General features: G+C 27.7%; 361 protein-coding genes, 7 pseudogenes, 1 CRISPR repeat array, 7 riboswitches and 3 other annotated features (1 of these 379 only partly in view). Of the genes and pseudogenes, 304 read left to right on the top strand and 64 right to left on the bottom strand.

Annotated elements, in window-relative coordinates; genetic code table 11:
* Positions 1 to 534, top strand: partial view of a MerB-like organometallic lyase SaoL gene (gene saoL, locus IR152_RS00585; RefSeq protein WP_255624282.1) — the 3' portion only. Its footprint begins 108 nt before the window's first position; only the last 534 of its 642 coding nucleotides appear in the window; its start codon lies off the left edge, out of view; the stop codon is at positions 532 to 534.
* A 217-nt stretch (positions 535 to 751) separates the two neighbouring features.
* Here saoL and yidA read toward each other — a convergent pair whose 3' ends face one another.
* Positions 752 to 1573 carry a sugar-phosphatase gene (gene yidA, locus IR152_RS00595; protein WP_227449905.1) on the bottom strand — a complete coding sequence of 274 codons (822 nt, stop codon included), beginning with the start codon at positions 1571 to 1573 and terminating at the stop codon, positions 752 to 754.
* Positions 1574 to 2067: 494 nt separating this feature from the next.
* Between yidA and IR152_RS00600 the strand changes: the two genes are divergently transcribed.
* The 15 genes from IR152_RS00600 (at position 2068) to IR152_RS00665 (ending at position 17732) form a co-directional block, all read left to right on the top strand.
* Positions 2068 to 3762, top strand: coding sequence for a M3 family oligoendopeptidase (locus tag IR152_RS00600; protein ID WP_227449906.1), 1695 nt, complete (start codon positions 2068 to 2070; stop codon positions 3760 to 3762).
* A 330-nt stretch (positions 3763 to 4092) separates the two neighbouring features.
* Positions 4093 to 4205, top strand: a riboswitch (glycine riboswitch).
* 103 nt (positions 4206 to 4308) lie between these two features.
* The gene (locus IR152_RS00605) at positions 4309 to 4680 is read left to right on the top strand and encodes a GrdX family protein (protein WP_227449907.1); all 372 of its coding nucleotides are present in this window, start codon (positions 4309 to 4311) and stop codon (positions 4678 to 4680) included.
* A 94-nt stretch (positions 4681 to 4774) separates the two neighbouring features.
* Positions 4775 to 5722, top strand: coding sequence for a thioredoxin-disulfide reductase (trxB, locus tag IR152_RS00610; RefSeq protein WP_227449908.1), 948 nt, complete (start codon positions 4775 to 4777; stop codon positions 5720 to 5722).
* A 62-nt stretch (positions 5723 to 5784) separates the two neighbouring features.
* On the top strand, positions 5785 to 6102 hold the full coding sequence (gene trxA, locus IR152_RS00615; protein WP_003416870.1) for a thioredoxin TrxA: 318 nt from the start codon (positions 5785 to 5787) through the stop codon (positions 6100 to 6102).
* Between the two features lie 285 nt (positions 6103 to 6387).
* On the top strand, positions 6388 to 7674 hold the full coding sequence (locus IR152_RS00620; protein ID WP_227449909.1) for a glycine/sarcosine/betaine reductase component B subunit: 1287 nt from the start codon (positions 6388 to 6390) through the stop codon (positions 7672 to 7674).
* A 112-nt stretch (positions 7675 to 7786) separates the two neighbouring features.
* Positions 7787 to 8260: a glycine/sarcosine/betaine reductase complex selenoprotein A gene (gene grdA / locus IR152_RS00625; protein ID WP_011861535.1), complete on the top strand. Its 474-nt coding sequence runs from the start codon at positions 7787 to 7789 to the stop codon at positions 8258 to 8260.
* A 31-nt stretch (positions 8261 to 8291) separates the two neighbouring features.
* A complete protein-coding gene (gene grdB, locus IR152_RS00630) occupies positions 8292 to 9602 on the top strand; it encodes a glycine reductase complex selenoprotein B (RefSeq protein WP_227449910.1) in 1311 nt (436 codons plus the stop codon).
* A 241-nt stretch (positions 9603 to 9843) separates the two neighbouring features.
* Complete coding sequence (grdC, locus tag IR152_RS00635) at positions 9844 to 11376, top strand: glycine/sarcosine/betaine reductase complex component C subunit beta (RefSeq protein WP_227449911.1); 1533 nt, start codon at positions 9844 to 9846, stop codon at positions 11374 to 11376.
* Positions 11377 to 11386: 10 nt separating this feature from the next.
* Complete coding sequence (gene grdD, locus IR152_RS00640) at positions 11387 to 12532, top strand: glycine/sarcosine/betaine reductase complex component C subunit alpha (RefSeq protein WP_227449912.1); 1146 nt, start codon at positions 11387 to 11389, stop codon at positions 12530 to 12532.
* 365 nt (positions 12533 to 12897) lie between these two features.
* The gene (locus IR152_RS00645; RefSeq protein WP_227449913.1) at positions 12898 to 13977 is read left to right on the top strand and encodes a M24 family metallopeptidase; all 1080 of its coding nucleotides are present in this window, start codon (positions 12898 to 12900) and stop codon (positions 13975 to 13977) included.
* A gap of 194 nt (positions 13978 to 14171) precedes the next feature.
* Positions 14172 to 14444 carry a hypothetical protein gene (locus IR152_RS00650; protein ID WP_227449914.1) on the top strand — a complete coding sequence of 91 codons (273 nt, stop codon included), beginning with the start codon at positions 14172 to 14174 and terminating at the stop codon, positions 14442 to 14444.
* Between the two features lie 265 nt (positions 14445 to 14709).
* Positions 14710 to 14847, top strand: coding sequence for a hypothetical protein (locus IR152_RS20330; RefSeq protein WP_413927456.1), 138 nt, complete (start codon positions 14710 to 14712; stop codon positions 14845 to 14847).
* A 14-nt stretch (positions 14848 to 14861) separates the two neighbouring features.
* Positions 14862 to 15254: an iron-containing alcohol dehydrogenase gene (locus tag IR152_RS20335; protein WP_413927461.1), complete on the top strand. Its 393-nt coding sequence runs from the start codon at positions 14862 to 14864 to the stop codon at positions 15252 to 15254.
* Positions 15255 to 15538: 284 nt separating this feature from the next.
* Complete coding sequence (locus IR152_RS00660; RefSeq protein WP_227449915.1) at positions 15539 to 16459, top strand: 5-bromo-4-chloroindolyl phosphate hydrolysis family protein; 921 nt, start codon at positions 15539 to 15541, stop codon at positions 16457 to 16459.
* 115 nt (positions 16460 to 16574) lie between these two features.
* The gene (locus tag IR152_RS00665) at positions 16575 to 17732 is read left to right on the top strand and encodes a toxic anion resistance protein (RefSeq protein ID WP_227449916.1); all 1158 of its coding nucleotides are present in this window, start codon (positions 16575 to 16577) and stop codon (positions 17730 to 17732) included.
* A gap of 141 nt (positions 17733 to 17873) precedes the next feature.
* On the opposite strand, the gene IR152_RS00670 is transcribed toward IR152_RS00665, so the two are convergent.
* Entirely contained in the window at positions 17874 to 19373 is a 1500-nt protein-coding gene (locus IR152_RS00670) for an IMP dehydrogenase (RefSeq protein WP_227449917.1), read from the bottom strand.
* A gap of 685 nt (positions 19374 to 20058) precedes the next feature.
* On the opposite strand from IR152_RS00670, the gene IR152_RS00675 reads away from it, so the two are divergent.
* From IR152_RS00675 to IR152_RS00755, 17 genes are all read left to right on the top strand, one after another.
* Positions 20059 to 21483 carry a PTS mannitol transporter subunit IICB gene (locus IR152_RS00675; protein WP_227449918.1) on the top strand — a complete coding sequence of 475 codons (1425 nt, stop codon included), beginning with the start codon at positions 20059 to 20061 and terminating at the stop codon, positions 21481 to 21483.
* A gap of 25 nt (positions 21484 to 21508) precedes the next feature.
* Complete coding sequence (locus IR152_RS00680; protein ID WP_227449919.1) at positions 21509 to 23647, top strand: BglG family transcription antiterminator; 2139 nt, start codon at positions 21509 to 21511, stop codon at positions 23645 to 23647.
* A 29-nt stretch (positions 23648 to 23676) separates the two neighbouring features.
* Entirely contained in the window at positions 23677 to 24099 is a 423-nt protein-coding gene (locus tag IR152_RS00685) for a PTS sugar transporter subunit IIA (RefSeq protein ID WP_227449920.1), read from the top strand.
* Between the two features lie 18 nt (positions 24100 to 24117).
* Positions 24118 to 25269 carry a mannitol-1-phosphate 5-dehydrogenase gene (locus tag IR152_RS00690; RefSeq protein ID WP_227449921.1) on the top strand — a complete coding sequence of 384 codons (1152 nt, stop codon included), beginning with the start codon at positions 24118 to 24120 and terminating at the stop codon, positions 25267 to 25269.
* Between the two features lie 105 nt (positions 25270 to 25374).
* A riboswitch (purine riboswitch) is annotated at positions 25375 to 25476 on the top strand.
* A gap of 182 nt (positions 25477 to 25658) precedes the next feature.
* Positions 25659 to 26231 (top strand): xanthine phosphoribosyltransferase, encoded by a 573-nt coding sequence (locus IR152_RS00695; protein ID WP_227449922.1) that lies wholly within the window; start codon positions 25659 to 25661, stop codon positions 26229 to 26231.
* A gap of 64 nt (positions 26232 to 26295) precedes the next feature.
* Positions 26296 to 26946 carry a fructose-6-phosphate aldolase gene (gene fsa, locus IR152_RS00700; protein WP_003423115.1) on the top strand — a complete coding sequence of 217 codons (651 nt, stop codon included), beginning with the start codon at positions 26296 to 26298 and terminating at the stop codon, positions 26944 to 26946.
* 150 nt (positions 26947 to 27096) lie between these two features.
* Positions 27097 to 30021: a sigma 54-interacting transcriptional regulator gene (locus IR152_RS00705; protein WP_227449923.1), complete on the top strand. Its 2925-nt coding sequence runs from the start codon at positions 27097 to 27099 to the stop codon at positions 30019 to 30021.
* 614 nt (positions 30022 to 30635) lie between these two features.
* Positions 30636 to 31094: a PTS sugar transporter subunit IIA gene (locus tag IR152_RS00710; RefSeq protein ID WP_227449924.1), complete on the top strand. Its 459-nt coding sequence runs from the start codon at positions 30636 to 30638 to the stop codon at positions 31092 to 31094.
* Positions 31095 to 31152: 58 nt separating this feature from the next.
* Positions 31153 to 31428 carry a PTS sugar transporter subunit IIB gene (locus IR152_RS00715; protein WP_227449925.1) on the top strand — a complete coding sequence of 92 codons (276 nt, stop codon included), beginning with the start codon at positions 31153 to 31155 and terminating at the stop codon, positions 31426 to 31428.
* Positions 31429 to 31486: 58 nt separating this feature from the next.
* Complete coding sequence (locus tag IR152_RS00720) at positions 31487 to 32761, top strand: PTS galactitol transporter subunit IIC (RefSeq protein ID WP_227449926.1); 1275 nt, start codon at positions 31487 to 31489, stop codon at positions 32759 to 32761.
* 130 nt (positions 32762 to 32891) lie between these two features.
* Positions 32892 to 33944, top strand: a complete 1053-nt coding sequence (locus tag IR152_RS00725; RefSeq protein ID WP_227449927.1) for a galactitol-1-phosphate 5-dehydrogenase — start codon at positions 32892 to 32894, stop codon at positions 33942 to 33944.
* On the top strand, positions 33944 to 34975 hold the full coding sequence (locus tag IR152_RS00730) for a zinc-binding dehydrogenase (RefSeq protein WP_227449928.1): 1032 nt from the start codon (positions 33944 to 33946) through the stop codon (positions 34973 to 34975). Before IR152_RS00725 ends, IR152_RS00730 begins: the two co-directional genes overlap by 1 nt.
* A gap of 90 nt (positions 34976 to 35065) precedes the next feature.
* On the top strand, positions 35066 to 35878 hold the full coding sequence (locus tag IR152_RS00735) for a transketolase (RefSeq protein WP_227449929.1): 813 nt from the start codon (positions 35066 to 35068) through the stop codon (positions 35876 to 35878).
* A 2-nt stretch (positions 35879 to 35880) separates the two neighbouring features.
* Entirely contained in the window at positions 35881 to 36801 is a 921-nt protein-coding gene (locus tag IR152_RS00740) for a transketolase family protein (protein WP_227449930.1), read from the top strand.
* Positions 36802 to 36975: 174 nt separating this feature from the next.
* Complete coding sequence (gene rpiB / locus IR152_RS00745) at positions 36976 to 37422, top strand: ribose 5-phosphate isomerase B (protein ID WP_054274327.1); 447 nt, start codon at positions 36976 to 36978, stop codon at positions 37420 to 37422.
* 31 nt (positions 37423 to 37453) lie between these two features.
* Positions 37454 to 38119, top strand: coding sequence for a ribulose-phosphate 3-epimerase (locus IR152_RS00750; RefSeq protein ID WP_227449931.1), 666 nt, complete (start codon positions 37454 to 37456; stop codon positions 38117 to 38119).
* A gap of 110 nt (positions 38120 to 38229) precedes the next feature.
* A complete protein-coding gene (locus IR152_RS00755; RefSeq protein ID WP_227449932.1) occupies positions 38230 to 39732 on the top strand; it encodes a phosphomannomutase/phosphoglucomutase in 1503 nt (500 codons plus the stop codon).
* A 597-nt stretch (positions 39733 to 40329) separates the two neighbouring features.
* Here IR152_RS00755 and IR152_RS00760 read toward each other — a convergent pair.
* The 3 genes from IR152_RS00760 to IR152_RS00770 all read right to left on the bottom strand — a co-directional run bounded on the left by IR152_RS00760 (position 40330) and on the right by IR152_RS00770 (position 42340).
* Entirely contained in the window at positions 40330 to 41130 is an 801-nt protein-coding gene (locus tag IR152_RS00760) for a PIG-L family deacetylase (protein WP_227449933.1), read from the bottom strand.
* Between the two features lie 607 nt (positions 41131 to 41737).
* Positions 41738 to 41938, bottom strand: coding sequence for a cold-shock protein (locus tag IR152_RS00765; protein WP_003423148.1), 201 nt, complete (start codon positions 41936 to 41938; stop codon positions 41738 to 41740).
* Positions 41939 to 42163: 225 nt separating this feature from the next.
* Entirely contained in the window at positions 42164 to 42340 is a 177-nt protein-coding gene (locus tag IR152_RS00770; RefSeq protein ID WP_021400728.1) for a hypothetical protein, read from the bottom strand.
* Positions 42341 to 42393: 53 nt separating this feature from the next.
* A riboswitch (cyclic di-GMP riboswitch) is annotated at positions 42394 to 42490 on the bottom strand.
* A gap of 322 nt (positions 42491 to 42812) precedes the next feature.
* Here IR152_RS00770 and IR152_RS00775 point away from each other — a divergent pair.
* Together IR152_RS00775 and IR152_RS00780 are read left to right on the top strand one after the other, a co-directional pair.
* Positions 42813 to 43505 carry a response regulator transcription factor gene (locus tag IR152_RS00775; protein WP_227449934.1) on the top strand — a complete coding sequence of 231 codons (693 nt, stop codon included), beginning with the start codon at positions 42813 to 42815 and terminating at the stop codon, positions 43503 to 43505.
* Positions 43506 to 43700: 195 nt separating this feature from the next.
* Positions 43701 to 45776, top strand: a complete 2076-nt coding sequence (locus IR152_RS00780; protein ID WP_255624287.1) for a sensor histidine kinase — start codon at positions 43701 to 43703, stop codon at positions 45774 to 45776.
* Between the two features lie 207 nt (positions 45777 to 45983).
* Here IR152_RS00780 and IR152_RS00785 read toward each other — a convergent pair whose 3' ends face one another.
* From IR152_RS00785 to IR152_RS00800, 4 genes are all read right to left on the bottom strand, one after another.
* A complete protein-coding gene (locus IR152_RS00785) occupies positions 45984 to 46307 on the bottom strand; it encodes an AzlD domain-containing protein (protein WP_227449936.1) in 324 nt (107 codons plus the stop codon).
* Entirely contained in the window at positions 46300 to 47001 is a 702-nt protein-coding gene (locus tag IR152_RS00790) for an AzlC family ABC transporter permease (protein WP_227449937.1), read from the bottom strand. The genes IR152_RS00785 and IR152_RS00790 overlap by 8 nt, the downstream gene beginning before the upstream one ends.
* 277 nt (positions 47002 to 47278) lie before the next feature.
* Positions 47279 to 48664 carry a PLP-dependent aminotransferase family protein gene (locus IR152_RS00795; protein WP_227449938.1) on the bottom strand — a complete coding sequence of 462 codons (1386 nt, stop codon included), beginning with the start codon at positions 48662 to 48664 and terminating at the stop codon, positions 47279 to 47281.
* 195 nt (positions 48665 to 48859) lie between these two features.
* Positions 48860 to 49282, bottom strand: coding sequence for a DUF3284 domain-containing protein (locus tag IR152_RS00800; protein WP_227449939.1), 423 nt, complete (start codon positions 49280 to 49282; stop codon positions 48860 to 48862).
* A gap of 476 nt (positions 49283 to 49758) precedes the next feature.
* Between IR152_RS00800 and IR152_RS00805 the strand changes: the two genes are divergently transcribed.
* From IR152_RS00805 to IR152_RS00835, 7 genes are all read left to right on the top strand, one after another.
* A complete protein-coding gene (locus tag IR152_RS00805; RefSeq protein WP_227449940.1) occupies positions 49759 to 52662 on the top strand; it encodes a sigma 54-interacting transcriptional regulator in 2904 nt (967 codons plus the stop codon).
* Between the two features lie 32 nt (positions 52663 to 52694).
* On the top strand, positions 52695 to 53141 hold the full coding sequence (locus tag IR152_RS00810) for a PTS sugar transporter subunit IIA (protein ID WP_227449941.1): 447 nt from the start codon (positions 52695 to 52697) through the stop codon (positions 53139 to 53141).
* A 120-nt stretch (positions 53142 to 53261) separates the two neighbouring features.
* Positions 53262 to 53564 carry a PTS sugar transporter subunit IIB gene (locus IR152_RS00815; protein ID WP_003423222.1) on the top strand — a complete coding sequence of 101 codons (303 nt, stop codon included), beginning with the start codon at positions 53262 to 53264 and terminating at the stop codon, positions 53562 to 53564.
* Positions 53565 to 53748: 184 nt separating this feature from the next.
* Positions 53749 to 55155 (top strand): PTS galactitol transporter subunit IIC, encoded by a 1407-nt coding sequence (locus tag IR152_RS00820; protein ID WP_227449942.1) that lies wholly within the window; start codon positions 53749 to 53751, stop codon positions 55153 to 55155.
* Between the two features lie 337 nt (positions 55156 to 55492).
* Entirely contained in the window at positions 55493 to 56551 is a 1059-nt protein-coding gene (locus IR152_RS00825) for a galactitol-1-phosphate 5-dehydrogenase (RefSeq protein WP_227449943.1), read from the top strand.
* A gap of 98 nt (positions 56552 to 56649) precedes the next feature.
* The gene (araD, locus tag IR152_RS00830; RefSeq protein WP_227449944.1) at positions 56650 to 57336 is read left to right on the top strand and encodes an L-ribulose-5-phosphate 4-epimerase; all 687 of its coding nucleotides are present in this window, start codon (positions 56650 to 56652) and stop codon (positions 57334 to 57336) included.
* Between the two features lie 17 nt (positions 57337 to 57353).
* On the top strand, positions 57354 to 58001 hold the full coding sequence (locus IR152_RS00835) for a class II aldolase/adducin family protein (RefSeq protein ID WP_227449945.1): 648 nt from the start codon (positions 57354 to 57356) through the stop codon (positions 57999 to 58001).
* Positions 58002 to 58152: 151 nt separating this feature from the next.
* On the opposite strand, the gene IR152_RS00840 is transcribed toward IR152_RS00835, so the two are convergent.
* Positions 58153 to 59520, bottom strand: a complete 1368-nt coding sequence (locus tag IR152_RS00840; RefSeq protein ID WP_227449946.1) for an alanine/glycine:cation symporter family protein — start codon at positions 59518 to 59520, stop codon at positions 58153 to 58155.
* Positions 59521 to 59707: 187 nt separating this feature from the next.
* Positions 59708 to 59796: riboswitch (glycine riboswitch) on the bottom strand.
* 425 nt (positions 59797 to 60221) lie between these two features.
* Here IR152_RS00840 and IR152_RS00845 point away from each other — a divergent pair.
* A complete protein-coding gene (locus IR152_RS00845; protein ID WP_227449947.1) occupies positions 60222 to 62342 on the top strand; it encodes a DNA topoisomerase III in 2121 nt (706 codons plus the stop codon).
* A gap of 102 nt (positions 62343 to 62444) precedes the next feature.
* Complete coding sequence (locus tag IR152_RS00850) at positions 62445 to 62903, top strand: hypothetical protein (protein ID WP_227449948.1); 459 nt, start codon at positions 62445 to 62447, stop codon at positions 62901 to 62903.
* Between the two features lie 239 nt (positions 62904 to 63142).
* Here the strand turns inward: IR152_RS00850 and ytvI are convergent, their stop codons facing one another.
* Complete coding sequence (gene ytvI, locus IR152_RS00855; RefSeq protein WP_227449949.1) at positions 63143 to 64204, bottom strand: sporulation integral membrane protein YtvI; 1062 nt, start codon at positions 64202 to 64204, stop codon at positions 63143 to 63145.
* 274 nt (positions 64205 to 64478) lie between these two features.
* Between ytvI and IR152_RS00860 the strand changes: the two genes are divergently transcribed.
* The 59 genes from IR152_RS00860 (at position 64479) to IR152_RS01145 (ending at position 139209) form a co-directional block, all read left to right on the top strand.
* On the top strand, positions 64479 to 64649 hold the full coding sequence (locus tag IR152_RS00860; RefSeq protein WP_227449950.1) for a hypothetical protein: 171 nt from the start codon (positions 64479 to 64481) through the stop codon (positions 64647 to 64649).
* Positions 64627 to 64806: a tyrosine-protein phosphatase gene (locus tag IR152_RS19880; protein ID WP_255624290.1), complete on the top strand. Its 180-nt coding sequence runs from the start codon at positions 64627 to 64629 to the stop codon at positions 64804 to 64806. Before IR152_RS00860 ends, IR152_RS19880 begins: the two co-directional genes overlap by 23 nt.
* A 16-nt stretch (positions 64807 to 64822) precedes the next feature.
* Positions 64823 to 64990 carry a tyrosine-protein phosphatase gene (locus IR152_RS19885; protein WP_413927462.1) on the top strand — a complete coding sequence of 56 codons (168 nt, stop codon included), beginning with the start codon at positions 64823 to 64825 and terminating at the stop codon, positions 64988 to 64990.
* Between the two features lie 11 nt (positions 64991 to 65001).
* Entirely contained in the window at positions 65002 to 66780 is a 1779-nt protein-coding gene (locus IR152_RS00870; protein WP_227449951.1) for a BglG family transcription antiterminator, read from the top strand.
* Positions 66781 to 66958: 178 nt separating this feature from the next.
* Positions 66959 to 67876, top strand: coding sequence for a 1-phosphofructokinase (gene pfkB / locus IR152_RS00875; protein WP_227449952.1), 918 nt, complete (start codon positions 66959 to 66961; stop codon positions 67874 to 67876).
* A gap of 36 nt (positions 67877 to 67912) precedes the next feature.
* A complete protein-coding gene (locus IR152_RS00880; RefSeq protein WP_227449953.1) occupies positions 67913 to 69832 on the top strand; it encodes a PTS fructose transporter subunit IIABC in 1920 nt (639 codons plus the stop codon).
* A gap of 599 nt (positions 69833 to 70431) precedes the next feature.
* On the top strand, positions 70432 to 71958 hold the full coding sequence (locus tag IR152_RS00885; protein ID WP_227449954.1) for an FAD-dependent oxidoreductase: 1527 nt from the start codon (positions 70432 to 70434) through the stop codon (positions 71956 to 71958).
* A 26-nt stretch (positions 71959 to 71984) separates the two neighbouring features.
* Complete coding sequence (locus IR152_RS00890; RefSeq protein WP_227449955.1) at positions 71985 to 72542, top strand: hypothetical protein; 558 nt, start codon at positions 71985 to 71987, stop codon at positions 72540 to 72542.
* A gap of 471 nt (positions 72543 to 73013) precedes the next feature.
* Complete coding sequence (locus IR152_RS00895; RefSeq protein WP_227449956.1) at positions 73014 to 73283, top strand: hypothetical protein; 270 nt, start codon at positions 73014 to 73016, stop codon at positions 73281 to 73283.
* Between the two features lie 202 nt (positions 73284 to 73485).
* Positions 73486 to 74472, top strand: a complete 987-nt coding sequence (locus tag IR152_RS00900; RefSeq protein ID WP_227449957.1) for a hypothetical protein — start codon at positions 73486 to 73488, stop codon at positions 74470 to 74472.
* Positions 74473 to 74538: 66 nt separating this feature from the next.
* On the top strand, positions 74539 to 74745 hold the full coding sequence (locus tag IR152_RS00905; RefSeq protein WP_227449958.1) for a hypothetical protein: 207 nt from the start codon (positions 74539 to 74541) through the stop codon (positions 74743 to 74745).
* A gap of 16 nt (positions 74746 to 74761) precedes the next feature.
* The gene (locus IR152_RS00910) at positions 74762 to 74974 is read left to right on the top strand and encodes a phage holin (RefSeq protein WP_227449959.1); all 213 of its coding nucleotides are present in this window, start codon (positions 74762 to 74764) and stop codon (positions 74972 to 74974) included.
* A 90-nt stretch (positions 74975 to 75064) separates the two neighbouring features.
* On the top strand, positions 75065 to 76063 hold the full coding sequence (locus IR152_RS00915) for an immunoglobulin-like domain-containing protein (RefSeq protein WP_227449960.1): 999 nt from the start codon (positions 75065 to 75067) through the stop codon (positions 76061 to 76063).
* Between the two features lie 20 nt (positions 76064 to 76083).
* The gene (locus tag IR152_RS00920; protein ID WP_227449961.1) at positions 76084 to 76704 is read left to right on the top strand and encodes a glutamate-rich protein 5; all 621 of its coding nucleotides are present in this window, start codon (positions 76084 to 76086) and stop codon (positions 76702 to 76704) included.
* 21 nt (positions 76705 to 76725) lie between these two features.
* Positions 76726 to 79317 carry an Ig-like domain-containing protein gene (locus tag IR152_RS00925; protein WP_227449962.1) on the top strand — a complete coding sequence of 864 codons (2592 nt, stop codon included), beginning with the start codon at positions 76726 to 76728 and terminating at the stop codon, positions 79315 to 79317.
* Between the two features lie 32 nt (positions 79318 to 79349).
* Positions 79350 to 80408 (top strand): immunoglobulin-like domain-containing protein, encoded by a 1059-nt coding sequence (locus tag IR152_RS00930; RefSeq protein WP_227449963.1) that lies wholly within the window; start codon positions 79350 to 79352, stop codon positions 80406 to 80408.
* A complete protein-coding gene (locus IR152_RS00935) occupies positions 80409 to 83303 on the top strand; it encodes a hypothetical protein (protein ID WP_227449964.1) in 2895 nt (964 codons plus the stop codon).
* Between the two features lie 51 nt (positions 83304 to 83354).
* Positions 83355 to 83570, top strand: coding sequence for a hypothetical protein (locus IR152_RS00940; protein ID WP_038811736.1), 216 nt, complete (start codon positions 83355 to 83357; stop codon positions 83568 to 83570).
* On the top strand, positions 83560 to 84639 hold the full coding sequence (locus IR152_RS00945) for a hypothetical protein (RefSeq protein WP_227449965.1): 1080 nt from the start codon (positions 83560 to 83562) through the stop codon (positions 84637 to 84639). Before IR152_RS00940 ends, IR152_RS00945 begins: the two co-directional genes overlap by 11 nt.
* A 13-nt stretch (positions 84640 to 84652) precedes the next feature.
* Positions 84653 to 85177, top strand: coding sequence for a hypothetical protein (locus IR152_RS00950; RefSeq protein ID WP_227449966.1), 525 nt, complete (start codon positions 84653 to 84655; stop codon positions 85175 to 85177).
* Between the two features lie 14 nt (positions 85178 to 85191).
* Complete coding sequence (locus IR152_RS00955; protein WP_227449967.1) at positions 85192 to 87354, top strand: LamG domain-containing protein; 2163 nt, start codon at positions 85192 to 85194, stop codon at positions 87352 to 87354.
* 51 nt (positions 87355 to 87405) lie between these two features.
* Complete coding sequence (locus IR152_RS00960) at positions 87406 to 87594, top strand: hypothetical protein (RefSeq protein WP_227449968.1); 189 nt, start codon at positions 87406 to 87408, stop codon at positions 87592 to 87594.
* Between the two features lie 14 nt (positions 87595 to 87608).
* Positions 87609 to 91358 carry a LamG-like jellyroll fold domain-containing protein gene (locus IR152_RS00965; RefSeq protein ID WP_227449969.1) on the top strand — a complete coding sequence of 1250 codons (3750 nt, stop codon included), beginning with the start codon at positions 87609 to 87611 and terminating at the stop codon, positions 91356 to 91358.
* Positions 91359 to 91374: 16 nt separating this feature from the next.
* Positions 91375 to 93621: a LamG-like jellyroll fold domain-containing protein gene (locus tag IR152_RS00970; RefSeq protein WP_227449970.1), complete on the top strand. Its 2247-nt coding sequence runs from the start codon at positions 91375 to 91377 to the stop codon at positions 93619 to 93621.
* A 1-nt stretch (position 93622) separates the two neighbouring features.
* A complete protein-coding gene (locus IR152_RS00975) occupies positions 93623 to 94993 on the top strand; it encodes a hypothetical protein (RefSeq protein WP_227449971.1) in 1371 nt (456 codons plus the stop codon).
* A gap of 1 nt (position 94994) precedes the next feature.
* Positions 94995 to 96620, top strand: a complete 1626-nt coding sequence (locus IR152_RS00980) for a discoidin domain-containing protein (protein ID WP_227449972.1) — start codon at positions 94995 to 94997, stop codon at positions 96618 to 96620.
* Positions 96621 to 96628: 8 nt separating this feature from the next.
* Positions 96629 to 97015 (top strand): hypothetical protein, encoded by a 387-nt coding sequence (locus tag IR152_RS00985; RefSeq protein ID WP_227449973.1) that lies wholly within the window; start codon positions 96629 to 96631, stop codon positions 97013 to 97015.
* Positions 97015 to 98511 (top strand): hypothetical protein, encoded by a 1497-nt coding sequence (locus IR152_RS00990; protein WP_227449974.1) that lies wholly within the window; start codon positions 97015 to 97017, stop codon positions 98509 to 98511. Before IR152_RS00985 ends, IR152_RS00990 begins: the two co-directional genes overlap by 1 nt.
* A gap of 194 nt (positions 98512 to 98705) precedes the next feature.
* The gene (locus tag IR152_RS00995; RefSeq protein WP_227449975.1) at positions 98706 to 100217 is read left to right on the top strand and encodes a hypothetical protein; all 1512 of its coding nucleotides are present in this window, start codon (positions 98706 to 98708) and stop codon (positions 100215 to 100217) included.
* Between the two features lie 4 nt (positions 100218 to 100221).
* Complete coding sequence (locus IR152_RS01000) at positions 100222 to 100827, top strand: hypothetical protein (RefSeq protein ID WP_227449976.1); 606 nt, start codon at positions 100222 to 100224, stop codon at positions 100825 to 100827.
* A 71-nt stretch (positions 100828 to 100898) separates the two neighbouring features.
* The gene (locus tag IR152_RS01005) at positions 100899 to 103205 is read left to right on the top strand and encodes a phage tail protein (RefSeq protein ID WP_227449977.1); all 2307 of its coding nucleotides are present in this window, start codon (positions 100899 to 100901) and stop codon (positions 103203 to 103205) included.
* Positions 103206 to 103253: 48 nt separating this feature from the next.
* On the top strand, positions 103254 to 103952 hold the full coding sequence (locus tag IR152_RS01010; RefSeq protein ID WP_227449978.1) for a hypothetical protein: 699 nt from the start codon (positions 103254 to 103256) through the stop codon (positions 103950 to 103952).
* Positions 103953 to 104092: 140 nt separating this feature from the next.
* Positions 104093 to 104710 (top strand): hypothetical protein, encoded by a 618-nt coding sequence (locus IR152_RS01015; RefSeq protein ID WP_227449979.1) that lies wholly within the window; start codon positions 104093 to 104095, stop codon positions 104708 to 104710.
* Positions 104691 to 105824, top strand: coding sequence for a peptidoglycan-binding domain-containing protein (locus IR152_RS01020; protein ID WP_227449980.1), 1134 nt, complete (start codon positions 104691 to 104693; stop codon positions 105822 to 105824). The genes IR152_RS01015 and IR152_RS01020 overlap by 20 nt, the downstream gene beginning before the upstream one ends.
* A 21-nt stretch (positions 105825 to 105845) precedes the next feature.
* Entirely contained in the window at positions 105846 to 106328 is a 483-nt protein-coding gene (locus IR152_RS01025) for a hypothetical protein (RefSeq protein WP_227449981.1), read from the top strand.
* 1 nt (position 106329) lies between these two features.
* Positions 106330 to 107361 (top strand): hypothetical protein, encoded by a 1032-nt coding sequence (locus IR152_RS01030; protein ID WP_227449982.1) that lies wholly within the window; start codon positions 106330 to 106332, stop codon positions 107359 to 107361.
* Positions 107354 to 107719 (top strand): hypothetical protein, encoded by a 366-nt coding sequence (locus IR152_RS01035; RefSeq protein ID WP_227449983.1) that lies wholly within the window; start codon positions 107354 to 107356, stop codon positions 107717 to 107719. The genes IR152_RS01030 and IR152_RS01035 overlap by 8 nt, the downstream gene beginning before the upstream one ends.
* A gap of 38 nt (positions 107720 to 107757) precedes the next feature.
* Positions 107758 to 111396 carry a hypothetical protein gene (locus tag IR152_RS01040; RefSeq protein ID WP_227449984.1) on the top strand — a complete coding sequence of 1213 codons (3639 nt, stop codon included), beginning with the start codon at positions 107758 to 107760 and terminating at the stop codon, positions 111394 to 111396.
* Positions 111397 to 111407: 11 nt separating this feature from the next.
* Positions 111408 to 112184, top strand: coding sequence for a hypothetical protein (locus IR152_RS01045; RefSeq protein ID WP_227449985.1), 777 nt, complete (start codon positions 111408 to 111410; stop codon positions 112182 to 112184).
* Positions 112177 to 112590, top strand: a complete 414-nt coding sequence (locus IR152_RS01050; RefSeq protein WP_227449986.1) for a hypothetical protein — start codon at positions 112177 to 112179, stop codon at positions 112588 to 112590. The genes IR152_RS01045 and IR152_RS01050 overlap by 8 nt, the downstream gene beginning before the upstream one ends.
* Positions 112571 to 113386, top strand: coding sequence for a baseplate J/gp47 family protein (locus IR152_RS01055; RefSeq protein ID WP_227449987.1), 816 nt, complete (start codon positions 112571 to 112573; stop codon positions 113384 to 113386). Before IR152_RS01050 ends, IR152_RS01055 begins: the two co-directional genes overlap by 20 nt.
* A gap of 8 nt (positions 113387 to 113394) precedes the next feature.
* Positions 113395 to 114069, top strand: a complete 675-nt coding sequence (locus tag IR152_RS01060) for a hypothetical protein (protein WP_227449988.1) — start codon at positions 113395 to 113397, stop codon at positions 114067 to 114069.
* Positions 114070 to 115188 carry a Low copy number virion structural protein gene (locus IR152_RS01065; RefSeq protein WP_227449989.1) on the top strand — a complete coding sequence of 373 codons (1119 nt, stop codon included), beginning with the start codon at positions 114070 to 114072 and terminating at the stop codon, positions 115186 to 115188. It abuts the gene before it with no gap.
* A gap of 15 nt (positions 115189 to 115203) precedes the next feature.
* On the top strand, positions 115204 to 118575 hold the full coding sequence (locus tag IR152_RS01070; protein WP_227449990.1) for an Ig-like domain-containing protein: 3372 nt from the start codon (positions 115204 to 115206) through the stop codon (positions 118573 to 118575).
* 25 nt (positions 118576 to 118600) lie between these two features.
* Positions 118601 to 122278 carry a virion structural protein gene (locus IR152_RS01075; RefSeq protein ID WP_227449991.1) on the top strand — a complete coding sequence of 1226 codons (3678 nt, stop codon included), beginning with the start codon at positions 118601 to 118603 and terminating at the stop codon, positions 122276 to 122278.
* A 118-nt stretch (positions 122279 to 122396) separates the two neighbouring features.
* Positions 122397 to 124628 (top strand): hypothetical protein, encoded by a 2232-nt coding sequence (locus tag IR152_RS01080; protein WP_227449992.1) that lies wholly within the window; start codon positions 122397 to 122399, stop codon positions 124626 to 124628.
* 218 nt (positions 124629 to 124846) lie between these two features.
* Entirely contained in the window at positions 124847 to 126214 is a 1368-nt protein-coding gene (locus IR152_RS01085; RefSeq protein ID WP_227449993.1) for a hypothetical protein, read from the top strand.
* An 8-nt stretch (positions 126215 to 126222) separates the two neighbouring features.
* Positions 126223 to 126708, top strand: a complete 486-nt coding sequence (locus IR152_RS01090; RefSeq protein ID WP_227449994.1) for a hypothetical protein — start codon at positions 126223 to 126225, stop codon at positions 126706 to 126708.
* Between the two features lie 7 nt (positions 126709 to 126715).
* A complete protein-coding gene (locus IR152_RS01095) occupies positions 126716 to 127594 on the top strand; it encodes a hypothetical protein (protein ID WP_227449995.1) in 879 nt (292 codons plus the stop codon).
* 35 nt (positions 127595 to 127629) lie between these two features.
* The gene (locus IR152_RS01100) at positions 127630 to 127944 is read left to right on the top strand and encodes a hypothetical protein (protein ID WP_227449996.1); all 315 of its coding nucleotides are present in this window, start codon (positions 127630 to 127632) and stop codon (positions 127942 to 127944) included.
* A gap of 30 nt (positions 127945 to 127974) precedes the next feature.
* Positions 127975 to 128304 (top strand): hypothetical protein, encoded by a 330-nt coding sequence (locus tag IR152_RS01105; RefSeq protein ID WP_227449997.1) that lies wholly within the window; start codon positions 127975 to 127977, stop codon positions 128302 to 128304.
* A gap of 1 nt (position 128305) precedes the next feature.
* Positions 128306 to 130486 (top strand): virion structural protein, encoded by a 2181-nt coding sequence (locus tag IR152_RS01110; protein ID WP_227449998.1) that lies wholly within the window; start codon positions 128306 to 128308, stop codon positions 130484 to 130486.
* A gap of 10 nt (positions 130487 to 130496) precedes the next feature.
* Complete coding sequence (locus IR152_RS01115; protein WP_227449999.1) at positions 130497 to 132260, top strand: virion structural protein; 1764 nt, start codon at positions 130497 to 130499, stop codon at positions 132258 to 132260.
* Entirely contained in the window at positions 132257 to 134377 is a 2121-nt protein-coding gene (locus tag IR152_RS01120; RefSeq protein WP_227450000.1) for a hypothetical protein, read from the top strand. The genes IR152_RS01115 and IR152_RS01120 overlap by 4 nt, the downstream gene beginning before the upstream one ends.
* A complete protein-coding gene (locus IR152_RS01125; protein ID WP_227450001.1) occupies positions 134377 to 136086 on the top strand; it encodes a hypothetical protein in 1710 nt (569 codons plus the stop codon). Before IR152_RS01120 ends, IR152_RS01125 begins: the two co-directional genes overlap by 1 nt.
* Positions 136087 to 137313, top strand: a complete 1227-nt coding sequence (locus IR152_RS01130; protein ID WP_227450002.1) for a hypothetical protein — start codon at positions 136087 to 136089, stop codon at positions 137311 to 137313.
* A gap of 254 nt (positions 137314 to 137567) precedes the next feature.
* On the top strand, positions 137568 to 137930 hold the full coding sequence (locus tag IR152_RS01135) for a hypothetical protein (protein WP_227450003.1): 363 nt from the start codon (positions 137568 to 137570) through the stop codon (positions 137928 to 137930).
* 27 nt (positions 137931 to 137957) lie between these two features.
* Positions 137958 to 138218, top strand: a complete 261-nt coding sequence (locus IR152_RS01140; protein ID WP_227450004.1) for a hypothetical protein — start codon at positions 137958 to 137960, stop codon at positions 138216 to 138218.
* A 79-nt stretch (positions 138219 to 138297) separates the two neighbouring features.
* Complete coding sequence (locus IR152_RS01145) at positions 138298 to 139209, top strand: RNA polymerase subunit sigma-24 (RefSeq protein ID WP_227450005.1); 912 nt, start codon at positions 138298 to 138300, stop codon at positions 139207 to 139209.
* Positions 139210 to 139271: 62 nt separating this feature from the next.
* On the opposite strand, the gene IR152_RS01150 is transcribed toward IR152_RS01145, so the two are convergent.
* Positions 139272 to 139649 carry a PadR family transcriptional regulator gene (locus IR152_RS01150; RefSeq protein ID WP_227450006.1) on the bottom strand — a complete coding sequence of 126 codons (378 nt, stop codon included), beginning with the start codon at positions 139647 to 139649 and terminating at the stop codon, positions 139272 to 139274.
* A 266-nt stretch (positions 139650 to 139915) separates the two neighbouring features.
* Here IR152_RS01150 and IR152_RS01155 point away from each other — a divergent pair, with 266 nt between their 5' ends.
* The 5 genes from IR152_RS01155 to IR152_RS01175 all read left to right on the top strand — a co-directional run bounded on the left by IR152_RS01155 (position 139916) and on the right by IR152_RS01175 (position 146711).
* Positions 139916 to 140350, top strand: a complete 435-nt coding sequence (locus IR152_RS01155; protein ID WP_227450007.1) for a hypothetical protein — start codon at positions 139916 to 139918, stop codon at positions 140348 to 140350.
* A gap of 83 nt (positions 140351 to 140433) precedes the next feature.
* On the top strand, positions 140434 to 141597 hold the full coding sequence (locus tag IR152_RS01160) for a hypothetical protein (protein ID WP_227450008.1): 1164 nt from the start codon (positions 140434 to 140436) through the stop codon (positions 141595 to 141597).
* 110 nt (positions 141598 to 141707) lie between these two features.
* Positions 141708 to 142850, top strand: coding sequence for a peptidylprolyl isomerase (locus IR152_RS01165; RefSeq protein ID WP_227450009.1), 1143 nt, complete (start codon positions 141708 to 141710; stop codon positions 142848 to 142850).
* 445 nt (positions 142851 to 143295) lie between these two features.
* Positions 143296 to 144687 (top strand): peptide MFS transporter, encoded by a 1392-nt coding sequence (locus IR152_RS01170; protein WP_227450010.1) that lies wholly within the window; start codon positions 143296 to 143298, stop codon positions 144685 to 144687.
* A gap of 230 nt (positions 144688 to 144917) precedes the next feature.
* Positions 144918 to 146711, top strand: a complete 1794-nt coding sequence (locus IR152_RS01175; protein ID WP_227450011.1) for an aminopeptidase P family protein — start codon at positions 144918 to 144920, stop codon at positions 146709 to 146711.
* Positions 146712 to 146887: 176 nt separating this feature from the next.
* Here the strand turns inward: IR152_RS01175 and IR152_RS01180 are convergent, their stop codons facing one another.
* Entirely contained in the window at positions 146888 to 148270 is a 1383-nt protein-coding gene (locus IR152_RS01180) for a peptide MFS transporter (RefSeq protein ID WP_227450012.1), read from the bottom strand.
* A gap of 256 nt (positions 148271 to 148526) precedes the next feature.
* Here IR152_RS01180 and IR152_RS01185 point away from each other — a divergent pair, with 256 nt between their 5' ends.
* Both IR152_RS01185 and IR152_RS01190 read left to right on the top strand, forming a co-directional pair.
* A complete protein-coding gene (locus IR152_RS01185) occupies positions 148527 to 148874 on the top strand; it encodes a cupin domain-containing protein (RefSeq protein WP_227450013.1) in 348 nt (115 codons plus the stop codon).
* A gap of 17 nt (positions 148875 to 148891) precedes the next feature.
* Complete coding sequence (locus tag IR152_RS01190) at positions 148892 to 149926, top strand: DUF6398 domain-containing protein (RefSeq protein WP_227450014.1); 1035 nt, start codon at positions 148892 to 148894, stop codon at positions 149924 to 149926.
* Between the two features lie 48 nt (positions 149927 to 149974).
* Here IR152_RS01190 and IR152_RS01195 read toward each other — a convergent pair whose 3' ends face one another.
* Positions 149975 to 150676: a PTS sugar transporter subunit IIC gene (locus tag IR152_RS01195; protein WP_227450015.1), complete on the bottom strand. Its 702-nt coding sequence runs from the start codon at positions 150674 to 150676 to the stop codon at positions 149975 to 149977.
* 275 nt (positions 150677 to 150951) lie between these two features.
* On the opposite strand from IR152_RS01195, the gene IR152_RS01200 reads away from it, so the two are divergent.
* Positions 150952 to 152487: a hypothetical protein gene (locus IR152_RS01200; RefSeq protein WP_227450016.1), complete on the top strand. Its 1536-nt coding sequence runs from the start codon at positions 150952 to 150954 to the stop codon at positions 152485 to 152487.
* Between the two features lie 151 nt (positions 152488 to 152638).
* Here IR152_RS01200 and IR152_RS01205 read toward each other — a convergent pair whose 3' ends face one another.
* Entirely contained in the window at positions 152639 to 153325 is a 687-nt protein-coding gene (locus IR152_RS01205; protein WP_227450017.1) for an aspartate/glutamate racemase family protein, read from the bottom strand.
* A 125-nt stretch (positions 153326 to 153450) separates the two neighbouring features.
* Between IR152_RS01205 and IR152_RS01210 the strand changes: the two genes are divergently transcribed.
* Together IR152_RS01210 and eam are read left to right on the top strand one after the other, a co-directional pair.
* Positions 153451 to 154854: a PLP-dependent aminotransferase family protein gene (locus IR152_RS01210; protein WP_227450018.1), complete on the top strand. Its 1404-nt coding sequence runs from the start codon at positions 153451 to 153453 to the stop codon at positions 154852 to 154854.
* A gap of 379 nt (positions 154855 to 155233) precedes the next feature.
* Entirely contained in the window at positions 155234 to 156502 is a 1269-nt protein-coding gene (gene eam / locus IR152_RS01215) for a glutamate 2,3-aminomutase (protein ID WP_227450019.1), read from the top strand.
* Between the two features lie 92 nt (positions 156503 to 156594).
* Here the strand turns inward: eam and IR152_RS01220 are convergent, their stop codons facing one another.
* Together IR152_RS01220 and IR152_RS01225 are read right to left on the bottom strand one after the other, a co-directional pair.
* Positions 156595 to 156951: a hypothetical protein gene (locus IR152_RS01220; RefSeq protein ID WP_227450020.1), complete on the bottom strand. Its 357-nt coding sequence runs from the start codon at positions 156949 to 156951 to the stop codon at positions 156595 to 156597.
* A gap of 151 nt (positions 156952 to 157102) precedes the next feature.
* Positions 157103 to 158197, bottom strand: a complete 1095-nt coding sequence (locus tag IR152_RS01225; RefSeq protein ID WP_227450021.1) for an AI-2E family transporter — start codon at positions 158195 to 158197, stop codon at positions 157103 to 157105.
* 494 nt (positions 158198 to 158691) lie between these two features.
* On the opposite strand from IR152_RS01225, the gene cspBA reads away from it, so the two are divergent.
* The 24 genes from cspBA to aroD all read left to right on the top strand — a co-directional run bounded on the left by cspBA (position 158692) and on the right by aroD (position 188550).
* Entirely contained in the window at positions 158692 to 162087 is a 3396-nt protein-coding gene (gene cspBA / locus IR152_RS01230; protein WP_227450022.1) for a bifunctional germination protease/germinant receptor pseudoprotease CspBA, read from the top strand.
* 9 nt (positions 162088 to 162096) lie between these two features.
* Complete coding sequence (gene cspC / locus IR152_RS01235) at positions 162097 to 163770, top strand: bile acid germinant receptor pseudoprotease CspC (protein WP_227450023.1); 1674 nt, start codon at positions 162097 to 162099, stop codon at positions 163768 to 163770.
* Between the two features lie 261 nt (positions 163771 to 164031).
* Positions 164032 to 164235: a CDIF630_02480 family spore surface protein gene (locus tag IR152_RS01240; RefSeq protein WP_413927457.1), complete on the top strand. Its 204-nt coding sequence runs from the start codon at positions 164032 to 164034 to the stop codon at positions 164233 to 164235.
* 232 nt (positions 164236 to 164467) lie between these two features.
* Positions 164468 to 164701, top strand: a binding site (T-box leader).
* 75 nt (positions 164702 to 164776) lie between these two features.
* Positions 164777 to 166174 carry an asparagine--tRNA ligase gene (gene asnS / locus IR152_RS01245; protein WP_227450025.1) on the top strand — a complete coding sequence of 466 codons (1398 nt, stop codon included), beginning with the start codon at positions 164777 to 164779 and terminating at the stop codon, positions 166172 to 166174.
* A gap of 254 nt (positions 166175 to 166428) precedes the next feature.
* Positions 166429 to 167793 carry a hypothetical protein gene (locus IR152_RS01250; protein WP_227450026.1) on the top strand — a complete coding sequence of 455 codons (1365 nt, stop codon included), beginning with the start codon at positions 166429 to 166431 and terminating at the stop codon, positions 167791 to 167793.
* 21 nt (positions 167794 to 167814) lie between these two features.
* On the top strand, positions 167815 to 168303 hold the full coding sequence (locus IR152_RS01255) for a zinc ribbon domain-containing protein (protein WP_227450027.1): 489 nt from the start codon (positions 167815 to 167817) through the stop codon (positions 168301 to 168303).
* Positions 168304 to 168577: 274 nt separating this feature from the next.
* On the top strand, positions 168578 to 169249 hold the full coding sequence (locus IR152_RS01260) for an N-acetylmannosamine-6-phosphate 2-epimerase (RefSeq protein WP_227450028.1): 672 nt from the start codon (positions 168578 to 168580) through the stop codon (positions 169247 to 169249).
* 69 nt (positions 169250 to 169318) lie between these two features.
* Positions 169319 to 170200 (top strand): N-acetylneuraminate lyase, encoded by an 882-nt coding sequence (locus tag IR152_RS01265; protein ID WP_395970672.1) that lies wholly within the window; start codon positions 169319 to 169321, stop codon positions 170198 to 170200.
* 32 nt (positions 170201 to 170232) lie between these two features.
* Positions 170233 to 171735, top strand: a complete 1503-nt coding sequence (locus IR152_RS01270) for a sodium:solute symporter (protein ID WP_227450029.1) — start codon at positions 170233 to 170235, stop codon at positions 171733 to 171735.
* Positions 171736 to 171869: 134 nt separating this feature from the next.
* Complete coding sequence (locus IR152_RS01275; RefSeq protein ID WP_227450030.1) at positions 171870 to 172322, top strand: YhcH/YjgK/YiaL family protein; 453 nt, start codon at positions 171870 to 171872, stop codon at positions 172320 to 172322.
* Between the two features lie 160 nt (positions 172323 to 172482).
* Positions 172483 to 173286 carry a sialate O-acetylesterase gene (locus IR152_RS01280; protein ID WP_227450031.1) on the top strand — a complete coding sequence of 268 codons (804 nt, stop codon included), beginning with the start codon at positions 172483 to 172485 and terminating at the stop codon, positions 173284 to 173286.
* 57 nt (positions 173287 to 173343) lie between these two features.
* The gene (locus IR152_RS01285; RefSeq protein ID WP_227450032.1) at positions 173344 to 174231 is read left to right on the top strand and encodes an ROK family protein; all 888 of its coding nucleotides are present in this window, start codon (positions 173344 to 173346) and stop codon (positions 174229 to 174231) included.
* Between the two features lie 18 nt (positions 174232 to 174249).
* Positions 174250 to 175098, top strand: coding sequence for a MurR/RpiR family transcriptional regulator (locus IR152_RS01290; RefSeq protein ID WP_227450033.1), 849 nt, complete (start codon positions 174250 to 174252; stop codon positions 175096 to 175098).
* Positions 175099 to 175160: 62 nt separating this feature from the next.
* A complete protein-coding gene (locus tag IR152_RS01295; RefSeq protein WP_227450034.1) occupies positions 175161 to 175850 on the top strand; it encodes a Crp/Fnr family transcriptional regulator in 690 nt (229 codons plus the stop codon).
* Between the two features lie 393 nt (positions 175851 to 176243).
* Positions 176244 to 177251, top strand: a complete 1008-nt coding sequence (gene asrA, locus IR152_RS01300) for an anaerobic sulfite reductase subunit AsrA (RefSeq protein WP_227450035.1) — start codon at positions 176244 to 176246, stop codon at positions 177249 to 177251.
* Entirely contained in the window at positions 177252 to 178043 is a 792-nt protein-coding gene (gene asrB, locus IR152_RS01305) for an anaerobic sulfite reductase subunit AsrB (protein ID WP_227450036.1), read from the top strand. It begins immediately after the preceding gene.
* 12 nt (positions 178044 to 178055) lie between these two features.
* Positions 178056 to 179027 carry a sulfite reductase subunit C gene (gene asrC, locus IR152_RS01310; protein ID WP_227450037.1) on the top strand — a complete coding sequence of 324 codons (972 nt, stop codon included), beginning with the start codon at positions 178056 to 178058 and terminating at the stop codon, positions 179025 to 179027.
* A 57-nt stretch (positions 179028 to 179084) separates the two neighbouring features.
* The gene (locus IR152_RS01315; RefSeq protein WP_227450038.1) at positions 179085 to 179336 is read left to right on the top strand and encodes a hypothetical protein; all 252 of its coding nucleotides are present in this window, start codon (positions 179085 to 179087) and stop codon (positions 179334 to 179336) included.
* Positions 179337 to 179609: 273 nt separating this feature from the next.
* Entirely contained in the window at positions 179610 to 181628 is a 2019-nt protein-coding gene (locus tag IR152_RS01320) for an FUSC family protein (protein ID WP_227450039.1), read from the top strand.
* Positions 181629 to 181842: 214 nt separating this feature from the next.
* On the top strand, positions 181843 to 182700 hold the full coding sequence (locus tag IR152_RS01325; RefSeq protein WP_227450040.1) for an alpha/beta hydrolase: 858 nt from the start codon (positions 181843 to 181845) through the stop codon (positions 182698 to 182700).
* 96 nt (positions 182701 to 182796) lie between these two features.
* Positions 182797 to 183666: a radical SAM protein gene (locus tag IR152_RS01330; protein WP_227450041.1), complete on the top strand. Its 870-nt coding sequence runs from the start codon at positions 182797 to 182799 to the stop codon at positions 183664 to 183666.
* Positions 183667 to 184019: 353 nt separating this feature from the next.
* Positions 184020 to 185279, top strand: coding sequence for an ABC transporter substrate-binding protein (locus IR152_RS01335; RefSeq protein WP_227450042.1), 1260 nt, complete (start codon positions 184020 to 184022; stop codon positions 185277 to 185279).
* Between the two features lie 15 nt (positions 185280 to 185294).
* Positions 185295 to 187484, top strand: coding sequence for an EAL domain-containing protein (locus tag IR152_RS01340; protein ID WP_227450043.1), 2190 nt, complete (start codon positions 185295 to 185297; stop codon positions 187482 to 187484).
* A gap of 298 nt (positions 187485 to 187782) precedes the next feature.
* On the top strand, positions 187783 to 188550 hold the full coding sequence (aroD, locus tag IR152_RS01345) for a type I 3-dehydroquinate dehydratase (protein ID WP_227450044.1): 768 nt from the start codon (positions 187783 to 187785) through the stop codon (positions 188548 to 188550).
* A 297-nt stretch (positions 188551 to 188847) separates the two neighbouring features.
* Here aroD and IR152_RS01350 read toward each other — a convergent pair whose 3' ends face one another.
* From IR152_RS01350 to IR152_RS01360, 3 genes are all read right to left on the bottom strand, one after another.
* Positions 188848 to 189525, bottom strand: coding sequence for a hypothetical protein (locus tag IR152_RS01350; protein WP_227450045.1), 678 nt, complete (start codon positions 189523 to 189525; stop codon positions 188848 to 188850).
* Positions 189526 to 189673: 148 nt separating this feature from the next.
* On the bottom strand, positions 189674 to 189991 hold the full coding sequence (locus IR152_RS01355; protein ID WP_227450046.1) for a helix-turn-helix domain-containing protein: 318 nt from the start codon (positions 189989 to 189991) through the stop codon (positions 189674 to 189676).
* Between the two features lie 21 nt (positions 189992 to 190012).
* Complete coding sequence (locus tag IR152_RS01360) at positions 190013 to 190351, bottom strand: helix-turn-helix domain-containing protein (RefSeq protein WP_227450047.1); 339 nt, start codon at positions 190349 to 190351, stop codon at positions 190013 to 190015.
* A 687-nt stretch (positions 190352 to 191038) separates the two neighbouring features.
* Between IR152_RS01360 and IR152_RS01365 the strand changes: the two genes are divergently transcribed.
* From IR152_RS01365 to IR152_RS01380, 4 genes are all read left to right on the top strand, one after another.
* Positions 191039 to 191605, top strand: coding sequence for a beta-class carbonic anhydrase (locus IR152_RS01365; protein ID WP_227450048.1), 567 nt, complete (start codon positions 191039 to 191041; stop codon positions 191603 to 191605).
* Between the two features lie 302 nt (positions 191606 to 191907).
* The gene (locus tag IR152_RS01370; RefSeq protein ID WP_227450049.1) at positions 191908 to 192369 is read left to right on the top strand and encodes a MarR family winged helix-turn-helix transcriptional regulator; all 462 of its coding nucleotides are present in this window, start codon (positions 191908 to 191910) and stop codon (positions 192367 to 192369) included.
* A 67-nt stretch (positions 192370 to 192436) separates the two neighbouring features.
* Positions 192437 to 194683 (top strand): ABC transporter ATP-binding protein, encoded by a 2247-nt coding sequence (locus IR152_RS01375; RefSeq protein WP_227450050.1) that lies wholly within the window; start codon positions 192437 to 192439, stop codon positions 194681 to 194683.
* A complete protein-coding gene (locus IR152_RS01380) occupies positions 194676 to 196508 on the top strand; it encodes an ABC transporter ATP-binding protein (protein WP_227450051.1) in 1833 nt (610 codons plus the stop codon). The genes IR152_RS01375 and IR152_RS01380 overlap by 8 nt, the downstream gene beginning before the upstream one ends.
* An 820-nt stretch (positions 196509 to 197328) precedes the next feature.
* Here the strand turns inward: IR152_RS01380 and IR152_RS01385 are convergent.
* Entirely contained in the window at positions 197329 to 197493 is a 165-nt protein-coding gene (locus IR152_RS01385) for a hypothetical protein (RefSeq protein WP_227450052.1), read from the bottom strand.
* A gap of 373 nt (positions 197494 to 197866) precedes the next feature.
* Between IR152_RS01385 and IR152_RS01390 the strand changes: the two genes are divergently transcribed.
* The 14 genes and pseudogenes from IR152_RS01390 to IR152_RS01450 all read left to right on the top strand — a co-directional run bounded on the left by IR152_RS01390 (position 197867) and on the right by IR152_RS01450 (position 209621).
* A complete protein-coding gene (locus tag IR152_RS01390) occupies positions 197867 to 198181 on the top strand; it encodes a YdcP family protein (protein ID WP_227450053.1) in 315 nt (104 codons plus the stop codon).
* Between the two features lie 20 nt (positions 198182 to 198201).
* Positions 198202 to 198458 (top strand): annotated as a pseudogene (locus IR152_RS01395) (hypothetical protein).
* A 7-nt stretch (positions 198459 to 198465) separates the two neighbouring features.
* A pseudogene (locus IR152_RS01400) lies at positions 198466 to 199772 on the top strand (FtsK/SpoIIIE domain-containing protein); the annotation flags it as partial.
* Positions 199761 to 200012: pseudogene (locus IR152_RS19890) on the top strand (C40 family peptidase); the annotation flags it as partial. The pseudogenes IR152_RS01400 and IR152_RS19890, both read left to right, overlap by 12 nt.
* Positions 199970 to 200827: pseudogene (locus tag IR152_RS01405) on the top strand (conjugal transfer protein). The pseudogenes IR152_RS19890 and IR152_RS01405, both read left to right, overlap by 43 nt.
* Before the next feature lie 87 nt (positions 200828 to 200914).
* A complete protein-coding gene (locus IR152_RS01410) occupies positions 200915 to 201535 on the top strand; it encodes a Crp/Fnr family transcriptional regulator (protein ID WP_009897384.1) in 621 nt (206 codons plus the stop codon).
* A gap of 155 nt (positions 201536 to 201690) precedes the next feature.
* Positions 201691 to 202473, top strand: a complete 783-nt coding sequence (locus IR152_RS01415) for an aminoglycoside 6-adenylyltransferase (protein ID WP_054273873.1) — start codon at positions 201691 to 201693, stop codon at positions 202471 to 202473.
* Between the two features lie 124 nt (positions 202474 to 202597).
* A complete protein-coding gene (locus tag IR152_RS01420) occupies positions 202598 to 203266 on the top strand; it encodes a hypothetical protein (RefSeq protein ID WP_227450054.1) in 669 nt (222 codons plus the stop codon).
* Between the two features lie 196 nt (positions 203267 to 203462).
* A pseudogene (gene hflX / locus IR152_RS01425) lies at positions 203463 to 204734 on the top strand (GTPase HflX).
* Between the two features lie 240 nt (positions 204735 to 204974).
* On the top strand, positions 204975 to 205472 hold the full coding sequence (locus IR152_RS01430; protein ID WP_227450055.1) for a MarR family winged helix-turn-helix transcriptional regulator: 498 nt from the start codon (positions 204975 to 204977) through the stop codon (positions 205470 to 205472).
* 49 nt (positions 205473 to 205521) lie between these two features.
* Positions 205522 to 206046, top strand: a complete 525-nt coding sequence (locus tag IR152_RS01435) for a flavodoxin domain-containing protein (protein ID WP_227450056.1) — start codon at positions 205522 to 205524, stop codon at positions 206044 to 206046.
* A gap of 315 nt (positions 206047 to 206361) precedes the next feature.
* Positions 206362 to 207726: an aldehyde dehydrogenase gene (locus IR152_RS01440; RefSeq protein WP_227450057.1), complete on the top strand. Its 1365-nt coding sequence runs from the start codon at positions 206362 to 206364 to the stop codon at positions 207724 to 207726.
* Positions 207727 to 208088: 362 nt separating this feature from the next.
* Positions 208089 to 209255, top strand: coding sequence for an AI-2E family transporter (locus IR152_RS01445; RefSeq protein ID WP_227450058.1), 1167 nt, complete (start codon positions 208089 to 208091; stop codon positions 209253 to 209255).
* Between the two features lie 153 nt (positions 209256 to 209408).
* Positions 209409 to 209621, top strand: coding sequence for a hypothetical protein (locus IR152_RS01450; protein ID WP_227450059.1), 213 nt, complete (start codon positions 209409 to 209411; stop codon positions 209619 to 209621).
* Between the two features lie 108 nt (positions 209622 to 209729).
* Here IR152_RS01450 and IR152_RS01455 read toward each other — a convergent pair whose 3' ends face one another.
* Together IR152_RS01455 and IR152_RS01460 are read right to left on the bottom strand one after the other, a co-directional pair.
* On the bottom strand, positions 209730 to 210383 hold the full coding sequence (locus tag IR152_RS01455) for a TetR/AcrR family transcriptional regulator (protein ID WP_227450060.1): 654 nt from the start codon (positions 210381 to 210383) through the stop codon (positions 209730 to 209732).
* A 23-nt stretch (positions 210384 to 210406) separates the two neighbouring features.
* On the bottom strand, positions 210407 to 211771 hold the full coding sequence (locus tag IR152_RS01460) for a sodium:solute symporter family protein (RefSeq protein ID WP_227450061.1): 1365 nt from the start codon (positions 211769 to 211771) through the stop codon (positions 210407 to 210409).
* 647 nt (positions 211772 to 212418) lie between these two features.
* On the opposite strand from IR152_RS01460, the gene IR152_RS01465 reads away from it, so the two are divergent.
* The 7 genes from IR152_RS01465 (at position 212419) to IR152_RS01495 (ending at position 219879) form a co-directional block, all read left to right on the top strand.
* Positions 212419 to 213849, top strand: a complete 1431-nt coding sequence (locus IR152_RS01465; protein WP_227450062.1) for an MFS transporter — start codon at positions 212419 to 212421, stop codon at positions 213847 to 213849.
* Between the two features lie 102 nt (positions 213850 to 213951).
* Positions 213952 to 215055 carry a histidinol-phosphate transaminase gene (gene hisC / locus IR152_RS01470; protein WP_227450063.1) on the top strand — a complete coding sequence of 368 codons (1104 nt, stop codon included), beginning with the start codon at positions 213952 to 213954 and terminating at the stop codon, positions 215053 to 215055.
* Positions 215056 to 215087: 32 nt separating this feature from the next.
* Entirely contained in the window at positions 215088 to 215306 is a 219-nt protein-coding gene (locus IR152_RS01475) for a 4Fe-4S binding protein (protein WP_227450064.1), read from the top strand.
* A 16-nt stretch (positions 215307 to 215322) separates the two neighbouring features.
* On the top strand, positions 215323 to 216372 hold the full coding sequence (vorB, locus tag IR152_RS01480) for a 3-methyl-2-oxobutanoate dehydrogenase subunit VorB (RefSeq protein ID WP_227450065.1): 1050 nt from the start codon (positions 215323 to 215325) through the stop codon (positions 216370 to 216372).
* A 1-nt stretch (position 216373) separates the two neighbouring features.
* Positions 216374 to 217114, top strand: a complete 741-nt coding sequence (locus IR152_RS01485) for a thiamine pyrophosphate-dependent enzyme (protein ID WP_227450066.1) — start codon at positions 216374 to 216376, stop codon at positions 217112 to 217114.
* 2 nt (positions 217115 to 217116) lie between these two features.
* The gene (locus IR152_RS01490) at positions 217117 to 217656 is read left to right on the top strand and encodes a 2-oxoacid:acceptor oxidoreductase family protein (protein WP_227450067.1); all 540 of its coding nucleotides are present in this window, start codon (positions 217117 to 217119) and stop codon (positions 217654 to 217656) included.
* 123 nt (positions 217657 to 217779) lie between these two features.
* A complete protein-coding gene (locus tag IR152_RS01495) occupies positions 217780 to 219879 on the top strand; it encodes an acetate--CoA ligase family protein (RefSeq protein WP_227450068.1) in 2100 nt (699 codons plus the stop codon).
* A 266-nt stretch (positions 219880 to 220145) separates the two neighbouring features.
* Here the strand turns inward: IR152_RS01495 and IR152_RS01500 are convergent, their stop codons facing one another.
* Both IR152_RS01500 and IR152_RS01505 read right to left on the bottom strand, forming a co-directional pair.
* Positions 220146 to 220661: a ferritin gene (locus IR152_RS01500; protein ID WP_139628468.1), complete on the bottom strand. Its 516-nt coding sequence runs from the start codon at positions 220659 to 220661 to the stop codon at positions 220146 to 220148.
* A 91-nt stretch (positions 220662 to 220752) separates the two neighbouring features.
* Complete coding sequence (locus IR152_RS01505) at positions 220753 to 221964, bottom strand: ROK family transcriptional regulator (protein WP_227450069.1); 1212 nt, start codon at positions 221962 to 221964, stop codon at positions 220753 to 220755.
* Between the two features lie 668 nt (positions 221965 to 222632).
* Between IR152_RS01505 and IR152_RS01510 the strand changes: the two genes are divergently transcribed.
* From IR152_RS01510 to IR152_RS01570, 13 genes are all read left to right on the top strand, one after another.
* Positions 222633 to 224075 (top strand): cell wall-binding repeat-containing protein, encoded by a 1443-nt coding sequence (locus tag IR152_RS01510; protein WP_227450070.1) that lies wholly within the window; start codon positions 222633 to 222635, stop codon positions 224073 to 224075.
* Positions 224076 to 224243: 168 nt separating this feature from the next.
* Entirely contained in the window at positions 224244 to 224633 is a 390-nt protein-coding gene (locus tag IR152_RS01515) for a PHP domain-containing protein (protein WP_227450232.1), read from the top strand.
* Between the two features lie 239 nt (positions 224634 to 224872).
* Positions 224873 to 226756, top strand: coding sequence for a glycoside hydrolase family 13 protein (locus IR152_RS01520; protein ID WP_227450071.1), 1884 nt, complete (start codon positions 224873 to 224875; stop codon positions 226754 to 226756).
* A 225-nt stretch (positions 226757 to 226981) separates the two neighbouring features.
* A complete protein-coding gene (gene pgmB, locus IR152_RS01525; protein ID WP_227450072.1) occupies positions 226982 to 227662 on the top strand; it encodes a beta-phosphoglucomutase in 681 nt (226 codons plus the stop codon).
* On the top strand, positions 227659 to 229944 hold the full coding sequence (locus tag IR152_RS01530) for a glycoside hydrolase family 65 protein (RefSeq protein WP_227450073.1): 2286 nt from the start codon (positions 227659 to 227661) through the stop codon (positions 229942 to 229944). Before pgmB ends, IR152_RS01530 begins: the two co-directional genes overlap by 4 nt.
* 228 nt (positions 229945 to 230172) lie before the next feature.
* Entirely contained in the window at positions 230173 to 231066 is an 894-nt protein-coding gene (locus IR152_RS01535) for a glycoside hydrolase family 73 protein (RefSeq protein WP_227450074.1), read from the top strand.
* A 47-nt stretch (positions 231067 to 231113) separates the two neighbouring features.
* On the top strand, positions 231114 to 233414 hold the full coding sequence (locus IR152_RS01540; RefSeq protein WP_227450075.1) for a glycoside hydrolase: 2301 nt from the start codon (positions 231114 to 231116) through the stop codon (positions 233412 to 233414).
* 167 nt (positions 233415 to 233581) lie between these two features.
* Positions 233582 to 233770: an HTH domain-containing protein gene (locus IR152_RS01545; protein WP_227450076.1), complete on the top strand. Its 189-nt coding sequence runs from the start codon at positions 233582 to 233584 to the stop codon at positions 233768 to 233770.
* A gap of 335 nt (positions 233771 to 234105) precedes the next feature.
* Positions 234106 to 234600, top strand: a complete 495-nt coding sequence (locus tag IR152_RS01550) for a hypothetical protein (protein ID WP_227450077.1) — start codon at positions 234106 to 234108, stop codon at positions 234598 to 234600.
* Positions 234601 to 234627: 27 nt separating this feature from the next.
* Positions 234628 to 235575 carry a hypothetical protein gene (locus IR152_RS01555; RefSeq protein WP_227450078.1) on the top strand — a complete coding sequence of 316 codons (948 nt, stop codon included), beginning with the start codon at positions 234628 to 234630 and terminating at the stop codon, positions 235573 to 235575.
* Between the two features lie 288 nt (positions 235576 to 235863).
* Positions 235864 to 236406, top strand: coding sequence for an N-acetylmuramoyl-L-alanine amidase (locus IR152_RS01560; protein WP_227450079.1), 543 nt, complete (start codon positions 235864 to 235866; stop codon positions 236404 to 236406).
* Positions 236407 to 236734: 328 nt separating this feature from the next.
* Positions 236735 to 238216, top strand: a complete 1482-nt coding sequence (locus IR152_RS01565; RefSeq protein ID WP_227450080.1) for a DEAD/DEAH box helicase — start codon at positions 236735 to 236737, stop codon at positions 238214 to 238216.
* A 222-nt stretch (positions 238217 to 238438) separates the two neighbouring features.
* A complete protein-coding gene (locus IR152_RS01570) occupies positions 238439 to 239203 on the top strand; it encodes an alpha/beta fold hydrolase (protein ID WP_227450081.1) in 765 nt (254 codons plus the stop codon).
* Between the two features lie 104 nt (positions 239204 to 239307).
* Here IR152_RS01570 and IR152_RS01575 read toward each other — a convergent pair whose 3' ends face one another.
* Positions 239308 to 242493: a DEAD/DEAH box helicase gene (locus IR152_RS01575; protein WP_227450082.1), complete on the bottom strand. Its 3186-nt coding sequence runs from the start codon at positions 242491 to 242493 to the stop codon at positions 239308 to 239310.
* 330 nt (positions 242494 to 242823) lie between these two features.
* Between IR152_RS01575 and IR152_RS01580 the strand changes: the two genes are divergently transcribed.
* The 9 genes and pseudogenes from IR152_RS01580 (at position 242824) to IR152_RS01620 (ending at position 251913) form a co-directional block, all read left to right on the top strand.
* A complete protein-coding gene (locus IR152_RS01580; RefSeq protein ID WP_227450083.1) occupies positions 242824 to 244947 on the top strand; it encodes a molybdopterin-dependent oxidoreductase in 2124 nt (707 codons plus the stop codon).
* A 12-nt stretch (positions 244948 to 244959) separates the two neighbouring features.
* Positions 244960 to 245382 carry a 4Fe-4S dicluster domain-containing protein gene (locus IR152_RS01585; protein ID WP_227450084.1) on the top strand — a complete coding sequence of 141 codons (423 nt, stop codon included), beginning with the start codon at positions 244960 to 244962 and terminating at the stop codon, positions 245380 to 245382.
* Between the two features lie 240 nt (positions 245383 to 245622).
* Positions 245623 to 245832: a hypothetical protein gene (locus tag IR152_RS01590; protein ID WP_413927458.1), complete on the top strand. Its 210-nt coding sequence runs from the start codon at positions 245623 to 245625 to the stop codon at positions 245830 to 245832.
* Between the two features lie 23 nt (positions 245833 to 245855).
* The gene (locus tag IR152_RS01595; protein ID WP_227450085.1) at positions 245856 to 246659 is read left to right on the top strand and encodes a transporter substrate-binding domain-containing protein; all 804 of its coding nucleotides are present in this window, start codon (positions 245856 to 245858) and stop codon (positions 246657 to 246659) included.
* A complete protein-coding gene (locus IR152_RS01600; protein WP_227450086.1) occupies positions 246652 to 247320 on the top strand; it encodes an amino acid ABC transporter permease in 669 nt (222 codons plus the stop codon). The genes IR152_RS01595 and IR152_RS01600 overlap by 8 nt, the downstream gene beginning before the upstream one ends.
* A gap of 235 nt (positions 247321 to 247555) precedes the next feature.
* Positions 247556 to 248218: an amino acid ABC transporter permease gene (locus IR152_RS01605; RefSeq protein WP_227450087.1), complete on the top strand. Its 663-nt coding sequence runs from the start codon at positions 247556 to 247558 to the stop codon at positions 248216 to 248218.
* Positions 248219 to 248277: 59 nt separating this feature from the next.
* Entirely contained in the window at positions 248278 to 249075 is a 798-nt protein-coding gene (locus IR152_RS01610; RefSeq protein ID WP_227450088.1) for an amino acid ABC transporter substrate-binding protein, read from the top strand.
* A 228-nt stretch (positions 249076 to 249303) separates the two neighbouring features.
* Positions 249304 to 250053: an amino acid ABC transporter ATP-binding protein gene (locus IR152_RS01615; RefSeq protein WP_227450089.1), complete on the top strand. Its 750-nt coding sequence runs from the start codon at positions 249304 to 249306 to the stop codon at positions 250051 to 250053.
* A gap of 588 nt (positions 250054 to 250641) precedes the next feature.
* Positions 250642 to 251913: pseudogene (locus IR152_RS01620) on the top strand (dicarboxylate/amino acid:cation symporter).
* A 156-nt stretch (positions 251914 to 252069) separates the two neighbouring features.
* On the opposite strand, the gene IR152_RS01625 reads toward IR152_RS01620, so the two are convergent.
* Complete coding sequence (locus IR152_RS01625; protein ID WP_227450090.1) at positions 252070 to 252774, bottom strand: Crp/Fnr family transcriptional regulator; 705 nt, start codon at positions 252772 to 252774, stop codon at positions 252070 to 252072.
* Between the two features lie 163 nt (positions 252775 to 252937).
* On the opposite strand from IR152_RS01625, the gene IR152_RS01630 reads away from it, so the two are divergent.
* The 5 genes from IR152_RS01630 to IR152_RS01650 all read left to right on the top strand — a co-directional run bounded on the left by IR152_RS01630 (position 252938) and on the right by IR152_RS01650 (position 258971).
* Complete coding sequence (locus IR152_RS01630; protein WP_227450091.1) at positions 252938 to 253663, top strand: 4Fe-4S binding protein; 726 nt, start codon at positions 252938 to 252940, stop codon at positions 253661 to 253663.
* Positions 253664 to 253722: 59 nt separating this feature from the next.
* The gene (hcp, locus tag IR152_RS01635) at positions 253723 to 255315 is read left to right on the top strand and encodes a hydroxylamine reductase (RefSeq protein WP_227450092.1); all 1593 of its coding nucleotides are present in this window, start codon (positions 253723 to 253725) and stop codon (positions 255313 to 255315) included.
* A gap of 388 nt (positions 255316 to 255703) precedes the next feature.
* Positions 255704 to 256609 (top strand): patatin-like phospholipase family protein, encoded by a 906-nt coding sequence (locus IR152_RS01640; RefSeq protein ID WP_227450093.1) that lies wholly within the window; start codon positions 255704 to 255706, stop codon positions 256607 to 256609.
* Between the two features lie 123 nt (positions 256610 to 256732).
* The gene (gene msrA, locus IR152_RS01645) at positions 256733 to 257686 is read left to right on the top strand and encodes a peptide-methionine (S)-S-oxide reductase MsrA (RefSeq protein ID WP_227450094.1); all 954 of its coding nucleotides are present in this window, start codon (positions 256733 to 256735) and stop codon (positions 257684 to 257686) included.
* Positions 257687 to 257840: 154 nt separating this feature from the next.
* A complete protein-coding gene (locus tag IR152_RS01650; protein WP_227450095.1) occupies positions 257841 to 258971 on the top strand; it encodes a helix-turn-helix domain-containing protein in 1131 nt (376 codons plus the stop codon).
* Positions 258972 to 259028: 57 nt separating this feature from the next.
* On the opposite strand, the gene IR152_RS01655 is transcribed toward IR152_RS01650, so the two are convergent.
* A complete protein-coding gene (locus IR152_RS01655) occupies positions 259029 to 259904 on the bottom strand; it encodes an L-lactate dehydrogenase (protein WP_227450096.1) in 876 nt (291 codons plus the stop codon).
* Between the two features lie 644 nt (positions 259905 to 260548).
* On the opposite strand from IR152_RS01655, the gene IR152_RS01660 reads away from it, so the two are divergent.
* The 6 genes from IR152_RS01660 (at position 260549) to IR152_RS01685 (ending at position 265542) form a co-directional block, all read left to right on the top strand.
* Positions 260549 to 261748 carry an alanyl-tRNA editing protein gene (locus tag IR152_RS01660; protein WP_227450097.1) on the top strand — a complete coding sequence of 400 codons (1200 nt, stop codon included), beginning with the start codon at positions 260549 to 260551 and terminating at the stop codon, positions 261746 to 261748.
* 51 nt (positions 261749 to 261799) lie between these two features.
* Complete coding sequence (locus tag IR152_RS01665) at positions 261800 to 262300, top strand: GNAT family N-acetyltransferase (protein WP_227450098.1); 501 nt, start codon at positions 261800 to 261802, stop codon at positions 262298 to 262300.
* A gap of 109 nt (positions 262301 to 262409) precedes the next feature.
* Positions 262410 to 262727 carry a hypothetical protein gene (locus tag IR152_RS01670; protein ID WP_227450099.1) on the top strand — a complete coding sequence of 106 codons (318 nt, stop codon included), beginning with the start codon at positions 262410 to 262412 and terminating at the stop codon, positions 262725 to 262727.
* A 188-nt stretch (positions 262728 to 262915) separates the two neighbouring features.
* Positions 262916 to 263047 carry a hypothetical protein gene (locus IR152_RS01675; protein WP_311315419.1) on the top strand — a complete coding sequence of 44 codons (132 nt, stop codon included), beginning with the start codon at positions 262916 to 262918 and terminating at the stop codon, positions 263045 to 263047.
* A 97-nt stretch (positions 263048 to 263144) separates the two neighbouring features.
* Complete coding sequence (locus tag IR152_RS01680) at positions 263145 to 263933, top strand: putative ABC transporter permease (RefSeq protein ID WP_227450100.1); 789 nt, start codon at positions 263145 to 263147, stop codon at positions 263931 to 263933.
* 289 nt (positions 263934 to 264222) lie between these two features.
* Positions 264223 to 265542: an aminotransferase class III-fold pyridoxal phosphate-dependent enzyme gene (locus IR152_RS01685; protein WP_227450101.1), complete on the top strand. Its 1320-nt coding sequence runs from the start codon at positions 264223 to 264225 to the stop codon at positions 265540 to 265542.
* Positions 265543 to 265616: 74 nt separating this feature from the next.
* Here IR152_RS01685 and IR152_RS01690 read toward each other — a convergent pair whose 3' ends face one another.
* The 6 genes from IR152_RS01690 to IR152_RS01715 form a co-directional block, all read right to left on the bottom strand.
* On the bottom strand, positions 265617 to 266051 hold the full coding sequence (locus IR152_RS01690; protein WP_227450102.1) for a hypothetical protein: 435 nt from the start codon (positions 266049 to 266051) through the stop codon (positions 265617 to 265619).
* Between the two features lie 90 nt (positions 266052 to 266141).
* Positions 266142 to 267518: a [FeFe] hydrogenase H-cluster radical SAM maturase HydG gene (gene hydG, locus IR152_RS01695; RefSeq protein ID WP_227450103.1), complete on the bottom strand. Its 1377-nt coding sequence runs from the start codon at positions 267516 to 267518 to the stop codon at positions 266142 to 266144.
* The gene (hydE, locus tag IR152_RS01700) at positions 267519 to 268604 is read right to left on the bottom strand and encodes a [FeFe] hydrogenase H-cluster radical SAM maturase HydE (RefSeq protein WP_227450104.1); all 1086 of its coding nucleotides are present in this window, start codon (positions 268602 to 268604) and stop codon (positions 267519 to 267521) included.
* Positions 268605 to 268640: 36 nt separating this feature from the next.
* Positions 268641 to 269849 carry a [FeFe] hydrogenase H-cluster maturation GTPase HydF gene (hydF, locus tag IR152_RS01705; RefSeq protein WP_227450105.1) on the bottom strand — a complete coding sequence of 403 codons (1209 nt, stop codon included), beginning with the start codon at positions 269847 to 269849 and terminating at the stop codon, positions 268641 to 268643.
* A gap of 14 nt (positions 269850 to 269863) precedes the next feature.
* Entirely contained in the window at positions 269864 to 270115 is a 252-nt protein-coding gene (locus tag IR152_RS01710; RefSeq protein ID WP_227450106.1) for a TM1266 family iron-only hydrogenase system putative regulator, read from the bottom strand.
* A 380-nt stretch (positions 270116 to 270495) separates the two neighbouring features.
* Entirely contained in the window at positions 270496 to 271536 is a 1041-nt protein-coding gene (locus IR152_RS01715) for a M42 family metallopeptidase (RefSeq protein ID WP_227450107.1), read from the bottom strand.
* A 471-nt stretch (positions 271537 to 272007) separates the two neighbouring features.
* Here IR152_RS01715 and IR152_RS01720 point away from each other — a divergent pair, with 471 nt between their 5' ends.
* The 7 genes from IR152_RS01720 to IR152_RS01750 all read left to right on the top strand — a co-directional run bounded on the left by IR152_RS01720 (position 272008) and on the right by IR152_RS01750 (position 281013).
* Positions 272008 to 273168, top strand: a complete 1161-nt coding sequence (locus IR152_RS01720) for a DUF819 domain-containing protein (protein WP_227450108.1) — start codon at positions 272008 to 272010, stop codon at positions 273166 to 273168.
* 342 nt (positions 273169 to 273510) lie between these two features.
* Complete coding sequence (locus IR152_RS01725) at positions 273511 to 273672, top strand: hypothetical protein (protein WP_003424559.1); 162 nt, start codon at positions 273511 to 273513, stop codon at positions 273670 to 273672.
* A 191-nt stretch (positions 273673 to 273863) separates the two neighbouring features.
* Positions 273864 to 274493: an endonuclease/exonuclease/phosphatase family protein gene (locus IR152_RS01730; RefSeq protein ID WP_227450109.1), complete on the top strand. Its 630-nt coding sequence runs from the start codon at positions 273864 to 273866 to the stop codon at positions 274491 to 274493.
* 235 nt (positions 274494 to 274728) lie between these two features.
* Positions 274729 to 275988, top strand: coding sequence for a VanW family protein (locus IR152_RS01735; protein ID WP_227450110.1), 1260 nt, complete (start codon positions 274729 to 274731; stop codon positions 275986 to 275988).
* A 279-nt stretch (positions 275989 to 276267) separates the two neighbouring features.
* Positions 276268 to 277251, top strand: coding sequence for a protein kinase domain-containing protein (locus IR152_RS01740; RefSeq protein ID WP_227450234.1), 984 nt, complete (start codon positions 276268 to 276270; stop codon positions 277249 to 277251).
* 241 nt (positions 277252 to 277492) lie between these two features.
* A complete protein-coding gene (locus tag IR152_RS01745; RefSeq protein WP_227450111.1) occupies positions 277493 to 278560 on the top strand; it encodes an RNA ligase RtcB family protein in 1068 nt (355 codons plus the stop codon).
* 536 nt (positions 278561 to 279096) lie between these two features.
* The gene (locus tag IR152_RS01750; protein WP_227450112.1) at positions 279097 to 281013 is read left to right on the top strand and encodes an endonuclease MutS2; all 1917 of its coding nucleotides are present in this window, start codon (positions 279097 to 279099) and stop codon (positions 281011 to 281013) included.
* 65 nt (positions 281014 to 281078) lie between these two features.
* Here the strand turns inward: IR152_RS01750 and ytaF are convergent, their stop codons facing one another.
* Complete coding sequence (gene ytaF / locus IR152_RS01755) at positions 281079 to 281702, bottom strand: sporulation membrane protein YtaF (protein WP_227450113.1); 624 nt, start codon at positions 281700 to 281702, stop codon at positions 281079 to 281081.
* 187 nt (positions 281703 to 281889) lie between these two features.
* Between ytaF and IR152_RS01760 the strand changes: the two genes are divergently transcribed.
* The 16 genes from IR152_RS01760 (at position 281890) to IR152_RS01835 (ending at position 296085) form a co-directional block, all read left to right on the top strand.
* Positions 281890 to 282534, top strand: a complete 645-nt coding sequence (locus IR152_RS01760; protein WP_227450114.1) for a helix-turn-helix domain-containing protein — start codon at positions 281890 to 281892, stop codon at positions 282532 to 282534.
* A 189-nt stretch (positions 282535 to 282723) separates the two neighbouring features.
* The gene (locus tag IR152_RS01765; RefSeq protein ID WP_227450115.1) at positions 282724 to 283782 is read left to right on the top strand and encodes a potassium channel family protein; all 1059 of its coding nucleotides are present in this window, start codon (positions 282724 to 282726) and stop codon (positions 283780 to 283782) included.
* 103 nt (positions 283783 to 283885) lie between these two features.
* Positions 283886 to 285070: a D-alanyl-D-alanine carboxypeptidase family protein gene (locus IR152_RS01770; protein ID WP_227450116.1), complete on the top strand. Its 1185-nt coding sequence runs from the start codon at positions 283886 to 283888 to the stop codon at positions 285068 to 285070.
* 207 nt (positions 285071 to 285277) lie between these two features.
* Positions 285278 to 285991: a 30S ribosomal protein S2 gene (rpsB, locus tag IR152_RS01775; protein ID WP_003424537.1), complete on the top strand. Its 714-nt coding sequence runs from the start codon at positions 285278 to 285280 to the stop codon at positions 285989 to 285991.
* A gap of 78 nt (positions 285992 to 286069) precedes the next feature.
* On the top strand, positions 286070 to 286981 hold the full coding sequence (tsf, locus tag IR152_RS01780) for a translation elongation factor Ts (protein ID WP_227450117.1): 912 nt from the start codon (positions 286070 to 286072) through the stop codon (positions 286979 to 286981).
* An 83-nt stretch (positions 286982 to 287064) separates the two neighbouring features.
* Positions 287065 to 287769: a UMP kinase gene (gene pyrH / locus IR152_RS01785; protein WP_003430597.1), complete on the top strand. Its 705-nt coding sequence runs from the start codon at positions 287065 to 287067 to the stop codon at positions 287767 to 287769.
* Between the two features lie 25 nt (positions 287770 to 287794).
* Positions 287795 to 288352, top strand: coding sequence for a ribosome recycling factor (gene frr, locus IR152_RS01790; protein ID WP_003430598.1), 558 nt, complete (start codon positions 287795 to 287797; stop codon positions 288350 to 288352).
* Between the two features lie 2 nt (positions 288353 to 288354).
* Entirely contained in the window at positions 288355 to 288558 is a 204-nt protein-coding gene (locus tag IR152_RS01795; protein WP_227450118.1) for a hypothetical protein, read from the top strand.
* A gap of 28 nt (positions 288559 to 288586) precedes the next feature.
* Positions 288587 to 289321, top strand: a complete 735-nt coding sequence (locus IR152_RS01800) for an isoprenyl transferase (RefSeq protein WP_227450119.1) — start codon at positions 288587 to 288589, stop codon at positions 289319 to 289321.
* Positions 289322 to 289333: 12 nt separating this feature from the next.
* Positions 289334 to 290113: a phosphatidate cytidylyltransferase gene (locus IR152_RS01805; protein ID WP_227450120.1), complete on the top strand. Its 780-nt coding sequence runs from the start codon at positions 289334 to 289336 to the stop codon at positions 290111 to 290113.
* A gap of 395 nt (positions 290114 to 290508) precedes the next feature.
* Entirely contained in the window at positions 290509 to 290823 is a 315-nt protein-coding gene (locus IR152_RS01810; protein WP_227450121.1) for a diguanylate cyclase domain-containing protein, read from the top strand.
* 314 nt (positions 290824 to 291137) lie between these two features.
* Positions 291138 to 291341 carry a helix-turn-helix domain-containing protein gene (locus IR152_RS01815; protein WP_021384994.1) on the top strand — a complete coding sequence of 68 codons (204 nt, stop codon included), beginning with the start codon at positions 291138 to 291140 and terminating at the stop codon, positions 291339 to 291341.
* 162 nt (positions 291342 to 291503) lie between these two features.
* Positions 291504 to 292658 (top strand): 1-deoxy-D-xylulose-5-phosphate reductoisomerase, encoded by a 1155-nt coding sequence (locus tag IR152_RS01820; RefSeq protein ID WP_227450122.1) that lies wholly within the window; start codon positions 291504 to 291506, stop codon positions 292656 to 292658.
* Positions 292659 to 292670: 12 nt separating this feature from the next.
* Complete coding sequence (gene rseP, locus IR152_RS01825) at positions 292671 to 293675, top strand: RIP metalloprotease RseP (protein ID WP_227450123.1); 1005 nt, start codon at positions 292671 to 292673, stop codon at positions 293673 to 293675.
* 182 nt (positions 293676 to 293857) lie between these two features.
* Positions 293858 to 294913: a flavodoxin-dependent (E)-4-hydroxy-3-methylbut-2-enyl-diphosphate synthase gene (gene ispG, locus IR152_RS01830; RefSeq protein WP_227450124.1), complete on the top strand. Its 1056-nt coding sequence runs from the start codon at positions 293858 to 293860 to the stop codon at positions 294911 to 294913.
* Between the two features lie 347 nt (positions 294914 to 295260).
* A complete protein-coding gene (locus IR152_RS01835; protein ID WP_227450125.1) occupies positions 295261 to 296085 on the top strand; it encodes a DUF5780 domain-containing protein in 825 nt (274 codons plus the stop codon).
* Positions 296086 to 296542: 457 nt separating this feature from the next.
* Here IR152_RS01835 and IR152_RS01840 read toward each other — a convergent pair whose 3' ends face one another.
* Together IR152_RS01840 and IR152_RS01845 are read right to left on the bottom strand one after the other, a co-directional pair.
* Positions 296543 to 296719, bottom strand: coding sequence for a hypothetical protein (locus IR152_RS01840; protein ID WP_227450126.1), 177 nt, complete (start codon positions 296717 to 296719; stop codon positions 296543 to 296545).
* Positions 296720 to 296772: 53 nt separating this feature from the next.
* A riboswitch (cyclic di-GMP riboswitch) is annotated at positions 296773 to 296868 on the bottom strand.
* Between the two features lie 212 nt (positions 296869 to 297080).
* Positions 297081 to 298205, bottom strand: a complete 1125-nt coding sequence (locus tag IR152_RS01845) for a DUF3810 domain-containing protein (protein ID WP_227450127.1) — start codon at positions 298203 to 298205, stop codon at positions 297081 to 297083.
* A gap of 187 nt (positions 298206 to 298392) precedes the next feature.
* On the opposite strand from IR152_RS01845, the gene IR152_RS01850 reads away from it, so the two are divergent.
* Positions 298393 to 298617 carry a hypothetical protein gene (locus IR152_RS01850; protein WP_227450128.1) on the top strand — a complete coding sequence of 75 codons (225 nt, stop codon included), beginning with the start codon at positions 298393 to 298395 and terminating at the stop codon, positions 298615 to 298617.
* A gap of 32 nt (positions 298618 to 298649) precedes the next feature.
* A complete protein-coding gene (locus IR152_RS01855) occupies positions 298650 to 298817 on the top strand; it encodes a hypothetical protein (protein WP_227450129.1) in 168 nt (55 codons plus the stop codon).
* A gap of 104 nt (positions 298818 to 298921) precedes the next feature.
* Here IR152_RS01855 and IR152_RS01860 read toward each other — a convergent pair whose 3' ends face one another.
* Complete coding sequence (locus tag IR152_RS01860) at positions 298922 to 299068, bottom strand: hypothetical protein (protein WP_227450130.1); 147 nt, start codon at positions 299066 to 299068, stop codon at positions 298922 to 298924.
* 138 nt (positions 299069 to 299206) lie between these two features.
* A complete protein-coding gene (locus IR152_RS01865) occupies positions 299207 to 300133 on the bottom strand; it encodes an AEC family transporter (RefSeq protein WP_227450131.1) in 927 nt (308 codons plus the stop codon).
* Positions 300134 to 300323: 190 nt separating this feature from the next.
* Here IR152_RS01865 and IR152_RS01870 point away from each other — a divergent pair, with 190 nt between their 5' ends.
* Positions 300324 to 302195, top strand: a complete 1872-nt coding sequence (locus IR152_RS01870; RefSeq protein ID WP_227450132.1) for a tetratricopeptide repeat protein — start codon at positions 300324 to 300326, stop codon at positions 302193 to 302195.
* A gap of 93 nt (positions 302196 to 302288) precedes the next feature.
* Here the strand turns inward: IR152_RS01870 and IR152_RS01875 are convergent, their stop codons facing one another.
* Positions 302289 to 303224 (bottom strand): magnesium transporter CorA family protein, encoded by a 936-nt coding sequence (locus tag IR152_RS01875; protein ID WP_227450133.1) that lies wholly within the window; start codon positions 303222 to 303224, stop codon positions 302289 to 302291.
* A gap of 521 nt (positions 303225 to 303745) precedes the next feature.
* Between IR152_RS01875 and IR152_RS01880 the strand changes: the two genes are divergently transcribed.
* Positions 303746 to 304258: a flavin reductase family protein gene (locus IR152_RS01880; RefSeq protein WP_227450134.1), complete on the top strand. Its 513-nt coding sequence runs from the start codon at positions 303746 to 303748 to the stop codon at positions 304256 to 304258.
* Positions 304259 to 304410: 152 nt separating this feature from the next.
* On the opposite strand, the gene IR152_RS01885 is transcribed toward IR152_RS01880, so the two are convergent.
* The 3 genes from IR152_RS01885 to thrC all read right to left on the bottom strand — a co-directional run bounded on the left by IR152_RS01885 (position 304411) and on the right by thrC (position 307980).
* Positions 304411 to 305469, bottom strand: coding sequence for a nitronate monooxygenase family protein (locus IR152_RS01885; protein ID WP_311315420.1), 1059 nt, complete (start codon positions 305467 to 305469; stop codon positions 304411 to 304413).
* Positions 305470 to 305595: 126 nt separating this feature from the next.
* Entirely contained in the window at positions 305596 to 306489 is an 894-nt protein-coding gene (gene thrB, locus IR152_RS01890) for a homoserine kinase (RefSeq protein ID WP_227450135.1), read from the bottom strand.
* 9 nt (positions 306490 to 306498) lie between these two features.
* A complete protein-coding gene (thrC, locus tag IR152_RS01895; protein WP_227450136.1) occupies positions 306499 to 307980 on the bottom strand; it encodes a threonine synthase in 1482 nt (493 codons plus the stop codon).
* A 106-nt stretch (positions 307981 to 308086) separates the two neighbouring features.
* Positions 308087 to 308318, bottom strand: a binding site (T-box leader).
* 1030 nt (positions 308319 to 309348) lie between these two features.
* Here thrC and trxB (IR152_RS01900) point away from each other — a divergent pair.
* Positions 309349 to 310257, top strand: a complete 909-nt coding sequence (gene trxB, locus IR152_RS01900; RefSeq protein ID WP_227450137.1) for a thioredoxin-disulfide reductase — start codon at positions 309349 to 309351, stop codon at positions 310255 to 310257.
* A gap of 89 nt (positions 310258 to 310346) precedes the next feature.
* Here trxB (IR152_RS01900) and typA read toward each other — a convergent pair whose 3' ends face one another.
* Positions 310347 to 312170, bottom strand: coding sequence for a translational GTPase TypA (gene typA, locus IR152_RS01905; RefSeq protein WP_227450138.1), 1824 nt, complete (start codon positions 312168 to 312170; stop codon positions 310347 to 310349).
* Positions 312171 to 312381: 211 nt separating this feature from the next.
* Here typA and IR152_RS01910 point away from each other — a divergent pair, with 211 nt between their 5' ends.
* From IR152_RS01910 to IR152_RS01935, 6 genes are all read left to right on the top strand, one after another.
* Positions 312382 to 312624 (top strand): hypothetical protein, encoded by a 243-nt coding sequence (locus tag IR152_RS01910; protein ID WP_227450139.1) that lies wholly within the window; start codon positions 312382 to 312384, stop codon positions 312622 to 312624.
* Between the two features lie 147 nt (positions 312625 to 312771).
* A complete protein-coding gene (locus tag IR152_RS01915) occupies positions 312772 to 312963 on the top strand; it encodes a hypothetical protein (protein ID WP_003424459.1) in 192 nt (63 codons plus the stop codon).
* A 290-nt stretch (positions 312964 to 313253) separates the two neighbouring features.
* Positions 313254 to 315755: a heavy metal translocating P-type ATPase gene (locus tag IR152_RS01920; RefSeq protein ID WP_227450140.1), complete on the top strand. Its 2502-nt coding sequence runs from the start codon at positions 313254 to 313256 to the stop codon at positions 315753 to 315755.
* A 159-nt stretch (positions 315756 to 315914) separates the two neighbouring features.
* Positions 315915 to 316583, top strand: coding sequence for a response regulator transcription factor (locus IR152_RS01925; RefSeq protein WP_003424455.1), 669 nt, complete (start codon positions 315915 to 315917; stop codon positions 316581 to 316583).
* Positions 316567 to 317844 (top strand): sensor histidine kinase, encoded by a 1278-nt coding sequence (locus IR152_RS01930; protein ID WP_227450141.1) that lies wholly within the window; start codon positions 316567 to 316569, stop codon positions 317842 to 317844. The genes IR152_RS01925 and IR152_RS01930 overlap by 17 nt, the downstream gene beginning before the upstream one ends.
* 403 nt (positions 317845 to 318247) lie before the next feature.
* Positions 318248 to 318469, top strand: a complete 222-nt coding sequence (locus tag IR152_RS01935; RefSeq protein WP_009890241.1) for a hypothetical protein — start codon at positions 318248 to 318250, stop codon at positions 318467 to 318469.
* Positions 318470 to 318757: 288 nt separating this feature from the next.
* Here the strand turns inward: IR152_RS01935 and IR152_RS01940 are convergent, their stop codons facing one another.
* Positions 318758 to 319522 (bottom strand): DeoR/GlpR family DNA-binding transcription regulator, encoded by a 765-nt coding sequence (locus IR152_RS01940; protein ID WP_227450142.1) that lies wholly within the window; start codon positions 319520 to 319522, stop codon positions 318758 to 318760.
* Positions 319523 to 319793: 271 nt separating this feature from the next.
* Here IR152_RS01940 and fsa (IR152_RS01945) point away from each other — a divergent pair, with 271 nt between their 5' ends.
* Positions 319794 to 320468, top strand: coding sequence for a fructose-6-phosphate aldolase (gene fsa / locus IR152_RS01945; RefSeq protein WP_227450143.1), 675 nt, complete (start codon positions 319794 to 319796; stop codon positions 320466 to 320468).
* A gap of 125 nt (positions 320469 to 320593) precedes the next feature.
* Here fsa (IR152_RS01945) and IR152_RS01950 read toward each other — a convergent pair whose 3' ends face one another.
* Both IR152_RS01950 and IR152_RS01955 read right to left on the bottom strand, forming a co-directional pair.
* Positions 320594 to 321988, bottom strand: coding sequence for an SLC13 family permease (locus tag IR152_RS01950; RefSeq protein WP_227450144.1), 1395 nt, complete (start codon positions 321986 to 321988; stop codon positions 320594 to 320596).
* A gap of 62 nt (positions 321989 to 322050) precedes the next feature.
* The gene (locus IR152_RS01955; protein ID WP_227450145.1) at positions 322051 to 323397 is read right to left on the bottom strand and encodes an MATE family efflux transporter; all 1347 of its coding nucleotides are present in this window, start codon (positions 323395 to 323397) and stop codon (positions 322051 to 322053) included.
* Positions 323398 to 323645: 248 nt separating this feature from the next.
* Positions 323646 to 323748: riboswitch (purine riboswitch) on the top strand.
* 92 nt (positions 323749 to 323840) lie between these two features.
* Between IR152_RS01955 and IR152_RS01960 the strand changes: the two genes are divergently transcribed.
* A complete protein-coding gene (locus IR152_RS01960) occupies positions 323841 to 325217 on the top strand; it encodes an NCS2 family permease (RefSeq protein ID WP_227450146.1) in 1377 nt (458 codons plus the stop codon).
* A gap of 96 nt (positions 325218 to 325313) precedes the next feature.
* Here IR152_RS01960 and IR152_RS01965 read toward each other — a convergent pair whose 3' ends face one another.
* Positions 325314 to 326459, bottom strand: coding sequence for a DEAD/DEAH box helicase (locus IR152_RS01965; protein WP_227450147.1), 1146 nt, complete (start codon positions 326457 to 326459; stop codon positions 325314 to 325316).
* 304 nt (positions 326460 to 326763) lie between these two features.
* Here IR152_RS01965 and IR152_RS01970 point away from each other — a divergent pair, with 304 nt between their 5' ends.
* The 40 genes from IR152_RS01970 (at position 326764) to IR152_RS02165 (ending at position 378509) form a co-directional block, all read left to right on the top strand.
* Positions 326764 to 327471, top strand: a complete 708-nt coding sequence (locus IR152_RS01970) for an ABC transporter ATP-binding protein (RefSeq protein WP_227450148.1) — start codon at positions 326764 to 326766, stop codon at positions 327469 to 327471.
* A 46-nt stretch (positions 327472 to 327517) separates the two neighbouring features.
* On the top strand, positions 327518 to 329113 hold the full coding sequence (locus IR152_RS01975) for a putative ABC transporter permease subunit (protein ID WP_227450149.1): 1596 nt from the start codon (positions 327518 to 327520) through the stop codon (positions 329111 to 329113).
* 101 nt (positions 329114 to 329214) lie between these two features.
* Positions 329215 to 330291 carry a lysylphosphatidylglycerol synthase transmembrane domain-containing protein gene (locus IR152_RS01980; protein ID WP_227450150.1) on the top strand — a complete coding sequence of 359 codons (1077 nt, stop codon included), beginning with the start codon at positions 329215 to 329217 and terminating at the stop codon, positions 330289 to 330291.
* A 153-nt stretch (positions 330292 to 330444) separates the two neighbouring features.
* Entirely contained in the window at positions 330445 to 330606 is a 162-nt protein-coding gene (locus IR152_RS01985) for a DNA polymerase III (protein WP_227450151.1), read from the top strand.
* 341 nt (positions 330607 to 330947) lie between these two features.
* Positions 330948 to 332216: a cation:proton antiporter gene (locus IR152_RS01990; protein ID WP_227450152.1), complete on the top strand. Its 1269-nt coding sequence runs from the start codon at positions 330948 to 330950 to the stop codon at positions 332214 to 332216.
* A 192-nt stretch (positions 332217 to 332408) separates the two neighbouring features.
* The gene (locus IR152_RS01995; protein ID WP_227450153.1) at positions 332409 to 333197 is read left to right on the top strand and encodes an FAD binding domain-containing protein; all 789 of its coding nucleotides are present in this window, start codon (positions 332409 to 332411) and stop codon (positions 333195 to 333197) included.
* Positions 333197 to 333646 carry a (2Fe-2S)-binding protein gene (locus IR152_RS02000; protein ID WP_227450154.1) on the top strand — a complete coding sequence of 150 codons (450 nt, stop codon included), beginning with the start codon at positions 333197 to 333199 and terminating at the stop codon, positions 333644 to 333646. Before IR152_RS01995 ends, IR152_RS02000 begins: the two co-directional genes overlap by 1 nt.
* Before the next feature lie 3 nt (positions 333647 to 333649).
* Positions 333650 to 335914, top strand: a complete 2265-nt coding sequence (locus IR152_RS02005; protein ID WP_227450155.1) for a xanthine dehydrogenase family protein molybdopterin-binding subunit — start codon at positions 333650 to 333652, stop codon at positions 335912 to 335914.
* 139 nt (positions 335915 to 336053) lie between these two features.
* A complete protein-coding gene (locus tag IR152_RS02010) occupies positions 336054 to 336362 on the top strand; it encodes a hypothetical protein (RefSeq protein ID WP_227450156.1) in 309 nt (102 codons plus the stop codon).
* Positions 336363 to 336646: 284 nt separating this feature from the next.
* Complete coding sequence (locus IR152_RS02015; RefSeq protein ID WP_227450157.1) at positions 336647 to 337147, top strand: QueT transporter family protein; 501 nt, start codon at positions 336647 to 336649, stop codon at positions 337145 to 337147.
* 55 nt (positions 337148 to 337202) lie between these two features.
* Positions 337203 to 338180 (top strand): WYL domain-containing protein, encoded by a 978-nt coding sequence (locus IR152_RS02020; protein WP_227450158.1) that lies wholly within the window; start codon positions 337203 to 337205, stop codon positions 338178 to 338180.
* A gap of 49 nt (positions 338181 to 338229) precedes the next feature.
* Positions 338230 to 338952 (top strand): cell division protein, encoded by a 723-nt coding sequence (locus IR152_RS02025; protein WP_227450159.1) that lies wholly within the window; start codon positions 338230 to 338232, stop codon positions 338950 to 338952.
* 28 nt (positions 338953 to 338980) lie between these two features.
* Positions 338981 to 340918 (top strand): McrB family protein, encoded by a 1938-nt coding sequence (locus IR152_RS02030; protein WP_227450160.1) that lies wholly within the window; start codon positions 338981 to 338983, stop codon positions 340916 to 340918.
* A complete protein-coding gene (locus IR152_RS02035) occupies positions 340911 to 342179 on the top strand; it encodes an McrC family protein (protein ID WP_227450161.1) in 1269 nt (422 codons plus the stop codon). Before IR152_RS02030 ends, IR152_RS02035 begins: the two co-directional genes overlap by 8 nt.
* Before the next feature lie 327 nt (positions 342180 to 342506).
* Positions 342507 to 343547, top strand: a complete 1041-nt coding sequence (locus IR152_RS02040; RefSeq protein WP_227450162.1) for a sigma-54 interaction domain-containing protein — start codon at positions 342507 to 342509, stop codon at positions 343545 to 343547.
* A gap of 355 nt (positions 343548 to 343902) precedes the next feature.
* Positions 343903 to 345225 carry a uracil-xanthine permease family protein gene (locus IR152_RS02045; RefSeq protein ID WP_413927463.1) on the top strand — a complete coding sequence of 441 codons (1323 nt, stop codon included), beginning with the start codon at positions 343903 to 343905 and terminating at the stop codon, positions 345223 to 345225.
* Between the two features lie 284 nt (positions 345226 to 345509).
* On the top strand, positions 345510 to 346871 hold the full coding sequence (locus IR152_RS02050; RefSeq protein WP_227450164.1) for a uracil-xanthine permease family protein: 1362 nt from the start codon (positions 345510 to 345512) through the stop codon (positions 346869 to 346871).
* A 72-nt stretch (positions 346872 to 346943) separates the two neighbouring features.
* Positions 346944 to 348338, top strand: a complete 1395-nt coding sequence (locus IR152_RS02055; RefSeq protein ID WP_227450165.1) for an amidohydrolase family protein — start codon at positions 346944 to 346946, stop codon at positions 348336 to 348338.
* A gap of 61 nt (positions 348339 to 348399) precedes the next feature.
* Positions 348400 to 348870 carry a (2Fe-2S)-binding protein gene (locus IR152_RS02060; RefSeq protein ID WP_227450166.1) on the top strand — a complete coding sequence of 157 codons (471 nt, stop codon included), beginning with the start codon at positions 348400 to 348402 and terminating at the stop codon, positions 348868 to 348870.
* Between the two features lie 2 nt (positions 348871 to 348872).
* A complete protein-coding gene (locus IR152_RS02065; protein ID WP_227450167.1) occupies positions 348873 to 351089 on the top strand; it encodes a xanthine dehydrogenase family protein molybdopterin-binding subunit in 2217 nt (738 codons plus the stop codon).
* An 81-nt stretch (positions 351090 to 351170) separates the two neighbouring features.
* Entirely contained in the window at positions 351171 to 351842 is a 672-nt protein-coding gene (locus IR152_RS02070) for a flavodoxin family protein (protein ID WP_227450168.1), read from the top strand.
* A 369-nt stretch (positions 351843 to 352211) separates the two neighbouring features.
* Complete coding sequence (dpaL, locus tag IR152_RS02075; protein WP_227450169.1) at positions 352212 to 353426, top strand: diaminopropionate ammonia-lyase; 1215 nt, start codon at positions 352212 to 352214, stop codon at positions 353424 to 353426.
* A 125-nt stretch (positions 353427 to 353551) separates the two neighbouring features.
* On the top strand, positions 353552 to 354739 hold the full coding sequence (locus IR152_RS02080) for a YgeY family selenium metabolism-linked hydrolase (protein WP_227450170.1): 1188 nt from the start codon (positions 353552 to 353554) through the stop codon (positions 354737 to 354739).
* A 96-nt stretch (positions 354740 to 354835) separates the two neighbouring features.
* Positions 354836 to 356206: a dihydropyrimidinase gene (gene hydA / locus IR152_RS02085; protein ID WP_227450171.1), complete on the top strand. Its 1371-nt coding sequence runs from the start codon at positions 354836 to 354838 to the stop codon at positions 356204 to 356206.
* A 17-nt stretch (positions 356207 to 356223) separates the two neighbouring features.
* Positions 356224 to 357630, top strand: a complete 1407-nt coding sequence (locus IR152_RS02090) for an amidohydrolase family protein (protein ID WP_227450172.1) — start codon at positions 356224 to 356226, stop codon at positions 357628 to 357630.
* Positions 357631 to 357682: 52 nt separating this feature from the next.
* Complete coding sequence (locus IR152_RS02095; RefSeq protein ID WP_413927459.1) at positions 357683 to 358150, top strand: (2Fe-2S)-binding protein; 468 nt, start codon at positions 357683 to 357685, stop codon at positions 358148 to 358150.
* 38 nt (positions 358151 to 358188) lie between these two features.
* Positions 358189 to 358983, top strand: coding sequence for an FAD binding domain-containing protein (locus IR152_RS02100; protein WP_227450173.1), 795 nt, complete (start codon positions 358189 to 358191; stop codon positions 358981 to 358983).
* Entirely contained in the window at positions 358973 to 361264 is a 2292-nt protein-coding gene (locus IR152_RS02105; protein WP_227450174.1) for a xanthine dehydrogenase family protein molybdopterin-binding subunit, read from the top strand. The genes IR152_RS02100 and IR152_RS02105 overlap by 11 nt, the downstream gene beginning before the upstream one ends.
* Complete coding sequence (locus IR152_RS02110) at positions 361265 to 362578, top strand: amidohydrolase family protein (RefSeq protein ID WP_227450175.1); 1314 nt, start codon at positions 361265 to 361267, stop codon at positions 362576 to 362578.
* A gap of 35 nt (positions 362579 to 362613) precedes the next feature.
* On the top strand, positions 362614 to 363699 hold the full coding sequence (locus IR152_RS02115) for a dihydroorotate dehydrogenase (RefSeq protein WP_227450176.1): 1086 nt from the start codon (positions 362614 to 362616) through the stop codon (positions 363697 to 363699).
* A 237-nt stretch (positions 363700 to 363936) separates the two neighbouring features.
* A complete protein-coding gene (locus IR152_RS02120; RefSeq protein ID WP_227450237.1) occupies positions 363937 to 365022 on the top strand; it encodes a hypothetical protein in 1086 nt (361 codons plus the stop codon).
* A 1336-nt stretch (positions 365023 to 366358) separates the two neighbouring features.
* Complete coding sequence (locus IR152_RS02125; protein WP_227450177.1) at positions 366359 to 367717, top strand: uracil-xanthine permease family protein; 1359 nt, start codon at positions 366359 to 366361, stop codon at positions 367715 to 367717.
* 105 nt (positions 367718 to 367822) lie between these two features.
* Complete coding sequence (locus tag IR152_RS02130; protein ID WP_227450178.1) at positions 367823 to 368611, top strand: FAD binding domain-containing protein; 789 nt, start codon at positions 367823 to 367825, stop codon at positions 368609 to 368611.
* A complete protein-coding gene (locus IR152_RS02135) occupies positions 368611 to 370917 on the top strand; it encodes a xanthine dehydrogenase family protein molybdopterin-binding subunit (RefSeq protein ID WP_227450179.1) in 2307 nt (768 codons plus the stop codon). Before IR152_RS02130 ends, IR152_RS02135 begins: the two co-directional genes overlap by 1 nt.
* A gap of 138 nt (positions 370918 to 371055) precedes the next feature.
* Entirely contained in the window at positions 371056 to 372333 is a 1278-nt protein-coding gene (locus IR152_RS02140) for an RNA-guided endonuclease InsQ/TnpB family protein (protein ID WP_227450180.1), read from the top strand.
* A 181-nt stretch (positions 372334 to 372514) separates the two neighbouring features.
* Entirely contained in the window at positions 372515 to 373234 is a 720-nt protein-coding gene (yqeC, locus tag IR152_RS02145) for a selenium cofactor biosynthesis protein YqeC (protein ID WP_227450181.1), read from the top strand.
* Between the two features lie 106 nt (positions 373235 to 373340).
* Positions 373341 to 373910, top strand: coding sequence for a molybdenum cofactor cytidylyltransferase (gene mocA / locus IR152_RS02150; RefSeq protein ID WP_227450182.1), 570 nt, complete (start codon positions 373341 to 373343; stop codon positions 373908 to 373910).
* A complete protein-coding gene (locus IR152_RS02155) occupies positions 373907 to 374926 on the top strand; it encodes a molybdopterin-binding protein (RefSeq protein WP_227450183.1) in 1020 nt (339 codons plus the stop codon). The genes mocA and IR152_RS02155 overlap by 4 nt, the downstream gene beginning before the upstream one ends.
* 337 nt (positions 374927 to 375263) lie before the next feature.
* Positions 375264 to 376889 (top strand): ABC-F family ATP-binding cassette domain-containing protein, encoded by a 1626-nt coding sequence (locus tag IR152_RS02160; protein WP_227450184.1) that lies wholly within the window; start codon positions 375264 to 375266, stop codon positions 376887 to 376889.
* 360 nt (positions 376890 to 377249) lie between these two features.
* Positions 377250 to 378509 carry a cytochrome P450 gene (locus IR152_RS02165; protein ID WP_255624333.1) on the top strand — a complete coding sequence of 420 codons (1260 nt, stop codon included), beginning with the start codon at positions 377250 to 377252 and terminating at the stop codon, positions 378507 to 378509.
* A gap of 245 nt (positions 378510 to 378754) precedes the next feature.
* Here IR152_RS02165 and IR152_RS02170 read toward each other — a convergent pair whose 3' ends face one another.
* Positions 378755 to 379867, bottom strand: coding sequence for a tyrosine-type recombinase/integrase (locus IR152_RS02170; RefSeq protein ID WP_227450185.1), 1113 nt, complete (start codon positions 379865 to 379867; stop codon positions 378755 to 378757).
* 341 nt (positions 379868 to 380208) lie between these two features.
* Between IR152_RS02170 and IR152_RS02175 the strand changes: the two genes are divergently transcribed.
* Positions 380209 to 380586 carry a BlaI/MecI/CopY family transcriptional regulator gene (locus IR152_RS02175; RefSeq protein ID WP_227450186.1) on the top strand — a complete coding sequence of 126 codons (378 nt, stop codon included), beginning with the start codon at positions 380209 to 380211 and terminating at the stop codon, positions 380584 to 380586.
* 438 nt (positions 380587 to 381024) lie between these two features.
* Here IR152_RS02175 and IR152_RS02180 read toward each other — a convergent pair whose 3' ends face one another.
* The gene (locus IR152_RS02180; protein WP_227450187.1) at positions 381025 to 381288 is read right to left on the bottom strand and encodes a hypothetical protein; all 264 of its coding nucleotides are present in this window, start codon (positions 381286 to 381288) and stop codon (positions 381025 to 381027) included.
* Between the two features lie 317 nt (positions 381289 to 381605).
* Between IR152_RS02180 and IR152_RS02185 the strand changes: the two genes are divergently transcribed.
* From IR152_RS02185 to IR152_RS02200, 4 genes are all read left to right on the top strand, one after another.
* Positions 381606 to 382181 (top strand): hypothetical protein, encoded by a 576-nt coding sequence (locus IR152_RS02185; RefSeq protein ID WP_227450188.1) that lies wholly within the window; start codon positions 381606 to 381608, stop codon positions 382179 to 382181.
* Positions 382182 to 382278: 97 nt separating this feature from the next.
* On the top strand, positions 382279 to 383277 hold the full coding sequence (locus tag IR152_RS02190; RefSeq protein WP_227450189.1) for a DUF4003 domain-containing protein: 999 nt from the start codon (positions 382279 to 382281) through the stop codon (positions 383275 to 383277).
* Between the two features lie 339 nt (positions 383278 to 383616).
* On the top strand, positions 383617 to 384255 hold the full coding sequence (locus tag IR152_RS02195; protein WP_227450190.1) for a lactate utilization protein: 639 nt from the start codon (positions 383617 to 383619) through the stop codon (positions 384253 to 384255).
* 26 nt (positions 384256 to 384281) lie between these two features.
* Positions 384282 to 385181, top strand: coding sequence for a YegS/Rv2252/BmrU family lipid kinase (locus IR152_RS02200; RefSeq protein ID WP_227450191.1), 900 nt, complete (start codon positions 384282 to 384284; stop codon positions 385179 to 385181).
* Between the two features lie 106 nt (positions 385182 to 385287).
* On the opposite strand, the gene IR152_RS02205 is transcribed toward IR152_RS02200, so the two are convergent.
* Positions 385288 to 386952: a glutamine--tRNA ligase/YqeY domain fusion protein gene (locus IR152_RS02205; protein WP_227450192.1), complete on the bottom strand. Its 1665-nt coding sequence runs from the start codon at positions 386950 to 386952 to the stop codon at positions 385288 to 385290.
* A gap of 291 nt (positions 386953 to 387243) precedes the next feature.
* Between IR152_RS02205 and IR152_RS02210 the strand changes: the two genes are divergently transcribed.
* The 7 genes from IR152_RS02210 (at position 387244) to IR152_RS02240 (ending at position 395203) form a co-directional block, all read left to right on the top strand.
* On the top strand, positions 387244 to 387957 hold the full coding sequence (locus IR152_RS02210; RefSeq protein WP_227450193.1) for a DUF2140 domain-containing protein: 714 nt from the start codon (positions 387244 to 387246) through the stop codon (positions 387955 to 387957).
* Positions 387958 to 388111: 154 nt separating this feature from the next.
* Positions 388112 to 388675, top strand: coding sequence for a hypothetical protein (locus IR152_RS02215; RefSeq protein WP_227450194.1), 564 nt, complete (start codon positions 388112 to 388114; stop codon positions 388673 to 388675).
* 308 nt (positions 388676 to 388983) lie between these two features.
* A complete protein-coding gene (locus IR152_RS02220) occupies positions 388984 to 390684 on the top strand; it encodes a hypothetical protein (RefSeq protein WP_227450195.1) in 1701 nt (566 codons plus the stop codon).
* Between the two features lie 168 nt (positions 390685 to 390852).
* On the top strand, positions 390853 to 391470 hold the full coding sequence (locus IR152_RS02225; RefSeq protein WP_227450196.1) for a hypothetical protein: 618 nt from the start codon (positions 390853 to 390855) through the stop codon (positions 391468 to 391470).
* Between the two features lie 109 nt (positions 391471 to 391579).
* A riboswitch (Lysine riboswitch) is annotated at positions 391580 to 391748 on the top strand.
* Between the two features lie 81 nt (positions 391749 to 391829).
* Positions 391830 to 393023, top strand: a complete 1194-nt coding sequence (locus tag IR152_RS02230; protein WP_227450197.1) for an aspartate kinase — start codon at positions 391830 to 391832, stop codon at positions 393021 to 393023.
* Between the two features lie 17 nt (positions 393024 to 393040).
* Complete coding sequence (lysA, locus tag IR152_RS02235) at positions 393041 to 394333, top strand: diaminopimelate decarboxylase (protein WP_227450198.1); 1293 nt, start codon at positions 393041 to 393043, stop codon at positions 394331 to 394333.
* A 216-nt stretch (positions 394334 to 394549) separates the two neighbouring features.
* On the top strand, positions 394550 to 395203 hold the full coding sequence (locus IR152_RS02240) for a tetratricopeptide repeat protein (protein ID WP_227450199.1): 654 nt from the start codon (positions 394550 to 394552) through the stop codon (positions 395201 to 395203).
* Positions 395204 to 395360: 157 nt separating this feature from the next.
* On the opposite strand, the gene IR152_RS02245 is transcribed toward IR152_RS02240, so the two are convergent.
* Positions 395361 to 396446, bottom strand: coding sequence for an AI-2E family transporter (locus IR152_RS02245; RefSeq protein WP_311315416.1), 1086 nt, complete (start codon positions 396444 to 396446; stop codon positions 395361 to 395363).
* A gap of 191 nt (positions 396447 to 396637) precedes the next feature.
* Here IR152_RS02245 and IR152_RS02250 point away from each other — a divergent pair, with 191 nt between their 5' ends.
* The 3 genes from IR152_RS02250 to IR152_RS02260 all read left to right on the top strand — a co-directional run bounded on the left by IR152_RS02250 (position 396638) and on the right by IR152_RS02260 (position 399263).
* Positions 396638 to 397354: a pseudouridine synthase gene (locus tag IR152_RS02250; RefSeq protein ID WP_227450200.1), complete on the top strand. Its 717-nt coding sequence runs from the start codon at positions 396638 to 396640 to the stop codon at positions 397352 to 397354.
* A gap of 56 nt (positions 397355 to 397410) precedes the next feature.
* Entirely contained in the window at positions 397411 to 397992 is a 582-nt protein-coding gene (locus tag IR152_RS02255) for a tRNA (mnm(5)s(2)U34)-methyltransferase (RefSeq protein WP_227450201.1), read from the top strand.
* Between the two features lie 398 nt (positions 397993 to 398390).
* Positions 398391 to 399263: a MurR/RpiR family transcriptional regulator gene (locus IR152_RS02260; protein ID WP_227450202.1), complete on the top strand. Its 873-nt coding sequence runs from the start codon at positions 398391 to 398393 to the stop codon at positions 399261 to 399263.
* A 591-nt stretch (positions 399264 to 399854) separates the two neighbouring features.
* Positions 399855 to 400673: direct repeats of the CRISPR family, unit length 29 nt; unit sequence GTTTTATATTAACTATATGGAATGTAAAT.
* A 309-nt stretch (positions 400674 to 400982) separates the two neighbouring features.
* Here the strand turns inward: IR152_RS02260 and IR152_RS02265 are convergent.
* Positions 400983 to 401261 carry a hypothetical protein gene (locus tag IR152_RS02265; RefSeq protein WP_227450203.1) on the bottom strand — a complete coding sequence of 93 codons (279 nt, stop codon included), beginning with the start codon at positions 401259 to 401261 and terminating at the stop codon, positions 400983 to 400985.
* A gap of 402 nt (positions 401262 to 401663) precedes the next feature.
* Positions 401664 to 401878 (top strand) — a binding site (T-box leader).
* A 246-nt stretch (positions 401879 to 402124) separates the two neighbouring features.
* Between IR152_RS02265 and argC the strand changes: the two genes are divergently transcribed.
* The 6 genes from argC (at position 402125) to IR152_RS02295 (ending at position 408402) form a co-directional block, all read left to right on the top strand.
* Positions 402125 to 403159, top strand: a complete 1035-nt coding sequence (argC, locus tag IR152_RS02270) for an N-acetyl-gamma-glutamyl-phosphate reductase (protein ID WP_227450204.1) — start codon at positions 402125 to 402127, stop codon at positions 403157 to 403159.
* A gap of 41 nt (positions 403160 to 403200) precedes the next feature.
* A complete protein-coding gene (gene argJ / locus IR152_RS02275; RefSeq protein WP_227450205.1) occupies positions 403201 to 404418 on the top strand; it encodes a bifunctional glutamate N-acetyltransferase/amino-acid acetyltransferase ArgJ in 1218 nt (405 codons plus the stop codon).
* Positions 404419 to 404432: 14 nt separating this feature from the next.
* On the top strand, positions 404433 to 405293 hold the full coding sequence (gene argB / locus IR152_RS02280; protein ID WP_227450206.1) for an acetylglutamate kinase: 861 nt from the start codon (positions 404433 to 404435) through the stop codon (positions 405291 to 405293).
* A gap of 46 nt (positions 405294 to 405339) precedes the next feature.
* Positions 405340 to 406527 (top strand): aspartate aminotransferase family protein, encoded by a 1188-nt coding sequence (locus tag IR152_RS02285; RefSeq protein ID WP_227450207.1) that lies wholly within the window; start codon positions 405340 to 405342, stop codon positions 406525 to 406527.
* A gap of 108 nt (positions 406528 to 406635) precedes the next feature.
* Positions 406636 to 407658: an ornithine carbamoyltransferase gene (gene argF, locus IR152_RS02290; RefSeq protein ID WP_227450208.1), complete on the top strand. Its 1023-nt coding sequence runs from the start codon at positions 406636 to 406638 to the stop codon at positions 407656 to 407658.
* Positions 407659 to 407784: 126 nt separating this feature from the next.
* Positions 407785 to 408402, top strand: coding sequence for a DUF4878 domain-containing protein (locus tag IR152_RS02295; RefSeq protein ID WP_227450209.1), 618 nt, complete (start codon positions 407785 to 407787; stop codon positions 408400 to 408402).
* A gap of 190 nt (positions 408403 to 408592) precedes the next feature.
* Here the strand turns inward: IR152_RS02295 and IR152_RS02300 are convergent, their stop codons facing one another.
* The 7 genes from IR152_RS02300 to IR152_RS02330 form a co-directional block, all read right to left on the bottom strand.
* The gene (locus IR152_RS02300; protein ID WP_227450240.1) at positions 408593 to 409276 is read right to left on the bottom strand and encodes an amino acid racemase; all 684 of its coding nucleotides are present in this window, start codon (positions 409274 to 409276) and stop codon (positions 408593 to 408595) included.
* A 179-nt stretch (positions 409277 to 409455) separates the two neighbouring features.
* Positions 409456 to 409785: a M20/M25/M40 family metallo-hydrolase gene (locus IR152_RS02305; RefSeq protein WP_311315421.1), complete on the bottom strand. Its 330-nt coding sequence runs from the start codon at positions 409783 to 409785 to the stop codon at positions 409456 to 409458.
* Between the two features lie 16 nt (positions 409786 to 409801).
* Entirely contained in the window at positions 409802 to 410071 is a 270-nt protein-coding gene (locus IR152_RS02310; protein ID WP_227450210.1) for a hypothetical protein, read from the bottom strand.
* 30 nt (positions 410072 to 410101) lie between these two features.
* Positions 410102 to 410515: a GNAT family N-acetyltransferase gene (locus IR152_RS02315; RefSeq protein ID WP_227450211.1), complete on the bottom strand. Its 414-nt coding sequence runs from the start codon at positions 410513 to 410515 to the stop codon at positions 410102 to 410104.
* A gap of 492 nt (positions 410516 to 411007) precedes the next feature.
* The gene (locus tag IR152_RS02320) at positions 411008 to 411646 is read right to left on the bottom strand and encodes an ABC-2 transporter permease (protein ID WP_227450212.1); all 639 of its coding nucleotides are present in this window, start codon (positions 411644 to 411646) and stop codon (positions 411008 to 411010) included.
* Complete coding sequence (locus tag IR152_RS02325) at positions 411646 to 412500, bottom strand: ABC transporter ATP-binding protein (protein ID WP_227450213.1); 855 nt, start codon at positions 412498 to 412500, stop codon at positions 411646 to 411648. The genes IR152_RS02320 and IR152_RS02325 overlap by 1 nt, the downstream gene beginning before the upstream one ends.
* 5 nt (positions 412501 to 412505) lie before the next feature.
* On the bottom strand, positions 412506 to 412880 hold the full coding sequence (locus tag IR152_RS02330) for a GntR family transcriptional regulator (RefSeq protein WP_227450214.1): 375 nt from the start codon (positions 412878 to 412880) through the stop codon (positions 412506 to 412508).
* A gap of 423 nt (positions 412881 to 413303) precedes the next feature.
* Here IR152_RS02330 and IR152_RS02335 point away from each other — a divergent pair, with 423 nt between their 5' ends.
* From IR152_RS02335 to clpB, 3 genes are read left to right on the top strand one after another with little or no spacing between them, the layout of a single operon-like run.
* A complete protein-coding gene (locus tag IR152_RS02335) occupies positions 413304 to 413648 on the top strand; it encodes a replication/maintenance protein RepL (RefSeq protein ID WP_227450215.1) in 345 nt (114 codons plus the stop codon).
* Between the two features lie 16 nt (positions 413649 to 413664).
* On the top strand, positions 413665 to 414261 hold the full coding sequence (locus IR152_RS02340) for a hypothetical protein (RefSeq protein ID WP_227450216.1): 597 nt from the start codon (positions 413665 to 413667) through the stop codon (positions 414259 to 414261).
* 36 nt (positions 414262 to 414297) lie between these two features.
* Positions 414298 to 416892 (top strand): ATP-dependent chaperone ClpB, encoded by a 2595-nt coding sequence (gene clpB / locus IR152_RS02345; RefSeq protein ID WP_227450217.1) that lies wholly within the window; start codon positions 414298 to 414300, stop codon positions 416890 to 416892.
* Positions 416893 to 417106: 214 nt separating this feature from the next.
* Here the strand turns inward: clpB and IR152_RS02350 are convergent, their stop codons facing one another.
* The gene (locus tag IR152_RS02350) at positions 417107 to 418534 is read right to left on the bottom strand and encodes an MFS transporter (protein ID WP_227450218.1); all 1428 of its coding nucleotides are present in this window, start codon (positions 418532 to 418534) and stop codon (positions 417107 to 417109) included.
* 141 nt (positions 418535 to 418675) lie between these two features.
* Here IR152_RS02350 and IR152_RS02355 point away from each other — a divergent pair, with 141 nt between their 5' ends.
* The 3 genes from IR152_RS02355 (at position 418676) to IR152_RS02365 (ending at position 420709) form a co-directional block, all read left to right on the top strand.
* Entirely contained in the window at positions 418676 to 419554 is an 879-nt protein-coding gene (locus IR152_RS02355) for an AraC family transcriptional regulator (protein ID WP_227450219.1), read from the top strand.
* Positions 419555 to 419707: 153 nt separating this feature from the next.
* A complete protein-coding gene (locus IR152_RS02360; protein ID WP_227450220.1) occupies positions 419708 to 420178 on the top strand; it encodes a methylated-DNA--[protein]-cysteine S-methyltransferase in 471 nt (156 codons plus the stop codon).
* 390 nt (positions 420179 to 420568) lie between these two features.
* Entirely contained in the window at positions 420569 to 420709 is a 141-nt protein-coding gene (locus IR152_RS02365) for a hypothetical protein (protein WP_227450243.1), read from the top strand.
* Here the strand turns inward: IR152_RS02365 and IR152_RS02370 are convergent.
* Entirely contained in the window at positions 420706 to 421077 is a 372-nt protein-coding gene (locus IR152_RS02370) for a helix-turn-helix domain-containing protein (protein ID WP_227450221.1), read from the bottom strand. The genes IR152_RS02365 and IR152_RS02370 overlap by 4 nt on opposite strands.
* A gap of 545 nt (positions 421078 to 421622) precedes the next feature.
* On the opposite strand from IR152_RS02370, the gene IR152_RS02375 reads away from it, so the two are divergent.
* Complete coding sequence (locus tag IR152_RS02375) at positions 421623 to 421880, top strand: hypothetical protein (protein ID WP_227450222.1); 258 nt, start codon at positions 421623 to 421625, stop codon at positions 421878 to 421880.
* 108 nt (positions 421881 to 421988) lie between these two features.
* Here IR152_RS02375 and IR152_RS02380 read toward each other — a convergent pair whose 3' ends face one another.
* Positions 421989 to 422138 (bottom strand): VanZ family protein, encoded by a 150-nt coding sequence (locus IR152_RS02380; protein WP_227450242.1) that lies wholly within the window; start codon positions 422136 to 422138, stop codon positions 421989 to 421991.
* Between the two features lie 362 nt (positions 422139 to 422500).
* Here IR152_RS02380 and IR152_RS02385 point away from each other — a divergent pair, with 362 nt between their 5' ends.
* From IR152_RS02385 to IR152_RS02405, 5 genes are all read left to right on the top strand, one after another.
* On the top strand, positions 422501 to 422800 hold the full coding sequence (locus IR152_RS02385; RefSeq protein ID WP_227450223.1) for a hypothetical protein: 300 nt from the start codon (positions 422501 to 422503) through the stop codon (positions 422798 to 422800).
* Between the two features lie 321 nt (positions 422801 to 423121).
* A complete protein-coding gene (gene ilvD / locus IR152_RS02390; RefSeq protein WP_227450224.1) occupies positions 423122 to 424777 on the top strand; it encodes a dihydroxy-acid dehydratase in 1656 nt (551 codons plus the stop codon).
* 291 nt (positions 424778 to 425068) lie between these two features.
* On the top strand, positions 425069 to 425698 hold the full coding sequence (locus IR152_RS02395; RefSeq protein WP_227450225.1) for a TetR/AcrR family transcriptional regulator: 630 nt from the start codon (positions 425069 to 425071) through the stop codon (positions 425696 to 425698).
* A 25-nt stretch (positions 425699 to 425723) separates the two neighbouring features.
* Entirely contained in the window at positions 425724 to 426341 is a 618-nt protein-coding gene (locus tag IR152_RS02400; protein ID WP_227450226.1) for an alpha/beta fold hydrolase, read from the top strand.
* A 507-nt stretch (positions 426342 to 426848) separates the two neighbouring features.
* Positions 426849 to 427787, top strand: coding sequence for a S8 family peptidase (locus tag IR152_RS02405; protein ID WP_227450227.1), 939 nt, complete (start codon positions 426849 to 426851; stop codon positions 427785 to 427787).
* Between the two features lie 606 nt (positions 427788 to 428393).
* On the opposite strand, the pseudogene IR152_RS02410 reads toward IR152_RS02405, so the two are convergent.
* Positions 428394 to 428663 (bottom strand): annotated as a pseudogene (locus IR152_RS02410) (hypothetical protein); the annotation flags it as partial.

Here is a 428663-nt window from a genome sequence, read left to right on the forward strand (position 1 = left end):
GCGACTGAATATATAAGTAAAAAGTTGAAGACAGAAAAACAATATATGGAAAATACACTACAATATTTTATTGATAAAAATATAATGGTTGTTGATGGAGATAGTATAAATTTTATATATCCTGTATCAGCATTGCCAACCAATCATAAAGTAACCTTGAGAGATAATCGAAGTTTTAGTGCAATGTGTGCTATAGATGCTATAGGAACTTCTTGCACATTTAACCAAGATGTAAGAATAAACTCTATTTGTAGTGCTACAGGTAAAGAAATAGAAATAGTTATAAAAAATGAAAAGATTGAGTATGTGAATAATCCGAACTTAAGAGTGCTTCATATAAATCTTGATAAGCATTCAAATTGGGCTGCTAGCTGCTGAAATATAATGAATTTCTTCTGGACGAAGAGTGATTTTGATGCTTGGACAAACGAAGCGGGATTATCAGATGATGAAGATATATATTGCTTAGATATTAATGAAGCAATAGTAGAATCATATAAAATATTTAAACTCAAACAAAAAGTATTGTTATAGATATACATATATGAAAAATTAAAAATGAACTTTAGATAAAAGTTATAGATATGGAGGCTGTCTCAAAATAGAGATAAGCCTCTTTTTCATTGTTGAAATGATGAAAATATATTTGATTTCATACAAAAAAGAGTGTCTCATAAACTAAAAAGTCCATTTTGAGACACTCTCATTAAATATATTTAAACATAAAAAATATTTTTAGTTTTTTACATGATTAGATAGCTTTATTAAGTATATATTTATTTATAACTTTTGCAACTCCATTTTCGTTGTTGGTATCAGTAACATAATCAGCAATTTCTTTTATACTATTACGTGCATTTCCCATAGCTACACCAAGACCTGCATACTTTATCATATGTTGGTCATTTTCTTCATCACCAACAGCAATAGCATTTTCTATAGGTATATTTAGATTAGCGCATAATGTTTTAAGTGCAGTTCCTTTATTAGTAGTTTTACCTAAAAATTCTAGATAAAAAGGAGCAGACCTTACTATAGTATATTTATTGAATAAATTTTTAGGTAGCTGTTGTATGATTTCTTCCAATCTTTCTGGTTCATCAACTATCATGATTTTACAGATTTTAATAGATTCATCAATTTTATCTTTTTGTATATATTTGACTTCTATATCATTTAATTTCGCTTCATGAAGTGTATATTTGCCAGGAGTTTCATTTGGTGTAATTAAATTTGTCATTGTATTTATGTGTATTTTAGTATTATATTTTTTACAAACGTTATTATAAATAAAATCAAAATCATCTAAATTCATTTCTACATCATGTATAATTTTCTCACTTTTAACTTCTTGAATAATGGCTCCATTAAAACATATAACATAATCACCTTCATCTGTTAGATTTAATTGATTTAGAAGCTCTTTTACACCAGGAAGAGGTCTGCCTGTTGTTATAACTACTTTGGCTCCAGCCTTTTTTGCTTCTTGAATGGATTCAAAGACTTCAGGAGTAATCCTTTTTTGTGTGTCTAATATTGTTCCATCAATGTCTAGTGCGATTAATTTGTACATATCAACCTCCAATAAATTATATACTCAAATTTCCTGTAAAAACGTTGACACAGCTAGTGTTGAACAAAGTTTCAGTGGGAAATATGATTTGTTTTGTATACTATTATATCAAGAGATAAGTAATTTAGAAAGCTTAATAATATTAATTTTTTGGTAAAAATATTGCTTATGTGACATGGTAGCGTAAAAATTTTGTAATTAATAATTCCAGAATTTTTAATTACAAGCAATGGCATCGTTTGCACTATTAATATAAATACAAATTTATCTTAATAGTGTTAAAAGTTTTGAATAAATAGATTTATGGTAATTTGTTATAGTAGTTAGTTTTGTGTTATAAAATATTGTAATTCCATTAATCATATGTTATTATTCAACATGGTTACAGTATAAAGAATATTTAATATATATAATAATTTTATAAAAGAGTATTACATTACATGTAAAGCTATATTTATAAATACAATAAAATAAAGTTGTAAAGGAGTGTTTAAATGAAATTTTCAGAGTTTAAGTATGAAAGACCCAATTACAATAGTATGAAAAAAGAGTTTTTGAGTTGTATAGAAGATATAAATAATTCTCGTAATTATAAAGAGCAACAAAAAAATATACATAAGATTAATTTATTGAGGAATAAAATAGAAACGTTGTCAAATATAGCATCAATAAGATATAGTACAGATACACTTAATAAATTCTACCAAGAAGAAAAAAATTATTGGGATGAATATGTGCCTTTGTATGAAGAATTAAATTCACATTTTTATAATGCTATTGTAAATTCAAAGTTTAAATGTGATTTAATAAAAGAGTTTGGAGAACAATTTTTCACAATAGTAGAATATTCTTTAAAAAGTTTTTCTAAAGAAATAATAAGTGAATTGCAGGAAGAAAATAAATTGTGTTCAGAGTATACTAGACTTTTAGCATCAGCCGAGATAATGTTTGATGGAGAAGAAAGAAATTTATCTGGTATGGGGAAATTTATGTATTCTAAGTGCAGAAAAACGAGAGAACTAGCAAATAAAGCATATTATAATTTCTTTGAAGAAAATGAATCTGAATTTGATGATATATTTGATAAACTAGTAAAACTTAGAGATAAGATATCTAAAAAATTAGGTTTTGAAAATTTTGTAGAGCTTGGATATATCAGAATGATGAGAAGTAACTACAGAGAAGATATGATAGAAAGTGTTAGAAAACAAGTATTAAAATATGTTGTTCCAATGGCCAATGAACTTTATGAAAAACAAGCTAAAAGGATTGGTTTAGAGTATTTAAGTTACATAGATGAAGGCATGGAATTTTTAACAGGAAATGCAAGTTTAAAGGGAGATTCAAGATACATAATTCAAAATGGTAAAAGGATGTATTCTGAACTGTCGAAAGAAACAGATGAATTTTTTAATTTTATGTTAGAAAATGAACTTATGGATTTAGAAACAAAGAAAGGAAAAGGAGCTGGAGGGTATTGTACCTATATACCAGATTACAAGTCGCCATTCGTTTTTTCTAATTTTAATCAAACTGCTGATGATATAGATGTATTAACACATGAAGCAGGACATGCATTTCAGTTGTATATGTCTAGATGGATTGATATGCCAGAAATTAATTTTCCAACGCTTGACAGTTGTGAAATCCATTCAATGAGTATGGAATTTATAACATGGCCGTGGATGGATTTATTTTTTAAAGAAGATACAGATAAATACAAATTTACTCACTTATCATCTGCAATTAAATTTATACCTTATGGAGTAATTGTTGATGAATTTCAACACTATATTTATAAAAATCCTAATGTAGATAAATCAAAAAGAAAGGAAATTTGGAGATTTTTAGAGAAAAAATACTTACCTCATAGAAAGTATGATGATAATTATTTTTTAGAGAGAGGTTGTTGGTGGTTTAAGCAAGGTCATATATTTAAAAATCCATTTTATTACATAGATTATGTATTAGCTCAAATTTGTGCATTACAATTTTGGAAAAAAATGATTCAAGATAGGGATGCAGGATGGCAAGATTATATAAATATCTGTAAAGTTGGAGGAACAAAATCATTTTTAGACATTGTGAGTATGGGAAATTTGTATTCTCCATTTGATGATGACTGTATTAAGTCTATTATAGGTGATGTTAAATCTTGGTTTGATGAAATAAATGACAACAAATTATAAAAAATTATGAGAATTTCACATCATAAGATTAAAAATTAAAAAAGTATGTAGAAAATAAATATTTGTTGTAAAAATAGTCTTATTTTTAATCAATTTGATAAAATAAACCAAAAAAGGTTTGCACCTAAAAAAAAAAGAAAATACAGGAAATATGCAATATCAACATTTGGAAAAAAAAGTAAAAATGTATACAAAATACATATAAAAAAACTATTGCAAATTTTATAGAATGTTTATATACTTAAGTCAACAGAGATAGAAAAAAGCTATTTAAAGAAAATAACGGATAAATTGCTTGATTTTCAATTTTCTGAAAACTTAATAATCCGGATGAAGAGTATGGGAGACTGCTTTATAAAAAAGCGACCGAAGGGACAAATTTAATCTTAATTTACCCAAAAGATTAGATGAAATTCTCAGGTAAAGATGACTGTACTTGGACGGGGCTCTGAAAATGATTTTAACAGGGAAGACAAATTGGGAGATTTGTTTTTCCTGTTTTTTATTTATCAAGTAATAAATAAAAGTTTGAAAGAGAGTAAAAAAATGATAATAATTACGAATAATCCAAAAGTAAAAGAAGAAGTTCAAGACAGAGATATTCTATTTAAAGATACAAAGTATATTGGAATCTTAGAAGCAAGTAGGGATTTGATACATGAAGGTTATGAACTTTTATCTCATCCACTTTATGGGAGTGTAAAACCAAATGAAACACCTTACAGAACTGTTATACTAAAGAAAGGAAATCGTTTGGACATAAACTCTTTAACATTAATTGAAGAAGCAATCATTACTGCAAGTAAATTTCAGAATAATAAAAAGACTCCAAAATGGACAGAAAGTGTTCAAGATGATTTTAGAGTAATTGATTATGATATATTTTATAATACAATACAAAGAATGCAGTATGAATAAAGATGTTTATAAAAAGTTGTTAAAACAGCATAAATATTAAATCTAATTTAATATTAAATAAAATGAGAAATTTAATTGGGGAGGATAAGTCAAAATGGAAAATGTGTATGACTTAGTAATAATTGGTTCAGGACCAGCAGGGCTTGCAGCAGGTCTTTATGGAGCAAGAGCAAAGTTGAAAACTCTAATCCTAGAAAAAGATAAGACTGGCGGGCAAATTGTAATAACACATGAAATTGCAAATTATCCAGGGTCAGTTCCAAATGCAACAGGTCCAAGTCTAATAGCTAGAATGGTTGAACAATGTAAAGAGTTTGGAGCAGAAATGCTAAGAGACAACATTGTAGATACTGAACTAGATGGAGATATAAAAGTTTTAAAAGGGGAAAAAGCAGAATATAGAGCAAAAGCAGTAATAATAGGAACAGGAGCAACTCCAAGAAAGATTGGTTGTCCTGGAGAAAAAGAACTTACTGGTAAAGGTGTTTCATATTGTGCAACTTGTGATGCAGATTTCTTTGAAGATTTTGAAGTATTTGTTGTAGGTGGAGGAGACAGTGCATTAGAAGAAGCAATGTATTTAACTAAATTTGCTAGAAAAGTAACAATTGTACATAGAAGACAAGGATTTAGATGTGCTAAGAGTGTTGAAGAAAAAGCAAAAGCTAATCCAAAGATAGAATTTTTACTAGATACAGTAATAGAAGAAATCAAAGGTGATGGAATATTAGAATCAGTCGTATTTAAAAATAAAGTAACTGGAGAAACTCATGAGTACTTTGCAGATGAAGAAGATGGAACAATGGGAGTATTTGTTTTCGTTGGATTGGATGCTCAAACCGATTTATTCAAAGGCAAAATTGATATGGATGAAAAAGGTTACATAATAACTGATGAAGATATGAGAACTAACATACCAGGTGTATTTGCAGCAGGAGATTGTAGATCTAAAACTCTAAGACAGGTTGTAACTGCAACTAATGATGGAGCAATTGCATCTATAGTTGCTGAGAAATATATTGATGAAAAATTTGGGAACTAAAGTCTGTAAATTAAATTTAATGAATAATATTTAAAATAAAAATTTCAAGGGGGAATAAGAAAATGTTAGATTTAGATAAGGCTACATTTGAAGAAGAAGTTTTAAATGCAGAAGGTTTTGTATTTGTTGATTTTTGGAGTGAAGGTTGTGAGCCTTGTAAAGCTTTAATGCCAGATGTTCATAAATTAGCTGAAACTTATGGAGATAAAATAAAATTCTGTAAGATGGATACAACAAAAGCTAGAAGATTAGCTATAAAACAAAAAGTACTAGGTCTTCCAACTATGGCTATATACAAAGATGGGGAAAAAGTAGATGAAGTTACTAAGGATGACGCTACAGTTCCTAATATAGAAAACATGATTAAAAAATACCTTTAATGTGTTGACAAGGTATTAATAATGTAAAAATAAAAGAAGAAATCTACATTTAGTCTGAAGATAAAAGAAAAAAGTTTTTATGATTAACTTTGTTAAAAAAATAATTTTAGGTAAAATAATTTTTTTACAATAAATATTTTTTACTAATAAAACAAAGATTTGAGACATAAAAACACAATAAATATAAAAGATGTCTTTAAGATAAATAAGATAAATTGTAAAATGATATAATTTTGAGAAAAACTCAAATGCATATACACAAATTAAATAACAGGAGGTGCAAGTATGCGTCTTGAATTAGGGAAAATCTTTATAAAAGATGTTCAATTTGGTGATGTAACACAAGTAAAAGATGGAGTATTATTCATCAATAAGCAAGAGATGCTACAAGAAATTGGTGGAGATGAGCATATTAAATCTATAGATATAGAATTAGCTCGTCCAGGTGAAAGCATAAGAATAACACCTGTAAAAGATGTTATTGAACCAAGAGTGAAAGTTGAAGGTAATGGAGGAATATTCCCAGGTATCATGTCTAAGGTTGACACTGTAGGAGAAGGAAAAACTCACGCGTTAAAAGGTGTAGCTGTTGTAACTACTGGAAAAATAGTAGGTTTCCAAGAAGGTATAATAGACATGACTGGAGAAGGAGCTAAGTACACTCCATTTTCTAAATTAAATAATGTGGTAGTAATAGCTGAACCTATTGACGGTTTAAAACAATACGCTCATGAAAAAGCTGTTAGAATGATAGGATTCAAAGCAGCAATGTATTTAGGAGAAGTAGCAAGAAATCTTACTCCAGATGAAGTTTCAGTATATGAAACTAAACCTCTTCTTGAATCAATAAAAGAATATCCAGAACTTCCAAAAGTAGGATATGTTTATATGCTTCAGACTCAAGGTTTATTACATGATACTTATGTATATGGAGTAGATGCAAAACAAATAGTACCAACTTTATTATATCCAACAGAATTAATGGACGGAGCAATTGTAAGTGGTAACTGTGTTTCTGCATGTGACAAAAACCCAAGTTATGTTCATATAAACAATGGGGTTGTTGAAGATTTATATGCAAGACATGGTAAAGATATAAACTTTGTAGGCGTAATTATAACTAATGAAAATGTTTACTTAGCAGATAAAGAAAGATCTTCAAACTGGACTTCTAAATTATGTAAATACTTAGGATTAGATGCAGTTATAGTTTCACAAGAAGGTTTTGGAAATCCTGATACTGACCTTATAATGAACTGTAAGAAGATAGAAATGCAAGGTGTTAAAACAGTTATAGTTACAGATGAATATGCTGGACGTGATGGAGGTTCTCAATCACTTGCAGATGCAGATGTAAGAGCTGATGCTGTTGTAACAGGTGGAAATGCTAACCAAGTTGTAGTACTTCCTAAGTTAGATAAAGTAATTGGTCACCTAGAAGTAGTAGATGTAATAGCTGGTGGTTCTGATGGAAGTTTAAAAGCTGATGGAACTATTGAAGTTGAAATACAAGCTATAACAGGTGCAACTAATGAAACAGGATTTGGCCACTTAACTGCTAAAGGATATTAAGAAGTATTTCATTAAACGATTGAGTAATATTAATAAAACATATTATAGATAAATTATAATAAATGTTATAGATATATAAAAATATATTAGAAATATAATAAGGAGGATTATTATGAGTTTACTTAGTAATAAAAAGGTTCTTATAATAGGTGACCGTGATGGTATACCAGGACCTGCGATAGAAGAATGTGTAAAAACAGTAGAAGGAGCAGAGGTTGTTTTCTCATCTACAGAATGCTTTGTCTGAACTGCTGCTGGGGCTATGGACTTAGAAAATCAAAACAGAGTTAAAGATGCTGCTGATAAATTCGGAGCTGAAAATGTTGTGATTTTACTAGGTGCTGCTGAAGCCGAAGCTGCAGGTCTTGCAGCCGAAACAGTAACTGCTGGAGATCCAACTTTCGCTGGACCACTTGCTGGAGTTGCTTTAGGATTAAGTGTTTACCACGTTGTTGAGGAACCAATAAAATCATTATTTGATGAAAGTGTATATGAAGACCAAATAAGTATGATGGAAATGGTTTTAGAAGTTGAAGAAATAGAAGAAGAAATGTCTGGTATAAGAGAAGAATTTTGTAAATTTTAATGCCTAAAAGCAAAAGGGGTGAAACTAAGAAATGGGAAAACTAAAAGCAGTACATTATATTAATCAGTTCTTTGCTGGTATAGGCGGAGAAGAAAAATCTGATACTAAGCCACACGTGGCAGAAACTTTACCTCCAATAAGTTTACAACTTGATAAATTATTAGGTGAAGATATTGAAATAGTTGGAACAGTAGTTTGTGGAGATAGCTATTTCAATGAAAATATTGATAGTGCAAGTGAAGAAGTTTTAGCAATGGTAAAAGGTTTTGAACCACAACTTTTCATAGCTGGTCCTGCGTTTAATGCTGGTAGATATGGAGTTGCTGCTGGAACAATAACTAAAGTTGTGAAAGATGCTTTAAATATACCAGCTTTAACAGGTATGTATGTTGAAAATCCAGGAGCAGATATGTTCAAAAAGGATGTTTATGTAGTAGAAACTTCTGATTCTGCAGCAGGTATGAGAAAAGCACTTCCTAAGATAGCTAAACTTGCAGTAAAACTTGCTAATGGAGAAGAAATTGGAACTCCTAAAGATGAAGGATACATAGCTAGAGGAATAAGAGTTAACTACTTCCATGAAGACAGAGGTTCTAAGAGAGCAGTTGACATGTTAGTTAAGAAAATAAAAGGTGAACCATTTGAAACTGAATACCCAATGCCAAACTTTGATAGAGTTGACCCAAGTAACGCTGTAAAAGATTTATCAAAATGCAAAATAGCTTTAGTTACTTCTGGTGGTATAGTTCCAAAAGGAAATCCAGATAGAATAGAGTCTTCTTCAGCTTCTAAATACGGAACTTATTCTATAGCAGGAGTTATGGATTTAACAGAAGAGACTTATGAAACTGCACATGGTGGATATGACCCAGTGTATGCAAATTTAGATGCAGATAGAGTATTACCTGTTGATGTTCTTAGAGATTTAGAAAAAGAAGGTGTAATTGGAAAATTACATGAAACTTTCTATACAACTGTAGGTAATGGTACATCTGTTGCAAACTCTAAAAAATATGCTTCTGAAATTGGAGCAGCATTAGTGGCTGATGGTGTAGATGCAGTAATATTAACTTCTACATGAGGTACTTGTACTCGTTGCGGTGCAACGATGGTAAAAGAAATAGAAAAAACTGGACTTCCAGTAGTTCATATGTGTACAGTAGTACCTATTTCATTAACAGTAGGAGCTAACAGAATAGTTCCAACTATAGCAATACCTCATCCACTTGGAAATCCAGCACTTGACCCTACAGAAGAAAAAGCCCTAAGAAGAGGTCTTGTAGAAAAAGCATTAAATGCTTTAACTACAGAAGTAGATGGTCAAACAGTATTTGAAAAATAAAAATAACACACACATATATTATATAGATAAAAATATAAACACACACTAAAAATAAAAAATAACTATACACAAAAAAATAATATAGATTTCATGAATGGATAAATTGGAGTTATTCATTCATGAAATCTTAAAAAATGCCAAAATACATAAACAATAATAGAATCAAATATACAATAAAATAATTAGAGTTTTTAATAAGATTAAAAAATAAGTGTTCATAAAATTTATGGAGGTGCACAAAATGACTTATCCAGTTTTAAAAGGGGCAGGCTATGTACTTATTCATACTCCAGATATGATAGTGCAAAATGGAAGTACTTGTACAGTTGAAAGAGCAACAAATCCAGATTCAGAATTTTTAAAAGAAGTAAGTAATCATATAAGAAGTTATGAAGATGTAGTTAACTACATGCCAAATCAAGTTTATATAGGAAATAGAAGACCAGAAGAATTAAGAGATTTACAAATGCCATGGTGTGAACAAAAGATTGAGGGAACTAGAAATGGTAAGTTTGGAGAAATAATGCCTCAAGATGAGTTCATAGCTTTAATGCAAATAAGTGATGCATTTGATTTAGTAAAATTATCGCAAGAATTTATTGATGAAGTAAAACCAAAAATCGAAAATAACTACCCTGAAATTGCACCATTTTTAGGCAAATTAAAGGGTGATGATATAGAAGAAGGTAAAGAATTAGTAGCAACACACATAGCTGAAGGATTATACCATGATGGAAAATTCGTTGGTTATGTAAAAAGAGCACATGATGTAGATGTTAACTTAAATGCCCATACAATGTTTGAAAATCTAGTAGTAAAAGCATCTGGAGTTTTATCTGCTATTCAAATGCTAAGACATAGCAAAATAGACCCTGCTGTAATAGATTATGTTATTGAGTGTTCAGAAGAAGCTTGTGGAGACATAAACCAAAGAGGTGGAGGAAACTTTGCTAAATCAATAGCTGAGATAGTAGGGCTTCAAAATGCAACTGGTTCTGACACAAGAGGATTTTGTGCAGCACCAACACATGCATTAATTCAAGCAGCAGCTTTAGTAAAAGCTGGTATACATAAAAATGTAATGGTAGTAGCAGGTGGAGCAAGTGCTAAACTTGGAATGAATGCTAAAGACCATGTTAAAAAAGGTCTTCCTGTACTTGAAGATGTTGTTGGAGGATTTGCAGTACTTGTATCTGAAAATGATGGTGTAAATCCAGTTATAAGAACTGATTTAACAGGTAAGCATACTGTTGGAACTGGTTCTTCACCTCAAGCAGTTATGACAGCACTTATAACTTCAGGTCTTGATAGAGCTAATTTAAAAATAACAGATGTTGATGTATATTCAGTTGAAATGCAAAACCCAGATATAACTAAGCCAGCAGGAGCAGGAGATGTTCCAGAAGCAAACTACAAAATGATAGGTGCACTTGCTGTTAAACGTGGAGACTTAGAAAAGAAAGAATTAAAAGATTTTGTTTCTAATAAAGGGCTACCAGGATGGGCGCCAACTCAAGGGCATATACCATCAGGAGCTCCTTATATAGGATTTTTAATAGATGATTTAACTACAGGAGATAGAAATAGAGCTATGATAGTTGGAAAAGGTAGCTTATTCTTAGGAAGAATGACTAACTTATTTGATGGAGTATCTTTCATAGCTGAAAGAAATACAGGTATTACTGAAGAGACTTCAGGAATATCTAAGGATGAAATTAAAAAGATAATAGCTGAATCTATGAAAAAACTAGCATTAGATATGTTAGAAGAATAGGGGTGAGGATATGTCAAAAAAAGTAATTGCAGATGTATTCTTAGAAGTAGCTAATGCAATAGAAAGCGGCGAATTTGGTAAAAAAGTAAAAATTGGTGTTACTACACTTGGAAGTGAACATGGTGTAGAAAATATGGTTAATGGTGCACAATTAGCAAAGTCTAATTTGTTTGATATTGTACTTATTGGACCAAAAGTGGAAACTGACCTTGAAGTAGTTGAAGTTAATGATGAAAAAGAAATGCATGTAAAAATGGAAGAATTATTAGATTCAGGATATATTGATGCTTGTGTTACTATGCATTATAATTTTCCAATAGGTGTATCTACAGTAGGTAGAGTAATAACTCCAGCAAAAGGAAAAGAAATGATACTTGCAACAACAACAGGAACAAGTGCTACTAATAGAATAGAAGCAATGGTGAGAAATGCCATTTATGGTATTGCCACAGCTAAATCAATGGGTAATAAATGCCCAAAAGTTGGAATACTGAATGTTGATGGAGCAAGACAAGTTGAGAAATGTTTAAAAGAATTAAAAGATAATGGATATGACATGGAATTTGCTGATTCAATTAGAGCAGATGGTGGGTGCGTAATGAGAGGTAATGATTTACTTGTAGGTGCTCCTGATGTTATGGTTACTGATACATTATCTGGAAATATATTTATGAAAGTATTTTCTTCATATACTACAGGTGGAGATTATGAAGCTCAAGGCTTTGGATATGGTCCTGGGGTTGGAGAGGACTATGATAGAAGAGTTCTTATAGTATCAAGAGCATCAGGTTCTCCAGTAGTAGCAAATGCGTTAAAATATGCTTATGATGTTGTAAAGGGAGATATAAGTAATGTTGCAAGAAATGAATTTGCAAAGGTTAAAAAAGCAAAATTTGATGATATTATAGCCTCTCTTACTAAAAAAGAAGTTAAAGCTGAAAAAGTAGAAGTTAAAATGCCAGATAAAGAGGTTGTTACTCGTCAAATAGCTGGTGTTGATATAATGGATTTAGAGGATGCAGTATCTGAGTTATGGAAAAATGGAATCTATGCTGAAAGTGGTATGGGTTGTACAGGTCCAATAGTTTTAGTAAATGAAGCTAAAGGGGATTTAGCAGTTGAAACTTTAGTTAAAGCTGGACATACTGCAAAATAAGTATAGATTGTATATGCAAATAAGAACATATAGCCATAATCTTATTGATTATGGTTATATGTTCTTTTTATTAAGTAAATAGTTATGCTAAAGTACTTAAACCTTTAAATTTACATGAGTAAAACTTATATAGAGTGAAAAATTTAGCACGAGGAAGATAATCTTTTTTAGTAGTTTTAATAGCTTTTATAAGAAGAAATATAGTTTGTAAGTGTAGATACACACTAAATGAAAAATAAAGAAATGTTAAAGTAAAATTAATAAAATATAAAAAATTTTAGAAATAAAATATCTATTAGATAAAAAGAATATTAATTAGTGATATAATACAACTAATATAAAATTGATTATTTGGAGGCAAAATCATGAACAGAGTAAAAAAGGTAGTAGAATTGTTGGAATCTAAAGGTCTTGATGCACTGTATCTAACAAAGAAAACTAATGTAAACTATATAAGTGGTTTTCCTGATGAAGAAGCATATGCAGTGATTTGTAAAGATGGAAACTTTTTGGTTACTGATAGTAGATATATGGAGCTTGCAGAAAGTATTTGTAAAGGTTTTGAAATTATAAATTGGCATAATTTTGATAGAAGTGTGGCAAAAGCAGTTAAAAGTGTATGTGATAAAGTAGGTATAAAAAAACTTGGATTTGAAAGAACTAATATAGTATTTGATAAATATGAAGAACTTAAAAATCTGATTGAGAAAGATAATGGAAAATTAATAGCTACAGAAAATATTGTAGAGGCTTTGAGATATGTAAAAGACGAAGAAGAAATCAACAATACAAGAAAAGCTTGTGAAATAGCGGATAAGGCATTAGAAGAATTGATTCCACATATAAAAGCTGGAGTTAGCGAAATTGAATTAGCTACAAAGTTGGAGTACTTTATGAAGATGAATGGAGCACAAAATATAGGATTTGAGACTATATTGATATCAGGTGCAAAGACTTCGTTACTTCATGGTAAACCTAGTGATAAGATTATAGAAAAAGGCGACTTTGTACTTATAGATTATGGTGCTATGTATAATGGTTATATATCTGATACAACTAGAACTTTTATAGTTGGAGAAGCTTCCGAAAAGCAATTAGAGGTATATAATTTGGTTAAGGAAGCACAAAATGTAGGGGTTGAAAACATGAAAGCTGGTGTACATGCTACAATTCCAGACACTGAAATAAGAAAAGTTGTCAAGAAATATGAAAACTATTACTATCAAGGTATAGGGCATGGAGTTGGTAGAGATGTTCATGAAGAACCTTTCATTGGTAATTATGGTGATAAAATCATAGAAGAGGGATGCATAATAACAATGGAACCAGGTATTTATTTCCCTGGATGGGGTGGAGTCAGAATAGAAGATACTGTTTTGATTACCAAAAATGGTCCAGAAAGACTTACTAAATTCCCTAAAAATTTGATGATTTTAGATAAATAGTTTGATTTTTATGTATTTTTTTACATAAACATAGCATAATCTCACCATTAAGCTCTCTTTACATATTATAGTAAAGAGGGCTTAATTTTATTGTGTGAGGTGATAATATCCATGTATAAAAAACATAAATTTATAAAAAGTATAAAAAAGCATGGTATAAAATCAAATTAATTGATAGGTGTCTTATAATTATAATGGTAATACTAATGTTTCAATCCATATACAATTTATTTGTTTATGAAAAGAAAATACCTATTAATATCAATGAAGAAATTGAAGAAGGAGAAACTAGTGAATTACAAATTATTATAGACACTGTAATTTGTGTAGTAGCATTAATAGTACTTTTTGTTGTAAGGAATTTTACGAATACAACATCAGCTTCTTTAGGTACTATTTCACAGATGAGAGATTTTGTCTCAGGATGTGTGGGTTTTTTGCTAGGTTGTCCAAGTAGACCTGACTAGAAGTATGATTATTAATAAAAATATTGTTAAAAGTATTGGTATAATAATATTTAAATATAACTCATCCAAGTGTACGGGAAAATCTAGCAGTGGAATTTGAAAAAAGATTTAAGGAAAAATATTAATAATAGAGAGAGGGCAAGAATGGAAGCACTTAGAGTAGTTCCAAAATATTTTATTTTGATACATTCAAAGAATTTAACAAGAAATTTAAAATAGAGAAAATGATTTAGTAATTACTAATGAATTTATATATGAGCCATACATGAAACCTATTGGAATAGATACAAATTTAATTTTTCAAGAAAAGTTTGGAACGGGTAGTGAAGTAACAAATGTAGCTATTGCAGAGTTAAAATCTAAACATACTAAAAAAGGTCTTGCAGTAGAAGAACCTATGTAGACTATGCAGTATTAATTCCAGAGACCGTAAAAGGATTACCTCATAAATTCTTTGTTACAAGTTCAGTGGATGCGCTTATACATGCTATTGAGTCTTATCTTTCTCCAAAAGCAAGCCCATTTACGGAGATGTATCCTAGAAAAAATCCTAATGGAAAAATTACAAAGTGTACAAAAATTTTAGCAGATACCCTTGAATGTGACCTTAATTGTGATTTTTACGGAGAATTAGAAAAGTTTTTAAATAAATTAATAGCTAAAAAAGCTTTAAGAGAGTATGGAATGTTAGAAAGTCAGATAGATGAATTTACAGATAGTACAATTACCAATCAACAAAGATTATTTGCTAATAATTATGTAGAAATTAGCAGAGAAGAGATAAGAGAAATATTTGCAAATCTTTATTAGTTATAATTTTCATTTATATGTATAGCTAAGATAGACAATGTTAATTATATTTATATAAAAATAAAAATGAGGGAACTTAAATTTAATAAAAGTTAAGTTCTCTTATTTTTATATGGAGTTAAATATAAGTATATTTTTGATTTAAAATATCTCTATATTTAAGTCTATTACTTTATTTGAAATAATTTGTAGAAATTCAAATTCCTTGACAGTAATAAGTAAGTAATTGTATAATCAAACTGCAATATATTAATAATATTAGTAAGAATGAAAGGATATAAACTATGTATAAATCAGAAAATTTTTCCAAAAAATCTGTGTTAATAAATTCATTTTTAAGTAAATTTTTAAAAATAATTGGATGGGGTTTGGTAGGCTTATTTACGTTGTCAGCTTTAGTACTTTCAACTATTTCCATTATAATTGGGTGGGCTGTAATACTTCCTATTCAAGTATGTGCAGTATTTTTAATCATAGGTGGAGTTTGTGTTTTTAAAGGTAAGAGATTAGGGAACCAAATTTCTCGTTATAAAAAATATTGTACAATTATAAATAACAGAAATATTATTCCAGTAGAACTTATTGCAGAAAGTACATCTAAATCATTAAATTTTATAATAAAAGATGTACAAAAGATGATAGACAAAAATTACTTTATAAATACTTATATTGATAAAAGAAATAATCAAATTGTGTTGACAAATGAAGCTTTCGTTCCACCAAGATATGAAGATGTAGCATATGAAGTTAAAGAAGAAGAAAAAACTGACGAGGCTAATGAAGTCGATACAATTATAACTAAAGGAATTAATTATTTAAAACAAATAAAAGAAGCTAATAAAAATATTAAATCAGAATCAATGTGTAATAAAATTGTACAAGTAGAAGATGTTACAAGTAAAATATTTGATGTTGTAAAACATGACCCATCAAAACTTACTCAAATACAAAAATTTATGGACTATTATCTTCCAACCACTTTAAAGCTCTTAAATTCATATCATACATTGGAAGGGCAAGGAATAAATAGAGAAAATATAACAACAACTATGGAAAGTATTGAAAATACAATGAGTACGATTGTAGTAGCTTTTGAAAATCAATTGGATTATCTGTTTGAAGATGAAGCAATTGACATATCTACAGATATTACTGTTTTAGAGAACATGTTAGTTCAAGAAGGATTAATGAGTGGTAAATTTTAACTCTAATAGAAAAAATATTCTGTTATTTTTAAACAATTAATTAGCTATAAAGTATAAAAATATGTATTATATAAGGTAATCAGTACTTTATGAAGGAAGAGGAGAGAAAGATATAATGAATAATCTAGATGATATACCAGTTATGCCAACTTTGACGCTTGACCCATTTGGAGAAGAATCAAGCATTAGTGATATAAATAATTCTGACATATTGATGAAAAAGGATGAAAAAGACCCAGAAGAAGAAAAGCTATCTGAATCTGAACGTAAAATGGTGAAGGAATTTGCAGAAAAAATAGATATTACGAATACAAATATGATTTTACAATATGGAGCTGGTGCTCAAAAAAAGGTAGCAGGCTTTTCTGAAACAGCTTTAAAGAGTGTCAAAACAAGAGATTTAGGAGAAGTTGGAGATATGCTTACAAATCTGGTTACTGATTTAAAAGCATTTTCAGCAGATGAAAAAGAACAAGGTGGTTTTTTAGGAATCTTCAAAAAGGCAAATAATAAAATTGCAAATCTAAAAACTAAGTATGATAGTGCAGAAGTAAATGTAGATAAAGTAAGCAAAGAACTTCAAAAGCATCAGGTTAAAATATTGAAAGATATAGCGATGCTTGATAAGATGTATGAATTGAATTTAGCTTATTCAAAAGAACTTACTATGTATATTATAGCAGGAAAACAAAAACTAAAAGATATGAAAGAATATGAGATGCCAAAACTAAGAGAAAAAGCTCGCTTATCTGGTTCAACAGAAGATGCTCAATCTGTAAATGATATGGTTTCACTTTGTGATAGATTTGAAAAGAAGATTCATGACTTAGAATTAACTAGAATGGTATCGCTTCAGATGGCCCCGCAGATAAGATTGGTTCAAAATAGTAATAATCTAATGGCAGAAAAGATTCAATCAACTATAGTAAATACTATTCCATTATGGAAGAATCAAATAGTACTTGCCCTTGGAATTTCTCACTTAAATCAAGCTATGAAAGCACAGCGTGAAGTTAGCGATATGACAAATGAGCTTTTATTAAAGAATGCAGAAACTTTGAAGATGGGAACAATAGAAACAGCAAAAGAATCAGAAAGAGGAATTGTAGATATAGATACAATTAAGAAAACTAATCAATCTTTAATATCTACTATTGATGAGGTAGTTAAGATACAGCATGATGGTAGAATAAAGAGACAAGAGGCGGAAGTTGAGTTATCAAAAATAGAAAATGAACTTAAAAGTAAGCTTCTTGAATTTACAGTTAAATAAAAGAGTATATTAGAAAAGGGGTGTCTCAAAATAAACTTTTTAGTTCATGAGGCACTCTTTTTGTATGAAATAAATATATTTTTATCATTTCAACAATGAAAAAGAGGCTTATCTATTTTGAGACAGCCCCTTTTATTTATATTATAAATTTCTATTATCCTTTAACATAACATCATGAGCTCCACCTTCAACTATACTAGTAGAAGATACAAGTGTAAGCTTAGCATTTTTTTGAAGTTCAGGGATGCTAAGTGCTCCACAGTTACACATAGTAGAACGAACCTTACTTAAAGAAAGAGTTACATTGTCTTTTAAAGAACCAGCATAAGGTACATAAGAGTCAACACCTTCTTCAAAAGAAAGTTTCTTATCTCCACCAAGGTCATATCTTTGCCAGTTTCTAGCACGAGCAGAACCTTCTCCCCAATACTCTTTCATGTAACTACCATTTATATTAACTTTGTTAGTTGGACTCTCATCAAAACGAGAGAAGTATCTACCAAGCATTATAAAATCTGCACCCATAGCTAAAGCTAAAGTTATATGATGGTCATAGACGATACCACCATCAGAACAAATTGGAATGTAAATACCTGTTTTTTCAAAGTATTCATCTCTAGCTTGAGCAACTTCAATTATAGAAGTAGCTTGTCCACGTCCTATACCTTTTTGTTCACGAGTTATACATATAGAACCACCACCGATACCAACTTTAACAAAGTCAGCACCAGCTTCAGCTAGATAAAGGAATCCTTCACGGTCAACTACATTTCCAGCTCCAACCTTAACTGTATCACCATATTTTTCACGAATGAAATCAAGAGTTATTTTTTGCCATTCAGAAAAACCTTCTGAAGAATCTATACATAAAACATCAGCACCAGCTTCAACTAAAGCAGGAACACGTTCAGCAAAATCTCTAGTATTAATACCAGCTCCAACTACGTATCTTTTAGAAGAATCTAAAAGTTCAAGTGGATTTTCTTTATGAGAAGAGTAATCTTTACGGAATACCATATACATAAGATTACCATTATCATCAAGTACAGGAAGAGAATTAAGTTTGTGGTCCCATATAATGTTGTTTGCTTCTTTTAAAGTAACATCTTTGTTAGCATAAACTATAGATGACATAGGAGTCATAAATTCACTGACCTTAGTATCTAAATCCATACGACTTATACGATAATCACGACTTGCGACAATACCTAATAATTTACCAGTTGAAGTTCCATCTTCAGTAACAGCAACTGTAGAATGCCCAGTTTTTTCTTTTAATTCAAGTATGTCTCTTAATGTGTTATCAGGTTTAATATTTGAATCACTTACAACAAAACCAGCCTTGTGGGATTTAACACGTGCTACCATAGCAGCTTCATCTTCAATAGTTTGAGAACCGTATATAAATGAAATACCACCTTCTTTAGCAAGTGCAATAGCCATCTTGTCATCAGAAACGGATTGCATAATAGCAGAAGTCAAAGGTATATTCATATAAATATCTGCTTCCTCGCCCTTTTTAAATTTAGTAACAGGTGTTTTTAAACTTACATTAGCAGGTATACAATCAGTAGAAGAGAAACCTGGTACAAGAAGGTATTCACTGAAAGTATGTGATGGTGTATCAAAATAAAACGCCATTTTTTAATCACTCCTTATATTTTTATACTTTTTATAATTGATAGTATTAATTATAACTTATTCTTTAATTTTATTAAAGTATTTTGTCAAATATTGAGATTTTTGAAAAATTTAAACTATTTTAATTGAATTTGTTTAATATATATTGCCTTATAGGGTAAAGTTGTATATTAAATAATGTTTAGTATTTGATAGTAGCTAATTTGAAATTAATCTTTAGTTATTCATATATTATACTTGTATATTTTATATTGATAATATTACCATAGAGTGTATAAATCCAAAAAGTACAGATAAATTAAGTCTATATTAGTATATCCAAAAGTACCTTTAATAAATTTATTTAATTGAATTATTATTGCCTTTTCCATTAAATTTAAGTAGTTTTAAAGTAATAAAGTATTCTAGTTTTGATTAGTTCTAAAATAATAATACATCCTATTCTATTAAAAAAAGATATTATAAATTTAAATATTTTATAAAAATAGTATTATTTGCATAACTAAATACTCTAAAATACTACATAAATAAAATTAAACAAAAACTAAAATGATAAATGTCATTATCTCAAGTGACATAGAAACGGTTTCTTAAAGTTGTTACTATAAAGTATAAACTCTATAATAAAAGTATAACAAAAGGGAATCATATCAATATAGAATATAATTCAAATGGAGGTAAAATTATGAGTAGTTCTAATCAATCAATAATAAAGACATCTATACAGCGAATCGGGAAATTTTTGAGTGGTATGGTAATGCCAAATATAGGAGCTTTTATAGCGTGGGGTCTTATAACAGCATTATTTATACCAACAGGATGGATGCCTAATGAAAAATTGAGTACTATAGGCGACCCAATGATAAAATACCTTTTACCACTATTGATAGCTTATACTGGTGGTAAAGCAATAGCAGGACAAAGAGGTGGCGTAATAGGTGCAGCAGCAGCTATGGGAGTAATTGTTGGAGCAGATATACCGATGTTTATCGGAGCAATGATAATGGGACCATTTGCAGGATGGGTAATTAAGAAGTTTGATAAATTTGTAGATGGGAAAATACCAACAGGATTTGAAATGTTAGTAAATAACTTTTCAATAGGTATAATAGGTATGCTTCTTGCAATATTAGGATTTTATGCAATTGGACCAGCAATAGTAGCAGGTACAGCTCTTATAGAATCTGGAGTTCAATTTATAGTTAGCAGAAGTTTATTACCTTTAGTTTCAGTATTTATAGAGCCTGGAAAAGTATTATTCTTAAACAATGCAATAAATCATGGTATATTAGGACCTATAGGTATAGCCGAGGCAAAAGAAGCAGGTAAATCTATAATGTTCTTATTAGAAAGTAACCCTGGACCAGGTTTAGGAGTTCTATTAGCTTATTGGATGTTTAGTAGAGGAAGTGTAAAACAATCATCACCAGGAGCTGTAATAATACATTTCTTTGGTGGTATCCATGAAATCTACTTCCCATATATTTTAATGAATCCAGTTTTAATATTAGCTACAATAGCAGGTGGAGCAGCAGGAATATTAACTTTCTCAATATTAGGAGCTGGTCTTGTAGCAGCACCATCACCAGGAAGTATATTTGCACTTATGGCACTAGCTCCAAAGGGAGGATTGCTTCCAGTGTTAGCAGGAGTTGCAGTGGCAACAGTTGTATCATTCTTAGTAGCAGCACCATTTGTTAAGAGAGCTTCAGCAAATCAAAGCGAAGAAGACAGTACTTCTTTAGAAGAAGCTAAAGCAAAAATGAGTGATATGAAATCTGTAAGTAAGAATTCTGAGAAAATTGTTGAGGAAAAACAGCTTGAAGTAAATGAAATTAAGAAGATTGTATTTGCATGTGATGCAGGAATGGGTTCTAGTGCAATGGGAGCTTCTAGATTTAAAAATAGAATAAAAAACTTAGATTTAAATATAGAAATTACAAATTCATCTGTTGACAATCTTCCAGATGATACACAAATAGTAGTAACTCATAGTACACTAGTTGAAAGAGTTTCTAAGAATAATTCAAGTGTTGAGATAGTTTCAATAAACAACTTTTTAAATGACCCAAATTTAGATGCATTATTTAAAAGATTAGAATCTAAATAAAAATAAAAAGTACCACTAATTAGGAGTGGATAATTTGAAAAGAAAGAAGATTACATCTAGACAAAAAAAGATAATACTAATGATAGTAGAAAATTCAAAGAAAAATATCCCAATAACTATTTCTGAGATTGCAGGGGAGTTGGAGCTAAGTTCAAGAACTGTACTTAGAGATATGTCTGGAATTGAAAAATGGTTTGATGAAAATGATTTTAACTTTGTAAAAAAACCAGGTGTGGGATTGATTTTAGAAGAAAATGTAGAAAATCAAAACTTTATAATTGAGTTGTTAGAAGAAGAGAAGATAGAAAAAGAATATAGCAAGGAAGAGAGAAATTTAATTATATTATCAAAGCTACTAGTTTCTAATGAGCCAGTAAAATCTTATTATTTTACAAAAATATTAAAGGTATCTGAAGGGGTGCTGAATAATGATTTTGCCTCAGCAAGTAAATGGTTGAAAAGATTTGATATTGAGCTTGTTAGAAAACCAGGACTTGGTGTGTATCTAAAAGGGCAAGAAAAAAGCTTTAGAGAGGCATATGTAAATCTTATATATGATTCATTCAATGAAAAAGAAATACTAGATATGGTCAGAAATATAAGTGAAAATATACAGACAGATAAAGCGATAGAAATTTTAAGTGAAAATAGACTTTTAAATTTGATGGATAGGTGCATAATAAGAAAAGTTGAAAGTACATTAACAAAGAAGCTTTCAGACTTAGATGTAAATTTAGCTGATAGTGCATATATAGGGCTTGTAGTTCATATTTCATTGGCCTTACAGAGGATAAAAAATGGTGAAAATATAACTATGGACAAAGAGTTTCTAAAAGAATTATCTATGACAGAAGAGTTTAAATTAGCTCAAGAAATCGTAAAAGGTATGGAAATAGATTTTAGTATGGATATACCATTAGATGAAGTTGGATATATAACTATGCACATAAGAGGTGCAAAGCAGAGGTTATCTTCAAATCATAAAGCTTTAAACTTAGATGATATAGAGGTAATGGATATTACAAATAAGATGATAGATTTAGCTGAAGATGAATTTAAAATAAGCCTGAAAAATGACAAGAGACTGTTTAAAGACCTAGCAAATCACTTAGGACCTTCTATAAATAGATTGAACATGGGGTTAGAAATAAGAAATCCTCTTTTAGAAGAAATAAAAAGCAAGTATTCATATGCCTACAATGGCGTTGAAAAAATTTCTAGAATTATAAAAGAGAAACTAAATATAAATTCAATTCCTGAATCTGAAATAGGATATATTGCAATGCACTTTGCATCAGCCATAGAAAAAAATCTGATGATGTATACTAATATAAATATTGTTGTAGCATGTCCAACTGGAATAGGTACTTCAAGATTCTTATCAACTAAGATTGAAAACAAATTTCCCAATTTAAATATACTTGAAACCATTTCAGCTATAAATATAGATGAAGAGTATTTGAGGGAAAAAGAAGTTGATTTAATTGTGTCTACAGTAGAATTAAATACAAATTTAGATTATATATGTGTAGGTCCATTTATGAGTTTAGATGACGAACAGATAATCAAGGAAAAAATAAAGTCTATAGCTCAAAATAAATTAATTAATTTAAATGTAAAAAATGATACTAAAAATAAGAATAAAGTATACGAACAGATAACAGAAAGTATGAATATAGGAAAAGATATTCTTCAATTTTTAGAGGAAATTCGATTTGAAAAATTTGAAAGTAAAGATTTAAGTGAGCTTATTGTAGACTCATCAAAAATATTTGTAAAATCTAGTGAAGATATAATATCTATAGAAGAATCTTTAAAAGAAAGATTAAAAATTTCAATTCCATATATAGAAGAATCAAAAATTCTGTTGTTACATTGTATGAATGAAAGAATAGATATTATGAAGTTAGCGATAATAAAACTAGAGAATGGAATTATGCTAGATTCAAATGAAGAAATCGACAATGTAGTTTTTATGTTACTTCCTAAAAATTCACCAAGTTATCAAAGACAAATAATGAGTGAAATAAGTGGTTCGCTAATAGATAACATAATTTTTACTAATAAAATAAATAAATTTTCTATAGAAGAGATGAGATTAGAAATAAAAGATATAGTTTTTAATTTTTATACAAACAGATTAAAAGTATTTATAGATAAATAAAATTAATATTAAAAAGGAAGGTTGATATTATGAGTAAAGTATTGAATGAGAATAATATATTTTTAGGATTAGATAGTGTTTCAAAGGAAGAAGCTATAACTTTAGCAGGAAGAAAATTAGTTGAAAATGGATATGTAAAAGAAGATTATATACCAGCAATGTTAGAAAGAGAAAAAGTAATGACTACATATATGGGAATGGGAGTTGCTATTCCACATGGTGTAAACGAAGCAAAAAAAGAAATATTATCTTCAGGAATAGTTATATTACAATTCCCTAATGGTATAGACTTTGATGGAGAAAAAGCATATTTATTAATAGGAATAGCTGGTGTTGGAGATGAACATTTAGAAATACTATCCAATATAGCAGTAGTTTTAGATGATGATTTAACAGAAAGACTAAAAAATTCAAATGACAAACAAGCTTTTATGGAAGCTTTTGCCAACTAATCTTAGGAGGAACTTAAAATGAAAAAGGCAATTCAGTTTGGAGCAGGAAATATTGGAAGAGGATTTATTGGAGGTTTATTAGTTAAATCAGGTTATCATGTAGTATTTGCTGATGTAAACGAAGAGATATTAAACTCAATAAACAAAGATAAAAAATATACTATACGCATAAGAGATGTAGAATGTATAGATGAAGTAATTGATAATATAAGTGCAGTTTCATCTATAAAAGAAGAAATAATAGATGAGATTGTAGAGGCTGAAATAATAACTACAGCAGTTGGACCTTTAGTTTTGACTAAAATAGCTTCTACAATTGCAAAAGGTATAAAGACTAGAAAAGAAAAGGGATTAACAAGTAATCTAAATATAATAGCTTGTGAAAATGCAATATATGCAAGTTCTTCTTTAAAAGAAGAGGTACTTAAATATTTGAATGAGGAAGAAGTCGAGTATTTAGAGATGTATGTTGGTTTTCCAAACTGTTCAGTTGATAGAATAGTTCCTCCTGGTAAAAATGAAAATCCTCTTGATGTAACAGTTGAAAATTTTTATGAATGGAATGTTGAAAAGCAAGGATTTAAAGGAGAAATACCAACTATAGTTGGAATGAATTTAGCTGATAATCTTATGGCTTATATAGAACGTAAATTGTTTACACTGAATACAGGTCATGCTATAACAGCTTATATAGGATATTTAAAAGGATATAAGACTATAGAAGAAAGTATAAAAGATGAATACATCTGTGATATAGTTAAAAATGCAATGATAGAAAGTGGAGAAGGGTTAATCAAAAAATACAATTTTGACTCAGAATCACACTATAAATATATTGATAAGATTTTAAATAGATTTAAAAATCCGTATCTTAATGATGATGTAGTAAGAGTTGGAAGAGAGCCATTAAGAAAATTAAGTGATAAAGATAGATTGATTAAACCTTTAATGACAGCAAAATCATATGGCTTATCAGTTGACAATTTGATTCTTGGAATAGGTGCAGCACTTCATTATAACAATAGCGAGGATGCCCAAAGTGTAGAATTACAAGAGTTGATAAAGTCTAATGGAGTAAAAAAAGCTGTTGCTAAAATAGCTAATATAAACAATGATGAAGAACTTTTAAATAATATAGAAAAAAGTTATATATTTATGGAAAATTTATAAATTTACTTGAAAAAATTTAATTCTGATGAAGTATCTATAATATATTACTCTACACAGTTTGAATTATTTGTTGAATAATAGAGAATTATAATATATAATTAAAAAGAATAAATTAATATATTTACCTGTATATTTTTGATAATATGGTTCAAATGTTTCTACCAAGCTACCATTAATAGCTTGACTACAGGAGTGAAGAAGATATAGTTTATACTTATTTTAAATTATATATTAAGTTAATTACTTTGAATTTTAAGCTCCTGTCTATGATATAGACAGGAGCTTTTTTAGTATTTTAATATAAAATACTTACAAGAATAGATAGCAAAATTAGAGTAAATATAATTTTTTTATTAATATAATTTTAGAAAAGGTTAGGTGGGAGTTCAATGAAGGCTTTACAAGAAAAGATATTGAGAGAAGGTAGTGTTTCAGGAAATGATATACTAAGAGTTGATAGCTTTTTAAATCATCAAATTGATGTGGCTTTTTTAAATGAAATAGGAAGAGAGTTTAAAGAGAGATTTAAAGGAGAAAAGGTGGATAAGATATTTACAATAGAAGCTTCAGGAATAGCTATAGCATCAATCGTTTCACAGTATTTTGATAATGCACCTGTAGTATTTGCAAAAAAATCGGAATCTAAAAATTTGGATAAAGATGTATATGAAACTAATGTATATTCATTTACTAAGGCAAGAGAGTATTTGGTTAAAGTTTCTAAAAAGTATATAAACAAAGGTGAAAATATATTGATAGTGGACGATTTCTTGGCAAATGGAAGAGCTGCTCTTGGACTTAAAGATTTAATTGAGCAAGCAGATGCAAACTTAGTTGGAGTAGGAATTGTCATTGAAAAAGGTTTTCAAGCTGGAGGAGCACTTTTAAAGGCTAATGATGTAAGACTAGAGTCTTTGGCAGTAGTTGAGTCTATAGATAATGGAACTGTAAAATTTAGGTAGTTTATGATATTATATACTTGTGCTTAGCACATATTTTAATTATGTAATTATGGAGGATTTTTTTATGAGATTTTTTATAGACACAGCCAATATTGAAGAAATAAAAGAAGCAAATGATTTAGGTGTAATTTGTGGAGTGACTACCAATCCATCTCTAATAGCTAAAGAAGGTAGAGATTTTATAGAGGTAGTTAAAGAAATAAGTGAAATAGTAGATGGACCAATAAGTGCAGAAGTAATAAGTTTAGAGCATAAAGGGATGATAGAGGAAGCAGAAAAACTATCTAAGATACATAAAAATATAGTTATAAAGATACCTATGACAGCAGAAGGTCTAAAGGCAGTGAAAGTGCTGTCAAGTAAAGGTATAAAGACTAATGTTACGCTTATATTCTCTGCTGGACAAGCTCTTTTAGCTGCTAGAGCTGGGGCTACCTATGTAAGTCCTTTTGTTGGAAGATTAGATGATATATCACAAAATGGTCTTGATTTAATTGAAGAAATCGTTGATATATTTAGTGTAAATAGTATTGAGGCTCAAATAATAGTTGCTAGTGTTAGAAATCCAATACATGTTTTACAAGCTGCTAGAATGGGAGCAGATATAGCAACAGTTCCTCTTAAAGTTATAAACCAAATGATTAAGCACCCTTTGACAGACAAAGGAATAGATAGCTTTATGAAGGATTGGGAAGGTGCTTCTTTAAAATTATAATTATAAACTGTGATTATAAGTATATTAAAGAGGCTATTATGGAAATTCTAAGTAATAAGGCTAGGCTATTTTGCCTAGTCTTATTTTGGTGTATAATATATTGAAACATATTATTGAAATAGATTAATTTTTTAAGTGAGGAGGCGAAAAATGGATAAAATATTAAGAGAGATACAAAGAGAAGATAAAAAAAATCCATATACTGACCAAGAACTTGCTGAAATGTTAAATGTAGCTAGGTCTGAAGTGATAACAGTTAGGAAAAAAAATAATATTTTAGATTCGAGAGAAAGAAGAAAAAAAATATTAATAAAAGATATATCAAAAATTGTAACTGAAAATCCTCAAATGTCTGAAAGAAAAATAACTGAAATATTAATAGAAAATGGATATAATATATCAAGAAGTGCAGTGTCAAAATTACTAAAAGAAGAAAATTTAAGTCAATCAAAGAGTGGGATTAAAGATAAAGGAACAGCATCATCAGGAAAGTATGTGAAGGTAAGTAAAGTTGTAGAAGAAGATGGATTTGAAGAATTAATAGGTATAAAAGGAAGTTTAAAAGAAAAGGTAAATCTAGCTAAATCGGCAATAATGTATCCTCCTAATGGCCTTCATACTATAATATATGGAGAGACAGGTGTAGGTAAAAGTGAATTAGCTACATGTATGTATAAATATGCTGTAAAAAACAATATCAAGGAAGAAAATAGTCCATTTATAGTATTTAATTGTGCAGATTATGCAGAAAACCCTAATCTATTAATAGCTCAACTATTTGGAGTAGTAAAAGGTGCATATACAGGAGCTGATGCAAATAGAGAGGGTCTTGTAGAACAGGCTAATAATGGGATTTTATTTTTAGATGAAATTCATAGACTACCTGCTGCTGGGCAAGAAATCTTATTTTCACTAATAGATAGAGGCGAATTTAGAAGGCTAGGAGAAAGCAGTTCTAATAGAAAGGCAAATGTTCTCATAATAAGTGCTACAACAGAAAATCCAGATTCTAATTTACTTCAAACGTTTAGAAGACGTATACCAATGGTAATAAATTTACCTAATATGAGTGAAAGACCAAAGTCTGAAAGATATGAAATAATAATAAAGTTTTTTGAAAGAGAAGCAAAACGAGTAAACAAGAATTTTATAATAACTAAAGAAGTCATGTGTGCACTTATGAATTATAAGTGTACTGGAAATATAGGTCAATTAAAGAGTGATATACAAGTAACTTGTGCTAGGGCTTTTAGTAAATCGATATTTTCTAGTGATAAGGTAATTATAGATTTAGATAGTTTAAGAGATTATATCAAAAGCGGATATTATGATTGTAATTGTGAAAATGAAAAGTATTCTGAGTTTTCAGTTGAAGATATATATATAGATATTAGTGAATTGGTGAGTGGAAAAAATAGAATTTTATCTGATAATGAGATAAGTGAGATATATAATTATGCAGAAAAAGAGCTTAAGGTTCTGGAAAGTAAGTGCTTTTCAGAAGAAGAATTAAAAAATGCATTTATAGAAAAGTTAGATAAGAAGTTTAATGCTATTAAAAACAATAAAAACTTATCTGATAGAAGAAGTCGAATAGATTGGGGAGGACAATTAAAAGAGTCTACACTAGAGATAATGGATAAGGTAATTGTATTTATTAAGGAGCAGTTTAAGTATGTAAATCAAGGCTTGTATTTGGCTCTAGCAATTCACATTGAACATGCTATAGGTAGGATAAAAGATGAAAAAACTATAATAAATCCGAGTTTAGATAAAATAAAAGCATCAATGCCAATGGAATATGAGCTATCAAGATATATAATGGGTATAGTGGAAGATTTAACACAAGTAACCTTTCCAGAGGATGAACTTGGATATTTGGCCTATTATATAAATAAATTTTGTTATAATGAGGAAAGTATAAAAGATAAAGTTAAAGTAGTAATAGTTACACATGGTAAAGTTGGCATTGAAATGTCTAAAGTTGTAAATCATATTCTAGGTATAGAATGTACACTAGGTATAGAAATAGCACTTACAGATACACCATCAGAAGGTATAGAATATGTATTAGAGGAACTTCAAAAGATAGAAGCTAGAAAAGGTATCTTAGTTCTAGTTGATATGGGTTCTTTAGTAATTCTTGGTGATGAAGTTGAAAAAAGACTTGGTATTAGATGCAAAACTGTAAATAGAGTAGATACGCTATTGGCAATGGAAGCAGGAAAACTTGCTACTATTGAAGGAAAAAGTTTAGATGGTATAATAGCAGATTTAAAGAAAAATAAGAATTATGCTATGATAAATACAAATAAATTTAGTTATAGAAAAAATGAGTACGGAAAGAAAAATGTAATCATTACTTTGTGTTTGAGTGGTGTAGGTACAGCTTTAAATTTAAAAGAGCATATAGAAAAACAAATTAAGGAATATGATACTTCAATTGAAGTAAAGCCAATTGCTTTTTTAAATAATAATTTAGAAGAAGAGTTAAATGAAATTGAGGCTGAATATAATATTATTGCTGTCTGTGGAACTATTGATATAGATTATAAAAATGTACCTTTTATTTCTTATAATGAGGTACTTGGAAAAAATGGTATTAATAAGGTATTAGAGCATTTGAACAATAAACAGCAAGTTTTAAATGGTGACAATCAGTTAGATAATTTAATACATGAAGATTTGATTTTATATAATTTTGAAGGAATTTCAAAGGAATATATAATTGATACTCTTGTTTCAAAACTTGAGGAAGGAGGATATGTGGATTCAAAATATATATTGAGTGTATATAAAAGAGAAGCAATGGGAAGTGTCGTGATGGCTTCTAAGGTAGCTGTACCACATGGACTTCCGGAAAACGTTATAAAGCCTGCGATAGCAATCGCAAGATTGAATAAACCTATAGTATGGGATAATAAATTTATGGTGGATTTGGTGGTATTATTAGCACTTAAAGAAAATAATAAGAAAGAAATACGAAGTTTATTTTCAAAGATTAATGACCAGCGAACTCTAGAAATTTTATTGAATACTGAAGATAAAAATGAAATAAAAGAAATTTTAAGTTAACTAATACAGAAAAGTTAGACACAGAAGTTTATTTTATTATGAATTTAAAAATACTCTACCTTTGAGGTACTAATGGTTTAATATAAGGCTAATACTGTATAATCAAGTTTATTGATTTTATGGTGTTGGTCTTTATTTATGTATATATAAAACTAATAGATGTTTTTATATAAGTTGAATTTGTTTTACATAAATTTATTTTGTGTTAAAAATAAATTTTATTGAATAATTATATGAAATTTTTTTCATATAAAAATAAAATCAATAGAGAAAGTACGTAAAAGTAAATTGTGTTTAGATTGACTAACTTTATAAAATAACTGTTAAACATAAAAAACCATTTATAAAAAACAAAAAAATAATTTCTCTAACAAAAAAAACCACAAAAAATATAAAAAAGTATGGTTAGTTAAGTGATTAACAAGTAAAAATTAAAATAAAAATCAAAAAAAATTTATCAATGGAAGTAAGCTAAAATCCTAGAAGAGAGCATTATTTTTGGGAAAACATTTTCTTTTGTATCACAAAAAAAGCCACTTTTTGGCATACAACATGCTTTATATAAAGGCAAGAAAAAACAAGGTGTAAGACAAAGGCAATTAGGAGGTGTAAATATGGAGTTTATAAATTTTGTAAGTGATAAAGTTATAAACCTTAAAATGGACTGTAAAACAAAAGAAGATTTCTTTAAAGAAATACATGATAAAGTTTTTGAGTTAGGCTTTGTAAAAGAAGAATTTGGAGAAAAGATATTAGGAAGAGAAAATTTATTTCCAACAGGTTTAAATCTAGGCGATTATGGAGTAGCTATACCACATACAGATGCAGAATATATTAAAGAACAATTTATAGCAGTCTGTACTTTTAATGAACCAGTAGTATTTAGTTCTATGGAAAACCAAGATGAAAAAGTATCTGCAAATTTAGCTTTCGTATTAGGGCTTAATCAACCACATAGTCAATTATCTGTATTAACAGAATTGATGGAAATTATGCAAAATAAAGAATTAGTTGATAAGTTAATGAGTTCTACTGATAAAGATGAAGTTTTAAAGACAATAAAGTCTTTATAAAAATAAAAAAGTACTAAAAATAAAAAATAGAAAATAAAATTATTGGGAGGAAATAAAAATGAAAAAAATATTAGTAGCATGTGGAGCGGGAATAGCAACATCAACAGTGGTTTGTGACAAGGTAGAGAGATTAGTCAAGGAAAATAATATACAAGCAGAAGTTATACAATGTAAAATAGCTGAATGTGCCACAAAGCAAGAAGGAGCAGATTTAATAGTATCAACAACTATATTACCAACAACTTATGATATACCAGCAATAAAAGCAACAGCATATATAACTGGAGTAAATACATCAGCCTTAGATAAAAAAATATTAGATGCTTTAAAATAATCCTATCATAGATACATTGAAATAATATTTTATAAAACAGAAAAAGGAGGATTTATAAATGGATAAATTATTAGCAGTAGTACAATACATTTTAGATATGGGACCGACAGTAATACTACCAATAACAATTGTAGTACTAGGAATGATATTTAGAATTAAGTTTACAAAAGCTTTAAAGTCAGGTCTTACAATTGGTATAGGGTTTGTGGGTATAAACTTAGTTGTAAACCTATTAACATCAACACTAGGGCCAGCAGCTCAAGGAATGGTTGAAAGATTTGGACTTAACTTAACAGTAATAGATGTTGGTTGGCCAACAACAGCATCAGCAACATGGGCTTCACCAGTTGCACCAATATTAATACCGGTTTGTTTATTAGTAAACTTACTATTATTATACTTCAATAAAACAAAGATATTAAACGTTGATATATGGAATTATTGGCACTTTATAGTAGCAGGTGCAGTTGGATATATAGTAACAGGAAGTTATGTTTGGGCTATATTCTGTGCTATATTAATGGAATTATTAGTACTATTTATTGCAGAAAAGACAGCAAAAAATGTTCAGGAGTTTTATGATTTGGAAGGTATAGCATTACCAACTGGTTCAACAGCTTCATTTGCGCCACTTGGATATTTAGTAGGTAAATTTGTTGAAAAGATACCAGGAATAAATAAAATACAAGCAGACCCAGACTCTATACAAAAAAGATTTGGTATATTTGGAGAACCAATGATGATGGGTATTATACTAGGTATAATACTTGGAGCACTTGCTGGATATGATGTAGCAGGAATATTCAATGTAGGTATATCAATGGGTGCAGTAATGTTACTTATGCCTAGAATGGTTAGAATATTAATGGAAGGTTTAATTCCAGTTTCAGAATCAATAAGAGATTTCTTACAAGAAAAATATGGAGACAGAGAACTGTATATAGGTCTAGATGCAGCTGTAGCAACTGGACATCCAGCAGTTATATCAACAGCTCTTATACTTGTTCCTATAACTTTATTCTTAGCAGTTATACTACCAGGAAACAAAGTTTTACCATTTGGAGACCTAGCAACAATACCATTCTATATGGCATTTATAGTGTGCTTTAGAAAAGGTAATATAGTTCAATCAGTTATAACAGGAACAATAGTAATAGCTATATCACTTTATATGGCTACAAACTTTGCAGATGTTCATACACAATTATTACAACAAGCAAATATGATGCCAAAAGGAACAACAATGGTTACAAGTATAGATACAGGTGGAAACTTGCTAAAATGGGGAATATTGAAATTATCTCAATTAGTTTCTTCACTTGGAATATTCTAACATGTAGTCAATAGAGAGTACTCTTTTTTAGTAAAGTATGCGAAAATTTAACATTTAGCAGCTACTAGAAAAGAGTAATATTTTTTATAAATTTTTAAAAAATACAAAATACAAGAGGAGGAGATTTATCGTGAAAGCAGCAGTATTACATGGCACAAATGATATGAGATTTGAAGATATAGAAATAAAACCATGTGAAAGTGATGAAGTAAAAATAAAAGTTATGGCAGCAGGAATATGTGGGTCAGATCCTCCAAGAGTATTAAAACATTGGAAATATCCAGTTCCAGCTATACCAGGACATGAATTTTCTGGAGTAATTGCTGAAGTCGGTAAGGATGTAAAAAATGTAAAGGTTGGAGATAGAGTAGTTGCAATTCCTTTTATACCTTGTAATGAGTGTGAATATTGTAAAAGAGGATTATTTTCATTATGTGATGAGCATGGAATGTTAGGAGCTAAGAGTTTTGGAGCTTTTGCAGAGTATGCAAATATAAAAGCTACAAATGTACTTCCAATAGGAGATATGGATTTTGAAGATGCTGCTATGATAGAGCCACTAGCAGTTGCTATGCATGGAGTACTTAATATAGGTGTTCAAGTTGGAGACACTGTAGCCGTAATGGGTAGTGGAACAATGGGACAGTTAGTAATACAAGGACTTAAAATAGCAGGAGCAGGAACAATTATAGCAGTTGATATATCTGATAATAAATTAAGAGAATCAAAGGAATTAGGGGCTGATATAATAATTAATGCTAAAGATGTTAACCCAGTAGAAAAAATAAAAGAACTTACTGATGGAAAAGGTGTTGATATAGCTCTTGAATGTGCAGGCTCAAAAATAACTCAAGAACAATGTTTACTTATAACTAAAAAGAAAAGTAAGATAGGATTTTTAGGAATAGCATATTCAGATATAACTTTATCAGAAGAAGCATTTGAAAATATATTTAGAAAAGAACTAGAATTAAAAGGTTTCTGGAATTCTTATTCTGCACCATTCCCAGGACAAGAATGGACTAAGGGAATCAATCTAGTTAATGAAGGTAAGATAAAATTAAAAGAAATGGTGTCTCATAGATTCTCGCTTGAAGATACTTATAAAGCATTTGAAATGATAAGAGATAGAAAAGAAGAATTCAATAAAATATTAATTTTACCACAAGGGGTTGAAGAATAATGAAGGCAGTAGTTAAAACTAAACCGGGCTATGATAATGTAGAAGTCTTAGAGGTAGAAGAGCCAAAAGCTACAGGAGACAAGGTTAAAATAAAAGTAGAATATAGTGGTATATGTGGTTCAGATATACATTCATTTAAAGGTGAATATGCAAATATAAAAGTTCCAGTAACATTAGGTCATGAATTTTCTGGAATTGTTTTAGAAGTAGGAGAAGATGTTAAAAATATAAAAGTAGGAGATAGAGTTACATCAGAAACTACTTTTGAAACTTGTGAGAAATGTATATACTGTGAAACTAAAGATTATAACTTATGCCCAACTAGAAAAGGGATTGGTACTCAAATAAATGGAAGTTTTGCTGAGTATGTACTATCAAGAGAAGAGAGCATACATGTACTTCCTGAAAATGTATCTTTATTATCAGCAGCCCTTACAGAGCCACTAGCTTGTTGTGTTCATGCAGCTCTTGAAAAGACTACTATAGAAAGTTCTGATACAGTTTTAATAATAGGACCAGGACCAATTGGTTTATTATTAGCTCAAGTTGTTAAATCTCAAGGTGCTACAGTTATAATGTCTGGTGTTACAAAAGATAAAGAGAGATTAGAAATAGCTAAAAATCTTGGAGTAGATAGAACCGTAAATGTAATGGAAGAAAGTTTGGCAGATGTAGTGAATGAAATGACTGATGGAAATGGAGTAAATAAAGGATTTGATTGTTCTGGATTTATTCCAGCAGTTAATGAAGCTTTAAGACTAATTAGAAAAAAAGGGACTTTCGTACAAGTTGGAATATTTGCTAGAAAATTAAATGAAATGGACCAAGAAGCAGTAATCCAAAGAGAGTTACAATATATAGGAAGTAGGTCTCAAAAGCCGAGTTCTTGGATTACAGCATTAGATTTAATGGCAAGTGGAAAAGTAAATACAGAAGTTTTAGTTACTAGAACTGTTAGTTTAGACAAATTCAAAGAAGGTATTACAGCTTTAATGAACGGCGAAGAAATAAAAGTAGCAGTAAAATCTTAAAAAACATTTGTATTATCTTAAAAAAAATTGTAAAATCTACTGTAGGATAAAAAAATGTAAGATCTTAAAAAATAACAGGAGGAAGAAAGTATGAGCACTCTTAGAGATCATTCTAATAACATTAGAAAAAACATAATAAAAATGGTTGCAGAAGCTAAAAGCGGACATCCAGGTGGTTCATTATCAATAGCTGATATGTTGACAGTACTATATTTTGAGAAGATGAACGTATGTGTAGAAAATCCAAAAATGGCTGATAGAGATAGATTTGTTCTATCAAAAGGTCATGCAGCACCAGCTCTATATGCTACATTAGCAGAAAAAGGATTTTTCCCAGAAGAAGAATTAATAACACTAAGAAAATTTGGTTCTAAGTTACAAGGTCATCCAGACATGAAAAAAGTAGCAGGAATCGATATGTCTACTGGTTCTCTTGGTCAAGGGCTATCTGCAGCAAATGGTATGGCACTTGCAGGAAAATTAGATAACAAGGATTATACAGTGTATACTATATTAGGTGATGGAGAAATCCAAGAAGGTCAAATATGGGAAGCTGCAATGACAGCATCACATTACAAATTAGATAATTTAATTGCATTTGTTGACTTAAATGGATTACAAATAGATGGTTCTAATGAAGAAGTAATGAATGTAAATCCAGTAGACGACAAATTCAAATCTTTTGGATGGAATGTAATGGTAATAAATGGACATTCTTTTGAAGAAATAGGAAATGCAATTGATGAGGCTAAAAAAGTTACAGGAAAACCAACTGTAATAATAGCTAAAACAGTAAAAGGTAAAGGTGTTTCATTTATGGAAAATAATGCTGCATGGCATGGAACAGCTCCAAATGCAGAACAAGCAGAGCAAGCATTGAAAGATTTAGAAGGAGGTCTATAGGAATGGGAATAGCAACTAGAGAAGCTTACGGACAAGTGTTAAAAGAACTTGCAGAAAATAAAGATATAGTAGTATTAGATGCAGATTTAGGAAAAGCTACAAAAAGTATAGCATTTAAAGAAGTTGCCCCAGATAGATTTTTTGATATGGGGATAGCAGAAGGTGACATGATTGGTACAGCAGCAGGTCTTGCTACTTGTGGGAAAATACCTTTTGCAAGTACTTTTGCAATCTTTGCAGCAGGAAGAGGATATGAGCAAATAAGAAACTCTGTAGCATATCCAAATTTAAATGTTAAAATAGCAGCTACTCATGCAGGTGTAACAGTAGGTGAAGATGGTGGTAGCCATCAAGCTATAGAAGATATATCTCTAATGAGAGGTATACCAAATATGGTTGTATTAAATCCAGCAGATGCTTTAGAAGCAAGACAATCTATACTTGCATCTATTGATTATAATGGACCTGTTTATATAAGATTAGGTAGAGCTGCAACTCCTGATGTAAACAGTGAAAACTATAAATTTGAAATAGGAAAAGGAACTGTTTTAAGAGAAGGTTCTGATATAACAGTAATAGCTACAGGAATAATGGTAGCAAAAGCCTTAGAAGCAGCAGAAGAACTTGCTAAGGAAGGTGTAAATGTAGAAGTTGTTAATATATCTACAATAAAACCATTAGATGAAGCATTAATAAAAGAAACTGCTAAGAAAACTGGAAAAGTAGTTACAGCAGAGGAGCACAGTATAATAGGTGGTTTAGGTTCAGCTGTATGTGAAGCTTTAGCAGAAACTAAAGATGTAGTAGTTAGAAGAATTGGTGTTAAAGACGTATTTGGTCAATCAGGTACACCAGCTGATTTATTAAAACACTATGGATTAACTACAGAAGATATAGTAAAAAATATAAAAGAGTTATTATAGATATAAATATGTCTAAATAACAAATTGATTTGACATAAGTCAATTAAAGCTGTCTTAAAAATAGAAAGAAATTTCTACAATGGGACAGCTTTATTTTTACAATACTTTATTTTTATGGTAACTATGAAATAATATAAATACAATCAAAAAAATTATAAAAAGAGGTGTTATTCAATGAAAATATCTATTGGATGTGACCATGGTGGTTATGAATTAAAGGAATATATAAAGGAAAATTTAATAAATAAAGGTATAGAAGTTGAAGATGTGGGTACAAATTCAAAAGAAAGTGTGGATTTCCCAATATATGCAAAAAAGGTAAGCCAAAATGTTCAAAGTAAAAAATCGGATTTAGGCATACTTTGTTGTGGAACAGGAATAGGTATGTCTATTGCAGCAAATAAGTTTAAAGGAATTAGAGCAGCTGTTGTTTCTGACTGTTTTTCAGCTCAAGCTACTAGAGAACATAATAATACAAATGTACTTTGTTTAGGTGAAAGAGTTATTGGGAAAGGTTTGGCAATGAGAATTGTTGAAGAATGGTTAAATTCAAGTTATAATGGAGAAAGACATGCAAGAAGATTACAAATGATTGATGATATAGAAAAAGAAAATTTATAAATATATAAAATTTATAACAAGGGGGAGCGTTATGTCTATTATTTGTGCTTCAATAATGTGTGCAGACCAAATGAAGTTAAAAAAGGAATTAGAAGCTCTTGAAGAAGCAGGTGTAAAATTACTTCATTGTGATGTTATGGATGGGATATTTGTTAAAAACTTGGCTATGGGACCAGAACTATTAAAGTCAATAAGTGAAAATACAACAATACCCTTAGACATTCATTTAGCCACAGAAACTCCAGATAAATATATTGATATGATGTCTTATATAAAGCCAAAATATATTTCTTTTCATGTAGAATCGAGTACAGATGTAAAAGCTGATATACAAAAGTTAAGAAATTATGGTATAGGGCCAGTTTTGGCAATAAGTCCTCAAACAAGTGTTGATAAAATAGAAGAATATATAGGTTTGGTTGAGGGTATCTTAGTAATGACAGTAAATCCAGGGTTTGCAGGTCAAAAGTTTAATCTTTCTGTATTAGATAAGTTGGATAAACTTACAGAGATACTAGAAGGTTATGATAATCCTCCATTTATAGAGGTTGATGGAAACATAAATAAGGATACTATTAAACTTATGAATGGTAAAAAAGTAGATATATATGTTGTTGGTACTTCAGCTTTATTTAATGACAAGCCTCCAATTTCATATAAAGATAAAATAAAAGAGCTAAAAGAAAGTATAAAGTAACTATGCAATAAAATTATAATATGTTTCTGTTTAATGGTGAAAAGCTTAAATAGAAACAAGAAGTTTTATAATATTTAATAAAAATTTTAGTTGAGTAAGGAGAATTTTTTATGGGAGACCTATATAAACTGCAAAATGGTACTGATATTAGAGGAATAGCGTATGAAAATGATTCTAAAGAAGTCAACCTAACTGTAGAAGAAGTAAGAAAAATAGCTAAAGCGTTTCATATTTGGCTAAAAGAAAAGACTAAGAAAGATAAAGTAACTGTTGCTGTAGGAACTGATTCTAGAATAACAGGAAGTCAATTTAGAGGTACTGTTATTGAAACTTTAACTAATGATAATTGTAATGTAATTGATTGTGAGATTGCTACGACTCCAGCTATGTTTATGACAACTATTATGGATGGATATAATTCTGATGGGTCGATTATGATTACAGCTAGTCATTTACCTTATTACTATAATGGTTTAAAATTTTTTACAGAAAATGGTGGTCTAGAAAAAACAGATATAAAAGAGATGTTGGATATAGCTGTTAAAAATGATAGTGTAGACTATGAAGAATCAGATAAAAAAGGTGAAGTTATAGCAAAAAATTTAATAGAAGATTATTCTAATTTATTGATAGATAAAATTAGAAGAGGTGTAAATTCAAGTAAAAATTATGAAAAGCCTTTTTCTGGACTTAAGATATTGGTTGATGCAGGAAATGGAGCTGGTGGATTCTTTGCTGAAAAAGTTTTACACATACTGGGAGCAGATACAACAGGCAGTCAGTTTTTGAACCCAGACGGTATGTTCCCAAATCATATACCTAATCCTGAAAATAAAGAAGCAATGGAAAGCATATGTAAAGCTGTGTTGGATAATAAGAGCGATTTAGGAATAATATTTGATACAGATGTAGATAGAGCTGCTATTGTAGGTAAAAATGGCAAACCAATAAATAAAAATGCTCTTATAGCTGTTATATCATCAATAATACTGGAAGAACATCCAAAAACAGCTATAGTAACTGATTCTATTACTTCAGAAGGTCTTGCTAAATTCATAAATGAATTAGGAGGAAGGCATCATAGATTTAAAAGAGGATATAAAAATGTAATAAATGAAGCCATAAGATTAAATAGTGAAGGTGAAGAGTGCCATTTAGCTATAGAGACATCTGGGCATGCTGCTTTAAAAGAAAATTACTTCCTAGATGATGGGGCATATTTAATAGCTAAAATTTTAATAAAAGTAGCAAAACTATCCTTGGAAGGAAAGACTATAGAAGAATTGATAGAAAACCTTGAAGAAGCTCGAGAAGAAAAAGAAGTTAGAATAGGAATTACTAAAGAAGACTTTAGACCATATGCAGAAAATATATTAAAAGATTTAGATTCTCATGTCAGAAGTATTGATGGATGGTTTGTAGCACCAAATAATTTTGAAGGTATAAGAGTTAATTGCGATGAATCAAATGGGGATGGATGGTTTTTACTTAGAATATCACTACATGAACCATTATTAGCTTTAAATATTGAATCAAATAAAATTGGTGGAGCAGAACAAATTTATTCTAAGTTAAAACTTTTCTTAGAAAAATATGATTTAAAAGGTCTTTAGGGTAAGTAAAAAACATATATTTATATTGAAGAATGAATGTAAATTTGTACCTAAGATTACAAATATTACAAAATTGTAATCTTAGGTAACAGAGATGTAACTGATTATGGAAACACTATATGATATTATAAATACAGAGAGATGAAATACATGATGAATTATAGAGAAATATAATTTAAAATGTATTGATATAACACCAAAAAAGGTATAATCAAAAAATATGTAAATATAAACCCCAACATTCAGAAAGAGACCTCTAAGGAGGTTTTTTTCTTGTCTAAATAACTTAAAAGTATGTTTTTATATTAATTAACTTTTCTGAAAGTAAGTATTACCTTAAATAAATCAGCGTCTATAATTATTTCCATGTATGCATTTTCTAATTCGATTATATTTTGAGCAATTGATAAACCAAGACCAGAGCCGTAGAAGATTTATAGATTTTAATGACAATATTTATATATATTTTAAGAGAGGATGAATTTAGATATGTGTAATAATTGGATGAGAAAAAGTAGTATAGCACAAGACAGTGCTATATCACAAAATCTCAAATAATTTCCTTATTATAACTTAAGCTAAAACAATAAATATTTATTATAAATTAGGTGTATGAAGTATAGCAGGAACATCTTTATTGCTTAATAATTCATCAAACGATTTATGGTCGGATTTATAGCCAATACCTTCTCTACATTCTAACTCATCAACAAGTTTGTATTGTTGACAGGCGTTTTTTACTTTTTCATAATCTTCAGTAGAATGGGCTTTATAAACTATCTTATTATTAAAGGTTATTTTATCAGCAAATTTGGGCTTTACAAAATATTTAGCATCTTTTATTTTACCAGTATTATATAAATTTTGGATAACTGAACCATTTTTTAAATGTTGCAAATGGTCATCCAACTTATAAGTATGTGCTATATGAGTTACATTCTTAAGCTTTTCTTCAAAAAGAAGAGCGATTTTTTCCATATAATTGAAGTCAGTATTACCATTTATATTTTTTTCTGGCAATAATATTACATTCTCTTTTTTTACACCAAGTTTATCAAGAGAAGCTAAAAATTCTCTGTTTCTGTATTTTGATTTTTGCATGTTTGTGAGATTTTCATATTTTTTATATTTATTAAAAACATATATACCACACCCAGTGGATACTAAAACCACAAATACATGACTTTTTCCTCTTTCTTTTATAGCGTTTACAATAGCACTACCAGCCCACAACACTTCATCATCTTGATGTTGAACATAGAAGACAACGTAATCTTTAAATCTTCTATTACTATAATTTACATAACTGTTAAAACCAGTTAAAATCAAGCATAAAACTAGAATGATAGATAAAATTCCATATTTATTTATAGTAAATTTTTTATTTTTGAATGTCATTTAATCATCTCCCGAAAAGTTGTCTTAGTTATATTATCAAACAAAATACTAAAAATTATTTCTTAAATACTGGAAATTATAGAGTAGATTAATGGAACAAAATTTTTTTATTAATTTAAAATTAAATAAATGTTTGTGTATAAAACTAATCAAAATATTAGTGATTTATAAATCAATACTTTAAAGTATTTTAAATTTAAAAACTAGCTATAAACTAAGCGATTGTAGCCTTTTTATTTTTTAAAATGATTTTATGTTTATCATATTTCATTAAAAAATAAAACTCTAATATATAAATATGTTTTAATTTTGACAACTTATAAAAAAATATTCTATCAGAATTGAATAAAAAAGAAAGTATATGTGTTTGTGAGATAGTTGAAAATTTTGATATGCTACAATTAAAATTATAATATTATTATATAGTTTAACTAAAAAGGGTATTTGTAAGTTTAAGTATATACTTTATAAAGATATTTTTGTGAGGTTTATTTTATAAAAAGTATTTAGACTAAGTATACTCTTATTGAGATTGTTTTTTACTTCTTTCCAAAATACATCAATAAAAAAAAGACTCTTAAAAGAGTCTTTCCGAAAAATCTATATATTATAATATAGTTATATTTTCTGCTTGAGGACCTCTAGCGCCTTTAACTATATCAAAGCTTACTTTTTGACCTTCTTCTAATGATTTAAATCCTGAAGTTTGTATAGCTGAGAAATGAGCAAATACATCATCTCCACTTTCCATTGATATAAACCCAAATCCTTTTTCATTGTTAAACCATTTCACTATTCCATTATTCATTAAAAATACTCCTATTAACCTATATCAAGATATACTTGATTTACTTGTGTATTACCACAAATACTATTATATCATAGCTTAATACAAATGTCTATTTAATTATAATTTTTAGTTAACATTTTTGTTTACCTTTAGTATTAAAATATATTTAAATATTTTGTATTACTATATATTAATATAAATGTAGATAAAACTAAAAAGGGTTTCCTAGAAAATAAAATCTACCTAATTATACTTACTTACTAATACCATCACTTGATGCAAGCAAGATTCTACAACATTTTCTCCGTACTCTAGTATAAAATCATCTAACTGTGTATCTATAAAATCACAATAATCATATGAACTGCCAATATAAGCAGTTAGCATATGTGTACATTTATCCATTTTATCTCTAAACATAATATATTTATCCCCCTAAAAAACTTTCATAAAAAACAAAAAGAAAATATCTTTTTGGCAACTGGCTGACATAACTCATAAGATATTCTATAAGTCTTAGTCCCTATAGCTTTGCGTCACTAAATTTCTCTAGCTTTGCCGATTTAGTTTTATTCTACAATTACAATAATACAATAGAATTAATTATTATTCAACATACCTGATTGAAAAATTAATAAATTTATATATGAATGTTATTTTACTCCTGAAAACAACATAATTCAAATAAACCTCAATTTAGTATAAATCTTAAGAAATATTTAAGAATTAGGATAATATTTTCTTAAGATTTATATTTTATTATATACTTATAAAGGAAAGTTACAAAAATGTAAGCCAATGTAATATAACAATTTAGTCATTGTTGAGAAAGTAAGTGAAAGATATTGTATAATAGAGATAAGTATTATTATACAATAGAGGAAGTGAAAATATGTACAATATATTAGTAGTAGATGATGATAAAGAAATTGTTGATTCAATAGAAATATATCTTAAATCGGAAGGCTTTAAAATATATAAAGCATATGATGGAATAAAAGCTTTGGAAATAATAACAGAGAATGACATTCATCTAATATTAATGGATATAATGATGCCTAAATTGGATGGAATCAAAGCAACAGTAAAAATAAGAGAAGAAAGAAACATTCCAATAATTTTAATTTCAGCAAAAAGTGAAGATACAGATAAAATAATGGGACTAAATATTGGAGCTGACGATTATATAACAAAGCCTTTTAATCTATTGGAGCTTATAGCTAGAGTTAAATCAAATTTAAGGCGATATGTAACTTTAGGCAATTATGAAGACACATGTAAAGAAATTTTAAAAAGTGGAACTTTGGAGTTAAATACACTAACAAAAGAAGTAAAAATTGATGGCGAGAACATAAAAATGACTCCAATTGAGTATAAAATTATTAAACTTCTTTTAGAAAATAAAGGACGAGTTTTCTCAATAGATGAGATATACGAAAAAGTATGGAATGAGGAAAGTTTTAATTCAGAAAATACAGTAGCAGTGCATATTAGGCGAATAAGAGAAAAGATTGAGATAAATCCAAAAGAACCAAGATTTTTAAAGGTGGTGTGGGGAGTTGGTTATAAGATTGAAAAATTTTAGTGGAAAAATTATAAAAGAAAAGAGTTTAATATTTAATTGTATTTTGATTTTAGTCATTTTTACATTTACACAAATGTTAGGAATTCTAATATGTTTTAATTTTTTCTCAAGCAGTTTAAGTTATTCTATGGGAATTATGCTTTTTTTAAATTTTATCTTATATAAAATACTGACAATGTAGATGAGGTGAGCAACTTGGAAAAATATAGAGCATTAAAGTTAGTTTCATTAATCATAGTATCTATCTCATTTCCATTAACTATATTGTTGGCAACAATAGGACTTGCTGAGCCTAAATACAATATACAAAAGACTTCTACGAATAGTGGAATTTTTAATATATCTAATGATTTTTATTATAGTAATATATTTGATGAAGGAACAATGTCAGATTTATTATACAATATTAAGTTATCTGTGGATAGTCAGTTAACTAGTGAAGAAAAAAGTAAATTAAATTATGAGTTTCGCCAAACAAAAAGTAAAAATATAGATTTAAGTAGTAGTACTTATGATTATAATAGAATCATGAACAATAAAAATATTGCTACTAAATATTTAGATTCTCTAAAAAATATAAAAATATACGTTATCAATACATATTCAGGAGAATTTTATACAAATACAACATATAATACTTTAGAGGATTTTAAACAAAAAACTAAGAGTTATTGTGATATAGAGATAATAAGTAATGTAGAAAAGAGCTCATATACCAAGAAAATAAATGGAGAAAAATTTGAACTGAATAATGTTAGTATGGAACTAAATGGATTTGATGAATCTTTTGAGGCATATGTATCTTTTCCAAAAGAGCCTACTATAGGAGATGGAATAGTATACACTAACTTTCAAATATTTAAACAAGCTACAGAAAAAGTAAGATTATTTTTTGTAGCTAGTTTAAGTTTAGCAATTATATGTTTATTATCTATAATTTTGTATAGTAAAATAAAATGTGAAGCCTTAAAAAAAAATAACATATTTTTATTAATATACAATAAAATACCTATGGAATTTAATACAATATTGGTATCTATTTCAATTGCGATTTTAACTGTGTATGCTCTTAATGTATCTTATCATATTTATGTAATTATGTTAGTTTCTTTATCTTTACTGGTAGTATCAAATAATATATTTTTTATAAATGTTCAATTAAGTTATTTAGAAAATAAAATATGTATATTTAAGTCAAGTATTATAATAAGAGTGATTTTATGGTTAATAAAAACTGTAAGTGAGGTTATTAACGCTATAAAGAAAGTATCTTTAGCAAGAAAAGCTATTTTGATAGTGATAACATCTTTAGTTTTAATCATGGTAATTAGTGTTCAAAGTATAAGCATTGGATTGTTGTTTTCTATATGTATTTTTTTAGGATTTGCAGTATATATAACTAAAAGACTTTCATATCTTAGTTATGTAATAGAAGGTACAGAAAGGATAAAACAGGGAGAATTAGATTATAAGATAAAAATTACTGGGAATGATAATTTTGCGTCTTTAGCTGAAAATATAAATAATATTGGAGAAGGTCTTGATAAAGCAATAGAAGAGCAAGTAAAAAGTGAAAGAATGAAGTCTGACCTTATAACAAATGTATCTCATGATTTGAAAACTCCGCTTACTTCTATAATAAATTATGTAGATTTAATTAAAAAAGAAGAATCGATACAACCAGAATATATAAATGATTATATAAATGTGCTTGAGTCAAAGTCAAAAAGACTAAAATTATTGATAGAAGATTTATTTGAAGCTAGTAGAGTAAGTAGTGGTAATATAGAATTACAAATTAGCAAGATTGATTTAGTACAACTCTTAAGACAAAGTATAGGTGAGCTTGAAGAAAAATTATCTAAAAATAATTTATATATCAAATTAAATGTTCCAAATGATAAGGTATATATATGGGCAGATGGAAGAAGAATGTATAGAGTATTTGAAAATCTTTTATCTAATATAGCAAAATATTCTTTAGAAGAAACTAGAGTTTATATTGATATATATGACTATGGTGAAAATATAAAGGTAACTATGAAAAATATATCTTCTTATGAATTAAATTTTGACCCAAGTGAGATTATGGAAAGATTTAAAAGAGCTGATGAATCAAGGAATACTGAAGGTAGTGGATTAGGACTTGCTATTGCAAGAGACTTAGTAGATTTACAAGGTGGAAAATTCTATATAGAAATAGATGGAGATTTATTTAAAGCAAATTTAGAGTTTCAAAAATATGAAGAAGAAGTAACAAATATGGACTGAGATAGTATTTAATTATACATATGCTTTTGACTGTCAGAAGCTTTTATTATAAGATATTAGAACATTGACAGTAGAGGATGAAGTGTAAAAACAGAGTAACTTTAAGCCACTCTGTTTTTTTATTTAAAATCAACAATATAACAACTTAAATTAAAATTGTACACATAGTTTATAAAATAACTTATAAAATAAAACATTATCCAAATATTACATGATAATTCCAAATAAATATATAGATATCACACCTGTAACAATAGAAATACCAATAGATTTAAACTTATATGCGACAAGAAGTACAATCATAAAAGATATAATTTTAGGATTAGATATAGATAAATATAGGCTATCTCCATTAAAAAATACATCTTTAGCAGTTAAGGAAGTAAGTATTGCTACAGGAATAAATTTCATAATTTTTTTCAAAAAATCAGGCATCTCTTTTTTCGAGAAAATTAACATAGGAAGCACTCTTGGTAGATATGTAACAATATACATTCCAATTATAATAAAAAATATATAATTATTATTCATAAGATTCCTCCTTTTTACAGTAAGATTCTTCTATAAAGAAACCAATTAAAGATGCTAAAATTGATGCAACTATTACTACTAAATTACTTTTGAATAATGAATATAAAATAACAGAAATAATGATTGATGATATAAATACTACAATATAAATCTTATTTTTTATTTGAGAAACTATTAAAGCTATAAACATAGAAGTTAATATGAATCCAGAAATGGAGCTGTCTATAGATATACTTTCTCCTAAAAATGCGCCAATAAAATTAGCTAAAACTGATGAAATTAAGCAGAAGAAATTGAGATAAATAGCATTTCTATCAGACCAATTTCCAGCAGTAAATTTTTCATAATTAACTGCAAAAGTTTCATCTGTTATAGTATGGCAAAATGGCAATATAAATTTTGGGCTTTTATTTTTTATGTACATGTTCAAATTAGAGCTCATTAGAAAATGTCTTAAGTTAACTATAAATGTAGTCAAAACAATAGACGTTACACTTGCACCAGTAGAAATCATTGAAGCTGCAATGAATTGAGAGCTTCCTCCAAATACTAAAGTTACCATTAGTGCTATTTGAAAAGGTGAAAGACCAGATTTTTGTAATAGTATTCCTCCTACTATACCTATAGGTATGTAACCTAAAAATATAGGAATTGAAGCAATAAAGCTTTCTCTTAATTGTTGAGTTCTTTCCACAATAAATCACTCCTTTTGTATTAAATGTATTAAAGTATTAGTAAAACAGAAAAATAGATTAATTGTATAATTGCAATTATAATTAAAAATAAATTTGGATTAATATATAAATTACTATACAACAAATAGATAATCTTAAACGGTTATTAAATTTTATCTATTTGTTATTATGATGTAATAATACATATTAATCTCTATAAGTTAATTACTATCTGGTGTAATTTTATTTTAACAACAAAAAAAAATACACACAATTAAAATATTGTGTGCAATACAATTATTTTTCCTCTTCTAATAGTCTTTTTAATACAGTCAGACCAGCTTTAAGCTCTTCTGTACTTTCTGTAGCACATACAGCTATTCTTATTGCAGAAATAGGTTTTTCTTTTCCAACAGCAAAACGCTCAGAAGCATAAACCTGTACACCTTCTTTAAGTGCTTGTATTTCAAACTTTTCTGCCATTACTCCCTCAGGCAGAACCAACCATCTAAATATACATTCTTCATTTCCTAAAAGATTATACCCAGATAAATATTGATTAATAATCTTGTTTCTTCTTCTTGCAGACTTACGACGTGCATTAATTAATTTATCAGCTTCACCTGATGTAATCATACGATAAGCAATTTCTGTTAGAAAATAAGATTGAGATAAATTAATGTTGTATAATGCGCTTGATAATGCCTCTCGATACTGTTTAGGTGTAGAGATATATGCTAGCCGTAAACTAGGTGCGATAATTTTTGATAAACTCGTAATATAAATTGTTTGATTGGGCAGATAGGAAGCCACTGGATTTAAATGTGTTTCATTAAGTAAACTATGAATAGCATCCTCAATAACAATTAAATTGTATTTAGATGCAATATTTGCAATCATTTTTCGTCCATTTTGTGACATTATATGTGTAGTTGGGTTTTGATAATCTGGTATTATGTATAGACCTTTAATATTTTCATTTTTGCAAGCATACAATAAGCCCTCTTCACTAATTTCATTATTTTCTTGTTTAATTGGAATTAGTTGTATTCCAAGCATTTTAGCTGCTGTCTTTATTCCAGGATAAGTTAGTGGGTCTACACCTATTCTATCTCCATGTTGAAACAAACCTGCCAAAATGGCAACAATTGCATTTTGTCCACCACTTGCAGGGAGTAAGCTATCTGCTGTGGTTTCAAGCCCAGCCTTATAAATTAGTTTGGCAATAGCTTCTTTTTGCCATTTAGCGCCATCTCTTTGTCCATATTGGAATATCGTTTTAAAATCTATTTCTTTAATTATATGTTTAAATAAAGTATTCATTTCTTCTAGTGTGAAATCTGGATTCATTGTGCCCATTTCAATAAACGTAATTTTATTATTACTGGACATTAAGAATAGATTTGAACGTGTATCATAAGACACAAAAGTTCCACTTCCTGTAACTCCACTTATTAATCCTTTTTTTTCACAAATTTTAAAGGCTCTAGAGATAGTACTTACATTAACATCTAGGAAATCTGCCAATTCACGTTGGGGCGGTAATTTAGTACCAGGCAATAAAAATCCGCTGTTGATATCTTGCTCTAGTTGTTCTGCAAGAGCCTTATATAATATCTGTCCTTTTGAAGGTCTCTTTGGTTTCCAGTTCATAGGATAATTTTCAAAAGAATTAATTGGCATAAGTTTTCACCTCACGTTATTAATTTGTTTTTTTCTTTCTTACCTCGAAATGATGAAAGTCACCAATTTAATATAATAATAACAGATTTATCCAATAAATTATATAATTTAATACAATCATTAAGTCTTAAATAATATTTTAATTTTATAAATATTTTTAGATACTTTTTAAATACAATATAATCTAACTTATATCTATAAATTAATATTATTATTTTCTAACTCCATTTCTAGATTTTTTATAAATTTATTAAATTCTTCTGGTTGCCTTTTTCCAAACAATACTCTTACAAGAACTGAATTGATTTTTCCAAATACATTTCTCTCGCTTTCACTTTCAGTAAAAATAAGTTTTGTATTTTTTAAATCAATATGTACTAGTTCATATCTAGTAATAATACTTTCTCTTTTATTGCTTGTTTTTATTTCATATACTCTATTTTTTTCGAAATTAGTTATTTCAATCTTAAATCTTTTATTATTTTTTTGTTGTACAAATGTGCCTACTGCTTTTTTCTCATTAAAATTAGGAAAATTTAGTCTTGCAGATTTTGTAAATATATTAAATATATCTTTTGCAGAATATTTCAATAAAACTTCAGATTTAAATGTATTCATATCGTTTTCTCCTCTGTATATAAATTTAATATTTATAAATTAATTTTAAGTTAAAATAGTATAATACGCCATATAAAATCATGTTAAAGCTATGTATATAGCTAAAATCTTATATGTATAAGTATGTATACTATTATATAAAAATAAAATTTTAAAACAGAAAGAGTTAAAAACACAGTTTATTATAATTTTTATTGTTGAGTAGATACGTACTATTATATATGATTGAGTAAGTTTTTCAATCATAAATTTATAAAGTATTTTGCATTACAATTTAAACAAAGAATTAAATTATTTAAGATTATGAATAACTAATACATTTAGTAAATTACTAAATATACAAAATGTAAATACTTATCAAAATGTATAAATATTTATGACATCTAGTTACTTACAGGGTTTGAGTAGCAAAAAATATTAAAGTAAGTATGGCATGATAGTTGCTTATATATTTATCAAGAAAGGAGTTATTAAGCATGGAGTTGAGAGATAAACTTGTAAACATCATAAATACAGAAAATAAAAAAGATCCATTAACAGATGTTCAAATAGCAAAGTTTTTAAGTACAACTAGAGAGAATATAACTAATTTGAGAAAAGAGCTTAATATAAGTAATTCAAGACAAAGAAGATATCCTTATTTAAAATCAGCAATTTCAGCAATATTACAAAAGAATAAGAATATTTCTATATCAGAAATTACAAGAGAATTGATGACAGAAGGTTTTAATATATCCAGAAGAGTTGTAGAGGAACTTTTACCCAAAGAAAGTTTAGAAATGGATGTAGTCGAGGTAACTAAAGAAGAATCGAGTGACCCATTTGAAACTTTAATAGGAAATAAAGGGAGTCTTAGAAATGCTGTAGAGCAGGCTAAATCTGCTATATTGTATCCACCCAAAGGGTTACCAACATTGATTGTTGGAGAAAGTGGAGTTGGTAAGAGTTTATTTTCTAGACATATGTATGAATTTGCAAAGCAGAAAAAGATAATAAAAGAAAGTTCTAATTTTGTTGTATTTAATTGTGCTGACTATAGTGACAATCCACAATTATTATTATCTTTGTTATTTGGATATAAAAAAGGTGCATTTACAGGAGCTGAATATGATACACCAGGTCTTGTAGAAGAAGCTGATGAAGGAGTTTTATTTTTAGATGAAATACATAGATTGCCTCCAAAAGGTCAAGAAATACTATTTTCTATCTTAGATAGAGGAAAATTTAGAAGATTAGGTGAAACTAATGCTGAAAGAAAAGTAAGTATTATGTTGATTGGGGCAACTACTGAAAATGTAGAGACTAATTTATTATTAACATTCAGAAGAAGAATACCAATGCTAATAACTTTGCCACCATTACATGATAGATTATTAAAAGAGAAAATAGACCTTATATACAATATCTTTCAACAAGAGTGTAATAGAATAAACGCAAAAATATTTGTAGATAAAAATGTGATTGAAATACTTGCACTAAAAAAATTTAGTGGAAATATAGGACAATTACAAAATATGATTCAGGTTCTTTGTGCAAGAGCTTTTATGAAGTTTATAAATTCTAAAGATGAAGATAATGAATCGATAGTGGTAGTAGATATAAATGAAGTTTTAAAACTTAAAGATTCTTTTAAAGATACAGCCTTTCAAGAGGTTGAATACACAGAGATAAGAAAATATTTGAAAAATGCTATATTTATACCATTTAATTTAGAAGAATCATCAGTAAAAGGAAATCTTTTGAGTAATGAGTATATATTACCAGAGGATATATATAAAACAATTGAAAAGAAATATTATGACTTAAAGTCTCTAGATATTGAAGATATAGACATAGAGAATATTTTATGGACTTTTATTTTAAATAGATTTGCTGATTTAAAGTTCAATCCAGATAGTGATGAAGAGATTTTTTCAATGAGTGATTTAAATAGTTTTGTAAGTGATAGCTTAGTCAAATTGGTAAAAGAACTTATGAATGATATAATTGAAAAAAATATTAATTTAGAAGTAAATAAAAATATGTTTAAATATCTAGCGATACACTTAGAAGAAGCTATAAAAAGAATTAAACTAAATCAAAAGATAATAAATGTAAATTTAGAAAAAATAAAGATTGACTTTTCAAAAGAATATGAGATTGGTAAAAGTTTTGCAATAAAAATTGAGGAATCGATTGGTATTAAAATTCCAGATGATGAAATTGGATTTATAACGCTATATATAAAGTCAGCTCTAAAAAATGAAGTAAAAAAAGATAAAGTAGGGTTAATAATAATTTCTCATGGACGTATAGCTACAGAGACTGTAAATGTAGTTAAAGAACTTTTAGGCGTAAAATTTCCTGTAGCTATAGATATGCCTTTAGATGAAAAACCAATAAATATATACAATAAAGCAGTAGAATTGTCAAAAATAATAGACCAAGGCAAAGGCATATTATTTTTGGTCGACATTGGTTCACTTACAAACATAGGGCAAATAGTAAATAAGAGAACTAACATAAATACTAAAACTATTGATAGAGTAGACCTCTTGATGGCACTAGAAGCAACTAGAAAAGTTTCTATGGGAGATGAAGAGCTGGATGAAATGTTTTTTTCTTTGTTAAAAGATAGGATGGGATATAACTATGAATTGGAAAAACACATAGACAAATCAAATGCAATTGTAACCTTATGTCTTACTGGAGAAGGAACTGCTAAGTACATAAGTAAAACATTAGAAGAAAAGTATGATAATACTAAATGCTATCAAATGAGTGCATTGGATGAAAATCTATTTTATAAAATTGAAAATTTAAAGGATACAAATAATATATTAGCTATTGTTGGGACAATAAATCCTAAGATACCAGGTATAAATTTTATACCATATAATAAAGAACTTTTTAAAAATTTGGATATCTATCTATTAAAATCAAAACAACAAGATGACAAACTAATTAAATCGTATGAAAGAATGCTTGATGAGGATTTAGTGATTTTTGAACCAGATATATACTTTAAAAAGGATTTATTAGAATATGTATGTTCAATTCTTATAAATAAAGAATATGTAGAAAAAGATTACTTAGACTCTGTTTTACATAGAGAAGAGATGCTTCCAACATATTCTAAAGGAGCTATAGGTGTGCCTCATGGAGATTCTTCTACTGTAAATAGTACAAGATTTGTTTTTGTCAAACTAAAGAATCCTATTGACTGGGGTGTAGGCAATGTAAATTTCATATTTATGCCAGTTTTTCAGGCTAATGATAAAGAGGTTGTTAAAAATGTTCTTGAGATATTAAAAGATGAAGAATTTATGAACAATGCCAATAAGTGTTTTAATAAAGATGATTTTAAGAAAATTATATTTGATAAATTTAAACATCTATAGCCATAGCAAAAAAATTGAGAGGAGTCAGAGTAATGAATGTAGATTTAATATCATTAGGTTTAGAATCTAATGATTATGAAAGTGTTATTGAAGAATTAGGAAATATAATGTATCAAAAAGAATATGTAAAAGACACATACATAAATGCTGTATTGGAAAGAGAAAAGACATTACCAACAGGTCTAGATATTGGCGAAATGTGTGTTGCTATTCCACATACAGATTCAAAACATGTAAATGAATCTAATGTAGCTGTGGGCATATTGAAAAAACCCGTAAAGTTTAATTCAATGATAGACCCAAAAGATAGACTTGATGTAGAACTTGTATTTTTATTAGCAGTAAAGAATCCAGATTCACAAGTAAAACTGTTAAAAGATTTAATGTCAGTTTTTCAAAATATAAAGCTTTTAAAAAATATAAAAAATGCATCGACAAAGGAAGATGTAGCTAAATTATTGGATTTTATAGAAATTTAATGTAGACAATCTTAGAAATAAAAAATTAAAATTTAAACAATCAAAGTAAGTATTATTTTATAGATAGGTTTAATCTATATAAAATAAAAATTTAGAGTATAAAATTAGGAGGAAATTATTATGAAACAATTTAATGTATTATCAGTTTGTGGTTCAGGAACAGTTACATCATCAATGGTAGCAGGTAAATTAAAAGAAGTATTAGGAAATAAGGGAATTTCTATCACTACAACAGAAGCTAGACCAACAGAAGCACTGAATTTAGCACAATCAGGAAGATTTGATTTTATAACATTTACTAGTCCACTTCAAACGGGAGATTATGGAATACCAACTATAAATGCATTTGCTTGCTTAACGGGTATAGGAGAAGAGGCATTCTTTGAAGAAGTTTTAACTGTTATTGAAGGGATAGACAAGTAAGCTTTGGAGGTGTGAATTATAGTATTTAAATTATTGATTTAGATACTATAATAAGCTAATATTAACTAAATATTTATGAAGAAAACATTTTTTATATGTTGTCATAAATTAAAAAATAATAAAAATAGTTATTTAAGAAGTATTAAATTAATCTTATAAATATTTATAAATAGGAGGATAAAAGATGTTAGAATTTATGAAATCCATAATTGATACATTTGGTTCTGCAATTATAGTTCCAATTATAATATTCATAATAGCAAAGATATTTAAAGTAACTACTAAGAAATCGTTTCTTTCTGCTGTGTATGCAGGCGTTGCTTTACAAGGTTTTACACTGATTCTAAATTCATTTACACCAATAATAACACCAGTTATCAATAGGATGGTTGATAGTACAGGAGTAAATCTACCAGTTTTTGATGTTGGCTGGCAAGCCACATCATTGGTTGCATTTTCAACAAGTGCAGGTATGATATATTTAGGTCTGGGGATATTATTACAAACCATTTTATTTTTAATAAAATGGACAGATGTATTCCAACCATCAGATTTATGGAATAATTATTCTTATATGGTATGGGGAGCAATGGTCATAGGAGTAACAGGAAATTTTCCTTTAGGTATAGCATGTATGGTTTTATTAAACTTATATAGTTTGTTAATATCAGAGCTAGTTGCAAAGAGATGGTCTAGCTATTATAGGTACCCTAATTGTACGATAATAGCCATGCATAATGTTGAGGCTTCTGTGTTTGCAGTATTTGCAGACCCTATATACAATAAATTGGGGCTAAATAAAATAAAATTAAATCCTAAAGAATTAGAGAAGAAATTAGGATTCTTAGGTGAACCAATTACTTTAGGGCTTTTTTTAGGGATGTTTATAGGTATATTAGGTAATATGACAAGGATAACTACTATGGAAGCTTGGGGAGAAATAATGAAAGTAGGTATATCTACAAGTGCTGTTATGGCAATTTTCCCTAAAGTAGCAAGTATGTTTGCTCAAGCATTTGCACCTATAACAGAATCTGCTAGAAAGATTATGCAAAAAGCTGGAAATCGTGAGTGGTACATAGCAGTAAATGATGCTGTTGGATATGGTGAACCTGCAACTCTAATATCGGGTCTTATATTAATTCCAATAATGCTTGTAATAGCTATGGTACTTCCTGGTAATAAAGTATTACCAGTTGTAGATTTATTAGCAATTCCATATATGGTGCAAGGTTTAGTTGCTATACATAATGGTAATATACCAAAAGTACTAGTTTCAGGTATAATTTGGTTTGGACTAGGATTATATATTTGTACATCTACAGCACCATTATTTACAGATATGGCTACAAATATAGGTGTAGCTATACCAGCAGGAGCAATGTTAATAACAAGTTTTAATATACTAGGAAAACCTTTGATGGGATTAGTTTTCTTTGCATTTCTAAGTGCAAATCCAATTTATATAGGTCTTGCAGTTGTAATTTACTTTGTTCTGTGGGCATTATTTAGAAAGAATAAAGCAAGTATTCTTGATTATCTAGAAAAACAAGCACTTAAAAATGTAGAAGAAGAGCCTGTAGCAGTTTAAATTTATAAAAATAAATAGGAATAACTAAAGGAGTTTATAATTGATTTTATATAAGTATCAGATAATACCTGAGAAATATTTAAATGAAATATAGACTTCTTTTTATTTAGATAATATTTGTAATTATAATTTGTGTATTTTTATAGTTGAGTTTTTCTGTATAACCTGAAAACATACTCTTTTATATTTATACAGTAATGTAATTTGATTTTATAAAATGTAATCTCTCTTGGCAAAAGACTTTGTATATAAGGCATTTATCTGAATACACTATTTATCTTTTGTATGGCATAGATATTGCTATATAGAAGTATATAGCATGAAAGGAGATATTTATATGGAGAATAAAATGAGAGCATCAGTATTGTATAATGTAGGTGATGTCAGATATGAAATGGTAGATATACCAGAAATAACAAATACAGAAGTGCTTGTAAATGTAAAGTATGTTGGAATATGTGGTTCAGATTTACCTAGGTCTATGGTAAGTGGTCTGAGTGGAAATACAGCATATCCATTAATTTTAGGTCATGAATTTTCTGGTGAAGTTGTTAAAATTGGAGAAAAAGTAAAACATATTAATGTAGGAGATAGAGTAGCTGTTGCACCATTAGTACCTTGTGGAGAATGTGATTATTGTAATGAAGGTAATTTTGGCTTGTGTGATGATTACAATATAATTGGAACAAGAGTAAATGGAGCATTGGCAGAGTATGTAAAAGTTCCAGAAGAACATATTTTAAAACTACCAGATACATTGGACTATGAAACTGCTGCTGGAATTGAACCAGCAACTATAGCTTATCATGGGATTTCAAAGTCTGACATTAAAGTAGGAGATAGTGTAGTTGTGTTAGGGTGTGGTCCAATAGGTCAGTTTACTATACAATGGGCAAAGGTATTTGGTGCATCTAAGATTGTAGCTGTTGATATTTTTAATGAAAAGTTAGAACTTTCTAAATCTCTAGGAGCAAATTATACATTGAATTCAAAAGAAGTAAATATAATTAAAGAAATAAAAAAAATAACAAATGGTGGTGCTGATATTGTAATAGAGACTGCTGGTAGTAGATTTACACAAGAACAATCTCTACTTGTAGCAAAAAAGAGAGGTAATATAGTGTTTGTAGGTATATCACACACAGAATTACCACTTAGTGTAGAAGCTACTGAGTGTATATTACGTGGTGAACTTACTTTGAAAGGTTCTTGGAATTCATATACAAGCCCTTATCCTGGAAGAGCATGGACTGCAACATTGGATTTTATGGGAAAAGGTGATATTGTTTTTAAACCCATGATTTCACATAAAATAGGTCTTAATGAAGTTGGTGACTTTTTAAGTAAAATGAGCAAGAGAGAGATTAATTTTAATAAAATCCTAGTAGAAATATAAAAATTTAACAGACAAATTAAAAAACAATTAAATTTTATAATTACAATATTAGGAAAAATAAAAATAATTTTCTCAAATAAAATATAGGAGGAAGAAAAGTGTTAGAAAATTTAAAAGAAGAGGTATTAAAAGCAAATTTAGAATTACCTAAGAAAAGACTAATTACTTATACTTGGGGAAATGTAAGTGGGATAGATAGAGAAAAAGGATTAGTAGTGATAAAACCAAGTGGGGTAGAGTATAGTAGTATGACTGTAGAGGATATGGTTGTAGTTGATTTAGAAGGAAATGTAGTTGATGGTAAATTAAGACCTTCTTCGGATACTCCAACTCATCTAGTCTTATATAAAGAGTTTGAAGAGTTAGGGGGAATAGTACATACACATTCAAGTTGGGCGACAATCTGGGCTCAAATAGGAAAGCCTATACCATCTTGTGGGACTACTCATGCAGATTATTTTTATGGAAGTATACCATGTACCAGAAAAATGACTAGAGAAGAAATTTGCAGTGAATACGAAAAGGAAACTGGAAATGTAATTGTTGAAGAATTTATGGGAAGAAATCCAATTCATTGTCCAGGAATAATTGTGAATGACCATGGACCTTTTACATGGGGAAAAGATGCAAATGAAGCTGTGCATAATGCAGTAGTTTTAGAAGAAGTTGCAAAGATGGCTTATTATACAGAGCTAATGAGTCCTGATAATATTATGGATAAAGTGCTTATGAATAAGCATTTTTCAAGAAAGCATGGAAAAAATGCATACTATGGTCAAAAATGATTATCTGGAGGTGAATTATGCTAGAATCTTTAAAGGTCAAAGTTGTGGAAATAGCAATTAAAGCAGAGCGTTATGGTTTATGTAAAGAAAAAGCTGGTAATTTTAGTATTAGAGATAAAGAGACTGGATATATACTTATAACACCCTCAGGTGTAGGAAGAGAAGAATTAAAAGTTGAGCATATTTGTGTATTAGATTTGGATGGAAATGTAATAGAAGTTGAAAAAGGTATTAAACCAAGTAGTGAGGTGTTGATGCATATTGAAATATACAAAGTAAGGGAAAATGTAAATGCTATATCACATACTCATTCTTTATATGCAACAGCATTTTCAGTAGCAAAGAAACCAATTATACCAATTGTATATGAATCAGTTAATTATGGTGGTTATGTAGATATTGCTCCGTATGAAAGACCGGGAACTTTAAAACTAGCTAAGAGTGTTTCAAAACTATTGCTAGATACAGATGCATGTTTACTAGAGAAACATGGACTTACAACTGTAGGTAATGATTTAGAGGAAGCATTATTAAAATCAAGATATGTAGAAGAGGTAGCAGAAATATACTATAGGTCTTTAGTTTTAAACCAGTTCAAAGAGCTTGAAGTAGTAGATGTCGATGAATTTAAATCATGGAAATACCCAGAAGAAATAAAATTTTAATCTAAATAATTTTCATTGAAAATAGTAATTAAAATATATGTACTATTTATTTCAATTACTATATTTCTGTAGATATATTTATTATACTTTTTCAAAAGAATATAGAATTCCAAAGTCATATAAAATTGACTTGGAATTCTATACTTTTTATTTATACATTTTTATTTATTTGATTTTCTGGAGAGTTTATATGTTCAAAGTATTTTTTAGTTTCAGATACTATTATAGGTGATAATGCAAGTAAAGCTATCAGATTAGGTATTGCCATAAGTCCATTTACAATATCAGCAATTATCCAAACAACTTCTAATTTTAAGAATGCACCTAATAGCACCATAGCTACAAATACAGTTCTATATCCATTCATACCTTTTACACCAAACAGAAATTCAAAACATCTTTCTCCATAATAACTCCATCCTAAAATGGTAGTAAATGCAAATAATGTCAAACTAACTGTAAGTAATATTGGTCCAAATGTAGGAATTGCTCCGTTAAAAGCCGCTTGTGTCATAACAGCTCCATTTAGGTCTGAACACCATACTCCTGAAATAACAAGAGAGAATCCAGTAAGAGTACAAATTATAATAGTATCTATAAAAGTACCCGTCATAGATATAAGACCTTGTTCTGCTGGCCATTCAGTTTTAGCAGCAGCTGCAGCTATTGGAGCACTACCTAGACCAGATTCATTTGAAAATACACCACGAGCTATACCATTCCTAATTGCCAGTGACATAGTTGCCCCCAGAAAACCACCAGTAGCAGCAGTAGGTGTAAATGCACTTTTGATTATTAACATAAAAGTTTCAGGAATTTTATTCCAAAAAGATATTAAAATGATTCCACAGATTACGACATATATAACTGCCATAAAAGGTACTATTTTAGTAGCTACATTAGATATACTTTTAAGACCTCCAAATACAACCAAAGCTACAAATACTGCTAATATAACACCTGTAATTCTAGGGTCTATTCCAAAGCTATTATTTATCGCATCTGTTATTGAATTTACTTGAGTAAAAGTTCCTATTCCTAAAAGTGCAACTAGTATACCACTTATAGCGAAAAATATTGCAAGAGGTCTCCATTTTTCCCCCATACCATTTACTATGTAGTACATTGGTCCACCAGAAACTTGACCATTTTTATCTTTAGTTCTGTATTTTATTGCAAGAACACCTTCTGAATACTTAGTAGCCATTCCAAAGAATGCTGCTATCCACATCCAAAAAAGTGCACCAGGTCCACCAGCTTTGATAGCTGTAGCAACACCAACAATATTACCAGTACCAACTGTAGCAGCTAGAGCAGTACATAAGGCTGCAAAACTTGAAACATCACCACTACCTTTGTTTTCCGCAGAGAATATTAACTTAAGAGCCCTTGGAAGTTTAGCTATTTGTACAACTCCAAGTTTAGCGGTAAGTAGTATACCAGTACCAACTAGTAGTACTAGTAGGGGTGGTCCCCAAATAAAAGCATCAACTTTGTTTAAAATATCAATTAGATTCATAAAAACACCCCCTCATTTTTTGCTTTACATAATCAATAGAATTTTTAATGAAGTAATTGACAGGAAATAAGTATAATTTATTAATAATTTCTAGTGTAATAAAAAAAGCTAAATCTAAAAAAGATTCAGCTCTGGATATACACTAATTAGCAACCAAAATAAAAGTATTAGTAAATACTATTTTTGGTAGATAATCCCTGTCCTTTTGCCTGAGAGATTGAGCATAAAAGCCTTGCCCCTTCGGCGCCCATAATGGGTCTCTCCAGAGTTCCGTAAATTTTACAGTCCTACTTTAAAAAGTACCTGAGAGTGTTACTCCTTCGGTGTGCTATATAGCAACTCTTCTATAAAATCTTAACCGGATATTGATTTGTCATAGCTTATTGTATTAATAATATTAATATAAGTTTTTATATTTTGTCAACCAAAAAATAAAAAACAAAGAAAAAATATAAAAATGTAATCATATTTACGAATTATAAATTTATAAGGTTAAGTAATGTACGTGAAAATAAATTCTGTAATAGGCATACAAATTAGATAAAAAATAAGTTTTAAATAAAAAATAAGAAAATCTTAAATAATTAATTAGATATGATTAAATTATGGTAATATTATAGTTACGATATTAAGAAAAGTTCTATTTATTTAGATTTTAAGCGTAATATTAGATTAAGTATAAGGAAAGGAAGTATTTTTAGATGGGAAAAGTATTAGTACTGGCAGAAAAACCTTCTGTTGGAAGAGATATAGCAAAAGTTTTAGGGTCAAAAAATGAAAAAAATGGATATATAGAGGGTTCAAGGTATGTGGTAACCTGGGCTCTAGGTCATTTGGTTACACTTGCTGACCCTGAAAGTTATGGAGAAAGATACAAATCATGGAGTTTAGAAGACTTGCCAATACTTCCTAAGCACCTGAAGACTGTTGTGATAAAAAAGAGTGGAAAGCAGTTTAATACAGTTAAAGCTCAAATGAATAGAAATGATATAGATGAAATAGTCATAGCAACAGATGCAGGTCGTGAAGGAGAACTTGTGGCAAGGTGGATAATAGAAAAGTCACAAGTAAAAAAACCTCTAAAGCGTCTTTGGATTTCTTCGAGTACAGACAAGGCAATAAAAGAAGGATTTGCAAAATTAAAAAATGGAAAAGAATATGAAAATTTATATTATTCAGCAGTAGCACGAGCAGAGGCTGATTGGATTATTGGAATAAATGCAACTAGGGCTTTGACGACAAAGTACAATGCACAACTTTCTTGTGGAAGGGTTCAAACTCCTACTCTTGCAATGTTACTTAAGAGAGAAGAGGAAATAAGAAATTTCAAACCTAAAGAGTATTATGGATTGGAGTTAATTGCTACAAAGGGAAATTCAGATATAAAATTTATTTGGAATGATAAAAACAATAACTCTTCAACTTTTAGTAAAGAAAAGATAGACTCTACATTAAAAAAAGTAAAAGGTGTAGACATAAAAATATCTGAAGTAAACAAGTCATATAAGAAAAAATATTCACCTGCACTTTATGATTTAACAGAATTACAAAGAGATGCAAATAAAATGTTTGGATTTTCAGCAAAAGAAACTCTATCTATAATGCAAAAACTGTATGAGCATCATAAAGTACTTACTTATCCTAGAACTGATTCTAGATATTTAACATCAGATATTGTTGGAACATTAAAAGATAGAATAAAAGCTGTAAATATTAGTGATTATTCAAGGATTTGTAGTAAATTATTAAAAAACAATATTACAGCTAATAAATCATTTGTAGACAATTCAAAGGTAACAGACCATCATGCAATAATACCAACAGAGCAGAAGGTATTTATGAGTGATTTTAGTGACAAAGAACGAAAAATATATAATCTTGTAGTAAAAAGATTTTTAGCAGTACTATCTCCTCCTTTTGAATATGAACAGACAACTATAAATGCAACTGTAGGAGGCGAAATATTTAAGGCTAAGGGAAATAAAGTAATAAATTTAGGTTGGAAGGAAATTTACAAAGATATTGAAGATGGAGATGAGTATGAAAGTATACCAAATATTTTAGAAAAAGATGTACTTAAAGTTAAGGAATTAAAGATAACTTCAGGGAAAACAAATCCACCACCATACTTAAATGAGGGTACGTTATTGACAGCTATGGAGAAAAATGGTCTTGGGACAGTTGCTACAAGAGCAGATATAATAGAAAAATTATTCAATTCATTTTTAATGGAAAAGAAAAATAAAGATATATATATAACATCAAAAGGGAAACAATTATTAGATTTAGTTCCAGTAGATTTGAAGACACCAGAACTTACAGCTTCATGGGAAAAGAAATTATTGGATATTTCAAAAGGAAAACTTAGTAAAAATACATTTATAAATGACATGAAAGATTATTCAAAAGATATCGTACTAGAAGTAAAAAATAGTGATAATAAATTTAAACATGATAACTTAACTAAGAATAGATGTCCAGAGTGTGGTAAATTTATGTTAGAAGTAAATGGTAAAAAAGGTAAAATGTTGATTTGTGAAGATAGAGAGTGTAACACTAGAAAAACTATATCACAAGTAACTAATTCAAGGTGTCCTAACTGTCATAAAAAATTAGAACTTCGTGGAGAAGGTGAGGGAAGAATCTTCACTTGTAGTTGTGGGTACAGAGAAAAGCTGTCTTCTTTTAACAAGAGGAAGCAAGAAGAAAAAAAGAAGGCATCAAAAAAAGATGTTAATCAATATTTAAAAAATCAAAAGAAAAATCAAGAAACATTTAATAATCCATTTGCAGAAGCACTAGCTAAACTAAAAAATAAATAATTTTAAAGTTATTATTATATCAATTATAACTTCAACTGTATATCAATTATATGTACTGATATAATATAGTGTATAATTTAGGCATGAAAGTAGGGCTGTTAAATGGATTTAAGTGATATATTTGAATACTATTGTAAAAAGTGTGAAAATACATGGAATAATTCAAGTGTTGAATTATTGGAGAACATAGAAACATATAGTAGGGATTCACCAAAAAAGAGTGAAAAAGAATTAGATAAATTGATAAATACAATATCAGTTCATTTAGAAAGGTATCCAAATGACTCTGTATTGAGAAAAATGTGGGTAAAAAAAGGCGAGATTTTCTTACAAAAGACATTAGAAAAAGAAAATATTTTTAAGTTAGAAAAAATGGATATAGATGATAGAAAAAAATTTTTAGATATAACAAAACAGTTTATTAGAGATGTTAGAAAATTTGATGATGATTTACCTATAGGTGATATTATGCAAGCTATGAGAAATGTATGGATTTCAAATGTATTACAATTATTATTTGGTAAAGAGGTCTATTATTCAAAAGCTAACTTTAAAAATTGAAGGAAAAATAAAAGAAAAATTTAAAAGTATAGATGTTTTAAATAATGAAAATGAATATAAAGAAATGATTGATATTATTTGTGCAGAGTAGAAAAAAGGGAGCGTCTCAGAATGGACTTTTTAGTTTATGAGGCACTCTTTTTGTATAAAATCAAATGTATTTTCATCATTTCACAATGAAAAAGAGGCTTATCTCTATTTTGAGACAGCCTATTTTAAATTTAAATAAAAATGTTAAACTATTTAAATGCAGTAATAATACCATTATCGTGTAAATTTTTTATGATTGTAGCTGCGATAGGGAATCCAAATAATCCGGCTATTCCAAACAGTTGAGCTCCAACAAACATACACATTAAGGTTATTAGAGGATATAGACCAATTTGGTGTCCTACTACTTTTGGTTCTAATATTTGCCTAACAACGGTTATAATTATGTATAGTATTAAAAGTCCTATCGTTAAGTGAATATTTCCATTAATAAGTGAGATAATCATCCAAGGTGTCAAAATACTTCCTGTCCCTAAGACTGGCAAAATATCAACAAGTGCTATGATGACAGCTATAATAAATGCATTTTCGACTTTTAGGAGGTTAAGTCCAATAAGGAGCTCTATAAATGTTACTGATAGTAGTATTGCGTAGGCTTTTAGTAGTTTTAAAAGAGCATTAATACTGCTATTTTTTATATTTATTATCATAAATTGACTTTTTTCTGGAAACTGTTTTAAGAGAAAGTTTACTATTTTTTGATAGTCAAAACTAAAGAAAAAAGAAGCAATTAAAGTAATAATAAGTTTTAACATAAACGCAGGTGTTTTGCTTGCAATACTAGCAATAGCATTGAGTGCATTTGTTGAAACAGAAGCTACTAAGGACATCATAGATTGGCTTATATTGTCCCAACCAAGTATTAATGCTAGGTTAACATTAGGTGTACTAGCATCTATCTTTGAAAATAAAGTGTTTAGTGTTGGTTGTATACTTGACTTATATATATCAGGAAGCCTAAAAAACATGTCACTTACACTTGCAAATATCTTCACACCAAAACTAACTAATAAAAATATACACAGTCCATAAAAGGCTAAAAGTATTACTACAGAAATAAATGTACGATTTAAATTTGTATTATGTGTAATAAGTCTTATAATAGGTCTTAAGATGGATGCAATGATAAAACTGATTACAAAAGGCATTAACAATGGTAATAAGAATTTTAATACAATATATATAATACTTGCTATTAAAACTACATATGTAAATTTAATTATAAAATTCTTTTGCTTTTGAATGTCCATAATATAAAACCTCCAATGTATTTGACATTATTCTAAATATGGTCTTTTTTACATAAAATATACTACTGTATATTGATTATAAACTATAAAGCTTCCACAAAGTAAATAAATTATGTAAAATTTAGGTTAATTTTGAATAAAGATATACTTTTACATTTTACAACTACTAACCAAACACTAAAAAATATTTTAAATAAAGAACATAAAATTGTGATAAAATTAATTTATCGATGTTTAAGAAAAGTATAATAGATAGCTTTTAAGAGGTGGTAAGATGAAAAATTTTAGAGCTTTAGGTGGTAATAAATCAGAAGATGGTAGAAGTGATGAAGAAGCTCGTAAACATCCATCAACAGTAATATCAAATATAAAAAACATAAGGATTCTAGCTATGAGAGAGTTGGAGGAATCAGAAGGGAGTTTTGGTTCTAAGAGACTATACTAATTTACCGATATTAAACCATTGTACTGCTGGTAAGGATAGAACAACTGGTGTAGGGAGTGCTATAATTCTTATGATTTTAGGGGTATCAAGAGAGAACATAATGAAAGATTATCTAAAAAGTAATGATTTTGTAGATAAAGAGATTTATAGAATATAAACCTGAATTTAAGGGAATTCCAAAAGAAAATTTAAATTATATATTTGGTGTAAATGAAGAATATATGAAAACTGCTTTTAGAAGAATTGATGAAGAATACAATGGTGTAGAAGCATCTTTATATGGAGAATTTAATTTAGATAAAGAAGAAATAAAAAAATTAAGAAATCAATATCTAGAATAAAAGGTGATTTTATGAGTTTAAATATAACAGCAAGACAGATAAATATAATAAAAATACTGTTAAATTCAAAAGATACGATTAGTGGTCTTGTCTTAAGTCAAGAGATAGGATGCTCTTCAAAAACTATACAAAATGAAATAAAGGATATTAATAAACAACTTAGAAATGGTAAAATCTTGTCAATAAGAGGAGTTGGTTATAAACTAGAGGGAAGTTTTGATGAGGTAACTCTAAATAGCAATCTCTATGATGATGTAGATAGAGTAGAATATATAATCAGAAAAATATTAACCTTGAGTAATGAAGAAAAAAATACTATAAAACTTGAAGATTTAGCCGATTCTATGTATGTAAGTGTTTCGACAGTAAAAAATGATTTAAAAAAAGTAAAAAGAATATTAAAAAAGTATTCAATCTCAGTTAAATCTAAGCATAAACAAGGTATATGTGTTTCAGAAAGTGAAGATAAGATATTAAATTGTATAGTTGACTTAAGCAATAAGAGAGATAATCAGCTGAGTTTAAATGATTTTTTAAATGATGATATAAAGGAAAAAAAATTAATAATAAAAAAAATATTATTAGACATATTAAATGAAAATGGATTGGTATTAACTGATATAGAATTTAAAAATGTGTTAAATAATATATTAGTTATGTTAAGCAGACATAAATATGATGAACAGGAATTTATAGCGAATTATGTAGAGAATTATAAAAATAAGAGAAGCTCAATTCTAGAAAATGAACAAAACAAAGAAATTATAGTAAACTCAATAAAAATGTTTTGTAAAAATTTAAAATTAGCTACATCAATAGATATAAGTAATGATAAGGTATTTGAGGAATTTTTATATAAACATATTAGTAGCTTATGTAAAAAAATAAAGCTAGGCATAAATCAATCACCTATAATGGCTCAAGATATAAAAATAAAATATCCATTTGCTTTTGAATTAGCTAGTATAGCTAAAAAAACAATAGAAAAAGATTTAAATATAGAAATCAATGAGGATGAAGTTGCAAACATAGCTCTACATATAGGCGGAGCTGTTGAAAGAGCATCTTATAATAATAGAGATAAGGTTTTTAAAACCATAATAGTTTGTACTTCAGGTATAGGCACATCAATGTTAATAAAAGCTAAGTTAGAGAATATATTTAAGGAAAAATTAGAAATATTAAAGATTATTCCTTCATACTTAGCTGAATATATAAAAGTTATAGATGTTGATTTTGTAATATCTACTGTTCCTATTGAAATAGGCGATATACCAGTAATAAATATATCTCCAATTTTAAGTGACAAAGAAGTTAAATTAATCGAAAAGTATATAAAAACAGGAAATATATATCTAGATTTAGATATAAAAAATCTGTTTGATAGTGAACTGTTTTTTACTGATTTGGATTTTAAAAGAAAAGAAGAAGTTATAGATTTTATGGCGAGTAAACTTGTACAACATGGCTGTATAGATGAGGCTATGAAAAACTCTTACTTTGAGAGAGAAAAAATAGCAACAACAGAAATAGGAAATATGGTAACTATACCACATGGAGCTATTGGAAAGATTTTTGATAATAAAATAGCAATTGGTATATTGAAGAAACCTATTTCTTGGGAAATATCAGATGTTCGTTTAATAATAATGTTAGCACTTGATAAGGATAAAATATTAGATTATGAAGTCATATTTTCAAATATATATAAGAGAGTAGATTCTATAGCAAAAGTTATAAGTATATGTGAAAATAGCAGTTTTGAAAAGTTTGTAAGTCTATTTAAATAGAGGTATATTATAATATATAGTACTGTATATACACTTATAAATTTGGATAATATAAAACTAAATAAGATAAAAACGATAAATTTCTCTTTTAATTAAGAGAAATTTTTTGACTTTCAAGGATATTAATATGGAGTTAAGATATAAGCATAAGATAAATAAATAAAAAAGAGGTGGCAAGATGATTTATACGGTAACATTAAATCCATCAATAGATTATATAGTTAAACTAGATGAACTGAAGACAGGAAGTACAAATCGTGTAAATGAAGAATACGTTTATCCAGGAGGAAAAGGTATAAATGTATCTCGTATACTTAAAGAACTTGGAAATGATAACACATCTTTAGGTTTTATAAGTGGTTTTACTGGAGAATATATAATAAGAATCTTAGAAGAAAAAAAATTGAAGACAGACTTCATAAAATTAAAAAATGGTTTTTCAAGGATAAATGTAAAAATAAAAGAGTCAGAGGAAACTGAAATTAATGGGCAAGGTCCAAATATAGGTGATGAAGACATTGATATTTTATACAAAAAACTTGATAAGCTAAATCAAGATGATATTTTAATATTGGCAGGAAGTATACCATTTACTCTAGATGAAAAACTATATGAAAATATAATATCTAGATTAGAAGAAAAGAATATAAAAGTTGTAGTAGATGCAACTAAAAATCTTCTTCTTAATGTTTTAAAATATAAACCTTTTCTAATTAAGCCTAATAACAACGAATTAGAAGAAATGTTTGGTGTTAAATTAAATTCAATCGAAGACATAGTAAAATATGCTAAAAAATTAAAGGCAATGGGAGCCATAAATGTTTTAGTATCAATGGGTAAAGACGGAGCAGTATTGATTACAGAGGAAGGTGAAGTACTTATAAGTGATGTTCCTAAAGGAAAAGTAAAAAACTCTGTAGGAGCAGGGGATTCAATGGTAGCAGGGTTTATATCTGGATATTTAAATACTGGTAAATATGACTATGCTCTTAAATTGGGAACAGCTTCAGGTAGTGCAACTGCTTTTTCGTATGACTTAACCAAAAGAGAGTACATTGATAAATTGGTAAATGAAATATCTGTAAACAAGTTTTAGAATATTAAAAAATATATAGAAAGGTAATTAGTATTTATGAAAATTATAGATTTATTAGATGAAAAATCAATTAAGTTAAATTTAAAGTCAAAAACCAAGTCAGAAGCAATAGAAGAATTAGTAGATTTGGTTGCAAATAGTGGAAATTTAAATGATAAAGAAAACTATAAAAAAGCAATTTTGGCTCGTGAAGAAATGAGTACAACAGGAATTGGAGAAGGTGTAGCTATACCTCATGCTAAAAATTCATCAGTTACTAAAGCTTGTATAGCAGCAGCAGTGTCAAAAGAAGGTATAGATTATGAATCATTTGACGGAAGCTTATCAAATCTATTTTTTATGATAGCTGCACCAGATGGAGCTAACAATACTCATCTTGAAGTGTTATCAAGATTATCTACGATACTTATGGATGAAGACTTTAGAAAGAAACTAATAAATTCAAATTCTGAAAAAGAATTTAAGGAAATAATAGATAAAAAGGAAAGAGAAAAATTTAGTGAAGAATATCAAGATGAAAAAATTGGTGAGAAAAATATAGTAGATGCTAAAGAGAATGATATTAATAAGTATCCTCAAGTCTTAGCAGTAACAGCATGTCCAACTGGAATAGCACATACATTTATGGCAGCTGAAAGTTTAAATAAAATTGCCGAAAATAAAGGGGTATCAATAAAGGTAGAAACTAATGGTTCAGCAGGTGTTAAAAATAAGCTTACAAAAGATGAAATAGAAAATGCAACATGTATAATAGTAGCAGCAGATAAAAATGTTGAGATGGCTAGATTCAATGGGAAAAAGGTCATAAAAACTAAGGTCGCTGATGGCATACACAAAGCAGAGGAACTTATAGATAAAGCTGTAAATGGAGATGCTCCAATTTATCATGGAGGAGAAGGAAGTCACACCGAATCAAATGAAGAAAGTGAAAGTGGATTTAGAAAAGTATATAAACACTTAATGAATGGCGTATCTAATATGCTACCGTTTGTTATTGGTGGAGGGATACTTATAGCTATAGCATTTTTACTTGATGACTATTCTATTAACACTTCAAATTTTGGTTCAAATACACCTACAGCAGCATTTTTTAAAGGAATAGGAGATAAAGCTTTTGGATTTATGTTACCTGTACTTGCTGGATATATAGCATATTCTATATCTGATAGACCAGCATTTGTCGTAGGATTTGTAGGAGGAGCTCTTGCAGGTGATGGTGGTTCAGGTTTTTTAGGTGCATTACTTGCAGGTTTTATAGCAGGCTATTTAGTAGAAGGGCTTAAGAAACTATTTAGTGTATTACCAACTTCATTGGAAGGAATAAAACCAGTGTTATTATACCCTCTATTTGGAACACTTTTGATGGGTATTATAATGACATTTTTAGTAATACCTCCAGTTACAGCTATTAATAATGCAATGGTTGGATTTTTAAATGGTTTAGGAGGAACTTCAAAAATAGTTTTAGGATTAGTTTTAGGTGGAATGATGGCTGTGGATATGGGTGGACCTGTAAATAAAGCAGCATATGTGTTTGGGGTTGCATCACTTGAGTCAGGGCAGTTTGAAATAATGGCAGCAGTAATGGCTGGTGGTATGGTTCCGCCACTTGCTATAGCTCTTGCAACTACATTTTTTAAGAATAGATTTACAAAAGAAGAAAGAGATTCTGGTAAAGTTAATTATGTAATGGGATTATCATTTGTTACTGAGGGAGCAATACCATTTGCCGCTGGAGACCCGCTTCATGTTATACCAGCTTGTGTTGGAGGTTCAGCAATAGCAGGAGCACTTAGTATGTTGTTTAATACAGCTCTTCGTGCACCTCATGGAGGAGTATTTGTTATACCAGTAGTTACTCATCCACTTGCATATATATTAGCTATAACTATAGGTGCTATAGTTGGGATGATGCTTCTAGCATTACTTAAAAAGCCATTAAATCAAAGGGTATAGTTAATAAAAATTATTCAACAATTAAAAAAGTTTTACAAAAATTAATATATTACTGAGTTATTATAAGATAAAAATTTATATAAAAAGTGAACTTTATATGCAAAGTTCACTTTTTTATATTTTTGATTCAATTTTTGTACCAAGTTTATTTAAATGATTTTTTTGATACTTCAATCCTAATTTTTCTCGGTTTGTGAGCATATAAGTTTTAGTACCGGTATTTATAGTCACTAATTTCTTTTTCAATGTACCCCATTTTCTAATTTTTGAAAAGGAGATATTAATCTATATATAATACGTTTTAATCACATGTCTGTTGTAATTTAAAGATTTTATATATGTATTTTGGGATATTTACAGTTTCTGTTTTTGCTGTTGGTGTTTTATCTAGCATAATAATTTAAGATACTTAGCAATTATAATATTTTATTAAAATAACATTTTAAAATTCAGTTAGTATATATGATTAATAAATTTATTATATCTATTTAAGTATATTGTTTATGATTAAGTAATGTATTTATTTTTACATTATTTATAATAAATAAACCATATGATGGGAAAACTATTATTATTTAATATGTAAAGGAGTATTTTAAATGAACGAATCATATTGGTTTTTAAATTCAAATCCAAAGGAATATAAAAAGTTAGGCGAAAATATAAAAGTAGAGTGTCTTATAGTAGGTGGAGGAATAACTGGATTGACAACTGCATATTTATTAGCAAAAGAGGGTAAAAAAGTAGCACTCGTTGAAGCTGATAAAATAGGATATGGAACTTCAGGAAGAAATACTGGTAAGGTAACTTGTCAACATGACATATTTTATTCTAAGATAGAGAAAAAATATGGATTAGATAAAGCAAAATCATATTATAATGCAAATAATGAAGCTCTAAACTTAATTGAGCAAATAATAAAAGAGAATAATATCAAATGTGATTTTAAAAGAGAACCATCTTTTGTATTTACAGAAAAAGAAGAAACTATAAAAGACATAAAGGATGAATATCGTACATGCAAGAAAATAGGAGTAGATTGTGAGTATCATGAAACTATATCAGATATTCCATTAGACATAAAGGGAGCTATTAGTTTCACTAATCAAGGTCAATTTAATCCAAAGAAGTATATTGATGGATTAGCAGAAATAGCAGTACATTTAGGTGTAAAAATATATGAAGAGACACCAGTAGTAGATTTAGAAAAAGGAAAAATATGTAGAGTTAAGACAAGAGAAAATAATATAATAGAAGCTGAAAATGTTATAATTTCATCTCATAGTCCATGGTATGATGGGTTGAATTTTTATTTTGCAAAAGAATATGCAGAACGTGCTTACTTAATGGCAGCAGTTTTAGAAAATAAATTACCAGATGGTATGTTTATAAGTATAGATGACCCATCCATAACTTTTAGACAATATAATGATGGAAATGAGAACTTACTAATTTTTGGAGGAGGAGACCATAAAGTTGGTCAAGGAGGAACTGAGAAAGAAATATTTAATGACTTGAAGCATTATGGAAAAAAGGTTTTTAAGGTAAAAGATTTTAAGTGCAAATGGTCAGCTCAAGATAATATGAGTTTTGATAATGTTCCTTATATAGGTTATATCAATAAAAGAGAAGACAATATTTATGTAGCTACAGGGTTCTCTAAATGGGGAATTACTAATGGAACTGCTGCAGGAATAATAATAAAAGATTTGATAGTAAATAATAATTCTGATTATAAAGATACTTTTAATCCATCAAGATTAGGTAGTTACTTTTCAAAAGATTTTATAAAGGAAAATGCAAATGTAGCAATAAATTATGTAAGTGGAAAATTAAAAATAGGTAGTGGAGATATGCCTAAGAACAATGGAGAAGGAAAGATTGTTAATATTGATGGAAAAAGATATGGTGCATATAAGGATGATAGTGGAAATTTTTATATTGTAGATACCACATGTACTCATTTAGGATGTGAACTTAATTTTAATAGTGAAGAAAAAACATGGGATTGTCCATGTCATGGTTCAAGATTCGATTATAAGGGAAATATACTTGAAGGACCAGCTCTTAAGCCGTTAAAGCTTTATGGACATGGTGATAATGATGTTAATCCTAAGTTATTATAGAATTGTTTTAGAAAGGTAAAGTGTGTATGAATAAACTTTTAAAACCAATAACTATATTATTATATATAGTATATGTTTTCTGTGCTATATTTTTTATTATGAATAGAGAATTTGGAAGTGTAGGATTAGTAGCAATCAGCTTAATTGGTACTTTTATACTTAGATTTTTAAATAAGCATAATGAAAGACTTTTAGGTAAAGAACTATATCTAGTTCTTGCCTTATTTATAATGTTTTCATCATTGTTAGGGACTTGTTTTAATTTTTATGATATAAATTATTACGATGATTTTTTACATTTATGGTCAGGTGTAATATCTAGTATTGTAGCATTTTCTATGATTAGATATTTTTATATACAAAAAGATATAAGCAAAATGAGCAAAATATTCTTAGTTATATTTGTATTTATGTTTAGTATGGGAGTAGCTAGTTTGTGGGAAATAGGTGAATTTTTAATGGATACTTTTATTGGCACTACTACACAAGCTGGTGGACTAGAAGATACTATGATTGATATGGTAGATGCTTTGATAGGTACAATTATAACTATTCCTTTTATAGTAAAAAAATCAAATGCATAATTTAAAATTGATTGCAATGGATTTAATTTTATTCATATTAGATTTCAAGAAATTATATGATTAATTAAATCCATTTTTTATTCTCTGTATTTGTATAAGATATTGTATAATTTCTTATATTATGAAAATTAATTTGAAATATTTAAAAGAGTATATAATTATAAAGATAATATTTTATGTTAAATACATATATTCTATAAAAAGCGTAATATAAATTTTGTTTTTTGTTACAAAATGGAGAACTGTATAGGTATATATATAGATGATAAATATTCTTTGACGTTTGGCAAAAACTAAGTATTTTACTATTGTAATTTTAAAATTATATTTAATAATGTAAATTTTAATAAATTAAATAGTGTAATAGGTAGAATATTTTTTATACAATATTAATTTTTATGATACGAAAATTAATCATTGTATACATGTATATAAATAAATATAAAAAGTTAAATATAATAGGGGGAAAAGATGTCAAAAAAAATCAATTTAGAGAGCTGTTTTAAACATGCTATGGAAAAAGGATATAAGTATTTGGGTGTAGTTGTAAAAGTAGATGAAAATCATAGAGAGTTAATAGTAAATACAAAAAATAACTTTCAAAATAAACTTAAGTATTATAAGTTAGCTTATGATGAAAATTTGAATCATAATGTAGCAAAGGATATGAGCATAACTGATTTTACATATGGAAATACTTTAGCAGATATTGAAAATAAATTAAAGAAAAATTTTATATAAAGTAACAAATATGCTTTTTAATTTAACAAAGTATATATTATATAAGGTATATTAGCTAGTGAATGAAAAATATATCCCATCAAAAATCCACGCAATACCAACAAATCTAATAATCCCAAATAAGCTTGTTAGCATTTAAATAATGCTAACAAGCTTAAGTATACTAATCTAAGATATTTTAAACAAGAAAGGTTTAAAGAGTATGAATAAAAGTATAAAGGAAGAAGATGTATTAAGCTATAGACCTAATCTAGAAGTAGGAAGATTTGATAATTTTGAATATAAATCAATAAAGTACACAAATGAACCTATAACAGTTAGGGATTATAAAACCAATATTTTGAAATCATTTGAAAAGTACCATCCCTCAAGCGTAGTATCAAAATTAAATAAAATTATATCATTATCAGAATCCTATTTGAGTTTGATAGAAAATGGTGCATACCAAGATAAAATTATGAAACAGTATTGTATTTCCATGACAGAAGAGGAACAAAATATATTAAAAATTGAAAATTTTAATAATTTATATGGTGACTCTAAGTTTGAAAGTTACTTAGAAATTTTAAATATAAAAAATGAATTATTGAATATAAGGAAAGTTTTCGTAATGGGGATGTATACAACTAAAAAGAATGACTATTTATTTGATGAGGTAGATTATTCGTTTATTGATAAAGTAAATCAATATGAATATGAAAAAAGTAATCATAATATAAATTATTTTTCTTTATATTATGATATTCAAATTGTATTTATTTTATTAGAATACTGTAATGATATAGAAAAAATAGTTAAAGAATTATATATGATTGAGAATAACAAAAATGAAAAGCCAATAAATTCAGAAACTCATATTATTTTAAGTAAAAAGTTTAATCTCGTAAATAAAACTATGAAAAATGATTTATTTAATGATAAAAGTGTTCATGGAAATATAGATGCTTCTTTGCACAATATATTTTTAGCCAAGCATGATATAAATACATTTATAAATAATTTTATGAATTTAAGTGCTTTAAAGGATGATTTTAATTTAATTAATGAAATAAAGGAAGATAATCTAAATTACATAGAAATTAGAATTGATGAACTAATAAATTCTTGTATGTTATCTGTAATTTATAAAAAAGATATTTGTAATTCACTATGGAATAAATCAAAAATAAGAGAATTTTTTACTAAATAATTTACAATAGAGAAAGATAGTTGGTATATTCAGAAAATGAAAAGTATTAATAAGGAGGGTGAATATATGGCTGTTAAGCAAAAAAATATTAAAAAGAAAGATAAAGAAGAGCTTTATTCAAAAGCAGTAAGAATAAAATGTTGTTATTGTATTAAAAAAGAAGATTGTTTATATCAAGCAAGAAAAGAGTCTAGTGAAAGTCTAGGTTATATAACTTATTGTACATTAACTCCAAATATTCCTAAAAAACAACGTAAAAAAATAAAACGTTAGTCAAAGGAGAAAACACATGAAGAATTATTTAAAAAAGAGATTGAGAAACAGAGGATTTTGGGTTTCTCTATCAGCAATGTTGGTACTTACAATACAATCTTTTGGAGATGTTAATATATTACCGAAAAATTATTCTGATATAGTAAATTGCTTTTTAGCATTACTCACAGCACTTGGAATATTGAATGACAATTCTACAGAAAATAAGTGGTATTTAGATGATAAGTAATAGATTTTCTTAATTAGCTAACATATTTACGTTCTAAAAAACTTTTCAAAAATATTTATAACAAAAATAAAAAACAAGGGAGATAGTATTATGATTTTTAATGATTTGAAGATACCAAGAGGGAGTTCTTTTGACCCAATGCAAGGAGTTAGATCTATAGATAATATAGACGGTGATGTGACAGAACTTGTCACAGTAGAAGGTGAAGTCAATGTGAATGTAATTGGGCAATATACTTTGAAATACTCAGCCCCAGATAAATCTGGAAATGTAACGACAGCAAATAGAATAATAACAGTTGTAGATACAGGTGCTCCTATAATAAGTGGTGCTGATAATAAGACTATAAATTTATTGGAAGAACTAGACTTAAGGGATGGAGTTACAGCAATAGATGATATAGATGGAGATTTAACTGATTCTATAGTTATAGAGGGTGTAGTTGATAATACCATACCTGGAGACAATAACATTGTCTATGCTGTAGAAGATAAATCTAAAAATAAAAGTACAGTAAATAGGGTAATAACAGTTGTTGACAACATAGCACCTATATTATCTGGTGTTGAAGATTGTACTGTAGAATATGGATCAACATTTGATTCAAAAGCTGGAGTTACTGCCAATGATAATATAGATGGAGATTTAACTTCTAAGATAGTAATAGAAGGCGTGGTTAATACTTCTGTTTTAGGAGAACAAATATTAACATACAAAGTTTCAGATGTTGCAAATAATGAAGCAAGTGCTGTAAGAAAAGTCACTGTTGTTGATACTGTTAAACCAGTATTTTCAGGTATAGATGATTTAACATTAAACTTAAATGATGACTTTGATGCTCTAGAGGGTGTAACAGCTGTAGATGAAGTTGATGGAGATTTAACAGATTTGATAACTGTTGAAGGTGGGGATTTAGTTGATACATCTGTCGTAAAAGAGTATCAAGTTACTTATAAAGTATCTGATAAATCATCAAATGAAACTGTGGCAGTCAGACTAGTATCTGTAATAGATAATATACCTCCTGTATTAACTGGTGTTGAGGACAAGAATATAGAAGTAGAACCAACATCTAAAGAAGAAGTTTAATAAATAATAGAGGTGAAATTATGGGTAACTTTAATGTCGCTTATAGTGCTGGTGGTAACTTAGATAGAATAAAAAAAGTTGGAAATATAGAAGAAATAAATAATATAGAGAGTATAGATAAGATAGATAGTTTATCTGAAATAGAAAACATAGAGATTCTTAAAAATATTGAAAACTTAGAGCAAGTGAAAAATGTAGAAAAGCTTGAGTCTGTTTCTAATATAGATAACCTCAATGAAGTTAATATAGTCAATGAAATAAAAGAGATAGGAAGTATAAGAGGGTTTGCATCAAAAACACAGCCATATAATTATATGAGATTGATAGAAGTTCCAGCACTTAGAGGGGTATTTGAAGAAGAGATAGTTTTACCTCCATCTGAAGTTGAGATTCTTGCTATATCTGTTACATGTAGTGGATATGGAGAAAATGACCACTATAATTTATATTTTAATGGACAATTGTGGTTTAAGGATTGGTACTTGGGGGAAGTAAAAGAAGGTCTTTTCTTAGGTTCATCTACATATGTATATGCAGCACCTCCAGATTCAAGAGTAGTTTTAAAATTTCATAATGATAGTGGTACTTCTAAGAAATTATGGTTTGGTATAAGAATGTTAAAAGACCCAGAACCAATTTAAAGATAGAAAGGAAAATTAAATATGTTAAGTAATGAAATAAAGGATTTTGTCTTCCATGAGTTTAAAACAGATGCAGATAGTTTTGTAAAAGATTTAGCAAATGTTTTAGCTTTAGGGAATTATACTAAAGAAGTAAAAGATATATCTGGAAATTTAATGAGAAAATCTTTGCCTTCAAAAGAGGATTGTTGGAATATAGTGTATCCAAATCCAAACTTTAAACTTATAAAAGATAGAGAAGTTTCTTCTTTTGATGAGATAAATGCAGGCGAATATGAAATAATAACTAAGGACCAAATTTCTAAAATAACTGATTCTGTTGTTGTAAGAGCTGTTACGAGACCATCTGATAGAATTACTCAGCAAACAACGAAAGTTGGTTCTGATGAAATTTCAAAATATGGGATTCTGGATAATGATATAGAAGAAAATACAGTTATGTATCTGGAAGTGTACTTTCCAAAATATTTATGTGATACAGAATTGGATGACCCCACTCAACAACGAGATGGAAAAACTGTACCAAAAGTTGTAAATCTAAAAACTGGTGTAAAAGATGCACAAGCTAGAAACTATCACAACTGCTATATGAGAATTTTTGATAATCCAAATAAGGATTATTCTGGACCAGCAGAAAATGTTATAGATATGGTAACTGGTGATATATCTGAATTTAATTCTGCTTCATCTGAATGGTGTAAACTATCTTGGTTTACAGATTTTGATGAAAAATTTAAATCAGAACTTGGTATAACTGGTTCAGATGCTCTTTTAAGAATACCTATTACATCTTCTTTAAATAATAAAACTAAAATAAGAGTACTTGCTAATATACATCCAAATAGAGTACTTATAAATGTGACAGGTAATCCAAATGTAGATTATGAGGACAATAGATATTTGGTTGGTCAAGCATATATAGGTTCTATTGACAGCTTTGATTTTGCTAAAAAGGACATAGCTGGAAATTTTGGTATATTTACAACTTCTTCATCTGTACCTTCTATACCAAAGTTTAATATCAAATATAGTGAGCCTTTTAATGGAGTTAATATACTTGGAACTGATGGTGGCAAAACATCAGGAAAGAGTGTTATATCAAATGCAGGGTCTAAGTCAGCATGGGTAAATATAGGTACATTCCCTTGGTTAAATAATTCACTACTTAGTACTAGACCAGTAGATACTGTAATAAAATATACCTATAATAGGAGAGATGTACCAAGAGATTTTGAAGCAAATATTGCAGGTGGTAAAACGACTATATATGAACCTAGTTTACAAATTACAATAGGTGCTTCTGTAAACAATGAATTTGTATCTGAGTTTGGATTAATGAATCCAAACGTAAAATATTATAACGGATATGGAACATATTATATTACAACTAATGCAAGAACATCTATATCAAGGGAAAGAGTTACTTTTCCATCTGAATTGCCAATAACTATAGATAAACCAATAGTAAAAGATATGACAGTAGAAGTTCAGGTAACTTATAATGAACAAGACCTATACAACTATATTAGAAAATATGTAGCACAAAATGATGGAAAAGGTCTTTTAAATGACTTAAGCTACTATATCTATGGTTCACAAGATGGAATGGTTGAAAGACCAATTTATTTTTATCTAGGTTTTGATGAAGTAGAAGAAAGAACTACCCAAGAAGGTGGTTCAAATAGAGATAAGTATGGAAATCTCATAGATATAAAATACCATCAAACTTATGGTGTACATACAGCAAATGGAACAACAGATTTTGCAATGTATAAAACAGACTCTGCTGACTATTTCCAAAGTCACTATTTTATGTTCTCATCAACAGAGCAATTCATGAAAAAACATATGTATGGTAAATCAGTTTATACAAACGAATACTTTGCAGATAGAATAAAAATTGTGCATAGTGCAGAAGGTGTTCGCGGAGCTTTATCAGGTATGATAGTGATAGATGCTGAATCACTTTTCCCATTTGATGAATTAATAGTAAATAAAACTTTTGAGAAGTACGAAGATAAACCAGAAGAAACATACATATACCTTCCACTAACTACTCCTTATACTCCTTTTGCAAATTCTCCAAATGAAAGATACGGTGTGGGAATATTAAAAGAACTTAAATACAATGAAAGTAATGATGATTCTAAGTGTGAAGCTGCATTAAGAGAAATACAAGATATGTATAAAGATATTTATTCTTGTACAAATAATGAAGAATCAGTTTATTTTGCTGATAAAACGAATAATGGATTAGAGATAACATGGGATTCTTCTGATACGAATATAGTGAGTTTTTCTAAAGGAGCAGATGTTGAAGAACCTACAATAGAATTAAAAATAACTCCTGAAAATCCAACTTTATCAGTTGGAGAAAAAAAATCTCTTTCCTTGCTTGAAGGAGAAGAAATAGTAGCAGATGATAAAGTAGTTTGGACTTCATCAAATGAAAGTATAGTTACTGTTTCTCAAAAGGGAGAATTAGCTGGGATAAAAATAGGTAGAGCCGTTATAACTGTTAGATATAAAAGTAGAAAACTTCAAACTGAAGTAAATGTAAATTCTACAGATGAATTGGAAGAATCAGATTCACAAGAAGAATTTGTTATATAAAATATGATGAGGAATAGAAAGGATGAATATTAATGTTAGGTATAATTAATAGACCAGATTTCTATGAAGGAGATAAGGAAATATATTTATCTGCTAATGTAAAATCTGGAGAAGTCTCTAAAACTAAAAAATTTAAGGTGCTTGTAAAAGCATCGAAGCGAACTGATTTACAAAGTGTGCTAGAGGATATAGGAAACATATCTATACCAAATATAGTTACAGAAAATCTGACATTTATACAAAAAGGTAGTTGTGGTTCAACTATAGTATGGTCGTCTTCTAGTCCAAATATAATAGGTCAATCAGGAAAAGTAACAAGACCCGTATTTGGTGAACAAGATGCAAAGGTTACTATAAACGTCATTGTGTCAAAGGGAAGTGTAAGTAGAAGTAAAGACTTTAAAGTTACAGTACCAGCATGGACCCAAGAAGGTGAAGTTGAATCTGCAGCCAATGCAATAACTTGGGAACTTATTAGAAATAAAAATACTGATATAAATAAGGTTACAACTGACTTAATACTTCCAACTACAATAGGAAATGAAATAGCGATAACATGGACTACAAGCAATTCTACTTGTTTGAGTGATAAGGGAGTAGTTACTAGACCTGCATATAAAGATGGTGATAGTATTGTATCTGTTACAGCAACACTTACTAAAGGCGAACTTACATCTACAAAAACTATAACTAATATTAGAATACTTAAGCAAGACCCTACTAATCAAGAAAAAGTAGATGATTTTGTAAAAACTTTTGACTTTGCTTCATATATTGCACCAAATAAATCATTAACAGAACTTAGTGATAACTTTACATTGCCTGCTAAAGTTGAAAACATGTTATTGACTTTTTCGGCACTTGATAATGAAGGTGAAGATTTAACATCAGCAAATATAAAATTAGAGCTTGATAGTCAGTCTCTTTCTTATAAAGCCACAATAGTGAGACCTAGTTCTAGCACTGGTGACTTTAGTTTTAATTTAAAAATTGAAGCTAAAATCACTGTTTTATCAGGAGAAGAAACTTCAGAAGAAGTTAAGGCTTCTAAGATATATTCAGCTAAGATATTAGCTATGATTGAAGAATAGATGATTGCAACTTTTAAGTTTAGCACTGGCGTTTTCGTCAGTGCTAATTTTAAATATAATCTTTCTGGTGATGAAAATGCTATAGGTTTATTTTATAAGGTAGAATGTGAACATACAAAAAGTAGTATAGATAATACTTTGTTGATGTTAAAGAATGACGGAAAGTCAATGTGTATTAGTAAAAAACAGAAAACTTTTATAAAAAGTAAGAAGTCTTTACAACAACCATCAGTTGTTAGTATCTATATAAATAAAATATATGAAAAGCTATATGATAGAAATATTAGTGAATATATAAGTAGCTATAAAGATTGTAAGAGGTTTAGAAATTCTAATAATACATTAAAGTATCTAAGTAGAGAAGATCAATATTTAGATAAATCAATTATAGATCATATGATATTTGTAGAATATAAAAACACTAGAGATAAAATACAAATAAACAAAGATTATAATACGCTTCAGACTAATCAAAATACCTTATTTTTCCAAGATAATACAGCTGAAGTAAGCAATGTTGATAAATACCTAAAAAATTATGACTATGGAGATATGATAAATACACCAAGTAAACAAGTTTTTGGAGATACTATAGCTATAAACATAAGTGACACGGAAAATGATACATATATATTTGATTTTGAAAAAAATGTAAGAGATTTAGATAAAAAAGTAAATGTAAATGATTTTATAAACGTTGAGAGTTCAATAAATAATAAAATATTTGTAGAAAAGCCTAAATTAGTTGAAGGCTATATTAAGAACTTATCCATAGATTTACAAAATCTTATAAAGGATGGAGATTTGAGAAAGATTTCTGTGGAAGAAAATAAAACGTCTACATCAAATTCTTCAGCTAATGCATATATTAATTTGCCTTATTTTATTGATATAACAAACGTACCAGAGGTTTTAATAAATGATAACATAAAACTACGAAATAGTTTTAATAATAAAATACTTATAGAAGATAAAAAATATTTATCAAAGGGATATTCAGGTAAAATACAAACATTTTTAGAATCTAAATATAATTTATATAAAGGTGAAGATTATATGGAGTTATATTATTTACTAGATAATATTGAAAAAAATATAGATGGTAGTCTTCATATTATAGATAATATTAAAAATTTTACACATGAAGGTTCAAATATTCAAATATATGAGATACTTGATAGTTATGATTTTGTAAAGGGGAAACCTACATTTAACTTATATAATTTAGATGTAAGTATAGAAATGGCTGACAACCGAAAAATTTATATTTCTAGTATAGACTTATTTTCAAAATACTACAACCCAAAGTTTGATTTTAAAAATGATGAATATAACTTATTAATGTCAAAGTCTAATAATAAGGAAACCTCTATAACTGAACATAAGTTATCTGGAGAATATAATGAGGGTAATTTATCTACTACTGACTTAACTATATATCCAGATTATCTTTTAAAGCCGTCATTATATGTATCTGAAAACTATGTATATAAACTATTAGAAAGTGGCAAATATCGACTCTTAATAAATAAAGAATTTGAAAAAGGAACAATACAAAAAAATGACTTTAAAATAGATTATGATTATAATCTGATAAATTTTTATAAAGAGGGGAATTTGTTAAATGTTTCATGTCATATAGATGAGCTATATAAATACAATAGTAATCTTTATAATATGTATCAAATTCAATTTGGAATAATAAAAAAAATCAAGGGTGTATCATCTAATGAATCGTCAATTGAATTAAAACTTTCAAAGTTACCTACATATAAAAATGATGATGGTTATTTTGGAGTTGCGACAGAATATTTTCCTGAATTCGTAGTAATAGACGGAAGTGAAGACGAATTGATTCTTCCCAAAAATGGTTTTGATTATAACATATATAAAGATAAGATATTTGGTGATAACCTCATAATAATAGATAAGGACAAGTATGTAAAAAAATACACACAGGCAGGAAATCAAATAATTGAATTGCCTATAGAAAATCCAGTTGATTATTTTGCAAATATAGCAATAGATGTTATAAATATTGATGTTTCTGTTATGAAGTATGTTCTTGATACACTATACAATCAATGGAGGCATAATATTTACAGATATGCTGGGATAGAACCTGAAAAAGCCATAAAAGATTTATTAGATTCAACAATGAAATATATAGGTGAAAAATACTATTGGGATAGATGTAAAATACCACATCTTGAAAGAACCTTAAAACTTTTCCTATGGTATTCAGAAATGAGTATATTGTGCAATTCAGAGTATGAAGTTGTATATATAAGAGAAGATTGTGAGATTGATTATTCTAATAAAACATTAGGAAATTTAGAAAAAAATATATTATATATTGATAACTTAGAATTGACGGATGATTTTGTTTTATCAAGTAAAGAAAAAGGTGTAAATTCTAAGCTAAAATTTAAAGTTAATCAAGAATTTGATTTACAGCTAAAATTTAAAGCCTATATGGAAAATAGTGGTGTGCTAGAGATACATATAGGGGAAGATATTTATACATTTTTAGGAGATGAAAAACCATCTCATAATATAGATTTAAAAATTCCAAAAGAAGTTAAGGAAGTAGAAATTTTGTTTTTTTATGATAATGAGGAATCTTTTATAGATATAGCAGTTTTTAAAATAAAAGATATGTTTAATAAATCAGTTAATATAAAGTATCTTGGAAAGCTTGGCAAAACAAATAAAACTGTAGAGTATTTGATAGATATGCTAACCATTGCAGGTGAGTCGATAGAAGATACACAAGTTAAATTAGGAATTCAAAATTCAGTACAAGTTGCATATGCACTTGATACATTTAAGGATTACATGTTTAAGCATCATGATAATAAAGAAAAAGGGAAGCGAAGGGTAATTAAGAAATAACAAATAAAAATTACTAAATAACTATCAAAATAAATGAAGGGAAGAAATCTTATGGTAAATTATCAAATTCAATATAAAGAAAAAGTAAATCAAAATGAATTATCTGGACCACCAAATGAAGCAAATGAATTTTGGAGAGTGGTATGTGACATGCCAACTTTACAATCAGCAATAGCAACTACTAAATCACTAGTGAAAAAATACGGGTATGAAAATTTTCAGATATGTAAAGTAACTAGTATAAGGGTTGAAGTTCATGCAGAGTAAAAAAAAATTGAATAAAATATCTACAGGACATATATTTAGTGAGGAATTTAATGGTACAATGAATCCTCTGTGGGATATATTTCCAAGTGATAATAATAGAATCACCTTTACAGGTGATTCTATTAAAATACTTGAAAATACTGATAAAACAGAATTATTGATACCATCTCCAAAAGATTCTGGATACGTATTTCAAACATATATAAGATATGAACCAAAAGAATCTAATAATGGTGGCTGTATAGTTAAGTCTATTACTGAAAATTACATAGAATGTGAATTATCAGCAGAAATCGAACCAATATATTATTCATATTTAAAAGTAATGTATTCTGATAACTTTGTATTAAATCTTAGAGCATCAAAAGATGGATTAAATTGGGAAGATTTTGGAAGTACAAAATTACTTGATTCTAATTCTATAGGATATTATCTAAATGACAATAAAAATGCATTAGAAATATTTAATTGCGAAATGTATAAGAGTAATTTTATAACCATTATAGGAATTGACAAAACACAAAGTATTAAAATATATGATGAAAATAATAAAGAAATAGTTACAAATGTAGATATGAAATATACTGAAGATTCTGTTGTTATTGATTTATCATCAAAACTTTTTCCAATAAATAATGTAAGGATAGAAGTTGAAAGTGGAGGTAGATTATCTGACACTATAACTATAGACAAGTTATACGGTGGAGATGTGTATTCATTTGAACCAGAAATTAGGTTTATTGTCGATGAAGCTAATATGGATAATGGTGATTTTGATTTAGGTCTAGTACAAGGTAAAGAGAGAGTTTATGAGTTACAGGTAGTAAATGAAGGTAATTTTACTAAAACTGGAATTTTAAAAATAGTTGGAGTTTCTAGTTATGATAAGGGCGATAGTATGGCTTATTTGATGCCATATGGGGATTCAAGTGGAAGCTCTGAATTGTCTAAAGAGCTAGAGATTAGTTTATTGTCTGGAACTACAACTAAGTTTCTAATTAAGATAATAAAGGATTCTAGTTGTATAACAATTGATGACAAATATAGTTTTAATATTATATTCATGTAAGGTGGTAGGTGAGATGGGTGTAAGAATAAAAAGATATGGAAAAACAGAATATTTAAATGACCATAATCAATTAAAGAATACGGATATAGAAAATCAACATCCAATAAAAGCTATTACTGGATTGAATAAAAAATTAGATGATATAGAGAACAATATAAGCATTAATATAGATAATATAAGAAGTAACAGAAATGATATAGATATTATTAATAAGATGATAGAAAATGGAGAAATCGGTGGTGGAGGTTCTGGTGGTGGAGCTGATATAACTCCACTAGTTGAAAGAGTAAAAGTATTAGAGCAAAATGTAGTTATATTAAATAATAATAATTTAGAATTAAAAGAGTTCGTGGTTAATGTATTGAATGAAGTAAATCGCTTAGAAGATGAGCTTATAAAAACAAAACTTATTGTAGATGAGTATCATAAAAATACCAATTTGAATAAAAATAGTTTTACTGATACTTTGATAAATGATGACTATATACAAAATTTAATTGATTGTAAGATTGATATAAATAATGACAATGTAAGGTAAAGTGAGGTGATAATATGCAAGGAATTGATAAATACACTTTAGTGTACTTAAAAGCAGAAGATTTTACTGACAGCAGTTTTAATAATATAGAGATAACTTCTGGAGGTGCTCAAATTATAGATGATGGTTGTTTTGGAAAATGTTTTAACTTCACAAATGTAAATCAACGATTGAGAGTTCCAGATGGTTCATATAAATTAAATGATGAATGGACTATAGATTTTAGATTATATATGAATTCACTGAGTACTCCTACGACCTTTGATATTCTAGGTAAAGGATACTATCAAGGTGGAGTTAATAATGGATTTGTTATTAGAATAGAAAATAATGGTTTAATTAGTATTATCTTAACCAATAACTCAACAGTAAGAAAACAATTAAATACTTCAACTCAAGCTATAAAGGTTAATACTTGGCAACATGTATGTTTTATGTACAAAAATTATAATTTAAGCATTTATATTGATGGAAAATTCGCATGTTCTTTTATTGATTATGAAACAGATATAAATGGTACAGGTAGAGATTTAATCTTAGGTGGAGGATGGGAAACTGATTTCACTAGGTATTCAAACCATAGAATAGATGAATTTAGAATTTCTAATGTAGCAAGATGGACAGAAGATTTTAAATTACCAACAGAACCGTATGATTATTCCCCTAATATTGATGTAGTGGAGCAAACAGAACATCATATAAGTTTTAATGTTTTAGCAAATACAACTACTGTAAATAAAGTTAAAGTATATATAAACAATAAAATAGAAAAAGAATACATTGATATTTTTGAAAATTTAATATTTGATATTATATATGATGAAAAATATCTAATTGGAGAAAATGAAATAAAATTTGTTATTGAATACAATGATACTAAAAGTGTAGAAGAAAAAGTATATCATCACAGACAAGGGATTGATGAAAATACAGTATTCTTTTTAAATGGAACAGAAGTAGTTGATAGTAGTTATAATCCAAAAGTTATAAATAATAATGGAGTGACAATGTCTGATGGTGGTAAATTTGATAAATTCTATAATATGAAATCTGGATATTTACAAATACAAAATTTTAATCCTCATTTTAGAAATTTTTCAATAGAGTTTTATTTGAAGTTTAATGATAATAGTACACAAGATATATTATTTGATACTAGAGTTTCTTCTTTTAACAAAGGATATTTAATTTATACAGAATCTAAAAAATTAACATTCTACCTTAGTTCCTCTTCATATTCTTCTATAGATTATTCAAACTTCGATAAAAGTGTTTACCATCATTTCGCTTTTGAAATTAAAGACTACAAATATATAAAGATTTATCATAATGGTATACTTAAAAAAATAGATACTTTATCTGAGATACCACAAGAACATGCAAGCAACAACATATATATGTCAAAAAGATGTGATGGAGGTAATTATCGTTTTACTAATGAATTAAGCATGTTTAGAATTTCTAAAGTGAATATATACAATGAAAATTTTACACCAACAAATATTCTATATTGTTACGAACCTATATTGAAGGCAAACCAAGCATCTGAAAATCAATTAATATTATCAATAAATGATAAATCGAATGTAATGAATAAGCTTGAAATTTTTGTAAATGGAACATTAAAAGAAACTATAGTAGATAATTTCAATAACATTTCTTTCAATTTATTGTTAAACGATTATAATGATGGTTTTAATGAATTTGAGTTATTAATGACATTTAACAATATTAAGCGTATTATAAAAAGATTTAAAATTTATAAAGATAAAGAAAGTCTAATACTTACAAGTAAATATTTTGAGGTAAAGAAGATTTTATTTGATAAAACATATACTCACTTTAAACCTTTATTTTTAAGTCATGGTAGTGTTAATGTTTTATATTCAACAAATGATAATGAATTTACATACTGCGATATTAATAGTTTTACACAAATAAATTCAAATAACATAAGATTAATATTTTTAATGGATTCAGATGCTGTAATTGAAGCTTATAAAATTTATTTAAAGGATTGTATTGATACAACTAACATTAACTTTAATGAAGTTTTGCCTCCACCAAATAACATAGATAAATTTCCAGTAACTGGTGGTGGAGGGCTTAGTAAAGAATTATTTGATGTTATAAAGAGTAATTTTGATATTTTAAACAATAAAATAATAGAAGAATAAAAATATATAAATGTAGTTATATTAAATAATAATTTAGAATTAAAAGAGTTCGTGGTTAATGTATTGAATGAAGTAAATCGCTTAGAAGATGAGCTTATAAAAACAAAACTTATTGTAGATGAGTATCATAAAAATACCAATTTGAATAAAAATAGTTTTACTGATGCTTTGATAAATGATGACTATATACAAAATCTAATTGGTTGTAAGATTGATATAAATAATGACAATGTAAGGTAAAGTGAGGTGATAATATGCAAGGAATTGATTTAGGATATAAGAATGTAGAAGGAAATGAGATATCTTTTCCAAATATAACCATAAATGCCAACAAGACTGGAAAGGTAAGCTCTGTTATAGAAATAAATAATGGATTTAAAAATGAATTTGAACTTGAATATATTTCAGGTAATAAAAAAATAAATAAAAAACTTACAAATAATATTTATATAATAACAGAAGAAGATGTGACTAAGCTGCAGGATGTTTTAAGAACTTTAAAAATAAAAGCAACTGATGATTTCAACGCTTCTCTTTACTTGTCATTTGTACTAGAAGGAATAACTACTAAAGCTGAACAGGAAAGTTATGAAAAAAACGTTGAAGGTAATGTTTTAGATAGTAGTGAAGGTACTTATTGGCAAGCTACATCTAACAATCAGGGCGTTGATGTGATTTTTGGAGAAAATAAATTTATTGAGTCTGTTACAGTATATCTACAAGATGAGTTTTTAGAGATATGGGGAGAAGATGAAACTGGAACACTTGTTAAATTGGTTGAGACAGATGGTAGTGACAGTAGTGTAAATAAAAATATTATTATACCCATTCCTAAAAATGGATATAAACATTTATTTTTTAAAACAATTGCCTTTGCTGGAGGTTGGTCTGATATTAGAGATGTATATATAAATGAAGCAAGGGTGGATTTTAGTTTCAAATATAAAAAAGAAGAAATTAGTTTAGGTGATAAAAAGGTAGAAGAAGATAAAATTATATTTCCGAATGCATGTGCAAAATTCAGTGGTAAATGTGGATTAAAAATAGAACATTTAGGTGTAAATTATGATGTAATGACAGAATATGAGATAGGCAATAACAGAGTAAGTAGCAAAGATAAGGTTGTTTATATAGAAGAACATAATGAAAGTGAAATAAATGAAATACTAAAAACTATAAAAATAAAAGTATATAAAAAATTTAATGTAAAGATAACACTGATTAAGAATAATGATGGTTATATGCCTTCAGGAGTTGTGGCTACAGCTAGTAGTGTTTACCGTGATAATACTCCAGATAAAGCAATAGATGGAAATATAAATACAGAATGGATGTCTTCAAATTATGGAGCAATTTTAGGACTAGAATTCAAAGAAGCTACAAATATAAATAAAATACAAATGAAAGTAGGTGCATCTCCAGTATCACAAAATAATTATGTAATTAAGTGTGGTACAAAAATAATAGGTCAAAAAACGTCAGTAGTACAGATTAATCTAACTACTGTTGATATTGATGTCACAACTGCTAATTATAATAATATAAGTATAGAATGTAGTAGTACTGGTAGTTGGATTAATGTATTTGAAGTTCTTTTAAGTGGATATACTGAAAACTTAGATTCTGATACCTGTATAATAAATGATATGCAAGAAGTATATAATATACAAGGAATAGATGAACATACTTTGTTATATTTAAAAGGTGATTCTTTTAATGATTTAAGCTTAAATCCCAAAACAGTAACTGCTATAGATGTATTGATTGTTGAAGATGATTTATTTGGAAAATCATTTAAATCTAATACTGGATTAATTCAAATTCCATCTGAAGAGATAGGCTTGAATGGAAGTACAAGTTTTACAATAGAATGGTTTGAGAATTTAATATCAGTTTATGATGCAGCTATATTTAGTACTAATGAAAGACTAAAATATGGACTACTTTTAGGATATTATGAAGGAGATGTTTCAACTCTTTATTGTAGTAGTAATGGAAGTTCTTGGGATATAATTCGTCAAGAAACTTGTGGAGGAAAAATTTTTAATAAATGGATACATAAAGCTTTTTGTTATTCAAAAGAAAATCTTACTTTATATTGTTTTGAGAACGGCATAAAAACATATGAAAAGAAATTACAACAAGAATTATCTATTTGCTGTGGTAGTAAACTTTTATTTTTCGACGCTTGGACAAACAAAGTTAATGCAAATATATCTAATATTAGAATTTCTGATGTGGCAAGGTGGATAAATGATTTTGAACTACCAATAGAACCATATGATTATTCACCTAATATTAATATAATAGAGCAAACAGAGCATCATATAAGCTTTAATGTTTTAGCAAATACAACTACTGTAAATAAAGTTAAAGTATATATAAACAATAAAATAGAAAAAGAATACATTGATATTTTTGAAAATTTAATATTTGATATTATATATGATGAAAAATATCTAATTGGAGAAAATGAAATAAAATTTGTTATTGAATACAATGATACTAAAAGTGTGGAAGAAAAAGTATATCATCACAGACAAGGGATTGATGAAAATACAGTATTCTTTTTAAATGGAACAGAAGTAGTTGATAGTAGTTATAATCCAAAAGTTATAAATAACAATGGAGTGACAATGTCTGATGGTGGTAAATTTGATAAATTCTATAATATGAAATCTGGATATTTACAAATACAAAATTTTAATCCTCATTTTAGAAATTTCTCAGTAGAGTTTTATTTGAAGTTTAATACAAATAATACATTAGATGTATTATTTGATACAAGAAACTCTTCTCATAATAAAGGATATGTAATTTATACAGAATCTAATAAGTTAAAATTTCAAATAGATAATATATCATTGAGTTCTTTTATAGATTATTCAAGTTTTGATAAAAATATTTATCATCATTTTGCTTTTGAAGTTAAAGATTATAAATATACTAAACTTTATCATAATGGTAAACTTAAAAAAGTAGATACTTTATCTGAATTATCACAAGAACATCCAAGTAACAATATATATATGTCAAAAAGATGTGATGGAGTCAATAATTTTTTTACACATGAATTAAGCATGTTTATGATTTCTAATATAAATAGACACAATGAAGATTTTATATTACCAAGCACTCTTTATTGTTATGAGCCTATATTAAAAGCAAATCAAGTATCTGAAAGTCAATTGATATTATCAGTAAATGATAAATCAAATGTAATGAATAAGCTGGAAATTTTTGTAAATGGAACATTAAAAGAAACTATAGTAGATAATTTCAATAACATTTCTTTCAATTTATTGTTAGACGATTATAATGATGGTTTTAATGAATTTGAATTATTAATGACATTTAACAATATTAAGCGTATTATAAAAAGATTTAAAATTTATAAAGATAAAGAAAGTCTAATACTTACAAGTAAATATTTTGAGGTAAAGAAGATTTTATTTGATAAAACATATACTCACTTTAAACCTTTATTTTTAAGTCATGGTAGTGTTAATGTTTTATATTCAACAAATGATAATGAATTTACATACTGCGATATTAATAGTTTTACACAAATAAATTCAAATAACATAAGATTAATGTTTCTAATGGATTCAGATGCTGTAATTGAAGCTTATAAAATTTATCTAAAGGATTGTATTGATACAACTAACATTAACTTTAATGAAGTTTTGCCTCCACCAAATAATATAGATAAATTTCCAGTAACTGGTGGTGGAGGGCTTAGTAAAGAATTATTTGATGTTATAAAGAGTAATTTTGATATTTTAAACAATAAAATAATAGAAGAACAAAAATATATAAAATATGTAAATGATAGAATTATTTCAGTAGAAGATAAAGTGTATGATATTGAATTTGATGTAGATGAGTATCATAAGAATTCTGATTTAAAATGTAATCGATTAACTGACACTCTTATTGATGATAGGTATATAAAACAATTAATAGATTGTAAATTATATGTTGATAGTGACAATGTCAAATAAAAAAGAAGGTGGATAAATGGCTACAGTTGGCGAATCATTACTACAACCAGAAGAAGGATGGAAAAGAATTGATAATATTAACAATAGTTTTAAATATATAGGATTATGGAAAAAAGACACAAGTACAGGTCTTTATAATAACACAGGAATGTTCATACCAGAAAATGCTACTGTAGAAGAAGTAAATTCAAGCTATATCAAATTTGCTTTTTATGGCTCAAAAATAAGAATTTTTCATTCTAGATATCCCAGTCATTCCTCTAATATGAAATGTACTATAGATGATATTAAATATGAACTTTATTCTATTCATGGAGAAACTATAAGGCAATATCTTGCTTTTGAAAAAATAAATTTAGAAAAGAAAACTCATATAGTAAGGATTGAAAGCAATGATAGTGTTAGGTTTGATTTTGATTGTATAGATATAGATATAGATGGATACATGGTGGAACAAATTGAAACCAAATTAACGAAAAAATCTACATTAGAATCTATGCAAATAGGAGATATAATTTCTTGCAGATATACAGCTCCTATTCCTGGAAAGGTAGGATATTTTTCAGAACTTGGAATTTGTAATTGTGAAGGAATAGATGTAGATACTTCATCAGATACACCAGATGGAAAGTTTTATTTTATAAAGGTTGATGGTAATAAGTTTATCGCTGATAGAAATATTCAATCATCTATTTCATGGAATGAATTAAATAAAAGTAAATTAACTTGTAAAATGTTTTCTCCAAATGCTTTAGTATTTAATGGATTTAATGGAAATTTATCGTATGTAAGTATACCTATAGCAAAAATTAAAACAATTAATGAAATAGCAATAAAGATAAAAGTATATAAAGAAGACTGGACAGTAGGAACAGAAGATAGATTTTTTAGCTGTACAGAAGGTGGAGGTTATGCATTTTGTTATGTACCAAAAGATAGATACCTTAGACTAGAGATTGCTACAAATTCTTCAGATTATTCAACTTTATATTTTATTACTGGATTTAATATTGATTTATCTAATAATGGATGGAAAACTTTTTACATATCATATAATGGAGAATCAGTTAAAATATATGATGGAGCAATTTTAAAATTGGATAAAAATCTAAACGGAGCTATTATATATGGAAGTACAGATCATCTTGTATTAGGTAGTGAACCAGGAAGAGGGTTTTCTGTAGACGAAGGTTATCGATTAAATGCAAAAATATCAGAGTTTGCAATATGGGATAAAGCAATAGACCCAGTAACTATAGAAGAAAATCTAACTGGTAATGAAGAAAACCTAATTTGCCTATTTAAATCTACTTATGCAATTGGAGACAAACTTTATGATTTATCACCAACTAAAAATAACGCAACTATTAGTAATTGTGTAAAAGAATATGATTATATTAATGACTATTATTATACTATTCCAAATGGAGGTGTAGCGTATAATGATGATATAACAATATCTTTTCCAAAGAAAGCTTTAAAGTCAAATGAAGATTATGACTACATTATAAAAGAAAGTGGAGTATTAAATGCAAAATATTTTGGATACTTAGCATTTAATAAAACAACTGTAAATGAAGATGATTGTTGGCATAGTCCTATGGATAATAATCCATATATTATGATATCATCAAAAAAAGATAAAATAATTTCAAGTGGTTTTAGATTAACGAATAGAAATTGTCCTTCATCTATTATGCCTCCAGCTACTTGCACTGTATATGGAAGCAATGATAATAAAGAATTTGAAAAAATACATGAGGCATCAAGCTTTCCAACAACTAATAGAGCAACTTCGTATCATTATTTTGATTCACAAGTCGAGTACTTATGTTATAAGTTTAGTTTTATAGGTGTAGGAACTTCAGTAGCTATAGGTGAATTAGAACTTTTTAAAGAATATGAATATAAAAATACATCTTTAAGTTTAATTAATAAAAATAAAGGTGGCTGGCCAATAGAAAATGATTGGGATAAATACATAAGAAATAGTGATTTAAAAGAAAAGATAATAGCAGGTGATAATGACATCTGGAACTATCACAATATAGTTTCTTTATGTAAAGAGAACGTTATTACGGGATTAAAAGATATTAATAATGAAAACCTAGGAGTTCCAAGTGGAAATATATTGATACCAATTCGTGGGAGAATTGAAGATATTGATGATTTGTCATCAAAAAGATTTAATATATGTTTATCTTCATCTGTTGCTAAAAATATAGGTTTCAGACCTATGTTAATTACAGAGGGAGGGGAATAGTATGGCTAGTGTAGGAAATACTTCACTACAATTAGAACAAAATAACTCAATCGAAAATATTCAAATTGGAGAGTATATATCTTGTGATTACACTTATGAGGATGGTTTTTCAAACTTTGGAGCAGGAGAAACATTAAATTTTATTTGTGTTGAACACAGTTTAAAACAAAATATATTAATATCAGATACAGTAATTCCGAATTTAAGTTTTGATGAAATAAATCAAAAAGGATTTATTTATGGTAATATATTAGAAAATCAATCTTCTAAAACTTATTTTTGTATTATAAAGTCAATTACAAATAGCCCATATAATGACAGTTACTTACATTCAGAATATGATAAATATATTTTAAATGCCACTTTAAATGATTTAATTATTGCTGGAGATAAAGATATATGGCATCATAATTTAGCATCCATAACTGATACTTTTTCTGATTCAGATAATACTAAAGTAACAATTAGAGGTGGTACAAGCTCAAATTCATATAATGTAGTAAGTACATCTACTAAAAATAATACAAGTGGGTTTAGACCAGTTTTAATTGTCAATAGCATATACTTATATCCAGAGTTTGATATTGATTATACTTTTGGAGAATGGAATGGAATTATAAGTCTAACAAATATATTACTAGATAAAACAATAGAAACACCAAAAGTGAAGGTGAAAATAACAAATAAAAATGATATAGAAATATTACAGACAGATTCATTAGATGTAAATGAAGGCAATCTAAATTTAGATATAAGTAATGTTGACTTGTTAAATGGGCTGAATATACTAGAAATCATTATAGAAGATGAAAATAATTATGTCTCAAATCCTAAGACTATAAAAGTCTTTAAACACAATAAAGGTCTTATTCAATATCATAAAATAATTTTAACTGATAATATATCATTTGATAAATCATATAAAAATATGAAAGTTAAATTAAAATCTACAGGTGCAATTATTGGAATTTATACTATAGATAATATTAATTACAACGTTTTTGACATAAATTCTATTTTTAACATAAATTCTAATAATATTAATTTGTTACTATTAATGGACAAAGATACTATTTTAAATGCATATAAGCTAATTTGTGAAGATATTGAAATCATTAATTTTGATAATATTGAATTAAAGCCACTACCTCCATATGATGAAGGAAATTCTGGATCGATAGATAAAGAAGAGGTAGTAAAAATAATAAACGAAACTGTCAATCCAAAACTCGATTTAATAAATAAAAATCTAAATATATCTAATTTAAAAATTCAACTAAAATATGATAAAGAATTAAATCTTTCAGCTAACTATACATCTAATTATTATATAGATGCCAAGCTTGATACAGTAGAAAGAGAAGGTGAATAGTATGGCTAGTGTTGGAGACGCCCTTCCTCAACCAGAGGAAGGCTGGAAGAGGTACAATGATGATTGTATAAATATATTCTACTCTGAATTGTATAAAAGAGTTCCTATGAGTTCATGTTATGGTGGAACGGGTACATATGTTAAAAATGTTCCTTATGATGAAACAGATATTAATTTTAGTTTTATTGGTTCAAAAGTAAGAATAATGTGTGACGTATGTAGCGATAGGTCTGATTTAATTGATATTAATCTTGATGGTAAAGTTGAACAATTTAGCACAAGAATTGGTAACACTTGGAATTTTTCTAAAATAGTATATGAAAAATTAGACCTAGATGATAAACTACATAATATTAAAATATCAATAAATAAAAATAGTGTTGTTGTTTATTTTTTCTTTGACTGTATAGATATAGATGAAGGTGGACATATATTGTCGCCAATAGAATCTATATTGACACAGAGAACATTAATAGAAGATATGGAGATAGGAGATATAGTATCTTGTAGATATACTGCTACCACTTCTGGAAAATTAGGAGAATTTTCAGAACTTGGAATTTGTACTTGTGAAGAAATTCCTAGAAATGTTTCTAGCCCAACTCCAGATGGGAAATTCTTTTTTGTTAAGGTAGATGATAATAAACTAATAGCTGATAGAAACATACAAAACAATATCTCATGGAACGAAATTAATAAATCTGATATTGACTTTTTCTATAGAGAAAAAGTGTTTCCTATAAAAGATTGTGAAAGTGATGAGACAGAGGAATATATTTTAAAAGCAAGTAGTATATATGATAAGTATTATGCTTTCCATGCTTTTCAAAATGGAGATTTGGTTTGGCATAGTGAATTATATAATTATCCACATATATTGCAAATTACTTTTAAAAAAAATCCACGAAGAATAAATTCATATAGACTTCATTTTAGGAATGACGCTCAATTACCACAACCTGCAACAGAGTGGACTATAGAAGCTAGTAATGATGAATTGACATGGATAATTCTGCACAAAGTTAAAGAAAGTACTGTTCCAATTTACAATCAAGTAAATAATTATATTTTTAAAAATGAAAATTTTTATAATCATTATAGAATAAAAATAACAAATTCAAGTTCTACAACTGGAAGTGTGGCTATAAAAAAACTTGATTTCTTTTATAAAAAATGCTCTCTGTGTTTGCCAAATGGTGGAGTAGCTTACAATGATGATATAACTGTATCTTTCCCTAAAAAAGCTTTAACATCAAATGAAGATGATGACTATATTTTAGAACAAAGTTCAACATACAGCACAGGATTTCTTGCGTATTTAGTTTTCAACAAAACAAACATAGATTCTGATGACTGTTGGCATAGTAATTCTGAAGCTAATCCATATATTAAAGTATCATCAAAAAAAGAAAAAATATCAGCTTGTGGATTCATATTAACCAATAGAAATTGCCCTGGCTCATCCAACCTCCAGCCTCTTGTACTGTATATGGAAGTAATGATAATACAACTTTCAAAAAGATATATGAAACTCAAAATCTCCCATCAACCAATAAAGCAACTTCGTATCATTACTTTAATTCGGAAGTTGAATATTTACACTACAAATTTAATTTTACAAGAGTAGATTCTTATGTGGCTATAGGTAATTTAGAAATACTTAAAGATTATAAATACAAAGACTCTCCTTCAAGTTCAGTTAACAAAAACCAAGGTGGTTGGCCAACCGTTAATGATTGGGATACATATATATGGAAAAGTAATTTGAATGGAAAGGTAGAGTCTGGTGACAATAACATATGGAATTATAAATATGTTGCATCTTTAACCAATAACATTGCGATTTTATCAGTTGTAGATGTAACTGGAACAAGACCAGATGGAACCTCAGTTGCTGTTAGAGGATATAATGATAAATACGTAAATGATAGTAGTCCTAAAAGGTTTGGCATAATAAATAATGCCTATACGGCTTCTAATGTAGGATTTAGACCAATGTTAGTTATAGGTGGTGATATATAATGGCTATTATAGGCGAAAGATTACCAGAACCAGAAGTAGGCTGGAAAAGATATGATGAATCAAATATACGAGCTATAATAAAAGGTTCTTTTTGGGGAAAAGAAGTTCAGAATGCTTTTTATGGAGGCTCCAGTATTTGGCTTAAAAGTGTTGACAGTAGCTACAAATTTAAATTTTATGGAAATAAATTTAGACTTATATCAGATAGAAATACAAATAGACCTCAAGATAATACTAAATTAATAATAGATGGAGTTGAACACATTTGTAATACATATGGACAAACAAGTGGTCAAATACTTCTCATTGATGTAGTTAATTTAGACAATTCTATACATGATGTTATAATATCTCCAGTTAAAGAGGGTCTTGCAACTATTGACTGTATAGATATAAATGAAGATGGATATATTATTGATTTACCTTTAGAAAAAAATAGAATTATTAATAAAATAAAAGTTGGAGAATACATTCCATGTAATTACACTTACAATAATGGTTTCACAGATTTTTATAGTGGGACAGATATGAATTTTATTTGTGTAAATCATACAGATATAGAATCGTTTTTGATATCTGATAAAGTTTTTCCTAATTTATCTTTTGATGAAATAAATCAAAAAGGATTTATATATGGTAATGAATTAGATAATCAGCCTTACAAAAATGATGTATTAATCGTACGTTCGCTAACTGGAGGTGTTAATAATAATGGACTATCTGAATATGATAAATATATTGTAAGTTCAGATTTAAATGGTCTAATAACACCAGGAGATAAAACTATCTGGAATTGGGATATTTGTAGTATCACAAGTTCTATATCAGCATCTGATAATTATAAAATAATAACTAGAGGCTATTCTAGTGTTACAAACTATTCAACGAATAATACTTTCAACAATAAAGGTCCTACTTTTGGTTTCAGACCAGTACTTATTATTAAACATCTATATGCTTCTCCATCATTTGAAATAAACCAATTTGGAAAATTTGGTAATCGTTTTAATATAACAAATATAAATTTAGATATTTCAATAAAAATACCTAAAGTCATAGTTAAAATAACGAATACAAATAATTTACATACTTTAATTTCTACTGAATTAATAGATGTTGTAAATGGTTCTTTAAGTGTAGAGTACGTGTTTGATAAGAATGATTTTATATTAAATAAGACAAATGTACTAGAGGTTACTTTAACTGATGAAAACAACATTTACACATCTATAAAAATAAGTTCATTCCCTATTGAAGATAAGTTATTTATTTTTAATAATTCGATAACATCTACTATAATTGAAAATAAATATAATAAAGGCAGAATGATTATCTCTGCTAATATTAAAAATAATTATGTTATATTACACTTAAATAATAATAATTACATTGAGATAAATCTTGAAGAGTATGTCAGCTTAAATCAAAATACTAAGTTAAAATTTTTATTAGATAAAGATTCTGATTTAACGTCTTATGGATTGGCATTTATATAAGAAGTTATCAACATAAAAATGAATGAAATTTTAAATGAGAAAATAATTATTATGGATAATAAATAAAATTTAAACTAAAATGTACAAAATAAATATAAGTAACAGTATATTAAATAATGTCAAGATACATAGTGTATTTAACTAATCTTAAAGAATCATAACAAATAAAGATGATTAAAAGGGAAGAAATAACCATGGACACATCAAAAAAGCTATTTAATGAACAAGAATTTTATGGTAAAAATATTTATCTATTAGGAACTTCAGAATTTGGACCAGTAAACACTCCAATAAAAATAAACTCAATTTCTCACATGAATTCAAATTTTGGCAAAAAAGGTTCTTTAGTTGAAGCATATAAAATTATAAAAGAATCTAAATTAGACTGTAAAGTTTATCTATGTAAAGTTACAGGAGCACATGCAGAAATTTATTTAGATGTAAAATGTGCTAATGGTGAAGTAGTAAAAAATTGCATACATATTAAATCAAAGCATGCAAATGAAATATATAATGATATAGAAATAATAGTAAATCAAGATGGCTTACAGGTAATTTATCCAAAAAGTTTGGGAGATTATATACTAAAATATCCATATGAAAATTATCCTACTTTGTATGATTTATCAGAAGCTATAAATAAAGATTCTCAAAAACTAAAAGGTATGATAATTTGTAGTGTTTATTGCGATTCTTATATGAAAACAAAGGAATCTATAAGTGAAGTAAATCAAGGTATGCATAAACTTAGTGGAGGATATAGTGGATTAGACCTAGATAAAAACATAATGTACAATAACTTAGACAGTACATACACTGTTTTGGAAGGACTTGATATAGATATTATTATGCCTTTAGGAGTGTATTATGATGATACATTTACAGATGACAGAGAAAAAATAGATAAATATTATGACCTAACTAGGGAATATCTAACCATTAAGAATGGAGAAAGATACTTAACTTTTTATGAACAATTACTGAATTTCTGTAGGATTCAAATGAAAACAGGTATTATAACTCATGGTGTCATTGGACTTAATTTAACTAATGAGATTTGGATAGATGAGAAAGAGTATATTGGTGTACTGAAATGTTTCAAAAAAGTTAATGAAGTATCAAAATTTAATAAAAATTATGAACAATTGGTAAGTGTAGTGGTTGGGGATGTATATACCACATATGGTACTAATATTGTAAATTCAAGTATTGTATATGCTCCTCTTATAGCAAGTTTAGATATCATAGAAACTACCACAAATAAGGAAATTCCAGAATCATTTTCACTATTTAATACGTTTGATATTTCAACAATAAAAAAAATGACTGAGCTTGGATATGTATCGTTTAGATTTAGTCAGCTAATCAGAAGAGTAGTCGTATCAAATGGAATCACAATGAGTGAACATACTGAATATAAGTATTTATGTAATGTAAGAATGATTCAGCTGACTATGTGCTATATAAAAAAAATGCTATATTCTCATATAGGTGAAAATATAGATGCTTTGTTATCATCTGGATATTTGAAAGAAAACTTAATACAATTGTTAGATGAATTAAGAGATAAAGAAATTATAAGTGAATATATAATAAATGAACTGTCTAAACATAAGTCCGGAGAATTATTTTTAGATTTGAGTTTAAAGACTATATATATGTTAGAGTATGTTAGAACCTATAGTGGATTGAGTATAGGTAGGTGAAAAAATGGATACAGAATTTATGGCAAATAATAAAAATATACTTATAAATGAAGAACACATTGACAACTTTGAAAAAATAGAAAGAATGTTAGAATATATTTTGAAAATAGAATTAGAGGATGATTGGGGAGTAATTTCTTTTGATACAATAAAAAAAGATGAAACAGATAAAATTGTACTGCCACAGATAAATTATAGTGTAAAATTAAGAGAAATATCTAAAGGAAAAAGTCATAAACCAATATTAACTGATGTAGTTGATGAATTAGATGAAAATAAAGAAAAAACAGGTAAGGTAATTAAAGTATATAGACAAAGTTTTGATTGTATACTAGAATTTAGATTTCTAGCTAAAACACAAAGAGAATGTAGAAGACTTATGGAGGATTTTGAAGATATAATAGTGTCTTATACAGGATTTCTCAAGAAAAAAGGTCTTGGGGAGATTTTCTTTTTAAAAGAGATAGCAACTAAAGATAGTATAGGTTTTGATAAAAATGTTTCAGTCAAAATATCTGAATATTTTATACGATTAGAAAAAGTAAAGACTTTGAATGTGAATAAATTAAAAAATATAGAAATGAAATTTTCTGTAAAGGATAGAATTTAACCAGGAATAACGTAAATTTTGCTTGGTATAAAATCTATAACATCTACAAGATTTAAAGGGGGAAAACCTTTATGGCAAACTTAGGAAATATGTATCCTAATCTTCCAGGAATGTTAGTTGAATTTAAGGATGGTGGTTCTGCACTTAGATTTGGCTCAGATGAATACAATACTGATAGTATGCTGTTGCTTGGTACAGCAGTTGATGGACCAGTAATGGAGCCAGTAGCTATAGATGATTCTTCTATAGAATTGCTCTTTGGTTCAGATATTAATTTAAATGGAATCCCAAATGGTTCAACGTTAGTTCACGCATATAAGCAAGCTAGAGATGCTGGATGTCAAGATATAAGGGTGATGAGGGTATCTGGTACATGTGCAACATCAAGTATAAGTGCACCATCACAAGTTATTGAAAAAAATAAGAAAATAGATGAGGATTTATCCATTGTTCATGGATGTGAGAAAACTGATATAAAACTAAGTGGAAAAGGGATTGTTGCAAGTTCTATTAGAGTGTATGTAAAAGGAACAGAACTATTATCTGGATTTGCATATAATGAATCTATTAAGAGTATATCAATAGAAAAAAATGCTTGTGATGCAGGGGTACCTATTTCAGTAGCTTATAGCTATAGATATTGGGTTGAACAGAAGCCAGAATACTTAACTTTGAATAAAGATAAAAAGATTTTTTTATCTAATATCCCAAATGGAGCTGCTATAGTGGCTACTTATGATGGTAAACCTATAAATGATAATATGGAAATGAATGATAATGTCATAACAATACCATCTTTAGAGGAAGGAGAAAAGGTAGCTGTAGGTTATAGAATAGAAGTTGTTGGAGAAGAAATAGAAACTCAAACAGACGGAAATGCTTTTATGACTGCTACATCAAGTCAAAAACTACTTTTAAGTAATACTCCAGTAGATGGAACACTTATATTGTATGTTGGTGGAAGTAAGGTATTGGATTTGAATTCTTTTTCAGTAGATAAGAAATCAAAGACTATAACTCTTAAAAAAGAATATTTTCAAATGGGACAAGTAGTATCAGTAAGCTATTATATGCCAGTTAAAGAGAATATAGAAAGAAAAATAAGATTAAAGTCTAGGTTTGCTGGCGATATATATAATTTAGGTCAAGTGAAAGTAGAAGATTTGAGAGACACTTTTGGCAATTATATAGGAAAATATGTGAAAATTATTAAGCCAGAGTCTAAAATGAGTATTGGAGAAGAACCTTTGATATTATCAACTCTCGACTGTTTAACTTTTGGAGAGTTAGTAGATGCAATAAATAATTTACAAACAACATATTTTGCAGAAACGGATACACCAGAAGTACTTACAAAAGACCTGATAAAATCAGCTACGTATTTTATAGGTGGTTCTAATGGTTTAGATATGAGTAAGGAAGATATGTTTAAGGCATTGTCAGGAGAAAGAGATAGAAATGGATACATAGTAAAACAAGGTGCTTATCAGTTGCTTGAAAATTATAATGTAGATTGGATAGTACCTTTAGGTATTTATGCTGATGATAAATTATTTGACAGACATCAAGACTTTGCATATGAACTTGCTTTATTTTGTGCAGTGTTATCTTATAGAAATAAATCTACATATGGCGTAATATCAATGAATCCATTAAAAGACACATCTTTGTCAGGTGTTCAATCACACTCTAAATATTTAACACAATATAATAATGAGTTTTTAATGAAGGATGATAAAGGCTCTATAATTACTGATGGACAAGGAAACTGTATAGACCTTGGAAAATTTATATCAGTAGTTGCAGGGCCTACACCTATAGTTGAACATAAGGTGAGCTCACTTAGAGAAGGAAATCCAGCAGTACTTTATGCTGCTCTCAATACAAGTATTTTGCCACACTCATCTCCAACAAATAAGGTATTAAGTGGTGTAAAATCATTAAAGTACTCTTTTTCAAATGCACAATTAAATGATATAACAGGAAACAAATTTGTTTCATTCAATTCTAAAAAGTTAAATGGTAGAACTTGTTTAAATAAAGTTTTTGTAGTAGATGCTCCAACATCTGCAAAGAAAGATAGTGTATATTCAAAATTATCTACATTAAAGGTTATGAGAGCAGTAACTGATAATATAAGAGAAGTGGCAGACCCATTTATAGGGGAAGCAAATACAATAGAACAAAGAAATGCATTAAGTGCAACAATTGCAAAGAGATTAGATACACTACTATTACAAGGGGCTATATTAGATTACAGTTTTAATCTAATAGCAACACAACAAGATTTAATATTAGGACAGGCTAAGTTAGAAGTTGGTATAGTAGCACCACAAGAACTTAGAAAAATAACCACTATAGTAGGGTTAAAAAAATAAAAATGGAGGAGAACATCCATTTAGATTTAATAGTTAGGAGATACTGTTATGGCAAGTACGAATATAAACACACTAACATCATTTTCTGGAGCTGATTTAGTTGTAAGCTTTGCAAATCAAGTTATTGGAGAATTACAAAAAATATCATGGGGTATAGAACGTGAAAAAAAACCAGTATACACATTAGGAAGTCCCGATGCACGAAGCTTTGCAAGGGGTAAAAGAGAGATTAAAGGGTCATTAGTATTTGCTATGTTCGACCAAGATTCTCTAATTAAATCTATGAAAAGCATTTTAAAATCATCAGAATCTACAAGATTTACAACGTCAGGGAATTTAGCTATAACTGAAGAGGAAAACTTTATAAATGCAGTAGAAATGTTGAAGTGGAATGTGACGGCACAAGATTCTATAAATTTAAGTAGGAATATAAATAGTAAGTCTAAGTATAATGAAAATAATTCTAAAGTAAGTGATGAAGAATTTAAAATACCTAATGGATTTAGTCCAATAAGAGATAGTAGAATAGTTTATTTAGATTCTTTACCGCCATTTGATATAACAATGACTTTTGGAAATGAACAAGGTCAATGTGCATTTCAAAAGATATATGATGTTGATATAATAGACGAATCTAGTGAGGTGTCTATTGATACAATCGTTTTAGAGAAAAAATTAAATTATAGAGCTAGAAAAATATCACCACTTATACAAGGTGTATATTCAAAAGAAGAAAAGCTAAAATAAGTGATAAAGTCAAATATGTAAATAGATAAAAGAGGAAAATTAAAAGGTCTCATGTAGTTAAATGTTTGCAAGTATATTTTGCTTATTCAAAAACTACATGGGGTTTTTCAAAATATAAATAAAAAGAGAGGTAGAGTAAAATGGATTTAGACAATACTTTTTACAAGGCATTTTCAAGTACAGATTCTCTTGCATTTGTTTTATTTCCAGAATCTAAACCAATTCTTTTAGGTAGTTTGACAAGTATATCATACTCAATTCAAAGAAATAAAAAGCCAGTAGCATCAATAGGAAGTACACAGGTATCTGGATATACTCGAGGACCTAAGATGATTTCTGGAAAAATGGAATTTGTTTTAATAAATCAGAATCTAATAAGTGAATTGACAAGTAAGGTTTCAGTTTTATCTAATAAAAAGAAGATTAGCTCAGATGAATTGCCCTTATTTGATGTAATGATAGTATCCTTAAATGAATATAAATACGTCACACAGATGATGATATATGGCATAGATATTACTAATGATAGCCAAATTATTTCTATTAATGATGTTTTTATAAAAAATAAAATTTACTTTGTAGCAACAGATTTGAATGATTTTGCAGATTTACCAAGTAATAAAACAGTACAAAATACTGTAAGTAATTCAAATATATTCTCAAATTCAATATTTTCTTATGATTTTACTATTGAAGGATATGAACACTCTAAAAAAAGTAATTTGAAAGGCGTTAGTTATGACAAATTTAAACTTTAATAGTGCAAATAAAAAAGAAACTAAAAAGAGAGATTATAGTACATATAAAGAAGAATTTTATGGTAGCTCTGATGTATTGATTTATATAAATGGAAAACATAATAAACAAATAGCTGCAATAAAATTTTATGTAAAAGAACAAAGTAAACCTATTTATGGATATACATCTAATACATTTGATGATATAGCTGTGGGAAATAGGATAGTATCAGGTTATATAAAAGTTCCTGTGAGCAATGCTTTAAAAAATATATCTAATTGCTTAGAACAAGATATAAATACTTGTGATAAGTCTATTTTAAATAAAGAAGAAAAAATATCTATACCAGATTGGATATATGGATATGATTTAAGAGGTCTAAATGATAAATATATATGTAGAGAAGATAACAATATCTTATATAAAAATCAATGTAATATAGATGATAATGATGTTTCATTTCTTTATGATAAGTCTCTATTTTATGTTGATTTTGGAAGTAAATATGATATTAGAATACATTCTGTACAAACAGCTTTGGTATATATGGGGTATATGTATGAAGAACGAAGCTTTAGTGAATTAAAATACGGTTATTATTGTGTGTGTACATTTGATATGGTTAAAGCTTTTCAAAAAGAAAATAAGATTATACCGACAGGAAGGTTATGTGAAAAAACTTGGAATTTAATATTTAAAAAATTATATTCTAATTATAATATTATCATTTTGAAGAATAATGAAAAAGAAATCTGCATTAAAGATAAACAAGAAGAAAATCAGTATAAATCAGATTGTAATTTAAAAGCTATAAATTCTTTTATTTGTGATGAACTAGAATGCGATTATAACTTAATAGATAGTTTAATATATGATTGTAATTACGGAGAAGATAGTCAGAAATCAGACTTAGAAAATTCAGACTACCAACTTTCTTTTAATCCTAATAATATAAATACACTTAGGAAAAGTAATTTTTCTATAAGTCTTATATATGGAGAAAAAAAAGAAAAATATCGAAAAATTATTGGAGTAACGCCTATATCAGTAATCCAAGAAATAGATACAACAGGAAATCCTGTGTATGATATATATGAATTCATAGCAAAAGATGTAATTGAAATTAACAGCTAAATAAGGTCTGGAGGGGATTAAATGAATTATGATGAAAAAGAAATAGAATTATTGGCAAAACAAGCTAAGTTGGACTTAGAATCTCAATATGGAAAAAATATAGATGAAATTGATTTATACGCAGATGTTTTTAGTGATGAGAGTAAAAGTGAAGAACTGAAAAATTTAGGATTAGAAGATATTCCTTTATTTGAAAATGGTCCAGGAACAATTCAAGTACAAGCATGGAAAAAGAAATGGTCTGGTTATGATATATATATGATTGATATTTTAAAAAAGAGATTTATATTTAGAACTATTAACAGATTTGAATATAAGCAATTATTATCTCTTCAAAATATTGACACTTTACAACGTGAAGAAATTATATGCAAAACTGTGACATTATGGCCAGAAGAGTATGATTGGAAAGATACTACTAATGCAGGTTTACCAACTTCATATTCTGAAGTAATTATGGAAAAATCAGGCTTTACAAAAGATTTTATAATAGAGGTAATATAGTATGCTTTTAATAGAAGATATTATGAATATAAAAGAAAAAACTGGTTATAAAAAATTAATTCATATTAAATTTGGTACACATGAATATATATTTAAATTAATTAATCTTAATACATATATAAAAGCTAACCTTGTTTTTGATACATATGAAGAATTTAATGATTTTATATGTCAATCTGCATTAATATATCCTAAAGAATTCGTTTTTTCAAAAAGTCCAATAGCAGGATTAACAGATGAAATTTCTAAAAGAATAATTCATGAATCTCACATTTTAGATGAAAGTTCAATAATAGATTATTTTGAGGAAAGTAGAAGCAAACTTAATACTTTTTTAGAACAGAGTAAATTATTTGTAAAAGCAGCATTTCCAGAGATTTCTCTTAAAGAAATACGAGATTGGGATTATGAGAAGCTTATGGAAATGACAGCTAAGTCTGAATATATTCTTAAACTGAGAGGTGTAGATGTAAATCTTGAATATGACAAAGATTATCTAAATAATAAATCTAATAAAGAATATATTAATAGTAATAATAATATAAAATCTAAAGATTATCATTTAGATTCCAATAGCCTTACAAATACAAGATGGGATAGACCAGAAAAACTAAAAGTATTGGAGAATAAAAATATACAGAAGTTGAATATGGAAACTGAGCGTATAAGCTGTGATTTTATAAAAATAGGGAATAAAAATGATAAAGATAATGTTATCAATTCAAGGTATATAAAAGATAAAAATAGAAATTCTACGAAAAATAAAGATGATATTATAAATAGTAATAATATAAGAAATTCTAAAATAAGCAATTTTCGTATTAATGAAAATTTGAAAGACTATAATAATAACATATCAAAAATTCATTTAGAAATAAGAAGTATTTTAAATAGAGCAGGATATAAAAATATTGACATAAATTATATTTTAGGTGGAAAAGATTCTAATATAGATTTGAATTTTTATGAAAATAGACTTGAAAAATTTAAAATGAAGATGCTAAAAATGATTGGAGATATTATAGATGAATAATGTACATAATATTGAAGAAAAATTTTATGAAGAATATAAAAATTTTTTATTAGGGAGAAGAATAAAAGCTAAGGCAACTTTTAATAATATTAAATCTAAAGTAAATGAAGAATATGATAACTTAGAAAGTAAAGATAACACAATAGAAGATGATATTTTGATAAATAACAATGAAGCATTAAACATGAAAATTTCTGCTCAATCTCCTTTAGATATTGATATAGATTATGGTGAAAAAATTATAAAAAATTTATTTAAAAATATAAAAAATTTAAATATAAGAACTACAATACAAGATGATAGAAAAGATATAACAAATGAGGAAATTGAAAATGTAATATCTAAGATAATTTTGTGAATTTATAAAAGTACTTATGAACTAAAGAGGGTGAATTTATGAATAATGAGTCTAATAAGAGTTCAAATCAATCGTATTATGGGGCTGTTGCTCAGGAAATAACTGATAGGGATAGTCAAGAAATAGTCAATATACTATATAGAGAATCAACACTTAGAAACTTAGATGGTAAGTATAAACCTTTAAGCTATTACGAATATATTCAATATGAACATAGGCTTAAATATAAAGATAATATTGACAATATTTTTAGAATAGGAGATTGTTGTTTTGAAATACCTCCAGAGTATATAAGTATAACTTCTATTAATGATAGTGAGAGTTTAGATGAGGATAGATTGTCAAATATAGAGCAATCTAAAAAACAGAATATAAGAAAAGAAATATTTGTAGACTTAATGATAAATGGTATAAATCAAGTTAATGGGTATCAAGTTGAATCACCATTTGACTTCAAATATTATGTAGATGGATTAAGAAATTTAATTTGTCAGTTTAAATACACTCCATTTGTTCCAATTGAGTGTAAAGTTGTAAATGATGCAAATAATATAAACAATGTAGCTTTAAAAAGCATGTCCGTTGAAACTGTAGAAGGTTTTTCAGAGAGTCTAAGAGTTAAAATAATTATGGAAGAATTTAATGTTAAGCCTTATTTTAATAGAAATGATGTTTCATTGGATAATCATATAGATTGGGATTTGTACAGATTTTACACTCAAAAAAATCTTAAAAATTCTAACTTATCAAATCTTAAAAAGATAAAGTCGGTAAACTTCACTGGTAAATTTAAATTTAAAAAATTACACTTAAAAAATATCGATTTTAGTAAAATAAAGAGCAAAACTACTATAATGGATGAAATTTACTTTGATGAAATATTGAGTAATGAAGAAAATGTATATCTTACATATATCAATTTTAATTTAAATAACATATTTTCTAATATAAAACTGAATAATGGTGAAACACCAACAAAACAATACATGGGATTTAATAAAATTGACTTTATCTTTGAATTTAAAACTAGTGATGAGAGTATAATAAAAAAATTCAATAAATTAAATAGTAAAAATACAGATATTATAAAAGTAGAAAATGAACTTGTAAATCTGACTGGGACAGAGTACATGACTATAAAAGATGTTCAAATAGATACTGTTTTTGGATTTCCTGGACTGTATAATATAACCATTAAATGTAGAAGTTATGATATAGATAAAATCCAAAAGATGAAACCAATAGGGTTTAGACCATTCAATGAAATTAAGGAAACATATGAATATAATGAAATTCCTGAGGGGAGGCTAGGTACAGAAGAAGACTTTATAGATTATACATCTAAAGGTATAGATAATAAAACTATGCAAGATGTTTGTGCTAACAATAAACTTATGTATTTAGAAATGTATCCAAATCTCAGCTTACCAAAGTACGACGAAATAGACAATGCTATACAAAAGATAAGAGATTTTAGATTTAAAAATGGAGTTAAACAAACGTCTCTCATAAAATATCCTAGAACAGATATTGTTATGTATGAAATAGGGGGAAATGAAAAATATAATGGTTTTGTTGAGCCAGATTTTTATATTATATACCCTGTTAAATTTGAATGTAATAAAATTAATACACAGCTAGAAGCCATTAAACCTGACATAGTTGTAGAACCAGAATATAAATATGGATACGAACCACAAAGTATAAGTACATTAGGCAATGAATTTAAAGAAGAGCTATTTTGTAATGAACACTTAATATTTAAAAATGAAAATTTTAATAAAATACATGGTAATGATATTGGAACATTTAATATTAAACGAGTAAAACCAAAACAATCTTTTAAAGAGCTTCCTGAAAATAATCCAAATACAGTTGTAGAAAATATGTTAATTGATGAATTTTTATATTCACAAAAAGGGACCCTCATTAAAGCATTTCCAAATTTTATATTTATGTTATGTGATGAGGCTACAGATTGTTTTGATGGTCAAAAAAGTTGGACAAATTACTACATATATAAATCTGTTATGGAGATAAAAGTATCACAAGATGTTGATTCTCCTATATCAAGTGCAAAAATAGTTATTTCTAATAGTAGTAATGAAAAAAATTTAGATGATAATAGTGTTTGTGCAAAAAATGATACTCTAAATATATTCAATAAAAATCAGTTTGTAACAGCAGAATTTTTAAAAGGATATAAAGAAGAGTCAAAATATGAAATTAATTTAAAAATAGTAGAAGATAGAAATAAATTAGATAGTCAAGAAGTTTTAAAAGAAGGAACTAGAGTACATATTCGCATGGGCTATGGTTCAAATCCTTCAAAATATCCAATTGTGTTTAATGGAACTATAGTTGAAATAAATATTTTAAAAGACACTATTTTAATAGAGGCAAAGTCAGATGGCTTAGAGCTTACAGATAAATATCTCGATGAAAAAATGAATTTTCTAGGTGACAATATAGATTTAAAGAAAGATGCAAGTAATATAATATTAGATTTAATTAGTAAGAGAAACTTTAAAACAAAATATCAAAATATTGAATACAATGAAAAAAATTTTAAGAGTAGGTATGGTGTAGAGCATTTTGGTATGTATGATTTTAATTCTATAGAAACTTATGGAGCAATTCAAAGTGACATATCTAAAAATATATATCTAAGTAATTATAAAGGAATATATCTCGATGATATTCAGAGTATTGATTATATAAGTGAATCAATTTATGAGTTTTTACCAATAGGTAAAAAGATATGGGATATATGTAAAATGAGTGAAAAATCTATGCCTGAATTTGTGGTATATCCAAGACCATTCTTATTTGAACATAGATTGTTTTTTGGCTTGCCTGTTTGGATGTATAAATTTAATACAAATAAGATAAAAAGTGATGTATATGAGTATTCTAAAGCTTTTTCACAAATGCATATAGTAGATTTTTATGACTCAATTATAAATAATAATATAATTATAGATAATAACAATTTGTTAACAAATGCAAGAGGCATTTATAATGTATTAGGAAATCTAGAATCCACACCTTTTATAATAAGTGATTGTAATATAAAATGGTCAAATCAGAAGCTCAAAGTATTAGATAATTCAAGGATACAAAATTTTAATATATTTTCTAATTTAGAGGATGAAAATTTAAAATACAGAGAATTATATGCAAACAACAGACATATGTCAATAAGAAACTGTATATCAGAAATTCAAAACTCGTGGAAAGAAGCTTATGATGGAGATTTGATTATTACAGGAAAACCACAAGTAAATGTATATGATTTAATAGCAATTAATGATTTACTTGGAGAAGTATCAGGTGTATGTTTAGCAAAGAAAGTAACACATTCTTTAAATATGAAAACTGGATTTACAACATCAGTTACACCAGGTTTATTGACTGCAAATTCATTAAAATATAGTGGTATGAGTAATGTACTAAAATCATGTAATAAAATATTGTTTTCTATATCAAACATATTAAATAATGAAAGGTTAGTAAATTCAGATAATACAACTAATATTTCTAAACTAACAAGATTAGATAATTATGAGACACTAAACAATATGCTTACTGCACAATATGAAATGTTTAATTATAAAAACTCTATAATCATATATCCATTATATAAAAATTCATATATGAAGCTTAATCTAAAGTAGGAGGGAATCATATGAAGCTTAAAGATAAATTAATAGATAACATAGTAGATCCATATTCAAAAACAATATTTACAACTTCTATAGGTAAAGTAATAGATTTTAATATATGTAAAAATACAGCAGATATATATGTAGAGAACTTAAAAGGGAATAGTGCAACCTTTTCCAATGTACCTATTCAAAATATAGGGGAAGGAGTTCAACTATCACCACTAGAAAAAGGTGATAAAGTCTATATACAATTTAATAATGATTCTGTGTTTCAACCTAAGATAACAGGAATGGTGGATGAATCATATAAATGTCTATCAAAAAAAAGACGAAATCACATTAGAAAAGGATGCCTTTTATCAAATATAAAGAGAGACTCAAGAGAAATAACTAAGAAAATGAGCGAGACCTGGCTAGATTACAACAATAAAGATAAATTAAAATATAAAGATTTTATGGATAAAAATCCTATTGATAGTGTTGTAGAAAAAATAGAAAAAAAAGGATTTTTTGGAGGTAAAGAAGTTGGTGTATATCATCCTAAAAAATCTTCTATTGTAAAATTGAGAGATGACAGCAGTATAGATATATTTACAGCAACTAATGTTGGGCTAAGGATAAATGCTGAAAATAAAACTATAGAAATTTTTGGAGATTTTTCTGCTAAATCGGAAAACTGGTCGGTAATATCAAATAATATAAATATATGTGCTGAGGATAAGATTATTTTATCTGGAAGTGAGATAGTTATTGATACAAAAAAGATAAAGATAAATGGAGTAGATAAAAATGTTTGATTTTTGTATAACAGATAGTGGAGAACTTATATATGATAATAATTCCAATAATTTGCTATACTTAAATTCAGATGATTTACTTAGACAAAAATGTATTTGTAGAATAAAATCTGTAACAAAAGATTGGTTTAATGTGGACTATATAGGTTCAGATATAGAAAAGTTTTTAGGGACATTAAATAATAAAAACACCTTAGATTTAATTATAGAATATATTGAAAATGCCTTATTTTATGATGAGTTAGTTGAAAAAAATAGTTTGTTTTTTATACCTAAAATATACAGCGATAAGCTAGAATTATTAATTTTTATAAAAGAAAGAAGAAGTAACAATCCAATTGTTATTAACATGGAAATTGATGTAGTTAGTGGGGTGAAAATTAAGTATGATATTAATACACAATAAAAATTTTGAATCTCTGGTCAAGGAAACGGAAGTGGAACTAAATAAAATTGGATTTGACACAAGCCCTGGCTCTATAGCTAAACTTTTTTCTGATATAATAAATAAAAATATATCAGAATTTTATGATGTACTTACAATGAGCCATATTCAAGCTTTTGTAACTACTGCTACAGGTAGATTTTTAAATGCTATAGGTATATTAGTTGGATGTAAAAGATTGTTTGAAGAATCGGATGAGGATTATAGAAAAAGAATTACTCATCAGACATTAACCTTGGCTAAGGCAAATGAAACTTCCATAAGATTAGCTGTTTTAAGCATAGAAGGTATAAAGGATGTAATATTAAAAAGATACTCTCATGGACCAGGTAGTATGACTATCATACCAATAACTGAAAATATAAATGATGAAGATTTACTTTTGAATGTAAGAGAAGCATTATTGGATATAACATCATTTGGAGAAAAGGTCATAGTAAAGTTACCTAATTTTAAATATGTAAAGTTAAATATAGGTTTGGTATTTTCTTCCTATATAGATGAAATAGAGAAACAATCTATAAGAGTATCTGTAAGAGAAGAAATGATAAGCTATATAAATTCAATAAACATAGGAGAATCACTATTTATAAATGAATTGACTCAAAGAATCATGCAAGTTAGTGATTCTATACTAACGTATTCTTATAACAGTATTAAGATAAACAATAAAAATTGTTTGTTAATTAATCATGATTGCAGATGGGATGAGAAATTTATTGTTTCTCCAGATGAGGATTCTGTAGTAATTATATAGGTGACATAATGACTGAAAACGTATATTTGGAATTAATAAAGAGTGTTGTAGCAATTACAACTGCAATTATCACTGTAGTTGGAGCTTACTTAGGTAGAAAAAAATATAAGATAAAGAATAAAGAACAGTATAGAGCTACAAATAATAAATTAATGCTGTATTCACATCCCATATTTAAAAAAATAGAACTAAATAAAAATATTATAAAAATACATTTTACACTTGAAAATAAGGGAAAAGAGGCTGTTTTTAAAGAAATACTGATTAATCATATGAATATATTTAAGGTTCATGCTTTAAAATTATGTAAAAAGGTAGATTATGGAAAGATAGTAGATACAGATGAATTATATACAGAGAGTGTTTATACATTAAATAATATTATTGCTGATTTGAAAAGTTTTTATAAAGATAATAATTGCTATTCACAAGAAGAAGTAAATGTACTTGATATAGTAATGGATAAGTATAATCATTGGAATTCAGATAGGCAGCATGAAATAGTTGCTAGGATTCAAGAAATTTGTGTATCTGCCTTTTATCCAGATATATACACTAAGTCTATAACAGTATTTGACACATTTCTATTTGTAATGAATGATATTATGTTTGATGCAAATAAAACATTGAATAATTTAAATGGAGATTTAGTAGGGCTTAGGTTTAGAGGAGTGATTATCTAAATGAAAGAAAGTGATTTTGCAAGATATACAGAAAAAATAAGGTCAATGCTTCCCTTTTGGTTTGAAATGAAGAAAAAATCCAACAAATCTATTGGGATTGAGTTTTTAAATATATTTGGCATGGAGTTGGATGAAATAGAAGAAATGCTGGTTTATGCTTCAAAGCAAATGTATATTGAGTCAGCAGATGAGGAATTTATTGATTTGGTATATAAAGTTTTATTACCAAGCAACTTTAACATAAATAATATTTCTATGGTGTATACAAATCAACTTATACTTGAAAGAAGTTGGGACCTGTATACTTTTTTTGGAATAAAGAAAAATAAAAAAAATTTAGAAAATAACATAAGACAGCCAGATTATTATTTTATTGATGAAAAGAAAAAAGTAATTTATGTTAGAGAGCCATATGATAAAGAAGGAGATTTACCTTTTGGGAAAATAAAAATAAAGTGTATTAATAAAGAATTTTTATTTGAGTTGAGTTTACATCATGTATGGAATTTTTTTGATGAATTTGGTTCTTTGGTAGGATGTTCTAGACTTAAAGGAGAAAAGAATCATGATTATAAGCTTAGAATTCTTGATGTTTTTAAAAATCCAGCTAGTTCGACAAAAAGAGGTCTTGCTAATGGAATTGCAAGAGAGCTTGGGATTAGAGAAGTAAAAGAATGGAAGGATATGAGTGAAGATTTTATTATATCTGAAAAGATGGTTTTGATAAATACTATATCAATAGACAACAATCTAATAGATTTAGATGATGTATATATCACTTCTAGAGGAGAAATTCTTTTAAAGGGAAATCCTGATAAAAAAAATAAATCAGTAGTTATTTCCTTTATAAAGAGTCTTGAAATGTATCAACTAGTAGATATAAACAATAAAAAATTAAATATAGAATTATATAATTCAGATGCAACCCCAACCAATCTATTAATTGATTATGTAACAAAAATAAAAGAGGATACTTCAACTTTCTGGAATGATTTTAGGTATGATGAAGATACCTGGGTAAAGGAAGACGAAGATTATAATAATAGTTTTTCATTTTTACCAACCTTTCTTGATGCCAGTATAAAAGGATTTTCAAAATATGGATATTATAAAAAGTAGATTGGAGGTGAAAAAATGGAAGAAGGTAAAAATATAATTATGCAAGAAAATGAAATGCTGAGTTATACTAATTTTAAATTGCCAGAAAGAGTAGAAATAGTTCCATATCTAAATACTAACATAGCAAGTAGAATGAAAGCATTTCAGTCTGGAATAGGAGATTATAATGATTGTAAGTTATATAAATCAGAAGATACTACATATAAAAAGACATTTAAACTATTAAATAAAATATACGGAATAAGAGCAAGTAACAAAGTGAAATACAACACTATAAAATTTTATTATAGATATAAGATGGAAGCAAAAACTAATTATATAACTTATGATTCTAAAGTAAGTATTATAGTAAGTGCAAGAGAAGTATCTCCAATTAGGGAAAAAATTGAAGGAGAGCCATTTGGACCAACCTATACATCTGAACTAGCTTTAGACTATCTATTTGATGAGTATACTCAAGTGGCAGATATTTACTTATATAGTTTGATACCAGAGTTAAAAAATAAAGATTATTCAAAGAGATATAAATTTGATATAGAAATTTATGATATAAAAGGGCCAGTAAGAATATATTCATATACACATGGATATAGGGATTTTTTAGAAGATAATGAAACTGATGATAAGGTTGAATTTACTGAGTATGGTTATTTTGACCATAAGGTATGCATAAAAGCTATAGAGGTTACAAGGCAAAAAGAATATATTGAGATATTTCCCCCACTAGAATATGATTCACTTGTTGGAGCTATAAATGGAGATTTTCAGGTATCAGAAAATGGGAAAAAGGATATGATAGATACAGCTCCAGCTTTTGAAGCTTCTACTGATGTTTATGATAGAAAATATTATTGTATAATAGAAAAATTTAGCCCAGAAGAAGCATGTGTTTTATATGAATTTGAAAATCAAGTAGACGAAGAGGATTATACTCTAATCAATGGAGATAAAATAAAATTTTATTCAGATTCTATAATTGCAGATTCGACTGAATACAAAGAGTTTTTGGGGCAAGTTGATAGAGGGGAATTCATAATTGATGATAATAGAAAACATACTTATGTATATGGTCTTACAGAATTTAGTTTAAATTCGAATGAGTATAAGAGGTTTGAGCTTGTAGTAGAAGCAAGTATAAGTGATGTGGTGATTTTAGATTATCCAAAGGTGCTTACTATAAGGTATGGGCATATTGATGATATTATAATTGTATCTTTAAGAACATTGCAAAATGCTTTAGCACGTTGGTGTCCAAGCATACATAATGGATATTACTATTATAATCAAGATGAGTATTATTTATATAATAAATGCAATATGAATGGTCAAGAGAAAATATTACAGGATAGCTTTAATAAGTTTAGGATATTAATAAAGATTACTTTGAGTGTATCAGAACCAACAGGAAAAATTGAAAAATATGATATTAGAAAAGTTAATAAAAAAGACTTGTTACTTGATAGTTCAAAATTTTTCTATAAAGATAATATGTTGTGGGCAAAACCAATAAAATATTATAACGATTATTATTATGATTTTCTTGATGAATATATTTATGAAACAACACCTTTTTTATTTGACAAAAAACCTACATCCATTCAGGAAATATCATGGATACAAAAATCCAGTCTATTTAGTACTGTAGATGTATATTATGTAGGTCATAATGATATTTATGGAGAATGGATGCAACCTGTTAAATTGATTTATGGAGAACCCCTTCCTCAAAATTTAATACTATGCAAAGTATTTAAATTAAGATTTGTACTTAAACCATCCAAAATGCCTAAACTACAACATCGAGAACTAATTTATGAATGTGAATCTGATTGGAGAAATTTTATTGATTCTTTCCTGAGTTTTAATTTTTATTATAGAGAAGAAGTATTGATGCCATTATCAAATAATTCTATTTCAGTATCTATAACTAATATAATGGATTTAGGAGATACAGTAGAAAAAACAGAGAATTTAAAATATGTAATGCCATCAATGAAATTTGATGGAAGTGTAGAATTTTATATACAGGATGATAATGTACTTACTAATTTAGAGGGAAAACTAAATTCAGACAAATGGATTCAAGTAGAAAATAATACTAAGATTGAGGCTAAGAGATTTGTGAGGTTTAAAATTGTTTTAAAAGAGAGAGCAAAGCTATACAGTTTAAACCTAAAAGTTGGGAGATATGAGTATACAGGAATGAATTTAGAAATGTTTGTACCTGCAATAGGGGATATACGAGTTAAAGCCACTTATAATCCTACAGAATACTCCTCTAAATATGAAAATATAACATCATATAATCTACCATATGACACTCAATCACATACAATTATAAAAAATATTGAGGAATATGCAGAGGTAGTTGCAAAAGCAAATGATTTTAAAATAGAAAATATAAAAAGTATAAAATTTACCAAAGTAGATGTATATTCTGAAGAATATAATATTTTATATGATGGCGGAGATAAAATAACTAAAAAACCATTAAATGCACAATCATTATATTTATCTCAAAATGATTTTATATCAGAATTAGATCAAGATGGAATAATATTTAAGGTTCCCTATACTAAAACTATAAGAATGTCTCCTATACCACAACAATATTCACCTATTATTATCTATGAAATTGGAATAGAAGAACCATATACTCAAGTATTTTTTATAAGTAAAACAGGAGAATATTCACTTGAAAATGAAGAAAAATTTGAATCTCTTGGATTTAAAACTTTATACTTACAAAACATAGATATAGATGAGACAACAATATCTATTACAGTAAATGATGTATTAATGAAGGACTATACTATTAAAAATAATGTTATAGTTTTTGAAAAAGAAGTACCTAAGGGAAGTATAATAAATGTTAGATACAAAATTAAGAACTCTTTTATAGCTTTATATGACTATGAAAAAGATGAAGTTGAAATAAAGCTACATAAATTTGAAGAAAAATACCCAACTAAGGTGAAGGTCTATTTTGAAACTCATAAAACATCTTCACTAAAAGAATTAAAGCATATATCATTAAATCCAATCTACAACACCCTATACAATGGATATATATACATATCAGATTATACCTTAGAACCTTACTTTTTAAAAATATACTCAGAAACCAACTTTATATTTGCCAATGGAAAAGATGATATAAGCATCTTAATATCAGTAACAGATAAGTATAATAATCCAATTGAAGGTGCTTCTGTAAACGTAGAATCTGCTCTTGGTACAATAGAAAAAGTAAATGATAGAACTGATATTAATGGAATAATTGCATGTATTTATACGAGTTGGACAGGCGATTGTGTAGACGTTATAAAAGCAATTGCCAATGAAAATGCTAAAGATGAAATCAATATAGTGAATAGAAAAATATAGATAAGTTACAAAAGGGGAATGTTTTATGGATATTAATAAACTGAAAACATTAAATTATAAGATTACAAATGGGTCTAATCTTCAAGGAGCTATTTTAATAAAAGAGGGGCAAATAAATTCTTTAGGAGATGCATATAAAAAAGGTTCTATTGAAGAAGAGACTTTTTTAAAATTAGCTGGGGATGTTACTTTTAGTATTTCAAACAGTATAATTTATTTTAATTATTATGCAAATGATTTATACATAGGAGAAGACTCTTTTGACTTTATTGTGAAATTAGAAAATGGAATTACATACATTCAAACAGTAGATATTTTAATTGAGCAAAAGATAGTACCTATAAATGCAAAAGAAAGATTTATAGAAATATATTTTGATAATGAACAAGATGATAGAGTAAATATAAATATATCAAGCAATGTTGACCAATCTATAGAGTTACCAACCACAGTAGTCTATAGTTCAACAGATAAAGAATTTAACATTGATAAATGTGTTGAAACTAATGATGCTATAAATAATTTTAGTGAAATACCATACCCTTTATATGATTGTAAGGTTGAGATAGTGACTAAGGTTAAGAATGATACAGTAAATAATGGGGCAAGTATAAAAGTAATTGATAATGCAAATATATCATTTATAAAGAACAAGAAGTTTTTAGGGGATGAATATGGAAAAATTATATTTAAAAACTTTGTAAATAGGGAATATAATATCGATTCACCTACAAGAGAAATAGTTTATATAGTTTGGCATGCAAGAACAATCACAACTGAATATAATCCCAAAGATGATATTGTAGTAAATCAAAGACCTGATGTAAGTACGCCTGATTTTAAATTACCTATTATAGATTATCCACAAGCACCAAAATATGAACCTGTTTTGGAAAAAGAAGAATATATATCTGGAGATTTATTTTCCAATACAAAAGTACATAAGGAATTTGATAATAAAGGTAATAAATCTATCAAACTTGGAAGAAGTGTTCCAAATGGAGCAGTAAATTTAGCCTATTATTATAATACAACGGCATCACTAGATGATACTGTTTCTGTAATAGAAACCAATACAAATAATGTAACATTGCATTTTGTTGAGGATTGGATTCACAAAAGAAATTTAGCTACTAAAAACGAAGATTATTTTCCAGAGACTATTGAATTTGATGGTGAAAAAGGTACGGAAGTAGAAGGATATTGGGGGATTTTATACAGAGATTTTGTTATGTGGGATGAATCTACTGTCACTGATTTCAAGCCAGAACATAAAGTTCAACATGAGGAATTTAAAGGACTATTAGCAAAAAGAGTGCCTATAGATAAGATATACAATGATGGTGATAAATATGGTGTTTTAAATTTGACAAATTCTATATTCGAAGCTGTAAATTTTGTGGAAACTGATAATGAATTGATTGATTATAATCCTAAAACTTATAACGCATATACACGATATGAAGGTTTGGTTAGAAAATTAAAGGTATTATATAATGGGTCAGCTAAATACAGCGGTGTTGTAAATAAAAAAGATGAGATATCAAATTTATATCCAGAACAGGCAAGAGAAATAATAATGTATCCAGATGAAAGTGGTCTTTTGCATAGAATTGATGGAGAATATTTGGTAGATGACGATTTGTTTTATATAACAAATAAATTTAAGGACAATGTTCCCTTGTATTACAAGTATAAGTTAAAGTACAAAATTTATGATAATGTTGGATTAGACGTAAATGGTGTGTATAATTCAGAAAATATAAGCCTTATTTCAGGAAATAATTATCCAATAGATGAAAATAAATTTAAGTATAAGGTCTTTGTAGAAAAAACTAAATATGAAAATATATATGATGCATATATATATACATCATTTATTCCAACTATAGAAAATCCCATATATGTTATGTATGATGGATTGACAGAAGAAGCCTATGGAAAAGATAGTGTAAATCCTTTAGAAATTAAAGCAGGTATACTTGAAAAAATAAGTCCAGTTCAATGTTGTGATTTAGAGTCGTATAAAGTAAATAGGCTTCAAGGTATAACCAATAAGTCTTCTATAGAAGTGTTTGAATATGAAATATTAGAGGATAAAAGAGCCAAAATAAAAATTGAATATATTATAATGGCTGACAATTTAGAAATAGAACCTATTACAAAGGAAATAATAAATAAAAAGTATGCATTATATTCAGAACTCGATAGTTTTAAGAATGAAGATATGATTATATCTGAAAAGGATACAAATGGATATATGACAGCAAGAGATATATTTATGAAGTATTCATCTGATGAAGATAGAGACAAAATAAATGCAAACTCAACTTTTAGAGTTAAATACAATATTCAAAATTTAGATACTATGTATTCAAAGGATAAAACTTTGATATATACAGCATCAGATGGAAATGGATTTATATATGGGAGAACATATGAAGATACTGGATTTCCTGAGCAAGATTCAAGTATAATTGGAAATAATAAAAATACTAGAACCTTAGATAAAGATTCGATATATAAGTCAGCTAATGGAAAAGTTTATAAGGGATACTCAGTAGTATGTAGAAACATAAATCAAATTATTGTAGGAACGCCTCTAGAAAAAGAGCCTTTAAAAGGATGGTTTCCAACTGTTAAATATGCTTATTTCAGTAAAAAATATGAAAGAATTGATAAAACAATAGAACTTATATATTCTATACCAGAATACGATTTACAGATATTTGGAAAATATGGAAAACCATACATTGATATATCTGAAGAAAAAGGAAGTTTTGTTGGAAACAATACTATTAAAGTAAAAAATACTCCAATGTATATAAAAGTTGATAGTAGCTGGAGACCAACTAACTTAAGAGTTTATAAAATATTAAGTGATAAAAGTAAAAAAGAACTTGAAATCAAAGGATTTAATTTCAAGTATGGATTTATAGAAATTAATGATTCAGTAAGTGATAATGATAAAATACTAGTAGATTATACTTATGAAGAAAAAAATCTTCATTATAGAGGTTATTATAAAAATCAAGATAAAGACAGTAAAATTATAGATTTAAATTTAAATCCAAATATGTATAGTTTTTATACAGATACTTCAAATGAGCTAAATGAAATGAGAAATTCATATGATTTATTCAATCGAACAATTCATTTCTTTTTAAAACCAATGAGAATAATAGATAGGGGTACAGGTGATATTCTAAAAGACAACTATTTTTGTGTATACCATAAGTTTGATAATCAAGAAGCCTTAGAACCATTTGATTTACATATAGGTAGAATTTTTGTAAGACATCATACCTCATTAAAGTCTACAAATCTAATAGATACTAGATTAAGAGGTGGAGGTATTATCAAAGAAATGGAAGATAGACTTCGTAGAGATTTAGAGCCTGAAAGTGATTATTATTTAGATATTGGTACACTTGATGGTAAACCATATCAAGAAAATTCTGTAATTATAGTAAGAATAGATAATAAACTACTTTATAAAAATGGGGGAAGATTTTCTGAAGAAGATATTAAAAATGCTGTTCAGAAATGGGTTGCCTATGGTAGTTATCCTATCATTGAATTTGTAGATGTAATAGGGGATGAGGAGTTACCTCAGACTAGCATAGAAGTCAGTAAAAACATAGATAATCAAAAGCATGTTAGACCAAGTATATGGATAGAAAATGTGAACTACAATATATAACATATTTTAATATTCATAAAAAATATATTTAAATAAAACTCGTTAAAAAATAATTAAATTAAAAGGTTAGTAAATATAACTTTAAAAATGTATTACTAGATTAAATGAGGTGATTTTATTGGGTGTTTTACCTTCAGCAACACTACTTACAAATGAATTGAAATTACATGATTTTAAAGGTGTTAAATTATCCGTTACGTTTGGAGATGCTGATTTAAATGATGGATATTCATATGCAAAAATGAATTTTAGAGCAAGTGATATTAAATTTGATTGGTGGATAGATAAACCAAGATTAAATATTATAACAAGTGAACTAACTTTAAATGATAAAAAAGTTTGGAGTGAATTAAATCAAGGTCCTAATAGTGGATTAAATGCAGATTGCCTAGATGGATATCATGCTGTTGATTTTAAAGACAGACTAGGATACAACCATTTTAAACATGCTGTAATGGTTTCTAATAAAAGATATATTAAAATAGCCACATTTACTCCAAGAAGAGTTGGAAATGCACCTGATTTTTCTACAGATGGTAAGCTTCCATATCAAGGTATATTTGCAAATAGTATAGTGGCTAAAATGAAGAATGAAGATTATATTGATGAATTTGTTAAATCTACATCTGATTACATAGATTACACAAAGCCTAATATAGGGAAATTTGACCATACTGATATGATGACAGAAGGGATTTATAACTCACTATTTAGAGGTTCTATAACTTTTCTTAAAGAGAATAGTCCAACTACTATGGATATTCATATTGGTTTGTTTGAAGACCCTACAAACAAAAATAAAGATGGATGGACTTGTACGAGTAAGTTTTTTTATGTATCATCACATGATGAAAAATTACCATTTCTAAATGAGGATTTATCCTATGAAGAAACTTTAATAAAAGAAGATAGATTAAGAACACAAGAAAATAATGTTGTAAATAGTCATTTAAACAACAATACAGAAGATAAAGAAAAAGACCCTATAGAAAAGTTAAATATAGAAGAAAGTATTTCAACGTATTCAAGTATAACACCACCAAGTGAAAATCATGCGCATGAAAGACCTCTTGATTTAAGTGGTTATAAGACTCCTCCAGACCCTAGTAAAAATGACTATAAAGCAGAACAATTTCCACCATATAAACATGAAGGAGATAGTTATCAAAGAGATATAGATGTATTGAGACTGTATCATGTGAAGTCAGATTCTACTACAGTTGATGGTGTGGAAATAGTTACTCATAAGTTTGAATTATACTTAGCTATAGATGAAAAAACGGAAGTACATATACAACCATATATGTCTAGTTCTTGTATAGTTCATCAGTATCAAAATCCAGTTACAATATCTGGACTTCCTGAAACAAATCATTTTATAAAACCAAAGTCAATTTATGATAATAGATACTCTCATATTAGGCATAGACATTATGATTATGAGTCTAGATTGGACAAGATTGATAATGAGGTAGAAGAAATTTGGGATACTTTTGATTATTATGTTGTAATAGCTCAAGGAAGTGATAATGCTAGAAAAATTCTTATGACAGATGATAATGGAAATGTTTTTTGCTCAAATGATAATATGGAAAGACATACTGATTATAGGAGAAATGGTTCAAGAGTTTTAGTTAGTGATACAAATAAGTGTATTAGTGAAAGTTCAGTTACAACTAGAGAACTTGCCCAACTTAAAGAAGTGAGAGCTAATGTTCAAGAACAGTTAGATGAACTAAGAGATGATATTGATGATATAAAAAGAGACATAATGGATATAGAAAATGAAATTAAAAATATTAAAAAAGATTATGTCAAAAGACGAGGGGATTCTATGTATGGAGATTTAACCATGATTCAAAATTCTAAGATAGTTATAACTGATGAAGGAGATAGAAAAATATCATTACGTGGAGACGTTAAGGATACTAAATATCCTGATAGTGATGGAGAGATTGATCATTTTTGTTTATATGATGAAGCTATTGAGTATACAGGTCATGATGGTAATAAGAGGAAGGGTAGACGAATATTATCATATAGACCTCAAGATGGAAATGGTGGATGTGTGTGGTTTTTCAATAATTCTATTCGTTTTGGCGATGGAACTGGTCTACCAGGTCCTAGATTTATACTATCTTTTTGTCCCCCTGGAGATTATAGTCCGTTTAAAAAACCTAAAGTAGGTGATATATGGATAAAACATATATTGGATACAACAACAGAAGATAAAGATAAGGAGAATGCTAAATACCCTATAGGTCTTTACGTTTGTACTAAAAGTGATGGTAAGACAACTGGTGGTGGTAAATATCTAGCAGAATGGACTCCAATAGCACAAAAAAAATAGTAAGTATACTAGGGTAAAGGGATTGTTTTAATTAAAATTGAAACAATCTCTTTTATAGTAATCGTATATATTATTTGTGGCAAACTTAAATTGCAAGATTTATTTGTATAAAAAATTGATAATATAATAAAAAATGTTGAACAAATTCGAGTATAAGCAAGGTATATTAAGAGTGAAAGTAATTTTACAAGAATAAAATAGAAAAGAGGTGAGCTTATTTGGAACATCCCAAGATAAATATATGCAAATCTATAGAAGGAAACTTACTGCACTATATTTATAGATTTAAAAATATTTCATCAGAAACAGAAATTGAAGAGTACATAAATAATCAAGACCCAATTATAGAAATACTAGAAGAAAATGCTGATATAGAATCGACTAACATCAAAGATTTTTTACTTAGTAGAAATGATTTTCCAAAAGGATATAATGGATATACTGAATTTACGCTACCGTTTGAAATAGTAATTCCTTTTAAAAAATTAATTGTAAATTTAAAAAATGATTTATCATCAGCACCTCAAGAAAAAATAGAAATACAATTAAGTTCATATCAAACTATAGCAAGAATTTTATTTAAGAAAAGAACTGATTATAATGAATATGAAATATATAGGACTATAACAGAACAATATGAGATTGACGATATAATAAAGATTAGAAATAATAATGGATTTCTAATAAAAAAATGTAATGTGGAATACAATAAAGTCACATTAGATTTTTCTATAGATATAGTTACACATATAGATATACATGCACATGGAGTATTTGACCCAGTGGTGTCTACAATAGAAGGCAAAAATTACACATTATTTTATCAGAAAAAGGAAAGACAAAAAAATAAATATGAGTATAGAGTAATAAGTAAATTTCCAGATGGATATATAACAGAACTATCAAATGTAGGAGTTTGTGAATTATCTGAAAGTCCAGACGAAATAATTCAAGTATTAGAAGTAAAAGAAGATGACATTAAAATAACCAAGTGGAAAGAGATAAAGAGAGAAAAAGTCTCAAAAGATATAAATATCAATAAAGATGATTTATATAGTAAAGTAATAAATACTATAGCTAGCCAAGAAATACATTCAGATGATTCCACTCTAATAACTGATGGAATAAGGTATGTAAAAGTACCAAATATATGGCATAAGGATAAAAGAGAATTATTTTATAGAAAACCTAGAGTTTTTAGAATGAAAAATATATACAAAACTATATCAACAGACTATTGTAAACCGATAGTGTTTCAAGGTAAATTTGAAATATTAATTGATAAAATGATTATTTATAGAAAAGATGTAACAAATTTAAGTACAGATGAGCAGAAAAAAGCAGTCGATATAGCAGATGAAAATGCTACAATATTTAAAACATACATAAGGCAAGGTGGCAAATACTATAATGAATACATAAATAATATAGAAGATAATGAGACAGTTGAGATAGTTGTATTAAATTCTAGATATCCACTTTTATCAATAAAAGACTACTGCTTGTACTCAAATAAGTACAACTACACTATATATTTATATGATGAGAAAGGAAATATATCAGACCCAGTAGTGGCTGTATTATAGGTGTACATATGTATGATAATATCAATAGTCCTACAAAAATATATACAGAAAATACAATAACTTTTTCAAGAATAAAGAGTTTAAAATGTATAAGTTACAAATTATATGTAAATGAAAAAATAGGAGAAAAGTGGCAAAGTTATTTATTAGCTGAAATACCAAATCCAAAGGTTGAAGTTCTATTAAATGAAAGTAAGGTGCTAGAGTACAATTCAAATCAAAAGTGGGATGTATCTAAGGAGATAAGTGAGATAGTAAGTAAATCTATAAGAGTTAGTGTAAATAGTGTAGAGTTAAGTAGAAATAGTTATACATTTAATTCTAAGTTTAAAATTTTATATATTCATGTAGAGCTATCTCCTACAGATTTTATTGAGATACAGTATCAGGTTGATAGGATAAAATACGTGCATAAAACTTTAAATAAATGTGAGTACAGTGTAATACCTGTTTTTAAGAAACAATACTTGACAGGGCAACACTCTTTATTATAGGTGAGTTATGAGTGAAAAATTTACTAAGATTTCAAGAAAAAATATAATAGATAAAATATATACTGATGAAGAGATAATTAAAAGTTCATCTGAAAAGGATATATCTTATTATTCAGATAATTTGTTTTTTGATAGAATTTTATTTAATTTTGATAATAATAGATATGCAAATTCCTTATTTATAAATGAATTTAAAAATAAGGAATATTCTGATGTCCTAAATAACACAAATATAAAGTTTGATTTTGATAAAGCTTGTATATATTTAAGCGAGGGTGACAGTTTTGGAGAATACAATTCAGTTGATATTTATACGCATGAACATAAAAGTTCATCTTTGAATAATTTTTTTCTGCTTGTAGACCAAGATATACCAAAAGGGTCAGAAGTAATATATTATCTAATAACTGATAAAGAACAAACATTTCAGATAAGAGCAAATAATACCGTACCGTATACGATACAAAAAGAGGAAGATATACCTAAAACCGTAAAAATAAGAGCTAAGATATGGTCAAATCTGGCAGGAGAATCACCTAAAATTAATGCAATAGCCCTTCTCTATAATGATGATTTTACAGAGGCTCAAATGGGTTTAATTAATCCTGATTTAGGAAGACTTCCAAATACTGAATATCCAGATTTAAATGATGTAACAACTATATTAAGAGATTCTAAAAATGATGATAAGCTAATAAAAGTAAGCAGTGCTAATGAAGATGTACTACTTAATTATAGTGAAGAAGGAAATTTAGATACAATAAATATTTATGAGACAGTATCAGGAGATAAAAAAGAGGACATTTATCTTATATATGATGATTATGAAAATAGTGATAAAGAAGTTGAAAAAGTCTTAATGCAGGTTATAAGCAAGAAAAAATAGTAATGTATACAGACAATATGGTGAGTTGGTGAAATATGAGAATACAACAGAAAAAAGACAACATTTATGTGAAAGGTCTAGACAAGGTTGATGCATATCTAATAAATGTAATTCAGAGATATTTTGAATATGATGGCAAAAAAGTATTAGGTTCTAAAGAGCAAATTATAGATGAGGTTATACAAAGAGTTAAAGAAGATTTAATACTAGCTCAAATTCAAGATTTATTGGAAGAGTTTTTATTAAAAAAAGGAATATCATTTGAGGAAAATAAAGTGATAATAACTAATAAAGATTTAATAGTTATAAATGGTCAAATAAGAGAAGATAAAAATACTGAAGGAACATAAAACCACAAAATAAGCAGAGGAGGAAACTTTATGCAAGATTTTGAAGAAGAGAAGTACACTATTTCAAAAGAAAGTTTGGAAGGATATACTATGGAGAGTGGTGTTATTATAGGAAAAAAATTAACTAGAGAATTAGAATTAATGGATGAAAATATGTATGAAGTTTATAAGTTATCTTTGTGGATTAAACTGATAAAGGAAGGAATTAGACCAATTAAATGGAACAAATCAGAGTGGAATGGTACTAGAATAGAATTTGAAATAATGAAAACTAAAGAAGATGTACAAATGGCTATGAATGAGTTAACCAATATACTTAATAAATGTTATAAAAAGTATAAATTAAAGGTTGGAATATAATATGCTAGATACTACGTTGAATATAAGTAAAGTAAAAGATGAGATTATAGAAAAAGTTGTAAGTGAAATAGTATCAAACTGTTCAACTGATGAGGAACGATTTATTTTAGAAAATGAATTTAAGACAAAAATTAAGAATAATACGTTAATAACAAGTTTAGATGAACATGAGACAAATATTAACTCTCAATCAATTAACAAGACTATGAATGAACTATACATAGATTTACTGACCAGTTTTAGTGTAGTTAACTCAATGACTGAGTTGATATCAAAACATGATAGTATGAGCATATCATATATAAATAGTATAAAAACAAAAATAAATCAAATAAAAGATAAATTGGAGAGTTGTAGATACTCTACTTCATTTAAACAGATGTCTAAATTTATAATAGAAAGGTTTAGAAATTCAAATAATTTTGATAAAAGTAGAAATCTTCAAAAAGATAGATATGGTCAATGGATACTAGAAAAGTGTTATGTTAATTTTGATGAAAAGGAAAATACATTAACATTACCATTTTTAAAACGGGATAACATGTTGAGGTATGACAATAGAGTATCTACAGCATGTTTAAATTATAGCTTTCAGCTTGGTGAAGGATTTATGCAATCTTACAATAATAAAACATCTCTTGAAAATGCTATAGATGGAAATCCAACATCATTTTGGAGTGATACAATACTGTCAGATGCTCCATTAAGTGTTTCGTTTGAAAATAGCAAACCACAGGTTATATATGTAAGAGATAATTATTTTTATGGAATAGACTCTGGTGCAGTTTGCGACCTTGAACTTAACTTTGAATCTATCAATAAAATAAACGAGATAAATCTTGTTCCATTTACAAAATATCCTATTGACATAGTAGCTATAAGATATAAAATGACAGATGATGAAGATGAGGCGTTGATAGAATTAGTAACACCAGATAATAAGGATAAAACATTAAAAAGTGTTTTTACTAGAGATAAAGTTACATTTAGGTTTCCAGATATAATATGTAAGAGAATATACATATTATTTACACAGAAACATTATATAAGAGAAACATATGTATATAATCCAACTGAAATAAGTAAAAGTTTACTTTGGTTTAATAATAAAAATGACAGAAAAGAAAAAGTGACTAAAGCTGTATTTAAACCAGTGTATTATGATAGAGAATTGGCTAATTCTCTATGGCAACAAATGAATGATAGAATATTATCCTATTCTTATGATGAGTTACTGTCTATAATAGTTGGAAATGACAAGTTGAATCATAAGGTATTAAAGTATGAATACAACTATGGTTTGTATGATATAGGATGTTATAATAATCATTTTGATAGAACAGGTATTTATATAAGTAAACCCGTAAATCTAAATTCAAATATAAAAAGTATACATATAGTAACTGACGAACTACATCCTAAAAATTCATTTGGTAAAACTGTTACTGATATAGAGTATTATATTACTGCATCTGATAATCCAGATACTAAAGATTGGATTCCTATATTTCCAATGAATAAGGATATTATAGAATCCGAACTTCTATTTATCACAGGGAGTACTAGAGCTTACTTTAGATTTGAGGCAGAAACTATTTATAAAGTAATGAAAGATGGAGAAGAGATACCTTTAAATAGTGAAGAGTTTTATATACATAAGAATCCAAAAACTGGATTTTTTTACTGTATTCAAATATTTAACTATGATTATAATGCAGTATATAGTATAAGTTATAAGCCTGTTGCTGGTAGTGATTCTGTGGATTTTTCATCAAAGTTAGAAACAACTATAGAATCTTTTAATGGAAAAAATACATCAATCTTTGAACTTAAATATAGACCATTCACAGAATCTACTGTTGATTATTGTGATGTAAAGGTTGTAGATATATCAACTAATAATATTAACTGTGAAATAGAAACTTTAAACGTAACAGATATATCAGAAAAGGGTAATAGTTATAAGAATTTTAATAATTTAGATGACAAACTCCAATTTTATATATTTGAGAATTCAATTTATTTTAATAAAGAGATAGAAAGTAAATATATTATAGATATATCATATAAGCATTTAGTATCAAAAATAAAAATAAAAGCACTATTTAGAAGAAACACAGTTAAAGACGTATGGCTAACACCTGCTTTAAAAGAAATAAAATATATGATAGATACATTTTAAAGGTGATAATATGAATAATTATAAATATAAAAAGCCAAGTATATTGTTTGAAGAAAGAATTAAAATTCTAATAGAGGATTTAAATAAAAATTTTGGTTCTGGGAAAATAAAGACGAAAACAGAATATCTTTACGAATTTAAAAATATGATTATCGATTTTTACAATAAACTTGGAAAACCATCATTTAAATTCAATAGGGCAGTATATATACCATCATTTTCAGACTATAGTGATATGTTAAAAAAAGCTAAATATGATATGCATATCTTAATATGTAGCTATGAGGAAATAGAAAATAACTTACAAATATATTTTAAAGATGTTAAAGAAGAGACTGGTATATTAATGAACAAACTAAACCATATAGAAATAGAGATAAATGAACTAGATAAAAAAGTGGACTCGTTGAAAACTGTCAGTAATATAATTTATTCAGATGATTTTATAAAAATTAGTAATAGAAATAACTTAAATAATGCTTCTTGTAATGTGTTAAGTGGAGCACTAACACTAGCAACAGTATCAAGTAAATGTGTAAATGACAATATAAATGTACAAGTTTTAGATACATCAAATGGTTTCCCTGGAAATACACATGAAATATATCCATCTTATAATAAAATAAAATACATTGGAGAAGATGATTCTCACATATATTTATCAGATATGTTAGATGGAAATAATGACACTTGGTTTGAGTTTGAAATGTATAATTTAGAAGACGATGTAAAAATAAAAACTGCAATGGTTGGATTTAAGTATAAAGAAGGTATAAGTTGGATAAATGATGATAGTATTTTAAAATTACATTTGAAGATTTCTTTGGATATACCTGTCAATATAAATTGGTTTAAAATTTATGGCATATTAAAACCAAATGTTAACCTACATAATCCTATAATAAAAAGGATAATTGTAAGAGATAAGTATGAAAATGTTCAAATATTATATCTAAATCAATACCTAGATGAAGAAAATACAATAACCTTTAAATCAAGTATAGTTAAAGAAATTATAGTTGAATTAGAACAAGAAGACAGCAATTTTACTAAAGTATGTAGAGAGTATTTTTTAAATATAAATCCAACTAGGATTCCATATTTTTTTTATGATAATGAGAAAGATTATGTACAATTTGATAAGCCTCAAAAAAGTATAGAGATGATAGGACTTAAATATAATCATGATGATAAAAATATAATTTATCCATCTACAAAATCAACTAATAATTTTTTAACAAGAGAGTATATAAAATCTCAATTATTTTATAAAAAGATAAGTGAAGATAATTATAAATTCCAATATGAAGGAGTAAGTGCAAAGAGATATGTTATAGGTATAAAAAATATTGAACTTAAATATAAAGTTTATGATAAATATGGAGTATATCTATCACAGAAATTTTTATCAACTGAAAGTATAAGGTCAATTACTTTAAATTCTAAAGATTACATACCTAAAAGATTTGTGGAATATTTGGACCAAAACAAAAAAATTGATGATTATATTAAATACTATATAAGTTTTGATGATGGTTCAGTATGGACTAGAATAAGACCAAGACATAGGACTGAATATGGTTCTTGTACAATAGCCATAAACAGTAATATATCAACTATAAATAGAAATAAAAATCTTACATATGTTGATATGCTTAATGATGTTAATGAATTTAGATTGAAAATAGAGTTATATAGACCAGAGGAAATAATTGATGAGTCACCTATAGTATATAGTTACAGTATAGATGTAGGTTCGGAGGAAATTATATGATGAACATTCAAGAGTATCAATTAAAAATTAAAGAAGAAGAGATAATAAAAAGACTTTTGAATAATGGAGATTTAGTAACTTTTTATGAAGTGAATAAGTTTATAAGTGAGTTTTTTGAAAAAAAAATAATTGGATTACCTTATTTTAAGCCAATTACATTATTACCATATCAAAATTCGGATAAAGAACAATTTAATACTATGTTTGAAAATATAGAATATGATTTGAAATCTATTTATGAAGTACATAACCATCAAGTAGACTCTTCTATAGAAACTGTAAGTAAGTATGATTTAGAAATGATAAACATATATAATGAAGCAAATAAGATTATTGCTTATTCAGAAATAGCAAATGAGTTTTCAAGCAAAAAAAAGTCGTATTATCCTTATGTTATAACTTTTAATACACTTGAAGATACAAACACTATAAACTTAGTAAAAAATAATATACCTAAGTCAACTTGTGAAATAGATTACAATACATCTACTCTTAGAAATGAACTTCATTCAATTCCGGATGACAAAATAGATTTGAGTAAGTCAAATTTGAAAATATTATCAAATGGGCAAGAGATAAGTACAAATACAAATTTGATATTAAACGAGGCTCTTAATGAAAGTATATCATTGAATATAACGCCAATTAAAAATGAAGTTCAAATAATTACTATAGACTTAGAATTGGATGATATCAAAACAATATCTAGAATTGAACTTAGTGGTTATTCACTACAGGATACCGTTATAACATTATTACTTTCTTCTGACAACAAGAACTTTAAAGAGAAGTTTAAATGCAATGGAGAAAAAAATAATATATGGAGATTTAACAAGGAAGATGTTTTATCAATTAAATTTATAATTGAAAAATACGAAATTGACCAAGAAGAAATAGATAACTTAGGTTCATTATTTGTATTAAATAATATTTCACTTTATAATGACAAATATTCTAAAACTAGTGTGTATACAAGCAATAAAATCAATATTGATGAACCTATATCAAATATAACATTAAATCCAAAAAATAAAATACCACCGATGACAAACATATCGTATTTTGTAGGTATAGAAGATAAGAATAATAGTGTAGAATGGAAGAGTATAAAGCCAGGTATAGCTTTAGACTTAAATCTCTTATATAAAGAAGAAAAGCTACTTAATTACTATACATCTGATTTATTTGGAAAGCGTGATTTTGATATAGAGTTAAAAAATTTTTTGTTTTATGTACAACAACTTCCAGAGTATGTAAACTTAAATTCTATTGAAATGAGAACTGGACATTCTCAATGGATGATTGAAAGGTTAGATGTAAGTGATAAATATAATCAAGAATATCCAAGTTCCTTAAAGGTATCTATAAATGATTATGCAAAACATAGAGTCACTGGAATAGCACCAATGGATGCAAATACTATGGAGATAATGTGCAAAAGTGTATGGAATTATATAGTAATGAGTCAATATGTTAATTGTCTTGAAGAGACTGTAATAGAAAATAAATATTTTAGCTTTGAAAAGGACAAGGAAGTGTTTGATGTAATTGTACTTGTGAATGGAAGACAAGTATTTAAAAAGGATAATACATATGCATTTAAGTTAAAAAAAGGAGAAAACAAAGTTCAAATAATGTTTTTACTTGGTAAATTAGATTTATCAGAACCAGTAAAAACCATCAAGCATAATTTTAATTTAATGTCTAATAGTGATTCTATATTTGCTGGTTCAAAGATGGAAAGAGTAACATATAATTCTTTAGTGAAAGATATAAGTGCTCATTCTCTTAAATATTATGCAATAAAATCTACAGATAATATAGACGGTATAGTTGTAAAATTTGACCCCAATTATATGATTAGTCCAAATGACCCTGTGAATATTGAATCAAAAGAAAAAAAGATTCCTCAATATCAAAGACCAGACATAAAAATTAATACAGCTGAATATTTTAGAATATTTGTAAAATATAAATATATGTTACCATCAACAATTAAAAAGTTAAAATCTATGGATGGTAATAGTTTAATAAGATGTAGAGTAATGGCTAAATTGTCTACTTCAGATATATCTGTCACTCCTGTAATCAATAATATAAAGGTGGTGGCCGAATAATGTCTATAACATTATATACGAAATCATCTGATAAAGAAAATAAAGTTAGTTTAAGATGGGAGAATACATCAAGTTCACCATATTTGTACAGAGTATTTAGAAAAAAAATAGGAGATGATTTTGGCAATTCTGTTGATGAAGTATTTCAGCCTATTTCTGTATGTGAACTAGAAAAATTAGAAAGTGACATAAAGGTATTAAATATACATCCAAATATAGGAGAAGAAATTAGTTTTAAATGTTATAGGGGTATTACATGGAGTATTAAGAAGTCAGCTTCTTTAAAAAAATGGATGGAAGAGCCTTGCAAAGAGGATACAAGAGGATATGGTCTTGGTAAAATAAATGTAACTCCTGTATCAAATAGAGAATTTTGTGAAAATCCAGATAGTTTGTTGAGAGACAGCAATGGGATGTATGTTTATGATGTAATAGTTATAGGGTTTTCTAGTGGTGAAGATTATACAAATGAAAATAAATTAAACAAAATGGCATTAGATGCTATATTTGAATTTATGAACACAAATAGAAGTGTTATTGCAAGTCATGATTTAATTTCATCTATATTTAGAGAAGATGAAAGCTTAAATAGATTAAGAGAATTTTTTAATGTAAAAGTTGGAAAATGGAAGGAAGATAATGTATTTTTTGATGAAGGTCATGGATTTACAAGTGCTGTATGGGGGAATGAAGTAGTTATAAATAAATCAGATTCAGTTACATTATATCCTTGGAATATAGGAAATAATGAAGAAAAGATAAAAATATCATACACTCATACTACATCGAACTTTGCATATGGAGATATATGGTTTAATATAATACCACAAAAAACAGAAGGGAACTCAAATTGGTCTGTTTCACAAGAAAATGCATCCTCATATTATCTTACGACATGGAACAATACTGCTATGATTCAAATAGGACACAATATAAATGATATTGAAGATATTGAGGAATGTGAGAAGAAAATATTGGCAAATACTATTTTTAGAATGAAACAATTGACTGAAAATATGTCTATTGAAGACAAGCCTGGAGACACGTCTATTCCAATTAAGCCAAGTATAACAAATCAGTATACTATTGAAGATAGGAAAGTCATTTTGGAGTATACTTCTATGGATACAGGAAGTATATACCAATATTATGTAGAAGGAATAGATTTAAGTACAAAGGTAGTAACTGAATCAAATGTAGCTACAACAATCGTTACTACAGGTATCAAAGATTACAATTGGTGTTTACATCCTGTAGAAAGTGATATTAATCCAATTATTTTAAATAATCCATCTATTATATACAATAAAACTCAAAGAGAAACAATTATGACACAACCTTTACAAAAAGGATATTATATGTTTAGGATTTATACAACTGATTATTCAGATAATAAATCTAAAGTAGAAACTAAGATTTTTCATGTAGATGGTAAAGCAGGTGAAACTTCAAATAGGGTATTAGATGAAATTCCAAATGCTGTCAAGTTTAATAATAGGTATAGAGGTCCACAAGAAAGTTGTAAGATAAGTTCAATGTATCATCAAGTGTATTATAATATAAGAAAATTAAGTGACAAGATAGATAGATTAGATGTAATGAAAGAAGAAGTGCTTATAGATTCAAGTTATAGTTATGGAAGCTTTATAGATATAATTGGCAATATACAAGAAGAAATAGACATATTGTATGATGTAAGGGGGGATTAGATGGATAGAGTTGTTATTAATAATTTGCCAGTAGCAAATAGAAATGATTTTGGATATAAAGCAATAAATACAAGTTCAATGCATAATGATAATCAAAACAATATGCTAAATGATATACTAGATTTATTTAATAAAACTAATGAGATAGAACGTATGTTAAATAATAATATAAATTTAATAAAACTTGAAAATGCTCAGTTGGAAGCTGTAAACTCAAACTTAATACAAAAGTATAATCAGTTGTTAAATAAGTATATTGATATACAAAAATCTAATAAATTAAGAAAAAAAATAATACTACCCCAAGATTGTAAGTCTGATGAGAGTGCATTTGGAGCTATAATAAATAACATGACATCAGATATAACTATAAGACCCTCAAAAAAGATTTCAAAATTAGCTGTTTTTGATGACGTATCAAATTCCATGTTTATTCCAAAAAGTCTTGTAGTTAAGACAAAAACTACTAGTTTTGGTGTTATATCAGAACAAGACAATGATGTATATGCTCCTTTTTCTAAAGATAATAATTTATATTGGACAAAAAGAGTAGTTACAAGTAATTCTGTAGATTTTTTGGATACAGAGTATGAGATTAATCTTCCAGAAGATATTATGACCACATCAGAAATGAATGAAATATATATACATCCATTTTTATGTAGTGTAAAAAATGTATACATAAGATTTGGTGATTCTAGTTATTGGGAAGAAATAGAGGGAATTGAATATCATTCAGCAATAACACGAAATAATTCAACAAATGAATTTTTAAATTCAGTTAGAGCTTTCAGAATAAACTTTCCTAATAAAAAGGTTAATCAAATAAAGATAGTTTTAAGAAGTTATAATTATGAAGAATGTGAAACAAATCTAAGAACTTTTATTTACGGTATAAAATCTTTAGGAGCGTATATAAATTATTATAATAATTACAAAGCTTCTACATTTAGTTTTAAATGTAATATTGATGAGAAGAGAGATGTAATGATTACAGGTATAACTCCGCACTTTAATAATAGCAGTGATAGTGGAAAGTATTCCGAAGACTTCATATTTGATGTATATTATGAAGATAAAGGAGAATATTACCATAAAATAGTAGATACTTTTCCATTTAAACCTCCTGCAAAAAATTTGATGTTTAAATGTAGAATAGGAGAAACTTATAGTGAAATAAATATAAAAAGTATAGATATAAATTATACTTATTGTGGCGAAGACTAGTAGTATTTTTAAGTTTGAATGACTATATTTAATATTTTGCATATGATATAATTAGTAGTACAAATTTGGAGGTGGTACTTTTGATAGTATTAGTGTGAGATTTATAATAAAATATTTTTAAATTTTGTCTTTATAAAAGACTTTTTTTTGTTTCTTAATTGTCGATTGTGACAAGTGACCTATATACTCTTATGCTTAGATTTATTATTGAAATAGTGGGTAGAGTGATATTGAAAAATTAGGAGGTGAAAACTATGCATTTATTATACAAAAATAAAAGTGAAATTAAAACAGTAACTAAAATTGTAAATATTATTTTTAAAATCATTGATGAGTTAAAATTATTTATTAATAACGTATTGATATACAATATAAATAAAGATGAGTTAAGATATTATTTCTTGAAATTTGATTTACATAATAAAAACTTGTTATTTAATATAAAGCTCTACAATTCAATTACGAAGACAGTCGTTATAAAAAGTTATGTATTAACAGATTTAATAAGAGACTGTGAAACTAAAAAAATAGAATTAAAATTGAACTATGATATAAAAAATATGATATTAAAATCAAAAGAGAATATACATAAAGATATTACGGAAATTTATATATAATTTTATTAAATTCATGGGAGGATTAATATGAATTTTACTATTTATAAAGATATAGATAATTATGTCACAAGAGAAAATAGCGTCCCAAAGCCACCAGAAAAAGGAGAGATAATGATATGTCAAATATGTAATAAGCCAATAATGCCAGAACACTTTTCTATAGATGAATATAAAAGAAAGAGAGAATTTAAGTGGCATATACATCCAAAATGCTTTGAATACATAGATAAACTAGCAGATAAATCAGTTCCTGGTCTACTTAATGAAAGAAAATGTTTATTTAAGTAAATATTTTCTTATATAAATGTATAGTTTTATAATCTTAATAGATAAGAAGTAATAATATAATGCTAAGAAGGTATATAATATGAAGAAAAAAATAACTTATAAAAATAATTTGCAAAAGTATGGAATGAGTGAATATCAAAAAATACATGATTTGGTATATGAATTACAAGCTGGTTCAAAAGATGCAGCACAAGAGCTAATTAATTCGTTTAGAACAATGTTAAATAAGTATATTTCTTTAATAGTGTATGGACAATATTCTATAGAAGATTACTCAATAAGAAGTTTTATTAAATTATTTGTAGAAGAAGAAAATGAACGATTGAAATTAAATTCATATTTTGTTAATGGTCATGGTCAAAGGGTTGCAGATAAGACTGTTGCAAAAATAGTTGGTATATTTTCAAATAATGATAAAGAAGACATACAACAGGAGATATGTGCTATTTTTTTATCGATGTGCCATAAATATAAAGATACAAAGCCGTCTTTTCACAATTATATCAAGAGAAATTTTCATTATTATGTTTTTAGACATTTAGAAAAATTATCTAAAGACCCTATAGCAAGAGGTCTATATTATCAGAAAAAAATATGCAAGATATATGATTCTGACCAACAATTACCTATAGAAGAAACTATTTGTGATAAAAATGCACAAAAAGAAATAGACGAAGTGCTCGATTATGTCGAGCTTTTTTATAATCTACAGTTGTCGATTGCAATAATTGAAAAAGATATGGTTATAAATATATATGATGATGAATTTTTAAATAATAATTGGATTAATGGAATTACATGCTCTAATATATTTAAAAATCTTACAATATTTGAAAGACGGATACTAGTAATGTGGTATATGAAGGATAATACTGATTCAGAAATAGCAGAGATGTTTGGGTTTTGCAGAGGTACAATAAATAAAAAAAGAGCTTGTGCAAAATCTAAATTGAAAAAAGCTGTTAGATTGATTAATTGCTTAAGTGAATGAGAATTATTACTGCTATGAAATTTAGACCACTCTAACAACTTGAAGAGTGGTCTTATTGAGGATTATTCTAATTCATTTGCAATAGTATTATAAAAATTTGCTGATTCTATTAGCATCTGTTTAAAGTCTGTAGACCTTTCATTGTAGTAGATTCTTCCTTTTTCAGTTATCTTATAGAGTTTTTTACGTTCTTTTTTAGTTGCAACTTCAATAAGACCTTTTGTAAGCATTTTTTCTATTATTGGATACATAGTTCCATTGCTAGGTTTCCAAGATAAATTAAAACTACCTATATAATCTGTAACTTCCTTTCCATAAACACAACCGTCTTTTTTTATCATTAAATTTAACGTGTACAGCTCTAAAAATATGCCACTAGAAAATTTATTGTCATTTTCTTTTGTATTTACCGCTTTCATACCCATTGTCGAATATTTCATATGTTTTCTCCTTTTAAATATTATTTTTATAAATTCTGATAGAGTTATTAATAGACAATTTACATGATAAATAATTTACATTATGTATTTGAATAATATAATTGAATCTACACTATGAATTTTGGCTTATATATTTTATATAATTTTTACATGTACTTGATTATTATTATATAACATCAAACAGTCGCAAACAACAATTAATAAGTTATAAGATATTTACTTTTATGCTATAAATAAAATTTTAAATAAAGGAATGGTGAATAAATATGTGTAATACAAATATACAAGAAGAAACTATTTTAGAACAAATAAAAAAGATAAATGAAGAAGACAACAAAATTGTTACTAATATAGTAGATAATTTTATAAATAAGATTTATGATGAAATTAATAATAATGAAAACTTTAGTTTAAAACATGGTTTTTTAATTGTAGGAAAATTATTAGTTATTTTAGCACAATCATTATGTGATAATGAAGAACATTTTTCGAAGGAATGTGATGAAGCAAAAGACATGGTTTTAAACAAGATTATGGAAGCTATTATGCCAAAAGTTGATTGTGGAAAAGTTATTGATGAAGATTTTGACATAGAAAATTTATCAATAAGAAGAATAATGCTTGCACTTGGAATAGCCATAGATTACATTATGTGGAAAACTGATTTAGCAAAAAACTATCAAGAAAATAATATTAAGTAGCTATATACTAAATAAGAGTTTTGACAAAGTAATATTTTATATGGCAATATAAAGAGTATAGAAAGTATTAGGAGGAACATTGAGTGTTAAAAAAGTTATTTGGTATTATGAAAAAAAGACAAAAAGTTGATGAAGCAAAAGAAGAAGGTGAAATAATATTAAAAAATGGAGAAGGATTATATAAAGAAGAGTTTATCGAAGAAGAAAAGATATTAATTGATAAAAAAGGAATTGTAAATAAAGAAGATAAAGTTTTAGAACAAGAAACATTTCTATATAATGAAGATGACAAAATGCTAGTTAATAAAGATATAGCATGTTGTAATAAAAGCGAGAATTCATATATAAAAGAAATAAATATTAATACTGATAATAAAACGTTGAATAAAATGGAAACAGTAATGATTGATAAATACATATATGATGGAGATATAGTAGAAGAAATAATAGATAAAGATTTATTAATTAATGAAGAAACTATAGAATTAGATGAAAAAGAAATATTTATTACTGAAGAAAAGATGAGTATACATAAAAAAGAAGTGTCGATTGAAAATAAAGAAGCAGATTTAAAAAAATTTGAAGAAAAACAGATAAAAGAAACGAGTGAATACTTAACAGAAGAAGATTTAGATTATATAAAAGAAATAAAAATAAAAAGGGGGAAAAGTATAAAGGCAATAAACTTGTATACTAAAGAAGAGCAGATTTTCGATACTCATATACAGTGTAGTAAAACCCTTAAAATACCATTAGGATATATAAGAGAAAATTTAAAATATGGATATATGGATTACTTTGGAGATGCAATAAACTATTTAAGTAAAGTGTTAAATGTGGAAGAGTACTGTAAAAATGAATGGAGCTATTTAGAAAATAATAAATCTCCATCTGAGATATTTAATATTCTCAATGATAAAATATTTAGTACAAGACTTTCTGATAAAAAGAGAAATGAAATTTTGACCAATGATAAAATTGAAGCATTAAAAATGAATTATAAATTTGAATGTATTGACGTAGAATATGATGAATATTTTAAAAAATATAAGTCTATAATCAAAAGAGGTGGAAAGAAAAAGATTGAACTAGTAAATAAAAAAGGTGAAGTATTAGAGATATTTAAGTCTTTAGAAGAATGTTCTATTTATTTACAAAAAGAAAAAAATGAAGTTATACAGATGTTAAAGTATGGAGATACAAAAGTAGGAAGAAATTTTATAAGATATAGTTTGAGAAATATTTAATTTCATTTTAAATTCATGAGAGTTTCATTTCTGATTCACACATTTAATATTATTTTAATGTAAAATAATAAAAGTGAAGTATTGTACAATCAAAATTAAGGAGGATATTAATGTCTGAAGAAAAAAATCCAAAAGAAAATCCATTAGATGAAATTAAAAAATCAGATAATGTAAGTTCTAAAAAAGATGATGTGTCAGATGAAAAGAATACTGATAACAAAATTAAAAAAAGAGAGGTAAAACTAAATAACAAAACACTTAAAGCAGTTATAGCAATTGTTGCAGTAGGAGCTATATGTTTAGGTGGAGGTTATATTTTTGGCAAAGAAGCTGGAAGAAAATTGCCTGCTACTTCAAAACGCTATAATAGCAATGAAGTAGTGGCTACTATTGGGGATAAAAAAATAACAGGTGAAATGTTAAGAAAGAGAATGGAGCCATTATTTTATTTAAATGCAAAAACTACTATGACTGATGATGAAATACGTTCATATGAATCAAATATGATTGAGACTATGATTACATCTGATATATTATCCTCTGAAGCAGCAAAAGAGAAAATAAGTATAACTGATGACGAATTGGATGCTCAGTATAATAATTTAATGACTAGTATAGAATCTGCAATGGGGATGACTAAAGAAGAGTTTTTAAAACAGTTTGATTTGACTGAAAAATATATAAAAGATGATATGAAAAAAGAACTAGTAGCATCAAAATATTTAAATGAAAAAGCAAAAGTTACTGATAAAGAAGCAGAGAGTTATTATAATAAAAACAAGAGCAATTATTTACAAGTTAGAGCCTCACATATCTTAATAAAAACTGTTAATGATAAAGGTAAACAAGTTAGTGATAGTAAAAAAGCTGAACTTAAGAAAGATGCTGAGGAAATACTTAAAAAAGCCCAAGCTGGGGAAGATTTTGCTACTCTAGCCAAAAAATATTCTGAAGATAGTAGTGCAGAATCAGGTGGAGATTTAGGTTTCTTTGGTAAAGGTCAGATGGTGGAATCTTTTGAAAAAGCAGCATTTGCATTGAAAAAAGGAGAAACATCTAACAAACTTGTAGAAAGTGATTATGGATATCATATAATTAAGAAAACCGATGAAAAATATCAACCATTTGAAGAGATAAAATCCGATTTAGTAAGTAGTCTAACATCAGAAAAACAAAACCTACTTATACAAAATCTAAAAGAAAAGTATAATGTTAAAATTACGGATAAATATCAAATGAAAGCTAAAGAATAGATGAAGTTAATTTATTAAAAAAAGAAAAATTTGCTATATGATAAAAGCTATTTTTGCTCTCAAAATAGAGAGTCTAAAATAGCTTTTATTATTTTGTAGTAAAATCCATTTATATATATGAATTGATAAAGAAATAACATGCAAAAAAACGTTAATAAAAAATATTTCAAATTTGAATTCTTTAAATAAAAATTAAAAAAATAAGCAAAAAAGAATTAAAGGTTTAAGATATGGTTTAAATATATGTATATTAACATTTTTGACTGAAGATACTAAAAAAATAATATTTTTCATAATTTTAAAAAATATAATAAAGAAATGAAAATACTGTTGATAACCTATTGAGTAAACATAAGAAAGATGATATTATAAGTATGTACTAAAATGATTAAAGCAATTTTAGTACTAAATTTAATTATAAAAACAATAAGGGGGGCGTTTTTTTATGTCAAATACGGAAAGCGTATCTAAAAAAGGTGGTCATCCGAAGAGTTTTTGGCTTATTTGCATGACAATTTTATGGGAAAGATTTAGTTATTATGGTTTAACAGCTTTATTGGTATTATTTTTTACAGCAAGTGTAGCTCAAGGTGGTTTAGGTCTTTCTACTCAAGAAGCGACATCTATGTATGGATTATTTACAGGTCTTATATATCTTACACCATTAGTTGGTGGTTGGTTAGCAGATAAAGTTTTAGGTCAACAAAAATGTATTTCTATAGGTGCACTTTTAATAGCAATAGGTGACTTCGTACTATTTGCTTCATCTACATCTATTTCAATGGTTTGGGTAGGCCTATCAATAATCATTTTAGGAAATGGTTTTTTTAAATCAAGTTGTTCAAATATAGTTGGGGATATATACCCTAAAACTGATGTGTCAAGAAAAGATGCAGCATACAGTTTATTCTATATGGCAGTAAATGTAGGTGCATTTATAGCTCCAATAATATGTGGATTGCTTTCTGACAATATATTTGCAGTAAGGGGAGCAAGTGGAGATATAGTATCTTATGGATATAAGATGGCATTTTTAATCTGTGGTATAGGTATGATGTTAGGTATGGTTATATTTACACTTTTTGCACCAAAATTATTAAATGAAGTTGGAAAATATCCTGTGACTAAAGGCAATAAAGGTGAAAAAATTGAGTATGGACCACTTACTAAGTTGGAGAAAAATAGGATAATAGCAATGGTTGTTTTATTTTTATTTGTGGTCTTATTCTGGACAGCATACTATCAAACACAAAGTTCGTTTATGATTTATGTAAGGGATAATGTAAATAGAACTCTATTTGGATTTGAAATGCCAGTAGCATGGCTTACATCACTAAATGCTATATTATGTGTTGCTTTATGCCCAGTATTAGCTGCACTATGGGTTAAATTATCTAATACAAAAAGAGGTGATTTCTCTATTCCAGTTAAAATGGGATTAGGAATGATAATAATGGGTGTTGGTTTTATAGTTATGGTATTTGCTACATTAGCTAATGGTCCAGATGGAATGGTAAAGGCTAGTATATTGTTTATAGTGCTGACTTATATATTTACAACAGTAGGTGAATTATTCTTATCTCCTATAGGACTTGCGATGTTTAATAAATTAGCTCCAGCTAAGTATGCTACATTATCTATGGGAGCATGGTATCTAACAAGTTTTTTTGCAAGCTTATTATCAGGAAAGATTGCTGGTTTTACAGCCACACTTGGTTTTCTACAGATATTTGGAGGAATAGCAGTTATCTTAATAATATTTGGCTTAATATTATTGGGAATAAGAAATATATTAACAAAATTAATGGCTATGGATTTACTAACAAAAGAAGAATAATTCATGTTGAATTAGTATAAATATAAGGAAATTACATTTAAATATAAAATAAAATGTAATTTCCTATTTAATTATGAAAAAAGCTTTATGTAGATAGATATTATAATTAAAATTATAATTATTAAAATTAGAGTATATAAGATTTATATAAATTATATGAAAAATATTTATGTAATAAGTTTTACATACTTATATATTTAGTTATTTTATTATTTTAAGGAGGTCTTGTTGTGAATATAAAAGATAGATTAAGTGGATTAAGAAGACTTATGGAAGAAAAAAATATAGATGCCTACATGATTCCATCTTCTGATAATCATCAAAGTGAATATGTAGGAGATTACTTCAAATCAAGAGAATTTATATCAGGATTTAATGGTTCAGCTGGTACAGTTATTGTTACTAAAGATGAAGCTGGATTGTGGACAGATGGAAGATATTTTATACAGGCAGAGTCTCAACTAGAAGGAAGTACAATAAAATTATTCAAAATGGGGCAAGAAGGTTGCCCAACTACAGATGAATATTTGTATACAAATATTCCTGAAGGTGGAACTTTAGGCTTTGATGGTAGAGTTATATCTGCTAGAGAAGGAGCTACATTAGCTGAAAAATTATCTAAAAAAGGTATAAAGATAGAATATCAATATGATTTAATAGATAGTATATGGACAGATAGACCTGCTTTATCAGATAGTAAAGCGTTTTTATTGGATGTTAAATACTGTGGAGAAAGTTTTAGCTCAAAGTTAGCTAGATTAAGAGAAAAAATGAGTGAAAAAGGTACTTCTACTCATGTAATAACTACTCTTGATGATATAGCATGGCTATTTAACATAAGAGGTGGAGATGTTAAATATAATCCGGTTGTACTTTCTTATGCAGTAATAACTTTAAAAGAAGTATATCTGTTTGTTGATGAAAGCAAATTAAATGAAGAAATATTAAATGAACTAGCTAAAGAAAATGTTCAAATAAAGCCATATAATGATGTGTATGAGTTTGTAAAAAATATAGACAAAGCTGAAAAAGTTTTAGTGGATGGAACTAAGCTTAGCTATACAATTTACAATAATATACCTTGTGAAGTTGAGAAGGTTGATGAATTCAACCCAGTAATGTTCTTTAAAGCTCAAAAAAATGAGATAGAATTAGAAAACATAAGAAATTCACATGTAAAAGATGGTGTAGCTTTCACTAAATTTATGTACTGGTTAAAGAAAAATGTAGGTAAAATAGAAATCACTGAGATAAGTGCTACTCAAAAATTAGAGGACTTAAGAAGAGAGCAAGAAGGTTTCTTTGAGCCAAGTTTCAACACAATTGCTGCGTATAAAGAACATGCTGCAATGATGCACTATAGTGCAACTCCAGAGTCAAATTATAAATTAGAAGCAGAAGGATTATTTTTGGTGGATTCAGGTGGACAATATTATGATGGAACTACTGATATAACTAGAACTACAGTTTTAGGACCTATAAGTGATGAATTAAAACTACACTTTACTTCTGTAGCAAGAGGAATGATAAATCTTTCTAAGGTTAAGTTTTTGCATGGTTGTAGAGGATATAACTTAGACATATTATCTAGAAGTTGTATGTGGAATATGGGAATTGATTATCAATGTGGAACTGGACACGGTATAGGATTTGTGTTAAATGTTCACGAAGCTCCAAATGGATTTAGATGGAGAGTAGTACCTGAAAGATTTGATAGTGCAGTTCTTGAAGAAGGAATGGTAACTACTAATGAACCAGGTATATATATAGAAGGTTCTCATGGTATAAGAACAGAGAATGAAATCGTAGTTAGAAAAGCTGAAAAGAATTTCTATGGTCAATTTATGGAATTTGAAGTTGTTACATTAGCTCCTATTGACTTAGATGGTATAGTTCCAGAATTAATGAATCAAGATGAAAAAGATTATTTAAACTGGTATCATAAACTAGTTTATGATAAAATATCTCCTTTCTTAACTGATGAAGAAAGAGAATGGTTAAAAGTTTATACTAGAGCTATATAGTTTGTAACTGGATATAATAAAAAGAGTGTGTCTCAAAATGAACTTTTTAGTTTATGAGGCACATTTTTTTGTATGAAATAAAATATATTTTTATCATTTCAACAATGAAAAAGAAGCTTATCGCTAGTTTGAGACAGCCCCTTTTATGATATCTTTTATTAAGTTTAGAAAAAATTTTAATTTGATAATTCTACTAATTTTTTATTCATTATAAGCAGTATAAATCCAAATATCAATAAAAATGATGGTATAACTATGAATACTTGTAACATACCTAATTGGTCTATAATAGCTTGTGTATAACCAGATAATTTATTTGCTGCAAATTTACCTAAAAACCAAACACCCATTAGGAATGAAATATACTTTTCAGGTGAAAGTTTATTTACCATACCATATCCAACTGGAGAAAAGCAAATTTCTCCTATACTTTGGAATGTTAAAAATCCAACTACCCAAAATACACTTGCCTTATGAATTGAATTGGGGTCTGTTCCTGTTTGCATAACTGCTACTATCATGAATAAAAATGCTATAGCCAATAGTATAAAACCTAAGCTCATCTTTTTAGGTACACTTAAATCACCTTTTTTAGTTTGAGATAATTTTACCCATACTAGAGCAGATATAGGTCCAAGAATGACACAAAGGAGACCATTGTATGAATCTATCCATGAAGTAGGGATTTGAAAATTGCCAACAGTAAGATTTATGTGTTCCTTTGTATAGAGTGCAATAGACATAGAGGCTTGGTTATATGCTATCCAAAAAAATACTGTAAAGAAAGCTAATACCAATATTACTATTATTCTTTTTTTTTCAATCAAAGTTAATGGCTTTGAAGCGAGCATTTTCTTATATTCCAGTGCTTTTTTTATAGATTCTCTCCCATTACTGGATTCATTATTTAAAGGTTTATAAAACTTTTTGTTACCAAATACAAAGAAGAATAAACCTATTAGAACTGTAATTGATGAAAATAAGAATACATATCTATACCCATACATGCTTATAGAGGCTCCACTTTTTACAGCTAACCATTCATTAGCAACTAAACCACATATTAAAGGTCCAAATAAAGTACCTAGATTAGTAGCCATATATGTAATAGAGAAAGCTCCATCTTTTCTTGGGTCATCATTGGTATATAAATTTCCAACCATAGTATGTAAGTTTCCTTTATAAAAACCTATTCCTAATCCAGATAAGAATATCATGATGTTTATATCCATCTTACTATTTGCTATGTATCCTAAAAAATAGCCAATTGAAACCATTATCATTCCAAGTATTATACAGTTTTTAGGACCTAGAAATCTGTCACTGACCCATCCACCAATAACTGGAGAGAAATAAGTCCATGCTAAAAAAGATGCAAGCATTGATGCGGATTCTGCTGGTGTTAACCCTAAACCACCTTTGGAGACTTGTTCAGCTAAAAATAATAATAATACCAATTTCATACCATAGTATGCAAGTCCCACAAAAGTAAATATTGAACAGCAGAAATATAAATCTTTAGGTTGTTTAAGTTTTTCTTGAGTTTTTAAAACTGACATATGTCGAGAACCTCCAGATAAATAATTTAACAAAATTTTACCATACTATATGAGTATATGTTTTTTTCATAGGGACGTCAACTTATGAGATAATTTAATTAAGTCGAAATATATGTAAAAATAGTATCATTTTTGTGTATTCAGTAATATTTTTTTATGATAATATATGTTATTATTATATTAAAATACAAACATATTATGGAAAGGATATGCCAATTTAGCAGTTCGATTGATTGTTTGGCAGGTGAGATGAGCTATGATAAGAAAAAAATCTGAATTACAAGTAGAAGTAAAAGAAAATTTAAATGGTGGTATTGGAAAGGTTAAGCTTGAAAACATAATAAAAAATGAAGAGCTTAAGGGAAAAGGAAGATTATTTAAAAGAATAGCTTTACCAGTAGGAAGTTCAATTGGTGTGCATGACCATACAACAGATTTTGAAGTATATTATATACTAAAGGGAAAAGGTAAAGTATTTGATAATGGGGAATTTGTAGAAGTAAATGAGGGTGATGTAGTGTATACAGCTGATGGCGAAAAACATTCTATAGAAAATATAGGAGAAGAAAATCTTGAGTTTGTAGCACTAGTTTTATATATGTAAAATATGGAGGAGGAGTCATGACAGGCAAGATAGAAGAAATTAAGGACAAGATAAATAGATTTTGCAACTCCAATTTAAATCAAGAATACAAAGATATAAGCTTTAAAATTTTGCAAAACCTTTTAGATAATAATAAAGAGATAATTCATTCTTCTAGAGCTGATATATGGTCTTCAGCTATACTAAATATAGTTTTAGAGCAAAATCTTTTATATAATAAGAAGCATCCACTACATATAACAAAAAAAGAGTTTTCAAAACAAATAGGTGTTTCTTTAAATACTATAAATAATAAATCGTCTTTAATAAAAGATGTTTGTAGTATTGACTTTTTAAATCAAGATACTATAGCTATTTCTAATGTAGAATTTTGGGTAAAAGAGACCAATTCCAAATCAAAGTCTGTAGATTTAGATTTAGAAAAGAAGAAAATACTATATAAAAGATATATTAAGCTATCACAAGATGCGAATAGTGATATTGAATCAATTAGGTATATGGAGGAAGCTGTAAATATCGGAAAAAGTATGATTACTAAAGAAGATAAAGAACTTGGATTTTGGAAAGGTTTATCTACTAGAGCCTATATGATAGCACTTGAATCTCTTGCTAGGAAATTAGAAAGTATTAATAATTTAGAGGAATCCAAAAAAGTATTGGAATATTTAATAGAAATTAATCCTAGTGATGAGCAAGGAATAAGATATAAATTATTAAATATATTAATTAGATTAAATGATAGGACTTCAATAAATAAATTATTTGAACTTTATAAAGAAGAAAAATCTGCTACATGGATGTACAGTAAAGCTCTTTATTACTTTAAAAATAAAAGTATGTTTTTGGCAAATGATTCTATTAAGATTGCTAGAAGTAAAAATAAGTATGTTGGATTGTATTTATTAGACTGGCGAAATGCTTTTGGTAGAGAATTTGTTACAGAAGAAGAAAAGGCAGAAGCTGTATATTACTATGATGAAAACATAGTGATTTGGAATGAAGTCAAAGGTTCTATGGATTGGTTATTAAAAAAAATGTTGGAATTTTCATAAAAAAAACTACTCCTTACTTTTATATAAGTAAAAGGAGTAGTTTTTAATTTATACATCTAGTTTTAAATCTTCTGGTTTTATTAAACCTTTTTTTCTCATAAATTCTGAAATCAACAAAGTTACAATAGCAGGAAGTATAAAGTTAAGTAAAAATATACCAACCCACATAGATATACCTCCTTTTCCAGCACTTTGCATAGCAGTCACTGTTCCAAATTGTCCAACCAATCCACAAGTACCCATACCAGAACCAATAGGGATATTTTCCATTTTGAATATTGTTGTAGATAATGGTCCAAGTAATATTGAAGCTACCGTCGGTGGTATCCAAATTTTCCAATTTTTTATTATATTAGGGACTTGTAACATAGAGGTACCAAGACCTTGTGCCACAAGACCACCCAAACTTAGCACCATACAAATAGCTGCACTACTAATAGGTAATGTAAGAGCTGTTCCAACAAGTGCACAAGAAAATAGTACAAGGGGAGGTGCTTGAAGTCCATATGCAATAGCCACTGCTATGGCTGGACCTGTAGCTTGTTTAGCAATAGGACTTATAACTTCAGTAAAAAGAGAAATATTGAAGTTATCTCCTAATGTATTAAAAATTGTTCCAATTAAAAGGGAAGAAAAAAGACCAAATGCCATATAACTTAGTGCATCAATAAGATACCTTTGAACAGAAATTTCAATGTTTTTTCTTTTAATAAATAATTTGAAATTTCTTTTTTTGTAATTGATTTCCAATTCAAAATCCTCCTCATATAATATAAGTATAAATTTCTTTTGAATTAATTATATAACTTTTCAGCTGACAAGACAAATGTTATTTCACTAAAATTAGACTATTGTAATAGTAAGAAATTAACAGTAATTTTAGTTTTAAATTTTAAATTTATGGTTTATAATTAATATAGGGATATTCTGAAATATAATAATTTTCCAGTTTATCCCAATATTTAACTTAGGTAGATTGCTTACAAAACAAATGATTATATATTAGGCTAAAAGGAAGTGGATAGATGAGATTTGTAGAAAATAAGAAATACAGAAAAATTGCCATAATTATATCTATTCCTATATTGCTTGTTGCGCAGTACTACCTTTTTAAATTTGGAATACTTAGACCAATGGTAAAGGGAGTAGAAATCGAAATTGTAGATGGGGAATATGTTAAAGATATAGATAAATATGTAGTAAAATTAAATGAAACAGTTACTTTGTCTACTGGTGAATATATTAAGGTTCCTTCATATGCTAAAGAGCCAAATATTTGGTTTAATGTATTGGATAATTCAGGAACTTTGAAAATAGATGGAAATAAGATGACAGCATTAAAGGTTGGGTATTCTTCTGTGGGTATTATGAAAAATTCAAGAGTATTAAAAAAGGCTACCATAAAAGTAGTAGACCCAAAGGTAGAGTCACTAGATATGGAGATTAATGGAGATTTAAGACATGTTGGTGATAGTGCTACTATAGAAAGCACAGTAGAAGTTGATTATGATAAATTTAAAAAATCATATAAACCAATTTATAAGAGCAGTAATGAAAATGTTTTAAAAATCAAAGGAAATAAAGTAAGTGCAGTTGGAGTTGGGAAGGCCACAATATATGCTAAGTGTGGAAATAAAGAAGTTGAGAGAACCTTTAGAATTCAAGCTAGAGTTGCTGAAATAAATATGAATGATATAAAAATAGAGGTTGACCAAAATGAAAAACTAAAACCAGATATAATAACTTCTCCACCTGGTTTAGAACCACCAAAAATATATTATGAGTTAGTAGATTCAAAATTACCTGTAGAAAGAGCAATAAGTCTAGGTAGTGATGGAAATGTAGTAGGACTTAGAGAAGGTAAAGATAGAGTAAGGATAACTTGTGGAGATAAATCTAAAATAATAACAGTAACAGTAGTCAAAGAAACTATAACTAATGACTATATACAAAATTTAGTTGGTTCGCATAAAATAGTAAATAATAAAGTCATTATTAAACTTGAGTGGGATTATATGAAAGGTGTCTTTGATTATGATATATATCTTAAAGACAAATTGTCAGGAGAATCATTTAAGAAATTTAAATCTATAACTATAAATGAAAGTGATTTGGGAAAATCACAAAAGGTATATGCTACTATAGAAGTAGATATGAAAGATAATCAAAATGTAGATTTTGATATTTATGTTGTAGGTAAAAAGGATTCAGACACAACTAAACCAAGTAATATAATAAATATTAATAATGGAAATGGAAGCTCAAATAATGATAATAATATTCAAGATATGAAAGTTGAAAATATATCGGCTAATGTTGATAGAGATAATAATGTTATTAGAGTTAACTGGAGTAGTGTATCTCATAAGGATTGTACTTACAGTATATATGTGAAAAATAATACTAATGGAGAAGGAGAATTTACTCTATATCAAAGTGATATACAAGGTAATGAGCATACTATAAGTATTCCTGAAGGAGATTTAAATCTAGATATTTATGTTGTTGCAAATTTGGATGGAAAAAACTCTCAAAATAGTGATGTTATAAATGTAAGATAGATTTGTGCACAAATTAAGAGTATCAATTTTGTGATTTATTGGAAAATTAAACCTAAAAAAGAGGATAGTATGAGGAGAATCATACTATCCTTATTTATATAGGGGTTTCAAATTTTCAGTTTAAAAAGTATTTTTTATTATTAATATCGTTTTAAATTGACTTTAATGCAGCTTCTATTGCATGTATTAGGGTTGTATCAAACAGTGGGATAGAAGTGTCATTTTGTTTAACTAGAAGACCTATTTCTGTACATCCTAATATAACACCATCTGCACCTTGCTTGCCAAGCTTATCTATAATAGATAAGAAAGCCTTTTTTGAAGAATCAGATACAATTCCTACACAAAGTTCGTTAAATATTGTATTGTTTACTATTATACGGTCATCTTCATTTGGAATTAAAACCTCAATCCCATTATTAATAATTATATTTTTATAAAAATCTTGTTCCATTGTATATTTAGTACCCAATAAAGCTACTTTTTTTACTCCTTTTTCTTTCAATACTTCAGCAGTTACATTTGCTATGTTTAGTAATGGAATATGTATATTTTCTTGTATTTTATCTGCTACCTTATGCATAGTATTAGTACATATAACAATAAAATCTGCCCCTGCACTTTGTAATTTAATTGCAGCATCAGATAGAATTTTAGCACTTTTTTCCCAATTTCCACTAGACTGGCATTCTTCAATTTCTTGAAAATCTACACTGTAAAGTATACATTTAGAAGAATGTAGTCCACCTAATCTTTCTTTTATTACTGTATTAATAACCTGGTAATATGTAATGGTACTTTCCCAACTCATACCACCAATTAAGCCTATAGTCTTCATATTTATACCTCTCTTATTCTGTTTATTTTGAAATAGCTATTTACAAATACAAGTATAGCATTTAAAATATAAACATACAATAATAAAATTGTATGGAGGACAATTATATTAAAAGGAGTAATTATATGCCAATAAATTCATTTAAAAACTATCCTATGACATGGAAGCCAAAATTAAATAATCGAAAACCACCGATATATAAAACTTTGGCAATGTTATTGGAAGAAGATATTAAAATGGGAAATTTAAATCCTGGAGATAAGTTACCACCACAACGAGAATTAGCAGATTTTTTGGATTTAAATTTAAGTACAATAACACGTGCATTTAAGCTTTGTGAAGAAAAAGGGTTAATATGTGCAAAAGTGGGAAAAGGAACTTTCATTTCTTCTGATGTAAATGTAAGTAATACATTGTTATATCAAACAGAATCAAAAGATATAATTGAACTAGGTACAGTACACCCTCCATACGAACAAAATACATATATTATTGATTTTATTAAAAATGTATTAAAACAGCCAGAAATGGATAGATTTTTGCAATACATGTCTCCTTCTGGTACATATATGCAAAAAAAATCAATTGCAAAATGGTTAGAAAGAAATAATGTATATACTAGTGAAGAAAATATAATACTATCTACAGGAGGACAGAATGCTATATGTGCAACTTTACTGGGACTATTTAAAGCTGGTGATAGGATTGCTACAGATTCTTTGAGTTTTTCTGGAATTAAGTCAATAGCTAAAATGATAGGCATTCAATTGATTCCAATTCCTCAGGAAAATAATGAAATGTCAATTGAATCTCTTGAAAGTTATTGTAAAAATGAAAATATAAAAGGTATATATCTTATACCAGACTATCATAACCCAACAACACATTCTATGTCTAATTTGTCTCGCAAAAAAATAGCAGAGATAGCAAAGAAGTATAATATAATAATTATTGAAGATGCAATAAATAGTATTCTTAGACCTAATATACAAACCCCTATATTTTCTTTAGCTAGCAACAATACTGTATATATTTTTAGTACATCTAAGTTTTTATGTGCTGGTCTTAGAATAGCATTTGTAGTTGCTCCAAAACACTATATAGAAAACTTAGAAAAGGCACTATATAACATGAATCTAATGGTTTCTCCATTTACTGCAGAAATAGTACACCGTTTACTGTATTCTCCTATTATAGATAAAATTATAGAAGAGAAAAAAGATGCTATTGTAGAAAGAAATGAAGTTGCTGATAAAATTTTATCAGACTATAATTTAATTGGTGATAAAAATTGTAGTTTTCGCTGGTTACTTCTTCCTGATGAATTAGATGGAAAGTCATTTGAGATATGTGCAAAAAAACTAGGAGTTCAAGTATACTGTGCCGAACGTTTTTCAGTGGGAAATTCTACTGTACCAAAAGCAGTTCGTATTTGTGTAACAGCTCCAAAAGATGTAGAGGAATTGGAAAAAGGGCTGAATATAATAAAGTCACTTCTTAAGAGTCAGAGCTATTTCACTATGATTTAATTAAATAAATAAAAAAGCGGAGAAATTTATTATAATAAACCTTCGCTTTTATTATTTAATAAAATACTTTAATTTCTATTAAAGTTTTAACTTGAATAATCTTGAAAACATAATCGTTTTATGATAAAATAATTCTTAAAAATAGAAAAAATTAATCATTTGTTAAAAAAAATGCATAATATATTGTAATTTATTGACGAAAGCGTAAAAATTTTCATAAATGTGCAAACTAATAAAAAAAATGCAAAAATTAATTCAATTTCATTTGTTATAAAATCTATATGGCAAAATTAAATCTGCCTATCAGAATGATATAAACATTTCAGAAAGGAGGATGCTATCAAATAATATATGTAGTTAATGTTGATAGCAAAAAATTATGAATGAACAAACTAGAATATCCTTAGAGAGAGCTGCTGAACTAAAATCAAAAATTGATGATTATATTCAGGCTAGAAAAACGATTAACAGAGGTCTTGAAAAAGAAGAAGAGATAAATAAACGAAAACAGAAAATATTAAGTATATTAAATGGAACAGAAAAAGATTGGAATAACTATAAATGGCAATTATCAAATAGAATAACAGATGTAGATACTTTATCAAAGATTATAACTCTAACTAAAAAAGAAAAAGAATATATAAAAGAGGTAGGTACTCAATTTAGATGGGCAATATCTCCATATTATTTGAGTTTGATAGACCCAGAAGATATATGTGACCCAATAAAATTACTGTCCATACCAACGCATATAGAACTGGAAGATGAACAAGATGACTTAGACCCCATGGGAGAAGAGTACACGAATCCAGCTGGATGTATAACTAGAAGATACCCCGATAGATTAATAATAAATGTAACAAATGAGTGTGCTATGTATTGTAGACACTGTCAAAGAAGAAGAAATATTGGGCAACAAGATTCTCATAAGTCAAAAGCTATTATCCAAGAATCTATAGACTATATTAGAGAAAATGAAGAAATAAGAGATGTGCTAGTGACAGGAGGAGATGCTCTTACATTAAAAGATGATTATTTAGAATGGATTCTTAGTCAACTTAAAGAAATACCACATATTGATTATGTTAGATTAGGAACTAGAACTCTTGTTACAATGCCACAAAGAATCACAGATGAATTTTGTAATATGCTAAAAAAATATCATCCTATATATATAAATACGCATTTTAATCATCCAATGGAAATAACTAAAGAATCTAAGGAAGCATGTGAAAAACTAGCAAATGCAGGAGTTCCATTAGGAAATCAAGCAGTATTATTAAATGGTATAAATAATGATAAGTTTGTAATGAGATGCTTGAATCAAGAATTACTAAAAATAAGAGTAAAACCTTATTATATATTTCAAAGTAAACATGTAAAGGGAACAAAACATTTCAATACATCAGTGGATGATGGTCTTGAAATCATGGAGTATTTAAGAGGATATACATCAGGAATGGCGATACCAACATATATAGTGAATGCTCCAAAAGGAGGAGGAAAGACTCCTTTGCTTCCACAGTATCTTGTATCAAAAGGAACAGATTATGTTATGCTTAGAACATGGGAAGGTAAAGTTATAAAAATGGAAGATGAACCTGCTGTAGATATAAAGAAACTTATAAAAGAGCAGGCGCAGGATTAAAAAATAGTTAAAGTGTGGAAAAAGAAACAACTTTAAAATAAAAACAAAATGGATGACAAATTTATACCAAATTTGCATCCATTTTTTATTAGTTATTTATTATTTTGTTGTTGATTAACTAATTCAAGATATCCACTTGGGTGGAAGTAATATATCTCAGAAGTATTTTCATTTATAAAGTAACCAATGTCACCATCTGCATCTGGTAAAAATACATAACCATTAAGATTTTTAGCTTTTAATGCTTCAAAGTCGCTAGCATTTCCTTGATATATGTAATCAACTTTATTGTTGTATTTTACTAAAAGTTCTTTAGCTTGTTCTTGAGTCAATTTAGTATTTTGGTTTACAGGAACATTCTTTTGAGAATCGGCATAAGAAGATTCATTTACTGGTGCAGTTAATAACAAACAAGATAAAACTAATAAAGATATAAGTACTTTTTTCATACTAAAACCCTCTTTCGTATTTTAATTATATAAGATTCATTACTTAATAACATTGTATGTTTCCTATAATTAAATATTACCATTAAAGAGAATAATATTACAGTTACACAGCTGTAACCTTTGATTACAAAATCGTAATTAAATTGTGTTTTTATTCCATTTGTATTTTATCATGTCTACGATTTACAAATTCACAGAAATATATCTTTATGACACCCATTACAGGAGCGGATAGAATCATACCAGGTATACCAAAGAATCCTCCACCAACAGTAACTGCTAGTATTGTAAAAAATGGGCTAAGACCTAGTTGTCCACCTACAATTTTTGGTTCTATAAATGTAACTTCAACTTGTTGAATTATTATTAAATAAATCAAAGAAGTTAAAGCAGTTGTTGGATTATAGAATAAATTGATTATTACAACTGGTGCCATACCTATTACTGGACCAAAATATGGAACCATATTCATGATACCCATAAGTGTACCAAATAATAGTGCATATTCAGATTTCAAAAAGTAAAGACCAATTCCAGAAAGTAATCCAACGATAAAAGAATCTAGAATTTTACCTGTAAAATACTTACCAATATTTAAGTTCAAACTCTGGCACAATTCTATTATAAAGTCTCCATATTTTTTACCTAAAGAAATGTAAATTACTTTCTTTGTAAATAGTAAGAACTTTTCTTTTTCTAACAATATATAAAAACAAATTATAAAACCTAAAAGAAATTGTACTATAAATTTTCCGACAGAAAAAGTAGTACTGAATATCCCACCAAGTGAGCCAATAAGTAAGTTACTAAACTTAGGCATTACGCTCATAATTTTGTCACCGTATTCTTTTAATGTATTAGGGTCTACTGATTGTAAACTTTTACCTAAATCAAATAAAAACTGCTCTGTTTTATCTATATATGTAGGAACTTGAGTTACTAAATCAGCCAAACTGTTTACTATGGATGGTACTGTAAATAATATAAAAGATACTAGTATGATTATGAGTACACCATAAGTAAGGAGTAACGAATGTATTCTCTTAAAGTTTAGTTTACTTTCCAAAAGTTTTACTAATGGATTGAATATATATGCTAGTATAAATGCTATTATAAATGGTGTTAGTAGTGACATTAATAGACTTATCACCCCAAAGAAATATTTGTAGTTATCAATAAGCTTAATCAAGATATATGAAACAACTACAGTAAATACAATATTTAAATAAATTTTTTTATCTTGCAAAATGACACAACCTTTCTTATATTTGTTAAATTTAGATATACTTAAATTTAAGTTCAAGTTAATATTTATAGCTTATTATACAATAAAAAGCAGTATTAATATAGTATGATTAATATAAAATTATAAATACATGAAAGCTTTATATTTATGATAAAAATTAAGTACATTATGTTTACTTATAACTTAAATTGAAAAAAGTGATATTTTTTATTAAAGTAAGTTTTTTGTAATATAAATTTTGAGTAAAAAGCTATCTTTCATTGTTTTTAAAAATATACATTTCATTTAATTATGACAAATAAATATAAAATTTAAAGATTTTAGAGGTGATTTTATTTAGGTATATAATTTTAAGAGTAATGATATACAAATATACTGTATTATTATAAATATCTCTATTATAAATTGCATGATTGAACTTTAAAAATTATATACTCTGATACATTTTAGAACTATAGAAAACATATACATTAATAATAATTTTAAAAATCGAGGTGATTATAATAAATTATGAATTAATTGTAAAATATAATGGAGATATATTGAGATTAGAACAAGAATTAGGTGTATCAGTAGAGATACTTAATCCATCATATGCAATAATAACATCAAGTAATGAAGAAGATATAAATGCACTTTTAACTTATCCAGAAATTGAATTTATAGAAAAACCTTTTATATTACAAACTCAGGATGTACAAAGTTTTTCAAGTACAGGAATAACAGGTTTTAAAAATAGAACTGGTTTAACTGGAAAAGGAACTATAATTGGTATAATCGATTCGGGTATAGATTATACTCTACCTGTATTTAGAGATAGTGATGGAAGGTCTAAAATATTATATTATTGGGACCAGTCTATTCAAGGAAATCCACCAGAAGGTTTTAGAGAAGGTACATTATATACTAATGAAGATATAAATAATGCAATAGCTGGAAATATGTATATACCGATTTCAACAACTAGTTTACATGGTACACATGTTGCAGGCATTTGTTCAAGTATTGCAAGTGATGCTAGGATAATAGTGGTAAGAGTAGGGAATATACAGACAGATGTTTTTTCGAGAAGTACAGAATTTATGAGGGCAATTAAATTCATTTTAGACAGAGCATTAGAATTAAGAATGCCTGTTACATTAAATATAAGTTATGGAAGTAATGAAGGTTCACATAGAGGAACATCCTTATTTGAACAATATATAGATGATATGTGTTTGTTTTGGAAAAATAATATAGTTATAGCAGCTGGAAATAACGCAGATAAAGGTGGTCATAAAAGGATTAGACTTCAAAATAATACTACAGAAGAAGTTGAGTTTGTAGTTGGAGAAGGAGAACGTATATTAAATGTAAACATATGGCCAGATTTTGTTGATGATTTTAGTGTACATTTAGTAAATCCATCAAATAATCAAACACAATCAATTTCTCTAACTTCAGGTGAAATAAGAAATAATTTGGGGGAAACCAGAATAACAGGTTATTTTTATCCTATAGCTCCATATTCTCTTACAAGAAGAGTTACTTTACAATTGAGTTCAAATACACAGATAACCCCTGGTTTATGGAGAATTGTATTTGAACCAATAGACATAGTAACTGGTAATGTAAACATATACTTACCAACTTCTGAAGGATTAAATAGAAATACAAGGTTTCTAATTCCTACTCAAGAACTTACTGTAACAGTTCCTGGGACAGCAAGTAGAGTTATAACAGTGGGTAGTTTCAATTCAAGAACAGACATAGTATCTATATTTTCTGGAGAAGGAGATACACAATTAGGTGTATTTAAACCAGATTTATTAGCTCCAGGTGAAAATATAATATCTTTTTTACCAGGAGGTACAAGTGGAGCATTAACTGGAACAAGTATGGCTACTCCTCATGTCACAGGAGTTTGCTCTTTGTTTATGGAATGGGGAATTGTAAATGGAAATGATTTGTTTTTGTATTCTCAGAAATTAAGAGCATTACTTTTAAGAGGGGCAAGGAGATTGAGCAATCAATCTTATCCAAATAATTCATCAGGCTTTGGATTTTTAGATTTATCAGATATAGATTTGTACACTCTATCTAGTATAAATCAGGACTTAGAAGCAGAAGACCTTGAATATAGAAGTACTAAAAAGTTATTTAAAGGTGAAGAAAATAATTATAAAGCTATAGATGGTTACAATACGAACACAAAAGATGAAATTAGACAAGAAAGTTTTTATCATGAATATATGAAGAGACAAACAGGGACTTTGGCAGGAATAAATATAATTCATACTCCTGAATTTGAAAGTGAGTTAAATGCTCTAGGCATGGGTTTTGATTTTTTTAAATTAAGTGATTCTCTAGGTGTATTGCCTATAAATGCTGATGATTACAATAGTATACAAAGGATACTAGAACTTCCATCAATTATAAGGTCAGAATCAACTATAAAAATGTCCTTGCTTGGAGAGATTAATCAAGGTACTTTTGGAGGTGTAGTTGCAACAGAAGAAATAGGTGTAAATTTCTTTAAAAATAATCCAAATATTACTATAACGGGTAGAGGTACCATTATAGCAATTGTAGATACAGGAATAGACTATTTACACAGAGATTTTATTTATCCAGATGGAACTTCAAAAATAGTATATTTGTGGGACCAAACAAAAGATGGAAATCCACCAGAAGGTTTTTATATTGGAACGGAGTATACACGAGAAGATATAAATAGAGCTATTGCAAATAATGACCCTAGTCTATCTCAAGATGAAGTTGGTCAAGGAACTATGTTAAGTGGTATATGTGCAGGGCTTGGAAATGTAAATAGTGAATATGCAGGTATAGCAGAAGAGGCTGAACTTATAATAATAAAACTTGCTAAGATAGATGGTTTTTATAATAATGCAATGTTATTTGCTGCATCTCAGTACGCATATAAAAAAGCTTTTGAACTTGGAAGACCAATAGTTATAAATGTATCTTTGGGTAGTAGTAGTTTGGTTGGTTTAACTAATAGAAGTAATAGTGAAAAAGCATTTTTTACTAGAGGGCTATGCATAACAGCAGGAGCAGGAAATGAGGGAAATACTCAAACACATACATCTGGTAGGATACCACCTACAGGTTTTGTTGATATCGAGTTGGAGTTAAATGAAGATGAAGAAGAACTATCATTAGAACTTTGGTTAAATAAGCCAGATAAGGCAAATGTAATAATAATATCCCCTTCAGGTGAGGAAAGTAAAAGTGTTGGTGTATCAAGTTATAATAGGATTACAGGTTTATTTGATTTAGAAGGAACTGAGTATTTTATAACGTATGTATATCCAACTACTTTTTCAGGTCAGCAGTTTACGAATATTACTTTGAGAAATGCTAAAAGAGGAGCATGGAAAGTTAGGTTAATTGGAGTTTATATTATAAATGGAATATACAATTTATACCTGCCAAACAGAGTGTTTTTAAAAAGTGGAACTAGATTTAGACAGGTTGATCCTTTTTATACTATAAATTATCCTGCTGTTCAGGATGATTTAATAACTGTAGGGGCCTATAATACTATTAATAATAGCTTATGGCAAAGTTCATCAAGAGGTCCAACTATTGAAGATAGATTGAAGCCAGATTTAGTAGCACCAGGAGTTAGTATAATAGCAGCTTACCCTGGAAATAGGTATGCAACCATAACAGGGACAGCAGCAGCAAGTGCACATGTATCAGGTGCAGCAGCAATGTATTTTCAATATACTTTTGTTGACGGTAGATATCCAAATCAAGCATATGTTCAAAAACTAAAAACATTTCTGCAAGCTGGAGCTAAAAAAGATTCGAATACAGTATATCCAAACACAAGTGCTGGATATGGAGCTTTGGATGTTAGAGGCATGTTTGATGTTTTAAGGTAGGAGGGTTTTATGGAAAAATCTTATTGTATAATTTATCAAGGTGATATAGAAACTGCACTTCAAGAAAATGGAATAAATAGGTATATGGTCTTAAATAGTCAGCTTGCAGTAATATATGTACCTATAGATTTTGATGAAACTATTTTAAATAATATATTGCAAGTTGCTTGGTGGGAGGAATCTGCTCCAATGAGCAGTCTAATTGATATAACTAATAATGTAGATAATGGAGAAACTATTACAACAGCAGCTGAAACTGAGTATATCTATGAAAATCCATATAATGATATAACAGGAAGAGGAATTTTATTGGCAGTTATAGATTCTGGTATAGATTATTTGCATCCTGACTTTATAAATGCCGATGGAACCAGTAAAGTTTTATATTTATGGGACCAAGAAGCAAATACAAATTCGCCTCCAGAAGGTTTTATTTTTGGAAGTGAATTTACAAGAAGTGAGTTAAATACAGCCATAAATAGAAATGATAGAAGTTTAAGTCAAGATAATATAGGTACTGGAACTTTAGCTTCCGGTATACTGGTTGGAAATGGAAGAGTAAACTCACAGTATAGAGGTATTGCTACAGAATCAGATTTAATAGTGGTGAAATTAAAATCATATATTGGTACTTATTATGCTGGAAGGATAAATTACAGTGTTTCAGATTTTTTAGCAGCTATAACATATGTTACCAATATAGCAAGAACAGAAAATAAGCCTCTGATAATAAATTTGACCATTGGAGTTAAGTCAGGTGCTGTAGCAACTACCTCAATATTAGATACATTTAATATATTGAGTAGTGCTGGTGTGGTAGTAGTGAGTGGTGCAGGAAACCAAGGGAATACAGATATTCATTATTCTGGAAGTTTTAGCCGTGTAGGTGAGGTTCAAGATGTAATAATACAAGATGGAGATGACTATACACTTGATATAACTTTAAACACGAATGGCCCAGATAAAATAGGAGCACAAATAATATCTCCTTCAGGTGAAGTTAGTCATGATATAAGATATTCTCCAGATTTTTATATATATAGAGGAAAATTTAATTTAGAAAATACTACTTATGCAATGCGATTTATTTATCCTTATATTACTTCTGGAAAAGAAAATCTGGAGATGAGATTAAGAGATATAAAGCCTGGTGTATGGACTTTAAGATTAACTTCAGAACTTGTAATCGGAGGAGGATATGACATATACTTGCCAAATAAAAACTTGATAGCTCAAGATACAAGATTTTTAGACCCTGATTCAATAGCTACGATAACTATGTATGCTGCTAGTGATGATGTAATTACAGTTGGTGCATTTAATAATAAGACTGATAGTATGTGGATTGGTTCTTCAAAAGGACCAATTAGAGGGAGAGGAATTAAGCCAGATATAGTAGCTTCAGGTGTAGATATAATATCTACATATAAAAATGGAACATATAATACAGGTACAGGTACAGGAGTGAGTAGTTCTATAGTAACTGGCGTTTTAGCTTTATTAATGGAATACTTAGAAAAACAAGATAATATACCGAGATTAGCACTCTTTACGCAAGTTTTAAAAACGTATTTGATATTGGGAGCTACAAAACTTGATATATATACATATCCAAATGTATCACAGGGATATGGAATTTTAAATTTAAAAAATACAATTCAACAGATAGCAAATACTCTATAAATAAAAAATTATATAAAATTATACTTTATGAATAGTTTAATTTTATAATAAAGTCTATATAGTCAAAAAATAGAATTAGAAATAAATACGAAAATTAAAAATACAGTTCTATATTATTTGTATATGAGATAAACATTTTGTATACAAATAGATATAAATTAAGTTTAAAAACATATATTATTGATTTAAAAATCATTATAATTTTGACTTATGAATTTAATTTGAAAAATTGCTAAAACTATTACAAAATAAATAATAGAGGTGATAGTTTTGGAAAATAAAAAAGCAAGAGCATTAAAAGGTAAAGATAATAAAAGACTTAAAAGTTCACTTTTAGTTGGAAATGAGTCAACAGCAGCATGGGCTGATGTTGAAAAGTTAAAACCTCATAGTAAAGTTTCAGTACCTTCACTTAAGGGTGTTAAAGAAGCAAAAGATTGGGTTGATAATGGAAGTAAGTTATAAAATTTTAAAAATTCAATAACGAAAAAAATTCAGTAACGAAGATGAGTATTTATTGTGATTATGTAGAGTAGTGTTTTTTTAAATAATTGAATCTAATTTGAGAAACATGATACTACTCTACTTTTTTATAAATACTCATATTATAAATGGCAATCAATATCAATTATATAAACTTATTGACTAAAAATTTATAAATTGGTATAATTTTGTTAATTAGCAGAAATAATAGAAGATAAATACTGTGAAGAGAAGAGTAGATATAAAATGTAGTTTTAGCGAGTTGAGGATGGTGAAAGCTCAATACGAGGTTTATGTTGAAGAACATCTTGGAGTTTCTAATCGAAAGCTTATTTAGTAAGTAGAATTAGACGGAAGGCACCGTTATAAGCTTTAAGCATTGCTTAACTAAGAGGTCATTATGACAACTAGGGTGGTACCGCGAAAGTAATAGTCTTTCGTCCCTTTATATAGGGATGAAGGGCTTTTTTTATTGAAATTATACTTAGAAGAAAATAATACAATTATACTAGGAGGATTTAAAATGCAAAAGGAATTTATAACAGTAAAAGAATTGTACAGAGATAAAGAGCAGTACATAGGGAAAACTGTAAAAGTAGCTGGATGGATAAGGACATCTAGAGTATCTAAGAACTTTGGATTTATAGAGTTAAATGATGGAAGTTTCTTTAAAAATATGCAGATAGTATTTGATGAGAAAGTAGAAAATTTTAAAGAGGTAGGAAAATTACCAATAAGCTCATCTATACTTGTAGAGGGAGAATTGGTATCTACAGAAGGAGCTAAGCAACCAGTAGAAATACATGCAAAAAGTATAGTTGTGGAAGGAGAATCAGATAGTTCATATCCACTACAAAAGAAGAGACATACACTTGAATATTTAAGAACAATAGCACATTTAAGACCAAGAAGTAATACTTTTTCAGCTGTATTTAGAGTAAGATCAATAGCTGCATATGCAATACACAAGTTTTTCCAAGAAAGAAACTTTGTATATGCACATTCTCCAATCATCACAGGTAGTGACTGTGAAGGTGCAGGAGAAATGTTTAGAATAACAACTATGGATTTAAATGATATTCCAAAAACAGAAGATGGCAAAATAGACTATACTCAAGATTTTTTTGGAAAAGAAGCTAATTTAACGGTTAGTGGTCAATTAAATGCTGAAATAATGGCACTTTCTTTTAGAAATGTTTATACTTTTGGACCTACATTTAGAGCAGAAAATTCTTATACGGGAAGACATGCTTCAGAATTCTGGATGATAGAGCCAGAGATAGTTTTTGCAGACCTTGAAGATAACATGGAACTTGCAGAAGATATGATAAAATATGTTATAAGCTATGTTTTAGAAAATGCTCCTGAAGAAATGGAATTCTTTAATAGTTTTATAGATAAAGGATTATTAGAAAGATTAAACAAGATAGTAAATTCTGAATTTATTAGAATAACATATACTAAAGCAGTAGAGTTATTGATTGAATCAGGTCATGAATTTGAGTATCCTGTTGAGTGGGGATGTGACCTTCAAACTGAGCATGAAAGATATATAACAGAGCAAATATACAATTGTCCAGTTTTTGTTACAGATTATCCAAAAGATATAAAAGCTTTCTACATGAGAATGAATGAAGATGGAAAAACTGTTAGAGCAATGGATTTATTAGTTCCTGGAGTTGGAGAAATCGTAGGAGGTTCTCAAAGAGAAGAAAGAGAAGATGTGTTGTTAGATAGAATTCATGAAATGGGATTAAGAGAAGAAGATTATTGGTGGTACTTAGAACTTAGAAAATTTGGTACTGCTACTCACTCTGGATTTGGTCTTGGATTTGAAAGAATAATTATGTATATGACAGGTATGTCTAATATAAGAGACGTTATACCTTTCCCAAGAACTCCTAAAAACGCTGAGTTTTAATAATTATATATAATACAACCATAAAAAATAACTTGTATATTATTTAGTTTAGATATATGCAAGTTATTTTTATTGTACTTATAAAGATATAATTTGATTACTTTTATTTTGCGATATTATGTAATTTTTTAGTAAAATGCAACACAAACAATAAACAAATAAAATAGATAAATATATCCAATTAAGGTATAATTAAGTTTTATATGATATAGTTATATTTGATAATTTACAATAGTAAAACTTGGAGGGCAAAAATGAGTGAAAAAAAAATGAATAATATGAATTATTCACATAATAATTATTCCAAAACGACAGGTGAACCAACTAGAAGAATAAAAAATAGTCACTTAACTCTTAAAAATAAAGAAGAAAAAATTTGTTCTAGTTGCAATAAAGAAAATAATACAAAGGATAATTACTGTAAATTTTGTGGAAATGAGCTTTATGAAATAGCATCATTAAGACCACTTGAAACAAAACTAGACTTGAAATCTAAAATAAAAGAGCTTTCATATCACGCAAATACAAGAGGAATATTTTTAACAACATTTACAACTATATTTATATTATTTATTATTGCACTGATATTTAAAGCTATTATAACTATTCAATTTAATGATATCAGTTATTTGATAAATCCAGCACATATAATCCTAGCCCTTAACTTAGGTCAAATTAGTGTATCTATGTCTACCATGATGGGCTCTGGGTTTATAAATGCTAATATAGGGTTATTGATATTACTTATAATTCCTATTCTAGGATTAATAATATCAAACTTAGTTTTTATGAGAAAAAGATGCATAGATTCAAAAACTGTATTAGCAAATTCTCTTGGAGTTGGAATTCTTTATGGATTAGTTTTAGCTATTTTATCTATTTTTACTAATATAAAAACTAGTTCACATAGTATGTTAGAATATGGATATGCATTAGAATATAGTTATGAATTTTTTAGTGTTCTTTTAAATGGATTTGTATTAGGCTTTATATGTACATACATAACTACTTATAAAAAAAGTTATGAAAAGGAAAATATGTACATGTCTCTCTTTTCAAATTCTATAAAAATATTTATATTAGGATATGTTTTAGTATTAGCAATACTATTTGTACTGACTATATCTGATAGTAGTTACTTAAATGAATTAGATATGAGTAGTTACTCAAATGGAGCGAATTTATTTACTATACTACCACAAATAGCCAGTTATATGTGGGCTTTTGCAAATGGAATTTCAGTGACTATAATAAATTCAACAGTATCAATATTTAGTTTAGGTTCATCATCTTTATTTGGAGATACTAAATTAATGTTTTATGCAATGGGAGCTTTGTCTGTGTTAATACTATTATTAAATGGATATAAATTAAGATTTAAGTATAGTACAGATAATGTCAAGCCTGTAATAGTGTTTAGTGTGTATTATGCATTTTTAATGGGGATGTTGGCTTTGTTTAGCACCTTTATACTTGATAGTAATATTAATTTTTTTAATACAACCAGTTATGGAACAACTTTAATAATGCAATTTAAAGTATTTCAAACTATTATAATTTCATTTGTATATAGTTTTGTGATATCTTTATTAGGATATAAGCTGAACTCAGCTGATTAAATATGATTGGAGGGAATTTCTATGGAAAATAATAATAATACAGTAGATGATAAATTTTCTAAAGTTAAGAAAAGCTTTGGTAATGGAAAATTTAAAGTTGAATTATATAAAGAGAAATCCAAGTTAAATAGAGAGATTGATGATATTCAAGAAAAGAAAGCTAAGATATTCTTGGAAATGGGAATATTAACGTATCAAAAAGTTAGAGAAGATTCTATTGATGATGAGAGTTTTGATAAGTTATGTGATGAATTATTAGAACTTGATAAGATAATCTATGAAAAAAATATGGAAATTAATGAAATGGAAACTGCAGAGAGTAATGTAATTTGTGAATGTGGTTATGTTGGAGGTATAAATGATAAATATTGTGCTGAATGTGGTAAAAAGTTTGAGTTAGATAACGAATATGATGATTTTATAGTTTGTGGATATTGTGAAAGCGAAATAGATTCAGAGTCTGAATTTTGTCCATGTTGTGGCAGAAAAATTATAATGGATTTAGAATAATGTTGAAAAACCTATGTATTGTGTACATGGGTTTTTTAATTGAAATTATTGATATATAGTATTTATAAAAGCATCTATACGAAATGAAAATAAATACCGAAAAAATGAAATAAAATTTCTTTTATATATAAAAAATGAGCTTATATCTGGAATAAAATGGTAAAAAAAAGAAACAAGAAAAAAATATGAAAAAATATTGCAAAGAAAAAGTTTTCATGTTATTATTAATACATGAATCAAGAAAATAAATTTCAGAAATGAGGTAATTGAAAAAATGCTAGATAAGGTAAAGGGAAGATTAATAGTATCATGCCAAGCTTTAGAAAATGAACCTCTTCATAGCCCTTTTATAATGGGTAGAATGGCTAAGGCTGCTATGGAAGGTGGAGCTGTTGGAATTAGAGCTCAAGGAGTTGAAGATATTATTGAGATAAAAAAAGTTACCGGACTTCCTGTTATAGGTATTATAAAGATAAATTATGAAGATTCAGATATATATATAACACCAACTAAAAAAGAAGTTGATGAGCTTTTGACAACAGGATGTGAAATGATAGCTTTAGATGCTACTAATAGAGTTAGACCAAATAATGAAGATTTAAAAGAAATTATAAAGTATATAAAAGAAAATGGTGTTCTAGTAATGGCGGATATTTCAAATTATGATGAAGCTATTAAAGCACAAGAATACGGTGTAGATTGCGTTTCAACTACACTATCTGGGTATACTCCATATACGAAAACATTAGAAGGTCCAGACTTTGTATTAATGGAAAGACTAGTTAAAGATTTAGAAATACCTGTAATAGCAGAAGGAAAGGTAAACACTCCTCAAGATTTAAAAAAGGTTTTTGAACTGGGAGTTCATTCATCAGTTGTAGGTTCAGCAATAACAAGACCACAATTAATAACAGAAAAATTTGTTAAAGCAATTGAAAGTAATTAAAATTTAATTTGTAAATTAAAAATTTATTATATTTAACTATACTTGAAAATTAAAATTGGAGGTAAAGATATGAGAACAACAGATATGAAGGGAATTTATTCAGCATTATTAGTTTCATTTGATAAGGAAGGAAATATAAATGAAAAAGGGTTAAGACAAATAATTAGACATAATATAGATATTTGTAAAGTAGATGGTCTTTATGTAGGAGGTAGTACAGGAGAAAACTTCATGCTTTCAACTGATGAGAAGAAAAGAATCTTTGAAATAGCTAAGGATGAAGTGAAAGAAGAAATAAAATTAATAGCTCAAGTCGGTTCAGTTAATTTAAAAGAAGCAGTAGAACTTGCTAAATTTACAACTGATTTAGGATATGATGCTATAAGTGCTGTTACACCTTTTTACTATAAATTTGATTTTGAAGAAATAAAACACTATTACAACACAATAATAAATTCTGTAGATAATAGATTAATAATATACTCTATACCATTTTTAACTGGTGTTGACATGAGTTTAGACCAGTTTGGTGAATTATTTGAAAATGAAAAAATAATAGGTGTTAAGTTTACAGCAGCAGATTTCTATTTATTAGAAAGAATGAGAAAAACATTCCCAAATAAATTAATATTTGCAGGATTTGATGAAATGATGCTACCAGCTACAGTTTTAGGTGTAGACGGAGCAATTGGTTCTACATTTAATGTAAACGGTATCAGAGCTAGACAAATATTTGAATTAACTAAAAATGAAAAAATATCAGAAGCACTTGAAGTACAACATGTGACTAATGATTTAATAACAGATATATTAGGAAATGGTTTATATCAAACAATTAAATTACTACTTGAAGAACAAGGTGTCGAAGCTGGATACTGTAGACAACCTATGAAAGAAGCAACTGATGAAATGAAATCAAGAGCAAAAGAAATATACAGAAAGTATTTTTAATAAAGTGCTTTTAGTATGGGAGGATTAGTCAAATGGTAGGATTTACTTGGATAGATTTTGCAATACTGGTAGTTTACTTATTGGCAGTTTTATTTGCAGGATTGTTATTTTCAAAAAAAGAAATGAAGGGAAAAGAGTTCTTTAAAGGTGATGGAACTATTCCATGGTGGGTTACATCAGTATCAATATTTGCCACATTATTAAGTCCAATATCGTTTTTATCATTAGCAGGTAATTCTTATGGTGGAACTTGGATTTTATGGTTTGCACAGTTAGGTATGTTTATAGCTATACCTTTAACAATAAAATTTTTCTTACCTCTGTATAGTAGGTTAGAAATAGATACAGCTTATGAGTATTTAGAAATGAGATATGAAAGTAAAGGTCTTAGAGTACTTGGAGCTTTAATGTTTATAATATATCAAATAGGACGTATGTCTATCATAATGTATCTTCCATCAGTGGTTCTAGCTGGCCTTACAGGAATACCTGTAAATGTATTGATAGTAGTTATGGGTGTAATAGCAATAATTTATTCATATACAGGTGGATTAAAAGCTGTTTTGTGGACCGACTTTATACAAGGTATGGTACTAATAGTAGGTGTTACAGGTACATTATTCTATTTAATAGCAAGTATAAATGGTGGTTTTGGAACGGTAATGGATACCCTTACAACTGGACACAAGTTCTTAGCTACTAATGAAGTTATGTTTGATAAAAATATACTATCTACAAGTGCCTTTATAATATTTATTGGGGCTGGCCTTAATACTTTTTCATCATATGTATCAAGCCAAGATATAGTTCAAAGGTTTACTACGACAACTGACATAAAGCAACTTAACAAAATGACATATGGAAATGGTGTTTTATCAATGGGGCTTGCAACAGTATTTTACCTAATAGGAACTTGTTTATTTATATATTATACTCAAAACCCAGATTTAGCTCAAACAGTTCAACAAGACCAAGTATTTGCATCATATATAGCTTACGAATTACCAGTAGGTATAACAGGAATATTACTTGCAGCGATATATGCAGCTTCTCAATCAACTTTGTCGACAGGGCTTAACTCAGTTGCTACAAGTTGGACTTTAGATATACAAACTATCATAACAAAAGATATAAGTATGGAAAAACAAACTAAGATAGCACAATATATATCATTAGGTGTAGGTATACTTTCTATAGTTGTTGCAATAGTCCTAGCAAACGGAGAAATAAAATCGGCATATGAATGGTTCAATAGTTTTATGGGTCTAGTTTTAGGTGTTTTAGCAGGAATATTTGTGCTTGGTGCATTTTGTAAAAAAGCAACTAAGTTGGGAGCATATGTTGGATTCATAGTCTCAGCAATTTTAGTTGTTTACCTAAAATACCGTATGCCAGAAGTAACTTCTTGGGCGTATTCTTTAATAACAATAACTACTTCTGTAGTGGTAGGTACAATATTTAGTGCAATAGAAGCTAAGGCTAAAGCAAAAGAATCTTTACCAAAAGCTGAGACTACTGTTTATTATGAAAAATAATATAAGATTTAAATGATAAATTGTCTTATAGAGTGATTATATAAATAATTTAGTTACTCTATAAGACTGTATAATAGACTTTATATATAAAAGTAAAAAAATAGACTTTATAATTATATAGGGAGATAGTGTTTATGATATTTGGAAATATAAATCATAGTAAGACATATTCAACATTACATGAAGATTTACTTAGATGTTTTAAATATGCTAAAGAGAATTCATTGATAGATTATGAAAAAGGTACTTATACAATAGATAGTGATGATATTTTTGTAAATATTGTAGAGTATAAAACTTGTGAAAAAGAAGAAAGATTCTGGGAAGCTCATAAGAAGTATATAGATGTTCATTTGATGCTTGACGGGTGTGAACGAATAGACATAAATTTTATAGAAAATTTAGAACAAAAAATATATGAAGAAGAGGGAGATTTTTTACCTCTTGATGGTAAAAACAATGGATATGTTGAACTTAGAAAAGGTGATTTTTTAGTTTGTTATCCAGAAGATGCTCATATGACAGCGATAAAAGTTTTAGAAAAAGAAAATATTAAAAAAGCTATTTTTAAGGTTTTGGTTAGATAATGAGAATTCATATAACCACTAGGGCTGAAAATAGTGATTTAACTTTCAGCGATTAGTGAGATTTCGTAAATTTTAGTTAGATTACTATTTTCAGCCCTAGTTTTTTATAAGATAAATTGAAAATAGTTAAAAGCTTAAAATTTTGTAAAGGAGTTAACTTATGGAAAATATAGATGTATTCTTATTAATAGGACAAAGTAATGCTAGAGGATTGGGAAATCCAAAAGAGAGCATCATTCCAAATGAAAATTGTTTTGAATATTTGAGTACTGATGAAATTATAAATATGAGATGTGAGCTAGAGACTTCAGAAGGTGATGGTACTATAGCACCTGCATTTTCAAATGAATGGAATAAGCTTACTGGTAATAAAGTTTGTTTTATTCACAATGCAAAAGATGGTTCAAGAATAAAAAATTGGAATCATGATAATAACTGGTTTCTAAATGATACTATAGAAAAATTTAATGCAGGATGTAGTACCTTAAGTAAACATTATAATATAGAAAATAAATATGTCATTTGGATTCAAGGTGAAAGTGATGCAAAATATGGCAGTGATGCCTTGTACTATAAAGAAAGTCTAAAAAAAATTGCGTATAGACTTAAAGAAGAGTGTATGATTGACAAAATGTTTGTAAGTCTAACTGGTTATTGGCTTGGAGAAGATGAATATTTTATTAGAACAAGACGAATTGCAGCAGCACAGGAGTCTGCTTGTAATGAATGTGATGTATTGTGTGTAGGAAGCAAAATTGCTATGCAATTTCATGATAAAGGGTTAACTATTGATGATGTTCATTATACTCAAGAAGGTCTTAATATATTAGGAAAAGACTTATGTAAAAATATTTATAAATATCATACAACTAAGGAAAAAAAACTATTAAATGATACAATAGATTTATCAGAAGCTAGAAAATATATATGTGAATTGGAAAAGATAAATAAAAAATTTGTGTAATATAAGAATTTAAGTGGTGTTATCAATTTATAAAAATAATTTGTATGGAGATATATTATGAAAAATTACGTTTGTATAGATGTTGGAGGTACTTCAATAAAATATGGATTTATTAGAGAAGATGGATTAATAATTGATAAATCAAGTCTAGATACTGAAGCAAAAGAAAAAGGTGGAGAAGGAATATTATCTAAAATAAAACAGATAGTAAAAAAATATATAAAAGAAAATGAAATAAGTGGTATATGTATATCAACTGCAGGTATGGTTGACCCAGTTGAAGGTAAGATAATATTTGCATTAGAAGAGTTAATTCCAAACTATAAGGGTATGGAGTTAAAAAAAGAGGTGGAAAAAGAGTTTAATATAAAATGTGAAGTTGAAAATGATGTTAATTGTGCTGGACTTGGTGAAATGTGGCTTGGAGCAGGTAAAAGTGCAACATCTTCTATATGTTTAACAATAGGTACTGGAATTGGTGGATGTGTTATAATAAATAATAAACTGATAAATGGGTTTAGTAATAGTGCTGGCGAAGTAGGGTATATGAATATAAATGGAAGTTCTTTTCAAGAATTAGCGTCTACTAGTAGTTTAATTAAAAAAGTAGCAAAAATAAAGACTTTGAATGAAAATGATTTAAATGGAAAAATAATTTTTGATTTGGCAAAGAATAATGACGAAGATTGTTTAAAAGAACTCGATAATATGATAAAATCATTAGCAGTTGGAATTGCAAATATATGTTATGTAATAAATCCAGAAGTAGTAATTTTAGGTGGTGGAATTATGGCACAAGAAAAGTTCCTCAAACCAAAAATAGACAAAGCATTAAAGGAGGTTCTTATAGACAGAGTTTACAAAAATACTAATGTAGAATTTGCAAAGAGACAAAATGATGCAGGAATGCTTGGAGCATTATATAATTTTTTGAACAAAATATAAAGAATAGAAGGGTTTTTAATGAGTATTTTAGAACAATTGGAATCACCAACTTTTAAAGTCACAAAATCAGATAAATTATTGATAGCTTATATAAAAGAAAATATAGAAGATGTATTTTATAAGCCAATATCACAAATAGCTAAAGAGAGCAATATTGGTGAAGCAACTATAACTAGATTTGTAAAAAAAATGAATTTTAATGGATTGCAGGATTTTAAAGTTACTTTAGCGCAAGAGATATCAACCATCAATAAAAAGAACATTATAAACAAAAACATACAAAATGATGAGCCAGCTTTGGATACAGCAAAGAAACTTTTAAGCTCAAATATAACCACTTTAGAGAATACTGTAGAGATAATTAATAGTGCTGATGTTCATGATTGTGCAAGACTTATAATAAATGCAAAGAAAGTTTACTTTATAGGTATTGGATATTCTGGTATAATAGCACAGGATTCAAACTATAAATTTATGAGAATAGGACTTAATTGTGTAAGTTTTGATAGTAGTCATACGATGATAATGATGTCTTCCATAATGGAAGAGGGAGATTTAATAGTGGCAATTTCACATTCTGGTGAAACTGCGGAAATTATAAAAACTGTAAAACTTGCAAGAGCTAATAATGCTAAAATTATATCGATTACTGAAAATAAAAATTCTGAGTTAAAGGATATTTCAGATGTACACTTATCTTATGTATCAGGAGAAACTGTACTAGAGACTGGTTCAGTATCTTCTAAATTAGCACAATTTTTCATTATTGATTTAGTATATACACAGGTAGTAAAAGAACTTTCTAATGAAGCTATTGAAAGAAAAATTAAGACTACAAATGCTATAAAATTGTTTAAAAATGAATAAAATAAGAAATTTGTAATGTTTTATAGAGCTTTCTTAAAAATTTAGGAATGGAGAGATATTATATGTCTAAATTAAAAGATTATAATATTGATAAATTAATGATTTTTAATAATTTATGTACTAAAACGAAGAATCAACTTAAGGAAAAAGCTAAACTAAAAAGATTACAAAAAAAAGAAATTTTATTTTATGAAAAAGATAGCTTAGACAGTGTTTATATACTTTTAGAAGGAAAGGTATCTATTTTTAAGATAAGTGAAAATGGTGAGAGAAAGGTAATTTTCATTTTAAATACTGGTGAAATCATAAATGATATTACCTTTGACTCTTCTAAAAATTCTACTGTTGGATGTGAGGCATTTGAAAACTCAATTGTAGCTTATTACAGTATTGAAGAATTCTTAGAAATTATGCAAAGTGATTTTCAACTTACAAAAGATATTATTTCTTATATGGAAAGAAGAATAAGGCGTCTATATAGGCAGTTAAAAAATTCTATATCTATAAAAGTAGATAAAAAACTTGCAGCAAAATTATATAGATTAAGTAAAGAATTTGGGATTTGTTGTGGAGAATGGACTTTACTAAATGTAAATATTACAGTTACATATTTAGCTGATATGCTTGGTTGTAAAAGAGAGACTGTTTCCAGAATGATAAAAGTATTGCAAAAAGAAGAACTTATAAAGATTGACAATAAAGGTTTTTATGTTAAAGAAATTGAGTTATCAAGATACTTTAAAAATAATTAATTATGCTTAAGTAAGGGTATTATTAGAATTTTAATTAAATAAAAATATTATTAAGAGAATCTATTTATAGATTCTTTTTTATTATTTAATTTACTAATCTTTGTCTTAACTTTATTAAATCATATAAAAAAGCAAATAAGGTTCTTTATTATTTATTCAAAAAATTAAGTAAATGATGGGTTTATTGTATTTAATGATTGTATTTAAGTGATTAGATTTACAATAGAACAATATAAATAATAAAAAATATTAATAGAATTTATTAAACTCTATTAATATTTTTTTATTATTTTTGAAACTGTGATAATTATCACAGAAGTATAGAAAATAAAGTGTTAAGATTTAAACAAGATAACAAGTAAGTAAAACTAAAATATAAGAAAGGTGATAAAAATGAAATTAAAGTTAGATTCATCTAAATTCAATGAAGGTCTGAATTATCTAAAAAAAGACTACAAGATATTCGCACCAGTTTTAATACCATTTAAAGGTACTTTTTCAGATACTGATATTATAAGATACAAGGAGGTAAGCGTTTTCGAAGAAATGGAGTTTGCCAAGAAAGCAAATTTTTCACCAAAAGAAGTTGTACTCCCAATAAATCAAGTATTATTTTATTTTACTGAAAAAGAGTTTAAGGAAAGCGATTTAGACAACAAGAAAATTTTAATTTTCTTAAGAGCTTGTGACATAAATGGGATAAAAAGACTTGATGAAATATATTTAAATAATGGCGAAGAAAAAGATTATTTTTATAAAAATATTAGGGATAAAGTAAAATTTGCACTTGTAGGATGTAGGGAAAGTTTTAGAAACTGTTTTTGCGTGAGTATGGCTTCTAATAAAACTGATAATTATTCAATTGGACTAAATATAGAAGGAGAGACTTTATATTTAGATATAAAAGATAGTGAATTTGAAGTATTTAATGGGGAAGTAACTGAATTTAATGTTAATTATGTAACTGATAATTTAATATCTGTAGATGTACCAGAAAATATTGATTCAAATGAGATGATAGGAAATTCAATATGGGATGAATATGATACAAGATGTATCGGATGTGGTAGATGTAATTTTGTATGTCCAACATGTTCATGTTTTACAATGCAGGATATTTTCTATAAGGAAAATGAAAATGTAGGTGAGAGAAGAAGAGTTTGGGCTTCTTGTCAAGTAGATGGATATACAGATATAGCAGGTGGGAATTCTTTTAGAAAAAACCAAGGTGAAAGAATGAGGTTTAAAACTATGCATAAAATACATGATTTTAAAAAAAGATTCGGATATCATATGTGTGTTGGTTGTGGGAGATGTGATGATGCCTGTCCACAATACATATCATTTTCAAAGTGTATAGAAAAAATAAATGATTTAGTAACTAGTAAGGAGGAAATATAAATGAACTCATATATACCAGTAAGTGCAAAAATACTAGATATAGTTAAACATACTGATAAAGAATGGACTTTTAGAGTGAACTGCGATACAAAAGGGGTATTACCTGGAAAGTTCTATGAGATATCTATACCTAAATATGGTGAAAGCCCAATATCAGTATCAGGATATGGAGAAGATTATATTGACTTTACAATAAGAAATGTAGGAAAAGTAACTAGTGAGTTGTTTAATTATAAAGAAGGAGATTCTTTTTTTATAAGAGGTCCTTATGGAAATGGATTTGATGTATCTCTTTACGAAGGAAGAGAAATTGTAGTAGTAGCAGGAGGAAGTGCATTGGCTCCTGTAAGAGGAATAGTTGAATATTTTTACAATAATGAAGAAAAATGCGAAAAGTTTAAGCTAATAGTCGGATTTAAATCACCAAAAGATGTTTTATTTGCAGATGATTTAAAGAGATGGAGTGAAAAACTTGATATTTTAGTTACTGTAGACGGAGCAGATGAAGGATATAGTGGAAATGTAGGATTAGTAACAAAATACATACCAGAATTGGACATAAAAGATATAAATAATACTTCTATAGTTGTAGTTGGACCTCCAATGATGATGAAATTTACAGTAGGAGAATTTTTAAAAAGAGATTTAGATGAAAAGAATATTTGGGTTTCTTATGAAAGAAAGATGTGTTGCGGAATAGGTAAATGTGGACACTGTAAGATGGATGATACTTATATATGTTTAGATGGACCAGTATTTGATTATTCATATGCTAAAAATCTTATTGATTAGGGGGCGAAGTTTGTGATAAGAGATTTAAATACCAAAAAAGTAATGAAAAATGCTTACAGGATTACAAAAACAAAATATGAGACTTCTTTAAGAGTTAGAGTGCCTGGTGGGCTTATTGACCCTGAGAGTTTAACTATAGTTTCCAAAATTGCAAGTGAATATGGTAATGGCCAGATACACATAACCACAAGACAGGGCTTTGAAATATTAGGAATAGACATGGAAAATATAGAAGAAATAAATAAAATTATACAACCTGTTATTGAAAAAATGAATATAAATCAAAGTGAGAAAAATGCAGGTTATCCAGCAGCAGGTACAAGAAATATAGCAGCGTGTATAGGAAATAAAGTCTGTCCAAAAGCTCAATATAATACAACTGAATTTGCTAAAAGAATAGAAAAAGCTATATTTCCAAATGATTTACATTTTAAAGTAGCTTTAACTGGATGTCCAAATGATTGCATAAAAGCTAGAATGAATGACTTTGGAATTATTGGAATGGCTTTACCAATATATGAAAAAGATAGATGTGTAAATTGTGGGGCATGTGTAAAAAAGTGTTCTAAAATATCTGTTGGAGCATTAAAAACAGAAAATAATAAAGTGGTAAGAGATGGAGATAAGTGTATAGGCTGTGGAGAGTGTGTACTAAATTGCCCAACAAATGCATGGACTAGAGATGAGAAAAAATACTATAGATTAGCTATAATGGGTAGAACAGGAAAGAAAAATCCTAGACTAGCAGAAGATTTTCTTTTATGGGTAGATGAGAATAGCATAATAAAGATAATACTTAATACTTACAAATATGTAGAAAAGTATATAGATAAAGATGCACCAGGAGGAAAAGAACATATAGGATATATAATCGATAGAACAGGATTTATGGAATTTAAAAAATGGGCACTTGAGGGTGTTGAACTTCCAGAAACAACTAAAATGCATGAAAACATATACTGGAGTGGAGTTAAATATCTATAAATTGAGTAAGACATATATTTAAACAAATTAAAAATTTAATAGAAGGAAGAGGGACTTATGCATAAAGAGACTTTGGATAAATTAACTAATGCAGCTATAAATAAAATAAATTTATTAAACACGAGTAAAGTAAAATATTTAGTATCTTCTGCGTTTGCAGGACTTTATGTAGGTATAGGTATACTTTTGATATTTACTATTGGAGGAGCTATTTATAATTTAGTAGCTGTGACATTTGGAAATATTGTTGGAGGAGCTTTATTTATGGGACTTGGAACTTATATATTAGGCAAAGAAAAACTTAACTAAATTCATTGTATAAATTATATAACTCTCTTAATAAATACAGTTTTAGTATTGTTGAGAGAGTTATTTTTATTTTTTGAAAAAATATTTGAAAGAAAAAATATATGGGAGCATACGAAGTTATATAACTAATATATATAATAAAATATGTTAAAATAGGAACTATATAACGGAAAGTATGAATAAAAGTTAAAGTCCTACCGTAAAAAAGGTCATTTTGAATAAGACAATAAATATGATAAAATTGGTCTTGTTGAAATTTTTAGGGGGGATATGATGACAAAAAAACTAGTAATATCAAAAACAAAATTGTTTATTTTTATAATAGCATTTATTTCTATATTTATATACCTATTTGGAAGTAAAAACACACTTATAGGTGTAGGTATAGTAACGGCTATGTTAACACTATTAGAAAGAGATTTAACTATTTCTCCAATTAAAAATTTACTAAAGTATTTAGCAATAAATATAATTTTGGGAGTACTATCATTTTTTGCAGTACAAAATATGTATTTAGGAGTTTTATTAAATTTTATAGCATTATTTATAATAGGATATGTATTTAGTTATGAATTAAAAAGAGCAGTATATGTACCTTTTGGTCTAATGTATATATTTATGGTAAGTATACCTGTAGGAATAAGTGAACTTCCTATGAGATTATCAGCTTTAGCTATTGGAGCAGTTGTAATAATGATTGCTCAGTTTGTTATGAATAGAAATAGAATGAGAAAGGTTGGAGATAAAGAGCTAATATCTATATGTGATGAATTATTAGAAAAAATTAGTCTTTTAAAAAACATTATCAATGATGATAATTCTATAAGTAAATCTAATATGCGAAAAATAGATAGCTGTAATTATAGAATAAATTCTATATCGAAAAATTTAAAAATGGTTATTTTTGATAATAGAAAAGATGACTTTTATATCAGTATTAAAGGCATAGATATAATAAATATTTTATTTTCATTAGAAAGAATAAATTTAATCCTGGAAAGATATAAAAAGGATAGTAAGGAATTTGAGGATGAAGATATAAAAAATATATTAGAAGAAAGTAACATAAATAGTAAATCAGATGTTCTAGCTGTAGCAAACAAAGAAGTAAACTATATTAAGATGTGTTTAGAAAATAAAGATACAATAACTGATAAAGAGATATTGGGATTTAGAGACTATGTTATTGCTCAAGATACTAAAAATATAAATTTAAAAGAAATTTATAGTGTGTTGGAAAATTTATATGAGTTTTTAGTAGATTATAAAAAAGTAAAATCAAGAGATGAAAAAAGAGCTGAAAGAAAATCAAAGGTACCTCGTGAATTTAAAAGACTATCAATATATAAGAAAAACCTTAATTTAAATTCTATAAGATTTACTTATGCAGTAAAGATTGCTTTAGCTACAGCTATAGCTGGTTTTATTATGGATTATTTCCATTTAAGAGATGGAAGGTGGATAATGTTAACTGTGTTTTCATTGACACAACCTTATGCAGAAAATTGTATACAAAGGTCTAGAAAAAGAATAGAAGGTACATTTATAGGAGCTATAATATTTATTGTATTATTTTCAATAATAAAAGATAGTACATTAAGGTCGTTAATAGTTCTTTTAGCAGGATATATAAACTCTTATGTAGTTGACTATAGGAAGTTAATAGTATGCGTAACTGTTTCAGCTCTTGGTTCAGCAGTAGTTATGGGAGACCCAAATGTTTTAACAATAAACAGGATTTCATACGTGGCATTGGGAGCAATTATTGCATTAATAGTAAATAAGTTTATATTACCATATGATGCTAAAACAGGTTATCAACATGTTATAGACATGTATAAAGGAATAGTTAAAAATATAATTGATGAAGTTAATAATTCTATAGAAAATATAGCTGATGTTTACTATATAAAGAATTTATTATTGGTACCATCACTTATTGAAGATAGACTTATGCTGATAAATGCCATATATAAAGATAAACATCAAGAAGATTTCTTAGAAAATCAGAAATTACTAATAAGTAATATGTATAATCTATATATAAATGTTAAGAAAAATAAAATAAAAGATGAAGATGTTGAAAAAATATTGAGAGATACTAATTATATTTCAAATTACAATGCAGATAAGTATGATGAGGGAAGAATAGTAATTTTAGAGAGTATTGTAAATACTAAAAGTCTAGGTGATAAGATAATATGTCTAAACTTACTACAAACTTTAAATGGTGTCAAAGAAATGTATAGAATAAGTAATATAGCTAGAGTTTCAATAGAAGAAGCTACCTAGATATTAAACTATAGAATAGCCATATATTTAAAATAAAGTATATGGCTATTTATTTTATAAAATATTAAAAGAAAATAATATATAAAAAACAAAAAACATAGATTTATGAATTTTATATGAAAATAGTTAAAATATTGATTTTTTTCATTGGTTGAAAAAACAATTTACTTAGGATAAACTATAATAGTATTCAAATATTATGGGGGTTAGATTTATGAGTAAAGATGTAAAGGTAAAGCGTGATAAGAAATATGATACATTTAGTATAACTATGGAACTTGAGAGACCTTTACTTTATGATGAGGTTGAAAACAAAGATGATAAAAATAATAATAGAGAATTTAACATAAAGAATAAGATATTTAAGGGAATAGGTATACTATTTGTATTGATTTTGCTTGGTTTTTTCATATGGATAAACAAAACATATGAACCCCAAAAGTTAGCAAAAGAAGCTCTAGTCAGTGATAGTAAGATTGAAGTAACTGTAAATGAAAATATTTCATTTACACCAAAAGGAAGAAAAGTTTCTAAAGGCTTAATTTTCTATCCGGGTGCTAAGGTAGAAATAGAATCTTATGCACCACTTGCCAGAAAAATAGCAGAAAGTGGATATGAGGTTGTAATCGTAAAGATGCCACTTAATTTAGCTATACTTGGAACTAATAAAGCGCAGAAAGTTATGGATTCTTACAACAATATAGAACATTGGGTAATAGGAGGGCATTCATTAGGAGGAGTTGCAGCATCAAATTTTGCACGTGATAATAAATTAATTGATGGAGTTGTATTTTTAGCTTCTTATCCAATGGGGGATGAGCTGAAACAGTTAGGAAAAAAAGTTATATCTATCTGGGGGAGTAAAGATGGTGTAGTAAATTTTAAAAGTCTTGTGGAATCAAAACAAAAACTTCCTAATGATACAACTTATGTTGAGATTGAAGGAGGAAATCATGCGCAATTTGGAGATTATGGAAAACAAAAGGGAGATAATGATGCTATTATAAGTCAAGAAAAACAACTTAACATTACTGTCAATAGTATTATTAAATTTTTAAAGAACATATCTTAAACTAAAATTTAAAGAATATAATTTTATGAGGTATTATTTTAAGTAAGTGTTAATAATATAATAGAATGAAGATTTGATTACAAGGGGGATTTTAATATGGAATATGATATGCCACTTTATAGACCACCAAGTGAGGCTTATAGTCTTATAATACAAGTCACACTTGGATGTTCTCACAACAAATGTACATTTTGTAGTATGTACAAATCTAAAAAATTTAAAATAAAACCACTAGAAGTAATAAAAAATGAAATTGATATATTTAGAAGACATTATAAACATGTAGAAAGAATATTCTTAGCAGATGGAGATGCACTTATAATACCGATGGAGAAATTAAGAGACATCATTTTATATATAAAAGAAATTTTTCCAGAGTGTGAAAGAATTACTATGTATGGTTCTCCTAAATCTATAGAGAAAAAATCTGATGATGAGCTTAAAGAGTTAAGAAAACTTGGTGTTAAGATGATTTATCTAGGGCTTGAAAGTGGAAGTAATGAAGTATTAGAAGATATTAAAAAAGAATTTAATAGTGAACAATTAATAAAAGTTGGTAGGAAAGTTAAAAAAAGTGGTATTAAATTATCAGCCACTGTAATAGCAGGTCTTGGAGGAACTAAAAAAACACATCAGCATGCAATTGATACAGGAAAAATGCTAGGAGCAATTTCACCAGATTATGTGGGTGTACTTAGTTTAATGGTAGAACCTAATACTGAACTTTACGATTTACTTAAAGAAAGAAAGTTTACCGTATTGGAAGATAAAGCTGTGTTGCAAGAGATTAAAGAGATGATAAAAAATATAGATGCTAATGAAAAAGTTGTATTTAGAAGCAATCATGCCTCAAATTATGTAAATTTAAAGGGGACATTACCCAATGATAAACAACGTCTAATTGACGAAATTGATTATTATTTAAGTAGTCTAAAACTAAAAAGAGAAGAATATAGAAGATTGTAAATTTTAATCTTATCAGTATATAAACATATAAATAAAATATTGCAAAATAAAAATAGAGTGACTTCATAAAGTTACTCTATTTTTATTTTGCAATGTTATCTAGCCTATCCATACATCATTTCAAATTGTAATATTTCCTTTATTGTCCCAAGCATCTGTTATATGGTTGATACATAGTACCTAGTCTTCAAAAAAGATAGGAAATATGTAAGTAGAATTTGATTTCATTTTATCACTTTCAAATTAATTATATTGTTCACTTTAGGAGTTAAAAAAGTTGATTTCTAAATAAGCAAATGATAAAATAAAAACAGAATATTTTGGGATTGTTATAATTATGGGGATGTGATGAAATGAAATTAAATACTATAGTTAAGAGTGTAATTATTCTTTCTCTGTTAATAATGTGTGTTGGCTGTCAAAATAATAAAGCAACTAATATAGTGATTGACAATAATGATGATGACATTATTGATTTAAGAATTTTTGGATTTAAAAATGAAGCAATTAATGTTGTAGCGATTGAGGAGATTTTGCAGGATTATATGGCAAAACATCCAAATGTTAAAATTAATTATGAGAGTGTTAAAGGAGTAGAGTATTATAATGTTTTAGAAAAAAGATTAAATTCAAATAATCATGATGATATTTTTATGATGGATGAAGAGCATTTGCAAAAGTTAAAAGATAAAGGATACTTTGAAGATTTATCGAAGTTGTCTACTATTAATAATTTTAGTAAAAAATCTTTAGAGCAAATGAAGGAAGACAATGGAAAGATTTATTATGTTCCTTCTACAATATCTGCTTTTGGACTTTATTGTAATATGGATATCTTAAATAAACATCATCAAAAAGTACCTCAAAATGAAAAAGAATTTATGGAAGTATGTCAATATTTTGTTGACAAAGGAATAACACCAATTATAGCTAACAATGACATTTCTTTGAAAACAATAGCTATAGGAAAGTCTTTATACCCACTCTATCAAGCAGATAATAGTCATGAACTTATTAAACATATTAATAAGAACCCTGAAGTTTTATCCGATTATATGAAAACTGGATACGAATTTGTAGAGAAAATAATTAAAAATAAGTTTATTGATGCAACAAAAACATCGAAAACAGAAAAAACGAAAGATGACTTAATTCAATTTGAAAAAGGAGAAAATCCTTTTATGTTGACAGGGGCCTGGGCTTCGGTACGAGTTCAAAATGATGCACCAAATTTAAACTTTGAAGTTCATCCATATCCAATCTTAAAAGAGGGGTCTATGCTTGTCACGAATATAGATACAAGGTTGTGTGTTAATGCTAAGGGAAAACATGTAGAAGAAGCAAAAAAGTTTATTGAATATATTACACAGGATAATATCATGTGGAAATTTGTAAATAGTCAATCTTCTTTTAGCCCATTAAAAGAGTTAAGAATTGCTGATGATAAAACAATTAAACCACTCAGTCTATATATTAATGATAAAGATGCTATTTTAGGTACAGATTCACGTATTCAATATCCAATTTGGTCATTAACTCGTGAAGGAGTACAAAAACTGATGAAAGGTGAGGACATTGAATCTGCATTAAAAATTATAAAGGACTCTAAATAGTCGGGAGAGATTATCATGAAAAATAAGCCAATAATAATTATATGTAGTATTCTTGCTATAGGAATAGTTGGAATGACTATGCTGACTTATGTTAATTTTGTGCGTGGTTCATTATGGGAAAAATCTGTTTATGATATTCTAGAATCTACTACAGCAGAACAGAAATCTTTTAAACTTTACGTAGAAAAAGATGTTGAAAACCTTACAAGTATATTGAAAGGCGTGTCTTTTGAAGATGAGGAAGTGAAAATATCAATTCTTCAGAAGTTAGAATTAGAGGGTATAAATTATGTCTATGTGAATTTGAAAGAAAAAACTTTCATTAACAATAGTGATAAAGAACAATTGCCGGATGAAGAAGTTGAGAAACTCAAAGCATTTCAATCTGATAAAGGCATTATAAAACCTTATTTTAATCGTAATACAGGAGTAAAGATGGTGGCAGTTTACGTTAAATCAGGAGATGAGTTGATTATTAAAGAGACGCGTGCTGATTATATTGCTGAGCAGTTTTCTTTATCATTTTATAATGACTTAGGATTCTCTTATATTGTTGATGATACAGGAAATGTTTTAATAAGAGCTAATCATAAAAATGCAAATAGAACAATGCAGAATCTCTTTGATATTATAGACCTAGAGGGGAATGATAAAAAAACTGTTAAATCATTTGAGGATGCATTGCTGAATCATCAAAAAGGATATGCTTTATTTAATTATCATGATGATGCAAACGTATTTTGTTATGTACCAGTGGGTGATATAGATGGTTGGTATATTGTCTCCATTATTCAAAATGATGTCATTATGACACAAGCTAATCATATCATTATATTTACTATCATACTATCTTTAATTATTATAGGAGCTATAGGGTGTATAGTATTTATTTATAGACATGATAATAGAAAGCATAAAAACGAAATTATGTATTTAGCATATTATGATACCTTAACTAATTTATATAACTATCAGAAATTCAAAGAAGAAGGTAATAAAAAAATTAAAGATAATAGTAAAAATTGGGCAGTCATCTATATAGATATTGCAGGATTTAAGATTATTAATGATTTAAATGGATATAAGTATGGAGATAAAATTTTAAAAAATTTAGCAGGTATATTAAGTGATTCTATTCCATACCAAGGAATCACTTGCCATATGACTGCTGACAAATTCTTATTGATGTGTGACTATAAAGAAAAACAGGACTTAGTTGATTTATGTGCAAAGATATATCAAAAATTCTATCTTGATCTTAAAAGTGATGGAATTGAAAAAGAGAGAGTTATGAAGTTTGGAATTTGTTGCTTAGAAGATATGATAGAAATAAAAAATATCGATAGATTAATTGATGGTAGTCATCTTGCCTTAACAGAGGTTAATATGAATCGTAAGGATTATTATTGTTTCTATAATTATACAATGAGAGAACGTATAATGGAAGAAGCAGCTATTGAATCAAAAATGGAAAAAGCTTTAGAAAATAAAGAATTTACATTGTATCTACAACCTAAATACAACGTTCAAGGTAGCCATATATTAGGAGCTGAAGCTCTTGTTAGGTGGATAGATAAGAGTGGTAACATGGTAATGCCAGGCGATTTTATTCCTATATTTGAAAAGAATGGATTTATATTAAAGTTAGATGAGTATGTGTTTGAAAGTGTTTGTGAACATCTTGCAGGTCGTATAAAAAAACAATTACCTGTTGTTTCTGTATCAATTAATGTTTCACGTTTACATTTTTATCAAGCAGATTTTTTAGAAAGATATTTAAACATTAAAAACAAATATCGAATACCTGATTATTTACTAGAATTAGAAATTACTGAAAATATTTTATTGGAAGACATGAAGAAAGTACAAGAAGCTATTGTGGAATTACAAAGTAATGGTTTTATTTGTTCAATTGATGATTTTGGTAGTGGATATTCTTCATTAAATGCATTAAAAAATTTATCTTTTGATGTAATTAAATTAGACAAACTTTTCTTGGATAATACCAATAATACAGAGAGAAGTGAAGAAATTATTAAATCTATTATTGATATGGCTAAACAGATTAACATAAAAACAGTTGCAGAAGGTATTGAAACAAATGAGCAGTTAGAGTTCTTGAAAAAAACAGATTGTGATATGATTCAAGGATATATTTTCTCAAGACCATTACCAATTCATGAATTTGAAAAATTATTAAACTAAAATATGATAATTATTTTATAATTTATTGTAGATGAGAATTTATTATTGAAAAATCATTTTTCTAATGTACTTGTAATGACAATTATGATTTAATTGATATGTAAGCGATTGTTCTCCTTAATTGTAGAGTGCAATCGCTTACTTTATTAAATTTTTTGAATATATATAATATAACGTTTATTGCTTTAAGAATAAATATTATTTTAGAGATAGTATTATTACAATATACAATATTTTTACAGTATAATGATATTATGAAGTAAAGAGAATATAGAGGTTTGTATATGTGGAGGGAAGCATGAAAAAAATAGTACAAATAAAAAATATTATTATAGGAGAGGGTATACCTAAAATTTGTGTGCCAATTATGGGAAAAAGTAAAGCCGAAATTCTAGAAGAAGTTGAAGGGCTAAAAGAAGTTTGCTTGGATATTGTAGAATGGCGTGTTGACTTTTTTGAAGATGTAGAAGATGTTCAAAAGGTTAAAGAGGTGCTTTATGAATTAAGAAGATATATACCAGATATACCTTTATTATTTACATTTAGAAGCAAAGTAGAAGGTGGAGAAAAATTAATATCAAAAGATTATTATATTACCCTAAATAAAGAAGCTTCTAATACAGGATTAATAGATTTAATAGATGTAGAATTATTTACAGGAGATAAAGTTGTAGATGAAATAGTTGATTTTGCTCATAAAAAAGAAGTGAAGGTAGTCATCTCTAATCATGATTTCGATAAAACGCCCCCAAAAGAAGAAATTATATCTCGTTTATGTAGGATGCAAGAATTAGGAGCAGATTTACCTAAGATAGCTGTTATGCCTCAAAGTAAAAAAGATGTGTTAGTATTACTCACAGCTACAAATGAGATGGTTCAAATATATGCAGATAGACCAATAATAACTATGTCTATGTCAGGAATAGGAGTTATAAGTCGATTGTGTGGAGAAATATTTGGTTCTGCTTTGACTTTTGGAGCAGTTAAAAAGATTTCTGCACCAGGTCAAGTATCAGTTAAAGAGTTAAGTTCAGTACTTAACTTATTACACGATAGTATTACTTGATTAGATACTATATAAAGTAGTAACATTAAGTATTAACTGGTTTGATATTATGTAAAATATAACATTGTTAATGATTATTTCTTATTTTTCAGTTAAAATATCAATCAATATAGATTGTTTTAAAGATAGTCAATTAAAAGTAGATATTTTAAGATTTTTATAAATTAATCATGGCATATTTGAAATATGCCATTAAAAACCTGCAAAATTTTAAATTATAAATGATACACTAATATTTTTTGCTATTTATAATCAGTTAAATATCTATAATGATTATATTTTTTATGATTACTTATACTAAAAATTATATATGTAATACAAGATAATTACTCTATTTTTTACATATTGAACATTACAACATTTATATCTATCATCATCAATTACACTAGAATGTATAGGGTATTTATTTTCTTTTAACCAATATTTTTGCATATTCTTTGTCCAGGATTTTGGAAATTTAAATACCTTTTTATTTATTACAACATCTTCATCTTCAAAAATATTAACTTCTCTTTCAATTTTTATCTTTCTATTATATATCTTATTGATAGAATTTTTATCAAGTTCTATATCTCTGTACATATCAGGGCAATAACAATAGACATAAGTTCTATTTTTTCGATGTTTAAATTTTACAAATTTTTCTATATTAAGTTCCAATTTTTCTTTATCATCTTTTATAAATTTAATATCTTCTATATTGTCACTTGAAAAAATTTCTGACAATCTTAGTGTATCTACAGTTTCTCTAATTATTTGTTTCTTATAATAGCAAAACTCATTTTTTAAAGCAAGATTTAATTTATTGAGTATATGATTATTCTTATATTTAAACATTTTGATTTTTTCTAATCCAATCTTGTCTTTAAATCTTAACTTTTCGTATTTACAAGTTATCTTTCTAAAAAGAATATACTCTACATCAATATATTTTTTTGCAATCTTAAATTTATCGCTACCTTCAATCACAATCATAGCCTATCTCCAATCGTTTTATATTAAAATAAGGCCATAGAACATGGTCTAATAGTACTAATTAGCACTATAAGATAATGTTAACACAAAAAGACAAAAAAAGGTTATTTATTTCAAATAACCTTTTTTTTATATAAAATATAAAGAATTATATTTTATTCTTTTTTATGATATCTATAATCTGTGATATCAGATTTAGCTCTCTTGAATTTAAGTCTTTTAACTCTTCATTTATATCATTTTCTAAATATATCTTTCCGTTGGAAGTAATATCTTTTATAAGAACATCTGCAGATATATTTAATACACTTACAAATTTTATGAATGTTTTAAGACTTGGATTCTTTTTACCACTTTCGATTTGAGTTATATACCAAGGCGATACTCCAACCATATTTGCAAATTCCTTTGAAGTTAAATTTGCTTTTTTACGTTCTTCTTTAAGTCTTTTACCTATATAATTCATTATTGTCACTATTTCCCTCGCTTATATTTCTTTGTATTTAATGATGCACTTTATTAACTCTAACATTGCAATTTGTTCTTTTTCAGTTAATTTATTAATCATTTCATAACATTCTAAAGGTACAGAGTTATCAACGCCTTCTGTTGTAATAATATTTGCAAATAACACTTCAAGTGGTATATCTAAAGCAGTAGCGATTTTCATTATAATATTGATAGATGTATTTGTCTCAGCTCTTTCAATCTGACCAATATATGTTGGATGTAAACCTGCTTTTTCTGCTAGAAATTCTTGACTATATCCCAATTTTGTTCTATAGACTTTTATTCTATCTCCTATTATTTTTCCTATATTTGCCAATTATTATCCCTCCACTTTAGATTATATTCATAGTTTAAGTTGTTTTATATAGACTATTTATACTTTTTTAGTTTAAATATAGACTATATATGTTTTTATACTGAAATAAGTGCTATTTATTTTTGTATAGTCTGTATCTACAATAAACAAATATGGATAAATCATATTTTTAATTAGACAAATATTTTTCATAATTTCATAGCCATACTACAATAATAAAACGAATTAATAATATGTTAATTATAGCATTTTTTATTACAATTACATATTAGATATGTAGAATATATTTTGAAAATTTGAAAAATTTTAGATTTCATATGTTGAATAACCAATGTAGCTAGAAAATTTTTTAATAAGTATTTCAAGTTTAGTTATTATATTAGTAAGGTAGATATTTTTAAATCTAATCATATAGAAGTGAAATAAAAAAGTAATTATAGGGTAAAATTTTTAGAATAAAATTTTAAAAAATATAATTAAATAAATAATGAAAATAGATAATACTAGTTTAGATTATAAAAAAATAAATATACAAATACTTATAAACATAAGTTATATGTAAGATTTATAGTAGATTAATAATTTTATAAAAACATTTAATAAATATAAATTAAATTATATATGTATATATTGCAGTTCAATAGTGATATAATAATAAAAAAATTTTTAAAGAAAGTGAGATTACATATGAGAAAACTTGAAGAGATACTAGAGTATAATAAATCATTTATAGAGAACAAAGAATATGAACAATATGTGACATCAAAACATCCAAACAAAAAAACAGTAGTCTTATCTTGTATGGACACAAGATTAACTGAACTTTTGCCTAAAGCTATGAATTTGAAAAATGGAGATGTTAAACTAATAAAAAACGCAGGAGCTACCATAATGCATCCTTTTGGAAGTATTATGAGAAGTGTTCTAGTTGCAATTTACGAATTTGATGTAGATGAGGTTATAGTTGTAGGACATCATGGATGTGGTATGTGTAATGTTGATACAGATAAATTACTTGGCAAAATTTTAGATAGGGGAATATCTAAAGATGTAATACTTACACTTCGTAGTGCTGGAATTGATACAAAACAATGGTTACATGGATTTGATTCTGCACAAGAGTCTGTAAAAGATAGTGTTGATTTAATAAAAGGACACCCTTTAATTCCAGATAGTATTATTGTACATGGTCTAATTATATCACCAGAAACTGGAAAATTAGATGTTATTGTAAATGGATATGAAGATAAATAGAGTATTATAGTCTTATATAAGCAAGGTACTGTTAGATAAGATGTTGTTTCAAAATTTATTTTGGAACAACTTTTTTATTTGAAAACATATGAAAAGGTTTGTTTTAAGCTTTGCAATAAAAATATAAGTAGTTGACTAATTAAAAAACTTACTATTATTTATTAAAATTATAATTATATAATGCAAAAATGTTTATTAAACGAAATTTATATGAATTTTTTATAAATATATTGAAAAAATGTATATGGTATAGTAAAATAATGCTTAGCCGACTAAGTAATATAAAAATAAGGAGGGCAAGTATGAATAGCAATTCTGAAGAAAAATTGAATGATGTTTTCTTGCAATTAATGCGTATATATTTTATAAGAACTCATTTTTATTTTGATAAATTAGGCTTATATCATGGTCAGCCACAAATACTTTTTTCTTTAAAGATGAAAAATGGGCAAAGTCAAAAGGAATTAGCAGATAAAAGGAAAGTAAAAGCATCTACAACTACAGTTATGATAAAGAGGATGGAAAAGGCTGGACTTGTAGAAAGAAAGCAAGATGAAAAGGACCAAAGAGTATCTAGAATTTTTTTGACAGACAAAGGCTTAGAAATATGTAATAAGGTTGAGGAATTTAACAAGGAATTAGAAAGAGAATTCTTTTTAGGATTTAGTGAAGAAGAAAAAATAGTACTTAGAAGACTCCTAATGCAAGTGCGAGATAATTTAAAAGCAGGATGTCATAAGCATGAAGATGAAAAATACTTTTAAAGTTTGAAATAATATTTTTCAATTTAATGTTATTAGACTAATTAATATTACAGAAGGGAAGAAATGTATGTTTAAATTAATTAAATATTTAAAGAAATCGGCATTATCAATAGCAATAATAGTCTGCCTATTGGTAATTCAAGCGGTATGTGATCTTTCTTTACCAGAGTACACATCCAATATAGTAAATGTAGGTATACAACAAGGCGGAGTAGAAAATTCTGTTCCATCTGTCATTAGAGAGGGAGAACTAGATAAAATTACTTTATTTATGGATAAAAGTAGTAAGGATAAAGTACTAGATAATTATACTTTATTGAATAAGGAAGATTATGCTAAGTATAAAGATAAGTATCCAGGTCTAAAAGATGAATCTCTTTATGAGTTAAATATTAAAGATAAAGACACTATAGATGATTTAAATATTATTTTTGGTAAAGCTATTTTAATAGTATCAGGGCTTGAAGGTGATAGTAAAGAAGTAAAAGCTATGAAAGCTCAACTAATGAGCAAACTTCCACCACAAGCTACTCAAGGTGGGGATATTGATATATTTAAATTGTTATCAGCAATGCCAAAAGAGCAGTTAGATACATTGACTAAAGAGATGAACAAAAGCTTTGAAGGTATGCCAGAGAGTATGATAACACAAAGCTCAGTATCATATGTAAAGTCAGAGTATGAGAAAATAGGTATTGATACAGAGAAAACTCAAAATAGTTATATATTATTTACTGGGGCTAAAATGCTTGGTATAGCTATGATTAGTATGGTAGCCACAATAACAGTAGGATTTTTAGCAGCAAGAGTAGCAGCAAGTGTAGGTAGAAATTTAAGAAGTGGAGTATTTAGAAAAGTTATGTCATTTTCAAATACTGAAATGAATGAGTTTTCTACAGCTTCATTAATTACTCGTAGTACAAATGATATTCAACAGATACAAATGTTGATGGTTATGTTGCTTAGAATAGTATTCTATGCACCCATAATGGCTATAGGTGGAGTAATAAAGGTTTTAAACACAAATACTTCAATGGCATGGATTATAGCAGTAGCAGTAGTTGCTATTTTATCATTAATTGTAGTGTTGTTCTCAGTAGTTATGCCTAAGTTCAAACTAGTTCAAAAGCTTGTTGATAAGTTAAACTTAGTAAGTCGTGAAATAATTACTGGTATTCCAGTTATCAGAGCTTTTAGTACTGAAAAACACGAAGAAGAAAGATTTGATGAAGCAAATAAAAATTTAACTAAAACAAATCTTTTCGTAAATAGAGTTATGACATGTATGATGCCTGCTATGATGCTTGTAATGAACCTTATAACAGTTCTTATAGTTTGGAGAGGTGCATATAGTGTTGATTCTGGAGCAATGCAAGTTGGAGATATGATGGCATTTATACAATATACAATGCAAATAATAATGTCATTCTTAATGATATCAATGGTATCTATCATGCTTCCAAGAGCGTCTGTTTCAGCTACACGTATAGATGAAGTACTAGTATCAAATATAAGCATTAAAGACCCAGAAAAATCAGAGGCACAAGAGTTTAGAGAAGATAAAAAAGGTCTTGTTGAATTTAAAAATGTTTCATTCATGTATCCAGATGCAGAAGAACCTATATTAACAAATATATCTTTTACAGCAAAACCAGGGGAAACAACTGCTTTTATAGGAAGTACTGGTAGTGGTAAGTCAACTCTTATAAATTTAATTCCTCGTTTCTTTGATGTTACTGAGGGAGAAATATTACTTGGTGGAGTTAATATAAAAAATGTTTCTCAACATGATTTAAGAGAAAAAATTGGATATGTACCTCAAAAGGGAGTATTGTTTTCAGGTACTATAGAATCCAACTTAAAATATGGTAGAAAAGACGCAACAGATGAAGAAATGAGAACAGCAGCTGAAATAGCTCAAGCTACAGAATTTATCAATTCTAAACCAGAAGCTTTTAAAACTGAAATTTCTCAAGGTGGAACAAATGTATCTGGAGGTCAAAAACAAAGACTTTCTATCGCAAGAGCAATAGCAAAAAATCCAGAAGTTTATATATTTGATGATAGTTTTTCAGCACTTGACTTAAAAACTGATGCAGTTCTTCGCAAGGCTTTAAAATCAAAAACTGCTGAGAGTACAGTACTAATAGTTGCACAAAGAATTAGCACTATCTTAAATGCAGAACAAATAATTGTTTTAAATGAAGGTGAAATAGTTGGAATAGGAACACATAAAGAGCTTCTAAAAAATTGCGAAGTTTATGAGCAAATAGCTTTATCACAACTTTCAAAGGAGGAGCTAGCTAATGAGTAGAATGGGAAAAGGCCCTATGGGAAAATCTATGGGAGCAGGGCAAAAAGCAAATGATTTTAAAGGAACTATGCGAAAACTAATTGCATATTTATCTAAATTTAAAATATCAATAATTTTGGTAATTGTATTTGCTATTGGGAGTGCATCATTTTCTATAGTAGGTCCAAAAATCTTAGGTAAGGCAACTACAAAGATATTTGAAGGATTAGTAAGCAAAGTTTCTGGAGGAAATGTAGGTGTAGATTTTAATTCAATTGGAAAAATCTTAGCATTTTTACTTTGCCTTTACTTGATAAGTGCATTATTCTCTTTTGTACAAGGATTCATAATGAGTGGAATTTCCCAAAAAGTATCCTATAATTTAAGAAAAGAGATTTCGGTAAAATTGGATAGATTGCCAATGAAATATTTTGATACTAAGACACATGGTGAAATATTATCAAGAATTACGAACGATATAGATACCTTAAGTCAAAGTTTGAATCAAAGTATGACACAACTTATAACATCAGTGACAACTATGATAGGTGTTTTGATAATGATGTTATCTATAAGTGGGGTTATGACACTGGTAGCAATCTTAATATTGCCAATATCAATGTTTGTAATTTCAAGAATAGTGAAAAAATCACAAAAATACTTTAGGTCTCAACAAGAATATTTAGGAAATGTAAATGGTCAAGTTGAAGAAACTTATAGTGGTCAAACAATAGTAAAAGCATTTAATCGTGAAGATGAGGTAATTGAAGAGTTTGATAAATTAAATGATAGTTTGTATAATTCAGCATGGAAATCTCAATTTTTATCAGGTATAATGCAACCACTTATGATGTTTATTGGAAACTTAGGTTATGTAATGGTATCAATCTTAGGAGGTTGGCTAGCAATTAAGAAAACAATTGAGGTTGGGGATATACAGTCATTTATACAATATGTAAGAAACTTTACACAACCTATGACTCAACTTGCACAGGTTGCTAATTTACTACAATCAACAGCAGCAGCCTCTGAAAGAGTATTTGAGTTTTTAGAAGAGGAAGAAGAAGAGCAAATTGCTGAAAATGCAGTTTCAATAGATGGTTTAGAAGGCAAAATTGATTTTGAAAATGTCAACTTTGGATATAACCCAAACAAGACTATAATAAATGATTTTTCAGTAAATGTTAAACCAGGTCAAAAAGTTGCCATTGTTGGGCCTACAGGAGCAGGGAAGACTACAATAGTTAAACTTTTGATGAGATTTTATGACGTTAATAGTGGTTCAATATTGATTGATGGTCATAATATTAAAGATTTCAATCGTAGTGAACTTAGAGAAATGTTTGGTATGGTTCTCCAAGATACATGGTTATTTAGTGGTTCTATTATGGAAAACATAAGATACGGTAAGCTTAATGCTACAGATGAAGAAGTTATAGAGGCTGCTAAATCTGCACATGTTCATAGATTTATCAAGACATTACCAGATGGATATAATATGAAATTAAATGAGGAAGCAAGTAACGTTTCTCAAGGTCAAAAACAATTATTAACTATAGCTCGTGCTATTTTAGCTGACCCTAAAATCTTAATATTGGATGAAGCTACAAGTTCTGTAGATACTAGAACAGAAGTACTGATTCAAAAGGCTATGGATAATCTTATGGAAGGTAGAACAAGTTTTGTTATAGCCCACAGATTATCAACTATACGTGATGCTGATATGATTCTTGTAATGAATGATGGAGATATAGTTGAACAAGGAAATCATGATGAACTTCTAAAAGAAGGTGGATTCTATGCTAATCTTTACAATTCTCAATTTGAAGAAGATGAAGCAATGTAACAGAAAACTTTCTTGGTATAGGAGTATCATTAATAAGATAAATTAAATAGATAAGGGGCTGTCTCAAGATAGAGGAGCAAGCCTCTTTTTCATTGTTGAAATGATGAAAATATATTTAATTTCATGCGAAAAAGAGTTTTTTATGAACTAAGAAATTCATTTTGAGACACCCACTTATCTATTATTTTATGTCTTTACAAAGTGTGTATTTTATTATAATAGATAATAAGGAAAATATTGGAGGTGATTATCAAAATGTATATTTAATCTTATTCTTTAAATTTTATTATGGATAAAATTTAATTTTAATAGTTGATAATTATATTAAAGTATATATTTATATTGATTTTATTAATCATGTAAAAAACTACTTAAATTTAAGAATTGGGTTAAATATAAAATGATAATTACATATGAGTTAATTGAACTGATGTATTTTTAATATATATTTAGAATTTTAATCCTTCTTATGATATAAGTAGCTTGTTTTGTATACTTAGATTTGTAAGGTGTTCCTTTTCTATTTGCAGGCGTTCTTAATTGAGCGTCTTTTTTCATGCCAAAATTACTATGAAAGGAAATACTATGAAAACAAAATCGAAAAGTATATTAAGAAAATTAACAACCTATATCATGGTTTTAGTAACTGTCTGCGGTACGTTTTTAACAAACCCTACCTCTGTTTCAGATAGTGAATTGGTTCTAAACGAACCGACTGAATATAGTTATACAGGAGTAAGCCCACACTTAGGTTATGCAATCACGCACAATCCAATTTATGTATGGTAAACAGTCATGATACGCTGCCATCATGAAACAATCAAGAAGTACAAGTAACAGTTGGCGATAGTATTACGTTGACAGATTCTAACGGTGTTCTAAGTGGTATGACTTTAGAATCTAACAACACAAACGCTACTTTACAACAAAATGGAAATACCATCACAATTACACCTAGTGCAAGTTCAAATGACGGTTCTATCACTTATCGTAAAGTACCTCAAAGTGAGGTTGGTACTTCTATTGTTTATACAAAACCGCAACATCAAACCCTTGTTGAGTTTCACTTAGAAAGTTCAAAGCAAGCTACTGTTAAGGTTGATGTTATCCTATCTTTGCATTAGGTCTTGTGTTATCTGTAAGTGCATTAAGCGTTCTATACTTCCGCCGTAAAAAAGCAAAAGCTGAATAATAGAAAACTAGACGCAAAGATCACGACAAGACATTGACGTACCTTGCGTTTTTCTATGGAAAGGAATAGCTTATGCACTCGATACGTTCCCCAACAAGAACAACCTTAATAATAAAACATTACAATTTAATCTAAAACACATTCAAGAAAGAACGAGGTAAAATATATGAAGTTAAAACACGTAATACCCAACATGGAAAAAACATTTGGACAATTAGAATATGCTGGCGAGGGCAAAGTTGAACAGCGAAGAATCAATGGAAAACCTACTATTCTCTCACGAAGCTATAACCTTTATTCTGATATTCAAAGAGCGGACGATATTATCGTTATTCTTCCAGCCGAAGCTGGCGAAAAGCATTTTGAAATCGAGCAAAAAGTAAAATTAGTAAACCCACGTATTACAGCAGAGGGCTACAAAATCGGAACTCGTGGATTCACAAACTACATCATGTATGCTGACGATATCGTCAAGGCATAAGAAAGGACAGGTAATTAAACATGAGATTAGCTGAAGGAATCGTCGTAATTGAAAAAGAAAAAACATTTGGAGATTTGAAGTTTTCCGCTCTACGTAGAGAGGTCAAGATTGTTGATGATGAGGGCAATGTAACCGAAACCCTATTGCTGACACGGTGGCTACTGCCACATTTCAAGGTGCAGATGTAGACTGGTATATCAAAGCCGAAAATATTATCTTGAAAAGACCAGCACAAAACCAGCAAGCCGACCAGAAACAGAGTCATGATAAGAAATAGTTAGCCTATGAGAAAACTATTTCAGTATCGTGGAAAAAAGATAAAGCAAAGTGACAAGCATTTGCTGTCTAACTTCTTTACTGTTTCAATGGTTACCTTATTCTCTTGTGTCATGATACCTTTTCATTTAAGGTCGCTTATGGTTGTGAATTGGGAAACGGTCACACTTGATGATTTTATCAATCAACTACAAACTCTGTACTTCTTAGGTAGTGTAATCACTGCCCTTTTTGTATGCCTTATTGTGGCTTTTCTTTATTACTACTATAAGATTGATAACATCAAACAGTTAGAACACAGACAAAAGAGCGAATCAGTCATTTTCCTAAGATGTACTACTATCTCAAAGATGGGCTTATTCACATCAATGTTGAAATCACTATGGGAAAGTATCAAGACCAACTTTTACAGCTTGAAAATAAGCTAGAAACTGGTTTGTATTGTGAACTTGTGGATAAGGAATTAAAGGATTCCTATATTGAGTACACCTTGCTTTATGATACTATCGCTAGTCGTATTCAGATTGATGAAGCAACGGCTCATGATGGACGCTTAAAACTCATGGATTCTGTTTATTGGGAATATGACAAGCTCCCTCATATGTTGATTGCTGGTGGTACTGGTGGTGGTAAGAGTTATTTCATTCTTACCATCATTGAAGCTCTGCTTCACACCAATGCCAACCTATATATCCTTGACCCTAAGAACTCGGATTTAGCCGATTTAGATACGGTCATGAATAACGTCTACTATCGCAAAGATGATATGCTTCACTGTATCAATCAGTTTTATGAGGACATGATTGCACGAAGCGAAGCCATGAAGCAACACAAGGACTATAAGACAGGAGAAAACTACGCCTATCTTGGACTACCTGCAAACTTCCTTATCTTTGACGAATATGTAGCGTTTATGGATATGCTCGGCAGAAATAGTGCCGAAGTCATAAACAAGCTGAAACAAATTGTTATGCTAGGTCGTCAAGCTGGATTTTTCTTAATCTTAGCTTGCCAACGTCCAGACGCAAAATATTTAGGCGACGGAATCCGTGACCAATTCAACTTCCGTGTAGCTTTAGGTCGTATGAGCGAGCTAGGATATGGCATGATGTTTGGAAGTGATACGCAAAAGCAGTTTTTCTTAAAGCCCATTAAAGGACGTGGCTATGTAGACACTGGAACAAGTGTCATAAGTGAATTTTATACACCCAAAGTGCCAAAAGGCTATGACTTCCTAAAACAAATAGCTAAGCTTGCCAATAAGACGCTGGCTGATCCAGTGGCGGACGAAGTGAAAGCCACAGCTGGGATTCAACTTCCTAGAGTTGCACAAGCTCAATATGACGCAACACAGCATATCCCCTTATCCGAAGCCAAAGCTGGCGATTTAGTCTTTTTCCACTCGACCTATGACGCTGGTAGTTATGTGACGCACGTTGGAATCTATGTTGGTAATAACCAAATGTACCATGCAGGGAATCCGATTGGATATACCAACCTTACCGACAGTTATTGGCAAGCTCATTTAATTGGAGCTGGACGCATTATCAAATAGAAAGGAATTTATTATTGATAGGAAGTATGAGCTTTGGAATTTATAAGAACTTTACAGCCATTGATATGCACACCGTTCATGAAAAAGAAATCATTGAGAAACAGGTTGTTGATACGAATAGCATTGAGAGTTTTGTAGAATCCTTTAGCAAGGAATATTTTTCATGGCAACAGTCGCAAGATTCACAGGACAAACGAATTGAACGTTTGAAGAATTATCTGACTGAAAACCTACAACAGTTGAATACTGAAATGGTTCGCTCGGATATTCCTACTAGTTCTATTGTCAACAGCTTTCAAGTATGGAGTGTGACACAGAACAATGAAAATGCCTATGATGTACTCTTTTCAGTAGGACAACAGATTTCAGAGGGCGAGAACAAAAAGAATATCGCTTCCACCTATACTGTTACTGTCTATGTAGATGAAGTAGGCAATATGGTAATTATTAAGAACCCTACCATTGACAGCAAGCCACAAAAGGCAAGCTATGAGCCTGTACTTTCTGATAGTGACTAAACGGTGGACGCAAATACAACAGAGGAAATTAATAGTTTCCTAGACACATTCTTCAAGCTCTATCCTACTGCAACAGAAAAAGAGCTATCTTACTATGTAAGTAATCAAGCACTTGATGTAATTAATAAAGATTATGTATTTGTGGAACTTGTGAATCCTGTTTATACACAAGTTAACAATCAAGTGACCGCTATTGTAACAGTGAAATACCTTGATAAGGAAACCAAAGTTACACAGCTTTCCCAGTTTGAGCTTACTTTGCAGAAAAATGACAACTGGAAAATAATAATGGAATAGTTTCTATGTAAATATATTTTTACTATCTTACCTAACTAATTGAAAGATGATATAATTTAATCAAAGATTTGGTAAGGAGGGATGAATATGCATTTAATTGATTTTATGAATGAAGATATTAAAAAGAAGCTTGTTAAAAAAACGTATAAAAAGAAAGAGACTATTCTTTTTGCTGAGCAAGAAAATGAATATGTAATTCTTATGATTGACGGTATTGCAGAAGCATTCATCTTAAATGTGAAAGGAAACATCTCAACTATTCATCTTTATAGAAGTGGTAGTTTTTTTGGAGAAATGGAACAATTTAATGATGGGAAAAAACCCGTTGAAATTGTCGCTTTCACAGATTGTAATGTATATAAACTTCATAGAGATGATTTTTTAAACTGGTTAAGGGGAGATTTTGAAGCTACAAAATTTCTGATTCGAGAAATATCTAGTAAATTAGTTGTAAATGCTGAATTAATTGAAGAATTATCATCTTTAAGTGTTAAAGAACGACTTCTGAGGTGTATATCCTTACACTATTATAGAAGTGAATTAAATCTGCTTACCAAAAAACAGCTTGCTAGCGAAGTAAACGCTCCAATTAGAAGCATTAATCGTGCTATAAATGAATGTGTACAAGAACATCTAATTGCTTATGAAAACAAAAGATTTAGTGTAATTAATCAGCGAGAGGTATTAAAGAATCTTCCTACAACATAAGTATAATTTCAAAAAAGTATTGGATAATAATTATTCAATACTTTTTTATTTCGGGTCAAGTGACCTATTTTTTTTTATTTCTTCATTATATAATACTCCTATGCATAATTATGTTGGATTGATAGCTAATAAAAGAAAGTGAGAGGTGTTATATTATGACTAAAACACAACAGGAAATGATACAAAACGTATTAGAATTTTCAAAAAGAGATAGTAGGATAATAGGACTTGCAATTAGCGGTTCTTATATCACAAAATCGTTAGATGAATATTCTGATTTGGATTTTCTGATTGTAGCAGATGATAAATCCTATGAAGAAGTTATCGAAGAGAGATTACTTATTGTGGAACAGTTTGGAACATTAGTTTCTGCTTTTACTGGCGAACACGTTGGAGAACCTCGATTGATAATTTCCCTCTATGATTCCCCTGTTCTTCATGTTGATTTTAAGTTTACAACCTTAGATGGTTTACTAGATAGGGTTGAAGATTCAGCTATTCTCTATGAAGAAAACAACTGCATAACAGAAATTTATTCTAAAAAAGAAGCATACTTCCCAACTCCAGACTTACAGTGGATTGAAGATAGATTTTGGATTTGGGTTCATTACGCTTGCACTAAGATTGGACGTAGAGAACTATTTGAAACAATTGATTTTTTATCTTTTTTAAGACAATCAGTACTTGCCCCATTAATACAGCTTCTCTTAGGTAAATTACCTCGTGGAGTTAGAAAAATTGAATTGGACGCACCCCAATATATTGAAGCATTAGAAAAGACGGTTGCTACCCATGAATATGAAAGCTGTGTTAATGCATTGCAGGCTACTATCAACCTGTATCTTGAGTTAAGAGAGGAATTATCACAAAGTCCTATTGTCCGAAAGGTTGAAGCTGAAAGGGTTGCATTACAGTATTTTCAAGATTTAATCAAATAAACCCAAAGTAAAAAAACATTGAATAGTAAATATTCAGTGTTTTTTTATTTTTGGTCAAACGACCTAGATTAGTTGTTGTAACCATTCTATAATTATTTTGAAAGTAACAGTATGGAGGATAACTATGAGTGATATTTTAAGTAGAATTTCAAATAAAATTGGGGATAAGAATATAGTTGATAAGTTATCAGCTCTATCAAAATCAGATTTGAACTCACTTCTATTAGAAGTGTTTGATAGACAAGCAAATACTTTAACTGCAACTGATATTCTAAAGTCATACCAACTAAATAGATTTACTATCCCTAGCAGTATAGATCCAGAAGAAATTCATACTTTGGAATCAAAATTATTGAGAAAAGCATTCAATATGGATATCAAGACGATTATGCTTTCTCCCTCTGCTCCATTAGGTAGCTGTAGCGTTTTTGGCTCCGAATATAACGTAGTAAGTGTTCTACGAGGGACAGAAACACTTGCAGACCCCTCAAATATGTTGGCAATAATTATTGCTGATAAATTAAAAAGAAAAGAAGAAAATAATACCATACCTATCCACATGGCTACTACTGCTAGGGCAATAAGAGCACAAAATTTTGTAGGTAAAGGTTTATATTCACATTTTAGCTTATATTGTATGGTTTCATCTGGTATAGATACAGGGTCTTACACTTGTGAAAAAATGTTGTTAGAAAAGCACTTAAACTATTATAAAGATATATTAAGTGAAATAGAAAATGTTCGTTTCTCTATTATTCTACGCAAAAGAAACGGATACAAAGATAATGACTGATTTTTCGACAGAATGGTTGAAACTATCAAACTTATTTTTCCTAATATAGAGTTATCAATTCATAATAATGATGTTGATAATAATTATTGTCATTTAAGGATAAGTTAGAAAATAGAATTCTTGATGAATTTAATTATAGAGCCATAATCTCGTGCTATATATTAAATAAAAAGTAGCAGATAAGGAGAGTATGGATATGGCGAAAAAAGGGATAATAGTAGGATTAAACATAAATAATAAATCTGAGGATTTTAATGAACTGATGATTGAGCTTGAAAACTTATGTTCAGCATGTGATATTGAGGTTGCTGGAAGTATAACTCAAAATGCAAAGCAGGTTAATAGAGCGTATTACATTGGCACAGGTAAAGTTGATGAATTATTAAACTTAATAAAGAAGGAAAATGCAGAGATTGTTATATTTTACAATGAACTTTCTACATCACAACTAAAAAATCTTGAAGAAAAGCTTAATTGTGAAATTATGGATAGAACAGCATTGATACTTGATATATTTGCAAAGAGAGCAAAAACTAGAGAAGCTAAACTTCAAGTAGAAGTGGCAAGTTTAAAATATATGTTGCCAAGACTTATAGGTTCAAATGAAAATTTAGGGCGTCAAAGTGGTGGTGTTGGTACTAAAAATAGAGGTTATGGTGAGAAAAAGTTAGAACTTGACCGTAGAAGAATAGAAGAAAAGATAACATCTTTAAATAGGGAATTAAATGATTTAAAATTCCAAAGAGAAACTCAAAGAAGTCTGAGAAGAAAATCAAATCTTCCAAATGTAGCTCTAGTTGGATATACAAATGCTGGTAAATCTTCAATAATGAATAAATTAGTAGATACATTTAAAAACTCTTAAGAAAAGAAAGTATTTGAGAAAAACATGTTATTTGCTACACTGGAAACTTCTGTTAGAAATATAGTTCTTTCAAATAACAAAGAATTTTTATTGTCTGATACTGTTGGATTTGTAAGTAATCTACCACATGATTTAGTAAAAGCATTTAGGTCAACATTAGAAGAAGCATGTGAGGCAGATATATTATTACATGTTATTGATATTTCAAATCCAGGCTATAAAAGTCATATTAAAGTAACAGAAGATACTTTAAAACAAATAGGTGCAGATGATATACCTCTGATACATGTTTATAATAAAATTGATTTAATTGATAAAGACGTATTAGATAAGATTGTAGATAATATCGACAAAGAAGGTATATTTGTTTCAGTTAAAAAAGATATAAATATAGATAGAATGATAAAGTGTATTTGTGATAGTATATTTAAAGATTATATAAGATGTAGTTTCTTAATTCCATATGACAAAGGTCATATAGTTTCTTATTTTAATGAGAATACAAGTGTTATAAGTATGGAATACAGAGAAGAGGGAACTTTTTTAGATGTAGAATGTAGCAATATAGAATATAATAAGTATAAAAAGTATGTTTTAGAGTAAGCTCTAAAAAATTGTTGTAACTTAAAATACATTTAATGTCTGATTTTATAATGAATTATAACATGATTGTAAAATATGATTGCATGAAACGGTATAGTTATTAAGCTATGCCGTTTTGTAATTTATAATAAAAAATAAATTCATTGACATAAAGGTAACTAGTTACTATAATAAAAGGTAACTAGTTACTATTTATATTTTTTAAAAATTAAAATTTACTATAAAGAGGGGGAGATAATAATGGATATGGAAACTTTAATGAAAAAATTTATGATAGATGATGAAAGTAGAAAACAAGCTATATTTACAAATATATTTGTAATACAAAATAAACTTCAAACTACCTGTGATAAATTAGACCCAGAGCTAACAATGAAACAATGGTTACTTTTGGCAATTACTACTTCTGTAGATGAAACTCTTACATTAACTAAACTTGGAGATATTATGGGATGTTCAAGACAAAATGTAAAAAAGTTAGCTATTGCTTTAGAAAATAAAGGTTTTGTACAAATTGACCAAAATGAAAAGGATTCAAGAGCTGCTAGTCTTTTAGTAAAAGATAAAGTAAATGAGTATTCTGAAAAAGTGAGAGATATGCAGAAAGAAATATTGGATATTCTATTTAAAGATTTTACAGAACGAGAAGTGGAACAATTATTTTTTGGAATGATAAAACTAAATACAGGAATTGAAAATATAAAAAAGTATATAGAAAATAATGAACTTGAAAGATAGGTGAGTGTCAAATCAACTTTGTATGACATAAAATAAGGAGGTAAATTATATGAAAAATACAGTAGTGATTTATAAGAGTAAATATGGTTCAACAAAAAAATATGCTAAATGGCTTTCAGAATTGTTGGCTTGCGACATTTTTGAAATTAAGAATATCAATATAGAAAAAGTTATGAAATATGATACAATTATCTTAGGAGGAGGACTTTATGCTTGTAATATAGCAGGAATTTCTTTCTTTAAAAAAAATTATAAAGAATTACAGAAAAAGAATCTAGTAGTATTTGGTGTAGGGGCTACTCCATATAATGATGAAGTAATAAAGACCTTAAGAGAAGTAAACTTTAAGGGAGAATTAGATAATATTCCTTGTTTTTATTGTCGTGGGGCATGGGATGAAACAAAAATGTCTTTTTTAGACCATACTCTTTGTAGCTTTTTTAAAAAATCTATAGCTAAAAAAGAACGTCAAGGTCTTAAACCAGTAGAAGCACCTTTATTGTCTGGAGAAGCTTTTGATTGGTGTAATAAAGAAAATTTAGAACCAATACTTGATTATGTAAAAAAACTTTAAGTGGTATATATTTATAGTCATTTATCATCTAAAATTAAACTCCATAGAAATTGATTAGAAGTTATCTGTAAAATAATATTGTTATTAAAGGTGGATAATTTAATTGTTTCAATAAGATTTATAATTTGAAAAAGTATTGATTTTAAAAGAAATTATTTTATAAGCTTACTTATATTTAATAAGGGGGCTTTTTTTATTGGAAGATTTATGTTATATTGAGGTGAATTTATTATGATATAAAAATAATGTTAATATAAATTTAAATCTTTATCTAAAGATGTAATGCTATAATTTTAAAAGAAAGGATTTTTAATCATGGAGATAAATGAGCTAGTGATGGTGCAAAGAAAATATTATAATACAGGTAAAACAAGAGATATATCGTTTCGTCTAGAACAGTTAAAGAAACTTAAGTCAGTTGTATTGCAAAATGAAGAAAAAATACTTTTGGCACTTAAGAAAGATTTAAATAAATCGGATTTTGAAGGTTTTATGACCGAGGTAGGTATGTTTTACAGTGAATTAGATTTTGCTATAAAAAATATAAGAAAATGGAGCAAAATAAAAAGAGTTAGTTCAGGTATGGTTAACTTTCCATCTATATCTAAAATTATTCCGCAACCTTATGGTGTTACGCTCATAATGTCACCTTGGAATTATCCATTCCAATTAGCACTTATACCATTAGTTTGGTCATTGGCAGCAGGGAATTGTGTTATATTGAAGCCTTCTGAATATTCTGTATCAACATCTAGTATAGTTAAAGATATAATTGAAAATGCTTTTTCAAAAGAATATATTGCAGTTGTTCAAGGAAGTCAAGAAGAAAGTGAAAAGTTATTATTAGAAAGATTTGATTATATATTTTTTACAGGAAGTACTAATGTTGGTAGAATAGTCATGAAATCAGCATCAGAGCATTTGACTCCTATAACTTTAGAACTTGGAGGAAAAAGCCCTTGTATTATTTTAAAAGATGCAGATATAGACCTTACTGCCAAAAGACTTACTTGGGGAAAACTAATAAATGCAGGACAAACCTGTGTAGCCCCAGATTATATCTTAGTGCATGAAGATAGAAAAGAAGAGTTAATAGAAAAAATAAAGTATTATATTAATAAGTATTTTGGAGATAATCCATGTAATAATGAACAATTTCCTAAAATCATAAATGAAAAACATTTCAATCGTATATTATCTCTTATTGATAATGACAAAGTAGTCTATGGTGGAAATTGTAATAAGGAAATATTAAAGATAGAGCCAACTATAGTAGACAATACTAATTGGGATGATGATATAATGAAGGAAGAGATATTTGGACCTATACTTCCCATTCTAAGCTATAAAGATTTGGATGAAGTAGTAAAAGAAATTATACAAAGACCAAACCCATTAGCTCTTTATATTTTTACAAAAAATAAGCATTTAGAAAATAAACTTTTAGAAATGATTCCAGCAGGTGGATGTTGTATAAATGATACAATTATTCATATAGCTACGAATTACTTACCTTTTGGTGGTGTTGGCGAAAGTGGTATGGGTTCATATCATGGAAAAGCTGGATTTGATACATTTACTCATTATAAGAGCGTGTTAAAAAAATTAAATTTGGATGTTCCTATTAGATATGCTCCATATGATAATAAATTAATTAAGATTCTTAAAAAGATAATGTAGGGTGTATTGTAGAAAAATAAATATAAATAAAATTGAGCGTTTTTATTCTGAATGTATTTTATTTTTAACCTATAAGGCGAAATTCCTCTTTATTACTGTAGGAGGTGGAGGATGTAAGCCTAACCGATAAGTTATTTTTTTACTTGATTTTCATAGAAATGTATCCTATTATTAATTAAGTAGTAAAAATTAAGAGGAAATAATTACAATGAAATTAGATAGTAATAATCATTCAATATTCTTGCTAAATGATTATAAATCAACATCAAGTACAAGAATAAAGAATGAGTTTCTGCGTATTCTTAAATATCTATGGAAAGAATATTTCAAAAGGCACTGTTTATAGAAATAAGGAGGAAAAAATGAAAATTAATTGGAATACAAAGTACACAACAATAGCAATTTACACATTTATAATAGCTGCTTGTAGTATCATATTTTATCTAGTATCATCACAAATTGATGTATTTTCTAATAATTTAGATGCTATATTTACGACTTTACAGCCTTTTATAATAGGATTTGCTATTGCATATCTTCTTAATTTTATTTTAAAATTTTATGAAGATAGAGTTTTTATAAAAAGTGAGAAATTAAAAAGCTTAAAACAAAAATCAAAAAGAGGATTGGGTCTTTTATTAACATATGCAACAGCTGCATTGATACTTTACTTATTTATGTATTTCGTATTACCTCAAGTAATTGAGAGTATTATTGGACTAGCAAATGATATACCTATGTATGTAAATAATGCAACTAAGCTTATTGATAAATTAATGATTGATTTAAATCTTGATGAACAATATTTTAGTTTGGCAGTAGACAAATGGAATGAGTTTGTTGCATACATCATAAAATTTGTAACAGATTTAATACCAATATTAGGAAACATATTAAAGAATGTAGCTTCTAGTATATGGAACATTGTATTAGGACTAATTGTTTCAGTATACTTACTAATTGATAAGGAAAAATTTTATGGATTAAGTAAAAAAATAACTTATGCGTTATTTACAGAAACACAAGCTTCTAGAATTTTAGAGTTAACTCATAGAAGTAACTATACATTTGGAAGATTCCTAGGTGGCAAGATATTAGATTCATTTATTATAGGTATTTTAACATTTGTGATACTTACATTAGTTAAAATGCCATATGCATTATTAATATCAGTTATAATTGGTATTACAAATATTATCCCTTTCTTTGGACCTTTATTTGGAGCAATACCATCTACAATAATAGTATTGTTTGTTTCTCCTATAAAAGCTTTATGGTTATTGTTGATTATATTAATAATACAACAAATAGATGGAAATATTATAGGACCTAAAATACTAGGAGATTCAATTGGTATATCTGCATTTTGGATTTTATTCTCATTATTGGTTGCAGGAAAGCTATTAGGTTTTATTGGCATGGTTATAGGAGTTCCTATGTTTGCTGTAATTTATTCTATAATTAAAGATATTATTGAGGGTAAATTGGATAAGAAGGGATTACCAACAGATACTTCTGATTATATGTAGACAAAAACATATGTTATTTTTAGTTAAAAATATATAAGTTAAGAAATATTTAAAGCACTGAGAAAACTAAACTCTTGGTGCTTTTTAGATATAAAATTATTATAGAAGAGGTGTTTTTTATGGCATTTATAGAATGTAAATTTAAATCTAAATATGCAGTTATTTCATGGTTTTGAAGATGACCAAAGTTCGTGGATTAGATATACTAATGTAGAACATTATGCTAAAAATAAAAATATAGCTCTCGTAATACCAAGAGTAAAAACGAGTTTTTATACAGATATGGTGTATGGACATAAATATTTCACTTTTGTAAGTGAGGAATTACCTAAATTTGTTAGAGCTATATTTCCTTTATCAGAATAATCAGACATTCAAGAAATATGCAGAGTCTTTAAATATAGTAAAGACTGAAATCCTAAAATCCAATTACGATTTTAAAATTTCAGTCTCTAAGAATCCGATAAAATTTTATTAAGTTCTTATGCGAGTTATTATTGGAGTGAAGTTATCAACTATATCTATATAGTATTTGCTCAGCTCTTCTAAAATATCTTCGCACAAATCAGTGCTATGACCAAGGTTAATGAGAAATTGTTTTGTAAAATACTTTATTACAGCTTGAGAAGATATATCGTACTTGTGTGAAATATAAACCCTAATTATTTCAGGTTTCATAGCAAGTATACCAATACAAGAAAGTATTAACTCATCATGTTCTATAGATTCTTTATCATTAACATATCTTTTCATGACCATTTCAGTTACACTTCGTTGATAGCTTAAGATAGCTTCTTCATAAGCTATATCCAAATAAAAATTTCTATATGCTTCATTTTTTAGAAGGAAGCAAAGGTCAGCATTCATAGCAAGAAAGAACATCATCATAGTACCTTCTTCATGATAGTTATAGATTAAAGACTGCATTTCATTTCTTATATCTTCATATATTATAGCTCCTATTTCGCTTTTACTTGAGAAGTAATAGCTTATTAGACCTAAATTTGTATTGGCTCTTTCTGCAATTTGCCTAGTTGTTGTCTTATGATAACCTTGTTCAAAAAATAATTCTCTAGCAGCCCTTATAATACTAGCTTTTGTTTCTTTGCCTTTTTCTGATTTTGACATATTTACTGTATATACCTCTCTTTTCAATCTTTTTTTGAAAATTTGCTAACTATAAATATTGTAATAGAACCACCTATTATAGGAACTAAAATTCTGTCAAATACAGTAAGAATTCCAATCATATTTAAGAATGCCAATATAACACTTATTATAACAGCATATATAGCCCCCTTTTTTGTAGCACCTTTCCAGCAAAGACCAATTACAAATGGTGCAAATATTACACCTGTACATAGTGGAGCTGGCCAAAATAACAATTCTAATAAACTATCAAATTTAAGTGCTATAATTGCACCTATTATAGCTGTAAAAGCTGATGCAACTTGAGAATACTTTAGAGTATTTTTCAAATCATTAAATTCTATATTAGGGTGTAACAATTTGTTATAAATATCTCTTGATATGATAGCGCTCATTGAGGTCATTAATGAATCGGCAGTAGACATTATGGCAGCTAGTATAGCAGCTAAGAATAATACAGAGATTAAAGGTGGTAAGGTAGTTGATATCATTTGAGGTAAAACCTGGACAGATGATATGTTTGGAAATAAACTACCACCAATAGCTCCAATTATTCCTATAGGGAAGGCAAGAAATAATAGTATAAATCCTGCAATTACACTACTTTTAACTGCATTTTTAGCATTATCAGCACATTGATATCTTAAAAAACTTTCATAAGAAAATATCGAGCCTAAAACTAATGGTAAAACTGTATACATAAAATCACTAATTGACTTATCTCCTGGAAAGAATGGTTCTTTTACCATTGATTGTAACATAAGTAAAGGGTTGTCGCCAACTAATTTTAAGCTTATATAAGCCACTATTGGCAAAAACACTATACAAATAGCAAGTTGAATAAATGCTGATACTGCAACTCCCCACATTCCTGATGTATAAGTATATATAATGATGACTATAACTCCTATAATTACTGCTATATCATAAGGTATACCAAATGCAGTAGATACAGAACCAAAAGAAATTAATTGACTGCCCATAATGGCTAGTATTGATATTGGTGTTACAAGACTCTGATAAGCTCTTAAAAATACACTATGACCATACCTAGTTTCAATATAATCAGCAGGTGTTATATCACAAGATAAGCTTCTTAATTTTCCTGCAAAAAATGCATTTATAAAGCAAGCTAAAGCTGCACCTATAGTAGAATACATGCCAACCCACAGTCCTCTTTCAGCTCCCCATTGAACTCCACCAACTAAGCACCCCCCTCCAAAAGATGTAGCAGCAATAGTTGCAGCTAGTATGGGTAAAGGTAGATTTCTACCTGCAATTAGGAAATCGGATGCTGTTTTAACTTTTTTTGAAAAATAAAAACCAATCCATATGTATATTGCGCACGTAACAATTAAAAGTAACATAATCTCTTCTCCTTTATAAAATATTTTAATAAAATATATAAAATATATTTTATATAAAAGTAGCACGATATTTCTTTTATTGGCTTTAGGTTAGTATAGCTATAATAATTTATGATATTATATAGAAATTATATAAAAGAAAAAATTGAAAATTCTGAAATTTATAAATGTATTGATGTTCATCTGATAGATTCTTTTTTGTAATTGTAACACGCTTTTATTTTTAAATCAATAGTACATGTATAAAAAGAAAAAGGATTTAAAGAAGAAAAAAACATTTTTAATATCCAGATATAGTATGAAAATATCTTAAATAAATTATTCTTGAATAAAATTATAAAAATTTAAAATTACTAGAAATATAATAAAATAATTTAAAATATGTATTTTGATGACTTTTTGAAGCAGTAAAATGATAAAAAACAAATCTAAATTAAGTTTAAATGGCTTTTTAGTTACTTTTAATAGTAAAAAATAAAATCTAAAAAATGTTTGACAATTAAAAATTTTGAGAATATAATTAAAATAAAATTATACACATATAAAAATTTTACACTAAATCAAGGAAGATATATTTAGGATTTAGAATATGAATTATTATACGTGAATAATAAAAAGTAATCAGATTTTATAAGGGAGGGGTAGATGTGAGTAGTCAAGAAAGCAAACCAAGAGGAAACCTTATATCAAATTTTAGAGATGATATGAGAGACCCTAAGAAAAGAGCAATATACACATATTCAAGTTCTATAAACCTAGCGTACAATTTTATAGGTTACTTTGTATCAACCGTGACAAATATCTTTTTAACTGATGTAGCAAAACTTGGTGTAATTATGGCAGGTGGTATGCAAATTGTACAATCTTTTATAAAAATTGCTGTAGCTCCTATAACGGGTACAGTATTTGACAAACAACCATTCAAAAAAGGAAAATATTATCCATGGCTTAGATATGCACCAGCAACGTTAGCATTAACATATGGGATATTTTTCATAGTTCCATTAATGAAAATAAGTCCAGCATTACTTTTACCTTTAATGACAGCTTTATTATTAATAGCATCTTGTGCTCAGCAAGTAGTTTTCACTATAATTTATGCTATTTACCCTGTGGTTGCTAAGACACCTAGAGACAGAGTTATAGGTTCAACTACTACTAATATATTCAAAGAAGTTGGTAAATTCTTAGTAGGTTTTTCATATCCGTTATTATTAGTTTTATTTGCAGATGTATTAGGTGGAGAAGGAATGGGTTATTTAGGTACCTATTTATTCTTTGCAGTAGGATGTCTTTTAGTATTTTGGTTTTCTTCAACAGAGATAATAAAATCTGGTGCAGAAGAAGAAGTTCTTCAAAAAGAAGAAAAGCCAAAAATTAAAGCAAGTGAAATGACAAAAGCACTATTTACTAATGTACCACTTATGATGGCATTTTGTTTAGAGTTTCTTATATGTATAAGATCTATAGGTTTAGGACCTTTGGCTCCATATTATTTTAAATATGTAATAGAAGACGAACGTGGATTAGCAGTATTTTTATCAATAATGCCTTTGGTAAGTGTAGCATTCATGTTTTTCGCACCAGTATTTATAAAAATCTGTAGAGAGCAAAAACTAGCCTCAATAATTTCTTTTTCTATCTGTGCATTATGCCACTTATTGGTTGTATGGACTCCTTGGGGAAAAACTACTTTAGGTGTAACTATGTTGCTGGCAATTGGAGGAGGTTTTTCAAATGTAGTATCAATAATAAATCTTAACTTCTTTGCTGGTTCTTGTGATTATGGGCATTGGAAATCAGGAAAAGATTTACCTGGTTTAAGTATGTCACTGTATCCAGTTGCGATACAAGTAGGAGTATTACTTGCAACTACTATAAGAACAGTCTTGATGAATTCAATGGGATATCAAGCTGATATGGTAGTTACAGAGGCAGTTAAAACAGGTTTTATAAATATGATTTCTTATTCTATGGCAATACCTTTAATAATAGCTGTTGTTATAGCAATACTATATCCAGTGAGTGACAAGAAATTAAATCAAATAAGAGAAGAATTAAATCAAAGAAAGGCTTAGTTAAAAGAAAGTTTAGTAGATGATTAATTTAAGTTATTAAAGTAAGTAGACGCAATAGCGTTTATATAAATGAAAATACATATACAGAGGGGGCTTTTAAAAATGATAGAAAAATTATTGAGAAATACAGTAAAAGAATTACATCAATATGTTCCAGGTGAACCAATAGAAAAAGTTAAGGAAAAATATGGTGTAAAAGAAATAATAAAATTAGCTTCAAATGAAAATCCTTTAGGTCCATCACCAAAAGCAATGGAAGCTATGACTTATATGTTAAAACAAGGTCAACTTTATCCAGAACCAGAAGCTAATCAACTTAGAAGAAAATTAGCTGAAAAATTAGATTTAAGACCAGAAAATTTTATTGTTGCTAATGGTGCGGACAACGTTATTACACTAATAGGTGAAGCTTTTATAAATAGAGGGGATGAAGTTATATATTGTAACCCAACATTCCCATCATATAGAACTGCAACTATAAAAAATGAAGGGATACCAGTAGAAGTACCTTTAACAGAAGATTATAAGTATGATTTACAAGGTATACTAGATAAGATTACAGATAAGACAAAATTAATATGTGTGTGCAATCCTAATAATCCAACAGGAACAATTGTAGATGATAAAGAGTTAGAAGAATTTTTAAAGAAAGTCCCTGAAAATATTATAACTATATTGGATGAAGCATATATAGAATTTTTAACAGTGCCTAATTATGTAGATGGACTTAAGTATGTAAGAGAAAATTACAATGTTATAGTAACAAGAACTTTCTCTAAAATATATGGTCTTGCAGGGCTTAGAGTAGGGTATGGTATTGCTAAAGACGAAATAATAAGAACTTTATTTACAGTAAAAGAGCCTTTCTCTGCAAACCGTGTTGCTATAAGTGGAGCAACAGCAGCACTTGATGATGAAGAATTTATAAAAGAAACGTATGACTTGAATAGAGTTGGAATGGCTTACTTTAAAGAAGAGTTTACAAAAATGGGATTTGATGTTGTGGATTCACAATCAAACTTCCTTTATGTAGATATGAAAACAGATATACCTAAGCTATTTGAAGAGTTGAAAAAAAGAGGCTTTATAATAAGACCAAGTGCTACACATGCACGTGTAAGTATTGGAACTATGGAGGAAAATAAGAAATTTGTAGCAGTTTTAAAGGAAATATTAAATATTAAAGAAGAAACAAGTATTGGATAATAGATAGGAATATTACGAAATGGGGTGTAGATATGAGCTTAAAAATAAACGCAGATAGATGTAAAAGTTGTGGATACTGCGTTATATCTTGTAAAAAGGGAGCATTAAAAATATCAAACAATATAAATAAAGAAGGATATGCTCATGTAGAGGTTGATGAAAGTAAATGCATACTTTGTGGAATTTGCTACCAAGTGTGTCCAGATAATGTTTTTGAAATAATTAAAGAAGAAGCATGTCAAGAAGCTTAGAAGGAGTTGGGATAATATGAAGAAGATGTGGAAGGGGAACCACGCCATTGCAGAAGCAGCCTTAAGAGGTGGTTGTGAATTTTATGCAGGATATCCAATTACACCACAAACAGAGGTAATGGAATTTTTATCACATAGAATGTCTGAACTTGGAAGAACTTTTATACAATCCGAAAATGAGATGGCTGCTATATATATGGTATATGGAGCATATGCAAGTGGAATGAGGTCTATGACGAGTTCTTCAGGACCAGGAATATCTTTAAAACAAGAAGGAATCTCGTATTTATGTGCAAATCACTACCCTTGTGTAATAGTAAATGTGCAGAGATGGGGTTCTGGTCTTGGTTCGTTGGATTCAGCACAGACGGACTATCTAAGAGATACTAGAGGGGGAGGAAATGGAGATTATCACTTGATAGTTTATGCACCAAACAGTATTCAAGAGACTGTAGATTTAATGTATAATTCATTTGATGTAGCAGAGAAATATAGAGTGCCTGTTGAAATTTTAACAGAAGCAGCTTTAGGTCAAATGATGGAACCAGTAGAGTTTCCAGAGTTTAAGAAAAGAGAAGAAGATTTAGGTTGGACTTACGATGGAAGTAATAGAGACCATGCAAAAGTTGCAGATAACCAAAAGTCAGCCTTTTGTATGGAAAAGCGTATGAGAATAACTGAAAATGAACAACAATGGGAAGATTATCAAGTCGAAGATGCAGAATATGTGTTTGTAGCATTCGGTATACCATCAAGAACAACTATGAATGCTGTTATAAGACTTAGAGAACAAGGTGAAAAAGTTGGAATAATAAGACCAATAACAGTGTGGCCTTTCCCATATAAAGCATTTGAAAAGGTAAACAACGATGTAAAAGGATTTATATCAGTAGAGTCAACAGATACAGGTCAGTTAGTAGAAGACGTTGCTTTAGCTTCAAAAAAAGTATGTAAAGAAAATGTACCTGTGTATGGTCTATTTAGTGGAAATCATATACCAAAAACATTGCAAGTAATGGACACTTATAGAAAAATAAAATCTGGCGAAATCAAGGAGGTGTTCTAATATGGTTGCAGAAAAATTAACACCTAGCGTTGTTTCAATACCAAACAAATTTTGCCCAGGTTGTGGTCATGGAATAGTAAATCGCATAATAGCAGAAGTAATAGAAGAACATGGATATGAAAAAAATCATGTATTGACTTTAGGAGTTGGCTGTGTTTGTAATATGAATTTTAGCTGGAATGGAGACAAAATGCAAACTGCACATGGTAGAGCTTCTTCTACAGCTATAGGAATCAAAGTAGCACGTCCAAAAACACTAGTAATGACTTATCAAGGTGATGGAGATGCTTATGTTATAGGTCTTTCTGAAACTTTAAATACTGCATACAGAAATCATAATGTGACTGTATTTGTAATAAATAACAACAACTTTGCAATGACTGGTGGACAAATGTCATGGACTACTATGCCAGGTCAAGTTACAACAACAAGTGTAAATGGAAGAGATATAAATACTACTGGTAGTCCACTAAAAGTTCCTGAAATGGTAGCAAATTTCTTTGATGTAGCTTATGTAGCAAGAGGTTCAGTTCATAGTCCAAAGGAAATAATTAATCTAAAAAAATATATAAAAAATGCAATAGAAGCTCAATTAAATGGAGAGGGATATTCATTAGTTGAAATATTAGCACCTTGTCCAACTAACTGGGGTGTATCACTAGAGAAATCTATCAAATGGATGGAAGAAGAAATTGTGCCATATTATACTCTTGGCGAATTTAAGCAAAGGGATGGTGAATAGTTATGGAAAAAGAGTTAGTATTTGCAGGATTTGGTGGTCAAGGAGTTTTAACTCTTGGTTTAATTGTAGCTGAGTCAGCACTTGAATTAGGAAAACAAGTAACTTGGATGCCTGCATATGGTCCAACTATGAGGGGTGGAAAAGCATATAGTGTAGTAAAGTTTTCTGATGAAAGTATAGGTGGACCTGACATGGAAGAAATAGATGTCTTAGTGGCAATGAATAAGCCATCTTTAGATTATATAAATTTAGTTAAAGAAGGTGGAACAGTAGTTATTAATACATCTACAATATATGAGAATGTAGCATTGAGAGAAGATATAAGTGTAGTTAAAATAAATTGTCAAGAATTAGCTCAAAGAGTAAATAATCCAAAAGCAGCAAATATAGTAGTCCTTGGAGCGTTAATTGCTAAGACTGGATTATTTGAAAAAGAATTAGCTTTAAAAACTATGTGTGATTTCTTTGAGGAAAAAGGAAAAGGAAAATTTAATGTTCAAAATGAAGCAGCATTCATGGAAGGATATAATAACGCCATTTGATAAATTACCCTTATCTTAAGTGATTTATCTCAAGATTTAACAACCTTTAGTGCCAAGAGAAACTTCATCTTGAGATAAAATTCACTTAAAATCACAATTATAAACATATAGGAGAGTGAATTTATGAGTTTGGAAAAACTTATTAGACCAAAAAGTATTGCTATAGTAGGAGTGACTGATAAACTTGGTTTTGGTAGAAGTGCAGCACTTAGTATAGTAAAAAGTAAAGATACAGATAGAGTATATTATGTTAATCCAAAAAGAAAAGAATTGTTTGGAAGAAAATGTTATAAAACGATACAAGATGTTCCAGAAGTAGTAGATTGTGTAGTAGTATGTACACCTAGAAATGTAGTTTTGTCTGTATTAAAAGACTCTGGAGAATTAGGGGCAAAGGCAGCTGTAGTATATGCTAGTGGATTTGCAGAGGAAGGTACAGAAGAAGGAATAGATTTAGAAAATCAACTTATAGAAATATCAAATACATATGATATGAAAATATTGGGTCCAAACTGTATGGGATTGCTAAATTGTATAGATAAAGTTAATCTATGGGCAGGAGGTTGTAAATGGGATTTATATACTAAAAGGTCTGGTATAGGAATTGTAGGGCAAAGTGGTTTTATAACTGCAGAGATTGTTTCAAGTGATTATTTTAATATATCTTATGGTTTTTCAACAGGAAATGGAAATATAGTTACATTAGAAGATGCAGTAGATTTTCTTGTAGATGATGATTATGCATCAGTAATAGCTATTTACCTTGAAGGTTTAAAAAATCCACAAAAGTTTATAAATGCACTAAAAAGAGCTGCTCAAAAAAGAAAACCAGTAATAATCTTGAAGTCAGGAAGGTCAGAAAAAGGAGCTATTTCTGCTGCTTCTCATACAGGAAACTTAGCTGGTTCAAGTAAGGTTTTTGAAAGTATTTTTGAAAAATATGGAGTAATTTCTGTGGAAAACTTAGAACAATTTATGTGTCTAGCTCAGGCTTTTAGTGTTTTAGATGGTAACTTACCTACAAATTCTAATTTTGCAGCAATGAACTTCTCAGGAGGAGAAAATACTATTTGTGCAGATTTAGCAGAAGAAAATGATGTAGAACTTGCAGAAATATCTTCTGAAACTAAAGAAGAAATGAAAAAATATCTTCCGGGATTTGCAACACCTAAAAATCCACTAGATGCTACAACAGCATTATTCCACGAAAAGGATATGATAGTAGGTCTATTACATACCTTTGAAAAGGATGATAGTGTTGGATTTACTATGGTAGGTGCTAATATAAGAGATGAAGAAAATGAAATGCATGAAACACTTTGTCAAGCTGTAAGTGAAGCTAGAGAACAAGGATTGAAAAAGCCTGTGTTTGCAGTTCCTACACTTGAAGGAAATAGGTATTTAGATTATAGAACTAGATTAGAAAGCAATCAAGTGCCTATAATGTCATCAGTTGGAACTACATTTACTTGTTTTAATAAAATGGCTAAGTTTATAGATTATGATTATTCTAAGAGAACTTTAGAATTTAAAGCTGTTAAGAAAAGAGAGTTAAATAATGTAGTAGCATTATCAGAGTTAGATAGTAAGATTGAGATGAAGAAATATGGAGTACCAGTACCAGGGCAAGGCAATGCAAAAAGTATTGATGAATTAGATGAAATCTTAAAATATATTAAATATCCTGTTGTTTTAAAAATAAATTCTTCTGAAATATTACACAAATCTGATGTTGGAGGGGTTAAAATAGGAATTAAGAATAGAGATGAGGCAGTAGATGCATATAATGAGATTTTAACTAATGTAAAAAAAGCAAAACCAGATGCTAATATTGAAGGTATACTAGTTCAAGAAATGGCAGAAAGTGGTATAGAAATTATTATTGGTATAACTAATGATGACCAATTTGGTCCGATGTTATTAGTTGGCTTAGGAGGAGTATTTGTAGAAGTATTTAAAGATACTACTTTATATCCATTGCCTATAAATCACGATGAAGCTATCATGATGCTTAAAAAATTAAAATCATTTAAGCTTTTAAATGGCTATAGAGGAAGTGAACCTTGCGATATTGATGCTCTTGCAGATATGATGGTTAAGTTAGGAAAATATGCTTATGAAAATAAGGATAAAGTCAAGGAAATAGATTTAAATCCAGTGTTTGTATATCCTAAAGGAAAAGGTGTATGTGCAGTAGACGCCTTAATAGTTAAATATAAATAGTTTATAGGTTTTGGTATTAAACCATAATTAAAGCACCGACTGAAAATCGCATTTTGTAAGTTAGATAGTGTGATTTTCGGTCAGCTCATATTTAATTTAAAAATATTTTAAAGTAAAAGCATAGTTTTAAGTTTGATTGTGAAATAGTACTGTATAAACAATAAAATACTACATATAAAACGAATAATAAAAGGTGTTTTAATGAGAAGAATCAATTTTGATTTTCATTAAAACACCTTCTTTATTGTATTAAAAACTTTTAAACATTATATTGTAACAGGTGGATTTGTTGGAGCTGTATATGTACGATTAGCAAATTCTTGGTCAACAAAGAATAGACCACCCTCTCCAGCAAGTTTAACACGCTTTATATTGTCTTCACAATTTGTTTCTTCTTCTGCTTGTTCAGATATAAACCAAAGTAAGAATTGAGAAGTTCTAAAGTCTGACTCAGAGTTTGCTACAGCTGCTAAATTGTTTATTAAAGCTGTAACCTTTTTTTCATGAGCTAACGTACGCTCAAGAATATCCATTGCAGAAGTAAAGTCTGAGTCTGGCATTGGGATAGCATCAAGTTGAACCTTTCCTCCTACATTATGTAAGTATTTGTAAAAAAACATAGCATGGTCTGTCTCTTCCTTATACTGAACATAAAACCAATTAGAAAATCCTTTAAGCCCTTCTGCTTCAAGATAAGAAGACATAGAAAGGTAAAGATACGCAGAATATAATTCATGGTTAATCTGCTCATTAAGTAATTTTTCCATTTTAGCTGAAATCATTTTTATACCTCCAAATTTTAAATGTTCTTATAAAATATAATAATATTAAATGGAAAAATATTCAATAAAAGTGTTTAAATATTTTACATATTTAATAAAAATTTATACTACCATTAAAAAAATTATAACTGACAATGGCTATAGAGCCGATTAATGGTGCATTTGCTCCAAAATTTGAATGTCTTACACTTATTTTTTTATATTTAGAAAAACTTGCTGAAGCAGTCAATTTTTTTAATAATGTATTTTCTATAAATGTACCAGGTACATTAAAGTCATAGCCTATTATTATAGAGCTACAATCAATCAATGTAAGTGTATTAACCAGTGCATATGATACATATGTACAAAATTCATCAAGCAAAAACATAGCAAGACTATCTTTATTATTTGCCTCATCTATCAACTTGACTAAAGAAAAGTCTTTACAGTTAATTAATGGAGAGTTTGAATAAATATGGCTCAATGATTCAATTCTTTTAATTAGATTACTAGCACTTGTGTAATAATCTAAACATCCATTGTTACCACAACTACATAATGGTCCACTAAAATTAATTGATGTATGTCCTATTTCTCCGCTTTGTCCTAGGTTACCAGTATGAAGCTTATTTTCTAGCACTAGACCAGCACCAATACCATTCATTATGTGTAGGTATATATAATTTGATATATTTTTACCTAAACCATACATTTTTTCTGCTAATGCACCTGAATTAGCATCATTTATCAAAAATATTGGCAAATCAGACATTTCTTTTATAAAATCTATTATATTTAGATTTGATACATCTCCAAAGTCTGGAGGATTTAGTATAGTACCATTTATATCATCTACTGGACCTATTGAAGAAATACCGATTCCAATTATCTCTCTCTTATTGATTTTCATTATCTTAGTAAACATTCTCTTTATTATATCTTTTAAGACATCATTTGATAGATATTTAGGGTAAGTTTCAGAAAGTTGTTTTACAATATTACCTTTCAAATCTGAAATAATTACCTTACATATATTTCTTCTTATTAGAATTCCACAAATACAGGGTGATATATTAGAAATATCTAATAAAATAGGTTTACGACCTGATGAATGTGCATTTAAAGTTGATGATTCTATTTCCCTAATCATGTTTTCATTAATAAGTTCAGTAACCAGATTTGATAAGGTCATTTTAGTAAGACCTGTAGATTTAGCTAAATCAACTCTGGACATAGGTGTATTTGTAGAAAGTAATTTCAATATTATTAACTTATTTTTAATTTTTACATCTTTTATATTAGAACCTTGCTTGTTACTCATCGTAATCTCCTTAAATAAAGTTAAGTGTTTTATTTTCAAGGATACTATCACCTTATAATAGAGTAATATTTTTTTACTTGAAAATATCATTAATTAGAATATATCACATTATATATCATAAAACACATAAAAAATATGTTAGAATTAAATTAAAAGTAAAAAAGTAGATTGATATATAAATAAATAGCAAATACTTAATCAAAAAAAGATAATAATAGTTATTTTGACCAAGAAACTACTACTTCAAACATTACCTTAAGTAGTTAAGTGGATGGTAGTTCACACATAATAAACTTGATGTAAGATATATTTTTAATAATATTGATAAAAGATTTACTTAAAACAAATAGATTATGTAAATCTGTAATTTATTTATTGTATACAATAAAATTTCATTTTGTAAAACATTAAAATAAATATGGAATATATATATCTATTTTTATTACAAATTGTTACTAAATATAGGTACATTAGAACAAAAATCTAGTAAATTGTAACTAAAATGTAAATTTTTCCTTTAATCTATACAATATTATGGAAACTTTTTGTAATTTATGATATAATAACAAATATATAATTATTAAATTATAATAAATGACTATAGCGTAGATGTAATACTATGCTATAGTCATTTTTGGATTAAACTTGATATATCAAGGGGGAAGAATATGAGAACAATTAAAAGAGTTTTAGCATTAGGCTTAACATTAGCTATATTTCTAATAAATGTACCTAATGTAAATGCATTAACATCAGATACAATTAAAGGTAACAATATATATGAGACAGCTGGATTAATAGCAGATAAAAAGAATTATGATACAGCAATCATGGTAAATATGGATAATTCTATAGCGGATGGTCTTTCAGCAAGTGGTCTTGCAGGTGCTGTTGATGCTCCAATTTTGCTTGCACAAAAAAATAAAATACCAAATGAAACAAAACAAAGATTAAAAAATGTTAAAAAAATATACATAATAGGTAAAGAATTATCAATAAGTAAGTCAGTAGAAACTGAACTGAAAAACACAGGAGCACAAGTAACTAGGTTGGGTGGAGATGATAGAATAAAGACTAGTTATAGTGTTGCTAAAGAGGTAAGTGGTATTAAAAAAGTTGATGAAGTGATATTAACTAATGCATATAAAGGAGAAGCAGATACAATAAGTGCTGCACCTGTGTCAGTAAGAGATGTAGCTCCTATAGTACTTACAGATGGGAAGAGTGTGCCTTTTTCAACAAGCAATGTAAAAACATATGCAGTAGGTGGAAGTATCTCTATGAGCACTAGTTTGGTTAATAAAACTAATGCTAAAAGACTTGGTGGTTCAGATAGATATGATACAAATAAGAAGGTTATAAAAGAATTTTATCCAGATGCGTCAGAATTTTATTTAAGTGATGGATATGATTTAGTAAATGCACTTACAGGTTCTACAATTGCTAAGGAAAATCCAATTGTATTGGTGTCAGAAAGTAGTGATAGGTCTATATTAGCAGGAGCAGATAAGATTACTCGATTAGGTTCAATAAGTGACAGTGTGTATAATAAGTGTGTTTCTGCTGCACAGAATAATGGAGATTCATCTACAAAAGGTGAAACACAGATTAAAGATGAGACAAGCATATTAGGTAAACCAACAGCTAGTTTAGACGCTTGTTTAAAATGGGCTAAATCTAAAAAAGCTAATGATTTATTTATAGAATTAATACCAATATTATATGATACTGCTGTTCAGGAAGGTGTAAATCCTGTCTTAGCAGTAGCTCAATCTGCAAAAGAAACTGGTTTCTGTAATTTTGGTGGAGTATTAGACGCATCATTTAAAAATCCTTGTGGTCTTAAGACTACAGAAGGTGGTTCTGATACTGACAAGAATGCACATTCAAGATTTGATACTTGGGAAGAAGGAATACTAGCTCAAATTCAGCATTTATGTTTATATGCAGGACAAGATGGTTACCCACTTTCAAATCCAGTAGACCCTAGACATGAAAAGTCTTTATTTGGGAAAGCTAAGACAGTTGAAAATCTTTCTAATAATTGGGCTGGAGGTCAATATGGACAGGATTTAGTTAGGATGATGGGAGAAATCGAGTCGTTAAAGTAATTGAAGTATGTAAAAGCTAGATTAAGGAGAAGTATCTTTAATGATTTTCTAAAATCAAAAATAGGTGCTTTTCTTTTTTATAAAAATAAAAGTATGTAAATAAAATTTAACCATTATAATTTTCTTTTAACAAATATATACAATAAACTTGTTGTATAATTAAGATAGATAAATTATAACGACTATGTTCCAGTATTTAATAAGTTTAAAGAAAAATATAAAAAGGACATAGAGTTATTATTAGGTGTTGAAGTTGGTTATAGAAAACATCTAAAAAATGAAATAGAAGAAATAATAAATTCTAATCCTTTTGATTTTATATTGTGTTCAACTCATACAATTGATAATATCCCTGTTCCATCAAAGGTGTATTTTAAAGGGCTTAGTAAAGAAGATGCATATTATAAATATTTTAATAGCATACTTGAAACTAATCGTGAATTTGGAGATTACAATATATATGGGCATTTGGATTATATATCTAGGTATGGAATATATTCAGATAATAGAGTTATATACAATGACTTTAAAGATGTTATTGATGAGGTTTTGAAGTGAATTAATGTATAGTCAAAAAGTTAATAGTTATAATATTGTATCCTCTAGAAAAATACTAGAGGTTTTTATTTTACAAAAATAACTAAAGGGAATTAAATTTAAATAAGATTGTTTATTTTAAATTGAATAGTTATTGTTAATATATTTTACTATTATATATTTTTATTGTGATATAATAGTAAAATATATTAACCTATCTTTAAATTATATAAATTATTATAAAGGAGGGAAAATTTAAATTGTCTAATAAAAATAAAGAGAGTATAATTTTAAGCAATCAAATCATAGAAACAACTCAAAGAAATTTAACAAAAGAAGCCATATTACATATACCAATGAGCAATTATGCATATGGTTATGATAGAGAAACATTACATATAAGACTTAGGACTAAAAAAAATGAAGTGAAAAGAGTAAGTTTGAGGATAGGAGACCAATATGTGTGGGATAAAGGTGGTGCAGGAGGAGGGAATCTAAATGCATCTGGAATTGGTTGGTCTGGTGGAACAAATATAACAATGGATAAAGAGGCAGAAACAGAATTATTTGATTATTGGATAGCTAAGTGCAAACCTTTGAATAAACGTTCAAGATATGGTTTTATAATAGAAGGTCAAGGAGAAAAGATTTTATTTACAGAAAAAAGAATAATAGAGTTAGGAAATGAAAATGATGAAAAAGAACTGTGTGAAATAAGTAATTTTTTTGGATACCCATATTTAAACTATATAGATATACCTAAAGTACCAAGTTGGGTCAAGGAGACTATTTGGTATCAGATATTTCCAGATAGATTTGCAAATGGTAACCCATCTATAAATCCAGTAGGAGTGGATGAATGGGGAGCTATTCCAACAAGAGATAATTTTACTGGTGGAGATTTAAAAGGTGTGATAGAACATTTAGATTATTTGAGTGATTTAGGAATAAATGGAATTTACTTTTGCCCTATTACAGTTGGAAAAACAAATCATAGATATGATACGATAGATTATATGGAGATAGACCCCGCATTAGGAGATAAAGAGACTTTAAAAAAACTAATAGAAGAAGCGCATAAGAGAAATATAAAAATAATGTTGGATGCTGTTTTTAATCATATAGGATATTATTCTAAACAGTGGCAAGATGTAGTTAAAAATAAGGAAAATTCCCGATATAAAGAGTGGTTTTATATAAAAGATATGAATAAAATTGATATTCCAATAGAAGAAATAGATGAAAAAAATATACCTTACGAAACCTTTGGATGTGAAAAATATATGCCTAAACTTAACACAGAAAATTCAGAAGTAATAGAATATTTATTGGGTGTAGGTAAATACTGGATAAAGGAATTTGACATAGATGCGTGGAGATTGGATGTCTCAAATGAAGTGGACCATGTTTTTTGGAGGAAGTTTAGAGAAGAGATTAAGAAAATAAAACCAGATACATACATATTAGGAGAAATATGGCATGGTAGTTTACCGTGGTTGATGGGTGACCAATTTGATTCAGTTATGAATTATGTAATGTATGAAGCTATGAAAAAATTCTTTTGCACAAATGAGATAAATGCTGAAGAATTTAAATACATGATAAATGATGTAATGGTAAGTTATCCAATACAAGTTAATGAAGTTATTTTTAATTTGCTTGGAAGTCATGATACTACAAGAATATTGAACTATGCTGATGGAAATGTTGATAAATTTAAACTTGCATACCTATTTATGTTTGTACAATCAGGGAGTCCTTGTATATATTATGGTGATGAAATTGGAATGGAAGGAGAACTAAGTTTAATATCTGAAGGACAAAGAAAGTGTATGGAATGGAATGAAGAAAAGTGGAATAAGGATATATTTAATTTTATGAAGAAGATTGTTAAGCTTCGTAAAGAAAATGGAGAACTTAGGTCTATATCGAATGAATGGTTACTAGCAGATAAAGAAAATGGAACAATTATATTAAAGAAAGAATCCATTTCTATAATAATAAATAATTCATCTAAAGATGTAATTTTGACATTGCCAGATTATTTAGCAAATAGAAAAGCAAAAGATTTATATGAAGAAAAAATAGTAGATTTAAAAGAAGAAATAATATTAGAAAAATACAAGTTTATCATTTTAAAATAATACAAAAATGTATTTACTTTAGATTTCATGATAAATTGCTATACTGTTTTAAATAAATCTTTATGAACTATAAAAAATTATAGTGTGCAAGAAAGTGAAATGTAAGTAAATTTTAAGTTAAAGACTGAATTAAACTAGATAACTTTATAAATAATATCTTAAATACAAGATAGAAAATAGATTGATTATTAGTCTAAAAAATTCTTTCAGAGAAAGGAAATAAGAATGATTGAAGCATTTATATTTGATTTAGATGGTGTAATTACAGATACTGCATATTATCACTATATGGCTTGGAAAAAACTGGCACACAAGGTTGGTATAGATATAGATACAAAATTTAATGAATCTTTAAAAGGTATAGGTAGAATGGAATCACTGGATAGGATATTAGAATTTGGAAACAAAAAATATTTATTTTCAGAAGAAGAAAAGCTGGAGATGGCTGAAGAAAAAAATAATTATTATGTATCACTAATAAATGACATAACTTCAAATGATATTTTGCCAGGTATAGAAGACTTGTTAATTGATATAAAATTTAATAATATAAAGATAGGTTTATCTTCTGCAAGCAAGAATGCAACAAATGTATTAAATCATTTGGGTATAAGTAATAAATTTGATTTTATAGCTGATGCAGCAAAATGTAAGAATAACAAACCACATCCAGATATATTTCTTATGTCAGCTAAAGGGCTTGATGTAAATCCACAAAATTGTATAGGGATAGAAGATGCAAGTGCAGGTATAGACGCTATAAACTCAGCTAATATGTTTTCTGTTGGTGTTGGAAATTATAAAAATTTAAATAAAGCAAATTTAGTTGTAGATTCAACAAATCAATTAAAGTTTGAATATATACAAGAAAAGTATAATGAGTATATAGTTAGGAGAATTATATGAAATGTTTATTTAATAATATAGATGAATGGAAGATTATACAAGATAAGATTGAAATCAAAGAAAATAGATTAGCAGAATCCATAATGAGTACAGGTAATGGTTATATGGGTATGAGAGGAAACTATGAGGAAAATTATAGTGGAGACACACATAGGGGGTCTTATATAGCTGGAGTATGGTTTCCAGATAAAACTCGTGTTGGATGGTGGAAAAATGGATACCCAGAATACTTTGGTAAAATTCCTAATTCAGTCAACTATATAGGTGTAAGAATTTTTATAGATGATGTAGAATTAGATTTAGCAAAATGTAAAGTAGAAGATTTTTATAGAGAATTAGATATGAAAAATGGTATTTTAAATCGTAGGTTTATTGTAAATATAAATGATAAAAAATTTGAAGCTAAGATTACTAGATTTTTAAGTATATCTGTTAAGGAACTAGCAGTAATTAAATACAGTATAAAAGCATTAAATTCTAATGCTAAAATAAAATTTATACCATATTTAGATTCAAATATAAAAAATGAAGATTCAAACTATGAGGAAGAATTTTGGAATGGAATTTCTTCAAATTCTTTAGAATATAAAGGAAGTATTATTTCGCGAACAAAGGAAAATGCATTTAATACACCAGTGTTCACTGTGGGTGCAATGATGTATATTAAGGCAAATGGTGAAGTAGAAGCTATATCTCATAAGAGCGATTATAATTACTGTGAAAATTCAATAACAATGGATGTTTTAAAAAATGAAGTTGCAAGTATAGAAAAATATGTATCTATAACTTCAACTAGAGATTATAAAGAAAATGAGCTATTAAGAAAATGTGACGATATTTTAAATAGAGAAGTATCTAAAAGCTATGATGATATATTGAATGAACACACAAAGTTGTGGAATAAAAGATGGGAAAGTGCAGATGTAAAAATAAATGGAGACAAAAGTAGCCAACAAGGTATACGATATAATTTATTTCAATTATTTTCAACATATTATGGAGAAGATTCACGATTAAATATAGGTCCAAAAGGATTTACTGGCGAAAAGTATGGAGGAGCTACTTATTGGGACACAGAAGCGTTTTGTGTTCCAGTATATCTAGGTGTAGCAGATAAGAAGGTAACTAGAAATCTTTTAGAATATAGGTACAATCAGTTAGCACAGGCAAAGGATAATGCAAAAAAACTAGGGCTTAAAGGTGCTTTATATCCAATGGTTACGTTTGATGGAGTAGAATGTCATAATGAATGGGAGATAACATTTGAGGAAATCCACCGAAATGGAAGTATAGTATATGCAATATATAACTATACAAATTATACAGGTGACTTTGAATATATAAAAGAAAAGGGAATAGATGTAATAATAGAAATAGCTAGATTTTGGGCAAGTAGAGTTCATTTGTCTACAAAAAAAGATTTGTATATGATACATGGAGTTACAGGACCTAACGAATTTGAAAACAATATCAATAATAATTGGTATACTAACTATATAGCTAAATGGTGTTTAGATTATGCTGTAGAAAATATCTTACGATTAGAAAAAGAGTATAATGAGTGTATTGACAGAAATAGTGTGACTAGGGAAGAAATTGAGTTTTGGAAAATAATATCAAAGAAAATGTATCTACCATATGATGAGGAATTAAAAATAATAATTCAAAACGATAATTTTTTAGATAAAGAATTTATAGAAGTAAAAGATTTACCAAAAGAAAATCTTCCTCTTAATCAAAATTGGTCTTGGGATAAGATTCTTAGGTCGTGTTTTATAAAGCAAGCAGATGTATTACAGGGAATTTACTATTTTGGAAATCGATTCACTAAAGAAGAGAAAAAGAGAAATTTTGACTTCTATGAAAAATATACTGTCCATGAATCTTCTTTATCTTCAAGTATTTATTCTATTATTGCCTCTGAAATAGATAACTTAGAAAAGGCTTATGAATTATACTCAAGAACAGCTAGGCTTGACTTAGATAATTATAATAATGATACAAATGATGGACTTCATATAACTTCTATGTCTGGTTCATGGCTTTCCATTGTACATGGATTTGCAGGTATGAGAACGTGGGATGAAACACTATCTTTTGACCCTAAGTTGCCTAAAGAATGGAAAAATTATTCTTTCAATATAAACTATAGAGATAATATTATTAATGTAGATGTATGTAGTAATTTAATTAAAATAGAAAATTTAAAAGGTAAACCAATAAAAATTATTGTATATGGTAAAAAATATATATTAGAAAAATATATAAAAATTGATAAATAGACTTAATAATATTTTTATTATGTAAATAGTTAAAATAAGTTTATCTAATTATGAATTTATTTTAACTATTTTTTTGTTTAATAGTAAACTATATATTATAACAATAGTCGTGCTTTTAATTAAATATATTTCATAAATCTTCATAAAATCTTCAGAATTTCGTAAAGAATATGTCACAAAAGTAAGATATATTGTAGTCAGCAGATAATATAAGGGAGGACAATATTTATGAAGAATAAAAAATTCATTGTTATAATACTGATAATATCAATTTTAATAGGTGTATTAGTGAAGGAATATTCATCTAGAGAGATAAGTAAGGATGATATAAATGTCAGTAAGTATATAAAATATTCTGATTTAGCAAGCAAAAACAATGTACAAGTTAACTGGAAGTATGTAGCGTCCATTGTTGCTGTGTTAAATAAAAATAACTTAAAAAATGTTAAGGATTCACAGATAGAAGAAGTATCGGATTTATTTGTTAAGAATTTTTCTAAAAATAATAAAGTAAATAAGTTAAGTGATGTTTTGAATGAGTTAGAATTTAATAATAGACAAAAAAGATTGGTTGATAATTATATAGACAACCTTAAGGATTATGGTATAAAACCAGAAAGATTGAAGTCTGATACACAATATATGAAGTTTATCGACGAAATTAAAACAGAAGCTATACAAAATTATAAAGATTATAAAATACTTCCATCTATAACTATTGCACAAGCTATAATAGAATCTAGTTGGGGCAAGTCAACTTTGGCAAAACAATATAATAATCTATTTGGTATAAAGGCTGATGCTTATTGGAAAGGTGAGTCAGTGACTTTAGAAACAAAAGAACACTTAGATACAATTATAGATGATAAATTTAGAATATATGATGATAAAAACGAATCTATAAAAGACCATGCAAAATTTTTAGCCACAAATAAAAGATATAAAACTAATGGCGTGTTTGATGCAAACACGTATATATATCAAGCTAAAGCATTAGAAAAGGCAGGTTATAGTACTGCAAAGGATGAAAATGGAAATAGTATATATGCAGCTCGTCTAATAGAACTAATTCAACAATACAATCTTCAATTAATAGATAGTGAAATTCAAAGTGAAATGTAACTTTGACGTAACATAAGGATGATATATTTATCGAGGAGGTGGCTTTTATGAAAAAAATAGTCTCGATATTTATAAGTTGCATGGTTGTTGTAACTATTATTACTGGATGTAGTAGTGGTGAGGTAGATAATAGCAAATCATCCATGTACAATGTTAAAAATTTGGATTTTAGTTTTGAAGTGAAACCTGAAACCTTTGAGGTATCAGTTGAATCTGATGGTTCAAAAGAAAAGATATCTGAACCATCAAAAGAAAGGAAGGTATCAAATTTCAAAAAGACAAAAACAGAAGTATCATGGACATATCCTGATGAAAACATAGACATAAATATAAAAAAAGAGGACAATTATTTAGATGTAAACATTAAATCTAATTCAGAAAAAGAAGCTAGTTTTAATTGGCCTAAGGTCGAAGGTGAAAGTTATGTACTACCACTTTATGAAGGTAAGTTTATACCAAGTAATGATAAGTATTGGAAAGAACATTTAAATGAGTCCACTTATAATGTTATAGAATCTTTTTCAATGCAATTCTTTGCAGTGAATAAAGCAAAATATTCTGTGCTCTATATTATTGAAAATGAATTCAACAATGAAATTGAATTTAGTTCTAAAGATAAGATTAATTTTACATTTAAACATGAATATCCGAGTATCAATAAAAATAAAGAGTATGGGTTTAAAGTATATTTGACTAATAAAAATATTACAGATGTAGCAAAAACTTATAAAAACTATATAGTTGGTAAGGGAGAGTTTAAAACATTAGAAGAAAAATCTAAGGGAAATAAAAACATCGAAAAACTTTATGGAGCACCACAGATTTATTTTGGAGATAAATCTATAATCACAATAAATGATATTAAATGGAATAAACTAAAAGAAAACTTACCAGATAATTTGATTGATTGGATGAAAGAACTTTTAAGTAGGAAATCTGATGATAGTGAATTTATAGAAGTGATTAATCAGATAGAAACTCAAGATTATATAGATAAATATCAAAGGAATCAAATAGTACAAGCATTTAATGAAGTTATGCAGATGAATACTTTTTATAATGATAAAGTTTTTGACAGCAAGGATAAAGATATAAAAAAAGTATTACAAAAAGGTATATCTAAATTAAGTAGAGTAGAACTTATAGAGTTTAATAAGAAGTTATTAAAATCAAAATTGGGTGATAATGTAAATGATGTTGCTACATGGGCAAAGTATAATACAATTGATGTAATTAATGATATTAATAAATCTGGAATTAAAAATGCGTGGATAGGATTTGATGATATGGAGGAAGGTTATATATCTTTAGAGATGGTTAAGAGAGCTAATGATTTGGGTTATCTCGTAGGACCATATGATTCATATCATTCTATACACAAGCCAGGGGAAGAAAAATGGAGTACGGCGTCATTTAAGGATAAATCTCTATATGAAAATGCTACTATAGAAAATAAAAAAGGTGAAAAAGAAACTGGATTCCAAGGAGAAGGAAGAAAATTAAATCCTACATTGTCTTTACCAAGTGTGAAAGAGAGAGTACAAAGTATATTGGATGAAGGATATGAGTTTAATTCTTGGTTTATAGATTGTGATGCTACAGGTGAAATCTATGATGACTATTCTTCAAATCATATAACAACTCAAGCACAGGATTTAAAGGCTAGACTTGAGAGACTGTCATATATAAGAGATAATGCAAGTATGGTTATAGGTTCAGAAGGTGGAAATGATTTTTCAAGTAGTACCATAGCATTTGCACATGGGCTTGAGACACCAGCATTTGCTTGGGTAGATAAAGATATGAGTAAGAATAAAGAAAGCGAATATTATGTTGGTAAATACTATTCTCCAACAGGAGGAGTACCAGAAGTATTTTCAAAGCAGATACCTGTAAAAGAAAAATATAAAAAAATATTTATAGACCCAGCTTACTCTCTACCCTTATTTAGATTAGTTTATAATGATTCTGTTGTATCTTCTCATCAGTGGTTATGGGGAACTTTCAAAATTAAGGATGAAGTTGGAAGTAGAATGATGAGAGAAGTATTGTATAATACACCACCTATGTATTATATAGATAGAACTGAATGGGAAAAACACAAAGATGAAATAATTTCTCATAATAAAATATGGTCAGAATTTAATAAAAAGGCTATTAAAAGGGAGATGACAGACTTTAAATTTATTTCTGAGGATAGATTAGTTCAAATGACTGAATATGGAGAAGATTTAAAGGTAGTAGCCAATTTCTCTCAAAAGGATGTTAAGTATAAGGACGAAGTTATAAAAGCAAATTCTCTGGTAATATATGATGACAATAATAAAATAGTATATAAACCAGAATAGTAGGTTTAATGGAAATAAAGAGGGTTTAGATTTTAAGTAAAAAATAATATGATATTTATTTAGTTTGTATTAAAATAGTGACCATATTAATCTGGATAATTAATATGGTCACTATTATTTATAGTTTTTTAGTATAAATAAGCTTTAAATTTTTTAAGGAGGTATTTATGAGAGTCCAACGATTACTTGGATTACTTTGCATTCTTACCAATATTGATAAAATCACAGTTCAAGAACTGGCAGATAGATTTGATGTATTTAAGCGAACTATTTTCAGAAATTTAGATATGCTAAATTGTGCAGGAAGTCCAATTGTATCCTATCATGGAACTGGTGATAGAGTATCAAGGATATAAGGTCAATAAAGATGGATAATATCTTAGTTTTAGCATTGAAGATGATATAGAAATAGACATTTGTATCATCAAAAAGCTAATTAGCATTAACCAGCGATATAATGTATTCATTTTCATTTTTTTAGCAAACAGACTGATTGAAAGTGCACCTATTACATTTACAATTCCACTTGCTTGTTCTAAATCTTTTTCTTTTACTATTAAAAGGTATGCATAAAAAATTACTATACCTTAAAAATAGATAACAACTAGATGCTGAATAATCAAAAATGGGTAATTTAGGATAGTTTTTATGAATAGTATTAATATATAGGTATAGGGAGATTGATGTAATTATGTATGAAAATAATAAGGTAATATATAATTTTGAAAGATGTGAAAGACTAGAGAATACTTTTTATTCATCTCAATTTAACACATATAAAAATTTTAAGTTGATTTCTAAGAAATATGTAATAAATTCATTGGAAGCATCTGTTTGTAGTGTAAATGTTCATAATATGAGTCTGATTGATACAATGAAAAGTGTATCCTTAGAAGATGAACAAATGACAGGAAAGAAGTTGATTTTAGTTGGAGATATAGATACTGATGTAATACTAAATTATGTAGGGAATAAGAAAAATCGAAATTCTAATAAAAAAAATATACTTAAATTAAAAATACCCTTTAGTACATTTATACAAATGCCTAGAAAAATAGAAAATAAAGATAAAATTAATTTAAAGTATCTTATACAGGACATGACATCATCTATTTTAGATGATAATAATTTATTTATTAGTGTGACTGCAATTATAAGTTATGATAATAATTTTAAAATAGAGTAATTTTTAAGTTATAGAAAGGTGGATGCAATGAGAATAACAAGAACTACTTTTAATGATGTATTTTCAAATGATGTAAATGGAAGCATTTTAAAAGTAGAAAAATATGTTGATAAAAAGTGTGCATCTGTATTTGATATTTTGACCTATACTGTTATTGTTAAAAATACGAGTAGGTACAAAACTGGAAATATATTTTTTAAAGATTATATTTCTAAATATATAGAGTTTATAAATAATACTGTAAAAGTTAATGGTATTATAAAGCGTGGTTTAGACCCACAACAAGGTTTTTACATAGGGAGAATAGATGCAAGTTGTAATAAAATAATATCTTTTAAAAGTGTAGTTTTGCCAAATTCAGCATATAGAGTTATAAAGAATAATGCTAATATATACTATTACTACAAGTGTAATCTAGATAAATTCCCAACAAGGATATCAATAGAAAGCAATAGAGTTTATACTAATGTAAATAAAAGTGTATTTAAGCAATTGAATATAAGTAATACTTTAAAGATGCCTAAAAATTTAAAGGATATATTAAAAGTAAATATAAATAGTAAAATACTTGATGTTAAACCTATGAAAAATCCTATAAACAAAGGAAATGATTTGAAACTATGCGACTTGATAGTTTTTGGGAGTGTAGAGGTTGAAATAGACTATAGTTGTAAAAATCGGAGTAAGTTTAAAATAGTAAATAAGCTTAATAATATTCAGAAATATAAAGATTATAGCAATGACGTACAAAATAATAACGAAAATATAAGCGATTATAAAAAGCAAACAAGTTTTAGTGATAATAAAGTAAAAAAGCTAATGAAAACTTTTGGATTTTCCTGTTTCATTTGTTCACCAGTTGGAATTGTCTATGGAGATATGAAAAACATAAATATAAAAATTGAACATACATCAATAAATAAATTAAATCCAGGTGAATTATTTATAAATACATCACTTTTATTATATTATTAGTTATTTAAATCTAAAACTTAAGATTATTAAACTAGTATTTGATTAAATGAAACTAGATATTGATATATGTATTGTATATATAAATGATTAATTAAATAATTATAAATAATAAGAACATTATAATATTTAAAAAATGTAGATTTATGATAAAATAAGACAAATATGTTAAAAAAATGATAATCACGGAGAACTTTTGCCTTCTCAAATTAATATATTATTATTAGTAATAACTTTAAAATTATATTACTATTATATAAAAATTGGCTTAAAAGAAGGTGAAAAAAGTAAATGAAAATATGCATAACAGTAGGTCATAGTATACTAAAAGGTGGTAAAAGTACAGGTGTAAGTGGTATAGTTGATGAATACAATTATAACAAAAAATTAGCTCCTATGTTAGCTGAGATGCTTATAAGTCAAGGTAATACAGTAGATGTAATAATTTGTCCAGAAAGACACTTTATGTCAGAAAGAGAAGAATTTTTCTATAGAGTTCCAAAAGTAAATAGTGGCAAATACGATTTATTAGTAGAGCTACATTTAAATAAAGGTGGTGGAACAAAATTTGGTACAGAAGTTCTTTATTATGGTAATGAAGGGTTAGAATATGCTAAAAGAGTATCTAATAGACTTGGAGAATTATTTGAAAATAGAGGAGCTAAAAAAAGAGAAAATTTATATATATTGAGAAATACAAATCCGGTTGCAATACAGATTGAAAGTTTTTTCTGTGATAATGTAAATGATTGTAACAAAGCAAATGAAGCAGGTTATGATTATATAGCACGATTGATTACAGAAGGTATATTGAATAAAGATATAGATATGTGAGATTATGGTGATTTAGGTGTTGATTAATACCTTTTTATTTTAGATACAAACTAAAACACAGTATATTAGTATAATTTTAAAATTTCAAAAGATATATTAGTTTAGTTAGATAAAAGAAATGCTCCCTTAAAATGTTGATTTATCAGTATATTTAAGGGGGTATTTAAATTCAAAAATTTAATCATTTTTGCACGAAACTGTATATTTATATAATATCTATTTTTATGTTTAGTATAATAAATAATATAAAAATATTGAAATCTTGTATTATAATAATATAATGTAGAAAAATATAAGAGATAAAATAAATATAACAAGGTGGTAAGAAATGAAGTATACATTTGAAAGTTTTAATTTAAATGATAAGATACTTAAGTCATTGAAGAATTTAGAATATAATATACCTTCTAGAGTACAAATAGAGGTTATTCCAAATTTGTTAAATGGTCAAAACATAGCAGTGAAGTCAAAAACAGGGAGTGGGAAAACAGCAAGCTTTGCAATCCCTGTATGTGAGATCATAGATGTGGAGTACAATAATATTCAGGCACTTATAGTAGTTCCAACAAGAGAATTAGCTCTACAGGTAAAAGATGAGATATCAGGAATAGGGAGATTAAAGAAGGTGAGATGTAGCGCTATCTTTGGTAAACAACCTATAAAAGAACAAATAGCACAATTAAAGCAAAGGGTTCATATTGTTGTAGCTACTCCAGGTAGAATAATTGACCATATAAATAAAGGCACTATTAATTTGGACAATATAAGATATTTAGTGATAGACGAAGCTGATAAAATGTTTAATAGAGGTTTTGTTGAACAAATGGAAGAAATATTATCGAGTTTGCCTAAAGAGAAAACAATAGGACTCTTTTCAGCTACAATGAGCGAAGAGATAAAGTATATATGTGAAAAATATATACCAAATTATAACATTATAAATATAAATGAAAATAATGAGAAAGTAAAGCAAATAGATGATAGAATAATAAAAGTAAATGAAAGAGATAAGTATATAATTTTAAAAGAGTTAATATACAGTGAAAATCCAAAGAGTGTAATAATTTTTTGTAATACTAGAGAAAAAGTATCTAGATTATATAATAGAATGAGTAAAGATGGTTTTTTAGTAAGGCAGTTACATGCTGATTTATCACAAGAAAAAAGAATATTTGTAATTAAAGACTTTAAAGATTTAAAATTTAATGTGTTAGTTAGCAGTGATGTAGCATCTAGAGGAATACATATTGATGATATTTCTTTAGTTGTAAACTATGATGTACCTTATGATAAGGAAAATTACATACATAGAATTGGGAGAACTGGAAGAAAAGGAAGTAGTGGAAAGGCTATTACTATAGTAGATGTATGGGATGAAAAATATATAGAGGGTATAGAAGAATATATAGGATATAAAATATATGAAATACCTACAATAGAGAAAAGTAGAATTATATCAGGTAAAAGGTTGTTTGAAGAATATTCAAAAAAACTTTTAAGAGAAGCTTTAAAAAGAAAGAAAGTCAGTAAAAGTTGTCAAAAATACGAAGATGCTAAACTAAATTTAGAAGATGAAGTTGTAAGATTATATTTAAATGCTGGGAAAAAGAAGAAAATAAGAGTTTTGGATATAGTTGGAGCATTTAGTAACCTAAAAGAAATTACTAATGATGATATAGGCGTAATAGAAGTTCAAGATTTGTGTTCATATGTAGATATATTAAATTATAAAGGAGATTTAATATTAAAAAAATATAAGGAAATACCTATAAAGAAAAAAATGGTTAAGGTAAAGAGAGATATGAGGTAGTTGAAGTTAAGATTGTGAATTAAATTTAACAAAATAAATTAATTTTGTATTTTTTAAAATTATTATGTTACAAAACTTAAAAAAGTAAGTCATAAAGTTACAAAAAGAGTTATTGATTTTGAAAAAGCTTTAAGCTATAATGATCTTAAAGGTTTATAACAATATTCACTATGAATATAAGTTATAAATATATATTTATAAAAAGATTGGAGTAGGGAACATATGGCATATTTTACTTATAATGACAAAAAATGCTACTATAATGAAATAGGAGATGGTACACCATTACTTTTTTTACATGGTAATACTGCTTCTTCTAAGATGTTTAATGAAGTAGTTGATTTTTATAAAGACGAATATAAAGTAATATTAATAGATTTTGTAGGTCATGGTCAATCTCAAATAGTGGATAAATTCTCTGCAGATTTATGGTTTGATGAGGCTATGCAAGTTATATGCTTTTTAGAAAAAATGAATTATAAAAAAGTAAATATAATTGGAAGTAGTGGAGGAGCTCTTGTAGCATTAAATGTTGCCCTTGAAAGACCTGACTTAGTTAATAAAGTAATAGCAGATAGCTTTGAAGGGGAAGTTCCTCTAGAACCATTTGTAAAAAATGTGAAGACAGAGCGTGAAGAATCAAAACAAGATGCTAATGCAAAAGCTTTTTATATTTATAATCACGGAGAAAACTGGGAGAAAGTTGTGGATAATGATACAGAAGCTATTTTTGAACACTATAAAACTATAGGTAAATTCTTTCATAAACCTCTAGAAACTATGCAACCAGATGTACTTTTAACAGGAAGTAGAGAAGATGAGTTTGTATCTTTAGTATTTCCTGATTTTTTTGAAAATACTTTTTCATCACTTCTTAAAAAAATTAAAAATGGTAAAATGCACTTGTTTGATAAAGGTGGTCATCCAGCTATCTTATCAAATGGATTAGATTTTTCAGCTGTAGCAAAGAAATTTTTAAAAGAATAATTTAGTAATACTATTATTTAAAGTTTTAGGATTTACATAAAATGTAGCTTATCTATATAAATTTTAGAATAAATTTATATAGATAAGCTATAAGATTAAATACTTTAATTAAATAAATCTATTATCTCATCATCAGACAAACTTTTCAATACACCTTCATTAGAAAGTTCTCCATTTATAAACTGATTTATAAGTTCTTTTTTACTTTCCTGTAATTTTATTATTTTTTCTTCTATAGTTCCTTTAGCAATTAATTTTATAACTTGTACTGAATTTTTCTGACCAAATCTATGAGCTCTATCACTAGCTTGATTTTCTACTGATGGGTTCCACCACGGGTCAAAGTGAATTACCATATCAGCAGATGTAAGGTTTAAACCAGTTCCACCTGCTTTTAGAGATATTAAAAAAACTTTTTTATCCATACTTTTATTAAATGTATCTACAAGTTCAAGCCTTTCTTTAGCATTAGTTTTACCATCAATATAATGATATTCAATTTTGTATTTATCAAGTTGTTTACTTATGTTTTTAAGTACAGAGGTAAATTGTGAAAACAGTAATATCTTGTGGTTTTCATTTATACCATCCCTAAGTATTTCTAGACACGTTTCAATTTTTGAACTTTTTTTACTGTAATCTTTTACTACTATACTTGGGTCTAAACAAAGTTGTCTTAGCTTTGTTAAGTAAGAAAAGATAACTATTTTATCTTTCTTTAGATTTTTATCTTTTATTTTCTCTTGTATATCTTTTGCATATACACTATATATTTTTTTCTGTTCTTTATTTAACTCGACAAAAAAATTTTTCTCAATTTTATCTGGAAGTTCTTTCATCACTTGTTTTTTGCTTCTTCTAAGAATAAAAGGTTTTATTAGTTTTTTCAAATTTTCAACATTATCTTCTTTATTTATGAATAACTCTTGAAACTTTGCTTTAGTATATAAATAACCAGGCATTATAAAATCGAATATAGACCATAATTCTAGCAGATTATTTTCTATAGGTGTACCAGTAAGTGCAAATTTATTTTCTGCATTTATATTTTTTACAGACTCCGTTACTAAAGCTACTGGATTTTTAATATTCTGAGCTTCATCTATGATACAATAATCAAACTTTATTTCATTATATTTCTCCAAATCATTTCTAAGAGTTCCATATGTTGTAAGTATTACATCAAAATTTTCTAACTCCATAAGATATTTTTCTCTATCTCTTTTACTTCCATGTATCAATAAAACTTTTATATCTGGAGCAAATTTTTCCAATTCATTTTTCCAATTATAAATAAGCGATGTGGGTGTAACAATAAGGCTTTTTTTATTGGATAATGATAATAAAAATGCAATAGTCTGTATTGTTTTACCAAGACCCATTTCATCAGCTAATATACCACCAAATTTATAATAATCTAAAACTTTAAACCAATTAAAACCATTTATTTGGTAGTCACGAAGGTCTGCTTTTAAATTGTTTGGAATATCTAAATTTATACTATCAAAACTTCTAAATTTTTCACAAATACTATCTAATTCTTTTTTGCCATCTATAAACTTTAATTTTTTACCTTTTATCATATCATTTATATATAGAGCTTTATTATTATGAATCTTGTTATTTTTTGACTTACCAATTATATCTAGATTTTCAACTAATTCAAAAAAATCTTTTGTTTCTTTTTCTGATAAATCTATAAAGTTTCCATCTTTAAGCTTATAAAAAGTACGTTTTTCTTGAAGAGCTTTTAAAATAGCTTTGTACTCTTTTGGATTTATATCAGATATATTAAAATTAAATTCTAGATAATTTTGATTAGTTTGATTAATTGAAGCTTGAATTGATGAAGAATTATATATCTTTTTCAATTTAAACTTTTCAGAATAATATATATCTCCAAATTCTTTTAAAGATTCTAATTGTGAATCTAAAAATGTAAATAGGTCATAATCACTTCCTTTAAATACATAACTATTATTTTCTTTTACAAATTGCGAAGAAGTTATTTTATTTTCAATTTTATTTTCTTTTTTTGTATTGGGAAGTATGAATTTTTTCCCTTCATTGTTATATATATACTTTACATCACAATATATATTGTCATCAATCATATCAAAATAGAACTCAGCTTTAAAATCTTTTGTTATATTATTTTTTATGTTGTCGTCCAAATAAACTTCTTGAGCTATTGATTTTAACCTAGGAACTAATAATCCTAAAACATCTTTAGAATCTTCTTTATCAAATTTCAATTCTTTAGATTTTGATAGTACTTGATAGATTTTTGAATAATCATGAGCTTTTTTATGTGATAGTAAGTAGATATTATCATCATATAAAAGTACATCATTTTTTCTAGTAAGTGGAACAGGTAGTGAATCTTGAGAAGATAAGACTATTTTATCTTCTATATTTTTTAAATTAAATTTTACTGGCAAAGTATCATTTAATATTTTTGGATGGTATTCTTTTTTAGAAAAAATAAGCGTAAAGTCTTTGTATTTAATAGCATTTAAAAACTGTTTTAAAGAACTTGCATTTATCTCCATAAATTTCTTTGAATATGATGAAGAAAAGTTGTATGAAAGATTTGTACCATACTCTTCTATAATATCTACTAATTTCTCATCTTCATCGGCAAAATAATGAATGTTGGGGTTGTAAGTAAATTTTTTTCCAAAATCTAATTCATATCCATTAAGTTTTGAATATGCAAATTCAGTGATGTTTTTTAAAATGTACATTTTATCAATTCCAATTTTAAATTCGGCAATTGCTTTATTTGAATCAACATTTATTAATACATCTAAATTGACTCTTTCTCTTTTAGTATTATCTAAAAAAGAAAGCAGTTGCTTACTTAAATCTAAGTTGGTTTTAGAATTAGTATTAGAAATTTTATCCTTATTATCACCTAATATGTCTATTAAAATAGGAGGAACATCTTTTTTACTTTTTATTTGTCTTAAGCTTTTTATAACAATAGCAACTATATGTTTACATATGAAAATTCTTTGATTTACACCATTTGATTGACAATCAGCACAGCTACAATCATTTTCAATTATCTTAAAGTGTCTTATATCTATAGTTATTGAACTAAAATAAAAGCTATAATTATCTTCAGAATTGACACCACCACGAAATGTCAAAAGATTATTTTGTAAGTCATCAATATCTATGTCTATATAATCAACCAGCTTATTATTATAGTATTTTACACCTCTTGACCACCTTGATGGCTCTGTATTTCTTTTTATTAATTTATATATCATATCTATTTTCATTTTATTCACCTTACCTCACTGTATATATTATAATCTAAATGCATTTAATTTACACTCTAAATCTGTAGCTTAAGTTAAAGTATATATAAATAGTTTTTATCTATCATAAGATATATGTAAATAACAATTTACTATTAGATTTTTGTCGTATTATCTTATAAACTATGAATGAAAAATAATTATCTAAATAGATATTAGCAATATAAAGTTTTATTATTAAAATATTCTTAAATATTATAATATGTAGGATTTAAAATATGATATTTGAATAAAAAGAATGTATAATAAGTTTAATAATTATATTTATTATTAGGAAAGGAGAGTGTCGATATGAATAGTCGTAATTTGCTTAAAGCTAAAATACCATGTGAAGAAACTGGTATAGAAATAAAGAGAACTTTGTGTGATATTTGTTCTCCAGGGGTACACTGTGGAATTGATGCATATGTTAAAGATGGTAAAATAATAAAAATAGAAGGGACAAAAGAACATCCAATGAATAAGGGGTTGTTATGTACGAAAGGTCTTTGTAATAGAGAGTATATCTATAGAGAAGATAGAATAAAGACACCATTAAAGAGAATTGGTAAAAGAGGTGAAGGTAAGTTTAAGTCAATATCATGGGAAGAAGCTTATAGTGAAATAGGGGAGAGATTAAATAAAATAAAAAGCGAATATGGTGCAAAACATGTAGCGTTTTTTACAGGTTATGGAAAATGGTATAGACCGTTTTTACAAAGGTTTGCATCTTCATTTGGTTCTCCTAACTATGGTACAGAATCTAGTTCATGTTCAACATCAGCACAGATGGCTGGAAATGTTGCTACTGGAAGAAATTTTACAATGCAAGATATGGAAAATGCAAAGACTTATTTAGGGTGGGGATTTAATCCATATTACTCTAAATTTTTAAATAGTGTAAATCTAACAAAATTAAAAGAAAAAGGTCTAAAGTTTATAATTGTAGACCCTAGAATAACGCCAACAACTCAAAAAGTAGCAGACCTTCATTTGAGAGTTAAACCTGGGACTGACGGGGCTTTAGCTCTTGGTATGGCAAATCTATTTATACAAAGAGATTTAATAGATAAAGAATACATAGAAAAACACGTATATGGATTTAATGAATATAAAGAATATGTAAAATCATTTGATTTAGATATTGTAAGTAAGATTACAGGAGTTTCTAAGGATGACATAGTAAAGGCAGTAGATATGTTGTCACAAGGTCCGTTTTGTATAAATGAAAGTGCAGCTCCAATAGTTCATCATCAAAATGGATTCCAAAACTATAGAGCAATAATGTCTTTATCTGCTATAACAGGTAACTATGACAGAATAGGTGGCAATATACCAAAACAAGATTACTTTGTTGGTAAGTTAGGAGGATTTCAATCACTAGAAAAAGAGTTTGTAAAAGAAGTTCTACCTGAAAATATAAATGAAAGAATTGGTGGAGAAAGATTCCCTCTGTGGAATGAGATGGTGACTCAATTTCAAGCTATGGATTTACCTAGGCAAATAGAAGAAAAGACACCATATGAAATAAGAGCTTTGTTTTGTCATGGAATAAATGCTAGAATGTTTCCTAATTCTAGTAGACTCTTCAAAGCATTGGATACTGTAGATTTTTTTGTAAATATAGATTTATTTATGACAGATGCATCAAAACATGCAGATATACTTTTACCTGCATGTACATCCTTTGAGAGAGAAGAATGTAAGAGTTATCCAGGTGGATATATTACATATACCAAAAAAGTTATTGATAAATTATACGATTCAAAATCAGATGTAGAAATACTTTCAGATTTAGCAAATGTTATGGATATAGATGATGATTTATTAAAAGCAGGTTATGAAGCAAGTATAAGACATATGTTTAAAAATACATGTGTAGATGTAGATAAACTTAAAAAAAGCGATTTGCCATTGAAATGCAAAGATTTTAAGCCATACATGGTGGGTTCATATACAAGAGATGGATATGATACTAGTACTTCTAAGTTTGAATTGAAATCTACAATTATTGAAAAGTATAAAAGTTTTGGATTGGATGCGCTACCAACATATAGAGGGTTTAATGATGATATAGATGATGATTATACTCATTTATTGACATCAGGAGCAAGAATTCCAAATGCACTTCATTCAAGACTTCATGATATAAAACTTTCAAGAATATTAAAAAATGAAGCTAGTTGTGACATTTCTAGTTTAGATGCAAAAGAATTAGATGTTATCAGTGGAGATTATATAAAAATAACTACTAAGATAGGAAGTTTAAATGTAAAAGTAAATGTTACTGATAGAGTCTTATACAAGAATATACATATGTATCATGGATACAGAGAAGCTGATATAAATAGTATTGTCTGTGATAATTTTGACCCTTATAGCGGATTCCCTGCATATAGAAGTTGTAAGTGCAAGATTGAAAAGGTGAATAGATAAATGGAGGATATAATGAAAAGCTTATTTAAATTTAATAAAGAGTTATGTACAGCATGTGGAGCATGTTTACTTGCCTGTATAGACCAAAATGATAATAATATAGATAATGGCGAACTTTTTAGACATGTATTTACAGTAGAAAAAGGTGGAAATGTAGAATATTTTTCATTATCATGTATTCATTGTGATGAGCCAAAATGTTTAGACGTATGTCCTAAAGATTGCTTTAAAAAAGAAGATGATTTCGTTGTATTAGATAATCAAAGCTGTATAGGATGTAAACTTTGTGAAAAAGCTTGTGAATATGGAGCGTTGATTTATGGAAAGGATGGTAAGGCAAATAAGTGTAATGGTTGTATTGAAAGAAATAAGTGTGGTATGGATTCGCCTTGTGTAATGGTATGTCCTACAGGAGCATTAGGGTTTAATAGGTAAGTAGATTAAGTATAAATTATAATAATATGTAAAATGAATTTTATAAAAAACTACATTAAATTTGTATTATGACGAATTTAATGTAGTCTTTTTGGATATAGTTGGAAACTATAACAAAATTATTGCAGATAGTTTTTTGCTATTGGACAAAGAATATAAAACATATTAAAATTATGTTGTTCAAAGTCGAAGTATAATATAATAAATAGAAAATTGGTTTATAGTGTTAGAAAAGCAAATTTGGGATGGTATAACTCTTGCTACAGTATCAATACTTGGGAGTTCTGCTATGGCAGGTGCATAGGAGCAGGAGGTTTAGGTTCAGTTGATCTGATATATGGTTATCAAACGTTTAATGATACTATAATGTATGGAACTGTATTTGTAATAATTATAATGGTACAAGTGATTCAAACTGTTGGAAATGTATTATATAAAAAATTAAAATAAGATTGAAAAGGATAGAATAAACTATGAAAAAACTTAAGTTAATTATTATGCTTGTTTTAGCATCAGCACTTTTAATTACAGGATGTTCGTCAGGAAATAATAAAAATAAAGAAGAACAAAAAACTATAAGAATCGCAACATCAGGAACATATTTCCCTTTTGCTTTTAAAGAGAAAGATAAACTTAAAGGGTTTGAAGTAGATTTTTGGGATGAATTTGCTAAACGAACTAATTGTAAAGTTGAATGGGTATTAACTGATTTTAGTGGATTATTTGGATTATTAGAAGCTGATAAAGCAGATGTAGTATCTGCCCAACTTACTGCAACACCTGAAAGAGAGAAGAAATATACTTTTTCAGATGCTTATAATTATAGTGGAACAAATATTATTGTTAGAGAAGATGATAATAGTATAAAATCCATAGATGATTTAGTTGGTAAGAAGGTAGGTGTGGGTACTGGAGCAGTAGCAAATGAAATACTAAAAGAAAAGTATCCAAATGATGAAATAAATATAGTAAATTACTCAAGTGCAACCCTTAAAGGAAACTATCAAGATTTAGAAATGGGAAGATTAGATGCAGTGGTTGCACAAGATGTTGAGGCTTTAATAGCTATAAAAGAACAAAAATTAAATCTTAAAATGGTAGAACCACCAATTCAATTTGGCGCTTGCTCTTTTGCACTTCAAAAAAATGAAAAAGGTGAAGAATGGACAAAAAAAATAAATAAAGTAATTGAAGATATGCATAAAGATGGGACTTTGACTAAAATATCTGAAACTTGGTTAGGAAAGGATATTACTAAGGAGCCTACTAATGAGTAATTTTAATTTTGAATTTTGTCTAAGTATATTTCCATTTTTAATTAAGGCATTGGGAGTAACAATACTAATATCTATTGTTGCATTTTTTATATCAATATTATTAGGTGCAATACTTGCATTTTTTACACAAACAAAATCAAAAGTTTTGAAATACATAACTAGAGTATACATTTCATTCTTTAGAGGAACTCCACTTTTAATTCAAATATTTTTCTTTTACTTTGGATTTCCAATGGTATTTTCTTTTATGAAAGATTGCTCTCCTTACTTAGCAATAGTAATTTGTTTAGGTTTAAATTCATCTGCATATATGGCAGAAATTATACGAGCATCTATTGAGAGTGTTGATAAAGGACAACAAGAAGCGTGTTATGCTTTTGGATTAAGTAAATACCAGTCAATGGTTAAAATAATTTTACCTCAAGCAGCCATATCTGCAGTACCTCCTATTGTAAGTTGTATACTAGATATAATTAAAGGTTCTTCTTTAGGTCTGACTATAGGAATACAGGATTTAATGGGAGTAGCTCAAGTAGAAGCTGCTTCAAGTTTTAAGTACTTTGAGATATATATGGTAACAATACTAATTTATTGGGGAGTATCTGTAGTATTGAGTAATATACAAAGTAAAGTTGAAAAAAGAATAGGAAAGGCATATTAGAAATCAGTATGTAAAAGGGCATATATAGGTATATTATCTCTTTTGTAAATAAATTTTTAATTTTGTAGAAAATGAATTGATTAATCTAAATATCAAAAATATAGTATTAAAAAGGACTATATAATCAATCAATAGAATAGTTTTTTTCTATTGGAAAAATAAAGAAAAGTCTATTATAATTTAACATGTGACAAAATTTTACAAAAAACAACATTAAGTGAGGGGGACTTATTTTATGATTTTTAGTATGAAATATTTTTTAAACTTATTTCCAATAATAATGAAATCATTCAATGTAACTGTGATTTTGGCAATAAGTTCATTAATATTTTCATTAATTATAGGTACAATAGTAGCGTTATCATCTTATTACAAAGTTAAAGTATTAAACCAAATATGTAAAGTATATGTATCAATTTTTAGAGGGACGCCTCTTATGCCACAATTATTCTTTTTATATTTTGGGTTGGCATATATGAGTGATTTTGTTAAAAATATGGACCCGGTATTTGCAACATCTATAGTACTTAGTTTAAATATGGGTGCTTATATGTCTGAAACGATAAGGGCATCTATACTTTCAATTGATAAAGGTCAGATAGAAGCAGCATATGCAATGGGATTAACAAATTTACAAACAATGAAAAGGATAGTGATACCACAGGCTGTAAGAGTTGCACTGCCATCATTATTCAATAATTTTATAGATTTAATTAAAGGGTCTTCTGTAGCTTTTGTTGTTGGAGTAAATGACATAATGGGTGCTGCCAAATCACAAGGAGCGTTGAGTTTTAAGTTCTTTGAAGTGTATGGGGCAGTTATGGTAATTTACTGGTGTATAATAACTCCTTTAGGGTGGGGGCAAAAAAAATTAGAAAAGAAAATAAGCAATTATTAAGTTATTAAGAAAATACATAAAAGTATTTTTATATAAAAAATGGTGTGAGGAGAAGAGATATGATAAAAAGAAATATTATAAAATGTTTAGTGGCAGTTTTATCATTAACATTTATAGTTACTGGTTGTTCAAAAAAAGAGGAAGTAAAGGATGAAAAAGTTATAACTGTAGCTTCATCTAATTCAGCTGACCCATATTCTTATGTTGATAATGGTGAGCATAAGGGTTTTGAAGTTGACATGTGGAAAGAGATTGGTAAAAGAAGTGGATATAAGATAAAAATGGAACCAACAGGTTTTAGTTCTATATTTGGGATGTTAGATTCTGGTAAAGTTGATGTAGCAGCCAACTTCTTTGGAATGTCTAAAGAAAGATTAGAAAAATACGATGCTTCTATACCTTATGGTTCTGACTCTGTATGTATAGCTGTAAAAGATGGAAACAACGAAATTAATAAGCTTGAAGATTTAAAAGGAAAAGTAATAGCAGTTTCAGAAGGTTCTCAAGGGCAACAGGTTGCATCTAGTATTAATAAAGATAATTTATTTGAAGAAAAGGTTTATGGTGATGGAACTAATGGTCTTCAAGATTTAGATTTAGGAAGAGTTAGTGCATGGATTGATGCAGAGCTTACTGTTGTGGGAGACGCTAAAAAAGCTAATATGAAAGTAAGGGTATTAGATGAAAAATTATCAGTTACTAATATAGCATATTTCTTTAAGAAAAATGATGAAAAATCTAAAACTATAAAAGAAGATGTAAACAAAGCAATAGAAGAAATGCTTGCAGATGGAACAGTGAAAAAAATATCTGAAAAATGGTTTGGAATGGATGTAAGTGCTAATATACAAAAATAAATACTTTAAAATTAAAATATAAAACTGTGATAACTATAGATAAGTATACTAAATTTATCTATAGTTATCTGTGTATTGCAATGTATTTAGATTAGTCTTTATAAATTAAAATAAGTTACTGAGGTCTTGTAAGTGATTGAAACTAAAATAAAGTCTATTGCACTAAAAAATAGAGAAAAAATCATAAACATAAGACGACAGATACTTTATTTAAAAAGGTGGATAACAATGATAAAAGTAGAAAATTTACATAAAAGTTTTAAAGGGACAGATGTTCTTAAAGGCATAAATCTAGAAATAAATCAAAGTGAAGTAGTAGCTATACTTGGTCCATCTGGAACAGGTAAATCTACATTACTTAGATGTTTAAATTATCTAGTTGAACCTACAAGAGGAAAAATAATTATTGGGGATGTAAAGGTAGATGTAGAAAAAGCAACGAAAAAAGATATAGTCAATTTAAGAAAACATACATCTATGGTGTTTCAAAATTATAACTTATTTAAAAATAAAACAGCTCTAGAAAATGTAATGGAAGCATTGATAGTAGTACATAAAAAGAGTAAGCAAGAAGCTAGAGAAATATCTTTAAAACTAATAGATAAAGTAGGCATGTTGGATAGGAAAGATTTTTATCCATCAAAATTGTCTGGGGGACAGCAACAAAGGATAGGTATAGCAAGAGCGATGGCAGTAAATCCAAATGTAATATTATTCGATGAGCCAACATCTGCACTTGACCCAGAACTTGTTGGAGAAGTTTTAAGCGTTATAAAATCGCTTGCAAAAGAAGGCATAACAATGCTTATCGTAACTCATGAAATAAATTTTGCAAAAGAAGTTGCTGATAAAATTATATTTATGGATAATGGCGTAATAGCTGAAGAAGGAACTCCTGATGAAATATTTAGTAATCCTAAGAATGAGAGAACTGCAAAATTTTTAAATATCATTAGAAAAGAAGAAGTATTTAGTTAAAAGTCTATAAATTAAGTATTAGAAGATATGTAAGATACTCTAATTAAATTTATAAGTTAGATAATAAATTTAATGGGAGTATCTTTTTATTATTATATTTATTATTTAATTTGAAATTATAAATATAACTATTTAAAAATTCTTTTTAAAAGTATATCAAAATATCAAATGCATGAAAAAATAATATTTGACAAAATATCATATGTATTTACAAAAGTAACTTGATGGAATTATAAAGTACAGGAGTTACAATGAGTATACTAAAACTTTATCTTAAAGTATAAATTATTAAATTTGAAAATAATTAAATAATATTATATATATTTTTTTATATTGTTTGTTTTATTAAAATTAATATACAAAAAAGTTTTAAAAGTAGAATTTTATTAATATTTATATATAGATATGAACTATTAAAAAAATATTAAAGATATAAAAAAACTATAGAAATTGACATATATTCCAGTATTTGCTAAAGTAGATGTCGGGGGAATTACAAAAATTATTAATGCGCATTAGATAATTTACTTTAATTTTTTTAGGATTTGGGGTAATTTATAATATAAAACATTAGAAAGGAAAATATAGATGAGGGACTTTTTAAAAAATTATAAGTCATCAATTATACTTTTAGCATGTACTATAATAGGGGCGATAGTAGGATTAGTACTTGGTCCAAAAGCTTCAATACTAAAACCATTTGGAGACTTATTCATAAATGCTCTATTAATGATAGTAGTACCATTAGTTTTTCTTAGTGTTTCTTCAGGTGTTGCTAGTATAAAAAATATGGAACGCTTTGGAAAAATAATGAAGAGTACAGCCATAGTATTTATGGGAACAACACTTGTAATTGCAGTTTTAGGTATTACATCTGCATTATTATTTAATCCGTCTAAAGGATTAGATGTATCAAGTGTAAAAAGTTTAATGGTGGCTCAAGATGCAGAAACTTTAGAATCAAAAGGAACGTTATTAGACCAAGTAGTATCAAGTATTATAGTTAAAAATTTTGGAGATTTATTTTCCAGTAGCAATTTACTACAATTAGTTATATTTGCAGTTTTAGTTGGAACAGCAATAGCTATGATGGGAGATAGGGGAAATACAATAAGAAAGCTTTTATCAGAAGGAACGGAAGCAATATTAAAAGTAGTAAGTATAATCATGTTTTATGCTCCTGTAGGGTTAGGCTGTTATACAGCTACAATAATTGGAGAACTTGGAAGTAAAATAATTCAAGGATATGTAAGAGTATTTGTAATTTATTCACTAACAGCAGCTCTATATTTTTTATTATTTTACAGTTTGTATGCTTTTCTATCTGCGGGAAAACAAGGGTTTAGACAATTCTGGAGAAATGCTATAAAACCAATAGCAACAGCACTAGCTACTTCTTCAAGTTCAGCATGTATACCATCAAATTTAGAAGCTAGTAAGAATATAGGGGTGCCTGATGATATATCAGAAACAGTTATACCTCTTGGAATAAATATACATAAAGATGGGTCAGTTTTAGCAGTAATAGTAAAAGTTGCATTTTTATCAGGTATTTTAGGTAGTGGAATGGCAAATCCAGCAACAATAGGTCAATTATTTGTAACTGTATTTGTTGTTGGAGTATTTATGGCTCCTGTAGCAGGTGGCTGACTTATTGGTGAGATGCTCGTGGTTAGCATCTTCGGTTTTCCAGTGGAGGCAATTCCATTGTTAACAGTTATAACTACTATAACTGATATTCCTAATACTATATTAAATACAACTGGAAATACAGTAACATCAATGCTAGTTGCAAGATTAGTAGAAGGAAAAGATTGGCTTATAGATAAAACATCAATTACTACAAAAAAAATAAGCTAATCGTACACTTAATTAATAAAGTTAATAGGTATCTTAATTTTGATAAATTAGATACCTATTAACTTTTTGAGTAAAAATATAGATTTAAATATTATATTGATAATTTAAATTAATTAATATAATATATATTGAAACAAATAGATTTAAATGTCTAGTTCATTTTTGAAAACAAAAGATTTCAAACTTATTTTTATTAAAAGATAACAGACCTTCATCCCTCATCTTTCCAAGTTCTCTTGACATAGAACTTCTGTCAACACACAAAAAATCAGCCATTTCATTTCTTGAAAAAGGAATTGTAAATTCGTGGCTACCTGTTTGTTCTATCTGTTTTGAAAAATACATAAGTAATTTCTCACGAATCGTTTTACGAGAAAGTAATTCTATTTTATTGTGAAGCAAAATATTTTTTTCAGCTATTAATTGTAGTATGTTTTCAACAAGTCTATTGTGAAATATACATGTAGATGAACAAATACCAGTTACACTTTTAAACTTTATAAATAAAACTTCACAAGAAGATGTTGTGGTCACTGTAACATTGCTTTTATGTAGTCTAGTACATGCAAATACCTCTCCAAATAAATCTCCAGGCAAGAGTTCAGCTACAATATTCCTATTACCTTCGATATCTTCTTTTATTATGTGTGCACTTCCTTTAAGCATAATTCCTATTGAAGTAACTTCGCTTCCAACAGAGAATATTATACTATCTTTTGGGTAAATCTTATCTACAACACCTAAACATTCTAACATTGCTTCAAGTTCATCACTTTTAATTCCTTCAAATAGAGGAATTTTTTTTAGTAGGTCTATATGTTTTTCTAAAATTTTTTTCAAATAATCACTTCCTTGTTGCATATGCAACCGATAATTTATTTTTATTGTACTATACTAAGTTTATAAAAGCAAGGAGATATAAAAACCTTGCTATAAGAAATTTGAAATAAAAAGATGTAAGTCTTAAAAATAAATGTATAAGAAATCAATATTTTAAATTAAAAAAATTTATGAGGTGATATAAATGATGAGAAAAATAATTAAAATTGATGAGAGAAAGTGTAATGGTTGTGGACTATGTGTTGAAGCTTGTCATGAAGAAGCTATAGGAATGGTAAATGGAAAAGCAAAACTTTTAAGAGATGATTATTGTGATGGTTTAGGTGATTGTCTACCAACTTGTCCAACAAATGCAATTTCATTTGAGTATAGAGAAGCAGCAGAATATGACGAAGCTGCAGTAAAAGCAAATATGGAAGCAAAGAAAGCACAAAAGAAAAATTTAGCATGTGGATGTCCAGGCTCTCAATCTAAGTCAATAGATAGAGACGTTTCAAATAGTACAGCTGTAAACAATGGTGTAGTAGAGATAAAAGGTTCTCAACTTAATCAATGGCCAGTACAAATAAAATTAGTACCGGCTAATGCGTCATATTTAAAGAATGCAAGTCTTTTAATAGCAGGAGACTGTACAGCATATGCATATGGAAACTTTCATAATAAATTTATGAAAAATAAGGTCACATTAATTGGATGCCCTAAACTTGATGAAGTTGACTATGCTGAAAAACTTACAGAGATTTTAAAAGAAAATGATATTAAAAATATAGTAGTAACACGTATGGAAGTTCCTTGCTGTGGTGGTATAGTAAATGCTGTTAAGACAGCTCTACAAAATAGTGGAAAAATGATACCATGGCAAATAGTTACTATATCTGTAGATGGAAAAATTGTGGATGGAGAAATTTAGTTAAGTGAATTACAGAAAAGTCTAATAAATTTTAATAAATAAAAAGGGAGGAATAAAAAATGGAAAAAATGTTTTGTTTTCAATGTGAACAAACAGCAGGAGGTAAAGGTTGTACTATAAACGGAGTTTGTGGTAAAAAAGGGGGTACAGCTAACTTACAAGATGAACTTACAGGGGTGTTGATTGGTCTTTCAAGAGCAACTATTGGAAATAAGAATAGACCAACAAGTGAAACAGATAAAGTTATGATAGAGGGATTATTTACTACTATAACAAATGTAAGTTTTGATGATGAAGCTATAAAAAGACAAATTGAAAAAACTGAGATAGAAAAAAATAAACTTGTACCTAGATGTTCAGATTGTTCAACAACTTGTAATAGAAATGATAACTATGATATGAAGGATTTGTGGAATGATAATGAAGATATACGTTCCCTAAAATCATTAATCTTATTTGGATTAAGAGGTATGGCTGCCTATGCATATCATGCAATGGTACTTGGTTATACAGACAAATACGTAAATGAATTTTTCTATGAAGGATTAATAGCAGTTGGAGGGGACTTATCTATTGACGAGCTTTTAGGCTTGGTTATGAAAACTGGAGAAATAAACTTAAAATGTATGGAATTACTTGATAGAGCAAATACTGAAACTTATGGAACACCAGAACCAACTCAGGTACCTATGAAAATCGAAAAAGGACCATTTATCGTAGTTACAGGACATGACCTTTATGATTTACACAAATTATTAGAACAAACAAAAGATAAAGGTATAAATATATATACTCATGGTGAGTTATTACCAGCACATGCATATCCAAAATTAAAAGAATATAAACATCTAAAAGGTAACTTTGGTACAGCATGGCAAAATCAACAGAAAGAGTTTGATAATATTCCTGCTCCAATACTATTTACAACAAATTGTTTAATGCCTGTTAAAAATAGTTATAGAGATAGAGTATTTACTACAGAAGTAGTTGCTTATCCAGGTATGGTTCATATTGATGAAGATAAAGATTTTTCTAGTGTAATAGAAAAATCTCTTGAACTTGGAGGATATAAAGAAGATATTCATATGACTGGTATTAATGGAGGGGATACATTAACTACTGGTTTTGCAAGGGGTACAGTTTCATCTGTACAAGACAAAGTAGTAGATGCTGTAAAGAGTGGAGATATAAGACACTTTTTATTGGTTGGAGGTTGTGATGGTGCAAAACCTGGAAGAAATTATTACACTGAATTTGTAAAGCAAGCTCCTAAAGATACTGTTATATTGACACTTGCATGTGGAAAATATAGATTTAATGATTTAGACCTTGGAGAGATAGGTGGTTTACCTCGTTTAATGGATATGGGACAATGTAATGATGCTTATAGTGCAATCAAAGTGGCAGTTTCATTGGCAAATGCTTTTGAATGTGGAGTAAATGATTTACCTCTTAGCATGGTACTATCATGGTATGAACAGAAAGCTGTTTGTATACTTCTTACATTGCTTCATTTAGGTATCAAAAATATCTATATAGGTCCTTCTTTACCAGCATTTTTATCTAAAAATGTATTAGATATATTGGTAGATAAATTTGCATTGACACCTATATCTACTCCTGAAGAAGATATGAAAAAGATTTTAGGGTAAAGAAGATAACTATATCTAAAAATAAATATATTTATAGTTAAAATATTTTTAAGTATAGATGTAATTAAAATAAGGAGTTGAACTTAAAATCTGATTAGAAAAATCAATTTTCAGATAACTCCTTATTTATTTTTTTGTAATAATTGAAAAATAAACCTGCTTTTAGATATTCTTTTCAAGAAGCTTTGCATTAAATTTATAATACTTAGATATATAATACCTTATAAGTTTTATTTTAAGTATTACCAGTTTGCATAGAACTTAAATATTAAAATAGGAACATTGTAATATGTAATTTGCATAAAATATATATACTATTATACTATAGTGAAATTATTTTGACTAAAATTTAAAATGTATAAGGTGGTTTATGTGGGGGTATATATATATGAAAAATTCTAATTTTAATATATTGGCATTTGATGGTGGTGGATTAAAAGGAGCATTGAGTATATCCATACTTGAGAGGATAGTAAAAGAGTATCCAAACCTATTAAATAATATAAATATGTTTGGAGGTACATCTACAGGAAGTCTAATTGCATTAGGGCTTGCATATGGTGTAAGCCCTAAAGAGATAAAAGAATTTTATTCAATCGAAAATTCAAAGCATATTTTTAATAAAAGTTATAAAGAAATACTTAGACCAAAGTATGAAAACAAAAACTTAAAAGAAATTTTACTGAGTATATTTCCAGAGGAACTAGAATTAAAAGATTTAAATAAATTAGTAATGATACCAAGTTTTTATCTAGGAAATGAAGAAAGTTCATGGAAACCAGTATTTTATAACAATATGCCAAATTCTCTTACAAAGACTAGTAAAGTTGTAGATGTAGCGATGGCAAGTAGTGCTGCTCCAGTGTTTTTTCCAACATATAATTGCCATGTTGATGGAGGAATAATAGCAACTGACCCAAGTTTAGCGTGTATAATTCATGCTATTGACAGTGGACTTAAGCTTAAAAATACAAGACTTTTTTCGATAGGAACTGGATATGTATATAATAGCATAAAGGCAGATACTACTGAATGGGGAGCTATTGACTGGATAATTAATAAAGAACCCGATTTACCAATTATATCTATTACATTAGAAGGGAATTCTCAAATGAGTCAGTTGTTTTCTCAAAAACTTCTTGGAGATAATTACTATAGACTAAATCCTAAGATGGAAAAAGATGTAGCTATGGATGATTGTGACGCATTAGAATATTTGACATCTTTAGGAGAACATTGTGATATAAAAGATGCTTTTGGATGGATAAATAAAAAGGATTTTTATAGAAATTAGATTCAATTTGCTATTATATTTGTACACATTATTTAATTGATTAGGTAAAAATAATAAAATACAGATTATTAAATTACTTCTTAGGGAATAAATAAAGTATACTTTATTTAAGGAGTGATGAAAATGATAAAACTTGCTACTTTTGCAGGTGGATGTTTTTGGTGTATGGTAAAACCTTTTAATAAGTATGATGGAGTTATTAAGGTAATTTCTGGATATACAGGCGGTCATATTGAAAATCCTACATATCAAGATGTATGTTCGGGAACAACTGGTCATGTTGAAGCTATTCAAATAACTTATGATGATGATATAATAAGTTATGATGAGCTCCTGAATATATTTTGGAAACAGATTAATCCTACAGATGATGGTGGACAATTTGGTGACAGGGGAACTCAATATAAGACTGCCATATTCTATCATGATGAAGAACAAAAGAATATAGCTTTAAAGTCAAAAGAACATTTGGAAAATAGTAAAATATTTGATAGTAAAATAGTCACTGATATAATTCCAGCAACTAAATTCTATGAAGCAGAAGAAAATCATCAGGATTATTATAAAAAAAGACCATTAAACTATAATATGTATTATAAAGGGTCGGGTAGATATAATTTTGTAAAAAGTCACTGGGATGGAAACAATATAAACAGGGAAGAGTTAAAAAAGATTTTAACTCCTATACAATTTGAAGTCACTCAAAATGATATGACAGAGGTACCTTTTGAAAATGAATACTATGATAATGACAAAGAAGGAATTTATGTTGATATTGTAAGTGGAGAAGTTTTATTTTCTTCAAAAGATAAATTTGATGCTGGATGTGGGTGGCCAAGTTTTTCAAAGCCCGTTATAGATAAATCTATCATTGAGAGAAGTGATTTCTCACAAGGTATGTATAGAATTGAGGTAAGAAGTGCTAAAGGAAATTCTCATTTAGGTCATGTATTTGATGATGGACCAAAAGAACTTGGAGGATTAAGATATTGTATAAATTCTGCTTCTCTTAGATTTATACCTAAAGAAGATATGGAAGCGTTAGGATATGGAGAATATCTAAAACTTTTTAAGTAATTAGAACTATTTATTGTAAACTTAGCAAAGGGTGAAAATATAAGAAAATATTTTCACCTTTTGTTTTTTTGTCAATAATATGATAAATTATTAATTGTAATCTTATAATTTATATCAATAGATTAAGAATTTAATTTTGAAAGAGAGAAAATAAATGAATTTAAAAGAATTTAATGGAAAGAGATTAAAATCAGCTAGAATATTTAGAGCAAAGACGATAGAACAATTATCTAATGAAACTAAAATAAATAAAAAGGATTTAAAAGCTTTTGAAGAAAATAAGTATGTTCCAAATATGGAAAATACATTAAAATTATCTAATATATTAAATTTACCAAAAGAGTATTTTTATAGAAACGAAAATATAAATGTAGTTGTAGAGGATAGCCACTTTAATCCTCAATCTAAGCTACCTAGAGTAGAAGAAATTTCTTACAGGGAAAAAATAATTATAATCCATAAAATATATTCGTTTATGGAAAGTTATATTAAGTTTCCAAAAGAAAATTTGCCAAATAAAAAAATAATGTCAGATATTAATATAAATGATATAGAATCTCTTGCATGTAGGACTAGAGAATTTTGGGATTTAAATAATAGTCCAATAGTAAATATGGTAAATCTGTTAGAGTCTAAAGGAATTATAATATCAGGTATGAATGTAGACAGAAAAGGGGCAACAATTTTTACTCAAAAACAGAGAATTAATAAAGAAGTTAAATATCTAATATCTCTTGGTAATGATAAAAAGTCAGCATCAATTAGAAATTATAATTTGGCATATGAGCTTGGTTATATAATAGCAAGTGAATTAAGAATACCAAGTAAGCAATTTTCAGAAGATGAGTATGCTTGTGCATTTTTATTGCCAAAAGAAAGTTTTTTAGAAGATTTGATTCATCCAGAAGATTTGGACTACTATGTAGAACTAAAGAAAAAGTGGATTGTGCCTATATCTGCTATGATTTTTAGAGCGTATAATCTAGGCAAAATAAATTACAAAAAATACAATTATCTTTTGAATGAGATGGATAAAAAGGGATGGTTAAGAGAAGAACCACTAGATAAAATGAAGGGTTCAAGCCCAACGTATTTAAAAAGAGCAGTTGAATTATTGATAGAAAATAAAATAATGAGTGTAAATAGTATAGTATCAAGTTTAGAGGAATTTGGAATAAATCTTTATACAGAAGACTTAGAATTATTGATGGGATTAAAAAAAGGATTCTTATCTAAAAATATAAATAAAAAAAGTAAAGTTATAAAATTTGATGGTAAAAAATAGGTTGATATTTTGGTATTAAAGTTAAAAGCAGGTATAAATGATTTAAACTTAACTTGGTTAAAAGTTTTTTGTTATGAGCAATTTACCTGCTTTTAGTGCAAAAAATAATCTTCTTTCATTATATTGACCTTCCAATAATGTAGAAACTGGCAGAACTTTTTTCTCATTGTGTAGTATAGCTTTTACAATTTCTACTAAAGCAGTACCTATCCCAAATTCTGTACAATCTTTACCATTTATTATACTTATTCCTGTTTTTTTATTTTTTTCAACTATTGATTGTAAGTCTAAATTGCTATAAGTATTTGGATTATCCTTTATCATGTCCAAGATTGGCTTACCACCAATTGAAACATGAGACCAAGGAACCATTTGAGAATCTCCATGTTCACCCATAGAATAAGCTTGAATTGATTGTTGAGCTATTTTAGTTTCTTCAGATAAAAGTCTTCTAAGTCTTGTTGAATCTAGAGCTGTACCAGTTCCAATAACTTTATTTTTAGGAAAGCCAGATTTTTCCCAAATATAATTTGTAACTACATCAACAGGATTAGATATGACTACAAATATACCATCAAAACCAGAATCAACTATAGGTTTTATTATAGATTTTATCATTCCAATGGTTGGTCTTAGTAAGTCTAATCTAGTTGTGTTTTGTCTACGTAAAGGTCCTTCTGAAGAGTCTGCAACACTTATTATTACTATGTCAGAATCTTTACAATCGGCAAAAGTTCCTTTTTCTATATGTATTTTATGTGGCAGATATGAAACTGCATCAGCTAAATCTAAAGCTTGAGCTTTTGCCTTAGATTCATCTATATCAATCATAAAGAGTTCATCACAAACTCCTTGCGTTATTAAACTGAATCCACAATGAGAACCAACATGTCCTGAACCTACAATAGATATTTTTCTTGGCTTTATTGCCATTTTAAATCACTCCCCTTAAAATAACGATACATTTATAAGAATATTATATATTATAAAAAGATAGCGTATAAACTCTATAAATTTATATAAATACTTTATGTTTTTATAATTTTCTTATAAAGTTTTATAAAATATTAGTTACTGTTTTTTATGTGTTTTAATATTCTATTATTTCAGAAAATTTATTTAATATGATTTTATACTAAAATTTTTAAAAAAGCAATGTTAATATACATTATACTAATGAATATTAAGGGAATAAACACATACTAAAAATTATTAATAAGTATTATTTTATTGATATTTAGAAAATTTAATATTATAAAAGTAATGTATATTTCAAAATTATTAATAATAGACGAGATTAGTAAAACAGATTAAATTTAGTTTGCAAGTTTAATCTGTTTCAATACATTTTTTATGTTGTAAGAAAACGTATAAGTATGTACATTTGTAAAATATCGAAATAATATACGATTATAAATTTGTTAACATTAATATCTATATGTTAAAATATAGTATAAGATTGTTAGTGAAGAATAGGATGAGTTCTATTTTAGTTCACTTAAATTAAAGTTAGATTAAGATTTATATATTAAAAAATTAAAGTAGTTTAGAACTAAGGAAATGGAGATAGAGTTATAATGGAAAAGTTATACTATACAGACCAGTATATAAAAGATTTTACAGCAGAAATAGTTGAAATAAGAGAAGTAGAAAATAAGTTTCATGTTTTATTAGATAAGACAGCGTTTTTCCCTGGTGGAGGAGGTCAGTTTGCAGACTTAGGAAAAATAGACAACTATGATGTAATAAGTGTATATGAAGAGGGAAAAAAAGTATACCATGTATTAGATAAAAAACCAATAAAGATACATAGGGTAAAATGTAGTATTGATTGGGATAGAAGAGAAGATGGTATGCATCAACACTTTGGACAACATGTATTATCAGGATGTTTTTTTAAGACTTTCAATGCAAATACAACAGGTTTTCATCTAGGAAGTGAGTATAGTACAGTAGATATAGAAGGAAATTTAGATGAGGATAAAATTAGAGAGATAGAGTTGCTTTCTAATGAAATTATTCGTCAGAATATACAAGTAGAGACATTACTTCCAACGAAAAAAGAATTGAAAAAGATTTGGTTAAGACGTGATTTGCCAAATACTGATGAAGAAATAAGAGTAGTAAAAATAGGGGATTTAGACACGAATGCATGTTGTGGAGTACACCCAAAATCAACTGGTGAATTGAGAATGATAAAAATAAAGAAATGGGAAAAACATAAATCGAGTACAAGGATAGAATTTTTGGCAGGTAAAAGGGCAGTGGATGAAGTATTAAAAAGGGATGTATATTTAACTAAAATATGCAGATATTTGAGTTGTAGTGAAGAAGATGCTATAAATGGTATCGTAAATCTAAATAGTAAAGTAGAAGAGGCTCTAAGTAAAAAAAGGAGACTTGAAGAAGTAGTAGCTACATATCAGGTTAAAGAAATGATTGAAAATGCAAATAAGATTGGTAATATCGCAGTTATTAAAAAAATTTATGAAGATGAAGATTTGAAATATGTAAATAAGATAGCAAATAAAATTACAGAAGATGAAGATAATATTGCATTATTAGCTGTTAAATTTGAAGATAAAATAAATTTAGTTTTTGCATGTTCTAAAAATTTAAAAGATATTAATATGGGAGTTTTATTAAAGGATGCAATAAGTCTTATAGATGGTAAAGGTGGAGGAAGTAAGGTATTAGCTCAAGGTGGCGGAAAGAATAATGGAAATTTAGAAGCTACACTTGACTATGCATTTATGAAGATAGAAAAAACTCTATAAATATATTGTATAAAAAACATCAATAGATAAAATAGATATGGGGGAATAAATATGGAACAACAAAAGGATTACATAGAGCTATATGAAAATGAAGAATTAATAGAGATAAGAGAAGCTCGTATGGATGATTTGGATGTAATAGCAAAATTTAATTATAATTTAGCTAGAGAAACTGAAGGAAAAGAGCTTGATATGAATATACTGACTAAAGGTGTAAAAGCATTATTGTTAGATGAGAGAAAAGGAAAATATTATGTATATACAGTATTTGATAAAGTTGTTGCCCAGATTATGTATACATATGAGTGGAGCGACTGGAGAAATGGAAATTTCCTTTGGATTCAGAGTGTATATGTAGAGAAGGAATATAGAAGAAAAGGTATCTTTAATTATTTATTTAATTATATAAAGAATATATGCGATAAAGATGAAAACATTGTTGGAATGAGATTATATGTAGAAAAAGAAAATATAAATGCAAAATCAACATATGAGTTTTTAAATATGTATGAATGTGATTATAATATGTATGAATATGAGGTAATACGTTAATAATATAAATTTATAATATTATTGTATTGATGTTATAAAATATTGAGTATATTGATAATCATGTGAAATAAATTGGATATTATAATTAGAATTTTTAGGGGGTATAAAAATGGACGTTTTAAAAGGAATGTTTTATGTATTTTTATTTTTAGATTTAGTATCAATATTCTCTTTCTTTTTTAACAAAGGAAAAATAGCATCTAATAAAATTGTGTTTAATGCAATAGGGGTACTTACATTTGTACTTTGTTTTATGCTTTTTAGCTATTATCCTAATAATAATCTTATTGGCAAATTTATTGCATTTCTATTTTTTATATTTGGAATCGCAGGAGTTATGTTGAAAGAGAAAAATTTTTTATATGCTAGGCTTCTTTTAACTTTAGTTATTGTTTTTTCTACACTAAGATTGTTCATTATTCAATAAATTGTATTTGTATGAAGCTTTGTTAAAGTCTGCACATTTAAGTGTAGACTTTTTTGTATTTTTACTTAAAAGTTAAGGAATATTTATTCCCATGGGAATTTTTTCCCTAGAGTATTTAAAAATTTTAATAAAAAACTATAGTTATAGCAATTATACTTGTTAGTGTAGGATTTGAATCAATACAATATATTCTTGCTCTTGGAAGTAGTAATATAGACGATATTATTTTAAACTTATTAGGTGACATAATTGGAATTACTATTTACATAAATATGAATAAATTATTTCCTAATGATATTAAAAAAATTAGGCAGAAATAAAAGAATAACAAATATAAAAAACGAAAAAACTATTTCTATAATTATTTTTACATTATGCATAAAATAAGATAACTTAGTGAAGGAGTAGAGATAAATTATGGAAATAATAAAGTATATCTTATACTTTTTTATATATTCTTTTTTAGGATGGGCAGTAGAAAGTATAGGATGTTCCATAGCAAGTAAAAGAATAATCAATAGAGGGTTTTTAAATGGTCCAATATGCCCTGTTTATGGTTTTGGAGCAGTGATTGTGATATCACTATTGGGAAGATTTAATAACATAATTATAGTATTTCTATTAGGCATGATTTTAACCACAATACTAGAGTATTTTACAGGATTTATTTTAGAAACCTTATTTCATGCAAAATGGTGGGATTATTCTGACAGAAAATTCAATATAAAGGGTAGAGTATGTTTAAAAAATGCAATATACTTTGGTATAATGTCTGTTTTAATAATAAAGTTCATACATCCATTTATAAAGTATTTTGTAGGTATGATTCCATATAGAATATTAATTTCAATGGCTATGATTACAACACTTTGGACTATACTTGATTTAATTGTTACTATTATGACACTTAAAAAGTTAGATATAAAGTTAAACTTACTAGACGATATAATTTCAGACCTTAATGATATAAATGTAAAGTTGGATAAATTTGATAGAGAAGAGATACAAGCTTTATTTAAAACAATAAATAATAATGAATTAGAAGCTAGAGAAAAAATAAATACAATAAACAGTAAATTAGACCGTATAAAGTCCAATGTTATTTTACAAAAAAGAGTTATAAAAGCTTTTCCATATATAAAACATAAAAAACAACAAGAGCAATTAGAGTATTTTAAAACGATTATTAACGAGAATAAAAGATAATTATAAAATTTAATAAAAAAATAGAATAATGGTATTTATAAGATAATTTTCAATGGACTCTATAAAAACAGAATAGAGTCCTTATTTTTTTGAAAAATAATGTTTATTTGATGAAAGTAAAATATATTGTTTCTGAATAACAAATATTTTGAAAATTATAAAAACATATATTGACAATTTGTGCCGAAGATAATAACATTAATTATATAAAGAATTTTATATGAGAATATCTTTATAAATCGCAATAATTTTAAAACATAAATTTATTTAAAGAGGGGATGATTTGCCAATGAGCGAAATAACTAGTCAAATGATAAGTATAGAAGAAAAAAAGTATGTTGCTAAAACTCAAAAAATACCTTACTACCCAGTAGCATTTAAATCAGGTGATGGTGCTATGTTATATGATTATGAAGGTAATGAATATGTAGATTTTTTATCAAGTGCAGGTTCTGCGAATGTAGGTCATGGTAATAAGGAAATCTCGCAGGCAGTTAAAGAACAAATGGATGATATCACACAATATACACTTGCATATTTCCATAGTGATCCTCCTGTAAAGTTAGCTGAGAAGCTTGTGGAAATAGCCCCTGGAGATAATGATAAAAAAGTACTATACAGTGCAACCGGTTCTGCTTGTATAGATGCTGCTATAAAACTAGCAAGAGGGTATACTGGAAGAACAAAAATAATATCTATGTGTGAATCTTATCATGGAAGTACTTATGGTGCTATATCTATATCTGCATTAAGTACAAATATGAGAAGAAAAATGGGTCCATTGTTATCAGAGGTTTATCACTTCCATTACCCTGATAAAAATAGAACAGCTAAAGAATGTTTAGATGAGATAGAATATGCTTTTGAATACTATCTACCAGCAGAAGAAGTAGCTGCAGTATTTATAGAACCAATAGCAGGAGATGCAGGAATAATAGTGCCTCCAATAGAGTGGGTACAGGGATTAAGTAGAATATGTAAAGAGAATGGAATATTGCTTATAAGTGATGAAATACAACAAGGTATGGGAAGAACAGGTAAGTGGTTTGGTATAGAAAATTTTGGAGTTGAGGCAGACCTTATAGTTCTTGGAAAATCTGTTGGAGGTGGATTACCTTTAGGAGCAGTTGTTGGAAGAACTGAGATAATGCAAAGTCTTGATGCACCAGCACATCTATTTACTTTAGCTGGAAATACAACAGTATGTGTAGCTGCCTTAAAATCTATAGAGATAATTGAAAAAGAAAACTTACTTCAAAAGAGTATAGAAATGGGAAATTATATTAAAGCGGGATTTGAAAAGTTAAAAGAGAAATACGATATAATTGGAGAAATAAGAGGTCTGGGATTATCTATAGGAGTTGACATAGTTAAAGGCAAAGGTTCTAACGAAAAAAATCCAGATGCTACAACTAAGATATGCTATAGATGTATACAAACTGGTTTAATAATGATATTCTTAGGGCAATCTACTTTAAGAGTACAACCTCCTTTGGTAATAACTAAAGAACAAGTAGATAAAGCAATGAGCATCATAGATTCTGCAATAGATGATTATTTAAATGGTAGAATTGGTGATGAAGTATATGAAGTAACTCAAGGTTGGTAAAATAAATATTAAATAAAAATAAGAGTTATCTCAGTTTTAGAAAGTAATTTCTGAAATGAGATAACTCTTTTAAGTTACCCACAAGTAAGAAGATTATTTGATTCATTAAAGGTCATGTTTCGGGTGTCATTCTTGTGAGTATCAGAAACAGTATTACGAGAATAGTTACCTTTGTTCGTATTATCTGTTAATTTAGTTATAATTAATATTGCCAAAAGAATAAAAATTACTGTGTATAAAGCAATAACATATGGTTTTCTTTTATACTTGTATTTGTTGTTAAAAAAAGAATTCCCATAACTATTTTTATTTACTTTATATTTTTTGATGTTTGTATTCTTTTTCTTGTTACTTTTCTTTTTACCATCCTTTTTTCTATTTTTAGGGTAAGGAATGACTTTATGTGTATTATCAAGTTTGGTGTTTTTATTTTTTTGAATATTGTTTTCCAGGATAGCTTTCTTTTCTCCAAATTGAATAGTTTTATTGGTATTGTTGTTATCTTTCAATGTTAATCTCCCTCCCTTAAACTTTCCCTTTAGATAATATTACTACTAACCCATGGAATATACAATAAATAATATATAAGTAATAAAATTTTATAGGTATAAATCTCTCTCTCCACGTTCTAAGGCAGTCATATTGTTAGATACTATGTTTCTTATATCTTCTCTTTCTATCTTAGCTATTTCCTCTGAGATAAGTTTTTTGCCCATAGTTTTAAGTTCTTCATCTCCATAGTCAATCAGAAATTCATTTAATGTAGTAAGAGCATTTGGTGTACAGACATTATGGATTTGTCGACTTTTAGCTAAGCTCATAAATCTATCGCCAGTTCTACCCTTGCGATAACAAGCTGTACAATAGCTAGGTATATATCCATCAGTAATTAATTCTTTAAGCACTTCTACAGGGCTTCTATGGTCTCCAACTTCAAATTGTTCTGTATTGTCACCATCTTCGTATGCTTTATATCCTCCAACACCTGTTAGAGAACCTGCACTAATTTGTGATACACCGTATTTTAACAATTCATTTCTCATTTCAGCAGTTTCTCTAGTGGACATTATGATTCCAGTAAAAGGAACAGCTAATCTAGTTATAGCTACTATTTTTTTGAACATATCATCAGAAACTAAGTGAGGAAAATCTTCTAAGCTCATGCCCTCAGCTTTTTTTAATCTAGGGAAAGATATAGTATGGAAACCTACACCAAATTTTTCCTCTAAGTGCTCGTTGTGCATCATAAGCCCTAGAACTTCAAATTTAGGGTCAGATAAACCAAATAAAACTCCTGCACCAACATCATCAACACCAGCTTCCATAGCTCTGTCAAAAGCTGTTAAATGGTAATAGTAGTCATTTTTTATAGATTGACCATGCATTTTTATAAATGTTGGCTTATGATAAGTTTCTTGGAATAATATATAAGTTCCTATTCCTTTTTCTTTTAGTAACTTATACTCATCTACACTTGTAGCCGCTATGTTAACGTTTACCCTTCTTATATTTCCATTTTCGTTATACGTTGAATAAATTGCATCTAAGCAATCTAGGATATAATTTATATCACAATTCTTAGGGTCTTCACCAGCTTCTAGAGCAAGTCTTTTATGACCCATTTTTTCTAATATTTTAACCTCTTCTTTTATTTCGTCCATAGTAAGTTTTTTTCTTTTAAATTTGTTGCATTTACTGAAACCACAGTAAACACATTCATTCACACAGTAGTTTGATACATAAAGAGGGGCAAATAAAACCACTCTATTACCATATATTTCATTTTTTATTTGCCCAGCTATACTAAATAATCTATCTAATTGTTTTTTATCTTCTACTTCAAGAAGTATAGCTATATCTTTATAACTAAGTTTTTCCCTTTTATCAGCCTTATCAAGTACATTTTCAATATCATCATAAGTTGAATTTTTTGCATCCTTTAATAAAGAATTAATAAGTTCATGGTTTATGAACATTTACAAACGCCTCCATTCAATATTATCACCGCGAGAATAGTCGACCTTAAGTCCTAATGACTTGATGTTTTCTTCTAAACTTTGGTGATATTCACAAGCTTCTTGACCAGTAAAGGCTTTGTTATCGTAAAGAGAATATTGTTTTCTAAATTCTTGAGGAGAAAGGTTTGGCATAATTACATTACAGCCAGCTAAAAGACCTGCATTTCTACCACTAGGGTTTATAGATGCAAGAGCTGTTGTAGCAGGTAATAAAACTTTTGGCAGTAGAAGTCTTGTAATTGAAAGCATAAGTAATGTCTTTTCTAAATCTCCATGTTTATAATCCTTAAATATTGTATCATGGTGTGGAATAAAAGGTCCTATTCCAACCATATGAGGATTTAATTCTTTTAGGTATAATAAGTCACGAACAAGGTCATCATTGCTCTGAAATGGTGAATCGACCATAAATCCAGCACCTACTTGATAACCAATTTCCTTAAGGTGTTTTAGGCATTCTTTTCTAGTACTAAGCTTAATGTTTGGCGGATGTAATTTTTTATAATGACTGTCTGTAGCAGTTTCATGTCTTAAAAGATATCTATCAGCACCACATGAAAAGTATTTTTTATACGAGTCATAACTCTTTTCTCCTAGTGATAGGGTTATGGCACAATCCTCATATTTATTTTTTATGCTTGAAATAATTTCACATATTTTATCATCAGTAAAATATGTATCTTCACCACCTTGCAAAACAAATGTTCTGTATCCTATTTTATAACCTATATCACAACATTCAAGTATTTCATCAAGTGAAAGCCTGTATCTTATGATATTTTTATTGGAAGATTGTATTCCACAATAGTAGCAATTGTTTTTACAATAGTTTGTAAGTTCTATAAGTCCTCTCAAGTAGACTCTATTTCCATAATGTTTATTTCTCATGTCGCTAGCTTGTTTATAAAGATAGTTTCTTAAATTTTGTTCAAAGTTATATTCTTCATTGTCGATATTTTCTATTAAATATAGTAGTTCATCAAAACTTAATGAATTAATGCTGTAAAGTTTATCTATAAAGTATTTAATCTTATTCTTAGTCATATTCCAAATATGTAATTATTAAATATAGTTAAATTTTTAGTAATTGAAAAGTTCAAGCGATCTTTCCAAAATACCTTTTACATATGCTATTAAGATACCATAGTTTACAATAGGTACATTGAAAGATTTTGCCTTTTCAATTCTAGATAACATTCCAGCTCTATTCATCATACAAGCTCCACAGTGAACTACAAGGGCATATTTATTTATATCTTCAGTGAATGATATTCCAGAACTAAATTCAAAACTAATATTTTTACCAGTTTTCTTTCTAATCATATTAGGTATTTTTACTGTTCCAATATCATCAGTCTGTCTGTGATGAGTACATCCTTCGGCCATCAAGACTTTATCACCATCTTTTAAATTTTCTAAAGCGTAAGCACCATTAATCAATTCTTTAAGGTCTCCCTTTTGTCTAGCAAATAATATAGAAAAAGATGTAAGAGGAATATCTTTTGGAGTATCTTTATCTACTTGTGGAAATACTTGAGAGTCAGTAATAACAAGCTTAGGTTTTTTGCCTAAATTAGATAGAGTTTCTTTTAAACTATCTTCTTTTGTAACTATAGAAATTGCCCCATTATCCAAAACATCTCTTATAACTTGCTGTTGAGGAAGTATAAGTCTACCTTTTGGAGCTGCTTTATCTATTGGAACAACTAAAACAACTAAATCATTTGGCTCAATTAAATCTGATACCAATCTGAATTCAGTGCTATCTTTAGGTAAAACTCTTATTATTTCATTTTTTAAATCTTCAATCCCAATTTTATCTGTTGATGAGACAGAAACAACTGGACATTTAACTTTATTTTTAGCTAAGTTCAAAATTTCTGATTGATTCTCAATTGTATCAATCTTGTTAAGAATTAAAATATGAGGTATATTCTTATCATTAAACTTTTCAATTAGTGATAAATCTTCTTTTGATATACCAATTTGGCAATCCACTACTAGTAAAGCTATATCTGTCTTTTCTAAAACATCGAGTGATTTACTTATTCTAAGTTCACCAAGTTCACCAATGTCATCAATACCGGCAGTATCTATAAGAACGCAAGGTCCTATAGGAAGGATTTCCATTGGTCTAAATACTGGGTCTGTAGTAGTTCCAGCAATATCTGAGACTATTGCAGCACTTTGATTTGTTATAGCGTTTATTATGCTAGATTTACCTGCATTTCTTTTGCCAAAGAGACCTATATGTACTCTTATTGATTGTGGAGTAGAATTTAGACTCATTTGTACTCACCACCTTAAATTTCTTTTTTTGATATACTAGTTTTTACAGATACATGAGGTATATTTCCCAATTTACCAGTCAAACTATTAATAGTGTCCATTTCGCCAACAACTGCTATGCATACGATTGATACGCCTTCTTCTTCACAAGGAATTCCCATTCTTCCTTTAATAATACCTTTAAAACCTGATACAACATCATTGAATTTAATCTGACATTCTTTTGGTTCTTCCAAAATAGCACTTATAACTGCAACCTTTTTCATAAATATCCTCCTAACTCAGAAAATATGTCTTAAACAAATCCAAAATCAAAAAACTTTTCTTTGTAAAGAAAAGTTTCTACAAAAGAAAAGTCATTAATTACACAAGTATAATGTGCTATATTAAACTATTTCCTTACAGATTAGATAACTCTTTTCTGGTAGGTTTAGCTTGTAAAAATTTAATTTAACAACAATTAACTAAAGAAAATTTTTACACAATTTATATAAATTATAATAAAAATTAACTAAAGAAAATTGAAGCTACTTATATAATAGTAGTAAATTGAAATTAAGTCTATATAAAAACCAATTTTTGTATAAAAATAAAAATTAAAGTTGGTTATTTGTTAAGAATTGACTTTGATAAAATATATAATTAATTATTCTTTAAGCATATAATTTATAAGTAGTTTTAGTGTATTCTCAATAGCTTCTATATGTGTTCTTTCATAGTGGTGACTATTGTTTGTTCCAGGACCAACACATGCTATTTGAACATCTTCTCCCCAACGAATAGCTTCTGAAGCATCTGAACCGTAGAAAGTAAATACATCGACAGCGTAGTCTAAATTATTGTCTTGTGCAACATCGACAAGTTTGTTTCTTAAATTAAAATCATATAATGATAAATTATCTTTTGCAACTATAGTTACACCATGTTCACTAGATGTTTGACTTGGTCCAGTAGGTGCTATATCTATTGCTACAAATTCTTTTGTTTTTTCAGGTAAACATTTAGACACACCATGTCCAATTTCTTCATAATTACTTATATAAAAGTTAGTAGTATGCTTAGGTGTTAAATTATTTTCCTTAAAATATCTACATATTTCAAGAACCATTGCCACAGCTGATTTATTATCTATATATCTAGATTTTATAAAACCAGATTCTGTAGCTTCAAAGCGATGGTCTAGACACACAAAATCCCCAACATTTATTCCTAAATCTAATACATCTTGCTTTGTAAATACTTTTTCATCAAGTCTAATAATCATTGTTTCTTCATTTCTTTCAGTTGCAGCTTTTGTTTGACCATATATATGAGTAGAAGCATATTTAAATACAACACTTCCTCTAATTTTTTTACCTTTTCTAGTTATAACAGTGCAGTTTTCTCCTTCTATAGCATTCCAACATCCACCACCAACTTTATGATACTTAAGAGTACCATCAGATGATATTTCTTTTACCATAGCTCCAAGTGTATCCATATGTGCAGATATTGTTATTTGATTTAAATCATCTTCACCAGGAAGAGTAGCTATAAGCGCACCTTTTTTTGTAAGAATAGTATCAAGACCTAAATCCTCAAAATCTTTTTTACTTTCTAAAACTGCATTTTCAGTATACCCAGCTGGGCTTGGAATATCCAAATATTTTTTCATTAAATTTATAGTATTAGTTAAATTTAAATTCATATTATTTCCTCCTAAATAAATATATTCATACAAATTATAACATAAATACGAATGTTCTGAAGACTAAAATTGAAAGAAAAAAATCTAAATGTATTTAAAAAAAAAGTATATAAAATAAATTTAATTTACATCATGTAGATTTAAAGTGAAAATAGTTTGATTTAATAATTAATAGGAATAAATACAAAACAAAATAGATAAATAATAAAATATTTAGTTTAATTATCTTTACAAATAAAAATTTTAGTAATAAAATAATTGTTGAAAAAGATTTTAAATTCAGATTATTCATATCTAAAGTAATTAATTTGTAGACCTTTATTAATATATGTAAATATTTAGTCATATATGTATTTAATTAGTATGATTTGGGTAAAAATATTTATTTTAATTGTCTATTATCTGAAAAAAGTCTTTATTTAGGAATCATAAAAAATCAAATTAATTAGGAAAAGAGAGGATGTGTATAATGTGATTGAGAATGGATTTGTATATTGCAGTTTCTTAGTTGTATTTGTAGGTATAATTTTCTTTATGGTTGATAAATTGAAATGGAAGATATTTGATGTTATTAATCCAATGCTTTTAATATACTTAGGATCAGCTATACTTGCATCATTTGGTTTATTTGCACAGAATGAAGATGTTGGAACGTATCAAAATATAATAACAGTAAATTTCCTTCCATTAATGTTGGTGTTCTTATTAATTCAATGTGATTTAAGAAAAATATTAAAGATGGGGCCTAAAATGTTATTATCATTTTTCTGTGCTACATTTACATTTATGCTTGGATTTGTTATAGCATTCATAATTTTTAAAGGCTCAATGGGTGCAGATTCATGGAAAATTCTTGGAGCAGCATCTGGTTCATGGATAGGTGGCTCATCAAATATGATTGCAGCAGCTAATGCTCTAGGAGTTGCAGAAGAAGGTCTTAGTTATGCGATACTTATGGGTTCTATAGGATATACAGTATGGATGTCTATTTGTCTAATGTCTGTAAAGTTTGGAGCTAGATTTAACAAATGGACAAAGTGTGATACAAGTTTTATAGATGAGGTTACATCAAAACTTGAAAAAGAAAATAGTGACAATACATCACCTACATTTGTAGAACTTATGATTTTACTTTCTGTTGGGTTTGGAGTTGCAGCTTTCGCACAAATTGTATCTAAGATACTTCCAACTTCAGGTATACTTAATGAAACTATGTGGGTAGTACTTGTTGCATCTACAGTGTCAATATTATTAGGTATGACAAAAGTATCAAAGCTTAAGGGAAGTACACTGGTAGGAAATGTGTTTATGTATGTACTTCTTGCAGCTACAGGTAGTAAAGCAAATTTCTTTGGATTATCAGAAGCACCTGTTTACATAATGTTTGGATTAGTAGTAGTTTTTGTACATGCGATTTCATTTATAGGGCTTGCAAAACTATTTAAACTTGATTTATTTACCTGTGAGGTAGGAAGTATAGCTAATATAGGTGGGGTAACAACAGCTCCTATGATTGCTGGGGTTCATAATCCTGTATTAATACCAGTAGGTGTACTTATGGGGCTTTTAGGAAATATTATAGGTACTTATTGTGCTCTTATGGTAACTCAAATACTACATATGTTAGCTTAATAAAAATATGGTATAAAATTAATAATTTAAGTAAGAAAAGTCATTTTAATTTAAGCATAAGCTTTTATTGAAATGGCTTTTTTTGTTTGACAAGATAATTTATTTCAAGAAGATATTTTGACATATTCAGTGTATAATATTGTAAAATTTACTAAAAACGAGATATATTTAATTTTTGTATTGAATCGAACGTCTGTATGCTGTATAATAAATATACAGAACGAATGTTTGCAGAACGGGTGTTTTTTGAATTTATTTTAATAATTTATGAATATATATCAGAATGCATAAATATATTTAAATATAAAGATTAAAAAGAATTTAAAGGAGTGTTGATAACTTATGATAATTCCATCAAGAAGAATACAAGATATAACATTAACAAATTTAAAAAATGGTGAAGTAACTTTAATTGAATTGGATGAAATATACAAGAAGATGGGATTTTTATTTGTTGTTAGTGAAGGCAAATTGAAAAAGATAAAAAAGGAGAATCATCATTAGAAATGGATGAAATAATAAATATTATAATAATTTATAAAACCTAACTTATGTAGAATATAAATACTTAAGTTAGGTTTTTTTGTGATAAAGTTTATAAGTATTTGATTTTATAAGATAAGTAATGGTTTAAGTGAAAAGTAAATAAGTTTAAACTTTAATAAGTATTATATTGCATAAGAGGTGATATTATTATGAAAATAGTAACCTACAATATTCATAAAGGTATGGATTCAAATAATAGATTAACTCTAACTAAAATGGGACTATATTTAAAACAGTTGGATTGTGATGTAATTTGTTTGCAAGAAGTATTATATCCTCAATTTTTAGCTTTAAAAGCTATTTTAAATATGGATGGTGTCTTTGCTACAAATGTAAAAAAAGTAAATATGATATATGGTATTTGTACATTTACAAAATTTAAGATGCTAAACAGTAATCATTTTTTCTTAACTAGTAAAAAAGAGCAACGGGGAGCACTTTGTATAACTATAAATGCATATGGAAGAATTATAAATATAATAAATACTCACTTGGGTCTTGATAGACAGGAGAGAGCAAAACAATTGGACGAAATAATGGACTATAGAAACAGATTAGTGGGGACAGTTGTTTTGTGTGGTGATTTCAATGAGAAAAATGTCTTTTTAAGTATGTTTAATGATATGGCCATTTCACTAAACAAGTCTTATTTACCCACATTTGAAAAATCAAACTCTAGAATAGATTACATTTTTGTCAATAAAAATACTGAAATAAAAGGATATACAGTAGAAAAAATTTACTTGTCTGACCATTATCCTGTGATAGGTTACATTTAAATTTCAACATAAATAAAATTAATTATTATAAAATCAACAATTTTTTTATTAAGGAATAATGAGAAATATAATAAAAAATATCAAAAATAAAACTAATTATAAAACATAAATTTACAATAAAGTTACATTTGATTAAATTCCTTGTTTAAAAAAAGCTATTCAAATATAATCTAAAGTAGTTTTGAAATGGAAACTCTATCATGCAAAATTAAGAGTGTTAAAATGAGGTGAAGTTATGGGCAGAAGTGCAACAAGGGTTTCAAGATTAGGAAAAGAAAAAAAGAGAAATATTATAATAGTATTAGCAATTTTAGTTGTAGCTACAGGAGGATTTACTTATTTTTTTAATAACAGATTTCTGTATAATGGGAAAATCGCTAAAAATGTGTATATAGAAGGAGTAAATGTATCTGATATGACTAAACAAGAAGCATTAAAGGCTATAACAGATAAGTATACTCCAGAAGATTTAAATCTTAGCTATGATGGGAAAAAATATACGATATCTCCAAAAGATATTGATTTAAGATATAATACAGAAGAAGTTGTGAAAAATGCATATGAGACTACAAAAAAAGGGTCTTACTTTCAAAACTTAAAAAAATATATTGATATAAGAATAAATAAACTAGCTCTAAAAATAGAATCCAGTTATGATGAGGCAAAGCTTAGTTCTAAAGTATCTTCTATAGCAGACAGTATTAATGTCAAAATGAAAAATGCATCTATTAGTGTTGGAAGTGGAGGATTGAATTACACAGACTCTGTCGTAGGAAGAGAGTTTGATTTAGCAGCAAATAAAGAATCTATATATGATATGATAAAAAATAAAGAGCATAAATCTTTAGAACTTAAAGTAAATCTTCAAAAACCAGATATAACAACTGAACAAGTAAAAGCTGTGAATTCTGTTATAGGTCAATACTCAACTACTTATTCTCAGGCCGTAGAAGGTAGGTCGTATAATGTAGGTCTATCAGCAAGAAAAACTAGTGATGTATTATTAATGCCAGGTGAAGAATTTTCATATAATAAACTTACAGGACCTAGTAATAAAGCAAATGGTTATAAAGATGCACCAGTTATAGTTTATGGTAAGCTAGAACAAGCAGCAGGAGGAGGTGTTTGCCAAACATCTTCAACAATTTATAATGCTGCTCTTCTTTCAGGGATGGAGATAACTCAAGTTACAAACCATTCATCCGCATCTACTTATGTACCTAGAGGAAGAGATGCCACTGTGAGCGATGGGGGATTAAACTTAAAGTTTAAAAATCCATATAATCATCCTGTATATATTAAAAATTATGCAGGTGGAGGAAGTGTATCATCAGTAATCTATGGTAATTCTGGTGACAAACCGAATATATCTATAGAAGTAAAACAAACTGGGCAAAATAAGTATTCTACATATCGAATATTTAAAGATTCAAGTGGAAAGGTCATAAAAAAAGAACATATATCAAATAGTTCTTATAAAGAACTGAAAAAATAAATAATTTTTTTAAAGTGATATTTATAATATCAAAACGAGGCTGTATCAAAATAGAGATAAGCCTCTTTTTCATTGTTGAAATGATAAAAATATATTTGATTTAATACAAAAAAGAGTGCTTAATGAACTAAAAAGTTCATTTTGAGATACCCTCATTTTTTTGTATAAAATTATCATTATTATTTCTTGTTTTAATATTACAATCATTAATATATAGAAAATATTCCTATATATTGGTATAATTGTAAATAGATTTAGTTATATAAAATGTATGAGGAGGTGACATGGTTGAATTTTATAGGCAATAGATATGAGGTAGTAAATTCTGATGACGTTTTAGAAATTAACAAAATCTATAAGGCTAGAGATGTTTTTTACAAAAAAAATGTGCTAATAAAAGTCATAAAGCACAATGATTATATCTGTGAGGATTTTGTTTCAAATTTAATTGATGAAAGTACTACTTTAGATGAGATAAACTCTCCTTATATACTAAAAATAATAGATGTTGGAATTCATTGTACAGAAGAAGCAACATTGTATTATGTTGTAAGTGAAGACTTTAATGGTATCGGATTAGATGAATTAATTTTAGGTAATTATCTTCATTTAGAAGCAATCGTAAATATAATGATACAAGTTTTAAAAGCTTTAGAAATGATACATAGGAATTATTCATATCATGGTAGTTTAAAATCAAGTAGTATAATAGTAGATACAGAATATAATATCAAAATTTGTGATTTTGGAATTACAAAAGCAAATAATGGGATTAATACAAGAAGCTATGGGAACAGAAAATATTTATGTCCACATCAACTATGTATAAATTATACCGATAAAGAGAGTGATTTTTTTGCGACAGGTCTTATTCTATTTGAATCTATATTTAAAAAATTACCTTTTGGAGAATCAAATTCAGAAGAAAAAATGTTACAATCTATTGATAAGGGATTAGATTGGAATAGTATAAAAGCAATTAATGGAAATACAGAACTTATAAATGTTATAAAAAGGCTTCTTGGAAGAAATAATAAGTATACTAGAGCCAATGATATTATTATTGATTTAAGTAAAGTAATGTATGAAAAAGCATATATAGAAGTTGAAGATGAGAAAGAGGAAGAACAGAAACAAGACAAAGTTATACAGGTTAAAAAAGAATATAAAAGTAAAATGAGAAAAAAATTACATAAAAAACTTGTTGTTGCCGGTCTAGCTATAGTCATGATTTCAATGATTATTATTAGTTCCATAATATAAAAATTGTATATTAAGTATTTTAAAATTAATTTCAATGATATACATAGAAATTTTGGTGTAATCTTAAATTATGAGAGGAAGTGGTTATTATGTTAGCAAAAAATAATGAGGTGTTAAACGTTTAGGAGCATTTTAACAAATAGCCACCTGCTTTTACAGTTTAGAATAAAAAAGCTGTGGCTAAAGGTCACAGCTTTTTGCTACTTTTTAAAGGCAGGAGCATACTAAAAAGGAGCAAAACATGAGTAAAATAACAATTATAGCAAGTAATAAATGTTGGATTGAAGATATAGCAAGGAAACAACTTGAAGATATTTCAAAGTTAAATGGAATTTTAAGAGTAGTAGGATTACCTGACTTACATGCAGGTAAAATACCTGTGGGTTTAGCAGTTGAAACTAGAAATATTATTTATCCACATATAATTGGAAATGATATAGGCTGTGGAATGACTTTATTTAAAACTGGAGTTTTAAAAAAGAAATTTAAAAAAGATAGATGGATTAAGTCTCTTGGCAAGATTAAAGACTTGTCTGATGTAGAAATAACAAATATATATAAAGAAGAATGCCCAATCTTAAACCTAGGAACTATAGGAAGTGGAAATCATTTTGTAGAAATCCAATGTATAAGTGAAGTTTATAATAAAGAAAAATTTGAACAGTTAAAATTTTCATCTGATGATGTTATGATGTTAGTTCACTGTGGGTCAAGAAATTATGGAGAAACTATTCTAAAAAAATTTTATGATAAAAATGGGCTTGAAGTTGAAAGTGATAAAGCAGTAGATTATATTAAAAGTCATGATAATGCTTTAATCTGGGCAGAGCGTAATCGTGAAGCTATCAGTAAAAAAATTATGCAATCAATAGGTATATCTGGAGATATTGAAAAAATATTATCTATAAATCATAATTTTATAGAAAAAAGAGAAGACAAATTTATACATAGAAAAGGTGCTGTTTCAAGCGAAAGAGGAGCTGTGATTATACCAGGTTCAAGAGGCAGTCTATCATATATAGTTATGCCTACTGAAAATACAGAGATATCTTTATATTCTCTATCACATGGAGCAGGCAGAAAATGGTCTCGTTCAATTTGTAAATCTCGTCTTAAAAATAAGTATAATAAAGATACTATAAAGCAAACTAAATTTAAAAGTCAGATTCTATGTAATGATGTAAATTTATTATTTCAAGAAGCTCCAGAGGCGTATAAAAATATAGAGCAAATTATTGAAAGTTTGATAGAATATGAACTTATTCAAGTAGTGGCAACCATGAAGCCATTGATTACTTATAAAGGATAATTTTTAAAGTTAAAAAAGATTAAAATTATATTATAAATAGCTAATTTTTTGGAACATTTAAAAGTGTTTTATTATTATTAGCTATTTTTTTATTTTGTAGAGATGATAATTTATAGAGCTAAACTATTTGATATATAATGATTACAAAGTTAGACTCTATTGGAAACTGCATATACATGAATTGATGACAATATAAGTGATTCTAAAATATAAATGAAAGTATAAACTTATTTTCGCTATACAAATTTTCACTGTACAAAAACATTAATGATATTATTTTTATTGACACAAATATATAATTTATGGAATAATATTAGAAGCACTGGTATAAGTGTTTAAATAAGAATAGAAAAGGAGAAGTGTTTTATGAAAAAAAATACTAACATTAATGAGTCCGGAGTTAAACTTCTTAATAAATAAGGAGTTTGATATTTAATAACTCCTTATTTATTAAGTTGTTCGCAAAATAACTATTATCAAAGTAAATGATATGGTGATTTAAAAGACAATGACTTATAAATAAAGGAGAAAAAATGATGAATAGTAATACATTTGAAAGATTACAACTAAATGAAGTTAAAGAATTAATAAAAATACATTGTGTAAGTTCGCTAGGAAAAAATTTAATAGATAAATTAACTCCTAGTGGGAATATTGGAGTAGTAAGAAGGAAGTTAGCAGAAAATAAAGAAGCTAGAAAGATAATTGAAAATAGTAATCACATACCACTTGAAGGATTGTTTAATGCAGGTTCTACAATAGATAAAATTGAAAAAGGAATGATAATAGAACCTATTGAACTTGTAAATATTGAAGATTTTTTAAGAGGTTGTAGGAAGATGAAAGCTTTTATGTTAGAAAAAGAATTTTATTCACCTACATTAAGTTCTTATGCTTTAAACATAACAGAATGTAAAAATATAGAAGATGAGATAAATTACTGTATAAAATCTAATAAAGTTGATTCTAATGCCAGTAAAGAATTAAAAAAAGTAAGACGAAATATAGAAATTACAGAAGGAAAGATAAAAGATAGATTAAATAAATTTATAACATCAACTGTAAATAAAAAGTATATACAAGAGTTTATAATAAGTAAAAGAAATGATAGATATGTAATACCAATTAAATCTTCTTATAAAAATGAAGTTGATGGTACTATATTAGATACATCATCAAAAGGAAATACTGTATTTATTGAACCTATTAGTATTTCAAATTTAAGTACAGAGTTAACTATGTTAAAAGCTGATGAAACTATTGAAGAATACAAAATATTATCTTATTTAACAGAACTTATATTTGAGAAGATAAGTCAGATAAAATTAAATATAGAAATACTTTCTGAATACGATATGGTATTTGCAAAAGCCAAGTATAGTCAAAAAATAAAAGGAATTACTCCGAAAATAAATAATAATGGCTATATAAAAATAATTAAAGGTAAACATCCACTTCTAACAGGAGATGTAGTACCTTTAGATTTTGAAATAGGCAAAAACTATAGAAGTCTTATAATAACAGGTCCTAATGCAGGAGGAAAAACTATAACCCTCAAGACTGTTGGACTATTAACTTTAATGGTTCAATGTGGATTTGATATTTCTGCAAAAGAAGGCAGTGAATTTAGTGTATTTGAAAAAGTTTTTGTAGATATAGGGGATAATCAAAGTATTGAAAATGCCTTGAGTACTTTTTCATCACACATAAAAAATATCGCAGAGATTATGAATTTATCAAATAATTCCACTCTTGTTCTGTTTGATGAAATAGGAAGTGGAACTGAACCTAATGAAGGAGCTGGATTAGCAATATCATTGTTAGAAGAATTTTATAAAATGGGATGTATAACGATAGCATCAACTCATTATGGAGAGATAAAAAAGTTTGCTACATTGCATCCAGAGTTTGAAAATGCTGGTATGATGTTTGATAAAGAAACTTTAGAACCCATGTATAAGTTAACTATAGGAAAATCTGAAGATAGTAATGCCCTTTTTATTTCTAAAAAAATGGGAATAAAAAATAGAGTTTTAGAGAGGGCTAAAGAATATATAATTGATAGAAGCTACAATTTAGATTTAGTTAAAAGAAGTAAGTTACAATCTAATGTTGAAGATAAAGATAGTTCTGAAGTCATTTTAAACTATACAGATTATAATGTAGGGGATAAAGTAAAATTATTAGATGAAGATGATTTTGGAGTTGTATATAAGCCAATAGACAAGTTTAATAATGTAGAAGTATTATTTAAAGATAATTTTATTTCAGTAAACATAAAAAGATTACAACTTAGCATAAAAGCATCAGAATTATATCCAGAAGGATATGATTTGGATACATTGTTTACTAGTTTTGAAGATAGAAAATTAGAAAAAGATATTCAGAGAGGTTCGAAGAAAGCTCTTAAAAAGATTCAGAAAGAAATTAGAGAGAATAGAAAACAAATATAAAAAGCATAAAAGGAAGCAATCTAAAGAGAAAATTTTATCTTTAGATTGCTTCTTTATTAACATAATTAACATATCTTCATAAATCCAATCACTAACAAGATTAAACCACTTAACCAAGACAAATTTAAATTTACATTTTTAACAAACATATTTCCTAGTAAACAACCAAATAATACTGCAATTACGTTTGATATTAAAGAAAATAGAATAACTTGCATATAATTTACACCTACAAGACCACTACCAAAACCGATAGCTAATCCATCTAAACTTAAAGCAATTGCAAGTGTAAATGCTTCAGCAGATTTAAGTACTTTAGATTTACTTGTATCCAAGGTATCAGGTTCAATACTTACATTAAAATTTAATTTGAGGTCTAACATATTAAAGTTATAATCTTTTGAGTGTATAGATTTTTTCTTAAAATAAGATTTAAAAAAGCTTTCAATTAGTCTAGTACTTCCTAATAAAAATAAGATAAAGAAACATATTAACATTGTTATATTTTGAGGTAAGAAGTCTCTAACTATTGTACCTGCAAAAAGTGATACTGCCAAAATAGCTGAACAAACTACACTAATAATTATATTTGAATATAAAGGAACTTTAACTTTATTTACGCCATATCCAAAGCTTGTTACAAAGGCATCTATACAAAGAGAAGTAACTAATAAAATTGATTCAATCACAGTAGATTAACATCCTTTCTCTTAAATTTTGTACTCATACTAGTTATAGTATTGTAAAAATGGATAAATTGTTACAGATAATCCAATAGATTGTTGATAAAATTTCAACATCATACAACACCTAAATAACAAAAAAATCATATTATATAATAATATAAAACCAATCATAATAAAGTAGGTGAAAATAATGGAGCAACAAAACAAGGTTGGGAATTTCGGTGATTTGTTGAAGATTTTATTAGAAGAAAAAGAATTATCAATGGGGGAGTTGAGTAAAAAAAGTGGAATTGATAAATCTACTATATCTCGTATAGCTAATAATAAACAAAAACCAAATATAAATCATTTAGAAAAGATGGCAATACATTTGAATATTAATCTAGAAGAATTATTAAAAGCTTCAGGATATGAATTTAGAAATAATAATAATCAAACATTTAATACGGATAGTGATTTTAGTAATTTTGATGATGTTCTTGGATTTGCAAACTTAATCAATGATAAGAATTTTAATGGAAATATTGAAAAAGAGTTAAGTAAGTGTAAATTATATGTCCAAACAGATGAAGGTAAAAAATTACTTTTTGATAATTTTAATAAAAAAATAGATTCTATTGAAAAACAAGGTCAATTTACAGATAGATTAAGAGAAATGTATACTGACTTTTGTACAGAGGGACTTACAATAAAGAAATATTTATTGATTGGAAGTATGCTACTTTACTTTGTTATATCGACAGATGTGATTCCAGATTTTGTATTTCCAATAGGGTTTATGGATGATTTAGTAGCGTTAAATATAGTTACAAAATTACTTAAAAATGATAAGTAGTTTTAGAATCATATTTAATATGTAAAGAAATGAAAGTATATATAAAATTTATTATTTTTTATAAGAAACAGATTAAAAGTTTAAAACGAATAATTTAACATATATTTTGTAACTATTTAAGTATATAAAATAAAATAATATCCAAACTAATACAAAATAGTAATAATTGTTTTGTATTGGAGGATATTTATGAATTGTAAATGGATATCTAAAATAGATGAGAGAAAAAAATGTCATAGAGAGGCAGATTCTTCTGGATATTGTATCTTTCATAAAGAAAATAAATCTGATGAAGAGATACAGCTGATGATGGATACTCTTTATAAAGAAGAGATAAGTGAATTTAATGGATTTGTTTTTGAAAATGAATTTAATGCGGAAGAAATATTAACTTACAATTATAAAATACTGGATTTTTCTGAATCCATATTTAAACAGAAAGCAAATTTTAAAAAATATATTTTTAAAAAGAATATTATTTTTGACTATACAGAATTTAAAGATAAAGTGTTATTTAATGGTTGTGTATTCTTAGAAAACTGTGATTTTAATAGAACCATATTTAGTAAAGACTATATAAATGACCGTATATTTGAAAAAGTGAAATTTAAAGGACCTGATTTGGTAGTTAATAAAGTAGAAAATTTTCCGCGAATGGATGGAATAATTTTTAGCATATGTACAAAGTTTGTGTTAAAGAATGTTGAATATGGAAAAAGTGAGTATGAGCATGGCAAGATAAATTATAGAATAGCTAGAAATCAAGCAACAAAAATTGGAGAATATGAGATGATAGGATTTTACTATTATAAGGAAAGAATTTATAGTAGTAAAATAATGAAACGTTCTAATTATCCTACTTTCAGTGATTATTTAGTTGAAAAATTTTTTGACCAAATAGCACGTTACACGACAGGTTATGGAGAAAAGCCATGGAATATATTATTAGTGATTATAGTGATAATAAGTGTTTTTGCTTTATTATACTTATTTGTAGGCATAGAAAGTTCAAATAGTACACTTGTAGCTTTAGATATAAATAATATAGGTAATTACTCACTAAGTGAGATTTTCAGAATGTATATGGATTTATGGTATTTTAGCATGGCTACATTTAGTACAGTAGGATATGGAGATATGGTTGCTACAAGTTTGATTGGGAAAGCATTGGCAGGTATAGAAGTATTTTTTGGAGTTACAATAGGAGCAATTTGGGCATCTGTGATTATTAAAAGAATGATAAGGTAATATTTGTGTAAATATGGATAGGTATTAATTACTAGATATAAATTGGACTAAATAGGGAAAATTTAAATATAAATATACTTAATAATCCAAGAAGGTGAAAAATTTGAAAAATGCACTAAAAAAAATTATAGCATTAGCCATGATTCTAGTTTTTATAATACCAAATTATTCATATGCAGATGAAAAATCTGTAGACAAATATTCAAAAACATCTATACTTATAGACCAAGAAACAGGTAGAATTTTATATAGTAAAGAACCTGATATGAAAGTACCATTAGCTAGCTTAAGTAAGATGATGACTTTTTTACTTGCAATAGAAGCTATTGAAAATAAAGAAGTAAAAGAAACTGATAAAATAAAAATAGATAAATCTATTGCATCAGTAAAAGGGTCGAGTTATAAACTTAAAGATGGTGAAGAAGTGCCACTTATAGAGCTTATGAGAGGTCTTATGATTGTATCGGGAAATGATGCGGCAATTGCTATAGCAAAACATATTTGTAAATCGAAGGAAGCATTTGTGGATAGAATGAATAAAAAAGCAAAAGAAATAGGAATGACTAATACGCATTTTCTAAATCCAAATGGTCTTCCAATATACGATTTAAGTAATCCAAAAAAACAAGCCAAAGAAAATATATCTACTGCAAAAGATATAGCTATTCTTGGAAAATACATGTTTGACCATTATGAAAAACAAGTAACAGCTATAACTGATATGGAGACATATACGAATTCAGATAGAAGCTTTGAAAAAAGCAATACAAATGCATTATTAAGAATTATACCAGAAGTAGATGGTATAAAAACTGGATATACTGGTAATGCTGGATATTGCTTATCATTTTCTATGGTTGTAAATAAAAGTGATAAAAATGAGAAAAAACGTAGAGTAATAGGAGTTGTATTGGGTACTAATCATAAAAATAAAAGAACATCTGCTTCTTTAGCACTACTGAAATATGGGAAAGAAAATTTCAATATGAAAAAAGTAATTGATAAAGATAGCTTTATTGGTAAGAAATATATAAAAGGAATGAAAGAGTTGGAGGTTACCTTAAAAGCAAAGGATGAACTTTATACAATATTAAAAGATGATGAAAGTATAAAATCGGAAGTTAAAATTAAAAATATAGAGTATCCTGTTAAAAAAGGCGATAATATGGGTACTATAAAATACTATACTAATTCAGGTGACTTACTTGGAAGTGTAGATATAGTAAGTAATAATAATGTAGATAATCTACCATTAAAAACAAAATTAAAAATGAAATTTGCAAATTAAATTCAAAAAAATGGTATAAAATATACAAAAAAATATAAAAATAGAAAATATGGAAAAAATATTGTTATTTTTTCACCTCTATGATATACTACTAGAGGTGAAAAAATAAAATAAATCACACACAGCATTGGGATCCTTAAAAGGTGCCTATTACATGGTTTTTTAGGGAGAAGATCAAGCTGGAGGTATAAAACCAGGAGGTAAGATATGTCAGTAATATCAATGAAACAATTATTAGAAGCAGGTGTTCATTTTGGTCATCAAACAAGAAGATGGAATCCTAAAATGGCTAAGTATATATTCACAGAGAGAAATGGAATATATATAATCGACTTACAAAAAACAGTTAAAAAAGTTGAAGAAGCTTACAAGTTTACTAAAGAAGTAGCTGAAACAGGAAAGCCAATCTTATTCGTAGGAACTAAAAAACAAGCTCAAGATGCGATAAAAGATGAAGCTGAAAGATGTGGAATGTACTTTGTTAATGAAAGATGGTTAGGTGGAATGTTAACAAACCACAAAACTATAAAAACTAGAATAAATAAATTAAGAGAATTAGAAAAAATGGAAGAAGAAGGTGTATTTAATGTTCTTCCTAAAAAAGAAGTTATAAAATTAAGAGCTGAAAAAGAAAAACTAGAAAAATACTTAGGTGGAATAAAAGACATGCCTGAATTACCAGGTGCAATGTTCGTAGTTGACCCAAGAAAAGAAAACATAGCTATTCAAGAAGCTCACAGATTAGGTATACCAGTAGTTGGTATAGTTGATACTAACTGTGACCCAGAACAATTAGACTTTGCTATACCAGGAAATGATGATGCTATAAGAGCCGTAAAATTAATAACTGGTGCTATGGCAACAGCTGTAATTGAAGGTAGACAAGGTGCTGAAGAAGAAGTAGCTGAAGACCAAGAATAATAATTTGACAATTAAATGGTAAGGGTCGCCCTTACCATTTATAATATGGAATAGAATAAGTAGGAGGAAACTTAAAAAATGGCTAATATAACTGCTCAAATGGTAAAAGAGTTAAGAGAAAGTACAGGCGCAGGAATGATGGACTGCAAGAAAGCTTTACAAGAAGCTGAAGGAAATATGGAAAAAGCAGTAGATTTATTAAGAGAAAAAGGATTATCAAAAGCTGCTAAAAAAGCTGGTAGAGTTGCTGCTGAAGGTCTAGTTGCAATAGAAATTAACGATGATAATACAGTTGCTTCTATGGTAGAGGTTAACTCAGAAACAGATTTCGTTGCTAAAAACGAAGACTTCAAAGTGTTCGTTAAAGATGCTGCTTGTATGGCATTAGCTACTGATAAAGAAGATATAGCTTCTTTATTAGGTGAAACTCATAAAGAGGGAATAACTTTACAAGAAGTTTTAAATAATAGAGTTGCAAAAATAGGTGAAAAATTAGACTTTAGAAGATTTGCTAAAGTTGTAACTAATGGACAAGTTGCTGGATACATTCACGGTGGTGGAAAAATAGGTGTTCTTGTTGAAATGGAAACAGAAGCTAGAGATGCTAAAGTTTTAGAATTAGGTAAAGATGTAGCTATGCAAGTTGCTGCTATGAATCCTAAGTATGTTTCAAGAGATGAAGTAGATGCTGAATACATAGCACATGAAACAGAAGTATTAACTCAACAAGCTTTAAATGAAGGAAAGCCAGCTAATATAGTTGAAAAAATGGTTAAAGGAAGATTAGAAAAAGAATTAAAAGAGGTTTGTTTATTAGAGCAAACTTTCGTTAAAAATCCAGATATAACTGTTAAACAATTAGTTGCTGATGTTGCTAAAGCAGTAGGTTCTGATATAAAAGTTGTTAAAGTTGTGAGATTCGAAGTTGGTGAAGGTATACAAAAGAGAGAAGAAAACTTTGCAGAAGAAGTTGCTAAGCAACTTAAGTAATAACCAAAGAGAGAACACGCAGGTGTTCTCTTTTTTAAAAAATAGAAAAAATGGATATAAAGGATTGAAATAGGAGGTTTCTGATGGATAAACCAATGTACAAAAGGGTATTGTTAAAATTAAGTGGAGAAGCATTAGCAGGAGAAAGAGGTTTTGGTATAAATAATGATGTAGTTAATGATATTGCTATTGCTATAAAAAAAATACAAGAAATAGGTGTTGAAGTAGCTGTAGTAGTAGGTGGAGGAAACTTCTGGAGAGGTAGAACTAGTGAAGGAATGGATAGAACTACTGCTGACTATATAGGAATGTTAGCTACAGTTATGAATGCAATGGCGCTACAGGACGCTCTAGAAAATATAGATGTTGCCACAAGAGTTCAAACTGCTATAGACATGAGACAAATTGCAGAACCATATATAAGAAGAAGAGCAGTTAGACACTTAGAAAAGGAAAGAGTTGTTATATTTGGTGCAGGAACAGGAAACCCTTACTTTACAACAGATACAACTGCAGCTTTACGTGCTGCTGAAATGGAAGCAGAAGTTATTTTGTTAGCTAAAAATGTTGACGCAGTATATGACAAGGATCCAAAAGTACATGCAGATGCTAAGAAATTTACAGAATTAAGCTACATGGAAGTTATACAGAAAGAATTAAAAGTAATGGACTCTACAGCTACATCTTTATGTATGGATAATAAAATTCCAATAAAGGTATTTGAGCTTACAACAGAGAATATAATAAGAGCAGTAAAAGGCGAAAATATAGGAACTACTGTAAAATAATGAAGAATGAAGGAGGAGTAAAATTATGAAACTAGAAATACATAAGCAATTAGAAGAGAAAATGAATGGGACAATTGATGCCTTAAAGTTTGAATTTGGAACTATAAGAGCAGGAAGAGCTAATGCACAAATGCTAGACAAAATAAGGGTTGATTATTATGGAACTCCAACTCCAATAAATCAAATTGGTGCTATATCTGTACCAGAGCCAAGAATATTAATGATATCTCCTTGGGATAAATCTGCTATGCACGAAATAGAAAAAGCTATAGCTAACTCAGACTTAGGATTAAATCCATCAAATGATGGTGAAGTTATAAGACTTTCTGTACCTGCTTTAACAGAAGAAAGAAGAAAAGAATTAGCTAAAAAAGCTAGTAAAGCTGCAGAGGAGTTTAAAGTTAGAATAAGAAATGAAAGAAGAGACGCCAATGAGAAAATTAAAAAGATGGAAAAAGGCGGAGAATTAACTGAAGATGAATTAAAGAAAGCACAAGATGAAGTTCAAAAAATGACTGATAAATTTATAAAAGAGATAGATACATTATTATCTAAAAAAGAAAAGGATATAATGGAGGTATAATATTGAAAAAATATTATAGCCTTTTAGGTCTTCATGTGGATGAGGTAAAACAATATTTTGATGAACAAGATATAAATTATACCGTAAAATCTATTGAAGGTAAAAAGGATAAAGATAAACTTGTAGTTCCTAGAGTTATAAAAATATCTGAGATAGGTGGTAGTGTAGAACTGATAATCACATACTTTTCTGACTCCTTAATTTAAGGAGTCAGAACAATATTGGAGGCAAAATATGAATAACAACATTATATATGACATAGACTTAAATAACATACCTACTCATATTGCTATTATAATGGATGGAAATGGAAGATGGGCAAAATCTAGATTTCTTCCAAGAACTGCAGGACATAAGGCTGGAGTAGAAACTATAAGAGATATAGTAAAAGAATGCTCAAAATTAGGTGTTAAGCACTTAACATTATATGCGTTTTCAACAGAAAACTGGAAAAGACCGAAACTTGAAGTTGACACACTTATGAACTTATTATCTACATACTTAAGAAATGAAATAGCTGAACTTCACCAAAACAATGTAAAAGTAACTGCCATAGGAGATATAAGTGCTTTACCAAAAACTTGTATAAGAGAATTAAACTCAGCTAGGGAAATGACAAAAAACAATACGGGAGTTAACTTAAATTTAGCATTAAACTACGGAAGTAGAGCAGATATAAAAAATGCTCTTATAGATATATTAAAAAATTGTGAAAGTGGTAAAATAGATATAAACAATATTGATGAAGATATTATAAAAAACTATTTAAGCACAAAGTCTATACCAGATCCAGACTTAGTAATAAGAACAAGTGGTGAACAAAGATTGAGTAACTTTTTACTTTGGGAAGTTGCTTATTCTGAGTTTTACTTTACTGATATACATTGGCCTGATTTTAAAAAAGAAGAACTACAGAAGGCTATATACGTATATCAAAAAAGGGATAGAAGATTTGGAGGACTTAAGTAAGGAGATTATTTTATGCTTACAAGAATTATTGCTTCACTAGCTCTGGTTCCATTATTTCTATTTGTTGTATATGGAGGGATTCCTCTATATATAGCTGAGACAGCAATAGTTTATATTGCATTACATGAGTTTTATAAGGCATTTAAAATAAAAGATGTACATCCAATATTCATTATGGGATATTTATTTTCTGTTTATTTAGCTGTAAAAAATATTTTTAATTTACCATTGGAATATACTTATGCAGTGATTTTTATTTTATTTTTAGCAAGTATAATTTATATGTTGATGGGCAAAAAAAATGTTATAGATGTTTCGATTACATTTTTAGGAATTTTTTATATAGGAGTATTTTTAGATTTTATAGTTATAACTATAAATGGATTTGAAAAAGGTAGTATATATGTATGGCTTATATTTGTGATATCTTTTATGACAGATATATTTGCATATTTTAGTGGTTATTTACTTGGAAAACATAAGCTAATTCCTAAAGTTAGTCCTAAAAAGACTATAGAAGGAGCTATTGGAGGGATAATAGGAAGTACACTTTGTTGTATTTTATTTGGATATTTATTTGGCATTGATTTGCTTCAATTAGCGATAATAGGAAGTATAGGAAGTGTAATAGCTCAGTTAGGAGATTTATTTGCATCTTCTATAAAGAGATATGTAGGGATAAAGGATTATGGAAAAATAATACCTGGTCATGGGGGTATATTAGATAGATTCGATAGTGTTATATTAGTTGCACCTTTTGTATATAGTACGATTAAATTTTTTATTAGATAAAGATTGGTTTGGATTTAAAAGAGCAGTCTATAATTGCTAGTAATGAAAATAGCTATGTAACTTTTAAAAGCAGAGAGATTCTGTAGTTATTAGTTACATGGCTATTTTCATTGCTTGATAATCATTTATAAATTTTATTTTTATAGATAATTAATAAGAGATGAGTAGATTATTGTTTCTATTGTATATAAATAATAGGTATAATTTAAGTAATATCTCAAAAAAAAGGAATATATTTCTATAATATGATAAAATAAGTTCAAAGAGTTAATTTCTAGGTAAATAGTACTTTAATTATTTATTAAAATAGATTAGATATTACATCTTCAATGTTATTGAGTTGATGATTAAATTTAAAGTAGACTAATATTTAAAAATAACTTTTGAATTAGGTAATGATTTATTATTTTGAGTTATATCATCATGCAGATAGTGCTTTATATAGAGCGAAAGAAGAAGGAAAAAACACATATTGTATGAAATATATTAATGATATACATGGATATGAATATGGAGATAAAGTTTTAATAATAGTTGCAACTGCACTCTCCAAAACTTTTAATACTAAAGAAACTTGTGCAAGGGTTGGTTCAGATAATTTTGTAATACTTGCAAAATATAGAGATTCTCTCTTAGATGAGATTAGTAAGATTCTGACCGAGGCCATAATATCTGAATTAAATATGAATGTAACTCAAACTATATCTTAATTTATGAAAAAGAATTTTTTAATAAATATGTAATTGAAAAATAATATAATGATTTTTTCTACTAATTTGTGCATTGAGTTATTTTGTATCTGATTAAATAACTCAATGCATGCTTATGTAGGTCAAAAATTATAAATTATTTAAAATGGTTTTTATATTTATATAAAGAATCTATTAATTTGCTTTATTTTAACATATTTATGCTTACTAAATCATAATTGACATCTATTTATATAAAGAATTATTTATCTAAATAGATGAAAATTTTCTAAAATAGATAAAATGTGATAGAATATATTTTGTGAGGTGATAATATGATTTCATACGCTCCGTTATGGAAATTATTAATTGATAGAAAAATAAAGAAAATGGAATTTGTAAATATATCAGGTATAAGTATTTCTGTTTTAGGTAGATTAGGAAATGATAAATCTGTTTCTATGGATACAATGGAAAAGATATGTCTAGCACTAGATTGTAAAATAGAGGATGTTGTTGAAATAAAAAGAGACATTTAGGGATGCTAAAAAATTTTATAATACTTTATAAAATACAGAAACCATAGATTGGTTTTTGTTTATAGAATACTATATGAAATTTATATGAATAGTAAAAATAATTGTTTTAGTAGTGTTATAATGTTCTGATGGGGTATATTTATTATTAGAAAGGATTATTATATGAAAAAGATATCAATTTTAGGTTCTACAGGCTCTATAGGTAAACAAACTTTGGATGTAGTTAGAGAAAATAGCGATAAGTTTGAGATAGTAGCAATATCAGCTAATAGTAATATTGAGTTATTACTAGAACAAATAGTAGAGTTTAAACCTAAATATGTAACAGTTTTTGAGGAAGACAAAGCATTAAAATTAAAAGAAATTTTGTCAAAAAATATAGAAATAGAAGTTTTAACAGGTATGGAAGGATTAAAAATAATATCATCACTTGATGAAGTTGATGTACTTTTAACCGCTGTTGTGGGAATGATAGGGTTAGTTCCAACTCTTTGTGCTATAAGGAAGGGAATAGACATAGCATTAGCGAATAAAGAAACGTTAGTAACTGCTGGAGAACTTGTAATGAGAGAGGCAGAAAAATATAATGTAAATATTCTCCCTGTTGATAGTGAACATAGTGCTATATTTCAATGTCTAAATGGAGAAAATAAAAAAAACATAGAAAAGATAATACTTACAGCATCTGGTGGTCCTTTTCGAGGAAAGAAAAAAAATGAGCTTATAAATATAACTAAAAATGAAGCTTTAAAGCATCCAAATTGGAGTATGGGAAGAAAGATAAGTATAGATTCTTCAACACTTATGAATAAAGGTCTTGAGGTTATAGAAGCTAAGTGGCTGTTTGGAGTAGGACAAGAAAATATAGATGTAGTAGTTCATCCACAAAGTATAATCCATTCAATGATACAGTATACAGATAGCTCAATAATAGCACAATTAGGATGTCCAGATATGAGACTGCCAATACAGTATGCTCTTACATATCCAGATAGAATGGAAAGTAGCTTTGAAAGAATGAATTTTTCAAAATTTAGTACTTTAACTTTTGAAGAACCAGATTTGGAAACTTTTCCATGTTTAAAATTGGCTTATGAGTGTTTAAAAATGGGAGGAACTTATTCTTCTGTTTTAAATTCAGCAAATGAAGTTTTAGTAAGTGAATTTTTAGAGGATAAAATTGGTTTCTATGACATACCATATTACATAGAGAAGACTTTAGAAGTTCATAGTAGCATAAGTAAACCAACATTAGAGGAAATTTTAGAAACAGATAGATGGAGTAGAGCTTATGTTGCAAATCTGATAAAAAAATAGGAAGGTGAATTTATGACTATAATAGCTGCATTAATACTATTTAGTATAATTGTATTAATACATGAGTTAGGACATTTTATATTTGCAAAAAGAAGTGGTATAAAAGTAAATGAGTTTTCTATAGGTATGGGACCTAAGATATATAGTGTAAAAAAAGATACTGAGTATTCTATAAGGGCTCTACCGATTGGTGGATATGTCAGTATGGAAGGTGAAGATGAAGAACAAATAAGTCCAAATTCTTTTGGAAATAAATCTATATTACAAAGATTTAGTACCATTGTAGCAGGACCAATATTTAATATAATATTAGCAGCAATACTTTTGGTACCAGTATTTTTGTATATAGGTTCTCCAACAACTAAATTAGGAAAGATAATGCCAGATACTCCTGCACAGGCGGTAGGACTTCAAGTAGGAGATAAGATAAATAAAATTAATGGTAATTCTGTTAAGACTTGGGATGAAGTTGCAAATATAATAAACACTTCTTCTGGTGGAGAATTAAAACTTAGTATAACTAGAGACGGAAGTGATAAAGTTGTAAATGTAACACCTAAAAATAACAATGGAAAGTATGAAATAGGAATTCAACCACAAAGAGAAAAAGATTTTTTTGGTTCAATAGTAAATGCTTGTAAAACTACTGTAGATATGACAAAACAGATGCTGACATTCTTAGGTCAAATGATTACAGGTCGTGTCCCAGGAGGAATTGGAAATGCCGTAGCAGGTCCAGTAGGTGTTATTGGTATGGTATCAGATGCAGCTCGTACGGGCATTATAAATGTAGTATATTTAGCTGCTGTCATAAGTTTAAACCTAGGTATAGTAAATCTATTGCCAATACCAGCACTTGATGGATGGAGAATACTTATGTTATTATTAGAAGCTATTAGAGGTGGTAAAAAACTCGACCCAAATAAAGAAGGTATGATAAATGTTGTTGGTTTTGGAGCCTTAATGCTATTTATGCTTTTTATCACATATAAAGATATATTAAGATTGTTTCAGTAATTTAGTTTTTTAGAGAGTTTAAGAAAAGGGGCTATGTAGTTTTAAATGAGAATAAATTAATTTTAATGTATGAAATTTATTCTTATTTAACTATATAGCTTTTTAATTTATAATATACATGTAGATTATAATGTTTTAATATTTTAATAGATTTAATATAAAATAATATATAGAGGTGGAATATGAGTTACGAGAGAAGAAAGACTAGAGAAGTAAGTGTGGGCAATGTAAAAATAGGAGGAGAAAATCCTATAAGTATACAATCTATGACAAACACTGATACAAGAGATGTAGATGCCACAATAGCTCAAATAAAGAGACTAGAGGAAGCTGGTTGTGATATAGTTAGAATTGCTGTTCCTGATATTAAAGCTGCTAAAAATATAAGAAAGATAAAGTCTAGTATAAATATACCAATTATTGCCGATATACATTTTGACTATAAGTTAGCTCTTGAAGCTATAGAACAAGGTGTGGATGGTATTAGGATAAATCCTGGTAATATCGGAAGTATAGAAAAAGTTAAGATGGTAGTTGAGAAATGTAAGGAAAGAAATTTAAAAATTAGAATTGGAGTTAATGGTGGTTCTTTAGAAAAAGAACTCTTAAAAAAGTATGGTTCTGCAACTGCTGAAGCATTAGTTGAAAGTGCAATGGGACATATTAAGATTCTTGAAGATTTAGATTTTCATAATATAGTTATATCTCTAAAATCATCTGATATTTATAAAACTGTTGATGCATATGAATTAATATCAAAAAAAGTTGATTATCCTCTTCATGTTGGGATTACAGAATCTGGAAGTATCCATAAAGGGACAATAAAGTCTTCTATAGGAGTAGGGGCACTTCTTCTTAAAGGAATTGGAGATACTGTTAGAATATCTTTAACAGGTGACCCTGTTGAAGAGGTTTTTGTTGGCAAACAGATTTTAAGAAGTTTGGGGCTTTTGAATGATAAAATTAAGGTTATATCATGCCCTACATGCGGTAGATGTAATATAGATTTAATTAGTGTTGTAAATGCGGTTGAAGAAAAGATTGGTAGTATGGAAAAAGATATCACTGTTGCAATTATGGGCTGTGCTGTAAACGGACCTGGTGAGGCTAGAGAAGCAGACATAGGTATTGCTGGTGGTAAAGGTGAAGGTCTTTTATTTAAAAAAGGTGAAATAGTAAGAATGATTGATGGTGACAAATTAGTTGATGAGTTGCTAGAAGAGATTGAAAAGTTATAGTATACAATCGAGATATATTAATTGACTAGATTTTTAAATACTTTTAGACTAGGTTTTATCTATAGTATTTAATCATCTGGTCATTTTTAATTTTATAAAGTTCACTAAATTTAATAAATCTACATTCTGATTTAATGATACATGTATGATTTAAATTTTAGTTTTGAGTTATAAAAATTAAAGAAATATTTAATATAATGAAAGTTTACATCAATAGTATTGAAATTTGATTGCAACTATGATAAGATATAGTTACTAGAATTATTGGTAGATTATGTTAACATAGATATTAATGTTTTTGGGAAATTGTTTTATTAGAAATTAAATAGAAGAAGGGGTGAAGAACTGTGAGATATAAAAAAATGTCTAGTTTACCTATTTTAGTTGTTGCCTTATTGATTACTGGAACGACAACAACATTTTCTCTTAATACAACCAATTCAGAAAGAACAAGTGTATACTTAGCAAGCACAGAAAGTACTGTCACAAATAAAATCTCAGATGTTTCAAATAGTAAAGGTCTTGTTTATAATGAAAATATTCCATTATTTATAAATAATAGCAAGATACAGTATGATGATACTCCGTATCATTGGCCTAGCAATGTTATAAACTTAACAAATATCAGTAAAAAGGCGATTATGGATTATGAAATTACATGTTTAGCATATGATAAAAATGGAAAACCACTTGAGCTATACTGGGATGCTCGAAATGTAGCAACAAACGGTGAAGTAGGAAGTGTTGGATTTAGCCCAGATGGTGTAGACTATGGCATTGTTGCAGGTATATCTCCTGTGTCTCCAAAATCATACTCACATACTTATAGAAAAATGCAACAACAACCACCAAAGGACATAATAAATATGTTTGAAAAACAACAAGGTAAGGCGTGGGTAGAAAAATGGTTGAAAGAATGGCAGCAAATGGAGAAAGAATATGCAAAGAAAAATGCAATAGTTCCAGGTAAGAATCAAAATGATGCTTCTCTATTGTTTGATAAATGGAAACAATCAACTGGAGAGCATGATGTAAAGTACATCATATCCTGTGTAAAACAAGTAACATTTAGCGATGGTAGTGTATGGAAAAATTCAGCATACGAGAATTGGTTGAAAAGCTTTCAAGGGAAAGCAGTGGCTACTAGCGTATTAGAAAATTACTATAAGTAATATTTAATGATAGTAAAATTAAGTATGAATTTAACTAATGTTAATCTAGCTAAATATAAACTGCTTTGTTTGAAAATGCCAGTGTTACAAAGACATTTTTATTGTGACAAAAGGGCTTATATGCAGAAGATTATAGGCATGTGTCATGTTTTGATACATGCTTTTTTATTTTGAATATATACTTTCTATAAATTTAGGATTTTTAGTTATGTAATTTTATATATACATTTTTAGTTTTTTACATAGATAGTGAAATAATGTGATAGTTTTGCGTTTTAAAAATCTTAGTTAAGATATTTATTAAAAAAGATAATAGAAATGTTTGCAATAGAATAGTTAAAGGTGAAAATGTTATACAGATAGTATAAGAAAGATTAGTATTATTTAATTTTGATAAAAGAATAATTTGATAAAAGTAGATAAAACTAAAAAGGGTTTTCTAGAAAATAAAATCTATCTAATTATATTTACTTACCAAGACCATTACTTGATGTAAGCATTTTTCTACTATACTTTCTCCATACTCTAGTATAAAATCATCCAATTGTGTATCTATAAAACTGCAATAATCATACGAACTACCAATATAAGCAGTTAGTATATGTGTACATCTATCCATTTTATCTCCAAACATATATCATTTATCCCCCTAAAAAACTTACATAAAAAACAAAAAGAAAATATCCTTTTGGCAACTGGCTAACATAACTTATAAGAATCTTATAAGCCTTAGTCCCTATAGCTTTGCGTCACTAAATTTCTCTAGTTTTGCCGATTTAGTTTTATTCTACACTTACATAATACAATAGAATGAATTATTATTCAACACACTTATTTGAAAATTAAATAAGTTTAGGAATATGAATTTGATTTTGCAGAAAAAATAAATGTACTTTCAAATTATATGAGATTGATTGGGGCTAAATAATTTATTTAAATAAAAAATAGCTGATTTAATACCAACTGTATATAAATAGAGTCTTGAATTGTATCACTTAGTTATATGGATATAATTCATAATAAGTTAGCAATAAATCAACCATTTTACTATAACTCTGAGTACCTTCAGCAACACCATTAGCTTTTAAGTAAGAGTTGTTAAACTCATTAGAAATTTCATCAATTTTACCTTCATATTTTTGCCAAAATTCACTTTCATTTTTTAAATCTCTACGGACAGAATCTGAAATACCAGTAGAAATAGCAACATAGGCATTATAATCAACCTTACTTAAAGCAGAAGCAGTATGATTTAGAGCTAAAATATAACCAGAATAGTTAAAATCAATATCAGGATGTTTTATAGAAGTAAGATACGCTATAAAATTAGCCTCATCTTCACTAGCAAATCCCCTTTGATGTGCCATTTCATGCTCAACTGTACAAGGAATATACAAATCAGGTATTGCTACATTTACATTTGCCTCACCTGTAAAAGGAAAGTATATGCCAGTTATTCCTGTATAGCACATGAGATTTGATGAAATAATATACTTAGGCTTAGAATAACTGCCACTAACACTAGGTAATATATCAAAGACATTATCATATCCTAGTTGGGCTCTATTTATGACACCCTTGTAATCTGTATTAGATTTTACAATGCCATTTTTATCTTGTAATGTGAGTTTTCTAGTTTCATTTGCTTTAGTTACAAGGAATTTATATAATTTAGCAAGTTCTTTAACACTATGTTGTTTTGATTGGATAGAAGTATTGTTTTCTAAGTTATATTTATTTATAAGTGTGTTTTCAAGTGGAATCCTATTATAGTTTATTCCCCAAAGCACTACAAAAAGAAAGTAGACTATTGATACAATAGATAATATATTTAAAATAGAATTCTTTAGAAATGTATTTAATTTTTTGTTCTCATTAAGAATTGTAGATAAAGTAGAACATAAAAATAAGAAGATAGATATAACTATTATATAAATTGTAATTTCATAGAGAGAAAATGGAAAAATTCCTGAGACTTTACTCAATATTTGTACAATTATTTTATCTATAAATTGAGAGTAATATTTTTCAATAATATTTGGAACTTTGCTGGCTATAAAATTTAAAAGCAAAGCAAGAGGAAAAAGAATTAAAGAAAAATATTTTGTTTTTTTGCTCATGTTTCACCTCGTATACACTAGTTTATATAAACATATTATATATCAATTGAAGATAGATTGCAAAATAAGTATAAATATATCCATTTATAACTTTATACTAAATAAATGATAAGTTATAATATATTAATATGAATATATATATAGCTAATAATAGAAAATATTAATTATATAAGGAGTAGATAAAAATATGATAATAAAACTTACTAAAGACAATTTCAATTTTAGGTTTAAACAATATGAAGGGATGTTTTTTCATGCGGAAGTAACTGAAGAAGATGAGTCAATTAGATACAAAATAACTAAGGATAAAGAAGGTACAGAGTTAAAAGAATTTGGAAGTACACATATAAAAGATAACATGATATATGTGCCTCAAATAGAAGCATACATAGATTTAAACAGTATAAAATAAAGCTTGTAAAGTTTTAAGTAAAAATAAAGATTATGTTAGATAGAGTAGGATTAGAAGTAATTGTGGACAATGAAAAAGGATTGAACTTATACAAAAAGTTAGACTTTGAAATAGAGGGCATTAAAAAATATGTTGTAATCAGAGATGGAAAATTTGAAGATGTTTATACTATAGGAAGATATAATAAAAATTTAATCTAAAGAAGCTAATAGAGAAGTAGAATAGAATATCTTTAATAAATAGTTTTCATTAAAGATATTCTATTTTACTTCTCTATTGTATTAAAAAACTTATTTTTAAATGTTTAAAAAAACATTCTATATACAAATAAAATTATTAGCAATATCAAAGCTATTTTAAAAGCTAAACTAGCAACAGTTTTGATAATTTTTACAGAAACACCTATAGCAACTATAGCAAATACTATTTTAAAGAGTAAATCTATATCCATATTTAAGCCTCCTATTCTATAATACATATAGATATTATTGACAAATATCTAGGAAAAAATTCCATCAATATACTACAATAAAATGTTTATATTTGTAATTTATTGAATATGTTATTATATAATACATAAAAAAATAAATCAAGCTAATAATAAAATACTTATAAAAGGTATAGATATAACTGAAAATAGTGTTGTAAAAAACACACATTGTGAAGCCAGTGTTATATTAGAGTCATATTGATTAGCCATTATAGCAGTATTTGCAGCAGCAGGCATGGAAGAAATTACTACTGGTATAGCTAAAATCATCTTATCATCTATCCATCCTTTTAGAATAAAATATACAATTACGGGAAGTATCAATAATCTTATAAAAGTAACTATATATAACTTTTTGTTTACAAAGCAATCGAGAGCTGAAGAATTAGCAAGTAAGCTTCCAATGATAATCATGGATATTGGTGTAGTTATATTTCCCAACATCTTAAGTGGTTCATTTATAAATTGGGGTAACCTAAGTCCTGTCACAAATAAAAAAAGTCCAATAACAATAGCTATTGTAGCAGGGCTTATAAGTGATTTTATTGAAAAACCTTTATTTGTGCTACCTTTAGATAAAAGGTAAATTCCTAAAGTAAAAGAAAATAAATTAAAAGGTAAATTGAATATTGCAGTATAGAATATAGCTTCATGACCCAGAACTGCCTCAATTACAGGATAACCCATAAAGGCAACATTTGAAAAGACAACTATATACTGATATATTCCCAAATCTTTTTTATCATTACATTTTAAAATGTATTTTAATAAAAATGCAATTACAATTGAAACTATATACATAATCAAAGATGTAAATAATAACAATAGTATTTTTTGTATCATCTTATTATCAAAGTTAATTTGCATTGAACTAATTATCATTGATGGTAAAAAAACTGTCATTGTCAAAGTTGAAAGTTTAGATGTACAGTGCTCATCTAATAAGTTGAATTTTCTGACAAAATATCCGACTAAAATAATTATAAATAAAACTGAAACTTGAATAAAAATATTGCTGAAATTCATAAAATGTCCCCCCCTATATATACATTATATACCAATTGCATAATAAAATCTAATGATTATAAAATTTAAAATTTAATGTTACAATATAGTGACAAAAGGTAAAAATTCAATATTATAGCATTAATTATAGATTATAATGTATAATAATGTTTGAGAGAATATATTTTATAAAATGGGTAGGTAGCGAATAATGAAAAATACAAAATTTTCTATAAAAAAAATAAAAAATATATCTAATGACCCGAAAGTCGTACATACTAAAGGTGCCCTTCTTGAAAAGATGGGTAAGACAGAAAGTGCAATAGAATTGTACAAGAGTGCTGCATTAGATAATTATGTGAAATCTCAATATACTTTGGGAAATATATATGAAAGTAAAAAACAATTTAAAGAAGCAGAAAAGTGGTATTCAATGGCATATAAAAGTGGAAGTGAGGACGCTGCTTTTGATTTAGGCAATATGTATTATAAATTAGATGGTTATGAGTATGCTATATATTGGTATGAAAAGATAGCAAATTTAGGTTATTTACAAGCACAAAACAATTTAGGTGTATGTCATTTTAAAATGAAAGATTTTATAAGATGTGAAAAATGGTTAAAAGCAGCAGCAGACAATAATTTAGGTAAAGCTTGTTTTAATTTAGGAGTATTATACACTTTTTTGGAGAAGGATGATGAAGCATACGAATATTATAAAAAAGGTTCTGTGCTTTTAGACGATGATGCAAAATATAATTTAGCAATATTAAATGGAAAAAAGAAAGATAATAAATCAACAGTAAGTTTATATAAACAATTGTATAAGTCAGGTCATATGAAAGGTTGCTTTAACTTGGGTATGATTATGGAAATAAATGATAATTTAGAAGAAGCAGAAAAGTATTATAAAAAGAGTGCCGATAGAGATGATGTAAAGTCTGAGTATAGACTTGCATATGTATATGATAGAAAAGAAGAATTAGGAGATGCAATCTATTATTATGAGAAAGCAATACAAAAAAATCATACACTTTCTAAATATAGACTTGCTAATTTATATAATAGGGAAAATGAGATAGAAAAAGCAAAAACTTATTATAAAATGGCAGCAGAAGATGATATAACAGAGGCAAAAAATAATCTAGCTGGTATATATTTTGAAGAAAAAGACTACGAAAATGCTATTAAATATTATGAAGATGCCATAGCTGTTGGATGTAAAAGTTCTCTTGAAAATCTTGGAGATTTATATTATAAAAATCAAGATATAGAAAAAGCGATTTCGTATTATTCTAGAATTCCAAATAACGTATCTTGTCAAATAAAATTAGGAAATATTTATGAAGATTTAAATAATATCGAGGAAGCTATAAGTTGGTATAAGAAAGCATCTGAAAATGGAGATACTAGGTCTAGCTATAGATTGGGGTGTATATATGAAAATCTAGGAAATACAAAAAATGCTAGAAAGTATTTTGAAATGGCAAGTAGCAAAAGTCATATGAATGCTCGTATACATCTAGGTAGAATTTATTTTAGAGAAGGTAAGTTGGAAGAGTCTAAAATGATGTTTGATACACCTGCTAATGAGAATAATGTGTATGCCCAACATATGGTAGGATTAATTTATGATATCTTCTATAAAGATTATGTAAATTCTAAATTTTGGTATGAAAAAGCTAGGTCACAAGGTTGTGTTGAATCGATATATAATTTAGGGCAAATTTATTTAAAGTTAAATGATGACGTAGAAGCTGAGAAATATTATAAAGAAGGTATTAAATATGGAAGTAAGAAGTGTGAGTATATGCTTGCGGGTCTTTATTATAAAAAAAGTCTAGATATGTATACTTCTTTAGCAAATGAAGAATACGATAATTGTGGAGAGATAGTAGAAGGTTTTCCTAATTTAAATATAGACTTCGATGAAGTATTAATTCCTCCATTTAAATTACAAGAAGAGGAAATAGATGAAGAAGAGTATGTACCAATTTATATACTAAATATAAAAGAAAGTTTAGATTCAATGTTAGAAGGACTTGAAACTGAAATGATTATAGATGAAGAATATGATAACTAAGAAAGCATTGTAAGATTATATAAATTTAAATATATAAAAGCCATTAGAATAAATGAAAATCAATTAATTCTAATGGCTTCTTTTATTAATCTTTTATAATAACTTGTTTCTTGACATGAAAAATGTAATCACTATACATATTATAGAGGTAATAAGAAGTATTATCCAAAATCCATTTGGGTTATTAGAAAATGGCATGTTGATAACATTCATACCAAAGAATCCTGATATTATTGTAGGTATTGAGAAAATTAGTGTGACTACTGTTAAAATTTGCATAACATTATTCTGATTATTACTTATAATTGCGCTGAAAGCATCCATAATTCTACTCAATATATCTCCATATATTTTAGCCATATCAAGAGCTTGTCTATTTTCGACTATAACATCTTCTAATAGGTCTTCATCATCTGGATATTTCTTAATACCAGCAGTTCTAACCATTTTGTTTAAAACAAGTTCATTAGCTTTTAGTGATGTAGAGAAGTATACCAAAGACTTTTCTAATTCCAATAATTGAACCAATTCTTTGTTTTTCATTGATTTGTAAATTTCTCGCTCTATTATGATTGTCATTTTATTTATTTTTCTTAAGTAATGCAAGTAATAAGCTGCATTTTTGTGAAGAATTTGAAGCAAAAAGCGAGTCTTTTTAAATGTAAAAAAATCTTTAATATGACCAACTATAAAGTCGTTTAAAATCTTAGTTTGTGCATCGCAAACTGTTACAATAGCTTCTTTAGTTAGTATAATACCTAAGGGTATTGTAGTATAATGAGAAGAATTAGAGTCACTTTCGTCTACTGGTATATCTATAAGTATAAGAGTATGATTGTCTTCAACATCTATTCTTGAGCGTTCTTCTTCATCTAGTGCAGATTCTATGCTTTCTACATCTATATTTAATAAATTAGAAATTTCGTTGATTTCACTATGATTAGGTTCAACAAGATTTATCCAACAGCCATCTTCAAAAAAACTAAGTTTCTCCAATTTTGAATCTATAGTTTTGTAATATCTTATCATGGCAACACATCCTTTATTCAGTTTTATATAAATCTCATCATTTAATAGTATCTATTAATTAACTAATTTATATAACTGAATATATGTATTAGTTTTAATTTTAGATATTATTAAGTGATGAAAATGTAAAAAATTCTCTCCGCAACGGACTAGTATCCATTGCCCATCACTCTCCTTATTCATTATTTTATATATACCTATTTACGCAATTCGTATTTTAAGCGCTCTTTAATATAATACCTTTTCCAAGTATATAAATCAAGTTTTGATTTGATTAAATAATATTTTTGCCATAATTTGCATATAAAATATACAAGTTATATTTAATTTAAATAAAGAATATATATATTATGAGTGAAATTAGTAAATATATTAAAAAAATAAGGATGTATCTATGTATTTACTTATTTGTAATAATATATTTAAAAAAGTGCATTTTATTTTCAAAACTGAATTTCATTTATAATTTATAACGAAAATAAAAGGGCATAAATATAAGAGAATGAGAGGTTATCAGAGATATGAGTGATTTTAAAGAGATTTTTGCAGAAGAGATTAAGAATAATCCATTTGGATTAATAGGTAAAGATTGGACACTTATAACTGCAGAAAATGAAGGAAAAGTAAATACAATGACTGCTAGCTGGGGAGGGCTTGGAGTTATGTGGGGAAAAGATGTTGTTTTTGTAGTAATAAGACCACAGCGTTATACTAAGGAATTTATAGATAATACAGATAAATTTTCTTTGACTTTTTTTGATGAAGATTTCCGCAAAGAGCTTTCATATTGTGGGAAAGTATCTGGTAGAGAAGAGGATAAGGTATCACAGATTGGATTTAATATAGAACACTTAAATAATACACCTTATTTTAAAGAAGCTAAGATGGCTATTATATGCAAAAAAATGTATAGTCAGAAACTTGAACCTAAATGTTTTATTGCTGAGGGCATAGATGGAAGATGGTACCCACAAAAGGATTACCATACTTTATATATAGCTGAAATAACCAATGTACTTGTAAAAGAAGATTAGATAGAAGATTAATATTACATTTAATTAAATAAAACATCTATAAAAAGAGGTTGACACAAAAAAGCTAAGGAAGTAAATATGTTAATAAAGATTAATAAATAACGTATTTAAACTCCTTAGCTTGATAAAATTTTAATTTACCATTCTTTAAATTATAATTCAGAAATTAATTCATTGATAACATCTTTAACAGTACTTAATTTATCAATTTTATAGGCATCATTTCCACAAAATAAAAGTGAATTTTCAACATCTCCTTTAACTGCATTGATTAGAGCTTGAGAAATACAGTAAGGTGTTTCTTTTGGATTACAAGGAATCAAACAATTATAGCATTTCTTTATTTCTGGACGATTTATCTTAACTTCTTCTATAAATTTGTTTCTTATAGCACGTCCAGGAAGACCTACAGGGCTTTTAACTATGTGAACATCTTCTTCACTAGCATTTATGTATGCCATTTTAAAGTTCTCATGTGCATCACATTCATAAGTAGCAACAAATCTTGTACCAACTTGTACACCACCTGCACCCATGTCTATATATTTTTTAACATCACTACTAGAAGTTATACCACCAGCAGCAACGACTGGGATGTTTATACCAAATTTTTCTCCATAGGTATTTGCAACCTTTAAAATTTCAACAAATTCCTTATCATAGTCTATAGAATCTATGTTATCAAGTTCCTCATTAGAGTATCCAAGGTGACCACCAGCTTTTGGACCTTCGACAACTATTAAGTCAGCAGTAGTTTTTTCTTTTCTATCCCACATTTTTAAAATTACACTAGCAGCTTTTGCAGTTGAAACTATGGGTGCTATTTTTACATTACTTCCTTTTACTAATGATGGTAGCTTGTTAGGTAATCCAGCTCCAGATATTATAAGGTCTACACCAGCTTTAACAGCTTCTTTTACGTATGTTTCATATTCTTTCATAGCTACCATAAAATTAATACCAATAATACCTCCATTTGAGATTTCTTTAGCCCTAGAAATATGTTTTTTTATAGCTCTTAAATTTGCATTTATAGTGTTAGTTTCAAAATCTTCTTCGTCATATCCAATTTGAACTCCAGAAATTACGCCAACACCACCAAGCTTAGCAACTGCACCAGCTAGTGATGATCTAGATATACCAACGCCCATTCCACCTTGAATTATAGGAACTTTTGCAACTAAATCTCTAATTATTAACTCTTTTATGATAATCCCTCCTCAATGTAAACATGTTTAAAGAACTAGATTATAATACTTAATATTATTACCTAGTCCTAATTATTATACTACAAATTATAATAAAAGAGTAGTTATATTTTGTACATGGGACGATAATTATATGATATTTAAAACAGTTCCATTAGAATCACAACATAACTCTTTTATTTCCCAATCAGATTTTAATTTTGATAGATAATACTTCATATTATCTACAAAAGCATCATCATTTTCCTTTATTAAAGACATTATAGTAGGTCCAGCTCCACTTAAAAATACTCCAATACTATTTAATTGTTCAGATTTTTCAACAATATCATTGTAATTTTCAATTAGAGTTCCTCTATAATCTTGATGCAATTTATCTTGACAAGCTACTTTAAGAAGGTCAAAGTTTTTGTTTAGTAGAGCAGATACTAGTAAAGCAACTCTACTGACATTGAATATACCATCAGAATATGGTATTTTCTTTGGTAAAACACCTCTAGCTTTTTCAGTTGATAGCTTAAAATTAGGTATCATTGCACAAAATTTAAGTTCATTAGGAATTTTTATAATATCATAGTGTATATTCTCATTATCAGTAACAGATACAATCATATTTCCTAAAATAGCAGGAGCAACATTATCTGGGTGACCTTCTATTTCTGAAGCTATACTTAGCAATTGAGTCTTATTTAAATTAGAATTTGATAGAGCATTTGCAGCTATAACACCAGCTACTATACAAGATGCACTACTGCCAAGACCTCTACATATAGGTACATCGCTTTGGATTTTTATTTTGATACCATTAGGTATTTTTTCTGGCTTAACTCTATCAAAAAAGTACTTCATAGATGTATAAACTAAATTATTTTCATTTTTGTAAGCATCTTCACAACCTTCTATTTCAAGACCACTTTCAATTTCTTCAACATAAAATTTATTGTATATATTTAATGCAATTCCAAGACAATCAAATCCTGGACCTATATTAGCACTTGTTGCAGGAACTATAATCTCTAACATAACAATCACCTATACCTTTAAGAATTTTTTTATAGCTAGTTTTAATTCATCTTTTTCACAAATATCTTTATGTAGTATTTCAGCAGCTTTAAGATTTTTAATAGGTTTTGGTATATCTATTTTAGAAATACTTGATAATCTGTCAATTATAGCAAAGTCATCAAGGTTTTTAAAATCACAGTCTATAGATTTTAGAACATCTTCAGAAAACTTGAATGGACTTGCAGTACTTACAATAACAGTTTTTGTGTTATCAGAAGTTTCTTTTTTATACTTTTCATAACAATTGTATGCAACAGCCGTATGAGTATCTATCAAATAATTATAATTTTTAAACACATTGTTTATCGTGCTTTTAACTTCTTCTTCATTTGAATATTCTCCATAGAATGAGGCTAAATTTTTTTCCATATCATCACTTATTTTGTAGACTCCTTTATCACTAAGGTCTGATAACAGCTTATTTACAATATCAGCATTTCTATTTGATATTTCAAACAGTAATCGTTCTAAATTACTTGAAATTAATATATCCATAGAAGGAGAAGTAGTTAATTTCAATGTTCTATTTTTATCATATACACCAGTTTTAAAGAAATCATAAAGAACATTATTATCATTTGATGCACATATCAATTTGTTTATTGGAAGACCCATTTGTTTAGCATAATATCCAGCTAGAATATTACCAAAATTACCAGTTGGGACAACAAAATTTATTTTATCATTTAACTGTATCTCACCATTATCAACTAATTTCATATATGAATAAAAATAGTATACAATTTGTGGAAGAAGCCTTCCTATATTAATTGAATTTGCTGAAGATAATATATAATTATTATCCAATAATTTTTGATTAAATTCCTTATCAGAAAAAATTTTCTTTACACCTGATTGTGCATCATCAAAATTTCCTTTTATACCAATTACATATGTATTTTTTCCAGTTTGAGTTTTCATTTGAAGTTTTTGTACTGGACTTACACCATCTTCTGGGAAGAATACAATTATCTTTATTTTATCTATATCTTTAAATCCTTCAAGAGCAGCCTTTCCTGTATCTCCAGATGTGGCAGTAAGAATCACAACATCTTTCTCTAAATTATCTTTCTTGATAGATGTTTTAAGAAGATGAGGCATTATAGTAAGTGCCATATCTTTAAACGCTAAAGTTGGACCGTGGTATAGTTCTAAGAAATAAGTATCATTTACTTTATTTAATGGAGATATACTAGTGCAATCAAACTTTTCGTCATATGCATTTTCTATACAATTTTTAATTTCATCTTCAGCAAAATCACATAAAAATTTACTAAGTACAAAAAATGCTATCTGAGAATACGTTAAATTTACTAAATTTATAAGTTCATTTTTTACATTTGGAAATTTACTTGGGACATAAAGACCACCATCATTTGAGATTCCTTTTATTATTGCTTGTGATGCAGTTACTTTTTCTTCGGTGCCTCTCGTACTTGAATAATACATTTTTTATAACCCTCCATATATTTTAAATTTTTAATTAGCTAATTAAGTTAAATACAGAATATTTTAAAAACTGAATTTGGATAATAAAAAAAGACCCTCATCCCTAAAAAGGGACGAGAATCTGTTTCCCGCGGTTCCACCCAAATTGATTTTAAAAAATCCACTTGATACTTTAACGCAAGTAATAAAAACGTCTATTCCTACTAAAATCATTAAGATAACTTCAGATAGAAGCTCCTAGGTAGTTTTCAACCTTTCTAGTTAGGGAAACATTTCAGCTAGTAGTTTCCTTCTCTGGTAACCGATTCAGATTTACTCTTCCTAATCAATGCCTTTCAATATTCTTAATATTATTAATTATTCTAGATTATAAAACAGACAAAGTCAAGTATTAATATAAAAATTTGGAAAAAATATTTTTTAAAGTGGAAAAAAATTATAATCAAATTGGGTATTAGAAAAATATTTTTTTAACTTTTTTAAAAGCTTAAAAGGTTAGAATTTCGTAGTGATGAAGCTGTTTTTAATAAAAGTAATCAAAAGATAATTGTTACATATCTGTAATATTACAATTTTATACTACACTATATTACAAAAAAAGTTTACAAAACTTTAATTTGAAAAATGTAATTCTATGGTATATCATATAAATATAAGTAAATAGTGTTAATATTTAAACTATTAATAATAATTGGCTTAATAAAATTATATAATTAATAATGTTTAATTTGAAGAAATAGTTAGTGTAAAATTACATATATGTTCAAATTAAATTCATAAATATTTCACATAATAATAGTATACTGTAAACAAAAGGAGGTATTAAATATGGGAATAGTATTTATAACAGTAGCATTAGTTTTGGTTATGTATGGACTTTCAATTCTATCATATATATCAGAAAGCAATATATTAGAAGACACTGTAAATGATAACCAATAAGGTTTTAAATTATATAAATAAGTGAGAACTGCAAATAAAAGTTAAATTTTATTTGCAGTTTTTTTATATATATGTAAAATAAAGTCAACTAATAAAAAATAATCCTAAATATTTAAATAACGGATTATTAAAATTCTTAAGAGCTATCGGAAAAAATGGGTTTTATTCAAGAAGATAATTTGAATAATATGTTTTTTTGGGAGATAATAATCAACCAATTTGGAAAGATACATTCATATACTCAAAACTAAATAGAAAAAATAGACAAATTGAAGTTTATTTAACTTAGTTAAGAGAAGTAAATTACTTTTGTCAATTAATAAAAAATAATGTTTTATTTATAGTATATATGGATAATAATAGTAAAGTATAGTAATAATGAGAATAATATATAAGAAATAATAATATAAAGAGAGGTAAAACGTTATGGTAGATATCATTGTAATTGGTGCTGGACCAGCAGGTTTAACTTCAGCAATTTATGCTATGAGAGCAGGATTAAGCGTTACAGTATTTGAAAAAAATATTTATGGAGGGCAAGTTGCAAGTACATCTGAGGTAGAAAATTATCCAGCAGTTCAAAAGATTTCTGGGGTAGAATTTTCTAATAATATATATAATCAAGCAGTTGCTCAAGGTGTTGATATTCAGTTTGATGAGGTTGAAGAGATAAATTTAGAGGGAAAAGTAAAGGTTGTAAAGACCTCTTCAGGAGAACATAAAGCAAAGGCTGTTATTCTTGCAAATGGAGTTGAAAGACGTAAATTAGGTTGTGTAGGAGAACAAGAATTTACAGGTAGAGGAGTATCTTACTGTGCAACATGTGATGGAGCATTTTTTAAAGATAAAGAAGTAGCCATAGTAGGTGGAGGTAATACTGCACTAGAAGATGCTTTGTTTTTAGCCAATAATTGTACAAAAGTGTATTTAATTCACAGAAGAGATAGTTTTAGAGGTGAAGAAGTATTAGAGAAATCTGTGAAAGCAAGAAAGAATATTGAGATACTTTACAGTCATAGTGTAGAAAAAATTGAAGGGGAAAAGACTGTATCAAAAATAGAAGTAAAAAATTTAAAGACCGAAGAAAAAAGAACTATAGATGTTAGTGGTATTTTTATTGCTATAGGTCTTAAACCTAATAATAAAATGTTTGAAAATGTTCTTGATTTGGATGAAGGTGGATATATAGTTTCAGATGAGTCTTGTACAACATCAATAGAAGGTGTATATGTAGCAGGAGATAGTAGAACTAAGTTTTTGCGTCAAATAATAACAGCAGCATCAGATGGAGCTATTGCAGCCGTTCAAGCAGCTAACTATATAAATGTTGAATAGTATAAATTTCAAATAAAAATAGCCATATAAACTGAAATCATCTTTCAGTATTATATGGCTATTTTGCTAACTAGAGGTAAATATATGTTTTATTTACCTTGTCTAGACTTGTTATATCTTAATCTATCATGTTCATTTAAGAATCTTTTTCTAAGTCTTATAGAATCAGGTGTAATTTCAACTAATTCATCATCTTCTATAAATTCTAGAGCCTCTTCAAGAGTAAATATTCTAGGAGGAGATAATTTTATAGCATCATCTGAACCAGAAGCACGTACGTTACTCATTTTCTTGTTTTTACAAGGGTTGACTACCATATCATCTTTTCTGGAATTCATACCAATTATCATACCTTCGTAAACTTCTACACCAGGGTCTACAAACATTACAGCTCTATCACTTAAGGCATTAAGAGAATACCCCATAGTAACACCAGGTCCTTGTGCTATTAAAACACCATTTCCTCTTGAAGGTATTTCTCCTTTGAATTCTTCAAATTTTTCAAATGAACGAACTAAAGTACCTTCTCCACGAGTAGCGTTTATAAATTCACTTCTATATCCTAAAAGACCACGAGTAGGTGCCAAGAATTCTATTTTTACATAGTCTCCTTCTATTGACATAGATTCCATCATACCTTTTCTCATGTTTAATTCATTTATAATAGTACCAGAGTAAACTTCAGGACAGTTTACGACAACTCTCTCTATTGGTTCCATTAGTTTTCCATCTTCTTTATGCATTAAAACTTCAGGTTTAGAAACACCAACTTCATAACCCTCACGTCTCATATTTTCAAGTAGTATAGATAAGTGAAGCTCTCCACGTCCAGAAACTTTGTATCCATCAGTAGTATCAAGAGGTTCAACTTTAAGACCAACATTTACTTCAAGTTCCTTTTCAAGTCTGTCTTTCAAATGTCTAGTTGTAACGAATTTTCCGCTTTTTCCAACGAATGGAGAGTCATTTACTAAGAAGTTCATAGAAAGAGTAGGCTCTTCTATTTTTATCATCTCCATAGGTAATGGGCTATCTAAATCGCATATAGTTTCACCTATAGATATATCAGGTATACCAGCTATAACAACTATTTCTCCACTAGTAGCTTCATCAACTTCAACTTGTTTTAAACCTTCATACACAGAAAGTTTTGATACTTTTCCCTTAGATACAACAGAATCTTCTCTACATATAGCAACTTGTGTATTGTTTTTAAGAGTACCTTTGTAAATTCTACCTATACCAAGTCTACCTACATAATCATCATATGCAAGAGCTGATATTTGGAACTGTAGAGGTTCATTATCGTAATCAGGATAAGCTTCAACGTGATTTACAATAGTTTTAAATAGAGGAGAAAGGTCTTCACTATCATCATCCATTTCAAGTTTAGCAATACCTTGTTTAGCAATACCATATATTATAGGGAATTCGCATTGCTCATCTGTAGCATTTAAGTCTACAAATAAATCAAAAACTTCATTAACTACTTCTTCCGCTCTCTGGTCTTTTTTATCAATCTTGTTTATAAATAATATTGGTTTTAAACCGAACTCTAAAGATTTTTGTAAAACGAATCTAGTTTGAGGCATTGGACCTTCACTAGCATCAACTAATAAAATAACTGTGTCAACAGTTTTCATGACACGTTCAACTTCAGAAGAAAAGTCGCTGTGTCCTGGAGTATCAACTATATTTATTTTGTAATCTTCATAGTTTATTGCACAGTTTTTTGAATATATAGTTATGCCTCTTTCTTTTTCAAGGTCGTTGCTGTCCATAACGCAGTCTTTAACTACTTCGTTCTTTCTAAAAACACCACTTTGAGAAAGGAAAGCATCAACCAATGTTGATTTTCCAGCATCAACGTGGGCTATAACTGCGATATTTATAATTTTATGTTTTTGTGACATTTTTGTTGCTCCCTTCGATTAAAATAACTTATTAATTATAGCACAATATATTATTAGGTACAAGGAGGAATATATTAAATTGTATTAATGTAGTTTAAATTGGACAAAAATGTTAGTTTTGTATGTAGAATTTATTCTGTTTAAAAAAAAATTTTAGACAAATAATAATCTTAATAGATGAAAATATTAATAAAAGAGTAAAGGATGATATATGTTGGAAGTAACCAAAATAATAATTAAATATTTTGCAAGTGAAAGTGATATTTTCGTAAAAGAAGAAGTTTGTAATTTTGACGAACTTCTTAAGTGGTCTCATAAATTTATTGAAGGTAAAAAGATAGAAGATGTTTTATATATAAAGTCTAAAGAAAACTATAAAGTAAATGTGATTAAGTCTTTAGAAATTAAGGAATTGGAAATAGTAAGAAAACAACAAATACCACCATACATGTAATATTGATAGTATATAAAATTAATGTACAATGTTTATAATAGGATAAATATGGAATATATGGTAATAATTTATATTAAAAAAACTTTTATAAAGATTATATTTGGGTATATAAGTATTAACTAGACATTAATTAGGAGGAACTTAAATATGATAAGAGTATGTCCAAACTGTTCAAATGTGGATGTAAATAAGTTAAAAACTTTGGTTGGAGAAGAAAATGTAAAGACTGGTTGTATAGGTCAGTGTAGAGCATTTAAAAAAGAAGCCGTTGGAATAATAGACAATGAGCTTGAAATAAAGGAAACAGAAGCAGAATTCTTTGAAGCATGTAAAGAATAAATTATAAATAAAATATAAATTATAATAAATAGAGTATGTAAATTGTATAAGTATCAAACAATTTATATGCTCTATTTTTATGTATATATTTAATTATGAGTATACTTTTTTAGTAAATACAAATAAATATAACTAATACATTTATTTATTAAAAAAATATTGATTAAGTATACCTATAGGGGGTATAATAAAAATATAGATTTCTAAATATATAATTTATCAATATTACATATCAAAATAAAACGTTACAAATTAGTTGAAAATATATTAAAAGAAAGGAAGATTTTATTATGAGTTCAAATAAAGTGGTAGAGAGTTATAAAATTACAGGTATGACATGTGCAGCTTGTGCAAAGGCAGTAGAGAGAGTAACTAAGAAAATGGATGGAGTATATGACCAAAGTGTAAATATAGCTACTGAAAAACTAAAAATAGAATATGACAATTCTAAGGTTAGTTTTGATGATATAAAGCAGGTTGTAGAAAAAGCAGGATATGGAATAATAAAGGAAGAAAGTAATAAAAAAATTGATATGAAAATTGATGGAATGACATGTGCAGCTTGTGCAAAAGCTGTAGAGAGAGTAGTAAAAAAATTAGATGGAGTAGAAAGTATTAGTGTGAATATTGCAACAGATAAAGCTAATATAGACTATGACCCATCAAAAGTAAAATTATCTCAAATAAAAGCAGCTATTGAAAAAGCTGGGTATAAACCAATAGAAGAGGTAAGAAATAAAGTTGATGTGGATGAAGATAAATTGAGAAAAGAAAGAGAAATGAAGTCTTTATTTGTTAAATTCATAGTTGCAATAGTATTTGCAGTACCTTTGTTTTATATAGCAATGGGACCTATGATAATAAAGCCTATAGGGCCATGGCCTTTGCCAGAAATTATAAATCCCATGACAAATACTTTTAATTATGCATTGATTCAGTTAATTTTAGTAATACCAGTAATGATAGCTGGATATAAATTTTATATAAATGGATTCAAAGCACTTTTTTCTTTAAGCCCCAATATGGATTCTTTAGTTGCAATAGGAACATTAGCAGCATTTTTATATAGCTTATACACAACAATACAAATAGCAAATGGACAAATTCAAGGTATGCATCATCATCAGTTGTATTATGAAAGTGCAGGAATAATAATAGCACTTATTTTACTTGGTAAATATTTAGAATCAAAATCAAAAGGAAAAACATCAGAAGCAATTAAAAAGCTTATGGGACTACAACCTAAAACTGCAATAGTGTTAGTTGATGGTAAAGAAGTTGAAACTCCTATAGAAGAAGTAGAGATAGGAGATATACTATTAGTAAAACCAGGGACTAAAATACCAGTAGATGGAGTTGTAATAGAAGGATATACATCAGTTGATGAATCAATGCTTACTGGTGAAAGTATACCAGTAGAAAAGAATGTTGGAAGCAAAGTGACAGGAGCTAGTATCAATAAAAATGGTGTTATTAAGTTTAAGGCTGAAAAAATTGGTGGAGATACTGCTCTTGCTCAAATAATAAAGTTAGTTGAAGATGCACAAGGTACAAAAGCACCTATTGCTAAACTTGCTGATACTGTATCTGGATATTTTGTACCAATAGTAATTGCAATAGCTGTAGTTGCATCATTATTGTGGTTTTTAATAGGAGGAAAAGATATAGTATTTGTACTTACTATATTTATATCAGTACTGGTAATTGCTTGTCCTTGTGCATTAGGATTAGCAACACCAACTGCCATAATGGTTGGAACTGGAAAGGGAGCAGAAAATGGAATACTGATAAAAGGAGGAGAGGCACTAGAATCTGCACATAAAGTAAATACAGTAATATTTGATAAAACAGGTACTATAACAGAAGGAAAGCCAAAAGTAACAGATATAGTATTAAATAATAATGTGAAAGAAGAATATCTTATTAAGATTGCTTCAAGTGCAGAAAAAGGCTCAGAACATCCTCTTGGGGAAGCAATAGTTAAGTATGGAGAAGAGAAGAATATAAAATTTGAGAAAGTTGATAATTTTAAAGCTATACCAGGTGCTGGTATACAGGTTACTATTAATAATGAAAGTATATTACTTGGAAATAGAAAGCTTATGAATGACAATAATATAAAGCTTGGGGATTTAGAAGAAAAATCAAATGTATTGGCAAGCCAAGGTAAGACACCTATGTATATAGCTGTAGATGGAAATCTATCAGGCATAATAGCAGTTGCAGATGTAGTTAAAGAAAGCAGTAAAAAAGCAATACAAATACTTCATGATATGGGAATAAAAGTTGCAATGGTAACTGGAGATAATGTAAAAACTGCAAATGCTATAGCAAATCAAGTAGGTATAGACATGGTTTTGGCAGAAGTTTTACCAGAAGATAAATCAAAAGAAGTTGAAAAACTACAAAATCAAGGTAAGTTTGTTGCAATGGTAGGAGATGGAATAAATGATGCTCCAGCCCTTGCAAAAGCAGATATAGGGATAGCAATAGGAAGTGGAACAGATGTAGCTATTGAGTCTGCGGATATAGTACTTATGAAGAGTGACTTAATTGATGTTCCAACGTCAATTAAACTTAGCCATGAAACTATAAAAAATATAAAACAAAACCTATTTTGGGCATTTGGATATAATACGATTGGTATACCTGTAGCAGCTGGATTATTGTATATATTTGGAGGACCTCTATTAAATCCCATGATTGCAGCAGCAGCCATGAGCTTAAGTTCAGTTTCAGTCGTTTCAAATGCACTTAGACTTAAAAACTTCAAGGCGTATAAGAGAGATTAGATTAATAAATTAAATAAAATGTATCCAAAAGAGCTATCTTTAAATTAAAAGGATTAATTTACAAATTAAGATAGCTCTTTTTTCATGTAAAATTCACAACAATAAGATAAAATATAAATAATATATGAAATTTTAAATAAAATAGAAAGGATTGATAGAATGAATTCATCAATACTTGTAATTGAAGATGATTCAAATATACAAGAGTTAATATCAGAATTTTTAAGTGCAGAAGGTTATCAAGTTGATACAGCAAATGATGGGCTGGAAGGTATACAAAAGTTTAAGCAAGGAAGTTATGACTTAGTGATATTAGATATAATGATGCCAAATCTAGATGGTTATGGAGTTTGTAAAATGATAAGAAAGTCATCAAGTGTTCCAATTATATTTTTGACTGCTTTGAATGATGAAGGAGACCAACTTAAAGGGTTTGATTTAGAATGTGATGACTATATAACAAAACCATTTTCATTTAATCTTCTTATAAAAAGAGTAGAAGCAATTTTAAGGCGAAGCAATAAGACTATAAATGACAAATTTATAGTTTTTGAAAAATTAAAGTTAGATTTAAACACATATATCGCAGAGATAGATGGAGAACCTATAGAACTTACACTGAAAGAGTTTAATATATTAAAAGCTTTGATAGAAAAGTATCCACAGGTTATAACTAGAGAAGGTCTTTTGGATAGTATATGGGGTTACGATTATTATGGCGATACTAGGATTGTTGATGCACATATAAAAAATATAAGAAAAAAAATATCATTACCATATATTAAAACTGTAAAAGGAATAGGATATACACTTGAGAAGGATATTTGATAAATGGGAAAAATTAAGTATAAAGTATAAGTTATTTTCAATAACGACATCATTATTAATAGCATTAGCCTTAATAATATATCTAATTTTATATTTTTTATTGCCATCATATTATCATGAGTATAAAATTGAGTCTCTTCAAGAAAGCTTAAAGTCTTTGGTAGATAATTCAATTCATTTTGATACATATATTTTAGAAGAAAGACTTTATTATATGGCTAAAGACCAAAATTTGGCTATTTTATTAAAGGATAGTCAAGGAAAAATTGTATATGGTAAAAATGAAGTAGTTATTTTAAGATATAGTAAGTACATGATTAATAGTCTTGAGGATGAGTATAGAACATCTATACCCATATATACTAAAGATTCAAAAGATGGACCATATACCTTAGAACTCGTTATGCCATTACAGCCAATTGACGAAGCAAACGAAGTTATAAGAAAATTAATGCCATATATTATATCAATAGCAATATTGATAGCGATTATTGGAGCATATATATATTCAATCGTGATAACAAAACCTCTTATAAACATAATAGAGAGTGAGAGAGAACAGGAATATAGAAGAAAAGATTTTGTTGCTACAATATCACATGAGCTAAAAACTCCAATAACCATAATAAGTGGTCAAATTGAAGGTATGATTTACAATGTAGGTAAGTATAAGGATAGGGATACTTATCTGAAAAAATCGTATGAATGTACACAAGAATTAAAAGATTTGGTAAATGAGATGATACAGGTTTCAAAATCAGAAATACTTGAAAAAGATTTGAAATTGGTATCAATAAATATAAGTGAACTATTAAATAGACTTGTAAAAAGACAAATATTTTTAATAGAAGAAAAACATATGAAAACTATTTTAAAAATAGAAGAAAAGCTAGAAATTAAAGCAGACCAAGAGAGGATAACTAAGGCAATTAATAATATAATAAATAATGCCATAAAATATTCTCCTGAAGAATCAGAGCTTATAATTAGGCTCTATGATAAAAATAAACGAGTAAATAAAAGGATTTACAATCAAAGAGTAGTTTTAGAAATTGAAAATACTGGTGTAACTATAGGGAAACGTTATTTAGAAGAGATATTTAACCCATTTTATAGAATAGAAAAATCTCGTTCAAGAAAAACTGGAGGAAGTGGACTAGGACTTTATATAGTCAGTCAAATCTTTAAAAGTCATGGGTTTGATTATAGCATAAAAAATAAAGAAAATTCTGTAGTATTCACAGTCGAATTTAAAAATTAACTTAACTATATAAATAATATATAACTTTCAATAATAGTTCATTTTAAAATCACAAAAAATTCATACTAAAAATGTATTATGTAAATATAAAGAAGATTTAAACCATGAAATACACCAAACTATAATGATGAGATTTCCTTACATCCTCCATATAAGTCATCATTATAGTAACCCAACAATTAAGTTACTGTGAATTTAAAAAATAACACCAAGCGTATAATCTATGCTTAGTGTTATTTTTATTTTGAAATAAAAAATATCTAATTTATTGAAATGTATGGATTTAGATAGTCTTAAATTATATTTAAGGATTTAAAAATTATAATTGATATTACAAATAAATATATGTACTTTGGGAAAAATAAATATAGCAAGTATCATATTTACAGAGGAGGTAGTTTTGATGGACAGATTAAAAAGAGATATGAAAAATATGAAAGAAGATTTAAAAGAAGGCGTTAAAAAGACAGCTTATGTTATGAAAAATACTGCTGAGGATTTAAAAGATGATGCACAAGGTGCTATGGTAAACTTAGAAATGAAAAAAGATGAGATGATGGAAAGATATGAACAAAAGAAATTTTCTAAAGAATTAGAAAAGCAAATGAAAAATGAAATGAAATAAGATTTTATTTATGAATAACGCATTGTTATACTCATATAAAAAGTAGCTAGTATTATTAAATGGTTTATTTAAGGAAATAGACTTTCTAAAAATAACTGTATTATATTTAGAAAGTCTATTTCAAATTAGTTTTAATGAATAGACATAAGTATAAAATAAATATTATAGAGCTAAATTTTTAAGAATAGACGCAAAGATAAAATAAATATTATAGAACTAAGTTTTTAAGAATAGCTATCAAATAAAGATTTATATTTACAAGAAATTCTATAAAATATATAATTAAGCTTATAAAACATTTACGTTAAATTCTGATAGAATATCTACTATATCAGGAGTAGGAGTTTTTTCTGTAATTATAGAACTAATATCTTCTAAATGAGCAAATTTGAAATTTCCATCAAATTTAAATTTTTTATCTTCCATAACTATAAACACCTTTTTACTTGAATTTATTATAGCTTTCTTTGTCAGACCATCTTCAATTTCAAAAGTTGTAAGTGAAGAGTTGAATACATCCACTCCACAACTACCCATAAAAGTCTTATCAAATTTATATTTAGATATAAACTCTATAGTTGGAGTACCGACAAAACCATCTAGACTGAGATTTAATAAACCTCCAGTGGAAATTATATTTAAATTATTTGGTTTTGAAGTAACTACATTTAGTATGTCCAACATATTTGTAACAAGTGTTACTTTTTTATTACTTTCAGCTAATAACTTTGCAAGCAAGATATTAATTGTAGAGATGTCTAAAAAAATAGTTTCTCTATCTGCAATTAAATTAAATGCTTTTTCTGCTATTATTTTCTTTGTCGGGATATTAATTTCTTTTCTATCTTTTGTGTCCTGATTTTCTAGAGTTTCTCTTGCTAATACAGCTCCTCCATAAATTCTTCGTATTGAAGAGATTTTTTCTATATTTTTCAAATCTTTTCTGATACAATCTTCTGTAACATTAAACTTAGAACTGAGCTCTTTTACAGTAACTCTACCTTCTTTTTTTAGGATATTTAATATAGCTTGAATTCTTTCTTCTGCAAACATTTTCTACCTCTTTTCCCAATATAGTATTATAGTAAATATTATAAGATAAAATACAATATATCAACTATTTTAACATGAAATAAAAAATTAATTTAATATAAAAAGTATGTTTTTTCTAATCATCTATTTAGAATTTAATAAATAAAGAAATTATAAAATTAAATAGAAAACTAAAACAATAATAAAGAAGAAAGAACAATAACAAAATATTGAAAATAATACCAAATCAATATATAATAAGAATAAATAAAGATTAAAGGGGGATATTTTAATGCAACTAATCTTAGATACAGGTAATGTGGAGGAAATTAAGGAGTTATGTACTTGCTTACCAATAGATGGTGTAACTACAAATCCAAGTATTATTTCAAAAGAAAAAAAGAATTTTGAGCAACTTATAAGTGAAATTGGTGAAATTATAGGTGAAGATATGCCTATACATGCTCAGGTGTTAAGTACAAAGTATGAAGAAATATTAGAAGAAGCATTATATATAAGTAGCTTGAGAAAAAATATATATGTAAAAATACCTGTAACGCAAGATGGTTTAAGAGCTATAAAAGACCTTCATAAAAAAGGAATAAAAATAACTGCTACTGCAATATTTACAGCTCATCAAGGATTTCTAGCTGCAAAGGCTGGAGCAAATTATATTGCACCTTATGTAAATAGACTTGATAATATATCTGGGGATGGGGTATCTATGGTTTCAGAACTTATAAAAATAATAGATACTTATAAAATGGATACAAAAGTACTTGCAGCAAGTTTTAAAAATGCACAACAGGTTATAGAATTAATGCAACATGGAGTGCATAGTGTTACAGTACCTTATGATATTTGTAAATCTATGATGAATCATCCATTAACTGATTGGAGTGTAGATAAATTTATAGAGGATTGGGAGAATACTTTTGGAAAAGGAAGTAAAACAAATAATATTTAGTATTATTATAAAAGAGTAGCCTTATGTTTAACTTATAAATTGATTTATATAAAAAGCTGAAAATATGAATTAACTTAAGATAATAACTTAAATTATTAAAAAGAAAATTCATATTTTCAGCTTTTTTAAATTTCTAGACCTATAAATCTCCACCAAGGGAATGTTATACATATTATTATGAAATAAGTTAAAGGAATCAAAGTTAAGCCATATTTGAAAATAACCTTGCTATTGTATAGATTTTCACCATGTCCAACCATTATTGTAGCATGATGAAATGGTAATATGTATTGTATACTTACTATAATGTAGACAAATAGGCATAAAGTAATACTATTTTCCCTTAGTATATGCAAACTTCCAAGTAATGGTATTACTACAGATGATGTAGTGACAGCACTTCCAAGACATATATTCAAGATTATTGTGAGAGTTATCAAAAATAATATCGAAATAATTTCTGAAGAGTTTGGTATAAACTTTATTAAATAATTCCCCATTATATCTACAACTCCAGAATACTTTAATACTCCTCCAATTGAAAATGCTGCTATAAAAAAAATAAGTACTTTCCAATTTATTTCTTTTAAAGTGCTAAATCCAATTATTTTTCTTAGCAATAAAAGAAGTACACAAATTGACATTATAATTAATGTATTTATGTTATGTAGAAATTGAGTTAAAAACATAAAAAACATTATTCCTAGGCATAAAAATACGTGTTTTTGTTCTTTGTTTAGTAAATTAAATTCTTTTTTTAAATTAGAATATGAAAACTGAGGTTTATTAACATCAAGATTTTCATGAGAAACAAATTTTATTGAATACAACTCTTTTTTAAAGACAAAGATAAATAAAAAATAAGTTACAAAACAAGTAATTATAGTTGGAACAGACATGTAAAAAGCCCATTGACCCCAATTTATATTACAGTTTCCAAGTTCTAGGACAACATAGTTTAGAAGAGTGTCTCCATTTACAAAAAACATTGATGTAAAGGTGGAGGCTGTAAATATGCTAAATAAAAGTATAGATTTTGAATCTTCAGTTATTTGTTGTTCTTTTAAAAATTCTTTGTAAAAAGCAGACACAAGAATAACTCTTGGAAATGGTTGTGGGATAAAAAATATTAAAAGTATACCTAAAGTATATGATAAAAGAATCATTTTTTTAGGGGTATTTACAGTATTTAAAATAAGTTTTTCAGAAATAATTTTTGCAACACCTGTTTTTGTAACTGCATTAGTAATTATGTATGCAAGAATTATTATGTAAAAATTTTCTGTAAATAAAAATTGTAAAATAACATTTATTGGTGCAATATTAAAAATAAAAGCTAGAATTACAAAAAACAATGCAACCACAGTTTTTTCAGCAGAGTCTATGGCCCATATCAAGATAGTCAAAAAAGATAAGCAGATAGAAAATTTTATATTGAAACTGTAATTAAGAGATAAGTAGAGAATTATGGTAGCTATAACAGTCATATAAAATTGTTTTGGCTTAAGAATAATACTCATTTTTATATTCACCTCCATAATTTATTATATCATAATGAAGGTGAATACATTTTATAAAAAGCTTATTCATTGATTCTATGATTTACAATAGCTTTAGTTTTCCAACGCCCTTTCTTATAGTAGATAACTGTAACAATAAGACCTAAAGTCCAACCAAAAGGAATACCCATCCAAATTCCATCTGTTCCAAAAAATCTAGAAAGCATATAAGAAGCTGGAATTCTTCCAAGCCATAAAGATACTATGGAACTTATAAGGGCAAACATAGAGTCACCAGCACCTTTCATTGCACTTGAAAGTACAAAAGAAGTACCAATAAATAAGAAAAAAGGTCCTATTATAAATAAGTAAGAAGAGCCAATTTTAATGACATCCTTATCAGTATTAAATAAAGCAATTAGATTTTCTCTAAACAATAAAATTAAGGCAACAACTATGAATGCTAAAATTAAAGCCATTTTTATGGATTCTCGAATTCCTTTTTTAACCCTTTCTTTCTCACCAGCACCTATATTTTGAGCGACAAAAGTAGAAACAGCAGAACCGAGATTCATGATAGGTAAGCTTATAAAATTTTCTATTCTAAGACCAGCTCCAAAAGCTGCCATAGCAGATGTCCCATAACTATTAACTAAAAATTGAAGAGCCATATTTCCAATTGAAAATAACATTTGTTGAATTCCACTTGGAAGCCCTAATCTAAGTCCATCTTTAAAGATTTTATTATCGTATACAATTCCTTTGATTTTGAATTTAAGCACTTCATGTTTTTTGTTTAAATAGATTATACTGATTATAAATGATACTGCTTGAGCCATTATAGTAGCAAGTGCAACTCCCTCAACACCCATTTTTAGTACTACAATAAAAGCTAAATCTAAAACTATATTTAGAATTGTAGCTATTATTAAAAAATAGAGTGGAGTTACTGAATCTCCAAGCCCTCTAAGTATCGCACTCACTGAATTGTATCCAGCAGAAAATAGTATTCCGCCAAATATTATAGTAAGATATAATTTTGATTGGGCAAAAACTGACTCTGGTGTATTCATAAGCTTAAGCATGGGTCCACCAAATACTATTCCAAGAACACTTATTAATATAGAACCAATAAATAAAAGTATATATGTGGTATCAATGGTTGCTTTTACTTTTTTTAAATCTCCTGAGCCATAAAATTGTGACACTAAAATAGAAAATCCAAGGCTAATACCCATAAGCATTGCTACTAATAAAAACATTATAGGGTTAGCTCCAGAGACTGCTGCCATTGCTTCTTTTCCAATAAATCTACCAACTATAATACTATCAGCTGTATTGTATAGTTGTTGAAATAAACTGCCAATAAGCATGGGCATGGCAAAAAAGAATATGGATTTTCCCTCATGACCTATAGTTAAATCTTTCACTTTATTCCTCCAAATAAAAAATTTATTAATTTATTATAATATAATCTTAACATAAATTTTATATTCAAACTATAAATAAATTGTATCAAAGCATAATATATTTTTTAAAAATGTAAAGAATATAATTATAATTTGAATTAAGTAAATCAATGTTTAATATAATCGAATATTAATACGAAATCAATATAATATATACGTATATATTGACAAAATTAACTATATAAATTAAAATAATATTCGCAAATAAAAATCATGTTTTTTATTGTATAACATATAATTTTGACAATATGGGTCATAAGTTTCTACCGGAATACCGTAAATATTCTGACTATGTATACTATAATTCAGTTAATTAAATATTTAATTAACTGAATTATGAAGGATACGGCTCAGCTTATCAACTACTGTGCCGTTTTTTGTAAAATTTAATAGGAGGTGTTGTTATGCAAACAACAAACAGTAGTACTATGCAGAAAATTTTTCCAATTTTGACTAATAAAAATGTTGACATGAAGAAGGAAGTAATTGCAGGAGTAACTACTTTTTTAACTATGGCTTATATAATAGCTGTAAATCCAAATATTTTGTCTGAAACAGGTATGCCAGCAGGTGCACTTGTTACAGGTACATGTTTAGCAGCAGCATTTGGATGTATTTTAATGGGTGTAGTTGCCAACCTTCCTTTTGCTTTAGCATCGGGTATGGGTCTTAATGCATTTTTTGCGTATACAGTAGTTTTACAAATGGGTGTTCCTTGGGGAGTAGCTCTTACAGCAGTATTTGTAGAAGGTATTATTTTTATAGTATTATCAGTAAGTGGAGTTCGTGAGGCTGTTGTAAATGCAATACCAAGAAATATGAAACTAGCTGTTACAGGTGGTATTGGGATATTTATTGCACTTATAGGTTTAGTTAATAGCGGAATTGTTATTGGAGACCAAGCCACTCTTATTAAAATGGGTAAATTTACACCAGCAGTAATAATAACTTGTATAGGATTAATAATTATTGCTGTATTAGATAAAAAAAGAGTTAAAGGTTCTATACTTTTTGGAATAGTAGTAAGTTCATTACTTGCTTGGGCATTTGCTTTTATGAATCCAGAGTATGCACAAAAATTAGGTATATATTTACCTGGTGGAATATTTAAATTCGAAAGCTTAGCACCAATAGCAGGTAAAATAGATTTAGGATATGTACTACATCCAACAAATATAGGTGGTTTTTTAGTAGTAGTTTGCACATTTTTATTTGTTGATTTTTTTGATACAGTAGGTACATTAGTAGGGGTTTGTTCTAAAGCAAACATGCTAGATGAAAAAGGGAATGTTCCTAATGTAGGTAGAGCTTTACTTACAGATGCAGTTGCAACTACAGTTGGTGCAGGACTTGGAGTATCTACAGTTACAACTTATGTTGAGAGTTCAACAGGAGTTATCGCAGGTGGAAGAACTGGATGGACAGCAGTAACAGTTGGAATTTTATTCTTAGCTGCAATGTTTTTCTCTCCTGTATTTATAGCAATTCCATCATGTGCTACAGCACCAGCTTTAATATATGTTGGATACTTAATGCTTGGTACAGTTAAGGACATAGAGTTTGATAATATAACTGAAGGTGTTCCAGCTTTTGTTACTATTGCTTGTATGGCATTAACATATAGTATAGGTGATGGTTTAACTTTAGGTATATTAACTTATGTTTTTGTAAATATATTTTATAATATATTTGGAACTAAAAAGGCAGAAGATAAAAAACATGTTTCTATGGTAATGATTGTTCTGGCTATACTATTTATAATAAAACTTTGGCTATTATAATAGATATTATTTAAAATTTTAATTTAATATAAAGTAAAGAGCTGTAATTTCTAATCTATTTTAATGATAAATTACAGCTCTTTCGTATTTGTTATATTATTTAATAATGTCTATTAGTTTTCCATTTTGTAAAGCTTTAGGTGTGATTGTTATATTGAATTCTTTTTGTAAATCTTTTATAATGTCTAATTCTTTTTTTGTTATTATTGAGATTGTGTTACCATTTCGATTTCCTCTAGCAGTTCGACCGCATCTATGCAGATATTCATTTTTACTTTTTGGAAAATCTAAGTTAAAAACATGACTTACATCTACTATGTCAAGTCCACGAGCAGATAAATCAGTTGTAATTAAAATCTTTGCTTTCCCAAGTTTAAATTTATTTATTGCATTTTTCCTATCTTCTTTTGCCATGTTTCCAAAAATTCCTATTGCTTTGTAATTATGATAATTTAGTTTTGATACTAGAACTTCTATATTTTTTTCATTATTTACAAATACGATAGCTCTTTTGGGATTTGTAGCAGCTAATGTTTTTCTAAGAAAAGTAAACTTATCCCTTATATCACCTAATAAATATGAGTGACTTATGTTAGGATTTATTTGTGATTTTTCCATTGTTTTTATTATTTCAAATTCTTTCATAAGTTTATCACAAATTTTTATAGTGCTATCAGTAAGACTTGCAGAACAGCCTATAATTTGTCTATCTCTTAATGTAGTTTTTATTATGTCTTCTATACAAGTTATGTTTTTTCCATTCAATAGATTGTCCACTTCATCTAAAACAATGGTTTTTATATTATGTGATTTTAACTTCTTTTGTTTTATCAAGTCTAAAACTCTTCCACAAGAGCCAATTACTATGTGTGGTTTTACTGCTTTTATATTTTTTATTTGTTTTTGTATATTGACCTCTCCAATTAAAGCTAAAGAAGTAACAGAGATTTCTGTATTTTTAGCCAATAATTCAACTTGATTTGTAATCTGCATTACTAATTCATGCGTAGGTGCAAGTATAAGAGCTTGTGTTTCTCTTTTTGATGTATCAATTTTTTCAAATATAGGTAAAAGGTACGCTAGTGTTTTTCCTGTTCCAGTCTGTGAATTAATCAATAAGTCCTTATTTTGCATTATATTTCCTATAACAAGTGACTGAACTTCTGTTGGAGAAGTTATGTCTTGTTTTTTAAGTCCATCTATTAGAGTGGAACTTATTTTTAGTTGTTCAAATGTATTCATATTTTGCTCCTTATATTTAATAATTATAGTCAACTATTTTTTATTATACATTGTTTAGGCAAATCGAACTATATATTCTTTTATAATTATGTTTGACACACTCCCCATAGCTAAAACAAGGGGATTCTTGGTGGCTAAGAATTAATAATAAGTTCTACCAGTTGGTTTGTGTTTTTTAGCTTTATATTTCTGATAACTTTGTATTTTATAAATTTTTAAAAGAAACAAATAAAAGTTGTAATTATTTGATATTTGTTATATATTATATATAACAAATATCAAAACTATAATATGGAGGGAAATTATGTTAAAGGTAATCAATGTATCTAAATCATATAAAAATAAAAAAGTAGTAAATAGCATCTCATTTGATGTAAATGATGGAGAACTTTTTGGATTTATAGGTCATAATGGAGCAGGTAAAACTACTACTATTAAAGCAATTGTTGGGATACACGATTTTGAAGAGGGAGAGGTACTAATAAATTCTAAATCTATAAAAAAACAGCCTGTTGAATGTAAAAAGGAAATGGCATATATACCTGATAATCCAGACTTATACGAATCATTAACTGGCATACAATATCTTAATTTTATAGCAGATATATTTGAAGTTGCTAAAGATAAAAGAGAAGATTTAATAAAATATTATTCAAATAAGTTTGAACTTAATAAAGCATTAGGAGATTTAATATCTTCATATTCACATGGTATGAAACAAAAATTAGCTATAATTTCGGCTTTGGTACACAGCCCGAAAATTTTAATTCTTGATGAACCTTTTGTAGGTCTTGACCCAAAAGCTTCATTCATATTGAAGGAAATTATGAGAGAATTCTGTGACAAAGGTGGTTGTATATTTTTCTCAACACACGTTTTAGAAGTTGCTGAGAAAATTTGTGATAAGATTGCCATAATAAAAGATGGAAATATAATTGCTTATGGAACTACAGAAGAAGTTAAGGGAAGTAATTCACTTGAAAGTATCTTTATGGAATTAATAGAAAAATAAAATGTTTTTTATACAATATAGTGTCTAAAGTGAGGAATGATAAAATATGAGCAATCTAAGTATATTAATAAAAACTAATATAATAAATGAATTTAAATTAAATGCATTAAAAAAAGCTGATGATAGAGAAAAACAAAAAATAATGGGAATGATACTTTCAGCTTTTATCATAGCAGGATTATTAATTTTTTATGTAACGAGTTTAAGTCTTTCTTTAGTTGATATCTTAAAGCAAATAAATCAGATGGAAATGCTACTGATATTTGGTTTTGGACTATCGACATTAACAACTATTGTTACATCATTATATAAAACATCATCATATCTATTTCAAGCAAAAGATTTAGACATTTTGAATAGTTTACCTATAAAAGAATCTACAGTACTAGCAAGTAAGATATTAATGTTGGTTGGAGCAAACTATTTATTTTCTTCAATATGTATGATTATACCAGCAGTGGTTTACTTTTTAAATTCTGATGTAAGTATAACCTATTTCCCTTATTTGATATTGCTATTTTTAGCTTTACCACTATTACCAATAGTTGCTTCATCAATAATTTTCATATTTATAGGACAGATATCATCAAAAATAAAATACAAAAATTTAGTATTAATCATAGGTAGTATTATATTGATGTTGCTTTATACTCTACTCATGTCAAGACTTAATTCTATATCAGTTGAGATGTTAAAGAATAGTGTGTCTATTTTAGAGTCGATTAGAAAAATATATCCACCTATATATTATTTTGTTGATGCTCTTAAAACAGGAAGTGTAGTTTCATTTTTAATATTTATAGCAATTTCGATAATACCATTTTTTATGTTTGTAACTCTATTTGCAAAAAAATTTAAAAATATAAATGCTAGGATGAGTGAAGGATATAAGTCAAAAAGTTATGAGTTTAAGAGTCAAAAAACTTCAAGACCTTCAAAAGCCCTATTGAAAAAGGAATTTAAGAGATATACTTCTTCATTTATATACCTTTTAAATTCATCTGCCAGTCTGTTATTTCTGATAGTAGGTACAGTTTTAATATTATTATTTGGAGTAGATAAAATCGGTGAGTTACTAAAATTGAATATAGATTTTAATTTTATAAAAATACAATTATTAGGAGTATTCTTCCTTATAATAGTAATGAATTGTACAACATACTGTTCAATTTCTCTTGAAGGAAAAAATTTATGGATACTGAAATCTTCTCCAATAGATGAAAGAGAAATATTTTGGTCAAAAATATTGATGAATTTTTTATTGAATGCACCATTATCTATTTTATGTTTAATATTAGTATCTATAAGACTAGACTTTGGAATTCAGTTTATTATTGTATCAATCTGTTTACTTATAAGTTTTTCAATGTTTATAGCCTTGATGGGATTATTATTAAATTTATTATATCCAAATCTTGATTGGAAAAATGAAGTGGCTGTGGTAAAGAGAAGTGCAAGTATGATAATTACAATATTAGTATCATTAGCTTATGTAGTTATACTTGGAGGTATATATATATTACTTGGAATTTCGTTTTTAAATATATATATTATTTTAGTAAGTATGCTTACATTAATATTAGATTTTATGATATGGAGAATTATTTCTACTAAAGGAGTAAAAATATTTAAAGATTTATAGATGTATTTATGTCAAATAAAGACTTATTTTTTTAGTATTGCAAAGAATATGTTAAGTAGTATACTATGTATAGTGATATGAAAAAATTTAGGAGAAAATAAATGAGAAAATTATCCAAAAGAGAGAAAGATTTTATTCAATATGGATTTTTACTATTTTTGATATGTATTACTACTTATTTAGTATTAACTACTTTAGATGTAAAACTAATACCTAAAGTTATAAGACAAGTAAATAAAAATTATATATTCCTTGGTATATTAATAATTATAGTATATATGCTAATTGAAGCTGTTGTAACTCATTTGATAATAAATGCAGTTCAAAAAACAAAAGTAAAATTTATTGGTATTAAAATGGCTACAATGGGATTTTACTATAACTTAGTTACTCCATTTGCATCTGGAAGTCAACCAATGCAAATATATGCACTTACAAAATATGATGTGAGTCTTAGCAAATCAGTGGCTATAGTTACTAATAAGACTGTAGTATTTCAAAGTACAGTTACCGTATTTTGTGGAATTTTAATTTTGCTAAATAAGTCATTGCTAATGGCTCAAGTACATTCTGTAAGAACTTTGATAACTGTTGGAATGATTATGAATGTAAGTATGTTGTTAGGTGGACTACTAATAGTATTTAGTCCAAAACAAGTAAAAATGGTAGCAGAAGTTTTGATTAATTTTTTATCTAAATTTAAAACCTTTAAATTTTTAGATTCAAAACGTGACAGAGTAAATCATTATGTTGATGATTATAATTATTCTATAAAAATATTTATTAAAAATGTGAGAGTTCTAGTTTTAAGTATATTACTTACTATGTTACAATTAATAGCGTATTTTAGTATAGTCTATTGTGTTTATAAAGCTTCAAATTTAAAAGGAGTATCATATATACATGTAATGACACTACAGGTGTTTTTATATATGGCAATATCACCAGTTCCAACACCAGGAAATGTTGGGGCTAATGAGGTTACATTTTTTACTATGTTCTCCAATATAATTCCAAAAGAATTATTGGGGTATTCAGTACTCTTGTATAGTGGGTTTGTATACTATTTTATATTAATAATTTCAGGGATATTTACATTTAGGACGCATTATACATTAAATTCTTGGAAAAAGGAAGATAAAATAAATTCTAATTTAGATGAAGTTATTGAAAATTGAATTAACAAAATAATTAGGGAAATTCTATATATAAATATAGTGTTAGATAAGCTGTATTATATTAAGATATTTCCCTTTTTTGATTAAAATTATAGAAATTTGAAATAATAAGTAATAAATAGAAAAATTTATATTGTTTTGGAAGGAGAAAGTATGAAACAAGATAAAAAAAATGAAAAACAAAGTAGGATTTCTAAAATAAAACAAAGTACTGATAATAAACTTGAAATAGCTCAAGAGTTACATCCAAGTAAAAATATAGGAAATATGCTTGGATATAGAATAGATAAGAAAAAAATGAATCGACCAAGTTAATGAAAATATTGAAAATAGTACATTTTAAAAAATATATATAATGAAATGTATTATTGTTAAATTTAAACTTATTTTAATAGAAGAAAAAGTCGAAAAATATCTAAAAAAGATATGAATATAAATAATATTAATATATATATACTATAAACTTGACAAAATCAACCTTTTAATTACTAGTAAAAAATAGCAAAATTATATAAGCGTTATTTAATTGTCAAAAATGAAGGGTAAATTGCATATGCTAAAAAATATGATTGATAACATTTATTTGTGTGCTATAATTATATAGGAAAACAATAAGTATATTGCATAATGTATGCATATTGGGAGGAGAGACTGACATGGAATCATCTATACACACAATTGCTAGTAATAATTTATTGATAATTTTTGCTATTGTAAGTATAACTGGAATAATTTGTAGTAAACTTAGTGAAATAATAAAAGTTCCAGATGTAGTGCTATTTTTACTTGTAGGTATTTTAATAGGACCATCCTTTTTAAAATTTATAGATATTCGTGGTTTTCAAATAGAAAATCAACTAATACTTACATTTGGTTCTGCATTTATTTTATATTTAGGAGGAAAAGAAATAAGTTTAAAAGTGTTGAGAAATGTAAAGATATCTGTATTCTTACTAGCTACTTTAGGAGTTGTGATATCTTCTTTTATAATGCAACAAGTGATAGGATTTACTTTTGGAATAAGCACAATGACTGCTTTATTAGCAGGAACTATAATAGCATCAACAGACCCAGCTACTCTTGTACCTATATTTAATCAGGTAAGGATAAAGGATAGAGTAAAGCAAACTGTAATAAGTGAATCAGCTTTTAATGATGCAACAGGAGCTATATTAACATCAGCAGTGTTAGCTGTAATTTTATCAAATAAATTTTCATTAAGTGAAAATGTTTATGAATTGGGGACAATGGTTATTGTCGGAGTTGTAGTTGGTTTAATTACAGGAATACTGCTTTTGAAATTGGTTAATGATAAACCTTATGGAATATTCAAAGATTTTGCACCAATAATATCTGTTATTTCAGTTGTAGTTGCGTATGAATTATCTACAAAATTAGGTGGAAGTGGATATATGTCTTGCTTTATTGTAGGTATAATAACTGGTAATAAGAAAAACTTTAAAATTTGGTTAAGCCAAAAATCTTATGATGCAGATTTTTATGTTGCTGAAACTTTAGGTACTATTTGTCGTATGGCAATATTTATAATATTGGGTAGCCAAGTTAATTTAGCTCAATTAGGTAAATATTTTATACCTTCTGTAATTACAGTATTAGTCTTAATGTTCATAGCAAGACCACTTTGCGTTTTAGTTTGTACACTTGTAGATAGAGAAGCAAAATGGAGTAAAAGTGAAATATTATTTATGATGTGGGTAAGGGAAACTGGTGTAATACCAGCAGCACTTTGTGGTATTATTTCAGCAATGAAAGTTTCTGGATATGAAGTAATTTCATCAGTAGTATTCATGACTATACTAATTACATTAGTAATACAAGGAAGCACTACAAAATTGGTAGCTAAAAAACTTGGATTATTAGAAGAAGAAGTGATAAATATAAGTGAAAAAGTATCAACTTTTTAAGATTTTGCTTTAAATAATAAATATTAATGGCTATTTTAATATTGTCTAATGATAATTATTGAAATAGTCCTTTTTTATGTATAAGTAATTTACAGAATTTACATATTAAACATATTTATTATCAAAATTTGTTGAAGCTATGATATAATTAGTTGTATTTAAAATAAGAATAGCAAATAAGGGAGGAAATTTATGTTTACGGTTATGGATATTGTACAACCAGATACAGTAGAAGAAGCGTACTCAATTTTAAATAAAAGAAAAACTAATCAGGTGATTGGTGGAAGTGCTTTTTTAAGAATGGGGAAAAAAAGAATAGGAACAGGAATAGAATTATCTAACTTAAACTTAGATTATATAAAAGAAGATGAAGATTATGTTGAGATTGGATCTATGACTACTTTTAGAGCATTAGAAACAAGTTCCGTAATAAAAAACAATTTTGGAAGAATAATAGAAGATTCAGTTAAAGATATAATAGGTATTCAGTTTAGAAATGTAGTAACAGTTGGTGCAACAGTATTTTCTAAATATGGTTTTTCTGACTTGATAGTAGCATTGCTTTCATTGGATACGGAAGTAGAATTATATAAGACTGGAAGAATTAGTCTTGAAGAGTTTCTAAATAGAGATTATGAGAAAGATTTACTTATTAAGATATACATAAAGAAGACAAATAAGAGTGCTTCTTATAAATCACTTAGAAATGCAAAGAGTGATTATCCAATCTTAAATGTATCTGTATCAAAAAACATGAAACAATTTAAGTTATGTGTAGGAGCAAGACCTCAGAAAGCTACGATTGCAAAACAAGCTAGTGAATTTCTATCTAATAATGAAATCAACGAAATTAATATAGATAAAGCAGTAGAAATAGCATCAGAAGAACTAACTTTTGGTTCTAATATGAGAGCATCTAGGGATTATAGAAAAGCTATGAGTAAAGTACTTTTAAAAAGGGCTATAATGGAGGTTATTTAATGTTAGTGAAGATTAATATAAATGGGAAGAAAAAAAGTGTCGATATAGAACCAGAAGAATATCTGGTTGATACTTTGAGAAAAGTTGGTAATTTAAGTGTAAAAAGAGGTTGTGACACAGGATGTTGTGGTCTCTGTACAGTTTTAATTGACAAGAAACCTACATTATCTTGTGCAACATTGACATTGAGAGCTTTAAATAAAGAAATAACTACAATTGAAGGTTTAGAAAATGAAGTTAAAGAATTTAGTGAAGTTTTGGTAAAAGAGGGAGCTGAGCAATGTGGTTTCTGTTCTCCTGGTTTTATACTTACTGTACTTGCAATGAAGGATGAACTTGAAAATCCTACAGATGAAGAAATAAAGCATTATCTTACAGGAAATCTATGTAGATGTACAGGGTATATGGGACAGTTAAGAGCTATCAAAACTTATCTGGAGGTAAAATAGAATATGAATATAGTTGGAAAAGGAATCAAAAAAATAGACGGAATGAGTATCACAACAGGAAAACCTGTATATACAGATGATTTATCGGCAAAAGATGCTTTGATAGTAAAGATACTTAGAAGTCCTCACGCCTATGCAAAGATAAAAGATATAGATACATCAAGGGCAGAAATGGTTGATGGTGTTGAATGTATTTTAACATATAAAGATGTACCAAAATCTAGATTCACACTTGCTGGTCAGACGTATCCAGAGCCATCTCCATATGATAGATTAATTCTTGAAGATGTTGTAAGATATGTAGGTGATGAAGTAGCCATAGTAGCAGCTGTAGATGAAAAGACTGCAATTAAAGCCATGAATCTTATCAAAGTAAAATATGAAGTACTTACACCTGTTTTGGATTTTGAAGAGGCAATAGGAAATAAAGCTGTGGTACATGATGAAGATAGACATTGTAACTTTGATATAGGTATGCAAAGAGAAAAGAATATAGTATCGCATCATGATTATACAAAAGGAGATGTGGAAAAAGTATTAAGTAATTGTGATATAGTGATTGAAGAAACTTATTATACTCAAGCTCAAGCACATGCAATGATGGAAACGTATAGAGCATACAATTATTTAGACCATACTGGAAGATTGGTTGTAGTAAGTTCAACTCAAATACCATTTCATGTGAAAAGACATTTATCTCGTGCATTAGAGCTACCAGCTAGTAAAATTAGGGTTATAAAACCTAGAATTGGTGGCGGGTTTGGTGGTAAACAAACGGCATGTGTTGAGATTTTTTCGGCAATTGTGACTTTAAAAACAGGTAAACCAGCTAAAATAATTTATGATAGAAAAGAAACTTTTAATTGTTCAACAAGTAGACATGCAATGAGATTAAAGGTTAGGTTAGGTGCTACTAATGATGGAATAATAAAAGCTATAGATATAAATGCACTTTCTGATACAGGAGCATATGGAGAGCATGCATCTACAACTATTGGTTTGGTTGGAGAAAAAACTTTACCAATGTACAATAAAGTTGAAGCAACAAGATTTATTGCAGATGTAGTGTATACTAATAAGATGCCAGCGGGAGCACTTAGAGGGTATGGAGCATCTCAAGGATGTTTTGCTGTTGAATCAACTATAAATATGCTTGCTGATAAATTAAAAATGGACCCAACTGATTTAAGGTTAAAAAATGTGGTAACACAAGGTGAAACTACATTTGCATATGGGAAAACTTTAAATAGTGTAGATTTAGTAAAATGTATAAATAAAGGCAAAGAGCTTATTGGATGGAATGAAAAATATCCTTGTAAACATCTTGAGAATGGAAAAGTTAGAAGTGTAGGTATGGCAATTACTATGCAAGGTTCTGGTATAGAAGGACTTGATAAGTCTTCAGCTGAAATAAAATTGAATGACTGTGGAGATTATACACTTATGATAGGTTCTACCGATATGGGTACAGGAAGTGATACAATTTTAGCTCAAATGGCTGCTGAAGTTCTTGAGACAAGTATTGAAAATATAACAGTTATATCAGCTGATACTGACTTAGTTCCATATGACCCAGGTTCATATGCTTCAAGCACTACTTATGTAACAGGTATGGCAGTAGTTAAGGCAGCTCAAGATTTAAGAGAAAAAATAATTTCTGCTGGAGCAACTAAACTAGGTGTTGATAAGGATGAAGTAGAATTTGATGGTACAAAGTTAACTAGTAAAAAAGGTAGTACGTTACTATTTGATATAGCAGTAGATTCTACAATCGGACCAGATACTAATCAATTGATAGGTATTGCTTCTCATGGTAGCCCTGTATCGCCACCACCTTTTATAGCCGGTTTTGCAGAAACTGAAATTGACAAAGAAACTGGGAAAGTTGATTTAGTAAATTATGTGGCTGTAGTAGATTGTGGAACAGTTATAAATAAAAATCTAGCTAAGATACAAGTTGAAGGTGGAATTGTTCAAGGGATTGGAATGGCATTATTTGAAGAAGTTAGATATACAGAAAAAGGAAGCATGGATACAAATACATTTATGCAATATAAGATTCCAGCTAGATGTGATATTGGAAATGTTAAAGTAGATTTTGTTGAAACTTATGAGCCAACAGGGCCATTTGGTGCTAAATCTGTTGGAGAAGTTGTTATAAATACACCTTTACCAGCGATACAAGAAGCTGTGTTTAATGGAAGTGGTGTGAGAATAAATACACTTCCTATTACACCTGAAAAAGTTTTTATGGCAATGAATAAATAATTACTTATAAAATTCTAGGCTAGTTTTACATGTTAAACAACCAGTTATGTCATACCTGTTGAAAGATATTTAATAAGTAGTTATTATAATATTATGAATTTTACTTATAAAGTATAAAATTAACTAAGGGGATGATGTTTTGGCTGGAAATCTAAATAATATGAGAGCAGTAAATAATTTTAGAGGAGATAAGAACATTTTAGAATGTTTAGTCAGCTTTGAGGGTCGTTCAATAAGTCAGAGAAAAGTGAAGGTATTTTTTAAAGAAAAACAAAATCAAATAGAAATTGATTTTGCAGAAGAAGAAATTTCTAAAATAGTTGAAAATGTTGTTCTAAATACATCCTATCAAGAAATGTTATACGATGAAATAGAGAAACAACTAGAGATTGATTGTATAGGTACTTGGATGATATTATCTAAATTAAAAGACGGTAGAGTTCACTGATTTCAGAATAAATTATTAGAGCCTAATTTTAAGGCTCTTTTTTGCTGTTTTTTATTAACAATAGAAAATTTATTTTTAGTTTGTATATAATTGTAATATCATATATTTCATATATAGAAAATTGAGCTTATATGTATTATATTGTATAATATAAATTGAATCAGTAAAATAGTTCGTTAAAATAAATTGTTTGTATAAAATCACTGTTTAAGTTTATGGATTTTGTATAAAATAAAGTTATGTTATTAATTTTTTAGAAATAAAACTTTTACTAGGAGACAGATATGAGAAAAAACAGTATTAATATAGCACTAACTGCAGCTGTTACAGCAATCTATGCAGTTTTGACATTATCATTGGGATTCATAAGTTATGGTCCAATACAATTTAGGGTGGCAGAGATTATGATGCTTTTGGCATTTTTAGATAAAGGATATATAGTAGGTCTTACATTAGGTTGTTTTTTAGCAAATGTAATAGGACCATATGGTGTACCTGATATAATCTTTGGAACATTAGCCACATTTATAAGTGCAGGTCTGATTTATATTACTAGAAAGTTAGGTAGGCAAAATAAAATCACTTTGATTATAGCTTCTATATGGCCTACTATTATAAATTCGATTGTGGTTGGGCTAATGTTAAATATATTCTTTGGGCTTCCATTAATTTTATCTATGATACAGGTAGGTTTTGGAGAATTTGTAGTAGTAACAATTATAGGAGTACCATTTTTTTGTTTTTTAATGAAAAAATATAAAAATATTATTAATATTAAATTTTAAATAATATATAGTTACTTAATGATTGAGAGTATTATTAATGAAAAGAGGTGTTTATTTGTCAAAAGAAAAAAGATTGACTGATGTTTGGACGTATATTAATGATAGACAAAAGTTTACAATAAAAGAGCTGTCAGAGGAATTTAATCTTTCAACTAAAACTATCCAGCGATATTTAATAGAACTAAATAAAATGGGACTTCCAATTCAGACAGAGAAAGGTAGAAATGGAGGGTATAGAGTACTAAATAATAGCTATATACCTCCTGTTGTATTTACAGAAAAAGAGGTTATGACTATACTATTTGCACTTAAGTCACTTCAGATTTATAATTATAAATTAATGGAAATAGAAATTGATTCTATAATGAGAAAAGTAAGTTATGAGCGTAAGAGCAGTACAAGAATAGGCATAGAAAATATGAAAAGGTACATTGGATTTGTAGCTAATGATGAAGCTGTTAAAAGTAGTGATGTGGTTGAGTTTTTTAGAGCTTCCTCAGAGTCTCTAATTTTAAATATTAAGTATAAGTTTGGCAATCAAGTTTTGGAAAAAAATATATGTCCTATAGGTATATATTTAAATAAAGGAACATGGTTTTCACCAGTATATGATTATAAAAGTGATAAAATTATTTTAATTCGTATAGATAAGATAATTGAGATTAAAAAAGTAGGTGAAAGCAAAGAAGTACATATAAGTTTGAACGAGTGGTTAGAGACAGCATATAGTAATTTATATGAAAGTATATTAAGTATTAAAAAAATTGGTGAAACTATTTGCCTAAATGTATTATTAACTAAAGAAGGTGTTTCTAAAATAAAGAGTAGTTCTTATGATTTAGATATAAAGCTGAATGAAGATGGTAGTGGAGTAATTAACACATTCATAAAACATGAAGAAATAGATTGGTATGTTTCTATTTTATTTTCACTTGGAAGTGATGCTAAAGTTATGGAGCCAAAGTTTATTAATAAGTTGCTTTATGATAAGGCAGATGAGTTAAGATATTTTTATGAAGAAAATATGGTATAATATTTAGAAATGTTGAAATTGAATAATTATTAAGGAGATATATATTATAATGGAAAATTTTAATAAGAATGCCAAGATAATTGGTATTGGAGTTGAGGGTATTAATATAATAAATGAAATAGAAGAAAAAATAAAAGCAAATATGGATATAGAAAAAATCAATATAAGTCAAGAGATTGAAAAAGAATATGTTAGAAGTCTTTTAGATGGAGTGGATATATTATTTTTAGTATATTCATCCGAAGATAAACAGATTAGAGAGATTATAAAAGCTGTTTCATATATGTCGAATGAAAGAAGACTTTTATCTATAGGAATGGATTGTTCAGAAAAAGAAAATAAAGAAGATTTAGAGCTTGGAAGAGAATTTAAAATCAATAATGACAGTGTATTTAAATTTGTTGATTTAATGAATATCATGATAGAGTCTATTTCGGATTCCTGTATGATAAATATAGATATAACTGATTTAAAAGAAGCTATTTTAGGAGATAAAGGAATTAAGTATTCTTTTGAAGAATTTGAAGATACAAGGGGCTATAGTGAAATGGTTGATATTTTATTTGACAGAATGGAATATATCGGTGAAGAATTTATAAGTAAAAAAGGAATTATATTTGTTGAAGGAAATCCAAAATTTTCTATAATGGAATTGAATGATTTAATAAATAATATTCAGAGCAAGATAGAAGAGAGTTATGAAGTAATATTTTCTTTATATCTAAATGAAAATTTAGATGGAAACATTAAAGTAGGTTTATTGTATAATTAGTATATTTTAGATATTAAGGAGAGCATACATGTCTGAAAATATAGGAGTTACAGAGTATTGGTTAATGGAAGAATTTTTTTATCAGGAAACAGACACGCCACAGATTTTTAGAGAAGAAAGTATAATTGCACTTGGATTTGATATAAAAATAAATTTAAAAAAAGTATTCAGTATGGGAAAAAAATCAGAAAAGTATATTAATGAGAACTGTAATGACAAAGATTTTATAAAAAAGTTTATGTCAATTAAAAAAGGAGATTATTTTTTATATAAAGCATATCAAAATATAGAAGAAAAAGTTAAATGTAATGTGTCTATTGGTATGGTTGAAGAAAATTTTGAGAATGGATATGAATTAAGTCATATTTTAGGACATACACTACCAGTAAAATGGATGCATAATTTTGATATAGTTTCAAGTTGTAAAGTATATACAAGTGAATTTTATAAATTAAATAATAGTGAGATTAGCTCATACTTAGAAATTATTAAGTTACAAGATAAGAAATCACTGAGAAAAAGAATAGTAGAAGAAAGTGACAATAATAAATGGTATTTAAAAAACTATTATTATAAAAATGTAGATAAATGTGTAGATGATGAAGAATTATTTATTCAACCTACTAATCTAGAACAGTTGGAATACTTAAAAAGTATAAATACAGATGATTATATCTTATTATATAATAGTGAGAAAGTAATATGTGAAAATGACCATACAATGAAGAGTCTATTTGGTGTATGTCAAGTTATGGAAGGATTCGATAAGGAGAAAATAAGTACTTTGGAGGGAGGATATTTTTTTCCTGTTAAGTGGATAGAGTATGAAAAGGAGAATATAGATGGAAATGCGTGGGTTGTATTTGAAAACAATAGTTTAGTTGAAAAGTATGTAAAAAGATTTACTAATAAAATGCCCTTAAATACTATACTTTATGGTCCACCAGGGACTGGTAAAACATACAATACAAAGCAAATGGTTTATAATCTAGTAAATGAAACTAGCTTAAAAAACAGGGATTATACAGGTTATTCAGATTATAAAAACAATGTAGAATTTTGTACATTTCATCAATCATATGGATATGAGGAATTTATAGAGGGCCTTAAGTCTGATGGTGAAGGAAATTTTAAACCAGAAGATGGAATATTAAAGGATATATCCATAGAAGCATGTTATGATGCATTGAAATTTGAAAAAAAATTGAAGCTTGAGTTAGAAAAAGATAGCTTGACTTTAGAAGCTATAAAAACGAGAAAAAAGAAACTAGTATTAGAAAATATAGAATCTAGTGATAGTTTTAATTTTGAAGAATCAGAAAACTATGTTTTAATAATAGATGAAATTAATAGAGGGAATATATCTAAAATATTTGGTGAGTTAATAACATTATTGGAAGATGATAAAAGGCTCACTAAATTAAATCAGACCATTGTCAAATTACCATATTCAAAAGAAAAATTTTCTTTACCTCCAAATTTGTATATAGTTGGAACTATGAACACATCAGATAAATCAATAGCACTCTTAGATATAGCTTTAAGAAGAAGGTTTAATTTCGAAGAAATTATGCCAGATTATGATTTATTGTCTGTTGTAGATGATATAGATATTAGAAAAATGCTATCTACAATTAACAAAAGAATAGAGTTTTTATATGATAGAGACCATGTCATTGGACAAGCTTATTTACTTAGTGTAGAAAATATTAATGATATAGTAGTAGTATTTAGAAGTAAAATAATACCACTTCTTCAAGAGTATTTTTATTATGATTCAGAGAAAGTGGGTATGGTTTTGGGGGGAATTGGAAGAAATGAAAAAGATAAATACATTGTTTACAAAGAAGAACTTATAGCTTCTGAGTTATTTAAAAATAATAATACATCAATAATGGAGAGTAAAGTTAACTATTGTATAAAACAAAACATATCTAGTGAGGAGTTAAAAAATATATATGAGTAAAAATATATATGTTAAAGAAACTTACGAATGGATAAGAGTAGGTAATGGTGCAAATGAGCTTACAGAAATTGAATATGAAAAATTGCTTAAATATCTAGAGAACAATAATAATGTATTAAATAGTAATATAATAGATATTAAATACAAAAAACTTAGATTCATAAACTATGTAGGCATTATATGTTTTGAAAATGTAATACTTGAAATACTTCCTAAATTGTCATTAAGTGATAATCTTGTAAAAGACAGAGAAATGTTACTACAGATGCTTTCTACATGCAATAAAATTCCAATTATAATGAACGAAAAAATAAGATTGAGTTTGAAAAATTATAATCTCCTAAATTTTTTTGTTATGTATTTTATTGAGAGCATGCAAACACAGATGAAGAGAGGAATTCATTTTGAATATATAAATAAAATAGAGAACTTGAATGTTATAAGGGGTAAAATATTATTGAGTACATATGCAAGAGAAAAACAAATTTCTCCAATGAAAATAAAATGTGAGTATGATGAATATAGTGAAAATAATTTCTTAAATCAAGTTCTTAAAAAAGCATGTGTATCTATTTTATGTAGAATAAATGATAATTTAATTCAAGGGAAAATTAAAAAAATTTTAAGTTATTTTCAAAATGTAGATTTAATTTATACAGATAGAGAAAAATTATTAGATTATAAATTTTATAAAAATAATGATAGATTTAGAGATTGTTATTTACTAGCTAGACTTATACTTTTAAATTTATCTATGGATAACAGTCAAAACAATCAAGATGCATTTTCTATATTATTTGAAATAAATACTTTGTATGAAGAATATATAGGAGTTTTAATAAAAAGTATATGGGATAATTCATTTAGAGAGACATACATACAAGATAAGAGTAAATTTCTCTTAAAAAATGAACAAACAGGGAAGAAAAACTTTAATTTAAGACCAGATATAGTTTTATATGACTTAAAAAATGAATATGAAATTATAATTGATACTAAATGGAAAGCCATTGAAGTAGATTCAAATGTTTTTTACAGGTCAAGTGATATATATCAGATGTATGCATATATAACAACATATGAAAATGCAAAAAGATGTATATTATTATATCCTTGTATTCAAAAAGATAAAAATTATAGTTCTTGGAAATTATCAGAATCATTTAAGGGTAAGTTTATAGAAGCAAAAACTGTGAGATTAGATGATATAAAAAACACAAAAAATGATTTGAAAAAGATAATTTTCAATTATAAATTTTAAAAATAAGAATTTTAAAATTTATAAAAGTAATTTTATATACATATAAAAATTCTTAATAGCACAAAAAAATTCTAAAGAATTTAAATTAAAATTTTTGAAAATTATTTCTATATAAAACATGGCATTGTAATTGCTTATTTAATAGAGGATGCTTGTAAAATGAAGAAAGTATATCTACTAAATTGAAACTAAGTAGATATACTTTTTATTAAGCTTTGTTTTAAAAATAATACTATTAAATTATAACTAAGCTTTTCTGTTATGATATAATGAAATAGATAATGGGAATGATTATTATATAGAATACTTATTTGGAGTTGATATTTTATGGACAAACACAGTGATTCAGTAATGTATGGTGGAATGGAAGTATACAATATTTGGGGGACAACAACAGTAGACTCTATAATTGGAGATTCTGATGTAATGCGTGCTTTAAAAAATAGAATTCGCAAAATTGGAAATAGTGATTCTACAGTAGCTATAACTGGAGAAAGTGGCACTGGAAAAGAGTTAATAGCAAGAGCCATTCATCTCGCAGGAAACAGAGGGAATAAAACATTCGTTGCTATAAACTGTGCTGCTATACCAGAGCCTTTACTAGAAAGTGAACTTTTTGGGTATACAAAAGGAGCTTTTAGTGGAGCAGATTCAAAAGGTAAAATTGGTAAATTTGAATTGGCCAATGGAGGGGTCGTATTTTTAGATGAGATAGGAGATATGCCAATTCAACTGCAATCAAAGCTATTGAGAGTACTACAGGAAAAGAAGTTTACGAGAATAGGTTCAAATGAACTAATTGATATAGATGTTAGAATCATATCAGCTACTAATAGAGATTTATTTGAGTTGGTTAAGGAAAATAAATTTAGAGAAGACTTATACTATAGATTAAATGTAATACCTTTAGAGGTACCTCCACTTAGAGAAAGAGGAGACGATATACAAATATTAATAAATAATTTTATAGACAAATATTCTAGAAAGATGAAGAAAAACGTGTACCATATAGAACCAGATGTAGAACAAATGTTACTTAAATATCCTTGGCCAGGGAATATTAGAGAGTTGGAAAATACTATAGAACTTGCTTTAAATCTTCTTGAAGAAGATGGGATAATACATAAAGGTATAATAAACAGAAAGATAATTGAATATTTTAAGTTAAATAATATAAATATAAAACTACTTGAGGAAAATGATTATGAGATAAGTATGGAACAAGACATACTTACGCTTGAAGAATTTGAAAGAGCATATATAAAGAAAGTGTTAAAATTTTATGGAAATGATACTAAATCTAAAAAGCTAGCTGCTAAAAAACTTGGAATATCGCTAGCTACATTGTACAGAAAAATAGATGTATAATAATTAGACTTTTTATTCTCAATTCTAAAATTTGAAATTATAAAATTGATAAAAAACACTTAGAAAACTATTTTCTAAGTGTTTTTTTGTGTAATAGTATTTTATTATCCAAAAATAAAAAAAATTTAAAAGAGTTTAAAAAAATAAATGCTTTAACAAATTATCAAATACTAACCAATATAATAAAAATTATATATGTAAAACAATTATGTTAAAAAATTGGCATTATAATTGCTTCATATTGAATTGAGATGACAAAATAAAAAAAGAAAGGATGTTGTGTGAGATAATAATAACTGTCATTAAAAAATAGTTGGGAGTGATAACCTTGAGTAAATATCAAAAGAATATTTCTATGTTTGATATTGATGGAAGGCCACCAATTTTAAAGTGTTTACCACTATCAATGCAACATATATTGGCAATGATAGTTGGAACTGTTACAGTACCTATAGTAGTAGGAGGAGCTGTGGATGTTAGCCCTACACAAATAACACTTTTGGTGCAATATGCATTAATAATAGCTGGCATATCGACACTTATACAACTATATCCAATAGGAAATATTGGTTCAAGATTGCCTATAATTTTTGGAGTTGGTTTTACTTATGTACCAACACTTGTAGCAGTCGGAGGAAATTATGGATTAGCAAGCATTTTGGGTGCACAATTAATAGGGGGAGTGGCTACAGTATTAATAGGGGTATTCATAAAAAAGATAAGAAAATTTTTTCCGAATATAGTTGCAGGAACAGTAGTTTTTACAATTGGATTATCTTTGTATCCTATAGCAATAAATTATATGGCAGGTGGTGTAAATAGTCCTACTTATGGCTCCATGCAAAATTGGGCAGTAGCAGCTATAACACTAGTGGTAGTTATAGGTCTTAGTCAATTTGCAAAAGGATATGCAAAATTGGCAGCAATATTTTTGGGAATTATAGTTGGATATTGTGTATCTTTAGCTTTGGGTATAATAAATTTTGACCCTATTAGAGAGGCAGCTTGGTTTGCAGTACCTAAACCACTTGAATTTGGAATGGAATTTGATATGCCTGTAATAATATCGGTAGTAATTGTAAGTATAATCAATGCTGTTCAAGCAATTGGTGATTTATCAGCTACTACAATGGGAGGTATGGATAGGAATATCACGGACAAGGAATTATCAAGTGGAGTAATAGGAAGTGGAATTTGTACTATGATAGGAGCTTTGTTTGGAGGTTTGCCACCATCATCATATAGCCAAAACGTGGGAATGGTAGCTATGAACAAAGTAATAAGTAGATTTGTGCTTGGAATGGCTGGTATATTTATGTTATTGTCGGGGTTTGTACCTAAATTTGGTGCATTAATGACTACTATACCATATTCTGTTTTAGGAGGAGCTACAATATCTATATTTAGTATGATAACAATGACAGGGATAAAGTTAATTATTACAGAAGAGTTGTCATCAAGAAATATTACTATTGTTGGTTTGGCAATTGCTCTAGGAATGGGAATAACATCAGTCCCAGCAGCCCAAGAGGCATTTCCTTCATTTGTAAAATTGGTATTTGGAGAATCTCCAATAGTAATTGCTACACTAGTTGCATTCGTTTTAAATCTAATAATACCAAATAAAAGTCTAGAGGATGAAGCTAAAGAAAGAGCTGTTATGGAAGAGACTAATTAAGACATAATAATTTGAAAGGGTTGTTTAAATCATTTATTATGAGATTGTTAGATTGTTTTTGATAGCTATTCATTTTAATAAAAAATTTAACAAATAAATATATACCAGGCAATTAATGTTTATTCAAATAGGAAATCGGGGAGGGAATATTTGCAAGTTTGTTAATTTTTTATAAAAATAGCTCAGTTTAGCTGTGTTTATCGGTTGAGCAATAAATTCATGGTCATAAAAATATTTATAGAAAATATTTAGTCAAGATATTTATGTATGGGAGGATTTATTTTATGAAAACACGTAATACTTCAAAATATGATGTCGATGGGATACCACCACTAAAGGAATCAATACCTTTAGCTTTGCAACATCTATTGGCAATGATAGTAGGAAATATGGTACCTGCGATATTAATAGCAAACGTGGTAGGACTTAACCAGGGGCAAGCAACAATGTTGATTCAGGGCTCTATGTTAGCAGCAGGTTTGGCAACGTTTTTACAATTATATCCAATACCTTTATTTAAAGGATTTAAGTTAGGTTCAAGATTACCCGTAATGATGGGAATGAGTTATGTATTTTTAGGAGCATGTCTTTCAGTAGCAGCTAAAGATGGTTTAGCCGCTCTATTCGGAGCACAGATTGCTGCTGGGGTAATCGTATTCTTTGTAGGATTTGGAGTTAAGAAAATTAGACATATATTCACTTCAATAGTTTCTGGAACTATAATAGCATGTATGGGACTTGGATTATTTGCAACAGCTATAAAGAATTTAGCTGGCGGAGAAGGTGCACAAACGTTTGGAAATCCAATAAACTTTGCAGTGGGAATTATAGTTGCTTTTGTAATAATAATGATAAATAAATACGGTAAAGGTCTAGTAAAAAATTCTTCAATATTAATAGGAATATTAGTAGGTTATGCTATATCTTTAGTTTTAGGATTAGTTGATTTCTCAGCAGTTCAAGGAGCATCTATAGTATCTTTACCAACACCAGCGGCTTTCGGATTGGAGTTTAGACCAGAGTTAATAGTAATGTTTACTATTATTTACATAATAGGTATAGCTGACATGATGGGTGCATGTACAATAGCTACAATAGGAGCAATGGATAGAGAGGTAACTGATGAAGAGTTATCATCAGTTGTTTTAGGAAATTCTGTAACTTCTATAATTTCGTCATTATTTGCAGCTCTTCCAACTGGAGTATTTAGCCAAAATACAGTAATTGTATCTATGAATAAAGTTACAAGTAGATTTGTAATAGCACTAGGTGCACTTGTATTATTACTAGCAGGAATATCTCCAGCACTAGGAGCAATAATGACAACTATACCATCTTGTGTTGTTGGAGGAGCAACTTTAGTAGTGTTCTCATCAATAGCAATGTCTGGTTTTTCCATTATGAGTATGGATGGATTTACTGAAGAAAACAATCTTATAGCAGGTGTATCTATAGCAACAAGTATAGGTCTTACAACTGCTCCACAAGTTTTAGACCAATTTCCAGCAACAGTTGGAACTGTCCTTGGAGGTTCAAGTATAGTTTCTGGAGCAATAGTAGCTATATTACTTCAAACATTATTTAAATTAAAGTCAAGTAAAAATGCTGAAAACGTTACTTCAAATTTTGAGGAAAATATTGGATAAATGTATTAGATATGATATGAGAAAGCCATATGATAAAATGTTGTAATGAAAGTATTCGAAGGGGGATTTAAGATGATTGATATACTAATAAAAAATGCAATAATTGTTACAGTTAATAAAGATAGAGAAGTCATATTCGATGGAGCAATAGCTATTCAAGGTGATAGAATAGTGGATATAGGAAATACCGCTGATATTGAACCTAAGTATCTCAATGCTAAAAAGATTATAGATGCTAATGGAAAAGTGATATTCCCTGGTTTTATAAATACTCATAATCACCTATTCCAAGTATTATTAAAAGGTTTAGGCGATGATATGGCACTGCATGAGTGGTTAAATACAATGATGTTTCCATCAGCAAAATTCTTAACAGAACAAGATACTTATGATGCTGCAATGCTTGGATGTATGGAAGGTTTAAAAAGTGGTATAACTACAATGGTTGATTATATGCATACACATAATAGACCAGGGCTTACAGATGGAATAGTAAAAGCATATAAAGATTTAGGTATAAGAGGAGTTGTAGGTAGAGGCTGTATAGATTTAGGTATTCATAAAGAGCTTATAGAAGATGTGGAAACGGTTGAAAAAGATTTGAGAAGGGTATTTGAAAAATATCATAATTCAGAAAACGGAAGAATAAAAATCTGTGTAGCACCTTCTTCAATGTGGGCTATATCTGAAGAAATGGGTAAGATGCTTTGGAATATAGTTAAAGAATATGACTCGTATTTTACAGTTCATATATCTGAAACAGAATTTGCAAGAACAGCAACAAAGGATATACATGGAGAAATCGATATAAAATTGCTTGAAAAATGGGGCATAGTAGGTCCAGAAGTTGTAGCAGTACATTGTGTATGTATAACTGATGAGGACATGGAAATGCTTAAAAAGTATGACATAAAAGTTTCTCATAATGTAGCAAGTAATATGTATCTTGCCTCTGGTGTCGCACCTGTTCCAGAAATGTTAAAAAAAGGCATAAATGTAAGTTTAGGTCTTGATGGTGCAGCAAGTAATAATGCACAAGATATGGTAGAGCTTATGAAACTAACAGCTTTACAACATAAAGTAAATAATTGTGACCCTCTTGCAATTTCTGCAGAGAAAGTTCTTGAAATGGCGACAATAGAGGGAGCAAGAACTCTTAGAATGGAAGATGAAATAGGTTCTTTGGAGATTGGAAAAAAAGCTGACTTAGTAATATTTAACTCAATGCTTTCTCCAAAATCAATACCTCTTCACAATCCTGTATCAACTTTGGTATACTCAGCCAGTATGCATAATGTAGAAAGTGTTTTAGTTGATGGAAATATAGTGCTTGAAGATGGAAAAGTAACTACAATCGAAAGTGAAGAACAAGTATTACTTAATGCACAACATGCAGCAGAAGAATTATGTAAGAGAGCTAATGTAACTAATAGAATGGAAGGACATAAGTGGAATAGCTTATACTAATATTAAAATGAGATTGTAATAATATTCTATTACAACATTAGTTTATCTGTAGGAGGAGAAAATGGAAAAAATAAAATTAAATATTAATGATTACATGTATGAAGTAGAAGTTGAAAAGAATGAAACTCTTTTACATGTACTTCGTGAAAAATTAAATCTAACTGGAGCGAAACAAGGTTGTAATAGTGGCAGTTGCGGAGCATGTAAAGTTTTGATAGATGGTGTTGACATAAAATCTTGTAAACTTTTTGCAAGAAACTGTGAAGGTAAAGTTATATACACTATAGAAAGTTTTGCTAATGGAGAAAATCTTCATCCAATACAAGAAGCTTTTATAGAGGTTGGAGCTGTACAATGTGGATATTGTACTCCTGGTATGATTATAACAACACAAGCTCTTTTAAATAGAAATGCATCTCCTAATGAGGATGAAATTAGAGAGGCTTTTAAGGAAAATCTCTGTAGATGCACAGGATATGTAAAAATTATAGAAGCTGTAAAATTATCTGCAGCTAGATTAGGGGGTAGATAATTATGGAAAAGGTGATAGGAAAATCATACCCTCTAAAAGATGCAGCTTTAAAAGTTACTGGTCAAATGAAATATGTGGCTGATATGAAACCACAAAATGTACTTCATGCTAAAATGCTTTTAAGCCCTGTAGCACATGCAAAGATAAAAAGTATAGATACAAGTGAAGCTGAGAAAGTAGTGGGTGTTAGGGCTATAGCCACTCATCTTAATACATCACAAAGAAAATACAATGGTTCTTTAAGATTTTATGAGCATAATATACCTGAAAATGAAGTTATTTTTTCAGATACAGTTAGATTTGTTGGTGACCGTGTTGCAGCAGTTGCAGCGGAAACACTAGAAATAGCAGAAAGAGCTGTAAAACTTATAAAGGTTGAATATGAAGAGTTACCAGCTGTATTTACTATACAAGATGCAATAAAAGAAGATGCCATATGTATACATGGAGATTCAAACATAGTTTCACAAAATAATATAAATGGAGGAGATGTAGAAAAAGGCTTCAAAGAATGTGACTATATATTTGAAGATGAATACTCTACTCCAGCGATACATCATAGTGCAATAGAGACTCATAGTGTAATTGCACACTATGATTATAATGATAAATTAACTGTACATACACCTTGCCAAAATACATTTGGATTTAGAATAATATTGTCTCAAATTTTTGGGATGTCGTTAAATAAAGTAAGAGTTATAAGACCTGCTATTGGAGGTTCATTTGGTGGAAAATTAGAACTTACAATTGAACCAGTAGCAGCTGCATTGTCAAAAATGACGAGAAGACCAGTTAAAATGGTTCTCACAAGAAAAGAATCTATGATATCAACAAGAACTCGTCATGGGTCTTTTGTAAAATTAAAAACTGGTGTAAATAAAGATGGAGAAGTAATAGCACAAGATATAAAAATATATACAAATACAGGAGCATATGCATCAAGTGCTTTAAATGTTATAGGAGCACTTAGTCATAAAGTGTTTAAAGTTTATAAAATACCAAATATAAAGTTTACTGGAATGCCTGTATATACAAATACACCAATTGCAGGAGCTATGAGAGGCTATGGTTCACCTCAAATATTTATGGCTCAACAAGCTCAATTTGCGAAGATAGCTAAGGAAATAGGGATGGATTTGGTTGACTTCCAAAATAAAAATGCTGTAGAACCAGATGGTGTTGATATAATTTTCCATGGTTCTCTTGGAAATCCTAGAGTATTGGATTGTATAGAGCAAGGCAAGAAGATGTTTAAGTGGGATGAGAAGAAAAAACTTCCAAAAGAAGAAGGAAAGTATTTAAGAGGTATAGGTATGGCAATAGGTGCACATGGTAATGGAGTTTTTGGTGCACATAGAGATGTTGTCACATTGACTCTTAAATTAAATGAAGATGGTACATTGACACTACTTACAGGAGCACATGATATGGGTAATGGTGTTGTAACTATGCAAACAATGATGGTAGCTGAAGTTTTAGGAATAACACCTGATAAAGTTGATACATTTGAAACTGATACTGATGCATGTACATTCAACCTTGGTGACTATGCAAGTAGAGGGGTATTTGTAGAAGGTGGAGGAGCTAAAAAGACAGCAGAAAAATTAAAGACACTTATATTAGAAGAAGCAGAAAAATTACTTGAAACATCAAAAGAAGAGTTATATCTAGATGGTGGATATGTAATTAGTAAACTTAATGAAAATATAAAAGCATCACTTTCTGATGTTGCAGTATATAGTCAAAGTAAATCATTAAGAGAGTTAACTGTTGTTGAAGACTATTCTTCACCAGCTGGACGCACTTCTTATGGTGTACATTTTGCTGAAGTCTTAGTGGATAAAGAAACTAAGGATATAAAAGTAGTTGATTTTGTAGCTGTACATGATGTTGGTAGAGTTATAAATCCTCTAAATTTAGAAGGTCAATTAGAAGGTGGAATTCATATGGGTCTAGGATATGCACTTAGTGAAGAGTTGGCATTTGATGAGCAAGGTAGACCTAAGGCTACTGATTTTAAAACGTATAAATTATTTAGAACTGTAGATATGCCAAAGTGTCAAATTGCATTTGTAAATGGTTATGAAAAAGCTGGACCTTTTGGTGGTAAAAGTATTGGAGAATGTGCTGTTGTGCCAGTTGCACCAGCTGTCGCAAATGCAGTATATAATGCAACTGATGTAGAAATACATTCATTACCAATAAAATTAAAATAATAGAAGTTAAAGTAGAAATAACAATTTATTGTATTTGTAAATGATAATAAAAATAGATTTATTTGATGAGGAGATATTGCTATGGCAAAGATATTAGGTATTTGTGGAAGTCCACGTAAAGGAGCAACAGAATATGCAGTATTAGAAGCTTTGAAAGAAGCAGAAACTATACCTGGTATAGAAACAGAGTATTGGTCAGTTAGAGGGAAAAAAATAAGCCCTTGTGTACATTGTGATGCATGTATAAGAAAAGAAACTATGTGTATCATAAAAGATGATATACAAGAATTAGAGCAAAAAATATTGGAGGCAGATGGAATTATAGTAGGTTCTCCGGTTTATGATATGAATATAACTGCTCAACTTACAGCAGTATTTAATAGACTTCGTCCAATGTATTTAGTTCATCCAGGAAAACTTCAAAATAAGATTGGGGCAGCTATAACTACTGGTGGAACTAGATATGGTGGCCAAGAATTGACAAAACTTCCTATAATAAATTTCTTCCTAATGCATGAAATGTTAGTATCTGGAGGTTTAGGTGGATGCTATATAGGTGGTACAATATGGAGTAAAGATGGAAAAGCAAAAGGTGCCCAAGAGGACGAGACAGGTATGGATACTGTAAGAAGACTTGGAAAAGGTGCTGCAGAAGCTGTTATGGTTTCTAAGTTTGGTCTTGAAAAATGGAATGTTGTAAAAGAAGAGTTAAATGTTAAAAAGGATGAGAAATCTCCTCTTAGAGACCACTAGAAACTTATTATATTATTGATTATTAGATGTATAAAAATAGTGATGTAATCTGTTATTGCATCACTATTTTATGTTTTAGTTTAGATTTTGTAAGTTTTATATTAAAAAATATACAGACAAAGTGTTTTAAGATTTATTTTTAAATTTTAAAAATGAGAATTAAAAAGTGAGAAGATAAAAAAGGTTTTTCAATTATTAAATTCTGTAGACATTGTATCAGTCAAAGACAGAAGAGCAAAAATAATAAAAGCATTGCAGTTTCTATATTAAACAACTATAGAAAAATATCCAATATATATTTAGTGTTGGCATGTTAATTGCTAACATATTAAAGTATAAAAATTTAACAATAATTTGGAGGTATTTTAGATGTTAAAAGAGATTAAATGGAAAGTAAATAATTTGCCAAAGGGCGATAAGGAAAATTGTATCAAATTTTTAAATGAAGAAGAAATAACGAAGGTTAGAAACTTTCATAAAAGCTTTCCTCAATATAAAGAAACTCCACTAGTAAATCTAGAAGGTTTAGCAAAAAAATTAGGTGTTGCAGGAGTATATGTAAAAGATGAATCTTATAGATTTGGATTAAATGCATTTAAAGTTTTAGGTGGTTCTTATTCTATGGGTAAATATTTAGCCCAAAGATTAGATACAGATATATCTGAATTAGGATATGATAAATTGACTTCAGATGAAATAAAAGAGAAATTAGGAGAAATAACTTTCTTTACAGCTACAGATGGAAATCACGGTAGAGGAGTTGCTTGGACAGCTAATAAATTAGGTCAAAAATCTGTTGTATTAATGCCAAAAGGTTCTTCTGAATTTAGATTAAATAAAATTAAAGGAGAAGGAGCAGATGCTAGCATAACAGACTTAAACTATGATGATGCAGTAAGATTAGCTAATGATTATGCAGAAGCTGATGACCATGGAGTAATGGTTCAAGATACAGCATGGGATGGATATGAAGAAATACCAGCATGGATAATGCAAGGATATGGAACTATGGCTCAAGAAGCTATAGAGCAATTAAAAGAATATGGAGTAGATAGACCAACACACGTATTTGTGCAAGCAGGAGTTGGTTCACTTGCTGGTGCAGTTCAAGGATATGTTGCTTCAATATATGATGAATGCCCAATAACAGTAGTAGTAGAGGCTGATGAAGCTGACTGTTACTATAAATCAGCAGAAGCAGGAGATGGAAAGCCAAGATTTGTTGGTGGAGATATGCCAACTATAATGGCAGGACTTGCTTGTGGAGAACCAAATACTATAGGGTTTGAAGTATTAAAAAATCATGCAGCAGCATTTGTTTCAGCACCAGACTGGGTTTCTGCTAAAGGTATGAGAACATTAGGAAATCCTCTAAGAGGAGATGAAAAAGTAATTTCTGGAGAATCTGGAGCAGTTACAACTGGTCTTTTAATAGCGGCTATGGAAAGAGACGATTTAAAAGAGTTAAGAAAAGATTTAAAATTGGATGAAAATTCAAGAATACTTTTAATAAGTACAGAAGGAGATACTGACCCTGATAAATACAGAAGTATAGTTTGGGATGGAGAGTATCCAAGTATATAAGTAATTACTAAAATGTAATTATTAAATATTAGTTTACATATTTAGAAAATATATAAGTTCTAAAATTTAGAAGATATATAACATATAAAATGCATACATTATAAAAAATCTAGGGGGATAATGAAATGTTAAACGAACAAAGAAAGCAAGAAGTAACTGAAATATGTCAAAAATTAATTCAAAATCCTAGTTCTTCTGGAAACGAAGAAGGAGTTGTAAAAGCAATAGAAGAGTCTTTTGAAAGGTTAGGTTTTGATAGCTGGTCAAGAGATAAATATGGAAATATAGTAGGATGTATAAAAGGAAACAAACCAGGTAAAAAAATATTATTTGATGGACATATAGACACAGTTCCAGTTCCAGATGAAAGTAAATGGAGCGTTCCTCCTTTTGAAGGAAGAATAGTAGATGGAAAGATATATGGTAGAGGAACTTCTGACATGAAAGGTCAATATACAGCAATGATGTCAGCAGTTGCATACTTTGCAAAAGATACTAACAAAGATTTTGAAGGTGAATTATACGTAGCAGGAGTTGTTCACGAAGAAATATTCGAAGGAGTTTCAGCTAGAGAAATAAGTAAGGCTGTTCAACCTGATTATGTTGTAATAGGTGAATCTTCAGAATTAAATTTAAAGATTGGTCAAAGAGGTAGAGGAGAAATAGTAGTAGAGACTTTTGGTAAGCCAGCTCACTCTGCTAATCCAGAAAAAGGTGTAAATGCAGTTTATAAAATGGCTAATGTAATCCAAAAGATACAACAATTAGTACCTCCAACTCATACAGTTTTAGGTGATGGAATACTAGTTTTAACAGATATAAAATCTTCTCCATATCCAGGAGCTTCAGTAGTGCCAGATTACTGTAAAGCAACTTTTGACAGAAGATTATTAGTTGGAGAAACGAGAGAAGGAGTATTAGCTCCAATACAAGCATTACTAGATGAAATGATGAAAGAAGACAAAGAATTAAATGCAAAAGTTTCTTATGCAGTTGAAAAAGCCGATTGTTACACAGGAAATACTATAGAGAGTGAAAGATTTTTCCCAGGTTGGTTATATGATGAAGAAGATGAATTTGTTCAAGCAGCATATAAAGGATTAAAAGAAGCTGGAATAGATTCAGAAATAACTCAATACTCATTCTGTACAAATGGAAGCCACTATGCAGGTGAGGCTGGAATAAAAACTATAGGATTTGGTCCTTCTAAAGAAAATCTTGCTCATACAATAGATGAGTATATAGAACAAGAACAATTATTTATAGGAACAGAAGGTTACTATGGAATATTAAAATCTGTATATGGAAAATAATAGTTAGTTCACAATAAATTATTTAAATATATTCTAGAGGTGCTGGATATAGCACCTTTAGAAAATACTTTAAAGCTTAAAATTTAGGAGATATATATGGGAACAATACTAAGAGGTGGAACTATAATTACCTCTGATAAGACTTATATAAGTGATTTAAGGATAGAAGATGAAAAGATAGTTGAAATAGGAAATGATTTAGAAATAAATGATGATAAGGTTATTGATGCTACAGGTAAAATTGTAATTCCTGGTGGAATAGACACACATACTCATTTTGATATGAATGCAGGTTCTATTACAACTGCAGATAATTTTGAAACAGGAACAAGAGCAGCTATAGCTGGAGGAACTACTACAATACTAGATTTTGCAGAAGCCAATGAGGGGGAAAACCTACTGCAAGGTGTAGAAGCATATCATAAAAAAGCAAGTGGAAATTGTTATTGTGATTATGGTTTTCATATGACAATTACATGTTTAAATAAAGATACATTTAATCATATGGAAAAACTTATTTCGGATGGGATAGTATCTTTTAAGATGTATATGGCATATGATGGCATGAAAGTAGATGATGGAACAATATACAAGGTTTTAAAGAAAGCTAAAGATTTAGGTTGTATAGTTGAATTTCATTGTGAAAATGGCGATTTACTAGATGTATTGATAGAAGAAAATGTACAAAATGGTAATTTAGGAGCAAAATATCATCCACTTACAAGACCTAATATAGTTGAAAAAGAATCTGTTTCTAGACTTGCTGACATAACTCAATTATCTAATTCAAAATCTTATGTAGTACATCTAAGTTGTAAAGAGTCACTTGAAACTGTGAAAATTGCTAGAGAAAAAAATATAGATATGATAGTAGAAACATGTCCACAGTATCTATTATTGGAAGATAATTTATATGATAAGGATGGATTTGAAGGTGCTAAATATGTAATGTCTCCTCCTTTAAGAAAAAAAGAAGATATAAGTTATCTTTGGGAAGGATTAGCTAATGGGGATATTCAAACAGTTGGCACAGACCATTGTTCATTTAATTTTAAGGGACAAAAAGATTTGGGAATTGATGATTTTAGTAAGATACCAAATGGAGCACCTGGTGTTGAACACAGATTAGCCCTTTTATATACATATGGAGTCTTAGAAAATAGAATAAGTGCAAATAAGTTTGTGGAAGTTACCTCTACAAATGCTGCAAAAATATTTGGAATGTATCCTAAAAAAGGTGAGATAGCTGTAGGAAGCGATGCAGATATAGTTATTTTAAATACTAATAAAGAAGAAACAATTAGTTATAAAACTCAAAAACAAAATGTAGATTATACTCCATATGAGGGTTTTAAGATTAAATGTAAAGTTGAAGATGTATTTTTGAGAGGAAACCATGTAGTACAAAGTTGTAATATTAAAGAACAGTCAACAGGACAATATATTAAAAGAAAAATTATTAAATAATGCGGGGGGAAATAAGAATGATGGATATACTTATTAAGAATGCCATAATAGTAACTGTGAATAAAGAGAGAGAAGTTATTTTTGATGGGGCATTAGTAGTAAAAGATAACAAGATTGCTGATATTGGGAACTCTAAAGAAATAGAAAGTAAATATACAGATGTTAAAAAAGTGATAGATGCTAAAGGTAAAGTTTTATTCCCAGGTTTTATAAATACACATACTCATTTATTCCAAACTTTATTAAAAGGATTGGGAGATGATATGGTACTTAAAGATTGGTTAGAAACTATGACGTTTCCAGCAGCTAACTATTTAGAAGCAAAAGATACTTATGATGCTGCAATGCTTGGATGTATTGAAGGTCTTAGAAGTGGTATAACAACAATGGTTGACTATATGTATCCTCACAGCAAACCAGGTCTTTGTGATGGAATAATAGATGCTTATAAAGAATTAGGAATAAGAGGAATACTTGGAAGAGGATGTATGAATACAGGAGCTCAATTTGGAGTTCATCCTGGAATAATGCAAGATGTAGAAACAGTTGAAAAAGATGTAAGAAGATTATTTGAAAAACACCATAATACAGAAAATGGAAGAATCAAAATAGGAGTAGCTCCAGCAGCAATATGGTCAAATTCTCAAGAAATGCTTGAGATGTTATGGAGAATAACAAAAGAATATGATGATGCTTTATTTACAGTACATATATCAGAAACTCCTTTTGATAGAGAAGCAGCAAAAGAATTGCATGGTCAATATGACATAGATGTTTTAGAGAAATTAGGAATACTTGGACCAAATGTGCTTATGGTACATTGTGTATATTTAACTGAAAAAGATATGGAACTTGCTAAAAAATATGATATGAAAGTGTCTCATAATACAGCAAGTAATATGTACTTATCTTCAGGTGTTGCGCCAGTGCCAGAAATGCTTAAAAAAGGAATAACAGTTAGTTTAGGTGTAGATGGAGCTGCTAGTAATAACTCTCAAGATATGCTTGAGCTTATGAAATTGACAGCACTTCAACATAAAGTTAATAAGTGTGACCCATTAGCAATGTCAGCAGAAAAAGTTCTTGAGTTGGCAACTATAGATGGAGCAAGAGCTATTGGAATGGAAGATGAGATAGGTTCATTAGAGATAGGTAAAAAAGCTGATTTGCTAATATTCAATCCAATGCTTTCTCCAAAAGCAATACCTATGCATAATCCAGTATCTACATTAGTATATTCTTCTAGCATGAAAAATATAGAGAGTGTTATAGTAGATGGAAATATAATAATGGAAGATTCAAAAATATTAACAACTGATGAAGAAAAAGCATTGAAAGATGCTCAAGATACAGCTGAGAGACTTTGTGTAAGAGGGACTATAAAGAATAGAATGGAAGGTCATAAATGGAATAGCCTTTACTAATAAATGTGATTTTATTTATAAAGAAGTATAGTAAAAACTTTAGCTTAAAAATATGAGTTTTGAGGTGATTTATTTGATTATCAAATGTACTATAAATAATAAAGAAAAAGAATTAAGTATAAGACCAGATGACTTTTTAGCAGATACATTAAGAGAAAATGGATATGTAAGCGTTAAAAAAGGCTGTGATACAGGTTCATGTGGTTTGTGTACAGTAATGGTAAATAACAAGGCAGTGCTTTCTTGCAACTATCTTACTGCTAGAGTAGATGGTCAGCATATCACAACACTTGAAGGTGTCTTGGATGAAGCAAAGAAATTTGGGGATTTTCTTGCAGATGAAGGAGCTGACCAATGTGGATTTTGTGCTCCTGGATTTATAATGATGGTCTTAGCTATGAAAAGAGAGCTTCAAAATCCAACAGAAGAAGAAGTTATAGATTATGTAAATGGTAACCTTTGTAGATGTACAGGATATAAAGGTCAATTAAGAGCAATACATAAATATTTGAACACTTAAACTTTTAAGTGAAAATTAAATTGATATGGGGAGAGAATATGATAACTATAAAGGAATATGTAGTTCCAAAAAGTTTAGATGAAGCTTATGAACTGCTAATATCAAGAAAAAACAACATAATACTTGGAGGCTGCGGATTTTTAAAACTAGGTAGTAAAAATATTGGTTCAGCAATAGATTTAAAAGACTTAGCTTTAGATTATATAAATGAAACTGATGATAGCATATTAATTGGAGCAGATACAAGTTTAAGAACTTTAGAATTAAATAAGGTTATTAAAAATTACTGTAATGGAGTAATTTCAAACGCTGTTTCTAATATAGTAGGAGTTCAATTTAGAAGTGGAGCTAGAGTAGGAGCTAGCGTATTTGCTAAGTATGGATTTTCAGATTTAATACCTTCATTACTAGTAGTAGATGCAAAGGTTAAGTTATATAAAAAAGGGGTTATGAACTTAGCTGATTTTTTAGAAAGTGAGCTTGAAAAAGATATATTAATAGAAATTATATTACCTAAAAAGGATGCTATAGGTGTATTTGATTCTATAAGAAAATGTACAGGTGATTTTGCAGTATTAAATGGAGCAATGTTAAAAGAAGGAAATACTTATAAAATTGCAATAGGAGCTAGACCAAGAAGAGCAAAAATTGCCTATAAAGCAAGTGAAATACTAAGTTTAGAAAATGATATAGAAAAAGCTAGCGAAGTATCAAGTGAAGAACTTTCATTTGGAAGCAATATAAGAGGAAGTAAAGAATATAGAAAAGATATGGCAAAAGCCTTAGTAGTGAGAATGTATAATAGTATTGGGGGTGAGTGTGATGGTAAATAAAGAGGTAAGAAAAATAGATAGTGAAGCCATTGTTACTGGAAAACCAATATATACAGAAGATTTAATTTTTCATAAGGATGCTTTAACTATTAAGCTTCTTAGAAGTCCACATGCTTTTGCTAAGATAAAAAATATCGATATAAAAAATGCATTAAAAGTAAAAGGTGTAGTAGATATATTCACTTATAAAGATGTTCCAAATTATAGATATTCAATGGTTGGAGAGTCATATCCAGAAGCATCACCTCATGACCAGCTAATACTTGAAGATATAGTTAGATATGTAGGAGATGAAGTTGCTATAATAGCTGCTGAAGATGAAAGGTCTGCCATTAAAGCTATGAAACTTATAAAAGTTGAATATGAAGTAATGACTCCAATATTGGATGCAAGGGAATCAGAAGGAAATAAAATTTTGATACATGAAGAAGATGATTTATTTTGTCCATTTGACTTTGGATTAGATGCTACAAAAAACATAGTATCAAGAGAGAAAATGGGTAAGGGAGATGTAGAAAAAGAGTTTAAAGAGAGTGATGTAATAGTAGAACAATCTTATATGACTCAATCACAAGCACATTGTATGATGGAGACTCATAGAGCTTATACGTATATAGATACAAATGGTAGACTAGTAGTAACTTCTGCAAATCAATCAGCTTATCATATGAGAAGACAGGTTTCTAGAGCATTGGGAATACCTCTTTCAAAGGTAAGAGTAATAAAACCAAGAATAGGTGGAGGTTTTGGTGGAAAAAACATAGCTGTAACAGAGATATATGCGTCATTTGTAACTTGGATGACGAAAAGACCAGCAAAACTTGTTTATACTAGGGAAGAAACTTTTGCAATGACTAACACTAGACATCAGATGTTTTTTGATATAAAGGTTGGGGCAGATAGAGAAGGAAACATAAAAGCTATAGATATGAAAGCATTAAACAATACAGGTGCTTATGGTGATAATGGACCTTCTGTTTGCTCTGAATCAGGGCATAATGTACTTCCAACATATAATAATGTACCTGCAATAAAATTTGATGGAAGAACTGTATATACTAATTTAGTTCCAGGGGGAGCATTGAGAGGATATGGAGCAACTCAAGGTACGTTTGCACTTGATTGTGCAATCGATGAATTAGCACATAAACTTAACATGGACCCAACAGAAATAAAGTTGAAGAATATTATAAAAAAGCAAACTGAAGGCGGAATAATGAATTTTCCAATAAGAAGTTGTGCACTTGATGAATGTATAATTAGAGGTAAAAAACTTATTGGATGGGATGAAAAATATCCTGTCAGGGATATTGGAAACAATAAGGTAAGAGCTGTTGGAATGTCTGTGGGAACTCATGGTTCTGGTATAGCTAACATAGATATGGCAATAGTAAATATGAGAATGGACGAAGATGGTACTTATAAGTTGTTTTCTGGGTCTTCAGACTTAGGAACTGGTTCTGACACAATACTTGCACAAATAGCTGCAAAAGCATTGAATACATCTATTGACAGAATTTCCGTTTATACAGGAGATACAGATATGTGTCCATATGATACTGGTGCATATGCTTCTTGTACTACTTATGTAACTGGAAATGCTACAATAAAATCTGCTGAAAGTTTAAAACAGAAGATATTAAAAGTAGCACAGAAGAAACTCAATTTACCAATAGATGATTTAATACTATATGAAGACAGAGTTTGTTATAGTGAGGATGTAGAGAAATTTGTTTTATTAAGTGAATTAGGAAGAGAATCTGTTGGTGGTGGAAATCAAGAGGTTTTATATTCATCTGAATCTTATGGTATACAAGAAAGTGCTAAGCCATTCTTAGCAGGATTTGCTGAAATCGAGTTAGATAAAACAACAGGTGAGTTTAAAGTAATAAATTATGCTTGTTCTACTGATTGTGGGACAGTTATGAATCCTGCACTTGCTAGAATACAAGTTGAAGGTGGTGTAACTCAAGGTATAGGGCTTGCAATGTATGAAGACCCTAGACATGGTTCTGATGGAAAACTTCAGACTTCTAATCTATTGCAATACAAAGTTCCAACAAAAAAAGATATAGGAAATATATTTGTTGACTTTGTAGATAATTATGACCCAACAGGTCCATATGGGGCTAAATCTTTAGGGGAAATAGTTATTCATACACCTGCACCAGCAATAGCAAATGCAATATACAATGCCACAGGAGTCCGTATAAGAGAACTTCCTATAACTTCTGAGAAAGTTTATATGGCTATGAAAAAATTAAATCAGGGAGGTAAATAAATGATTGCTATAAAAAGTAAATACTTAATATCTTCTGCTGATGAAATATATACAAATTATGCTGTTGTAGTAGAAAATGACATTATAAAAGATATATTACCAAATGAAGAAGTTGAAATAAAATACAAAAATATTGAAGAAATAATAGATAAATCAGATGCTATAGTAATGCCAGGATTTGTAAATGGTCATATGCATCAATATGGAGTACTTTCTAGAGGAATACCAGCAAATGTACATTTTACTGATTTTGAGGGCTTCTTAAATGACTATTGGTGGCCATTTATAGAAAATAGAATAGGATTAAAAGAAGTAAAGGCGACAACTAAAGCATCAGCGATAGAACTTATAGAATCTGGTGTAGTAGCTTTTTGTGATACCTTAGAAGCTCCAAACACAGAGGTAGGAACTTTAATTGAGCAAGGTAAAATACTAGAAGAGATAGGAATGAAAGCGATTTTATCCCTGGAAAGCTGTGAGAGAATAAGCTATGAAAATGGACTTAGATGCTTAGATGAAAATTCTAATTTGATAAAGTGGAGCAGAGAAAATAGTAAATTAATAAATGGAATAATGTGTACTCATACAAGTTTTACATGTTCGGATAAATTTATTAAGAAAGCTAAAAATGAAGCAAAAAAATTAGATGCACCAATGCAATTCCATTTATGTGAGAGTATTTATGAACCAAACTATGCTGAAAAATATTTTGGTAAAAAAGCAGTTGACCACTATAATGATTTAGATATATTGGATGAAACTGTATTAGCCTCTCAGTGTGTAAAAGTGAGTGATGAAGAGATAGATATATTAAAAGAAAAAGGCGTAAAAGTGGTTCATATGCCTCTTAGTAACTGTGAAGTAGGTGGAGGTTTTTCTCCAGTACCAAAAATGATTAAAAAAGGCATAAAAGTAGCACTGGGTACTGATGGATATATAAATGATTTTTTTGAAGTTATGAGAGGTGCATTTTTAATGCATAAATCAGTTGAAGAAGATGCATCAGTAATGCCAGCAAATTTAGTATTTAAGATGGCAACAGAACATGGTGCTTATGTGTTAGGTCTTCAAAACTCTGGCAAAATAATAGCTGGTAATAAGGCTGATATAATAGTTATGGAAGATGAATTTAAAACTCCTATTACTCTTGATAATATATTTGACCAGATAGTAGTTCAAGGTAAAAAAGAATTTATATCAAATGTATACATAGATGGTAGACATATTTTAAAAGAAAAACAGTTAGTTGATTTAGATAAAAAGGCTATTATTAAAGAAATGAAAGAAGTTGCTTGTGAATTTTGGAAGTTTTAATGAATGTAAATATATATGAAAAGGGGAAGCAGATAATGTATAATTTTTTAGGTAAAGAATTAAAATCACCACTTATAATAGGCTCAGGCCCATTGACATATAGTGCAGCTGGATGTAAGATATTAAGCGATGCAGGAGCAGGGGCAGTTGTTACTAAGACTATAAGAAAAGAAAGAGCTATAAATCCAGCACCACATATGGTTAGAAATACAGCTAATGCTCTTTTAAATAATGAGAAATGGACAGATTTTGAGCCAGAGCAATGGATAGATTTTGAAATACCACAAATGAAAAGAGATGGAACTGTCTGTATAGCTTCAGTAGGTCATACAATTGAAGAAAGTAGTGAGTTAGTAGAAAAAGTTGCAAATGCAGGAGCTGACTTTATTGAATTAGTGTCTTATGACTATAGAGATTTGATACCAATGCTTAAAGATGCAAAGAAGAGAGTAAATATACCAGTAATAGTTAAACTTCCTCCTATGATAGATGAAATAGGAGATTTTGCTAAAAAATTAGAAGAAGCAGGAGCAGATGCAATAACTGCTTGTGATTCTGTAGGACCAGCATTTAGAATAGATATAGAAACAGGGCAACCTTTATTAGGGGGAAATGGAATAGGCTATTTAAGTGGAGAAACTATTAAACCAATAACTTTACAAAGAATATATGAAATAAAAAAACAGGTTAATATACCGATAATTGGATTAGGCGGATGTGTAAGTGGAGATGATGCCTTAGAAATGATTATGGCAGGTGCTGACTTTGTTGGTATATGTTCAGTAGTAATTTTAAAAGGTGCACAAGTAATATCTAAAATACATGATGATTTAAAATCTAATCTTAATAGATTAGGTTATAACACTATAGAAAATGCTTGCGGTATAGTACATAATCATATGGGAGATGTAAATGAAAGACTTAGTTTTGAATTTACTTATGATGAAGAAAAATGTACTAAATGTAAGATGTGTGAGAGAGTTTGTGCATATCAAGCAAGAAAATTAAATGATAATATGGAATTGAATGAAGAAGAGTGTAGATATTGTGGTCTTTGTATATCAGTTTGCAAACCAAAAGCACTTGGAAGAAAAATTTCATGTTCAGAGTTGAATGTATAGATTATCTTATAAAAATAAAACTTTAGATAAAAATAAGAAGGGCTATCTCAAAATAGAGATAAGCCTTTTTTATTATTGCCCTCATTTTTGTTTATTTGCAATTATTTTAGATATTAATTAGTTTTGAAGCAATCAAGTATGCTAATTTTTCTTAATTAAAATTTTAATAATTCTTATATATATGTTAACATTGTATAGCATTTGTATAAAATGTTATAATAATTAATAGGGATGGTGATGCAAGTGCAAGAGAAGATTTTAGAATTATTATATACTATAAATGAAGATGTAGTTAGTATAAAAAATGATATGTCAGAAGTAAAACAGGAAATAAATGTGTTAAAAGAAGATATGTCAGAAGTAAAACAAGAGATAAATATAATGAAAGAAGATATGTCAGAAGTAAAACAAGAGATAAATGTGTTAAAAGAAGATATGTCAGAAGTAAGACAAGAAATAACTGTAATGAAAGAAGACATGTCAGAAGTAAAACAAGAGATAAATGTGTTAAAAGAAGATATGTCAGAAGTAAGACAAGAGATAACTGTAATGAAAGAAGACATGTCAGAAGTAAGACAAGAAATAACTGTAATGAAAGAAGATATGTCAGAGGTAAAACAAGAGATAACTGTAATGAAAGAAGACATGTCAGAAGTAAGACAAGAAATAACTGTAATGAAAGAAGATATGTCAGAGGTAAAACAAGAGATAACTGTAATGAAAGAAGATATGTCAGAGGTAAAACAAGAGATAACTGTAATGAAAGAAGATATGTCAGAGGTAAAACAAGAGATAACTGTAATGAAAGAAGACATGTCAGAGGTAAAACAAGAGATAACTGTAATGAAAGAAGACATGTCAGAAGTAAGACAAGAAATAACTGTAATGAAAGAAGATATGTCAGAAGTAAGACAAGAAATAACTGTAATAAAAGAAGATGTCTCTGAAGTTAAATCAGAAATAAACTTTATGCAATATAAAATAAATAATATTAATGAAGATATGAATGGAATTAAGGAAGAAGTAGCCATAGCAAACGAAAAATTATATGGAATTGAAGTTAAGATTGATAGTCTAGAAAGTGAAGATAAATCAATGAAAGAGATACAGGTAGAACAGAATAATATTTTAGGAAGTTTATTACATAGTTCTGAGATAAATAAAGCTACTCATGATAATATGGAACATAACATGGCATATATAAAAGGAGATACTAATGCTATAAAAGAGGATGTAGCTGAAATAAGAAGAGATTTAAATTTAGTAGAGTTAGCTACTAGTAAAAATTGGAGTGATATTGTCAAGCTGAAATCCGTAAAATAGCATTTTTATTCACTAATTTATCATCCACAAACTAAGAATCTTATACAAAAGAATTTATAGTATTCTTACTATTTATTATAAATTTTAGAAATGAAAATAAAAAATTGAGAAAAGACCGTTAAAAAATTATTTTTTGGTCTTTTTTTATTTAATATAATTGATTTATAAAAATAAAACTTAAAATTTAAATGATAAAATGTGATAGAACGTTTGAAATAAGTAAAATTTTATCAATAAAAACATAAAAATTTTATGCTATGTAAATGTATACGAATATTGGCACTAAAATTGCTTTATAAAAATTATGAATGGTAATATGAATAAAATTTTTACTATAAAAATAATATTGCTATTTTACTTATAGATATTAATATCTATAAATAGATAGAAACTTGTATATTTTATGTTGCAGATACAAATATAGTAAAGGAGAGTACGCTGGTACAACTGAGATACATAGCTTATTAAGTTTTTCTGTCTTATGAGAATTATATTATAAAATATTCATAAATATTTTGAGTTTAAATTAAAAAATTATTTTATGCTTAGATTAATTGCTATTTAATTAATTTAATAACAAAAACAGTGAAAGAGTAAATAATATTATTTACAGGGGGTAAAGCAAAGTATATTAAATAAACTGTACTTTTAGCCCCGTACATAGAGAAATCTATGTAGGACACAACTTTAAAACCAGTAAATCCTAAAGCCTTACAACTACAATAAAAGATAGAAAGAAACTTTTATGAATGTGGTGAAAACCAGAAACAATAGTGAGGATGGTATACGGTGAGAGCCTAAGTACTTAAGAATGGACATTTGGTCGCCAAGCCTAGAAATAGGAAGGTCAAACGACTATCTCGAGAGAGAGTACACTATAAGCGATTGATAGTGGAAACGGGTTGCTCTTAACAGGTAATGCTGAAGATGAAGAAATAGTCTACGCTCATATGAAAGTATGAGGTCACTAAATTTAAAGTGACATCTATAAAGTAGCGTTTATAGGTAAATGTTTAAAACTTGAAGAATATAAATACTTATGAAAACTTATAACTTATAATGATTAAGATTGAAAGATTTAAACTAGATTAAATTTACTATAAAAAATTTATAGCTATAATACTCTTATGTTTGTAAAACATTGTATATAACATATACAAAATGAAAGAATAAGTTTACTTGTTAATAATTAAATTTATTGTATCTTTTTTTTGAGGTCAAAAACTTAAATATATACTGGAGTATAGTCAAGATTTATGAACGTCATTAGTTCAATATATTAGATTTTTAAGTATTTATATAATTCAATAAGTTTTATGTAACGGGAGTTTTTATTATGAAAGCAAAAAGTACATCAAAATTTGAATTAGACGGAATACCACCACTAAAGGAGGCAATTCCTTTAGGGTTACAACACTTAATGGCAATGGTAATAGGAAGTTGTTTACCTGCTATATTGGTTGCAAATGCAGCTGGACTTAATCATAAGATGTCAACGTTATTGATTCAAGCCGCATTAATTTTTGCAGGATTATCAACTTTATTACAATTATATCCAATACCTTTATTTAAAGGATTTAAATTGGGGGGAGGAATACCAGTTATAATGGGAGCTACAGCTATGTTTATAGGAGCTGGGGTATCTGTTGCAGGTAAGTATGGATTATCAGTCTTATTTGGTTCTCAAATAGTAGCTGGTATAGTAATAATTATAATTGGTTTTGGTCTTAGAAAAATACGATTTATATTTACTCCAGTCGTATCTGGAACGATAGTTGCATGTATGGGTCTTGGTCTTTTTCCAATAGCTATAAAAAACTTAGCTGGAGGTGTAGGCAATGAAACTTTTGGGAATTCAATTAATTTTATAGTTGGAATATCTGTATCTCTTATGATACTAGGATTAAATAAGTATGGAAAAGGATTATTTAAAGATGCGTCAATATTAGTTAGCATAATTTTTGGATACATTTTATCACTAATGTTAGGAATAGTAAATTTTTCTTCAATTCGAGAGTTTACTTTGATTGCACTTCCAAAACCACTTGCTTTTGGTCTAGATATAAGACTTGAAGTTGTAGTAATGTTTTCAATAATATATTTGGTTGAGATAGCTGATATTATGGGTGCTTGTACACTTTCGGCAGTAGGAGGGCTTAATAGACAAGTAACAGATGAGGAACTTTCTTCTGCTGTCTTAGGAAATGGAGTACTGTCTACAATAGGTGCATTATTTTCTGCAACTCCAATGGGGATGTTTGGTCAAAATTCTGCAATCGTTTCCAATACAAAGGTTGTAAGTAAATTTGTATTAGCTATTGGGGGAATTGGACTATTTTTGGCAGGAATATCGCCTTTATTAGCTAATTTAATCAGAACAATTCCTCCTTGTGTGGTTGGGGGAGCAACACTTGTTATATTTTCAACTCTTACAACATCTGGTTTAAGACTTGTTAGTATGGATGGATTCAATCAAGAAAATAGCATGATATTAGGTCTTTCTATGGCTTCTGGTATTGGATTTATGGTAGCTCCTCAAGTCCTTGAAAAATTTCCAAAGTTTATAGAAACGTTACTTGCAGATTCAAGTGTAGTTTCAGGAGCTATGGTAGCAATAATAATTCAAGCTTTATATATGGTAAAATTTCATAAAAATAAGAATGATAAGATTGAGGACAAAAATGAAAATTTATAATGTAAATAGTTAATATATGCGAATTAAACCTATTACAGTTATAGGTATAAATTAAAAGATTTATTAAAATTTCTGGGTTTAATAACCTAATGATAGGGGGATAAGATGATTACTATAAAAGAATATTCAGTTCCGCAGAGTTTAGAAGAAGCATATAAAATTTTAACTTCTAAAAAAAATAATGTTATTTTAGGTGGATGCGGATTTATAAAATTAAGCAACAAAAATATAGGAACAGCTATAGATTTAAAAGATATAAATCTAAACTATATAAAAGAAGATGAAAAAAATATTTTGATAGGTGCAGATACTTCTCTTAGAAGTTTGGAAATCGATAAAACTATTAAAAATTACTGTAGTGGAATACTTTCAAAAGCTGTTTCTCATATAGTTGGCGTTCAATTTAGACAAGGTGCTAGAATTGGTGCAAGTGTATTTTCAAAGTATGGTTTTTCTGATTTAATACCAGTACTTCTGGTTGTCGGGGCTAAGGTAAGATTATATAATAGAGGAATATTGGAGTTAAGTGAGTTTTTGGATAGTGAATTAAGTAAAGATATATTGGTTGAAGTGATACTACCAAAAAGAGATGCAATAGCCGTTTTTGATTCAATAAGAAAATGTACAGGAGATTTTTCTGTATTAAATTCAGCGATGCTAAAAGAAAATGATGCTTACAAAATAGCAATTGGTGCAAGACCTCAAAAAGCTAGATTAGCACTTGAAGCAAGTAGCATATTAAGTAAAGAAAAAGATATAGATAAGGCATCTACTATTGCAAGTAAGGAATTGACTTATGGAAGCAATATGAGAGCTAGTAGAGAGTACAGAATGGACATGGCAAGTGCATTAGTTAAAAGGATGTATAATGCTATTGAGGGAGGGAATAGATAATGATTAATAAGGGGATAAGAAAGATAGATAGTACAGCAATTGTCACAGGAAAACCTCTATATACTGAAGACCTTATTATGCATAAAGATGTTTTGACATTAAAATTGCTTAGAAGCCCACATGCTCATGCTAAGATAAAGAATATAGATACATCAAGAGCCGAAAAAATTCCAGGGGTTGTGGGTATTTATACGTATAAAGATGTACCACAAGTCAGATATTGTGTTCCAGGTCAAACAGAGCCAGAAGCATCTCCTTATGATAGAGTTTTGCTTGAAGATACAGTTAGATTTGTTGGGGATGAAGTAGCTTTAGTCGCAGCTGAAGATGAAAAAACAGCACTTAAAGCCTTAAAAATGATAAAGGTAGACTATGAAGTCTTAGAGCCTGTGTTTGATGCAAGAGAAGCAGAAGGAAATGAAGTTGTTATACATCCAGAAAAAGACATAGTAGAACCATACCCTTTTGGATTGGACGCAAAAAATAATATAGTATCAAAGGAATTTTTTGAATTTGGAGATGTTGAAGCTAAGCTTAAAGAAAGTGATTTTGTGGTTGAATCTTCATACAAAACCCAAAGTCAATCGCATTGCATGATGGAAACTCATAGGTCATATTCATATAAAGATATAAATGATAGAATTGTTGTAGTTTCATCACTACAATCACCACACAATGTAAAGAGAATACTTAGAAAAGTACTGGGTATACCATCTTCAAAAATAAGAGTAATTAAACCTAGAATAGGTGGTGGATTTGGAGGAAAGAATATAGCAGCAACAGATATATTCACTGCATTTGTTACTATGAAAACTGGTAGACCAGCAAAATTTGTATTTACAAGAAGTGAAACTTTTGTAGGTTCTAATAGTAGACATGAAATGTTTTTTGATGTTAGAGTTGGTGCAGATAAAGAAGGAAATTTAAAGGCAATAGAGTTAAAGTCATTAAACAATACAGGTGCTTACGGCGGGAATGGTGTGTCTGTTTCTTCAGAATCTGGACACAATACCTTGCCAATATATAATGATATTGATGCTGTTAGATTTGATGCTAGAACAGTATATACTAATAGGATACCAGCAGGAGCACTTAGAGGATATGGTGCTACACAGGGAATATTTGCAATAGATAGTGCTATTGATGAATTAGCACATAAGATTGGAATGGAACCACTTGAATTTAGAATTAAAAATATAATAGATAGATATACTAACGGAAAAGCAGCTGAAGACGAAATATTAAGTTGTGAGTTGAAACAATGTATAGAAAAGGGTAAGAAATTAATTAATTGGGATGATAAATATCCATGTAAAGATATAGGAAATAACAAAGTAAGAGCAGTAGGTATGGCAGTGGCAAATCATGGTTCTGGTATACCACGTGTAGATATGGCAACAGTGACTATCAGAATGGATGAAGATGGCACATACAAGCTATTATCTGGTCTTGCTGATTTAGGTCAAGGAGCTGATACAATTCAAGCACAAATTGCTGCTGAAGCTTTAAATACTACTGTAGATAGAATATCTATTTACACAGGTGATTCAGATTTGTGTCCATACGATACAGGAGCATTTGCTTCTTGTACGACAACGGTTACAGGAAATGCAACAATAAAGACAGCAAATAAATTAAAAGAGATATTGCTTTCAGTAGCAGAATCAAAGCTAGGATTTAAAAAAGAAGATTTAGAGTTGGGAAAAGACAGAGTTTTTGTTAAAAACGATAATAGTAAGTTTGTGTTATTAGAGGAATTGGGTAGAGAATCAGTTGGAGGTATAGGATTTGCTAGTGATGATGTACCAGTAGTTTTGGAAGCAACAGAATCCTTTGGTATGTTAAAAAAAATAAAACCATTTATAGCAGGATTTGCAGAGATAGAATTAGATAAAAGTACAGGTGAATATAAGGTAATAAATTTTGCATGTGTACCTGATTGTGGAACAGTTATAAATCCAACTCTGGCTAGAATACAAGTAGAAGGTGGAGTAATGATGGGGATAGGATTTGCAATGTATGAGGACCCTAGATTTGATAAAGATGGAAGATTGTTAACAGATAGTTTCTTACAGTATAAAGTTCCTACAAAAAAAGAAGTGGGAAATATATTGGTAGATTTTGCTGATAATTTCGACCCAGGAGGTCCTTATGGTGCTAAATCATTAGGCGAAATAGTTATACATACACCAGCACCAGCTATAGCAAATGCAATATTTAATGCTACTGGAGTTCGTATGAGAGAGCTTCCTATGACTTTTGAAAAAGTTTATATGGGTATTAAAAATAATAATAAACAATTATAATAAGTGACCTGGTATATAAAAATATGTAACTTTAAATTATTTTGTAAAATAAAGTAATTAAATGGACATTATATATGGTGTTTTGTAAAAATACCGTATATAATGTCTAGTAGAGTATATTCTAAAGGAGGTGAGTTCATGCCAAACAGAATAAAAAATATACACTATGGAACTCAGAGACAACAATTAAAAAACTTAACTAAAAAAGAATACCAAGCTCTACGAGAGATGTGCTTCTTAGCTAAGAACTTATATAATGTTGGTACATATAATGTCAGAAAGCATTATTTTAATCAAGGAGAACATCTCAATTATGAAGCCAATTATCATGTATGTAAAGAAAATGAGAATTATAAGCTTCTCAATAGTAATATAGCACAACAAATATTAAAAGAGGTTGATAGTTCATTTAAGTCATTTTTTGGGTTAATTAAATTAGCAAAAGAAGGAAAATATGATTTTAGAGGGATAAAGTCACCTAAATATTTGGATAAGGATGGTTTTTTTAGTATAATAATAGGTCAAATAAGAATTAAAGGAGATGGTACTCTAAATGTACCCATGTCTCCAGCGTTTAAAAAATTATATGGAAAAGTAAGCATAAAAGTTCCCCAAAATATATTAGAGAAAAAAATTAAAGAAATAAGAATAATACCTAAACATAAGGCTAGGTTCTTTGAAATTCAGTATTGTTATGAGATACCGAAATCAGAGGAAGTTTCAAATCAAAAAAATGCACTAGCTATAGACTTAGGTTTAGAAAACTTATGTACATGTGTTACCAATTTAGGTGATAGTTTTATCATAGATGGAAAAAGGCTCAAATCTGTGAATCAGTGGGCAAACAAACAGAATGATAAGATAGAGGCCTTAAAATTGAAAAAGAATATAACTGCAATTACAAGAAAACAATTTAAGGTCTGGAATAAAAGAAATAATCAAGTTAAAGACTATGTAAATAAAACTTGTTTTTACATAATTGATTATTGTGTAAAAAATAATATTGGTAATTTAATTGTAGGATATAATGCTAAGTTGGAAAAAAGTGATAATATGGAGAGGAAAATATATAGAAATTTTATAAGAATTCCATTTGGAGAGATAAAAGGAAAATTAGAATATCTGTGTAAAATAAAAAATATCAATTTTATTAGGCAAGAAGAAAGCTATACCAGTAAATCTGATTTTTTTGCTGATGATTTTCTACCTGATATAAATGTGGACAATGTGAAAAAATATGACTTTAAAGGGGAAAGAATAACACGTGGTCAGTACAAATCTAGTATTGGAATAGTTATAAATGCAGATGTAAATGCGAGTCTTAATATATTAAAAAAATCACAAGTAGTTAATTTATCTAATTTGCAGAATAATCCTCAAATATTAAAGCAACCACAAAGAGTAAGAATATCTTAATTATATTTAAAAGATAAACTGATAGCGTAAGCTTACAGCTTAGCGGCGAATTGGATCCGCCTTGTTGTTTACAACAGAATCTATTTACTTTCAAGTTTATGGAATTTCAAAAATCACTTTTACTAAAAAGGTTTAGCTATAAAAATTAAGAAATTATAAACTAGTTATAAGAGGTGAAAGTGTGGAACTGTCAAATATAATAGAAAAGAATGAAATAATAACTGTAGTTGGAGCAGGAGGAAAAACTTCATTTATAAACTATTTTGCAGATTTTTATAGAGATAAATTGAAAGTTCTCCTTACAACAACAACTAAAATATATGTACCAAGTGATTATGATAATATAATTATGACAATAGATGGAACTATTATTCCATCTATTTGTCATGGAATAACAGTCTGTGGTAGCTATATAAATAATGAAAATAAAGTAGTAGGTATTGATTCTTATATTTTGGATGAAATTGTAGACCAATTTGATTTAGCTTTAATAGAGGGAGATGGTTCAAAGAGAAAAAAACTTAAAGGTTGGAATGCTAAAGAACCGATAGTATACCATAAAACTACGAAAACTATAGGTATATTAGATATAACATCATTTGGAATGAATATTAATGAAGAGAATATACACAGAGTAGATATATTTAAAAAAATAGCAAATTTAGATACATGTAGTATTAGTAGCTCTACAGTAAGTCTAGAAAACTTAAAAAATATAGTATTAAATCCAAATGGATTATTTAAAAATTATTCTGGAAAAAGAGTATTATTTATTAATAAAGTTGAAAATGAAAAATATAAAAATTTAGCTATAAAATTAATAAAAAATATTAAGAAGTATGAAAGCGGAATAGAGATATTTTATGGAAGTATAAAACAAAAATTTTGTGTAAGATATTGAAGTATTAAAATAGTTTATATGATATTATATATATAGATAATATCAATAGTGATACTATAAAAATCATAGAACTATCAATATATTATAAATACTAAGGATGATATATATGATAAATGCAGTGATAATGGCATCAGGTTTTGCCAGAAGAATGGGAGCAAATAAGCTTTTATTAGATTATAAAGGCTGTTCTATAATAGAACATGTATTTAAAGCAGTTAGTAAGACTAATTTTCATCAAGTTGTAGTGGTAAGTCAATATGAAGAGGTTTTGTTATTGTGTAATAAATATGGTTTTGAATATATAGATAATAAAAATGCAAATATAGGTCAAAGTGAATCTATAAAATTGGGAGTTTTAAATAGCTCAAAATGTGATGGTTATATGTTCTTTGTAGGAGACCAGCCATTTATTGATAACTTATATATAGATAAAATTATAAACACTTTTAAATTAGATAGAGATTTTATAGTAATTCCAAGATACAAGGATATATGTGGAAATCCAGTTATATTCCCATATAGTAAAAGAGAAGAATTATTAAAACTTAAAGAAGATGAAAAAGGTAAAACTATTTTAAAAAGTTCATCAAAAATAAAGTACGTAGAAGTTCCTAAAGAAATGTTATTTGATATTGATACAAAAATGGACTACGAAAAAATTGGGGGTAAATTATGAAGCTAATAAAAACTATAGATGCTGTTGGACAAGTTTTATGTCATGACATAACTCAAATAATACCTGGAGAATTTAAAGGAAGAAAATTTAAAAAGGGTCACGTAGTAAAAGAAGAAGATATTCCAGTTTTATTATCTCTTGGTAAAGATAATTTGTATGTATGGGAAAAATCAGAAGGAATGATTCATGAAAATGAAGGTGCATTGTTTTTAAAAGAACTAACTGCTGGAGAAAATTTGGATTTTAGTGAAATAAAAGAAGGAAAGATAGACTTTATAGCAGCATGTGATGGTCTTTTAAAGATAGATGTTGATGCACTTTTTGATTTGAATTGTGTTGGTGAGATAATGATGGCTACTCTTCATAATAATTTTATAGTAAATAAGGGTTTAAAAGTAGCTGGAACAAGAGTGATACCTTTAGTTATAGATGAGAAAAAATTAGAAGATGCAAAAAAGGTAGTTGGTAATAGAAAAATAGTAAATGTAGTTCCTTTTAAGCCTAAAAAAGTAGGGATTGTTACTACTGGAAATGAAGTATTCTATAGCAGAATTGTTGATAAATTTGGACCAGTAATAGAAGAAAAAGTGAAAGGTTTTGGTTGTGAAGTTATAGGACAGACTATATGTCCAGATGATAAAGAAATTATAAAAAATGCAATAAAGGAATTTATAAGTCAAGGAGCAGAACTTATCTGTTGTACTGGTGGTATGAGTGTAGACCCAGATGATGTTACGCCAACAGCCATAAAAGAAACTGGAGCTGATTTAGTAACATATGGGTCACCGATATTACCAGGAGCTATGTTTTTACTTGCTTATTATGGAGAAGTTCCAATTATGGGTATACCGGGGTGTGCAATGTATCATAAAACTACAGTATTTGATATAGTTTTATCTAGAATTTTGATTGATGAAAAACTTGATAAGTATGATATAGCTAAATACGGTCATGGTGGTCTTTGTATGAACTGTGATGTATGTACTTACCCAGCATGTAATTTTGCTAAAATATAAATCTATTAAAAAAGAGTATTTACAAATTAAGTACTCTTTTTAAATATGAAACAAAATAAACAAATGATATTTTAAGAAAAGTATAATTTATTTAGAAGTTGTAATAATTTATTTTCAATATGTAAAAGAATGAATAAAGTTGCAATTTGATTTCTTTATAAGTATAATATAATAGATTGTTAATTTTTATAAATTTACAATTTTTAGTATTATTTTAATAAATATTTCACAACTTTAGTATAAAAAATATACTATTTACGTGATAATAGATAATAAAAATGTTATCAAAATTTTATGATAAAATAAATTATGAGCAAAAAGAAAGGAAAATATATTAATGTTACAAGTTACAGGTGTTGGACTTAGATTTGGTGATAAGGAACTATTTAAAGATGTCAACTTAAAATTCACTAAAGGTAATTGCTACGGAATAATAGGAGCCAATGGTGCGGGAAAATCTACTTTTTTAAAAATATTATCAGGAGAAATAGAACCAAATACAGGTAGTATATCTATAACTGATAAAGAAAGAATGTCAGTTTTAAAACAGGACCACTTTGAATATGAAGAAGAAACTGTTTTAAACGTTGTTATAAGAGGGCATGAGAGACTTTGGAACATAATGAAAGAAAAAGATGTACTATATATGAAGGAAGATTTTAACGAAGAAGATGGGATAAAAGCTGCTGAACTTGAAGGTGAATTTGCAGAACTTGACGGATGGGATGCAGAAACTAACGCTGAGAAAATACTTATGGGTCTTGGTATAACTAAAGATATGCATTACAAACAAATGAAAGAATTAGTTGGTGGAGAAAAGGTTAAGGTATTGCTAGCACAATCACTTTTTGGTAAGCCTGAAATACTATTAATGGACGAGCCTACAAACCATTTGGATTTTAAATCAATAAACTGGTTAAATAATTTTATAATGGATTTAGAAGAATCTATAGTTATAATAGTATCACATGATAGACATTTCCTAAATCAAATATGTACTAATATAGTTGATGTAGACTTTGGTAAAATACAAATGTATGTTGGAAACTATGATTTCTGGTATGAGTCAAGTCAATTGGCTTTACAACTGGCTAAGGACCAAAATAAAAAGACTGAAGAAAAGATAGCTCAATTAAAGGAATTTATAGCTAGATTTAGTTCTAATGCTTCAAAGGCTAAACAAGCAACATCAAGAAAGAAACAGTTAGAGAAATTAGAAGTTGAAGATATACAACCATCAAGAAGAAGATATCCATATGTAGGATTTACACCTGCAAGAGAAATTGGGAATGAAGTTTTAGAAGTACACAATTTAACTAAAACTATAGATGGAGTTAAGGTTCTTGATAATGTATCATTTAGATTGGATAGAGATGATAAAGTAGTATTTATGGGTGATGAAATAGCTACTACTGCACTTTTCAACATAGTTATGGGAGAGCTTGAACCAGACAGTGGAGAATATAAATGGGGAGTAACTACTTCTCAAGATTATCTTCCAAAGAATCATAACAAGTTTTTTGATGGAGTAGAATATTCTTTAGTTGACTGGCTTAGACAGTTCTCTGAAGAAAAAAGTGAAAGTTTTATAAGAGGATTTTTAGGTAGAATGCTATTCTCTGGTGAAGAAGCGTTAAAAGAAGCTCAAGTTATATCTGGAGGAGAAAAGGTTAGATGTATGCTTAGTAAGCTGATGCTTTCAAATGCAAATGTACTTGTACTAGATGACCCTACTAATCACCTAGACCTAGAAAGCATAACTTCTGTTAATAAAGGTCTTGAAAAGTTCCCAGGAGTGCTTTTATTTACTTCTCATGACCATGAGTTTATATCTACTATAGCAAATAGAATTATAGAGATAACTCCAAATGGAATAATGGATAGAAAGATGGACTTTGATGAGTATTTAGAAAGTAAGGAAATACAAGACCAATTAGCTAAAATGTATGGAAAAGATAAATAAATTACTCTAGTTATTAATCTTGAATTTAATATAGAATCCGTTTAAAAGTATCTTACATGTTATATAAGCTAGAAAGTTATATATTGATTTTCTAGCTTATAAAAAATAACAAGGAGGTACTTTTTTTATGAAATTAAAATATGCAATAGAGGAGTTTTTATTAGAATTAAATATAAGAGGAGTAAGTGATATAATTACATAGTCTACTAAATAAATTAAACTGTAGAAGTATTATATATGATGATATAGATAATAATAAAAATAGTGTAGAATTATTGTTCTAAAAAAGTATTTTAGAAGAGATAATTATGTTAAAGTAACCTAACTCTAGAGTTAACAAGAAAAGGAGAGCATAGTAGTATGTCAATTAAGAAACAAATTCCGTATGATGAAGGCTTAGATAATACTCTTAATTTATTACAGGAAGGATATTTATTTATTAAAAACAGAGTTAGTCAGTATCAATCTGATATATTTGAGACTCATCTACTTGGACAAAAAGTGATTTGCATGACTGGAGAAGAGTCTGCAAAAATTTTTTATGATTCAGAACTTTTTTATAGAAATGGTGCAACACCTAAGAGAGTACAGAAAACATTATTTGGAGTTGGAGCTATTCAGTCTATGGATGGAGAAGCTCATATTCATAGAAAGAATTTATTCATGTCATTGATGACTTCATCACATCAAAATCAACTTGCTAAACTTACAATGGAGAAGCTTAAAAATTCTATTAAAATTTGGGAAAATGAAGAGCAGATTATTATTTTTGATGAACTAAATGAAATATTATGTAGAGTAGCCTGTCAATGGGCTGGAGTTCCGTTAAAAGAATCTGAAACAAAAAAATTAGCAAAAGAATTTAGTTCAATGATTGATGCATTTGGTGCTGTTGGGATTAGGCACTTGAAAGGAAGAAGATTTAGAACTAAATCAGAAGAGTGGATAAAAGATATCATAGAAAAGGTACGGTTAGGCGAGATTAAAGCAGAAGAAGGAACAGCACTTCATGCTATGGCTTTTTATAGAGATTTGAATGGAAATCAGTTAGATAGTCATATGGCTGGAGTAGAGCTTATTAATGTACTACGTCCTATTGTTGCTATTTCAACCTTTATTACATTTTCAGCTTTAGCACTACATGAGTATCCAGAATGTAGGGAGAAGCTCTTAACTAGAGATAGTAATGAACTTAAAATGTTTGTACAGGAGGTTAGACGCTACTATCCATTTACACCTTTTTTAGGTGCAAGAGTTAAGAAAGACTTTATCTGGAATAAGTGTGAATTTAAAGAAGGAACACTTGTGCTACTTGATGTTTATGGTATGAATCATGACTCTAGAATATGGAATAATCCTGATAATTTTTTGCCAGAGCGTTTTAGAGAGAGAAAGGATAACTTGTTTGATTTTATTCCTCAAGGTGGAGGAAATCCTGCTAAAGGACATCGATGTCCAGGAGAAGGGATTACTATCGAAATCATGAAGTCTAGTTTGGATTTTCTTGTAAATAAGATTGAATATGATGTACCAAATCAGAACCTAAATTATAATCTAAGTAGGATACCTACGCTTCCTGAAAGTAAATTTATAATAAATAATATTAGAAGAAAGATTTAAAATTGTAACTAAATAGTGCAAATAAGTGTAGTTTATCCTAGCAATTCTATGGTTTGTAAAATTAGAATAGTTTTAAGGTATTAGTATAAAAGTAAGAAAAAATTATAGAAGAGTGAATGTCTCCAAATCAAAATTGTTCCTCTACATTGGGTCAACTTGCAATAAAGTTTGGAGACATAGTACTCAAAAATTATAATTTTAGATTGCAATTATAATAATTAAAAAGTCTAAATTCAAATATAGTGTTAATTAGTGTTAAATAGACTTTCAGAAATTTTGTCAGAAGCTTCTTTATCCATTTCCTTAAGTACATGAGAATAAATATTTAAAGTAGTATTTATATTTGAGTGCCCAACTCTTTCAGATATAACCTTTATCGGTACTTTAGAATTTATGAGTAAAGTAACATGTGAATGTCTTAAATCATGAAATCTAATATGAGGTAAGTCATTCTTTTCTAAAAATCTTTTAAATCTTTTACTCATAACGTCTTCAGCAATAGGTTCACATTTCTTATTAAAAAACAACAAATTACTATTATTTCTAATAGAAGATTTTAATAAATTTTTATTCTGTTTTATTTTATATTCTTTTAATAAAGACATTAATTCTTTTGGAGCAGATATTTTTCTTATAGAGTTTTCTGTCTTTGGTTCCTTGAGAATCACAGAACCATTAATTCGTGAAGTTATCTTATTTACTGTTATTGTATTTTCTTCAAAATCAATACTATCCCAAGTTAGACCTAAAATTTCTGAAATTCTAAGACCTAATCCAATGGCCAAATTAATAGGTAATTCCATATCTGTATTTTTTACTAATTCTAATAATTTTATCATTTGTTCTCTATCATAAATTTCATTTTTAAATTTTTTATACCTTGGAGTCTCTATATTATCCATAACATTTTCTTTTATTAATTTGAGCCTATAAGCTCTTTTTATTGCAAGTTTCAATATATTTATATGAATCTTAATTGACTGAGGATTTAGTTTATAAGAAAGTTTATCTATGTAATTTTGTATGTGAATAGGATGTAAGTCTTGTATTTTATATTTCCCAATAGATGGATTAATATAATTCTTACAAATACTAACATAGCTATTGTATGTAGATAAAGATATATTTTCACTATATTTATTTAGAAAATCTAATAGAAATTCTGAGACTGTAATTTCATTTGGAACTAAAAAACCTTCCTTATATAAGCTTTCTTTTACCTCATTTAATCTTTTACTTGCTTCTCTTTTTTTATCAAAAGTACCCATATTTTTTTGTTTTCTTTTGCCTGTTTCTTCATCTATAAATTCCAGGTAAACAACATAATTTTTATTTCTTTTTCTAATAAATGCATTCATATACAACCCACCAATCAAAATTTTATACATTTATTATAACATATATATACTTAAAAATAGTTTTAGAAATAGAGTTACATTCATTTTAATATATTGTATATATTTATTACAAAAACGTATATATTACGTCAAATATTAGAATTTTAATTTAATAATCTGTTATACTTATATAAAAGATACTTATTTTTATATTAATAGATTGTGTGTTTGATTTATATTAAAAATATAAGTTTTTTATATTAATAAAATTGGATTGGATATTTTAAATAAAACCTTTGACTCTAAAAGTCTATTAATATAATATTTAATTATGTAGAAGTTTGAGAGGAGTGTAAAATCATATGACTATTACTAAGATACCACCAGCAGAATTAAAAGTCATGAAATTTATTTGGAGTTCAGATTTTACTGTAGCATCAAAAGATGTAATTGAAGCTATGGAAAAACTATATGATTGGAAGCAAACTACAACACTAACACTTTTATCAAGATTAGTAAATAAGCAATTCTTAAGTGCGAGAAAGATTGATAGACATACACATTATACAGTTCTTATTGAAGAAGAAGAGTATTTACATTTTGAAACAAAAACTTTTTTAGATAATATGCATGGAAGTTCTATTGAGAGTTTTATGAAATCTTTGTTCAAGAAGGGGGTAAATGAAAAAGAATTGAATTCTGTTGAAAAATGGGTTAAAGATATTAAAAAAGATGAATAATTTGGTGTAATTAATTATCATAAAATAAATAGTTTTTACAATAATTGGTCAAATAAATCAAATATAAAGTTTTATGTAAAATTTGTAATTTTTTATTAGTATTTTTATCTTACTATTATAATATTAACACAATAAGTTTGATATAAAATCAAACCTATTAGAATTTAGTTTATATTAGATTTGTGGTTAATATTATTCTAACTTGGCATTGTATACGAATTTAAAAGTAAAAATTTTTGTATGTTAATCATGTAAATTAATTATTTTAGATACAAAAGGCATAATTTTGTTTTTGTTTTAATTATTTTTAGAGTAAGGTCAGTATACAATAGATTGTATTAAATATGTTTATATTTATAAATTTGAGATAAATGTTGAGATATATTAATAATTATTAAAATAAAAAAGTTCCTAGTTTTTAGGAACTTTTTTATTTGCTTAATACAAAGTGTGAGTTTTTGCCTCGGCAATAGCTCTTGCTGTACTTTTAGGTTTTTCAGTATTTTCTTTTTTATAAAATTTAATCACTTCTTCTAAGTCTTTATTTTCAATGTTATATTTTTTGTTTTCAAGAATATAATTTACAATTGATTCATTTATTAAATCTGTCAAAACCTTATTTTCATCATTAGTCATCTTAGATATTTCTTGTAATAAAATTTCATTAACTTTTACTGTAATTTGTTTTGTATTTTTTATCATATTAACCACCTCTTGAAAAAATTATATCACCTCAAAAAAATAAATTCAATATGTTTTAAAATTATAGAATTTTAATTCTTAAATTCTAAAAAATAGAAAAATTAAATAAAAGCAGTTTTAGGTCTTAACAGATTAATAAAATATATTTAATGATAAAAGCTTTATTCTATATGATTCTAAGATAGAGGATTTATAAGTGCTTAAGGTGAATTAAATATAAGACAACTTCTTAAAGCAAATGGGTGTGGTATTTAAATCTAAATGTAGACATATAATATTAAATATGCTAATATATCAAAATAATAAGGGGGGAATTTATGAAGCTTAAAGAAGCATTGATTACATGTGTTGTATGTAGTGTATGTTTAACTCCGTTATTAGTAAATGGAGAAACAAAAATAGATGCAGAGCATTGTAAAGAATCTATAGTAAATATAGATACTATAGTAAAGTCAGGTAAAAGCTTTAACTCCAAGTATAATCAAGGTATGGAAGACTATAAAAATAGTGATGAGTATAAGTTAAAAGTACAACAGGAAAAACTACAAAATCAGTTAGGTATTAAAATAAAAAAGTTAGTACCTATAACTTTTGAAGTTAGTTATTACACAAGCCTTAATCAAGAAAATGGATATGGAGCGATAACTGCTACAGGAGATGATTTAGAAGATGGTTTTGTAGCAAACAATCACTTGAGTTTTGGAACTAAGATTATTGTAGATGGAAAATTAAAAACTGTTATGGATAGGGGGTCTAGTAAGTATTTTAGTAATTCTAATGCGATAGATGTATTTGTGCCTAAATGGAGTAATGAAAGTGAATCAGAGTACTATGATAGAGTTAATAATATGGGAAGGCATTACAAAAAAGGCTACATTATTGTTGAAGAATGATGTTCTTTGAAGTAATATGTATTGATTGTAGTATTTAACATATATATAATAAATATAAAACTATTAGTACAATGAGATATATTACTAGGAGGGCAATATGGAACAATCCTTTATAAATGGAAAAGTAAACTTATTAATAGAAAATTACAAAGCATTAAATGAAGTTAAAGGTTCTTGGCAAATGGGATTGATACAACATAGTTGTGCACTTGTATTTACCCTTAAGAACAAGAGAATAAGCCCTAGACTAGTAGAAAAACGAATAGAGCTTATTAAAAAAAATACTGGATTATTCTCTAATTTTAGAGGATATAATATGTTTTATATGGCAACACTACTTTCATTTGAATCAAATCCAGAAAGTAGTTTTAAGATGATTTTAGATATATACAAAGAACTTAAAAGTGTAAAGTTTTGGGGCGATACATATTTACCATTTACAGCATCAATAGTTTATGAAAATAGAGAGAAAATGGATTATCTTACATGTATATCAAAAATGAAAATAATATATGACTACATGAGGAAAAAACATCCATTTATAACTTCTAGTGATGACTATTGTAATATAGCACTTATTGCAATTAATTCAAAAAATTTAGACGAAGATTTAGAACACATAGAAAAATGTTATGAATTTCTAAATGAAAATGGTTTTTATAAAGGAAATGATTTACAAGCATTATCCCAAATTCTTTTGTTTAGTGATGATAGAACTATGCTTAAATGTAAAAAGACTATTGAACTTAAAAAAGCATTTAAAGAAAATGATTGTAAAATGAATTATTATGGATATCCAATAATAGGAGCAATTTCATTATTAGATTATAGAGAAGATGAAATAATAGAAAAGATAAAAAATGTTTCAAATAAACTGAAAGAAGAAAAAGGCTTTGGAAATTGGTCTTTAGGAAAAAGTAATAGAGTAATGATTAGTTCTGCTATTGTAGCTTCAATTTATGCAGATTTGATACAAAATGAGAATAATATAGGCTCTATAACTAATAATATATTTTTAAATATTGTTGTTGCTATTCAAATTGCATGTGTAATGGCAGCAACAAGTGCAGCTATAGCATCTTCTTCATCAAATTAATAAGATTTATTGAAGTTGGATATATTAAATTTAATAATACAATTTATATGTTTAAAAAGAATATAGTATTACATTTAAATTAACTGTGATATTCTATAACATTAAACATATAATTAATATATAGATTTTAGGCAATATATAATACTACATACAATATAAGGAAAGTAGAATAGTACATCTACTTTCCTTTTTTGATTGAGTGAGTTATTTTGGAAAAAATTATGGAAAACTATTTAAGTTTTATATTGTATTTTTTTTTAGATGTACTAAAATAAACTTATAAAGAGAATAAAGTTTATAAATAATTAAGTACATATTAAAAATAAGGGGGAAGTTAAAATGGATCAAAATTTAAATTGGCTTAATGAAAAAAGAATAGAAAAAACAATAAAATCTCTAGAAAACAATAATATGAAAGGGTATTTAGTAAGTAATAAAGAAGAGCTTCTTAAAAAAATTGAAGAAATAGTTAAAGAGGGCTCTCTAGTAGGATGTGGAGGTTCTATGACCTTATTTGAAACAGGAGTGATTGATTTTATAAGAGAAAAATATGATTTTCTTGATAGATATGCAAAAGGTATCAAACCAGAAGAAATGAAAGAAATATACAGAAAATCATTTTCTGCAGATGCTTATTTTACAAGTACTAATGCAATAACAGAGAGTGGAGAGCTTTACAATGTAGATGGAAATGGGAATAGAGTAGCTGCTATGATATATGGACCTGATAAAGTAATAGTTATAGCAGGAGTAAATAAAATAGTTAAAGATGTAGATGAAGCTATAAAAAGAACAAAAACAATAGCTGCTCCAGCGAATTGTAAAAGATTAAGTACAAATACTGGATGTAAGACTACTGGTATATGTATAGACTGCTCAAGTCCAGGAAGAATATGCTGTAGTTATACGCTTATAAAAAGACAATTAACACCAGAAAGAATACATGTGATTTTTTTAAATGAAGATTTTGGATACTAAAAGAATAAAATGAGTAAGGAGAAATAATGAAAAAAGTAAAACTTATATACAATCCTAATTCAGGTGAAAAAAAGATATTATCAAATTTAGACACTATTATAGAATTATATCAGGAACAAAATTATTTATTGATACCCTATAGATTGACTATTAAAGAACCTCTAAAGAATGCATTTAAGGAAGTGGATAGTTCTTATGAGCACATATTGATAGCTGGTGGTGATGGTACTGTAGATTTAGTAGTAAATGCAATGAAAGAATTAGACATAAGAACTCCAATTGGAATTTTGCCTACAGGAACTGCAAATGATTTTTCAAATGCTCTTCAAATTTCATTTGATATAAAAGAAGCTATAAATGAAATCATAAATTCAAAACCTAAGAAAATAGACATAGGGAAAGTCAATAATAAGTACTTTATAAATGTTGCAAGTGCTGGTATGTTTACGGATGTATCACAAAGGATAAATACAGACTTAAAAAATTCATTTGGAAGAATTTCTTATTATATAAAGGGAATAGAAGAAGCATTGTATATGAGGAAATTTAAGATAAAAGTATCTTCTGAGGAAATGTATTATGATGGAGATATGTATCTTATGTTGATTTTTAATGGCAAAACAGCAGGAAATATAAATCTAGCATATAAGGCTGAAATAGATGATGGATATCTAGATGTAATTATTTTTAAAGGAATGCCAATACCAAAATCAATACCAGTTTTGATAAGTGTGCTTAGAGGTGATTATTTAGATCAATATAATGGAAATGAAATACTATACTTTAAAACTAAAAAGCTATATATAGAATGTGAAGATTTCCTTATAACAGATATTGATGGAGAAAAAGGACCAGACTTTCCTCTTAGCATAGAATGCATAAAAGATGGAATAGAAGTTATGGGAATCTGTAGCGAAAAAAGTTAATCATTTAAAGTAAATGATGAAGACTAAAATAAAAAATTACTTCTAACTAAGGTTATTTATAGTAGAAGTAATTTATATTTTAAGTCTTCATTTTTTGATTGTAAGATTATTTAGTCGGTTTAAAAGAGCTTTTTAGAGGAACTATTCTATTAAACACAAATTTTTCATCAGTTGTATATTTATTGTCTATACTAAAGAATCCATTTCTAACAAATTGGAATTTATCAAAAGGTTTAGCATCTTTTATCTGTGTAGGTTCAACGAAACCTTGTAATATTTCCAATGAATTAGGATTTATTTGTTCTAAGAAATGTTTACCTTCATTTTCAGGTATATCATCAAGGATTAATGGTTCAAATAATCTGAACTCACATGGTATAGCTGATTTAGCATCAACCCAATGTATTGTAGATTTTACTTTACGACCTGTAAAGCCAGAGCCACTCTTAGTTTCAGGGTCGTAAGTACCATGTATTTCAACTACATTTCCATTTTCATCCTTAATTACATCAGTACATTTTACAAAATAAGCACCTTTTAAACGGACTTCATTTCCTGGGAAAAATCTGAAATATTTCTTAACAGGTTCTTCCATAAAATCATCCTGTTCTATATACAATTCTCTAGAGAAAGGAACTAATCTCTTTCCTTGAGATTCATCTTTAGCATTATTCTCTATTTCAAGCATTTCAATCTTATCTTCTGGGTAATTAGTTATAATAAGTTTTAAAGGTCTTAAAATTCCCATAGTAAGAGGAGCCTTTGGTTGTAAATTTTCTCTTAGGAAATAATCAAGCATTTGACTATCTACTGTAGAGTTAACTTTTGATACTCCTATTTCACTACAGAAATTGCGTAATGCTTCTGCAGTATACCCCCTACGTCTGATTCCGGATATAGTAGGAACACGAGGGTCATCCCAACCATCAACAATACCTTCATCTACAAGTTGTTTTAATTTTCTTTTACTCATGACAGTATTATTTATATTGAGTCTAGCAAATTCTATTTGTCTAGGTACGTTTTCCATTTCACATTCTTTAACAAACCAATCATAAAGAGGTCTTTGGTCTTCAAACTCTAAAGTACATATAGAGTGAGTTATTCCTTCAATTGCATCTTCAATTGGATGAGCAAAAGCATACATAGGATATATGCACCATTTATCTCCTGTATTGTGATGTGTTGAATGAGATATTCTATATATAATTGGGTCCCTAAGGTTTATATTTGGAGAAGACATATCTATTTTAGCTCTTAATGTTTTTTCACCATCTTTAAATTCACCATTTTTCATTCTTTCAAATAAATCAAGGTTTTCTTCAATAGTTCTATTTCTGTGAGGACTTTCTTTTCCTGGTTCAGTTAGAGTACCACGATACTCTCTCATTTCTTCTTGTGTCAAGTCACATACATAAGCTTTACCTTTTTTTATTAGTATTAAAGCTCTTTTGTACATTTCATCAAAGTAGTTAGATGCAAAATTTAATTCGTTCCAATCAAATCCTAACCACTTGACATCTTCTTTTATGGATTCTACATATTCAACATCTTCTTTTAATGGATTTGTATCATCAAATCTTAAATTAGCTTTTCCATTAAACTCCTTAGCTAATCCAAAATTAAGACATATGCTTTTTGCATGACCAATATGTAAATATCCGTTTGGCTCAGGTGGAAAACGAGTTATTATACTGTCATGTTTTCCTGTTTCTAGGTCATTTATAATAATGTTTTTTATAAAGTTAGATGAGTTCGTTTCATTTGACATATTTTATACCTCCTATTTAATTTGATTATAATACAGAACACTACACTGTATTGCATAATATTAATTTTAATCCAAGATTAGAAAAAAATAAAGGTGTAATTAAGAGTATTATGCAAAATATTAACTTTTATACTAAAAACATGTTTTTACAGTTTATTTACAAAAAATGAGATTGGTTGAATTAATCTTTAAAAGACTGTATTATAGTATGTATATTGTTAAGAATATTATGTGAAGTTAGTTATCTAAATTTATTTTAAATCTGTTGACAGATTTGTAAAGGAGACGATTATGGGAAAGGTTGCAAAGATTTTATTAAGTTTAATTGTTATTGTTCTAGTATTTGCAGGTATTGTTGTATATATCTTGACACCAAAAGAGAGATATGATGTTAGTTCGCAAAATAATAAAATCATAGATGAAGAATACTTATCAAAAGGCTCATATATAAATTCTATGGAAGTAGTAAAAAATCCGCTTAGAATGGTTGGAAAAGTATCTGTTTCAGAGGAAGAGTTTAAAAATTTAATATATACATTGATGCAAAAGCATGACATTAAGGAACTTGAAAATAATTTTGTTGAAATGAAAGATGGTAAAATAAAGGTAGCAGGACCATATAAGGTTTTTGGTTTGGTAAATAGTCAGTATGAACTTGAATTGAGACCTACTTTAAGCGATGAAAATTTAGTTGTGAGTCTTGAAAATGTAAAACTTGGAAAATTCAAGATAAGTGATAAAGTGTTGGAAAAAATATTAAATAACTACAATAAAAAAATTCCATTTGAGGTTAATGGAAATAAGATTAGCTTAGAAAAAAGTTATCTTTATCCAGTAACACTTAAAAATATATCTATAAAAAAAGGAAATGTTGATTTGGATATGGAAGTAGAAATAGATTTAAAATCGCAAATAAATGGAGCATTAGGATATTTAAAGGACTCTGGAAAGGTTCAGGATATACTAAATCATCTGATTAATTTAAAGAAAACGTCTGTTGGCTAAAAATATAGAACATTTATACTTTTATTATGTTTTATATAATGTTAAAACACTTCAAAATCAAAATTTGTAAAACAACATTTATTATGTTAGAATATTTTATGACATTAAATTGTAAGTGTATAATATTATCTAATTACTAGATTGGGGGGAAATGATGAATAAAGTCTATATTGTAACAACATATACAGGAACTGTATTATCTTACTTAATAAGGAATATAAGTAAAAAATTGTATACACATGTGTCAATATCACTAAATGAAAATCTAAAACCAATGTATTCTTTTGGAAGATTAAATCCAAGGAATCCATTTATTGGAGGGTTTGTTGAAGAAAATATAAATCAAGGATTATATGCTATAAGAAAAAACACTGTGTGTAGGGTATATTCATTAGAAGTAAATAATTTACAATATGAAAATCTATATAAAAATATAAAATTAATTAGTGATTCTAGAGAAGATTACTATTACGATATAATGGCATTAATATATTTGCCAATGAATATTCATAGACAATCTGAATATAAATATGTATGTTCAAATTTTGTTGCTGATATGTTAGAAAAAAGTGAGATAGACATTTTAAATAAACAAGCATTTGAAGTAACACCAAATGATTTTTATAATTTATCTGGATTAACCTTAGAATATGAAGGTTTATTATCAGAATATAATTCTAGACAACATTCTTATGTATCAAAAATCGCAAACATCTAAAAACTTATTTTAGAGTTTTTCATATAAAAAAATATTGCTAGATAATTAGGCTGAAGATAGTAGTTTAACTTCGAGAGAATTAAGAATTCGTAAATCTTAGTTAGAATACTTTCTTCAGTCTTTAAATTTCTATTATTATTTGTATTTTTATAGTATTTTTGGATATATATATTAGATATAATTAAATAAACAGAAGTATAAATATATAAAGATATCTTAACATATAATAAATATGATAAATATTTATTTTTTGTAAACATATGGATATAATAATAGTAATAATAACATTTTGTAGAGAGGAGTATTAAATGAAACGATATCTTAAAACATATGGAGTTGCATTAATAGTTGTAGTAATTTATGCATTTATTAAATTACCTGTACTAAGATTAGATTTCACATCTTTATTTTCAGTAGGAATAATTTTCTTTGTTGTAGCAGGGATACTAGATATGATGCTAGATAGAAATGAAAGAGCATCTAAAATTGCTAAGTATAATTTTTCAATAGCAATAGCTTTACTTGTGTATATTGTAGTAGTTCCTTTTATAACTTCTACACCTGTATTTCATGCAAAATCATATAAAGAACTATTGGGAAAAGTAACTGAAAGTAAATTCACTGATGACATTAGTCCTGTCAGTGTAAATGACATTCGTCTTGTAGATGAAGATATGGCCATGAAATTGGGTGACAAAAAACTTGGAGAAGTTCCAGCAATAGGTAGTGTGTCAAAATTAGGAAAATTTCATATACAAAATGTGGATGGAGAGTTGTACTGGGTAGCACCTCTTGTTCATAGAGACATAATTAAATGGATAACATCTCTAAGTGGGACAAGTGGTTATGTAAAAGTATCAGCTAGTAACCCTCAAGACGTTCAATTGGTTCAAGAAATAGATGGAAAGCCAATAAAGATAGTATATCAACCAGAAGCTTACTTACATCAAGATTTACAAAGACATTTATACATACATGGTATTGTAAATGCTGGTATGACAGATTTCACTCTTGAAATAAATGATGAAGGAAGACCTTATTGGGTTGTAAGTTTATATGAACATAAAATTGGTTATGGAGGAGCAAATGCTACAGGAATAGCCACTGTTGATGCAGAAACTGGAAAAATAAAGGTTTATGATGTTAAGAACACACCTAAATGGGTGGATAGAATCCAGCCACAAAACTTTATAACAGACCAGATTAAAGACTGGGGTGTTTATGTTAATGGATTTTTAAATTCTGTTATATCAGAAAAGGGAGTTTTAGTGCCAACAGAAGGTACATCGTTAGTTTATGGTAATGATAATAGGTCTTATTGGTATACGGGTATAACATCTTCAGGTGGAGATGAATCTACAATTGGATTTATGTTAGTCGACTCTAGAACAAAAGAGGCTAGATTGTATAAACAGCCAGGAGCTACTGAAACAGCTGCAATGAAATCAGCTGAGGGTAATGTTCAAGAAAAGAATTATGAAGCTACATTCCCTGTAATGTATAATATATTGGGTCAGCCAACATATGTATCATCATTAAAAGATAAGGCTGGTCTTGTTAAGAGAGTTGCATTTGTATCTGTTGAAGATTATAATGTACTTGGAATAGGTGAAGATAAGAACGAAGCATTAAGAAATTATAAAGATTCACTAGAATCTAAAGGTAATGATTTAAAACTTGATAATGATTTAAAAGATGAGGTAATAGAAGGTACAGTGACAAGAATAAGCCCAGATGTACGAGGCGGAAATACTAATTATTATGTAACTTTAGATTCAAATAAAGAGATAATATTCAAGGCTACTTCAAAAGTATCTAGCGAATTACCACTGACTCAAGTTGGAGATAAAGTTAAAATATCGTATTCAAAAGAAGAATCTGGTGTAATTGAAATGTCAGAATTTGATAACCTAAATATTGCAAACTTTGAAGATAAAAAAGTAAAAGAAGGAACAGAAACTGATGAAAATACGAGTTCTCAAGATTCTGAAAATCAAGGTAATGTATAGTTTAAATAAATAATTGATAATAGTATTTAGTATGTTAATAGCTAATTTTTATAGAATTTATTTCTATAAAAATTAGCTATTTTATTTTAATTCTTTGTAAATTTAATATCATAAAATTAATATAATATTAGTACAACTTTGCAAATAATACTTCAAGGAGAATGTACTATGACTAATATGGAAAAAGAGATATTACTTTTAATTAGCAGGGTTAGATGTGTTACAGAATCTCAATTTAGAAAAATTTATGGAGAGCAAAAGAGATACAATAAAAAAAATTTCAAAAAAACTTTGAGAAAAATGTGTAGTGAATATACACTAAAAAAATATCCTTGTGATGTGGATTATTATAATTATAAAGACCTCTCTTATGTATACTATTTAAATGGTAGTAAGCTTTTTAAGGGAGATGATTTAATAAAGGCTCTAGTAGGGTCAGAGTTAGTTGTTAGAATCAATACTGCAGGTTGTGATGTAAAAAGATTTTACCGAAATGTTAGTGTAGATGATGTGAAATACGATTTATTTATTGAATATACAGACCAATTTGGTAGTATAAAGCAAGTTTTAGTCGACGTTGATTTAAATAATGAAATAGACATTTCTAAATATGAAAATCTTTCTAAAAAAATAGATAAATCTACAATTCCGTTTTTTAAAGTGCCAAATGTTTTGGTAGTTACACCAGATAACTTATCTGAATTAAATGATTTAGAGAGATATGATAATGAGTACAGTATAAATTTTATAGATTTAGGATTAAATAAACTATTTAATTGTATATAAGTTAATTTTAAAAAGAAGACTAGCGATTTGCCACATTTTGTAAAATAATTGTTGCAATATTATATAGAGTGTGATAAAACTATATTAATAAATTAATTAAAAATAATGAGCCTAGGGTAGAGGTAGCTGTATTCAATAGTATTCAATAGGAGCTGGTAAGTGTTGATAATTGATGAAAGGGTCTATAGCCGAAGAAATTTTGTTGACGGACAAATTTTCTGGACTTATGCAGAATATGCATAAGGCTGTCACTTTTAAAGTGGTGAGCTACAAGGTTACTTGGTCTATGAAATTTACACGTCCAAAGTATACCTTTGGGCGTTTTTATTTATCAAAATTTAGTTTGAGGGGGAAAAAGCATGAGTATAATTGTCCAAAAATACGGTGGAAGTTCAGTAGCAGATACTGACAAAATAAAATCAATTGCAGAAAATATAATAGAACGAAGAAAAGAAAATCCACAAATGGTAATAGTTGTGTCTGCCATGGGAAAATCCACTGATGAATATATAAATTTAGCAAAAGAATTGAGTAATGAACCTAGTAAGAGGGAATTAGATGCTTTGATGTCTACTGGCGAAATGATTTCAGCATCTTTATTATCAATAGCATTAAATGCACTTGGGTGTAAAGCTATAAGCTATAATGCTTATCAACTAAATATAAAAACGAGTGGTCTTCATGGAAAGTCTCAAATTGATGATATAAACATAAAAAGAATTAAAAATAGCTTAGATGAAGGAAATGTCGTGATAGTAACTGGATTTCAAGGAATCAATGAAGATGGCGATGTAACTACTCTTGGAAGAGGTGGTTCAGATACATCTGCTGTAGCTCTTGCGGTTAAATTAAATGGAAAATGTGAGATATATACAGATGTTGATGGGATTTACTTTACAGACCCAAGAAAATATTCAAGGGCTAGTAAACTTGATGAGATTGAATATGAAGAAATGCTTGAACTAGCAAGTTTAGGTGCACAAGTAATGCATTCAAGAAGTATAGAACTTGCACAAAAATATGGTGTTGAAATCTATGTTGGACGTACATGTGGTGCAGTAAAAGGAACGTATATAAGAGGGGGAAAATACATGAAATTAGAGGATAAAGTAATAACAGGATTAGCTACTAGTGATGATGATAGTTCTATAACAATAAAAGATTTTAAAACAGAAAATATATCTAGTTTATTTGAGGATATAGCAACTATGGGTATAAGTGTAGATATGATAAGCCAAACTGCACCTATTTTAGATAAGATAAGTGTATCATTTACAGTTCCAAAGGAAGAATTAGGAGAATGTAAAAAGATAGTATCTAAATACACAGATGAAGAACATGTAGTAATTGATAATAATATTACTAAATTCTCTTTAGTAGGTCTTGGCATGAAAAATACTTCTGGAGTTGCTGCTAAAGTATTTAAGATATTCAATGAAAATGGTATAATGATAAAACTTATAACTACATCAGAAATTCGTATAACTTGTGCTATAAATTCTGATGATAAACAAGTAGCTATAGAGAAAATAGCAGAAGTATTTAATATATAAAATTTGGGGAGGCTATTATGAAACTTCATGGAACTATGACCGTAAATAATAATGAATTATATATTGGAGGAGTAAGTTGTTTAGAGCTTAGTAAAAAATATCAAACTCCACTTTATGTATTTGATGAAGCTTTAGTGAGACAAAATTGTAGAGAATATATAGAATATTTTAAAGCCAGAGAAGGAAAAAATAAGGTTGCTTATGCGGGGAAAGCTTTTTTACCTCTTTACATGTGCAATCTTATAAATGAAGAACAAATGTGTCTAGATGTAGTTTCAGGAGGAGAATTATATACAGCTTATAAATCAAATTTTCCTATGGAAAAAGTTTTCTTCCATGGAAATAATAAGACTAAAGAAGAAATAAACATGGGATTAGATTTAGGTGTAGGTAAATTTGTAGTGGATAATTTTTATGAGTTAGACTTGATTGAAGCGTTATGTGAAGATAAAGGTAAAACTCAAGAGATATATTTTAGAATAACTCCTGGTATAGAAGCTCATACACATGATTATATAAAAACTGGACAGATAGACTCTAAATTTGGATTTGCTTTAGTAAATGGAGATTTATTTAGAGCAATAGAAAAGTTAAGTGAATATAAAAATATTAAACTTGTGGGTCTTCATGCTCATATAGGTTCACAAATATTTGATGTAGAACCATACATAGATACAGTAGATATAATGATGAACTTAGTAAAAGAAATAAAAGAAAAATTCAACATACAGTTAACAGAAATTGACCTAGGTGGAGGAGTTGGAGTTTATTATAGTGAAGGAGATAAACCTAAAACTATAAAAGAATTCTGTGAAACTATAATCATTAAAGCAGAAAATTCATGTAAAGAGCTTGGAATAGAAGTGCCTACATTAGTAATAGAGCCAGGAAGGTCAATAGTTGCAAATGCAGGAAGTACTTTATATACAGTAGGTTCGATAAAGGATATAAAAGATGTTAGAGTTTATGTAAGTGTAGATGGCGGTATGACAGACAATGTAAGACCTTCGTTGTACCAAGCTAGTTATGAATGTAGTATTGTGAATAAAATTAACCATGAGACTATGAATCATGTAACAATAGCTGGAAAATGTTGTGAAAGTGGGGATATATTAATTGGAGATATAAATATAATGGACATTAAAAGCGGAGATATACTTATAACAACATCAACTGGTGCATATGGATATTCAATGTCTTCAAATTATAATAAAATACCAAGAGCAGCAGTAGTGTCAGTGTTTGATGGAAATGATAAGCTAATTTGTAAGAGACAAAGCTATGAAGACTTATTAGCTTTAGAGATATAAAATAAAGAAGTATATAATAAAAATTAAATATTAAAGTTTATTACTAGCAGATTTGCTAAGATATGTATCTCTAAATTAATTTTTAGTTTGTTGTATCATTCTTAGTATATCTGCTTATTTTTCGCTTTACTAGCAAATTTCTTGTAATAAATATAAAATATTTTAAAAACTTTCTAATTATGATAAAATTTAAAGTATATGACAAGGAGGGATTTAATGAGAGGAAGAGTAATTTTATTAATATCGATATTATCTATATTTCTTGTAGGATGTTCATTTAATAAAAAAGATGAAATAAATTTAGTAGAGCAGGGAAAAACATATTTAGAAAAACATGACTATAAAAAAGCTATGGAATCATTATCCTCTGCATTAGAAGAAGATAATACTAATGAGAATGCAAGAGCTATGTATATGCAAGCTATGAGAATGTCAAACATGACTGAGTTTGAAGAATTAAAAAATTATGAGGATGCGATTAAGGAACTTAAACTTATAGAAAAAATAAAAAATGGTTCATCTGCTATTAAAGAAGAGGCAACTAAAAAGAAAGAAGAATTAACTAAATTAGAAAAAGAACAAAATGAAACAGAAGAACAAAGAAAGAAAAAGGCAAAAGATACGGCGGGAGAAGATAGGTATAGAGTAGAATCAGATGCAAGGAAATCTTCTTATAGTGAAAGTAATAAGAATAATAAATCTAGTTCTAAAAATAGCAATAAAAAGTCAAAAGGCGATAAGCCTGATAATAACAATTCTTCTCAAACTCAAGAAAAGCCAAATAGTAGTAATCCAACTCCAGCACCAACTCCACAAGATACTAGTGGTGGTTCAGATACTAGTGGAAATTCTCAAAACTCAAATAATTAATAAATATAAAATGTCTACATGCATTTAATGAACAAAATATATATTATAAAAAATATCTCTTAGCAAGTTTTCTTACTAAGAGATATTTTTTTGAGAAATAATTTAACAAATAACAGTCAATTTTTAAACTAAAAATTAAAATCACAGTATATATAAGCTATTGTAAGCGATTATCTATATATTTATCGACGTAAGTTTTTACGACAGCAGCTATTGGTACTGAAAGAAAAACTCCTATAAAACCAAATAGAGATTGACCTATTAAAATAGCAGAAATTACCCATATAGCTCCTATACCAACCTGCTTACCCATAACTTTTGGCTCTATAAGATTTCCATCTAATTGTTGCAATATAAATATAAATACAATGACCCATATAGTTTTTTGAGGGCTATATAATATTGTCATGGCTATCGGAGGGATTGCACCAATAAAAGGACCAAAATAAGGTATTATATTACCTAAGAATATTATTGAAGCTAAAAATAAAGCATTTTCTATTCGGATAACAAATTGAAATCCTAAAAATGCAATTATACCAATAATAAGAGAGTCTAATATTCTACCAAGCAAATAATCATAGAAAATATCATGAGTAGTTCTAAAAAATTCTATAATGTTATCTGCTTTGTTTCTAGCAGTAGAAGAGTATAGGAATCTCTTAAATCCCAATGCGATTTTTTCTTTGTCATATATAATATATATAGATAGTATAAACCCCATTGTCATATTAAATAACATAGAGGATATGCTAAGTGTATAGATTAAGACGTTTTTAGGAATTCTACTAATAAAATTACTTGCTTCTTTTAATACATTATCTAAACTATATTGTATATGAGGAATTAAAGCTTTTAGAAAATCTATGTTTGACATATTTTTTTCTATAAAATTGTTCATATAATCAGTATACATAGGCATTTCGTTTATCAATCTATTTAATGTATTGGCTATTGATGGAATTAACAACCTAATGGCAAAAGCTAAAATAAGACCTATAAATATATAAGATAAAAAAATGGCTAAAAGCCTATGTGTTTTGAATTTTATTTCAAAGAGCATTACAAGTGGATTTAAAAGTAAAGCAAGTAAAATAGCTAGAAAAAATGGGCTAAAAAACTTTAAGAATCCTTCAATGCTAGATATAAAATCTGATGGAGTATTAATAAATTTAAAAAATAAAATTCCAATAAACACGACTATTAAATAATACTTTATATTTTCTTTTGAAATAATAATCACTTCCTTAAAATAGTGTTTAGTCAGCTATTACATATTAATAGTATGTGAAAAGAAATTACAATTATTTAGGAAAATTAAATAATTTTTTAGCTTGTTTTTAATTAAGGTCTAGTATAGTATAATAATGTAGCAAAATTAACATTGATAAAAATATTAAATAACATATAATTTAGGATAAGGAAGGATTATGTATGAGAATTAATAAGTATATAGCTTCTTGTGGAATTGCATCTAGAAGAAAATCAGAAGAAATAATTCTTGAAGGAAGAATAAAAGTAAATGGAAGTGTAGTAAAAGAGTTGTCTTTTAATATTGATGAAGAAAAAGATATAGTAGAATTTGATAATAAAAAAGTAAAGCCAAGTGAAAATTATATTTATATAGTATTAAATAAACCAGAGGGATATATAACTACAGTAAAAGACCAGTTTAACAGACCAAGTGTAATAGATATACTTAAAGATGTGAAGGAAAGAGTATATCCAATAGGGCGATTAGACTATGAAACTAGTGGGTTATTAATACTTACTAATGATGGCGATTTGACATACAAACTTACTCATCCAAAACATGAAATTGATAAAACGTATGTGGCAAGTGTGAAGGGGATTATAAGTAATGATGAAATAAGAAAATTCGAAACAGGATTAAAAATAGAAGATTACACAACAGCACCTGCCAAGATAAGAGTAACTAAAGAAAATAAAGAAAAGAATTATTCAGTGTGTGAAATAACTATACATGAGGGTAGAAATAGACAAGTAAGAAAAATGTGTAAAGCTATAAATCATCCAGTTTTAAATTTAAGAAGGATTTCTGTAGGGAAAATAGTATTAAAAGACACAAAAATTGGAGAATACAGATACTTAACAGAAGATGAAATAAAATATTTAAAATCAATAAAATAAGATAAAAATAAACTGAAAAAAATGAAATAAAGTTAATGGTAGGGAGAAATGGTATTATGGCATATGCAAAATATTTAACTAAAATTACAGATATAAATAAATTTTATTTAGAAAATATTATAAATGAAGGTGATATAGTAATTGATGCTACTATGGGAAATGGGTATGACACAAGGTATTTAGCTGAAAAGGTTGGGGAAGAAGGCTTTGTGTATGCTTTTGATATACAAGAGGAAGCGATAAAGTCTACAAGAAAGAAATTAGAGAAAGAAGGATATACAGACAGAGTAAAATTGATATTTGATGGGCATGAAAATATGAATAAATATATAAAAGAAAAAGTTTCATGTGTTTTATTTAACTTGGGGTATCTCCCAAGAGCAAAACATTCAATTATAACCAAACCAGATACAACTTTAAAGGCTATAAAATTGAGTTTAGAAATGTTAAAAGAAAATGGAGTAATAAGCATTGCCATATATACAGGGCATGATGGAGGTCAAGAGGAAAAAGATTGTATATATAACCTTGTCAATAATTTAAATCAAGATGAATTTAATGTTTTAGAATCCAAGTTTTTAAATCAAGTCAATAACCCACCACAATTGATTTTAATTGAAAAGAAAAAATCACAATAAATACTAAAAAACTTGACAAGATTCTATTAAGAGTTAATATATATATTGTGACCTACTAAAAATACTTTAAATAATAAGTATATGATAACTTACTTTCAAAATAAAATATACACTTAAATATGCATAATAAGATGGATAACTTTTAAATGAGTAAAAATTGAAAAATTTAAAAGAAATATTGGATAAATATTAAAAAATGCAAGAAAAGATGGTATAATAAATTTAATCGAAAATACTATGTGAAGTATAAGGTACAGAAAAGTTAGAATTTTATGAGTTTAAGAAGCTATAATAAAAACTAAGATGAAATTGAGATAAAAAATAAAGTAATAAAATTTTTAGAGAAAAAGGCAGTGTTAATAAAAACAAAATAGTTTAATAACTAAAAGGAGAAAAAAATGGAAGAAACAAATGAAATGAAGGACAGTAAACATTTGATATCAAATATACAATCTCAATATACGAGATTGAGTAAAGGACAAAAACTTATAGCGCAATATATTTTAAATAATTATGATAAAGTTGCATTTATGACTGCATGCAAATTGGGTGAAACTGTAGGAGTAAGTGAATCTACAGTTGTAAGATTTGCAAATGCCTTAGGTTATAGTGGATATCCTAAATTACAAGCTGCACTTCAAGAACTCATAAAAAATAAACTAACTACAGTACAAAGAGTTGAAATGGCAAATGATTATTCAGATGATTTCGCAATATTGAACAAAGTTTTAAAGAGTGATATAGATAATATAAGATCTACATTAGAAGAAATTGACGAAAGAGCATTTAAAGAAGCTTCTAATAAACTTTTAAAAGCGAGAAAAATATATATACTTGGAATGAGAAGTTCTTTTGTAGTAGCTCAATATTTAGGTTTCTACTTAGATATAATACTTGACAATGTTCATATAATTAGAATGGATATGGGAGATGCTTTTGAGCAGATTGTAAGAATAAATGAAGAAGATGTTATAGTCGCGATTAGTTTCCCTCGTTATTCGAAGAAATCTTATCAAATTGTCAATTATGCCAAGGAAAAAGGAGCTCATGTAATATCATTAACAGATAGCTTATTTGCACCAGTGGCATCACTTGCAGATAATACTCTTTTAGTTAAAAGTAATATGGCTTCGTTTGTAGATTCTCTAGTTCCAGCTCTTAGTATTTCAAATGCTCTTGCTATATCTGTTGGGATGAAGGAAAAAGAAGATATTAAACAACACTTTGATGATTTAGAGCAAATTTGGAAAAAATATTCTGTGTATGAGTAAAATTTGTATATTAATAAGTATTGTTGATTATTAAAAGGTTCAAATATAGCGATGTTTGGACAAAAGTATTATAAAATAACTGACTGACATTTAACTGACAAAACTATTTTTTAGGTTTAACTGACAGTCAGTTTTTTTTATGTAAATAATATTTTGCTTAAATTGTCAGAAGTCTTTTTATCTGTTTCTTCTAAATGAGAATACCTATACATAGTTATTTTCATTTAAGATAACTTTTTGTTGGGGGTATATGTTTTACAGAAAAGAAGATAATTATATTAAATATTTTAGAAACCTAAAAAGAAAAAGGTATTATTGGAATAGAGAGTATAGTTAAGCATTTACAAACATATAGATGCTCTTACTTTGCTAAATTATCCCATTTTTATTTTATAATGTGAGTTTTATGATATAATAAAAATATAGAAGTTTTGCAGTGAGCGATTTTTAAGATAAAGTAGGGTGTAACAGTTGAAATATAAAGCTTTGAAAGCATGTGATAACTGTTATCAATTGCACTATTGCTCGCTCACTGCAAATTTAAGAGGATGGTATATGTATAAGCGTTGGAAATACTCAATTTATTTTGGGGTTTTATATTAACTATATGGAATGTAAATCGGACTTTAACTGGTTTTATGCAACAATATAACGCTAGTTTTATATTAACTATATGGAATGTAAATTCCTAGTGATTTTGCTAAGTTATCTAATTTAACTAAGGTTTTATATTAACTATATGGAATGTAAATGCTTTTAGAACAGGCTTTTCTTTATTAGTTAGAAGCGTTTTATATTAACTATATGGAATGTAAATTATACATACTTGTTATATAAATCATTTTCTTTAACATGTTTTATATTAACTATATGGAATGTAAATTTTGTATATAAGAGAGAGTACGATTTGACTGGATATGGTTTTATATTAACTATATGGAATGTAAATTTTTAAGCACGTTATAATACATTCGTCTTATGTTTGTGTTTTATATTAACTATATGGAATGTAAATATGTTATGAAAGGTTTTAAATATACCACACTTCATCGTTTTATATTAACTATATGGAATGTAAATCATATGACATCTTTTATATTATCTATATTAACTTTTATGTTTTATATTAACTATATGGAATGTAAATTTGAATAACTTATCTGCTTCCGCCTGTAAATTATCAAGTTTTATATTAACTATATGGAATGTAAATATCACTAGATTGTGTTCTTGTTTTATCAGCAATAGTGTTTTATATTAACTATATGGAATGTAAATCAACTTCTTGTGCTACTTTCTTAGCTTCTTCTAAACTGTTTTATATTAACTATATGGAATGTAAATGATGAATTACATGCACATAGGACTAACCAAGTTTATAGTTTTATATTAACTATATGGAATGTAAATGTTTTACTGCTGGATAATAGAAGTTTCTTCTCATTGAATAAAGATTTAATCACTTTATATTTATCTTAATTCTGGGATAGTTTAATTATTATTCTCTAGTTGTAATTTGTGTTTCATGATTTTAAAATTTTCAATTCCAATTTTATCTCGTCTAATTGAGTTAACTTACCTTTTTGATTTTCTAATCAATCCATTTTTCTTTATATTTAAGAATCCATATTCTAATTTTATTGTATAGAACAAAATGTTTTTCTGCTATTAAATTAAACTCTTTAGAAAAATGTAATTCAACTGTTTTGATTTTTTATTCTAATGATACCTTAATTTTGGACATAATAAAACTCTACTAGAGTTAGATAGTTTTACATATTTTAACTGTCTCTTAAAGGGATATAGTTCAAATAAGAGTGATTTTTCTTTGACTTTTTCAATAATAGAGTTATATTCTATAAATTTATGAAATGTCTTAATTCCTTCATTACAATAATCTGGAGATTCAAATTCTTCAAACACGTTCCAGATTAAGTCTAATGCATTTTTAATATCATCTTCTTTTAATTCTCTTATTAAGTATTCTTTAAACATCATAAACAGCACCTCTATTATTAAAATTTTTAATTATAATTATATACCTTAAATAAATTTAATTCAATACAATTTGTTTTATAAATTTAGAATATTATGATAACATATAATTTATATATAGTGTAGTTGAACCATAGAATGTATTTAATTATATATACAATTTAATAATTCCAATAAGTTTAACCAAAAAGAGATATAGACATTGTATTTTGAAATTATATTATTTTATAATGTAACATATTTTAGACGTTTCTTAAATTGACAAATGATAATATGAAAATTATATTGCAATTTAGATACAAAATGGTGGAAATTAACCATATAGAAAATATTTCCAAAAATTTATAAATTATATTGACAAAGTTAAAAAAATAAACTATTATATAAAACAATAAGAAAATAAATTAAAATTCTATGAAAAAGAGAGTAGCATAAAACTAATTGATAGAGAGCTGGGAATGGTGGAAGCCTAGTAATGAATTTTATTGTGAATAGAGCTTTGGAGAAGATTACCAGAATTAATAGTATGGTAATTGGTGAGTCTCGCCTTAAGAGATTAGAGTGGGTAAGATTATCTTATCAATTAGAGTGGTAACGCGGGTGTATAATTCGTCTCTTGGTCTTTGACCAAGAGGCTTTTTTAATTTTAAACATGCATTTGTAGATACTTTTTAATTTGATTATCAAAGATTATTGTAATTTTACCAATAAGAGTGGTACCGCGGAAAATCGCCTCTTAGTATTTATAATACTAAGGGGTTTTTTGTTTTAATTGGAAGGCTTTAATTTATATATTATCAAATGATTATCATATAATAAAAAATAGAAATTTGAGATTATTTGAATATAAAAATGGAGGGAACAAGATGAGTAAAATAAAAGTTGGAGTTATTGGTGCAACTGGATATGTTGGAGCAGAACTGATTAGATTATTAATAAATCATGATAAAGTCGAAGTGACAGCAATAGGTTCAAATTCGTATGTGGGAAAAGATATAGTTGAGATATATCCAAGTATAGGATATAAAAATAGCATGATATGTATAGAAAATGAAAAAGTTATTGATATGTGTGATGTTGTGTTTACTGCTCTTCCACATGGAGTTAGTGAAAAGTTCGCAATAAAAGCAATTGAATCAAAAAAGAAAGTTATAGATTTAGGTGCTGATTTTAGGATAAAAGATGAAGAAATATATAGTAAATGGTATGGAGTATCTTTTATAGATAAAATCTTACATGAAAAAGCTGTATATGGATTAAGTGAAATATACAAAGATGATATAAAAGACGCAGATATAATTGCAAATCCTGGATGTTATCCAACTAGTATTTCTTTACCATTGATGCCATTACTAAGTTCTAAATTGATAAAAAACAATAATATAATAATTGATTCTAAATCCGGTCTTACGGGAGCTGGTAGAGAATTATCAATTAGTAGTCACTTTACTGAGGTTAATGAAAATATAACTGCATATAAAATAGGGAAACACAGACATACTCCAGAAATAGAACAAAATTTAAGTGAATCCTGTAAAGAAAAAGTAAATGTAGTTTTTACACCAAATCTAATTCCAGTAAATAGGGGAATACTATCAACTATATATTGCACAAAAGAAGATAATATTTCTATAAATGATATACATGGAAAATTAACTGATTATTATGAATTTAAAGAATTTATAGAAGTTCTACCTTTAGACAATGTAGCCTCTTTAAAGAATGTTAGGTTCTCAAATAAATGTGTAATATCATTGCATGAAAATGGAGATACATTGATAATCTGCTCAGCTATAGACAATATGATTAAGGGAGCAGCAGGACAAGCTATACAAAACATGAATATAATGTTTGGTATTGATGAAAATACAGGTTTAAAAAATATTTCACCATCATTTTAGGAATGAAAAAATACTAAACTCATATAATTAGGAGGATAAATATGGAAATTATAAAGGGTGGAGTTACAGTTTCAGAAGGATTTTTTGCTTCAGGAATTCACTGTGGCTTGAGAAAAAATAAAGAAAAAAGAGACTTAGCCTTGGTTTATTCAGATGTCTTATGTGATGCAGCGGCAGTAGTTACTCAAAATAAAGTAAAGGGAAATCCTGTTTATGTTACACAGGAACACATTAAAAATGGAAAAGCACAAGCTATTATAGTAAATAGTGCTAATGCTAACACATTTAATGGAAAAGAAGGACTTATAAATGCTTATAAAATGGCTAAATTCACCAGTGATAAATTAAATATTAAAGAAAATGATGTTTTAGTTGCATCTACAGGTGTTATAGGAAAGCCATTAAATATAGATGTAATAGAAGAAAATATGGATGAGTTAGTGAACAGTCTAAGTAAACAAGGCCATATCGGAGCAAGAGAAGCGATTATGACAACTGATATTATAAAAAAAGAAATAGCAGTAGCAATAATGTATGGAGATAAAAAAATAACTATTGGAGGTATGGCAAAAGGTTCTGGTATGATACATCCGAATATGGCAACAACTTTAGGATTTATAACTACAGATGCAAATATTGATGGAGTTTTGTTAAAAGAAGCTTTAAAAATTGCTGTCGATAAAAGTTTTAATAGAGTTAGCGTAGATGGAGATACAAGTACTAATGATATGGTAATGATTCTAGCAAATGGAAAAGCAAAAAACGATAGAATAAACAAAAAAGATGAGCATTATCAAGTATTCTTGAGTGCACTTACATATGTTTGTATAGAGCTTGCTAAACTTGTTGCAAAGGATGGAGAAGGATGTACAAAATTAATTGAATGTTATATAAATGGAGCATTAAGTGAAGAACATGCAGTAAAATTAGCAAAAACAGTAATATCTTCTTCACTAGTAAAGACGGCTGTATTTGGAGCTGATGCGAATTGGGGCAGAATATTGTGCGCTTTAGGTTATGCAGGTGAAGAAATAGACATGGAAAAAGTAGATATTATTTTTGAGAGCATGAAGGGATATATTGAAGTATGTAAAAATGGAAATGGATTAGATTTTAATGAAGAAAAAGCAAAAAAAATTCTTGAAGATGACGAAATAAGTATATTAGTAGATTTAAATATGGGGAATTCTAGGGGAAATGCATGGGGATGTGATTTAAGCTATGATTATGTAAGAATAAATGGAAGTTATAGAAATTAGGAGGAAATACTTTAATGATTAATATAGAAAAAGCAAATACACTTATAGAAGCTTTACCATATATAGAAAAACATCAGGGAAAGACTATTGTAGTTAAGTATGGTGGAAGTGCAATGAAAAAAGATGGTCTAAAAGAATCTGTTATGGAAGACCTTGTGCTAATGAGTTATGTTGGAATCAATATAGTTTTAGTACATGGTGGAGGGACAGAAATCAATAAAATGCTAGCAAAAGTAGATATAGAAAGTAAATTTGTAAATGGTCTTAGATATACAGATGAAGAGACTATGGAAATTGTAAAAATGGTACTTGCTGGGAAAGTGAATAAAGACCTAGTAAATAAAATACATACAAAAGGTGGAAAAGCAGTAGGGCTTTGTGGAATAGATAATAATATGCTTTTATGTGACCCATATAAGAACTATGAACTTGGATTTGTAGGAGAAATCAAAAAAGTAAATGTTGAGCTTATAGAATCTTGTCTAAAGTCAGGTTATATTTCGGTAATTGCAACTATAGGTGTTGGAGATGATGGAGAGACTTATAATATAAATGGGGATACAGCAGCTTCTGCTATAGCTAAAGAGTTAAATGCAGACAAATTGATACTTCTTACAGATGTACCTGGATTATTAAGAGAACCAGATGAAGAAAAATCATTAATAACAGAAGTTATATTAGAAGATATCGACAAATTATTTGAAGAAGGTATAATTATTGGAGGTATGATACCTAAAATACAGAGCTGTGTAGATGCTTTAAATAATGGAGTAAATAGAGTACATATTTTGGATGGAAGAGTTCCGCATTCTATAATAACAGAGCTATTTACTGATAGTGGAATAGGTACACTAATAAGAAAAGAAAATGAATAATAAGTAAAATATAATAAAATTACAAATTTAAGAGGAGATAATAAAAATGAATAACAACAGTACAATTTCAAAATGGAATGAATACTTTATAGACACATATAACCAACCTAATTTTGTTATAGATTATGGTGAAGGAAGTTGTTTTTTTGATACTAATGGTAATAAATATATAGATTTTACAAGTGGATATGGAGTATCTTCTCTTGGATATAGCAATAATAATTTAAAAAATGCTCTAAAGGAGCAAGTGGATAAATTATTACATACTTCAAATCTATATTTTAATGAGCCGGTGTTGTGTGCAGGAGAGAAAATAATCAATGTAAGTGGAATGGATAAAATATATTTCTGTAATTCTGGAACAGAAGCAAATGAAACAGCGTTTAAAATAGCAAGAAAGTATAGTAGTGATAAATATGGTAAGAATAGAGGAACTATTATAAGTTTGAAAGATTCTTTTCATGGTAGAACAATGATGTCTTTAATGGCAACTGGTATGGATAAATATCATAAGTACTTTTATCCACTTCCCGAAGGTTTTAAATACATAGAAAGAAACAATATTGAAGATTTAAAAAATAATCTTGATTCGACAGTTTGTGCAATAATTCTTGAAGCAATTCAAGGTGAAGGTGGAGTTAATATTCTTGAAAAAGATTATGTTTTGGAACTAGTAAAAATATGCAAAGAAAAGGACATCGTAGTGATTTTTGATGAAGTCCAATGCGGTATAGGAAGAACTGGTAAACTTTTTGGATATGAATATTTTGATGTAAAACCAGATATAGTTACAGTAGCAAAAGGATTAGGAGCAGGAATACCAGTAGGCGGAGTATTAGTAAATGAAAATCTTTCAAAAGTACTAGGAAAAGGAGACCAAGGTACAACGTTTGGAGGTAATTTATTAGCTATGGTGGCAGCTTCAGTTGTATTAGATGAGGTGTCTAAAGACGGTTTTTATAATGAAGTATTAGAAAAAGGAGATTATATAAGAAAATCTATTGAAAATTTTAATAGTAAAGTTGTACTAAAGACAAAAGGTATTGGTTTAATGATAGGAATTAAAACCAATATCGAATCTAGTATTATAGAAGAGAAAGCTAGAAAAAAAGGATTGCTTATTTTGACTGCTGGCAAAAATGTATTGAGATTTTTACCACCATTAACAATCAGTTATAAAGAAATAGATGAGGCTCTTGAAATTATAAAAGATATATTACTAAAAATTAACTAAATATTCAAAAAATATACGATTAAAGACAAGAATTCAAAGTAAACAAAAAAGTAAAGTGCTAACAAGTTTAATTGAGTTTAAAAAGTTTATAAAAAGGGGCGAATTAATATGAATAATATAAGTTTAAAAGGGAAGAGTTTTTTGACACTAAAGGATTTTACAAAAGAGGAGATTAGATATTTATTAACTTTATCTAGTTATTTAAAAACTAAGAAAAAGGTTGGTATAAAGGGTGATTTATTACAAGGAAAAAATATAGCTTTATTGTTTGAGAAAACATCAACAAGAACTAGATGTTCATTTGAAGTAGCGGCTCATGATGAAGGTGCACATGTAACTTATCTGGGTCCTAATGACTGTCATATGGGTAAAAAAGAGTCTGTATCTGATACAGCAAAAGTTCTAGGAAGATTCTATGATGGAATAGAATTTAGAGGATTTAAACAAGAAACAGTTGAAAGTTTAGCAAAATATTCTGGTGTACCTGTTTGGAATGGACTTACAGATGAATATCATCCAACGCAAATCCTTGCAGACTTTTTAACAGTAATTGAAAATGTAGATAAAGATTTGAATAAAGTTAAATTTGTATATGTCGGTGATGCTAGAAATAACATGGGAAACTCCCTGATGATAGGATGTGCTAAAATGGGAATTGATTTCGTAGCACTTGCACCTAAGGAACTTTGGCCAAATGAAGAATTAGTTAAGGATATGAAGGAAATAGCTAAGAAATCTAAGGGAGATATAACGTTGACTGAAAGTATTGATGATGTTAAAGGTGCAGATGTTATATATACAGATGTATGGGTTTCTATGGGAGAAGAAGAGCAATATGAGACGAGAATAAATCAACTTAAGGATTATCAAGTAAATATGGATATGATAAAGAAAACTGAAAATGAAAATGTTATATTTTTACACTGCCTTCCAGCATTCCATGACTTAGAAACTAAAGTTGCTCAAGAAATTTATGAAAAGTTTGGATTATCAGAGCTAGAGGTTACAGACGAGGTATTTAATTCAAAATATTCAAAGGTATTTGAAGAAGCTGAAAATAGAATGCATACAATAAAAGCTGTTATGGTTTCTACTATGATTGATGTAAATATGAACAATAATTTAATATAGATATAATTTAAGCTAAATTTTGCTTTAATGAAAATTTATAAAATATTTTAAATATATCATTCAAAAACTCTCATTATATGTTAAAATAACTTATGTATCAACAAATTAAGAGGGAGGGTTTGAGATATGAAAAAAATCATATTAGTTTTAACAACTTTTTTATTGGCAATATCTTTAACAGCATGTTCAAGTGCAAAACCAGAAGATACAATTGATAGTTTTTTTAGCAGTGCAAAGAAGTTTGACTTTGAAGGCATGAATAAGGTAATGGAAAATAATGACGAGAAATATAAAGATGTATTAAAAGAACTAGACACAAAAGACCCAAATGCACAGTATGTTTTAGATTATCTAAAACAGAATGCATCTAAAATCACATATACAATAAAAGATAGTGAGATTAAAGATAATAAGGCTACAATAAAAGTAGAGTGTAAATTTGTAGATTCAACACCATTACTTAAAGAGATAGTAGCTGAAGCATTTACAAAGATGCTTGGTATGAGTTTTTCAGGGCAAGACTTAACTGATGAGAAAACAACTGAAATGCTAGTATCAATTATGAAAGAAAAACAAAAAAGTGTTAAAGAGACTTATGTAACAAAAACTGTAGAGTTTGAATGTTCTAAAAAAGATAACAAATGGATAATAAGTTCAGCTAATGATGCAGTAGCTGATGTATTATTATCTAATCTTGTTACAGCAGGACGAGATTTATCTAATTCTATGGGTACTATTCAATAGTATAAACTTAAGTGCAATAAATATAAAAATATTTAAAAAGGATACCAGTATTGGTATCCTTTTCTATTAAAATACTATAATACATGGTTAAATTTTATATCATCAAGGAACTATAATATAAAACTATAGGTTTATATTTTTTTAACTAAACAAACACATGTATATTTTCTAAAATATAGTATCTAAAAATTTATTTAACTAGTTTTAGATATTTGTTGATAGTTGCTTTAGCTAAACATTTTGATGAATCAATAATATTAATTGAAGAATGAGATTTTTCGAAAACTACATTTAAGTCGGTACAAGCAATTATTACATTTTCAATAGATTCTTTTTTCACATCTTCAATAAGTTCATTCCAAATATCAATATTATATGGATTTCCTTTATCTGTTTTTATACTTTGAATAAGAGTATTTAATTTTGTCTGCCACTCATCTTTAAATATAAACTCATGCCCATTATGTAGTATGCCATCTTGATAAATTTTAGATTCAAATGTTGAATTAGTTGAAAAAAGATTTACTTTTTGTGGGATAATAGGAAGTTTCTTAACTGTTTCTTCTACAATATTTAACAAAGGTATATTAATTGATTTTTTTAATTCTTTAAAGTATATATATGCTGAATTACATGGCATAGCAATAAAACTTACTTCAATTGATTCAAGTTTTTGTAACCCATCAATAATAGTTTTTTTCATAAGTTCGTGATTTATTGGACGGTCAATATAAAATGGAGTAGGTAATGAATATATCATCATCTTTGGGAACTCATCATCATATTTTGCACCATACTGAAATTGACATTCATCAATAACTAAATCCATAAAGGGAGCGGTTGACCTTGGACCCATTCCAGCTAAAATTCCAATTAATTTTCATTCATAAAAATTATCTCCTTAAATATATGTTTTTGTATTAGGTATAAAATATCAAAACTTATTCTACAAGAGTATAAAAGTCTATTTTTATAATAGATAATATTATACAATTATATAGCATAAGATTAGTAGTGATAATATGTTTTTACTTGTATATTTTTGATATAAAATTATTTTAAATCGAGATTATCTAATATTTTTAGAAATATTTTTATAGCAGTATCTAAGTCATTTACAGAAATACTTTCATCAGGGTTATGACTTATACCTCCAGAACATCTTATAAACACCATTCCAATGTCAGTTATATTGTCCATTTCTTGAGCATCATGACCAGCTCCACTATAAATATAAAAAGGATTAAGATTTAAATCTATAAAACTTTTTTCTATAGTTTTAGTTATTTTATTGGAACATGGTACAGGGACATTTTCAAAAGAAAGTTCACTTTCATAATTAAGTTTTCTATTCTCACATATATGAGATATTTCGTTGAATATCTTTTCTACTGAGCTATCAAGAACTTCTTGAGAACAAGAACGTTACACTATCTTGATGAGATGCAACTACTAATGTGGGAGCATTTGGAAAACTTGATTTATATGTACCTATAACATTTCCAATGTCATCAATTTCAATATCAAGATTCAAATCTTTCATCCACGAACTAATTAAATCAATAGATTTTTTATGTTCTTCAGTTAATATAAGTCTTGTAAGACCATTTGTTGTTGAACTTATTTTTCCTAGTGTTTGCAGATAATCCATACATTTTTTTCCTAGCATATTTACCTCCTAAAGATATAATTTTCATTACTATAGTAGTTTTGTAAAATAATATCTCCTTCCAGTTATAGGATAATTTTCAAGTGAAAATACTTTATGGTATCCAAATTTCTCATAAAATTTAGGTGCTTGAAAACTGAATGTATCTAAAAAAGCATATTTACAACCTCGTTCTTTAGCAATTTTTTCAGCATTATATAAAAGTTGACTTCTAGCACCTTTACATCTAAGCTTCTCACTAACCCATAAGTATTTTATAGAAAGCCAATTACCATGAGTAACACCTATAAAACCTGCAATAATTTGACCTGTTTTATCTCGAATATATATTCCCAAATCCACTGAATTTTTATCTTCAAGTCTAGTAAGATTATATTTTAATAATCCTTGAAAAATAGTATTTTCATCTTGTTTTTCTATTTTTTCTGTAATTTCTAATTCCATATTTGAATTATCTCCTTGTATAATCTTTTATCTATTGCTGTTTTTAAGAAAATCAGTTGAAAGAATATAGTTTAATATTATTCTAATAGGTATTTATGTTGATTTCAAACTAAGAATACTGATTCTTAACTTTAATATTGTTGATATTAAAATTTTAAAAATTAAGATATAGTTTAAGTTAATTAAAAGAAATTCTCGATAAATTTAGTAATCTTAAATCATTGAATATTAAAATAAGTTAATTTACTATATAAGGACTATTTTTAGATGTTATCTTGTTTTTATGCTCAATAATATTGTTAGCAATTAAATTTATAAACTGATTATATTGTATAAATAAATGTATAAAGTAATAGAGCGTTATTAAAGATAAGTAATAAAATAATAAATACCTAGTAGAGATTAATAATAAAAAATAAAATGCTATCAAAAAAGATTTGATAGCATTTCACTTAAAATACTTAAATACAAAAACATATTATGCAGTACATTTTATACTTCTTTTTTACTATAGATTTTTGATGAGATAAAATACGAAATCACAAATAGAACAATAGCAACAAATGGAAGAGAATATACTAGTGTATTAAGTATAATTTCTATAGAAAGAGGTGAACTAGTACTTTCTAAAATGTTTTTAAAAACCAATAAAACTAGTGTTGGAACTAAAAAGCATAAAATCATTAACAAACGGGCTTTTTCTGTACCAAATTTATAAATAAGTGGTAGGATAAGGCTACCAAAACATACTGAAACTGATAAGATTAATGCATTAATAAGTAGAGTTTCACCTAATACAAGTGTATGTTTAAAATAACCAATAATAACACTAACAATAAGTGAAACAAGGATACCTATAAAGCTAAATATTAACATAGTTAAATATTTACTTAATACAATATCATTACGTTTAATTGGCATTGTAAGTACATAACTATCCCATTTATTTAAATCATCATATGAAAATGTTGAAACAATCATTATAGTACATAAAACTATAATAACACCCATAAAATTATTAACATTTCCATCTCCAAAAGAAGACATAAGTCCAAACATAATGATAAATAAAAATATAAACTTTACATTTCCCTTTAAATTAAGTAAATCTTTCAAAATTAGACCTTTCATTATTTATCACCTCTCACATAAAATAACATAATTTCTTCTATAGACGCATTATCAACAATAAAGTTTGGATGTCTTGAGATAAATCTATATTTATCTTTAAGAAGTACCTCATATCCAAATTGGCTTTTACGATAATATGAATAATCTTCTTTTGTAAGATTATCAAAGTCACTAGGCTTGCATTTTAAAATTCCCATAGTATCAATCAATTCATCCTTATTTTCACTGAATACAATTTTTCCTTTATGTATAAAGGTAATATAGTCTGCTATTTTATCTAAATCACTTGTAATATGTGAAGATAAAATAATAGAGTGTTCTTCATCTTGTATAAAATCTAAAAATATATCTAGTATTTCTTCACGAACAATAGGGTCAAGTGAACTAGTTGCTTCATCTAGTATTAATAGTTTTGGCTTATGTGATAATGCTACAGCAATACTAAGTTTCATTTTATTACCCTTTGAAAACTCTTTGATTAGTTTATTGTCTGGGACTCTCAATTTTTTTAAATAGTCTTTGAATAATGTGTGACTCCAATTTTTATAGATTTTACTCATGATTTTTGAAACATGGTCAGTGTTTAAATTTTCGTGAAAGTTACTTCCCTCAAACACAACACCAATTTGTTCTTTAATTTCTTTTTCATTTTTTTTATTATCAAGACCAAAGATTTCTATGTTTCCACTATCATAAGAAATTAAATTTAAAATTGCTTTTAATGTGGTTGTTTTTCCCGCACCATTTTCACCTACAAATCCCATTACACTCCCTTTTGGTACTGAAAAAGATACATCTTGTAGGCTAAAATCCTTATAAGATTTGTTTAAATTTTTTATATTTATTGCATCCATACTTATTATTCTCCTTTATATAATAAAAATAAAATATCTTTTAATTCGTCATATGTAATATCACTACTTTTGGCTATATCAACTGATTTTTGTAGGTATTCTTCAATTAAACGAAATTGTTCTTCTTTGACAAAGTCCATGTTTTTACTAGATACAAAACTACCTTTACCAGTAACTGTCTCAATAAATCCATCTCGTTCTAAATCGCTATATGCTCGCTTTGTAGTAATTACACTTATTCTAAGTTCCTTTGCCAATAATCTCATACTTGGAAGAGCTGATCCTTCTGGTAACTCTCCGCTTATAATCATACTTTTAATTTGTGTAGTAATCTGTTCATATATTGGCTTTCCACTCGAATTACTAATAACTATATTCAACAAGACACCTCCTTAAAGTGTATATATAGTATATACACATTATATAAATATATATATAATATGTCAACTGATTTTAGAAAAAAACTGATTGGAAATATTGTACATTTGATAAATGTATTTTATAAAAGACTCACTTATTAAATAAGTTCAAATTTTTTTAAAAAAATTTATAAATATTATTCAAAAACCCTACCAATAAATTGGAAATACTAAATTAAAAAAGTATTAAAGTTTATCTTACAGCTAAATAAAAGTTTACTTAAGAAGTAAACTTTTTGTATTTTCAGTTTTGACATACATATTTTTTTATAATATATTTATATTATCAATTAGAGATAAGGAGAGTGAGAAGAGATATTTAACTTAGATAAGACATTAAAAAAAGATTTAAATCAGGAATACACAGAGAGTAAAAGTTTAGTTATGAATAAAAGTAAGTACATGAATGTTTGCTTTAAGAACTATATTAAAGTAGTAGAAGGAATGTATACTAAGAGAGACTTAATTCCATTAAAATTGATAAACTCTATGGATAAAAATAATAAGATTAGAAAAACGTTATATGAATTATCTTGTGAATTTGAATATCCAAAAACTTCTTTATCTTCATTGTTTACAGAACTGAAAAAAATGGATTTTTTACAAAGAGTGAAAAATGGTGAGTATATGATAAATCCACATATAGCATATAAGGGTAGTAGAGCTGATAAAGAAAGTTTATTAGCAGAATATAATCAGATAAAAAGACCTAGTAAGGTTAGTAAATAAGGAAGAAGGTTTTTATATGAGTTTAAAACTTGATAGAAATGTTCTACAGTGGTTTGATTATGTATTTGAGAATGAAAAAACTAGTTTAAGACATTACAATTTTAATTGTACGTTAAAGGAGATTAGTTCTACTAGTTTGAATAAAGTAGCTTTTATACTAGAAAAAAATAACTCTAAGTACTGGAAGCTTTATTTTGAAATACCAGCTGAAGTTACTTTAAAACTTAAACAAAACATTCATCCTTTATTTAGAGAATATATATACGAACAAATATCACTGTATAACAATAATCAAATTTACAATTTTGTAAATTCAAACATATTAAAAGTGTTTAATAATATTGCTATTTATCAATATAATATTTTAGAAAATCTATACACTATTGATTTTAAAAGGAGCTTTATAGATAAATGTCAGTATTTATTAATAGGTGAAAAAAGACTTATAGATGAAGACTTATATTTAATAGCAAAATCAAAAGAAGTATTCGATTTTTTTAATTCAGATGGAACGTTTAATCTAACTTTGAGTTTCGATATACAAAAAAATGAGAATTTACTTGATAGTCTTTTAGAGCTTAGAAAATCAATAATTATAAATGAGAGAATTTAATTTATTTGGATATAATATTAAAATGGAGGGATTTATATGGACGTAGAAAAAATGACTTTAAGAGTTCAAAAAAGTTTAAATGAGGCTTATAATGAAGCAGTAAAAAATCATAACCAACAAGTAGATGTAATTCATCTTTTTTCAGCACTTATTAATCAAGAAGATGGATTAATACCAAATATAATCGAAAAAATGAATATATCAATTGATTCTTTGAGAAATACTGTGAACTTTGAAATTGATAAGCTTCCAAAAGTATATGGAGAAGGTGCTGACTCACAAGGAGTATCAGCTACTAGAAAAATAAATGAGGTGCTTATAAAGGCAGAGAGTATTTCTAAAGAATTTAAAGATTCATATATAAGTGTAGAGCATGTTATGCTTGCAATGATGGAAACAGAATCAAAATCAGCTGTTGGTAAAATATTAAAGCAATATAATATAAATAAAAATGACTTTTTAAATATTTTATCACAAGTGAGAGGAAGTCAAAGAGTAGAAACACAAGACCCAGAAGGAACATATGATGCACTTGCTAGATATGGAACAAACTTAGTAGATTTAGCTAAGAAAAATAAATTAGACCCTGTAATTGGAAGAGATGAAGAAATAAGAAGAATTATAAGAATTTTATCAAGAAGAACTAAAAATAATCCTGTATTAATTGGTGAGCCAGGTGTAGGTAAAACTGCAATTGTAGAAGGTTTAGCAGAGAGAATAGTAAGAGGAGATGTGCCAGAAGGGTTAAAAGATAAAATTGTATTTTCACTTGATATGGGTGCTTTAATTGCTGGTGCAAAATATAGAGGTGAATTTGAAGAAAGATTAAAGGCAGTCTTAAAAGAAGTTCAGAGTTCTGATGGAAAAATTATACTATTTATAGATGAGATTCATACTATAGTTGGAGCTGGTAAAACAGAAGGTTCAATGGATGCAGGTAATCTTATTAAACCTATGCTTGCAAGAGGTGAATTAAACTGTATTGGTGCAACTACTTTTGATGAATATAGAAAGTATATAGAAAAAGATAAGGCACTTGAAAGACGTTTTCAGCCTGTAATTGCAGAGGAACCTACTGTTGAAGATACAATATCTATACTTAGAGGTTTAAAAGAAAGATTTGAGATACATCATGGAGTAAGAATACATGATAATGCTATTGTAGCAGCAGCGAAACTTTCTCATAGATATATACAAGATAGATTTTTACCAGATAAAGCAATTGATTTAATTGATGAAGCTGGAGCTATGATTCGTAGTGAAATAGATTCATTACCAACAGAATTAGATGTTGTTAGAAGAAAGTTGTTTACATTAGAAACTGAAAGAGAAGCATTACTTAAAGAAAATGATGATAAAAGTAAATCAAGATTGGATGATATTCAAAAAGAAATAGCAGAGTTAAAATCTAAAAATGATGAAATGACAGCCAAATATGAAAAAGAAAAGAGTCAAATATTAGATATTAAAAACTTAAAGGCTCAATTAGATGAAGCTAAAGGTAAAGCTGAAAAGTATGAGAGAGAATATGATTTTAACAAAGCAGCAGAGGTTAAATATGGTGAAATACCTAAATTAGAAGAACAAATAAAGCAGTACGAAGAAAATATGAACGATGGTTCTGAAAATTCTCTTTTAAAAGAAGAAGTTACTGAAGAAGAAATATCTAGTATTGTATCAAAGTGGACAGGCATACCAGTAACTAAGCTAGTTGAAGGAGAAAGAGAAAAATTACTTAAACTAGAAGATGAACTTCATAAAAGAGTTATTGGACAAGATGAAGCAGTTACAGCAGTTTCAAATGCAGTAATACGTGCAAGAGCAGGGTTAAAAGATGAAAGAAAACCAATTGGTTCATTTATTTTCTTAGGACCTACAGGTGTTGGTAAAACTGAACTTGCAAAAACTCTTGCTAGAAATTTATTCGATAGTGAAGACAATATAATTAGAATTGATATGTCTGAATACATGGAAAAACATGCTGTATCAAGATTGGTTGGGCCTCCTCCAGGATATGTGGGATATGAAGAAGGTGGTCAACTTACAGAAGCAGTTAGACGTTCTCCTTATTCTGTAATACTATTTGATGAGATAGAAAAAGCACATGAGGATGTATTTAATATGTTTTTACAGATATTGGATGATGGTAGACTTACTGATAATAAAGGTAAGACTGTGGACTTCAAAAACACTCTTATAATAATGACTTCTAATATAGGAAGTAATTATCTATTAGAAGCAGGAGGAAATATAACAGAGACTACCAACAATTTAGTAATGAACGAAATGAAGCATAGATTTAAACCTGAATTTTTAAATAGAGTAGATGATATTATAATGTTTAAGCCTCTAGACCAAGAAAATATCAAGAAAATCATAGATATATTTATGAAAGATTTAAAAAATAGATTGAAAGAAAAAGATATTACTATTGAGGTTACAAATTCAGCTAAAGATGTTATGGTGAGAGAAGGGTATGACCCTGTATATGGAGCAAGACCTCTTAAGAGATATATAGGAAATACATTAGAAACTGTAATTGCAAAGAAACTTATTGCTGGAGATGTGTACAATGGATGTACTATAGTTATAGATGGAAAAGATGAAAATATTGAAGTTTTAGTTAAGTAATGAAAAAAGGAGCAGGGTATAATATATCAAATATTTTACTCTGCTTCTTTTAATTTATAAACTATAATAAGATACATGTTTTGCAGAACTAATAAAAATATTGTTAAATCAATATATACAAACTAAATCTGATTCAAAGTAAGTATTTTAATAAGCTTTCTATAATATATTTATATTTTTAAGATAGTCATAAATTTAAGATAATTGTAAAAAATTATTGCTTATTTTTATCAGGTCTAAATAAATAAAAACCAATTAATATTGCACCTATTAAACAAAGAAGTGTAATAATGATATAAACATTTCTCATTCCAAATACAAATATTTTATCATTACCAATTATATAATCGTTAACCCTATACCCAGCTTTAATACTCATAAAATTATATAAAAGTGTTGTAGAAATGGTAATACCTATAACTTGCCCTAAATTTCTTACAAGGGAATTTATACTTCCGACAATTCCCAATTTACTTTTAGGACAATTTGACATTATCAGAGCATTATTGGCAGGTTGAAATATAGCTTGTCCTATTGATATTATTGATACAGAAATAACGAATAAAATAAGGATAGAACTCTCTTTCAATCTTGACATTAAGAAAAATCCAAAACTCATAACAATAAGACCAATTAAAATAATTTTTTCTGACTTAATTTTATCTGATATATTCCCAAATATAGGTGAAAAAATGGCTAAAATCAAAGGGGATAATATCATAAATAAACCTGCATGCATTGGGGAAAGTTTCATAGTATTTTGTAAATAAAATGGAATTAAAATACTAGATGATGCAATACAAATGAATGATGAAAGAGCACAAATTAAATTCAATGAAAATTTAAAATTTCTAAAAATTTCAAGGTCGAGAAGTGGTTGGGTATGTTTTTTTTCTAATATCAAAAATAATATAATAAAAATAATTGATAGTAATAGTGCAATTAATATATATGGATTTAGTAATCCTGTTTGTTGAGCACTAATTAGAGCACTAAAAAATAATGTTGTTCCTAAAAATTGAAGTATAGCACCAAACTTATCCATCTTTTCTGAAGATTTTTTACTATTTGGAAGAAATTTTGTATTTAGAAGGATTACAATAATACCTATTGGAATATTTATAAAGAATATAACATTCCAATCAAATATTGATAAAATAAATCCTCCTACAGATGGTCCAACCATATTACCAATGGCAACTGCAGTAACTAGAATTCCTAGGGCTTTTCCTCTGCTTTCTTTTGGAAACAGTTCTGTGATAATTCCATGATTATTTGCCATGTAAGCAGAAGCACCTATTCCTTGAATAAAACGGCAAACTATAAGCAAAGTGAAAGAATTACTTAATCCACATAATAGTGAAGCTAATGTAAAAATAATAGTGCCTGCTTGAAATATTCTGGATTTACCAATAATATCTCCAAGTCTTCCAAAAAATAATAGTGTTGAACAAATAATAATTGAGTAACTTGCTATTACCCATTCAATAGATGCTAGAGATACATTTAGTTTACTTGCGAGAACTGGAAGAGCAACATTTATAATACTAGAATCTAATGTTGCCATAAAAGTCATGGCAATGACTACAAATAAAACTGTCATTCTTTTTTTATTTTCATCTTTTTTAAAAGATTTTGTCATTTTTATTACCTCCTTATTATAATGACTGACATTACGTTAATGTTTACAAGAATAGTTACATTTTATATAATATCGATATGAAATAATAAATACAATAACGATATTGCTTATAATTAGCACTATTTTGATAAGAGGTAAATAATGAATGATAAAAACACATATTTTGACAGAAAAGGTCAAGAAAACTTTATAGATATTTTTTTTAAGGATGACATTAAAAAGGGAGCAAATTTTAAAAGACATTGGCATGAGCATCTACAAGTATATTATTTTGTTGATGGTATGGCATATCTTGAATGTGGATTGAATAATTTTAAGATAGTGTCTGGAAATATTGCAATAGCAAATAGTAATGAATTACATTATTTAGAAAGCCTATCAGATAATTTAAAGTTCTATATTATTCGTATTGAACCCACATTCCTTTTTAGCAATCAAGTTGATTTGTTACAAACTAAGTACTTAGCACCATTAGCTCTAAACCATATTGTATTTGATAATTTAATTCAAAATGATTATCTTATTTTAAAATGTATTAAAACTATACTTTATGAATATAACAATAAAGAAATTGGATATGAGTTATCTATAAAAGCTAATATCTATCAATTGATAGTGTTATTACTAAGAAGTCATGTTTATAAAATATTTTCTGAAGATGAATTTATAGAAAGAAAGCATTCTTTAGAAAAATTTGAATGTATATTTGATTTTATAGAAGAAAAATATATGGATAAAATTACATTAAAAGAACTTGCTAGTCATGTGAACTTGAGTATACCCCATTTTTGTAGAACATTTAAGCAAATAACAGGTAAGACTACAGTCGATTTTATAAATGGAATCAGGCTTGATAAAGCTATATATTATCTAAATAAAACAGATTTAAATATGACAGAAATTGCTATGAGATGTGGTTTTGATAGCATAAATTATTTTAGTCGTTTATTTAAAAAGAATTATAATATATCTCCAACTCAGTATAGACATGAACATAGAGATACTAGTAATGTTTTTTAAAAGACAATATAAAATAACTCATAAGTATACTTTATAGGAAATATATATTTTTGAATATTTGAGTTTTTTTAATAAACATTAATAAAATATAAGATATAAAAGAGTAAGATTACTTATATAATTGGAAATATAAATGAGAAGGAGATAATGTCTATGAAAAATATATTTTACTATGAAACTAAAATTGGAAAAATAGGAATAGCAGAAAAAAATAATTATATTACAAATCTGTTTTTTGGAACGTCTGGATTAGATTCTGAAAGATATTTAGCCAAAGAAACAAAAATTATAAAAGAAGCAAGTAAACAGCTAAAAGAGTATTTAGATGGAGATAGAAAAGAATTTGATTTACCGCTACAGTTGTCAGGTGGTGAGTTTAGTAAAAAGGTTTGGAATGAACTCTGTAAAATTCCATATGGTGAAACAAAGACTTATATAGAACTAGCAAATATAATTAATAATCCTAAATCATATAGAGCAGTAGGAATGGCTAACAGCAAAAATCCTATTTCTATTTTTATACCTTGCCATAGACTTGTAGGTTCTAATGGTAGTTTAAGAGGTTATTTAGGAGGAATAAAGATAAAAGAATATTTATTAAAACTTGAAAAAGAAAATAAATAATCTAAACATATAATAAATAAAAGTTTAAAAATAATGATTTTTATAGAAAATTTAAATCCATCCTAAAGAATCAAGAGAACGTCAAATAAATATAAAAAAATTATATGTTTATAAAAATTTTTATAATAAAAATCATCCTGAAAAATATATAAAAATAGAAAAAATATACAAGATTCTACAATAATAGATTTTTTTGTTATTATTACGAGTTTTTTATTGCAACTGTAGAATAAAAGTATTATTATATAATTAAGATAATTATCTAGGAAAATTTTGGATAATCAAAATATATTTTATAAAATCAAAATATAATTACATAAACTTTATTAAAAATTTGTTGAGAATTTCTAACTAGCATTAAGAACGTAAGTTTGTTGGGGGATGGTATATGTGGAAAAGTCAAATACTGCTGTTACAAAAAAAGAAAAAATTGAAGATATAGGAATGAAATTAGAACATTTATTGAGTGAAGATATTGCTTTTTATGAATTATTACTTGAGATTTTGTATAAAGAAAAAGAAGAGAATTAATTCTCTTCTTTAAGGAATCTTTTTATATAGGCATTATCAATCATTTTTTCTATAGCCTCTCTATCTTCTTTTTCAAGAGAATATATTTTCTCTAAAAGCTGTTTTGTTTTTTCACTTACGGATAAGTTCTCTATGATTAATTTATCTTCTTTGCTTATTTTTGTATTCTCATTTACGCCTAATAAATAATCTGTTGATGTTTTCAATGCTTTTGCTAATCTCACTATTATTTCACTTTTAGGTTCTCTCAAATTATTTTCATAACGTGATAAGCTAGCCTCAGTTATACCAACTTTAGTAGCAAGTTCTTTTTGATTTATATCTAATTCTTTTCGTAGATTTGCTATTCTATCTCCTAAACTTTCCATATGTACATCACTCCTTACCGAAATTATAAGTTATTTTGATAAAAAGTAAAATAAAATTACCAAAAATATAAAAAAAAAAGATTAAAATAAGAAAATATATTGAAAATTACCATTTGTATATGTATAATATGAATTATACAAATGGTAATTGATTGAGAGGTGATATGTTGAAAATAAAAAACTGAATTAAGTTAGTAAATATATATAAATTGTTGAATATTTTTAATCGAGATATAAACAATACATATAAGAATTTTTGATAATAAAATTACCAAATGTATAAAATAATTCAATAGAATTGATAATTTGATGCTTTATATAGATGATATAATTCAGTTATAACAGCTCAAAATGTAGTTTAGCAATAAAGCAAAGTATTATTAAAATAGTATTATTTAAGATAAGTTTTTATTAGATATGTAATTAATAGAGATAATCGTATTGAAAAATGAAATAATAAGTTTAAAAATTAAATAATCTATAAATAAATTATATAATATTATTTCTTAGAAATTAAAATGGATTAAGTAAATGGAGGAATTGATATGGTAATAATTAGAAGCCAAGATAAAACTAATTTAATGGAGGCAAACCGAATTAAAATAGATGGTGGTCAAGTGTATGTAGTATTTGAAAATTGCATTGATACTATAAAAATAGGAGATTATGAAAGTAACAAAAGAGCTATGCAAGTATTGGATAATATACAAAACTTTATTGAAAATGGAACAAAATATGATTATATAACATCTAATAAAATTAGATACAATATCAATAAAATATTTCAGATGCCAATTAAGTAGTGAGTGTGTATTTTATGTTTAAGAACTAAAGCCCACTTTCTTTTATACAGTATGAAAGAGGGCTTTACATATTTATAAATATTGAAATATATTTGTTTTATCGGTAAATTATTTAATAAGGTATATAATGGACCAATTAAATAATAGGAATTCTCCTAAAACAGCATCTAATGTGTTCATTATTAAATCATCAATATCTGTAGCTCTGAAATTAAATAATTGACAAAATTCAATTGCTAATGAAAAACTTAATCCAATTAGTCACACATTGATAATATTTCTAAAATTTCTCCAAATTAAAGTTAGTAAGACTATACTTTCCTATATCCCATTATCCCATATGCTCCCAATACCAGCTTTACTGAGTGCTAAAAAAATATATAATAAAAAAATATATGCTTTAGTACTATCTTTATATTAGAGTGTAAGCTTTAAAAATCTTTTAATAAAATATTAAAAATTTATTAACTTGTAAAAATATATTATTAATACTAAAAAAATATAGATAACCAAATTTTCTACAAATATATATAGATGTATAAAAAATTTTATCGTATGTATAAATATTATAAATATATGGAAATAATAATAGTATATTTTGGTAAAGTAGGAGGATTTCTATGAAATGGATTAAATGGTATAGTATTACATGCATATGTATTCTTACAGTAGTAGCTTTTTATATGTTTATAATTCCTAGTAAAATAAAAACGATTGATACTTCATCTGCATATAGTTTTATTGAAAAGAAAGTGCCAAGTAGTGCTGTATATCAAGGGTATAAAAAGAATCCAGTTAATGGTACTACTACAATTTATTACAGCTATAACAATTCAACTCATATAGTTAGATTATCACATCCTGAAGACTATTCAAGGGAGATTAACTGGAATAAAGTTTCAAATATTAGATTTGATTAATCTGTAATATTTATAAAAGTCTAGATTTCTAGGGCAAGTATTTTGTAACCTTATTCATAGTTGAGCACTTTCTATTATAGAAGTGCTTCTTCTGATTTAGAGCATAAAAAATATTAATGAGCAATTTGTAAAATATATTAATTTGTAAAATATATTGAAAAGATAATTATATAATATGATTGTGTAATATATTGATAAAAATCGTAATAATTTTTCATTAATATATGCTAATATTTTTTTACCTTTTTCGTAATTAATTAATAGAAAAATATATTATAATAATATTATGAAAATTTAAAAAAGTAAGAGAGAGGTAATATTATGAGAAGTGATATAAAAAAAGGAATAGAAGGAGCTCCAAAGAGAGCGTTAATGTATGGAATGGGTCTTACTAAAGAAGAAATTGAAAGACCATTAATAGGTATAGTAAATGCACAAAATGAGGTGATTCCTGGTCATCTTCATCTTGATGAAATAGCAGAAGCTGCAAAAAATGGAGTGAGAATGAGTGGTGGTTTGCCATTAGAATTTCCTGCTATAGGGGTATGTGATGGTATAGCTATGGGACATGTAGGAATGAATTATTCACTTGCTTCAAGAGAATTAATAGCAGATTCAATAGAAGCTATGGCTATGGCACATGGTTTTGATGCTTTAGTACTTATACCTAATTGTGATAAGATAGTGCCGGGGATGTTAATGGCGGCTGCAAGACTTAATATACCAAGTATTGTTGTAAGTGGAGGACCTATGCTTCCAGGTAAAAAAAATGGAAAAGTATATGATTTTAATTCTGCAATGGAAGGTGTTGGAGCCTGCAAAGATGGAACAATAAGTGAAGAACAATTAGAAGAACTAGCTATTAGTTCTTGTCCTGGATGTGGTTCATGTTCTGGACTTTTCACAGCAAATAGCATGAATTGTTTAACAGAAGCCTTAGGTATGGGTATACCATATAATGGTACTGCTGCATCGCATTCTGGAGAAAGAAAAAGAATAGCAAAATATGCAGGTATGTATGTTATGGAGTTGCTTAAGAACGACATAAAACCTAGAGATATTTTAACAGTAGATGCTTTTAAAAATGCTATAACTGTAGATATGGCAATGGCTGGTTCTACAAATACAGTACTTCACTTACCTGCAATAGCTTATGAATCAGGAATAGAGCTTAACTTAGATTTTTTTGATGAAATAAGTGAAAAAACTCCTTGTTTAACAAAACTAAGTCCAAGTGGAAAACATCATATTGAAGATTTACATATGGCAGGAGGAATACCAGCTATAATGAATGAACTTTCAAAGATAAAAGGAATAAATTTAGACTGTAAAACTGTAACAGGTAATACTATAGGAGAAAATATAAGAAATTGTGAAATAGAAAATGAAGAAGTAATACATACATTAAAAAATCCATATAGTAACCAAGGTGGGCTTGCAATATTGAAAGGAAATCTTGCTCTAAATGGAGCTGTTGTAAAAAAGTCAGCAGTTGCAGAAGAAATGTTAGTTCATGAAGGACCAGCAAGAGTTTTTAATTCAGAAGAAGAAGCTGTAAATGCTATCTTTGGTAAAAAAATAAACAAAGGTGATGTTATAGTCATAAGATATGAAGGTCCAAAGGGCGGTCCAGGAATGAAAGAAATGTTATCTCCTACATCAGCAGTTGCAGGAATGGGACTTGATAAGCATGTGGCACTTCTTACTGATGGCCGTTTTTCAGGAGCAACTAGAGGCGCGTCTATAGGTCATATTTCTCCAGAAGCTATGGAGGGTGGTTTAATCGGACTAGTTGAAGAAGGAGATATAATTTCTATAAATATACCAGACAAAAAATTAGAGTTAAAAGTAGATGAAGTTGAAATAGAAAATAGAAAATTAAAATTTGAACCTTTAGAACCGAAAATAAAGCATGGATACTTAAGTAGATATGCTAAACTAGTAACATCAGCAAATACAGGAGCAGTCTTAAAATAGTGGACTATATTTACGAAAATTAGAAAAAGTTAATAAAATATTAATTGGATATCTTAGGTGTCGTAGCACTAATGAGATATCCTTTTTATTTAAAATAAAAACACAGCAAAACCTTGATTATCTCTGAAAACAATGTATCTCTATTAAAGGAATATGAGTACAACATAGAGATGTATCTTGTCAACACTATTGAGGTAATATAAATTTTTAAAGGGCAGTTAATTCTTGACAGAATAAATATTAAAATGTATAATAAAAAAACAAACAGACAATCTGTTTATAGGAGGCAATATGAATAGAGAAGAAAAAAGTAAAAATAGTAAAGAAAAAATTATTCAATCGGCATTTTCACTATTTTCGTCTAAAGGATATGATTCAACATCTACACAAGATATTATCAATTTATCTGGTCTATCCAGAGGTGCAATGTATCATCACTTTAAAACTAAAGAAGATATACTGAGAAGTGTTACAAAAGAACTTTACTCACAAATGAATAATTTTTTAGAAAATCTTGTTGCTGATAATACCCTTACAGCAAATGAAAAAATAATAAAATTTGTTGTTCATAGTGCGAATGATTATACACATAGAAAAATGGTACATTGTAGCTGGTTAGAAAAAATACCATTCGCTTTAATAGAGGAAGTTCGTAATCTCAATAATGTAGTTGCACCCAATATTGCTAAGATAATTAAACAAGGTGTTGAAAATAAAGAATTTTCTTGTGAATATCCACAGGAATTAGCTGAAATGCTCGTTTTTAGTATTGATATTTTACTTGACCCTGTATTATTTAAACGTGAATACAGTGAAGTGTGTAATAGGTTGGATTTTTTACTGTTTATGTTAAAAAAAATGGATATTCCTCTAATTGATGAGTGTGGTATTCAAAAATTTAAGAATTTATTAAAACAATGATAATAGGAAAAGTGAGGAATAGACTATGTTTTATAATGCAAAAAGTTGTCAAATGATGATAGGAAGTAATACAGTAAACTATATTGAGTTTGGTAGTGGTAAGAAGACACTAATTATTTTGCCAGGATTAGGGGATGGTTTATTTCCTTTACATGGAAAAATACAGGCAATTGCTTTTGCTTTTAGATATAAGCAATTTGCAAAAGATTATAAGGTTTATATGTTCAGTAGAAAAAATCAAATTACAGAAAAATATTCTACAAGGGATATGGCTAAGAAGCAGAATTACAATGGTTTAATGATTGACACAGCAAACAAATCCTATTCTGAAAGATATTTAAAAAAATACCGATTATTTATTCCTCTTTTAGGAAAAGTAGGTAAACCAAAGGATTTCAAACGATTTATTATTCAAGCAACTTCTTGCATAGAACATAATGCCTTTTCAGAATTAAATAAAATAACGTGTCCAACCCTAATTATAGGTGGTGCTAACGATAAAATTGTTGGAAATAAAGCTTCTTTTTATTTAGCAGAAAAAATTAAAAGAAGCGAAATATTTATCTATGAGGGATTGGGACACGCTACATATGAAGAAGCACAGGATTTCAACGAAAGAGTTTTAGAGTTTTTAAATAAGTAAATACCTTTGTTAAAAATATACATATAAACGTTGGAAATTTAATATGGAAAATGGAAACATGAAAAGATACTGGACTGGTATTTTTACTATACACAACCAATTTCTGATGTATTATCTGCTATAAACTCAAATATAGCTTTTGTGTGGTGGTGCATTTGTAAATCACCTATACAAACAGAGGAATTTTGTAAATACAGATTATACCAACATTTGTTAACTTATGAAAAGATAATCAAAATTTTTATGAGCTTTTTATATAAAAAATATAATGTTTGTATACAAAAATATTAAAGACATTCTAGTAAATTTTGTATATACAAGCAAACATGTATTTTTTAATATAGTTATCTAAATATTATTTTATATACAATAAAATATGACTCCTAAAAATAAAAAATATATCATAAATATAAATAAGTAGATATAGGTTTTAATTTGATTTATAAACCTGTTATAAAATAAAATTTATAATTTTTATAAGCAATAGAATTTTTAGGAGGATATATGATGAATAAAAGAATGAAACTAATTCCATATGAAATAAATGAGAGTCCAAGAAGTACAAAAAATAAGTTTCCATATGGAATAAAACAAATGAATGCTAGGGGAATGTGGGATGAAGGTTATACTGGTAAAAATATTGTAGTTGGTATAATAGATACAGGCTGTGATATATCCCACCCTCTTTTAAAAGGCAAAATAATTGGTGGAGCAAACTTTAGTGATGACAGTAATGGAAATAAAAATATATATGAGGATTTTAATGGGCATGGAACTCATGTGGCGGGAATTATAGCTGCATCTAATTATAATAATGAGGTTATGGGAGTAGCTCCAGATTGTAAATTATTAATAGCAAAGGCATTAAATAAAGATGGTATTGGAACATATCAAAGTATAATTAATGCCATTAATTTTGCTGTAAACAACAAGGTTGATATTATATCTATGTCTCTTGGAGGAAACAAAGATGATAAAAATTTGAAAAATGCTGTCATGCAAGCAGTAAAAAATAATATTTCTGTAGTATGTGCAGCAGGTAATAATGGAGATGGAGATTCTAGTACAAGTGAGTATAGTTATCCAGCCAGTTATGCTGAGGTAATAGAGGTAGGTGCAATAAATGAAAACTATTTAGTTGAGAAGTTTAGTAATTCAAATACTACAATAGATTTGGTGGCTCCAGGAAGAAATATTATATCAACTTATATGGATAATAAACTTGCTATTATGAGTGGTACTAGTATGAGCGCACCATATGTATCAGGGTCACTAGCGCTAATTAAAGAATGGGCAAGAGAGGAGTTTGAAAGAGATTTAGATGAAGCTGAAGTGTATGCACAATTAATAAAATGTACAAGAGCACTTGGAATACCTAGAACAGAACAAGGAAATGGATACTTATATTTAAATCTTTATAAATATAAGAATAATAGCAAAAGATAATTTCTAATTTAATGATAAAATAATTATATTATATATAGTTGAGATAAATAATATAAATTATTTAGGTGTAGAATCTTATATATATTTATAAAGATATTGAATAATAAAGTTTATAGACATGTTAGGGAATTAGAGTTGTAAAATAAATATACGATATTATAGATAGCACATCTGAAAAAGGTGTGTTTTTCTATGTATTTATACATATAAAAAGACCTTTAAGATGATTTAGAATAGATATAAAAGTACTATAAGTTAAAAACTTTCTTATGAAAGATTAGAAATACAATATAATGTTGTGGTACAAATAAAGTAATATAAAATACAAATGATAAACATTATTAATAAGCGCTGGATTTCAAAAATAATTATGATATTCTATGTTTAGAAAAACAAAGAGATTTTAAATAAAGGAATCTTTTATTTTTTAGATGTTAGTTACTAACTATTGATTAATCCCTTGTCCTTTACACCTTTCACTACGACGGACTTCATCTTCAAGTGATTTTTGCATCTCAATATTTATATAATTATTTTCTTCATCTTCAGCTAATTTATTATTGATTTTATAGAAAAAACATTAGCTAGATAGCTAATGTTTTTAGATTAATTGTTATTATAAATCTCTTTAATTTCATCTTCACTTAAATCAAAATCATCAAATTTGCTTAATATATCATTTAATTTAAAACCATTCTTTTTTAACATTACAATTAACTTATGATCTTTTCTTCTAGCTTCTTCTCTTTTACCTTTTTCAATACCTTCATTAAAAATTTCTTCCTTGAAGTTTCTACTTTTATTCATAATATATGCACCTCTTTTCAGATTTAATAAATATTCTTCATTTCTTCCTAGATCTTTTAACCTATCTAA

Origin of the sequence: Clostridioides sp. ES-S-0108-01 (assembly GCF_020662285.1) — a bacterium.
Classification (GTDB): domain Bacteria; phylum Bacillota; class Clostridia; order Peptostreptococcales; family Peptostreptococcaceae; genus Clostridioides.

What these genes read in the sequence shown, in the direction of transcription:
- IR152_RS01970 (WP_227450148.1), top strand. Translation starts at nt 326,764, where the DNA reads ATGTTAAAGGTAATCAATGTATCTAAATCATATAAAAATAAAAAAGTA.
- IR152_RS02200 (WP_227450191.1), top strand. Translation starts at nt 384,282, where the DNA reads ATGAAAAAAGTAAAACTTATATACAATCCTAATTCAGGTGAAAAAAAG.
- IR152_RS02340 (WP_227450216.1), top strand. Translation starts at nt 413,665, where the DNA reads ATGAGTTTAAAACTTGATAGAAATGTTCTACAGTGGTTTGATTATGTA.
- dpaL (WP_227450169.1), top strand. Translation starts at nt 352,212, where the DNA reads ATGTTAAAAGAGATTAAATGGAAAGTAAATAATTTGCCAAAGGGCGAT.
- IR152_RS00760 (WP_227449933.1), bottom strand. Translation starts at nt 41,130, where the DNA reads ATGACATTCAAAAATAAAAAATTTACTATAAATAAATATGGAATTTTA.
- IR152_RS02050 (WP_227450164.1), top strand. Translation starts at nt 345,510, where the DNA reads ATGAAAACACGTAATACTTCAAAATATGATGTCGATGGGATACCACCA.
- IR152_RS02155 (WP_227450183.1), top strand. Translation starts at nt 373,907, where the DNA reads ATGAAGCTAATAAAAACTATAGATGCTGTTGGACAAGTTTTATGTCAT.
- IR152_RS00690 (WP_227449921.1), top strand. Translation starts at nt 24,118, where the DNA reads ATGAAAAAGGCAATTCAGTTTGGAGCAGGAAATATTGGAAGAGGATTT.
- IR152_RS01535 (WP_227450074.1), top strand. Translation starts at nt 230,173, where the DNA reads ATGAAGAATAAAAAATTCATTGTTATAATACTGATAATATCAATTTTA.
- hydF (WP_227450105.1), bottom strand. Translation starts at nt 269,849, where the DNA reads ATGAGTCTAAATTCTACTCCACAATCAATAAGAGTACATATAGGTCTC.
- IR152_RS00695 (WP_227449922.1), top strand. Translation starts at nt 25,659, where the DNA reads ATGAAGGCTTTACAAGAAAAGATATTGAGAGAAGGTAGTGTTTCAGGA.
- IR152_RS02215 (WP_227450194.1), top strand. Translation starts at nt 388,112, where the DNA reads ATGAATAAAGTCTATATTGTAACAACATATACAGGAACTGTATTATCT.
- IR152_RS01710 (WP_227450106.1), bottom strand. Translation starts at nt 270,115, where the DNA reads ATGAAAAAGGTTGCAGTTATAAGTGCTATTTTGGAAGAACCAAAAGAA.
- IR152_RS01260 (WP_227450028.1), top strand. Translation starts at nt 168,578, where the DNA reads ATGCTAGATAAGGTAAAGGGAAGATTAATAGTATCATGCCAAGCTTTA.
- IR152_RS01340 (WP_227450043.1), top strand. Translation starts at nt 185,295, where the DNA reads ATGAAAAATAAGCCAATAATAATTATATGTAGTATTCTTGCTATAGGA.
- ispG (WP_227450124.1), top strand. Translation starts at nt 293,858, where the DNA reads ATGAGTTACGAGAGAAGAAAGACTAGAGAAGTAAGTGTGGGCAATGTA.
- aroD (WP_227450044.1), top strand. Translation starts at nt 187,783, where the DNA reads ATGAAAAAAATAGTACAAATAAAAAATATTATTATAGGAGAGGGTATA.
- IR152_RS01005 (WP_227449977.1), top strand. Translation starts at nt 100,899, where the DNA reads ATGGCAAACTTAGGAAATATGTATCCTAATCTTCCAGGAATGTTAGTT.
- IR152_RS01540 (WP_227450075.1), top strand. Translation starts at nt 231,114, where the DNA reads ATGAAAAAAATAGTCTCGATATTTATAAGTTGCATGGTTGTTGTAACT.
- IR152_RS01350 (WP_227450045.1), bottom strand. Translation starts at nt 189,525, where the DNA reads ATGATTGTGATTGAAGGTAGCGATAAATTTAAGATTGCAAAAAAATAT.
- IR152_RS01370 (WP_227450049.1), top strand. Translation starts at nt 191,908, where the DNA reads ATGAATAGCAATTCTGAAGAAAAATTGAATGATGTTTTCTTGCAATTA.
- IR152_RS01980 (WP_227450150.1), top strand. Translation starts at nt 329,215, where the DNA reads ATGAGAAAATTATCCAAAAGAGAGAAAGATTTTATTCAATATGGATTT.
- IR152_RS01380 (WP_227450051.1), top strand. Translation starts at nt 194,676, where the DNA reads ATGAGTAGAATGGGAAAAGGCCCTATGGGAAAATCTATGGGAGCAGGG.
- IR152_RS00995 (WP_227449975.1), top strand. Translation starts at nt 98,706, where the DNA reads ATGGACACATCAAAAAAGCTATTTAATGAACAAGAATTTTATGGTAAA.
- IR152_RS00860 (WP_227449950.1), top strand. Translation starts at nt 64,479, where the DNA reads ATGAAAAATTTTAGAGCTTTAGGTGGTAATAAATCAGAAGATGGTAGA.
- IR152_RS02080 (WP_227450170.1), top strand. Translation starts at nt 353,552, where the DNA reads ATGTTAAACGAACAAAGAAAGCAAGAAGTAACTGAAATATGTCAAAAA.
- IR152_RS02220 (WP_227450195.1), top strand. Translation starts at nt 388,984, where the DNA reads ATGAAACGATATCTTAAAACATATGGAGTTGCATTAATAGTTGTAGTA.
- IR152_RS01010 (WP_227449978.1), top strand. Translation starts at nt 103,254, where the DNA reads ATGGCAAGTACGAATATAAACACACTAACATCATTTTCTGGAGCTGAT.
- IR152_RS01765 (WP_227450115.1), top strand. Translation starts at nt 282,724, where the DNA reads ATGAATTGTAAATGGATATCTAAAATAGATGAGAGAAAAAAATGTCAT.
- IR152_RS00910 (WP_227449959.1), top strand. Translation starts at nt 74,762, where the DNA reads ATGAAGAATTATTTAAAAAAGAGATTGAGAAACAGAGGATTTTGGGTT.
- IR152_RS01045 (WP_227449985.1), top strand. Translation starts at nt 111,408, where the DNA reads ATGAAGCTTAAAGATAAATTAATAGATAACATAGTAGATCCATATTCA.
- IR152_RS02360 (WP_227450220.1), top strand. Translation starts at nt 419,708, where the DNA reads ATGAAAAATATATTTTACTATGAAACTAAAATTGGAAAAATAGGAATA.
- IR152_RS01290 (WP_227450033.1), top strand. Translation starts at nt 174,250, where the DNA reads ATGAGTATTTTAGAACAATTGGAATCACCAACTTTTAAAGTCACAAAA.
- IR152_RS01840 (WP_227450126.1), bottom strand. Translation starts at nt 296,719, where the DNA reads ATGTTTGGAGATAAAATGGATAGATGTACACATATACTAACTGCTTAT.
- IR152_RS01950 (WP_227450144.1), bottom strand. Translation starts at nt 321,988, where the DNA reads ATGAGTATTATTCTTAAGCCAAAACAATTTTATATGACTGTTATAGCT.
- IR152_RS01015 (WP_227449979.1), top strand. Translation starts at nt 104,093, where the DNA reads ATGGATTTAGACAATACTTTTTACAAGGCATTTTCAAGTACAGATTCT.
- IR152_RS02230 (WP_227450197.1), top strand. Translation starts at nt 391,830, where the DNA reads ATGAGTATAATTGTCCAAAAATACGGTGGAAGTTCAGTAGCAGATACT.
- thrC (WP_227450136.1), bottom strand. Translation starts at nt 307,980, where the DNA reads ATGTATTATTCAAGTACGAGAGGCACCGAAGAAAAAGTAACTGCATCA.
- IR152_RS01320 (WP_227450039.1), top strand. Translation starts at nt 179,610, where the DNA reads ATGACAAAAAAACTAGTAATATCAAAAACAAAATTGTTTATTTTTATA.
- trxB (WP_227450137.1), top strand. Translation starts at nt 309,349, where the DNA reads ATGGTAGATATCATTGTAATTGGTGCTGGACCAGCAGGTTTAACTTCA.
- IR152_RS02265 (WP_227450203.1), bottom strand. Translation starts at nt 401,261, where the DNA reads ATGATGTTTAAAGAATACTTAATAAGAGAATTAAAAGAAGATGATATT.
- IR152_RS00650 (WP_227449914.1), top strand. Translation starts at nt 14,172, where the DNA reads ATGGTAATACTAATGTTTCAATCCATATACAATTTATTTGTTTATGAA.
- IR152_RS02160 (WP_227450184.1), top strand. Translation starts at nt 375,264, where the DNA reads ATGTTACAAGTTACAGGTGTTGGACTTAGATTTGGTGATAAGGAACTA.
- IR152_RS00840 (WP_227449946.1), bottom strand. Translation starts at nt 59,520, where the DNA reads ATGAATCTAATTGATATTTTAAACAAAGTTGATGCTTTTATTTGGGGA.
- IR152_RS01990 (WP_227450152.1), top strand. Translation starts at nt 330,948, where the DNA reads ATGGAATCATCTATACACACAATTGCTAGTAATAATTTATTGATAATT.
- hcp (WP_227450092.1), top strand. Translation starts at nt 253,723, where the DNA reads ATGGAAAAAATGTTTTGTTTTCAATGTGAACAAACAGCAGGAGGTAAA.
- IR152_RS01915 (WP_003424459.1), top strand. Translation starts at nt 312,772, where the DNA reads ATGATAAGAGTATGTCCAAACTGTTCAAATGTGGATGTAAATAAGTTA.
- IR152_RS01870 (WP_227450132.1), top strand. Translation starts at nt 300,324, where the DNA reads ATGAAAAATACAAAATTTTCTATAAAAAAAATAAAAAATATATCTAAT.
- IR152_RS00645 (WP_227449913.1), top strand. Translation starts at nt 12,898, where the DNA reads ATGAACAGAGTAAAAAAGGTAGTAGAATTGTTGGAATCTAAAGGTCTT.
- IR152_RS00970 (WP_227449970.1), top strand. Translation starts at nt 91,375, where the DNA reads ATGGCTACAGTTGGCGAATCATTACTACAACCAGAAGAAGGATGGAAA.
- IR152_RS00765 (WP_003423148.1), bottom strand. Translation starts at nt 41,938, where the DNA reads ATGAATAATGGAATAGTGAAATGGTTTAACAATGAAAAAGGATTTGGG.
- IR152_RS02100 (WP_227450173.1), top strand. Translation starts at nt 358,189, where the DNA reads ATGATAACTATAAAGGAATATGTAGTTCCAAAAAGTTTAGATGAAGCT.
- rpiB (WP_054274327.1), top strand. Translation starts at nt 36,976, where the DNA reads ATGAAAATATCTATTGGATGTGACCATGGTGGTTATGAATTAAAGGAA.
- IR152_RS01455 (WP_227450060.1), bottom strand. Translation starts at nt 210,383, where the DNA reads ATGTCAAAATCAGAAAAAGGCAAAGAAACAAAAGCTAGTATTATAAGG.
- IR152_RS00620 (WP_227449909.1), top strand. Translation starts at nt 6,388, where the DNA reads ATGCGTCTTGAATTAGGGAAAATCTTTATAAAAGATGTTCAATTTGGT.
- IR152_RS01880 (WP_227450134.1), top strand. Translation starts at nt 303,746, where the DNA reads ATGAGTGATTTTAAAGAGATTTTTGCAGAAGAGATTAAGAATAATCCA.
- IR152_RS00975 (WP_227449971.1), top strand. Translation starts at nt 93,623, where the DNA reads ATGGCTAGTGTAGGAAATACTTCACTACAATTAGAACAAAATAACTCA.
- IR152_RS01060 (WP_227449988.1), top strand. Translation starts at nt 113,395, where the DNA reads ATGACTGAAAACGTATATTTGGAATTAATAAAGAGTGTTGTAGCAATT.
- IR152_RS02295 (WP_227450209.1), top strand. Translation starts at nt 407,785, where the DNA reads ATGAAAAAAATCATATTAGTTTTAACAACTTTTTTATTGGCAATATCT.
- IR152_RS01050 (WP_227449986.1), top strand. Translation starts at nt 112,177, where the DNA reads ATGTTTGATTTTTGTATAACAGATAGTGGAGAACTTATATATGATAAT.
- tsf (WP_227450117.1), top strand. Translation starts at nt 286,070, where the DNA reads ATGGCTAATATAACTGCTCAAATGGTAAAAGAGTTAAGAGAAAGTACA.
- IR152_RS02250 (WP_227450200.1), top strand. Translation starts at nt 396,638, where the DNA reads ATGAGAATTAATAAGTATATAGCTTCTTGTGGAATTGCATCTAGAAGA.
- IR152_RS01500 (WP_139628468.1), bottom strand. Translation starts at nt 220,661, where the DNA reads ATGATTTCAGCTAAAATGGAAAAATTACTTAATGAGCAGATTAACCAT.
- IR152_RS01715 (WP_227450107.1), bottom strand. Translation starts at nt 271,536, where the DNA reads ATGAATTTAAATTTAACTAATACTATAAATTTAATGAAAAAATATTTG.
- IR152_RS01860 (WP_227450130.1), bottom strand. Translation starts at nt 299,068, where the DNA reads ATGGATATAGATTTACTCTTTAAAATAGTATTTGCTATAGTTGCTATA.
- IR152_RS01820 (WP_227450122.1), top strand. Translation starts at nt 291,504, where the DNA reads ATGAAAAAGATATCAATTTTAGGTTCTACAGGCTCTATAGGTAAACAA.
- IR152_RS01420 (WP_227450054.1), top strand. Translation starts at nt 202,598, where the DNA reads ATGAGTGATATTTTAAGTAGAATTTCAAATAAAATTGGGGATAAGAAT.
- IR152_RS02130 (WP_227450178.1), top strand. Translation starts at nt 367,823, where the DNA reads ATGATTACTATAAAAGAATATTCAGTTCCGCAGAGTTTAGAAGAAGCA.
- IR152_RS01985 (WP_227450151.1), top strand. Translation starts at nt 330,445, where the DNA reads ATGAAACAAGATAAAAAAAATGAAAAACAAAGTAGGATTTCTAAAATA.
- IR152_RS01585 (WP_227450084.1), top strand. Translation starts at nt 244,960, where the DNA reads ATGAAAAGCTTATTTAAATTTAATAAAGAGTTATGTACAGCATGTGGA.
- IR152_RS01505 (WP_227450069.1), bottom strand. Translation starts at nt 221,964, where the DNA reads ATGAGTAACAAGCAAGGTTCTAATATAAAAGATGTAAAAATTAAAAAT.
- IR152_RS01660 (WP_227450097.1), top strand. Translation starts at nt 260,549, where the DNA reads ATGGAAAAGTTATACTATACAGACCAGTATATAAAAGATTTTACAGCA.
- IR152_RS00685 (WP_227449920.1), top strand. Translation starts at nt 23,677, where the DNA reads ATGAGTAAAGTATTGAATGAGAATAATATATTTTTAGGATTAGATAGT.
- IR152_RS01250 (WP_227450026.1), top strand. Translation starts at nt 166,429, where the DNA reads ATGAGTGAAAAAAAAATGAATAATATGAATTATTCACATAATAATTAT.
- IR152_RS02260 (WP_227450202.1), top strand. Translation starts at nt 398,391, where the DNA reads ATGGAAGAAACAAATGAAATGAAGGACAGTAAACATTTGATATCAAAT.
- argJ (WP_227450205.1), top strand. Translation starts at nt 403,201, where the DNA reads ATGGAAATTATAAAGGGTGGAGTTACAGTTTCAGAAGGATTTTTTGCT.
- IR152_RS01490 (WP_227450067.1), top strand. Translation starts at nt 217,117, where the DNA reads ATGGAAAAAGAGTTAGTATTTGCAGGATTTGGTGGTCAAGGAGTTTTA.
- IR152_RS01920 (WP_227450140.1), top strand. Translation starts at nt 313,254, where the DNA reads ATGAGTTCAAATAAAGTGGTAGAGAGTTATAAAATTACAGGTATGACA.
- IR152_RS00965 (WP_227449969.1), top strand. Translation starts at nt 87,609, where the DNA reads ATGCAAGGAATTGATTTAGGATATAAGAATGTAGAAGGAAATGAGATA.
- IR152_RS02335 (WP_227450215.1), top strand. Translation starts at nt 413,304, where the DNA reads ATGAATAAAAGTAAGTACATGAATGTTTGCTTTAAGAACTATATTAAA.
- IR152_RS01120 (WP_227450000.1), top strand. Translation starts at nt 132,257, where the DNA reads ATGATGAACATTCAAGAGTATCAATTAAAAATTAAAGAAGAAGAGATA.
- rpsB (WP_003424537.1), top strand. Translation starts at nt 285,278, where the DNA reads ATGTCAGTAATATCAATGAAACAATTATTAGAAGCAGGTGTTCATTTT.
- IR152_RS01130 (WP_227450002.1), top strand. Translation starts at nt 136,087, where the DNA reads ATGGATAGAGTTGTTATTAATAATTTGCCAGTAGCAAATAGAAATGAT.
- IR152_RS01055 (WP_227449987.1), top strand. Translation starts at nt 112,571, where the DNA reads ATGATATTAATACACAATAAAAATTTTGAATCTCTGGTCAAGGAAACG.
- IR152_RS02320 (WP_227450212.1), bottom strand. Translation starts at nt 411,646, where the DNA reads ATGAAAGGTCTAATTTTGAAAGATTTACTTAATTTAAAGGGAAATGTA.
- IR152_RS01530 (WP_227450073.1), top strand. Translation starts at nt 227,659, where the DNA reads ATGAAATGTTTATTTAATAATATAGATGAATGGAAGATTATACAAGAT.
- ytvI (WP_227449949.1), bottom strand. Translation starts at nt 64,204, where the DNA reads ATGGACATTCAAAAGCAAAAGAATTTTATAATTAAATTTACATATGTA.
- IR152_RS02115 (WP_227450176.1), top strand. Translation starts at nt 362,614, where the DNA reads ATGTATAATTTTTTAGGTAAAGAATTAAAATCACCACTTATAATAGGC.
- IR152_RS01910 (WP_227450139.1), top strand. Translation starts at nt 312,382, where the DNA reads ATGTTGGAAGTAACCAAAATAATAATTAAATATTTTGCAAGTGAAAGT.
- IR152_RS01800 (WP_227450119.1), top strand. Translation starts at nt 288,587, where the DNA reads ATGAATAACAACATTATATATGACATAGACTTAAATAACATACCTACT.
- IR152_RS02370 (WP_227450221.1), bottom strand. Translation starts at nt 421,077, where the DNA reads ATGGAAAGTTTAGGAGATAGAATAGCAAATCTACGAAAAGAATTAGAT.
- IR152_RS00810 (WP_227449941.1), top strand. Translation starts at nt 52,695, where the DNA reads ATGAATGTAGATTTAATATCATTAGGTTTAGAATCTAATGATTATGAA.
- IR152_RS01605 (WP_227450087.1), top strand. Translation starts at nt 247,556, where the DNA reads ATGATTTTTAGTATGAAATATTTTTTAAACTTATTTCCAATAATAATG.
- IR152_RS02285 (WP_227450207.1), top strand. Translation starts at nt 405,340, where the DNA reads ATGAATAACAACAGTACAATTTCAAAATGGAATGAATACTTTATAGAC.
- IR152_RS00675 (WP_227449918.1), top strand. Translation starts at nt 20,059, where the DNA reads ATGAGTAGTTCTAATCAATCAATAATAAAGACATCTATACAGCGAATC.
- IR152_RS02170 (WP_227450185.1), bottom strand. Translation starts at nt 379,867, where the DNA reads ATGAATGCATTTATTAGAAAAAGAAATAAAAATTATGTTGTTTACCTG.
- IR152_RS00920 (WP_227449961.1), top strand. Translation starts at nt 76,084, where the DNA reads ATGGGTAACTTTAATGTCGCTTATAGTGCTGGTGGTAACTTAGATAGA.
- IR152_RS00925 (WP_227449962.1), top strand. Translation starts at nt 76,726, where the DNA reads ATGTTAAGTAATGAAATAAAGGATTTTGTCTTCCATGAGTTTAAAACA.
- IR152_RS00670 (WP_227449917.1), bottom strand. Translation starts at nt 19,373, where the DNA reads ATGGCGTTTTATTTTGATACACCATCACATACTTTCAGTGAATACCTT.
- IR152_RS02065 (WP_227450167.1), top strand. Translation starts at nt 348,873, where the DNA reads ATGGAAAAGGTGATAGGAAAATCATACCCTCTAAAAGATGCAGCTTTA.
- IR152_RS01850 (WP_227450128.1), top strand. Translation starts at nt 298,393, where the DNA reads ATGATAATAAAACTTACTAAAGACAATTTCAATTTTAGGTTTAAACAA.
- IR152_RS02165 (WP_255624333.1), top strand. Translation starts at nt 377,250, where the DNA reads ATGTCAATTAAGAAACAAATTCCGTATGATGAAGGCTTAGATAATACT.
- IR152_RS01565 (WP_227450080.1), top strand. Translation starts at nt 236,735, where the DNA reads ATGAAGTATACATTTGAAAGTTTTAATTTAAATGATAAGATACTTAAG.
- IR152_RS01355 (WP_227450046.1), bottom strand. Translation starts at nt 189,991, where the DNA reads ATGAATTATATAGGTAAAAGACTTAAAGAAGAACGTAAAAAAGCAAAT.
- IR152_RS01495 (WP_227450068.1), top strand. Translation starts at nt 217,780, where the DNA reads ATGAGTTTGGAAAAACTTATTAGACCAAAAAGTATTGCTATAGTAGGA.
- IR152_RS00835 (WP_227449945.1), top strand. Translation starts at nt 57,354, where the DNA reads ATGCTAGAATCTTTAAAGGTCAAAGTTGTGGAAATAGCAATTAAAGCA.
- IR152_RS00795 (WP_227449938.1), bottom strand. Translation starts at nt 48,664, where the DNA reads ATGCCAATTAATTCTTTTGAAAATTATCCTATGAACTGGAAACCAAAG.
- IR152_RS00735 (WP_227449929.1), top strand. Translation starts at nt 35,066, where the DNA reads ATGAGCACTCTTAGAGATCATTCTAATAACATTAGAAAAAACATAATA.
- IR152_RS01390 (WP_227450053.1), top strand. Translation starts at nt 197,867, where the DNA reads ATGAAGTTAAAACACGTAATACCCAACATGGAAAAAACATTTGGACAA.
- IR152_RS00990 (WP_227449974.1), top strand. Translation starts at nt 97,015, where the DNA reads ATGGCTATTATAGGCGAAAGATTACCAGAACCAGAAGTAGGCTGGAAA.
- IR152_RS00930 (WP_227449963.1), top strand. Translation starts at nt 79,350, where the DNA reads ATGTTAGGTATAATTAATAGACCAGATTTCTATGAAGGAGATAAGGAA.
- IR152_RS01265 (WP_395970672.1), top strand. Translation starts at nt 169,319, where the DNA reads ATGAGAACAACAGATATGAAGGGAATTTATTCAGCATTATTAGTTTCA.
- IR152_RS01760 (WP_227450114.1), top strand. Translation starts at nt 281,890, where the DNA reads ATGGAGCAACAAAACAAGGTTGGGAATTTCGGTGATTTGTTGAAGATT.
- IR152_RS01030 (WP_227449982.1), top strand. Translation starts at nt 106,330, where the DNA reads ATGCTTTTAATAGAAGATATTATGAATATAAAAGAAAAAACTGGTTAT.
- IR152_RS02030 (WP_227450160.1), top strand. Translation starts at nt 338,981, where the DNA reads ATGTCTGAAAATATAGGAGTTACAGAGTATTGGTTAATGGAAGAATTT.
- IR152_RS02325 (WP_227450213.1), bottom strand. Translation starts at nt 412,500, where the DNA reads ATGGATGCAATAAATATAAAAAATTTAAACAAATCTTATAAGGATTTT.
- IR152_RS01995 (WP_227450153.1), top strand. Translation starts at nt 332,409, where the DNA reads ATGTTTACGGTTATGGATATTGTACAACCAGATACAGTAGAAGAAGCG.
- IR152_RS02135 (WP_227450179.1), top strand. Translation starts at nt 368,611, where the DNA reads ATGATTAATAAGGGGATAAGAAAGATAGATAGTACAGCAATTGTCACA.
- IR152_RS00710 (WP_227449924.1), top strand. Translation starts at nt 30,636, where the DNA reads ATGGAGTTTATAAATTTTGTAAGTGATAAAGTTATAAACCTTAAAATG.
- IR152_RS01925 (WP_003424455.1), top strand. Translation starts at nt 315,915, where the DNA reads ATGAATTCATCAATACTTGTAATTGAAGATGATTCAAATATACAAGAG.
- IR152_RS01135 (WP_227450003.1), top strand. Translation starts at nt 137,568, where the DNA reads ATGCATTTATTATACAAAAATAAAAGTGAAATTAAAACAGTAACTAAA.
- IR152_RS01555 (WP_227450078.1), top strand. Translation starts at nt 234,628, where the DNA reads ATGAGAATAACAAGAACTACTTTTAATGATGTATTTTCAAATGATGTA.
- IR152_RS00785 (WP_227449936.1), bottom strand. Translation starts at nt 46,307, where the DNA reads ATGAATAATAATTATATATTTTTTATTATAATTGGAATGTATATTGTT.
- IR152_RS01110 (WP_227449998.1), top strand. Translation starts at nt 128,306, where the DNA reads ATGCTAGATACTACGTTGAATATAAGTAAAGTAAAAGATGAGATTATA.
- pyrH (WP_003430597.1), top strand. Translation starts at nt 287,065, where the DNA reads ATGGATAAACCAATGTACAAAAGGGTATTGTTAAAATTAAGTGGAGAA.
- IR152_RS00665 (WP_227449916.1), top strand. Translation starts at nt 16,575, where the DNA reads ATGAATAATCTAGATGATATACCAGTTATGCCAACTTTGACGCTTGAC.
- IR152_RS01440 (WP_227450057.1), top strand. Translation starts at nt 206,362, where the DNA reads ATGGAGATAAATGAGCTAGTGATGGTGCAAAGAAAATATTATAATACA.
- IR152_RS01180 (WP_227450012.1), bottom strand. Translation starts at nt 148,270, where the DNA reads ATGTCAGTTTTAAAAACTCAAGAAAAACTTAAACAACCTAAAGATTTA.
- IR152_RS01745 (WP_227450111.1), top strand. Translation starts at nt 277,493, where the DNA reads ATGAGTAAAATAACAATTATAGCAAGTAATAAATGTTGGATTGAAGAT.
- IR152_RS01625 (WP_227450090.1), bottom strand. Translation starts at nt 252,774, where the DNA reads ATGCAACAAGGAAGTGATTATTTGAAAAAAATTTTAGAAAAACATATA.
- IR152_RS01255 (WP_227450027.1), top strand. Translation starts at nt 167,815, where the DNA reads ATGGAAAATAATAATAATACAGTAGATGATAAATTTTCTAAAGTTAAG.
- IR152_RS00800 (WP_227449939.1), bottom strand. Translation starts at nt 49,282, where the DNA reads ATGAATACATTTAAATCTGAAGTTTTATTGAAATATTCTGCAAAAGAT.
- IR152_RS01170 (WP_227450010.1), top strand. Translation starts at nt 143,296, where the DNA reads ATGTCAAATACGGAAAGCGTATCTAAAAAAGGTGGTCATCCGAAGAGT.
- IR152_RS01655 (WP_227450096.1), bottom strand. Translation starts at nt 259,904, where the DNA reads ATGGCAATAAAGCCAAGAAAAATATCTATTGTAGGTTCAGGACATGTT.
- IR152_RS00715 (WP_227449925.1), top strand. Translation starts at nt 31,153, where the DNA reads ATGAAAAAAATATTAGTAGCATGTGGAGCGGGAATAGCAACATCAACA.
- rseP (WP_227450123.1), top strand. Translation starts at nt 292,671, where the DNA reads ATGACTATAATAGCTGCATTAATACTATTTAGTATAATTGTATTAATA.
- IR152_RS00755 (WP_227449932.1), top strand. Translation starts at nt 38,230, where the DNA reads ATGGGAGACCTATATAAACTGCAAAATGGTACTGATATTAGAGGAATA.
- IR152_RS01680 (WP_227450100.1), top strand. Translation starts at nt 263,145, where the DNA reads ATGGAAATAATAAAGTATATCTTATACTTTTTTATATATTCTTTTTTA.
- IR152_RS01410 (WP_009897384.1), top strand. Translation starts at nt 200,915, where the DNA reads ATGCATTTAATTGATTTTATGAATGAAGATATTAAAAAGAAGCTTGTT.
- IR152_RS01335 (WP_227450042.1), top strand. Translation starts at nt 184,020, where the DNA reads ATGAAATTAAATACTATAGTTAAGAGTGTAATTATTCTTTCTCTGTTA.
- IR152_RS01550 (WP_227450077.1), top strand. Translation starts at nt 234,106, where the DNA reads ATGTATGAAAATAATAAGGTAATATATAATTTTGAAAGATGTGAAAGA.
- IR152_RS02375 (WP_227450222.1), top strand. Translation starts at nt 421,623, where the DNA reads ATGGTAATAATTAGAAGCCAAGATAAAACTAATTTAATGGAGGCAAAC.
- IR152_RS00945 (WP_227449965.1), top strand. Translation starts at nt 83,560, where the DNA reads ATGCAGAGTAAAAAAAAATTGAATAAAATATCTACAGGACATATATTT.
- IR152_RS02015 (WP_227450157.1), top strand. Translation starts at nt 336,647, where the DNA reads ATGAGAAAAAACAGTATTAATATAGCACTAACTGCAGCTGTTACAGCA.
- IR152_RS00940 (WP_038811736.1), top strand. Translation starts at nt 83,355, where the DNA reads ATGGTAAATTATCAAATTCAATATAAAGAAAAAGTAAATCAAAATGAA.
- IR152_RS01595 (WP_227450085.1), top strand. Translation starts at nt 245,856, where the DNA reads ATGAAAAAACTTAAGTTAATTATTATGCTTGTTTTAGCATCAGCACTT.
- IR152_RS02125 (WP_227450177.1), top strand. Translation starts at nt 366,359, where the DNA reads ATGAAAGCAAAAAGTACATCAAAATTTGAATTAGACGGAATACCACCA.
- IR152_RS02315 (WP_227450211.1), bottom strand. Translation starts at nt 410,515, where the DNA reads ATGGAATTAGAAATTACAGAAAAAATAGAAAAACAAGATGAAAATACT.
- IR152_RS02185 (WP_227450188.1), top strand. Translation starts at nt 381,606, where the DNA reads ATGAAGCTTAAAGAAGCATTGATTACATGTGTTGTATGTAGTGTATGT.
- IR152_RS00740 (WP_227449930.1), top strand. Translation starts at nt 35,881, where the DNA reads ATGGGAATAGCAACTAGAGAAGCTTACGGACAAGTGTTAAAAGAACTT.
- IR152_RS00770 (WP_021400728.1), bottom strand. Translation starts at nt 42,340, where the DNA reads ATGTTTAGAGATAAAATGGATAAATGTACACATATGCTAACTGCTTAT.
- lysA (WP_227450198.1), top strand. Translation starts at nt 393,041, where the DNA reads ATGAAACTTCATGGAACTATGACCGTAAATAATAATGAATTATATATT.
- IR152_RS00600 (WP_227449906.1), top strand. Translation starts at nt 2,068, where the DNA reads ATGAAATTTTCAGAGTTTAAGTATGAAAGACCCAATTACAATAGTATG.
- IR152_RS00660 (WP_227449915.1), top strand. Translation starts at nt 15,539, where the DNA reads ATGTATAAATCAGAAAATTTTTCCAAAAAATCTGTGTTAATAAATTCA.
- IR152_RS01125 (WP_227450001.1), top strand. Translation starts at nt 134,377, where the DNA reads ATGTCTATAACATTATATACGAAATCATCTGATAAAGAAAATAAAGTT.
- IR152_RS01665 (WP_227450098.1), top strand. Translation starts at nt 261,800, where the DNA reads ATGGAACAACAAAAGGATTACATAGAGCTATATGAAAATGAAGAATTA.
- IR152_RS01875 (WP_227450133.1), bottom strand. Translation starts at nt 303,224, where the DNA reads ATGATAAGATATTACAAAACTATAGATTCAAAATTGGAGAAACTTAGT.
- IR152_RS01855 (WP_227450129.1), top strand. Translation starts at nt 298,650, where the DNA reads ATGTTAGATAGAGTAGGATTAGAAGTAATTGTGGACAATGAAAAAGGA.
- IR152_RS02040 (WP_227450162.1), top strand. Translation starts at nt 342,507, where the DNA reads ATGGACAAACACAGTGATTCAGTAATGTATGGTGGAATGGAAGTATAC.
- IR152_RS01280 (WP_227450031.1), top strand. Translation starts at nt 172,483, where the DNA reads ATGGAAAATATAGATGTATTCTTATTAATAGGACAAAGTAATGCTAGA.
- IR152_RS01025 (WP_227449981.1), top strand. Translation starts at nt 105,846, where the DNA reads ATGAATTATGATGAAAAAGAAATAGAATTATTGGCAAAACAAGCTAAG.
- IR152_RS02110 (WP_227450175.1), top strand. Translation starts at nt 361,265, where the DNA reads ATGATTGCTATAAAAAGTAAATACTTAATATCTTCTGCTGATGAAATA.
- IR152_RS02000 (WP_227450154.1), top strand. Translation starts at nt 333,197, where the DNA reads ATGTTAGTGAAGATTAATATAAATGGGAAGAAAAAAAGTGTCGATATA.
- IR152_RS01220 (WP_227450020.1), bottom strand. Translation starts at nt 156,951, where the DNA reads ATGAAAAAAGTACTTATATCTTTATTAGTTTTATCTTGTTTGTTATTA.
- IR152_RS00815 (WP_003423222.1), top strand. Translation starts at nt 53,262, where the DNA reads ATGAAACAATTTAATGTATTATCAGTTTGTGGTTCAGGAACAGTTACA.
- IR152_RS01205 (WP_227450017.1), bottom strand. Translation starts at nt 153,325, where the DNA reads ATGAAGACTATAGGCTTAATTGGTGGTATGAGTTGGGAAAGTACCATT.
- IR152_RS01155 (WP_227450007.1), top strand. Translation starts at nt 139,916, where the DNA reads ATGTGTAATACAAATATACAAGAAGAAACTATTTTAGAACAAATAAAA.
- IR152_RS01845 (WP_227450127.1), bottom strand. Translation starts at nt 298,205, where the DNA reads ATGAGCAAAAAAACAAAATATTTTTCTTTAATTCTTTTTCCTCTTGCT.
- grdC (WP_227449911.1), top strand. Translation starts at nt 9,844, where the DNA reads ATGACTTATCCAGTTTTAAAAGGGGCAGGCTATGTACTTATTCATACT.
- IR152_RS01095 (WP_227449995.1), top strand. Translation starts at nt 126,716, where the DNA reads ATGAGTGAAAAATTTACTAAGATTTCAAGAAAAAATATAATAGATAAA.
- IR152_RS01940 (WP_227450142.1), bottom strand. Translation starts at nt 319,522, where the DNA reads ATGTTTGCAGAAGAAAGAATTCAAGCTATATTAAATATCCTAAAAAAA.
- IR152_RS02105 (WP_227450174.1), top strand. Translation starts at nt 358,973, where the DNA reads ATGGTAAATAAAGAGGTAAGAAAAATAGATAGTGAAGCCATTGTTACT.
- IR152_RS00705 (WP_227449923.1), top strand. Translation starts at nt 27,097, where the DNA reads ATGGATAAAATATTAAGAGAGATACAAAGAGAAGATAAAAAAAATCCA.
- IR152_RS01375 (WP_227450050.1), top strand. Translation starts at nt 192,437, where the DNA reads ATGTTTAAATTAATTAAATATTTAAAGAAATCGGCATTATCAATAGCA.
- IR152_RS02095 (WP_413927459.1), top strand. Translation starts at nt 357,683, where the DNA reads ATGAGTTTTGAGGTGATTTATTTGATTATCAAATGTACTATAAATAAT.
- IR152_RS02120 (WP_227450237.1), top strand. Translation starts at nt 363,937, where the DNA reads ATGCAAGTGCAAGAGAAGATTTTAGAATTATTATATACTATAAATGAA.
- IR152_RS01445 (WP_227450058.1), top strand. Translation starts at nt 208,089, where the DNA reads ATGAAAATTAATTGGAATACAAAGTACACAACAATAGCAATTTACACA.
- IR152_RS00905 (WP_227449958.1), top strand. Translation starts at nt 74,539, where the DNA reads ATGGCTGTTAAGCAAAAAAATATTAAAAAGAAAGATAAAGAAGAGCTT.
- IR152_RS01200 (WP_227450016.1), top strand. Translation starts at nt 150,952, where the DNA reads ATGAGATTTGTAGAAAATAAGAAATACAGAAAAATTGCCATAATTATA.
- IR152_RS01560 (WP_227450079.1), top strand. Translation starts at nt 235,864, where the DNA reads ATGAAAATATGCATAACAGTAGGTCATAGTATACTAAAAGGTGGTAAA.
- IR152_RS00870 (WP_227449951.1), top strand. Translation starts at nt 65,002, where the DNA reads ATGAGTTTAAATATAACAGCAAGACAGATAAATATAATAAAAATACTG.
- IR152_RS01545 (WP_227450076.1), top strand. Translation starts at nt 233,582, where the DNA reads ATGAGAGTCCAACGATTACTTGGATTACTTTGCATTCTTACCAATATT.
- IR152_RS00895 (WP_227449956.1), top strand. Translation starts at nt 73,014, where the DNA reads ATGTCAAAAAAAATCAATTTAGAGAGCTGTTTTAAACATGCTATGGAA.
- IR152_RS01965 (WP_227450147.1), bottom strand. Translation starts at nt 326,459, where the DNA reads ATGAATACATTTGAACAACTAAAAATAAGTTCCACTCTAATAGATGGA.
- argC (WP_227450204.1), top strand. Translation starts at nt 402,125, where the DNA reads ATGAGTAAAATAAAAGTTGGAGTTATTGGTGCAACTGGATATGTTGGA.
- trxA (WP_003416870.1), top strand. Translation starts at nt 5,785, where the DNA reads ATGTTAGATTTAGATAAGGCTACATTTGAAGAAGAAGTTTTAAATGCA.
- msrA (WP_227450094.1), top strand. Translation starts at nt 256,733, where the DNA reads ATGATAAAACTTGCTACTTTTGCAGGTGGATGTTTTTGGTGTATGGTA.
- IR152_RS01575 (WP_227450082.1), bottom strand. Translation starts at nt 242,493, where the DNA reads ATGAAAATAGATATGATATATAAATTAATAAAAAGAAATACAGAGCCA.
- ilvD (WP_227450224.1), top strand. Translation starts at nt 423,122, where the DNA reads ATGAGAAGTGATATAAAAAAAGGAATAGAAGGAGCTCCAAAGAGAGCG.
- IR152_RS00605 (WP_227449907.1), top strand. Translation starts at nt 4,309, where the DNA reads ATGATAATAATTACGAATAATCCAAAAGTAAAAGAAGAAGTTCAAGAC.
- fsa (WP_227450143.1), top strand. Translation starts at nt 319,794, where the DNA reads ATGCAACTAATCTTAGATACAGGTAATGTGGAGGAAATTAAGGAGTTA.
- IR152_RS01315 (WP_227450038.1), top strand. Translation starts at nt 179,085, where the DNA reads ATGCATAAAGAGACTTTGGATAAATTAACTAATGCAGCTATAAATAAA.
- IR152_RS01670 (WP_227450099.1), top strand. Translation starts at nt 262,410, where the DNA reads ATGGACGTTTTAAAAGGAATGTTTTATGTATTTTTATTTTTAGATTTA.
- IR152_RS01685 (WP_227450101.1), top strand. Translation starts at nt 264,223, where the DNA reads ATGAGCGAAATAACTAGTCAAATGATAAGTATAGAAGAAAAAAAGTAT.
- hisC (WP_227450063.1), top strand. Translation starts at nt 213,952, where the DNA reads ATGATAGAAAAATTATTGAGAAATACAGTAAAAGAATTACATCAATAT.
- IR152_RS01070 (WP_227449990.1), top strand. Translation starts at nt 115,204, where the DNA reads ATGGAAGAAGGTAAAAATATAATTATGCAAGAAAATGAAATGCTGAGT.
- IR152_RS01935 (WP_009890241.1), top strand. Translation starts at nt 318,248, where the DNA reads ATGGACAGATTAAAAAGAGATATGAAAAATATGAAAGAAGATTTAAAA.
- IR152_RS01100 (WP_227449996.1), top strand. Translation starts at nt 127,630, where the DNA reads ATGAGAATACAACAGAAAAAAGACAACATTTATGTGAAAGGTCTAGAC.
- IR152_RS01735 (WP_227450110.1), top strand. Translation starts at nt 274,729, where the DNA reads ATGGGCAGAAGTGCAACAAGGGTTTCAAGATTAGGAAAAGAAAAAAAG.
- IR152_RS02255 (WP_227450201.1), top strand. Translation starts at nt 397,411, where the DNA reads ATGGCATATGCAAAATATTTAACTAAAATTACAGATATAAATAAATTT.
- IR152_RS01115 (WP_227449999.1), top strand. Translation starts at nt 130,497, where the DNA reads ATGAATAATTATAAATATAAAAAGCCAAGTATATTGTTTGAAGAAAGA.
- IR152_RS01430 (WP_227450055.1), top strand. Translation starts at nt 204,975, where the DNA reads ATGGATATGGAAACTTTAATGAAAAAATTTATGATAGATGATGAAAGT.
- IR152_RS01435 (WP_227450056.1), top strand. Translation starts at nt 205,522, where the DNA reads ATGAAAAATACAGTAGTGATTTATAAGAGTAAATATGGTTCAACAAAA.
- IR152_RS01185 (WP_227450013.1), top strand. Translation starts at nt 148,527, where the DNA reads ATGATAAGAAAAAAATCTGAATTACAAGTAGAAGTAAAAGAAAATTTA.
- frr (WP_003430598.1), top strand. Translation starts at nt 287,795, where the DNA reads ATGAAACTAGAAATACATAAGCAATTAGAAGAGAAAATGAATGGGACA.
- IR152_RS01510 (WP_227450070.1), top strand. Translation starts at nt 222,633, where the DNA reads ATGAGAACAATTAAAAGAGTTTTAGCATTAGGCTTAACATTAGCTATA.
- IR152_RS01450 (WP_227450059.1), top strand. Translation starts at nt 209,409, where the DNA reads ATGCAGTTATTTCATGGTTTTGAAGATGACCAAAGTTCGTGGATTAGA.
- IR152_RS01580 (WP_227450083.1), top strand. Translation starts at nt 242,824, where the DNA reads ATGAATAGTCGTAATTTGCTTAAAGCTAAAATACCATGTGAAGAAACT.
- IR152_RS02310 (WP_227450210.1), bottom strand. Translation starts at nt 410,071, where the DNA reads ATGCTAGGAAAAAAATGTATGGATTATCTGCAAACACTAGGAAAAATA.
- typA (WP_227450138.1), bottom strand. Translation starts at nt 312,170, where the DNA reads ATGTCACAAAAACATAAAATTATAAATATCGCAGTTATAGCCCACGTT.
- IR152_RS01570 (WP_227450081.1), top strand. Translation starts at nt 238,439, where the DNA reads ATGGCATATTTTACTTATAATGACAAAAAATGCTACTATAATGAAATA.
- IR152_RS01165 (WP_227450009.1), top strand. Translation starts at nt 141,708, where the DNA reads ATGTCTGAAGAAAAAAATCCAAAAGAAAATCCATTAGATGAAATTAAA.
- IR152_RS02350 (WP_227450218.1), bottom strand. Translation starts at nt 418,534, where the DNA reads ATGACAAAATCTTTTAAAAAAGATGAAAATAAAAAAAGAATGACAGTT.
- asnS (WP_227450025.1), top strand. Translation starts at nt 164,777, where the DNA reads ATGCAAAAGGAATTTATAACAGTAAAAGAATTGTACAGAGATAAAGAG.
- IR152_RS02190 (WP_227450189.1), top strand. Translation starts at nt 382,279, where the DNA reads ATGGAACAATCCTTTATAAATGGAAAAGTAAACTTATTAATAGAAAAT.
- IR152_RS02055 (WP_227450165.1), top strand. Translation starts at nt 346,944, where the DNA reads ATGATTGATATACTAATAAAAAATGCAATAATTGTTACAGTTAATAAA.
- IR152_RS02090 (WP_227450172.1), top strand. Translation starts at nt 356,224, where the DNA reads ATGATGGATATACTTATTAAGAATGCCATAATAGTAACTGTGAATAAA.
- hydG (WP_227450103.1), bottom strand. Translation starts at nt 267,518, where the DNA reads ATGTTCATAAACCATGAACTTATTAATTCTTTATTAAAGGATGCAAAA.
- IR152_RS00880 (WP_227449953.1), top strand. Translation starts at nt 67,913, where the DNA reads ATGAAAATTATAGATTTATTAGATGAAAAATCAATTAAGTTAAATTTA.
- IR152_RS20330 (WP_413927456.1), top strand. Translation starts at nt 14,710, where the DNA reads ATGAAACCTATTGGAATAGATACAAATTTAATTTTTCAAGAAAAGTTT.
- IR152_RS01630 (WP_227450091.1), top strand. Translation starts at nt 252,938, where the DNA reads ATGATGAGAAAAATAATTAAAATTGATGAGAGAAAGTGTAATGGTTGT.
- IR152_RS00935 (WP_227449964.1), top strand. Translation starts at nt 80,409, where the DNA reads ATGATTGCAACTTTTAAGTTTAGCACTGGCGTTTTCGTCAGTGCTAAT.
- IR152_RS00890 (WP_227449955.1), top strand. Translation starts at nt 71,985, where the DNA reads ATGAATAAACTTTTAAAACCAATAACTATATTATTATATATAGTATAT.
- IR152_RS01020 (WP_227449980.1), top strand. Translation starts at nt 104,691, where the DNA reads ATGACAAATTTAAACTTTAATAGTGCAAATAAAAAAGAAACTAAAAAG.
- IR152_RS02195 (WP_227450190.1), top strand. Translation starts at nt 383,617, where the DNA reads ATGGATCAAAATTTAAATTGGCTTAATGAAAAAAGAATAGAAAAAACA.
- IR152_RS01140 (WP_227450004.1), top strand. Translation starts at nt 137,958, where the DNA reads ATGAATTTTACTATTTATAAAGATATAGATAATTATGTCACAAGAGAA.
- IR152_RS01650 (WP_227450095.1), top strand. Translation starts at nt 257,841, where the DNA reads ATGAATTTAAAAGAATTTAATGGAAAGAGATTAAAATCAGCTAGAATA.
- IR152_RS02405 (WP_227450227.1), top strand. Translation starts at nt 426,849, where the DNA reads ATGAATAAAAGAATGAAACTAATTCCATATGAAATAAATGAGAGTCCA.
- IR152_RS02140 (WP_227450180.1), top strand. Translation starts at nt 371,056, where the DNA reads ATGCCAAACAGAATAAAAAATATACACTATGGAACTCAGAGACAACAA.
- IR152_RS00825 (WP_227449943.1), top strand. Translation starts at nt 55,493, where the DNA reads ATGGAGAATAAAATGAGAGCATCAGTATTGTATAATGTAGGTGATGTC.
- mocA (WP_227450182.1), top strand. Translation starts at nt 373,341, where the DNA reads ATGATAAATGCAGTGATAATGGCATCAGGTTTTGCCAGAAGAATGGGA.
- trxB (WP_227449908.1), top strand. Translation starts at nt 4,775, where the DNA reads ATGGAAAATGTGTATGACTTAGTAATAATTGGTTCAGGACCAGCAGGG.
- IR152_RS01035 (WP_227449983.1), top strand. Translation starts at nt 107,354, where the DNA reads ATGAATAATGTACATAATATTGAAGAAAAATTTTATGAAGAATATAAA.
- IR152_RS02180 (WP_227450187.1), bottom strand. Translation starts at nt 381,288, where the DNA reads ATGATAAAAAATACAAAACAAATTACAGTAAAAGTTAATGAAATTTTA.
- IR152_RS01750 (WP_227450112.1), top strand. Translation starts at nt 279,097, where the DNA reads ATGAATAGTAATACATTTGAAAGATTACAACTAAATGAAGTTAAAGAA.
- IR152_RS02070 (WP_227450168.1), top strand. Translation starts at nt 351,171, where the DNA reads ATGGCAAAGATATTAGGTATTTGTGGAAGTCCACGTAAAGGAGCAACA.
- pfkB (WP_227449952.1), top strand. Translation starts at nt 66,959, where the DNA reads ATGATTTATACGGTAACATTAAATCCATCAATAGATTATATAGTTAAA.
- IR152_RS00955 (WP_227449967.1), top strand. Translation starts at nt 85,192, where the DNA reads ATGCAAGGAATTGATAAATACACTTTAGTGTACTTAAAAGCAGAAGAT.
- IR152_RS01730 (WP_227450109.1), top strand. Translation starts at nt 273,864, where the DNA reads ATGAAAATAGTAACCTACAATATTCATAAAGGTATGGATTCAAATAAT.
- IR152_RS01090 (WP_227449994.1), top strand. Translation starts at nt 126,223, where the DNA reads ATGTATGATAATATCAATAGTCCTACAAAAATATATACAGAAAATACA.
- argB (WP_227450206.1), top strand. Translation starts at nt 404,433, where the DNA reads ATGATTAATATAGAAAAAGCAAATACACTTATAGAAGCTTTACCATAT.
- IR152_RS01805 (WP_227450120.1), top strand. Translation starts at nt 289,334, where the DNA reads ATGCTTACAAGAATTATTGCTTCACTAGCTCTGGTTCCATTATTTCTA.
- IR152_RS02385 (WP_227450223.1), top strand. Translation starts at nt 422,501, where the DNA reads ATGAAATGGATTAAATGGTATAGTATTACATGCATATGTATTCTTACA.
- IR152_RS01210 (WP_227450018.1), top strand. Translation starts at nt 153,451, where the DNA reads ATGCCAATAAATTCATTTAAAAACTATCCTATGACATGGAAGCCAAAA.
- IR152_RS00845 (WP_227449947.1), top strand. Translation starts at nt 60,222, where the DNA reads ATGGGAAAAGTATTAGTACTGGCAGAAAAACCTTCTGTTGGAAGAGAT.
- IR152_RS02240 (WP_227450199.1), top strand. Translation starts at nt 394,550, where the DNA reads ATGAGAGGAAGAGTAATTTTATTAATATCGATATTATCTATATTTCTT.
- IR152_RS00950 (WP_227449966.1), top strand. Translation starts at nt 84,653, where the DNA reads ATGGGTGTAAGAATAAAAAGATATGGAAAAACAGAATATTTAAATGAC.
- IR152_RS01105 (WP_227449997.1), top strand. Translation starts at nt 127,975, where the DNA reads ATGCAAGATTTTGAAGAAGAGAAGTACACTATTTCAAAAGAAAGTTTG.
- IR152_RS01365 (WP_227450048.1), top strand. Translation starts at nt 191,039, where the DNA reads ATGAGAAAACTTGAAGAGATACTAGAGTATAATAAATCATTTATAGAG.
- clpB (WP_227450217.1), top strand. Translation starts at nt 414,298, where the DNA reads ATGGACGTAGAAAAAATGACTTTAAGAGTTCAAAAAAGTTTAAATGAG.
- yidA (WP_227449905.1), bottom strand. Translation starts at nt 1,573, where the DNA reads ATGTACAAATTAATCGCACTAGACATTGATGGAACAATATTAGACACA.
- IR152_RS02225 (WP_227450196.1), top strand. Translation starts at nt 390,853, where the DNA reads ATGACTAATATGGAAAAAGAGATATTACTTTTAATTAGCAGGGTTAGA.
- eam (WP_227450019.1), top strand. Translation starts at nt 155,234, where the DNA reads ATGAATGAACAAACTAGAATATCCTTAGAGAGAGCTGCTGAACTAAAA.
- IR152_RS01190 (WP_227450014.1), top strand. Translation starts at nt 148,892, where the DNA reads ATGACAGGCAAGATAGAAGAAATTAAGGACAAGATAAATAGATTTTGC.
- cspC (WP_227450023.1), top strand. Translation starts at nt 162,097, where the DNA reads ATGGAAAAATCTTATTGTATAATTTATCAAGGTGATATAGAAACTGCA.
- IR152_RS02025 (WP_227450159.1), top strand. Translation starts at nt 338,230, where the DNA reads ATGGAAAATTTTAATAAGAATGCCAAGATAATTGGTATTGGAGTTGAG.
- IR152_RS00775 (WP_227449934.1), top strand. Translation starts at nt 42,813, where the DNA reads ATGTACAATATATTAGTAGTAGATGATGATAAAGAAATTGTTGATTCA.
- IR152_RS00820 (WP_227449942.1), top strand. Translation starts at nt 53,749, where the DNA reads ATGTTAGAATTTATGAAATCCATAATTGATACATTTGGTTCTGCAATT.
- IR152_RS01475 (WP_227450064.1), top strand. Translation starts at nt 215,088, where the DNA reads ATGAGCTTAAAAATAAACGCAGATAGATGTAAAAGTTGTGGATACTGC.
- fsa (WP_003423115.1), top strand. Translation starts at nt 26,296, where the DNA reads ATGAGATTTTTTATAGACACAGCCAATATTGAAGAAATAAAAGAAGCA.
- grdD (WP_227449912.1), top strand. Translation starts at nt 11,387, where the DNA reads ATGTCAAAAAAAGTAATTGCAGATGTATTCTTAGAAGTAGCTAATGCA.
- IR152_RS00850 (WP_227449948.1), top strand. Translation starts at nt 62,445, where the DNA reads ATGGATTTAAGTGATATATTTGAATACTATTGTAAAAAGTGTGAAAAT.
- IR152_RS01815 (WP_021384994.1), top strand. Translation starts at nt 291,138, where the DNA reads ATGATTTCATACGCTCCGTTATGGAAATTATTAATTGATAGAAAAATA.
- IR152_RS01810 (WP_227450121.1), top strand. Translation starts at nt 290,509, where the DNA reads ATGATTTATTATTTTGAGTTATATCATCATGCAGATAGTGCTTTATAT.
- argF (WP_227450208.1), top strand. Translation starts at nt 406,636, where the DNA reads ATGAATAATATAAGTTTAAAAGGGAAGAGTTTTTTGACACTAAAGGAT.
- IR152_RS02205 (WP_227450192.1), bottom strand. Translation starts at nt 386,952, where the DNA reads ATGTCAAATGAAACGAACTCATCTAACTTTATAAAAAACATTATTATA.
- IR152_RS01615 (WP_227450089.1), top strand. Translation starts at nt 249,304, where the DNA reads ATGATAAAAGTAGAAAATTTACATAAAAGTTTTAAAGGGACAGATGTT.
- IR152_RS01415 (WP_054273873.1), top strand. Translation starts at nt 201,691, where the DNA reads ATGACTAAAACACAACAGGAAATGATACAAAACGTATTAGAATTTTCA.
- IR152_RS01075 (WP_227449991.1), top strand. Translation starts at nt 118,601, where the DNA reads ATGGATATTAATAAACTGAAAACATTAAATTATAAGATTACAAATGGG.
- IR152_RS01270 (WP_227450029.1), top strand. Translation starts at nt 170,233, where the DNA reads ATGGTAGGATTTACTTGGATAGATTTTGCAATACTGGTAGTTTACTTA.
- IR152_RS01960 (WP_227450146.1), top strand. Translation starts at nt 323,841, where the DNA reads ATGCAAACAACAAACAGTAGTACTATGCAGAAAATTTTTCCAATTTTG.
- IR152_RS00915 (WP_227449960.1), top strand. Translation starts at nt 75,065, where the DNA reads ATGATTTTTAATGATTTGAAGATACCAAGAGGGAGTTCTTTTGACCCA.
- IR152_RS00900 (WP_227449957.1), top strand. Translation starts at nt 73,486, where the DNA reads ATGAATAAAAGTATAAAGGAAGAAGATGTATTAAGCTATAGACCTAAT.
- IR152_RS02005 (WP_227450155.1), top strand. Translation starts at nt 333,650, where the DNA reads ATGAATATAGTTGGAAAAGGAATCAAAAAAATAGACGGAATGAGTATC.
- thrB (WP_227450135.1), bottom strand. Translation starts at nt 306,489, where the DNA reads ATGTTAGAGATTATAGTTCCTGCAACAAGTGCTAATATAGGTCCAGGA.
- IR152_RS00730 (WP_227449928.1), top strand. Translation starts at nt 33,944, where the DNA reads ATGAAGGCAGTAGTTAAAACTAAACCGGGCTATGATAATGTAGAAGTC.
- IR152_RS01065 (WP_227449989.1), top strand. Translation starts at nt 114,070, where the DNA reads ATGAAAGAAAGTGATTTTGCAAGATATACAGAAAAAATAAGGTCAATG.
- IR152_RS00805 (WP_227449940.1), top strand. Translation starts at nt 49,759, where the DNA reads ATGGAGTTGAGAGATAAACTTGTAAACATCATAAATACAGAAAATAAA.
- IR152_RS01145 (WP_227450005.1), top strand. Translation starts at nt 138,298, where the DNA reads ATGAAGAAAAAAATAACTTATAAAAATAATTTGCAAAAGTATGGAATG.
- IR152_RS01040 (WP_227449984.1), top strand. Translation starts at nt 107,758, where the DNA reads ATGAATAATGAGTCTAATAAGAGTTCAAATCAATCGTATTATGGGGCT.
- IR152_RS02395 (WP_227450225.1), top strand. Translation starts at nt 425,069, where the DNA reads ATGAATAGAGAAGAAAAAAGTAAAAATAGTAAAGAAAAAATTATTCAA.
- IR152_RS01640 (WP_227450093.1), top strand. Translation starts at nt 255,704, where the DNA reads ATGAAAAATTCTAATTTTAATATATTGGCATTTGATGGTGGTGGATTA.
- IR152_RS01725 (WP_003424559.1), top strand. Translation starts at nt 273,511, where the DNA reads ATGATAATTCCATCAAGAAGAATACAAGATATAACATTAACAAATTTA.
- IR152_RS01610 (WP_227450088.1), top strand. Translation starts at nt 248,278, where the DNA reads ATGATAAAAAGAAATATTATAAAATGTTTAGTGGCAGTTTTATCATTA.
- IR152_RS01295 (WP_227450034.1), top strand. Translation starts at nt 175,161, where the DNA reads ATGTCTAAATTAAAAGATTATAATATTGATAAATTAATGATTTTTAAT.
- IR152_RS01275 (WP_227450030.1), top strand. Translation starts at nt 171,870, where the DNA reads ATGATATTTGGAAATATAAATCATAGTAAGACATATTCAACATTACAT.
- asrA (WP_227450035.1), top strand. Translation starts at nt 176,244, where the DNA reads ATGAAATTAAAGTTAGATTCATCTAAATTCAATGAAGGTCTGAATTAT.
- IR152_RS01000 (WP_227449976.1), top strand. Translation starts at nt 100,222, where the DNA reads ATGGATACAGAATTTATGGCAAATAATAAAAATATACTTATAAATGAA.
- IR152_RS01460 (WP_227450061.1), bottom strand. Translation starts at nt 211,771, where the DNA reads ATGTTACTTTTAATTGTTACGTGCGCAATATACATATGGATTGGTTTT.
- IR152_RS02355 (WP_227450219.1), top strand. Translation starts at nt 418,676, where the DNA reads ATGAATGATAAAAACACATATTTTGACAGAAAAGGTCAAGAAAACTTT.
- IR152_RS02035 (WP_227450161.1), top strand. Translation starts at nt 340,911, where the DNA reads ATGAGTAAAAATATATATGTTAAAGAAACTTACGAATGGATAAGAGTA.
- IR152_RS01325 (WP_227450040.1), top strand. Translation starts at nt 181,843, where the DNA reads ATGAGTAAAGATGTAAAGGTAAAGCGTGATAAGAAATATGATACATTT.
- IR152_RS00720 (WP_227449926.1), top strand. Translation starts at nt 31,487, where the DNA reads ATGGATAAATTATTAGCAGTAGTACAATACATTTTAGATATGGGACCG.
- IR152_RS01865 (WP_227450131.1), bottom strand. Translation starts at nt 300,133, where the DNA reads ATGAATTTCAGCAATATTTTTATTCAAGTTTCAGTTTTATTTATAATT.
- hydE (WP_227450104.1), bottom strand. Translation starts at nt 268,604, where the DNA reads ATGACTAAGAATAAGATTAAATACTTTATAGATAAACTTTACAGCATT.
- IR152_RS02210 (WP_227450193.1), top strand. Translation starts at nt 387,244, where the DNA reads ATGGGAAAGGTTGCAAAGATTTTATTAAGTTTAATTGTTATTGTTCTA.
- asrB (WP_227450036.1), top strand. Translation starts at nt 177,252, where the DNA reads ATGAACTCATATATACCAGTAAGTGCAAAAATACTAGATATAGTTAAA.
- IR152_RS01150 (WP_227450006.1), bottom strand. Translation starts at nt 139,649, where the DNA reads ATGAAATATTCGACAATGGGTATGAAAGCGGTAAATACAAAAGAAAAT.
- IR152_RS01485 (WP_227450066.1), top strand. Translation starts at nt 216,374, where the DNA reads ATGGTTGCAGAAAAATTAACACCTAGCGTTGTTTCAATACCAAACAAA.
- IR152_RS00980 (WP_227449972.1), top strand. Translation starts at nt 94,995, where the DNA reads ATGGCTAGTGTTGGAGACGCCCTTCCTCAACCAGAGGAAGGCTGGAAG.
- IR152_RS01975 (WP_227450149.1), top strand. Translation starts at nt 327,518, where the DNA reads ATGAGCAATCTAAGTATATTAATAAAAACTAATATAATAAATGAATTT.
- IR152_RS02175 (WP_227450186.1), top strand. Translation starts at nt 380,209, where the DNA reads ATGACTATTACTAAGATACCACCAGCAGAATTAAAAGTCATGAAATTT.
- IR152_RS02045 (WP_413927463.1), top strand. Translation starts at nt 343,903, where the DNA reads ATGTTTGATATTGATGGAAGGCCACCAATTTTAAAGTGTTTACCACTA.
- IR152_RS00885 (WP_227449954.1), top strand. Translation starts at nt 70,432, where the DNA reads ATGAACGAATCATATTGGTTTTTAAATTCAAATCCAAAGGAATATAAA.
- pgmB (WP_227450072.1), top strand. Translation starts at nt 226,982, where the DNA reads ATGATTGAAGCATTTATATTTGATTTAGATGGTGTAATTACAGATACT.
- IR152_RS01285 (WP_227450032.1), top strand. Translation starts at nt 173,344, where the DNA reads ATGAAAAATTACGTTTGTATAGATGTTGGAGGTACTTCAATAAAATAT.
- IR152_RS02060 (WP_227450166.1), top strand. Translation starts at nt 348,400, where the DNA reads ATGGAAAAAATAAAATTAAATATTAATGATTACATGTATGAAGTAGAA.
- IR152_RS01330 (WP_227450041.1), top strand. Translation starts at nt 182,797, where the DNA reads ATGGAATATGATATGCCACTTTATAGACCACCAAGTGAGGCTTATAGT.
- IR152_RS02400 (WP_227450226.1), top strand. Translation starts at nt 425,724, where the DNA reads ATGTTTTATAATGCAAAAAGTTGTCAAATGATGATAGGAAGTAATACA.
- hydA (WP_227450171.1), top strand. Translation starts at nt 354,836, where the DNA reads ATGGGAACAATACTAAGAGGTGGAACTATAATTACCTCTGATAAGACT.
- IR152_RS01600 (WP_227450086.1), top strand. Translation starts at nt 246,652, where the DNA reads ATGAGTAATTTTAATTTTGAATTTTGTCTAAGTATATTTCCATTTTTA.
- IR152_RS00750 (WP_227449931.1), top strand. Translation starts at nt 37,454, where the DNA reads ATGTCTATTATTTGTGCTTCAATAATGTGTGCAGACCAAATGAAGTTA.
- vorB (WP_227450065.1), top strand. Translation starts at nt 215,323, where the DNA reads ATGAAGAAGATGTGGAAGGGGAACCACGCCATTGCAGAAGCAGCCTTA.